The organism is Psychrobacillus sp. FSL K6-1415 (assembly GCF_038003185.1).
In the GTDB taxonomy this organism is placed as follows: domain Bacteria; phylum Bacillota; class Bacilli; order Bacillales_A; family Planococcaceae; genus Psychrobacillus; species Psychrobacillus psychrodurans.
This window is the reverse complement of record NZ_JBBOOQ010000001.1, coordinates 2,133,632-2,595,004: the sequence shown is the minus strand read 5'-3', so window position 1 is coordinate 2,595,004 and position 461,373 is coordinate 2,133,632. Positions and strand designations below refer to the sequence as shown.

General features: G+C 35.0%; 453 protein-coding genes, 1 other RNA gene, 10 pseudogenes, 1 riboswitch and 4 other annotated features (2 of these 469 only partly in view). Of the genes and pseudogenes, 374 read left to right on the top strand and 90 right to left on the bottom strand.

Features of this window, described 5'->3' with window-relative positions; translation table 11 throughout:
- A protein-coding gene (locus MKY60_RS12290) for a LysE family transporter (protein WP_093496152.1) crosses the window boundary here: on the bottom strand, nt 1-290 show its start. 337 nt of this gene lie to the left of the window's left edge; the window shows 290 of its 627 coding nt (coding positions 1-290); its start codon is at nt 288-290; its stop codon lies beyond the left edge, outside the window.
- Nucleotides 291-481: 191 nt separating this feature from the next.
- On the opposite strand from MKY60_RS12290, the gene ssrS reads away from it, so the two are divergent.
- From ssrS to MKY60_RS12275, 3 genes are all read left to right on the top strand, one after another.
- Nucleotides 482-666, top strand: a non-coding RNA gene (gene ssrS / locus MKY60_RS12285) — 6S RNA.
- Between the two features lie 87 nt (nt 667-753).
- Nucleotides 754-1,515: a tRNA threonylcarbamoyladenosine dehydratase gene (locus MKY60_RS12280; RefSeq protein ID WP_090563936.1), complete on the top strand. Its 762-nt coding sequence runs from the start codon at nt 754-756 to the stop codon at nt 1,513-1,515.
- Between the two features lie 59 nt (nt 1,516-1,574).
- Complete coding sequence (locus MKY60_RS12275; protein ID WP_090563934.1) at nt 1,575-1,769, top strand: hypothetical protein; 195 nt, start codon at nt 1,575-1,577, stop codon at nt 1,767-1,769.
- Nucleotides 1,770-2,473: 704 nt separating this feature from the next.
- Here MKY60_RS12275 and MKY60_RS12270 read toward each other — a convergent pair.
- A complete protein-coding gene (locus tag MKY60_RS12270; protein ID WP_241596592.1) occupies nt 2,474-3,760 on the bottom strand; it encodes a replication-associated recombination protein A in 1,287 nt (428 codons plus the stop codon).
- A gap of 137 nt (nt 3,761-3,897) precedes the next feature.
- On the opposite strand from MKY60_RS12270, the gene cymR reads away from it, so the two are divergent.
- The 17 genes from cymR to mtnN all read left to right on the top strand — a co-directional run bounded on the left by cymR (nt 3,898) and on the right by mtnN (nt 21,658).
- Complete coding sequence (gene cymR, locus MKY60_RS12265) at nt 3,898-4,320, top strand: cysteine metabolism transcriptional regulator CymR (protein ID WP_093496149.1); 423 nt, start codon at nt 3,898-3,900, stop codon at nt 4,318-4,320.
- A 10-nt stretch (nt 4,321-4,330) separates the two neighbouring features.
- Complete coding sequence (locus tag MKY60_RS12260) at nt 4,331-5,461, top strand: cysteine desulfurase family protein (protein ID WP_340930006.1); 1,131 nt, start codon at nt 4,331-4,333, stop codon at nt 5,459-5,461.
- Nucleotides 5,462-5,549: 88 nt separating this feature from the next.
- On the top strand, nt 5,550-6,662 hold the full coding sequence (gene mnmA / locus MKY60_RS12255) for a tRNA 2-thiouridine(34) synthase MnmA (protein WP_093496147.1): 1,113 nt from the start codon (nt 5,550-5,552) through the stop codon (nt 6,660-6,662).
- Nucleotides 6,663-6,676: 14 nt separating this feature from the next.
- Nucleotides 6,677-7,333: a tetratricopeptide repeat protein gene (locus MKY60_RS12250; protein ID WP_093496146.1), complete on the top strand. Its 657-nt coding sequence runs from the start codon at nt 6,677-6,679 to the stop codon at nt 7,331-7,333.
- 21 nt (nt 7,334-7,354) lie between these two features.
- A complete protein-coding gene (gene recD2, locus MKY60_RS12245; RefSeq protein WP_340930004.1) occupies nt 7,355-9,772 on the top strand; it encodes an SF1B family DNA helicase RecD2 in 2,418 nt (805 codons plus the stop codon).
- 36 nt (nt 9,773-9,808) lie between these two features.
- Nucleotides 9,809-10,020 (top strand) — a binding site (T-box leader).
- 244 nt (nt 10,021-10,264) lie between these two features.
- Nucleotides 10,265-12,898, top strand: a complete 2,634-nt coding sequence (gene alaS / locus MKY60_RS12240; RefSeq protein ID WP_340930003.1) for an alanine--tRNA ligase — start codon at nt 10,265-10,267, stop codon at nt 12,896-12,898.
- Between the two features lie 78 nt (nt 12,899-12,976).
- Nucleotides 12,977-13,243, top strand: coding sequence for an IreB family regulatory phosphoprotein (locus MKY60_RS12235; RefSeq protein WP_090563918.1), 267 nt, complete (start codon nt 12,977-12,979; stop codon nt 13,241-13,243).
- A gap of 2 nt (nt 13,244-13,245) precedes the next feature.
- The gene (gene ruvX / locus MKY60_RS12230; protein ID WP_090563915.1) at nt 13,246-13,665 is read left to right on the top strand and encodes a Holliday junction resolvase RuvX; all 420 of its coding nucleotides are present in this window, start codon (nt 13,246-13,248) and stop codon (nt 13,663-13,665) included.
- Nucleotides 13,666-13,676: 11 nt separating this feature from the next.
- A complete protein-coding gene (locus tag MKY60_RS12225; RefSeq protein WP_211894702.1) occupies nt 13,677-13,973 on the top strand; it encodes a DUF1292 domain-containing protein in 297 nt (98 codons plus the stop codon).
- Nucleotides 13,974-14,296: 323 nt separating this feature from the next.
- Nucleotides 14,297-15,415 (top strand): endolytic transglycosylase MltG, encoded by a 1,119-nt coding sequence (gene mltG, locus MKY60_RS12220; RefSeq protein WP_241596569.1) that lies wholly within the window; start codon nt 14,297-14,299, stop codon nt 15,413-15,415.
- A gap of 115 nt (nt 15,416-15,530) precedes the next feature.
- The gene (locus MKY60_RS12215) at nt 15,531-16,166 is read left to right on the top strand and encodes an O-methyltransferase (protein ID WP_340930002.1); all 636 of its coding nucleotides are present in this window, start codon (nt 15,531-15,533) and stop codon (nt 16,164-16,166) included.
- A gap of 5 nt (nt 16,167-16,171) precedes the next feature.
- Nucleotides 16,172-17,101 carry a peptidase U32 family protein gene (locus MKY60_RS12210; RefSeq protein ID WP_241596563.1) on the top strand — a complete coding sequence of 310 codons (930 nt, stop codon included), beginning with the start codon at nt 16,172-16,174 and terminating at the stop codon, nt 17,099-17,101.
- A gap of 224 nt (nt 17,102-17,325) precedes the next feature.
- A complete protein-coding gene (locus MKY60_RS12205; protein ID WP_241596560.1) occupies nt 17,326-18,600 on the top strand; it encodes a peptidase U32 family protein in 1,275 nt (424 codons plus the stop codon).
- Complete coding sequence (udk, locus tag MKY60_RS12200; protein WP_090563900.1) at nt 18,600-19,238, top strand: uridine kinase; 639 nt, start codon at nt 18,600-18,602, stop codon at nt 19,236-19,238. Before MKY60_RS12205 ends, udk begins: the two co-directional genes overlap by 1 nt.
- A gap of 111 nt (nt 19,239-19,349) precedes the next feature.
- Complete coding sequence (gene greA, locus MKY60_RS12195) at nt 19,350-19,823, top strand: transcription elongation factor GreA (RefSeq protein WP_093496139.1); 474 nt, start codon at nt 19,350-19,352, stop codon at nt 19,821-19,823.
- 361 nt (nt 19,824-20,184) lie between these two features.
- Nucleotides 20,185-20,871 (top strand): YrrS family protein, encoded by a 687-nt coding sequence (locus MKY60_RS12190; RefSeq protein ID WP_340929999.1) that lies wholly within the window; start codon nt 20,185-20,187, stop codon nt 20,869-20,871.
- A gap of 94 nt (nt 20,872-20,965) precedes the next feature.
- Nucleotides 20,966-21,658 (top strand): 5'-methylthioadenosine/S-adenosylhomocysteine nucleosidase, encoded by a 693-nt coding sequence (gene mtnN, locus MKY60_RS12185; RefSeq protein WP_241596552.1) that lies wholly within the window; start codon nt 20,966-20,968, stop codon nt 21,656-21,658.
- 196 nt (nt 21,659-21,854) lie between these two features.
- Here mtnN and sigK read toward each other — a convergent pair whose 3' ends face one another.
- Together sigK and pssA are read right to left on the bottom strand one after the other, a co-directional pair.
- Nucleotides 21,855-22,583 (bottom strand): RNA polymerase sporulation sigma factor SigK, encoded by a 729-nt coding sequence (gene sigK, locus MKY60_RS12180; protein WP_090564485.1) that lies wholly within the window; start codon nt 22,581-22,583, stop codon nt 21,855-21,857.
- A 223-nt stretch (nt 22,584-22,806) separates the two neighbouring features.
- Nucleotides 22,807-23,346: a CDP-diacylglycerol--serine O-phosphatidyltransferase gene (gene pssA, locus MKY60_RS12175; RefSeq protein WP_090563892.1), complete on the bottom strand. Its 540-nt coding sequence runs from the start codon at nt 23,344-23,346 to the stop codon at nt 22,807-22,809.
- A gap of 91 nt (nt 23,347-23,437) precedes the next feature.
- On the opposite strand from pssA, the gene MKY60_RS12170 reads away from it, so the two are divergent.
- The 12 genes from MKY60_RS12170 to MKY60_RS12115 all read left to right on the top strand — a co-directional run bounded on the left by MKY60_RS12170 (nt 23,438) and on the right by MKY60_RS12115 (nt 33,176).
- Nucleotides 23,438-24,220 carry a phosphatidylserine decarboxylase gene (locus MKY60_RS12170; RefSeq protein ID WP_340929997.1) on the top strand — a complete coding sequence of 261 codons (783 nt, stop codon included), beginning with the start codon at nt 23,438-23,440 and terminating at the stop codon, nt 24,218-24,220.
- Between the two features lie 38 nt (nt 24,221-24,258).
- Entirely contained in the window at nt 24,259-24,780 is a 522-nt protein-coding gene (locus tag MKY60_RS12165; RefSeq protein ID WP_241596551.1) for a YqeG family HAD IIIA-type phosphatase, read from the top strand.
- The gene (yqeH, locus tag MKY60_RS12160; RefSeq protein WP_340929995.1) at nt 24,777-25,880 is read left to right on the top strand and encodes a ribosome biogenesis GTPase YqeH; all 1,104 of its coding nucleotides are present in this window, start codon (nt 24,777-24,779) and stop codon (nt 25,878-25,880) included. Before MKY60_RS12165 ends, yqeH begins: the two co-directional genes overlap by 4 nt.
- A gap of 10 nt (nt 25,881-25,890) precedes the next feature.
- The gene (aroE, locus tag MKY60_RS12155) at nt 25,891-26,721 is read left to right on the top strand and encodes a shikimate dehydrogenase (RefSeq protein WP_241596548.1); all 831 of its coding nucleotides are present in this window, start codon (nt 25,891-25,893) and stop codon (nt 26,719-26,721) included.
- Nucleotides 26,708-27,013 (top strand): ribosome assembly RNA-binding protein YhbY, encoded by a 306-nt coding sequence (gene yhbY / locus MKY60_RS12150; RefSeq protein ID WP_090563882.1) that lies wholly within the window; start codon nt 26,708-26,710, stop codon nt 27,011-27,013. Before aroE ends, yhbY begins: the two co-directional genes overlap by 14 nt.
- The gene (locus MKY60_RS12145; protein WP_340929993.1) at nt 27,010-27,582 is read left to right on the top strand and encodes a nicotinate-nucleotide adenylyltransferase; all 573 of its coding nucleotides are present in this window, start codon (nt 27,010-27,012) and stop codon (nt 27,580-27,582) included. The genes yhbY and MKY60_RS12145 overlap by 4 nt, the downstream gene beginning before the upstream one ends.
- Nucleotides 27,572-28,147, top strand: coding sequence for a bis(5'-nucleosyl)-tetraphosphatase (symmetrical) YqeK (yqeK, locus tag MKY60_RS12140; protein ID WP_340929992.1), 576 nt, complete (start codon nt 27,572-27,574; stop codon nt 28,145-28,147). Before MKY60_RS12145 ends, yqeK begins: the two co-directional genes overlap by 11 nt.
- On the top strand, nt 28,144-28,497 hold the full coding sequence (rsfS, locus tag MKY60_RS12135; protein ID WP_090563876.1) for a ribosome silencing factor: 354 nt from the start codon (nt 28,144-28,146) through the stop codon (nt 28,495-28,497). Before yqeK ends, rsfS begins: the two co-directional genes overlap by 4 nt.
- Nucleotides 28,497-29,231, top strand: a complete 735-nt coding sequence (locus MKY60_RS12130; RefSeq protein WP_241596540.1) for a class I SAM-dependent DNA methyltransferase — start codon at nt 28,497-28,499, stop codon at nt 29,229-29,231. Before rsfS ends, MKY60_RS12130 begins: the two co-directional genes overlap by 1 nt.
- A gap of 411 nt (nt 29,232-29,642) precedes the next feature.
- Complete coding sequence (locus MKY60_RS12125) at nt 29,643-30,260, top strand: helix-hairpin-helix domain-containing protein (RefSeq protein ID WP_340880039.1); 618 nt, start codon at nt 29,643-29,645, stop codon at nt 30,258-30,260.
- 70 nt (nt 30,261-30,330) lie between these two features.
- Nucleotides 30,331-30,912, top strand: coding sequence for a ComE operon protein 2 (locus MKY60_RS12120; protein WP_340929990.1), 582 nt, complete (start codon nt 30,331-30,333; stop codon nt 30,910-30,912).
- 173 nt (nt 30,913-31,085) lie between these two features.
- Nucleotides 31,086-33,176: a DNA internalization-related competence protein ComEC/Rec2 gene (locus MKY60_RS12115; RefSeq protein ID WP_340929988.1), complete on the top strand. Its 2,091-nt coding sequence runs from the start codon at nt 31,086-31,088 to the stop codon at nt 33,174-33,176.
- A gap of 237 nt (nt 33,177-33,413) precedes the next feature.
- Here MKY60_RS12115 and MKY60_RS12110 read toward each other — a convergent pair whose 3' ends face one another.
- Nucleotides 33,414-33,548, bottom strand: coding sequence for a YqzM family protein (locus MKY60_RS12110; RefSeq protein ID WP_090563866.1), 135 nt, complete (start codon nt 33,546-33,548; stop codon nt 33,414-33,416).
- A 155-nt stretch (nt 33,549-33,703) separates the two neighbouring features.
- Here MKY60_RS12110 and holA point away from each other — a divergent pair, with 155 nt between their 5' ends.
- Nucleotides 33,704-34,708, top strand: coding sequence for a DNA polymerase III subunit delta (gene holA, locus MKY60_RS12105; RefSeq protein WP_093496127.1), 1,005 nt, complete (start codon nt 33,704-33,706; stop codon nt 34,706-34,708).
- 422 nt (nt 34,709-35,130) lie between these two features.
- Here holA and rpsT read toward each other — a convergent pair whose 3' ends face one another.
- Nucleotides 35,131-35,379 carry a 30S ribosomal protein S20 gene (rpsT, locus tag MKY60_RS12100; RefSeq protein WP_090563860.1) on the bottom strand — a complete coding sequence of 83 codons (249 nt, stop codon included), beginning with the start codon at nt 35,377-35,379 and terminating at the stop codon, nt 35,131-35,133.
- A 148-nt stretch (nt 35,380-35,527) separates the two neighbouring features.
- Between rpsT and gpr the strand changes: the two genes are divergently transcribed.
- The 25 genes from gpr to recO all read left to right on the top strand — a co-directional run bounded on the left by gpr (nt 35,528) and on the right by recO (nt 61,358).
- Nucleotides 35,528-36,544: a GPR endopeptidase gene (gene gpr / locus MKY60_RS12095; RefSeq protein ID WP_090563858.1), complete on the top strand. Its 1,017-nt coding sequence runs from the start codon at nt 35,528-35,530 to the stop codon at nt 36,542-36,544.
- A gap of 54 nt (nt 36,545-36,598) precedes the next feature.
- The gene (gene spoIIP, locus MKY60_RS12090) at nt 36,599-37,417 is read left to right on the top strand and encodes a stage II sporulation protein P (RefSeq protein ID WP_241596533.1); all 819 of its coding nucleotides are present in this window, start codon (nt 36,599-36,601) and stop codon (nt 37,415-37,417) included.
- A gap of 309 nt (nt 37,418-37,726) precedes the next feature.
- Complete coding sequence (gene lepA / locus MKY60_RS12085) at nt 37,727-39,556, top strand: translation elongation factor 4 (protein ID WP_090563854.1); 1,830 nt, start codon at nt 37,727-37,729, stop codon at nt 39,554-39,556.
- A gap of 62 nt (nt 39,557-39,618) precedes the next feature.
- Nucleotides 39,619-40,752 carry a radical SAM family heme chaperone HemW gene (hemW, locus tag MKY60_RS12080; RefSeq protein ID WP_093496125.1) on the top strand — a complete coding sequence of 378 codons (1,134 nt, stop codon included), beginning with the start codon at nt 39,619-39,621 and terminating at the stop codon, nt 40,750-40,752.
- 95 nt (nt 40,753-40,847) lie between these two features.
- Nucleotides 40,848-41,885, top strand: coding sequence for a heat-inducible transcriptional repressor HrcA (gene hrcA, locus MKY60_RS12075; RefSeq protein ID WP_340879981.1), 1,038 nt, complete (start codon nt 40,848-40,850; stop codon nt 41,883-41,885).
- Nucleotides 41,886-41,900: 15 nt separating this feature from the next.
- Nucleotides 41,901-42,440, top strand: a complete 540-nt coding sequence (gene grpE / locus MKY60_RS12070) for a nucleotide exchange factor GrpE (RefSeq protein WP_418939823.1) — start codon at nt 41,901-41,903, stop codon at nt 42,438-42,440.
- A 41-nt stretch (nt 42,441-42,481) separates the two neighbouring features.
- Nucleotides 42,482-44,308 carry a molecular chaperone DnaK gene (gene dnaK / locus MKY60_RS12065; RefSeq protein WP_340879979.1) on the top strand — a complete coding sequence of 609 codons (1,827 nt, stop codon included), beginning with the start codon at nt 42,482-42,484 and terminating at the stop codon, nt 44,306-44,308.
- Between the two features lie 229 nt (nt 44,309-44,537).
- Nucleotides 44,538-45,662, top strand: a complete 1,125-nt coding sequence (gene dnaJ, locus MKY60_RS12060) for a molecular chaperone DnaJ (RefSeq protein WP_093496122.1) — start codon at nt 44,538-44,540, stop codon at nt 45,660-45,662.
- A 14-nt stretch (nt 45,663-45,676) separates the two neighbouring features.
- Nucleotides 45,677-46,621, top strand: a complete 945-nt coding sequence (gene prmA / locus MKY60_RS12055; protein WP_090563842.1) for a 50S ribosomal protein L11 methyltransferase — start codon at nt 45,677-45,679, stop codon at nt 46,619-46,621.
- A gap of 11 nt (nt 46,622-46,632) precedes the next feature.
- Nucleotides 46,633-47,373, top strand: a complete 741-nt coding sequence (locus tag MKY60_RS12050; protein WP_093496120.1) for a 16S rRNA (uracil(1498)-N(3))-methyltransferase — start codon at nt 46,633-46,635, stop codon at nt 47,371-47,373.
- A 15-nt stretch (nt 47,374-47,388) separates the two neighbouring features.
- Complete coding sequence (gene mtaB, locus MKY60_RS12045; protein WP_340929986.1) at nt 47,389-48,729, top strand: tRNA (N(6)-L-threonylcarbamoyladenosine(37)-C(2))-methylthiotransferase MtaB; 1,341 nt, start codon at nt 47,389-47,391, stop codon at nt 48,727-48,729.
- 711 nt (nt 48,730-49,440) lie between these two features.
- Nucleotides 49,441-50,112, top strand: coding sequence for a deoxyribose-phosphate aldolase (deoC, locus tag MKY60_RS12040; RefSeq protein WP_340929985.1), 672 nt, complete (start codon nt 49,441-49,443; stop codon nt 50,110-50,112).
- Between the two features lie 293 nt (nt 50,113-50,405).
- Nucleotides 50,406-50,579, top strand: a complete 174-nt coding sequence (gene rpsU / locus MKY60_RS12035; protein WP_016426884.1) for a 30S ribosomal protein S21 — start codon at nt 50,406-50,408, stop codon at nt 50,577-50,579.
- 314 nt (nt 50,580-50,893) lie between these two features.
- On the top strand, nt 50,894-52,168 hold the full coding sequence (locus MKY60_RS12030; protein ID WP_340931094.1) for an NfeD family protein: 1,275 nt from the start codon (nt 50,894-50,896) through the stop codon (nt 52,166-52,168).
- Complete coding sequence (floA, locus tag MKY60_RS12025; protein ID WP_090563835.1) at nt 52,165-53,163, top strand: flotillin-like protein FloA; 999 nt, start codon at nt 52,165-52,167, stop codon at nt 53,161-53,163. The genes MKY60_RS12030 and floA overlap by 4 nt, the downstream gene beginning before the upstream one ends.
- Before the next feature lie 22 nt (nt 53,164-53,185).
- Nucleotides 53,186-53,614 (top strand): hypothetical protein, encoded by a 429-nt coding sequence (locus tag MKY60_RS12020; RefSeq protein WP_340929984.1) that lies wholly within the window; start codon nt 53,186-53,188, stop codon nt 53,612-53,614.
- Nucleotides 53,615-53,665: 51 nt separating this feature from the next.
- Nucleotides 53,666-53,908 carry a hypothetical protein gene (locus MKY60_RS12015; RefSeq protein ID WP_090563831.1) on the top strand — a complete coding sequence of 81 codons (243 nt, stop codon included), beginning with the start codon at nt 53,666-53,668 and terminating at the stop codon, nt 53,906-53,908.
- Nucleotides 53,905-55,011, top strand: a complete 1,107-nt coding sequence (locus tag MKY60_RS12010; RefSeq protein ID WP_090563829.1) for a sporulation protein YqfD — start codon at nt 53,905-53,907, stop codon at nt 55,009-55,011. Before MKY60_RS12015 ends, MKY60_RS12010 begins: the two co-directional genes overlap by 4 nt.
- Nucleotides 55,008-55,961 carry a PhoH family protein gene (locus MKY60_RS12005; RefSeq protein WP_340929981.1) on the top strand — a complete coding sequence of 318 codons (954 nt, stop codon included), beginning with the start codon at nt 55,008-55,010 and terminating at the stop codon, nt 55,959-55,961. The genes MKY60_RS12010 and MKY60_RS12005 overlap by 4 nt, the downstream gene beginning before the upstream one ends.
- Nucleotides 55,962-56,264: 303 nt before the next feature.
- A complete protein-coding gene (locus tag MKY60_RS12000) occupies nt 56,265-58,367 on the top strand; it encodes an HD family phosphohydrolase (protein WP_090563826.1) in 2,103 nt (700 codons plus the stop codon).
- Nucleotides 58,368-58,387: 20 nt separating this feature from the next.
- The gene (gene ybeY, locus MKY60_RS11995) at nt 58,388-58,873 is read left to right on the top strand and encodes an rRNA maturation RNase YbeY (RefSeq protein WP_090563824.1); all 486 of its coding nucleotides are present in this window, start codon (nt 58,388-58,390) and stop codon (nt 58,871-58,873) included.
- Complete coding sequence (locus MKY60_RS11990) at nt 58,860-59,225, top strand: diacylglycerol kinase family protein (RefSeq protein ID WP_093496114.1); 366 nt, start codon at nt 58,860-58,862, stop codon at nt 59,223-59,225. Before ybeY ends, MKY60_RS11990 begins: the two co-directional genes overlap by 14 nt.
- A 23-nt stretch (nt 59,226-59,248) precedes the next feature.
- Complete coding sequence (locus MKY60_RS11985; RefSeq protein WP_445678006.1) at nt 59,249-59,647, top strand: cytidine deaminase; 399 nt, start codon at nt 59,249-59,251, stop codon at nt 59,645-59,647.
- Nucleotides 59,631-60,551: a GTPase Era gene (gene era / locus MKY60_RS11980; protein WP_090563818.1), complete on the top strand. Its 921-nt coding sequence runs from the start codon at nt 59,631-59,633 to the stop codon at nt 60,549-60,551. The genes MKY60_RS11985 and era overlap by 17 nt, the downstream gene beginning before the upstream one ends.
- 18 nt (nt 60,552-60,569) lie before the next feature.
- Nucleotides 60,570-61,358, top strand: coding sequence for a DNA repair protein RecO (gene recO / locus MKY60_RS11975; protein WP_090563815.1), 789 nt, complete (start codon nt 60,570-60,572; stop codon nt 61,356-61,358).
- A 1,209-nt stretch (nt 61,359-62,567) separates the two neighbouring features.
- Here the strand turns inward: recO and MKY60_RS11970 are convergent.
- Nucleotides 62,568-63,950 carry a glycine--tRNA ligase gene (locus tag MKY60_RS11970; RefSeq protein ID WP_241599994.1) on the bottom strand — a complete coding sequence of 461 codons (1,383 nt, stop codon included), beginning with the start codon at nt 63,948-63,950 and terminating at the stop codon, nt 62,568-62,570.
- Between the two features lie 326 nt (nt 63,951-64,276).
- On the opposite strand from MKY60_RS11970, the gene MKY60_RS11965 reads away from it, so the two are divergent.
- The 9 genes from MKY60_RS11965 (at nt 64,277) to MKY60_RS11925 (ending at nt 73,446) form a co-directional block, all read left to right on the top strand.
- Nucleotides 64,277-64,915, top strand: a complete 639-nt coding sequence (locus MKY60_RS11965; RefSeq protein ID WP_241599995.1) for a helix-turn-helix transcriptional regulator — start codon at nt 64,277-64,279, stop codon at nt 64,913-64,915.
- A gap of 11 nt (nt 64,916-64,926) precedes the next feature.
- Nucleotides 64,927-65,736 (top strand): pyruvate, water dikinase regulatory protein, encoded by an 810-nt coding sequence (locus tag MKY60_RS11960; RefSeq protein ID WP_093496110.1) that lies wholly within the window; start codon nt 64,927-64,929, stop codon nt 65,734-65,736.
- 215 nt (nt 65,737-65,951) lie between these two features.
- Nucleotides 65,952-67,781: a DNA primase gene (gene dnaG / locus MKY60_RS11955; protein WP_241599996.1), complete on the top strand. Its 1,830-nt coding sequence runs from the start codon at nt 65,952-65,954 to the stop codon at nt 67,779-67,781.
- 28 nt (nt 67,782-67,809) lie between these two features.
- Entirely contained in the window at nt 67,810-68,934 is a 1,125-nt protein-coding gene (rpoD, locus tag MKY60_RS11950; protein ID WP_090563807.1) for an RNA polymerase sigma factor RpoD, read from the top strand.
- Nucleotides 68,935-69,020: 86 nt separating this feature from the next.
- Nucleotides 69,021-69,578, top strand: a complete 558-nt coding sequence (locus MKY60_RS11945) for a hypothetical protein (RefSeq protein WP_241599997.1) — start codon at nt 69,021-69,023, stop codon at nt 69,576-69,578.
- A 304-nt stretch (nt 69,579-69,882) separates the two neighbouring features.
- Nucleotides 69,883-71,022 (top strand): acyl-CoA dehydrogenase family protein, encoded by a 1,140-nt coding sequence (locus MKY60_RS11940; protein ID WP_241599998.1) that lies wholly within the window; start codon nt 69,883-69,885, stop codon nt 71,020-71,022.
- A gap of 151 nt (nt 71,023-71,173) precedes the next feature.
- On the top strand, nt 71,174-71,545 hold the full coding sequence (gene cccA / locus MKY60_RS11935) for a cytochrome c550 (RefSeq protein ID WP_340929978.1): 372 nt from the start codon (nt 71,174-71,176) through the stop codon (nt 71,543-71,545).
- A gap of 89 nt (nt 71,546-71,634) precedes the next feature.
- Nucleotides 71,635-72,324, top strand: a complete 690-nt coding sequence (locus MKY60_RS11930) for a tRNA (adenine(22)-N(1))-methyltransferase (RefSeq protein WP_090563799.1) — start codon at nt 71,635-71,637, stop codon at nt 72,322-72,324.
- A gap of 3 nt (nt 72,325-72,327) precedes the next feature.
- A complete protein-coding gene (locus tag MKY60_RS11925) occupies nt 72,328-73,446 on the top strand; it encodes a Nif3-like dinuclear metal center hexameric protein (RefSeq protein ID WP_340929977.1) in 1,119 nt (372 codons plus the stop codon).
- Between the two features lie 41 nt (nt 73,447-73,487).
- Here the strand turns inward: MKY60_RS11925 and MKY60_RS11920 are convergent, their stop codons facing one another.
- On the bottom strand, nt 73,488-74,465 hold the full coding sequence (locus MKY60_RS11920; RefSeq protein ID WP_093496104.1) for a 4-hydroxy-3-methylbut-2-enyl diphosphate reductase: 978 nt from the start codon (nt 74,463-74,465) through the stop codon (nt 73,488-73,490).
- A 67-nt stretch (nt 74,466-74,532) separates the two neighbouring features.
- Nucleotides 74,533-75,033, bottom strand: coding sequence for a VrrA/YqfQ family protein (gene vrrA, locus MKY60_RS11915; RefSeq protein WP_093496103.1), 501 nt, complete (start codon nt 75,031-75,033; stop codon nt 74,533-74,535).
- Nucleotides 75,034-75,137: 104 nt separating this feature from the next.
- Here vrrA and MKY60_RS11910 point away from each other — a divergent pair, with 104 nt between their 5' ends.
- Both MKY60_RS11910 and MKY60_RS11905 read left to right on the top strand, forming a co-directional pair.
- The gene (locus tag MKY60_RS11910) at nt 75,138-76,436 is read left to right on the top strand and encodes a DEAD/DEAH box helicase (RefSeq protein ID WP_093496102.1); all 1,299 of its coding nucleotides are present in this window, start codon (nt 75,138-75,140) and stop codon (nt 76,434-76,436) included.
- A gap of 12 nt (nt 76,437-76,448) precedes the next feature.
- Nucleotides 76,449-77,333 (top strand): deoxyribonuclease IV, encoded by an 885-nt coding sequence (locus MKY60_RS11905; RefSeq protein ID WP_340929975.1) that lies wholly within the window; start codon nt 76,449-76,451, stop codon nt 77,331-77,333.
- 173 nt (nt 77,334-77,506) lie between these two features.
- Here the strand turns inward: MKY60_RS11905 and MKY60_RS11900 are convergent, their stop codons facing one another.
- Nucleotides 77,507-77,659, bottom strand: coding sequence for a hypothetical protein (locus tag MKY60_RS11900; RefSeq protein ID WP_269922880.1), 153 nt, complete (start codon nt 77,657-77,659; stop codon nt 77,507-77,509).
- A gap of 210 nt (nt 77,660-77,869) precedes the next feature.
- Here MKY60_RS11900 and MKY60_RS11895 point away from each other — a divergent pair, with 210 nt between their 5' ends.
- From MKY60_RS11895 to MKY60_RS11865, 7 genes are all read left to right on the top strand, one after another.
- Complete coding sequence (locus MKY60_RS11895) at nt 77,870-78,637, top strand: metal ABC transporter ATP-binding protein (protein WP_090563787.1); 768 nt, start codon at nt 77,870-77,872, stop codon at nt 78,635-78,637.
- Nucleotides 78,634-79,482 (top strand): metal ABC transporter permease, encoded by an 849-nt coding sequence (locus MKY60_RS11890; protein WP_340929973.1) that lies wholly within the window; start codon nt 78,634-78,636, stop codon nt 79,480-79,482. The genes MKY60_RS11895 and MKY60_RS11890 overlap by 4 nt, the downstream gene beginning before the upstream one ends.
- Nucleotides 79,479-79,889 carry a Fur family transcriptional regulator gene (locus MKY60_RS11885; protein WP_090563782.1) on the top strand — a complete coding sequence of 137 codons (411 nt, stop codon included), beginning with the start codon at nt 79,479-79,481 and terminating at the stop codon, nt 79,887-79,889. Before MKY60_RS11890 ends, MKY60_RS11885 begins: the two co-directional genes overlap by 4 nt.
- Before the next feature lie 136 nt (nt 79,890-80,025).
- Nucleotides 80,026-80,229: a helix-turn-helix transcriptional regulator gene (locus MKY60_RS11880; RefSeq protein WP_093496099.1), complete on the top strand. Its 204-nt coding sequence runs from the start codon at nt 80,026-80,028 to the stop codon at nt 80,227-80,229.
- Nucleotides 80,229-80,615: a hypothetical protein gene (locus MKY60_RS11875; protein WP_340929971.1), complete on the top strand. Its 387-nt coding sequence runs from the start codon at nt 80,229-80,231 to the stop codon at nt 80,613-80,615. Before MKY60_RS11880 ends, MKY60_RS11875 begins: the two co-directional genes overlap by 1 nt.
- 443 nt (nt 80,616-81,058) lie before the next feature.
- On the top strand, nt 81,059-81,619 hold the full coding sequence (locus MKY60_RS11870) for a sigma-70 family RNA polymerase sigma factor (protein ID WP_269922885.1): 561 nt from the start codon (nt 81,059-81,061) through the stop codon (nt 81,617-81,619).
- Complete coding sequence (locus MKY60_RS11865; RefSeq protein ID WP_340929969.1) at nt 81,582-82,559, top strand: DUF4179 domain-containing protein; 978 nt, start codon at nt 81,582-81,584, stop codon at nt 82,557-82,559. The genes MKY60_RS11870 and MKY60_RS11865 overlap by 38 nt, the downstream gene beginning before the upstream one ends.
- 183 nt (nt 82,560-82,742) lie before the next feature.
- Here MKY60_RS11865 and MKY60_RS11860 read toward each other — a convergent pair whose 3' ends face one another.
- The 4 genes from MKY60_RS11860 to MKY60_RS11845 form a co-directional block, all read right to left on the bottom strand.
- Nucleotides 82,743-83,321 (bottom strand): hypothetical protein, encoded by a 579-nt coding sequence (locus tag MKY60_RS11860; protein ID WP_340929967.1) that lies wholly within the window; start codon nt 83,319-83,321, stop codon nt 82,743-82,745.
- A gap of 12 nt (nt 83,322-83,333) precedes the next feature.
- Nucleotides 83,334-84,458 (bottom strand): flavodoxin-dependent (E)-4-hydroxy-3-methylbut-2-enyl-diphosphate synthase, encoded by a 1,125-nt coding sequence (gene ispG / locus MKY60_RS11855; protein WP_090563774.1) that lies wholly within the window; start codon nt 84,456-84,458, stop codon nt 83,334-83,336.
- Nucleotides 84,459-84,551: 93 nt separating this feature from the next.
- The gene (locus MKY60_RS11850) at nt 84,552-84,872 is read right to left on the bottom strand and encodes a hypothetical protein (protein WP_093496097.1); all 321 of its coding nucleotides are present in this window, start codon (nt 84,870-84,872) and stop codon (nt 84,552-84,554) included.
- Nucleotides 84,873-84,921: 49 nt separating this feature from the next.
- Complete coding sequence (locus MKY60_RS11845) at nt 84,922-85,422, bottom strand: DUF1189 family protein (protein ID WP_340879967.1); 501 nt, start codon at nt 85,420-85,422, stop codon at nt 84,922-84,924.
- 173 nt (nt 85,423-85,595) lie between these two features.
- Here MKY60_RS11845 and MKY60_RS11840 point away from each other — a divergent pair, with 173 nt between their 5' ends.
- From MKY60_RS11840 to phoU, 9 genes are all read left to right on the top strand, one after another.
- Complete coding sequence (locus tag MKY60_RS11840; protein ID WP_241600015.1) at nt 85,596-87,227, top strand: Na/Pi cotransporter family protein; 1,632 nt, start codon at nt 85,596-85,598, stop codon at nt 87,225-87,227.
- Complete coding sequence (locus MKY60_RS11835; RefSeq protein ID WP_241600046.1) at nt 87,227-87,706, top strand: DUF456 domain-containing protein; 480 nt, start codon at nt 87,227-87,229, stop codon at nt 87,704-87,706. Before MKY60_RS11840 ends, MKY60_RS11835 begins: the two co-directional genes overlap by 1 nt.
- A gap of 267 nt (nt 87,707-87,973) precedes the next feature.
- Nucleotides 87,974-88,582: a superoxide dismutase gene (locus tag MKY60_RS11830; RefSeq protein ID WP_340879966.1), complete on the top strand. Its 609-nt coding sequence runs from the start codon at nt 87,974-87,976 to the stop codon at nt 88,580-88,582.
- A 126-nt stretch (nt 88,583-88,708) separates the two neighbouring features.
- Nucleotides 88,709-90,910 (top strand): peptidoglycan D,D-transpeptidase FtsI family protein, encoded by a 2,202-nt coding sequence (locus tag MKY60_RS11825; RefSeq protein ID WP_340929965.1) that lies wholly within the window; start codon nt 88,709-88,711, stop codon nt 90,908-90,910.
- A gap of 361 nt (nt 90,911-91,271) precedes the next feature.
- On the top strand, nt 91,272-92,252 hold the full coding sequence (locus MKY60_RS11820) for a PstS family phosphate ABC transporter substrate-binding protein (protein WP_340929963.1): 981 nt from the start codon (nt 91,272-91,274) through the stop codon (nt 92,250-92,252).
- 64 nt (nt 92,253-92,316) lie between these two features.
- Nucleotides 92,317-93,285 carry a phosphate ABC transporter permease subunit PstC gene (gene pstC, locus MKY60_RS11815; RefSeq protein ID WP_445678005.1) on the top strand — a complete coding sequence of 323 codons (969 nt, stop codon included), beginning with the start codon at nt 92,317-92,319 and terminating at the stop codon, nt 93,283-93,285.
- A gap of 1 nt (nt 93,286) precedes the next feature.
- Nucleotides 93,287-94,165, top strand: a complete 879-nt coding sequence (gene pstA / locus MKY60_RS11810) for a phosphate ABC transporter permease PstA (protein WP_269922893.1) — start codon at nt 93,287-93,289, stop codon at nt 94,163-94,165.
- Between the two features lie 27 nt (nt 94,166-94,192).
- Complete coding sequence (gene pstB / locus MKY60_RS11805) at nt 94,193-94,993, top strand: phosphate ABC transporter ATP-binding protein PstB (RefSeq protein WP_090563758.1); 801 nt, start codon at nt 94,193-94,195, stop codon at nt 94,991-94,993.
- Between the two features lie 19 nt (nt 94,994-95,012).
- Nucleotides 95,013-95,672 (top strand): phosphate signaling complex protein PhoU, encoded by a 660-nt coding sequence (gene phoU, locus MKY60_RS11800; protein WP_093496844.1) that lies wholly within the window; start codon nt 95,013-95,015, stop codon nt 95,670-95,672.
- A gap of 1,046 nt (nt 95,673-96,718) precedes the next feature.
- Here phoU and MKY60_RS11795 read toward each other — a convergent pair.
- On the bottom strand, nt 96,719-97,186 hold the full coding sequence (locus tag MKY60_RS11795) for a hypothetical protein (RefSeq protein ID WP_090563751.1): 468 nt from the start codon (nt 97,184-97,186) through the stop codon (nt 96,719-96,721).
- Complete coding sequence (locus MKY60_RS11790; RefSeq protein WP_090563749.1) at nt 97,186-97,536, bottom strand: hypothetical protein; 351 nt, start codon at nt 97,534-97,536, stop codon at nt 97,186-97,188. The genes MKY60_RS11795 and MKY60_RS11790 overlap by 1 nt, the downstream gene beginning before the upstream one ends.
- A 174-nt stretch (nt 97,537-97,710) precedes the next feature.
- On the opposite strand from MKY60_RS11790, the gene rpmG reads away from it, so the two are divergent.
- The 5 genes from rpmG to MKY60_RS11765 all read left to right on the top strand — a co-directional run bounded on the left by rpmG (nt 97,711) and on the right by MKY60_RS11765 (nt 102,024).
- Nucleotides 97,711-97,860, top strand: a complete 150-nt coding sequence (gene rpmG / locus MKY60_RS11785) for a 50S ribosomal protein L33 (RefSeq protein WP_090563747.1) — start codon at nt 97,711-97,713, stop codon at nt 97,858-97,860.
- Nucleotides 97,861-97,923: 63 nt separating this feature from the next.
- Nucleotides 97,924-98,508, top strand: a complete 585-nt coding sequence (locus tag MKY60_RS11780; RefSeq protein ID WP_340929959.1) for a 5-formyltetrahydrofolate cyclo-ligase — start codon at nt 97,924-97,926, stop codon at nt 98,506-98,508.
- A 1-nt stretch (nt 98,509) separates the two neighbouring features.
- Nucleotides 98,510-98,704: a YqgQ family protein gene (locus MKY60_RS11775; protein ID WP_090563743.1), complete on the top strand. Its 195-nt coding sequence runs from the start codon at nt 98,510-98,512 to the stop codon at nt 98,702-98,704.
- 222 nt (nt 98,705-98,926) lie between these two features.
- On the top strand, nt 98,927-100,831 hold the full coding sequence (locus MKY60_RS11770; protein WP_090563741.1) for an LTA synthase family protein: 1,905 nt from the start codon (nt 98,927-98,929) through the stop codon (nt 100,829-100,831).
- 86 nt (nt 100,832-100,917) lie between these two features.
- On the top strand, nt 100,918-102,024 hold the full coding sequence (locus MKY60_RS11765; protein WP_340929957.1) for a YqgU-like beta propeller domain-containing protein: 1,107 nt from the start codon (nt 100,918-100,920) through the stop codon (nt 102,022-102,024).
- A gap of 52 nt (nt 102,025-102,076) precedes the next feature.
- Here MKY60_RS11765 and MKY60_RS11760 read toward each other — a convergent pair whose 3' ends face one another.
- A complete protein-coding gene (locus MKY60_RS11760; protein ID WP_090563737.1) occupies nt 102,077-102,256 on the bottom strand; it encodes a DUF2759 domain-containing protein in 180 nt (59 codons plus the stop codon).
- Between the two features lie 154 nt (nt 102,257-102,410).
- Between MKY60_RS11760 and MKY60_RS11755 the strand changes: the two genes are divergently transcribed.
- Complete coding sequence (locus MKY60_RS11755) at nt 102,411-103,049, top strand: MBL fold metallo-hydrolase (RefSeq protein ID WP_093496628.1); 639 nt, start codon at nt 102,411-102,413, stop codon at nt 103,047-103,049.
- Nucleotides 103,050-103,416: 367 nt separating this feature from the next.
- Here MKY60_RS11755 and MKY60_RS11750 read toward each other — a convergent pair whose 3' ends face one another.
- Together MKY60_RS11750 and MKY60_RS11745 are read right to left on the bottom strand one after the other, a co-directional pair.
- Complete coding sequence (locus MKY60_RS11750; RefSeq protein WP_090563733.1) at nt 103,417-103,659, bottom strand: DUF2626 family protein; 243 nt, start codon at nt 103,657-103,659, stop codon at nt 103,417-103,419.
- 141 nt (nt 103,660-103,800) lie between these two features.
- A complete protein-coding gene (locus tag MKY60_RS11745) occupies nt 103,801-104,481 on the bottom strand; it encodes a helix-turn-helix transcriptional regulator (protein ID WP_093496629.1) in 681 nt (226 codons plus the stop codon).
- 175 nt (nt 104,482-104,656) lie between these two features.
- Here MKY60_RS11745 and comGA point away from each other — a divergent pair, with 175 nt between their 5' ends.
- From comGA to MKY60_RS11685, 12 genes are all read left to right on the top strand, one after another.
- Entirely contained in the window at nt 104,657-105,673 is a 1,017-nt protein-coding gene (gene comGA / locus MKY60_RS11740) for a competence type IV pilus ATPase ComGA (RefSeq protein WP_340879961.1), read from the top strand.
- The gene (gene comGB, locus MKY60_RS11735; RefSeq protein WP_340879960.1) at nt 105,660-106,718 is read left to right on the top strand and encodes a competence type IV pilus assembly protein ComGB; all 1,059 of its coding nucleotides are present in this window, start codon (nt 105,660-105,662) and stop codon (nt 106,716-106,718) included. The genes comGA and comGB overlap by 14 nt, the downstream gene beginning before the upstream one ends.
- Before the next feature lie 10 nt (nt 106,719-106,728).
- On the top strand, nt 106,729-107,064 hold the full coding sequence (comGC, locus tag MKY60_RS11730; RefSeq protein ID WP_340929955.1) for a competence type IV pilus major pilin ComGC: 336 nt from the start codon (nt 106,729-106,731) through the stop codon (nt 107,062-107,064).
- The gene (gene comGD, locus MKY60_RS11725; protein WP_340879959.1) at nt 106,991-107,491 is read left to right on the top strand and encodes a competence type IV pilus minor pilin ComGD; all 501 of its coding nucleotides are present in this window, start codon (nt 106,991-106,993) and stop codon (nt 107,489-107,491) included. The genes comGC and comGD overlap by 74 nt, the downstream gene beginning before the upstream one ends.
- Entirely contained in the window at nt 107,481-107,789 is a 309-nt protein-coding gene (locus MKY60_RS11720; protein WP_093496634.1) for a hypothetical protein, read from the top strand. Before comGD ends, MKY60_RS11720 begins: the two co-directional genes overlap by 11 nt.
- Nucleotides 107,768-108,220: a competence type IV pilus minor pilin ComGF gene (gene comGF, locus MKY60_RS11715; protein WP_340929952.1), complete on the top strand. Its 453-nt coding sequence runs from the start codon at nt 107,768-107,770 to the stop codon at nt 108,218-108,220. The genes MKY60_RS11720 and comGF overlap by 22 nt, the downstream gene beginning before the upstream one ends.
- The gene (locus MKY60_RS11710; protein WP_090563715.1) at nt 108,198-108,395 is read left to right on the top strand and encodes a hypothetical protein; all 198 of its coding nucleotides are present in this window, start codon (nt 108,198-108,200) and stop codon (nt 108,393-108,395) included. Before comGF ends, MKY60_RS11710 begins: the two co-directional genes overlap by 23 nt.
- A 116-nt stretch (nt 108,396-108,511) precedes the next feature.
- Nucleotides 108,512-109,024 (top strand): shikimate kinase, encoded by a 513-nt coding sequence (locus MKY60_RS11705; RefSeq protein ID WP_090563713.1) that lies wholly within the window; start codon nt 108,512-108,514, stop codon nt 109,022-109,024.
- Nucleotides 109,025-109,139: 115 nt separating this feature from the next.
- Nucleotides 109,140-109,234, top strand: a riboswitch (glycine riboswitch).
- A gap of 157 nt (nt 109,235-109,391) precedes the next feature.
- Entirely contained in the window at nt 109,392-110,495 is a 1,104-nt protein-coding gene (gene gcvT, locus MKY60_RS11700; protein ID WP_340879958.1) for a glycine cleavage system aminomethyltransferase GcvT, read from the top strand.
- A 24-nt stretch (nt 110,496-110,519) separates the two neighbouring features.
- Nucleotides 110,520-111,866, top strand: a complete 1,347-nt coding sequence (gene gcvPA, locus MKY60_RS11695; RefSeq protein WP_340879957.1) for an aminomethyl-transferring glycine dehydrogenase subunit GcvPA — start codon at nt 110,520-110,522, stop codon at nt 111,864-111,866.
- Nucleotides 111,859-113,319 (top strand): aminomethyl-transferring glycine dehydrogenase subunit GcvPB, encoded by a 1,461-nt coding sequence (gcvPB, locus tag MKY60_RS11690; protein ID WP_340879956.1) that lies wholly within the window; start codon nt 111,859-111,861, stop codon nt 113,317-113,319. Before gcvPA ends, gcvPB begins: the two co-directional genes overlap by 8 nt.
- A 114-nt stretch (nt 113,320-113,433) precedes the next feature.
- Complete coding sequence (locus MKY60_RS11685) at nt 113,434-113,958, top strand: DinB family protein (protein WP_340879955.1); 525 nt, start codon at nt 113,434-113,436, stop codon at nt 113,956-113,958.
- Between the two features lie 240 nt (nt 113,959-114,198).
- Here MKY60_RS11685 and MKY60_RS11680 read toward each other — a convergent pair whose 3' ends face one another.
- The 3 genes from MKY60_RS11680 to MKY60_RS11670 form a co-directional block, all read right to left on the bottom strand.
- On the bottom strand, nt 114,199-114,603 hold the full coding sequence (locus tag MKY60_RS11680; protein ID WP_340879954.1) for a ribosomal maturation YjgA family protein: 405 nt from the start codon (nt 114,601-114,603) through the stop codon (nt 114,199-114,201).
- A gap of 18 nt (nt 114,604-114,621) precedes the next feature.
- The gene (locus MKY60_RS11675) at nt 114,622-115,896 is read right to left on the bottom strand and encodes an AAA family ATPase (RefSeq protein WP_241600034.1); all 1,275 of its coding nucleotides are present in this window, start codon (nt 115,894-115,896) and stop codon (nt 114,622-114,624) included.
- 67 nt (nt 115,897-115,963) lie between these two features.
- Nucleotides 115,964-116,347 (bottom strand): rhodanese-like domain-containing protein, encoded by a 384-nt coding sequence (locus MKY60_RS11670; protein ID WP_090563703.1) that lies wholly within the window; start codon nt 116,345-116,347, stop codon nt 115,964-115,966.
- A gap of 102 nt (nt 116,348-116,449) precedes the next feature.
- Here MKY60_RS11670 and MKY60_RS11665 point away from each other — a divergent pair, with 102 nt between their 5' ends.
- The 12 genes from MKY60_RS11665 to MKY60_RS11610 all read left to right on the top strand — a co-directional run bounded on the left by MKY60_RS11665 (nt 116,450) and on the right by MKY60_RS11610 (nt 128,466).
- The gene (locus MKY60_RS11665) at nt 116,450-117,286 is read left to right on the top strand and encodes a lipoate--protein ligase family protein (RefSeq protein ID WP_340929950.1); all 837 of its coding nucleotides are present in this window, start codon (nt 116,450-116,452) and stop codon (nt 117,284-117,286) included.
- Between the two features lie 159 nt (nt 117,287-117,445).
- The gene (locus tag MKY60_RS11660) at nt 117,446-120,007 is read left to right on the top strand and encodes a vitamin B12-dependent ribonucleotide reductase (protein ID WP_340879953.1); all 2,562 of its coding nucleotides are present in this window, start codon (nt 117,446-117,448) and stop codon (nt 120,005-120,007) included.
- A 364-nt stretch (nt 120,008-120,371) separates the two neighbouring features.
- Complete coding sequence (locus tag MKY60_RS11655) at nt 120,372-120,794, top strand: hypothetical protein (RefSeq protein WP_093496642.1); 423 nt, start codon at nt 120,372-120,374, stop codon at nt 120,792-120,794.
- Between the two features lie 72 nt (nt 120,795-120,866).
- Nucleotides 120,867-121,928 carry a M24 family metallopeptidase gene (locus MKY60_RS11650; RefSeq protein ID WP_340929948.1) on the top strand — a complete coding sequence of 354 codons (1,062 nt, stop codon included), beginning with the start codon at nt 120,867-120,869 and terminating at the stop codon, nt 121,926-121,928.
- 15 nt (nt 121,929-121,943) lie between these two features.
- Nucleotides 121,944-122,504, top strand: coding sequence for an elongation factor P (gene efp, locus MKY60_RS11645; protein ID WP_090563694.1), 561 nt, complete (start codon nt 121,944-121,946; stop codon nt 122,502-122,504).
- 353 nt (nt 122,505-122,857) lie between these two features.
- Entirely contained in the window at nt 122,858-123,067 is a 210-nt protein-coding gene (locus MKY60_RS11640) for a SpoIIIAC/SpoIIIAD family protein (protein WP_090563692.1), read from the top strand.
- A gap of 401 nt (nt 123,068-123,468) precedes the next feature.
- Complete coding sequence (locus tag MKY60_RS11635; RefSeq protein ID WP_090563688.1) at nt 123,469-124,380, top strand: stage III sporulation protein AE; 912 nt, start codon at nt 123,469-123,471, stop codon at nt 124,378-124,380.
- Nucleotides 124,381-124,884: 504 nt separating this feature from the next.
- The gene (locus MKY60_RS11630; protein ID WP_241600037.1) at nt 124,885-125,022 is read left to right on the top strand and encodes a hypothetical protein; all 138 of its coding nucleotides are present in this window, start codon (nt 124,885-124,887) and stop codon (nt 125,020-125,022) included.
- Nucleotide 125,023: 1 nt separating this feature from the next.
- Entirely contained in the window at nt 125,024-125,554 is a 531-nt protein-coding gene (locus MKY60_RS11625; protein ID WP_241600038.1) for a SpoIIIAH-like family protein, read from the top strand.
- 640 nt (nt 125,555-126,194) lie between these two features.
- A complete protein-coding gene (gene accB, locus MKY60_RS11620; protein ID WP_241600039.1) occupies nt 126,195-126,692 on the top strand; it encodes an acetyl-CoA carboxylase biotin carboxyl carrier protein in 498 nt (165 codons plus the stop codon).
- Between the two features lie 13 nt (nt 126,693-126,705).
- A complete protein-coding gene (accC, locus tag MKY60_RS11615; RefSeq protein WP_093496647.1) occupies nt 126,706-128,058 on the top strand; it encodes an acetyl-CoA carboxylase biotin carboxylase subunit in 1,353 nt (450 codons plus the stop codon).
- 15 nt (nt 128,059-128,073) lie between these two features.
- Complete coding sequence (locus tag MKY60_RS11610) at nt 128,074-128,466, top strand: Asp23/Gls24 family envelope stress response protein (RefSeq protein ID WP_093496648.1); 393 nt, start codon at nt 128,074-128,076, stop codon at nt 128,464-128,466.
- A gap of 53 nt (nt 128,467-128,519) precedes the next feature.
- Here MKY60_RS11610 and MKY60_RS11605 read toward each other — a convergent pair.
- A protein-coding gene (locus tag MKY60_RS11605; protein WP_340928296.1) for an IS3 family transposase occupies nt 128,520-129,853 on the bottom strand; the annotation gives its coding sequence in 2 pieces (ribosomal slippage) (nt 128,520-129,466 and nt 129,466-129,853; 1,335 coding nt in all).
- A gap of 197 nt (nt 129,854-130,050) precedes the next feature.
- On the opposite strand from MKY60_RS11605, the gene nusB reads away from it, so the two are divergent.
- The 14 genes from nusB (at nt 130,051) to MKY60_RS11535 (ending at nt 146,056) form a co-directional block, all read left to right on the top strand.
- Complete coding sequence (nusB, locus tag MKY60_RS11600; RefSeq protein WP_090563681.1) at nt 130,051-130,425, top strand: transcription antitermination factor NusB; 375 nt, start codon at nt 130,051-130,053, stop codon at nt 130,423-130,425.
- A gap of 30 nt (nt 130,426-130,455) precedes the next feature.
- Nucleotides 130,456-131,313: a bifunctional methylenetetrahydrofolate dehydrogenase/methenyltetrahydrofolate cyclohydrolase FolD gene (gene folD, locus MKY60_RS11595; RefSeq protein WP_241600744.1), complete on the top strand. Its 858-nt coding sequence runs from the start codon at nt 130,456-130,458 to the stop codon at nt 131,311-131,313.
- A 569-nt stretch (nt 131,314-131,882) separates the two neighbouring features.
- Nucleotides 131,883-133,241 (top strand): exodeoxyribonuclease VII large subunit, encoded by a 1,359-nt coding sequence (gene xseA / locus MKY60_RS11590; RefSeq protein ID WP_241600743.1) that lies wholly within the window; start codon nt 131,883-131,885, stop codon nt 133,239-133,241.
- A 5-nt stretch (nt 133,242-133,246) separates the two neighbouring features.
- Nucleotides 133,247-133,468 carry an exodeoxyribonuclease VII small subunit gene (gene xseB, locus MKY60_RS11585; protein ID WP_241600742.1) on the top strand — a complete coding sequence of 74 codons (222 nt, stop codon included), beginning with the start codon at nt 133,247-133,249 and terminating at the stop codon, nt 133,466-133,468.
- Complete coding sequence (locus tag MKY60_RS11580; protein ID WP_241600741.1) at nt 133,461-134,345, top strand: polyprenyl synthetase family protein; 885 nt, start codon at nt 133,461-133,463, stop codon at nt 134,343-134,345. The genes xseB and MKY60_RS11580 overlap by 8 nt, the downstream gene beginning before the upstream one ends.
- Before the next feature lie 87 nt (nt 134,346-134,432).
- Nucleotides 134,433-136,328 carry a 1-deoxy-D-xylulose-5-phosphate synthase gene (gene dxs / locus MKY60_RS11575; protein WP_241600745.1) on the top strand — a complete coding sequence of 632 codons (1,896 nt, stop codon included), beginning with the start codon at nt 134,433-134,435 and terminating at the stop codon, nt 136,326-136,328.
- On the top strand, nt 136,325-137,143 hold the full coding sequence (locus MKY60_RS11570) for a TlyA family RNA methyltransferase (protein WP_241600740.1): 819 nt from the start codon (nt 136,325-136,327) through the stop codon (nt 137,141-137,143). The genes dxs and MKY60_RS11570 overlap by 4 nt, the downstream gene beginning before the upstream one ends.
- Nucleotides 137,144-137,245: 102 nt before the next feature.
- Nucleotides 137,246-137,695, top strand: a complete 450-nt coding sequence (gene ahrC / locus MKY60_RS11565; protein WP_093496654.1) for a transcriptional regulator AhrC/ArgR — start codon at nt 137,246-137,248, stop codon at nt 137,693-137,695.
- 16 nt (nt 137,696-137,711) lie between these two features.
- A complete protein-coding gene (recN, locus tag MKY60_RS11560) occupies nt 137,712-139,415 on the top strand; it encodes a DNA repair protein RecN (RefSeq protein ID WP_093496655.1) in 1,704 nt (567 codons plus the stop codon).
- A 188-nt stretch (nt 139,416-139,603) separates the two neighbouring features.
- Nucleotides 139,604-140,560: a SpoIVB peptidase S55 domain-containing protein gene (locus tag MKY60_RS11555; protein ID WP_093496656.1), complete on the top strand. Its 957-nt coding sequence runs from the start codon at nt 139,604-139,606 to the stop codon at nt 140,558-140,560.
- A gap of 121 nt (nt 140,561-140,681) precedes the next feature.
- Nucleotides 140,682-142,015 (top strand): IS3 family transposase gene (locus MKY60_RS11550; protein ID WP_340928296.1). Its coding sequence is split into 2 segments (ribosomal slippage): nt 140,682-141,069 and nt 141,069-142,015, totalling 1,335 coding nucleotides; the frame shifts between segments, so codons are not numbered across the junction.
- 237 nt (nt 142,016-142,252) lie between these two features.
- Nucleotides 142,253-143,044 (top strand): sporulation transcription factor Spo0A, encoded by a 792-nt coding sequence (spo0A, locus tag MKY60_RS11545; RefSeq protein WP_093496806.1) that lies wholly within the window; start codon nt 142,253-142,255, stop codon nt 143,042-143,044.
- 707 nt (nt 143,045-143,751) lie between these two features.
- Entirely contained in the window at nt 143,752-145,323 is a 1,572-nt protein-coding gene (locus tag MKY60_RS11540) for a DUF342 domain-containing protein (RefSeq protein ID WP_241600643.1), read from the top strand.
- Complete coding sequence (locus MKY60_RS11535) at nt 145,316-146,056, top strand: glycerophosphodiester phosphodiesterase (protein ID WP_241600642.1); 741 nt, start codon at nt 145,316-145,318, stop codon at nt 146,054-146,056. The genes MKY60_RS11540 and MKY60_RS11535 overlap by 8 nt, the downstream gene beginning before the upstream one ends.
- Nucleotides 146,057-146,194: 138 nt before the next feature.
- Here the strand turns inward: MKY60_RS11535 and MKY60_RS11530 are convergent, their stop codons facing one another.
- On the bottom strand, nt 146,195-146,446 hold the full coding sequence (locus tag MKY60_RS11530) for a DUF2627 domain-containing protein (protein WP_090563660.1): 252 nt from the start codon (nt 146,444-146,446) through the stop codon (nt 146,195-146,197).
- Nucleotides 146,447-146,574: 128 nt separating this feature from the next.
- Here MKY60_RS11530 and MKY60_RS11525 point away from each other — a divergent pair, with 128 nt between their 5' ends.
- From MKY60_RS11525 to MKY60_RS11495, 7 genes are all read left to right on the top strand, one after another.
- Nucleotides 146,575-148,596, top strand: a complete 2,022-nt coding sequence (locus tag MKY60_RS11525; RefSeq protein ID WP_241600641.1) for a sigma 54-interacting transcriptional regulator — start codon at nt 146,575-146,577, stop codon at nt 148,594-148,596.
- Between the two features lie 74 nt (nt 148,597-148,670).
- Nucleotides 148,671-149,765 carry a branched-chain amino acid dehydrogenase gene (gene bcd / locus MKY60_RS11520; protein WP_093496802.1) on the top strand — a complete coding sequence of 365 codons (1,095 nt, stop codon included), beginning with the start codon at nt 148,671-148,673 and terminating at the stop codon, nt 149,763-149,765.
- Nucleotides 149,766-149,860: 95 nt separating this feature from the next.
- Nucleotides 149,861-151,291 (top strand): dihydrolipoyl dehydrogenase, encoded by a 1,431-nt coding sequence (gene lpdA / locus MKY60_RS11515; protein ID WP_241600640.1) that lies wholly within the window; start codon nt 149,861-149,863, stop codon nt 151,289-151,291.
- A 170-nt stretch (nt 151,292-151,461) separates the two neighbouring features.
- Nucleotides 151,462-152,472 (top strand): thiamine pyrophosphate-dependent dehydrogenase E1 component subunit alpha, encoded by a 1,011-nt coding sequence (locus tag MKY60_RS11510; protein ID WP_241600638.1) that lies wholly within the window; start codon nt 151,462-151,464, stop codon nt 152,470-152,472.
- Nucleotides 152,472-153,455: an alpha-ketoacid dehydrogenase subunit beta gene (locus tag MKY60_RS11505; protein WP_090563651.1), complete on the top strand. Its 984-nt coding sequence runs from the start codon at nt 152,472-152,474 to the stop codon at nt 153,453-153,455. Before MKY60_RS11510 ends, MKY60_RS11505 begins: the two co-directional genes overlap by 1 nt.
- Before the next feature lie 145 nt (nt 153,456-153,600).
- Nucleotides 153,601-154,908, top strand: a complete 1,308-nt coding sequence (locus MKY60_RS11500; RefSeq protein ID WP_241600637.1) for a dihydrolipoamide acetyltransferase family protein — start codon at nt 153,601-153,603, stop codon at nt 154,906-154,908.
- A gap of 578 nt (nt 154,909-155,486) precedes the next feature.
- A complete protein-coding gene (locus MKY60_RS11495) occupies nt 155,487-155,810 on the top strand; it encodes an antibiotic biosynthesis monooxygenase family protein (RefSeq protein ID WP_340879871.1) in 324 nt (107 codons plus the stop codon).
- Nucleotides 155,811-156,056: 246 nt separating this feature from the next.
- On the opposite strand, the gene MKY60_RS11490 is transcribed toward MKY60_RS11495, so the two are convergent.
- Both MKY60_RS11490 and MKY60_RS11485 read right to left on the bottom strand, forming a co-directional pair.
- On the bottom strand, nt 156,057-156,725 hold the full coding sequence (locus tag MKY60_RS11490) for a YqeB family protein (RefSeq protein WP_071220738.1): 669 nt from the start codon (nt 156,723-156,725) through the stop codon (nt 156,057-156,059).
- Between the two features lie 188 nt (nt 156,726-156,913).
- Entirely contained in the window at nt 156,914-157,510 is a 597-nt protein-coding gene (locus MKY60_RS11485; protein ID WP_071220739.1) for a TetR/AcrR family transcriptional regulator, read from the bottom strand.
- A gap of 359 nt (nt 157,511-157,869) precedes the next feature.
- Here MKY60_RS11485 and MKY60_RS11480 point away from each other — a divergent pair, with 359 nt between their 5' ends.
- On the top strand, nt 157,870-158,439 hold the full coding sequence (locus MKY60_RS11480) for a recombinase family protein (RefSeq protein WP_076315855.1): 570 nt from the start codon (nt 157,870-157,872) through the stop codon (nt 158,437-158,439).
- Nucleotide 158,440: 1 nt separating this feature from the next.
- A complete protein-coding gene (locus MKY60_RS11475; protein WP_340929942.1) occupies nt 158,441-161,386 on the top strand; it encodes a Tn3 family transposase in 2,946 nt (981 codons plus the stop codon).
- A 167-nt stretch (nt 161,387-161,553) separates the two neighbouring features.
- Here MKY60_RS11475 and MKY60_RS11470 read toward each other — a convergent pair whose 3' ends face one another.
- From MKY60_RS11470 to MKY60_RS11460, 3 genes are read right to left on the bottom strand one after another with little or no spacing between them, the layout of a single operon-like run.
- The gene (locus tag MKY60_RS11470; protein WP_340879869.1) at nt 161,554-162,681 is read right to left on the bottom strand and encodes a Ger(x)C family spore germination protein; all 1,128 of its coding nucleotides are present in this window, start codon (nt 162,679-162,681) and stop codon (nt 161,554-161,556) included.
- Nucleotides 162,678-164,135: a spore germination protein gene (locus MKY60_RS11465; protein ID WP_340879868.1), complete on the bottom strand. Its 1,458-nt coding sequence runs from the start codon at nt 164,133-164,135 to the stop codon at nt 162,678-162,680. The genes MKY60_RS11470 and MKY60_RS11465 overlap by 4 nt, the downstream gene beginning before the upstream one ends.
- Nucleotides 164,128-165,216, bottom strand: coding sequence for an endospore germination permease (locus MKY60_RS11460; protein ID WP_340879867.1), 1,089 nt, complete (start codon nt 165,214-165,216; stop codon nt 164,128-164,130). The genes MKY60_RS11465 and MKY60_RS11460 overlap by 8 nt, the downstream gene beginning before the upstream one ends.
- Nucleotides 165,217-165,691: 475 nt before the next feature.
- On the opposite strand from MKY60_RS11460, the gene MKY60_RS11455 reads away from it, so the two are divergent.
- Together MKY60_RS11455 and MKY60_RS11450 are read left to right on the top strand one after the other, a co-directional pair.
- Nucleotides 165,692-167,025 (top strand): IS3 family transposase gene (locus MKY60_RS11455; RefSeq protein WP_340928296.1). Its coding sequence is split into 2 segments (ribosomal slippage): nt 165,692-166,079 and nt 166,079-167,025, totalling 1,335 coding nucleotides; the frame shifts between segments, so codons are not numbered across the junction.
- A gap of 259 nt (nt 167,026-167,284) precedes the next feature.
- Nucleotides 167,285-168,487: an IS110 family transposase gene (locus MKY60_RS11450; RefSeq protein WP_340879856.1), complete on the top strand. Its 1,203-nt coding sequence runs from the start codon at nt 167,285-167,287 to the stop codon at nt 168,485-168,487.
- 286 nt (nt 168,488-168,773) lie between these two features.
- Here the strand turns inward: MKY60_RS11450 and MKY60_RS11445 are convergent, their stop codons facing one another.
- Complete coding sequence (locus tag MKY60_RS11445; protein ID WP_340879866.1) at nt 168,774-169,337, bottom strand: GNAT family N-acetyltransferase; 564 nt, start codon at nt 169,335-169,337, stop codon at nt 168,774-168,776.
- A gap of 30 nt (nt 169,338-169,367) precedes the next feature.
- Nucleotides 169,368-170,738 carry an MFS transporter gene (locus MKY60_RS11440; protein WP_340879865.1) on the bottom strand — a complete coding sequence of 457 codons (1,371 nt, stop codon included), beginning with the start codon at nt 170,736-170,738 and terminating at the stop codon, nt 169,368-169,370.
- Between the two features lie 153 nt (nt 170,739-170,891).
- Between MKY60_RS11440 and MKY60_RS11435 the strand changes: the two genes are divergently transcribed.
- A complete protein-coding gene (locus tag MKY60_RS11435) occupies nt 170,892-171,665 on the top strand; it encodes a MerR family transcriptional regulator (protein WP_340929940.1) in 774 nt (257 codons plus the stop codon).
- A gap of 186 nt (nt 171,666-171,851) precedes the next feature.
- Here MKY60_RS11435 and MKY60_RS11430 read toward each other — a convergent pair whose 3' ends face one another.
- The gene (locus MKY60_RS11430) at nt 171,852-173,075 is read right to left on the bottom strand and encodes an IS110 family transposase (RefSeq protein ID WP_340879725.1); all 1,224 of its coding nucleotides are present in this window, start codon (nt 173,073-173,075) and stop codon (nt 171,852-171,854) included.
- A gap of 430 nt (nt 173,076-173,505) precedes the next feature.
- Here MKY60_RS11430 and MKY60_RS11425 point away from each other — a divergent pair, with 430 nt between their 5' ends.
- Together MKY60_RS11425 and MKY60_RS11420 are read left to right on the top strand one after the other, a co-directional pair.
- Nucleotides 173,506-173,772 carry a hypothetical protein gene (locus MKY60_RS11425; protein ID WP_241600708.1) on the top strand — a complete coding sequence of 89 codons (267 nt, stop codon included), beginning with the start codon at nt 173,506-173,508 and terminating at the stop codon, nt 173,770-173,772.
- A complete protein-coding gene (locus tag MKY60_RS11420) occupies nt 173,769-174,287 on the top strand; it encodes a hypothetical protein (RefSeq protein WP_241600709.1) in 519 nt (172 codons plus the stop codon). The genes MKY60_RS11425 and MKY60_RS11420 overlap by 4 nt, the downstream gene beginning before the upstream one ends.
- A 460-nt stretch (nt 174,288-174,747) precedes the next feature.
- Here MKY60_RS11420 and MKY60_RS11415 read toward each other — a convergent pair whose 3' ends face one another.
- The 3 genes from MKY60_RS11415 to MKY60_RS11405 all read right to left on the bottom strand — a co-directional run bounded on the left by MKY60_RS11415 (nt 174,748) and on the right by MKY60_RS11405 (nt 177,713).
- Entirely contained in the window at nt 174,748-175,971 is a 1,224-nt protein-coding gene (locus tag MKY60_RS11415; protein WP_340879725.1) for an IS110 family transposase, read from the bottom strand.
- Between the two features lie 741 nt (nt 175,972-176,712).
- Entirely contained in the window at nt 176,713-177,444 is a 732-nt protein-coding gene (locus tag MKY60_RS11410) for an SDR family oxidoreductase (RefSeq protein ID WP_241600671.1), read from the bottom strand.
- On the bottom strand, nt 177,444-177,713 hold the full coding sequence (locus MKY60_RS11405) for an Atu4866 domain-containing protein (protein WP_340879863.1): 270 nt from the start codon (nt 177,711-177,713) through the stop codon (nt 177,444-177,446). The genes MKY60_RS11410 and MKY60_RS11405 overlap by 1 nt, the downstream gene beginning before the upstream one ends.
- A 252-nt stretch (nt 177,714-177,965) precedes the next feature.
- On the opposite strand from MKY60_RS11405, the gene MKY60_RS11400 reads away from it, so the two are divergent.
- Nucleotides 177,966-178,847 carry an AraC family transcriptional regulator gene (locus MKY60_RS11400; protein ID WP_340879862.1) on the top strand — a complete coding sequence of 294 codons (882 nt, stop codon included), beginning with the start codon at nt 177,966-177,968 and terminating at the stop codon, nt 178,845-178,847.
- 2,094 nt (nt 178,848-180,941) lie between these two features.
- Here MKY60_RS11400 and MKY60_RS11395 read toward each other — a convergent pair.
- Nucleotides 180,942-182,180 (bottom strand): IS110 family transposase, encoded by a 1,239-nt coding sequence (locus tag MKY60_RS11395; protein ID WP_340929938.1) that lies wholly within the window; start codon nt 182,178-182,180, stop codon nt 180,942-180,944.
- A gap of 422 nt (nt 182,181-182,602) precedes the next feature.
- On the opposite strand from MKY60_RS11395, the gene MKY60_RS11390 reads away from it, so the two are divergent.
- Entirely contained in the window at nt 182,603-182,836 is a 234-nt protein-coding gene (locus tag MKY60_RS11390) for a hypothetical protein (protein WP_340929936.1), read from the top strand.
- Nucleotides 182,837-185,548: 2,712 nt separating this feature from the next.
- Here MKY60_RS11390 and MKY60_RS11385 read toward each other — a convergent pair.
- Together MKY60_RS11385 and xerA (MKY60_RS11380) are read right to left on the bottom strand one after the other, a co-directional pair.
- Nucleotides 185,549-185,941, bottom strand: a pseudogene (locus MKY60_RS11385) (GerAB/ArcD/ProY family transporter); the annotation flags it as partial.
- A gap of 102 nt (nt 185,942-186,043) precedes the next feature.
- A complete protein-coding gene (xerA, locus tag MKY60_RS11380; protein ID WP_241600636.1) occupies nt 186,044-186,883 on the bottom strand; it encodes a site-specific tyrosine recombinase/integron integrase in 840 nt (279 codons plus the stop codon).
- Between the two features lie 760 nt (nt 186,884-187,643).
- On the opposite strand from xerA (MKY60_RS11380), the gene ltrA (MKY60_RS11375) reads away from it, so the two are divergent.
- The 29 genes and pseudogenes from ltrA (MKY60_RS11375) (at nt 187,644) to MKY60_RS11235 (ending at nt 210,285) form a co-directional block, all read left to right on the top strand.
- Nucleotides 187,644-188,972 (top strand): group II intron reverse transcriptase/maturase, encoded by a 1,329-nt coding sequence (gene ltrA, locus MKY60_RS11375; RefSeq protein WP_340928248.1) that lies wholly within the window; start codon nt 187,644-187,646, stop codon nt 188,970-188,972.
- A gap of 205 nt (nt 188,973-189,177) precedes the next feature.
- Nucleotides 189,178-189,519, top strand: coding sequence for a hypothetical protein (locus MKY60_RS11370; RefSeq protein WP_340929934.1), 342 nt, complete (start codon nt 189,178-189,180; stop codon nt 189,517-189,519).
- Nucleotides 189,520-189,723: 204 nt separating this feature from the next.
- Complete coding sequence (locus MKY60_RS11365; protein WP_340929933.1) at nt 189,724-189,960, top strand: hypothetical protein; 237 nt, start codon at nt 189,724-189,726, stop codon at nt 189,958-189,960.
- Nucleotides 189,961-190,070: 110 nt separating this feature from the next.
- The gene (locus MKY60_RS11360; protein WP_340879835.1) at nt 190,071-190,574 is read left to right on the top strand and encodes a hypothetical protein; all 504 of its coding nucleotides are present in this window, start codon (nt 190,071-190,073) and stop codon (nt 190,572-190,574) included.
- Nucleotides 190,575-190,670: 96 nt separating this feature from the next.
- The gene (locus MKY60_RS11355; protein ID WP_340929932.1) at nt 190,671-190,907 is read left to right on the top strand and encodes a cold shock domain-containing protein; all 237 of its coding nucleotides are present in this window, start codon (nt 190,671-190,673) and stop codon (nt 190,905-190,907) included.
- Between the two features lie 73 nt (nt 190,908-190,980).
- A complete protein-coding gene (locus MKY60_RS11350) occupies nt 190,981-191,673 on the top strand; it encodes an aspartate/glutamate racemase family protein (RefSeq protein WP_340929930.1) in 693 nt (230 codons plus the stop codon).
- A 477-nt stretch (nt 191,674-192,150) separates the two neighbouring features.
- Nucleotides 192,151-192,378 carry a DUF3916 domain-containing protein gene (locus tag MKY60_RS11345; protein ID WP_340929929.1) on the top strand — a complete coding sequence of 76 codons (228 nt, stop codon included), beginning with the start codon at nt 192,151-192,153 and terminating at the stop codon, nt 192,376-192,378.
- Nucleotides 192,379-192,636: 258 nt separating this feature from the next.
- Nucleotides 192,637-193,023 carry a hypothetical protein gene (locus MKY60_RS11340; protein WP_340929927.1) on the top strand — a complete coding sequence of 129 codons (387 nt, stop codon included), beginning with the start codon at nt 192,637-192,639 and terminating at the stop codon, nt 193,021-193,023.
- A 455-nt stretch (nt 193,024-193,478) separates the two neighbouring features.
- Nucleotides 193,479-193,814 (top strand): ArsR/SmtB family transcription factor, encoded by a 336-nt coding sequence (locus MKY60_RS11335; RefSeq protein ID WP_340929926.1) that lies wholly within the window; start codon nt 193,479-193,481, stop codon nt 193,812-193,814.
- 41 nt (nt 193,815-193,855) lie between these two features.
- The gene (locus MKY60_RS11330; RefSeq protein WP_340929924.1) at nt 193,856-194,854 is read left to right on the top strand and encodes an NADP-dependent oxidoreductase; all 999 of its coding nucleotides are present in this window, start codon (nt 193,856-193,858) and stop codon (nt 194,852-194,854) included.
- A 303-nt stretch (nt 194,855-195,157) separates the two neighbouring features.
- Nucleotides 195,158-195,517, top strand: a pseudogene (locus MKY60_RS11325) (MFS transporter); the annotation flags it as partial.
- Between the two features lie 73 nt (nt 195,518-195,590).
- Nucleotides 195,591-196,451, top strand: a complete 861-nt coding sequence (locus MKY60_RS11320; RefSeq protein ID WP_340929923.1) for an MFS transporter — start codon at nt 195,591-195,593, stop codon at nt 196,449-196,451.
- Nucleotides 196,452-196,928: 477 nt separating this feature from the next.
- Nucleotides 196,929-197,627: a polysaccharide deacetylase family protein gene (locus MKY60_RS11315; protein WP_340929921.1), complete on the top strand. Its 699-nt coding sequence runs from the start codon at nt 196,929-196,931 to the stop codon at nt 197,625-197,627.
- A gap of 136 nt (nt 197,628-197,763) precedes the next feature.
- Nucleotides 197,764-198,090 (top strand): hypothetical protein, encoded by a 327-nt coding sequence (locus MKY60_RS11310; RefSeq protein ID WP_340929919.1) that lies wholly within the window; start codon nt 197,764-197,766, stop codon nt 198,088-198,090.
- A 205-nt stretch (nt 198,091-198,295) separates the two neighbouring features.
- Complete coding sequence (locus tag MKY60_RS11305) at nt 198,296-198,835, top strand: type II toxin-antitoxin system HicB family antitoxin (protein WP_340879825.1); 540 nt, start codon at nt 198,296-198,298, stop codon at nt 198,833-198,835.
- A gap of 110 nt (nt 198,836-198,945) precedes the next feature.
- Entirely contained in the window at nt 198,946-199,539 is a 594-nt protein-coding gene (locus tag MKY60_RS11300) for a GNAT family N-acetyltransferase (RefSeq protein ID WP_340929917.1), read from the top strand.
- Nucleotides 199,540-199,720: 181 nt separating this feature from the next.
- Nucleotides 199,721-200,008: a hypothetical protein gene (locus MKY60_RS11295; RefSeq protein WP_093496325.1), complete on the top strand. Its 288-nt coding sequence runs from the start codon at nt 199,721-199,723 to the stop codon at nt 200,006-200,008.
- A 164-nt stretch (nt 200,009-200,172) separates the two neighbouring features.
- A complete protein-coding gene (locus MKY60_RS11290) occupies nt 200,173-200,514 on the top strand; it encodes a hypothetical protein (protein WP_340879823.1) in 342 nt (113 codons plus the stop codon).
- 344 nt (nt 200,515-200,858) lie between these two features.
- Entirely contained in the window at nt 200,859-201,335 is a 477-nt protein-coding gene (locus MKY60_RS11285; protein WP_340879822.1) for a DUF3888 domain-containing protein, read from the top strand.
- 292 nt (nt 201,336-201,627) lie between these two features.
- Complete coding sequence (locus MKY60_RS11280; protein ID WP_093496327.1) at nt 201,628-202,620, top strand: LLM class flavin-dependent oxidoreductase; 993 nt, start codon at nt 201,628-201,630, stop codon at nt 202,618-202,620.
- A gap of 112 nt (nt 202,621-202,732) precedes the next feature.
- A complete protein-coding gene (locus MKY60_RS11275; RefSeq protein ID WP_139176054.1) occupies nt 202,733-203,104 on the top strand; it encodes a YolD-like family protein in 372 nt (123 codons plus the stop codon).
- Nucleotides 203,105-203,239: 135 nt separating this feature from the next.
- Nucleotides 203,240-203,899, top strand: a complete 660-nt coding sequence (locus MKY60_RS11270) for a VC0807 family protein (protein ID WP_093496329.1) — start codon at nt 203,240-203,242, stop codon at nt 203,897-203,899.
- A 14-nt stretch (nt 203,900-203,913) separates the two neighbouring features.
- Nucleotides 203,914-204,597: an HAD family hydrolase gene (locus MKY60_RS11265; protein WP_340929913.1), complete on the top strand. Its 684-nt coding sequence runs from the start codon at nt 203,914-203,916 to the stop codon at nt 204,595-204,597.
- Between the two features lie 404 nt (nt 204,598-205,001).
- A complete protein-coding gene (locus MKY60_RS11260) occupies nt 205,002-205,832 on the top strand; it encodes a sugar nucleotide-binding protein (protein WP_340929911.1) in 831 nt (276 codons plus the stop codon).
- Nucleotides 205,833-205,967: 135 nt separating this feature from the next.
- Complete coding sequence (locus MKY60_RS11255) at nt 205,968-206,816, top strand: GNAT family N-acetyltransferase (protein WP_340929909.1); 849 nt, start codon at nt 205,968-205,970, stop codon at nt 206,814-206,816.
- A gap of 122 nt (nt 206,817-206,938) precedes the next feature.
- Nucleotides 206,939-207,439, top strand: a complete 501-nt coding sequence (locus tag MKY60_RS11250) for a DUF3267 domain-containing protein (protein ID WP_340931093.1) — start codon at nt 206,939-206,941, stop codon at nt 207,437-207,439.
- Between the two features lie 213 nt (nt 207,440-207,652).
- Complete coding sequence (locus MKY60_RS11245; protein WP_340929906.1) at nt 207,653-208,540, top strand: ABC transporter ATP-binding protein; 888 nt, start codon at nt 207,653-207,655, stop codon at nt 208,538-208,540.
- Nucleotides 208,537-209,346 (top strand): ABC transporter permease subunit, encoded by an 810-nt coding sequence (locus MKY60_RS11240; RefSeq protein ID WP_241599775.1) that lies wholly within the window; start codon nt 208,537-208,539, stop codon nt 209,344-209,346. Before MKY60_RS11245 ends, MKY60_RS11240 begins: the two co-directional genes overlap by 4 nt.
- 81 nt (nt 209,347-209,427) lie before the next feature.
- Entirely contained in the window at nt 209,428-210,285 is an 858-nt protein-coding gene (locus MKY60_RS11235; RefSeq protein ID WP_340929905.1) for an alpha/beta fold hydrolase, read from the top strand.
- A gap of 240 nt (nt 210,286-210,525) precedes the next feature.
- Here MKY60_RS11235 and MKY60_RS11230 read toward each other — a convergent pair whose 3' ends face one another.
- A complete protein-coding gene (locus tag MKY60_RS11230; RefSeq protein WP_340929903.1) occupies nt 210,526-211,722 on the bottom strand; it encodes an MFS transporter in 1,197 nt (398 codons plus the stop codon).
- Between the two features lie 956 nt (nt 211,723-212,678).
- Here MKY60_RS11230 and MKY60_RS11225 point away from each other — a divergent pair.
- The 4 genes from MKY60_RS11225 (at nt 212,679) to MKY60_RS11210 (ending at nt 215,586) form a co-directional block, all read left to right on the top strand.
- Nucleotides 212,679-213,158: a YjdJ family protein gene (locus MKY60_RS11225; RefSeq protein WP_340929902.1), complete on the top strand. Its 480-nt coding sequence runs from the start codon at nt 212,679-212,681 to the stop codon at nt 213,156-213,158.
- 156 nt (nt 213,159-213,314) lie between these two features.
- Complete coding sequence (locus MKY60_RS11220; RefSeq protein ID WP_340929900.1) at nt 213,315-214,310, top strand: zinc-dependent alcohol dehydrogenase family protein; 996 nt, start codon at nt 213,315-213,317, stop codon at nt 214,308-214,310.
- A gap of 162 nt (nt 214,311-214,472) precedes the next feature.
- A complete protein-coding gene (locus MKY60_RS11215; protein WP_340931092.1) occupies nt 214,473-214,958 on the top strand; it encodes a GNAT family N-acetyltransferase in 486 nt (161 codons plus the stop codon).
- 202 nt (nt 214,959-215,160) lie between these two features.
- On the top strand, nt 215,161-215,586 hold the full coding sequence (locus tag MKY60_RS11210) for a DUF4279 domain-containing protein (protein WP_241599767.1): 426 nt from the start codon (nt 215,161-215,163) through the stop codon (nt 215,584-215,586).
- Between the two features lie 80 nt (nt 215,587-215,666).
- On the opposite strand, the gene MKY60_RS11205 is transcribed toward MKY60_RS11210, so the two are convergent.
- The 3 genes from MKY60_RS11205 to MKY60_RS11195 all read right to left on the bottom strand — a co-directional run bounded on the left by MKY60_RS11205 (nt 215,667) and on the right by MKY60_RS11195 (nt 219,075).
- The gene (locus MKY60_RS11205) at nt 215,667-216,548 is read right to left on the bottom strand and encodes a GNAT family N-acetyltransferase (protein ID WP_340879811.1); all 882 of its coding nucleotides are present in this window, start codon (nt 216,546-216,548) and stop codon (nt 215,667-215,669) included.
- A gap of 1,209 nt (nt 216,549-217,757) precedes the next feature.
- Nucleotides 217,758-218,522: an N-acetyltransferase gene (locus MKY60_RS11200; protein ID WP_340929898.1), complete on the bottom strand. Its 765-nt coding sequence runs from the start codon at nt 218,520-218,522 to the stop codon at nt 217,758-217,760.
- A gap of 82 nt (nt 218,523-218,604) precedes the next feature.
- Complete coding sequence (locus MKY60_RS11195; protein WP_340929896.1) at nt 218,605-219,075, bottom strand: DinB family protein; 471 nt, start codon at nt 219,073-219,075, stop codon at nt 218,605-218,607.
- A 413-nt stretch (nt 219,076-219,488) separates the two neighbouring features.
- On the opposite strand from MKY60_RS11195, the gene MKY60_RS11190 reads away from it, so the two are divergent.
- From MKY60_RS11190 to MKY60_RS11120, 15 genes are all read left to right on the top strand, one after another.
- Nucleotides 219,489-219,983 carry a DinB family protein gene (locus MKY60_RS11190; RefSeq protein ID WP_241599759.1) on the top strand — a complete coding sequence of 165 codons (495 nt, stop codon included), beginning with the start codon at nt 219,489-219,491 and terminating at the stop codon, nt 219,981-219,983.
- A gap of 145 nt (nt 219,984-220,128) precedes the next feature.
- Nucleotides 220,129-220,599, top strand: coding sequence for a GNAT family N-acetyltransferase (locus MKY60_RS11185; protein ID WP_340929894.1), 471 nt, complete (start codon nt 220,129-220,131; stop codon nt 220,597-220,599).
- A 481-nt stretch (nt 220,600-221,080) separates the two neighbouring features.
- A complete protein-coding gene (locus MKY60_RS11180) occupies nt 221,081-221,875 on the top strand; it encodes a MerR family transcriptional regulator (protein ID WP_340929892.1) in 795 nt (264 codons plus the stop codon).
- Between the two features lie 109 nt (nt 221,876-221,984).
- The gene (locus MKY60_RS11175) at nt 221,985-222,812 is read left to right on the top strand and encodes a CPBP family intramembrane glutamic endopeptidase (RefSeq protein ID WP_340929890.1); all 828 of its coding nucleotides are present in this window, start codon (nt 221,985-221,987) and stop codon (nt 222,810-222,812) included.
- A gap of 412 nt (nt 222,813-223,224) precedes the next feature.
- Complete coding sequence (locus tag MKY60_RS11170; protein WP_340879806.1) at nt 223,225-223,542, top strand: PadR family transcriptional regulator; 318 nt, start codon at nt 223,225-223,227, stop codon at nt 223,540-223,542.
- Nucleotides 223,539-224,255 (top strand): DUF2812 domain-containing protein, encoded by a 717-nt coding sequence (locus tag MKY60_RS11165; RefSeq protein ID WP_241599750.1) that lies wholly within the window; start codon nt 223,539-223,541, stop codon nt 224,253-224,255. Before MKY60_RS11170 ends, MKY60_RS11165 begins: the two co-directional genes overlap by 4 nt.
- A gap of 166 nt (nt 224,256-224,421) precedes the next feature.
- Complete coding sequence (locus MKY60_RS11160; RefSeq protein WP_340879804.1) at nt 224,422-225,075, top strand: HAD hydrolase-like protein; 654 nt, start codon at nt 224,422-224,424, stop codon at nt 225,073-225,075.
- A gap of 161 nt (nt 225,076-225,236) precedes the next feature.
- Nucleotides 225,237-226,049: a M23 family metallopeptidase gene (locus tag MKY60_RS11155; protein ID WP_340929887.1), complete on the top strand. Its 813-nt coding sequence runs from the start codon at nt 225,237-225,239 to the stop codon at nt 226,047-226,049.
- Nucleotides 226,050-226,309: 260 nt separating this feature from the next.
- Nucleotides 226,310-226,969, top strand: coding sequence for a hypothetical protein (locus tag MKY60_RS11150; RefSeq protein ID WP_340929886.1), 660 nt, complete (start codon nt 226,310-226,312; stop codon nt 226,967-226,969).
- A gap of 158 nt (nt 226,970-227,127) precedes the next feature.
- Nucleotides 227,128-227,667: a cysteine hydrolase family protein gene (locus tag MKY60_RS11145; protein WP_340929885.1), complete on the top strand. Its 540-nt coding sequence runs from the start codon at nt 227,128-227,130 to the stop codon at nt 227,665-227,667.
- Between the two features lie 97 nt (nt 227,668-227,764).
- Complete coding sequence (locus MKY60_RS11140) at nt 227,765-228,256, top strand: YxiJ family protein (RefSeq protein WP_340929883.1); 492 nt, start codon at nt 227,765-227,767, stop codon at nt 228,254-228,256.
- 91 nt (nt 228,257-228,347) lie between these two features.
- On the top strand, nt 228,348-228,686 hold the full coding sequence (locus MKY60_RS11135; RefSeq protein WP_340929881.1) for a cytoplasmic protein: 339 nt from the start codon (nt 228,348-228,350) through the stop codon (nt 228,684-228,686).
- 313 nt (nt 228,687-228,999) lie between these two features.
- On the top strand, nt 229,000-229,359 hold the full coding sequence (locus MKY60_RS11130) for a hypothetical protein (RefSeq protein ID WP_340929879.1): 360 nt from the start codon (nt 229,000-229,002) through the stop codon (nt 229,357-229,359).
- Nucleotides 229,360-229,944: 585 nt separating this feature from the next.
- A complete protein-coding gene (locus MKY60_RS11125) occupies nt 229,945-230,382 on the top strand; it encodes a hypothetical protein (protein ID WP_340929878.1) in 438 nt (145 codons plus the stop codon).
- A gap of 108 nt (nt 230,383-230,490) precedes the next feature.
- The gene (locus MKY60_RS11120) at nt 230,491-231,123 is read left to right on the top strand and encodes a chloramphenicol acetyltransferase (RefSeq protein WP_340929877.1); all 633 of its coding nucleotides are present in this window, start codon (nt 230,491-230,493) and stop codon (nt 231,121-231,123) included.
- Nucleotides 231,124-231,283: 160 nt separating this feature from the next.
- Here MKY60_RS11120 and MKY60_RS11115 read toward each other — a convergent pair whose 3' ends face one another.
- Nucleotides 231,284-231,655: a DUF5367 family protein gene (locus MKY60_RS11115; protein ID WP_340929876.1), complete on the bottom strand. Its 372-nt coding sequence runs from the start codon at nt 231,653-231,655 to the stop codon at nt 231,284-231,286.
- A 320-nt stretch (nt 231,656-231,975) separates the two neighbouring features.
- Between MKY60_RS11115 and MKY60_RS11110 the strand changes: the two genes are divergently transcribed.
- The 12 genes from MKY60_RS11110 to MKY60_RS11055 all read left to right on the top strand — a co-directional run bounded on the left by MKY60_RS11110 (nt 231,976) and on the right by MKY60_RS11055 (nt 243,486).
- On the top strand, nt 231,976-232,956 hold the full coding sequence (locus tag MKY60_RS11110; RefSeq protein WP_340929875.1) for an NAD(P)-dependent alcohol dehydrogenase: 981 nt from the start codon (nt 231,976-231,978) through the stop codon (nt 232,954-232,956).
- A 348-nt stretch (nt 232,957-233,304) separates the two neighbouring features.
- A complete protein-coding gene (locus MKY60_RS11105) occupies nt 233,305-233,652 on the top strand; it encodes a hypothetical protein (RefSeq protein ID WP_340929874.1) in 348 nt (115 codons plus the stop codon).
- Nucleotides 233,653-234,022: 370 nt separating this feature from the next.
- Nucleotides 234,023-234,598, top strand: a complete 576-nt coding sequence (locus MKY60_RS11100) for a hypothetical protein (RefSeq protein ID WP_340929872.1) — start codon at nt 234,023-234,025, stop codon at nt 234,596-234,598.
- A gap of 165 nt (nt 234,599-234,763) precedes the next feature.
- Nucleotides 234,764-235,303 (top strand): GNAT family N-acetyltransferase, encoded by a 540-nt coding sequence (locus MKY60_RS11095; protein ID WP_340929870.1) that lies wholly within the window; start codon nt 234,764-234,766, stop codon nt 235,301-235,303.
- A gap of 160 nt (nt 235,304-235,463) precedes the next feature.
- Entirely contained in the window at nt 235,464-235,868 is a 405-nt protein-coding gene (locus tag MKY60_RS11090; RefSeq protein ID WP_340929868.1) for a hypothetical protein, read from the top strand.
- Between the two features lie 119 nt (nt 235,869-235,987).
- Nucleotides 235,988-237,253, top strand: a complete 1,266-nt coding sequence (locus MKY60_RS11085; RefSeq protein WP_340929866.1) for an MFS transporter — start codon at nt 235,988-235,990, stop codon at nt 237,251-237,253.
- Nucleotides 237,254-237,446: 193 nt separating this feature from the next.
- Nucleotides 237,447-237,782 carry a four-helix bundle copper-binding protein gene (locus MKY60_RS11080; RefSeq protein WP_340929865.1) on the top strand — a complete coding sequence of 112 codons (336 nt, stop codon included), beginning with the start codon at nt 237,447-237,449 and terminating at the stop codon, nt 237,780-237,782.
- Between the two features lie 251 nt (nt 237,783-238,033).
- Nucleotides 238,034-238,366, top strand: a complete 333-nt coding sequence (locus MKY60_RS11075) for a metal-sensitive transcriptional regulator (protein WP_241599721.1) — start codon at nt 238,034-238,036, stop codon at nt 238,364-238,366.
- A 74-nt stretch (nt 238,367-238,440) separates the two neighbouring features.
- Complete coding sequence (gene copZ / locus MKY60_RS11070; protein ID WP_340929863.1) at nt 238,441-238,647, top strand: copper chaperone CopZ; 207 nt, start codon at nt 238,441-238,443, stop codon at nt 238,645-238,647.
- Between the two features lie 82 nt (nt 238,648-238,729).
- A complete protein-coding gene (locus MKY60_RS11065) occupies nt 238,730-241,147 on the top strand; it encodes a heavy metal translocating P-type ATPase (protein ID WP_241599717.1) in 2,418 nt (805 codons plus the stop codon).
- A 180-nt stretch (nt 241,148-241,327) separates the two neighbouring features.
- A complete protein-coding gene (locus MKY60_RS11060) occupies nt 241,328-241,945 on the top strand; it encodes a nitrite reductase (protein WP_340929860.1) in 618 nt (205 codons plus the stop codon).
- Between the two features lie 122 nt (nt 241,946-242,067).
- A complete protein-coding gene (locus MKY60_RS11055; protein ID WP_340929856.1) occupies nt 242,068-243,486 on the top strand; it encodes an MFS transporter in 1,419 nt (472 codons plus the stop codon).
- 148 nt (nt 243,487-243,634) lie between these two features.
- Here the strand turns inward: MKY60_RS11055 and MKY60_RS11050 are convergent.
- Nucleotides 243,635-243,782 (bottom strand): annotated as a pseudogene (locus tag MKY60_RS11050) (MBL fold metallo-hydrolase); the annotation flags it as partial.
- A gap of 24 nt (nt 243,783-243,806) precedes the next feature.
- On the opposite strand from MKY60_RS11050, the pseudogene MKY60_RS11045 reads away from it, so the two are divergent.
- Nucleotides 243,807-243,938: pseudogene (locus MKY60_RS11045) on the top strand (carbonic anhydrase); the annotation flags it as partial.
- An 86-nt stretch (nt 243,939-244,024) separates the two neighbouring features.
- Here MKY60_RS11045 and MKY60_RS11040 read toward each other — a convergent pair.
- Nucleotides 244,025-244,576, bottom strand: a complete 552-nt coding sequence (locus MKY60_RS11040) for a cysteine hydrolase family protein (RefSeq protein ID WP_340929854.1) — start codon at nt 244,574-244,576, stop codon at nt 244,025-244,027.
- Between the two features lie 120 nt (nt 244,577-244,696).
- Here MKY60_RS11040 and MKY60_RS11035 point away from each other — a divergent pair, with 120 nt between their 5' ends.
- Entirely contained in the window at nt 244,697-245,137 is a 441-nt protein-coding gene (locus MKY60_RS11035; RefSeq protein ID WP_241599708.1) for an Lrp/AsnC family transcriptional regulator, read from the top strand.
- A gap of 144 nt (nt 245,138-245,281) precedes the next feature.
- Here MKY60_RS11035 and MKY60_RS11030 read toward each other — a convergent pair whose 3' ends face one another.
- Entirely contained in the window at nt 245,282-245,617 is a 336-nt protein-coding gene (locus MKY60_RS11030; protein ID WP_340929852.1) for a winged helix-turn-helix transcriptional regulator, read from the bottom strand.
- Nucleotides 245,618-245,713: 96 nt separating this feature from the next.
- On the opposite strand from MKY60_RS11030, the gene MKY60_RS11025 reads away from it, so the two are divergent.
- From MKY60_RS11025 to MKY60_RS10965, 13 genes and pseudogenes are all read left to right on the top strand, one after another.
- A complete protein-coding gene (locus tag MKY60_RS11025; RefSeq protein WP_340929850.1) occupies nt 245,714-245,878 on the top strand; it encodes a hypothetical protein in 165 nt (54 codons plus the stop codon).
- A 41-nt stretch (nt 245,879-245,919) separates the two neighbouring features.
- A complete protein-coding gene (locus tag MKY60_RS11020; RefSeq protein ID WP_340929849.1) occupies nt 245,920-246,921 on the top strand; it encodes an LLM class flavin-dependent oxidoreductase in 1,002 nt (333 codons plus the stop codon).
- A gap of 703 nt (nt 246,922-247,624) precedes the next feature.
- Nucleotides 247,625-247,885, top strand: coding sequence for a metal-sensitive transcriptional regulator (locus tag MKY60_RS11015; protein WP_090570339.1), 261 nt, complete (start codon nt 247,625-247,627; stop codon nt 247,883-247,885).
- Nucleotides 247,886-247,964: 79 nt separating this feature from the next.
- Nucleotides 247,965-248,192 (top strand): sulfurtransferase TusA family protein, encoded by a 228-nt coding sequence (locus MKY60_RS11010; RefSeq protein WP_340879789.1) that lies wholly within the window; start codon nt 247,965-247,967, stop codon nt 248,190-248,192.
- 67 nt (nt 248,193-248,259) lie between these two features.
- Nucleotides 248,260-248,622: a rhodanese-like domain-containing protein gene (locus tag MKY60_RS11005; protein WP_340929847.1), complete on the top strand. Its 363-nt coding sequence runs from the start codon at nt 248,260-248,262 to the stop codon at nt 248,620-248,622.
- Between the two features lie 20 nt (nt 248,623-248,642).
- On the top strand, nt 248,643-248,939 hold the full coding sequence (locus tag MKY60_RS11000; RefSeq protein WP_340929845.1) for a rhodanese-like domain-containing protein: 297 nt from the start codon (nt 248,643-248,645) through the stop codon (nt 248,937-248,939).
- Between the two features lie 88 nt (nt 248,940-249,027).
- A pseudogene (locus MKY60_RS10995) lies at nt 249,028-249,274 on the top strand (glutaredoxin family protein).
- Nucleotides 249,275-249,670 (top strand): DsrE/DsrF/DrsH-like family protein, encoded by a 396-nt coding sequence (locus MKY60_RS10990; protein ID WP_340879786.1) that lies wholly within the window; start codon nt 249,275-249,277, stop codon nt 249,668-249,670.
- Nucleotides 249,671-249,797: 127 nt separating this feature from the next.
- On the top strand, nt 249,798-250,925 hold the full coding sequence (locus MKY60_RS10985) for an MBL fold metallo-hydrolase (RefSeq protein WP_340931091.1): 1,128 nt from the start codon (nt 249,798-249,800) through the stop codon (nt 250,923-250,925).
- A 93-nt stretch (nt 250,926-251,018) separates the two neighbouring features.
- On the top strand, nt 251,019-251,807 hold the full coding sequence (locus tag MKY60_RS10980; RefSeq protein WP_340879784.1) for a sulfite exporter TauE/SafE family protein: 789 nt from the start codon (nt 251,019-251,021) through the stop codon (nt 251,805-251,807).
- Between the two features lie 190 nt (nt 251,808-251,997).
- Entirely contained in the window at nt 251,998-252,324 is a 327-nt protein-coding gene (ytxJ, locus tag MKY60_RS10975; RefSeq protein ID WP_241599686.1) for a bacillithiol system redox-active protein YtxJ, read from the top strand.
- Nucleotides 252,325-252,438: 114 nt separating this feature from the next.
- Nucleotides 252,439-252,774: a thioredoxin family protein gene (locus MKY60_RS10970; RefSeq protein ID WP_340929843.1), complete on the top strand. Its 336-nt coding sequence runs from the start codon at nt 252,439-252,441 to the stop codon at nt 252,772-252,774.
- 76 nt (nt 252,775-252,850) lie between these two features.
- A complete protein-coding gene (locus MKY60_RS10965) occupies nt 252,851-253,462 on the top strand; it encodes an SAM-dependent methyltransferase (RefSeq protein ID WP_241599810.1) in 612 nt (203 codons plus the stop codon).
- Nucleotides 253,463-253,837: 375 nt separating this feature from the next.
- On the opposite strand, the gene MKY60_RS10960 is transcribed toward MKY60_RS10965, so the two are convergent.
- Nucleotides 253,838-254,761, bottom strand: coding sequence for a DUF421 domain-containing protein (locus MKY60_RS10960; protein ID WP_340929842.1), 924 nt, complete (start codon nt 254,759-254,761; stop codon nt 253,838-253,840).
- Nucleotides 254,762-255,118: 357 nt separating this feature from the next.
- On the opposite strand from MKY60_RS10960, the gene fosM reads away from it, so the two are divergent.
- The 7 genes from fosM to MKY60_RS10925 all read left to right on the top strand — a co-directional run bounded on the left by fosM (nt 255,119) and on the right by MKY60_RS10925 (nt 260,639).
- Complete coding sequence (gene fosM / locus MKY60_RS10955) at nt 255,119-255,547, top strand: FosM family fosfomycin resistance protein (protein ID WP_445677874.1); 429 nt, start codon at nt 255,119-255,121, stop codon at nt 255,545-255,547.
- 45 nt (nt 255,548-255,592) lie between these two features.
- Entirely contained in the window at nt 255,593-256,117 is a 525-nt protein-coding gene (locus MKY60_RS10950) for a YfiT family bacillithiol transferase (protein WP_241599678.1), read from the top strand.
- Nucleotides 256,118-256,284: 167 nt separating this feature from the next.
- Nucleotides 256,285-256,743: a GNAT family N-acetyltransferase gene (locus MKY60_RS10945; protein ID WP_241599676.1), complete on the top strand. Its 459-nt coding sequence runs from the start codon at nt 256,285-256,287 to the stop codon at nt 256,741-256,743.
- Nucleotides 256,744-257,264: 521 nt separating this feature from the next.
- Nucleotides 257,265-257,453, top strand: a complete 189-nt coding sequence (locus tag MKY60_RS10940; RefSeq protein WP_340929841.1) for a hypothetical protein — start codon at nt 257,265-257,267, stop codon at nt 257,451-257,453.
- A 305-nt stretch (nt 257,454-257,758) separates the two neighbouring features.
- The gene (locus MKY60_RS10935) at nt 257,759-258,547 is read left to right on the top strand and encodes a lipid II flippase Amj family protein (protein WP_340880850.1); all 789 of its coding nucleotides are present in this window, start codon (nt 257,759-257,761) and stop codon (nt 258,545-258,547) included.
- A 422-nt stretch (nt 258,548-258,969) separates the two neighbouring features.
- On the top strand, nt 258,970-259,932 hold the full coding sequence (locus tag MKY60_RS10930) for a helix-turn-helix transcriptional regulator (protein WP_241599673.1): 963 nt from the start codon (nt 258,970-258,972) through the stop codon (nt 259,930-259,932).
- A gap of 74 nt (nt 259,933-260,006) precedes the next feature.
- On the top strand, nt 260,007-260,639 hold the full coding sequence (locus MKY60_RS10925) for a type 1 glutamine amidotransferase family protein (protein ID WP_340929840.1): 633 nt from the start codon (nt 260,007-260,009) through the stop codon (nt 260,637-260,639).
- Between the two features lie 664 nt (nt 260,640-261,303).
- Here the strand turns inward: MKY60_RS10925 and MKY60_RS10920 are convergent.
- On the bottom strand, nt 261,304-263,016 hold the full coding sequence (locus MKY60_RS10920) for a methyl-accepting chemotaxis protein (RefSeq protein WP_340929839.1): 1,713 nt from the start codon (nt 263,014-263,016) through the stop codon (nt 261,304-261,306).
- Between the two features lie 926 nt (nt 263,017-263,942).
- On the opposite strand from MKY60_RS10920, the gene MKY60_RS10915 reads away from it, so the two are divergent.
- The 8 genes and pseudogenes from MKY60_RS10915 to glpK all read left to right on the top strand — a co-directional run bounded on the left by MKY60_RS10915 (nt 263,943) and on the right by glpK (nt 271,755).
- Nucleotides 263,943-264,758 carry an undecaprenyl-diphosphate phosphatase gene (locus MKY60_RS10915; protein ID WP_340879773.1) on the top strand — a complete coding sequence of 272 codons (816 nt, stop codon included), beginning with the start codon at nt 263,943-263,945 and terminating at the stop codon, nt 264,756-264,758.
- A 266-nt stretch (nt 264,759-265,024) separates the two neighbouring features.
- The gene (locus tag MKY60_RS10910; protein WP_340879772.1) at nt 265,025-265,441 is read left to right on the top strand and encodes a hypothetical protein; all 417 of its coding nucleotides are present in this window, start codon (nt 265,025-265,027) and stop codon (nt 265,439-265,441) included.
- 276 nt (nt 265,442-265,717) lie between these two features.
- Nucleotides 265,718-265,879, top strand: a pseudogene (locus MKY60_RS10905) (DNA mismatch repair protein MutT); the annotation flags it as partial.
- Between the two features lie 12 nt (nt 265,880-265,891).
- Nucleotides 265,892-266,449 carry a GNAT family N-acetyltransferase gene (locus MKY60_RS10900; protein ID WP_340929838.1) on the top strand — a complete coding sequence of 186 codons (558 nt, stop codon included), beginning with the start codon at nt 265,892-265,894 and terminating at the stop codon, nt 266,447-266,449.
- A gap of 306 nt (nt 266,450-266,755) precedes the next feature.
- Nucleotides 266,756-268,414, top strand: coding sequence for a glycerol-3-phosphate dehydrogenase/oxidase (locus MKY60_RS10895; protein WP_340929837.1), 1,659 nt, complete (start codon nt 266,756-266,758; stop codon nt 268,412-268,414).
- Nucleotides 268,415-268,629: 215 nt separating this feature from the next.
- On the top strand, nt 268,630-269,184 hold the full coding sequence (locus MKY60_RS10890) for a glycerol-3-phosphate responsive antiterminator (protein ID WP_241599661.1): 555 nt from the start codon (nt 268,630-268,632) through the stop codon (nt 269,182-269,184).
- 222 nt (nt 269,185-269,406) lie between these two features.
- Nucleotides 269,407-270,237 (top strand): MIP/aquaporin family protein, encoded by an 831-nt coding sequence (locus tag MKY60_RS10885; RefSeq protein ID WP_340929835.1) that lies wholly within the window; start codon nt 269,407-269,409, stop codon nt 270,235-270,237.
- 27 nt (nt 270,238-270,264) lie between these two features.
- Nucleotides 270,265-271,755, top strand: coding sequence for a glycerol kinase GlpK (gene glpK, locus MKY60_RS10880; RefSeq protein ID WP_340929834.1), 1,491 nt, complete (start codon nt 270,265-270,267; stop codon nt 271,753-271,755).
- Between the two features lie 90 nt (nt 271,756-271,845).
- On the opposite strand, the gene MKY60_RS10875 is transcribed toward glpK, so the two are convergent.
- Nucleotides 271,846-272,727 (bottom strand): LysR family transcriptional regulator, encoded by an 882-nt coding sequence (locus MKY60_RS10875; RefSeq protein WP_340929832.1) that lies wholly within the window; start codon nt 272,725-272,727, stop codon nt 271,846-271,848.
- A gap of 102 nt (nt 272,728-272,829) precedes the next feature.
- Between MKY60_RS10875 and MKY60_RS10870 the strand changes: the two genes are divergently transcribed.
- The 6 genes from MKY60_RS10870 (at nt 272,830) to MKY60_RS10845 (ending at nt 278,230) form a co-directional block, all read left to right on the top strand.
- On the top strand, nt 272,830-273,900 hold the full coding sequence (locus tag MKY60_RS10870) for a citrate/2-methylcitrate synthase (protein ID WP_340929830.1): 1,071 nt from the start codon (nt 272,830-272,832) through the stop codon (nt 273,898-273,900).
- 119 nt (nt 273,901-274,019) lie between these two features.
- A complete protein-coding gene (locus tag MKY60_RS10865; RefSeq protein ID WP_241599651.1) occupies nt 274,020-274,247 on the top strand; it encodes a hypothetical protein in 228 nt (75 codons plus the stop codon).
- A 121-nt stretch (nt 274,248-274,368) separates the two neighbouring features.
- Nucleotides 274,369-275,715: an amidohydrolase family protein gene (locus tag MKY60_RS10860; protein ID WP_340929827.1), complete on the top strand. Its 1,347-nt coding sequence runs from the start codon at nt 274,369-274,371 to the stop codon at nt 275,713-275,715.
- 136 nt (nt 275,716-275,851) lie between these two features.
- Nucleotides 275,852-276,571, top strand: a complete 720-nt coding sequence (locus tag MKY60_RS10855; protein ID WP_340929825.1) for a hypothetical protein — start codon at nt 275,852-275,854, stop codon at nt 276,569-276,571.
- The gene (locus MKY60_RS10850; RefSeq protein WP_340929823.1) at nt 276,564-277,322 is read left to right on the top strand and encodes a class I SAM-dependent methyltransferase; all 759 of its coding nucleotides are present in this window, start codon (nt 276,564-276,566) and stop codon (nt 277,320-277,322) included. The genes MKY60_RS10855 and MKY60_RS10850 overlap by 8 nt, the downstream gene beginning before the upstream one ends.
- A 356-nt stretch (nt 277,323-277,678) precedes the next feature.
- Nucleotides 277,679-278,230, top strand: a complete 552-nt coding sequence (locus tag MKY60_RS10845; protein WP_241599644.1) for a biotin transporter BioY — start codon at nt 277,679-277,681, stop codon at nt 278,228-278,230.
- 319 nt (nt 278,231-278,549) lie between these two features.
- On the opposite strand, the gene MKY60_RS10840 is transcribed toward MKY60_RS10845, so the two are convergent.
- The gene (locus tag MKY60_RS10840) at nt 278,550-278,693 is read right to left on the bottom strand and encodes a hypothetical protein (RefSeq protein ID WP_269915672.1); all 144 of its coding nucleotides are present in this window, start codon (nt 278,691-278,693) and stop codon (nt 278,550-278,552) included.
- A gap of 101 nt (nt 278,694-278,794) precedes the next feature.
- Nucleotides 278,795-279,055: a binding site (T-box leader), on the top strand.
- Between the two features lie 55 nt (nt 279,056-279,110).
- On the opposite strand from MKY60_RS10840, the gene metG reads away from it, so the two are divergent.
- A complete protein-coding gene (metG, locus tag MKY60_RS10835) occupies nt 279,111-280,754 on the top strand; it encodes a methionine--tRNA ligase (protein WP_340929820.1) in 1,644 nt (547 codons plus the stop codon).
- A gap of 52 nt (nt 280,755-280,806) precedes the next feature.
- Here metG and MKY60_RS10830 read toward each other — a convergent pair whose 3' ends face one another.
- The 4 genes from MKY60_RS10830 to MKY60_RS10815 form a co-directional block, all read right to left on the bottom strand.
- Nucleotides 280,807-282,375, bottom strand: coding sequence for a YndJ family protein (locus MKY60_RS10830; protein ID WP_340929818.1), 1,569 nt, complete (start codon nt 282,373-282,375; stop codon nt 280,807-280,809).
- Entirely contained in the window at nt 282,365-282,976 is a 612-nt protein-coding gene (locus MKY60_RS10825; RefSeq protein WP_340929815.1) for a DUF4166 domain-containing protein, read from the bottom strand. Before MKY60_RS10825 ends, MKY60_RS10830 begins: the two co-directional genes overlap by 11 nt.
- Nucleotides 282,977-282,987: 11 nt before the next feature.
- Nucleotides 282,988-283,890, bottom strand: a complete 903-nt coding sequence (locus MKY60_RS10820) for a DoxX-like family protein (RefSeq protein WP_340929813.1) — start codon at nt 283,888-283,890, stop codon at nt 282,988-282,990.
- A 65-nt stretch (nt 283,891-283,955) separates the two neighbouring features.
- Complete coding sequence (locus tag MKY60_RS10815) at nt 283,956-284,456, bottom strand: GNAT family N-acetyltransferase (protein WP_340879755.1); 501 nt, start codon at nt 284,454-284,456, stop codon at nt 283,956-283,958.
- A gap of 81 nt (nt 284,457-284,537) precedes the next feature.
- Here MKY60_RS10815 and MKY60_RS10810 point away from each other — a divergent pair, with 81 nt between their 5' ends.
- Genes MKY60_RS10810 through arsC form a run of 5 tightly spaced genes read left to right on the top strand, consistent with a single transcriptional unit; the run spans nt 284,538 to nt 288,328 of the window.
- Nucleotides 284,538-284,984 (top strand): MarR family winged helix-turn-helix transcriptional regulator, encoded by a 447-nt coding sequence (locus MKY60_RS10810; RefSeq protein ID WP_241599630.1) that lies wholly within the window; start codon nt 284,538-284,540, stop codon nt 284,982-284,984.
- Nucleotides 284,985-285,038: 54 nt separating this feature from the next.
- Nucleotides 285,039-286,361, top strand: coding sequence for an NAD(P)-binding domain-containing protein (locus MKY60_RS10805; RefSeq protein WP_340931090.1), 1,323 nt, complete (start codon nt 285,039-285,041; stop codon nt 286,359-286,361).
- A gap of 14 nt (nt 286,362-286,375) precedes the next feature.
- Nucleotides 286,376-286,576 (top strand): hypothetical protein, encoded by a 201-nt coding sequence (locus tag MKY60_RS10800; protein ID WP_340929812.1) that lies wholly within the window; start codon nt 286,376-286,378, stop codon nt 286,574-286,576.
- 23 nt (nt 286,577-286,599) lie between these two features.
- Nucleotides 286,600-287,895 carry an arsenic transporter gene (locus MKY60_RS10795; RefSeq protein ID WP_340929810.1) on the top strand — a complete coding sequence of 432 codons (1,296 nt, stop codon included), beginning with the start codon at nt 286,600-286,602 and terminating at the stop codon, nt 287,893-287,895.
- 10 nt (nt 287,896-287,905) lie between these two features.
- A complete protein-coding gene (gene arsC / locus MKY60_RS10790; RefSeq protein ID WP_340929807.1) occupies nt 287,906-288,328 on the top strand; it encodes an arsenate reductase (thioredoxin) in 423 nt (140 codons plus the stop codon).
- Between the two features lie 52 nt (nt 288,329-288,380).
- On the opposite strand, the gene MKY60_RS10785 is transcribed toward arsC, so the two are convergent.
- The gene (locus tag MKY60_RS10785) at nt 288,381-288,605 is read right to left on the bottom strand and encodes a hypothetical protein (RefSeq protein ID WP_241599626.1); all 225 of its coding nucleotides are present in this window, start codon (nt 288,603-288,605) and stop codon (nt 288,381-288,383) included.
- A 600-nt stretch (nt 288,606-289,205) separates the two neighbouring features.
- Between MKY60_RS10785 and MKY60_RS10780 the strand changes: the two genes are divergently transcribed.
- Nucleotides 289,206-289,508 carry a hypothetical protein gene (locus tag MKY60_RS10780; protein WP_340929805.1) on the top strand — a complete coding sequence of 101 codons (303 nt, stop codon included), beginning with the start codon at nt 289,206-289,208 and terminating at the stop codon, nt 289,506-289,508.
- A gap of 510 nt (nt 289,509-290,018) precedes the next feature.
- Here the strand turns inward: MKY60_RS10780 and MKY60_RS10775 are convergent.
- A complete protein-coding gene (locus MKY60_RS10775; RefSeq protein ID WP_241599624.1) occupies nt 290,019-290,876 on the bottom strand; it encodes a manganese catalase family protein in 858 nt (285 codons plus the stop codon).
- A 155-nt stretch (nt 290,877-291,031) separates the two neighbouring features.
- On the opposite strand from MKY60_RS10775, the gene MKY60_RS10770 reads away from it, so the two are divergent.
- The 4 genes and pseudogenes from MKY60_RS10770 to MKY60_RS10755 all read left to right on the top strand — a co-directional run bounded on the left by MKY60_RS10770 (nt 291,032) and on the right by MKY60_RS10755 (nt 296,906).
- The gene (locus MKY60_RS10770; RefSeq protein ID WP_340929803.1) at nt 291,032-293,032 is read left to right on the top strand and encodes an ABC1 kinase family protein; all 2,001 of its coding nucleotides are present in this window, start codon (nt 291,032-291,034) and stop codon (nt 293,030-293,032) included.
- A 299-nt stretch (nt 293,033-293,331) separates the two neighbouring features.
- The gene (locus MKY60_RS10765; protein ID WP_445677988.1) at nt 293,332-294,684 is read left to right on the top strand and encodes a spore germination protein; all 1,353 of its coding nucleotides are present in this window, start codon (nt 293,332-293,334) and stop codon (nt 294,682-294,684) included.
- A 19-nt stretch (nt 294,685-294,703) separates the two neighbouring features.
- Nucleotides 294,704-295,786, top strand: coding sequence for a GerAB/ArcD/ProY family transporter (locus MKY60_RS10760; protein ID WP_340929799.1), 1,083 nt, complete (start codon nt 294,704-294,706; stop codon nt 295,784-295,786).
- Nucleotides 295,786-296,906: pseudogene (locus MKY60_RS10755) on the top strand (Ger(x)C family spore germination protein). Before MKY60_RS10760 ends, MKY60_RS10755 begins: the two are co-directional and overlap by 1 nt.
- A gap of 54 nt (nt 296,907-296,960) precedes the next feature.
- Here the strand turns inward: MKY60_RS10755 and MKY60_RS10750 are convergent.
- Nucleotides 296,961-297,563, bottom strand: coding sequence for a hypothetical protein (locus tag MKY60_RS10750; protein WP_340929796.1), 603 nt, complete (start codon nt 297,561-297,563; stop codon nt 296,961-296,963).
- Between the two features lie 164 nt (nt 297,564-297,727).
- Here MKY60_RS10750 and MKY60_RS10745 point away from each other — a divergent pair, with 164 nt between their 5' ends.
- The 5 genes and pseudogenes from MKY60_RS10745 (at nt 297,728) to MKY60_RS10725 (ending at nt 301,047) form a co-directional block, all read left to right on the top strand.
- Entirely contained in the window at nt 297,728-298,204 is a 477-nt protein-coding gene (locus MKY60_RS10745) for a DinB family protein (protein WP_241599615.1), read from the top strand.
- 596 nt (nt 298,205-298,800) lie between these two features.
- Nucleotides 298,801-299,366: pseudogene (locus MKY60_RS10740) on the top strand (DUF5694 domain-containing protein).
- 101 nt (nt 299,367-299,467) lie between these two features.
- Nucleotides 299,468-299,935, top strand: a complete 468-nt coding sequence (locus MKY60_RS10735) for a GNAT family N-acetyltransferase (protein ID WP_269923129.1) — start codon at nt 299,468-299,470, stop codon at nt 299,933-299,935.
- A 101-nt stretch (nt 299,936-300,036) separates the two neighbouring features.
- Entirely contained in the window at nt 300,037-300,513 is a 477-nt protein-coding gene (locus MKY60_RS10730; protein ID WP_340931089.1) for a DUF6886 family protein, read from the top strand.
- 3 nt (nt 300,514-300,516) lie between these two features.
- Complete coding sequence (locus MKY60_RS10725) at nt 300,517-301,047, top strand: GNAT family N-acetyltransferase (RefSeq protein ID WP_340929791.1); 531 nt, start codon at nt 300,517-300,519, stop codon at nt 301,045-301,047.
- 53 nt (nt 301,048-301,100) lie between these two features.
- Here MKY60_RS10725 and MKY60_RS10720 read toward each other — a convergent pair whose 3' ends face one another.
- A complete protein-coding gene (locus MKY60_RS10720) occupies nt 301,101-302,888 on the bottom strand; it encodes a S9 family peptidase (RefSeq protein WP_340929788.1) in 1,788 nt (595 codons plus the stop codon).
- A gap of 438 nt (nt 302,889-303,326) precedes the next feature.
- Here MKY60_RS10720 and MKY60_RS10715 point away from each other — a divergent pair, with 438 nt between their 5' ends.
- From MKY60_RS10715 to MKY60_RS10675, 9 genes are all read left to right on the top strand, one after another.
- A complete protein-coding gene (locus tag MKY60_RS10715) occupies nt 303,327-303,644 on the top strand; it encodes a hypothetical protein (RefSeq protein WP_241599603.1) in 318 nt (105 codons plus the stop codon).
- Nucleotides 303,645-303,791: 147 nt separating this feature from the next.
- Complete coding sequence (locus MKY60_RS10710) at nt 303,792-305,618, top strand: hypothetical protein (RefSeq protein WP_340929785.1); 1,827 nt, start codon at nt 303,792-303,794, stop codon at nt 305,616-305,618.
- A protein-coding gene (locus tag MKY60_RS10705) for an IS3 family transposase (protein ID WP_340878759.1) occupies nt 305,611-306,959 on the top strand; the annotation gives its coding sequence in 2 pieces (ribosomal slippage) (nt 305,611-306,064 and nt 306,064-306,959; 1,350 coding nt in all). Before MKY60_RS10710 ends, MKY60_RS10705 begins: the two co-directional genes overlap by 8 nt.
- A 232-nt stretch (nt 306,960-307,191) precedes the next feature.
- Entirely contained in the window at nt 307,192-307,713 is a 522-nt protein-coding gene (locus tag MKY60_RS10700; RefSeq protein WP_340929783.1) for a hypothetical protein, read from the top strand.
- Nucleotides 307,710-308,606, top strand: coding sequence for an ABC transporter ATP-binding protein (locus MKY60_RS10695; RefSeq protein ID WP_340929782.1), 897 nt, complete (start codon nt 307,710-307,712; stop codon nt 308,604-308,606). Before MKY60_RS10700 ends, MKY60_RS10695 begins: the two co-directional genes overlap by 4 nt.
- Before the next feature lie 396 nt (nt 308,607-309,002).
- Entirely contained in the window at nt 309,003-309,323 is a 321-nt protein-coding gene (locus MKY60_RS10690; protein ID WP_340929780.1) for a PadR family transcriptional regulator, read from the top strand.
- 71 nt (nt 309,324-309,394) lie between these two features.
- Nucleotides 309,395-309,736, top strand: a complete 342-nt coding sequence (locus tag MKY60_RS10685) for a DUF1048 domain-containing protein (RefSeq protein ID WP_340929779.1) — start codon at nt 309,395-309,397, stop codon at nt 309,734-309,736.
- A 171-nt stretch (nt 309,737-309,907) separates the two neighbouring features.
- Nucleotides 309,908-310,672, top strand: coding sequence for an ABC transporter ATP-binding protein (locus MKY60_RS10680; RefSeq protein WP_340879739.1), 765 nt, complete (start codon nt 309,908-309,910; stop codon nt 310,670-310,672).
- Entirely contained in the window at nt 310,669-311,418 is a 750-nt protein-coding gene (locus MKY60_RS10675; protein ID WP_340929778.1) for an ABC transporter permease, read from the top strand. Before MKY60_RS10680 ends, MKY60_RS10675 begins: the two co-directional genes overlap by 4 nt.
- A 191-nt stretch (nt 311,419-311,609) precedes the next feature.
- On the opposite strand, the gene MKY60_RS10670 is transcribed toward MKY60_RS10675, so the two are convergent.
- Nucleotides 311,610-312,305: a zinc transporter family protein gene (locus MKY60_RS10670; RefSeq protein ID WP_340931088.1), complete on the bottom strand. Its 696-nt coding sequence runs from the start codon at nt 312,303-312,305 to the stop codon at nt 311,610-311,612.
- Nucleotides 312,306-312,571: 266 nt separating this feature from the next.
- On the opposite strand from MKY60_RS10670, the gene MKY60_RS10665 reads away from it, so the two are divergent.
- The 4 genes from MKY60_RS10665 to MKY60_RS10650 are packed head-to-tail and all read left to right on the top strand — an operon-like array spanning nt 312,572 to nt 317,944.
- On the top strand, nt 312,572-314,221 hold the full coding sequence (locus tag MKY60_RS10665) for a methylmalonyl-CoA mutase family protein (protein ID WP_340929777.1): 1,650 nt from the start codon (nt 312,572-312,574) through the stop codon (nt 314,219-314,221).
- A complete protein-coding gene (gene scpA / locus MKY60_RS10660; protein WP_340929776.1) occupies nt 314,208-316,367 on the top strand; it encodes a methylmalonyl-CoA mutase in 2,160 nt (719 codons plus the stop codon). The genes MKY60_RS10665 and scpA overlap by 14 nt, the downstream gene beginning before the upstream one ends.
- A complete protein-coding gene (meaB, locus tag MKY60_RS10655) occupies nt 316,367-317,461 on the top strand; it encodes a methylmalonyl Co-A mutase-associated GTPase MeaB (RefSeq protein ID WP_340929774.1) in 1,095 nt (364 codons plus the stop codon). Before scpA ends, meaB begins: the two co-directional genes overlap by 1 nt.
- 42 nt (nt 317,462-317,503) lie before the next feature.
- On the top strand, nt 317,504-317,944 hold the full coding sequence (locus MKY60_RS10650; protein WP_090569557.1) for a BrxA/BrxB family bacilliredoxin: 441 nt from the start codon (nt 317,504-317,506) through the stop codon (nt 317,942-317,944).
- A gap of 465 nt (nt 317,945-318,409) precedes the next feature.
- Here MKY60_RS10650 and prli42 read toward each other — a convergent pair whose 3' ends face one another.
- Nucleotides 318,410-318,505 carry a stressosome-associated protein Prli42 gene (gene prli42 / locus MKY60_RS10645; protein ID WP_241599582.1) on the bottom strand — a complete coding sequence of 32 codons (96 nt, stop codon included), beginning with the start codon at nt 318,503-318,505 and terminating at the stop codon, nt 318,410-318,412.
- Between the two features lie 124 nt (nt 318,506-318,629).
- Between prli42 and mce the strand changes: the two genes are divergently transcribed.
- The 4 genes from mce to MKY60_RS10625 are packed head-to-tail and all read left to right on the top strand — an operon-like array spanning nt 318,630 to nt 322,219.
- A complete protein-coding gene (gene mce / locus MKY60_RS10640) occupies nt 318,630-319,040 on the top strand; it encodes a methylmalonyl-CoA epimerase (RefSeq protein WP_090569554.1) in 411 nt (136 codons plus the stop codon).
- Between the two features lie 2 nt (nt 319,041-319,042).
- Nucleotides 319,043-320,590 carry an acyl-CoA carboxylase subunit beta gene (locus MKY60_RS10635; RefSeq protein ID WP_340929772.1) on the top strand — a complete coding sequence of 516 codons (1,548 nt, stop codon included), beginning with the start codon at nt 319,043-319,045 and terminating at the stop codon, nt 320,588-320,590.
- Nucleotides 320,591-320,604: 14 nt separating this feature from the next.
- Complete coding sequence (locus MKY60_RS10630) at nt 320,605-321,717, top strand: M20/M25/M40 family metallo-hydrolase (RefSeq protein WP_241599579.1); 1,113 nt, start codon at nt 320,605-320,607, stop codon at nt 321,715-321,717.
- A 16-nt stretch (nt 321,718-321,733) separates the two neighbouring features.
- The gene (locus tag MKY60_RS10625; RefSeq protein WP_340879732.1) at nt 321,734-322,219 is read left to right on the top strand and encodes a chemotaxis protein CheW; all 486 of its coding nucleotides are present in this window, start codon (nt 321,734-321,736) and stop codon (nt 322,217-322,219) included.
- Nucleotides 322,220-322,535: 316 nt separating this feature from the next.
- Here the strand turns inward: MKY60_RS10625 and MKY60_RS10620 are convergent, their stop codons facing one another.
- From MKY60_RS10620 to MKY60_RS10610, 3 genes are read right to left on the bottom strand one after another with little or no spacing between them, the layout of a single operon-like run.
- The gene (locus MKY60_RS10620) at nt 322,536-323,405 is read right to left on the bottom strand and encodes a TIGR03943 family putative permease subunit (RefSeq protein ID WP_340929771.1); all 870 of its coding nucleotides are present in this window, start codon (nt 323,403-323,405) and stop codon (nt 322,536-322,538) included.
- An 8-nt stretch (nt 323,406-323,413) separates the two neighbouring features.
- Nucleotides 323,414-324,418 (bottom strand): permease, encoded by a 1,005-nt coding sequence (locus MKY60_RS10615; RefSeq protein ID WP_340929769.1) that lies wholly within the window; start codon nt 324,416-324,418, stop codon nt 323,414-323,416.
- Between the two features lie 57 nt (nt 324,419-324,475).
- Entirely contained in the window at nt 324,476-325,450 is a 975-nt protein-coding gene (locus MKY60_RS10610) for a CobW family GTP-binding protein (protein WP_340929766.1), read from the bottom strand.
- 475 nt (nt 325,451-325,925) lie between these two features.
- On the opposite strand from MKY60_RS10610, the pseudogene MKY60_RS10605 reads away from it, so the two are divergent.
- The 10 genes and pseudogenes from MKY60_RS10605 to MKY60_RS10560 all read left to right on the top strand — a co-directional run.
- Nucleotides 325,926-326,183 (top strand): annotated as a pseudogene (locus MKY60_RS10605) (Y-family DNA polymerase); the annotation flags it as partial.
- Between the two features lie 200 nt (nt 326,184-326,383).
- On the top strand, nt 326,384-327,613 hold the full coding sequence (locus tag MKY60_RS10600; RefSeq protein WP_241599571.1) for a phage integrase N-terminal SAM-like domain-containing protein: 1,230 nt from the start codon (nt 326,384-326,386) through the stop codon (nt 327,611-327,613).
- Nucleotides 327,614-327,638: 25 nt separating this feature from the next.
- Nucleotides 327,639-331,136: a helix-turn-helix domain-containing protein gene (locus MKY60_RS10595; protein ID WP_241599569.1), complete on the top strand. Its 3,498-nt coding sequence runs from the start codon at nt 327,639-327,641 to the stop codon at nt 331,134-331,136.
- A 174-nt stretch (nt 331,137-331,310) separates the two neighbouring features.
- On the top strand, nt 331,311-332,780 hold the full coding sequence (locus MKY60_RS10590) for a tyrosine-type recombinase/integrase (RefSeq protein ID WP_241599567.1): 1,470 nt from the start codon (nt 331,311-331,313) through the stop codon (nt 332,778-332,780).
- On the top strand, nt 332,761-333,399 hold the full coding sequence (locus MKY60_RS10585; protein WP_241599565.1) for a hypothetical protein: 639 nt from the start codon (nt 332,761-332,763) through the stop codon (nt 333,397-333,399). The genes MKY60_RS10590 and MKY60_RS10585 overlap by 20 nt, the downstream gene beginning before the upstream one ends.
- A 1,080-nt stretch (nt 333,400-334,479) precedes the next feature.
- Complete coding sequence (gene ltrA, locus MKY60_RS10580) at nt 334,480-335,808, top strand: group II intron reverse transcriptase/maturase (RefSeq protein WP_340928248.1); 1,329 nt, start codon at nt 334,480-334,482, stop codon at nt 335,806-335,808.
- Nucleotides 335,809-335,983: 175 nt separating this feature from the next.
- Nucleotides 335,984-336,343 carry a hypothetical protein gene (locus MKY60_RS10575; RefSeq protein WP_241599564.1) on the top strand — a complete coding sequence of 120 codons (360 nt, stop codon included), beginning with the start codon at nt 335,984-335,986 and terminating at the stop codon, nt 336,341-336,343.
- A gap of 605 nt (nt 336,344-336,948) precedes the next feature.
- On the top strand, nt 336,949-338,277 hold the full coding sequence (ltrA, locus tag MKY60_RS10570; RefSeq protein ID WP_340928248.1) for a group II intron reverse transcriptase/maturase: 1,329 nt from the start codon (nt 336,949-336,951) through the stop codon (nt 338,275-338,277).
- Nucleotides 338,278-338,497: 220 nt separating this feature from the next.
- The gene (locus MKY60_RS10565; RefSeq protein WP_241599563.1) at nt 338,498-338,965 is read left to right on the top strand and encodes a hypothetical protein; all 468 of its coding nucleotides are present in this window, start codon (nt 338,498-338,500) and stop codon (nt 338,963-338,965) included.
- A 164-nt stretch (nt 338,966-339,129) separates the two neighbouring features.
- Nucleotides 339,130-339,462 carry a hypothetical protein gene (locus tag MKY60_RS10560; RefSeq protein WP_241599562.1) on the top strand — a complete coding sequence of 111 codons (333 nt, stop codon included), beginning with the start codon at nt 339,130-339,132 and terminating at the stop codon, nt 339,460-339,462.
- A gap of 151 nt (nt 339,463-339,613) precedes the next feature.
- Here the strand turns inward: MKY60_RS10560 and MKY60_RS10555 are convergent, their stop codons facing one another.
- Nucleotides 339,614-340,852: an IS110 family transposase gene (locus MKY60_RS10555; RefSeq protein WP_340929760.1), complete on the bottom strand. Its 1,239-nt coding sequence runs from the start codon at nt 340,850-340,852 to the stop codon at nt 339,614-339,616.
- A 371-nt stretch (nt 340,853-341,223) separates the two neighbouring features.
- Between MKY60_RS10555 and MKY60_RS10550 the strand changes: the two genes are divergently transcribed.
- From MKY60_RS10550 to MKY60_RS10530, 5 genes are all read left to right on the top strand, one after another.
- The gene (locus MKY60_RS10550; protein WP_241599561.1) at nt 341,224-341,613 is read left to right on the top strand and encodes a hypothetical protein; all 390 of its coding nucleotides are present in this window, start codon (nt 341,224-341,226) and stop codon (nt 341,611-341,613) included.
- Nucleotides 341,614-342,756: 1,143 nt separating this feature from the next.
- Nucleotides 342,757-343,686: a hypothetical protein gene (locus tag MKY60_RS10545; protein ID WP_241599560.1), complete on the top strand. Its 930-nt coding sequence runs from the start codon at nt 342,757-342,759 to the stop codon at nt 343,684-343,686.
- A gap of 438 nt (nt 343,687-344,124) precedes the next feature.
- On the top strand, nt 344,125-344,751 hold the full coding sequence (locus MKY60_RS10540) for a hypothetical protein (RefSeq protein WP_241599559.1): 627 nt from the start codon (nt 344,125-344,127) through the stop codon (nt 344,749-344,751).
- A gap of 448 nt (nt 344,752-345,199) precedes the next feature.
- Complete coding sequence (locus MKY60_RS10535) at nt 345,200-345,679, top strand: hypothetical protein (protein WP_241599558.1); 480 nt, start codon at nt 345,200-345,202, stop codon at nt 345,677-345,679.
- Nucleotides 345,680-346,005: 326 nt separating this feature from the next.
- The gene (locus MKY60_RS10530; RefSeq protein WP_241599557.1) at nt 346,006-346,317 is read left to right on the top strand and encodes a hypothetical protein; all 312 of its coding nucleotides are present in this window, start codon (nt 346,006-346,008) and stop codon (nt 346,315-346,317) included.
- A gap of 137 nt (nt 346,318-346,454) precedes the next feature.
- On the opposite strand, the gene MKY60_RS10525 is transcribed toward MKY60_RS10530, so the two are convergent.
- The gene (locus MKY60_RS10525) at nt 346,455-347,693 is read right to left on the bottom strand and encodes an IS110 family transposase (RefSeq protein ID WP_340929760.1); all 1,239 of its coding nucleotides are present in this window, start codon (nt 347,691-347,693) and stop codon (nt 346,455-346,457) included.
- A 418-nt stretch (nt 347,694-348,111) separates the two neighbouring features.
- On the opposite strand from MKY60_RS10525, the gene MKY60_RS10520 reads away from it, so the two are divergent.
- Together MKY60_RS10520 and MKY60_RS10515 are read left to right on the top strand one after the other, a co-directional pair.
- Nucleotides 348,112-348,387 carry a YesK-like family protein gene (locus MKY60_RS10520; RefSeq protein ID WP_241599555.1) on the top strand — a complete coding sequence of 92 codons (276 nt, stop codon included), beginning with the start codon at nt 348,112-348,114 and terminating at the stop codon, nt 348,385-348,387.
- Between the two features lie 271 nt (nt 348,388-348,658).
- Nucleotides 348,659-349,054 carry a hypothetical protein gene (locus MKY60_RS10515; protein WP_139219713.1) on the top strand — a complete coding sequence of 132 codons (396 nt, stop codon included), beginning with the start codon at nt 348,659-348,661 and terminating at the stop codon, nt 349,052-349,054.
- 112 nt (nt 349,055-349,166) lie between these two features.
- On the opposite strand, the gene MKY60_RS10510 is transcribed toward MKY60_RS10515, so the two are convergent.
- Entirely contained in the window at nt 349,167-349,586 is a 420-nt protein-coding gene (locus MKY60_RS10510) for a DUF3888 domain-containing protein (RefSeq protein ID WP_241599551.1), read from the bottom strand.
- A gap of 638 nt (nt 349,587-350,224) precedes the next feature.
- On the opposite strand from MKY60_RS10510, the gene ltrA (MKY60_RS10505) reads away from it, so the two are divergent.
- The 10 genes from ltrA (MKY60_RS10505) (at nt 350,225) to MKY60_RS10460 (ending at nt 361,476) form a co-directional block, all read left to right on the top strand.
- Nucleotides 350,225-351,553 (top strand): group II intron reverse transcriptase/maturase, encoded by a 1,329-nt coding sequence (gene ltrA / locus MKY60_RS10505; RefSeq protein ID WP_340928248.1) that lies wholly within the window; start codon nt 350,225-350,227, stop codon nt 351,551-351,553.
- 172 nt (nt 351,554-351,725) lie between these two features.
- Nucleotides 351,726-352,304, top strand: coding sequence for a histidine phosphatase family protein (locus MKY60_RS10500; RefSeq protein ID WP_241599806.1), 579 nt, complete (start codon nt 351,726-351,728; stop codon nt 352,302-352,304).
- A 514-nt stretch (nt 352,305-352,818) separates the two neighbouring features.
- Entirely contained in the window at nt 352,819-353,157 is a 339-nt protein-coding gene (locus MKY60_RS10495; protein WP_241599550.1) for a hypothetical protein, read from the top strand.
- Between the two features lie 958 nt (nt 353,158-354,115).
- Nucleotides 354,116-354,247, top strand: a complete 132-nt coding sequence (locus MKY60_RS10490; protein WP_276517612.1) for a hypothetical protein — start codon at nt 354,116-354,118, stop codon at nt 354,245-354,247.
- Between the two features lie 862 nt (nt 354,248-355,109).
- The gene (locus tag MKY60_RS10485; RefSeq protein ID WP_241599548.1) at nt 355,110-355,589 is read left to right on the top strand and encodes a hypothetical protein; all 480 of its coding nucleotides are present in this window, start codon (nt 355,110-355,112) and stop codon (nt 355,587-355,589) included.
- A gap of 218 nt (nt 355,590-355,807) precedes the next feature.
- Nucleotides 355,808-356,383, top strand: a complete 576-nt coding sequence (locus MKY60_RS10480; RefSeq protein ID WP_241600803.1) for a hypothetical protein — start codon at nt 355,808-355,810, stop codon at nt 356,381-356,383.
- Nucleotides 356,384-356,567: 184 nt separating this feature from the next.
- Nucleotides 356,568-357,901 (top strand): IS3 family transposase gene (locus tag MKY60_RS10475; protein WP_340928296.1). Its coding sequence is split into 2 segments (ribosomal slippage): nt 356,568-356,955 and nt 356,955-357,901, totalling 1,335 coding nucleotides; the frame shifts between segments, so codons are not numbered across the junction.
- A 263-nt stretch (nt 357,902-358,164) separates the two neighbouring features.
- Nucleotides 358,165-359,403, top strand: a complete 1,239-nt coding sequence (locus MKY60_RS10470; RefSeq protein WP_340929760.1) for an IS110 family transposase — start codon at nt 358,165-358,167, stop codon at nt 359,401-359,403.
- 195 nt (nt 359,404-359,598) lie between these two features.
- Entirely contained in the window at nt 359,599-360,018 is a 420-nt protein-coding gene (locus MKY60_RS10465; protein WP_241600799.1) for a hypothetical protein, read from the top strand.
- 109 nt (nt 360,019-360,127) lie between these two features.
- A protein-coding gene (locus MKY60_RS10460; RefSeq protein WP_340878759.1) for an IS3 family transposase occupies nt 360,128-361,476 on the top strand; the annotation gives its coding sequence in 2 pieces (ribosomal slippage) (nt 360,128-360,581 and nt 360,581-361,476; 1,350 coding nt in all).
- Nucleotides 361,477-361,533: 57 nt separating this feature from the next.
- On the opposite strand, the gene xerA (MKY60_RS10455) is transcribed toward MKY60_RS10460, so the two are convergent.
- A complete protein-coding gene (gene xerA / locus MKY60_RS10455) occupies nt 361,534-362,373 on the bottom strand; it encodes a site-specific tyrosine recombinase/integron integrase (protein ID WP_241600772.1) in 840 nt (279 codons plus the stop codon).
- A 601-nt stretch (nt 362,374-362,974) separates the two neighbouring features.
- Between xerA (MKY60_RS10455) and ltrA (MKY60_RS10450) the strand changes: the two genes are divergently transcribed.
- The 3 genes from ltrA (MKY60_RS10450) to MKY60_RS10440 all read left to right on the top strand — a co-directional run bounded on the left by ltrA (MKY60_RS10450) (nt 362,975) and on the right by MKY60_RS10440 (nt 365,726).
- Nucleotides 362,975-364,303 carry a group II intron reverse transcriptase/maturase gene (gene ltrA, locus MKY60_RS10450; protein WP_340928248.1) on the top strand — a complete coding sequence of 443 codons (1,329 nt, stop codon included), beginning with the start codon at nt 362,975-362,977 and terminating at the stop codon, nt 364,301-364,303.
- 244 nt (nt 364,304-364,547) lie between these two features.
- Nucleotides 364,548-364,769: a hypothetical protein gene (locus tag MKY60_RS10445; RefSeq protein ID WP_241600675.1), complete on the top strand. Its 222-nt coding sequence runs from the start codon at nt 364,548-364,550 to the stop codon at nt 364,767-364,769.
- Nucleotides 364,770-365,309: 540 nt separating this feature from the next.
- On the top strand, nt 365,310-365,726 hold the full coding sequence (locus MKY60_RS10440) for a hypothetical protein (protein ID WP_340879723.1): 417 nt from the start codon (nt 365,310-365,312) through the stop codon (nt 365,724-365,726).
- Between the two features lie 1,980 nt (nt 365,727-367,706).
- On the opposite strand, the gene MKY60_RS10435 is transcribed toward MKY60_RS10440, so the two are convergent.
- A complete protein-coding gene (locus MKY60_RS10435; protein ID WP_241599093.1) occupies nt 367,707-368,249 on the bottom strand; it encodes a GNAT family N-acetyltransferase in 543 nt (180 codons plus the stop codon).
- A gap of 421 nt (nt 368,250-368,670) precedes the next feature.
- Here MKY60_RS10435 and MKY60_RS10430 point away from each other — a divergent pair.
- The 5 genes and pseudogenes from MKY60_RS10430 to MKY60_RS10410 all read left to right on the top strand — a co-directional run bounded on the left by MKY60_RS10430 (nt 368,671) and on the right by MKY60_RS10410 (nt 373,357).
- A protein-coding gene (locus tag MKY60_RS10430) for an IS3 family transposase (protein WP_340929681.1) occupies nt 368,671-369,806 on the top strand; the annotation gives its coding sequence in 2 pieces (ribosomal slippage) (nt 368,671-368,896 and nt 368,896-369,806; 1,137 coding nt in all).
- Between the two features lie 269 nt (nt 369,807-370,075).
- The gene (locus tag MKY60_RS10425) at nt 370,076-371,056 is read left to right on the top strand and encodes a metal ABC transporter solute-binding protein, Zn/Mn family (RefSeq protein WP_340929758.1); all 981 of its coding nucleotides are present in this window, start codon (nt 370,076-370,078) and stop codon (nt 371,054-371,056) included.
- Nucleotides 371,057-371,522: 466 nt separating this feature from the next.
- The gene (locus tag MKY60_RS10420) at nt 371,523-372,185 is read left to right on the top strand and encodes a response regulator transcription factor (protein ID WP_241599097.1); all 663 of its coding nucleotides are present in this window, start codon (nt 371,523-371,525) and stop codon (nt 372,183-372,185) included.
- A gap of 22 nt (nt 372,186-372,207) precedes the next feature.
- Nucleotides 372,208-372,459: pseudogene (gene ccsA / locus MKY60_RS10415) on the top strand (cytochrome c biogenesis protein CcsA); the annotation flags it as partial.
- 439 nt (nt 372,460-372,898) lie between these two features.
- Complete coding sequence (locus tag MKY60_RS10410; RefSeq protein ID WP_241599099.1) at nt 372,899-373,357, top strand: VanZ family protein; 459 nt, start codon at nt 372,899-372,901, stop codon at nt 373,355-373,357.
- 308 nt (nt 373,358-373,665) lie between these two features.
- Here the strand turns inward: MKY60_RS10410 and MKY60_RS10405 are convergent, their stop codons facing one another.
- The 5 genes from MKY60_RS10405 to MKY60_RS10385 form a co-directional block, all read right to left on the bottom strand.
- Nucleotides 373,666-373,947, bottom strand: coding sequence for a hypothetical protein (locus MKY60_RS10405; RefSeq protein WP_241599101.1), 282 nt, complete (start codon nt 373,945-373,947; stop codon nt 373,666-373,668).
- A 57-nt stretch (nt 373,948-374,004) separates the two neighbouring features.
- On the bottom strand, nt 374,005-375,861 hold the full coding sequence (asnB, locus tag MKY60_RS10400) for an asparagine synthase (glutamine-hydrolyzing) (protein ID WP_241599103.1): 1,857 nt from the start codon (nt 375,859-375,861) through the stop codon (nt 374,005-374,007).
- Between the two features lie 174 nt (nt 375,862-376,035).
- Nucleotides 376,036-377,433, bottom strand: coding sequence for a sensor histidine kinase (locus MKY60_RS10395; protein ID WP_241599105.1), 1,398 nt, complete (start codon nt 377,431-377,433; stop codon nt 376,036-376,038).
- Nucleotides 377,430-378,134, bottom strand: coding sequence for a response regulator transcription factor (locus MKY60_RS10390; RefSeq protein ID WP_241599106.1), 705 nt, complete (start codon nt 378,132-378,134; stop codon nt 377,430-377,432). Before MKY60_RS10390 ends, MKY60_RS10395 begins: the two co-directional genes overlap by 4 nt.
- Before the next feature lie 15 nt (nt 378,135-378,149).
- Nucleotides 378,150-378,410, bottom strand: coding sequence for a hypothetical protein (locus tag MKY60_RS10385; protein WP_340879721.1), 261 nt, complete (start codon nt 378,408-378,410; stop codon nt 378,150-378,152).
- 431 nt (nt 378,411-378,841) lie between these two features.
- Here MKY60_RS10385 and MKY60_RS10380 point away from each other — a divergent pair, with 431 nt between their 5' ends.
- From MKY60_RS10380 to MKY60_RS10315, 14 genes are all read left to right on the top strand, one after another.
- Nucleotides 378,842-379,552 (top strand): cytochrome c biogenesis CcdA family protein, encoded by a 711-nt coding sequence (locus MKY60_RS10380; RefSeq protein ID WP_241599108.1) that lies wholly within the window; start codon nt 378,842-378,844, stop codon nt 379,550-379,552.
- 42 nt (nt 379,553-379,594) lie between these two features.
- Nucleotides 379,595-380,128, top strand: a complete 534-nt coding sequence (resA, locus tag MKY60_RS10375) for a thiol-disulfide oxidoreductase ResA (RefSeq protein WP_241599109.1) — start codon at nt 379,595-379,597, stop codon at nt 380,126-380,128.
- A gap of 56 nt (nt 380,129-380,184) precedes the next feature.
- Nucleotides 380,185-381,546, top strand: coding sequence for a sensor histidine kinase (locus MKY60_RS10370; protein ID WP_340929753.1), 1,362 nt, complete (start codon nt 380,185-380,187; stop codon nt 381,544-381,546).
- Nucleotides 381,547-381,599: 53 nt separating this feature from the next.
- Nucleotides 381,600-382,277 (top strand): response regulator transcription factor, encoded by a 678-nt coding sequence (locus tag MKY60_RS10365; protein ID WP_241599111.1) that lies wholly within the window; start codon nt 381,600-381,602, stop codon nt 382,275-382,277.
- Between the two features lie 15 nt (nt 382,278-382,292).
- Complete coding sequence (locus tag MKY60_RS10360; protein WP_241599112.1) at nt 382,293-383,216, top strand: F510_1955 family glycosylhydrolase; 924 nt, start codon at nt 382,293-382,295, stop codon at nt 383,214-383,216.
- Nucleotides 383,217-383,238: 22 nt separating this feature from the next.
- Complete coding sequence (locus MKY60_RS10355) at nt 383,239-383,973, top strand: urease accessory protein UreH domain-containing protein (protein ID WP_241599113.1); 735 nt, start codon at nt 383,239-383,241, stop codon at nt 383,971-383,973.
- 130 nt (nt 383,974-384,103) lie between these two features.
- Entirely contained in the window at nt 384,104-386,284 is a 2,181-nt protein-coding gene (locus MKY60_RS10350; protein WP_340879718.1) for a copper-translocating P-type ATPase, read from the top strand.
- Between the two features lie 157 nt (nt 386,285-386,441).
- Nucleotides 386,442-387,356, top strand: a complete 915-nt coding sequence (locus tag MKY60_RS10345; protein WP_241599116.1) for a plastocyanin/azurin family copper-binding protein — start codon at nt 386,442-386,444, stop codon at nt 387,354-387,356.
- A 127-nt stretch (nt 387,357-387,483) separates the two neighbouring features.
- Nucleotides 387,484-387,798 (top strand): metal-sensing transcriptional repressor, encoded by a 315-nt coding sequence (locus tag MKY60_RS10340; RefSeq protein ID WP_241599347.1) that lies wholly within the window; start codon nt 387,484-387,486, stop codon nt 387,796-387,798.
- 15 nt (nt 387,799-387,813) lie between these two features.
- Nucleotides 387,814-388,026 (top strand): copper ion binding protein, encoded by a 213-nt coding sequence (locus MKY60_RS10335; protein WP_241599117.1) that lies wholly within the window; start codon nt 387,814-387,816, stop codon nt 388,024-388,026.
- Nucleotides 388,027-388,135: 109 nt separating this feature from the next.
- Nucleotides 388,136-388,342, top strand: a complete 207-nt coding sequence (gene copZ / locus MKY60_RS10330) for a copper chaperone CopZ (RefSeq protein WP_241599118.1) — start codon at nt 388,136-388,138, stop codon at nt 388,340-388,342.
- A gap of 83 nt (nt 388,343-388,425) precedes the next feature.
- Nucleotides 388,426-390,843 carry a heavy metal translocating P-type ATPase gene (locus MKY60_RS10325; RefSeq protein ID WP_241599119.1) on the top strand — a complete coding sequence of 806 codons (2,418 nt, stop codon included), beginning with the start codon at nt 388,426-388,428 and terminating at the stop codon, nt 390,841-390,843.
- A gap of 368 nt (nt 390,844-391,211) precedes the next feature.
- Entirely contained in the window at nt 391,212-391,586 is a 375-nt protein-coding gene (locus tag MKY60_RS10320) for a hypothetical protein (protein WP_241599120.1), read from the top strand.
- A gap of 472 nt (nt 391,587-392,058) precedes the next feature.
- Entirely contained in the window at nt 392,059-392,646 is a 588-nt protein-coding gene (locus MKY60_RS10315) for a YdhK family protein (RefSeq protein WP_241599121.1), read from the top strand.
- Between the two features lie 185 nt (nt 392,647-392,831).
- On the opposite strand, the gene MKY60_RS10310 is transcribed toward MKY60_RS10315, so the two are convergent.
- Nucleotides 392,832-393,221: a cytochrome C oxidase subunit II gene (locus MKY60_RS10310; protein ID WP_241599123.1), complete on the bottom strand. Its 390-nt coding sequence runs from the start codon at nt 393,219-393,221 to the stop codon at nt 392,832-392,834.
- A 352-nt stretch (nt 393,222-393,573) separates the two neighbouring features.
- Between MKY60_RS10310 and MKY60_RS10305 the strand changes: the two genes are divergently transcribed.
- The 3 genes from MKY60_RS10305 to spoIIP (MKY60_RS10295) all read left to right on the top strand — a co-directional run bounded on the left by MKY60_RS10305 (nt 393,574) and on the right by spoIIP (MKY60_RS10295) (nt 397,053).
- The gene (locus MKY60_RS10305; RefSeq protein WP_340929751.1) at nt 393,574-395,055 is read left to right on the top strand and encodes a multicopper oxidase family protein; all 1,482 of its coding nucleotides are present in this window, start codon (nt 393,574-393,576) and stop codon (nt 395,053-395,055) included.
- A 262-nt stretch (nt 395,056-395,317) separates the two neighbouring features.
- The gene (locus MKY60_RS10300; RefSeq protein ID WP_338106595.1) at nt 395,318-395,812 is read left to right on the top strand and encodes a C40 family peptidase; all 495 of its coding nucleotides are present in this window, start codon (nt 395,318-395,320) and stop codon (nt 395,810-395,812) included.
- A gap of 185 nt (nt 395,813-395,997) precedes the next feature.
- The gene (gene spoIIP / locus MKY60_RS10295) at nt 395,998-397,053 is read left to right on the top strand and encodes a stage II sporulation protein P (RefSeq protein WP_241599127.1); all 1,056 of its coding nucleotides are present in this window, start codon (nt 395,998-396,000) and stop codon (nt 397,051-397,053) included.
- 130 nt (nt 397,054-397,183) lie between these two features.
- On the opposite strand, the gene spoIIP (MKY60_RS10290) is transcribed toward spoIIP (MKY60_RS10295), so the two are convergent.
- Nucleotides 397,184-398,035 carry a stage II sporulation protein P gene (gene spoIIP / locus MKY60_RS10290; RefSeq protein ID WP_241599128.1) on the bottom strand — a complete coding sequence of 284 codons (852 nt, stop codon included), beginning with the start codon at nt 398,033-398,035 and terminating at the stop codon, nt 397,184-397,186.
- 562 nt (nt 398,036-398,597) lie between these two features.
- Between spoIIP (MKY60_RS10290) and lgt the strand changes: the two genes are divergently transcribed.
- Both lgt and MKY60_RS10280 read left to right on the top strand, forming a co-directional pair.
- On the top strand, nt 398,598-399,458 hold the full coding sequence (lgt, locus tag MKY60_RS10285; protein WP_241599130.1) for a prolipoprotein diacylglyceryl transferase: 861 nt from the start codon (nt 398,598-398,600) through the stop codon (nt 399,456-399,458).
- Nucleotides 399,459-399,791: 333 nt separating this feature from the next.
- Nucleotides 399,792-400,118 carry a four-helix bundle copper-binding protein gene (locus MKY60_RS10280; RefSeq protein WP_241599132.1) on the top strand — a complete coding sequence of 109 codons (327 nt, stop codon included), beginning with the start codon at nt 399,792-399,794 and terminating at the stop codon, nt 400,116-400,118.
- 165 nt (nt 400,119-400,283) lie between these two features.
- Here the strand turns inward: MKY60_RS10280 and MKY60_RS10275 are convergent, their stop codons facing one another.
- The 3 genes from MKY60_RS10275 to MKY60_RS10265 form a co-directional block, all read right to left on the bottom strand.
- The gene (locus MKY60_RS10275; RefSeq protein WP_241599134.1) at nt 400,284-400,916 is read right to left on the bottom strand and encodes a TraX family protein; all 633 of its coding nucleotides are present in this window, start codon (nt 400,914-400,916) and stop codon (nt 400,284-400,286) included.
- A gap of 311 nt (nt 400,917-401,227) precedes the next feature.
- Nucleotides 401,228-402,391 carry an FtsW/RodA/SpoVE family cell cycle protein gene (locus MKY60_RS10270; RefSeq protein WP_340929749.1) on the bottom strand — a complete coding sequence of 388 codons (1,164 nt, stop codon included), beginning with the start codon at nt 402,389-402,391 and terminating at the stop codon, nt 401,228-401,230.
- A 157-nt stretch (nt 402,392-402,548) separates the two neighbouring features.
- Complete coding sequence (locus tag MKY60_RS10265) at nt 402,549-403,097, bottom strand: TVP38/TMEM64 family protein (RefSeq protein WP_340879715.1); 549 nt, start codon at nt 403,095-403,097, stop codon at nt 402,549-402,551.
- 610 nt (nt 403,098-403,707) lie between these two features.
- Between MKY60_RS10265 and MKY60_RS10260 the strand changes: the two genes are divergently transcribed.
- Complete coding sequence (locus tag MKY60_RS10260) at nt 403,708-404,736, top strand: rod shape-determining protein (protein ID WP_340879714.1); 1,029 nt, start codon at nt 403,708-403,710, stop codon at nt 404,734-404,736.
- A gap of 211 nt (nt 404,737-404,947) precedes the next feature.
- Here the strand turns inward: MKY60_RS10260 and MKY60_RS10255 are convergent, their stop codons facing one another.
- Nucleotides 404,948-406,405, bottom strand: a complete 1,458-nt coding sequence (locus MKY60_RS10255; protein ID WP_340929747.1) for a UDP-N-acetylmuramoyl-L-alanyl-D-glutamate--2,6-diaminopimelate ligase — start codon at nt 406,403-406,405, stop codon at nt 404,948-404,950.
- A 607-nt stretch (nt 406,406-407,012) separates the two neighbouring features.
- Between MKY60_RS10255 and MKY60_RS10250 the strand changes: the two genes are divergently transcribed.
- Nucleotides 407,013-407,510 (top strand): C40 family peptidase, encoded by a 498-nt coding sequence (locus MKY60_RS10250; protein ID WP_241599144.1) that lies wholly within the window; start codon nt 407,013-407,015, stop codon nt 407,508-407,510.
- Between the two features lie 948 nt (nt 407,511-408,458).
- On the opposite strand, the gene MKY60_RS10245 is transcribed toward MKY60_RS10250, so the two are convergent.
- On the bottom strand, nt 408,459-409,451 hold the full coding sequence (locus tag MKY60_RS10245) for a DGQHR domain-containing protein (RefSeq protein ID WP_340929746.1): 993 nt from the start codon (nt 409,449-409,451) through the stop codon (nt 408,459-408,461).
- A gap of 125 nt (nt 409,452-409,576) precedes the next feature.
- Here MKY60_RS10245 and MKY60_RS10240 point away from each other — a divergent pair, with 125 nt between their 5' ends.
- The 9 genes from MKY60_RS10240 to MKY60_RS10200 all read left to right on the top strand — a co-directional run bounded on the left by MKY60_RS10240 (nt 409,577) and on the right by MKY60_RS10200 (nt 415,473).
- On the top strand, nt 409,577-409,921 hold the full coding sequence (locus MKY60_RS10240; RefSeq protein WP_241599148.1) for a helix-turn-helix domain-containing protein: 345 nt from the start codon (nt 409,577-409,579) through the stop codon (nt 409,919-409,921).
- Between the two features lie 253 nt (nt 409,922-410,174).
- A complete protein-coding gene (locus MKY60_RS10235; protein ID WP_340929744.1) occupies nt 410,175-410,402 on the top strand; it encodes an AAA family ATPase in 228 nt (75 codons plus the stop codon).
- Between the two features lie 137 nt (nt 410,403-410,539).
- Nucleotides 410,540-410,677, top strand: a complete 138-nt coding sequence (locus MKY60_RS10230; protein WP_241599149.1) for a hypothetical protein — start codon at nt 410,540-410,542, stop codon at nt 410,675-410,677.
- Nucleotides 410,637-410,855: a hypothetical protein gene (locus MKY60_RS10225; protein WP_340879711.1), complete on the top strand. Its 219-nt coding sequence runs from the start codon at nt 410,637-410,639 to the stop codon at nt 410,853-410,855. The genes MKY60_RS10230 and MKY60_RS10225 overlap by 41 nt, the downstream gene beginning before the upstream one ends.
- 144 nt (nt 410,856-410,999) lie before the next feature.
- Nucleotides 411,000-411,227, top strand: a complete 228-nt coding sequence (locus tag MKY60_RS10220; protein WP_340929743.1) for an AAA family ATPase — start codon at nt 411,000-411,002, stop codon at nt 411,225-411,227.
- A complete protein-coding gene (locus MKY60_RS10215; RefSeq protein WP_241599156.1) occupies nt 411,228-411,545 on the top strand; it encodes a TOPRIM nucleotidyl transferase/hydrolase domain-containing protein in 318 nt (105 codons plus the stop codon). It abuts the gene before it with no gap.
- A 100-nt stretch (nt 411,546-411,645) separates the two neighbouring features.
- A complete protein-coding gene (locus MKY60_RS10210; protein WP_241599158.1) occupies nt 411,646-411,921 on the top strand; it encodes a hypothetical protein in 276 nt (91 codons plus the stop codon).
- Nucleotides 411,922-412,561: 640 nt separating this feature from the next.
- A complete protein-coding gene (locus MKY60_RS10205) occupies nt 412,562-413,803 on the top strand; it encodes a DNA polymerase IV (RefSeq protein WP_241599160.1) in 1,242 nt (413 codons plus the stop codon).
- Between the two features lie 701 nt (nt 413,804-414,504).
- On the top strand, nt 414,505-415,473 hold the full coding sequence (locus MKY60_RS10200) for a DNA polymerase IV (RefSeq protein WP_340931087.1): 969 nt from the start codon (nt 414,505-414,507) through the stop codon (nt 415,471-415,473).
- On the opposite strand, the gene MKY60_RS10195 is transcribed toward MKY60_RS10200, so the two are convergent.
- Nucleotides 415,464-416,909, bottom strand: a complete 1,446-nt coding sequence (locus tag MKY60_RS10195) for a UDP-N-acetylmuramoyl-L-alanyl-D-glutamate--2,6-diaminopimelate ligase (protein WP_241599163.1) — start codon at nt 416,907-416,909, stop codon at nt 415,464-415,466. The genes MKY60_RS10200 and MKY60_RS10195 overlap by 10 nt on opposite strands.
- Nucleotides 416,910-417,030: 121 nt before the next feature.
- Here MKY60_RS10195 and rnz point away from each other — a divergent pair, with 121 nt between their 5' ends.
- Nucleotides 417,031-417,972 carry a ribonuclease Z gene (gene rnz, locus MKY60_RS10190; protein WP_340929740.1) on the top strand — a complete coding sequence of 314 codons (942 nt, stop codon included), beginning with the start codon at nt 417,031-417,033 and terminating at the stop codon, nt 417,970-417,972.
- A gap of 27 nt (nt 417,973-417,999) precedes the next feature.
- Here the strand turns inward: rnz and MKY60_RS10185 are convergent, their stop codons facing one another.
- Both MKY60_RS10185 and proC read right to left on the bottom strand, forming a co-directional pair.
- The gene (locus MKY60_RS10185) at nt 418,000-418,167 is read right to left on the bottom strand and encodes a hypothetical protein (protein ID WP_241599167.1); all 168 of its coding nucleotides are present in this window, start codon (nt 418,165-418,167) and stop codon (nt 418,000-418,002) included.
- Between the two features lie 31 nt (nt 418,168-418,198).
- Nucleotides 418,199-419,014: a pyrroline-5-carboxylate reductase gene (proC, locus tag MKY60_RS10180; RefSeq protein ID WP_340929737.1), complete on the bottom strand. Its 816-nt coding sequence runs from the start codon at nt 419,012-419,014 to the stop codon at nt 418,199-418,201.
- Nucleotides 419,015-419,115: 101 nt separating this feature from the next.
- Nucleotides 419,116-419,329, bottom strand: a binding site (T-box leader).
- Between the two features lie 120 nt (nt 419,330-419,449).
- Here proC and MKY60_RS10175 point away from each other — a divergent pair.
- Both MKY60_RS10175 and MKY60_RS10170 read left to right on the top strand, forming a co-directional pair.
- Nucleotides 419,450-420,394 carry an MBL fold metallo-hydrolase gene (locus MKY60_RS10175; RefSeq protein WP_340929734.1) on the top strand — a complete coding sequence of 315 codons (945 nt, stop codon included), beginning with the start codon at nt 419,450-419,452 and terminating at the stop codon, nt 420,392-420,394.
- Complete coding sequence (locus MKY60_RS10170; RefSeq protein WP_241599172.1) at nt 420,381-421,133, top strand: SDR family NAD(P)-dependent oxidoreductase; 753 nt, start codon at nt 420,381-420,383, stop codon at nt 421,131-421,133. Before MKY60_RS10175 ends, MKY60_RS10170 begins: the two co-directional genes overlap by 14 nt.
- A gap of 126 nt (nt 421,134-421,259) precedes the next feature.
- Here MKY60_RS10170 and MKY60_RS10165 read toward each other — a convergent pair whose 3' ends face one another.
- Entirely contained in the window at nt 421,260-421,424 is a 165-nt protein-coding gene (locus MKY60_RS10165; RefSeq protein WP_090569512.1) for an aspartyl-phosphate phosphatase Spo0E family protein, read from the bottom strand.
- 374 nt (nt 421,425-421,798) lie between these two features.
- On the opposite strand from MKY60_RS10165, the gene MKY60_RS10160 reads away from it, so the two are divergent.
- The 4 genes from MKY60_RS10160 to argH all read left to right on the top strand — a co-directional run bounded on the left by MKY60_RS10160 (nt 421,799) and on the right by argH (nt 425,839).
- The gene (locus MKY60_RS10160; protein ID WP_340931086.1) at nt 421,799-422,455 is read left to right on the top strand and encodes an HAD family hydrolase; all 657 of its coding nucleotides are present in this window, start codon (nt 421,799-421,801) and stop codon (nt 422,453-422,455) included.
- Between the two features lie 34 nt (nt 422,456-422,489).
- Nucleotides 422,490-422,786 (top strand): antibiotic biosynthesis monooxygenase family protein, encoded by a 297-nt coding sequence (locus MKY60_RS10155; protein ID WP_340929732.1) that lies wholly within the window; start codon nt 422,490-422,492, stop codon nt 422,784-422,786.
- 474 nt (nt 422,787-423,260) lie between these two features.
- The gene (locus MKY60_RS10150; protein ID WP_090569503.1) at nt 423,261-424,469 is read left to right on the top strand and encodes an argininosuccinate synthase; all 1,209 of its coding nucleotides are present in this window, start codon (nt 423,261-423,263) and stop codon (nt 424,467-424,469) included.
- The gene (argH, locus tag MKY60_RS10145; protein WP_340929729.1) at nt 424,466-425,839 is read left to right on the top strand and encodes an argininosuccinate lyase; all 1,374 of its coding nucleotides are present in this window, start codon (nt 424,466-424,468) and stop codon (nt 425,837-425,839) included. The genes MKY60_RS10150 and argH overlap by 4 nt, the downstream gene beginning before the upstream one ends.
- Before the next feature lie 94 nt (nt 425,840-425,933).
- Here argH and galT read toward each other — a convergent pair whose 3' ends face one another.
- From galT to MKY60_RS10130, 3 genes are read right to left on the bottom strand one after another with little or no spacing between them, the layout of a single operon-like run.
- Nucleotides 425,934-427,403 carry a UDP-glucose--hexose-1-phosphate uridylyltransferase gene (gene galT / locus MKY60_RS10140; protein WP_340929728.1) on the bottom strand — a complete coding sequence of 490 codons (1,470 nt, stop codon included), beginning with the start codon at nt 427,401-427,403 and terminating at the stop codon, nt 425,934-425,936.
- On the bottom strand, nt 427,400-428,404 hold the full coding sequence (galE, locus tag MKY60_RS10135) for a UDP-glucose 4-epimerase GalE (RefSeq protein ID WP_241599191.1): 1,005 nt from the start codon (nt 428,402-428,404) through the stop codon (nt 427,400-427,402). The genes galT and galE overlap by 4 nt, the downstream gene beginning before the upstream one ends.
- Nucleotides 428,405-429,586, bottom strand: coding sequence for a galactokinase (locus tag MKY60_RS10130; RefSeq protein ID WP_340929726.1), 1,182 nt, complete (start codon nt 429,584-429,586; stop codon nt 428,405-428,407).
- Nucleotides 429,587-429,748: 162 nt separating this feature from the next.
- Between MKY60_RS10130 and araD the strand changes: the two genes are divergently transcribed.
- The 9 genes from araD to MKY60_RS10085 all read left to right on the top strand — a co-directional run bounded on the left by araD (nt 429,749) and on the right by MKY60_RS10085 (nt 441,766).
- A complete protein-coding gene (gene araD / locus MKY60_RS10125) occupies nt 429,749-430,441 on the top strand; it encodes an L-ribulose-5-phosphate 4-epimerase (RefSeq protein ID WP_340929724.1) in 693 nt (230 codons plus the stop codon).
- Nucleotides 430,442-430,454: 13 nt separating this feature from the next.
- Complete coding sequence (locus MKY60_RS10120) at nt 430,455-432,125, top strand: ribulokinase (protein ID WP_340929722.1); 1,671 nt, start codon at nt 430,455-430,457, stop codon at nt 432,123-432,125.
- Between the two features lie 34 nt (nt 432,126-432,159).
- A complete protein-coding gene (araA, locus tag MKY60_RS10115) occupies nt 432,160-433,644 on the top strand; it encodes an L-arabinose isomerase (protein ID WP_340929721.1) in 1,485 nt (494 codons plus the stop codon).
- A gap of 391 nt (nt 433,645-434,035) precedes the next feature.
- Nucleotides 434,036-435,160 (top strand): GntR family transcriptional regulator, encoded by a 1,125-nt coding sequence (locus MKY60_RS10110; RefSeq protein ID WP_241599196.1) that lies wholly within the window; start codon nt 434,036-434,038, stop codon nt 435,158-435,160.
- Nucleotides 435,161-435,573: 413 nt separating this feature from the next.
- Entirely contained in the window at nt 435,574-436,641 is a 1,068-nt protein-coding gene (chvE, locus tag MKY60_RS10105; RefSeq protein ID WP_241599197.1) for a multiple monosaccharide ABC transporter substrate-binding protein, read from the top strand.
- 167 nt (nt 436,642-436,808) lie between these two features.
- Nucleotides 436,809-438,344, top strand: a complete 1,536-nt coding sequence (mmsA, locus tag MKY60_RS10100) for a multiple monosaccharide ABC transporter ATP-binding protein (RefSeq protein WP_241599198.1) — start codon at nt 436,809-436,811, stop codon at nt 438,342-438,344.
- Nucleotides 438,345-438,346: 2 nt separating this feature from the next.
- A complete protein-coding gene (gene mmsB / locus MKY60_RS10095) occupies nt 438,347-439,504 on the top strand; it encodes a multiple monosaccharide ABC transporter permease (RefSeq protein ID WP_241599199.1) in 1,158 nt (385 codons plus the stop codon).
- Between the two features lie 147 nt (nt 439,505-439,651).
- Nucleotides 439,652-440,545: a PucR family transcriptional regulator gene (locus tag MKY60_RS10090; RefSeq protein WP_340929717.1), complete on the top strand. Its 894-nt coding sequence runs from the start codon at nt 439,652-439,654 to the stop codon at nt 440,543-440,545.
- Nucleotides 440,546-440,668: 123 nt separating this feature from the next.
- On the top strand, nt 440,669-441,766 hold the full coding sequence (locus MKY60_RS10085) for an ABC transporter ATP-binding protein (RefSeq protein ID WP_090569474.1): 1,098 nt from the start codon (nt 440,669-440,671) through the stop codon (nt 441,764-441,766).
- Between the two features lie 43 nt (nt 441,767-441,809).
- On the opposite strand, the gene MKY60_RS10080 is transcribed toward MKY60_RS10085, so the two are convergent.
- Nucleotides 441,810-442,388 carry a YitT family protein gene (locus MKY60_RS10080; protein WP_241599201.1) on the bottom strand — a complete coding sequence of 193 codons (579 nt, stop codon included), beginning with the start codon at nt 442,386-442,388 and terminating at the stop codon, nt 441,810-441,812.
- A gap of 370 nt (nt 442,389-442,758) precedes the next feature.
- On the opposite strand from MKY60_RS10080, the gene MKY60_RS10075 reads away from it, so the two are divergent.
- The 6 genes from MKY60_RS10075 (at nt 442,759) to MKY60_RS10050 (ending at nt 448,629) form a co-directional block, all read left to right on the top strand.
- Nucleotides 442,759-443,187 (top strand): GNAT family N-acetyltransferase, encoded by a 429-nt coding sequence (locus MKY60_RS10075; RefSeq protein WP_340929716.1) that lies wholly within the window; start codon nt 442,759-442,761, stop codon nt 443,185-443,187.
- A 104-nt stretch (nt 443,188-443,291) separates the two neighbouring features.
- A complete protein-coding gene (locus MKY60_RS10070; protein ID WP_340929715.1) occupies nt 443,292-444,332 on the top strand; it encodes a serine hydrolase domain-containing protein in 1,041 nt (346 codons plus the stop codon).
- Nucleotides 444,333-444,449: 117 nt separating this feature from the next.
- Entirely contained in the window at nt 444,450-445,676 is a 1,227-nt protein-coding gene (locus MKY60_RS10065; protein ID WP_340929713.1) for a transglycosylase SLT domain-containing protein, read from the top strand.
- A gap of 453 nt (nt 445,677-446,129) precedes the next feature.
- Nucleotides 446,130-446,600 carry a DUF4188 domain-containing protein gene (locus tag MKY60_RS10060; protein ID WP_241599205.1) on the top strand — a complete coding sequence of 157 codons (471 nt, stop codon included), beginning with the start codon at nt 446,130-446,132 and terminating at the stop codon, nt 446,598-446,600.
- 164 nt (nt 446,601-446,764) lie between these two features.
- A complete protein-coding gene (locus MKY60_RS10055; protein WP_340929711.1) occupies nt 446,765-447,604 on the top strand; it encodes a hypothetical protein in 840 nt (279 codons plus the stop codon).
- Nucleotides 447,601-448,629 carry an ABC transporter permease gene (locus MKY60_RS10050; RefSeq protein WP_340929710.1) on the top strand — a complete coding sequence of 343 codons (1,029 nt, stop codon included), beginning with the start codon at nt 447,601-447,603 and terminating at the stop codon, nt 448,627-448,629. Before MKY60_RS10055 ends, MKY60_RS10050 begins: the two co-directional genes overlap by 4 nt.
- A gap of 30 nt (nt 448,630-448,659) precedes the next feature.
- Here the strand turns inward: MKY60_RS10050 and MKY60_RS10045 are convergent, their stop codons facing one another.
- Complete coding sequence (locus MKY60_RS10045; protein WP_340929709.1) at nt 448,660-448,890, bottom strand: hypothetical protein; 231 nt, start codon at nt 448,888-448,890, stop codon at nt 448,660-448,662.
- 113 nt (nt 448,891-449,003) lie between these two features.
- On the opposite strand from MKY60_RS10045, the gene MKY60_RS10040 reads away from it, so the two are divergent.
- The 4 genes from MKY60_RS10040 to MKY60_RS10025 all read left to right on the top strand — a co-directional run bounded on the left by MKY60_RS10040 (nt 449,004) and on the right by MKY60_RS10025 (nt 453,912).
- On the top strand, nt 449,004-449,549 hold the full coding sequence (locus MKY60_RS10040) for a GNAT family N-acetyltransferase (protein WP_340929708.1): 546 nt from the start codon (nt 449,004-449,006) through the stop codon (nt 449,547-449,549).
- Between the two features lie 41 nt (nt 449,550-449,590).
- Nucleotides 449,591-449,809: a binding site (T-box leader), on the top strand.
- 36 nt (nt 449,810-449,845) lie between these two features.
- The gene (gene argS, locus MKY60_RS10035) at nt 449,846-451,525 is read left to right on the top strand and encodes an arginine--tRNA ligase (RefSeq protein ID WP_340929707.1); all 1,680 of its coding nucleotides are present in this window, start codon (nt 449,846-449,848) and stop codon (nt 451,523-451,525) included.
- A 401-nt stretch (nt 451,526-451,926) separates the two neighbouring features.
- Nucleotides 451,927-452,541: a hypothetical protein gene (locus MKY60_RS10030; protein ID WP_340929705.1), complete on the top strand. Its 615-nt coding sequence runs from the start codon at nt 451,927-451,929 to the stop codon at nt 452,539-452,541.
- Between the two features lie 117 nt (nt 452,542-452,658).
- A complete protein-coding gene (locus MKY60_RS10025; protein ID WP_093495801.1) occupies nt 452,659-453,912 on the top strand; it encodes a Y-family DNA polymerase in 1,254 nt (417 codons plus the stop codon).
- 542 nt (nt 453,913-454,454) lie between these two features.
- Here the strand turns inward: MKY60_RS10025 and MKY60_RS10020 are convergent.
- Nucleotides 454,455-455,255, bottom strand: a complete 801-nt coding sequence (locus MKY60_RS10020) for a helix-turn-helix domain-containing protein (RefSeq protein ID WP_241599219.1) — start codon at nt 455,253-455,255, stop codon at nt 454,455-454,457.
- Nucleotides 455,256-455,496: 241 nt separating this feature from the next.
- Between MKY60_RS10020 and MKY60_RS10015 the strand changes: the two genes are divergently transcribed.
- The 9 genes from MKY60_RS10015 to MKY60_RS09975 form a co-directional block, all read left to right on the top strand.
- Nucleotides 455,497-455,967 carry a DinB family protein gene (locus tag MKY60_RS10015; protein WP_340929704.1) on the top strand — a complete coding sequence of 157 codons (471 nt, stop codon included), beginning with the start codon at nt 455,497-455,499 and terminating at the stop codon, nt 455,965-455,967.
- Nucleotides 455,968-455,979: 12 nt separating this feature from the next.
- On the top strand, nt 455,980-456,378 hold the full coding sequence (locus MKY60_RS10010; RefSeq protein WP_340929703.1) for a group-specific protein: 399 nt from the start codon (nt 455,980-455,982) through the stop codon (nt 456,376-456,378).
- 140 nt (nt 456,379-456,518) lie between these two features.
- Nucleotides 456,519-457,019, top strand: coding sequence for a hypothetical protein (locus tag MKY60_RS10005; protein ID WP_340929702.1), 501 nt, complete (start codon nt 456,519-456,521; stop codon nt 457,017-457,019).
- Between the two features lie 69 nt (nt 457,020-457,088).
- A complete protein-coding gene (locus MKY60_RS10000) occupies nt 457,089-457,580 on the top strand; it encodes an NUDIX hydrolase (RefSeq protein ID WP_340929700.1) in 492 nt (163 codons plus the stop codon).
- A 244-nt stretch (nt 457,581-457,824) separates the two neighbouring features.
- Entirely contained in the window at nt 457,825-458,154 is a 330-nt protein-coding gene (locus MKY60_RS09995) for a hypothetical protein (protein WP_340929698.1), read from the top strand.
- A gap of 667 nt (nt 458,155-458,821) precedes the next feature.
- Nucleotides 458,822-459,178 (top strand): hypothetical protein, encoded by a 357-nt coding sequence (locus MKY60_RS09990; protein ID WP_340929697.1) that lies wholly within the window; start codon nt 458,822-458,824, stop codon nt 459,176-459,178.
- Between the two features lie 282 nt (nt 459,179-459,460).
- Nucleotides 459,461-459,886, top strand: a complete 426-nt coding sequence (locus tag MKY60_RS09985) for a flavoprotein (RefSeq protein WP_340929695.1) — start codon at nt 459,461-459,463, stop codon at nt 459,884-459,886.
- Between the two features lie 218 nt (nt 459,887-460,104).
- Nucleotides 460,105-460,566 carry a GyrI-like domain-containing protein gene (locus MKY60_RS09980; RefSeq protein ID WP_445678004.1) on the top strand — a complete coding sequence of 154 codons (462 nt, stop codon included), beginning with the start codon at nt 460,105-460,107 and terminating at the stop codon, nt 460,564-460,566.
- A 416-nt stretch (nt 460,567-460,982) separates the two neighbouring features.
- Nucleotides 460,983-461,373 carry the 5' end (the start) of a methyl-accepting chemotaxis protein gene (locus tag MKY60_RS09975; RefSeq protein WP_340929691.1) on the top strand. It continues 1,361 nt past the right edge of the window, so only the first 391 of its 1,752 coding nucleotides appear in the window; its start codon is at nt 460,983-460,985; its stop codon lies beyond the right edge, outside the window.

Sequence of the window (461,373 nt, the reverse complement as noted above, 5' to 3'; positions counted from 1 at the left end):
TCAATAGAAATATTATTTAAAGTCAATAAATTTTCAATCCCTGTATACATGAGCACAAAAAATCCGAAGCACCATAAAAATATTCGCATATATGGAGAATCGATAAATTGACCCACTCCAAAGTAAACCATCAGCATATATATTATGTCTGTTACTATAGCCCCGAGCCCGAAAAACCACGCATGGAAAAACCCATTTTTTATACCGGTATTTAGAAGTGTTGCTTTAACAGGTCCAATTGGCGCTGCTAAGGAAATACCTAACAAGAAATATGTACTTAAAGAATTCATTCATGTCCCCCATTTTTGTTATATGATGCATCATATTCATGAAGGACTAACCATACAACTTAAGAGGCTAAATATTATAAAGGAATGGTTAAACTGGAATAATTCTATGTACCTATTATTCAGAATAGTTAGTAAAGTTGGTATTAAAATGATTGAAGTTTCATCATTCATATGCTATTATACAAATAACACGAATCCTGATGTGTTCGCAATTTGCCAATCAGTTTTGACCGAACAATTATATCGTTGGGAGTCTAACTTTTATTATAAATGACATGCCTTTAATCGGGACGCCAGGATTAATAAAGAGGACACCCACCTGCTTCTTGCGGGTTCAAAACGATACGCTTTATTTGTCGGCACGATTGGGATTCGTATCATTTGTTAAATATCCTCTGGCGAATTTGCTAGAGGTTTTTTATTGGGATTTTATCAACTAATCTGATTTAAATGGAGTGTTTTTATGTTACATCAATTTTCTAGAAATGAACTTGCAATAGGTGAAGAAGGAATAGAACTATTGAAAGGTACTACTGTTGCTATATTGGGTGTAGGTGGAGTCGGATCTTTCGCAGCTGAAGCTTGTGCAAGAAGTGGTGTTGGTCGAATTATTTTAGTAGATAAAGATAATGTAGACATTACTAATATAAACCGTCAGTTAGTAGCTTATATATCAACGATTGGACGTTCAAAATCAGAAGTGATGAAAGAACGAATTGCCGACATTAATCCTGAATGTGAAGTAATAGATATGCATATGTTTTATACGGAAGAAACATATGAGCAATTTTTTGCGATGAATATAGATTATGTTATCGATGCATCTGATACAATCATTTATAAAATTCATTTAATGAAAGAATGCTTAAAACGTAATATAAAAATTATTTCAAGTATGGGTGCTGCAAATAAAACAGATCCAACTCGTTTTAAGATTGTTGATATATCTAAAACACATACGGATCCGATTGCAAAAGTTATACGTACAAAGCTACGCAAGGAAGACCGCATTACCAAAGGAATTCCAGTTGTATTTTCAGACGAGAGCCCAATTGTAGTTAGAGAGGACGTAGTTGGAACGGTTGGTAAACCAGAAGCAGCTATTAGAAAAGCTAAAATGCCACCTTCTTCAAACGCATTTGTTCCCTCAACAGTTGGTTTAATATGTGCTAGCTGGGTTATAAACGACATCTCGAAGGATATTCATATTAATCGAGTACAGTAATTACTTGAAGTTTTTTCCTGATGATTTATACTAAATTTATAAGCGAGGAGGGGATTACAATGACTGAAACAAATAACCAAGAAGCACCTAAAAAGAAAATGACACTTCAAGAAGCTGTTAAGCAAAAGCTCGAAGAGAAAAAGAATCAATCTGCAGGTGGTAAAACTTCCCTTAACGGTTCTACTGGAAATCAGAAAATGAAAAGCCAACAGACTAAAAAAGTGAGTAACACAAGACGTAAGATGGGTGTTTAAACCATAAAAAATCCAGTCCCTTTTCAAGGGTGCTGGATTTTTTTAATAGACAGAAAGTATATTAAAATGTACCGTGAACACGTGGTTCATGGGACTTTTAAGAATGAATAATAGTACTTATTTCCGTTACATGTGGAAGGCTTTCCGCGGGCGAGACCGAGCCTCCTCAGTCAGGAGCTACTCTTCTTTCCTACGGGGTCTCGACTTTCTCGCTAATCCGGCTGGAGTCGCCACATTTCACTACAATCAATTAAGTGAGTAGTACTGCATGATAAAATTTAGAATAGCCTCTCGCCTAGATGATAAGAGTAGTCCCAGTTAGTGTAGGGATAGAATCGTCTTTTTATTTAGAGATATTATTCTGGATGGAAGGAAGAAAAAAGTAGATTTTCTATGATCTGATTCCCTATCAGCGTTACCTATTTTAGAATAAAACACTTATACTTAGGCGATTTTAAATTAAATTATCCGCTATATAAAGTGGATCTAATTGATTGGAGCGCAGAGCGGCGACTCCGGTGGGAACAGCGCGAGCTGAAGACCCTGGACTGAGCGTAGCGAAAATCTTTTTTGCGACGAGCTTGCACAGGAGCAAGGGAAGCGGCTGAAGCCGTGCCCACGGAAAGCGTCCACTCGGAGCGGAAATCAACGGCATATCTACAATTTTTTTAGAGGACCGGGCTTTTTTTACCTGGTTTTTCTTATTACTTTTCTTTTTTAAAATTCTCTAATCGCGTGTAGATAGCTGCCAATCTTTTTTCTTCGCCAGCTTCAATCGGTTTATAGAAAATAGAACCCACAAGATTATCTGGCAAGTAGGTTTGATTGACCCAGCCACCAAATGTGCCGATTTTATAGTCATGTGGATATATATAACCACCATGACCTAAATCAGCTGCTCCTGCATAATGCGTGTCCTTTAAATGACTTGGAATATCACCAGTTTTCCCCTGGTGTATACTTGCAATTGCAGCATCTAAAGCGGAGTATGCAGAATTGGACTTCTCCGATAAACACATAAGGACTACAGCGTTGGCTAAAGGTATTCGTGCTTCCGGTAATCCTAATCGTTCTGCGGATTGAATAGCTGCTAGTACTTGTGGACCAACAGATGGGTTAGCTAGCCCTATATCCTCATAACTCATTACCAGTAACCTTCTAGAAACAGCTACCAAGTCGCCGTTTTCCAAAAGGTGCGCCAAATAATATAGTGCCGCATCTGTATCACTGCCACGGACTGATTTCTGTAATGCTGAAAGTAAGTTGTAAAAGTGAGATCCTTTTTTATCCCCAAAAACCCCGACCCTATCAACGAGACTTTTTAAGATTGAATCCTCTACAATAGTGATCCCATTTTCTTCAAAACTTGCAAAAATAGTAGACTCTAATAGGGTTAGAGCTTTTCGTGCATCACCATTAGCTGCATCTGCTATTAATTTTCTTTGATCCTCGCTAATTTGAATTTTCATCTGACCAAGACCTTTTATTTCATCTTCTAACGCTCTTATTAAAAGTAAATCTATGTCATCAGTCGTTAGTCTTTTAAGTTGTTTGATTTCACCGCAACGTGATCTTATTGCTGGGTTTACATCATGATAGGGATTTTCAGTTGTTGCTCCGATTAATATAATCGATCCATTTTCTACATGAGGTAGCAATGTATCTTGCTGTAACTTGTTGAAACGATGAATCTCATCTAGAAATAGAATGACTTTCCCGCTGATACGTGCATCGGCTACTACATCTTCCACATCTTTCTTCCCAGCTTTAGTGGCATTCAATGCAACAAAGGGTAGCTTTGTGGTACCCGCTATGGCAAATGCAAGAGAGGTTTTGCCAACTCCTGGATCGCCATATAATAGCATTGATGGTACATGTCCGTTTTTTATCATTTTATACAATGCGGTGTTTTCTCCGATAACATGCTGTTGTCCAGCTAGTTCATCTATAGTTTGAGGTCTCATCCGATATGCTAAAGGTTCATTTTGCAAAATGATCACTCCTTATTTCGTACATCTGTTCTTTTATTATATAGAAGATTGCCTGAAAAGTCATTTTGAAGTCGATATAGTATGTAATTATGCTATACTAGGGAAAGAATTTTTTTAATCTTATGAGGTGAATTATTTTGAAATTTTCAACAAAAGGAAGATACGGTTTAACGATAATAGTGGCTTTAGGGAAGCAATATGGGGAAGGACCGATTGCCCTCCGTCAAATTGCTGCGGAATATAATTTGTCTGAAGCTTATCTAGAGCAGATTGTTTCTCCTCTAAGAAATGCAGGGCTTGTAAAGAGTGTAAGAGGTGCTTACGGTGGTTATATGCTATCAAAAACACCAGACGAAATTACTGCAGGTGATGTTATTCGAGTTTTAGAGGGTCCTATTCAAATCGTTGAAGGGATTGAAGACGAAGCACCGTCGCAGCGTGAACTTTGGATGCGTATTAGAGATGCTGTCAAAAATGTATTAGACACCACTACGATAGAAGACCTTGCAAAATATACAGAAGAAGATCCAGAGAACACTGGGTATATGTTTTATATATAAGGAGTTTAAAATGACTAGAATATATTTGGATCATGCAGCCACAACACCTATGTCCGAAGAAGTAATCCAAGTCTATACAGCTGAAATGAAAGAAGAGTTCGGAAACCCATCTAGCATCCATCAGACAGGAAGAAAAGCAAGAAAGAAAGTGGATGATGCAAGAACAATTTTAGCTAAAAGTATTGGGGCACATGAAACGGAAATTACTATTACTAGCGGAGGTACGGAAGCAGATAATTATGCTATTTTTGGAACTGCTTATGCTAGGAAGAATGAAGGTAAGCATGTAATTACAACTCAGATTGAACATCATGCTGTACTACATGCTTGTGAGCAACTTGAAAAAGATGGTTTTGAAGTAACTTATCTTTCGGTAGATAAAAATGGATTGATCAGTATCAATGACTTGAAAAATTCACTAAGAGAAGATACTATTTTAGTTTCTATTATGTATGCTAACAATGAGGTTGGGGTTATTCAACCCATCGTTGAAATTGGAGAATTTTTGAAAGATCACCCAGCCTATTTCCACACGGATGCTGTTCAAGCATTTGGTAGCTTATCAATAGACGTCACAACAGCTTATATCGATTTACTAAGTGTTTCAAGCCATAAGATAAACGGCCCTAAAGGGATTGGTTTTTTATATCAACGTAAAGGTGTTAACCTTAAGCCGATTTTTTACGGAGGACAGCAGGAGCGAAAAAAACGTGCAGGTACTGAAAACGTGCCTGCTATTGTTGCTTTTGCAAAGGCGGTTCAATTGAAACAAACAGTTATTACTGAGGGCATTCTAACTTATAATCAGTTAAAGCAAGTTTTCTTAACCGAATTAGAGAGACTTCGTGTTCCTTTTAAAGTTAATGGTTCGCATGAATCTGTTCTTCCACATGTTATAAATATAAGTATCCCTAATACAGATGTGGAAACTTTTTTAGTGCAATTAGATTTAGCAGGAATTGATGCATCTAGTGGATCTGCGTGCACTGCTGGTTCAATTGATCCGTCTCATGTACTCGTAGCAATGTATGGAGAAAACACACCAGAGTTACGAAATTCGGTTCGATTTAGCTTTGGATTAAACAATACAAAAGAGCAAGTGATTGAAGCGGCTTATAAAATAAGCAAAATAGTATTATAGTTCAAACTCGCTAAAGGTTTAACTTCATTGGCCAGAGTTTGAAATCATTACGGTGAAGTTAAAGATCTAAGTGAAAAGAGTGATAAGGATGAAAAAAATAGAAGATACAAGAGTAGTTGTTGGCATGTCCGGAGGGGTAGACTCCTCTGTTGCAGCTTATTTACTAAAAGAACAAGGTTATGATGTGATAGGCATTTTCATGAAAAACTGGGATGACACTGACGAATTTGGTTTGTGTACTGCCACAGAAGATTATGAGGACGTTATAAAAGTTTGCAATCAAATAGGAATTCCATATTACGCTGTAAACTTCGAAAAACAATATTGGGATAAGGTTTTCACATATTTTTTAGATGAGTATAAAGCTGGACGAACTCCTAATCCAGATGTTATGTGTAATAAGGAAATTAAATTTAAAGCATTTTTAGAGCATGCTTTAGCATTAGGAGCAGATTACTTGGCAACTGGTCACTATGCACAGGTAGAAGTTCGTGATGGACAAACTCGTATGCTGCGTGGAAGAGACAATAATAAAGATCAAACTTATTTCTTGAATCAATTAAATCAAGAACAATTAGAAAAAGTAATGTTTCCAATTGGGCATTTAGAAAAGAAAAAAGTTCGTGAAATTGCATTAGAGCAAGGACTTGCTACTGCGACGAAAAAAGATTCTACCGGTATTTGTTTCATTGGTGAAAGAAACTTTAAAGAATTTTTGAGTCAGTACCTTCCTGCGCAACAAGGTGCTATGGAAACAATGGATGGAATAGTTATGGGACAGCATGATGGACTGATGTACTATACAATTGGTCAACGACATGGTCTTGGAATTGGAGGTTCAGGTGATCCTTGGTTCGTTATCGGGAAGGACTTGGACAGAAATGTACTTCTAGTTGGGCAAAATATAAACAATGATGCATTGTTTTCGACTAGCCTAACTGCAACCGATTTATCTTTTACAACAACAATAGAAAAACCACAAACTTTCCAAGCAACAGCAAAGTTTCGTTATCGCCAAGAGGACGTTGGTGTACTTGTGGAGTTAATAGATACAAATCGAGTTAGAGTAATATTTGACGAGCCAGTGCGTGCTATTACACCAGGACAAGCAGTTGTATTCTACCAAGGTGATGAATGTTTAGGTGGAGCTACAATTGATGAAGTTTTCAAAGATGGGCTTAAACTGGATTATGTTGGATAACTGGAGGTAATAACATGAACTACAATGAATTAGGAATTCAAGCTATACAAGAAGAAGATTACGAAAAAGCAGTAGAGCTTTTTACGAAAGCAATTGAAGAAAATCCGGATGAGGCAATCGGTTATATTAATTTTGGAAATCTTTTGTCGTCAATGAATGAAGATGAGCGGGCAGAGAAGTTTTTCCAAAAAGCAATTACATTAGACGAGGGTGCAGCAACAGCTTATTATAGTCTTGCAAATTTATACTATAATGCTGAGAGATTTGAGGAAGCTGCAAAGTTATATGAAAAAGCAATCGCTAGTGGTATTGAAGGTCCAGACGCATTTTATATGCTTGGGAAGAGTCTTGAAAAAGAAAATTTAACAAAGCTTTCACTTCCATATTTTCAAAGAGCTTATGAACTGGCTCCTGAGGATAACCAGGTAAAATTGTCCTATGGAATTGCCCTCGCAAGCTTAGAAATGTTCGAACAAGCAGAACCAGTATTCAAAGAAATAGTAGATGCAGATGCAGAAAATGCAGATGCACACTACAATCTAGGTGTTTTATATGCTGTTTCTACATCTAATACAGAGGCTGCATTATCTCATTTAAAAGAAGCCTTTACGCTTCAACCTAATTATGATCAGGCACGCTATGTGTACGACATGATTTCTCTACGCAATTAATGAAACTTTGGAGGCGGTAGTATGACCAACGATATAAATAATGAAAAACAATTTATTACAGGTCGTCCTATCGTTTCCATTTTTCATAATCCTCAAAACTTATTTTCTATCATAAAATTAAAAATCAAATCCACAAACACTACATACATAGACAAAGAAATAATTGTATCTGGTTACTTCCCTCCTTTAGTACTAGAAGAGGCGTATAAATTTATTGGGTATATTAAAAACCATCCGAAATATGGTGTTCAATTTCAAGTGGAAACGTTCCAAAAAGAAGTGCCAGCGACGGAGCAAGGAATTATTCATTATCTTTCGAGCGATATGTTCACAGGTATTGGTCGCAAAACTGCAGAACAAATTGTAAAAAAACTTGGACCAAATGCTATTAACAAAATTTTGGATGATCCCGAAGCGTTAGATGTAGTTCCACGTCTTGCTGAAGAAAAAAAACAAACATTACGAGCGGTTTTAGAACAAAATTTAGGCTTAGAAAAAGTGATGATTCAACTTAATGAGTGGGGATTTGGACCTCAAATCGCTATGAAAATCTATCAAGCTTATAGAGAAGAAACACTCAACGTACTTACTAAAAACCCATTCCGTCTTATTGAAGAAGTAGAGGGGGTAGGTTTTGTTCGAGCTGATGAGCTTGGCTATAAATTAGGTATTCAAGGAAACCACCCCGATCGTATCAAGGCAGCGATATATCACCTCCTTCAAACTGCTTCGTTAGGAGAAGGTCATGTATTTTTATATGCAGAGCAATTATTAGAATCAGTTAAAAAGCTATTAGAAACTGCTCAGCGTGAGGAAATTCCGTATGAGGCAATTAGTAAATGCTGCATTGAACTTGCAGAAGAAAGTCGGATAGTCGGGGAAGTGAATCGTTTTTATATTCCTTCTCTATATTATTCCGAAGTTGGAATTGGCTCTAAAATAGAAACTCTCCTAGCTGAAAATGATACACATCATCAATTTCCATTAGCTGAGATGAAAAAGCATCTTGGAAGTATTGAAGAACGCTTAGGAGTGCAATATGCCCCGACACAAATTAATGCAATTGAGACAGCGTTAAATGCAAGCGTTACATTACTTACTGGCGGTCCTGGTACGGGTAAAACAACCGTAGTACGAGGGATTGTCGAACTATATGCAGAACTACATGGACTTTCGTTAGATCCGAAGGAATGGATAAAGGACAAGAAACCATTCCCTGTAGTATTAGCCGCACCTACTGGTAGAGCTGCTAAACGCCTAAGTGAATCGACAGAATTACCTGCTATGACTATTCATAGATTGTTAGGATTTACTGGTCAAGAAGATGCAGACGTCGAAGGTAAAGAAATCGAAGGCAAACTAATTATAATTGATGAAACATCTATGTTAGATACATGGTTAGGACACCAACTATTAAAAGCTATTCCGAAAGATGCGCAAGTGATCTTTGTTGGAGATCAAGATCAACTTCCGCCAGTAGGACCAGGGCAAGTATTAAAGGACTTACTCGCCTCTAAACGAATTCCAACTGTTGAACTAAAGGATATTTATCGCCAAGCAGAGGGATCCTCGATTATTGAACTTGCCCATGAGATGAAGCAAGGGATGGTTCCGGCATCTCTATTAGACAAGACAAAGGATCGTTCATTCATTAAGGCTTCTACCGAACAAATTCCGAAAGTAGTAGAACAAGTATTAAAAAGTGCTTTATCCAAAGGACTATCCATTCGTGATATGCAAGTTTTAGCACCTATGTATAGAGGCCCGGCCGGTATTGATGCGCTTAACAAAATGATTCAAGAAATGGTTAATCCGAATACAGATGGAAAGCGAAAAGAAATGGTATTTGGTGAAACTATTTATCGTATTGGGGATAAAGTTCTTCAACTAGTCAATCAACCAGAGAGCCACGTGTTTAATGGAGATATGGGGGAAGTCATTAGTATTTTCAGAGCTGCTGAAACAGTCGAGAAAAAAGAAATGTTAGTAGTTTCTTTTGATGGAAATGAAGTAACATACGAAAAAAATGATTTGAATCAGCTTACTTTAGCTTATTGCTGTTCAGTTCATAAATCACAAGGTAGTGAATTTCAAACGGTTATTATGCCTATAACAAGAAGTTATATGAAGATGTTAAGAAGAAATTTACTTTATACAGGAATAACACGAGCTAAAAACTTTCTTATATTATGTGGGGATCCAGAAGTATTTAAGTTTGGAGTAGAAAGAACTGATGATCTTCAAAGATTGACTACTTTAAAAGAACGTTTATCCAATGTAGAAGAATCAGGGCAACAAGAGGGAAAAGAAATAGTTAAAGAATCGGAAGTGACTCAAAAGGACGTCACCTATCTAACTGCTGAAAATTATCATATGATAGATCCTCTAGTAGGTATGAATGGTGTCAATCCGTATCAATTTATGGATACAGACAATTGACACAAAGCAATTTGTTTTTTATAATCAATTGCATATAGTAAAATGTTGACGGAGAAAGTACTAATTGTTAGCTGAATAGAGATGGATTCCTTGGCTGAAAGAATTCACTGATCTAACATATAGGAAAGCTACTCTTGAATGCAGTTAAAACCTGTCGTCTGGCCGCGTTAAGGCTTCTTGAGAGACATAGTAGAATTCTACTGTGTAACTAGGGTGGTACCGCGAAAACAACAGCTTTCGTCCCTTTTTTAGGGAAGAGGGCTTTTTTTATTTGTTTTGGCTTTAGTGAAGTAAAGTAATACTTTTGATTTCCGTTACAACGCACTTCCATGTTTAGAAGCTAGCGTAGCGTGCGGCTGCTCATATTCGTATAGAAATTTCTATCTAGGCTCCCTTTAACGGAACAAAATCTTTATTACCGAAAGCCGGTCTGAATATTAAAATTATCAACGTCTACCAATCACAAATACAAATCATTAGGAGGAACTAAACATGAAACAATTAACAGGTGCTCAAATTAGACAAATGTATTTAGACTTTTTTATGGAAAAAGGACATTCACAGGAACCTTCAGCTCCACTTGTACCAATCAACGACCCAACATTACTTTGGATCAACAGTGGTGTAGCAACATTAAAAAAATATTTTGACGGGCGTGTTGTTCCTGAAAATCCTCGTATTACGAATGCACAAAAATCTATTCGCACAAACGATATTGAAAATGTTGGAAAAACAGCTAGACATCATACTTTCTTTGAAATGCTAGGGAACTTTTCTATTGGCGACTACTTTAAAAAAGAAGCGATCCATTATGCTTGGGAGTTTTTAACAGATTCTAAATGGATTGCTTTTGAACCAGAAAAATTATCTATTACAATTCATCCAGAGGACGAAGAAGCATATAATATTTGGAAAGATGAAATCGGAATTCCAGAAGAGAGACTTATTCGTTTAGAAGGTAATTTCTGGGATATTGGAGAAGGTCCAAGTGGTCCGAACTCGGAGATTTTTTATGATCGTGGAGAAAGCTACGGAAATGATATGAACGACCCTGAATTATATCCAGGTGGAGAGAATGAACGATATTTAGAAATTTGGAATTTAGTGTTCTCAGAATTTAATCATAATCCAGATAATACGTACACACCGTTACCAAAACAAAATATTGATACTGGCATGGGTCTGGAGCGTATGGCTAGTGTGGTACAAGATGTTCCAACAAATTTTGATACTGATTTATTCATACCAATTATTCGCCAAACAGAACAGATTTCTGGAAAGTCGTATCGTGCAAATGAAGTCGATGATACTGCATTTAAAGTAATTGCTGACCACGTTCGTACAGTTGCATTTGCAATTGGAGATGGTGCATTACCGTCAAACGAAGGAAGAGGATATGTCCTTAGAAGATTACTTCGTAGAGCAGTTCGTTTTGCAAAACAATTAGGAATTGAAAAGCCATTTTTACATGAACTTGTTCCAGTTGTAGGGAAAATTATGCAAGACTTCTATCCAGAAGTAACAGAAAAACAGGATTTCATCATGCGTGTTATTAAAACTGAAGAAGAACGATTCCATGAAACATTACATGATGGTTTAGCTATATTAGAAAAGGTTATTGAAGAACAACAAGCTAAAGGTGAATCTTACATCCCCGGAACTACAACATTCACACTATATGATACGTATGGTTTCCCAATTGAATTAACGGAAGAATATGCAGAAGAAGCAAACATGACTGTTGACCATGATGGCTTTAAGTCGGAAATGGAAGCACAACGTTCGCGCGCTCGTGCCGCAAGACAAAATATAGATTCTATGCAGGTGCAATCCGAAGTATTTGGAAATCTACATGATGAAAGTGAATTTATCGGATATGACACGATGAGTATATCTACTCAAGTTACGTCAATAGTTCGTGATCAAGTATTAGTTAAATCAGCTCATGAAGGAGAGGAAGTGAAAGTAGTATTAACTAAAACACCTTTCTACGCTGAAAGTGGTGGGCAAATTGCCGATCATGGTGTAATTGAAAATGATACATTTAAAGGATATGTAAAAGATGTCCAAAAAGCTCCAAATGGACAAAATCTGCACACAGTAGTTATTGAGTCAGGTGAGATTATTACAGATGCTGAAGTAGAGGCAACTGTTGACAATTCACTTCGCGGACATACGATTAAAAATCACTCAGCTACACATATTTTGCATCAAGCCTTGAAAGATGTATTAGGGACACATGTAAACCAAGCTGGTTCTTATGTTGGTCCTGATCGTTTACGTTTTGACTTTTCTCATTTTGGACAAGTTACAACAGAAGAACTTGAACAAATAGAGCGTATAGTTAATGAAAAAGTGTGGGATAATATCCCGGTAGTTACTGGTTTTCATAATATTGACGAAGCAAAACAAATGGGAGCAATGGCATTATTCGGCGAAAAATATGGTGATATTGTAAGGGTAGTAAAAATGGGAGATTTCTCATTAGAGCTATGCGGCGGTATTCACGTTCAGAACACTTCAGAAATTGGATTCTTTAAAATCCTTTCAGAAAGTGGAATCGGGGCAGGTACTAGACGTATTGAAGCTGTAACTGGTAAAGGCGCTTATGAAATAGTCAAAGAAGAAGAACATATATTAAGCGAAGCAGCAAACTTATTGAAGGCACAGCCAAAAGATTTAGTGAATAAGGTCTCGCAAACATTACAAGAGCTAAAAAATGTACTAAAAGACAATGAGTCACTTTCTGCAAAAATAGCAAATAGCCAAGCTTCTTCTGTCCTATCATCAGCACAAAAAGTAAATGATGTAACTGTGTTATCTGTAAAAGTAGATGCAAAAGATAATAACCAATTACGTCAAATGATGGACGATTTAAAACAAAAGCTTGAAAAAGCAGTCATTGTTTTAGGTGCAGTTGATGGGGATAAAGTAATGATTTCTGCAGGAGTAACAAAGGATATAGTTGGTGGGAACTATCATGCTGGAAATATCGTCAAACTAGTAGCAGAGCAATGCGGAGGTAAAGGTGGAGGACGACCGGACTTTGCCATGGCTGGTGCTAAAGATGCAAGTAAACTAGAAAATGCATTAAGTTCTGTGTTGGAATATATTAAATCTGTTTAAATTATTTCCAAAATAGGGTATACTAATACAATAGATACATTAGTTTATTCATTAAAAATGGAAAGCGAGGTGCTGATCATGAGCTCTTTTGATAAAACGATGAAATTTAATTTCCCTGAAGAATCGATGGAACAAGAAGTAAAACATGTTATGATCCAAGTTCACTCTGCACTAGAAGAAAAAGGGTATAATTCTATCAATCAAATTGTAGGCTATCTATTGTCAGGTGATCCAGCTTATATTCCTCGCCATCAAGATGCACGAAATATGATTCGAAAGCTTGAACGAGATGAAATATTAGAAGAACTAGTGAAGTTTTATATTAAAAAAAATAATGAGGCTTAACGATGCGAATTATGGGTTTAGATGTTGGTTCTCGTACCGTTGGAGTGGCAATTAGTGATGCACTAGGTTGGACTGCTCAAGGTATTGAAACAATAAAGATACATGAAGAAAGTTTTGAGTTTGGTCTAGAACGAATTGATGAACTCGTGAAAGAGCATAATGTAACAGAGTTTGTTGTTGGATTTCCGAAAAACATGAATAATTCTATTGGTCCACGTGCTGAAGCTTCTGAACAATATGCTAAGCTATTAACCGAGAAATATCATTTCCCAGTCACATTATGGGATGAACGATTGACAACGATGGCTGCAGAACGTATGTTAATAGATGCTGATGTAAGTCGTAAGAAACGTAAGTTAGTGATCGACAAGATGGCTGCTGTAATGATTTTACAAGGCTATCTTGATAGAAAAAATAGATGAGGTGACTGCAAATGGACCACGGTCAAGAAAATATTACAATTGTAGATGAGAATGGAAATGAACAACTTTGTAACGTGCTATTCACATTTGAATCAGACGAATATGGAAAATCCTATGTACTTTATTATCCAATAGGAGCAGAAGAAGATGAAAATGAAGAAATCGAAATTCATGCATCATCTTTCACTCCTAATGAAGATGGAGAAGACGGAGAATTACTTCCTGTTGAATCTGATGCTGAATGGGATATGATCGAAGAAATGTTAAGTACATTTTTAGATGAGCAAGAAGACGAAGACGAAGAATAAGATTATCTATTCAAGGTGGATGAGGGAAGCCTCATTCACCTTTTTCTTTGCTTAGTTCTTTTTTACATAGTTCCAATTATCAAGGTATATTGATGACCAAAGAAGCGACTTACCGATAGAAAAGTATTAGTTATCCAAAAGCGTACTTTCCTGTTTCTAAGAATTGCAGGAGAGTAATCAGCATCATCGGTAATAATATCGCAAAAAGTCTGTCCAAGACTCATCGAAAACAATAGAAATTGGTTTCTGTTTAGAGAGTACTTGGGCTTTTGTTCTTTTATATGTTTTCTTGTATAATGAGATGGAGATAAGGGGGAGAACCCGTGGGAAATGAAACAAAAAAAGATATTATGTTTAATAAAATGAAAAATAAGAAAAAAGAAGTGAAACTTGTTAGAAAAATTGTTTTAATTATTACTTTTCTTATAATTGTCGTTGGGGGAATAGGTGGTTTAATTGTCTATAACTATGTAGAATCAGCTCTACTCCCATTAGATCCTAACTCTGAAGAGACCATAACTGTGGACATCCCAATTGGATCAGGATTAGATTCTATATCCAGTGAGTTGGAAAAAAGCGGAATTATTAAAAACGCTAAAATCTTCAAGTATTATGCAAAGTTCAACAATGAATCTCAATTTCAGGCTGGAGAGTATAGTTTGACAAAGGCAATGACTTTAGACGAAATTATTGAAAGCTTAAAATCTGGTAAAGTATACAGAGAACCAGTTTTCTCGTTGACTATTCCTGAAGGATTAACGATCGAGCAAATTGGACAAGTAGTTGAAAAAAACACAAAGCATTCTGCAGATGATTTCTTTAAGCTCGTAACGAGCGAGGAATTTGTTGATAGAATGATGATTAAATATCCAAATGTTTTAGGAGCAGAGATTAAAGGAGAAAATGTGCGCTATGCATTAGAAGGATATCTTTTCCCTGCCACCTATCCATTTTTTGAGGAAAATCCTTCTATAGAGTCAATCGTTGATACAATGCTTGCTAATACTGATAAAGTTGTAACGTCGTACGTAGACCTTTTGCAAGCAGAAGAGAAATCAGTTCATTGGTTACTAACTTTTGCATCTTTGTTAGAGGAAGAAGCAACAGCCCAAACAGATCGAGCAACCATAGCAAGTGTCTTTTACAATCGTATAGAAGAAGGTATGCCTTTACAAACAGATCCAACTGTCCTTTATGCAAAAGGTACGCATAAAGATCGTGTTTTGTTTGAAGATTTAGAGTTTGATAATCCGTACAATACGTATCAAAATACAGGGTTACCACCTGGACCTATTGCAAATGCAGGTAAATCATCTATTGAGGCAGCACTTGATCCAAGTGATACAGATTATTTTTATTTCTTAGCAGATAAAGAGGGTACTAATCACTTTTCTGTAACATATGATGAACATCTTCAAAAAATAGACGAATTTTTAAAATAATTAGGCTGCAGGAGAGGGAGTGATGTCGCATTCCTTCTCCTGCTATGTTATTATAAGAGTTGTTTTTTTACATAATAGGGAGTACTATTTTAATGACCTAAAGGGGTTAGTTTAGATGAATATAAGCGATAATTTTTTGAAGGATCTGACTAAGCCTAGATCCGCTATTTTTTTGGAAATGGAACAATATGCAAAAGATAATCATGTACCTATTATGCAACTAATGGGGATGGAATCGTTATTGCAACTTCTTTCCTTACAAAAGCCCAAGTCTGTTTTAGAACTAGGAACTGCTATTGGTTACTCTTCCATGCGCATGGCAACTAAACTAGGGCAAACATCCATTGTGACCATCGAGCGGGATGAAACAAAGGCTGAGCTTGCTAAAACATATATAGAACGTGCGAATTTGCAACATCGAATTCGAGTAATTGTTGGAGACGCTTTAGAAATTTCAGCAAAAGACCTTGGAGAACTCCAATTTGATGCTATTTTTATTGATGCAGCTAAAGGTCAATACAAAAATTTCTTCGAAAAATATGCCCCATTTTTGAATGATGGTGGCGTTATTTATTGTGATAATTTATTGTTAAATGGATTGTCCGAGTTACCGATGAGTGAAGTGCCAAGAAGAAAAAGAACAATGGTCCGAAACCAACATCAATTTATGGAGTGGTTGATGAATCATCCGGATTATGACACGGCATTCTTACCAGTTGGAGATGGAATGTTAGTAAGTATTAAGAGGTGAAAGATATGAACAAAACTGAGCTATTAGTAACGCCTACAAGTATTAGTCACTTAGAAGATTTAATCGTGGCTGGTGCTGATGCCTTTTTAGTCGGTGAACAATTTTTTGGTCTAAGACTTCCTGGAGAATTTACGTTAGAAGAAATTACAATAGCAAGAAACATCACTTCCAAACAAAACAAAAAGTTATATATTGCGATGAATGCACTTTTCCATAACGATAAAATGGAAGCACTTGCACCTTATATGAAAAAGCTTCAAGAAATCGGTGTTGATGGAATTGTTTTCGGTGATCCAGCTGTCATTATAGCTAGACGTGAAGCTGAAGTAACTATTCCCTTACACTGGAATACGGAACAAACAGCAACCAATTATTTCACAGCGAATTATTGGGGGAAACGTGGTTCAACTAGAGCTGTTTTAGCAAGAGAACTTAGCCTAGACGAAGTAGTGGAAATAAAAGAAAATGCTGAAGTTCAAATTGAAGTGCAAGTCCACGGAATGACATGTATATTTCAGTCGAAGCGTTCACTTTTAGGTAATTACTTCTTGTTTCAAGACAAAGCAATGGAAGTAGAGAATCGTTCTAAAAATAAAAATATGTTTTTACATGACAAAGAGCGTTCCAATAAATATCCGATTTATGAAGATGGTAACGGAACACATATTTTTAGTCCAAATGATATGTGTATGATAGATGAACTTGATGAGTTATTAGATGCTGAAATTGATAGTTTGAAAATAGATGGAATCCTTCAAGATCCATCTTATATTACTGCTATAACGAGCTACTACCGTAAAGCTATCGATGCTTATTTTGAATCGAAAGAAGCTTATAAAGCTTGTAAAAAAGATCTCTTTAACAAAATTGAAGAAATCCAACCAGCATTAAGACCATTAGATACTGGCTTTTTCTTTAAGGAAACTGTGTATTAAAGGAATATATGAGTCAATTTCATAATTACTGTTTCAATAAAAGAATGTATACGGCAGATCACTCTTTTTTTAAAAGTTTGTTGCGTTAATTGGTGTGGAAGGCGTCGGCCTGGAACGGAAATCAACTTTGTTGGAATTCACTATTTAGTATGCTTTTTATGAAATTAATAACATATAACTGAAAGTTTAAATGGTATTAATCAGTTAGGAAAGGGTAGGTTTATTTGCTTAATACTAAAATAGATAAAATAAGTGAGCTAATTGATGGTAAACGAGTTATTACGAAAAAACCTGAGTTATTAGCGCCTGCTGGAAGTTTAGAAAAGTTAAAAATTGCTGTGCATTATGGAGCAGATGCCGTTTTTATAGGTGGAAGAGAATTTGGCCTTCGATCAAATGCGGGAAACTTTTCAATAGATGAAATGCGGGAAGGAGTAGAATTTGCAAAACGATACGGAGCTAAAGTGTATGTGACTACTAATATATTCGCCCATAATGAAAATATGGATGGATTAGAAGAGTACCTACAAGCAGTTGAAGCAGCTGGTGTAACTGGTATTATTGTTGCAGATCCATTAATAATTGAGACATGTCGAACTGTAGCACCCAAACTAGAGCTTCACTTGAGCACACAACAATCCTTATCCAATTGGAAAGCGGTTCAATATTGGAAAGAAGAAGGGCTTGATCGTGTTGTACTTGCTCGAGAAACTAGTGGTGACGAGATTCAACTGATGAAAGAGAAAGTTGATATTGAAATTGAAACATTTATCCATGGGGCAATGTGTATAGCTTACAGTGGAAGATGTACACTATCCAATCATATGACTGCTCGTGACTCGAATAGAGGAGGATGCTGTCAGTCTTGTCGCTGGGATTATGATTTGTATGAGCAAAATGATGGGCTAGAACAGGCATTATTCACAGATAATGATGTTCCATTTGCCATGAGTCCAAAAGATTTAAAATTATTGGAATCAATACCGCGTTTGATAGAACTAGGAATCGACTCTTTAAAAGTGGAAGGACGTATGAAGTCAATACACTATATAGCTACAGTTGTAAGTGTTTACCGTAAAGTGATTGATGCATATTGTGCAGATCCTGAAAACTTTCAAATGCAGCTTAGCTGGATAGAAGAACTGGAAAAATGTGCAAATCGTGAAGCGGACACAGCATTTTTTGAGGATGAACCGAGCTTTGAACAACAAATGTACGGAGTCCATGATAAAAAATTAGGGTACGATTTTGTGGGACTTGTGTTAGAGTATAACGAAGAAACACAGATAGTTACACTACAACAACGAAATTATTTTAAGCCAGGAGACATAGTAGAGTTTTTTGGCCCAGAAATAGAAAACGTTGAAGTAGTTATAAAAGAAATTTTAGACGAAAAAGGACAAGTGTTGGATGCGGCGAGACATCCATTACAAGTTGTCCAATTTAAATGTCAGGAAAAATTATATCCAAATAATATGATGAGAAAAGGGATGAAATAATGACGAAGAAAACTCCTCTTATCATTGGGATCACAGGTGGATCAGGATCAGGTAAAACGAGTGTAACGAACGCAATAAGTGAAGTATTTAAGGATCATTCAGTAGTAGTAATACAACAAGATTTTTATTATAAAGATCAAAGTCATTTGAAGTTTGAGGAAAGACTTAATACAAATTATGATCATCCACTAGCTTTTGATAATGACTTATTACTTGAACATATTCACAATTTGTTAGACAATAAGGCAATTGAAAAGCCTGTATACGATTATGCAAAACATACTCGCTCTTCAGAAACGATTAAGATAGAGCCTAAAGATGTAATTATTTTAGAGGGTATTCTAGTATTAGAAGATGAGCGTCTTCGAAATATGATGAATATCAAATTATTCGTGGATACAGATGCAGATTTACGTATTATTCGTCGTATATTACGTGATATTAACGAAAGAGGACGTACAGTAGACTCAGTTGTGGATCAATACCTTAATGTAGTTCGTCCAATGCACAATCAGTTCATTGAGCCAACTAAAAGATATGCAGATGTAATCATTCCAGAAGGTGGCCAAAATGAAGTAGCTATCGATTTAATGGTAACAAAAATAAAAACTATTCTTGAAACGGATGTTATTGTATAATATGATGATTGAGATTGACAATAATTTCATGATATTCATAACATTGTGATTAGATGCATATGAATAATCCATGATAGAGTTTTAAGTGTGTATTTAAAGGAGTGTATGGGAGTGTCAACAGAGAAACAATATCCAATGACCGTTGCTGGTAAACAAAAGTTACAAGATGAATTAACGCATTTAATAACGGTAAAACGTAAAGAGGTAGTAGAGCGTATTAAAATTGCAAGAAGTTTTGGTGATTTATCAGAAAACTCTGAGTATGATTCAGCTAAAGAAGACCAAGCGTTTGTAGAAGGTAGAATCTCAACCTTAGAGTCAATGATTCGCAATGCAGTAATCATCGAAGGAGAAGGAAATAACGACACTGTTACACTTGGTAAAACTGTAACATTTGTAGAGATTCCAGATGGTGATGAAGAAACTTACACAATCGTAGGTTCTGCAGAAGCAGATCCAATAGAAGGTCTTATCTCGAATGATTCTCCAATTGCTAAAGGATTGATTGGCAAATCTACAGGAGATCGAGTGAAAATCCTAACTCCAGGTGGAGAGATGGACGTAGAAATAAAAACTATATCTTAAAGCGAAGAGGTAAACGAAACCGTTTACCTCTTTTTTTGAAAAGAAATATATAATATTGTACCGTATACAGTGTGTTTAAGGTAAAAGAACGAATAAATAACACTAAAGATTTCCGTTTCGGGTGGACGCTTTCCACAGAAAGCGTCCGCTCGGAGTGGAAATAACGGCATGTTCATGTTCCTTAATAGAAAAGAATGAATAGAATCATATACCTAAAATACTGGTCAAGCATTTGTGTAAAAATGGTCTACCGAGATTTGATGATGACTATCAATCGAACTATTTTTGAGATTGTTGAAACAAAACCCTATCATTGTCGTCTATTTGTAGTATATTCTCTTATATTGAAGGAGGAATTTACATGCCAGAAAAGAATACGAAATTTGACACGCGTTTGGATCAACGAAATCATAAGAGAAAAAAGAATAACATTTTAAATATACTTATAGGAATAGTAATTCTCCTTATCATCATAGTGACTGTAAATCTTGTTACAGGTGATGAGGAGAAAGAAAGTGCTACAACTAACATAAAAACTGAACAAGAAGAAAATACTGAGAATGAATCGAAAGAGCAAGAGAAAGACAAAGAATCTGAAGAAGTAGTGGGGAATAGTACTGGCTCCACTGATTCTACTTCGTCAAGTGAAGAAACAACATCAGAAACAGAAGAGAATGAAAGCACTGAAACGGAAGAAAATGAGGGTGGTACTGTAACTACAGAACCATCAGACGAAACCAATGTCGATTCTGTTGTAATAGATTCAGGATGGCAGCCTGTAGGGACTGAGCAATCAGGAAATCATGTTTCTAGTTACGACAATTCATCTGTTGACTGGGATGAAAAAGTTAAGGCATTAGCGTATGCTGCTAATTTAGATACGTCCAATATGTATGTAAAGTTTATCGGTAATGGTGGAAGCCCGCAAAAATCCATTGGAACTGTCACTTCAAAGGATGGAAGTGAAATTTATCGTATCTCCCTAGAATGGATCGATGGTGAAGGCTGGAAACCAACTAAAAAAGAAATACTTAAAACATTAGAATAGAGCTCTGAATATATGTAAAAAGAAAAGCTTCTTGACTTAAGAAGCTTTTTTCCTTATTTTTAAAGAAGTGCATTTTAGAGAGGGGCAATAAACAATGAAAATAGCAGTCATTGGTGCAATGGAAGAAGAAGTAGAGCTTCTGAGAAAAGAAATAGAAAATCCTGAAACAAAGACAATCGCAAACAGTGAATTTACAAGTGGGACATACAAGAATCATGAAATTGTTTTATTGAAAAGTGGAATTGGGAAAGTGAATGCAGCAATGACCACTTCCATATTATTAAGTGAATACAAACCAGATTATGTCATTAACACTGGTTCGGCAGGTGGTTATGATCCAAATCTAGAAGTTGGGGCCATCGTAATTTCACATGAAGTAAGATACCATGATGTGGATGTAACCGCTTTTGGCTATGAAATTGGTCAAGTACCACAGCTCCCAGCATCATTTAAAGCAGACGAGCAATTAATGAAATTAGCAGAGGATGCTGTACTTGAAATTGGCGAACACCAAGCTGCAACTGGTTTAATCGCTACGGGTGATATCTTTATGCATGATCCTGCAAAAGTAGAACAGGTACGTATTCATTTTCCACAAATGAAAGCTTGTGAAATGGAAGCAGCTGCAGTAGCACAAGTCTGCCATCAATTTGAGGTTCCTTTTGTTGTAATCCGAGCACTTTCTGATATTGCTGGTAAAGAGTCTTCTATCAGTTTCGATGAGTTTTTGCCAATTGCTGCAAAACATTCAACACAAGTAGTCTTAAATGTAATTGAAAAACTATAGGTTTGTCATTAAATTGCCATACTGAGTAGTTTGACACATATTAATAATTCTCCTATTATGTGCTATGATAATGTCATCAAGCGCTTTCAATGTTAGAGGGGGAGATCCAATGTTATTTTTAATGGCGATGTCAGTTTTAGTTACAGCGGTTTTAGCATTTATCATGATCGCAGAGACAAGTGAAGATTGATCCTACCTAAGCTCTTTTGGTGTTTGATACATCAAAAGAGTTTTTTTCATGTATATAGGATTGATACAGTTTTACTAATGCGCGTTTTTCAATCCGAGAAACGTAACTTCTAGATATTTTTAGTTGCTTAGAAATATCTTTTTGAGTCATTGGTTCATGACCAAGTAATCCATATCTTCGGATGATAATTTCGAGTTCTCTGCTTTCAAGTTGTGACAAATGTCTATATAAGTTATTTGTATCCTCTTCCTCTACTAGCTGTTCATCTGTGCTTTTATCGATACCTGGAAGCAGGTCTGTAATCTCTAAAGAGTGACCATCCTTATCCATACCAATTGGCTCATGTAGTGAAACATCTTTTTGTACCTTCTTTAATGATCGTAAATACATTAATATTTCATTTTCAATGCATCTGGCAGCATAAGTGGCTAGTTTAGTTTTCTTCGTCGGGGTATAGCTGTTGACAGCCTTCATCAGACCAATTGTACCGATAGAGATATAATCATCTAATAGTTCATGTTTTGGGTGGAATTTCTTTACAACATGAGCAACCAATCGCATATTTCGTTCAATTAGTTCGTCGCGAGCAGATAAATCGCCTCCTAAAAAACGATCTATCATGACTTTTTCTTCTTCCGGACTGAAGGGTTGATGAAATGCCTGGCCTTTCAAATAACCAAGCACGAGAGGGAATTCTACAAAGATGCTTATAAAGGCAGTCATTATACCTGTAATGAGGTTCACCTCCATCTAGTTGTTAGTCTAATGTATGTCGAAAGCTGGCGAAATATGAAAAAAGCGACCGCAAATTCGCAGCCGCTTTCTTTAAATTTAACACGTATACACTTTTTAAGTCATTTGCTGTCTAGCTCCAGCGCCTAGCTCTTCGAGTCGCTCCAGAATTTCGGGCGCAGAAGAACGTTGTCAGGGCTAACATAAGCGCTTGAGCATTCTGTCATTAAACTTTTCTTAGTGTAAATGTACTGATCATTAGCAATGCGAGAATTATGAACAAAAACATATACGAAACAGATGGTATATATTCTATCGCAAAATAAGACAGGGTTAAAATCACACCAGCAACAGTAATTGGTAGACCTGTAAAAAAACCATTCGGTTCAGATATATTAAATCGTGCAAGCCTGAAAGCACCACATGCTATATAGATGACAGTTATAATCATTCCAGTAACACTAAACTCTTGTAGTACCAATGAATACATCAGTAATGCAGGAGCTATCCCGAATGAAATAATATCGCTCATGGAATCTAGTTGTTTGCCTAATTCGGATTCAAGGTGAAATTTTCTTGCTACAATTCCATCAAATCTGTCTAAAAGGCCAGCTATAAATATAAATAATACACTGAACGTGTAATTTTCATTCATCGTTGCCATGATGGCTGCACCACCAAATGCAAGGTTGCCAATGGTGACCATATTCGCCGCATGTGATTTCAATTTTTTTACTGTTTGATACATCGCATTTAGTAAAAACATTGCAAATCACTCCTTTACAAATAACATATTTGTTCATTATACTTCGATTAAGTAAAAATAGTAAGTTTAATTTTTTCTAGGGAGCTAAAAAATGAGAGAAAGATTATATCAAACCATGATTGAATTAACCAATGGAAAATGGTCATCGTCACTAATCCGAAGCTTTACACAGTCCAAAATAAGCAAACATATGATTCCCTCTTATATAAAATATTTTAATATATCAACTCAAGATACTATACAAAAAAGCAATGATTTCCCTACTTTACATGACTTTTTTGTTCGAAAAGTTAAAGAGGATAGCCGTCCGATTGATAAGGGAACTACTAGCATTATAAGCCCTGTCGATGCTACAATAGAAACTTTTGGGGATATTACAGAGGATGGACTCTTTTATGTAAAACAGAAAACCTACACTTTACAGGATATGCTAGGTTCAGAAAAAATAGCTTCATCCTTTCAAAATGGAAAATATATTGTTTTATATTTAAGTCCAGCAGAATATCATCGAATCCATTCCCCAATTGATGGGAAAGTACTCCAACAATATATTCTTGGTGAAAAATCGTATCCAGTCAATAAATGGGGTCTTCAATTTGGAAAACAAACAATAAGTGGTAACTACCGAATGCTTACGGAACTAGAAATGCCAAATGAAAAAAAATGTATACATATAAAAGTAGGAGCGATGTTTGTAAATTCGATTGAGCTTACGAATAATTCTACTGTATGGAATAAAGGGGAAGAGGTCGGGTATTTCTCCTTTGGATCGACTGTCGTCATGCTATTCGAAGCGGATAGTGTGGAGTTCTCAAGTGAAGTTCACCCTGGTAAATTTGTCCGAATGGGTGAGAATGTAGCAAATATGCTATAATCATAAATAGAAAATGCCTCGAATTGGAGTGTTCGTCTTTGTATTCAAATTTTATACCTAGTGAATTTGTAAGAAGTGTCTATCATATAACACCTGAATTGCTAAAAGATAAAGGGATTAAGGCAATTATTACAGATTTAGATAACACATTAGTTGAATGGGATCGACCAGATGCTACCCCTAAATTAATCGAGTGGTTTGCATGTATTAAAGCTGCTGGGATCCAAGTAACCATTGTTTCTAATAACAATGAACTACGAGTTAAATCCTTTGCAGACCCTCTTGGAATTCCATTCATATTTAAAGCGCGTAAACCACTTGGAAAAGCATTTCTCCAAGCTTTAAGCATTATGTCAGTAAAACGGGAAGAAGTAGTAGTGATTGGTGATCAGCTATTAACCGATGTATTTGGCGGTAACAGATTAAAACTTCATACGATTTTAGTCATTCCAGTTGCAAAATCAGATGGATTTGTGACCAAATTTAATCGTATGGTGGAACGAAGAATTTTTAGTTACTTGGACAAAAAAGGACAAGTTACATGGGAGGAAGAAGCGTGACAGAAGCACCAAAATGTATCGGTTGTGGTACAACAATACAAACAGAAAAAGTTGGAGAGCCAGGTTATGCGCCAATTTCCTCTTTAGAAAAAGAAGATATTATATGTCAGCGTTGTTTCCGCTTGAAGAATTACAATGAATTACAACCAGTTTCATTGACAGATGATGATTTTCTACGAATTTTAAATAGCTTAGGCACGCAAAAAGGGTTAATCGTTAAAATAGTTGATATCTTTGATTTTAATGGTAGTTGGTTACCTGGTTTGCATCGTTTTGTCGGCAACAACCCTATTTTGTTGATTGCTAATAAAGCAGACTTACTACCAAAATCAGTGAAAAAAAATAAAGTCATTAATTGGATGAAGCTAGAAGCTAAAAAACTTGGTTTGTCTCCAATAGACGTATTATTTGTTAGTGCACATAAAGGGACAGGCATGCCAGAAGCGATGGAAGCAATTGAGCATTATAGAAAAGGCGAAAACGTTTATGTCGTTGGTTGTACAAATGTTGGAAAGTCCACATTTATTAACCGTATTATTAAACAAGCAACTGGAGAAGATGCGATTATTACTACTTCACATTTCCCTGGTACTACATTAGATATGATTGAAATTCCATTAGACGATAAAAAATCATTATTTGACACTCCTGGGATTATTAATCACCATCAAATGGCGCATTATTTAGATCCAACGGAATTGAAATATATTACACCAAAAAAAGAAATTAAACCGAAAGTATTTCAGTTAAATAGTGAACAAACATTATATCTTGGTGGTTTATCTCGTTTTGACTTTATTAAAGGTGAACGTGCAGCTTTTACTTGTCATATAGCAAATGATATTCCAATTCATCGCACAAAATTAGAGAATGCGGATAATTTATATAAAGAACATAAAGGTAAATTATTATCTCCACCTAGCGAAGAGTTTGCGGATCTATTACCACCTTTAGTTCGTCATGAATTTAAAATTAAAGATGATAAAACAGATATCGTATTTTCTGGATTAGGGTGGATTACTGTACAGCGTGGAGGAGTAATTGTAGCAGCTCATGCTCCAGCGGGTGTAGAAATTTCAATTCGTCCATCGTTAATATAGGAGGGATATATTGAAAAAATGGTTTGCTGTGATAGGAAATCCAATATCCCATTCCTTATCACCTGAAATGCACGAGACATGGTTAAAACAATTGAATGTTGATGCAACTTATATCCCTATACATGTTGAACTAGATCATCTTGAGCAAGCAGTAGAATCGTTAAAACTTCTAGGATGCAGTGGCTGGAATGTGACTGTTCCTTTTAAAGAAGCGATTATTCCTTATCTTGATGAAGTGGACGATTCTGCAAAAGGAATTGGAGCAGTAAATACAGTTGTAAAAACATTGGACAACAAATATGTTGGGTATAATACCGATGGATTGGGTTTTATCAACTCCCTTGGCCGTATTTTACCTGAATACAACATATTGATAATTGGTGCAGGAGGAGCTGCACGTGGTATAGCTCATGCTCTCAAAACACAAGGTTTTACGCATCTGACAATAGCGAATAGAACGGTAGAAAAGGCAAGAGTATTAGTGGAGGAACTAAAGGCAGGACAGGCAGTTACTCTTGAGGTAGCTGAAAATACATTAATCAAGTTTGATGTCATCGTCCAAACAACGCCATTAGGTATGAAAAATAGCGATGCATCATTGCCAATTCAGTTACATCAGTTAAAAGAGAATGCAATTGTTGCAGATATCGTATATAATCCTTTAGTCACCCCTTTAATAGAGGAAGCGAAGAAATACAATGTTCGAACAATTAATGGTCTAGGGATGCTTGTACATCAAGGCGCACTAGCCTTTTCATATTGGAATGGAGTTAATCCCGATACTGATGGGATGATCCAACAATTGATAGATCAATTAGGAGGAAATTATGTTAACAGGTAAACAAAAAAGATTTTTACGTAGTCAAGCACACAATCTATCTCCGATTTTCCAAGTCGGTAAAGGTGGAGTAAATGATGCGATGATTAAACAAATCGGAGAAGCACTTGAAGTTCGAGAATTAATCAAAATTAGTATTTTACAAAATTGTGAAGACGATAAGCATGAAGTTGCAGAGGCCCTTGCAAAAGGTACGAGATCAGAGTTAGTGCAACTAATCGGTTTAACAGTAGTACTGTACAAACCGTCTAAAAATAATAAACGAATCGAGCTTCCAAAAGCGAGTCGTGCATGAGAAAAAAAGTAGGGATTTTAGGTGGGACTTTTAACCCGCCGCATATTGGTCATTTGATAATTGCAAATGAAGTACTACATGCGTTGAAATTAGACGAAGTGCGTTTAATGCCAAATGCTAACCCTCCTCATAAAGAAATAAAAAATAGAGTTACAGCTGCACAACGACTGACTATGGTGGAAATATCTATAAGAGAGATTCCCATGTTGAAAATAGAAAAGATTGAAATTGAGCAGGGAGTAACTTCTTACACTTTTGATACGATGGAGCTACTTAGAAAACGTGAACCGCTAACTGATTTTTACTTTATTATCGGTGGAGATCAGGTAGAAGATCTACCTAAGTGGTATAGAATCGAAGAACTTATACAAAATGTGCATTTAGTAGGAGTTCCTAGACCAAATAAATTGCTCAAAACTGCATATCCTATAGTAACTTTAGATATACCTCAAATCGATTTATCTTCTACTACCATTCGAAATCGAATAACAAATGGAGAAACTACTCAGTTTCTTATTAGTGATGGTGTTCGGGACTTTATCCGAAAGGAGAAGCTATATGAAACATGAACATTTACTTGCGCAGATGAAAAATCGGATGCCCGAAAAGCGATTTATACATACAAAAGGTGTAGCTGAAACAGCTATTACACTGGCTAAAATGTATGGAGAAGATTTTGAAAAAGCAGAGATTGCGGGAATTTTGCATGACAGTGTAAAGTATGCCAATCAAGAATGGCTAAGATCCATAATTGTTTCAGAAAAAATGAATCCATTATTATTAAATTTTAATCATGAATTATGGCATGCTCCTGTTGGTAGTTATTTAGCGAGAACAGAATTTCAAATCTCGGATCAGGATATTTTGCAAGCTATCGAGTTTCATACAACGGGTCGGGCTGGCATGTCGAAACTTGAAAAGATCATTTATGTTTCTGATATGATAGAGCCTAGTCGGAAATTTTCAGGAGTCGAACTTTTACGTGAAAAAGCAAAGGTCGATTTAGAAGATGCAATGACAAGTTGTATAAGGCATAGTATTTCATTTTTAATAGAAAAAAAACAACCGGTATTTCCGGATTCATTTCATTGTTACAATGATATGATACAACAGAGAGGAACAGTGAAAGAATGACATCTTCAAATTCATTAGTAGAAATCGCTTATAAAGCAGCGGACGATAAAAGAGCAGAGGATATTGTAGTATTAAATATGCAGGGGGTTTCATTACTTGCTGATTACTTTTTAATCTGCCATGCAAACTCGGATCGCCAGGTTCAAGCAATTGCAAAAGAACTAGAGGACCAAGCCTTCAAAGCAGGTTTTAATGTGAAAAGATTAGAAGGTTTTGATGAAGCAAGATGGATTTTAGTTGATATGGGTGACGTCGTAGCACATGTATTCCATAAGGATGAGCGTGCTTATTATAATTTAGAGAGACTTTGGGGAGACGCACCAATGATTCAAGTTGGGCTAGATGCTTAATGTCCACGTATGAACAATTTGCTTATATTTATGATTCATTAATGTCAGACATACCATATAACAAATATGCGGAATGGGTACAACAGTATGCACCTGTGACTACATCAAAAAAACTAGTCGATATTGGCTGTGGTACAGGAGTTCTTAGCAACCATTTTGCAAAAGCGGGGTATGAGGTAACAGGTGTAGATTTATCCGATTCTATGCTTACAGTAGCTCAAAATCGAAGCTTTGAAAATGGAACGAATATTTCTTTTATATGTCAATCAATGGCAGAACTTGAAGGTGTAAATGAGGTAGATGTAGCGGTTATTGCTATAGATTCTATAAACTATCTAGAGACGTTAGAAGAAGTAGAGCAGACATTCAAACGCTTGTTTGAAGCTTTAAATCCAAGTGGACAGTTATTTTTTGATGTCCATTCTCTTTATAAGATGGATGTTATATACCCAAATGGACCTTTTACGTATGAAGATGAGGAAGTTGCTTATATTTGGCATACAGAACCAGGTGAAGAAAATCATTCAATTTACCACGATATAACTTTTTTTGTACGTGATGAATCAGGTTATTATGAACGATTTGAAGAATCCCATTACCAACGTACGTATTCTGTGGAAACATTCAAGACTCTTCTAGAAACAGTAGGCTTTTCTTCCGTGAATGTCCGTGATGATATTTTTGGAAAGCCTATAGGAGAAGTGGATAGATGGTTTATCCATGCTGTAAAATAAGGTATACTGGGTGAGAGACGTATCAATCATCTAGGGTCCAAACCTGTTTCTATCGTTTAGAAGATGTGTGGACATACATTTTGCTATATTTATATCGAGTGAATTTTTAGGAATGCTTGTTAGTGTGACGACTGTCACAACCAACAAGCATCTTTTTTAGTCGTCTTGCTACTCTAAGATACTTGTAGGTGTTTTTGTAGAGGAAACTCTTGAAAATGCAATTTCTTTAGTTATTTAACTTCTCTATTTCCACTCGCTAAATCTTCCTTCTTCGTTAGTGACAGATCTTTCTTTTCCTAGTTATTGGTAATTTTTTACCGTTATGACTTTTAAAATAACCCTTTTCATCTACACGTAAATTTAGTATAGTTTTTATAACTCCATATAATTTACCTCTTATGAAAGAGGCTGATGATTCTGATTCAACAGTTCGTCCAGAAATATAAGAAAATGCTATTACTCCCAGTAGTAGTAATAGGAATAATACTGTTCATCAGTATTCAATCCTTTCTAAAATCGGCTACCCCCAAAGCTGATTCAATCCCAACTATCCCATTAAAAGAAAATTTTCCAGAAGAAGAAATAATTGAATATGTAGAAACTCCCCTTGTTTTTGTGGAAGTAAAAGGTGCTGTAATGAAACCGGGTGTTTATGAACTTTTAGAAGGAGATCGTGTATTAAATGCGATTGAAATGGCTGGTGGCTATTTAGAGTCTAGTAACTCAAAACATATTAATCATGCAGAGCGTGTGAAAGATGAGATGGTAATCTATGTTCCTGAAGAGGGCGAAGAAGTAGAAGAAGTGCTGTTACCTACTAGCAGTTCACAATCGTCGTTAGTAAATATAAATAATGCTGATTCTACAGTTTTGTCTACTTTACCAGGCATTGGAGCAGCTAAAGCCGAGGCAATTATTTCTCATCGCGAGCAATCTGGAGCCTTCAAAGAAAAACAGGATTTAAAGAAAGTAACTGGTATTGGACAAAAAACATATGAGAAACTGGAACCATTAATATCCGTAAAATAACAAACGAATTATTGAAGTTTCTTACACAAACTACTACACTTAGATAAACGTATATTTTGGAGGTAATTATATGGAGAGAATAACATGGGATCAATTTTTCTTGGCTCAGAGCCATTTACTTGCACTTAGAAGCACATGTACACGTCTTGCAGTTGGCGCTACGATTGTGCGTGATCGCCGAATTATGGCAGGAGGATATAATGGATCTATCTCAGGTGGTGACCATTGTATTGATCATGGATGTTATGTCGTGGATAACCATTGTGTGAGAACTATACATGCAGAGATGAATGCTCTTTTACAATGTGCTAAATACGGGATTACAGTGAGTGGTGCTGACCTATATGTAACTCATTTCCCATGCTTACCGTGTACGAAATCAATCATTCAAGCTGGGATTAGTCGTCTGTACTATGCTCAAGACTATAAAAACAACTCTTATGCCATTGAATTGTTAAGTAAGGCGGGAGTCGAAGTTATTCATGTGCCTTTCGATGAACGAAAGATAGATTTCTTGAGTGATGAAAAAGTTGCGTTGTACACAGAACTAATATCAAAGCTGAAAGAAAAAGGAGCAAGTGTTGAAGAATTAGCACCATATGAAATGAAGGTGGCAGAACTATTTGGATTAACAACATCCGCGGAAATTTAATATATATCGCTATAGCAGTTATAGTAGGTGTAATAGCAGCTTACGAATCTACCATTATCCTGTTCTTCTTGTTTGTAATTCTTTTTTTGCTTTTATATAAACAGTTTTCAGTGTCATTTATAGTAATTATTTTATGTTTAGGAATAAGTTGCTATTTTTATACTTTGCAGAGAATGCCTATTCCTTCACTAGCTCAAAATGTCACCCAAATTACTTGGACAGACACATATCGCATTAATGGAAGCACTCTACGTGGTTTTGCTATATCAGAGAACAAGGATAAGTGGTATGTTCAATTAAAACTGGAAAGTGAACAACATAAGGAAGCGTTCAAAAAACATTCCCTTGCAGGAATAACTATGAATATACGCTCGGAAGAAACTTCTAATGGACCAAAATCACATATGTATGCATTTAATATGGAAAATTATTTAAAAAATAATGGCTCTGTCGGACAACTTCAAGTTACTCAGTATGAGCTCATTGGAAAAAATACAGATTTTATAACTTTTATGGCAGGGCAGCGTTTTAAGGTGAAACAGCATATACGGGATCGCTTTCCATTATCGCTCCAAGCAGAGGCAGAAGCACTTTTAATAGGTAGTAGGGAGCAAATGCCTTCCGATATGCAAAGTGCCTACCAGACACTCGGTATAACGCATCTATTTGCTATTTCTGGTCTACATGTTGCGCTCATCGTTTGGTTAATTTTTGAAATAATGATTCGTTTAGGTGTAAGAAGGGAAACCGCAAACTGGTTGTTAATAATTGCACTACCTTTATATGCTTTGCTTGCTGGAGGGGCGCCTTCCGTATGGAGATCTGTTTCTGTAACAGAGATTGTTTTAATCTCAGTACTTTTTCAAAGAAAAATAGCAATAGAAGACGCTTTTTCATTAAGTTTTATGGGATTTGTCTTTCTAACACCTTGGATTATATTCCAAATTGGTTTTCAACTCTCCTATTTAGCTGCATTTTCACTTATTTATTCCTCGATTTTATTAAAATCAACTCATTCCTATTTATTACAATCGTTTATTCTAACTGCAGTTTGTCAAGTTATCGTTTATCCTATTCTTCTCTATCACTTTTATGAAATTTCTATTTCTTCTTTCCTCGCAAATTTAATATTTGTTCCCTTATTTACGTTTCTCGTTTTACCTCTTAATCTTTTGTTTCTGTTGCTAACATTTGTAGTGCCTTCTATCTCTGAAGCTTTGTTTCTCGTGTATGAACCTATTCGAGGCTTAATTGATATTCTCATTCTAAAGTTAGGTACATTACCATACCAGATGTGGAATCCTATGAGGCCGGAGAACTGGATGATACTTCTTGCCTACACTAGCGTGATTGCAATACTTATCTCCATAGAAAGAAAAAAGAAGGTATTTGGATGTACCCTTTATTTCTTAATTACTCTATTAGTTATTCACTTAGCTCCTCTTACGGATTCAACAACCCGAATTACCTTTGTAAATGTTGGACAAGGTGATTGTATACTAATTGAAATGCCTTACCGAAAACAAGTAATAATGATAGATACAGGTGGATTACTAAGGTTCGATCAAGAAACTTGGAAACAAACAAATGAACCTTACGAAATTGGTAGACAGGTTGTTTTGCCTTTGTTAAAAGGAAAGGGTATAAATGCAATCGATATACTTATCATTACCCATGCAGATGCTGATCATATGGAAGGTGCAGAAGAAGTTCTAAGAGGAGTAAAAGTAAAGGAGATTCATATTACTCCTGGTTCTTGGGAGAAAGAAGTAATGGATGATTTAAGGGTGGAGATTGATAAGCAACGAATCCCGGTTTATGAAAAGATTGCTGGGGACATTATCTTTTCAGATTACTATCATTTTCAATACTTATATCCAATGGATGAAATATATGAGGGGAATGATGATTCTCTTGTATTATCAATGAGAAATAATAATTTTCATGGATTATTCATTGGAGATTTAGAGGAACGAGGTGAGTTAGATCTAGTGGAGTATTATTCACGAGCAATACAACAAATTGATGTATTGAAAGTAGGTCATCATGGCAGTAAAACCTCTAGCACTGAGCAGTTTTTGAATTTGGTTCAGCCTAGTGTAGCGATAATACAAGCAGGCTTTGAAAATCGCTATGGTCATCCACATCCAGAGGTGGTCGAGCGTCTAGAAGAATTGCGAATTCCTTATTTACAGACAGGGACGGACGGTACTATTGAAGTCGAGATTAATAAAAGTGGGGATATGACTGTTACAATTCCATAAGTATTTAAAGGACAAAGGCTTAATAAGCCATATTGTGTGGCCACGTCTGACTAACATCCTGTGGCAAAAGGAGAATGAAGCTGTGCCCCAGATGCTTAGAATGTTTCCGCTTGCTATATTATATTAGCTTCGAAATATGAAAGTGCAGTGAAAAAAGGGTTTTACCTCCACGAGGCAAAACCCTTTTAGTTTTCAATCAGTACGATTGAAGAATATCTCACTAATTGAATTTTCATTTTATCGAGCTACGAACTCAATAACGGTTGCAATGACAAACATTATTGCAAAAAAACCAAAGGAGACTACAAAACCTACACCAGAGTCGATCGCGTCGTTACGTTTCGACTGGACATTTTGTTCAAACTCATTCATTGTTACCCCTCCTATTTCCACCTAATTATAAAGGATTGCCTATAAAAAATCTATATACAAACTTTTCTTTTTCTAGTAAGGCATATAATGTCACAATTTATACACGTATTTACGATATAATGAAATATAACTATACATAGCAAGGAGCACTTAACATGATTTCAGAAAAGTGGATGCAGATATCTAATAATAACATTTCTTCTGTGTATTTATTATATGGAAATGAAGCATATTTTATCGAAGAAACATTAAAAAGAATTAAAAGACAATTAAATGATCAAGGGGAATTAGAAGTTATCACCTTCGATATGGAGGAAAGTAAAGTAGACGAGGTTATGTATGAGGCAGATACTATTCCTTTTTTTTCAGATAAGAAACTGGTTATAGCAAAAAATGCATTCTTTCTAAAAGCGACTGAAAAGGGAAAAGAAAAAATAGTCCATGATACGGTTAGTCTAGAAGAGTGGTTGAAATCTCCTTCACCATCAGCAATCACTGTTTTTATAGCACCTTATGAAAAACTAGACGAACGTAAGAAAATTACAAAAGCTATGAAACAGACAGCCAATGTTATTGAGTCAGTTAGCTTACAGGTCCATGATTTAAAGGGATGGATTTTACATGAACTTTCTACACATGGGAAAACGATGTCTGATGAGTCTATAGATTGCCTTATTGAACTTGGTGGAACGGATCTTGTTCATCTGCAGACAGAGTTAGCGAAAATAGCAACTTTCGTTGGCGAAGAGCAAGAGATCGATAGTGACACAATAAAGAAGTTGCTTGTACGTACTCTAGAGCAGGATGTTTTTACATTAGGAAATGCTTATCTTTCGGGGCATAAAAGTGAAGCGATTGAAATTTATCACGATTTATTGAAGAGAAAAGAGGATCCATTAAAGCTAAATGCTTTAATAGCAACACAAGTTAGATTAATGGTCCAGGTAAGCCACTTAAAGAAAAAAGGCTATCATGCTCAGCAAATTGCCAATCAGCTTAAGGTCCATCCATACCGAGTAAAGTTATTAATAGATCACCCTATGCTTCACAATGAACAAAAACTGCTGCAAACATTGAATGATCTTGCGACAGTCGATTTACAGTTAAAAACACTAAATATAAATCGAGATAGAATTTTAGAGATGTTTTTGCTGAAGTAAGGGGCTTAATCGTTATTAAGTTCACTCTATAATCTTTGGATTTAAGTATGTTAATCCACCAATAAATACGTGATTAAAGATGGTTTTTCCAAGTTATAGTCTGTTAAGCAGAAATTGCTAGTCACTTCATTTTGTGATGGTGTTTTTACGGGCATTTATGTTAATAACAGGATTCCAAGATATGTTCATGATTCTTTCTTTAAATCCTACTCTTTAGGGGGGATAGCGCGATTTGATATTCTATATTAGAACCTAAAAGTAATAATCAACGAGAAACCTTTTGTGCAATGTTTTTTTAAAAAATAGTTTCTTTTATGTGAAGTCAAAAATGCTTTTACAGAATTTTCACCGTGCACTTAAGGGGAAAACTATTTTTTGAAAAAAATAAAGACTATCCGAAATAATCGGATAGTCTTTTTTTATTACGCTTTTTTCATTAATTGAGACTTCTTACGAGAAGCTGCGTTTTTATGAATTAATCCTTTTGAAGCTGCTTTTTCAAGTTGTTGAATAGCAGTTTTAATTAGATCTTTTGCGTTTTCGTCGTTATTAAGAGCAGCAGTATCAGCTTTTTTCACAGCAGTACGCATTGCTGATTTTGCTTTTGCGTTTTGAGTGTTTAATCTCTCATTTGTCTTAACACGTTTAATAGCAGATTTAATGTTTGGCATACCTTTCACCTCCTAATAAGGTCTGAGATGATACATTTCTTTCTAATACAACAAGCATTATTTTAACAAACACAAAAACAAATTGCAATATATAAATGCAAAGAATATTTACTTGACACATCGACCACACTAAATAAGAGGTGATATTATGTGGGGAAGAACTGATTTATTAGATGAATCAGATGAAATGGTAAAGCATCGTACAGGCGAGGAGAAAAATAAACTTAAAAACTCCGAAGGAATTACATTCGAAGAAAATCGTGAAGGTGCAGTACTTGTGACATCAATTGAAGTCAATGAAGAAGGAGAAAAGAAATTAGGAAAGAAAAAAGGTAAATATATTACTTTAACGGATTTGACGGTGAGTCCGGACCAAGAGGATAGTTTCAAACCCTTAGAAAAAATATTTATCGAAAAACTTAGAGAGATGCATCATGATTTAAATCTATCGAAGGACTCAAAAATATTAATCATTGGATTAGGTAATGCAACTATAACTCCTGATGCCATTGGTCCAAAGGCAATTGAGTATTTACAAAGTTCTTCATTGACTGAAAGTGCTGAACGGGTAAAAGTAGTGATGTATGCTCCAGGGGTAACTGGACAAACAGGTTTTGAGACAAGTGATTTTGTAGAAGCAATTAGTAAAGCATATAAACCAGATCTAATCATTGTGTTAGATGCTTTAGCAGCTAGAAATAGCGAACGCCTATGTAAAACTATTCAGCTGACAAATACAGGAATACATCCAGGATCAGGTGTAGGAAATCAACGAAAAGAAATATCGGAAGAAGTATATGGGGTGCCAGTAACAGCTATAGGTATTCCGATGGTTGTGGATGGACCAGTTTTATATGCTGATGCAATGGAGCAAGTCATTCATTATATTGCTTCTAAGGTGGAGGAAAAAGGGCGACCTTCCTCTGCATTAGCGGTAACGCCGATGGTTTCTAATAAAAAACCGAACATCGACAAATCTGTACTTCAACCAATTTTTGGAGAATGGGTTACGTGGTCTACGGAAGAAAAAAGAAAGTTGTTTGAAGAAGTATTTGTCGGTAAAAACCCATCCCTATTTGTAACCCCTAAAGAAACGGATGCTTGGGTTGAACACTATGCATATATATTGTCTAATGGGATAGAAAGTTGGATTACAACTAGATAAAGTGTTCTAAAATTGCCGCTCTCTTCATACGATTGTGTGAGGAGAGTGGAAATTATGGCTAAGTCCTTAAAGAATGTAGTTAGCATTTTATTACTTTTATTTTTAGCACCAATTATTATTGCAACCGTCCAAACGCCTCTTTTCCCGCAACAAAAGCAACAAACCGCAACAAAAGAAGTAACACCAAAAGAGGAGAGTACTACTGCAGTCGTCTACGCCGCGCAGTTAGAAACAAAAACTGCTGCTCCCGAAATTTTAGAACCTAAAAAAGCATTTGTTTATTTTACCCATTCTCAAGAAGCCTATAAGCCTATACTAGCTGCTAAGGGTGAGAAAATTGCAACGTACCATTCAGAAAACAATATTACGTCCTTCCAAGAGCAGATAACTGCTCAATTTGCAGTTCATCAATTAGAAACCGATATTTTGGGGCCAGAGAGTACAGGAGATGCGAAACAATATGATTCAATAAGACCTTTTGTTCAACAAGCAATTGGGCAGAAAGAATATGATATTATTTTAGATATTCATAGAGATTCCGCAAAAGCAAATGTGACGACGCTTATAAATGGAGAAGAACGCTATGCTAAATTTATATTTGTTATTGGCCGAGAGCACCCCAATTATAAATGGAATGAACAACTCGCACAAAATCTCTCTGATCAACTAAATAAATTAGTTCCTGGAATTTCACGAGGAATTCTACCACGGGAAGGAAAGGGAGTAGACGGTGTTTACAATCAAGACCTTTCCAAAATTTTACTCAATGTAGAATTGGGTGGCATCGATAATAATGAACAGGAATTAAATCGTTCTATTGCAGTTTTAGCAAAAGCGATATCGAATATGTTAAATGAAGATTTACCAATATAAGTAAACAATAAGAGATGAAGCAATTCTGCTTCATCTCTTTTCATAAGGAATATATACTCGTAGATTGTGTTATTAAGAGGTTTTTGATAAGATTAAAGTCTGGCGAAAAATTATTTATTTTAAAATACATAAAAGTATATTAAATAGTGAAACCCGAACAACGTTGATATCCACTCAGCACGACATCAATTAATTATGGGTTCAACTCAATTTAAACAATCTAGAATGTACATACAATGATACAGTAATATTTTTTAAACAATCCTTTATCTGTTATAATGCAAGTAGTTTAATTAGGAGTGAACAAGTATGAATAATGATGAGAGACTGGCACGACAGAAGAAAATACGTAATTTTTCGATTATTGCCCATATTGATCATGGGAAATCGACACTTGCGGATCGTATATTAGAAAAAACGCAAACGGTAACATCTCGAGAAATGCAGAGCCAATTACTCGATTCAATGGATCTTGAACGTGAACGTGGTATTACTATAAAATTGAATGCTGTTCAATTGACTTATAATGCAAAAGACGGTGAAGAGTACATCTTCCATCTTATTGATACTCCAGGTCATGTCGATTTCACCTATGAGGTGTCTCGTAGTTTAGCTGCCTGTGAAGGTGCTATTTTAGTTGTAGATGCAGCACAGGGAATTGAAGCACAGACACTTGCAAATGTTTATTTGGCTTTAGATAATGATCTTGAAATACTTCCAGTTATCAATAAAATAGATCTTCCAGCTGCAGATCCAGAGCGTGTAAGAGCAGAAGTTGAAGACGTTATTGGTTTGGATGCCTCAGAAGCTGTTTTAGCATCTGCAAAAGCTGGTATTGGTATCGAAGAAATCCTAGAACAAATTGTAGAAAAAGTACCTGCACCATCTGGAGATCCAAATGCCCCTTTAAAGGCTTTGATATTTGACTCATTATTTGATCCTTATCGTGGGGTAATTGTTTATATTCGTATTGTGGAAGGTACAGTTAAACCAGGCGATACGATTAAAATGATGTCTTCTGGCAAGGAATTCGAAGTAGTAGAAACTGGAGTATTTACTCCTAGAACGACACAGCGTTCTGAATTGACTGTTGGTGACGTTGGATTTTTAACAGCTTCGATGAAAAACGTAGGTGACTCAAGTGTCGGTGATACGATTACTTTAGCTAACAATCCTGCTTTGGAACCTTTAGCTGGATATAAAAAAATGAATCCAATGGTTTTCTGTGGGTTATATCCAATTGACAATACGAAATACGTTGATTTACGTGAGGCTTTAGAAAAACTTCAACTGAATGATTCAGCATTAGAGTTCGAACCGGAAACTTCCCAAGCATTAGGTTTTGGATATCGTTGTGGTTTCCTTGGATTATTACATATGGAGATAATTCAGGAGCGTATAGAACGTGAATTTAAGATTGATTTAATTACTACGGCACCTAGTGTTATATATGATGTAAAGCTTACAAACGGAGATACTCTAAAAGTGGACAACCCATCAATGATGCCGGACGTCCAAAAAGTAGATACAATCGAAGAACCATATGTAAAAGCATCTATTATGGTTCCAGAAGATTATGTAGGTTCAGTTATGGAACTTTGTCAACGTAAACGCGGGAACTTTATCACGATGGATTTCTTATCGAAATCACGTGTTAATATTATTTATGAAATTCCTTTATCAGAAGTTGTTTATGACTTCTTTGATGCTTTAAAGTCGAGTACAAAAGGCTATGCTTCTTTTGATTACGACTTAATTGGATATAAGGAATCTAAGTTAGTGAAAATGGATATTTTACTTAACAGTGAGAAAGTGGATGCTCTTAGCTTTATTGTTCACCGTGATTTCGCGTACGAACGTGGGAAGGTAATAGTTGAAAAGCTGAAAGCTCTAATTCCTAGACAACAATTTGAAGTTCCAGTACAAGCTGCTATTGGACAAAAAATTGTCGCTAGGTCTACTATTAAGTCTATCGGTAAAAATGTCTTGGCGAAATGTTACGGTGGAGATATATCTCGTAAACGCAAACTTCTTGATAAACAAAAAGAAGGAAAAAAACGCATGAAGCAAGTAGGTTCTGTAGAAGTTCCTCAGGAAGCATTCATGGCCGTTCTAAAGATGGACGAGCCAAATAAATAAAAGTAAAAGAGGGGGCACTAGTAGCCTCCTTTTTCCTTTATGGAAAGAAAGTAGGGATAGTTATGGTACGAGGCGTATATATACATATTCCTTTTTGTCATCAAATATGTAATTACTGCGATTTCAATAAATTTTTCTTTCAAAATCAACCTGTAGATGAATATATTGAGTCTCTTGGAAAAGAAATGTCGTTATGGCAAAACGATGCAGAACCAGCTAAAATTGATACAATATTTATTGGTGGTGGAACTCCGACTTCTTTAACGGTAGAGCAATTAGATCGATTACTATCATTAATTCATAAACATATACCAATGGAACATGTAACGGAGTTTACGTCTGAGGCAAATCCGGATGAATTAACACTTGAAAAAATGCAGTTAATGCGTAAATATGGCGTAAATCGTTTAAGTATGGGTGTTCAAACCTTTGATCAAGATCTATTAAAAGTTTTAGGAAGAACTCATTCTAATGATCATGTTTATGAAGTTATAGAATATGCCAAACAAACTGAATTCCCATCAATTAGTATTGATTTGATGTATGGTCTTCCCAACCAAACGATGGAACAATGGAAAGCATCCTTACAGGAAGCGTTCCGCTTAAAAATACCCCATATATCTGCCTATTCACTTTTAGTAGAACCAAAAACGATTTTTTATAATTTACTATCCAAAGGTAAGCTATCTCTTCCTGGTGAAGACTTAGAGGCAGAAATGTATAGCTATTTATTAGAAGAAATGAAAAATCATGGTTATACTCAATATGAAATTAGTAACTTCGCATATGAGGGGAAAGAATCGAAGCATAATTTACTGTATTGGAACAATGATGAATATATAGGTTTAGGTGCTGGTGCTCATGGATATGTGAACGGTGTAAGATATTCAAATCATGGACCGTTAAAAAAGTATATGCAAACAATCGATTTAGGGGAAAAACCTCTTATGATGCAAAAAGAAGTAACAAAAGTGGAAAAAATGGAAGAAGAAATGTTTCTTGGTTTAAGAAAGAATGAGGGAGTATCACTAGAAAAGTTTGAGGGAAGATATGGTATCACACTTCATGATATTTACGGAAAAGAACTAGATGAATTACTTCAAAAGGAATTAATAATCATTCAAGATAATTTTGTGAGGCTTACTACACGGGGAAGATTTATTGGAAATGAAGTGTTTCAATATTTCCTGAAATAATTAAAGCTAAATCGTTGACAGTTTTCTGTAGATTTGATAAGTTTTATATGAGTATTAGCACTCTCTTTGAGTGAGTGCTAACAGAGGTGATAATCATGCTAACAAACAGGCAATTATTAATATTGCAAGTAACGGTAGATGATTTTATCGAAACCGCTCAACCAGTTGGATCTCGTCAGCTTTCGAAAAAGGAGGAAGTACCATTTAGTCCTGCTACTATTCGAAACGAAATGGCAGATTTAGAAGAAATGGGCTTTTTAGAAAAAACGCATACTTCGTCTGGTCGCGTGCCTTCACAAAAAGGCTACCGTTATTATGTCGATAATATGTTAACTCCACAAAGAATTTCGCAAAATGAGATAAAACAAATTCGTTCTATTTTTGAAGAACGAAAGGTGGAGACGGAGCAAATAATTCGTAAATCCGCTGAAATAATATCGGAACTAACGAATTATACCTCTATTATGTTAGGTTTAGATGTGAGGAAACATCGTGTTAAACGTTTTTCCATTGTACCACTATCAAGCGATTCTGCAGTAGCTATAATTGTTACTGACAGTGGTCATGTAGAAAATCGTATATTTTCTATTCCTGAAAATTTTCATGCATCAGATATCGAACGTATGATCAATTTGATCAACGAACGGTTGGTTGGCGTATATTTGCATGAGCTACCTGCAATGCTTGAGACAGTCACCACGACAGTTTTGCATCAAAACAACGGTCGTCTAAATCATCTTTTTGGATCGCTTAACCAAGCATTGACTATTGAGCATGAAGACAAAGTGTATTATGGTGGTAAGCTGCAAATATTAAACCAACCAGAATTCAATGATGTAGAAAAAGCACGAAGTATTATGAATTGGATGGATCATGTAAACCAAATTCCAGATATTTTTCATTTAGATAAAAAAGGCATTCAAATTAGGATTGGCTCAGAAAATAATGACCTTGCCATGGAAGGTTGTAGTGTTATTACTGCATCATATGGCATCGGTAAAGAACAGATGGGTTCGATTGCAATTATTGGTCCAACCCGGATGGACTATCGGAGAGTCGTATCATTGCTAGATATTATGAGTGGTGATTTATCTAGAGAATTATCTAGGATATTACATGGACATCATGGATAAGGAGAGTTGCATACCGTGTCGGAAATCAAAGATGAAAAATTAGAAGAGCAAGAAGTAGAAAATACCTCTGAAGAGCCTGAACAGGTTGAAGAAGTAGTTGAAGAAGTAGACGAACTAACACTTGCTAAACAGCAAGTAGAAGAAGAACAAGATAAACTAATTCGATTGAGAGCAGACTTCGAGAATTATAAACGTCGAGTACAGTTAGATAAAGCATCTGATCACAAATACAGAGCACAATCTGTTTTAATGGATATATTACCAGTGCTTGATAACTTTGAAAGAGCTCTTGCAGTTGAAACAACTTCAGAGGAAGCAACTTCATTAGTTAAAGGAGTGGATATGGTTTACCGCACTTTACTAGAGGCTGTTAAAAAAGAAGGTTTGGAACAAATTGAAGCAGAAGGTGTTGCATTTGACCCGAACTTCCACCAAGCAGTTATGCAAGAACAAGATGACTCAAAAGAATCAGGAATTGTGCTTCAAGAGTTGCAAAAAGGGTACAAGTTAAAAGATCGCGTATTAAGACCTTCAATGGTCAAAGTAAATGAATAAATGATATAAATATTCCAGTTATTTATTAGGAGGAAAACTAAATGTCTAAAATTATTGGTATTGACTTAGGAACAACAAACTCATGTGTATCTGTATTAGAAGGTGGAGAACCAAAAGTAATTCCGAATCCAGAAGGTAATCGTACTACTCCATCAGTAGTTGCCTTTAAAAATGGCGAAAAACAAGTAGGGGAAGTTGCAAAACGTCAATCTATTACAAATGCTAATACAATTGCATCTGTTAAGCGTTTAATGGGTACAAACGAAAAAGTTAGCGCTGAAGGAAAAGAATATACACCACAAGAAGTTTCAGCAATGATTCTTCAATACTTAAAAGGTTTTGCAGAAGAATACTTAGGTGAAAAAGTAACGAAAGCAGTAATTACAGTTCCTGCTTACTTTAATGATGCAGAACGTCAAGCTACTAAAGATGCTGGTCGTATCGCTGGTCTTGAAGTAGAACGTATTATCAACGAACCAACTGCTGCTGCACTTGCATATGGTTTAGATAAAATGGACCACGATGAAAAAATTCTAGTTTATGATCTTGGTGGAGGTACATTTGACGTATCTATCCTTGAACTAGGAGATGGCGTATTTGAAGTACTAGCAACTGCTGGTGATAACCGTCTTGGTGGAGATGACTTTGACCAAGTATTAATGGATTATTTAGTACAAGAATTCAAAAAAGAAAATGGTATCGACTTATCTAAAGATAAGATGGCAGTTCAACGTCTAAAGGATGCTGCTGAAAAAGCGAAAAAAGATTTGTCTGGTGTAACATCAACTCAAATCTCACTTCCGTTCATCACTGCAGGAGAAGCTGGACCACTTCACTTAGAAGTTACAATGACTCGTGCAAAATTTGACGATTTAACTGCTTCATTAGTTGAACGTACAATGGTACCTACTCGTCAAGCGATGAAAGATGCTGGATTATCTGCTTCTCAAATCGATAAAGTAATCCTTGTTGGTGGATCTACTCGTATCCCAGCAGTACAAGACGCTATTAAAAAAGAAACTGGCAAAGAACCACATAAAGGTGTAAACCCAGATGAAGTAGTAGCTATGGGAGCTGCTGTACAAGGTGGAGTATTAACTGGAGATGTAAAAGACGTTGTACTTCTTGACGTAACACCACTTTCTTTAGGTATTGAAACAATGGGTGGCGTATTTACTAAACTAATTGAACGTAATACAACAATCCCTACTTCAAAATCACAAACATTCTCAACAGCGGCAGATAACCAGCCTGCAGTAGATATTCATGTACTTCAAGGTGAACGCCCGATGTCTGCGGACAATAAAACACTTGGACGCTTCCAGCTAGCGGATATTCCACCAGCACCACGTGGTGTTCCACAAATTGAAGTAACATTTGATATCGATAAAAATGGTATTGTAAATGTTAAAGCAAAAGATCTAGGGACACAAAAAGAACAAAATATCACAATCCAATCTAACTCTTCACTTTCTGACGAAGAAATCGAGCGTATGGTAAAAGAAGCAGAAGCTAATGCAGAAGCGGATAAAGTACGTAAAGAAGAAGCAGAAGTGAAAAATGAAGCGGATCAATTAGTATTCATGACTGAAAAAACATTAAAAGATCTAGAAGATAAAGTATCAGTAGAAGAGAAAAAATCTGCTGAAGATGCAAAAGAAGAGTTAAAAGCTGCTTTAGAAGCTGGAAACTTAGAAGATATCAAAACGAAAAAAGATAAACTAAATGAAATTGTTCAACAGCTTACAATGAAATTGTATGAACAAGCGCAAGCGGATGCTGCAGCTAATGCAGAACAAGCTGGTCCTTCTGATGACGGTGTAGTAGATGCAGAATTTGAAGAAGTAAACGACGATAAAGACAAGTAAGATTGTTTAAGTGTCGGTAAGCAAAAAGTCAAAGACCGGTTCCGGCTTTGGCTTTTCTTACTGTATAGGAAAAATGAATGCTGCGCTAACTTCGAAAAATGAAAGTGCATTGAAGTAGAAATAAACATAAATTAATTTGAATGATTAAATTTTCAAAGTTTTGCTATTAGGAATTTGAACATGGTACAATTATTTCTATGTGCAAGTTAACAGAGCAGGAGAGTGAAAGATGAATAAACGTGATTATTATGAGGTTCTTGGTATTTCTAAGAGCGCAACTCAAGACGAGATAAAAAAAGCATATCGTAAGCTTTCGAAACAATTTCACCCAGATATTAACAAAGAAGCTGGTGCAGAGGATAAGTTTAAAGAAATTTCCGAAGCATATGAAGTACTAAGTGATGAGCAAAAACGTTCATCTTATGATCAGTTTGGTCATGCTGGTCCTAACCAAGGGTTTGGCGGCTTCGGTGGAAGTGCTGATGGATTCGGATTTGAAGATATCTTTAGTTCATTCTTTGGTGGTGGCGGAGGTTCTAGGCGACGTGATCCTAACGCCCCAAGAAAAGGGAATGATCTTCAGTATTCGATGACTATTGAGTTTGAAGAAGCAGTGTTTGGAAAAGAAAAAGAAATTGAAGTTTCTAAAGAAGAAAATTGTGAAACATGTTCTGGATCAGGTGCAAAACCTGGTACAAAACCAGAAAAATGTTCACATTGTAACGGACTTGGTCAAGTGAATGTTACCCAAGATACTCCATTTGGTCGAGTACAAACAAAACGGGCATGTAATCACTGTCAAGGAACAGGTAACATTATTAAAGATAAATGTGCTACTTGTCACGGTAAAGGGACAGTTAATAAACGCAAAAAAATTAAAGTTACAATTCCAGCTGGTGTTGATGATGGTCAACAGCTACGTGTAAGCGGCCAAGGTGAACCTGGAGTAAACGGTGGACCAGCAGGTGATTTATATATCGTCTTCCGTGTAAAAGCAGATCCACGTTTTGAACGCGACGGCGACGATATTTATTACGAATTACCTTTAACATACGCCCAAGCAGCTCTAGGTGATGAAATTGAAGTTCCAACAGTACAAGGTAAAGTAAAACTTAAGATCCCAGCTGGAACTCAATCGCAAGCGAATTTCCGTTTAAAAGGAAAGGGTATAAAAAATGTTCATGGCTATGGTGTTGGAGATCAGCATGTAATAGTTAAAGTGGTTACTCCGAAAAAGTTAACAGAAAAACAAAAGCAATTATTACGTGAATTTGCTGAAATTAGTGGAGATATTCCAGAAGAGCAAGGCAGTTCATTATTTGATAAGATCAAAAAGACATTAAAAGGCGAATAAAGGAGTTGGCGCAAGTGAAATGGTCTGAACTATCCATCCATACTACAAATGAAGCGGTTGAAGCGGTAAGTAATATTTTGCATGAAGCTGGTGCAAGTGGTGTAGTTATCGAAGACTCGGAAGAATTAGGAAGAGAACGAGAAGATGTATTTGGTGAAATTTACAGCTTAAACCCAAATGATTTTCCGGTAGATGGCGTACGCGTAAAAGCTTATTTAGCTGAAACGAGTTTTTTATTAGAAACAATGGAAGAGATCAAACTTGCTATCAACAATTTAACAAAATTCAATATAGATCTAGGTCATAACGTTATAACAGTTCAAGAAGTCGACGAAGAGGATTGGGCTACTGCTTGGAAAAAGTATTACCATCCTGTTAAAATTTCTAATCGATTTACTATTGTGCCGACTTGGGAAGATTATGAACGGGTGACCACTGACGAATTGATCATCGAACTTGATCCTGGAATGGCGTTTGGAACAGGAACTCATCCAACAACAGTTATGTGTCTTCAAGCATTAGAGAAAACTGTCCAGACAGCATCAAGTGTTATCGATGTAGGAACAGGCTCTGGAGTTCTTTCTATTGGTGCTGCGAAACTAGGAGCTTCTAAGATTCATGCCCTAGATTTAGATGAAGTGGCTGTTAGATCTGCTATTGAAAATATTGCCTTAAACAAAGTAGACGACATTGTTCAAGTAACACATGGCAATCTTTTAGATAATGTGAATGAACAAGCGGACATTGTAGTGGCAAATATATTAGCAGAAATCATCATGACATTTACCGATGATGCATTTACGATTGTAAAAGAAGGTGGATTATTTATTACTTCCGGAATTATAGCGACGAAAAAGGAAGATGTAAAAGATTCTTTACAACAAGCGGGATTTGAAATCGAGGAAGTTATGATGATGGAAGATTGGGTTACAATCATTTCTAGAAAACCTGTTAACTAAAGGAGATTGTCATGCAACGTTATTTTACAAATGAACCTATAAGTGAGAATAATACGGTGACAATTACCGGAGATGACGCGCATCATATGATTCAGGTGATGCGCATGTCACCGGGTGATCAAGTTTTTGTTGTTACAAATAACCAAACGTATACGATGGAAATTATAGAAGGCACTTCAAAATCAGTCCATCTAACAGTAAAAGAAATGTTAGCCAATACCAATGAAATGCCAAAGAAAGTATCACTTGTTTGCGGTCTTCCAAAAGGAGACAAGCTAGAATTGATTACTCAAAAGGCAACGGAACTGGGTATGTATGAATTATTTCCATATGAAGCAAAAAGATCTATCGTAAAATGGGATAAGTCCAAAAACGAGAAGAAGGTAGCGAGATTACAAAAGATTGCGAAGGAAGCAGCTGAGCAATCTCATCGTTCTACTATTCCACAAATACATAATCCAATCTCTTTAAAAGAGTTGGTAGAAATATCTAAAACATTCGATGTAAAATTTGTAGCGGATGAAGAAGATGCAAAAATTCAGGAACGACAAAAGTTTGCTGAACAATTAAAAAAAGTGTATGATAAACAATCGATACTTATCGTATTTGGTCCGGAAGGTGGACTAGATCGAGCAGAGATAAAGCTATTATTAGAAAATGATTTTCAGACAATTGCGCTAGGACCTAGGATTCTTCGAACTGAAACTGCACCGTTATATGCGCTGTCAGCAATTTCTTATGAATTTGAATGAAAGAGGTGTGAGAACTTGTCATCCGTTGCATTCCATACGTTAGGTTGTAAAGTAAATCACTATGAAACTGAAGCTATTTGGCAATTATTTAAAGAAAATGGGTATAGTCGTACTGAATTTGAAAAACAATCAGATGTCTATGTTATAAATACGTGTACTGTAACGAATACTGGAGACAAAAAAAGTCGTCAAGTGATTCGTCGTGCCGTTCGCCAAAACCCAGATGCAGTTATTTGTGTAACTGGTTGTTATGCACAAACCTCTCCTGCAGAAATAATGGCAATACCAGGAGTAGATATTGTCGTGGGAACACAGGAACGCACCAAAATGTTAGATTATATTGAACAGTATAAAACTGAACGTAAACCGATCAATGCTGTAGGAAATATTATGAAAAATCGAGTTTATGAAGAATTAGATGTACCAACTTTCACAGACAGAACTCGTGCATCCTTAAAAATTCAAGAAGGCTGTAATAATTTCTGTACTTTTTGTATTATCCCTTGGGCTCGTGGTCTTATGCGTTCAAGAGATCCAGAAGAAGTAGTTAGACAGGCACAACAATTAGTTGATGCAGGTTATTTGGAAATAGTTCTAACTGGTATCCATACTGGTGGATACGGTGAAGATTTAAAGGATTATAATCTAGCTCAACTATTAAGAGATATTGAAAACAACGTCAAAGGTTTAAAAAGACTTCGCATTAGTTCGATTGAAGCAAGCCAATTATCTGACGAAGTAATCGATGTCTTAAGAGATTCTAAAATTGTAGTAAGACATTTGCATATTCCTATTCAATCTGGTTCAGATACCGTGTTGAAAAGAATGCGTAGAAAATATACTATGGAGTTTTTTGCGAATCGATTAGATCGTTTAAGAGAGGCGTTGCCAGATCTTGCTATTACTTCGGATGTTATTGTTGGCTTCCCAGGTGAAACAGAGGAAGAATTTGTGGAGACGTTTAACTTTATTCGTGACCAAAAATTCTCCGAGCTACATGTATTTCCATACTCTAAACGTACTGGAACACCAGCTGCAAGAATGGATAACCAAGTAGATGAGGAAGTAAAGAATGAACGTGTCCATCGTTTAATCACTTTAAATGATCAATTAGCTGTAGAGTATGCTTCTAAATTTGAAGGCGAAGTACTTGAAATTATTCCTGAAGAATCTTATAAGCTAGATTCAGCATCTAATATGGTAGAAGGTTATTCAGACAATTACTTAAAGGTTGTTATCCCAGGTTCAGAGGATTTAATCGGAAAGTTAGTACGCGTGAAAATCACAAAAGCTGGATATCCATACAATGAAGGACAATTCGTAAGGATACTAGATGAAGTAGCAGAATTAGTATAAAGCTGAAACCGGTGAAATTATTTCACCGGTTTTTTTTGAAGAAAAAGTGTTAATAATTCTCACTTGATTACTGGTTTCTTGATAATTAAACAAATCATACCGCTGAGATTTCCGCAAGCTTTGCTTCAGCCTCCTCGTCGCTTCGAAAACATATGCTCCTGTGATTATTCGTCGGGAAGACATTGGCCAAATAAAGTTCGAGCAATGTCTTTCCTGCGGGTTCTTCAGCTCAAGCTATTTCCGGCTGGAGTCGCCGCCTTGCGCTCCAATCAATTTAGTGAGTAGTTATTAACTATAAGATTGGGCATAATTAGTATTCTAAACATTATGAAATAAAATAGGTGAATAATGCGAGATATCATAATCATTTACTTGCAGAAAGGAAACTTATTACAAATATGCATCTAGTCCAAAATGCAAATGATCCGTAATTTTAGAAAGGTATTTTTTCGAATCAGCAGTCACTAGGATGTGCGCCTTCCAAGCCGCAAGAGCGCGAAGAATGAGATTCAAAAAGGATGAAGAGCGATAGCGACACATCCTAGAAGGCTCATGCGTAGCGTGCGGCAAGCTCACATCCGTCTAGAGAATACCATTATTAATAAATACTTTATCTTGAATTTCTTGCTTAAAAAATGTAATCTACTTGCGCTTTTCATCTTATTAAGAGTATTATTAAGAGGTACGTACATCTTGAAAGGGGAATAACAAATGACTGAAAATATTGCAGCATTAATAGATCATACTTTACTTAAACAAGACGCAACTAAAAACCAAATCGAAAAATTATGTGAGGAAGCTAAAACGTATAATTTTGCATCGGTATGTGTTAACCCTACTTGGGTAAATTTAAGTGCATCGCTACTAAAAGAAAGTCCAGTAAAGGTTTGTACTGTTATCGGATTCCCTTTAGGTGCAAGTACATCAGCAGTTAAAGTGTTTGAAACTACTAATGCTATTGAAAATGGTGCAGATGAAATTGATATGGTATTAAATGTTGGTGCATTGAAAGACCAAGATTATAACTTAGTACAAAAAGATATCGAAGCAGTAGTAACTGCAGCAAAAGACAAGGCAATTGTTAAAGTTATTTTAGAAACTTGTTTATTAACAAATGAAGAAATTATTAAAGCTAGTGAATTATCTAAAGCTGCAGGTGCAGACTTTGTGAAAACATCAACCGGTTTTTCAACTGGAGGAGCAACGATAGAAGCGGTTAAACTAATGCGCGAAACTGTTGGGCCAAACTTAGGAGTGAAAGCTTCTGGTGGTGTTCGAAATCTAGCTGATGTTGAGGCGATGGTTAAAGTGGGAGCGACAAGAATTGGTGCAAGTTCTGGAGTAGAAATTGTAAAAGGATTAGAAAGTAAATCTGATTATTAATTAACTCCTGCTGTATTGCTTGAAGATTTCTAACTGAGCTTTAACCAGAGTTATGAGGGTCTGATAGCTGTTGGCGGATAAGATACCATCAACCTAGGGCAAACATCTTTAGTTATAAAACCTTTCAGATTTGCTGAAGGATTTAATTGAATGAGTTGGAAGTTTTAACATTCAGCTAAATTAAGTTAAATTTATATCAAAGTATTGACCAAGTCTCTACAATACGGTATAATTTTTTAGTACATAACACTTGGTTATGTACTTGACGTGTGTTCGGAGGGAGGGAAAAAGAGATGTCAAAAACTGTCGTTCGTAAAAACGAATCGCTTGAAGATGCTCTTCGCCGCTTCAAACGTACTGTATCTAAAAGTGGTACAATTCAAGAGGTAAGAAAGCGCGAGTTTTATGAAAAACCAAGCGTAAAGCGTAAAAAGAAATCTGAAGCTGCCCGTAAACGTAAATTCTAATAAATTTAAATTTACAAAGCTTCGAAGCTATGGTTTCTAAAACCTGAGCGGAAACGTAAAAAGAAATCAGAAGCTGCACGTTAACGTAAGTGGTATATTATCCCAACCATCCCTACGTTCAAAACACGTACTTTATGATTAAAATTTACAATTATGTAAACCGAGAAAATTTATTTTCTCGGTTTATTTTTATTTTATGAAACTTTTTGATAACTCCATCGTAAATAGGAGTATACATATAGAAGAAAGGAGGTTAAGTGGTGAAATTTTCTCGTTATGCCATTTCTCTTTGTTTGTTAATCCTATCATTTGGAATGATGATCCCTACTTTTACTGCAAATTCTACAGAAGTTTATAAAATACCTGTGTACAAAGAAGTAGAAAAAGGATTATATGCATTTCTGAAACGTTCTATCCATGATGCAGAAGAGGCTGGAGCAGAAGCAATTATTTTAGAAATCAATACCCCTGGTGGCTTTGTAGATTCTGCAGAAGATATTGCTAATTTATTGGACTCGACATCCATTCGTACAATTTCATATATTAATTCAGAAGCATTATCTGCAGGAGCATATTTAGCGCTTCATACGGATGAAATTTATATGTCGCCGAGTGGAACAATCGGTGCAGCTGCAGTTATTGACAGTAGTGGAAACACTGCTGATGAAAAGGCGAACAGTGCGTGGAAGGCTAAAATGAAAAATGCTGCTGAGTTAGCAGGAAAAAATCCTTTATTTGCTCAAGCAATGGCAGACGATTCAATTGACTTACCTGAATACAGAGCACCTATTGGCAAATTATTGACTCTTACTTCAGCAGAGGCTTTAGAAGTAGAATATTCTAAAGGAACAGTTAGTTCATTTGATGAACTACTTCAAGCAACTAACCTTGTTGGAGCAAAAGTGATAGAAACAGAAGAGACCTTTATGGAATCCCTTGCTCGTTTTATAACAAATCCAATTGTAGTACCAATTTTATTGTCTATAGCAAGTTTGGGTTTAATCGTCGAGCTTTATTCACCTGGGTTTGGTGTTGCAGGTACTATGGGACTTATCTCGTTAGTTCTTTTCTTTTTTGGACATTTAGTTGCAGGTCTGGCTGGGTATGAAACAATAATTATTTTTGTTATTGGAGTCTTACTTATTATTGGAGAGTTCTTCCTGCCCGGAGGAATTAGTGGTATATTAGGGGCGGCAGCTATTATTGCTAGTATAATATTAGCTGGTGGCGATATTGAGCAAATGATTATCGCTGTTATTATTGCTTTATCAGTAGCTATAGTGGGAATGGTGATTATTATGAAGTTCTTTGGTAAGGAATTAAAAGTGTTGAATAAAGTGATTTTGTCGGATGCGACTACAACAGAAAAAGGATATGTTTCCAATAAAAATCGAGTGGAACTAGTCGGAAAAGTTGCTGTAACTATGACACCACTTAGACCTGCTGGAACTATACGTATCGATAATGAAAGAATTGATGCAGTTTCAGATGGAAGTTTTATAGGAAAAGACAAACATGTTAAAATTATTAAAGTAGAAGGCTCTCGTATAGTTGTACGAGAAGCAGTAGAAGGGGAGGCAACAGAATGATTACAGGTTCAACAATTACTTTAATCGTCGTTATCGTACTTGCATTTATAGTACTTTCAGTATTTTTCACATTTTTCCCAATTACGCTATGGATTTCCGCACTAGCAGCAGGGGTAAAAATTAGTATATTTACATTAGTAGGGATGAGGTTACGTCGAGTTATTCCTTCTCGGATCGTTAATCCGTTGATCAAAGCACATAAAGCAGGACTTGAAGTTGCTATTAACCAATTGGAAAGTCATTACTTGGCTGGTGGTAATGTAGACCGTGTTGTTAACGCATTAATTGCTGCACACCGTGCTAATATCGAACTAACATTTGAAAGAGCAGCAGCAATCGATCTTGCTGGTCGTGACGTTTTAGAAGCGGTTCAGATGTCCGTAAATCCTAAAGTTATTGAAACACCATTCATTGCAGGTGTTGCGATGAATGGGATTGAAGTTAAAGCTAAAGCACGTATTACAGTTCGTGCTAATATTGACCGATTAGTCGGTGGTGCTGGTGAAGAAACAATTGTAGCCCGAGTAGGGGAAGGGATCATTTCAACAATTGGTTCTAGTGTAAGTCATGAACGAGTATTAGAAAATCCAGATTTAATTTCTCAAACAGTTTTAGGGAAAGGATTAGATTCCGGAACTGCATTTGAAATTCTATCGATTGATATTGCGGATGTTGATATCGGTAAAAACATCGGAGCAGAATTACAAACAGAGCAAGCAGAGGCAGATAAGAAAATTGCCCAGGCAAAAGCAGAAGAACGTCGTGCAATGGCTGTAGCATCTGAACAAGAGATGAAAGCAAAAGTTGTAGAGATGCGTTCGAAAGTTGTAGAAGCGGAAGCGGCTGTTCCATTAGCAATGGCTGAAGCACTTCGTGATGGTAATATCGGTGTTATGGATTACATGAATTATAATAATATCAAAGCAGATACTGGTATGAGAGATTCTATTAGTAAGGTCGGCGGAGATAAACCTTCAACCGACGAGCTAAAATAATAGCGGAAAGGAGCCGATCTCCTTGGAAGCTTTCATTCCTATAATCATCGCAGCGATTTTTAGTCTTTTTTTCAAAAATAATAAAGAATCCGACAAAAAATCTGTTGAAAAACCAGTAAATAGCACCCCAATGCGTAAAACTGTTTCAGAAAATCCATTTAAAGAATTAGGTGATTTTGCTAAACAGTTTACGAGTGAAAGACAGCAGGAGGTGAAAACTAAGCCTCCTATAGTAAAAGAAGTACCTGTAAAAGTAGAAAAAATGGAGCGGGAAGTTAAACGTGATCAAGGAGTAGCTAGGAGCTCAGGTAGATTAAGTACACACCAGAAAAATGTACCTGTAACTATACCTACTCCAGTAGTTGACAGTTTAATACCTAGTAGTCAGGACGACTTAATCAAAGGAATAATTTTTTCTGAAATACTTGCCCCACCAAAATCCAAAAGATAACTCATGAACACCCCTTTACATGCATAAATTCATGTAAAGGGGTGTTTTTTTGTGAAGCAATTATTTCCACTCCACGCGAGTATTATGGTAGATAGCTTTGATGATATTATATTGGATTATGAATTTTCATTAGTTCGTTTAAAAGAAAACAGTATAGTCTGTACGTATGACCACTTTCTTTTAGAAATTCATGCCGAAAGCTTGCACATAAAATCCATGTCTAGCGATAGGCTGCATCTTCATGTGCACAATCTTCAGTTTTTTAATCTAACTAGGAAGGAAAAAACGGTATGAGGCGACTTATTAAAATACAAGCACCAATTACTACAGACCAATTTACTCTCTATAAAAGTTTAAAGGAACAAAATATCGAAGTGTACCAGCTTCATACAAACGAGAATCATGTAAACTTTTCTATTCAAGCAAAAGATTTGAAAGCATTTCGGAAAGTAAGAAAAAAACTAAAGCTCTCGATAAATCTAGAAAATGAACTAAAAGAGAGTACTATCTCTATTTACTCAGCATCAGTAATAGGGGTCTTCTTTTTTTTAATAATCCCAGTATTATTAGCTCAATTTATCTGGTCTATTCAAATTGATTCAGATTCTCCTGAAAGTAATATTTTGTTGACTGAACAATTAAAAGAAATGGGCATTAAAACAAGAATGATTGCATCTAAACTGCCAGAGGAGCAAGAAATACGTCAAAATATATTACTAGAACATAAAGAGTATTCTTGGGTTCATTTTTCAAAATCTGGTTCTACCTTTACAGTGTCTCCGATGCTAGCACCTCCGCAAACAGAAAAAGAGCTTAAGGATGCACCGGCTGTCAATCTAATAGCAAAGAGAAGTGGAGTAATAACAGATTTTACACTAACAAAAGGTGTGCGAGCAGTTGAAAAAAACATTGCTGTGAAAAAAGGAGATGTCCTAGTAAATGGGTTTGTAACCCAAGGGAACAAAAGGATTATTACGAGTGCAGAAGGAAAAGTGTATGCCAACTATTGGATAGAGTTATCATTTGAACTTCCAACACAGGTTGCTGTCATTAATCCGAACTCAACAGAATTGGTAATCCAAAAAAAAGTGGGCGATAAACAGATGTTTTGGAAGGAAATACAGCTACCTGCTTTTATCCAAAAATACGTTCAGGCAGGCTATGTACAAAAGAAACATCAAATAACCTATTCCCTGACTGAGGAATCCATTGAACATCTCATACGGCCGCTTCTATTTCAAAAAATTATTAAAGAATTACCAACAGGAACACAATTATTAGAGGATAAAGTTTTACAGGTATCAATACAAGATGATAAAGTAAAAGGGAAGATACTTTTACTAATAAATGAAAATATTGCAATACCACATGTTATACCCCAAGGAGACGAAGCATGAGCGAAACTAAACAATTAGATATTAATTTGCAAGATCCAGCCGAAGCGGTAATGCTGCTTGGCATTTCGGATAAAAATGTAAAACTTATTGAAGCGGAGCTAAAAGTTCAACTCATTACAAGAGGTGAACAAATTCAGATTATTGGTGAAGAACAAAATGTAGAAGACGCTAGACAGCTAATGATACAACTATTAGCAGTAATTCGAAAAGGTATTAATATTAACCTGCGTGATGTTTCTTCTGCAATTGAGATGAGCTTGAATGGTACAATTGAATATTTTTCTAGCTTATACGATGAGGAAATTGCACGAAATACAAAAGGTAAAGCTATTCGAGCTAAAACTATAGGGCAACGAGAGTATATCCAAGGAATAAGACACACTGACCTTACTTTTGGTATTGGACCTGCTGGTACTGGAAAAACGTACTTAGCGGTAGTGATGGCAACACAGGCACTTAAAAATGCACATGTGAAAAAAATCATTTTAACACGTCCAGCAGTCGAGGCGGGAGAAAGCTTAGGTTTTCTACCTGGTGACTTAAAAGAAAAGGTAGACCCATATTTAAGACCGTTATACGATGCGCTACATGATGTGTTGGGTACAGAACAGACAGATCGTCTTATGGAACGAGGGACGATTGAAATTGCACCTTTAGCCTATATGCGTGGTCGTACATTAGATGATGCTTTTGTTATTTTAGATGAAGCTCAAAATACAACAAAAGCTCAAATGAAAATGTTCTTAACGCGATTAGGATTTGGTTCTAAAATGGTAATCACTGGTGACAAAACTCAAATTGACTTACCAAAGGGTGCGGAATCAGGTTTAATCGTTACGGAAAAAATATTAAAAAATGTTGCCGGAATTCATTTTCAATATTTAGAGCAAGGAGATGTAGTCCGTCATCCACTAGTTGCAAAAATTATACAAGCATATGAAGAACAATAATAACCTAAACCCAAAAGAAGCAACGGTCTATGTTTAGACAGTTGCTTCTTTGTTGCATTAGGAAATTATAAAATCTTTGGCAAGAGGATAACTTTTTACAAGTAATTCCCTGTCAAGACTCCAGCGACTAACCCCTCGAATCGCTCTTATGAATAAAGGTTAAAAACGCCTTTATTGCAATTCCTCCAACGATTGTCAGGGCTGAGATAGGCGCTTTCGCTTTTGTTTATTAGGGAAACATTAGTGAATTGTGAAAAAAATAAGGTATAATGGAATAACTAGTTGGTGGGGGGATGAGAATAAATGAAAAATATCCTAATAAAGTGGAGAGAATGGAGAAATCATAAGTATCTCCCTTTCATCGTCATTATTATTACAGCCATATGCCTGTTTTTTTTGTTAATCGGCAATGTAAAGGAAAGTAAGTATGATTTTGAGTTGTTCCAGCTTTCACCTGATACGATAAGAGCAGTTAAAACCATGGAAGACTCCGTTAAAACAGAGGAAGAACGCAAAAAAACGGAGCAGGAAGTTCCAGCTGTTTACCAATTCCAAGACGAGACCGCTGCTAACCAAGCGGCAATAACAGAGTCTATTTTTGATAGTGTATTGCATGTAAAAGAAAATGCAAATGCAGAAGATACAACTGCTACTTTAGTAGACAAGCTAAAAAAAGATATGGAAGAATTGGCAGAGAACGCAAGCTATGTACCACTTAATGACGATATGTTAGTCATACTTTTAAATCAAAATAATATTATTTTGGACGATTCAAAAACGAAGTTATCCGAGCTAGTGGAGACAACATTAAGTGAACCAATTCGAATGGAAAATGTATCTATTTCAAGAGAGAAAATTGGTCAGCAAATAAATAACAATTTTGTTTATTCCCAGGATTATAAAAATGTACTCTCTAGTATTGCAAAAACCTCAATTGTCGCAACAGAGGTGGTAAATGAGAGTTTAACCGAGGAACGAATAGAACAGGCGAAAGCAAGCGTAGAGCCCACTCGCATACTTCAAGGGCAAATACTCGTTCAAAAGGGTGAAATTATTGATAGAGAGGTCTATCGACAACTTGAGTTGCTGGGTATGTTGACGAATAAAGCATCCTATAGACCATATCTGGGAGTAGTTTTATTTGTAGGACTTACGATGTGGGTGTTATTTGGACAAACAATTATTAGGAAAGAGCAAACTATAAACAACTCGAAGAATTTGATTGTTGTAGCTTTCAGTGTCATTTTATCTGTATTAATGATGAAGGTGATACAGTCTGTCGCATATAATTTTGATGTAATTATAGCATTTTTATTTCCTACAGCGATGGTTGCAATGCTTGTTTATTTATTGGTAAATGAACGTGCAGCTTATATTTCTAATTTTGTGTCTGCTGCATATGCAGGTATTATTTTTCAAGAAGGCTATACAAATGTATTTCAAATGGAAGCCTCGTTATACATATTATTTGGTGGAGTTGCAGGTATCTTTGCGATGCAAAGGATGCATACTAATTCACAAATATTGCGCTCCAGTTTAATTGTTTCTTCTATTAATATTGTGTTTATTTTATTTTATTTATTAATGACGAAGGCTTCCTATGAATTTACAGATATTTTATTTTATGTAGGAGCAGCTATGCTGTCTGGGGTACTATCTGGTGCTATGACAATTGGGATACTACCTTTCTTTGAATCTTTCTTTGGCATATTATCTACTATGAGACTCATTGAATTATCCAATCCTAACCATCCTTTGTTGAAGAAAATATTAACCGAGACACCCGGTACTTATCATCACAGTTTAATGGTGGCCAATTTAGCAGAAGCTGCTTGTGAAGCGATTGGAGCTAATGGATTGCTTGCACGAGTTGGTTGTTATTATCATGATATAGGTAAAACAAATCGACCTGGATTTTTTATCGAAAATCAAGTAAACGGTTATAATCCGCATGATAATTTGTCTCCAGAGGCAAGCAGAGATATTATTATTGCACATGCGGTGGATGGAGCGAAGATTTTGCGGAAACATAAATTACCGACAGAAATTGTAGATGTAGCGGCGCAACATCATGGTACAAGTTTGTTGAAATTCTTTTATTTTAAAGAAAAAGAAACAAATAGTAATGTGAAAGAAGAGGATTACCGTTATCCTGGTCCAAAACCTCAAACAAAAGAAATCGCAATTATTTCTGTAGCAGATAGTGTAGAAGCAGCTGTTCGGTCGATGAAAGAACCAGATGCTGATAAGATTCAAAAATTAATACAGTCTATTATTAAAGATAAATTATTAGATGGGCAATTCAATGAATGCGATCTGTCTTTAAAGGAAATAAAGAAAATGGAAGAGAGTTTTTGTACAACTATGAATGGAACATTCCATTCGCGGATTGAATATCCCAAATAATAATGCAAGGAGCTAATAATATGTTAGAACTAGATTTAATGGATGAGACAAACACAGTATCAGAGGAGACCTTAGCTCTTGTAGGAAAGGTATTGCAGTCAGCAGGTGAACAACTTTCTGTTAAAGAAGGCAGTGAGGTTAGTGTAACATTTGTAACGAATGATGCTATCCAAGAAATTAATAAAACTTATCGAAACAAAGATGTGGCAACCGATGTAATCTCCTTTGCAATGGAAGAAATGGGAGAAGGAGAAATAGAAATTATGAACGCAGATATTCCGACGATGTTAGGAGATATTATCATTTCAGTACAACGTGCAACGGAACAAGCGGAATCCTATATGCATTCTTTTGAGCGGGAGTTATGCTTCTTAGCAGTTCATGGTTTTCTACATTTATTAGGGTATGATCATGAAACGGAAGAACAAGAAAAAGAGATGTTTGGTTTACAAGAATCTATTCTACAAGCTTTTGGGTTGAAACGTGAAGGCCATGAACTTTCGTAAATTTTTTCGTTCCTTTATATATGCTGCAAATGGAATTTGCCATGTTTTAAAAAGTGAACAAAATTTTCGATTTCATGTATTTGCAGCAATAGTTGTTACGATAGTTGGAATGTTGACAGGTTTATCGCAAATAGAATGGATAATCATTGTTCTATCGATTTTTGGTATGTTCATGATAGAATTAGTAAATGCGTCCATAGAACGTATCGTCGATTTGGTAACTCCGGAATTACACCCGTTAGCTAAACAGGCTAAAGATTTAGCAGCGGGAGCATGTTTAATATATGCTATTTGTACTGTAATTGTTGGTTTAATCATATTTATCCCGAAATGGTCGGGTATCATATTATAGAGGTGAGTCATTTGAATAAAGAAATGTTACTAGAAGCATCCATTACAGCAAGAGAGAAAGCGTATGTCCCATATTCGAAATTTCCAGTAGGGGCAGCACTTTTAACAAAAGACGGCGAAGTGATTCTTGGCTGCAATATTGAAAATGCATCATTTGGGTTAACGAATTGTGCAGAACGCACTGCAATTTTTAAGGCAGTGTCAGAAGGGAAAAAAGAGTTCACTGCAATTGCTGTTTCAGGCGATACAGAAGGACCTATTTCTCCTTGTGGTGCTTGTAGACAAGTATTAGTGGAGTTTTGTGATAAGGATATGCCTGTTTATTTAACAAACTTAAAGGGAAATGTATTAGAAACAACGGTTGCAGATTTATTGCCTGGGGCCTTTACAACGGAGGATATGGATTATGCTGCAAAACAATGAGAATTATAAATCAGGATTTATATCGATAATAGGTCGACCAAATGTAGGGAAGTCTACATTTTTAAATCGAGTAATAGGACAAAAAATTGCTATTATGAGCGATAAACCTCAAACTACTCGTAACAAAGTACAAGGTGTTCTAACTTTGGAAAATAGTCAAATGATTTTCATCGATACACCTGGGATTCATATACCCAAACATAAGCTTGGGGACTTTATGCTTAAAGTTGCTAAAAATACACTACGTGAAGTAGATGTAATTATGTTCATGGTAAACGCAGTGGAACCAAGAGGGAAGATTGATGAGTACATCATGGAAATGCTTGAAAAAAATGAAACACCGGTATTTCTAGTAATTAATAAAATTGACCAAGTTCATCCCGAAAAATTAGTCGATATTATTGAATCCTATACAAAGAAATATGACTTTGCAGAAATCCTTCCAATTTCTGCTTTACAAGGTAATAACGTTGATAAATTACTTGAAACAATTCAGTCGTATTTACCACAGGGACCACAGTACTATCCTGCCGATCAGGTAACGGATCACCCAGAAAGATTTATTATTTCTGAGCTAATTCGTGAAAAGGTTTTACATTTGACGAGGGAAGAAATTCCACATTCGATAGCAGTTGTAATAGATAAAATTAAAAAAGAAGAAGATACGGAAAAAGATATGATTCGTGTTTCTGCAACAATCGTAGTGGAAAGAGATTCCCAAAAAGGTATAGTCATCGGTAAAAAAGGTGCCTTACTTAAAGAGGTAGGGACAAGAGCACGTAAAGATATCGAAATGCTTTTAGGAACAAATGTATACTTAGAGCTATGGGTAAAGGTACAAAAGGATTGGCGAAATAAATCAGCTCATTTGAAAGATTATGGTTTTAGAGACGACGAGTATTAAAGAAAGAAGGTGAGGCAATTGCTACAAAAAGTAGAGGGTATTGTCTTACGAGCTTCTTCTTATGGAGAATCTAATAAAATCGTTACCATTTTTTCACGTGAATTGGGGAAGCGAGCAGCTATGGCTCGGGGGGCAAAAAAACCAACTAGCCGTTTAGCTTCTATTTCTCAGCCTTTTACGTATGGCTATTTTTTGATACAGCAAGGAAGAGGAATGGGGACTTTGCAGCAAGGTGAAATTATTGACTCTATGAGATCTGTTCGAGAAGATATATTTGCTACTGCATACGCAAGTTTTATAATGGAATTAGTGGACAAATTAATTGATGATGAAGCACCTAAGCCTCAGTTATTTGAAATATTACAACAGGCATTACATGCTATATCAGAAGAATATGATCCAGAGGCAATTAGTTTGTTTGTGGAATGGAAGCTTCTTCCGACAGCAGGTATCTATCCAACCCTTCATCAATGTACCAATTGCGGAGCAACAGATGGAGAATTTGCTTTTTCTTTTTCACAAATAGGATTTCTTTGCCATCGATGTTTTTCGATTGACCCGTATATCATCAGACTCTCTCCTTCTCAAGTGAAGCTTATTCGGACCTTTTATACAGTTCCCATTGATCAAGTAGGTAAGCTGACACTCAAAAAAGAGACAAAAGGTTTTATTAAAAAAATTGTCCGAACGATTTATAGCGAACAAGTCGGAATACGATTAAAGTCGCAACACTTTTTAGATCAAATGGAGAAAACCCCAGAGTTTTTCACACCGCGTAAAGAAGATCCAAGTCCCGAAGAAGACTAATTCTTTGGACTTGGATTTTTTTGTTGTACTAAAAAAGCAATAGGTGTATCAGAGGAGAATTGACACTAAGATTTCCGTTTCACGCGGACGCTTTCCGCGGGCGAGACCGAGCCTCCTCGTTCGCTACGCTCCCTGTGGGGTCTCGACTTTCTCGCTGTTCCCGCTGGAGTCGCCGAGTTACACTACAATCAATAGGCAAGTAAATTTAAACTTTAGGATTTATCGAGATAATTATTAAAGGAATGATGATTGCAGAAGGTATTTTTAAGTGATAGTAATACTGTGATTTCCGTTTCACGCGGACGCTTTCCGCGGGCGAGGCCGAGCCTCCTCGTTCGCTACGCTCTCTGTGGGGTCTCGACTTTCTCGCTGTTCCCGCTGGAGTCGCCGAGTTACACTTCCATCAATAGACGAGTAAATTTAAACTTTAAGATTTATCGAGATAATTATTAAAGGGATGATGATTGCAGAAGGTATTTTTAAGTGATAGTAATACTGTGATTTCCGTTTCACGCGGACGCTTTCCGCGGGCGAGGCCGAGCCTCCTCGTTCGCTACGCTCCCTGTGGGGTCTCGACTTTCTCGCGTTCCCGCTGGAGTCGCCGCGTTACACTACAATCAATAGGCGAGTTAATCTCAACTTTAAGATAGAGCAAAGTAAGTGTTTTAAGTACTATGAAATAAATCAAAAGTTATGCAACACAAAATAGATGAATAAATCATAGCTTAAGCAGCAGCAAACAGACGTGTAGAAGGCATCTCTTAATTGACAGTTACTTGCTTTGAATCGGTGAATACTTGCGTTCATGTGGATTTTACTTGCGCTGCCAAACAGGTTACTTGCGATTATTAGTTAGTTAGTTGCGCTTAGAGATGATTTACTTGCGGAATGGAAAACTTGACCATTAATTTTAAAGGTTTTATATATTTCAAATGCATTATCGTGTCATTTTAGAATGTGATTTCTGAATTACTACTGATAGCTAGGATGTGAGCTTTCCAAGTCGCATGAGCGCGAAGAATGAGACTTCAAAAAGGATGAAGGAGCGTCAGCGACCATCCTTGAGGGTTCATGCGTAGTGTGCAGCAGCATCTACATGTATTCATTACTCGTTTTTAAATTGGCAAAGCAAAACGCAAGAATATTGTTCAAGGTGGCGAACAACATTCTTGCGTTTATTTTTAACAATCACTCAATAGTGACTTAATATCAAAATTGCAAATGATTTTCGATGTATTCTTTTACATCTGCAATTGGCATTCTAGTTTGTTCCATCGAATCACGGTGACGTACAGTAACTTGGCCATCTGTTTCTGAATCGAAATCATATGTGATGCAGAAAGGAGTACCGATTTCATCTTGTCGACGGTAACGTTTACCAATAGATTGGGATTCATCATACTCCACCATGAAGTGCTTGCTTAAATCTGAAAACAAAGAAGTTGCTCCTTCAGACAATTTTTTAGAAAGTGGTAAAATTGCTGCTTTAACTGGTGCTAATGCAGGGTGGAAGCGTAATACAGTACGTACATCGCCACCTTCTAATTCTTCCTCATCAAATGCTTCACAAAGGAATGCTAATGTTACACGGTCAGCTCCTAGAGAAGGTTCGATACAATACGGTACATAACGTTCGTTTGTTACTGGGTCAATATAATTGAAATCTTCTCCAGAATGCTCCATATGCTGTTTTAAATCAAAATCAGTTCTATCTGCAATACCCCACAGCTCACCCCAACCGAATGGGAATTTATATTCGATATCTGTTGTTGCGTTAGAGTAATGAGAAAGTTCATCTTCTGAATGGTCACGTAAACGAATTGTATCCTCAGACACACCTAGGTTTAATAACCATTCTTTACAATAATTACGCCAGAATTCAAACCATTCCATATCTTCGCCGGGCTTGCAGAAGAATTCTAGTTCCATTTGTTCGAACTCTCTTGTACGGAATGTGAAATTTCCTGGTGTAATTTCGTTACGGAAACTTTTACCTACCTGTGCAATACCGAAAGGCATTTTTTTGCGCATAGAGCGTTGAACGTTTTTATAATTTACGAAAATACCTTGTGCAGTCTCAGGGCGTAAGAAGATTTCATTTGTAGAAGCTTCAGTTACACCTTGGAACGTTTTGAACATTAAGTTGAATTGGCGAATCTCTGTGTAATCAAAAGCACCACATGACGGACAAACAACATTGTGCTCTTTCATGATTTCTTCCATCTTCTCAAATGAAAGGCCGTCTATTACCATTTCAATACCTTTTTTGTCTAGTGCATCTTCAATGATTTTATCTACTCGATGACGAGATTTACATTTCTTACAGTCAATCATTGGATCATTAAAGTTACCTATATGACCAGATGCAACCCAAGTTTTAGGATTCATCAAAATAGCTGCATCTAAACCTACGTTATAAGGTGATTCTTGAACAAATTTTTTCCACCAAGCTTTTTTGACGTTATTTTTTAGTTCCACACCAAGGGGGCCGTAATCCCATGTATTAGCTAAACCACCATAAATTTCAGATCCAGGAAATACAAAACCTCTTTGTTTTGCTAAACTAACTACGTTTTCCATTGTAATTGTCATTTGATAACCTCCATTAAATTTTGTCACTTTATCCCGGAACACAAAAAAACTCGTCTCCGGGCAATAAGTGCCCGGGGACGAGTTATTAACCCGCGGTTCCACCCCGATTGATTGTTAAAAAACAATCCTCTTTAAAAGCATAAGCTCCAAGCTGCCGTTTTCCTACAATGTGGGCTTTCACTGACCCCACTCGCTTAGGATGTAGTACTTATAATGCTCTTCAACGCTCTATCATTTGTTGCTATTGTATCATGAGCAACTTTACTTCGCAATAACCTAGAAAGTAGTATATAATTATTTAGTATTAAGTATAACACTTTGAGGCGGTGAGTCCAATCGAACTCAACAAACGGCAAAATGAAATTTTGGACATAGTAAAAGGAAACGGTCCTATCACTGGCGAACAAATTGCGGAGAGACTGAAATTAACTAGATCCACGCTACGTCCAGATCTAGCTATATTAACGATGGCAGGCTTTTTAGATGCTCGTCCACGTGTGGGGTACTTTTATTCTGGCAAAAAAACAAGCCAAGCAATATCAGATAATATAGCACAAATGACAGTGAAAGATTTTCAATCAATTCCAGTAGTTGTTGATGAAAGTATGACGGTATATGATGCTATATGTCATATGTTTTTAGAGGATGTTGGGTCATTATTTGTCCTTGATAAAAATTCGTTGCTTTCAGGAGTTCTTTCAAGAAAAGACTTTTTGCGAACAAGTATTGGCAACCAAGATTTAAACAAAATTCCAGTACATATGATTATGACAAGGATGCCTAACATAACGTATTGTTTGAAAGAGGATACACTTATTGAAGTGGCCAAAAAATTAATGAGTCGACAAATTGATTCCCTACCTGTTGTAAAAGAAGGGAAAAATGGGTTAGAAGTGATTGGTAGAATTACAAAGACTAATATTACTCGAGCCTTTTTATCATTAGCCGATGACCATGATCTATAAGGAGTGAAACGATGAAAATGCTAAACCTGTTTATAGTCTCGGATTCTATAGGAGAAACGGGCGAACTAGTAGCAAAAGCGGCAATAAGTCAATTTAGACCTGGTCTACAGCATACTAAATTTAAGAGATTTACTCATATTGATTCTTTAGACCATATTAAAGAAATTACAGAACTTGCTAAAGAGCAAGGTGCTATAATCTTGTATACACTTGTACAAACAAAAATGCGTCAAGCATTAATAGAATACTGTAATTTATATAATTTAGAGTCTGTCGATTTAATAGGACCGGTTATTAATCTATTTGAAAAAGAATTAGATGAAAAACCTTTTGAAGAACCTGGTTTAGTAAGAAAGTTAGATGAAGACTATTTTAAAAAAATTGAAGCAATAGAATTTGCAGTAAAATATGACGATGGAAGAGATCCAAGAGGGTTACTTCAAGCGGATATAGTACTTATAGGGGTATCTAGAACTTCTAAAACTCCATTATCACAGTATTTGGCGAACAAAAGATTCAAAGTAGCAAACGTTCCACTTGTACCAGAAGTAGACCCACCGGAGCAACTTTTCCAAGTTGATCCAGCAAAATGTGTAGGATTAGTCATTACTCCAGAAAAACTAAATTCTATTAGAAAAGAAAGATTGAAAGCAATTGGTTTAAATGATGATGCAAGTTATGCTAAAATAGAAAGAATCAATGAAGAAATTGATCACTTTGAGAAAATCGCTAAAAAAATTGGTTGTATTGTAATTGATGTGACGAACAGAGCGGTGGAAGAGACTGCTAATGTAGTAATTAATCACATACAACAAAAATAATTTGGAAGATTTTAAACCGATTCACGATAGTGAAAAGGTTTTTTCTATTGTCTATCGAATAGATAATAATAGATTATTAGTTTAAAATGTTTTATAATAGTTATTTGTGGAAAATAATTATTATAAAATTATTTATATGATTTTTTTGTCGATTCTTGCAGGATTTTTCTTTCATTTAACGAATTATTAAAGTAGCAAGTAAAGATGGTGAAAAAGTGTCGGGTCGTATAGAAGAAGAGGTAATCGAACAAGTTAGAAATAACAATGATATTGTCGACGTCATAAGCGAATATGTTCAACTAACCAAAAGAGGTCGAAACTATTTTGGTTTATGTCCTTTTCATGGTGAACAGACACCATCTTTTTCAGTAACACATGAAAAGCAAATTTTTCATTGCTTTGGTTGTGGAGCTGGTGGAAATGTAATTACATTTTTAATGGATATTGAAAATCTTTCTTTTCAAGATGCTGTTAGTAAACTTGGTAGTCGAATTGGATTGACTATTGAAGAGAGTTCTTCTGGGGATACAGAGTCGAAAGCACCTGTTTCAAAAGAGGTTTCCATGATGAGAAAAGCTCATGAGTTTGCTAGTGACTATTTCCATCATTTACTGCTTCATACCGAGGAAGGAGAAAATGCATTACATTACCTCGAAGAAAGAGGGTTTTCTAAGGAGATTATCGAAAAGTATAAGATAGGGTGGTCCCTTCCTAAATGGGATGCTTTAACTACGTTACTTGAACGTAAAGGTATGGATTTACAAGAAATTGAGAAAACTGGTCTCATTATCCGAAAAGAAAACGAATTAAAGTATTTCGATCGGTTTCGAGGAAGAATTATGTTTCCGGTATTTGATGAAACCGGGTATGTTATTGCCTTTTCTGGTAGAATACTGGAAAAGAACGAAAATGAGGCCAAGTACCTAAATAGTCCAGAATCGCCTATATTTCAAAAGAGCCATGTACTTTATAATTTAGACAAAGCAAGATTAGATATTCGGAAACAACGTAATGTAATTGTTTTTGAAGGTTTTCTCGATGTTATTGCTGCATCTAAGGCAGGTATTGGCAATGGAATTGCAACTATGGGCACAGCATTGACGTCAACTCATATAACCAAACTAAATAGACTCACTTCAAATGTCACGCTTTGTTTTGATGGTGATCGTGCAGGTATGGAAGCAGCTAAAAAGGCTTCTACTGCTTTACAAGCCCATCAAATACAAACGGAGATTGCAATTATTCCAGATGCTATGGATCCCGATGATTACATTAAAAATTATGGGGAAGAAGCATTTCGAACAAAGATTATTGAAAAGCCACATTCATATTTATCATTTATGATGATTGTTTCAAAGAGAGATAAAAATTTTAACAATGAAAATGATACTTTACAGTATATCCAAGAAATATTGGAAATACTGAGTGATAGAAGTTCATCAGTTGAACGTGATTTGTATATTCGTCAGCTTTCACAAGAAACTAATGTATCAGAAGAAGCTATTTACCAACATTTACGTAAAATTCAAGGAAAGCAAGCAAAACAATCTAAGCAGGAATCATCCCTTCCTTTAACAATTAAAACGGAAATGACGAAGATAAAGAAAGCAATATCTGCAGACGAAAGAGCAGAGCGAATATTACTTTCCCATATGCTTCACAATCCTAGTGTAATTGATATTGCAAGAAGGAATTTGGATGATCAATGTTTTATCAGAGATGCTTATGAAGTGGTGTTTGTTCGATTAACTGGATTTTACGAAGAGTATCCAGATGGTGATTTTCAACGTTTTTTAGAAGTATTAAATGATGCACAGTTAAGAAAAATAGTAATGGAAGCAGCGCTCTCAGAACGTGATCCAGAGCATGAAACAGAGGAAGTCATGGACTGTTTGCGCCATATACGAAAATACCGGATTGAACTACGTATTTCACGTAAGTTACATGAAGCAAAAGAAGCAGAAAAAATGAGTGATATTTCCAAGGCATTGGAACTGGCCCAAGAAGCTATTCAGTTGAAAAAGTCTTTGGAAACTTTAGAGTAACTATCCGGTAGTAAAAGGAGGAATTCTTATGGCGGACAAGTCCGAACGTACAAAAGAAACAGATATTGAATTATCATTAGAAGAGGCAAAAAAACAATTAATCGAATTAGGTAAAAAAAATGGTGAGTTAACATATCATGATATTGCAGAAAAATTAGCTCATTTTGAACTTGAATCTGATCAAATCGAAGAGTTCATTGATAATCTTGAAGGTAGAAATATTGAGCTTAGTCGTAAAGATGGTGATGAAGAAGATTTGGATCGCTTAATGAAAGGTAAAGAAGAAACCTTTGATTTAAATGATTTAAGTGTTCCACCTGGCGTCAAGATCAATGACCCTGTTCGTATGTACTTAAAGGAAATAGGGAGAGTAGACTTACTAAAAGCTTCTGAAGAGGTTGCTCTAGCAGAACGTATTGAGCAAGGCGATGAAGAAGCTAGAAAACGTTTAGCTGAAGCAAACCTGCGATTAGTTGTAAGTATTGCAAAACGTTATGTTGGGCGTGGTATGCTATTTTTAGACCTTATTCAAGAAGGTAATATGGGGCTTATCAAAGCTGTAGAGAAATTTGATCATCGTAAAGGGTTTAAATTTAGTACTTACGCTACATGGTGGATACGTCAAGCAATAACACGTGCAATTGCTGACCAAGCTAGAACAATTCGTATTCCTGTGCATATGGTAGAAACTATAAATAAGTTAATTCGTGTTCAACGTCAATTATTGCAAGATTTAGGTCGTGAACCTTCTCCTGAAGAAATTGGGGAAGAAATGGACTTGCCTGCAGAAAAAGTACGTGAAATATTGAAAATTGCCCAAGAACCGGTTTCTTTAGAAACACCTATTGGTGAAGAGGATGATTCTCATTTAGGTGATTTTATTGAAGATGCAGATGCGCAGTCTCCTTCTGACCACGCTGCTTATGAGCTTCTTAAAGAACAATTGGAAGATGTCTTGGATACACTAACAGACAGAGAAGAAAATGTATTACGCCTGCGTTTCGGTCTGGATGATGGTCGTACGAGAACACTTGAAGAGGTTGGAAAAGTATTTGGAGTTACGCGTGAGCGTATTCGTCAGATAGAGGCAAAAGCATTACGAAAACTGCGTCACCCTTCTAGAAGTAAACGTCTTAAAGACTTTTTAGAATAGAATGGAAGACATCCACTATGGGTGTCTTTTTCTAAGTTCTATGAATCTTACAATACTGGTTTTACCAGATGAAAAGAGGACTAGATATGTCGCTGCAACGTAAGCAAATTATAATGAATGAAATTTCATTTTGGAAAAAAAACAAGTTATTACCCGAGCATTATTGTGATTTTCTTCTCGCTTTATACGCCCAAGGTGAAAATAATGGGGACGAACAAACGGAGAATGCCTCTAAGGCAGTATTAGCTAAAAAACAAAAAACTAAAGTAATCTTGTATACTATAGTCGGTTTATTAACCGCAATATTATTAGCTTCCTTGTTTGTTGCTTCAACCGCAATCTTTATACCCATTATTCTTGTTGCAATTGCTATTCTTTCTTTTTTATACATAGCTATTAAACTAGTAAAAAATAAATCAGTGATGGCACCGCTCCTGTTTGTATTTTCTGCTTTATTATTATTAGCATTATCTTTTAAAGTATGGGATATTTACTTTGGAGATAACCCATTATTATTAATTGGTTTAATATTTGGTAATTGTTTGTTATGGCTATTCTCTGGATTACTGATGAAGTTAATATATTTTAGTATTTCTGGTATTTTAGGGATTTTATTAATTATTGGTTATTTTATATTCAATTAATTACTATTACATATAACGATAAAATACCAACAATCATTCACTAAAAGTGAATGATTGTTGGTATTTTTTATAGAGTAGAAAGTATATAGTCTAGTGCCTTGAACTCAACGAGCTACGAATTTTGAAGAATAAAATCTCTAATAGTACTGTGAATTTCCGTTTCATGTAGACGCGTTTCCAGTTGGCGCACTTAGCCTTTGTCTTAAAGTTGCTTGTGCTTTACTAATAATAAATCTTTGAATTTCTAATATTTTTAGTATAATAGTAATTGTAAGCGTTTTTATTTACAAAGGGGATGGAAGAAATGAATTTTGATTTAACTCAGGAACATAACATGATCCGTAAAACAATTCGTGAGTTTTCGGATGAAGTTGTTGCACCAGGAGCAATTGAGCGCGATAAAACGAAAGCGTTCCCAAAAGAAATCTTTAAACAGTTAGCCGACATGGGGATGATGGGCTTACCGTTTTCAGAAGAGTATGGTGGAGCAGGAGCAGATACAGTTAGTTTTGCAATAGTTACAGAAGAATTGAGTAGAGCATGTGCTTCCACAGGAATTACCTATTCTGCACATATATCTCTTGGCGGTGCTCCACTTAACCTATTTGGTACAGAAGAACAAAAACAAAAATACTTGGTTCCAGTATGTACAGGAGAATCATTCGGTGCCTTTGGTTTGACCGAGCCTAACGCAGGGTCAGATGCAGGTGGTACGCAGACAACTGCAAAAGTTGATGGGAATGATTTTGTTATTAATGGAAACAAAGCTTTTATAACGAATGCTAGCTATGCAAAACACTTAGCGTTAACAGCAATTACTGATGTGAAGGATGGAAAAAAAGAAATTTCTGCGATTATTGTTCCTACGGATTCAGAAGGTTTCTCTATTATTGATAACTACGAGAAAATGGGTTTGAATGCATCTAACACAACTGAGCTAGTATTAGAAAATGTACGTGTGCCTCAGGAAAACTTGTTAGGTGAGAAAGGAAATGGATTCAAACAATTCCTTGTAACGCTTGACGGTGGTCGAATTGGTATAGGAGCAATGGCAGTAGGGATTGCGCAAGCTGCTTTTGACAGAGCTCTCCGTTATTCTAAAGAGCGCAAACAGTTTGGAAAGACACTTTCCGAGTTCCAGGTTACACAATTTAAATTGGCAGATATGGCAATGAAAATTGAGCTTGCACGCACAATGGTACACAAAGCAGCATGGTTGAAAGATCAGGGACGGCCATTTGGAAAAGAAGCGTCTATGTGTAAACTATATGCATCTGAAATTGCAATGGAAGTAGCAGATCAAGCTATTCAAATACATGGTGGTTATGGGTATATGAAAGAGTATGAAGTAGAAAGATATATGCGAGATGCTAAATTACTTGAAATTGGTGAAGGAACTTCCGAAGTACAGAGAATGGTAATAGCTCGACATATTGGTTGCTAAATGTAGAAAAAACACGAAAAATTATGTCCAAATTGTCACAATGTAAGAAAACTTATCCCATAAGACTTTTCGTTTTAACTAGAATGCAGTACAATGTAAATGTTGACTAATTCTATATTAGAAAAGATTGTATTAAAAGGGAGGGTTAACTATGCAAAGAAATCCAATAATTCCATTTATCTTAATTATGGCTTTTGGTATTGGTTTAATTTTCTTCTTGTCTATGGATGGCGTAGGTAACAAAGAAGAAATAGCTGCAACTGAAGAACATGGAGAAGGAACAGAAGGCGGAGAAGATGCGTCAGCTGGAGAATTCGATCCGGAAGCTCTTGCTCAAGGTAAATGTATCGGTTGTCACGGTAATAGTTATGAAGGTGGCATGGGCCCATCATTAGTTGGAACTTCATTATCTGAAGACGAAATTAAAGATGTATTAGCAAATGGTAAAGGTGCAATGCCAGCTGATTTAGTGCCTGAAGAAAATCTAGACGCTATGGCGGCATGGATAACATCGTTAGAATAGTAATACAATAAGAAGGCCTTCGATTTCGTAAAAGAATCGAGGTCTTTTTTCTTTTTTGCTATAATAGTTAATGAAGAGGTGTTGAAATAATGAATGCAAAAAAATTATCGGAAAGACTGAAAACAGTTGCTTCCTTTGTCAAAGAAAATACTATTTTAGCGGATATCGGTAGTGATCACGCATACTTGCCATGTTTTTTAGTACATGAAGGTGTTATAACGAAAGCTATTGCTGGAGAGGTTGTAAAAGGTCCATTCGAATCTGCGAAAAAACAAGTAATAAGTGAAGGCTTACAAAATAATATTGATGTCCGTTTCGGTAACGGGTTAGAGGTATTCTCGGATGTAGACAATGTTCAGACAGTTACTATAGCTGGAATGGGTGGTCCACTTATTGCCTCAATCCTAGAATCAGGGAAAGACAAGCTTTCTAAGGTGGATACTCTAATATTACAACCAAATATACATGCCAAAGCAATACGAGAATGGGCTATTCAAGAACAATGGAAAATAGAACAGGAAGTAATTCTGGAAGAACACGATAAAATTTATGAGATTCTTGTGTTAAAAAAAGGAATTATGAAGTTATCAGAAAAGGAGTTGCTAGTTGGTCCAATTCTAAGTAAAGAAAAATCTCCTATCTATCAAAAGAAGTGGAACAATGAATTAAATGAATGGCTACGAATAGTGAATGAGTTAAACAAAATACCAGGAACTGAGGTACATCAAAAGAAAGAAGAACTAGAATACAAAATTGCCTTAGTGAAGGAGACTTTATAAACGATGAAGGAAACAAATGGACAACATCTTATTTCCCTTTTCGAACAATGGGCACCAAAATCTTTGGCAGTCGATGGAGATACAGTAGGCTTACAAATTGGTACTCTCAATAAAACTATTACAAAAGTTTTGGTTACCTTAGACGTGAATCTCGATACAGTAGAAGAAGCGATTAAAAATGGCTGCGAGCTTATTATTGCTCATCATCCTCCTATTTATAGAGGAATGAAAAATATGCGTACAGATTTACCTCAAGGAATTTTAATCGAGAAATTGATAAAAAATGATATTGCCGTATATGCTGCACATACGAATTTAGATATCGCCACAGGTGGAGTTAATGATTTACTAGCTAATGCTTTGCAGTTAGAAAATATAGAAATCCTTGAGCAAACTAACTCAGAACAACTGATGAAGTTAGCAGTTTTTACACCAAAAGAGTCTACAAATGTGGTAAGAGCTGCATTAGATATTGCTGGTGCAGGCCAAATTGGAGAATATCATTCATGTAGCTTTACATCAGCGGGGGAAGGAAGGTTTAAACCTTCAGACTATGCAAACCCCTATATTGGACAAGCGAATGAATTAGAAGTAGTAGAAGAGGATAAAATCGAAGTAGTGTTTCCTGTTTCTATAAAAAATAAGGTATTAAAAGCATTGTTGACAAATCATCCATATGAAGAGCCTGCATATGATTTAATATTACTGGAATCTGAAGTAAACAAAAAGGGTCTAGGAAGAATTGGGAAACTGCCTAAAAAACTAATATTAGCTGAATATGCTGAAGTAGTTAAAAAGCAATTAAATGTACCTTTTGTTAGGGTTGTAGGGGATTTAACGCAAGAAGTTCAGAAAGTTGCTGTACTTGGTGGAGACGGTAACAAATATATACAAACAGCAAAAAGAGCTGGAGCAGATGTTTTTATAACTGGTGATTTGTATTTCCATGTTGCACAAGATGCAGAGGCTATTGGATTATCGGTTATTGATCCAGGGCATCATGTAGAACAAATTATGAAGCACGGAGTTGCGGAGTATATGACAGAGGTTTGCATTCAGAACAATCTCTTAGTTGAATTCATCTCTTCAAAAATTTCAACTGATCCCTTTCAATTAATTTAATAGGAAGTATATAAAAAAAGCTGCCCATTTGAGCAGCTTTTTTATTTAACTGTATAAGGTTCAATCCGGTTTACCGGTTTTGGTATTTTGATTTTAGGAAGAATTTTTTCTGGTACTGTTTTTTTCGTTATATCGTGAGTTGTAGGATCGTTTGGATCGTACTTTTCTAAAAAGTGAATAACTTCTTTTACGATAGGAGTAGGTGTGGAGGCACCTGCAGTTACAGCTACATGTGAAATATTATTCAACCATTCCAATTTTAAATCAGAGATGTCTCCAATTCTATAAGAAGGCGTCCCAGCGATTTCCTCTGAAACTTGTGTCAGTCTATTAGAATTATTACTCATCGGATCGCCTACTACTATTAAAAGTTCTGCTTCTCCAGCCTGTTCAGCTACTGCTTCTTGACGAACTTGAGTAGCCAAGCAAATTTCTTTATGAACTTCAATGTGAGGGAATTTCTCTTCTAATTTTTTCATTAAATCCACAACATCCCACTGAGACATTGTAGTTTGATTGGTAACAAGAAGTTTTTCAACAGAGATTGTTAAATTTTCAACATCCTCTAATGTTTGAACTAGATGAACTTTGTCAGGAGCTACCCCAATTGCACCTTCTGGCTCAGGATGTCCTTTTTTGCCGATATAAATAATATCGTAGCCTTCAGCTGTTTTTTCTCTAATAAGGTCATGAGTAACTGTAACATCTGGACATGTTGCATCTATTGAAACAAGCCCTTTTTTACGAGCTAACTCTTTTACCTCTGGAGAAACGCCGTGAGCAGTGAAAATTACTGTACCTGTTTCAACTTTCGATAATATATCTAAACGATTTTCTCCGTCTAAAGTAATTATTCCGTCCATTTCAAATGCATCAGTTACATGTTTATTATGGACTATCATTCCTAAAATATATATAGGCCTTGGAAGAGAGGTGTCTAGTGCAGCATTACGAGCAATAACCATTGCATCTACTACACCGTAACAGTATCCTCTAGGCGAAATTTTTTGTACAATCATTTTACGTAACTCCCTTCAATACGAGCATACTCATATTATAACGGAGCACATGGATGATTACAAAACTTTAAATTGGAGGCTGAAATATTCTAGGTATCGAGGCTCCGTTAGTTACAGATGTTGCAGTACTAGCTGCTCTTGCGGCAGACGAGGCAGCAGAAGCAGTTACATTACCTGCAGCAGCGGCAGTTGTAGCAGCTGGGACGGATTGAAAACCACGGTATAGTTTTAACAAAGCTGGAACATTTTGTATCATAGGAGCAAATTGTCTAACCATAGGCGTAAGCTGCTGAGCTGTATTTAAGAATTTGTCTGCTGTTTGTAAATAACTCATTGTTTTGGTCATTGGTTGACCTTGTTGAATGCCTCCTGTGGGAGCTGATTGAAACTGATTAAAAAAATTAGTAGCCGGTCCTGCAGGGGGAGGTGGTGGAGAAGCCTGTTCTCCTCCAAAAAAGCCAAAGGGATTATTATTCGGAACATTTTGGGGGTTAGGGCTAGGATTGGACATGCCAAAAAAATCATTTCCCCGATTTTGAGCAAATGGATAAAAAGATTGGTAGCGCATTTTTTCATCTCCTTTCGAACAACAAAGACTATTCTATTCTATGCAAATTATACGTTTTATGTACAATCGTGGTACAATAAAGAAATGTGAGGGAGTGACGTAGGATGTCCAAATATACAGATTATAGTTTTCAGCCTTTTTTACTAGACGCAATAGAAAAATTAGGCTTCCAAGAACCAACGCCAATTCAAAGAGAAATGATTCCACTTGTTTTAAAGGGGAAAAGTGCGATTGGCCAAGCACATACTGGAACAGGAAAAACACATAGTTTTTTGATCCCAATTGTTGAAAAAATAGATGCTAGTAAAATAGAAGTACAAGCAGTTATTACATCACCAACAAGAGAGCTTGCAACACAAATTTATAATGAGTTGAACAAGCTAGTAGAAGGAACAGAAATCCAAACAAAATTATTTATTGGTGGAACGGACAAAGCCCGTTCAATCGAAAAACTTAAAACACAACCACAAATTGTTGTTGGAACACCAGGTAGACTACGTGATCTTACAGTAGAGCAAGCATTACTTGTTCATACCTCTAATGTTTTAGTTGTTGATGAAGCTGACTTAGCTTTCGATCTAGGTTTTATCAATGAGATCGATCAGTTTGCATCTCGCATGCCTGAGAAACTAGAAATGTTTGTATTCTCTGCTACAATTCCAGAGAAATTACAACCTTTCTTAAAAAAATATATGGATTCACCTGTTCATATTAAAATAGGCGAGAAACGTCGAGTAGCAGAGGGTATTGAATTTATTGTAACTCCAGTTCGAAGCAAATCTAGGAAGAAACGTTTACTTGATGTAATGGAAGGTATTAATCCATACCTAGCAATTATATTTGCAAATACGAAACAACATGCAGATGAAGTAGCTAACTATTTACAAGGAAATGGTGTAAAAGTTGGTATAGTTCATGGGGATATTTCGCCACGTGATCGTAAACGAGTGATGAAACAAATACATGACCTAGAATTTCAGTATATTGTAGCAACAGACTTAGCTGCACGCGGAATTGATATTCCTGGGGTTAGCCATGTTATTAACTATGAACTTCCAGATGATTTAGAGTTTTTCGTTCATCGTGTAGGAAGAACAGCACGGGCTGGAATGACAGGCATTGCAATTTCATTATATGAACCATCGGACGAAGATGCGCTAGTACGTCTTGAGAAAATGGGTATTCCTCTGGAGCATAAAGATGTGATTGATGGGGAATGGTCAGAGCTTAAGGAGCGCCACGCACGGAAAAACCGTACAAAAAATGAAAATGAGATAGATGCAAAAGCTAAGTCCCTAGTACGTAAGCCTAAAAAAGTTAAACCTGGCTACAAGCGTAATATGAAATGGGAAATGGATAAAGTAAAGAAAAGAGAGAGACGTATTAAAAACCGTAAGAAATAAGGAGCTGCTGTCATGTTATTAGGTTCACATGTTTCTATGAGTGGAAAAGAAATGCTGCTGGGTTCAAGTAAGGAAGCTGCATCATATGGTGCAAATACTTTTATGATTTATACAGGAGCACCTCAAAATACTAGAAGAAAACCAATTGAAGAATTGAATATTGAAGCTGGTATTGCACATATGAAAGAAAATGGGATGTCCAATATCGTCGTTCATGCTCCTTATATTATTAATTTAGGGAATACAACAAAACCGGAAACTTTCGCACTTGGTGTAGAGTTTCTACAAAAAGAAATTGAAAGAACTGCGCATATAGGTGCCACTCAAATTGTTTTGCATCCAGGAGCCCATGTGGGAGCTGGTGCAGACGCTGGTATTGCTAGAATTGTAGAAGGTTTAAATGAAGTGCTAGCAACCGAATTCCCTGTTCAAATAGCTTTAGAAACAATGGCTGGAAAAGGGTCGGAATGTGGTCGCACTTTTGATGAACTTGCAAAAATAATCGATGGCGTTGTGAATAATCATCGATTATCTATTTGCATGGACACTTGTCATATTCATGATGCAGGTTATAATATTGTAGACGATTTTGATGGAGTCCTAAATGAGTTTGATAAAATAATTGGTATTGATCGTTTAAAAGTAATTCACATTAATGATAGTAAAAATGTATGCGGAGCAGCAAAAGATAGACATGAAAATATTGGTTTTGGTGAAATTGGATTTGAAACATTACAATACATCGTTCACCATCCTCAATTGATGGAGCTTCCAAAAATTTTAGAAACACCATTTGTTGGTGTAGACGCTAAATCGAAGGAAGCCCCATATAAGTATGAGATTGAAATGCTTCGAAACAAACAGTTTAATCCAGAAGCTATCGATGCGTTACGCTAAGAAAAATGTAAGTGTAAGCGTATATGTAAGCCCGGACAAGTGCCGGAAGTATTTCACGTGTAAAGGTATTCTTTGCCTTTGCTGAAATACCGAAGCGACTCATAGGGCTAGGCGTTGAACCTAAACAAATATATACTTTGTTATTAGCAGAAACTGAAAGGTATTATCTTCTTTTAACCAAAGGAAGATGGTGCCTTTTCTTTTATTTCTTTATAAAGATCCATAGCACGTTGTTCCCCAAGTATTTGTATCAATTTTTGTTGAATAGCGAGTGGTACCCCGAAAACAACCCAGGAAAGTGAAATTTCTTTTAATAGTGGATGCACACTTTTCAATTCTTTATCTGATATTTGAATATCAAAACCTTTTACAATTGTTTTAAATTCCTTTACTGTACATGTTTGTAGCTGCTGAATAAATTTATGGATATCCAGAAAAACATCCTTTCAAGCAATTTTATTTACACATGGCGCGTTTTGGATTATACTTTAACTTTGTAAATCGTAATCATTCTTAATTAGAATCGAGGAATTATAATGGGAACCCCATTGATCAACCTACATAATATTTCGTATCAATACGAACAAACCAAAGCTTTAACAGATATAAATTTAACTATAGCAGAAGGTGACTTTTTAGCTATTATTGGACCAAATGGTTCTGGCAAATCTACATTATTAAAAATAATCCTAGGGCTTTTAAAACCGACAAAAGGGGAAGTACTTCTTTTTGGGAAGCCAGTAACTCAGTTTAAAGATAAAGAACGCATTGGTTATGTTTCACAAAAGTCGAATTCGTTTAATACTGGATTTCCTGCCACAGTCACTGAGGTTGTAAGAAGCGGTTTAGTTAAGAAAACTGGATTATTTCACCGATACCCAGCAAACGTAGATAAACTAGTAAAGCAAGCATTAAAATCAGTAGGTATGGACGAATTCTCTATGAAGAATATAGGTGACCTTTCTGGAGGGCAACAACAGCGTGTATTTATCGCCAGAGCATTAATTAGTAATCCCAATATATTGATACTAGACGAGCCAACAGTAGGAGTAGATAGCAAAAATGTAAAATCTTTTTATAATATGTTAAGTCATTTAAATCGGGAACATAATATTACGATTGTTTTAGTTACACATGACGTTGATGCAGTATCAAAGAGTATTAGCCACGTGGCTTGTTTGAATCAGCGCATTCATTTTCATGGCTTTAAAAATGATATGGATCAGATGAGTGACGAACAATTGGAAGCGTGGTATGGACATGCAGTACGTAAAGTCGATCACCAAAGTGAGGTGAAATCATGATTGAGTCTATTTTTCAGTATGAGTTTTTACAAAATGCCTTTTCCTCGGGCTTAATCATCGGCTTCATTGCTCCACTATTAGGTGTATTTATCGTCGTGCGAAGGCTATCGTTAATAGCAGATGCATTGAGCCATGTTACGTTAGCAGGTATCGCTGGTAGCCTATATTTAAGTCAATCTATTGGGGCACTTGCTTTATTAAATCCATTATATTTGGGGATTGTAGCATCTGTAACTGGTTCATTGTTTATTGAGAGATTAAGAAGATTGTATAAACACTATGAAGAGCTTGCTATCCCAATTATCATGTCAGCTGGTCTTGGATTTGGTGCGATTTTTATCTCATTAGCAGAGGGATTTAGTTCTGATCTATTTAGTTATTTATTTGGTTCTGTATCTGCAGTAAGTCGTCAGGATCTTTGGATAATTATTGGTATTGCTTTGATTGTGGTAATATTTTTAAGTTTATTTTTTAAAGAACTATTTGTTCTTTCTTTTGACGAAGAATATGCCAAAGCATCGGGTCTTCCCGCTAAATGGATTCATGTTTTGTTAATGATTGTAACCGCATTAGTTATTGCAGGATCCATGCGAATTGTTGGTATCCTACTTGTATCGTCACTTATGACATTGCCGGTAGCTGCAGCTATGCGTATATCCAAAAGCTTTAAACAAGCGATTTTGCTATCTGTAATATTCGGCGAGTTGTCTGTTGTTATCGGTCTTGTTAGTGCATTCTATTTAGATTTAGCACCAGGTGGAACAATTGTTGTTACATCGATTATTATTTTACTTCTAACTATTTTATCGAAAAAGATAGGAAGCAAGGGAGCTGTTTCAGGGTGAACATAGAAAAAGCATGGGACATTCTAAAAAATAAAGGTTTCAAAAAAACAGATAAACGTGAACAAATTCTTAGTATTTTTTCAGAGACTGAAAAATATATAACTGCCAAAGACATTCTTAATGTGATGAAAAAAGAACATCCTGGGATGAGCTATGATACGATTTATAGAAATTTAAGTACATTTGTGGATCTGGGGATTTTGGAAGAGACTGAGTTAACTGGAGAAAAACATTTTAGAATGCAGTGTGAGGCTGATCATCATCATCACCATTTTATCTGCATGTCCTGTGGCAATATTAAAGAAATTCCGTTTTGCCCTATGGAAGTGCTTCAAAATGCAATACCTGGCTATGAGATTGAAAATCACAAGTTTGAAATCTACGGCAATTGTCCTTCATGTCATTAATAAAAGTAGTGTGAACCATCATATGGTTTGCACTATTTTTTTGTATAAAAAATGTGTAAAACATGTTTGACATTTCTAGTGGTATTTTTTATAATATAAATGTCAAACATATTTGACATGATGTGAGGTGTTTTCGGTGGAAAATATAATAAAAAGAGCACGTAAGGATAAAAAAGTTTCCCAAGATGAGTTAGCAAAGCTGTGTGGAGTTTCGAGACAGACGATTAATGCAATAGAAAATAACAAGTATGATCCGAGTCTAGTTTTAGCCTTTCAGCTGGCGAAAAATTTAAGTTTAACTGTCGATGAATTATTTACTTTTAACGGAGGGGATAAATAATGAGTAAAAAAGAGGTTGTAAGTCTTATTCTAATGTTAATTGTTACTTTATATTTTGGTGCTACTTTAATTAGTTACGTTGTAATGCCGAATGTTGAATTTGGGGTTACAGAGATTTTATTAATTATCGCCATAGTTGTTGGATGGGCACAGTTTTTTACTTGGCATGCACGAAAAGATGTTAGAAAGGACGAATTAGGCAAAAAAATAGTTCGGGAAAGTGCTTATCTAAGTCATCAAATTGTATTCGGTTCTTTACTTTTATTGTGGATAATTGACTTCTTTTTTATAAATAAAGGGCAAAATTTTGCTTTGTTTATTGCGCTGGCTATTTCATATATTACGTTTCCTATAGTGCAATTTGTACAAGTAAAAAAGTATCTATGAATTTTTATAAACAAGAAAAAAATGCCGATAACAAATTAACTACCAACTACAAATTACCTCAAGACGAATTAATTTCATAAGAGTGTATTAAATAGTGGAATTCGCACAATATTGATTTCTGCGCAAGGCGGACGCGTTCCGCTTAGCGAGGATTTAATCTTCTCGTCCCTACGTGCCTACAGGTCTTTCAACTCGCATTGTTCCCGAATCGTTCCCTTCTGCTTCAATCAACGAAATCTCCTTATAGAAAAACGAATGGAATTCCTCGATTGCTTTATATGAGCAAATTTCAAAATTAACACTTTCTACAACACCATTACTAATAGATAAGAACATTTAATGAAAGAATCCATTGAATTTATAAGTTCTTGGATTAAGAAATAAAGTTGAAACGAAATTTGCCGGTCGTTTATCTAACAGATAGTAAAGAAGGAGGGACGATAGTGGAGGAGAAATTGAAGTTAATAGTCAGAGCTAAAAGAGGGGATGCAATTGCTTTTCAACAATTGATCCATTTAGAGAAAGAAAAACTATATAAAATGGCTTATGTTTATATGCGGAATGAGGACGAGGCTTTGGAGGTTTTCCAGGAAACCGTTTATCTCGCTTTTAAATCAATCACAAAGCTGAAAAATGATCGGTATTTTTCGACATGGATTATTAGGATTCTAATTAATACATCAATTTCAACCCTGCGAAAGAAGAAGCGATTCGTATTGATAAACGAAGAGATGTGGGACAATATGCCAGGTAAAGAAATGGTGGAAACTGACGTCCAAATAGATTTAATGAATGCTTTAAACGAGATGGATGAGAAATATAAGACTGTCTTGTTATTAAGATATTATCAGGATTATACAATTCAGCAGATTGCAGTGATCTTGGGCTGCCCAGAAGGCACTGTTAAGACGAATATAAGAAGGGGAATTACTGTACTCAAGGAAAAAATGAAGGGGGTATACAAGGATGACAGACAAAATTCCATCATTCAAGGAAGAGTTTGATTTGATACATGTTCCAACAGAGAAGTTAGATGAAATCATTACTAAAATTGGCACAGAGAAGAAGTTAAAGAGAAAAAGAACTGTTTGGAGTAAAGCAGTTCTTGGTGTTGGAGCAGCAGCAATTGCTTGTGGAATTCTAATCGGATCCGCATCTGTATCACCTACAATGGCTCAAGTCGTCTCCTCTATACCAGTAATTGGTCAAATATATAAAAACTTAGGAGATATCGGATTGAAAAATGTTTCGGAAGCAGGCTTGAGTGAGTTTTCAGGGGAATCTAAAACAATCAACGGGATTACGGTAACGCTCGGGGAAATCTATTACGATGATGCACGGGTAACAGCCAGCTTTTCCATCGATTCTGAAAAACCGATAACGTCTGATTATTTTAACATTGATCATAATTATAAAGGTGGAATGCCGTTATCGAATTATGGACTTACAACGGATGAAACTTCACCGACAAATTTGACAGGCATTTTAAAAATTAATTATTATAGTTTTAACCCTGACACTCTTGAATTAGGCATGACTTTCGAAGGTAAGCAAGGGGAGTTATTTGAGTTTAGGAAGGAAATAGTAAAAGCACAGTATGAAAATAAGATTGATATTGCAAAATTTCAACAAATAGATAACTTGAATTACAAGATAAATGATATTAAGTGGGGCACTCCTGGCTTTCTCATTTCGTATGATGCCCAGTATAAGGAAGAAAATTATGGAAGAGAGGTTAACCTTGAATTTGAGGTGGTCGACTCTTCGAAAAAACGGTTAAAGGAGATTAGTTGGAAGTACGGTAAACAATTATTTGAACCGCTCGAAAATGATGTGACTGAATTGACAATCACTCCTTATGCTAAATTCGATATTCAAAGGGGAGATGGTCATTTAGAATGGAAGGAACATAAGTTAGAGCCCTTTAAAATAAAGATTCCATAGTATGCTGGACAGTCAGCTTAGGCTGTGTCGTTAGGCCACGCTTTTGGAAAGAGTCCAACTGTAGCAGAAATAACAAGTATTATTCTTTTATTAAAGTCCAATGAACTCAATGTTCATTGGACTTTTTTGTATACATGTACATGTCTATTAAAAAAAGCTAACCTTAAAAGGTTAGCTTTTAATTTATTTTATGGACATTGAAAATTCCTTTTCAATCCAGTTATTTGCTTCAATCCAATTATTTACTCGGATAACGCGTGAAGGGATTGGCAACTGATTATACGGGGTATTAAATAATATCACTGGAATATCAAGTTCCTCACTAATTTCAACCGCATTGTCATGTTTGTCTTCAAAAAAAGCGTGAACACCATGTCTACGAGCAGTTTCGATTTTGTTATGTGTGCCTATTAACTCTATGTGATCGTATAACAGTTCTTGCTGCTTGAACCAATCTAACGTAACATCCATCACGTTATCTCCACGAGCTGAAATGAAATACAGTTCGTATTTTTCTTTCCAAGCAGATAATACTGCATGTGCATCAGGTTGAATAGGGGATGTAGCATAAATGATAGGCTCCGCTTTCTTAAACCATTCATAGAAATCCTTTTCACTTACCGGAAACGCCTTCGTTAAATCGTATTCTTTAATATCTTCTAACTGTAAATTACATTTAAATGCTTCGTTAATATGAGGAAGCAAAGAAGTAGGGGAGGTTACCGTCCCGTCTATATCGATACCAAATCGTATATTCGTCAATTGCACCAGTCCTTACGCTTGTTGTTTTTCTTGATCCTGCTGTTTTTCTAGTTCTTTTTGAGCAAAATATTCTGCTGCAATTTTATCTATTTCTACTTTAAGTTCTTCGACCATTGTTTCCTCAGGAACTTTACGAACCGTTTTACCTTTCATGAATAACAAACCTTCGCCACGTGCTCCTGCGATTCCTATATCAGCCTCTCGAGCTTCACCAGGACCATTTACAGCACAGCCAAGTACTGCCACTTTAATAGGAGCTTTAATATGTGAAATATACTCTTCTACTTCATTTGCAATTGTTATTAAGTCAATTTCAATACGTCCACATGTAGGACAAGAGATTAATGTAGCTGCATTAGAAGATAGACCGAAAACTTTTAATAGTTCTCGAGCAACTTTAATCTCTTCAACTGGGTCAGCACTTAAAGACACACGCATTGTGTTACCGATTCCCATACTTAAAAGTGTCCCTAAACCAGCGGCACTTTTGATAGAACCTGAGAACAGTGTACCGGATTCGGTAATCCCTAAGTGAAGAGGGTAGTCAAATGCCTCTGACGCTTTACGGTAAGCCTCAACAGCTAGTGTAACATCCGATGCTTTCATAGATACGATGATGTCATGAAAGTCTAAATCTTCTAGTATTTTAATATGATGCAACGCACTTTCAACCATTCCATCTGCAGTCGGGTAACCATATTTTTCTAGAATTTTTCTTTCTAGAGAACCAGCATTAACCCCAATTCGGATTGGAATACCTTTTGCTTTAGCTGCATTTACAACAGCTTCCACTTTTTCTTTACGACCGATATTACCCGGATTAATACGTATTTTATCGGCACCTTGCTCTATTGCAATAAGCGCTAACTTATAGTCAAAGTGTATATCTACTACTAATGGGATATTAATACGTTTTTTTATTTCTCCTATAGAATAAGCTGCGCGTTCATCAGGGCACGCGACACGTACGATTTGACAACCTGCTTCTTCTAATCGTAGGATCTCAGCAACTGTTGCCTCTACGTCATGTGTTTTTGTTGTTGTCATACTTTGTATAAAAAGTTCATTGCTACCACCTATTGTTAAGTCTCCAACTCGTACTGGACGAGTTTTAGAACGATGAATTATTCCGCTCATGAAATTCTCTCCTTCTTGAGGCATATGCCATCACTATCCTACATTTTATCAGTCTTATGAATGAAATGACAAGAAAGAAAGCTCTTCTTTACATTATTTACATTCTTCAGACAGTGTATAAACTGGTAATAATACATTTTCTCCTACTTTGAAGGACTGATTAATAAAATGTGGATTTAGATTATAAAAGTCAGTGAGTCTTTCTGTATAAGTGATAGACTCAGCAGAAGGATATAGAGAGAATAGTGAATGTAGTGTATCTCCCGCCATAACTTCTACTGTAATGTAATCGAGTTTTTTTTCACATTCAATTTGCTGGGAAGAGTAGGCAAGTGGTATGGTTCCTTCGATTAAATCTACTTTTACGATATAAAAAGAGATAAGTAATAGAATTGTTGCTACGAATATTTTCATATAAAAACCCCCTTAACCTACTCTATGCAGGATAAAGGGGTGCTATGTATTATCTTTTGATTGGATAGTATTTAGTTGCTAAAACAATAATTACGAAACTCAAGATGTAGATTACAGCTTGAATATAATTATTCGAAAACTGCAATATAGCAACAATGATAGATAGCAACATTGGAATCGTGCTTGCAAATAGAGCAGTCCTCCAAATATGACGATATTCACCTTTTCTTTTACTAATAAGAAGGAAGAAACTTCCTATGTATGCAAAAATACTAATCCGAACAAATATAAACAAAGTATTCAATACAAATAAGAACAAAAAGGAGAATGGGTATAAAAGCCATTGGATCTGAGAAAAGTACTCCAGTAAACCCTCCATAGATTCTTGTTGACTAGAAATTCCGTTGACAAAATAAATAAAAGAAATAATGGACATAATAAATATGTAAGTAAATATATATTGCATCACTTTACCAATCGGAATAAGCCGAAATGCTGCCATTTTTTTAGGACTATGTAAACTAGATTTAAATAATTGAAATAAACTCAAATGGTGTCACCCTCTCATCTATATTCTATCATCAAAGGAACTGGGAAAACAGAAGGAGATTTTACTTTGTTAAGAAATTGTAAAGAATGTCCGAATCTATTTACAATGACTTCATAATTAATGAATAATAGAAGTGTATGTGAAAATTGTCGAAAACGGGAGTTGAGTATAGAGTGGAATTAAATTGGCAGGAAATGCTCTTTCAATTTTTTGGTGGACTGGGTATTTTCTTATTCGCCATCAAATTTATGGGTGATGGACTTCAAAAAGCAGCAGGAGATAGACTTCGTGACATATTAGATAAGTACACGACCAATCCTTTTATGGGTGTTTTAGTCGGTATTATCGTTACAGTCCTTATTCAATCTAGTTCAGGTACGACGGTTATAACAGTTGGATTAGTTAGTGCAGGATTTATGAAGCTTAGACAAGCAATTGGCGTAATTATGGGTGCCAATATCGGAACAACTATCACTGCTTTTATCATTGGTATTGATGTTGGTGCATATGCATTACCGATTATGGCAATTGGAGCATTTCTTTTGTTCTTCTTTAAGAAAAACAAAGTTCAAAATTTAGGAGAAGTAATATTTGGTTTTGGAGGATTATTCCTGGGGCTCGAGCTAATGAGTGGTGGGATGAAGCCGCTAAGAGAAATGACTGCTTTTACTGACTTTACGCTTAGTATGAGTGATAGTCCTATTCTTGGAGTAATTGCTGGAACAATTTTCACATTAATCGTTCAAAGTTCAAGTGCAACTGTTGCAATACTGCAAGGACTTTATGCGGAAAACCTACTTTCCCTCCATGGTTCTCTTCCAGTTCTATTTGGAGATAATATCGGTACTACTATTACTGCAATACTTGCTTCTTTAGGAGCTTCAGTTGCAGCTAAACGTGCAGCAGCTACTCATGTATTGTTTAACGTAATTGGTTCCATCGTATTTTTGATACTATTAACACCTTTTACGATGTATATCGAATGGATTTCTGGTGTACTTGATTTGGAGAGTAAAATGCAAATTGCATTTGCTCACGGTTCATTTAATGTAGCGAACACAATTATTCAATTCCCACTTATTGGAGCATGGGCATATCTGGTAACTAAACTTATCCCTGGGGAAGATGTGTCGATCGAGTATAAACCAAAACATTTAGATGTTCACTTTATTGAGCAATCACCATCTATTGCAATTGGACAAGCTAAAGAGGAAATATTGCGAATGGGTGCATTAAGTGTTCAAGGACTAGAAACGACTTATTCCTATTTAAAAACGAATAACAAAAAAGAAGCAGATTTAGGCTATCAAATAGAAGATGCTTTAAATAATTTAGACCATAAGATTACAGATTACCTAGTAAAAATCTCTTCTCAATCTTTGTCTGCTCAAGACTCTGCAAGACATAATATTTTAATGGATACAGTACGGGATGTAGAAAGAATTGGGGATCATTTTGAAAATATAATTGAATTAATCGAGTATAGAGAAGTGAATCGTTTAATTCTTACAGAAGATGCTTTAAAAGATGTTTCGGAGATGTTTGAGCTTACAATAACAACAGTTTCGAAAGCATTAGAAGCATTAGATACGAACAATGTCGAATTAGCGCAAAACGTGTCTGAACAAGAGAATGTGATTGATAAAATGGAACGTCAGTTTAGAAAAAATCACATACTTCGCGTGAATGAAGGGCGATGCTCGGGACAAGCTGGAATAATGTTCGTAGATATTTTAAGTAACTTAGAACGTATTGGTGATCACGCATCAAATATAGCGGAAGCAGTTTTAGGTAAAAGAATATGATAGAAACTATAGGTTGGATATTAATCGTCTTATGTTTCATCGTTGCCTTTGTTGGAACGTTTTATCCAATCATCCCATCAGTAGTGTTTATGCTCTTAGGGTATGTTATTTATGGATTATTTTTCTCCTTTACAGAGTTAACCTTACTATTTTGGGTAATCCAAATTCTATTTGTTATTCTATTGTTTAGTGCAGATATGGCGGCAAATGCATTTGGTGTGAAAAAGTTCGGCGGTACCAAAGCAGGGATGTGGGGAAGTACAATTGGTTTGCTATTTGGTCCCTTTGTTATTCCGGTAGCGGGTATTCTAATAGGACCTTTTATTGGGGCTGTAATTGCGGAATTATTCGTTACACGTCATGGTTTAAAACAAGCAATTAAGTCAGGTGTAGGATCTTTAATAGGATTTTTAACATCATCTGTAGTAAAAGTGATAGTTTTAGTTATTATGCTCATTGTGTTTGTTTTCTTCGTATAAAGTGAAACTCAATCAGTGGGGCGTATCTCTATCTACTGTATGTTAGTTGAACCACTCGGGAGTTTAAGGGGCGTTGATCTAAACCATCTGCTCAATTCTTAGGCAAAGTGTTAATGTGGAGTCATTATTGCCCGTTGATGCGGGATAAATTCAGTCAAAAGTATGATAATAAATATTTTAGTCGATTTTAATTGAACGATTGTTCATAGTTTGATACGCTAATACATGGAAAGAATTTTCTAAAATATTCTTTAGGAGGAAACAATAATGGCATACGAATTACCAGAATTACCTTACGCTTATGATGCACTAGAACCACATATTGACAAAGAAACGATGAATATTCATCACACTAAACACCACAATACTTACGTGACAAACGTAAATAATGCGCTTGCAGATTATTCTGATTTACAAGGCAAATCAGTGGAAGAGTTAATCGCTAATTTAGATGCTGTTCCTGAAGCAATCCGTACGGCAGTTCGCAACAATGGTGGCGGACATGCTAACCACTCACTATTTTGGCAAATCTTATCACCAAACGGTGGCGGAAATCCAACAGGTGAACTAGCTACTGCAATCGATGCTAAATTCGGTAGCTTCGATGCATTCAAAGAAGAGTTTGCTAAAGCAGCTACAACTCGCTTTGGTTCAGGTTGGGCTTGGTTATCAGTAGCTAATGGAGAAATAGAAGTTTCTTCTACGGCAAATCAAGATTCACCAATTATGGAAGGTAAAACTCCATTATTAGGTTTAGATGTTTGGGAACATGCTTACTACCTAAACTATCAAAACCGTCGTCCAGACTACATCGGTTCATTCTGGAATGTAGTAAACTGGGATGAAGTATCAAAACGTTTCGCTGCTTCAAAATAATTATTTTGGTTTAGCAGTATATTTTGTATAATAATTGAAACTTAGCACACACTTTTTCGTCTAAAAGTGTGTGCTTTTTATGTTACACTGTACATAAGTAAATTATTTAATAAAGAAGGTGATCTCATGCGAAAAATTCCAAATAAACGTGCACAAAGTATGAAGGCTAAACAACGAGCAAATATTACTTTTCGTATGAACATATTGTTTTTCTCGATTTTTGTACTTTTTACAATGCTAATTCTTCGTTTAGGCTATTTACAAATAGTAAAGGGAGAAGAATATACAAGTTATTTAGCCCGTAAAGAAGAAGTTCCTGTAAATACTAGTGTACCGAGGGGGCGAATTTTCGATAGCGAAGGTCGAATAATGGTCGATAATCTTCCTCAACGAGCTATAACATATACAAAAATGCAAACAACGAAATCTAAAGAGATGTATGAAATTGCGGAAGAGTTAAGTCTTTTAATAGAAAAGGAACCAGACGACATCACCAAGAGTGATTTGCAGGATTTCTGGTTAAAAAAATATCCCGAAGAAGCACTTGAATTAGTAACAGATAAAGAGCGTAAAGCAATAGAAGCAGATGAAGACTTAGAAAAAAAGGATAGAAGTAGAGCAATTGACCGCTTGACTAGAGACAGAATAACAGAGGAACAATTGAACTCCTTTACACCAGAAGAACTAGAAGTTATAGCGATTTATCGAGTAATGGCCTCTGGGTATGCATTATCTCCTCAAATTATTAAAGGAGATGATGTGAAAGAGGAAGTTACAGTTGAAGAATTTGCACGAGTCTCTGAAAGGCTAAGTGAATTAGAAGGTGTAAATACTACAACTGATTGGAGAAGAATAAAAACTTCTTCACTAGCGATATTAGGCTCAACAACATTACCAAAAGTAGGTATTCCAAAAGATCGATTAGATTATTTTCTTTCTCGGGACTATTCTCGTAATGATCGTGTAGGTACAAGTTACATTGAACAACAGTATGAGGAAGTACTCCAGGGGCAAAAGAGTGTCGTCAAAAATATAACGGATGGAAAAGGAAGAGTTTTCGATATTCAGACAGTTTATGAAGGAGAGCCTGGTAAAGATTTAGTGTTAACAATGGATAGTGAAATACAATTAGCACAAGAAGAAATTCTTGCAGAAGAACTGCTTAAATATAGCAATAGCCCTGGTGGGAAATATTTAGAACATGCTTATTTTATTATGATGGATCCGTACTCAGGTGAAGTACTTTCGCTAGTAGGTAAACGAGTTGGGAAAAATGAGAAAACAGGGACAAAAGAAATCAATGACTATGCATTTGGTGCATTTACTAATGCATATGAAGTTGGTTCTACTGTTAAGCCAGGAACTATCCTTACAGGTTATCGCGAGGGTGTATATTCAATAGGAAGTATATTAGTCGATGAACCAATTCGTATAAAAGGTTCGGAATCAAAGAGCTCTGTATTTAATCGGTACGGAAGTATTCGAATGAGTGATTTACAAGCTATAGAGCGTTCTTCCAATGTATATATGTTCAAAACAGCTTACGGAGTTGCTGGTAGGACTTATAAGGCAAATCAGCCCATTAACTTTGGGAAAGATGCCTTTCTTAAAATGAGAAGTGGATATGCTCAGCTTGGACTTGGAGCATTAACTGGTATTGATTTGCCTGGAGAAGTAAGTGGAGAGACAGGAAATTTCGAAGATGGTAAGTTACTAGATCTTAGTATTGGACAGTTTGATACGTACACTACATTGCAACTAGCCCAATTTGTTGCTACATTAGCTAACGGAGGAAGTAGAATTCAACCTCATGTAGTCAAGGAAATAAGAGAGCCATCTGAGGATGGTGTACAACTAGGTAAAGTAGTAAAAGAAATGGCTCCAATCATATTAAACACAGTAGATAACACACGTGCTGAAATAGAACAAGTGCGTAAAGGTATGAAACTTGTGTATTTTGGCAGTAAAGGAACGGCTAGGAGCGCATTTGGAAACGCTCCATTCACTGGGGGAGGAAAAACAGGTACTGCTCAATCTAGCGAATGGGATGCAAAATTACGGACAAATATTAATACTGTAAACTTAACTCATGTCGGTTTTATACCTTATGATAATCCAGAAATAGCATACGCCCTTGTTATTCCAGATGCTTCTCTGGAATCCACATACAAAACTAACTTTTCTACACCTATAGCAAAAAGACTCGTCGATAAATATTTTGAGATTAAAAAGAAAAATAATGCAACAACTGCAGGAGACTCAACTTCAACTCCTCTTATAAAACCGGCATTTACAAATGATAAAATAGATGAAGAAGAAACCGAATAATTATTAGTAGAAGGGAAGTGAACTGATCACTTCCTTTTTTTATATCACGACACTGCTGATTTCAGTTTTAATGCATTTTGATGTTAAGATGCCCACCTTGTTCGAACAATAGTGAGATATCAGAGATAAAGATAAGGAATATCCAATAGTCAGGAAGGGGGCAGCCGAGTAAGTATCTTCGGGTACCTCTTTTTTGTTTGTGAATGAAGCTATTTACTTCATAAACTAGACTTGGAAATATTAGTTTCACACCACCCCTATTTACAAAAGCTTTACACTCCATTCATACCGACTAAACATAAACCCTTTAAAGTAAAGCTTGTAAGAAAAAGAAAACAAAACATATAGGGGGATTTACCTGATGAAAAGCTGGAAGTATTTTATGATGACAACAATGGTTGGTTCTGCACTTGCACTAGGAGCTTGTGGAGATGATTCAACTACAGACGAAGTTGAAAACGAAACTGGTACAGAAGAAGCTGCAACAGGTGATACTCAAGATGAAGAGGCAGTTTTAGAAGGACAAGTATCTGGTGACGGTTCAAGTACAGTAGCACCAATTATGGAAGCTCTTGTTGAAGAATATGCAGCGGTACAAAATAAAGTTCAAGTAACTGTTGGTGTATCTGGAACTGGTGGAGGATTTGAAAAATTCATCGCTGGTACAACTGATTTCTCAAATGCATCTCGTCCTATCAAAGATGAAGAGAAAGCAGAATTAGAAGCAGCGGGAATTGATTTTACAGAATTTAAACTTGCAAATGATGGTTTAACAGTAGTAGTAAGTAAAGATAATGACTGGGTTGAAGATGTAACAGTAGAAGATTTAAAGAAAATGTGGATTGAAGATGGAACGACAAAAAAATGGTCTGATATCAATCCAGATTGGCCAGCAGAAGAAATTGTCTTCTACTCTCCTGGTACAGATTCCGGAACTTATGACTATTTTGACGAAGTAATTCTTGATGAAGCAGATCTTGTGAAATCTGCAACGCTATCTGAGGATGATAATGTATTAGTTCAAGGTGTCCAAGCGGACAAAAATGCAATTGGTTTCTTCGGTTACGCTTACTACTTAGCAAACCAAGATACTTTAAAAGCAGTTAAAATTGGCGGGGTTGAGCCAAATAACGAAACAATTGAATCGGGTGAATATACACCACTTTCACGTCCACTATTCACTTACGTTAGTAACAAAGCACTTGAAGAAAATGCTGCATTATATGACTTCATTCAATATTCTTTAGAAAATGCAGGAGATATGGCTGAAGCAGTAGGGTACGTTCGTTTAGAAGATGCAGAGTATGATAAGGGTCTATCTACTCTAGAAGGCTTAAAATAAGTTGCTATATAGGTAAACGGAAAAGGTGAGGAATGGGTAGCTCATGCTACTCATTTCTTGCGTTATGGTAAAAGGGGGATTCACCGTGGGTCAAAAACATAGTGCCCAAAAGCTTTCAGTACAAGAGCTTATCCAGAAATCTAGTGGCCAAAAAAAGAAGAAATTAATAGAAAAGATGATTCCGATTATCCTTTTATTGATAGCTTCTGTCTCTGTCCTAACGACATTTGGGATTGTTGGAACATTGATTGTTGAAACGGTTATATTTTTTAAAGAAGTAAAAGTTACAGAATTTATATTCGGTACAGAATGGTTTCCTTTTGCAAATACAGAACAATTATTTGGAATCCTCCCATTAATAACAGGGACATTAAAGGTTACAGCTATTGCCGTCGTAGTTGCTGTTCCATTTGGAATTGCATCAGCAATTTTCTTGAGCGAGTATGCTTCTGATAAATCAAGAAGGATTATTAAACCGATTTTAGAAGTGCTAGCGGGAGTTCCTACTATTGTATATGGATTCTTTGCACTAACATTTGTTACGCCTTTACTTCAACAGTTTATACCGGATTTAAAAATCTTTAATGCTCTAAGTCCTGGGATTGTTGTAGGTGTTATGATTTTACCGATGATTGCATCATTATCAGAAGATGCAATGTCATCTGTACCTAATTCAATACGCGAAGGTGCTTTAGCAATGGGTTCTACTAAATTAGAAGTCGCATTGAAGGTAGTTTTACCAGCAGCACTTTCTGGAATTATGGCATCTATCGTATTAGCAGTTTCTCGTGCAATTGGTGAAACTATGATTGTTTCTCTAGCAGGTGGATCTACACCAAAGTTCGATTTTAATGTTACAGAATCTATTCAAACAATGACTGCGTATATCGTTCAAGTTTCATCAGGTGATGCAGGTTACGGAACAACTATTTATTATTCTATTTATGCGGTCGGATTTACGTTATTCCTCTTTACATTGTTAATGAACTATCTTGCTCATGTTATTTCCAAAAAGTATCGGGAGGAATATTGATATGAGATATGTAAATCATGAAGCGGTTGTAAAGAAAATGAACAAACGATTAATTGTAAACCGCATTTTCAAAACTATATTTTTTGCTGCAACTTTATTTGCTTTATTGGTTTTAGGAGTACTTTTCTACCGTATTATCTCTCAGGGAGTTGGTTACTTAACACCTGAATTCTTCCAAAACTTCGGGTCACGTATGCCGGAAAAAGCAGGTATTAAAGCAGCGTTAATTGGTTCGATATGGTTGATGTGTGTAGTTGCACCAGTATCCATTATTCTAGGTGTTGGGACAGCTATTTATCTTGAAGAATATGCAACAAAAAATAAATTAAATGATTTTATACGAATGAATATTTCCAACCTAGCTGGTGTTCCATCTGTAGTGTTTGGTTTATTGGGTTTAACGATTTTTGTTCGGGCTTTGGCACTAGGGAATAGTGTTTTAGCAGCAGGTTTTACAATGAGTTTGTTAATATTACCAGTCATTATTGTTGGGGCACAGGAGGCAATAAGAGCAGTTCCACAAGATGTTCGTGAGGCTTCTTATGGGATGGGAGCAACAAAATGGCAAACTATTATTAATATTGTACTGCCTTCAGCTATACCAGGTATTTTAACTGGAGCAATATTGGCACTTTCTCGTGCTGTAGGAGAGACGGCACCTTTAGTAGTAATTGGTATTCCGGTAATTGTACACTTTCTGCCGGATAATTTACTTAGTCAGTTTACAGCACTCCCGATGCAAATTTATGATTGGGCGAAAAGACCTCAAGAGGCTTTCCAATACGTTTCTTCAGCTGGAATCCTTGTTCTTATGATTTTCTTGCTCATTATGAACTCTATCGCTATCTTTATCCGAAATAAATTCCAAAAACGCTATTAAACATGATGAATATTAGGAGGAACTAAAATGGTACAACTGTTGGAAAAAGGGTCAGCAAGTAAAATGGAAACATCAAGTATTGTATACGACACACAAAAACTAAATTTGTGGTATGGAAATCATCACGCACTGAAAAATATTGATCTACAAATTAAAGAAAATGAAGTTACTGCTATAATTGGACCTTCTGGCTGCGGTAAGTCAACATATATTAAAACTTTAAATCGTATGGTAGAACTAGTACCAACTGTCAAAACGTCTGGGGAAATCCTTTATCGCGAACGAAATATCTTTGATGCAAATTACGGGGTAGAAGAACTTCGCACAAAAGTAGGGATGGTTTTTCAAAAACCTAATCCATTTCCAAAGTCTATTTATGACAATATTGCTTATGGTCCGAGAATACATGGTATAAGAAATAAAAAGGTTTTAGACGAGATTGTAGAAAAAAGTTTGCGTGGAGCAGCTATATGGGATGAAGTGAAAGATCGTTTAACAACGAATGCTTATAGTTTATCTGGTGGTCAGCAGCAACGTATATGTATTGCAAGATGTCTTGCGATAGAACCAGATGTTATATTAATGGATGAACCTACATCGGCACTCGATCCAATTTCGACTCTTAAAGTAGAGGAATTAATACAAGAACTAAAAGAAGACTATTCAATTATTATCGTGACACATAATATGCAACAAGCTGCTCGTATTTCTGATAAGACAGCATTTTTCTTGAATGGAGAAGTTGTAGAATTTGATGCAACAGATGTTATTTTTTCAACGCCTGAAGATAAACGGACAGAGGATTATATATCAGGTCGCTTTGGATGATAGAGGGGGTTATTCTAACATGGTAGGAAGAGAGAAATTCGATGCGGATCTAAACCAAGTTCAGTCATTGTTACTGGAGCTAAGCAATACAGCTATCGACACTTTAGATAATTCTATGAGTTATCTTTTTGAGAAAGATATTGAAGGTGCACTTGCTATACTTGATAATGATGAACATATTAACCATTTGGAAGAAGAAGTGAATGATCGAGTAATTTTGTTAATAGCAAAACAACAACCTGTTGCAACCGATCTACGTAGATTAATGGTGCTAGTCAAAATTGCTGCAGACATGGAGCGAATTGGTGATTATGCATGTAATATTGCAAAGGAAACAATTCGTATTGGGAAAGATGAGCATATTGAGACAATTGCTTTGCTTGAAGAAATGCGCAGTAAAACGATTAAAATGCTTAAACAGGTTCTCGATGCATTCACGAACGAGAATATGGAAGAAGCTAAAAGTATAGCAAAATTGGATGATGAAGTAGATGAAATGTATGGGCATATTATTCGTACACTTCTCAATACAGGCGTAAATAATCCAGCTCAGCTAAGTCAGGTCACTCAATTATCATTTGTGTGTCGTTATTTAGAGAGATCTGCCGACCACGCTACAAATATCGCAGAACGTCTATTATATTTATTAAAAGGAAAGCATTACGAATTAAATAATTAATACGTGAATCAATTTTATAAAGAATATTATATAGTTAAATCCGAACAACGCTGATTTCCGCTCTAGGCGGACGCTTTCCGCGGGCACGGCTTCAATCGCCTCGTCGCTATACTGATGGCACTGAAAAAATTACATTATATTTAATGATTTCTTTTTCAAGATTAAAATAGGGCACTTTTTGTTCAATATGAACAAAAAGCGCCCTATTTTATTGTCAAGTTCTTACTCTGATTTGGCGAAGCGTATTGTCTTTTGGGATTATTAAATCGTATATCGCCATGTATGTAATTAAGTTCAGTATTTTTTGGTTTGAATTCATTCGAAACATCACCTACATTTACTTTCCTTTAGTATACTAAGAAAATAATTTTGGAGGAGTGAGTGCAAGTTACAAAATTGGATTGGAGTGAAGAGTGGCGACTCCTAGGAGATTAGCAGCCACGGCGAGCACCCGGACTGAGCGCAACGAGGTAGAAGGCTAGCCGGGCCGCCCCCTGGAAAGCGTCCGCTCGGAACGGAAAGCCATGCCTTCATACCGTTAAAACTGGATTTTTTCAGTGCCATCGCTAAGTTCCTGCGGGGTCTTCAGCTCAAGCTATCCCGTAGGAGTCGTCACCTTGCGCGACAATCAATATGATGTGTAGTACTCTACTATAAGTTTTGACCAAGCATATCGCTAAGCAGATAAAGTAGTCAAGGTTAGTATAGTGATAAAACCATCTGCTCGATTAGGTATCTTTTATATAATGAAAGAAGAAAGTGGATTTTCTTCTATTGGTGTCCATTTCATCTTTACTTATTTTCAGATAACAATCGTATCCTTAGGCGGTTTTAAATACACTTATTCGTTTATATAAAGTGGACCTAGTTGATTGGAGCGCAGAGCGGCGACTCCAGTGGGAACAGCGCGAGCTGAAGACCCTGGACTGAGCATGCGAAGGAAGCGGCTGAAGCCGTGCCCACGGAAAGCGTCCGCTCGAAGCGGGAATTAACGCATATCTTCATCTCTATTAATGAAGACCGATAGTCTTTTTGCATGTTATTTCTTAACGAGTAATCGTTTCGGCAATTTGTTTTAAAGACATGGAGGAGTTTAGTTCATAATTCCCTATTTGGATGCGTTCTGCTAAACCTTGATCTGATAAATAATTATCCATATCGACTTTATTTAAAATGATACCAGCTTCTGCTAGCTGTGCACTTATTTCTGATGAAGCCATCCCTACTTCAACAGAGAGAGTCATCGACGCAACAGTTGGGGTTTGTTCAGTAGTTGCGGTTTCGACAACTTTATCTGTTGCATTTGTTTGGTCTTGTTGTGCAGTATTTAAATCTAGTTGCAGTTCAGCGAGTTGTTTTTTTACTTCAGTAAGTTCCTGTTGAGCCTGCTCATAATCATCCTCAGTAATAGTACTAGTAGAAGTTATTTCCTCTTTTTCGACAATTTCTTCTATTTGAAATGCAGCACCAGCAAGAAATAATCCGATTCCTATATTTCGAATGGTTTTATTCATCACTTTCCACCACCAATTACGTATTTTATTTCATCAATGGTTAAAGAGGAACGGGTACCAATTTCTTTTAATGAATAACCTTGTTTATGCAATTCTAAGACTTGGTTTTTTATAATGTCATGAATGACAGGTTTGTTTTGTTTTTTTAATGGTGCAGTTACTTTTGTAGATTCGATTAGCAGTTCTTCCTCTACTACTTTAAGTCTGCGCTTTATAGTGCTTGTTTCTTGATAAACCGTGAATGAAAGATCTTCTAATTCTGATTCCATTTTTTTGGAGGAATCCTTGAAGAAAAAAGAAATTGCTATTAATACAACACCAATAATCATTATAATGATGGAAAAGTCCATTGTATTCACCTCTATTGTTATATTCCTATACTCATACTACCATATTCAAAAAAACTTTGAATAAATTCTTGTATAAATAGTAGATTTTATTTGGATCTATGCTATAATTGGTTAGTCGTATAAATCATGCTCAAGTTTTATATTTAATCCTGACAAAGAGTGGGAGGGACAACCATGCGCGTTAATATTACATTAGCTTGTACAGATTGCGGAGAGCGCAACTATATTTCTAAGAAAAACAAGCGTAACAATCCAGAACGTCTTGAACTTAAAAAGTATTGCTCACGTGATAAGAAAATGACTCTTCATAGAGAAACTAAATAATAACCTAAACCAAAACCAAGTATGGTTTTGGTTTTTTTCTATTGTAAGGAGGAATGACTTACTTTGACAAAGAAAATTGCAAGAAGTGCGATGAGAGATCGATTAACTTCTTTAGATGAAGTAACATATAATAATTATTCAAAACAAATTGAAGCAAAGTTTTTGAGACATATAATGGATTTAGACGTTTCCACTATTGGATTAACGATTTCTAACTTTCCTGAAGTCGATACATGGAGTATAATAAAACAATTATGGAGCATGGGAAAAAATGTTGTAGTTCCTAAGTGTTCACCTTCGGATAAATCTATGGTATTTTATCAAATACTAAATTTTGATCAATTAGAACGTGTTTATATGCACTTACTCGAACCTAATCTACTGAAGTCTAAAGCAATTATCCCGCAAGAGATCGATATACTAGTCGTACCTGGAATTGTATATAGTGAAACAGGATACCGTATTGGTTATGGCGGGGGCTATTATGACCGTTTTCTAACGAATTTTAGTGGAGATACAATATCATTGGCCTTTGATATTCAAGTAGTGGAATTCGTTGAATATGACGTGTTTGATATTCCTGTAGATAAAATTATTACACCGAACCAAACTTTTCTGTGCAAACAGATTCGACAAAAGGATGAATAGTATGAATTCAGTATACGACGTTATGCAACTTTTGAAACGATTTGGAATATATGTATATACGAAAGATCGTCTAGCAGATTTAGAAATAATGGAAGATGAAATTCGAGAGCTATATAAAATGCAAATGATTGAGTCAAAAGAATTTCAAATAGCCATTTTATTATTGAGAAAAGAACAGAGTAATTGTAAAGTTTAGGACACGTCAGAGTTGATTTTGCTCTGACGTTTTATATTTTTATAAAAAAATGAAACTTTTTACTGGTTGAATCCGTCTAATATAGGGTATGGTATGTAAGACTTGTACAATTGTATCAAAATCCTTATTCTTTTATGTTGATTTATTGTAAAGAAAGGATTAAGATAAGTTTTGTTGCTTTTAACATATTAAATTAAAGAGTAAAAAGGGGAGGGTGTAGGCATGAATAAAAAAAATTGGCCAACACATTCTATTCTGATTCTTGCTATTGTGGCAACATGGATAAAAACATATATCGTTTACCACACGAGCTTTGACATGGATATTGAAAATTTGATGCAACAACTGATACTTTTTATCAATCCGCTAAGTTTTTTACTATTTATCTACGGACTTTCCTTATTTTTTAAGAGTCCTAAAGCTAGAAATAGATATATAGTAATTGCTAGTATAATACTTTCAGCTGTTGTATATGCAAACGCTGTATTTTACCGTTTTTTCACAGATTTCATTACAATACCGGTACTATTTCAAACAAGTAATTTTGGCGATTTGGGTTCCTCTGCAGCAGAAAGTATCTTTTTAACTGATATTTTCTATTTCACAGATGTTGCCATCATCATTATTGCATTGAAGTGGTTGAAAATCGGGGACAAAGTTACACTTGTAAAGCCTGCTGTAAGAAGAGCTTATTTTGTAATGACTGCAGCAATTCTATTTTTAAACTTAGGTTTATCTGAAATTGAGCGACCACAGCTACTAACACGAAGCTTTGATCGGGAAATGCTTGTAAAGAATATCGGACCGTATAACTATCATTTATATGATATATATATCCAATCTAAATCACATGCTCAAAGAGCACTTGCTGATGGTAGTGAATTAGTAGAAGTTAATAACTATGTGCGATCAAACCAATTAGATGCTAACGAAAAAATGTTTGGAGTTGCAGAAGATCGTAATTTAATCGTAGTTTCTATGGAATCCTTACAATCATTCGTTATTAACAATGATATGAATGGTCATGTAGTGACGCCATTTTTAAATTCTCTTACGCAAGATAAAGACACATATTATTTCTCTAATTTTTACCATCAAACAGGGTTAGGGAAAACGTCTGATTCTGAGTTTTTGTTAGAAAATTCTTTATACCCATTAGGTGGAGGAGCAGTATTCTTTACTCATAGTGGGAACACATTCCATTCGATGGCAGAAAGCTTAAATGAAGAAGGATACTATACAAATGTATTACATCCTAATAATAAAAGTTTCTGGAATAGAGATATAATGTATCGCGCATTGGATATTCAAAAGTATTATGATGAACAAAGTTTTGTAGTGAACGAAGAGGATTCTGTTAACTGGGGTATGAAAGATATTCCATTCTTAGAGCAATCAGTTGATTTAATGGCAGATATGCCTCAGCCATTCTATTCACGTCTAATTACATTAACAAATCATCATCCTTTTACTTTGGATGAAGAAGATATGCTTATTCCGGAGTATAATTCTAACTCTAATACACTCAATAGATATTTCCAATCTGTTCGATATATGGACGAAGCATTGAAACTATTCTTTGAGGACCTGAAAGAACAAGGGTTATATGATAACTCTATTATCGTTATGTACGGAGATCACTACGGAATTTCCGAAAATCATAACAAAGCAATGGAGCAATATTTAGGGAAAGAAATAACTCCATATGAATCGGCTAAACTTCAACGTGTTCCATTATTCGTTCATATTCCGAATAGTGGAGAAGGTAAAGAAGTTACCGAGACGTCTGGTCAAATTGATTTGCGTCCAACAATTTTACATGCATTGGGTGTTGACACATCTAAAGATATGCAGCTTGGAGCAGATTTGTTCTCAGAAGAACATGAAGAATTTGTTGTATTCCGAGATGGCGGTTTTGTAACTGATAAACTTGTTTATGCAGGCAATGCTTGTTATGATAATGCAACAGGTTTACAGATTGAGATGGAAAGCTGTCAGCCTTATATAGATAGAGCCACTCAAGAACTTGGATATTCCGATCAAATTATTAACGGTGATTTACTGCGTTTTTATGATTTGAAAACTGGGAACTTGCTTATAGATGAGGCAATAAAAGAAGATGAATAAGAAAAAGCACGGACATTTTATTGTCTGTGCTTTTTTATGAAACAAAATCGCTTTACATTCGTCTATTAAGATAAGAAGGGGGGAGTATGTTGAAAAAAGCTTTTATATTATTATTTTGTGCCATCTTCCTCCAAGCATGTGCAGACATTGAAACAAACATTCCTAAAAACGAGGTTGAAAAACCATCCGATATTGATATAGTAGAAGTCGATAAACCAACTGATAAAGAAATACCATCAATCTTGTTGGATAACAATGCCTTTCATAGTGTGGTAGGGTGGATGTCTAATGAAGAAATAGTTTTTATTATTGCGGAAAAGGGACAATGGTTGGTTAGATCATATAATGTTTCAACGAATAGTTGGCGAACAATTTATACTACGACTACTCCTATTATTCAGGGTACCATTCATCCTTCTAAAGAAATGATTTTATTACATACTTCCAAAGACTCTTCAACAGCAGAAATTCAATTTTTACATAAAAATGGGTATGTTTCTCAAAGCCTATCGTTCGCATCCGCTGAAATTTACATGGATTGGCATCCAACAAATCCAAACTTAGTTGTTTTTTCTACCTTCTATGAGGATTGGTCTTATAGTACATTCGTATATGACGGTGTTACACAAGAGTTAACTTCTATTGAAGTAGAAAATCCTTTTGTGAAATGGTATGACGAGGAAAAATTAATGGTTTTTAGATGGTCTGACTCTGGATTAGATGGTAGTGAACTTTTGCTTTACTCAATCTTAGATGGAACATTAAAGAGTACTGGTGAAGAAAAAATATTAGACGTAACAAACATAGGAGAAGCAATTGTTTACGTTCAAATTAACGAAGAGAAAAAGCAATTTGAGTACCGTCTAGAAGAGTTAAATGGTACTAAAAAATATGAGTGGGTAACACCTGCAGTTTCAAATTATTCCGAATGGGTCACCTCGTCTATGTCTATTATTTCACCAACAGAATTTATCTTACTAAACGCAAAAGAGTTTCGTAATCAGGATGATGATAACCAACAGAGTGTATTGTCAAAGATATCTTTAGACGGCCAACAGATATTGGGAGAAACAAATGAACAACCTATATCTTGCTCTCCTAACGCAGAAAATTGCCTGGGAGGATTTGCAAAGGAAAATTGGATTATTACGAATCCGATGGTCGAAAAGAAATGGATTCATTTAAATGAATAGAAAAAAGCTGCTGTACATATATGAAATGTACAGCAGCTTTTTTAATTACGTTTTAGTGTAAGCTTGGTGGGAAGCCTTGGTTCACAATAGTCATGACTGTAAAGAAGCCAAAAACAGCGAATGTACCAAAGTTAAATAGAACACCTAACACATTCTTTTCTTTAAAAGCTTGATAAGTGCCAACTACAGCTAAAAGTGTAACTAGACCAAAGATAACCATTAATAAGTTCATGAAAAGACACTCCTTTCGACATCAGAAAATGAATGTCGCATTTGCATATTCCTCTTCTATTGTAATTCTAATTGTAAGTTTTGTCGAGTAGAAAAGTGGTGAATAATTGAACAAAAGATGGTATTTCGTTTATGATAGGTAAGAGGTGATTATTATGTTAAATGTTCGAACTTATCCACTAGGTTATATTCAAACAAATTGTTATTTGGTTTCTAATAACATGAAGCAATGCTTAATTTTTGATCCAGGAGGAGAAGGAGAAAGAATAATTAGTGAACTTCATCGTTTAAAGATGAAACCGCTAGCTATTTTATTAACTCATGCACATTTTGACCATATCGGAGCAGTAGAACAAGTGAGAGAGTGCTTTGATATTCCAGTATATATCCATACTTCAGAGAAAAAATGGTTGGCGGATCCTTCAAAAAACGGCTCATCCAAATATGCTGAAATCCCTTCTATTATTTGTAAAGAGGCGGATTATTTAATAAATAATGAGTCAGAGCTAAAAATTGGAGAATTCCACATGGAACTACTACATACACCAGGACATTCACCTGGTAGTTTAACCTACTATTTTCAAGAAGAGAATTTTGCTATTGTGGGGGATACACTTTTCCAAAACAGTATCGGGAGGACAGATCTCCCTGGAGGTAACCAATCTGAGCTAATGAAAGCCATTCATACAAAACTGCTAACACTACCGGAAACAACCCTTGTTTATCCAGGTCATGGTCCATCCACAACTATTGAAGCAGAAACGGAGTCGAATCCATTTTTAAATGGATTTTAATAGATGTGCTCTTCCTAAATTAAATTATATTTTGGGTTCACGGGACAAATAGAATGTTTCAGGTAGACGCTTTAGGAGGCGTTACCTCAGCTTAACATGATAGATGGTCATGAAGGTGTCGCGATCGCGAGGGGGACGTCTCAGCCTTCTTATTATAGTGTGCTACGTTGTTCAGCATAATATGTATTTACCCAGCTATAAGATATTTACTTAGTTGATGAAAATGGTCAATATCACTAAAAACCCACTTGGGAAAAATAATACAAAACGTCTGTCCAATGGTCTTCGAGAACAATAGAAACAGGTTTATCCTAAATAAGCAAAAAAGCAACTCAATAAATGAGCTGCTTTTTTGGGGAATGAATTATTAATGTCCCGCGCCTGGTACGTGCATGAATGTCGTGTAATATGTAAATCCTGCGAAGAAGAACATTAAGTAAGCTCCGAAGATGTACATATACATACGCTCTGAAAGGTTTAAAAACCCTAAAAGAAGGAATAATCCCGTATTTGCTAAAAATAGTAAAGAAGCTTCTGTCATATCACCTAAATAAAACATAACTGCAAAAATCCCTGTCCAGAAAGCCATTACTTTATACATATTGCCCATTTGTAGTCCCTCCTTTTACAACCATACAAATAATTCTCATATTTATTATAAATGAAAGTGTTGATACATGTAAACTGATTATTAGTTTTCTTTACACATTATACTCTGCATTGTCACAAATATGTATTATCTATGCACTCATTATAGAACTTCTATTTGATATACGCAATTGCTACAGTGATTTTGTTTGCTTTCTAGCTGAACAAATTCATTATTTGGAAACAAAGCATCAAACTGTCCTTTTAAAAATGATTCATGGATACTACAAATAATGTGTGGATGATTAGACAGTTGTCCTTTATAGGGACAATTATAAATAGAAAATGTAATAATTTGTTTATCATCTTTATTCGTGATATTTGGAATATAGCCAACAGAGAGAGCGGCGGCGGATAGTAGCTCTATTTTCTGATCGAAGCTCTGCTCAGCTAATAATGACTGTTGGATAGAATTGTGCCCAGAAGTATAGCTGATATTTTTGGCTTTTTCAAGCGCTTCAATACCCATAGTTTCTACTAACTCTAATAACCACTCTAACAGTAAATGATTTTCCTGTTTAGGAAAACTCAAGTATATTGGTTGATCTGCAAGTGAATATATACGTGCAGGGCGACCGCCTTTTTTGTTATTAAGTAACTCAGAAGTAATTAACTTAGATTCATTAAGTTTGGTTAAATGGAGTCGAGCAACATTTGGATGGATGCCGAATTGATCTGCAATTTGTTGCACATTTACTGATTGGACTTGTTTAACAATATATTGATAAATCGAATACCTAGTTTCGTCTGCTAATGCATTTGTTAGCTTTAAAGTATTTGACATACAATTACCTTCTTTCTGATATTAGTTACTATTATAATCAAGAACGATAGATTAACAAAATAATTATAATATAACAGAAAATTTAAAAAACTACTTCCATTTCTCAATGAAACCAAGTATAATACTAAGTACAAGCTGTTTGCGGTCGCAACTTGTATCTGGGGAAAGGAAAATTATGCAACAAGTAGAAAATATGATTGAACAAAAGTGTTTTCGCTTACTTAGTAAAGCCCATAAATTCGGTGCAACAGACTTACACATGATTCCTAATGAAGAAAACTACATTTATTACTTTAAAAAAAATTCTCAGATGTTTGAAGCAGGCAAGCTCCCTTTGAATTTAGGTGAGCGTATCATTTCATTCTTCAAGTTTTTATCCTCTCTTGATATCAGCGAAAAAAGAAAACCACAAAGTGGTTCCTTTCAACAAGTATTCAATTCTCATAAATTCTCATTTCGTGTCTCTACGCTTCCTTCCATTTTTAGAAAGGAAAGTATGGTAATTCGCCTCCAACTGCATGACAACGCTAAAATTATTCATTCCCTCTCCCTATTTAGAGATGCAACTGAAAAAATTGTAGATCTTGCGAATAATCGCCAAGGATTGATTTTATTCGTTGGCCCCACTGGCTCAGGAAAGTCCACCACTATGTATTCACTTACCAAATATTGTGCAGAAAATTTAAATCGACATGTAATTTCGTTAGAAGACCCAGTCGAGAATAGTCAGTCTCACTTACTTCAAATACAAGTAAATGAACGTTCCGGAGTGACCTATTCTGCAGGTTTAAAGGCTATATTACGCCATTCACCAGATGTAATTATGATAGGGGAGATTCGAGATGAGTCCACTGCGAAAGCAGCTATACAAGCAGCGCTCACTGGCCATCTTGTCGTTTCAACCATCCATGCAAAAGACGGCGTAGGATCTCTATATCGTCTATTAGATTTAGGTGTCACTACAGAGGAGTTAAAGCAAACGATTATCGGTATCGTTACTCAAAGACTAGTCGTAGCTTCAGCCGAGATAGACTCTGAATTATCTGCAGTGTTTGAAATTCTTTCAGATGATTTGTTAGAGGAAGCATTTCACTCTATGTTAATAGGTAAAACTTACCGTATTCCGTATCCTCTTTCTTTATCCTATCAAATTGAGAGAGGTGTAAAAGAAGGTGTTATTGAAAAAGGTTAAAAGTTATTTGGAAAGGAAGCAGCAAACTATCCCGCCAAATATGCATTCCTCTTTTTTGAGTAGGCTTAGTGATCTTTTAAAAGAAGGTTACACATTTCACGAATCAGTGACTATGCTACTGCCATTTCATGTGAAAGATTCAGAGACTGTTAGCAAACAAATAACGGATGTGCAAAGAAGTGGATTATCCGCAGTTGATGTCTTTAAGTTATTAGGGTTTCCGAGCAGATTATTGTTGCCTTTGAATCTTGCTTCAGTACATGGCAAATTACAACAAACAATTGCTGTATTAGGGGTGAATACTGCATTTTTTGAAGGCGCGAAAAAACGCTTAAATAACTTATTGTTGTATCCAATATTTTTATTTTTGATACTTTTTTTATTGTTTACGATGTTTAGAGTTTATTTCTTACCAAATATGGAATCTTTAATTGGTTCTAGAGTAAATATGTCGTCGGATAATTCTTTAAGTTGGACAGGTTATCTCTTGCAAATGCCAAATATATTTTTTGTAACGGTGATAATTTGCTCCTGTCTAATTATTTTGTCCAATACGATTGTGAAACGGCTGCCCATAGAGAATCAGCTCTTGATTTATTTAAATTTACCAATAGTTAGAAGTTGGTACCGTTTGTTATTGACGAGAGTATTTGCAAGAGAGATGGGAGTGCTCTTGGAAAGTGGTATGCCATTACAACAATCATTTGAAGCATTGATTGCTCAAAATGAACATAAAGTGCTGCAGTTTATCGGTGATCAGATGAAAGAGAAGGTTATACATGGTGAATCGTTTTCCAGTGCGGCTCTGCTATTAGGCACGTTTACAAACGAATTATTTCATTTTGTTGTGCACGGTGAGAATAGTGGTTATTTGGGTAGAGAGCTATCTCTCTACAGTGAGTTTCTCAGTCAAGAAATTGAAAGAAAGCTTTCTCGATATATAAGTATAGTTCAACCAACTTTATTTTTAATATTAGCTGTTTTTATCATTGGTGCTTATTTAGCAATATTATTGCCTATTTATAACATGATTAACATTGTGTAAAGGAGATATTATGAAGAGACTACTGAAAAATAACAGAGGTTTTACTCTAGTTGAGATGATGATTGTTTTGCTTATCATATCTGTACTAATTCTCATATCAATTCCTAATGTGACAAAGCATTCTGCAAATATTGATGAAAAAAGCTGTCAAGCATTTGTGAAAATGTTGGAAGGTCAAGTTGCTGCATACAAAATTGAGCATAAAAAAATCCCTAATTTAGCTGAACTTGAAGAAGGTGGTTATTTGCCGGGTATTGACACAACATGTCCGAATGGAGATCCAGTTAGTATTGATGCTTCAACGGGTAAGGTCAATAGTAATAATAACAAAAATGGAAAGAAATAAGTTGAACGAGAAGGGGTTCACAATGATTGAGATGTTACTTGTTTTATCGATTGTGATTGTAGTATCTTCTTCGGTTCTTCTATTAACATCTACTAAGATGAAGGAAATGGAGGAAGAAAGATTCTATAGACAACTTCATTTGGATATTCAGCGGCTTCAGGCGATTTCTATTACAGATTACAGATATACGCACTTAACATTTCCTGCGAATAGAACTAAATATCAGGGAAAGATCGCTGATAAGCTTTTGTTTGAAAAAGAGTTACCAAAGCATATGCGTTTAAGTGTTGATAGCACTTTAAAAGGTATTGCATTTCATCCAGGTGGAAATGTAAATGATTTCGGTAACTTTTTGTTTGAAACAGATAAAGGCGAGAAGCGAATAACGATTTATATAGGTAGAGGTGTCGTAAATTATGAAAAATAGTAATGGTTTTTCTTGGCCGGAGACAATTTTATCATTAAGTGTCACTTTTCTAATTGCTACGACAATATTGCCGTTACTAAGTAATATGATGGTTCAATTAGAGGATCAAAAGAGGAGGTATCATACATCATTGGTCTTGTATGAAGTTGCAAAGACTTATACTTTTGAAAGTATTTCGACTGGTGTGATGTATATAGAAAAGGTTCCATATTCTTATGAAATAGATAACGAAAATATTTGTATTAACTACGAAGGGATGCGAGAGGTGCAGCATAAATGTGTACCATTAATAAAATGAAAATCAGTAATCAATTAGGTTACACTTTACTAGAAGGGGTTCTTCATCTAGCAGCGTTTATGCTGTTTGCTCAAGTGCTAGTTGCTTCTATGTGGTGGTTATCAAACACGGAAGCAAGCGTGACTGATAGTACTGAAATAGAATGGGCGTTGTTCATACAATATGTAGATTCCTATCTAACCGAAGTGGACTCCATTGAGATAGAGAATTTAAACAACCTTACGATAAGAAACGATAAAACAACTTATAAAGTGGGATTATACAAAAATCTGATACGGAAACAAAAAAACGGAGATGGTCATGAGCAGATGTTGATAAATGTTGAGTCCTTATTTGTTAAGATGGAGGATAAGATACTTCAGATTAAAGTTAATTTCTTGAACGGTATAGAGAAGGAGCATGCGTTTTATGTTACATTTAGTACAGAATGAAAGAGGGGTTTTCTTTCCAGCTGTAGTTATTTTGTTGCTAGTTGTAACTGTATTCTTACTGACAATTACCGCAGCATATCAATCCAAATATCAAACGTACGATGCCTTGGAGAAGTTTTATACAAATGCAACAGTTGAAAGGTTAGAGATATTTCATCGACAAAATATGCGATAGTTGTTATTGAATCCATTTTTTTATAGTTGTAATAAAAAAAGCCACTCTCTATAATAAAGATTAACTTGTTGGAATTATGGCACCGAGAAAATTGGAGTTTAGTGAGTTGGTGAATCATGTATAAAGTATATTTAGTTGGATTTATGGGCAGTGGTAAAAGCGCGATTGGTAGGAGATTGAGCTTTTTCTTAAAAATGCCCTACTATGATATGGATAAGGAAATTGTGAGATTACAAAATAGAACAATTCCTGAAATTTTTGAGCAGGAGGGAGAAGCTTACTTTCGGAAAGTAGAGACTGACTTCCTAGAAAATTTCCGGAACGAATCGTGCATTATTTCTACAGGTGGTGGGGTTGCCATGAATGAAAAAAATATTGAAGTGATGCGAAGAACTGGACTTGTACTTTATTTAGATGCAACTTTTGAAGATATATGGATGAGAATTAAAAGTGACAAAAACAGACCAATTGTGCAAAATAGTACAAAGGAAGAATTAGAACAATTGTATAAAACGAGGAAGTGGTTTTATAAAAAGGCTGCACATATAACAATTCGGACAGAACATCGACCATTAAGACAGATTACGGAGTATGCTGGATACCAAGTGAATCGTCTAAAAGGCGAATGATTTTATTTATTTTTATTTAAATGTTCGTGTTTTACTAATTTTATTAAAAAGTATTGCTTCTGATTTACTTGAATGTTAGGATATAGACAAAGAGTGAGTTATACAGATATCGCGAATGATTATACGGGGAGAGAACGCATTAGCTGCGTCGCCGAAGGAGCAAGTAATGAAAATTATGAATCTCTCAGGCAAAAGAACTCGTATAGGACGCAACTCTGGAGAGCGCTTTCGTTTATACATACGTGAAGCCACCAAAGAGGAAAGCCATTTTTGGTAAACTTTCAGGTCCCAGGACAGAGAACCCTTGTTTTTTCAAAGGGGTTAATCTGTCCTTTTTTGTATGGAAATAGTGAAGGAGGAGATTATTTTGGCAGAACAGTTGAAACGAACACCTTTATTTGATGTATATGCAAATTACGGAGGAAAGACCATTGACTTTGGAGGTTGGGAGCTTCCAGTACAATTCTCAAGTATCAAGGCTGAGCATGAAGCAGTAAGAACGAAAGCTGGTTTGTTTGATGTTTCTCATATGGGAGAGATAATCCTGACAGGAACAGATAGTGAGGAATATCTTCAAAAACTTATGACGAATAATGTCTCGAAATTAGTAAATGGTCAAGCACAATACACAGCCATGTGTTATAAGGATGGCGGTATCGTTGATGATTTATTAATTTACAAAATTGAAGATAATCATTATCTTCTTGTTGTTAACGCTGGAAATATCGAAAAAGATTTTAACTGGATGCAGGAAAATATTACTGGAGATGTAACACTAGTAAATAAATCAGAAGATTATGGTTTACTTGCTTTACAAGGACCGTTAGCGCAAGTCATTTTACAGAAGCTGACTACCAAAAATTTAGGTGAGATTGGATTTTTCCGTTTTGCAAATAATATCGATGTTGCTGGTAAAGATGTCATTATCTCTCGAACTGGTTATACAGGGGAAGATGGATTTGAAATATATGCATCTGCAAATGATGTAACAGAGCTGTGGAGCAGCATATTAGAAGCAGGTAAAGAAGAGGGTATTATTCCATGTGGTCTTGGTGCTCGAGATACATTACGTTTTGAAGCTTGTTTACCACTATATGGACAGGAACTAACAAAAGATATTACTCCTCTTGAAGCTAATATTGGATTTGTCGTAAAACTTAACAAAGACCAAGATTTTAATGGTAAAGCTATCTTGCTTGAACAAAAAGAGAATGGTGTACCAAGAAAAAGTATTGGTATCGAAATGATTGATAAAGGAATTCCTCGTACGGGCTATCCGGTATTTGTAGATAATAAGCAAATTGGTCATGTTACATCGGGTACACAATCTCCTACTCTTAAGAAAAATATTGGTTTAGCTTTAATTGACACAACATTTGCAGAACTTGGGCAAGAGGTGGAAATTGAGATAAGAAATAAACGATTAAAAGCAATAACAGTAGCAACTCCGTTTTATAAAAGAGAAAAATAAGACATAGAAAGAGGTTGTCCATTGATGAAGCATCGTTATTTACCAATGACTGAACAAGATCAAAAAGAAATGCTAGATGTAATTGGCATTTCTGCGATTGATGAATTGTTTGCAGACATTCCTGAAAAAGTTCGTTTTAAAGGTGAGTACAATATTAAACCTGCAAAAGCGGAATCAGCTCTTCTTAAAGAATTGAGCCAGCTAGCTGCAAAAAATGCTGACAGTAAACAATACGCGTCATTTTTAGGTGCTGGGGTATATGATCATTTCAAACCAATTATTGTAGATCATGTTATCTCTAGATCTGAATTTTATACAGCTTACACTCCTTATCAACCAGAAATTTCACAAGGTGAGCTTCAAGCAATTTTTGAATTTCAAACAATGATATGTGAACTTACGGGAATGGACCTAGCGAATTCATCTATGTATGACGGTGGTACGGCATTAGCAGAAGCAGGGAATCTTGCTGCAGGTCATACACGTCGTAAAAAGCTAATTGTTTCTGAGGCTGTTCATCCTGAATATATCGATGTAGTGAAGGTATATGCACAAGGTCAAAATATTGAAGTAGTAACTGTGCCAATGAAAGACGGCGTAACGGATTTAGTGAAATTAGAAGGGTTAGTAGATGAAGATACTGCGGCAGTAATGGTCCAATATCCTAATTTCTTTGGACAAATAGAGGATTTAGCGGCAGTGGAACAACTGACACATGCGCAAAATGCGCTATTCGTTGTATCCGCTAATCCACTTGCACTTGGTGTGTTGACACCTCCAGGTAAATTTGGAGCAGATATTACAGTAGGAGATGCGCAAGTCTTTGGAATATCTGAAGCATTTGGTGGGCCACATTGTGGATTCTTTGCAGTAAATTCTAAGCTTATGCGTAAAGTACCAGGTCGTTTAGTTGGTGAAACTACGGATGAAGAGGGCCGTCGTGGCTATGTGTTAACGTTGCAGGCTCGTGAACAGCACATCCGTCGAGATAAAGCTACTTCGAACATCTGTTCAAATCAGGCATTAAATGCACTTGCTGCTTCTGTTGCGATGACTGCACTTGGCAAAAAAGGTGTAAAAGAAATGGCAACCCAAAATATCGTAAAAACACATTATGCAAAACAATCCTTTGAAAAAGCAGGATTTGAAGTGGTGTATCAAGGAGCTCATTTTAACGAAATCGTTGTAAAAGTAAACGGTTCAGTTGCAGATGCAAATAAAGGACTTCTTGAAAAAGGAATTATCGGTGGTTTTGACTTAGGTCGCGTAAATGCTGATCTGAAAAATCATGTATTAATCGCTGTAACAGAACAGCGAACAAAAGAGGAAATAGATGCACTCGTGCAAGAAATGGGGGCTCTTTATGCATAAGGATAATCAACCACTAATTTTTGAAATAACAAAAGAAGGTCGTGTAGGATATAATCTACCTGAACTAGATGTGCCTGCAGTAGATTTATCAACTCTATTACCAGAAGGTATGCAACGTGCTGAGGAAGCTGAATTACCAGAAGTATCTGAACTAGATATTATGCGTCACTATACAGCTTTATCTAATCGTAACCATGGTGTGGATACAGGATTTTATCCACTTGGATCATGTACGATGAAATACAATCCGAAAATTAATGAATCAGTTGCACGTTTCCCTGGCTTTGCTAATATTCATCCATTACAAGATGAAAGCTCTGTTCAAGGAGCAATGGAATTAATGTATGATCTTCAAGAGCATTTAATCGAGATAACTGGAATGGATGAAGTGACACTTCAACCTGCTGCAGGTGCACATGGTGAATGGACAGCTTTAATGATGATTCGAGCTTTCCATGAAGCAAATGGGGATACACAACGTACAAAAGTAATCGTTCCTGACTCTGCACATGGAACTAATCCTGCTTCTGCTACAGTTGCAGGCTTTGAAACGATTACAGTTAAATCCAATGAGGAAGGCTTAGTAGACTTGGAGGATTTACGTCGTGTTGTTGGCCAAGATACTGCTGCGTTGATGCTAACTAATCCAAATACTTTAGGTTTATTTGAAGAAACTATTTTGGAATTAGCTGAGATTATCCACGGTGTGGGTGGTAAATTGTATTATGACGGTGCAAATTTAAATGCTGTTATGTCAAAAGCACGTCCTGGAGATATGGGCTTTGACTGTGTTCACTTGAACTTGCATAAAACATTTACAGGTCCACATGGCGGCGGAGGTCCCGGTTCAGGTCCAGTTGGAGTTAAGGCTGATTTGATACCGTTTTTACCAAGTCCAGTTCTTGTAAAAGAGGAAGACAAATATACATTCGATTATAATCGACCGCAAACAATTGGAAGAGTAAAACCATTCTACGGTAACTTCGGTATTAATGTACGTGCATACACGTATATTCGTTCGATGGGTCCAGATGGTCTTAAAGCGGTAACAGAGTATGCTGTATTAAATGCAAACTACATGATGAGACGTTTAGAGGAACATTTTGATCTACCTTATAATCGTCATTGTAAGCATGAATTTGTACTAAGTGGTCGTCGTCAAAAGAAACTTGGTGTTCGTACGCTAGATATGGCAAAACGCTTGCTTGACTTTGGTTATCATCCACCTACGATCTACTTCCCATTGAATGTAGAAGAGGGCATGATGATCGAACCAACAGAAACTGAGTCAAAAGAAACTTTAGATGCTTTCTGTGATGCGATGATTCAAATTGCGAAAGAAGTAGAAGAAAACCCAGAAATCGTTCAAGATGCACCGCACACTACGGTGATAAACCGTTTAGATGAAACAAAAGCTGCACGTAAGCCGGTATTACGATATACAAAAGCATAATAGCAATCGTGCGATTCTTCCTAGGATCGCACTTTTTGCCATTCATTTCTAATTTAAAGGAATTATTGAACTTCCAATAGAATAAATACTTTATAAAGTATAGGAGGGGTTATAGTGCAAAAAATACTAGGAAAAGCTGAATATGCTCCGTATTATCAAAGTTATGTTGAACTTGTTTCTGAAGGGGATTTTGTTAATCTATTAGAAGAGGGTATTGATAAAACTACTAGGCTCGTTTCCCAATTATCTGAGGAACAGGGAATGTTCCGTTATGCGGCTGAGAAATGGACCGTTAAAGAATTGTTAGGGCATATGGCAGATACAGAACGAATTATGGCTCACAGACTATTGTCTGTTGTTAGAGGGGATGCAGTATCACTTCCAGGCTTTGATGAGGAGGTATATGTAAAAGCAGCGTCATTCAATGAGCAATCGATAAATGATTTGTTACAAAACCTCCAAGCTGTTCGTAGTTCAACTATTCATCTCGTGAAGAGTATAGATGCGGAGAGTATGCAAAAAAGTGGAACTGCGAATAATTATAATGTAACTGCAAGGGCACTGGTTGTGATAATTCTAGGTCATGAGCTACATCATTGCAATATTTTGAGAGACCGTTATTTAGCAAATGAGCAATAAAAAATAGTTTTCCAGATGAGTGCTTTCTTCCCTTCTTCGGACGGCGAAGGACAGTTAATCCCCATATGGGTACCGAGAAAAGAGAGATTGTTCGTAACGTCAGCTACGAATAATCTCTCTTTAATCTGTCGTTTGTAATATAGCTACAAGTCTGATCAAAACCTACTGAAGACGTTAGAGGCAGATTTTGACTTTAAGATGGGCTTACGACATTCATAACAAGTAAAAACATATATAATTCTAATGATAGTTACACCACTTAGTAGAAATCCATTTATCCAGCAAATAAGCTAATACAATACCAATAGAATATCGTATCAAATCTTCAGGAAGGAATCCTTTGCCAAGTATTAGAGAACCGAGCAAAGAACCTCTTATTGTATTTATCCAGTCTGCCTGATATAGCTGACTTAATTCGATGCAAAAACAAAAAACAAAGCTTAAATAAATCGCCAAATGCAGACTTTTGTGTACAAAGATAATTCGAAATAGAAAATACACCATAATTGCCCAAAATGTATCACCAGCATGATTTATTATAATCATAGGTAAAGCACTGATATATCTACTAGCTAGGCCAAAAACTATGGAGATTAGAATAGCGATTACATAGTAAAATCTTTTCGATTCTTTAGTAACATGCAAATTATATCACTCAGTTCATTAATAGTTAAACCCGATTGAATTTTCATCATTTTCCCATTTGTTCTTATTGGTACGGTTATTTTGCTTCGTTAATTCTTCAATTCGCTTCTCGAAGTCTAATTTTCCATCATAGTGCCAGTTCAGAGCTACGGACATATATAATTCGTTTAATTGAGACATTGAAAGGCCTTTTGAGAGCTTTGCCATTTTTTTTACTTGATCGTCAGAGAAGATTTCTTTGATATCAAGTCTTCGTAAATAATTTTGTCGTACCGTTTCTGTTGGAGAAGGAATTTCATATGCCCGATCAAATCGACCGGCACGATTAATAAGTGCTGGATCTATTTTTTCAGGGTAGTTGGTTGTTCCTATGATAAATAGTCCTTCTCTGGATTGCGCACCGTCTAGGGTATTTAAAAAGACCGAGCGAGTATATTCAGGCATGGAGTCTATATCCTCAATAACTAGAATGGCTGGAGCTAGCCTCGTAACAATACCAAATACTTCTTGAATAGAATGACTGCCAGTGAACTCTGTAATCTGCCAATAGACAACAGGTGCTTTAGTAGAGCCTGTTATCGACTTTACTAATGTTGTCTTTCCATTACCTGGAGCCCCATATAGCAGAATTCCACGTTTGTACGGAAGTCCGTAATCCTTGAAAAAATAGCCATCTTTTTTAAAAAACTCATCAATCGAGCGGAAAATATCCTGTTTAATACTTTCTGCTAGAAGGACATCCTCCCTATTAACTGCAGCTTGCTCTCCGTAATTTCTACGCTGGACACCATTTTCCGTATCCACAAGATATGTAACGGCCTGCATTAACAATTGTCTCAGCTTTTCGTTAATTTCTTGTAAAAAATTTAACGCCTGTTCAACAGATGTTGAATAAAGTTGATATTCCGGCCATGTATTTCCGCCAGAATAATTGAATGCTAAGGTCAATGCAACATTATATTGTGGAAATAAAATCAAATTGTTCTCAAATGTCTCTACAACCTCTAGTTTATTTTCGAAGGATAATTGAGACTTGCTGGAAATTTTGCCCTGAGATTTTGCTTCGAAAATGGAGCAAAGCACCTCATATTTTAGCAAGTTTTTTTCCATCATTTCTAACAAGTTCCCATCTAGTTGGAGGATGGATTCACCAATATCGATAGATTGCCAACTTTCATTCGTCCGTTCGTTCAATAAAGCAATAATTCGTCTAGAAACTATCGCAAAATCTTCATAATGTGGGTGAGTCTTTCTAAAATCTTCTGAATGGGAAAATAATATATGTTTTTGCATCTAAACCCTCCAAAATAATATGGATGAAAGAAAAAAGGTTCCTCTTAAATTAGAAGAACCTTATGTATTACTTAGATTTAACTTTACCTGTCCAAGCTTTGAATCCACCTTGGAGTTGGAATAATTGTGTATATCCTTTTTTCTTTAAAAACATCGCTGAACGAGAACTTCTTGCGCCACTTTGATCATACAAATACACTGGCTTGTCTGGTCGAATTTCTTTGTATCGTTGACGGAATTGAGATGAAGGGATATTTCTTGCTCCCAAAATATGTCCACCATCAAATTCTTTCGGTTCACGAACATCAATCAGTTGGGCTTTACGATAGCCTTCAATGAATTGCTCTTGCGTGAGGTTAGTAACAATTTTTTTTAAACGGTATGCCGAGATTCCAGCATAGACTAAAAGTACAACGAGTATAGCAATGACAAAATACAATAATTCTAACACGGTCTTTCCCCTTTCTATGTTTCCTATTCATTATAAAAGAAGTGCTAGATACAATTCAATCTATTTGATAAAATGATACTCGTTGTGAAGGGAGAGATTAAGGTGGAAAAGGCAAAATGGTACTTCATAAATTCTGGACCCTGTAGTCCATCTTATAACATGGCGATGGATGAAGCATTACTTGATTGGCATAGTGAAGGGCTTATTCCGCCAGTTATTAGATTTTACGAATGGAATCCAGCTACATTATCAATTGGTTATTTTCAAACCGTAGAAAAAGAGATTGATATGGATGCAGTGAAAAGATTAGGACTAGGTTTTGTTCGTAGACCTACTGGAGGAAGAGGGGTGCTTCACGAACACGAACTTACATACAGTGTGATCGTTACAGAGAGTTACCCAAGTATGCCTGCTACTGTAACAGAAGCTTATCGTGTTATTAGTGAAGGTTTACTATTAGGATTTCAAAACCTTGGTTTAAACGCTTATTTTTCTATTCCAAATACAGAGGAACAAAAAGAAAATTTAAAAAAACCAAAATCCGCAGTATGTTTTGATGCACCGAGTTGGTATGAACTTGTGGTAGAAGGAAAAAAAGTGGCTGGAAGTGCTCAAACAAGGCAAAAAGGTGTTATTCTACAACATGGTGCGATTTTACTTGACCTCGATGAAGATAAGTTAATTGAAACGTTTAAATTTACTTCTGACGAGGTAAGAAATAGAGTGAGGAAAGGCCTATCTCAAAAAGCTGTCTCTATTAACAAAATAATATCAAAACCGATAACGATTGAAGAATGTAAAGTTGCCTTTAAAAAAGGATTTGCTGATGCTTTGGAGATTGAATTGGTTGAATATACATTAACAGAAGAACAACAAACTTACGTAAAAGAACTAGAAGCGACAAGGTATGACAATGATGAATGGAATTTTAAAAAATAAAAGTAACAATGTCTTATAGCAAAAATGAAATATAGGAAATTAGTTCTTATATTTAAAATCCCTAATCAATTTGCTTTACCTTCTACATATTGTGTCGTATTATTATTAAAACCACTACATATTGTGTCAATCGCAATTTGTAGAAAGGAGGAAGAGTAAATGGTGACAGCCAAAAATGAAACCAAACTTACTTTAAATGTCGAAGCACTAAACAAAGATATTCAATTATTTCCACAAGTTCATCCTATTACGCAAGATATGACACTTACACATAAAGGTGTGTCGAGACTTGTCATGATTGATCGCTATTCTTTTAAGGATACAGAAAAGAAAACGTTAAAAGAGGGCGATTTTGTCGTTCTAACCGTGAAAGAAGATCCTAAATTCCCAGCACGTGGACTGGGCTATATCGTCTCTATTAACGAACAAGCAAAAACAGCTGAGGTGCAAATAGAGGAAGATTACCGAAGTGCAATTGACGATGCTGCTAAAATCGAGTCTGGAATTATTACTCGTCCTTTAAGTGTCATTGAAAAACCTCTTGAAGTTTATTACGAGCAAATTGCCAAAAGAAATGCAACAGGACTCGCATCTGTAGAAGAAACAGAAGAAAAACGTGGAGAATGGTTTGAGAAATTCTATCAACAACTAGTTTCTTTGAAATTTATCCCAGCCGGACGAGTACTGTACGGTGCAGGAACAGGAACAGATGTAACTTATTTCAACTGTTATGTAATGCCATTCGTTGCAGATTCTCGTGAAGGAATCAGTGATCACCGTAAGCAAGTAATGGAAATTATGAGCCGTGGTGGTGGAGTTGGTACAAATGGTTCTACTCTAAGACCTAGAAATACTTTAGCTCGCGGAGTGAACGGAAAATCATCTGGTTCTGTTTCATGGTTAGATGATATTGCTAAACTGACTCATCTTGTTGAACAAGGTGGATCACGGAGAGGCGCACAAATGATAATGCTAGCAGATTGGCATCCTGATATTGCAGAATTTATAATTTCGAAAATGCAAAATCCTCGTATTCTGCGTTTCTTGATTGAAAATACGAATGATGAAACGATTAAACAACTAGCGAAGGACAAGCTTAAATTCAAACCCCTAACAATTCAGGAAGAAGCTATGTATCAAGGAATTATAAATTATAAAGCAATTCCAGGTTTAGGTGGATTTAATAGTGAGATAATTCGTGATGCGGAAACAAAATTACGTGATGGCGGAACTTATTCTGTTCATAATTCCGAGTTTTTGACTGGTGCAAACATCTCCGTTACGCTTACGGATGACTTTATGAAGGCTGTAGAGGAAGACGGCGACTTTGAATTGCGTTTCCCAGCAACCGAAGCTTATTCTCCAGAAGAGATGAAATTCTACAATGAAAATTGGCATAAAATTGGTGATGTTCGTGAATGGGAAAGAATGGGCTACGAAGTTCGTACTTATCGCACTGTAAAAGCGAAAGAGCTATGGAATTTGATTAACATTTGTGCAACTTATTCAGCTGAACCAGGTGTTTTCTTCATTGACAATGCTAATGAAAAAACGAATGCAACAGCATACGGACAAAAAGTCGTCGCAACTAATCCTTGTGGCGAACAACCGCTTGCTCCATATTCTGTATGTAACTTGGCTGCTGTGAATTTAGCACAATTTGCAAATAAAGACACAAAAACAGTCGATTATGAAGCATTAAAAGAAACAGTCCGTGTGGGCGTACGCATGCAAGATAACGTAATTGATGCTACTCCATATTTCTTAGAAGAAAACAAAGTACAAGCACTTGGTGAAAGACGTGTAGGTTTAGGTGTGATGGGTCTTGCCGATTTGTTAATTTATTGTGAAAAAGAATATGGTTCTGATGAAGGTAATGTTTTAGTGGACGAAATCTTTAAAACAATTGCGATTGCTGCTTATGAAACATCAGCAGAACTTGCTGTAGAGCGTGGAAGCTTCCCATTCCTAACTGGTGAAACAGAAGAGGAAACGAATCGTTTACGTAAAGCATTTACGGAAACTGGATTTATGAGTTCAATGCCAGAAGACATTCGAAACTCTATTTTAGAAAATGGTATTCGAAATTCTCATTTATTAACAGTTGCACCTACTGGTTCTACTGGAACAATGGTAGGCGTTTCTACTGGACTTGAGCCTTATTATTCATTCACTTATTACAGAAGTGGACGTCTAGGTAAATTCATCGAGGTAAAAGCAGATATTGTACAAGAATATTTAGAGAGCAATGAAACAGCAGAAGAAGAAAATCTTCCAAATTGGTTCGTTACTGCTATGGAACTTGCTCCAGAAGCACACGCAGACGTACAATGTATAATTCAGCGCTGGATTGATAGTTCTATTTCTAAGACGGTCAACGCGCCACGTGGTTATACAGTTGAACAGGTAGAGGGTGTTTACGAGCGTTTATATCGCGGAGGAGCTAAGGGTGGTACTGTGTATGTCGATGGAAGTCGTGACTCGCAAGTTTTAACCTTAAAAGCAGAGGAAAATACATTAGAAGATCATCCAAAGGAAGAAAAAGTAGAAAAAAGACATGTAGTTTTAATAGATACCATTCAAGATTTACGTTCAACTAATGTAACAATTGGTTCAGAGGTTGGAAATACATGCCCTGTTTGTCGTAAAGGTACTGTAGAAGAAATGGGTGGATGTAATACATGCACCAATTGTAATGCCCAACTAAAATGTGGGTTGTAATCCGATAAGTTCAAAAGCTTAAGCGCTTTAAAGTGAAATCTGATTCTATCTTTTTTCGGAGAGCCTTGGACAGAATCAATTTTAAGAGAGGATGATCGTGATTAACGTCACAATCATCTTCTCTTTTTTCAAAAAATTAATCGAGATTACTTGTCTGTCTTTCTCTTATAAATACCTCAAATTTAGGGTTCATTTGATTCATTCTAGTACTTGAATGTTGGATACACAATATGATCTGCCATATAAATTCTTTATAATGATAAAGCACAAGCTGATAAGCCCTTATCACTTGTGCTTTTATTTTATTCCTACGTTTAATAACTAGTCCATTCGCTTAAACTATGGAAAAACAAAGGAGATTTACATGAAAGGATTATCAATTAGTACTAGTCTCGTTGCAGCAATTTTCACGACCATTCTATTTAAATTTCTGGATTATTTCCAATTTATTAAATGGGATCCTATAGGATATACAAAGACGTTTCAATTTTTAAAAGGGAGCAACGTATATGTTAAATGGATAATTTTGTTTTTAGTCATATGGGGGATTTGTTTTCTTTTATATTATGTTTGTTTATTGTTTGCCAAAATTCCAGTGTCCATAACTAGTATTGCTTTGGGTCTCCTAATCGCCATAGCACTTGAATGGATTATTTTAGATGCAGATTCAATAGAGAAAACAATAAAAAAATTATCTATACCATTTATATGTATAGTTATTGTTGCTGTTCGTTTCATCATGGAATCAGCGATATTTCACTCCCAGGACACCCCACTTGGAAAATGAAAAATTTACCGCCCCCACTTACTGTGATAAAATATATAAATAGGATATTTTAAAATGAGAAGAGGGCTAAAAATGAAACTTGGTAAATTACGTGCAGCACTTGAAGAAAACGGAGTAGATGCTTTATTAATAACAAATGGTCATAGCATACGATATATGACAGGATTTACTGGAACAGCTGGTGTAGCAATCATTTCTAAAAATGACGCTATGTTTATAACGGATTTCCGTTACACAGAGCAAGCAGCGAGTCAAATCAAAGATTTTCGTATAGTACAACATAAGAAAACAATAATCGAAGAAATTGCTACTCAAGTTACAGATATGGGGATAAACTCATTAGGATTTGAAAAAAATGATGTCACTTATAGCGACTTTGAACTATACAAACAAGCAATACAAGCCGATTTAGTACCACTATCAGGACTTGTTGAAAAAATTCGCTTGATTAAGACGGACGAAGAGATTAGTATAATAAAGGCAGCTTGTCGTATTGCTGATGAAGCATATGAATATATCTTAACTTACATAAAACCAGGTATGACCGAGCTTGATATATCCAATGAATTGGAATTTTTCATGCGTAAAAAAGGAGCAACTTCCTCTTCCTTTGATATAATAGTTGCTTCTGGAACACGTTCAGCACTTCCGCACGGGGTTGCTACTGATAAGGTCATTGAAAATGGAGATTTTGTAACATTAGATTTCGGTGCATTATACAATGGGTATATTTCAGATACTACACGTACGTTAGCTGTTGGAGAACCAAGTGATAAATTGAAAGAGATTTATCAAGTAGTCCTCGACTCACAGCTACTGGCTTTAGAAAAAGTTAAACCTGGAATGACTGGGAAAGAAGCAGATGCTATTGCTAGGGATTATATAGCTTCAAAAGGTTACGGTGAAGCATTCGGTCACTCATTAGGTCATGGGATCGGATTAGAAGTACATGAGGGTCCGGGATTATCATTCCGTTCTGATATTGTTTTGGAGCCAGGTATGGTTATTACGATAGAACCAGGTATTTATCTTCCGAACATTGGTGGAGTGCGAATCGAAGATGATGCTCTTGTTACGGAGAATGGTTTAGAAAAGTTAACGCATTCGACAAAAGAATTACTAATTTTATCTTAATTTGGAGGGAAAATAATGATTTCAGTAAATGATTTTAAAACAGGCTTAACAATACTAGTTGATGGGGTACTATACAGAGTATTGGATTTCCAACATGTTAAACCTGGTAAAGGCGCAGCATTCGTACGCTCTAAATTGAGAAATTTACGTAACGGTTCAGTAAATGAAAAAACTTTCCGTGCTGGAGAAAAAGTAGAAAAAGCACAAATTGATAACCGTAAAATGCAATATCTATATGCTAGTGGAGATCAACATGTATTCATGGATACAGATTCTTACGAACAAATCGAATTAGGTGAAAACCAAATTGAATACGAACTAAAATTCTTACGCGAAAATATGGAAATACATGTAATTCAATTCCAAGGAGAAACATTGGGAGTAGAATTACCAAAAACGGTTATTCTTGAGGTAACAGAAACAGAGCCAGGTATCAAAGGAGATACTTCAGGTGGCGGTTCTAAAACTGCTAGTCTTGAAACTGGTTTAGTAGTAACGGTTCCATTGTTTATAAATGTTGGTGATAAACTAATCATCAATACAGATGAAGGCTCATACGTATCAAGAGCTCAATAATTTAATGTATACAATGTAGAGTCTCACATTTGTGAGGCTTTTTTTTAACGAAGAATTACTTAGAAGTCCTAGTATTTAAAAGAATAATATCTATAAGAGAGGGACGTTTTCGCTGCAATCAAAATATGTAGTAGTTAAAACCGCCAGGAAGCTTACGAACGCCCAGGACACTGGTGTATACGCCCTCGCCCCTCAGCGATTTGCCTAATGATCTGCTATATCCACCTGATCCCGATTTAGGAAAGACTTGTCGATCTAAAGACAATCAGAAACGAATTAAAAGTGGTTTAGTACTTTCTTTCATAATCCATCTAAATCCATCATATGTTGTTTGTATGGAAGGGGGAGGCATTGTGGAACTTCACGATGTACTTCGAGTTGCGGGTATTGGTTTATTAATAGCAATACTTCACTTGTTTTTTGAATCCACTGGTAAAAAGGAGTTTGCATTTTTTTTGTTTTTTGTTGGTTATATATATATGACAATTGAATTATTGCGACTGTTGAAACTATTTTTTTACGAAATATCTACATTTTTAGAATGGCTTATGATGACGAGTTAGCTAATGGTCATTTACATTACAATTATTCTAGCATTTGTTTTGCTGCAATTAGTAAAAGAAACATACCCTCGCATTCATTCAATTGTATATACGATTTACATTTTTCTCTTTTTAACTTATATATTCACGGTACTTATCATTCCTTATGTCTCCCAGTACATCTCCGTCATTCCAGCAAATCTACTACCGGTCTTTAAACTACTTTTATTTTCAGTCGTATTATTATTTCTTTCACAGATCATCGAAGAACTTTTTTTGGACTATGAATATACAAGCCTTGCCTCGCTATTCACTTTTACGACAAAAGCTATTTTGCTCATTGTCTGGCTAAATCATATGCAGCAATTCTATGACAAGTTTTTATCAATTTTGGGACTACTCTCTTGAAGGAATGAACAGCAATGGAAGAAATACTAATGTCTTTACTGCAGCCTATAAAAGAGGTAGCACAAACATTTTCGTACATTCTATTATTTGGATTTGTCTTTATATGTCTAGAGTGGTTTATTCCGTCGAGTAAAAGATTGTTTAAATTATTATTTATGCTCATAGTATGCATCTACTGTTTGGAACCCGCTATTCGAGCATTAGAAATGATACAGGCTATGACGAGTGAACTAGTTACTCTCTTCCTTGGTATATATCCCATTTTAACACTCGGGATTGCTGCTTCAGGAGGAGCATTTCTAATTACATCATGGAATCCAGCTGTTATGTTATTTGCTTCCTTCACTACAGTATTAGCTGGGAAAATTTTAATACCTGCCATTATGGCTGCTTTTATATTTGACTTAATAAGTAGAATTCATCCTCCTACTTCATTTTCCAAAATGTCTGATCTCATCCGTTTAACTTTAATAGGATCTACTTCTATTATTCTTCTCTTATATAGTATTTTCATGTCAGTGAACGGTGTGATTACGTGGTCTGTAAGTGGGACCGTTAATGAGACTGTAAAGCGGTTAATTCAAAATAATATTCCGTTTGTCGGATCTTTATTGACGGAAAGTATTAGTACGATGAAGAACTTTTCCTCCTCTGCTTCAGTTATAACTGGAAACGCAGTTATTCTATCTGTGCTAATGTTGGTATCTATTCCAACCATACAAACAATTCTTATTGCTTTTTTATACCGTTTACTAGGTGCTATTTTAGAGCCTTTTGTTGACGGCAATATAAGTGGACTACTAGATGATATTGGTAAGACGCTGTTCGTACTTTCTATAATTTCAGTGCTAATTGCGTTTACGTTTTTCTTTACAATTATTTTAACGATGTTATTTGCAAAACTATTAATAAGTGGGAAAGGATAGTAACCATCGTCGTTACGACACTTCTCTTAGGTATTTTAATGATTGTTCTAATTGGAGAGTTAATCTCTATATTATTGGAGCATACCGATAAAGAAAGGAACGGATTTCTTGTGAAAATTGCAATTATCTATTGGATTCTTTCCTTTCTCTTCATATAAACAGGTTGTCTTGCATAAAGTATTGTAACCATCATGAAAAGAAGGGTGATTCACAATTTCATTCAAACAAAAACCCACTTTTCGTTTTGTTGTCATTTGTATAGCTGTTCTTTTCATTAGTCTACTTTTTTCTGACCTACTTACTCGTGATGAAGGGAGCAATATTGAAACCGAAGTTCCAGCCTATCAAGACTCAGAAAATCTAATATCTATTTTAGAAAAGATTAATGGGGTAGGTAAGGTTGCAGTTTATTTTCATTACGATGTTAGTTCTGAAAACACTTCGGAAAGTGATGATCTTTCATTATTCCAGTGGACAAGTGACAGTAAAAAGGACAAAGAGGAATTGATTGGAATACTAGTAGTTGCGGAAGGGGCGAACGATAAACGTATACAAAATAGTTTAATAAAGACACTTTCATCTGTACTGCAAATATCTCCACATCGAATTGTGATAGAAGAAATGGAATTGGAGGATAAATAATATGAATAGAAAAAGATCTGTATGGTTTTTAACATTATTTAGTTTAGTAGCAGTAGTGACGGTTTTCTATGTATCGGATCGACCATCTCCATTCGATGGGATTCAACTATTTTCCGATGATACGTTAGATGAGGTAGGGTTAGTAGAAACTTCGTCGACAAATGAAGAATCATTTGCTTCTAAAAGTAATGCATTTGAAGAAATGAGAATGGAAGTAACTGAAAAACGCAGTCAACTTCGTGATCAATTAACTACAAAAGTAGGTTCCAATGAATTTACTGCGGAACAAAAAGACGAGGCATATAACCAAATTGAGGAACTAGTTAAAATTGATTCCACTGAAGCGATGCTGGAATTAATCATCAAGTCATTAGGTTATGATGACGCATTAGTTCGTATAGAAGAAAGTGATGTTTTTATAGATGTTGTATCAAATGAACAATCGACTAAAAAAGCATCAGAAATTATTTATCAGGTTAAACGTGAGTGGCCAGAAGCTTATAATGTTGAAGTAAGTTTTGATGGTCAGTAATCTATAAAAAGATTAAAATACTTAGTATATAGTAATTTAGAAGAGTGCCTGAATAGGCGCTTTTTTTTTTTAGTATATAAAATAGTAAGTGAGCACTGGTTTCATGATCCTTAAAGGATGAATGACCGAGCCCATATTCATTTGCAGTGAACCTTCCGCTTTTCATTAGTAGTGCTCAATAATATATTTTACATAGCAATTGATGTTATAAGAAGCAGGGACATCTCATCCGTAAATTCCGGTAGGTAATTGTTAAACGTAGTTAACTCACTAAACAAAAAGTAATTTAAACTATTGAGATAAGGAGTAATTTCATTATAAGAGTATTGGACGACAAAGATCTAGTTGGAGTCCAGCTGACAGACAAAAGACATAAGTTACCGAGAAAAGATAGACCAGTCTTGACCATACTTATTAAGAGCTTCTAAAAATCAATGACAATAATATAACGAACAGTACTCATTCCGAAGCCTAATGAAAAGCTTAAAAACAGTTTTTGAACTATAAAGACGAAGCTTCTTTTTGTCCGGTTTTATTTATTATTTCAGAATAATTAACCCTATCTATTTCAAATTTGCAGGAAAACGTCTAAAATAGAAAATGGAGCAATTAATAATGTAGATTAAAGGGGAATAGCTAAATGAAGATTCAAGAAATAAGAGAAATTATTAAACTAGTCGATCAGTCGTCATTAGATGAATTTTTATACGAATCAGAAGGTACAAAAATTAAACTGAAAAAAAATGCAAAAGGTACTGTAAATTCTAATAGTGAAACATTTGATAGTTCATCAATTGTAGAACAACCAAAACAAGTAGAGGTAAAAGCCCCTATCGTTCAAGAAATACCAAAAGAACCTGTTGTAGTAGAAACTGCCGAAGATGTAGCGGATAGCTCATTACATACCATTATTTCACCAATGGTTGGTACGTTTTATCAATCCTCTTCTCCAGATGCAGCTGCATACGTTGAAGTTGGTACGAAAGTATCGTCTGATTCTATTGTCTGCATCGTAGAAGCAATGAAGCTGTTCAATGAAATTGAAGCGGAAATTGATGGAGAAGTAGTAGAGATTCTTGTGAAAGACGGACAACTAGTTGAATATGGTCAACCTCTGTTCCTCGTTAAAGGAAACTAAGAAAGGAGCAAGGATGATGAAAAAAGTACTAATTGCGAATCGCGGAGAAATAGCTGTCCGTATAATACGTGCATGTAAAGAATTAGATATTGAAACTGTTGCTGTGTATTCAGAAGCAGATCGTGAAGCACTTCATGTTCAAATTGCTGATGAAGCTTACTGTATTGGTCCGAGACTTTCAAAGGATTCCTATTTAAACTTCTCTAATATTATAACTGTAGCAAAACTAACTGGCTGTGAGGGAATTCATCCTGGTTATGGATTCCTAGCAGAGAATGCCGAGTTTGCTGAGCTATGTGAAGAGTGTGATATTAAATTTATCGGACCAACTTCTTCTGCTATTAAAAGTATGGGGATTAAAGATGTTGCTAAAGAAACAATGCAAAAAGCAGGAGTTCCAACAGTGCCAGGATCTAAAGGCATTGTAGAAACCGATGAGGATGCTTTGAAGGTTGCGAATGAAATTGGTTTTCCAGTAATTATTAAAGCTACTGCTGGTGGCGGTGGTAAAGGAATCCGTGTAGCTAAAGATGAAGAAGATCTCCTAAAAGGAATTAAAATAACTCAAAAAGAAGCGGCAGCAGCATTTGGCAACCCTGGCGTTTACTTAGAGAAATATATTGAAGTATTCCGTCACGTAGAAATTCAAGTGTTAGCTGATGGCCACGGAAACGCGGTCCACTTAGGAGAGCGCGATTGTACTGTTCAGCGTCGCATGCAAAAGCTAGTGGAAGAAGCACCATCACCAGCATTGTCCGAAGAGCTTCGCGCTGAAATGGGAGAAGCTGCTGTGAAGGCAGCGCTTGCTGTTGGTTATGAAAGTGCAGGTACAGTAGAATTTATCTTTGATCATATTGAACAAAAATTCTACTTTATGGAAATGAACACACGTATTCAAGTGGAGCATCCTGTCACAGAAATGATTACAGGTGTAGATTTGATCAAACAAATGCTTTTAGTTGCAGCTGGTGAAAAATTGCCTTTCGAACAAAAAGATATTAAACTTAATGGATGGTCAATTGAATGTCGTATTAATGCAGAGAACCCTGCGAAAAACTTTATGCCTTCTCCAGGACTAGTTGAGTTTTATTTACCTCCAGGTGGGTTAGGAGTTCGAGTAGATTCAGCTGTATACCCAGGTTATACGATACCACCATTCTATGATTCGATGGTTGCTAAGCTTATAGTACATGCTGCAACTCGAGAAGAAGCAATCGCTAAAATGAAACGTGCACTAAGCGAATTTGCTGTTGAAGGGGTCGAAACTACGATTGGATTTCATTCGAAGCTCATGAATCATGAAGTATTTGTGTCAGGGGATTTTGACACGAAATTCTTAGAAAAATATGATGTAATGAATTCATAATAAGGAGTGAAGGATATGACAGAAACTACTGAACAAAAATATGTTCAAATGACTCCTGAAGGAAAAGAGTATTTAGGGACAATAGAAATTGCTCCCGAAGTAATTACAGTAATTGCTGGAATTGCTACAAATGAAGTAGAAGGTATAGCTGGTACACGAGGAAACTTTGCAGCAGGAGTAGTAGAACGCTTAGGGAAAAAAGTACATGGCAAGGGGATTAAAACGGAGATAAACAATGAAGGATTATTTATCGACGTATATTGCCTTGTGAAATATGGCTCATCTGTTCCTATCGTTGCAAGAGAAGTCCAATCCCAAATTCGCCAATCAATCGAGAATATGACGAGTTTGACACCTAAAGAAGTGAATGTACATATAACAGGTGTTCAATTCGATACAGTAGAATAAAAGAGAAAGAGCTATCTAAACTGTACCCTTTGTAAAGGACATTTTGAAAAAGGTTAGGCAACTTGTTGAAGCTGCTGTCTGTATTTTGCAGGCGGCAGCTTTTTTAAATTCCATTGGCCTCTATAATAATTGTAATATATCATATAACACTTCACTTCTTGTTTTACTTCTTCTAATGTTTCGCATTCTTTTATATTTGTTTCATCTTTAAAATGCCCAAAGAATGATTCTTGTGGAGCATTGTCCCAACAGTTTCCACGGCGTGACATTGACTGTCCAAGATTCATCTTTTTCACTAATTTTTGATAGGTCGGATTTGTGTAATGAAATCCCTGATCCGAATGAATAAAGGCATCATTTCGAATATGTGAATGACGACGTCTTAATTGGTGAAGTGTATCTAATGCGATGTCTAATGTAATTTTATCTGAGACTTCATACGCTAAAATTTCATTCGTCTCTGCGTCTTTAATCGTGGATAAATAAGCACGCTTTCCGCTTCTGTAGTTTAAATATGTGATATCCGTTAATAACACTTTTCCAGCCAACCCTTGTTTAAAGTTGCGCTGCAATTCGTTCGGGCATGTGCGATGTTCTTTTGTTGCTTTCGCCATGCGGCGATAGGGATTCGCTTTTCGAATTGGACAAACAATCTCAAATTTCTTCATAATGCGGCGAATACGTTTTAAGTTATATGTAATCTGGTACTGGTTTTGGAGTGTCATTTTAATTTGGCGTGCTCCTTTTTTGCGTCCTCGGAAATGATACGCCTTTAAAATGATGTTTTTCACCACCTCGTCCGAACCGCCTTTAATTGCACGTTTTTGAATGGATTTTTCATCAAAGTAATTGTAGAAACCTGATCGAGATACATCCATTACCTCGCAAAGATAACTTACCATACGCTTTAACTCATACTTTTTAATAATCTGGTTAATGAGTTCGAATTTTAATTCTGGCGCAATTTTTATTTCTTCTTCACCATCTGCCTTTCGAGTAAATCGAGCTTTTTTAGGAGTTCGTTCTCTGCCTCAAGTAATCGAGTCTTCGCTTCTAATCGTGCATACTTTTCCTCGAGACTTAGTTCTCGTTCAAGTGGGCGACCAGAACTATATTTCCGAGAATCTTCTAACCCAGTAATTCCTTGGTTTTGGTATGCTGTTTTCCATCGAGCTGCCGCTTTATGAATGCGTGTCATCCCCATCATTTCGATATCAAATCCTGCATCTTCAAAAATTTCACGCGGAAACTTCCCAAATTCATTTTCAGTAATAAATAATCGTTTAAATTCATCTGTGTACGTAATCGCTTTATTGCTTACAGCTTTTACATATGGATTCTTTTTTAGTTCTTTTTGTTGGTTAGGTGTTAAATAATTTTTAGTCATAATTTATCGCTCCGAATACTGTTTTTTTCATTATAAACAAAAAGACCCTATAAGATGACCTTTTTTAAAGTGTCTATCTTATAGGGTACAGTTTATCCGTTAGATGGCTCTTTCTTTTTTTTGCCTTTCTAATACACATACTACAAAAAAATATGCTATGATTGTCTAGATAGTTACATTTAAAGGAGAACTAAATAATGAAACGAAGACAAGCGAGAGAATTAGCATTACAAGCATTATTTCAATTAGACAATCATGAAATTTCCATAGAAGAAGCTATTGGACATGTTACGGAAGAAAAAGATTCCTTCCTAACTCAAGTAGTGTCTGGAGTCGTGAATCACAAAGAGGAAATAGATGCTTCTTTAACAGATAAACTAGAAAACTGGTCGCTTTCCAGACTTCCGAAAATTGAACGTACAGTGCTAAGAATAGCAGTATTTGAGTTACTATACACTGAAGAAACACCAGCAAAAGTTGTAATTAATGAAGCACTAGAAATTTGTAAAGTATTTGGAGACGAGAAATCAAGTCGTTTCGTAAATGGTGTTTTATCTAAATACGCAGAGTAATAATCTACATTGACTTAAGGAGCGTTTGAAGTGTCTACTAATAAAATTGATGGAAAACAAATTGCAGGATTAGTTACAGAAAAAGTGAAAGAACGTGTTGAAAACCTAAAATCTAAAGATATCGTTCCAGGACTAGCGGTTGTTTTAGTAGGGAGCAATCCAGCATCACAAACTTATGTAAACAATAAAGCAAAGACATGTGAACGTTTAGGCATGTATTCCGTATTAATTGAGCTAGACGAAAATATTTCTGAATCGGAGCTTCTTAAAAATGTAGAGGCACTTAACCAAGATGATAAAATTCATGGTATTTTAGTTCAATTACCATTGCCTTCACAAATTGATGAAGACCGAGTAATAGCAGCTATTTCTCCATTAAAAGACGTGGATGGTTTCCACCCAGAAAATGTTGGGAAAATGATGATTGGCCAACAATCTTTCCTTCCTTGTACACCTTTTGGCGTGATGAAATTACTTGAATATAGTGATGTAGGAATTGCAGGAAAACATGCTGTTATTATTGGTCGAAGCAATATTGTTGGTAAACCGATGGGGCAATTATTATTACAAAAAGATGCGACAGTTACCTACTGTCATTCTAGAACAAAAGATTTACATTCATTTACTAAGCAAGCTGATATTTTAGTTGTAGCAACTGGTCGAACTAAAATGATTGATGCTAGTTATATTAAAGAAGGTGCAGTTGTTATTGATGTAGGCATCAACCGTGACGAGAACAATAAGCTTTGCGGAGATGTAGATTTTGATTCCGCACAGGAGGTAGCTTCGCTGATTACCCCAGTACCTGGTGGAGTAGGTCCAATGACAATCGCGATGCTTATGGAAAATACTTGTTTAGCAGCTGAAAATACATTAACTAATAAATAATTGGTGAGCTGTTTTTCTATGAAAGACAGCTTTTACCATGAAGGATAAACCTACTTTTTTATGTAATCCGTTAACGCTACTGATTTCCGTTACATGTGGACGCTTTCCATGGGCGAGGCCGAGCCTCCTCGGTAGCTACGCTCCCTGCGGGGTCTCGACTTTCTCGCTTATCCCGCTGGAGTCGCCACATTTCACTCCAATCAATAAATTGAGTTTAACTGCAATTAGATTTTGTAAAGCCTATCGCTAGGTAGAAATAGATTAAGATTTAGCATAGATAAATTGGACTTCTAAAAGCTGTTGAAATTAGAGATGCTACTAATTTTATCTGATATTTTATTTAATTATCCTTTCAAAGTGGATTTCGTTGATTGAAGCGCAAAGAGGGACTCCAGTGGGAACAGCGCGAGCTAAAAGCCCCGCAGGAACGAAGTGACGAGGAGATTGAAGCCGTGCCAACGGAAAGCGTCCGCCTGAAGCGAAAATCAACGGTGTCTCTATAGTTACTTTTCTTTAAAGGAATGGGGCGCCTGACGCTTTTCTAATTATACTAATGGAGTTGTATTTTTGTGACTACAGAACCGAGTAAGTACTTAACTGTAAAAGCCCTAACTAAATACATAAAGCGAAAATTTGATGCTGATACGCATCTACGAGATGTGTACGTAAAAGGAGAACTTTCCAATGTGAAAGTTCATTCTAGCGGACATATCTATTTTACGCTTAAAGACGATGCTGCTCGACTTACTTCTGTCATGTTCGCGATGAATGCCAAATCATTAAAATTTGTACCTGAAAGTGGCATGAATGTACTCGTTCGAGGAGATATAAATGTATTCGAAGTAGCTGGTCAATATCAATTATACGCTGCTACTATACAGCCAGACGGTATAGGGGAGCTTTTTTTAGCATTTGAACAATTAAAAAAGAAATTGCAGCAAGAAGGGCTTTTTCATCCGAGTCGTAAAAAACCAATTCCAACATTCCCTAAAAAAATTGGTGTAGTCACCTCTAAAACTGGAGCAGCTATACGGGATATCTTAACAACATTAGAACGTCGGTACCCTATTTCCGAAGTGATTGTATTTCCTAGTATTGTTCAAGGACCTCAAGCTGCGCCTTCCATTGTTAAGTCTATTGAAAGAGCAAACCAAAACAATGATATGGACGTTTTAATCGTTGGACGAGGTGGCGGTTCCATTGAGGATCTATGGGCTTTCAACGAGGAAGTAGTAGCAAGAGCAATTGCAAATAGTAGAGTTCCAATCATAAGTGCTATTGGTCATGAAACAGATACAACTATCGCTGATTTTGTTTCAGATTTAAGAGCCCCGACCCCAACAGCAGCTGCTGAAATGGCAGTGCCAAGCAAAGAAAACCTTATGCAAAATATTTTATCATTTGAATCGGCAAGCTTACATTTTATCACTAAGCGGATAACAGATGAAAAAAACAGATATAAACGAGCAATGGAATCACCGATAATGGCAACTCCCGAGAAATTATATCGTCCTTTTATTGAAAGGTTTATTCGTACAGAGCAACAGTTACAAAGAGAAACAAACCTTCTTTATAACAGTAAGCATCGAGATTTCTTGCAGGTTCAAAATAGATTTTCTCAATTATCTCCACAAAAATTAATCGATCAACATCATAAATCTGTCCAGTCAATAACTAACCAATTGAACCAAGCATCACTATCCACGTTTGAAAAATATCGTCAGCAATTTGTTGGCTCTATACGTACTTTAGAAGCGTTAAATCCGTTGAAGATTATGGACCGTGGATACAGTATTATATTTAAAGAGGGTAAACTAGTTAAATCCGTGGAAAATGTAAAGAAAGATGATTCGATATTTATTACATTACAAGATGGTCAATTAGAAGCTATCGTTAGGCAAGTTGAAGTGAAAGAAAGTGGGGACTAATACTAATGACTAAGAAGGAAATTCTATTCGACGAAGCAATGCTGCAATTAGAAAATATAGTTCGCCAGCTAGAACAAGGTGATGTACCTTTAGAAAGTGCTATAGAACTATACCAAAAAGGTATGGAGCTTTCCAAAGTATGTAGTGACAAGTTGCAAAAAGCGGAAAAACAACTAGTAACATTTATAGATGAAAACAAAGAAGACGTTGGTGCGGACAATGAGTAATCTATTAACTTCATTTATACAAACCAATCAGCCGCTTATTGAAGAAACATTACATGATCTTATAAAAGATATAAAGGCGCCACAGCCTCTAAAAGATGCTATGCTGTATTCACTTCAAGCAGGTGGGAAAAGAATTAGACCATTATATACACTTGCAGTTTTAAAAGAGCTAGATATTCAGAATGAGGACGCACTTATTGTTGCAAGTACGATTGAAATGATTCACACGTATTCACTCATTCATGATGATTTACCTGCGATGGATAATGATGATTTACGACGTGGAAAACCAACCAATCATATTGTATTTGGCGAAGCACTTGCTATATTAGCAGGAGATGCACTTGTAACGATTGCTTTTGGTATTATTGCTAGACTTCAAAATATTTCCCCTCAGCTAAAAGTAGATTTAATCGAAAAGTTAAGCTGTTCTGCGGGTGCAGAAGGAATGGTTGGCGGTCAAGTATTAGATATGCTAGGTGAAGGTCAAAATTTAACATTAGAGCAATTGGAAGAGATTCATGTAAATAAAACAGGGGCCTTATTATCCTACAGTATTTTAGCAGGAGCTATCATTGCAAATGTTCCAGGAGAAGTAATGAGTGCATTAAAAAAATATGCATTTCATATTGGTCTTGCTTTCCAGATTCAAGATGACATTCTAGATGTAGAAGGTACATCGGAACAGTTGGGTAAAACTGCTGGTAAAGACTTAAAAAGCGAAAAAAATACATACCCTTCAATTTTGACTATTGAAGGTGCAAAAAGAGAACTTCAAAATCAGTATAACCAAGCTTTCCAAGCCTTAGAGAATGTTCAAATGCACAATGGTTTACTAGTAGAGTTTGCCAATTACATTACGAAAAGATCAAAATAGTAGCGAATAATTTGTTTTTTATACAATTATTGCTATGATATTAACTAGTTGTAAAGAAGGAAATCTAATAGAAGGTGTGTGATGGCAATGGATTTAACTTCAATTTCTAGCCCATCCTTTTTAAAAAGTTTAGATAATGAACAATTAAAGGAACTTAGTGAAGATATTCGATCGTTTTTAATAGAAAATTTAGCCGTAACAGGTGGGCATATTGGGCCGAACTTAGGAGTAGTAGAACTAACAATTGCTTTGCATAAATCATTCAATAGCCCAGAAGACAAATTTCTGTGGGATGTTGGACATCAAGCATATGTCCATAAGATTTTAACAGGGCGAGCGAGTCAATTTGATACACTGCGTCAATTTAAGGGATTATGTGGGTTTCCAAAGCGTATTGAAAGTGAACATGATGTATGGGAAGCAGGGCATAGCTCAACTTCACTTTCTGCAGCAATGGGGATGGCAAAGGCTAGGGATATTCAAAACAAGAAAAATTATGTTGTACCAATAATTGGAGATGGTGCTCTTACTGGAGGTATGGCATTAGAGGCTTTAAATCATATTGGACATGAAAAAACCGATATGACAGTTATTTTAAATGACAACGAAATGTCTATCGCACCTAATGTAGGGGCTCTCCATAATGTGTTAGGTAGATTACGTACTCATGGAACTTATAACAAGGCAAAAGATGAGTTAGAATCATTGCTGAAAAAAATCCCAGCAGTTGGTGGAAAACTTGCAGTTACAGCAGAGCGGGTGAAAGATAGTCTAAAGTATTTACTAGTTTCAGGAGCATTTTTTGAAGAACTAGGATTTACCTATCTCGGTCCAATCGATGGTCACGACTTTGTAGCATTAGAAGAAAACTTACAATATGCAAAGAAAATGAAAGGTCCAGTAATTCTACATGTTATAACGAAAAAAGGAAAAGGTTATAAACCTGCGGAGCTTGATAAAATAGGTACATGGCATGGAACAGGTCCATATAAAATGGAAACTGGTGATTTTGTCAAATCAACTTCAAAAGGACCTTCATGGAGTGCATTAGTTGCCGAAACTGCGAGGAAGCTTGCGCGAACAGACAAACGTATTGTAGCAATTACTCCTGCAATGCCAGTAGGTTCCAAGTTAGAAGGGTTTGCTTCTGAGTTTCCAAATCGCATGTTCGATGTAGGTATTGCAGAACAGCATGCTACTACAATGGCTGCAGGTATGGCTGCAGATGGTATGAAACCGATGCTTGTCATTTACTCGACGTTTCTTCAACGTGCTTACGATCAAATTCTTCATGATATCTGTCGACAAAACCTAAATGTTGTCATTGGTATTGACCGTTCTGGCTTAGTCGGAGCAGACGGAGAAACGCATCAAGGGGTATTTGATATTTCCTTCTTACGTCATATGCCGAATATGGTCATTATGATGCCTAAGGATGAAAATGAAGGACAGCATATGGTTAAGACTGCCTTCGATTATTCGGATGGACCAATAGCACTTCGTTATCCAAGAGGAAATGGTCTTGGCGTTCCGATGGATGAAGAATTGAAAACTATTCCAATTGGTTCTTGGGAAGTACTAAAAGAAGGTACACAGGCAGCTATTCTTACATTTGGAACAACTATACCAATGGCTATGAAGGCTGCGGAAATTCTTTCAAAAAATAATGTTTCAGTAGAAGTTATTAATGCGCGTTTTATAAAACCATTAGATGGAGAAATGCTTCGAGACCTACAGGCTCGTAATATTCCTATCGTTACATTGGAAGAGAGTGTTCTTCAAGGTGGTTTCGGTAGTGCAGTAATAGAGTTTTATAATGAACATAACATACATGCAAATGTTCACCGAATGGGTATTCCAGACATCTTTATCGAACATGGTGAGGTAAATCAATTACTGGAAGAAATTCATATTACTTCAGATGAGATTGTAAAGGTAGTGACCAGCAAAGTAAGTGAATCTTCAAGGTATATCTCATCATGACTAAAATACCGAAAGAAAGAGTAGACGTATTATTAGTCGAACAAGGATTATTCGAAACAAGAGAAAAGGCTAAACGTGCGATAATGGCAGGACTTATTTATAAAAACGAAGAGCGAATTGATAAACCTGGAGAAAAGGTGGAAAATACCTCTGTTTTAACTGTAAAAGGTCAGGTATTAAAGTATGTAAGCCGTGGTGGATTAAAGCTAGAAAAAGCATTGGAACAATTTAACTTAAGTATAGAAGACAGAATTATGCTTGATATCGGTTCTTCTACTGGTGGCTTTACAGATTGTGGTTTGCAAAATGGTGTTAAGCATGCCTATGCGTTAGATGTGGGAAGCAACCAATTAGCATGGAAAATAAGGCAAGATGCTCGTGTAACTGTTATGGAAAAAACGAATTTTAGATACTCAACTCCTGCAGACTTTTTAGAGGGTTTACCATCATTTGCATCAATTGACGTATCATTTATTTCCTTAAAACTTATCTTTCCGACATTAAAAACAATTTTAGTACCTAATGGAGATGTAATTGCTCTTGTAAAGCCTCAATTCGAGGCAGGCAAGGATCGCGTAGGGAAAAAAGGAGTAATAAGAGATAAGGCAGTCCATGTTGATGTTTTGAATGACATAGCTAATTTTGCGGAAAGTCAGCGTTTTCGATTAAAAAACGCTTCTTTCTCACCTATAACTGGCGGAGAGGGAAACATAGAATTTCTATTTCATCTCACGAATATCGTAGGTGAAGAATTTCCACCGCATCAGATAGATTTTGCAAAACTAGTAGACGAAGCACATCAACTACTTAAATAACTTGCGGCTCTTGTGAAAGAGTCGCTTTTTTCTTGTTACTTTTCCAATCCAATGCTATTGTATAAAGTAAACAGTATAAATATACAATGAGGTGAACCCAATATGAATAAGGGACAACGACATATTCGCATAAGAGATATTATTGGAAAGCACGAAATTGAAACACAGGATGATTTAGTCGATTTTCTAAAAAATGCGGGATATAATGTCACTCAGGCAACAGTATCGAGAGATATTAAAGAACTTCATTTAGTTAAAGTGCCATTGCCAAATGGTAATTATAAATATAGTTTACCTGCAGACCAACGCTTTAATCCTATACAAAAACTACGAAGAGCATTATCTGATGCGTTCGTTAGTATTGATGGAGCTAGCCATTTCTTAGTAATGAAAACATTACCTGGTAATGCACATGCAATAGGGTCCTTGATAGATTACTTAGATTGGCCAGAAATTTTAGGAACTATTTGCGGTGACGATACTTGTTTGATCCTATGTAGGCAGGAACAAGATAGTCAAACTATTAAAGATCGCTTACTCGAAATGCTCTAAAATGAGGTGAAAACAATTGCTGAAGGAACTAACGATAAAAAACTTTGCGATTATTGATGAATTGACCGTCAGTTTTGAAGAAGGACTTACTGTGCTTACTGGGGAAACTGGAGCAGGAAAGTCTATTATAATTGATGCTGTGCATTTGTTATGTGGTGGTAGAGGCTCACATGAATTCATTAGACATGAAGCTAAAAAAGCTGAGTTAGAAGGCTTGTTTATTATTTCCAATCCCCATCATGGTGTTGTGAGAAAACTGGCAGACGTTGGTATTGATATTGAAGATGAATCTATCATTTTAAGAAGAGATATCAACCAGTCAGGTAAAAGTGTCTGCAGAGTCAATGGGAAACTTGTAACAATTGGTATTTTAAGAGAAATTGGTGCTTCATTAATAGATATTCATGGGCAGCATGAGAGTCAGGAGTTAATGGATGATAAAGCACATATTCATTTATTGGATCAATTTGCTGGAGAAAATCTAAAAGAAGTGAAAGAATCTTATCAAGAACTTTATAAGCAATACAAAAAGTGGAAAAAAGAACTAGATAAATTATCGGAGAACGAACAACAGATTGCTCATAAAATTGATTTATACACGTTTCAGGTAGAAGAAATAGTCGATTCAAATTTAGTCATTGGAGAAGAGGAGCAACTACAGGAACAGAAAAAGAAATTACAAAATTTCCATAAGGTTTTCGACAAAATGAGTACTGCGTATGATGCTATTTTGGCGGAATCAAAAGGTTTAGATTATATAGGAACGGCAATGGCTGATCTTCAGGATATAGCAGATGTCGATAAAAATATGATGGAGCTAAGCGAAAACGTATCATCAGCTTTTTACATATTGCAAGATGCAGCCTATCAACTAAAAAATGAATTAGATGAAATGGAATTTGATAACAATCAGTTACAAATCGTAGAAGAGCGTTTAGCTGCTATCCAAACCTTGAAAAGAAAATATGGTTCAACTATTGAAGAAATTTTACAATACAAAGACCAAATTCAACACAGTTTAGATCAGTTAGTGAATCGTGATGAGCAAATTCAAAGAATGACTGAAAAAATACATCAAATTGAAATTGATTTAGAATTAGAGGCAAATGACTTAACGGATAAACGGAAAAATGCTGCTAAACATTTAAGCGTTGCCATCATGGAGCAATTACAGGAACTATATATGGAAAAGGCAACTTTCTCGGTTATGTTTCATGAATCAGTTAAACCAGTTTACAATGAAAATGGGTTAGACGATTTATCGTTTTATATTTCAACGAATGTAGGAGAACCTCTGAAGTCATTAACTAAAATTGCTTCCGGTGGGGAACTATCACGTATGATGCTTGCTCTTAAAAGTATTTTCTCCGAGCATCAAGGCATTACATCTATTATTTTCGATGAGGTTGATACAGGAGTAAGTGGACGTGTTGCGCAATCAATAGCAGAGAAAATTTCAGGAATTGCTTCGAATTCACAAGTACTTTGTATTTCTCATTTACCACAAGTTGCTGCAATGGCAGATCAGCATTTAATGATTAAAAAAGAAGTCAGTGGTAATCGGACATTTACTGTATTAGAAGAAGTCCAAAATGAAAAACGAGCAGAAGAGCTTAGTCGGATGATGTCTGGTGCGGAAATTACAAGCACCACTTTACAGCATTCGAAAGAGCTTTTAAAATTAGCGAAAAATAGAAAAAAAATTATAAGAAATCTTTAAAGACCTTGTGATCAAGGTCTTTTTTTTACCATGTTTTAAAAGATCCCAACATTCCCACTTCAATGTTTGAGCCAAAACAAAATCTTTAGGGTAAAAAAAAACCATTGATTTCAGTTTTATTTTATCAATTATTTACCTTTCATAGCCGACATTTTGTAGGACATAGTATCAATATAGGGAGGTGAAATATGAAGAAAAACTATCGTAAATGGTCGCTAATTCCACTACTCTTCTTTACTTTATTCTTCGCGAACAATTCAGCTTTTGCAGAGGAAACTTCAGTAGTACCACTAGGACAGTCCATTCAAATTGATTTACAATATGGTTCTGTTTTTGTAAGCAGTGATGTTTTACTTTCAGATGATGAATGGTTGCGAACTGGTGATTTGATTCATCTGATCAATGATAAGCCAGTGACAAATCTGATGGACGTAAAAAGTAATATAAAAGATAGTACACAAATTATTATCCAGTATGAGCATAAAAAAGAAAAGTATACGAAAAGTATAAGTTCAGTTCAAATGGTGAAATTGCTTCCTTTTTTGAAGGATGCTACAGAAGGTATTGGTACTTTAACCTATTTTGACCCCATTACGAAAGAATTTGGTGCGTTAGGTCACCAAATAGTGGACCAACAATCCGGAATAACTCCGAATTTTTCGGAGGGATCCATATATTTATCTTCGATCGAACAGATAAAGAAAAGTACGCCTGGAAAACCTGGCTATAAAATAACCTCCCATAACTCAAATACTTTACCAATCGGTGGAGTAAATGAAAATAATGTATACGGTGTTTTTGGAAAATTGGACAATAGTGCATTAGAAAATATATCCATGCAACAAGTAGAAATTGTAGATCAAGAAGAAATAAACACAGGTAAAGCAGTTATGAGGACCTCAATCGATGGTGAAAAAGTACAAGATTTTGCAATAGAAATTTCTTCAGTAGAAGGCCATATTTTTCAATTTACAGTAACCGATAAGAAGTTGCTTCAAAAGACGGGCGGTATTCTACAAGGTATGAGTGGAAGTCCAATCATGCAAAAAGATAAACTAGTCGGAGTCGTAACTCACATGTATGTAGATAAACCAGAAAATGGTGCAGCATTAGCAATAACAGAAATGATGAAAAAGAATCCATGATAAAATAAAAAGGATAGACTCCGTTTTAAACTGTACCCTATAAGATAGACACTTTAAAAAAGGTCATCTTATAGGGTCTTTTTGTTTATAATGAAAAAAACAGTATTCGGAGCGATAAATTATGACTAAAAATTATTTAACACCTAACCAACAAAAAGAACTAAAAAAGAATCCATATGTAAAAGCTGTAAGCAATAAAGCGATTACGTACACAGATGAATTTAAACGATTATTTATTACTGAAAATGAATTTGGGAAGTTTCCGCGTGAAATTTTTGAAGATGCAGGATTTGATATCGAAATGATGGGGATGACACGCATTCATAAAGCGGCAGCTCGATGGAAAACAGCATACCAAAACCAAGGAATTACTGGGTTAGAAGATTCTCGGAAATATAGTTCTGGTCGCCCACTTGAACGAGAACTAAGTCTCGAGGAAAAGTATGCACGATTAGAAGCGAAGACTCGATTACTTGAGGCAGAGAACGAACTCCTAAAAAAGCTCGATTTACTCGAAAGGCAGATGGTGAAGAAGAAATAAAAATTGCGCCAGAATTAAAATTCGAACTCATTAACCAGATTATTAAAAAGTATGAGTTAAAGCGTATGGTAAGTTATCTTTGCGAGGTAATGGATGTATCTCGATCAGGTTTCTACAATTACTTTGATGAAAAATCCATTCAAAAACGTGCAATTAAAGGCGGTTCGGACGAGGTGGTGAAAAACATCATTTTAAAGGCGTATCATTTCCGAGGACGCAAAAAAGGAGCACGCCAAATTAAAATGACACTCCAAAACCAGTACCAGATTACATATAACTTAAAACGTATTCGCCGCATTATGAAGAAATTTGAGATTGTTTGTCCAATTCGAAAAGCGAATCCCTATCGCCGCATGGCGAAAGCAACAAAAGAACATCGCACATGCCCGAACGAATTGCAGCGCAACTTTAAACAAGGGTTGGCTGGAAAAGTGTTATTAACGGATATCACATATTTAAACTACAGAAGCGGAAAGCGTGCTTATTTATCCACGATTAAAGACGCAGAGACGAATGAAATTTTAGCGTATGAAGTCTCAGATAAAATTACATTAGACATCGCATTAGATACACTTCACCAATTAAGACGTCGTCATTCACATATTCGAAATGATGCCTTTATTCATTCGGATCAGGGATTTCATTACACAAATCCGACCTATCAAAAATTAGTGAAAAAGATGAATCTTGGACAGTCAATGTCACGCCGTGGAAACTGTTGGGACAATGCTCCACAAGAATCATTCTTTGGGCATTTTAAAGATGAAACAAATATAAAAGAATGCGAAACATTAGAAGAAGTAAAACAAGAAGTGAAGTGTTATATGATATATTACAATTATTATAGAGGCCAATGGAATTTAAAAAAGCTGCCGCCTGCAAAATACAGACAGCAGCTTCAACAAGTTGCCTAACCTTTTTCAAAATGTCCTTTACAAAGGGTACAGTTTATTTTTTGGGTCTATCCTTTTTATTGTTTTAGATATAAGATGAAATAAAGAAAATTCGACATTGTTGTTGTAATATTCAAAAATTTGTCGCAATATAACGAAAATGTATTATAAAAGCCTTATTTTTAATAAGAATAAAGGATATTAGGAAATTAAAGAGAATAGTATCTGAGTGAAAAATTACAAAAGGTGGATGAGAAAATGGAAAAGGTAAAAATTGCAATTGTAGATGACAATAAAGACTTAATTCGTACGATGGAATCCTACTTTGATCAGCATCCTGAAATCGAGATAATAGGGACTGCAGCAAATGGGAAACTTTGTTTAGAACTTTTAGAGAATATTCAGCCGGATGTATTACTACTCGACATTATAATGCCACATTTAGATGGAATTGCTGTTTTAGATAATCTACAAAAAGACAATAAACTTAAAGATATCCAAGTAATCATGCTCACCGCGTTTGGACAAGAGGATGTCATGAAACAAGCTGTAGATTTGGGAGCATCCTATTTTATGCTGAAGCCTTTTGAATTCGAACGCTTAGTAACTCAAATTAAACAAGTAGCAGCCAAAAAAGGTTTTGTTCAAGAAGCGCCTGTAAAAACTAGTCCCGAGAAAGAAGCATTACAAAATAAGCGTATGATTGACAATACAATAACGAATGTTATTAAAGAGATTGGTGTTCCTGCACATATTAAAGGATACTCCTACCTACGAGAGGCTATCCAAATGGTTTATAGTGATATTGAATTGCTAGGCTCCATTACAAAGGTTTTATATCCAGAAATAGCTAAAAAATTTCAAACGACACCATCTCGTGTAGAACGAGCAATTAGACATGCTATAGAGGTAGCGTGGAACCGTGGAAACTATGAAACTATTTCTAAATTGTTCGGCTACACTGTCCATCATTTAAAATCAAAACCTACTAATTCAGAGTTTATAGCAATGATCGCAGATAAAATTCGTATGGAGAATATGGCTAGTTAAATGTTCCTGTTACCGGACTAATCATAAATTATAAACCTTCCAATTTATTAAATAACTAGATTTTAATTTAAAAGCATATAAACTTGCCACCAATAAAGCCAACGAATTTATAATTCGCTGGTTTTTTTGATGAATAAGTTGTTCACTAGTTATTCAAAAACACACTTAGTTTTTCTAAAAAGTAAATAGGTGAATCAATCTCATAAAGAATTTTATATAGTTAAATCCGAACAACGCTAATTTCCGCTCTAGGCGGACGCTTTTCAGCGGGCACGGCTTCATCTCCTCGTCACTACGAAAACATATGCTCCTGCGGGGCTTTCAGCTCGGGCTGTTCCCGTTGATTGGAGTCGCCGCCTTGCCACACCAATCAACGGGATTACTTTTAAAAAACGAATATTATATTACGATATTAAACAAACATTCATATTTTTAAAGTTAGGTTTAGGTGCTTTATTCACAGTTTTACTTATTTACAAAAGGAAGAATGAGGACTTTTTATGTTGGTAAGAATTATTATTCATATTACTTTGTGCCCTTTAATAGAGTTTTTATATAAGTCTAAATATCTGTATTGGTTGTAGTGGAATTAATTAATAATAATTAAAATTAGGTATTAATAGCGATATTTTTAGCAAATTCAAAATTTTTAGCACTCTATTTTTTAATAGTGAGTATAATAATGATGAGAGGAAGTGTTCGGAGTTATGATAATCATTGAGAATGATGAAATAATGCTTTCTGCAGATAATGGACGAGTATTTATGACTATTAAAAAAGATCATTACAATCTTAAGAAAGTTGATGAATTAACTAGAAATCATCCAAGGTTGAAGATTTCTAACTTTATGGCTGTAAAAAAAGCTGTAGAAAGTGGTTCACACGATCCTATTGAGGTAGGAAGCTGGATCGATAGTATGGAGTTAGAGATAAGTATTGATAAAATGGAAGCGTTAATCACTATCTACGAGTCTCAGAACTTTATACAAGAAAACTTAGAAAGTCTACAAAAGAATATACAAAAATTACTGCAGGACAATGGAATTGTATTTGGTCAGCAACCATTGGATTTAAATTCGATTAAAACGGGTAAATCATACATAATTGCAAAAGGAGTTCCACCTGAAAAAGGTGCTAATGCCAAAATATCTTATTTACAGCAAGCAGAAAAAACACCAGTTATCAATGAAGATGGCAAAGCGGATTACTTTGATATGAACTTCATCGTAGAGATTGATGAGGGATCATGGCTTGGTGAAAAAATTCCTGCACAGCAAGGAACAGAGGGTAAGAATATTCTTGGAGAATCCGTACCTGCATTGATGGGTGATGATTTACCTCTAAAATATGACACTAAATCCGCGTATGAAGTGGAAGAGGACGGTAAGACAGTTTTACGTTCAAAAACAAAAGGAGTAATTGGAGAAGTAAACGGAGTACTTACGGTTCAAAAGCATCTTGTCATCGATGGTGATGTGGGATTGGAGACAGGTAATTTGAAATTTGACGGCTCTATTCAAGTTAGAGGAACTGTAATGGCTGGTTACTCAATAGTCTCTTCCGGTGATATCTCCATTGAATCTAATGAAGGCGTACATTCAGCAGAACTTATAAAATCGACAGAAGGAGACGTGTTCATTAAAGGCGGCATATTTGGCAGAGGAATCACAAAAGTAGAGGCACATCATAATATATTTGTTAAACATGCTAATGAATGTACTTTAGAGGCAAAAGATACTATTCACATTGGATTTTATTCTTTAGGGTCTAAGATTTTCTGTAATGAATTGATATTAGATGAGCGCAAAGGGAAGATTATTGGTGGTAAAGCTATTGCTATCAATTCAATCACATCTGCATATACGGGAAACAATTCAGAAAGGAAAACGGAATTGGTAGTCCAAGGAATAGACCGAAAAATTCTAACGGAAAATGCGAAAACAAAAGCACAAGAGATGATGAAGTTACAGGAAGAAACGACTAAGCTCAATTTTAGTTTAAGTCAATTAAATCAATTTAAGAGTTCAATGTCTGTTCAACAAGTAGCTGTATATGAACAAACGAAGCAAAAATATAATGAAATTCAACGTGAAGTGAAAGAGTTAGATGAGGAGATTCAGCGGATTTTGAAAATGTTAAGACACACGTCAGATTATTTTATCGATATTAAAAGAGAAGCAAATCCAGGTACGGTTATTCAAATTGGAAACAAATCATCTTATCTAACAAAACAAACCCAAGGGAAATTCAAATTGGAAAATGGGGAGTTAAATGTCTAATATACCTGTGTATGCTCACCGTGGTGCTGCAGCAAAAACAGTTGAAAATTCTATGAAAGCGTTTAAAAGAGCTGTAAAGCTAGGAGTAGATGGGATTGAATTAGATTTACAGCTTTCAGCAGACGGCGTACCTTTTGTTACGCATGATATTGATTTTTTTCGATTAGCGGGAAATAAACGAAGAATTACTGATATGCTTGCAGAGGAAGTATTGCAGCTAAAACTCGGTCGGGTGTTCTACCGTAAGTTTTTCTATTCTAAAGTAGTGACCTTTGATGAATTCATTCACTATGTGACCCCATTAGGAATAAAATTAAATGTAGAATTGAAGGAATCTTTTCTTGGGAAAAATGAAAAAATTCGAGAGGTCGTAGAAAAAGCTTCACACATTTCAGATGTTCACTTTTCTTCCTTCGAATTTAGTATCCTGCAAACAATACACGCGATGGGAAGAGAAGTCCAAACAGCTTTTATTGGCAAAAAAAATTCAGATTGGGATTATGTGTTGTCTATTAAAGAAATAGATGCAATTCACTTCAATAAAAAATTTTACGATACTAATTTAATGAAGAGAGTATGGGATGCTGGTTTTCCAATGCGCTTTTATAACATAAAGGGCAACGAAAAGTATATTCTGAATCCACATGAATCTGTAATTGGATGGATCACTGATTACCCAGAAAAAGTAATTCAACAACAAAAAAGACCAGGTTATAGACGCCCGGTCCACTAAAAATAAATACGTAGATATACCTGATTTCCACTCTGAGAGTTCGCATGAAACGGATGTTAGTAGTATTATTCATTCTTTTAAGTGCCATAAATCCAGTGTTCACGGAATTTTGTCTTTCAAAAAAGACGTAGACTTTTATTATAAGTCTACGTCTTTTTTCTTTTGAAATCGTGGAGCTACTTTCCCATTTTTACGATCACGGTTCAATAAGAACCCTGCAAAGAAGCCTAATCCTAGAACCGTAAATATTAATCCGCTTATAAATTGTATGACCAAGCCACCAATAGGGAGGATTTGTAATCCGAAAAATGTATCTCTCATTAATTTAATCCCAAATGCTGCTAAAATTCCAGGAATTAATAACACGATTAAAGCCGCTAAACGAGCCATTTTTTTCACTCCTGTTCTTACTAATTTAATTTTACTATCAACAATATGATTGTCAACGAAAGAAACTTGCGTTATGATAAATGAGAAGTGCAATAAGTTGCAGATGATTAATGGGGGTGTGCATATTCTTGCAAAACATACTTATAGTAGGTGCTGGTAATGGAGGATGTGCACTTTTGAAATTGATACAACAGGCTGAATATCTTCAAGTCAAAGCTATTGTAGACATTGATGAAAAAGCTCCCGGGCTAAAACTTGCAAAAGAGACTAATATTCCTACGTTTAAAGATTGGAAACCTCTCCTAAATGATGATATTCAGATCATCATTGATGTTACGGGAAACAAAGAGGTATTTCATGAGCTTCTTGCAAATAGGCCAGCCACTGCGGTATTAATACCGGGCGAGATTGCCAACTTAATTGTTTCACTTTTAGAAGAGAAAAATAAGTATATAAACATTATTGATCACAAAACGATGATGCAGGAGTTAATCTTCAGTTCTGTTGAAGAAGGTATGATTGGAATTGATGATCAAGGCATCGTAAATTTATTTAACAAAAGTGCAGAAAGAATGACACAAATATCTGTCGAAAATGCCATTGGAAAACATGTTCATGAAGTAATTTCCTTAAGTGAATTACCTAAAGTATTCGATACAGGTCGTGTCGAACTAAACAAAGAACTCATTCTTGAAAGCGGTACCAAAATTGTCACCTCGCGTTATCCAATGATAAATGAAGAAGGAAAACAAGTCGGGGCATTTGCTGTTTTCAAGGATATTTCGGAAGTAGTTCGACTAGCTGAAGAAATTACAAACCTAACAGAAATTCAAAAAATGCTAGAGGCAATTATCTATTCAAGTGAAGATGCTATTTCCGTTGTGGATGAAGAAGGTAAAGGTATTCTTATTAACCCTGCTTACACAAGAATAACTGGATTTAGCGAAGCAGAAGTAATTGGGCAACCCGCAACAGCTGATATTTCAGAAGGGGAAAGTATTCACCTAAAAGTGTTGCAAACTCGAAAGCCTGTTCGTGGTGTTAATCTACGAGTAGGGAAACTGAAAAAAGATGTTATCGTCAATGTAGCGCCTATCATCGTTAACCAACAGTTAAAAGGTAGTGTTGGAGTAATACACGATATGACTGAAATGCGCGGGCTAATGAAAGAATTAGATCATGCTCGCACGCTAATCAGAACGTTAGGGGCAACATATAGCTTTGAAGATATTGTCGGTACATCAAACGAAATAAACTTCACGATTGAGCAAGCAAAGCTAGCAGCAAGCGTTTCAGTAACCGTTCTTTTAAGGGGAGAGGTTGGTGCTGGAAAAGACTTATTCGCTCTTGCAATACACAGTGAAAGTAATCGATCGCATTATCCGTTCCTTCGTGTAAACTGTAGCTCAACGGAAGAACATTTGCTAGAAACAGAGTTGTTTGGGTCTGAAAAAGATGGGTTTATACAACCTGGGATTTTTGAACAAGCAATAAATGGTACAATTTTCTTGGACGAAGTTGGGGAACTTACGAAAAAGACACAGGCAAAGCTGCTACGTGTTCTGAGAGAAAATGCAATCATTCGAGTAGAGGGAACGACATCAATACCTGTAGATGTGAGAATCATCGCATCAAGTAGTTTGAACCTCGAAAAAGCAATGCTAGAAGGTACTTTTAGAGAAGATTTTTATTATCAATTGAATCGGATGCCAATACATATTCCTTCCTTACGTAATCGTAAACAGGATATTCCGGCAATAGCAGAGCATTTGCTCGTGAAGTTAAATCAAGAATTTGGTCGGAATGTTGAAGGTTTTTCTGAAGAAGCAATGGAGAGTTTACTTCTATATGACTGGCCGGGGAATGTTCGAGAGTTGGAAAATGTCATCAGTCGTTCGATGATATTTTTGCAGCCAAATGATCGAACGGTAGAAGAATACCATCTACCAAAGTCAATGTTGGTTATACCAAGTGAGGACAAGGGAGAGACTTCACTTGGTACGTTAGCAGAACAAATGGATGAAATGGAAAAGAAAGTATTGGCACAAGCATTAAAACTTTCTGGGGGAAATAAATCACGAACCGCCAAACAACTTAACATTTCACTCCGCACGCTTTATTACAAATTAGAAAAATATCATTTAGCATAAATGGGAGACACTTCAAACAATAGGGGTATTGAATATATAAGTAAGGCCCATTTAACTAATAGGAGGAACTACACATGGAAATCTTTAAATATATGGAAACTTATGATTACGAACAATTGGTATTCTGCCAAGATAAAACTTCAGGGTTAAAAGCGATAATTGCAATTCATGATACTACTTTAGGTCCTGCACTTGGTGGGACACGTATGTGGAATTATGCAACTGAAGAAGAAGCGATTGAGGATGCATTACGCCTTGCAAAAGGTATGACTTATAAAAATGCAGCAGCTGGATTAAATCTTGGTGGTGGAAAAACTGTAATTATTGGAGATCCATTAAAGGATAAAAATGAAGAAATGTTCCGTGCTTTTGGTCGCTTCATCCAGGGGTTAAATGGTCGTTATATTACAGCTGAAGACGTTGGAACAACTGTAGCGGATATGGACTTAATCCATGAGGAGACTAATTATGTAACTGGTATTTCAGAAGCATTTGGTTCTTCAGGTAATCCATCGCCTGTAACAGCTTACGGTGTTTATGTAGGGATGAAAGCAGCAGCTAAAGAAGCATTTGGCTCAGATTCTTTAGAGGGTAAAACTGTAGCAGTACAGGGTGTTGGTAATGTTGCATACACGCTTTGCGAATACTTACACAAAGAAGGCGCAAAACTAATTGTTGCAGATATTAACCAAGCATCGGTTGACCGTGCAGTGAATGCATTCGGAGCAGTTCAAGTTGATGTTAATGATATCTATTCGCAAGAAGCAGATATTTTTGCTCCATGTGCTTTAGGTGCGATTATTAATGACAATACAATTCCACAACTAAAAGCGAAAGTAATTGCTGGTTCAGCAAACAACCAATTACGTGATACAACGCATGGAGATACAATTCATGAGATGGGCATTGTCTATGCACCAGACTATGTTATTAATTCAGGTGGCGTTATCAATGTAGCGGATGAATTATATGGCTACAATGCGGAGCGTGCGATGAAACGTGTAGCTACAATTTACGATAAAATTGAACGCATTTTTGAAATCTCAAAACGCGATGGCGTGCCATCATATGTTGCTGCTGACCGTTTGGCGGAAGAACGTATTGCACGTGTAAGCAAATCACGTAGTCAATTCTTACAAAATGGTAAACATATCTTAAACGGACGTTAATACAACAACTAATTTCATCTATTGAACTAAAGTAGGCCGTCTTTCTTTTAAAGTAAAGCGGCCTTCTTAGATGGATATTAAAGGAGATGGTAAAGTTGGCAAAAGATTATGATGTAGTAATTATTGGTGGTGGTACGGGCGGATATGTTGCTGCTATACGTTCGGCTCAACTTGGATTAAAAACAGCAATCGTTGAAAAAGGAAATTTAGGTGGTACTTGTTTACATAAAGGGTGTATTCCTAGTAAAGCTTTGCTTCGTAGTGCGGAAGTATATGCAACTACTAAAAATCATGCAGTTGACTTCGGTGTAAATACTGGAGAGGTAACACTCGATTTTAGTCGCGTACAGGCACGAAAGGAATCGATTGTTAACCAATTACATCAAGGTGTGCTAGGGTTGATGAAAAAAGGCAAAATAGATGTATATGAAGGTACAGGAAGAATGTTAGGACCTTCTATCTTTTCACCTTCTCCAGGTGGAACTATATCTATAGAAATGAATAATGGCGACGAAAATGAAATGCTTATACCTAAAAATGTAGTAATCGCCACTGGCTCTAGACCACGTACTTTACCAGGATTAACAATTGACGGCGAATTTGTCATGAGCTCTGATGAAGCCTTAGCAATGACAGAGTTACCAAAAACTATGTTAATCGTAGGTGGCGGAGTTATTGGAATAGAATGGGCATCTATGCTTAATGATTTTGGAGTAGAGGTAACGGTGGTCGAGTATGCAGATCGTATTATACCGACTGAAGACAAGGATATCTCGAAAGAAATGCAAAAGCTACTTGCTAAAAAGGGTATAACATTTGTTACAAGTGCAAAAGTACTTCCAGAGACATTAGAAACAAAAGAAAAAGAAGTACAAATTTCTGCAGAGATAAATGGTGAAATGAAAACCTTTATAGCAGAAAAAATGTTAGTTTCTGTTGGCAGACAAGCAAATGTAGAAGGTATTGGCATTGAAAATACAGATATCGTTGTAGAAAAAGGATTTATCCAAGTGTCAGAAACATTCCAAACAAAAGAATCTCATATATATGCGATTGGAGATGTAATCGGTGGACTTCAATTAGCACATGTGGCCAGCCATGAAGGAATTACTGCGATTGAACATATCGCGGGTAACGACATCTCGCCAATTGACTATACATTAGTTTCACGTTGTATTTATTCGAATCCTGAAGCTTCAAGTGTTGGTATTACGGAACAACAAGCAAAAGAACAAGGATTTGATGTAAAGGTTGGTAAATTCTCATTTAAAGCGATTGGAAAAGCACTTGTGTACGGCGAATCTGATGGATTTGTGAAAATCGTTGCAGATAAAAAGACAAATGATATTCTAGGGGTTCATATGATAGGACCACATGTAACTGATATGATTTCAGAAGCTGGTTTAGCAATGGTTCTTGACGCAACACCATGGGAAATTGCGCATACAATTCACCCACATCCTACACTAAGTGAAGTAATAGGCGAAGCAGCATTAGCTGTAGATGGTAAAGCTATTCATATGTAGAGAAGTGGCAAATGCCGACCAGCAGCAAAAAGCGCTGGAGGACTTGAAGTAAGAAGCGTCCTTTGTCTTTCTCTGTCATTCTGAAACGACTAAAGAGGGTGCGCTCGGAGCTAGAGAAATACTGAAATGAGAAGCAATTTGCTTGTATATTAATAGAGGGGGAGTTCTATATGACAACAAACCGTCATGAAGAATTAGGTTTAACAAATGAAGATGTGTTAACAATGTTTGAAACGATGTTAATGGCACGTCGTATCGATGAACGTATGTGGTTATTAAACCGTGCTGGGAAAATTCCTTTTGTAATTTCCTGTCAAGGTCAAGAAGCCGCTCAAGTAGGAGCAGCTTTTGCACTGGATAACACAAAGGATTATATTGCTCCTTATTACCGTGATATGGGAGTTGTTTTACACTTTGGCATGACTGCCAAAGATTTAATGCTTTCCGCTTTTGCAAAAGCAGAAGATCCAAACTCTGGTGGTCGTCAAATGCCAGGTCATTTTGGACAAAAGAAAAATAGAATCTTAACTGGTTCTTCACCCGTTACAACTCAGCTGCCGCATGCTGTAGGAGTAGCTTTAGCTGCGAAAATTGAGAAAAAAGATTTTATTACCTTTGTTACTCTTGGGGAGGGTTCCTCTAACCAAGGAGATTTCCATGAAGGATTAAACTTTGCAGGAGTTCACCAATTACCATGTATTACAATGGTTGAAAACAATAATTATGCTATTTCTGTACCATTTGAGCGTCAGGTTGCGAGTAAAACGGTTGCAGACCGTGCTTCCAGTTATGGTATGCCTGGTGTAACTGTTGACGGGAAAGATCCAATCGAGGTATACAGAGTAGTGAAGGAAGCTGCAGATCGTGCTCGTAATGGCGAAGGACCAAGCTTAATAGAAGCTGTGACGTACCGTTTGACAGCTCACTCTTCCGATGACGATGATAGACAATACCGTACTGCGGAAGATATTGCAGAAGGAAAAGCGTTAGATCCTCTTATTACATTTGCAAAGTATTTGCGTGATTTAGATATTTTATCTACAGATTTAGAAAAAGAGATTAATGATCGTATTATGAAGGAAGTAAATGAAGCAACGGACTATGCAGAAAATGCTCCATATGCTGCTCCTGAAGATGCCTTGAAGCACGTCTATGCTGAACAAGAAGGAGGGAATGCATAATGGCAATCATGTCTTATATTGATGCAATCACACTTGCAATGAAAGAAGAAATGACTCGCGATGAACGCGTTTTCGTACTTGGAGAAGATGTTGGTCGTAAAGGTGGAGTGTTCAAAGCGACAAACGGTCTATATGATGAATTTGGAGAATATCGCGTGCTAGATACACCTCTTGCAGAATCTGCTATAGCTGGTGTTGGGATCGGAGCTGCGATGTATGGGCTACGTCCCATTGCGGAAATGCAGTTTGCTGACTTTATCATGCCTGCGGTAAACCAAATTATTTCCGAAGCATCACGTATTCGTTACCGTTCTAACAATGATTGGACTTGTCCGATCGTTTTCCGTGCTCCATTCGGTGGAGGAATTCACGGAGCACTCTATCATTCCCAATCGGTAGAAGCAATTTTTGCTAACCAGCCTGGTCTAAAAATCGTTATTCCATCTACACCTTATGATGCTAAAGGTTTATTAAAAGCTGCAATTCGCGATGAAGATCCTGTTATGTTCTTTGAGCATAAACGTGCGTATCGTCTTATTAAGGGTGAAGTTCCTGAAGAAGATTACACAATCGAAATCGGGAAAGCGGATGTGAAACGTGAAGGGGAAGATATCACGGTTATTACGTACGGTCTTGCTGTGCATTTTGCACTACAGGCTGCTGAACGTTTAGAAAAAGACGGTATTTCAGCACATATTTTAGATTTACGTACAATTTATCCTTTAGATAAAGAAGGAATTATTGAAGCTGCATCTAAAACAGGTAAAGTTCTGCTAGTAACAGAAGATAACAAAGAAGGTAGTATTATTGGGGAAGTTGCTGCAATCATTGCAGAAAACTGCTTATTTGACCTAGATGCACCGATTATGCGTCTTGCTGGTCCTGATATTCCAGCTATGCCATATGCACCAACGATGGAAAAATTCTTTATGATCAATCCAGATAAAGTCGAAAAAGCGATGCGTGAGCTAGCGGAATACTAACTTCTTTCAGCAAAAAAAAGACTTTGCCAAATGAAGTTAATGCCTCCGGCGGATGTTACAGATTTTTTTAAGGAATTTATCGAGCAAGCTCGATAAAAATCTGGACCCAAATACGCCAAGGCGAATTTGATAAGGAGGAAAACGAATGGCAATCGAACAAATAAAAATGCCCCAGCTAGGGGAAAGTGTAACTGAAGGAACGATTGAAAAATGGTTAGTAAAACCAGGTGATCATGTTAACAAATATGATGCGCTAGCTGAAGTTAACACGGACAAAGTAACTGCTGAAGTGCCATCTTCCTTTACAGGAATTATTAAAGAACTGATCGCAAACGAAGGAGATACACTAGCTGTTGGTGAAATTGTTTGTACAATAGAAACAGAAGGTGGAGCTTCTGAGGAAATAGTGGAGGTAAAAGAGGCTGCTCCTGAAGAGCCTACTGCAGAAACTGTTAAACCTACGGAAGTACAAAAGCATGCTGCTCCTGTAGAACGTGATAAAGGAGCTAAAGCTCGCTATTCACCAGCAGTGTTAAAAATTTCACAAGAACATGGTATCGACCTTTCTTTAGTTACTGGTACTGGTAACGAAGGACGTATAACTCGTAAGGATCTTCTGAAAATTGTGGAGAGTGGAGAAATTCCAGTAGCAGCAAAAGCAGAGCCTAAAGCGGTATCAACTCCTTCTACGCCTACTGCAGCTAGTGCACCAGCTCCAAAGCCAACATCTGCTAATGTTCCAGTAGCGGTTGGAGATATCGAAATTCCTGTGACTGGTGTTCGTAAAGCAATTGCAGCAAATATGCTACGCAGTAAACACGAAGCTCCTCATGCATGGACTATGATTGAAGTGGACGTTACGAATATGGTTCAATATCGTGACTCTATCAAAAATGAATTCAAACAAAAAGAAGGATTTAATGTTACATACTTCGCTTTCTTCGTGAAAGCTGTATCGCAGGCATTAAAAGAATTCCCGATGATGAATTCCATGTGGGCTGGGGACAAAATAGTTCAGAAAAAAGACATTAATATTTCTATAGCGGTAGCGACAGAAGATGCGCTATATGTTCCAGTTATTAAAAATGCTGATGAAAAAACGATTAAAGGTATTGGTCGTGAAGTAAATGAGCTAGCATCAAAAGTTCGTTCTGGCAAATTAAAATCAGACGAAATGCAAGGTGGTACATTCACTGTAAACAACACAGGGTCATTTGGTTCTATTCAGTCAATGGGAATTATCAACTACCCTCAAGCAGCTATTTTACAAGTAGAATCTATCGTGAAACGTCCAGTCATCATGGACGGCGGAATGATTGCTGCGCGTGATATGGTAAATCTATGTCTTTCACTAGACCACCGTGTATTAGACGGCTTAGTTGCCGGTCGCTTCCTAGCACGTGTGAAAGAAATTCTAGAAAACATAACAAAAGAAAATACATCTGTTTATTAATGAAACGATAAAAAGGTAGAGCATTCTTGCTCTGCCTTTTTGTTGTTTATGGGCTAAATACTGTGTGCTGTGGATATAAACACTAACTAACGTTTTGAGACAGGAATAAGCACACTATAATGTAGCCAATTGACGGTATTGACTATCGATTGACTGTTTGGTTTCATTTGAATCATGGATTAAGTGAGTGATATTGTTGAGCTGCCTTATTTAAATCAGTTCAATTTTATTAATGTATAATAGCGAGGTTTTTAAACTATGATGGGTTGCTACAAGAAGGATTAACGCAAGAAGGGCTGAAAATCAGGCTAAAATAATTGAGTCAGATTGAAAAGGCTCTTATTGTAATTACTTCATTATTTTTAAAAGCTAAAGTATTTAAGTTAACTTTCTTTTAAAATTAAATCCTCTCTATGTTGTTTCAGGTAGGGTTTAAATACCACTTAACATGTCTATAATATATAAGCTAGAATAGATTTCTTTTTGGGAAAAATCTGAATATCTTAGCTCTAGTTATGTTCAAATATCAAAACGTACTCAGCGATATTTTCAGACTAAATGTAAGGAGGAATTACTTTATGTTTATAGCAAATACGGCTACCCCATATTATGCAGTTATTTTTACCTCTCAAAGAACCGAAGAGGATAAAAAAAATTACATGAAAGCAGCTGAATTGATGATTGAATTTGCCTCAAAACAAGAGGGGTTTCTAGGAGTAGATAGGACCTGCGATTTAGAGGGACTAGAAATAACCGTATCCTACTGGGTCTCTTTAGAAGCCATTAAGGAATGGAAAGAAAATGATTCTCACAGAAAGGTTAAAGAAAAAGGTAAACAAGATTGGTACTCTTCTTACTCAACTAGGATTTGTAAAGTTGAAAAAGAATATTCAAACATTTAAAAGGATTTGCTTCATGTATAAACATGAAGCTTTTTTTGTAGGTATGATTTGTCTATAATGGTAAAGAGTAAAATCGTTATTTGTAATTAATAATGGAAATTTAATAATGAAACGTCTTAGAATATATGACTGTAATTAGGGGTCATGTCGACAAAACGCATATATTATACGCTAAGCAAATTGCAACCTAAAAAGTCGAATTCCTATACGCTAAGGAACCGACTTTTTTAAATTTGGCTTGTTTAGTTAAATCTTTCGTACATATTGATCCTTACCCTGATCTTTCACAACTACCCCTAGCTCATTTAAATCCATTTTTAAATTTTTTGCCTTTTTCTTATCTCCTTCTCTAATTGCATTTCTACGTTCATATAAGATTGAATTGGTGTTCTCCCCAAGTAAATGATCTTCTAGGGCCCAAAGTTTGAATTCATCTACATAAGGGTCCTGTTCACACCAAAGGTAATGATGATACAGAAAGATTTCTCGTATTTTTTCCTTCTTAATATCCGTCTTTTCACTCAAAAGTTCTTGACCTTTATTTCCAGTAATTACGACATTATTATCTTCCATAAAGATTTCTTTTACCTCAGATTTTCTAATTATCTTTTCTTTATCATCTTTATTGATCAATATTTCTTGATCGCTTATGCTCATTTTTAGTGCTTCACTATAAACTGTTAGTGATAAAAGAACACCTATAACTACACCTACGAACATCAAGATAATAGACACCCAAAAAGGGTTGAATGCATCCAAAAGTTCAATGACTTTTGAATCAGAAAAGAAAGATATTCTTTTTACGAATTCCAACAACTTTGGAAGAAACCAACCTATCGTTCCTAAAACAATAGGAAATAATACTGCAATCAATTTTTCCAAGAAACCCATACCAATTGTGGATGTATTTTTCATTGGGATTGTTACCTCCGAGACTTTATAGTTAAAAATAGTTGAATTAAGATGTTTAGAGTATCTTGAAATTCTGACAAAAATATTCAATACAAATGAAAATAATAATTATCAAACAACAAATACGCATAAATATATATCCTTATTCAACCATCAATTATTCTAATTAAAGGGAAATAGACCTTTTGATGTTACATAACTATTTTTGTTATTACTCTAGTTAAATCATCCCTATACTTCTCAAGACTAAAGGAAGCCCTATTTTTAAGCATACTTTCTTCTATTGCACCTTGAATCAGAACACAGATCATTTCTACATCAAATTCATTAGAAAACTCTTGTTTCTTTTGTCCCTCTAATAAAATCTCTTTGAGCAATACATTTAACAGATCTTCCTCGTCATCATCAGCTTTATAGTAAGGCACTCCTTCTTCGTCTTTAGCGTTAAAGACAATTTCAATCAATGCGATATTATTTTTATAATTAGCCACTTGGTAAGCCAAACTAGCTTCAATATATGCTTTTAATTGTGAAATAGCCGTTTCTTCTCGAACAACCTTCCCACTAATAAAATCCAATTTTTTGTTAAATAAATGCACTAAGGTTTGATTGATTAAATCCATTTTGCCAGAAAAATGATACGAAATTAATCCTGTACTCACTTTTGCCTTTTTAGCGACTTTAGTTAAACTGACATTTGTATAGCCAAGTTCATCGAGTGTATCAATACAAGCTTGAATAATCTGTTCTCTTCGTGCTTCAGCAATAAAAGATTGTTTGTTTTCCATCAGGGTCTTCCTCTCGTTTATATTGGTTATTCAATTTTTAAATTGGTCTTTCAATCAATTTTTATTTTAATACAAACTTCTTATTCCTGTCAACACTAAGAATTCGACTATCCTGCCTAGTTAGTTTAAATACACCTTTTTCACATTCTCTTATCTATTTTTAACAGAAATATCTATTTTCTTGTTAAAAAACAACAACCATAAACGACCGTTTATGGTTATGGTGAGTGAGCGTCTTTAAAAGTCTCAAATAGTGCTAAAATACATACCCAAAACTATAACCAAAAACAGAATACCAATACATCAGCCTTAACCCCCTTTTTGGTATAATTAATTTGTATGGAAAGGGGAGTTTCAAATTGAAATTTGGTTATGCACGTGTGAGTACGCAAGATCAGTCATTATCATTACAACTTGATGCATTGGATCGTCATGGAGTGGACGAAACTTTTGAAGAAAAAGAATCTGGTAAAAGGAAAAATCGCCCGCAGTTGGAGGAGCTTCTTAAAGTATTACGTAAGGGTGACACAGTAGTTGTCTATAAATTAGATCGTATCAGTCGGAGTACCAAACATTTAATCGAACTCATGGAACAGTTTGAAGCAAAAGGAATCCATTTCGCGTCTATTCAGGATAAAATTGACACAACAACAGCTATGGGGCGATTCTTTTTCAGAATGTTGGCTAGCATAGCTGAATTAGAACGGGATATCATTAGTGAACGAACGAAAGATGGGTTGGTGGCAGCTAGATCTAGGGGAAGAAATGGAGGTAGACCGAAGGTTGAATCAAAAAAAATTATGCTTGCCATGAAGATGTATGAAAGTAAAGACTACTCCTTATCTCAAATTAAAGAAGCCACAGGAATAGGAGCAACAACGCTATATCGTTACTTGGGAAAGAAAGGGCTATCCAGCGAGGAGGTGTAACATGAGAGGGAAAGAACTATTAACCCTTGATCAGCGAAATATGTTTATGTCTATTCCTGATGATATGACTGAGCATGATATGGAAATGCACTATACTTTTACCACAGAAGATCTTGCATTTATTAATAAGCATCGAAGAGACCATAATCGCTTAGGGATTGCCTTACAACTTGCAGTTCTTCGGTATCCGGGTTGGACTTTATTTCAGATTAAAGACATTCCCAACCAAATACTCGATTATATTGCGAAACAAATTGATGTCTCCCCACAAGAATATACACAGTATGCAAAACGGGTAGCAACTCGAAATGAACACCTAGAGGAACTTCGACAGCATTATGGCTACCAAAATTTATCCTTTGGGATGTATCGAATAATTGCACAATATACTCTTCAACACGCTCTTGGGAACGGGAATACAGATTACTTGATTCGCTCAACAATTAAGGAATTGCGAAGACAAAAAGTAATTTTGCCAGCTATGACAACAATAGAAAGAATTGTATGGGAGGCTCGTCAACGGGCAGAAGAACGAATTTTTAAATCTATCAGCTCTACATTAAATGAATCTCAAAAACCAAAGTTAGATCACTTACTTGATGTAAGTTCCACCTATTCAAAGACACCCCTTGCTTGGTTACGAGAAGTTCCCGGTCAATCTTCTCCAGATGCCTTCTTAAAGGTTATAAAACGTCTTCAAGTCATACGAACTTTGCAACTTAATGTGGATATTAAAGAAATTCATCCAAATAGGGTCTTACAGTTAGCACGATTGGGTTCCAAATATGAACCCCGTTCATTCCGTAGATTTAAAGAGAATAAGAAATTTACACTTTTAATTTTACATCTCCTACAACTTAGCCAAAACCTTACTGATCATGCCTTTGAGATACATGATCGGCAAATCAGCTTATTGTTATCAAAGGGACGTAAAGCTCAAGAAGAGATTCAGAGGTTAAATGGTAAATCAGTTAATGAAAAGGCTATTCACTTTGCAGATTTGGGATCAGCATTGATTCAAGCAAAAGAACAAGGGAAGGACCCATTTGAAGCATTAGAAGCTATTATGCCTTGGGAGGACTTCGTAAACTCAATAGAAGAGGCGAAGCAATTGTCACGCCCAATGGATTACGATTACTTAGACTTACTAAAATTTCGCTTTAACTACTTACGTAAATATACCCCAACATTGTTAGAAGCCTTGGAATTCACTTCTACAAAATCAGGAGAGCCATTGCTTCAAGCTATTGAGACCATTAAAGAGATGAACAGAAATAATAAACGAAAGGTTCCAGAAGGTGCTCCTTTGGACTTTATCTCGAATCGCTGGCAAAAGCACGTTTATGATGATGACGGGAATATAAATCGCCAATACTATGAGATGTCTGTTCTTACCGAGTTAAGAAATCTTGTACGCTCAGGTAACGTTTCTATTAAAGGAAGTCGTCAGCATCAAGATTTTGATAATTATTTAGTGACAAAAGAAACATGGGAGCAAAACAAGCAGCTTAATGAACTTACCGCACCACCTTCTGTTGATGAATACTTAAAAGGAAAAATGGATGTATTACATAATCGGCTTGAATGGATTAAAGCGAATATCACAGAATTAGATGGGGTTAATTTTGAGGATGGACGGCTGCATGTCCATCGTTTGGAGAAAAACGTTCCAGAAAAAGCACGAGAATATAGTTTATCTCTATATCAACTGATACCTCGTGTGAAGCTGACAGATTTGCTTATGGAAGTAGCAAGTTGGACGGGATTCGACAAGCAGTTTCTTCATGCTTCTACACTGCATCCTCCAAAAGAAGAAGAAAAGCCAGCGATCATGGCAGCGATTATGGCTATGGGAACAAATATCGGTCTTACTAAGATGGCAGAAGCGACACAAGGAGTTTCATACCGGCAAATGTCCACAGCCTCACAGTGGCGTTTATATGAAGATGCCATGAATAAAGCACAAGCCATTATGGTGAATTTTCAGCATCAGTTAAGCTTGTCGTCGTACTGGGGAGATGGTACATCTTCTTCTTCAGATGGAATGCGTGTTCAAGTAGGAGTTTCATCCTTACACGCTGATGCAAATCCACATTATGGAACGGGAAAAGGAGCAACCATTTATCGCTTTGTTAGTGACCAATTTTCTAGCTTCTATACGAAAGTGATTAATACAAACGCAAGAGACGCTGTTCATGTTATAGATGGTTTATTGCATCATGAAACCGACTTGCATATTAAAGAACATTATACAGACACAGCCGGTTATACAGATCAAGTATTCGGACTAACTAATTTGTTAGGGTTTCGGTTTGCCCCAAGATTACGAGACCTTGCAGATTCAAAACTTTACTCATTTGAAAAGCCCGACCAATATCCAGAAATGGAGAAGTTGCTACGTGGAAGAATTAACACCAAGATCATTCAGGAAAATTATGATGATGTATTAAGGTTGGCACATTCCATTCGTAAAGGAACGGTATCTGCCTCTCTCATTATGGGGAAATTAGGTTCTTATTCTCGTCAAAATAGCCTTGCTACTACACTAAGAGAGATGGGACGTATTGATAAAACTTTGTTTATATTAGACTACATTTCTAGCGAAACATTACGTCGGAGAATCCAACGTGGATTAAATAAAGGTGAAGCCATGAATGCCTTGGCACGAGCTATTTTCTTTGGGAAACATGGGGAACTTAGAGAAAGAGCACTACAAGATCAGTTGCAGCGTGCCAGCGCCTTAAACCTCATTATTAATGCTATTAGTATTTGGAATACCGTGTATCTATCACAAGCAATTGAACATTTTAAAACTACAGGAAAATATCAAGAGAAATTGCTTCCACACATATCACCATTAGGATGGAAACACATAAACTTTCTAGGTGAATATTCATTTAAACCTGAGATTTCGACCTTTCATTCCCTACGTCCACTCAGAACATAAATAAAACCCTGATTTTTCTGCTTAGCGTAGAAAAATCAGGGTTTTACCTTCTGAAAAGTTCCTTATCGTATAATATCTGCGTTTTGTCGGCAGGACCCCAATTAGAAGTGGTTTTTTTAACTTTATTATATATTTTAAATACATTCGGTGTTTCTTAGCATCCATTTTTATTCATATGCCCCCTTGCTCTTCAAAATGAAGTTGACAGTAATTTTGCTTAAGGAATCTGCAGTTAATGGATAGTCTTTTAATTTTTCGGGTTTTATCCTATCATGAAAAAGTATATTTTTCAGATTATAGACATCTGCATCTTTATCAATACCTTTTAGATAGGTTGTTCTAATTTCTTTTTCTATCTGTTTTGATACTAACTCTTGAATTTCTTTTAGAGATAATTGGTCTTCCGAATCTATTAAAGTACCTTCAGCTTCAACATTTATATTAAAGTGAAAATCATTTCCTTTTCTAACCAAATCAATTTTTGCAGATGGTTTCATTATTCTTACTGTACCTTTTATTTCATCCCCTATGACAATATCAACCGGTGTGCTTTGAGTTTGAGTTTGTGTCCATCTGAGACCAGCAATCTCCTCATAAGATAACCACTCCTTATATGTTCCATGGCTAACTGGAAACGCACCATTTATTTGTAATACTTTTTTCGTTTCTGGTTCTTCAACCGATTGCTTCCAGTCTGTTTCATTAATAGTTAGAGAAGGTAGCAAGGCAGTTCCCCCTGGTTCTTTATAAACAGAGATAAACCTATGCATACGCATCGGTTCAATATATGAATACATTTTATACATATCGGTTGGTTTATACAAAATCGTATATAATGGAGGCAATTGAAAGAAACCTGTAGTACTAAGTATTTCTTCGATGGATTCCGTTGTTCCAAACATCCATGGAGTATAACGAAAATCACCGTGTTTTATTAAGGATTGTTCCACGTTCTCTATTCCTTTTTTTAAAACGGACTCTGAATAGATAATTGCTCCTACATGTGACCAGTTCACCTGTTGTTGTGTTGTTAGATATAAATTATAGACAGCATCATTTATATTTTTACCTGATGATTTACCGATGTATAAAGGAGCGGGTTGTGAGACTTTACTGACTTCTTGCTTAGCTACATTAGAAAAATCAAGCATTTGTACATAAATAATATAGTTTTCATCTTTATAGTCAATTCCTAATGTAGTAATATAATCTACTTCACCAATTTCTTTCTCATCCCAACATCCTGTTTGGAATAATAAGATGAAGCATATTATTAAAATTTTTGATTGTTTCAATTTTTTCCTTCCCCCTGTCTGTCCTTATCAATAGGGTTAAGTATTGATGCACGTTCATTCTGTTTTACTACAGGCCGCTTAAGAACTGATTTAAAGAAATCTCTTTTCACAAACGGAGATACTGGACTTAAATAAGGCAAGCCAAATGATTCGAGTTTAGCGAGATAACCAAGAACAGCATAAAGGCTTATGAAAAACCCAAACATTCCAAAGACTGATGAAAGAAGTATAGAAGAAAATCTCAAAATGGAAACAGTTCCATATAACGCCTGGTTCCCAAGGGTAAAAGTTGCAACTGCCGTAAGCGAAGAGATTACCAACATGGTTGGAGAAGTGATTCCAGCTTGAATTGCAGCATTACCCACGATCAGCCCACCAACAACCGCAACAGTTTGTCCAACTGCTTTAGGCAGTCGAACACCCGCTTCACGAAACAGTTCAAATAATATGAGCATTAATAGCATTTCAAAGGTTGCATTAAACGGGATACCTAGTCTAGATGAAGCTACTGAAGCTAGTAATGGAAATGGAATTTGATCTGCATTAAAAGATGATAAAGCCACCCAGAAAGATGGAAGAAAAAGAGCTATTATAAGTCCAAACAATCTAAGAATCAATTCAAAGGTTCCATAGTAATAAGGAGTATGTTCATCCTCAGCAGTTTTAAGTAATAATCCGAGATTAGCTGGACCTAAAAGCACATTCGGAGAATTATCCATAAAAATAGCAAATCTTCCTACAGCTAAACTACTGACAACACCATCAGGACGAGATGTTGCTTTTAACAAAGGAAAAAGTGAATAATTGTTGTCACCAAGAATCCCTAATAATTGATTGTCACCATTTAAGAAATCGATATCAATATTATTCAATCGCTCAGTAACTTCTTTAATCATTTTTTTATTTTGTATATCCACCAGATAGACTAGTTTTACTTGCGTTTGACTTCTTTCACCTATAACAAAGGTAGTCGTAACAAGGGAATTCGATTTAATTCGTTTCCGAACTAATGCAATGTTTGTACCTATGTCTTCGACAAATGCATCCCTCGGTCCTCGTACGGATACTTCTGAATTGGATTCTTCTGGAGAACGCTTTGGTGGATTGGATGTATTAAAGAAATAGATGGTTTCCGCTATTACAATTGCTGTAAATCCATTAAATACTTTTTCTAGCAGAGTTAAACCAACCTTCTCTTCCTTTTTAGACCAATGCATTTGCTTTGAAGAATTTAAGTATGCAATCCCTTTAAGACCATTGTTATAGTACTTATTTTGAATATCTGGGAGGATATTTTCTAATAAAACATTATTATCAATTAAACCATTGCAGTATATAACTAGCATAGCTTGCTTCTCTTTAGAACTAAATAGATATTGCTTCTCGATGGTTATATCCGACGAATTATTGAAGAGACTCGTTAAATATTCTTCATCTGTTTGTTCATTATTCAACCTGGGTACTCCTCCTGTTCTTGGAAAATTTAATTAATAATGCAATAAAGAGAGTAATAAACACCCCAATTACACTGGAGATAATATAATAATAACGACTTAAAAAGATTAAAAAATCCTCATTTGATATAGGAGCTATAATGACCAGTAGATAAATGATACAAATAAATACTTGTATATTAACGCGCTGCTTTTTCTTTTTAATGTCAAAGACTTCTGTAATTAAATACAAAATAATTGCTAAATGAATAAAATTACCAGATGTCCATTGATAAATCGATAGAAAATCTAGATGATTAAAATATGTTCCAATCCCCAAGATTCTCCATTGAAAAAAGGAGGGATATCTAAGTTTTGATGCTTCTTCTACACCAAATATTGCAATTGTGCCAAGCAGTGGTCCAACCGTCAATATGGCCAAAAATGTAATAAGAACAATAAAATGTTTGAATTTCAATTTTTGTGTAACTTGGTGCTGTAGAATTATTATTAAAAAAATTTCGATTATTGAACTAAAGACAATGAATGCACCATGAAATACCTCTTGCCATCCATTCTCCACAAGTACCGGGGTAACAAGATGGTAATTTTTATCAGGAATAGTGCCAATTGCTACAAATATGCCAAATATTAAAACCAATGGAAGTAAGACACCTGCACAAATGGCAATGACATTTAGTTTTTCATATGAAATGTAGAGGGAGCAAGCTAACAAAAACAGAGCTATAAAAATAGTAGGTGTATTGAACAAAAATGTTTCTTCAGTCCACATAACTGTTTCTTTTAAGGTAATCCAACCTGTTATTAGGAGGTAAACTACTATAAAAATAGCTATAATCCGACTTAGCGATTGAGAATACTTGGATGATAACCATTCAAATAGAGATACCGATTGGAAGTGCCTTGTTACGTAGAGCAATAACAGTGAAAAGACAAGGATAAATGCATAACCAATAATAACGCTGATCCATGCATCACGACCTGAAGCGTTAATTAATATAGGAGTAACGATTACATGATTGCTTAAACCAGTACCTAACAGGATGATAGTGAAGAGCTGTGAAATGGTGATCTTTGTCATTTGATATCCTCCAGTAGGGTAATATTATCATGCTACTACTATCGCCAAACTTTCTTTATTCTAAAAGTAAACTCTACGAAGTTATTGTGAAGCAGAGTTGGCTGAGAAGATCAATTTAGTGCATTAGCTGTGATGGAATTATTAAAAATAAATCAAAATCCATTGGATAGCCACCTAATATATGAGATGAATGGTACGGATTGGTGAATCTAACAATTTTGTAGTATTAAACTTAAAGCGAATGAGATTACATTAGATTAGAATGGAATGAATTCACAGACGATGTTTAGTTTATTGGAGGGGAGAATCAGGATTAACATACTTTCTAAAACTTCATACTCAACTAACGGGTGCTTCGTATTATAAGGTTAACCAGTTTTTAAACTGTACCCTATAAGATAGACACTTTAAAAAAGGTCATCTTATAGGGTATTTTTGTTTATAATGAAAAAAACAGTATTCGGAGCGATAAATTATGACTAAAAATTATTTAACACCTAACCAACAAAAAGAACTAAAAAAGAATCCATATGTAAAAGCTGTAAGCAATAAAGCGATTACGTACACAGATGAATTTAAACGATTATTTATTACTGAAAATGAATTTGGGAAGTTTCCGCGTGAAATTTTTGAAGATGCAGGATTTGATATCGAAATGATGGGGATGACACGCATTCATAAAGCGGCAGCTCGATGGAAAACAGCATACCAAAACCAAGGAATTACTGGGTTAGAAGATTCTCGGAAATATAGTTCTGGTCGCCCACTTGAACGAGAACTAAGTCTCGAGGAAAAGTATGCACGATTAGAAGCGAAGACTCGATTACTTGAGGCAGAGAACGAACTCCTAAAAAAGCTCGATTTACTCGAAAGGCAGATGGTGAAGAAGAAATAAAAATTGCGCCAGAATTAAAATTCGAACTCATTAACCAGATTATTAAAAAGTATGAGTTAAAGCGTATGGTAAGTTATCTTTGCGAGGTAATGGATGTATCTCGATCAGGTTTCTACAATTACTTTGATGAAAAATCCATTCAAAAACGTGCAATTAAAGGCGGTTCGGACGAGGTGGTGAAAAACATCATTTTAAAGGCGTATCATTTCCGAGGACGCAAAAAAGGAGCACGCCAAATTAAAATGACACTCCAAAACCAGTACCAGATTACATATAACTTAAAACGTATTCGCCGCATTATGAAGAAATTTGAGATTGTTTGTCCAATTCGAAAAGCGAATCCCTATCGCCGCATGGCGAAAGCAACAAAAGAACATCGCACATGCCCGAACGAATTGCAGCGCAACTTTAAACAAGGGTTGGCTGGAAAAGTGTTATTAACGGATATCACATATTTAAACTACAGAAGCGGAAAGCGTGCTTATTTATCCACGATTAAAGACGCAGAGACGAATGAAATTTTAGCGTATGAAGTCTCAGATAAAATTACATTAGACATCGCATTAGATACACTTCACCAATTAAGACGTCGTCATTCACATATTCGAAATGATGCCTTTATTCATTCGGATCAGGGATTTCATTACACAAATCCGACCTATCAAAAATTAGTGAAAAAGATGAATCTTGGACAGTCAATGTCACGCCGTGGAAACTGTTGGGACAATGCTCCACAAGAATCATTCTTTGGGCATTTTAAAGATGAAACAAATATAAAAGAATGCGAAACATTAGAAGAAGTAAAACAAGAAGTGAAGTGTTATATGATATATTACAATTATTATAGAGGCCAATGGAATTTAAAAAAGCTGCCGCCTGCAAAATACAGACAGCAGCTTCAACAAGTTGCCTAACCTTTTTCAAAATGTCCTTTACAAAGGGTACAGTTTATTTTACTGGTTGACCTTATTTTTATAGGATTTAATATATCAGTAGCCAGGGTAGGACGTACGGGTGCGTGGGACAATGATCCCGTGAACTAAACTGTCCACCCCCTACTTGTAGAAACATGTTTGAGGCTGGTTGGGACATAGATCTCGTATAACAAGCGAAGCTATGATACTACATGGAGGAATAGGGGTACTGGTGAGAGAAGTCAGAGGAGGAAGCTAAATGAACCCAGTAGTTGGTCTGGATGTGGCTAAAGGAGAGAGCCAAGTTCAGGCGTTTTTAGATAAATCGAAGCCGTTTGGAAAGAGTTATTCTATGAAGCATACAAAAGAGGAGTTAGACCGTTTTATAGGCTTTTTAAAGGAGATTGAAGGGATGACTGGGCAAATGCCTATGGTCATTTTAGAATCTACAGGTCATTATCATTCTCCTGTTATTCAATACTTGGAGGACCATGAAGTTTTATATATTTTGCTTAACCCGATCATTTCTTATCAGGCGAAGAGATCTAGTTTAAGAAAGGTAAAAACAGACGCGATTGATGCGTATCAGTTGTGTGTGCTTTATTACAAAGAAGATTTTGAACCTCATAAAAACAGAGGAATCCAATTATTAAACCTTAGAAATCTTTCCAGACAACAAGAGATTGTGACGAATATGTATGTAGAAGCGAAACTGCAGTTTCACACTATTTTAGATCAAGTGTTTCCTGAATACCGCAAGGTTTTTGGAGATCTTTATTCGAAGGTTTCTTTAATGATGTTAAAGAAATATCCTACTTCAGAAGATATACTAGCGGCTGGAGAAAGTAAGTTAGCGGAATGTGTGATGGAGTTTTGTCCAAGACGGTCTAGTCTATGGGCATTGGATAAGGCCAAAAAATTAATGGATTCCGCATCTCGAAATCCATTTCAAAAAGTCGTGTATCACAGTCATTTGATCAATCTTCAAATGTATATTGAAATGCTTTTTCAGTACCAAGAACATCTTTCCGAGTTGGAAATTCGTATAGTGACCTTGGCAAATGAATTAGAAGATTACGAGATTGTTCAATCAATTCCAGGGATCGGAGAAAAAATCGCTGCAACGATTATCTCCGAAGTTGGTGAAATCGATCGGTTTAGTCATCCGAAAAAACTGGTTGCCTTTGCGGGAGTGGATCCCAGTGTTCACTCATCAGGAAAGTTCACCGCCACAACCAATCGGATTACTAAACGAGGTTCGAGTAGATTGCGCCATGCTTTGTATCTTGCCGTATTGTGCGGTATCAGAAGCTCAAGAAACAAAAAGCTGAAAGAATTCTATGACAAGAAGAAATCAGAAGGAAAGCCTTCCAAAGTGGCAATAGTAGCCTGCATAAACAAACTGCTTCATTGGGTTTATGCTTTATTAAATAGAAAAGAATCTTTCCAGGATATAGCGTAATTACTGGTTACAAGTGATTAAGTAAAAACCTTCCATAAGGTTTTTGGAGGGCTATTTGTCATGCACAAAATAGTATAACATAAGATTAATAGTAATTTTAAAGAAAGATATTGACATCCTATTAGCTGGTTTACTTCAAGAAGGGTAAAGCACTTTTTCTTATTGAACTAAAGGGGCAGTTTAGTTTAATAAGAGAAGGAGATTTTTTATCTCGCATATGAACCGAACACATCATATAAAAATAAGAAATCCACTCATAATTGAAATGAGTGGATATAAAGATTGTCTAATGATTATTATGAATAGAAGGTAAGTCATTCGGATTTATTATCGCTAACATCTGATGATCTTCCCATGAGGCACTAATTTTAACATTCTTTTTAGCTATTCCTTCTTTATGGAAACCAACTTTTTCTAATACTCGAATGGAACCAACATTATCTGGCATCACTCCAGCTTCAATTCGGTGTAAGTTAAGAATTTCGAAAGCGTGATTAACAACCAAATTCGCTGCTTCAGTAGTGTAACCTTTTCCATTATGTTCCTGATCTAAGGAATAGCCTAAAAGGGCACTTTCACGAGGTCCACGGAAAACTTGAAATAAGCCGATGGTACCTATAAGAATATCACCATTTATTTTAAAAATGCCAAATCGATATTCTATATCTTTTTTTGTATTTTGTTCCCATTTTTTGATTAATTCTTTTTGAGTTTCTAAAGTCCAGTAATTTTCTGGATGAGTAATGGAGTATTTTTCAAAAAAAGCTCGATTTCTCATTTCTAAATTTAGTAATTCGGCAGCATCTGAGAGGGTGAGCGGACGTATATATACATGTGATATTTTGGACATCTAATCTTCCTTTCTGTATGTATTGGATTATTAAGATTTCTTAGACTTATAACTTAAAGAAAAAAAGGTCAAAGTTAGTACCCCTATTATTGTAAATGACATATATATATTGCTGAAAATTAAATTCTCCCCTATAAGGGAAAAAGGATTAAGTCGTAATGAGCCGTTTTCATTTTCAAGTAACTTCCCAAACAAGGCACTACTTAAAGCTCCTGCAAAAAAATTCAACAGATTGAAAAGACCCATGCCTACTCCATTTTGTTTCTCAGACAAATTCGAGCTAATTAAATCAGCGGTGCCGCTCTGAATAAACGGGAAACCAAGGTAGGCGATCAATAATCCTAGTGTGATCAGTGCCGTGTTTGAGCCGGCAAATGTCGAGATAAATAGAGCGCCACAGGAAATGAACAACAGTCCGTATCTAATGATGGACTGTCCTCCCCGAGTGGAGATTATTCTTCCAATCCTTTGTCCAATAAGCCCAGAGGCTATTGCGCCAGGGAAAAGAATGAATCCAATTTCCAGCATGGTCAACCCATAAAGTTCCCTTAACATAATAGGCAGCAAGAAAATCAATCCAAACACTATTAAGTTACCTAGAAAACTTGTCACCATCGTAACCGTGTACTTTCTCATCTTCAGTATACCTGGATCAATAAAGGGATATGAAATGGAGTTTATCCGCCAAATTAAAAGTATAAAAAAGAGGGTGAAAAATAGGAAGGCTAACCAACTGACGTTCGTGATCATGAATAATAGGCTGGTAACCAATACCCCCAATAGTGTAGCCCCGATAAAATCAATTTTTCCATTCTGCTTGGCTTCATGAGGAAACCATTTCCTAAAGAAGGGAATGGAGAAGGCACTGGCTACGGAAATGAGGAAAATATAGCGCCAATCCAGTATACTACCGATAGTACCGCCGACAATAGGACCAATTCCCGAAGAAAAAGCAATCGTCGAGGCCAGGTATCCAAACATTTTTCCTTTTTCATTTTGAAAAAATCGAATCGGGACGAGAAAAGAGAGGGGGGGCACCGAGGCGGCTCCCATTGCTTGAAGAACTCGTCCGACAATGAGCGTTTCGTAATTTGGAGATAAAAAGCCAACTAAAGATCCTAATGAAAACAAGCTTAATCCAATCGTATAGAGACTTCGAATTGGAAAGAAATCAGACAGTTTACCATAAATCAGTGTTCCTATAGCAAAAATTGTGGTGAAACTAGTAATGACCCAGCTGACTTGTGACGGAGTTAAATTGAATGAGTCTGATATATCTGGTATTGCGACATTGAACATGGTACCATTCATCACTGCAAAAGCGAGGATGGTACAAGTTAAGACTATTATTTTCTTGGACTGAGGAGTGGAAGCGAGTAAAGTGTTTTTTGGGAATTTCATTAAAAGTCTCCTTTTGTTTTACTTAGGAAAGTGTTGGTACAGCAACAGAACAAGAAAATTGTATTTATCCTTATATCCCCATCTTGTTTTCCTCCTCCTTTTACTGATAGTATAAAAGTAAAGTATCCACCTACGGGATACTCAAGGAGAAATATGAAAAAACAAAAATTATCTTCAGGCGAAATCGCACGAATATGTAACCTTAACAAAAAAACGTTATTTTACTATGATCAAATAAATTTACTGAAACCTGCAATCGTCGAGGCTAACGGCTATCGTTACTATACGCTTGACCAAATCGATCAATTAAGTAAAATCAAAGCTTTACAGAGTGTGGGGTTCTCTTTAGCAGAAATAAAACAGCAATTGTATGTGAATGATATTTCGGAAGGCATAGCAACTCTGAATCGACAAAAGCAGATAATTGAGGAAAAAGCCAACGAATTAGTAGCAGTAAAGAATACAATGGATCTAAAAATTCTGGAGTTAGAACATTATGATCAAATCGGTATCAATCAGGTCTATATTAAAGATTTTAATGAAGAATGGCTGTACGTCGACAATCCTTCTCCACAAGAAGAAATAATATCTAATTATCTATTTGATGGGTATCATTTTGGCATTATGTTGGGTATCAAAGACTATCCAGATGAGAAAATAGAAATCATGAAGTATAAACATATGGATAATGCCAAAAAGGCTAACTTCAAGAAAGAAAAAGGGCGATATGTAGGGATTTATTTTAATTCAGGAGAAGATCATATTATTGCTGATGCTCTAAAGGCAATGACACGAATACAGCAAAGTGGATATTCTATGGAGGGGCAGGCTTTTGTCAAAGACATAGCAAGTGACTTTGTTAATTTTGAACATGGGAATATTCCCTTTCAAATGACATTGAAATTGACTGATTGCAAAGTTAAATAAGCCAATACAATAGGATGTACTTGCTCAAACGGACGCGATTGGTGAAGAAGTAGGTCTCTGCTCTTATTAAGCTCCCATGAAAATTAAAATCTTCGATTTATAGAAAAAGGCAATACGAAATCGGACGCAGCTCAATAATTTTTTAAAAAGTGCAGCGCCTAAATGAGAATTAAATTATGGGTTGGACTAGGAGGCATTTGGTTCAGTGATTGTAACGTTGTAACCTAAGTTTTCAAGTCTTCGAACAGAATATCGTACAATCGATTGTTCTTTTTGTTTGTCAAAGTAATCTTCCCCTAAGTCTACGTACATTTCTTTGCGTGTTAGGAGATAATAGCAGATTCTTAAAATGGCATGAGCGACTGATATCCCTGCACGCTTTTTACCCTTTCTTGATGCAGTACGCCTATACAGGGCTCCCAAGTAGGTTTTGGATCCTCTAACAGAATGAGCCGCTTCAATTAATGCCGATTTCAAGTACTTGTTTCCTTTTTTCATGTTGGTTGATTTCCTCTTGCCCGCACTTTCATTATGTCCAGGTACTATTCCTGCCCAGGAACATAAGTGCGCTGAACTGGGAAATTGCTTCTCCACATCTGTACCGACTTCGGCTAAGATTTGTTCAGCCATTCGAGTGGCGATGCCAGGAATGGAATCCAATCGTTCTATATCTTCTTGATGGGATGATAACCTAGTAGCCACCTCTTCGTTTAATAGCTCAATCTGCTCAGTTAGAAATTCTATATGGACCAGAATGGTTTTCAACATGAGACGTTGATGTGGATTGATATACCCTCGAAGAGCTAGTTCTAGTTCACTCTTTTTCTTCTTCATTGATCGGCGGGCAAAGCTGGCTAATTTCTTAGGATCATTTTCGCCATCGGCGATAGCACGAAGCATATCAAGCGACGAAACACCCATGATGTCGGAGACAACGGAACCGAGTTTGATATTCGCTCCTTCTAAAACCTTTTGAATCCGATTATGTTGTCTCGCACGCTCTTCAATAATACTTCGACGGTAACGAACTAACTCTCGCAATTCCCGCTGATTTCGGTCTGGAATAAAACTTGCTTTAAGTAGACCATGACGAAGAAGTTTGGCAATCCATTCTGCATCCTTTACATCGGTCTTGCGACCTGGTACTGCTTTCATATGTTGAGCGTTCACTACTAAAAACTCAATGCTCTCGGCTTCAAGCAAGTTAACAATAGGCTTCCAAAATACACCTGTACTTTCCATTGCTACGTGAGTACAATCATGCTCCTTAATCCAGTCAATTAACTGTAATAGAAATACAGTTTTAGTGGAAAACGTTTGAATCTCCTTTCCTTTTGGGGTAATAATACAAGCAGTAATGGAATCCTTATGGACATCCATTCCACAAGCACGTTCAATGATTACTTCCATTGTAATCATCCTTTCTACGGCAAATAGTATTGGAGGCTGGTGCAATAACCAGAGTAGGATTAATCTCCCATGAGTGCTTCCCGTAAGGGAGCGACAGTCTGTGATGCACCGTGGTCGTTGGAGTCAGACTAACGGATGGGCTCTATGGCACCATAGTTCATCGACCTTCCTCTCCCAGCCGTAGTATCCTATACCCAGGTTTTCACATTTTCATTCTCTGTGGTGTAGCGCTGATTTTGCGCTACATGGATGGCTAACGGGTGCTTTACTTCAAGAAGGAGTAAAGCACTTTTTTCTTATTGAACTAAAGGGGCAGTTTAGTTGAAGAAGCTAAGATGGAGTCTTTTTAAATGGGTAAATTATTTATATTTGGAACCTCTATCTATTTCAAACGTAAAATTAGGCAGTGTTAATGATAAGGAGTGATGGAATGGTTAGAAGAAGAGGGACATATCAAATAAAAATTCGTGACAAGCAGCTCGTTTGTTTTTTTTGTCAGCAAGATGAATTTTTGCATCGTGAAGTTTATACGGATTTATATTCTTTAGGTGAAACGGTAACAGACCAGCTCACATTGCAATCATTTTGTTGCAAGTCATGTGGTGAAATCCGAATGTTTCAAGAAAAAAACCGATTTGATCATATGTTACAAAAACATGTATCTATTATTGAATACACGGAAGTGACAAAAGAATGAGCGGGATGGATGAACCCCTACGCCCCCAAAAAAGTCGTATCACGATTTTTGATGAGCCTGTTATTTGTAGTTTTTGTTCACGTGATGTGTTTATTCCCTATGAAGTTTTTGTGAATGTTGAACAACCGGGTGTAAATAGGATGTATGTTAGGTATATAGCTATTTGTCAATATTGTGGTCAAGCCAAACATTTTTTAGATCCAAGCCATTATGATAACGAAAAAGATGATTATATTTGGGCCTTGAATCAGTATTTAATTTCCATTAGAAGTTATAAGATTAAGATTATATTTTATGTTGGAAAGAAAGGTAACGGCAAAATAAAAAATTTTACAAATAAGCTTATTCAAGATTTTGGTATAGAAAAAGAGAATATAAATATCAGTAATTTAAAAGGATTAGCAGAACTTCAAATAAAGATTTCTAATTTAAATGAAATTGAAAATATCAGAGCTGATATAATGAATTCCGCGAGACGACTTTATATAACGATTAAGGATTTAACCATTAAATAAATTATCTATGTAATGTAATTATTTGTAAGACATTATTATAGGTACAATTAGCAGTGTTTTTCTTCAAACAAAACCCTCAATTTTCGTTTGGGATGGCTATATTTATCAAATAAGCGATGAGTATGTAGATGAAATAAATGAAGAGATTGGTGAAGTAACAAAGTATTCGGATAGGGAAGGAACGCACTCTGGAAACTTTTCGAATGAATACAAAAAAGGGACTAAATATTACTCAATAGAAGGAATTAGTACGGATGATGCAATAGCTATTGAAGAAGACGATGATAAATATAGAAAAGCTATTAGGAATGGGAAATACGGAGAATAGTAATTATTCTTGTTCAACTCCCATGAAAATTAAAATCTTCGATTTATAGAAAAAGGCAATACGAAATCGGACGCAGCTCAATAATTTTTTAAAAAGTGCAGCGCCTAAATGAGAATTAAATTATGGGTTGGACTAGGAGGCATTTGGTTCAGTGATTGTAACGTTGTAACCTAAGTTTTCAAGTCTTCGAACAGAATATCGTACAATCGATTGTTCTTTTTGTTTGTCAAAGTAATCTTCCCCTAAGTCTACGTACATTTCTTTGCGTGTTAGGAGATAATAGCAGATTCTTAAAATGGCATGAGCGACTGATATCCCTGCACGCTTTTTACCCTTTCTTGATGCAGTACGCCTATACAGGGCTCCCAAGTAGGTTTTGGATCCTCTAACAGAATGAGCCGCTTCAATTAATGCCGATTTCAAGTACTTGTTTCCTTTTTTCATGTTGGTTGATTTCCTCTTGCCCGCACTTTCATTATGTCCAGGTACTATTCCTGCCCAGGAACATAAGTGCGCTGAACTGGGAAATTGCTTCTCCACATCTGTACCGACTTCGGCTAAGATTTGTTCAGCCATTCGAGTGGCGATGCCAGGAATGGAATCCAATCGTTCTATATCTTCTTGATGGGATGATAACCTAGTAGCCACCTCTTCGTTTAATAGCTCAATCTGCTCAGTTAGAAATTCTATATGGACCAGAATGGTTTTCAACATGAGACGTTGATGTGGATTGATATACCCTCGAAGAGCTAGTTCTAGTTCACTCTTTTTCTTCTTCATTGATCGGCGGGCAAAGCTGGCTAATTTCTTAGGATCATTTTCGCCATCGGCGATAGCACGAAGCATATCAAGCGACGAAACACCCATGATGTCGGAGACAACGGAACCGAGTTTGATATTCGCTCCTTCTAAAACCTTTTGAATCCGATTATGTTGTCTCGCACGCTCTTCAATAATACTTCGACGGTAACGAACTAACTCTCGCAATTCCCGCTGATTTCGGTCTGGAATAAAACTTGCTTTAAGTAGACCATGACGAAGAAGTTTGGCAATCCATTCTGCATCCTTTACATCGGTCTTGCGACCTGGTACTGCTTTCATATGTTGAGCGTTCACTACTAAAAACTCAATGCTCTCGGCTTCAAGCAAGTTAACAATAGGCTTCCAAAATACACCTGTACTTTCCATTGCTACGTGAGTACAATCATGCTCCTTAATCCAGTCAATTAACTGTAATAGAAATACAGTTTTAGTGGAAAACGTTTGAATCTCCTTTCCTTTTGGGGTAATAATACAAGCAGTAATGGAATCCTTATGGACATCCATTCCACAAGCACGTTCAATGATTACTTCCATTGTAATCATCCTTTCTACGGCAAATAGTATTGGAGGCTGGTGCAATAACCAGAGTAGGATTAATCTCCCATGAGTGCTTCCCGTAAGGGAGCGACAGTCTGTGATGCACCGTGGTCGTTGGAGTCAGACTAACGGATGGGCTCTATGGCACCATAGTTCATCGACCTTCCTCTCCCAGCCGTAGTATCCTATACCCAGGTTTTCACATTTTCATTCTCTGTGGTGTAGCGCTGATTTTGCGCTACATGGATGGCTAACGGGTGCTTTAGTAAAATGTAGGGCTGATAATACAGTTCACTTTTCTGATTGAACTAATGCTGCAGTTTAGTTGAATAACATACTTTTCGAAAGTTATCTTTCAATGATTAAAAAACTCCCAAAACCAAGCTTACTGGTTCTAGATGTGTATAATTAACCAAATGTGTTCATACACTTTCAAACCTTGTGAAGCGATTGCTTGGTTGGAGTTAGTTTATTTAAACTTTAAACGTTTTCCTATAAAATGAACTTGTGTTCAACAATCGGATCATATTTTGGAGTAACTAACCTAAAGTGATGAATGAATGTACTTTAAAAGAAGTATAATTAGGAAAAGGAATACCCTCAAGTCCATGTAATGTAAGGATTTGAGGGTATTTTACTACATACAATTATTCTCTGTGATGAAATGGAGTCAGAAAAACGATGAATCCTCAGAAAGCTAAATTTTCTATTTGCATTCCTAATATCTCTTTGTTTCATTTACATTGAAGGTTTAATGACCAGTTCACTTACATCCACATGAACAGGCTGTTCAAGTGCATAGACGATCGCACGGGCAATAGCCTTAGTTGGCAGAGCGTTCCGTCGGTATTCCTTCATGAATTCTCTAGCCTGGTTGTCAGTAATGCTCTCAGCTAGTTCTGATTCCGTTACTCCTGGCGATACAAGGGTCACACGTATCCCTAGACCTACAGTCTCTTGCCGCAATCCATCTGTTATTGCACGTACGGCATATTTGGTCGCACAGTAGACAGCTGCTGTCGGGGTCACTTCGTAGGCACCGGTGGATGCGATGTTGATGAAATGTCCAAAACCTTGTTTCTTCATGACCGGAAGACCTGTGGCAATGCCATGGAGGACACCGCGTATGTTGACATCAATCATCCGGTTCCATTCCTCAATTTTTAGTGCGTCCAGCGAAGAGAGGGGCATCACCCCTGCATTGTTAATAATAGCGTCAACTCTTCCAAAACTACTTTGGGCTGCACCTATAATTGCCTGCATCTGTTCTAGTTCTGTCACGTCGAGCTGTTGAATGAGTACAGAACCGCCATCCCCTTGAATGTCAGATGCCAATGACTCTAGTCTCTCCACACGTCTTGCCCCGATCACAACATGAGCTCCAAGGCTTGCGAGCAGTCGGGCTGTTGTTTCACCAATTCCGCTGCTTGCCCCTGTAATCACAACAACTTTTCCATTAAGTTCGGACATTATTCCTTGCTCCCTTCTTCCAGATATAGCACCATACCTGCATGGTAAAGAACCCCATTGATAAAATCACCATTGGCAGTAAAGCCTGTATCATCGACATATTCGATATGATTGTCTTTGATGATATAGCTGCCTTGATATGCGCTTTCGCGGTTGCCGCGGGCTTCATCGTAACGGTCGTTTGGAAGCAGCTCGTGCCGAATATAGCCGTCCGCGGTCACCCACATCCCCACATAGGGATGAGAATTTTTTATAAGTTCTTTTTTCATTTATATTCTCCTCTCATATTTAAAAGATGGAGGGGCACTCAAATCTTGGCAGAAAGTGATCCAAAGAACGTAACAGAAACTTGATCAAATCCATACAATCTAATTGAAGTGTCTAACCATAAACTAATTATGAACTTTTGAACCAAAGAGGGGGTAGTCGGAAAATATACAATTGTTGCCTAATACTCCAATAAATTATAGTATAATGAGCAAGAGAACCATATATGTAACTGGAAAGGAGAGGAATGGTTCATGGATCGAATTAAGGAATTAGTGGAGTTGATCGAGAGAAATGTAGCGGTGGATGGGACGCATGACACATCTATATCAGGATTGAGATTTGTTCGTACCACACAGATTTCTGAACCCGTTTCCTCTGTTTATGAACCTTCCCTATGTGTTGTGGCCCAGGGATCAAAATTAGTCATGCTTGGGGAAGAAAGCTATCAGTACGATTCTGCAAGTTATCTGACAGCTTCCGTTCATTTGCCGATTACGGGACAGATCATAAAGGCCTCGCCTAAAAACCCTTATTTATGCGTTAATATACAGCTTGATATGAATCAGATTTTCGAAGTCGTTCAGTCATCGAAACAAGTAATTTCTAATGACTCTCCGGGACGAGGTCTGGTAATCAGCCTAATAAATGATTCGCTTCTTGAAGCGGTATTACGGCTTACTAGGTTACTGGAGACTCCACAGGATATACCAATCCTTGCCGATGGTATAAAACGTGAAATCATCTACAGGATTCTACAGAATGACCAGAATGATTCCTTGAAGCATTCTGCACTTGTAGGGAGTCAGGCCCAACGTATTGCAAAGGTAATCGGGGTGTTAAACCGTGAATTTGCACAGCCCTTAATGGTAAACAGATTGGCTAAAGAAGCCAGAATGAGCCTTTCATCCTTCTACAGCCATTTCAAGGAAGTCACGGGTATGAGCCCAATCCAGTTTCAGAAACAGCTTCGGTTGCAGGAAGCACGCCGATTGCTTTTAACGGAAAACCTGGAAGCGGCTGAGGCAGCGTTTCAGGTAGGTTATGAAAGTCCATCTCATTTCAGCCGGGAATACAGCCGTAAATTTGGCCTGTCCCCAATGAAAGATATACGACGTCTGCGGAAAATGCTGTAATAAAAGAAGTGCACGTTTATCGAGACTAAATATTCTATGTAAGTGGAAGGGCATAGGAAAAGTGAATCCAATGAGGTAAATAGGGAATTATTTTAAATATAAAAAGAAAAAATGCTTGGATACCTTATTAAGGATTTGACAGTGCTTGTAAAATATTACTGCTGGCAAATAGTGTTTTTAGAAACAAACACATAATTAAATAAAAGATATAAAAATAAGTTGAATTGAGCACTTAACTAGAGAGGACATACATAGAACAAAAATGAGTAATCGCCATTTAAAACTACTAGCCTGAGCTTGCAAGGAGGATGGAAGTGTCATTCTAGATGTAACTCCATGTGAATTTAATGAAGTGCATCCATTATTTTATGACAATCGGGCGCGATTGTGGAATAAGCGCCTATTTTTCTTCTTCAACTCCCACGAAAATTAAAAAATGCTCAAAATCAATAAAAATACATAACAAAAGAGACTCAGAAATAGCTTTTTTAAAAAAAGGCTGAGCCTTTAGAGTGGTTATATTGAGTTGCAAGGTAAATCAAGAATCAACTCCATTCTTGTAAGAATAAAGGCAGGCTGGTGCAATAACCAGAGTAGGATTAATCTCCCATGAGTGCTACTCGTATAGAGTGCGACAGTCTGTGATGCACCGTGGTCGTCGGAGTCAGACTAACGGATGGGCTCAATGGCACCATAGTTGATGGACCTTCTTCGCGAGCCGTAGTATCCTATACCCGTTTTTCACATTTTCATTCTCTGTGGTGTAGCGCTGATTTTGCGCTACATGGATGGCTAACGGGTGCTTTACTTCAAGATGGAGTAAAGCATTTTCATATTGAACTAACGAAGCAGGTGTGCGGCCGAGCCTAGGTCGTATCATATAGCGGGTGGGATTCCCGTCGAGAAAGAACTAGCCATTCACTCGTAGCGAGTCTTGGAGGGCTAATGGTAACAGTAGCCTTTAAGCGTAGACAGTTAGGTGGCGGGCCGAAAGCCAACTGGTTGAAGGGATTGAGCTCCATAATGTTAGTAAATCGAGAGGGCTGATGTTTTAAGCACGGCAGAAAGCTATATTTTATCCATCGTTAAAGGCAAGAAGGATAAAACCTCTCTGGAGTCAGAGACCTTGGCACGTCACACATCGATATGATACGGCAACTCGGGAGGCCCTACCGGTCTTTTCTTCTTATAGAAGAGTATGGTGTACAAGCGATAATAAGCGAGGAAACCAAATGCCGTGTAGGGAGTCGGATAGCAGCGTAGTACCAATGAAGTTGGGTAATGCCGATGGAGGAAAGGCTGCTACCAAATGATCACTCTCACTAGGGACACATTTACTACACACAGCGGTAGAAATAATAAATGTAAACTAAACTATTGAGGATAGCAGAATCACCATTTTGTGAAGGATGATTTGGAGGAGCCGTGTGCGTAAATAGCGCAAGCACGGTTCTGTGAGGGGGGTGGAACACAATCTACCGTAAGGTAGAGAGGTTCCCTTCTACTCGACTATTTCAAGAAGGGGTAAAGCCTTTTTCTTATTGAACTAAGCAGTTTAGTTCAATAAGAAGGGATTTTTTCAAAGGTGTAGAAGTAGTTGTTATGTGGGGAATTATTTTAGTATCTAGGGAAAATAGAAATGAGTGTGAAGTAATGTTAGTTAAGGTCATATTGTCAGTATGCCAAAGATATATTGGGTCTTATTAATTCCGATTTATATAGTCGTGAGTTACTATAATATTTTTTTTGATTGGCAATTGCAATACTCTGGTGTAACTGAAGCTGAAGATTTTGGACGATATGTATTTGTTTTATGTCTAAGTTTTTGCCAAAGCTTTATTTACATTTTATTAATTAGATTGTTAGTATCTTTATTAAAATATATATTTAGTAATAAAAAGCAGAATTCTTCATCATAAGGGGAATTCTTTGAATAAAGCTTTACTCCTTCTTCAACTAAACCAGCTAATAGTTTGTCAATATTTTTCACTAAAAAGATTAATAACCTCATGATATACTAAAAAAATACACGCCAAATAACCTTCCTCAAAATCACTTTTGGAAGGTTTTGGTGTATTAACATAAATCCAGTTTCTAAGCTATATCCTGGAAAGTTGTTCTGTTTTTTAGTAAGGCGTAAATCCAGTGTAAGAGCTTATTTACACAGGCAATAATGGCTACCCTAAAGGGTTTTCCTTCTTCTCGTTTCTTGTCGTAAAACTCTCTCAGTCTTTTATTTCGAGGTATGATTTCATCCGTTGTCTTCTTTTTTCGGGCGTCTCGAATACCACTTTGAATAGCCATATACAGGGCGTGACGTAGTCTACCGGAACCCCGTTTGGTAATTCTGTTAATGGATGCAGTAAATTTACCCGAAGAATAAACACTAGGATCGACTCCTGCAAATGCAACGAGTTTTTTGGCGGCGTCAAACCGATCTATCTCTCCAATCTCCGAAATAATCGTTGCAGCGATTTTTTCTCCGATTCCGGGGATAGATTGGAGTATTTTATATTCTTCTATCTCTTTTGCGATTGAATCTATTTCATTTGCTAGCTTTGATAGATGCTCTTGATATTGCAGAACAATATTTATTAACATCTCCAGATTAAAAATATGGCTTTGGTACTGGTTATGTTGAAACGGGTTTCGAAGAGCGGCCTCTCTTAATTTCTGTGCTCTTTCATTTGCCCATTTCTCTGAACGACTGTTACAGAGGGAAGATATCTTCTCGGTCAATTCTTTTTCATCGACACTTAATACGCTTTCGGATGTTGGAAATGCGAGTAAGGTAAGTAATGATACCTTAGAGTATAAACTTCCAAATACACCTCTAAATTCAGGGAATACCTGATCTATTAAGGAATGTAGTTGTAACTTGGTTTTAGCTGCCATTTCCGCAATACTTTCTTGTTGTCTTGTTAAATTACGAAGGTTTAATAGTTGTATTCCTCTCTTTTTATATGGTTCTAATTCTTCTTTATAATAAAGTTCACAAAGATGATAAGCATCGATCGCATCCGTTTTTACCTTACGTAAACTAGAGCTTTTGGCTCTATGGGAAATAAGGGGATTGATCACTATATAAACATAGTTTTGATCCTCTAAAAACTGGATAACTGGAGTATGGTAGTGTCCAGTTGATTCTAATACGACCGAAGGTAGATAACCGCCAGCCGCTTTTTCTATTTCTTGAAGAAAATCAAGAAATCCCTTCAATCCTTCCAAGTTATGTTGAATACTAAAGCTCTTTCTATAGGGTTTGCCTTTATCTAAAAATGCTTGAACCTGACTCTCTCCTTTAGCTACATCAAGACCCACAACTGGGTTCATACGTAAATCTCCTCCTAGTAATATAAAATTAGTCGGTATCCCCTAAGGCTTCTTGTAATGTCATAGGTTCGCTTGTTAAACGGGATCATTGTCCCAACCAGCCTGAAACATGCTTATACAAGTAGGGGGTGAACAGTTTAGCTGACGGGATCTAGTCCCACGGGTGCGACGTTCTACCCCGACTACCGTTATAATAAGACCAAATAGAATAAGGTCAACCAGAAAAATCTGGCTAACCTTATATTACGAACGGGTGCTTTACTTCAAGAAGGAGTAAAGCCTTTTTTCTTATTTAAACTAAAGCCGCAGTTTAGTTGAATAAGGTATATTAGGATGAATATGGTAAAATAAATAATAACTCAAATGTTTTTGTTCAGCTTCCTCTATTGAGCTAAGAACGTTACATTTTAGGGGGATTTTAAATGGAAAAAATCTTAGTAAAAACAGGGATATATTCATTGGTTTTATCTTTCTTCTTATTAGTAGTCTTTATGAAAAGAGAAGAAAGCACAACTGATTTTGAGGGGATGACTTCATATGTTGTAACGCCTTATTCAGAGTTTTTCTTTCATATTTTTAGATATTCTATTATCACTTCAATCATTGCAGTAATATTTGTATGGCTATATATACTGTCAAAAAAGGAAAAAGAGTAACAAACTCAACAGGTGTATTATTACTTTATAGATATTGTGAAGGTTTGTACTTAAACTGACGGGTGCTTTACTTCAAGAAGGAGTAAAGCCTTTTTTCTTATTGAACTAACGCGGCAGGTGTGCGGCCGAGCCTAGGTCGTATCATATAGCGGGTGGGATTCCCGTCGAGAAAGAACTAGCCATTCACTCGTAGCGAGTCTTGGAGGGCTAATGGTAACAGTAGCCTTTAAGCGTAGACAGTTAGGTGGCGGGCCGAAAGCCAAATGGTTGAAGGGATTGAGCCCCATAATGTTAGTAAATCGAGAGGGTTGATGCCTTACCTGCGGCAGAAAACTACATTTTATTCTTCGGTAAAGGCAAGAAGGATAAAACCTCTCTGGGGTCAGAGACCTTGGCACGTCACACATGGATATGATACGGCAACTCGGGAGACCCTACCGGTCTCTTCTTAATTGAAGAGTATGGTGTACAAGTGATAATAAGCAAGGAAACCAAATGCCGTTTAGGGAGTCGGATAGCAGCGTAGTACCAATGAAGTTGGGTAATGCTGATGGAGGAAAGGCTGCTACCAAATGATCACTCTCACTAGGGACACATTTACTACACACAGCGGTAGAAATAATAAATGTAAACTAAACTATTGAGGATAGCAGAATCACCATTTTGTGAAGGATGATTTGGAGGAGCCGTGTGCGTAAATAGCGCAAGCACGGTTCTGTGAGGGGGGTGGAACACAATCTACCGTAAGGTAGAGAGGTTCCCTTCTACTCGACTACTTCAAGAAGGAGTAAAGCATTTTTCTTATTCAACTAATGCAGCAGGTTAGTTAAACAAGGAATTAATCTTTTCGTGATTATAGAATTAAACAAAAAAGGAAGTAAGGAGTGTTTATTCTTGAAAAAAAACTTTCCAATAATAATTCAAACTATTGGTCTTTTAGGGTTTATTTTAGCCTTTTTACAATATGAAATCGGGTGGTTTATAGGATTCTTTTGTACAGGTATCTTCTTTATATTTAATAACGATGGTAAACAAAGAAACTTCAGTATAGTAGTTGGAGTCTTAGCCCTTTTATATTCATTCTATTACCTAGTTAGGTGGTTTTAAATGATGCTATTTAATATTATGGGACTCATATTAACAATAATTATTATTGGGTTTGGGCTTTATTTTTTACTTTTAAAGAAAATTAAAAATAGGTATAGTACTATACTTGGATATTCCTATTTGTTTGTCGGGGCTATTGGTTTATTTATTATGATGTCACTTTATTGAGTCTATGAGTAATTGAATGAGGTTTTACGGACGAATCTTCTAGTTGCTTCTTCAACTAACGGGTGCTTGTGCGGCCGAGCCTAGGTCGGATCATATAGCGGGTGGGATTCCCGTCGAGAAAGAACTAGCCATTCACTCGTAGCGAGTCTTGGAGGGCTAATGGTAACATTCGCCTTTAAGCGTAGACAGTTAGGTGGCGGGCCGAAAGCCAACTGGTTGATGGGATTGAGCTCCATAATGTTAGTAAATCGAGAGGGCTGATGTTTTAAGCACGGCAGAAAGCTATATTTTATCCATCGTTAAAGGCAAGAAGGATAAAACCTCTCTGGAGTCAGAGACCTTGGCACGTCACACATCGATATGATACGGCAACTCGGGAGGCCCTACCGGTCTTTTCTTCTTATAGAAGAGTATGGTGTACAAGCGATAATAAGCGAGGAAACCAAATGCCGTGTAGGGAGTCGGATAGCAGCGTAGTACCAATGAAGTTGGGTAATGCCGATGGAGGAAAGGCTGCTACCAAATGATCACTCTCACTAGGGACACATTTACTACACACAGCGGTAGAAATAATAAATGTAAACTAAACTATTGAGGATAGCAGAATCACCATTTTGTGAAGGATGATTTGGAGGAGCCGTGTGCGTAAATAGCGCAAGCACGGTTCTGTGAGGGGGGGACACAATCTACCGTAAGGTAGAGAGGTTCCCTTCTACTCGACTACTTCAAGAAGGGTGAAGCACTTTTCTAATTGAACTAATGCCGCAGTTTAATTTAACTAGCAGGTGAAAGGTTAATTGTCTCCTGAAATTTGTACATCCACGGTAAATGGATTAAAATTGTTATTCTTGGAAGCGGTATTTACAATGTCTTAGATGTCTTTTACGACTTTTTCATCTACTTGATCTATGTTATTCAAATAAACTGCTATAACTTGTTTATCGGGAGAATCTACTAAATACCCAAGTGAGTCATCAGGGTCATAGCCTTTTTCTTTTACAGCTTGTAAAACTTCGGAAGTAAAGTTGCTGAAGGGGATTCACTTTTTATATAAAGCGTGAATAATAGTATTCCTATTGTTCCTAAAACAAGTATTGAAGATTTGAAAAAAAGGGGTTTTGTCATGAGCTGCCTCCTTGAAAGTGATATTCGCACATCTATACATTTTAATTTGTCGTCAGCCATTTTTAGATAAATCAAAGAACTTTGGAAAGAGTTTTATATGAAACATATAAAAGAGGAGTTAGACCATTTTATAGATTTTTTAAAGGAGATAGAAGGCAGAACTGGGAAACCCCTATGGTCATTTCAGAATCTTAAATCAAAAGTCCAATAACTAAACTCTTGTTTATAGAAGAATGGTTTTTTGCTATGACTATTTGATATTACCTAATGATAATTCCCAATTCAAATTGGTAGAAGTATGAAAGTTAATAATTAAGTACTGTCAGGATCTTTTTTTAGTTGTTTTTTTCTTATGGCATATACAACTACTAGCAAAAGAGGGAATAGTAGTCCTGTTAATATAGTAAAGGAGGTTCCTGTTGTCGCATCCCAATTTTGTTGGTAAATGATGTTTGGATAAATTACTAGAGAAAGTACAACAGCAATCATTCCTAATGGGATTGTTAAAGGACGGTAATCTTTCAAATTCAGAATTTGAGATAGCCCTAAAACGGAAGCATAAAAATATAAGGTAGTCTTAAAATAGAGAGTAATAATCCATAAAGTAGCCATAATTCCCTCAATACGCTGGATAAAATCTGCAATTTTAATTCTTTTGGCCAACTCATACCCAGGATAAAGCTGTCTTGCAGTATTATCTGCACCTAGAGCACCATACCGAACTCATTTATCCAAGCTCCCTAATCGAAATAACCGTGTCTAACTTTTCGGGTTCACTTCACTTTTAAGATGTTGCTCCTTTTACATTTAAAAGTACTTCTGATAATACTCTTTCCTTAGCCTCCCGCTTAATTGAGCGTAGATCTTGGTGGTTTCACTTTTCTCATGCCCCATAAGACTTTGTATAACTTCAATAGGAGCTCCATTATTCAACAAATGAGTTGCGTAGCTATGTCTAAGTTGGTGTGGATGAATTTCTTTATTGATTTTCGCACGGTTGGAAATTCGCTTGATAATGTATCGCATTTGGGCGACACTCATTTGATGTGGCTGTCTTGCTGTCACAAAAACCGCAGGATTATGGTCATTTCGACTTTCTATATAACGTTTAAGCCATATGTCACAACGTGTATTAAAATAAACTTCTCTTTCCTTATCACCTTTTCCTCTAACAATCGCGGACTGGTTGGACCAATTGATATGGTTCTTTTCTAACGCAACTATTTCTCCAATTCGACAACCGGTAGAAAACATGAATTCAAAAATCGCTTTTTGCATTGGGGAAAGACAGGATTCACGAAGGTGTTCAATCTCCCGTTCGGTTAAATACTTGGGTATCCGTTTGCCTACTTTGGGTTCTTTTATTTTGGAAGATGGATTCTTACTCAGGTATCCTTCTTCATGAGACCAACGAAAAAATGATTTCAAAAAGCGGATACGATGTGCAAGACTGGCTGGTTTTAAATGCTTGCAGGATATTGCAAGATACTCCTTTAGTAGATTTGAATCCAGTAATTCTATCTCTACATCCTTAAAGTAACCAATTAGTAGTAAAGACTGTAACTGGTAGGCCTTCAACGTTTGTGGCGAAAAGCCCTCTATTCGTTTATCCGCTTCAAACGAAGCCCATGCTTTTGACAGTAACAATTTCATTCCCCCTTAAAATAGTAATACTAAAAGGAGTATTGCCAACTTAATAGAATTATAGACATAGGATGTGTTTTTACTATTGCTGCAGTTAGTTGAACAAGAAAAATGGTTTTTGGGGAAAAGTAAGTTACTAAATTGCTGATATATGGGGCCCAAAAAATGTTATATTTTATTAGACACGGAAATAAATCATTTCAAATAACTCATTTGACTATGTGAAATACTTCACTTAAACTAACGAAGCAGTTGTGCGGCCGAGCCTAGGTCGTATCATATAGCGGGTGGGATTCCCGCCGAGAAAGAACTAGCCATTCACTCGTAGCGAGTCTTGGAGGGCTAATGGTAACATTAGCCTTTAAGCGTAGACAGTTAGGTGGCGGGCCGAAAGCCAAATGGTTGAAGGGATTGAGCTCCATAATGTTAGTAAATCGAGAGGGCTGATGCCTTAACTGCGGTAGAAAGCTACATTTTATCCTTCGCTAAAGGCAAGAAGGATAAAACCTCTCTGGGGTCAGAGACCTTGGCACGTCACACATGGATATGATACGGCAACTCGGGAGACCCTACCGGTCTTTTCTTCTTATAGAAGAGTATGGTGTACAAGCGATAATAAGCAAGGAAACCAAATGCCGTTGTAGGGAGTCGGATAGCAGCGTAGTACCAATGAAGTTGGGTAATGCCGACGGAGGAAAGGCTGCTACCAAGTTATCACCCTTACTAGGGACACATTTACTACACACGGAGGTAGGAATAATAAATGGAAACAAAACTATTAAGGATAGCAGAATTAGCTAAATCTGAACCGAGAATGAGATTTACATCGCTTGCACATTTACTAAATAAGCAATCTCTAGTTCAATGCCATCATGAATTACCTAATAAGAAGGCAACTGGGATTAATGGCACAACTAAAGAGCAATATAGTGAAACATTAGAGGGAAATATAGAGGACTTAGTAAGAAGGCTTAAAAGTAAAGGTTATCATCCTGTTCCTGTAAGGAGAATGTATATTCCCAAGCTTAACTCCAACAAGAAAAGACCGTTGGGGATACCGGAACATGAAGATAAGATTGTACAGAAAGGCATTACAAAAATACTAAATGCGATCTATGAAAATGATTTTCTAGACTGCTCTTTTGGGTTCCGCCCCAATCGTAACTGCCACGATGCTTTGAAAATATTAAATCATTATATTGAGAAGAAATCAGTAAATTATATAGTAGATGTAGATATCAAAGGGTTCTTTGACAATGTTGATCACATATGGATGATGGAGTTCTTAAAACTGCGAATTGCTGACCCTAACTTACTAAGAATAATTGGTAGGTTTCTTAAAGGTGGATACATGGAGGAAGGAAAGAAGTACAAGACAGATAAAGGCACACCGCAAGGTGGAGTCATATCTCCGATACTTGCCAATCTATACCTCCATTATGTCCTGGACCTGTGGTTCGAGAAGGAAGTTAGGAAACAGTGTAAAGGACAAGCATACATAGTTAGATATGCCGATGATTATGTTTGTTGCTTTCAATATAAGAGCGAAGCTCAGGAATTCTTTCAATCATTGAAGCTGAGATTACAGAAGTTTAACTTAGAAGTAGCGGAGGATAAAACCAAAATTATTCCCTTCGGGAGATTTGCTGAGAAAGATGCAAAACAAACGGGGAATAGAAAACCTGCAACCTTTGATTTTCTCGGTTTCACACACTATTGTGGGAAGAGTAAACAAGGAAATTTTCGTGTGAAACGGAAAACAAGTAGGAAGAAGCTACAGGCTAAACTGAAGGAATCGAAAGAATGGATAAAGAGTAACCGAAATAAAGATATTCATATGATTATGGATAGATTTAAACGCTCGCTTGTAGGTTACTACAACTACTATTGCATCACAGATAATACTCCAAGTGTTCACCAATTTAGAGACAAAATTCAATATTTACTCTTTAAATGGCTCAACAGAAGAAGTCAAAGAAAATCCTTTACTTGGGATAAATTCAATCTCTTTCTACATAAATATCCGTTACCTTCACCAAGAATTAAAGTGAATATATACGATTTAAGAAAGAAGATTAGCTACATTTTGTGAATGATGACTAGGAGGAGCCGTGTGCGTGAATAGCGCAAGCACGGTTCTGTGAGGGGGGAGGAACACAATCTACCGTAAGGTAGAGAGGTTCCCCTCTACTCGACTAGTCGAATAAATAAAATTAGAAAAAAGCGGAATTTTAGTTTGTTTATATTCGTATATTATTATGAGTTGATTATTATGACACTTGAAAGGTGGATTTTTTATGTACAAAGTGAATGGTATAGAAGCTTATGAAGCACATAATCGAACTGAGTTATTAGCAGGTTTAGAGGCAAAATCTGAATATATCTTTATTAAAGGAGACTATTATAAAGAAGTAAGAAAGATTATGGATACTCATCTTCCAGAGAACGAAAGTATAGGAGTGGCATTAGGAAGTGCAGGTGTGTTATCAATTCTTATTTATGCAATAGATGCAGTAAGAAATTCATTCAGTAATGCAGATAAAATGGATAAAAAAATTGACAGAAAGTTAAATTCATTCGAAGTTAAAAAGATTACAGATGATGGTTTATTATTGAGCTTAAAGCAGTTAGATTATTAGAACTTGCATACATAGAACTATTTTGGATAGTTCTATGTGAATAAATACACTTAACAACCGGGAGCTTTACTTCAAAATGAAGTAAAGCTCTTTTCTTATTGAACTAAAGAAGCATTAGTTGAAGAAGGAAATTCAATATAAAAAGGTTTTTTTAAATGTTGAGTTGAATAAATATAAAGGATTTTACTAAATCTTGGAGGGATAATGATTTTGTTAAATACAATACAAGCTGTATTCATTGATAGAGATGGAACAATTGGTGGAAATGGGCATTTTGTTCACCCTAGAGACTTCACGCCTTATACTTTTAGCCAACATGCTTTAGAAATGTTTAAAGAAAAGGGTCTTAAACTGTTTGCGTTTACTAATCAGCATAGAATTAGTTCAGCTGAAGCTTCTATCAGTCAAAAAGGGGTAAAGCTTTTTTTCTTAGTGAACTAATGCAGTAGGTTAGTTCAATAAGCAGGAATTATTGGTTGATTGTCGAAACTGTAACGATAATGGAAATTTAGGAAATTTAAAGAAAAAGACTTGATGAAAGGAGTGAGTTTATGAAAAAAAGAATTTACCTGTTTAGCATAGTAGTCGTAGCACTTCTTATTGGAATATCTGCTTTGACCATAGTGTTAGTCAACAAGGACACTTCTGAAAAAGAAGCAGAAGAAATAACTGAAGTTGTAATTGACGATGAATTTCTAAACGGCTGGAATAAAATTAACATTACATTGAAAGAGAAATCCCAAAATAACTATAATTTTGAAGATATGGATTTGCACAATGGTGATATTTTCTTATTAAATGGAGAAAGTAAGGGGTTGGAATTAAAAGAAGGTGATAATGTATTGGTGGATTTAACCATAATCCCCGATGGTTTAAGTCATACTGGAGTTGGATACATTTTAGATGGTAAATATACAGAGATTTATTTTGCTCCCGTTTTTGATAAACTGATAACCTCTTTTGATGTAAAGGTGGATGGAGATTATATAATTTGTATTATCGGTGGGAACGCAAACTTTATAACAATTAAAGGTGGCGTTATTTCAATTGATTAAATTTAATAATGTCTGTTAGGTGGGGGCCGAAAGCCAACTGGTTGAAGGGATTGAGTTCCATAATGTTAGTAAATCGAGAGGATTGGGGGCTTTATAATGAAATATAACATTAAAGGAATATGTAAAATTTATCATAAAGAAGAGGGATGGGGTTGGATTTCAATTGATGGAGAGGATGATGTTTGGGTACATTTCAGTAGTATTCAAATGGATGGGTTTAAATCGCTTATCAAAGGTGAGGCAGTATTGTTTGACCTTGAAGAAAATTCAAGTTTAAAAGAACAATCACGTCGAGCTGTAAATTTTAAGAAACTCGTAAATAAGTTCAACTAACATATGTTTTACTTCAAGAAGGGTCTAGCAATTCTATTATATAAATAACAATTTATTAGGAGGGATTAGTACGTTGAAAACAATAGGTTTAATAGGTGGGATGAGTTGGGAATCATCAAGTGAATATTACCGTTTAATAAATGAAGAAATAAAGAATAAATTAGGTGGATTACATTCAGCCAAATGCATTTTATATAGCGTTGACTTTGACGAAATTGAACGTTATCAAGCAAATGGCGATTGGGAAAGTGCTGGACACACTTTGGGGAATGTGGCAATCTCTTTAGAAAAAGCAGGAGCAGATTTTATTGTTATTTGTACAAACACAATGCACAAGGTAATAAACTATATTGAAGAAAAAATAAATATTCCAATTCTACATATTGCTGATGCGACAGCAAATGAAATAAAGAAAAATAATGTAAATTCAGTTGGGTTACTTGGAACTAAATATACGATGATACAAGACTTTTACAAATCAAGAATTGAAGCTAATGATATCAAGGTATTAATTCCAGATAATGAGGATATAGAACTTATAAATGAAGTGATTTATGAAGAATTATGTTTAGGTAAAATCAATCAAACGTCAAAAGAACATTTTAAAAAAGCTATAAAGAGTTTAGTTGATAAAGGTGCTGAAGGGATTATATTAGGATGTACAGAGATTGGATTATTAATAAAACAAGAGGATTCTGAAGTTCCAATATTTGATACTACAGTAATTCACGCTATTGAATCAGTTAATAAGGCAATTGATAAGTAAGGATACTTTATTCAAATGCTATAGAAATATATAAACGTCACTTACCAAAGAGTTTATAGTTGTTTCATTAACGTGGTGTTTTAGCAAAATATGGCCATCATGGTGCAGCACCCCATTAGATGGTCTATTTTTATGTCCAAAACATTAAGTTGATCTCAGATATGCATTGTGAAATGTTATAGCTAAACTAACGCAGAAGTTTAGTTGAAGAAAGTAGGGGACGATTTAATAATTGGGGGTGTTTCTATTGAGACCGATTAGTCAGGATGTTTTGAAGAGATTGACTAACAGTGTGCTTTACTTCAAGAAGAGTAAAGCTTTTTTTTATTGAAACAATGAAGAAATTCACTGGAAGAATAGTGGATTTTATATTGCCCTTATTGAATAAGCATAATGTGAGAGAAATTCAGTTTGTTGAGAACATAAATAAATATATCATCTGACATTGTAAAGTTCTTAGATAATGAAAACAATAATTTGTATAGAATCATAGTGTTTGCTGGGGATTCTCACTACGAGGGGTTCTTTAAAAGAAACGGTGAGTTTCAAAAATGGATTCCCTTGTCCGAAAAAAGAAATTTTGAGAGTGATTGGAGAATAAATATCCCGAAAGATATAAATGTCTTAGGATTTAAAGAAGAAATAATTGATGAAGATGGTGAAATTTATAAAAGAGATATTTGGTTTATAGGTGAATTAAAGTAGGTTAAATACAATAAATAGCTTATTAACCTATCGAGGTGCAAAGCAAAATCTGGCCATCATTTCAATGGTCTATTTTTATGTCCAAAATTTTAGTTGATCTCAGTTATGCATTGTGAAGTGTTACACTTAAACTAAAGATGCTGATTAGCTTAATAAATATCAGATTTTGAATAGTTAATTTTAAATTTAGAATTATGTTATTATTTCGCATAAGGTATATTGCTTTAAATAATTTCAGAAGAACTTTGGAGGAACAATATGAATATAAAGTTAGCTACGCTAGAGCAAGTTAATCAAATAGAAATTTTATATCAAGAGCTTTTTTTTAAAATGTCAAACTTTCAGCCCAAATATATAAAGTCTGCAAAGCAGGATGTAGAGTTTATAAGGAAAACAATCAATGAAAAGGACTCGGACATTTTATTAGCTGATGTTGAACCTTATATTTACTCTGGTGCAATAAATGATAATTCAATTGTTATAGTATATGCTGGGGATGAACGGGCAACAATAATTGACCTTGAAGATGAAAAAAGATATTGGTTTGCTATTAGTCCAATTAAAGACGTGAAAGTTAAGATGGTTAAAACAGACGGTACGGAAGAAGTTATTGAAGAAATTAAACATGAAGAATTAGATAGTTAGATTGTTTTGAATAAATGCACAATTAAACTAAAGATGCTTTAATTCAAGAAGGAGTAATGCCTTTTTCTTATTGAACAAAAGCCGCAGGTTAGTTAAATAAGCAAGTATAAATGCATGTTCTATGTAAGAATAGTGAAAATACTACTGATAAGTGATTTGAAACCACAAGAAAATTCAATCTATATGAATTCATGTGGTAACAGTATATAGTGTATACATTAAGAGAAATCCACTTGAATCGTAATAAATGAACTATACGATTTAGGGCTTTCTCTTTTTTAGTTTACTATTTTAAGTTGCAAACAATATGTTAATGACGCTTTTCCTCTAAGATATATCCGTCTCGATTTTCTTTCTCAATGTTGAAACTAACATAACAATCATATATTGTTGTATTCAGTCATATGGTTCATCAACTTAAACCATTAAACAGTTTATTGGAGGTGTTTTACAGAATGAATAAACAAGATCAGCTAAAAATAATCAAAGAGGATTTTATTAATAGTCAAAAAGTTCTGTTGGCAATTGGTGATGAAACCCGTCAATCGATCTTATTAGTCCTAATGGGGACGGATTGTCAAACGGGTTTACGTGTTGGTGAAATCACGGAAGAAACACATCTCTCACGACCTGCTGTGTCCCATCATCTTAAGATTCTACGAGATTCCGGTGTTATTTTAATGCGTAAAGAAGGAACAAAAAACTATTATTATATTAATGTACGTACAGAATTAGGTTTATTAAGAACACTTGTGTCAGATATTGATAAGTTCATGCAGAACTTTTATTGAAATGATGGAATTTAAACAGACATTATTTGGAGGTGTAGGCTATGAGAGCAATGGTTATTGAGAGGTATGGGGAAAATCCAATGAGTTTGGTAGAAATGCCCACACCTGAAATTGGGGAAAATGAGGTACTCGCAGAAATTCATGCAGCTAGTATTAATCCAATTGATTTTAAGATACGCGATGGTAAGGTGAAATTGTTAGTTAAATATCAAATGCCACTTATCTTAGGGAATGACTTTGCTGGTGTCATTGTACAGGTTGGCGCAAAAGTGACTCGTTTTAAAGTTGGTGATGAAATATATGCACGTCCTCGTAAGAGTAAAATTGGTACTTTTGCTGAATATATTGCTATTCATGAAGATGACATCGCCTTAAAACCTAAAAATTTGAGCTTTGAAGAAGCGGCGTCTATCCCACTGGTTGGATTAACCACCTATCAAGCTTTAACAGACATTTTGCAATTACAAAAGGGACAAAAGATTTTAATTCAAGCTGGGGCTGGTGGTGTCGGCACCTTTGCAATTCAACTGGCCAAATTAATGGGTGCCACTGTTGCAACGACTGCCAGTGAAGCTGGTGCGAATCTAGTGAAATCTCTTGGTGCTGATGTAATTATAAACTACAAGACAGAAAAATTTGAAGAGATACTGAAAAACTATGATGCCGTATTTGATACTCTTGGGGGCGAGATACTCGAAAAATCATTCGAAGTGATAAAAAGCGGTGGAAAAATTGTTTCCGTTTCAGGATTACCGAATGCTCGTTTTGGCAAAAAATATGGTTCAGGATTTTTTAAAACGTTGTTGTTTTTTGCAGCAAGTCATAAACTTACTGCGCTTGAAAAAAAACATAATGCTCAATATACGTTTCTGTTTATGAAGCCAAGTGGAGAGCAATTACGTATAATCACGAATTTTATTGAGACTGGTAAAATCATTCCTATTATTGATAGAGTTTTTCCTTTTGAAAATGCTCAAAAAGCGATGGAATATGCAGAATCTGATAGGGCTAAAGGGAAAATAATAGTTAAAATCAAATAGTTATGAAACAAAGAAAAAAAGTACTGAAAAAAATATTTTAGGAGTAGTCTTAACGTTTGTTTTTATCTTTGATCTAATTTACTGCTATGTTGGAACCCTCTAAATAAAATAGATTGTGAACTATTGTACTTAAACTCCTATGAGTGCTTCCCAGTCTGAGATGCACCGTGATTGGAGTCAGACTAACGGAAGGGCTCTTTGTCACCAGTTCATCGACCTTCTCCTCCCATTATTAGAATCAGTATAGATGGTTTTTCACCATTTGCTTTCTCTGTGGTGAAGCTCTGATTTTGCGCGTCATGGATGGCTAGGGTACTTTACTTTAAGAAGAAATTCGAAGTAGATTGGATAAATTTACCGATAATAAGCTTGAGAGGTGAAACCCTAATGAAATTAAGAGAGCATAAAAGCTTTGTTCGTTTTTGGACTGCATCCACCACTTCAAACTTTGGCACCTATATTACGACTATTGCTCTACAAGTATTGGTAGTGGTTAATATGGGAGGCAGTGCTGTTGATGTTGGATGGGTATCAGCATCTAGGTGGTTTCCGTATGTATTGTTGGGATTAATAGCAGGGGTTTTTGTTGATCGTTTTCACCTAAAGACTGTATTGGTAGTAACAGATATGGGGCGCGGCATAATATTTGCTTTTATTTGCTTATTAGCTGTTACAGGAGTACTTAGTATTGGTTGGCTAATGATACTGTTGTTGCTCTTTGGAGCCATGTCACTTTGTGCCACAATTAGTCCCACGCCCTTTATTAACACGTGCATATGCGCGGCTAGAACAAAGCGCAGCTGTTGCGGAAACGAGCGGTCCAGCCATTGGAGGGGGGCTTGTCTTATGGATTGGTGCACCTTTTGCCCTACTTATAGATGCAGTCTCGTATCTGATTTCAGGTGTTTTAATGGCGACTGTTAAACACCAACCCTCAGATAAAGTAAGGCCCGGTCCACTTGGTCAGCAAATCAAGGAAGGTTTGCAATGGGTCTATCAACACCAATACTTAAGTATACTTGCATTAAACACGCATGTTTGGTTTCTTTTCCATAGCATGACTATGACAGTCCTAGTATCCTTCTTTTTGATCGAGCTTGGCTTCGATGCTTCGCTCTTTGGGTTTGCTCTCGCGGCTGCGGGTGTCGGTGCGATCGCTGGAACCTCTCTATCTTCTCGAGCTGGTGAGCGCTTTGGTGTCGGCCGTGCAATGGCTTTTTCTCGAATTCTCTATGCTCCAGCAGTAATTCTGATTGCTTTAGCTCCACCAGCTATCAACTCTGAACCGCAGAACATAGCTATAATTTTTGCGGTAGTAGGGCAGCTCCTGTACGGCTTTTCCATGGGAATCGAAGGTCCTCTCGAAATGGGTTATCGTCAGTTTGTCACGCCCTCCCATCTGCAAGGTCGTATGAATGCCTCGCTACGATCTATTAACCGTAGTGCGGTCATTATCGGCGCCCCACTAGGAGGTGCCATAGCCGACGGACAAGGGTTCTTGACGGCTTTATGGATATCGATAGCTGGTCTAGCTTTATGCGGACTATGGTTCAGTCTTTCATCGATGAGAAAAGCTCAAATAAAAGAAGAAATCTAAACCTCATTAAAATAATAAGACTCTGACGACCTAGCTAATAATATTATTATTTAAATGTAGAATCTAGCATCTAGCATAGGAACTAGTAGTATATTAACGGTGTTCAGTTAAAATGAATAAATAAAAAAGTCGATTCCTTAATACTGGAATCGGCTTTTTAAAGGTTACTAATCACAATACCTTTTCTGCTATTTTTTGATTTTGAAATCCATACATGCGGTCTTTGATAAACTGTTTTCGGTGAGTGAAAAACAATCGACTAATAATTGTTATCCAAGTGCATTAAAAATTTGGAACAAAATTAATAACAGTGAATTTTAAATGAAATAAAACGACAATAATCAAAAGTATTAAAAGAAATATTATTAAGCTAAAGGCTAATTCAAGAAGAAGTAAAATATTTTTCTTTATTGAACTAAGGCGGGAGGTTATTTCATAAAGAGTTATATAATAGCTTTTGAAAGAAAGGAAACACAGATGAAAAAGAAAATTAGATTTTTTGGAATTGGATTTTTATTAATGGTTCTTTTATTCGCAGGAACGTTTAAAGTTACAAAGTTAAGGACATTTCAATTATTTGGAGGATTAACATACCAAATTGAAACGGAAAACAAGGTCATTGCTTTAACATTCGATGACGGTCCGACAAAGAACGTGGATCAAATTCTGCCTTTATTACAAAAATATGAGGCAAAAGCTACTTTTTTCCTTATCGGAAATGATATTGAAAAACACCCTGAAGAAGCAAAAAAGTTGGTAGTCGCAGGGCATCAAATTGGAAATCATACCTATTCACACAATAGAATGGTTTTAAAATTTCCTTCATTTATTAAAGAGGAAATAGAAAAAACTGATGAGTTGATCAGAAAGTCTGGATATAAGAGCGAAATTGACTTCCGACCTCCCTATGGAAAAAAACTTGTGGGTTTACCTTATTATTTAAATAAGCACAACAGAGAAACTATTATGTGGTCTATAGAACCTGATAAATATTACACAAGTGCTGAAGAAAAAGTAAATTATGTAGTGGAGAACATTAAACCCGGCTCGATAATCTTGCTACATCCAATGTACGATCAAACAGGTGGAGAAATCCAAGTGATTGAAGATATTTTACGAGAACTTACGAACGATGGGTATAAATTTGTGACTGTGGATGAACTTCAGGAATTCTGATTTAAGCATTTCACTTAAACTAACGACAGTTTAGTTTAAGAAGAGGTATTGGAAATATTGATAAAAAATGGAACTATTTAAGTTTAAATACGTAAAAGAAATAAATAGCAATGCTTGTTGAGAGGAGTGAATCGCGTTGAAAGAGAGGGGTCTATTATTTATAAACATTGCGTTCATTTTTTTATTGGCAGCGTGTTCGGAAGAAGTTATTCAATACGAAGCAAAAGCAAGTGATTTTGAAGAAAGTGGTTTTAAAAATAAGTATTCACAGATTATTTCAATTCATGATGAAGAACTACTGATTTTTACTACTTATTACCATACCGAAAAGAAAACCAGTATAGATAAGATTTTTGAAATAGAGGATTCTACTGAAAAACCTCTTCAAAAAATCTATAAGAATGTAAAAATTAAAACAAAAAAGATAGATATTATATTACAGCGGAAGATGGTTTGTCATTAGAGTTTAGAAAAATTGGAGAACGAATTATAGTTGATGAAGAGGGTGTGGAGTATTACACTTCAAAATACCCTGAATAAGGATAATTCTTATTAAACTAACACGGGTTGCTGAGGCAGCCCTTTTTTCTTATTGAAATAACAGCGCAGATTGGTTGAAGAAGAAAACTCTAAGTTTTACTAATAAATAAAGGGGAGGTGTAGATGATATGGCATTTGGAAATGTAGTATATCCAGCATTTATTAAGCAAGAAGAAGGTTTCGGCATTCATTTCCCAACATTGCTCCCAAAGTACGGGTGGGAGACTCCGCTAAGCTCTGGTCCCACGAAAAAAGAGGCAATTCAAAATGCAAAGAAGGCCTTAGCTTATTTGTTAGCTGGTGCTCTATATGATAATGAAGATTTACCAAGTCAAGCACACATTCCTGCTAATCTTGTGACAGAAGAGATGGAACTTATTTTTATTAAAACATCATATAGTGATTATGTAAAGGAAATTGAAGAGCATTTACACTTCCGCCATTGGCATATCTATTTTAACAGAGATGAGAAAAGTGATTTTCAAGCTGTTGCGTATAAGAATAGGCAAGGACTTTGGGATGTAAAGGTAGATGGTGATTTACCTATCGAAATGGCACAGGAGAAGTTGATACAACTTTGTCCTACATATCCTGTGATTTGTACTGTACGACGTCGAGATGAGGCGGAAGAAGCGTTCGACAGTTTAGTACTCAGAGTAAAAAGATAAAAAAGCAATTGTAGATTATATTGGGGGAAGCTAATCTTGGAATATGGCAAATTAGTTATTTATATAATTATAAAAAAATTCTGTTTATTCGTTAAAGGAGATAAATCACTATGAAAATTGATACCAATATAATATTAGAAGGAGATACAGTCACTCTTTTTCCTCTTGAGATGAAATATAAGGAACAAGTATATGAAGCTATAAAAAACCCTGATATATGGAAATATACTTGGAGAGAAGTTAAAACATTTGATGATATAGAACAAATATTATTGATAGCTGTACAAAACAAAGATGATGGAAAGCAATTACCTTTTATAATAAAGGATAAATTATCAGGTGAAATAATAGGGACAACTCGTATTGGTGACATAGATACAGCCAATCGTAATGTTGAAATAGGATGGACTTGGCTTACTCCATCAGCTTGGAGAACGAAAGTAAACACAGAATGTAAATTTTTAATGCTTCAATATTGTTTTGAGGAACTGAAAGTACTACGTGTTCAATTTTCAATTAGTGGACAAAATATCCGCTCTCAAAGAGCAGTTGAACGAATAGGGGCAGTAAAAGAAGGAACATTTCGTAAACATAGGATTAAGGCAGATGGGACTATTCACGACAATATATTTTACAGTATCGTGGATACCGAATGGATTGATGTAAAGGGAAAATTAATTAAATTATTGGAGAAGAAATACTGATTTCATTCACATCCAATAGACTGATTTCTGTTTTAATAAATAATTTTTTATTCAACTAACGCGGTAGCAGGTGTTTGTTTAATAAAAATCACAAAAGGAATGAGCAGTTACTGTAAAAAACTGAGATGATACACATTAGTATAATTACACGACAAAAATAAAATTATATTGGAGGTTAATAATGTTATTTATGATATTTGGGGTTATTGCAATAGTAGCAACATTTATAAATCTTTATTTGTATAGAGCAGGAAAGGATTATAAGCTTGCTATGGCGATAGGATTATCATTTACAGCATTAACACTCTGTGCAGAATACAGTCTTGTATCGGTCTGGGTAGAAGTGGAAGATTGGACAGCTTTAATGGATGTAGTACCTGGTATGGAAAGGGCATTATGGTTTTTGACAATTGTTTCTATCTTACTAAATATAGCACCTATACTTTTAGAACGAAAAGGGAAGAAATAATGATTTATTGTCACAAAATTTATATAATATGCAATTATTGTGTAAGTCTTTATATATTTAACGAGAGCTTTACTTCAAGAAGGGGTAAAGCTTTTTTTCTTGAATTAACGAGGCAGTTTTGTTCTATAAGCTGTGAAAAAAACCGTGTAAATTAGGAGGGGAAAATGATATCTATAATAAAAAAAATTGTTAGTTATTATATATTTAAGATTGGACTGAAATCAAAACAAAATTCGGCGGGATGGACAACCTTTGCACAATTAAGAATCGTACCCGAGTATACAAATATAGACATAGAGAAAAAACAAGTCACAGGGGTTGTGAAATATAACAGTGAAGTATATTTAACTGTAATTGTGGATGTTCAAAACAATAAAACAAAGACCAAAGGAAGTTTAAGAAGGATCGCTAAAATAACAAAACCTTTTAAAAAAGGTAACTACATTGAAATAATTGAATCTGAAGCAAAATATTTAATTGAACATGGAATAACAAATCCAAAATAATATTGATTCTTGGTTCGTTTCTTCTTTAGATTCTTTAGCAGGCTGATAATAATCCGGTTCAGGTTCTGCATAAGTTAATCTTGCTTGCATTAGAAACATCAGTAATATAGAAATGGCGATAATAATTTTTTTATTTTCCCCACCACCTTTTCATGTTTATTTTGTTCAGTAATGATTAACTTATCTCAACCAAATATTTCTTGTAAAATGGAGAAAACATACGAGTGCCTTATTTCAGTTGAAGTAATGCCTTTTTCGTATTCAAGTAATGAAGTAGCATAAAGTGACTATTTATTCCCTTTTAACTCAAACTACCCTTAGTTGAAATTAAAAGGAGTTTTTTTATGAAGAGATTTCTTATACTTTGTATTCTTATTTTCTTTTTATATAAAGGACTTGCTTACGAAAATAATGCAATTCATACCAATGCACAGTTTGTAGAGGTTCAACCGATTAAAAATGAGTTATATAATGAATTAACGGTACGCTTCATCAGTCCGTACGTTCATGAAGCCGTCAATAGCCACTATCAAGCAGCAGATTCTTTAACACAAAATTTAAATACTGCACCTTCATTAATGCGTATTATGGAAGTAGAAAGGGTCGGTGAAGCTGTCAATTTTGAATTTATGATAACTGTTGAAGCAACAAGTTTTGTAGGGGAAAATGTGCCTGTTGCAGATGGACTATTGACCTTTAATTTAAAAGGTCCAGTATCAGGGGCAGGTGAAAACAGTGTATTTTTTGGGGGATATAAACAACTAAAAACATATGCACTGCCACAAGAGTGGAAACATATCATCAAGAAACCTTTAGAATAGTGTGTATCTATGAATTATGATTTTTAGACATTGAAGTATGACTTCGAACACAGCTTCAAAATTTTTCTCAGTTAAAAAAGTGTTAAGCTTGCGAGAAAATATGAAGAGTACAATACGTATTTTAATTCAACCTTTAACATAGCCCAAAATTAAAAGAAGAATAACAAGAGTCGTCCTAACAAATCTTTATTTTACTATTATCAAGTCCCTTTCGTTTACTTTTTATCTTTTAATCGATAGCATTTGAATAGTGAAGTATTCAATGAGCATTTGTGGAAGGGAAGATATATAGATGAAATTAAGTGTACTAGACCAAGCGCCAGTCACAACTGGCAATACAGCAGCGGAAGCATTAAAAAAAGCAGAAGAACTGGCTATTTTAGCAGATGAACTAGGCTATCACCGTATGTGGATGGCCGAGCATCATGGAACCGATGCGTTTGCAAGTTCGGCACCGGAAGTAATTGCAGCTCACTTAGCTGCAAAAACCAAAAATTTACGTATCGGTACAGGTGGCGTAATGATGATGCACTATTCACCACTAAAGCTAGCCGAAGTATTTAAAACACTGAGTGCACTTTCTCCAGGTCGTATCGACTTCGGTGTTGGACGTGCTCCAGGTGGAGATAATCATGCGATGTACGCCCTTTCGGAAGGACGTCCTCCAATGGTCAATAATATGTATGAAAAACTAGCGATTGCTCTGCAACTGATTAATGACGAAGTTCCAGAAGAAAGCCTATATAACAGAACGCTTGCGACACCTTCTAAAATCGTGTTACCAGAAGCTTGGTTACTTGGTTCTACTGGTAATAGTGCTGTACAAGCTGGCAGAATGGGTCTCGGATATTCCTTTGCGCAATTTTTCCAAGGTGGTATGACACCAGCTATATTAGATACGTACCGCAAAAACTTTACGCCATCTGCTTTAATGGAGAAGCCAGAGATTAATGTTACCTATCTTGTCACTGCTGCAGAAACAAATGAAGAAGCTGAGTTTCAAGCATTACCGCAGGATATCTCTCGTTTGTCTCTTATGAAAGGGCAAATTCGTCCATTGATGACACCAGAGGAAGCGCAGGAATACCCATTGACGGAAATGGATCGAATGATGATACAAGAAAATCGTAAAATTCATCTGGTCGGTTCTGCTAAAGAAGTGGCTCAGACTTTACAGGAAGAGCAAGATATTTATGGCTTCGATGAAGTAATGATTTGTAGTATTCCGCATTCACAAGAAAAACGTTTGAATGTCTATCGGTTACTCGCAAAAGAATTGATGTAACTAGCAATTGGGCGCACTTGTCATGGGTGCGTCTTTTTTGTAGCCATTTATTCTCTCTTGAAATGAGAACAAATGTTCTGTATTATAAGTGTAAAAGAAAGAACGTGATAACATGGCTAACTTTGAAGATGATTGGAACCAATTAGATTTATCTCGATTACAGGATCGTGGGTCAAAGAAATGGGTAGCAATGATGTTGCCTGAGCATGTGAAATTGCTTCGTGAGTACAGTGAGGAGATAAAAAAAGAGCCTTGCCCAAACTTAAACGAGTTTGATTATGAAGCTATTCAGGATCAAATCGCACTTGCAATGCAAAGAAATGTTGAAATTAAAATAAAACGGTGGAAAGAGGGAGAGTTTATCTATAACCGCGGTACGATACAATGGATTGATTTGAGGAAAAGAACAATCGAACTAGAGGATCCTTTTCGCTCATTTGAGCTATATATTGATGAAATCGTAGACGTCACCATATTGGAATAGCAATTACCTAAAACATCATCCTTTCAATGTGGATGATGTTTTTATGTATGAAGTAAAAAGAAGGAGTTTGTCAGGAAGATGTGGAAGATTATTCAAGGAGAATTGATTAGGTAAAAAATTAGAAGGAGAATATGAATGAAAAAGTACACTGTCTTATTCGATCTCATATTCTATATGGTGCTACCGTTTGCAATCTGGACATATGGAAGAGAAAGTCTAGGTGATTACTGGGCGATGCTTTTATCGACAGCACCTGGTTTTATTTATACGATCATAAATTTTGTTAGAGATCGTCAGTATAATATAACGGGCATTTTTATATTACTAAGTCTACTTGTTGGAACAGTTGTTGATATACTGTCAGGAACTGCAGAGCGGATGCTATGGAATCAAGTATTCGTGGGAGTTTCATTTAGCAGCGTATTCTTAGTATCAATGCTTATTAAAAAGCCGCTTCCCTTATACTTTATGATGGATATGGCATATTTACAAGGATATCCGCGAGAAAGTAGTAGAGTGATTTATTTCAAAAAAGAGATATTACGGTGGTTCCAAGTACTTACATTAATTTTTGTACTGAGAGGTATTACTCTAGCATTAATAAAATCCTGGTTGCTAAACAAACATGGAGTAGACGCATATGGCTCCATGCTTATATATTTAAGGGTTACTAGCTGGGTATTCGGTGGTGTAATGATCATAGGGTATATTTTTATTGGAAACGAAATAAAAAAAGTAGTTAGTAAGCTGACAATTCCAAAGAAAGAGATAGAGTTAGTGACAGAATCTAAATAAAAGGGTGAATAATAATGATAAAAGCAGTACTGTTTGATTTGGATGGTACGCTACTGAATAGAGATGAGTCGTTAAAGGTTTTCATCGATAAGCAATATGAGAGATTGTTTGATTTTATAGGTCATATACCAAAAGATACGTATACAGCAAGGTTTATACAACTAGATAGTAGAGGGTACGTTTGGAAGGATAAAGTATATCGGCAATTAGTAGAGGAGTTTAGATTAACTAAAGTTACTTGGGAAGAGCTGCTTAAAGATTATGTGAATGAGTTTAAGTTTTGTTGTGTTCCTTTTGATAATCTTTTGTTAATGCTAGAGGAATTAAAGAAAAGAAAGTTGCTAATTGGGATGATAACGAATGGATATGGCCGGTTTCAAATGGATAATATAAAGGCTTTAGGAATAGAAGATTATTTTCAAGTCATTTTGGTTTCAGAATGGGAAGATATTAAAAAGCCAGATCCCCATATATTTTTACGGGCTGTGGAGAAGCTTGGCGTGCTGCCAAACGAATGCGTTTTTATCGGTGATCATCCAGAAAATGATGTGCAAGGTGCTAAAAATGTAGGAATGATAGGTATCTGGAAGAAAGATATTCACTGGCCAGACGCTCAGGCTGACTACGTAGTAAATGATTTAATGGAAATTCCAGCTTTAGTAGATGGTGCTATGGAAGAGGGAAATATGAATAGGTAATAATTTAAAATATATCACTAACGTCGCACTAGTTTGGAATAGGTATTAACAAGCTTAAAATATTCACTATTTTAATCGTCCAATCTAGTGACTCGCTGAAGGAGGGGGGGAAAAGACGCATCAAAATGCAATGCTATTCGGAAGTGTAAAATTGGGGGTTGTTGCATGTTTTTTTATACAGTTATATGTTTATTTTGCAAAAAAGAATTTAAGCTTTATGATAATGAACCACAGTACCAAAAATATAAACGTAATATGCAGGGGAAATTTTCTTGTCCTACATGTAAAGAACGAATTGAAAGCGATGCTAGAAAAATGAGGCTTTAACCATACGGCTATGAGTATATTTATGTATGAAACTCTGGAAGAAAAAGAGACTTTATATGAGTGGAGATTGAGGATTAATGAAAATGCTCATTTTGGGAGCGACTGGTTATTTAGGTTCAATGATATTTGGATTAGCTTTAAAATTACAAGATACATTCGTACAAGGAATTTCACGTTATGCAAATGAAAATAGAAATATTGTTCAAGTAGATGTAACAGATAAAATATCCTTAGAAAAAGTTATCAAACATTTAGAACCTGAAGTTGTTATATGGTCTCTTATGAATGGAGAAAAAGAGGATGTACTAATTGATAAAGGACTTAAAAATTTATTAACAGTTATTAAGAAGGAAATAAAACTAATTTTCCTATCAACAGATGCCCTTTTCGTAGATGGTGCTGGTAATTACATGGAGTCTGACCAAATAGGTTTGCTTCCAAAGGATACACCTTTACATACATATGTGAATGCAAAAAGAAATGCTGAAAACATCATAAAAACTAAACATTTAAATCACGTAATCCTTCGAACTGGTCCTTTGTATGGAGAGGATTACAATCGAAATATAGAGCAGAGAACCGAAAGGATGCTCAAACTACTCAAAAATGGTGAACAACCTAAAGCAGCTTCAAACCTGTATAAGACTTTTGTTCACGTTGAAGATCTATCAAAAGCAATACTTGAAATCTCAAGAAATGAATTTACAGGGATATTACATATGGGACCTCTGCAGAAAGAGAGCTATTACTCCTTTTATGTGAAGCGGTTGTTGCAGCTTGGATTCGATAATCATACTATACGGGCGTATTTAATTGAAGAAGGTGATAATTCATATTTACCTCTTGATACCTCATTAAATACACAAAAGGCAAACTATATACTAGAAACTAAATTTCGTAATGTTTAGCTGGTCAAATATAGGTAGAAAGTTCACTGATTAATTATAGGGAGCATTGCAATGAGCATAAATAGAACGTGGAGTTATCCTATATAATACCGAGTAAAATATTATCTCCAAATTGCTCGATAGGGGGAATTGTAAATGTGTAATTCTAACATAAATTTTACGAATAGAATGCTAAGTATATTGAGGGATGCAGAAAATGAAGCACATTTTCAAAAATTAGAAGTATTACAGCCTATACATCTCCTAATAGCCTGTTTGAATGAGAAGACAGGAGTTCTAGGAGAGATATCTCTGAAAATTGACTTAGATAGGACTACATTGAAAGCTAAGATGAAGGATACTTCGTATCAGCATTCGACAAAGAGTGTTTTTTTCAACATCAGGGTTACAAAAGAAGTAATTAATGTTATGGAAATTGCTATTAATTATATGAAAAGATATAACCAAGTTTATGTAAATGAAGGTCATTTGCTTAAAGCCTTATTAACAACTAATGTAGTTGACAGTTTTTTATCAGATGAAAATAGAAAAATAATTTTATCCCTCGGTACTACTTCACGAGATATGATAACGCATCTTGGAAATTATATAGTCCCAGAAATTAACACGCATCTCATCCGTAAAGTAAATAAAAATGAATTTACCAAACTTGTTCATTTTATTGAAAAAAATTTTTCTAATGAATGGTCTAAGACTATAAGAGAGGCATTCTTATTAAGTAAACCACCGATATACATTGCTTTAGATAATAATGGAGATATTGTTGGGTTTGCTGCTTATGATATTTATAAGAATAAGAAATGTTATTTTGGTCCTATGGGGGTAGCATTATCCAACAGAGTTAACGGGATAGGATATTCTTTACTACATCACTGTTTAAAAGACATGAGTGATATTGGTTATGAGTATGCAATTATTGGGGATGCAGGGCCAATAGAGTTTTATGAAAAAGCATGTAATGCCGTTGTAATACCTTCAGTATAGTTTAAGGGACTTCTTTGAGTAAATTAGACAAAGTAAGAGCAGATTAGTTAGTCGTTGGAACAAGCAAAAGAAGGGAGAGGACGCTTTTGATAATATGGTTTCGACACTTACCTCAAATAAGTATGGATTTGAAAGACTGGACCCCTTTCATAGAGAATAATTGGTTTAGAAAGCACTATATGAAGTTTGTTTATTTATTTCAGGTCACCATTTTTCTATTGTCACGCTTCTTTGATGTATGGTTCATTCCTATTGATACATTCGTTCTTATCTTAATATTTATCATTGTCTTCATCATTCATGAATTCCTTCACATTCTTGTGATAAACAAAAAAGGCGATATTAGCTTAACATTTCGCGGAACATTTTTTTGGCTACATACAAATGCAGTCTTATCCAAAATGAGATTTTGGATCTTTATGAGTCTACCCCTCATTGCATTATCCGTAGTGCCTGCCATTGTTTCATTGTATGTATCAGGAAATGTTAAATCAGTATTATTATTTATAAGTTGGATTAACTTATGGATTTCTGCCTCTGATATCATAAATTCATTTTTAATTGTAATTAAACCAAAGAACTCAGTATTTTGCAGAGGTTATTACCAGGTGGAAAAAAACTAATAGCATTTCTACTTGAAAGTTATACCATATGAGAGTTTATGTTATTCAATTACATATGAATCCTCTAGCGGTTTGGGCTGGTAAATATATATCATTGAAAGAATTATGGGAGAAAGTAAATGGCACAAAAACGTTCGTTTATACACCTAGTTCTATTCTAATTGTTTTAAAAAATAAATCTTTAAAAATATATCATTTTTGGGGAGAGGTTATATGATACAAATTCAAGGTCTAACCCAACAATTTTCAAATGGAAGGGGAATATTTGATGTAACCTTCGAGGTGGAAAAAGGAGAGGTGTTCGGATTTCTAGGACCGAATGGTGCAGGAAAATCCACAACGATTCGTCATTTAATGGGCTACATGAAGCCACAAAAAGGAACTGCTATAATCCATGGGTTTAACACTTGGGAACAACAAGAGAAGGCAAGAGAAAAAGTAGGATATTTACCGGGAGAAATTTCTTTTTTGGATGGAATGAACGGATTAGAATTTATTAATCTAATGGCAGGTATGCAAGGATTAAAAGATAAGAAAAGGAGGAATGAATTAATTGAACGGCTTCAATTTGAACCTAAAACACCATTTCGTAAAATGTCAAAAGGGATGAAACAGAAAGTAGGTATTGTTGTTACATTCATGCACAATCCTGAAATATATATATTAGATGAACCAACGTCAGGATTAGATCCTTTAATGCAAAAAGTCTTTATCGATCTTGTTTTAGAAGAAAAAGCAAAAGGGAAAACATTTATTATGTCTTCTCACAGTTTTGCAGAAATAGAGAGAACCTGTGATAGAGCTGCCATTATTAAGGATGGAAGGATTGTGACTGTTAAAAACATCAATGACCTGCAATATATGCAACGAAAAATCTATGAAATTACTCTTGAGAATAAAAATGATGTAGAAAAAATTAAAGAATCTAATTTAATCATTGAAAACACTAATGACAATGTTGTTCGCATTGTGGTCCAAGGTGATTACAATGAGTTAATAGAGGAATTATCTAAATTTAACGTTATAAATATAAGTATTATTAGTCAAAGCTTAGAAGATATTTTTATGAACTACTATGATACGAAGGTGGTTGTAAAATGAATATTTCTTTATTCAATCAAATGATAAAACTAAATATGAAGAACTTTCTTAGTTTTGGGTTTGGTTCGGCCCTCTATGTAGTTCTAATGACATCTTTATATCCGATGTTTGCAGAAAATGCCGAGGCAATTAACGAATTAATAAAAATAATCCCTGAAACACTGAAAAACGCACTTGGCTTTGATTCTCTTACTAGTTATGGTGGATTTATTTCTGCTGAATATTTCGGTCTGTTTTTCCCTATTATTTTAGGTGTTTTTAGTGTAATGACAGCAACTCAATTGTTAGCACATTTAGTTGATAAGGGATCTATGGCTTATTTACTTTCTACAAAGGTTTCTCGTACTCAAATAGCTTTTACTCAAGCTTTAGTCTTGATTAGCGGATTACTTTTTATAGTATTATTAACATTTTTAGGTGGTATCGTTGCTGGAGAAATGTTAATTGATGATCAAACCTCGCTTGAATTTAATACATTTTTCCAGATATGCTTGGTTGGATTTTTATTGTTTTTTGTTGTTGGTGGGTACTCTTTTCTAGTTTCATCTTTATGCAATGACGAAAAAAAGTCGCTTGGTATAGCTGCTGCTTTAACTTTTATTTTCTATGGATTAGATATGGCAGGAAAAATCAGCTCGGATTTTGAATGGCTAAGGAACATAACACCGTTCTCATTATACAATCCTAGTGGAATTGCGAGTGGTGATTCTCAGATATTCATTCCTTCTCTTATTCTCTTAGGAATTGGATTTTTTAATTATTCAGCGGCTGTTGTCGTTTTTAAACTTCGTAATTTACCACTATAAATACACCTAAATAATAAAATGTTAGAATTTACGAAACATTTTAGTCAATGAACACGTAGAATCGATATAGGAGATGATTATATGGAACGAACTGTCGAGAAATATTCTAGAGAAGGAATAACAATTGAATATTCATTGGTCGGTAAAGGGGAACCTATTTTAATTTTCCACGGTGGACACTCAAATTGTAATGAAGAATTTGGATACAAATCATTGTTAGACAATGGTTACTCCATAATTACACCTTCAAGAGCAGGGTATGGAAGTACATCTAAAGAGGTAGGTGAAAGTTTAACAAAGGCTTGTGGACATTATGTTAATTTACTGAAAAAACTAAAAATAGATCAAGTCCATGTTATAGCAATTTCAGCAGGCGGTCCAACTGGAATACGTTTTGCGTCTTTGTATCCAGAAAAAGTAAAAAGTCTTGTCTTAGAGTGTGCAGTTTCAAAGGAATGGTTGACAAACAAAGACATAGAGTATAAAGCAGCTCATATTATTTTTCGACCTTCTATTGAAGGGGTTACATGGAAGATGCTTAGTAAACTTAGCCACCTATTTCCGAATACTCTTTTTAAGATGATGGCTCCACAGTTTAGTTCTCTTAACAAAAAAGAGCTCCAACTAAAATCTGACGTTAGTGATGTTGTAGAATTTACAAAAATGAATGCACGTCAACGTTCTGGTCATGGATTCCTTATTGATCTAAAGCAATCTAAAGAAATAAAGGACCAAGATTTAAAGTCTATCAGTAGTCCAACTCTTATCATTCATAGTGAAAATGACGGTTTTATTTCTCTTGAACATCCACAGAATGCTCACGAAAAAATAGCCAAATCAGAGTTATATGTAGTGGATACGTGGGGACATTTAATTTGGATTGGAAAATCAGCAAAAAAAATTAACCAAAAACTGATTTCCTTTCTCAAATCGGTTTGAAACTCGACCTTTCTCACCCAGCCGTAAATATGTATGGACGGTTTTACCAATTTTGGTGAAGCTCTGTTTTTGCGTTTCATGGTTGACTAACGAGCGAGTTTGAGTACGCTTTGCAGATATACTAAATCCCACCAGTATTATTGATTGGAAAAAAGTTATTGACTCGAGTGAATAGAATGGCATATTTGTGATATCAAATAAAAAAGTACCTGATGCTCATACGCATCAGGTAATGAAAAATTATGACTGAACCATTTTAGTCTTGATTAGCCAAAAGAAATATAAAACGGGTAAAATCAGGAATGCAGAGGCCGAAATACCTCCTGCAATTGTTGTGTATAATGCGAATAATCCTACTAATGGTCCGCCAACAATTTGTCCCAAAGCATCAAGTTGTCCGAACATGGAAAGTGTTGTTGCACGACCTTTTGATTCAATTTGTTCATTCGTAATGATGCTCATTAATGGGTAATTTACGTTTCTCAGTGCACTTGTCACCCAGTACATCGCTACAGCTACCCAGAAATGACCTGTCCATGCGAAAATTAGCATCGTTCCCGTCAACACGGCATTTGTAAGCAATAGCGCATCTGCGTAGCGACCTTTCACATTTTTTTCAACAATATGGAGTACGCCAATATTAAGTATAAATGCTACCGCATAAAAAGCACCAAACCAATAGATGGACTCATCTTCCGACAAATCAAAGTTAGTAATGAAATGGGCACCATATAAACGATCGAATCCTTCACTGGCAAGTCCCCATAATAATGTAACTACAGCTATGCTAACTAGCATAGTCTTTCCACGAATCTGTGATAGTCCAACCTTGATGGTGTTAACCATATGTGTGATGCCCGAGACACCTTTTTCACGGGTAACTTTGACAAATTTAGTTTCGGGTAGTTTAATGAAAGCCCAGACTGCAAGAGCAATTAGCATAATACCTGCAAATATAATCGCCGTCTGTACAGACCAAAAAGCTGCAATCGCCACACTGGCCAATATTCCTGCAAAACGTGCAAAAGATGAAAATTGTGATCCGCGAAGGAACGTGGTCTCTAAGTTTGTGCCATCTAACTCATCTGCAATCCATGCTTGTTCAGCTCCACTAATGAAGGTCCAGCCGATTCCCCACATCGCAGAAGAGAAAGCAATCGCCCAAAATTCTGGAGTACTCCCTTCAATTACATGTGCCAAACCAATAATAATTGTGCCTAGTGCGAGAGAGCGTTTTCGTCCATAGTGATCTGCATACAAACCCGTTGGCATTTCAAACAATAGAACGGAGATTTCCATGATTGTACCGATGAGAATCAGTTGCAATGCATTTAAGTTTGCTTGCGTTACATAATAAATAGCATTTAATGTGAAAACCATTTGAATAAAAAAAGACCTAGAACTTGTGATTGTGTAATAATAATTTTGTATGCTCACTATAATTCCTCCGATTTAGTTGATTCTTAATTAAATCAAATCGGAGATCATATTATTAAACCAACATGCCCTCCAATTTGAATGAAGAAGTCAGTGTTTTTCTTTGCATATGTATCTCTCCCTTTACTATTAATTTACTCAGACTAACCTATTATTCTGAATATTGTCAAGAGTTGTTAATAGATTAAATCAGATCTGTTTTTAGGAGGAGTACTTGGTCGTTTATTTTTAATATGGATGTAAGAGACTTGGATTTTATGATGTTGAATCAAGGTAATAGAAGAAAGAGAAATAGTGGGTACTCATCAATTGAAGAGCTCTATTCTTGGAATTTTGTCTCAAAATACAAACTTATTGAACTAATAGTGTTTTACTAGAAGAACATGAGCTGTATAGTCGGATCTATATTTTTGATTTAGTGTTTTAGAGTAGTTGATAAAGGAGTGATTGAGGAACATATTTAGAAAATATTATACAATTGAATGAATTGAATATTTTTTAAAGATGGTACTATTACAAAAAGACATAAATTTGATAATAGGTTTGTATTAAGCACAGTTGTCAGTAAGTTTCTAAGGAAATTCGATTCTATTATATCAAGTTTAGGATAAAAATAATAAAGTTAAGCTTACTTAATTATCCTTTCATACGTCATATCACATTTTGAGTAGAGCAAGAAGACACCTATGGGCCTAAGGGATGGTTGAGTGAAAAAGGAATGGTATTCGTACTTCATTTGACCTTGATGAACAAGTCCAACCACTTGTATTACCAAATGGCACTTATTTTAAAAATCCAAATTGATGAAACATAATGGAGGGAGAAAACATGTTAATAATGAACCTATTATTCAATAACGTTAAACTCCCTTGAAAATTAAAATGCTCACATCTATGCCGAAAGATAGTATATTAAGGTGCCTTGGCAATGACAAAAATTTACTAGGAGGACGAAAAATGTTTAAGTACATAATACAATTTGTCGTTGGATTCTTTACTTTAATAGTATCAACATTTATAGCTTGGTATGAAGGAAGTACAATAACCAATAACTCTTTTGAATGGGAGTATTCAACACCATTTTCCAAATTACTTAACATTGAGATTACAAATGGTCGTGATATTAGTCAACTCGATTATTTTGTTTATGCAGCTAAATTTCATCCGCTATTTCCCACTATTATGATAGTTAGTGCATTCTATATTTTGAGTGTAGTTGGTTATCTTTTAATACAGAATAAGTCTAAATGGACAATTGGATTTTGGGGATTATTAAGTTGTATGATGATATTACTTAGTGGGATAATTTTTAATTCACCTACAACTGGTGGAAGGATTTTATTCTGGGTTGCTTTAGTAAGTGGACTTATTTGCATAGCTGTTGCTATCTTAGTGGGCTTAAGAAATTTCAAGAAAAAGGTGACGGTTGATTTATAACAATGTGATGACAGTGCGAAATAGGGTTAAAAAGGAGTAAGCATCATATTTAGTGTGTTATAGCTGGGGTAAAGCCTTTTTCTTGTTGACTAACCCATCAGTGAAGTTGGAGATGATATAATTAAATAAATCTGATTTATTTTAAGGAGAAGTATAGTGTTAGATGCAAAATGTATTAAATTCTATGAATTCGGTAGCCCTAGAGATGTATTAAAAGTTGAATATAAAAGTATTGAATCACCAAAAGAATACGAAGTGCTTGTTCGAATGTTAACACGTCCTATAAATCCTTCTGATTTAATACCAATTAGGGGGGCCTATTCACATCGGATAACTTTACCTAATATTCCGGGTTATGAAGGGGTTGGTATTGTAGAAGAGGTAGGTCCATTAGTTTCTCGACACCTTATTGGTAAAAGAGTTTTACCCTTAAGAGGGGAAGGTACATGGCAGGAATTTGTTAAAACATCATCAGAATTTGCAGTTCCAATACCAGATTCTATTGATAATTTTACGGCATCACAGATGTATATAAATCCAATCACAGCATGGGTAGTTTGTACGGAAGTTTTGAAATTAAAACCATATGATGTTTTACTGGTTAACGCATGTGGTTCTTCTATTGGGCATATTTTTGCTCAATTATCAAAGCTTTTAGGTTTTCGATTGATAGCAATTACTAGAAATAATAAGCATACAGAAAAATTAATTAATCTAGGTGCTTCTTTTGTAATTGATACATCAAAAAATCCACTTTATGAAACGGTTATGGAATTGACAAGTGGGATTGGTGCTGATGCTGCTATTGATTCAATTGGAGGTTCATCTGGAAACGACTTGGCATTTTGTGTGCACCCTAATGGCAATTTTTTAACTATCGGTCTTTTATCAGGAATACAAGTAAATTGGTCAGATATTGTAAATAAGGCTAAGGTTAATGCTAGTATCTTTCATTTGCGGAATTGGAATAAAAATGTCTCGGCAGATAAATGGCAAAATACATTTAACCATTTGATAACTCTAATTGATAATAAAAGATTAAGCTTGATGATGGTAGATTCCCAGTACGACTTATCGAACGTAAAAAAAGCTGTTGAAGAACTTGAAACATTAAAAGAGACCAAAGGGAAAGTATTTTTAACAAGTTACTGAGTTAACTCTTGTTCAACTATCGCGGCAATTAGTTGAATAAACGAAATGGATCTATTGTAATTTAAAATGGAACATTAATTATTCTCAAACATATTAATGTAAAATAGCAAGAATACATAAACAGACAGTGGGGGGCATGGTTAATAAATGAATAGTGATACATTGCATTCACTAAATTTACTGAAGTTTAAAGAGGTTGACTTTAATGCTTATTTCTGCCTTGTATCTAATGAAAAAGTTATGGCGCAAATTACCGAATACGCTATCCCTTTAAAAGAAGCTCAATTCAATTTTCAAAGATTAATAAAACGTAATGAAAAACATGAACACTTTGGTACATATAAAATCTATGATAATTTAATTAATGAATTTATAGGACTTGGACACTTAACTATTGATGAAAATAATAATGAAGAAGCTGAAATTGGCTATATGTTAAAGCCAGAGCATTGGGGCAAAGGATACGGCGGTCAGATAGCGAAGGTATTGATTGAACGGGCTTTGAAATTAGAACTAAAGACTCTTAAAGCGATTATTGACCCAGATAATATTGCCTCTAGGAAAATTCTAATTAAAAGAGGATTTGTCTCTGAAAAGATCTGCGAATTTGACGGCTTACCCGGAGAAATATTAAGTAAAAAATTATAAACAAAATCGACAATAATAGTGTATTTCATATTAATCCCCCAATAAAATGTTGGAAATCTATAATATTGCATAAAAAATTGAGACTCAGAAAAGCTACTTTAAAACAGACTGAGCCATCAATACGTCTATCTTGAGATAAAATGTAAAACAGACGAACATGTTGGTGAATACTAAATTTTTTAAACTTTTAGGGGGATTAATATTGGAAAAAACAAAAGTGCAAGCATACTTTAGTCTAAGTAATGATGATGATTTTCCATTAGATGAGTTAACTAAAAGATTGAAAATACATCCGTCTAGGACAACAAAGGTTGAGGAACCATTACTTTTAAATTCAGCTAGACATTATTTCTCTACCACTTGGCAATATGGTTTAGGATATAAAGAAACACTTGATGTGAATGAAGTATTAATGCCTGTTATTTATAAATTGGAATCAAAAGTCAATGATATTTTACTTTTGAAAAAAGATTATAATTTAGTAGCAAAATTCTACATTGTAATTCAAATACATAACGGGCGTTCTCCAGGTCTTGCCATTAACACGAGGGCTAGTAAGCTAGCTACTGAAATTGAAGCAGTTTTTGATATTGATTTGTATGCATATCCTTATAGTGAACTAGAGTAAATGTTCCAAATATTTTTGGAGAAGTGGATAGATGATATTTAATTAGAATGCCAATTCATTGTGTTAGCTGTGTTTTTTAGTTATTCCATAAGTTGTTTTGTCATAAATACTTGTGAAATATCAGTATTTTTAAATCCATTATTTTTTAAAAACGGAAGGAAATTTTGCATTTTGTCTTCCAAATTATAAGTATTTCTTTTAATGGAACGATTAAAATGAAGCCCTTCCTGTAGTGCGGCTTGAAGAGCGCGTATTCCATCTGGATGTTCATTGTTAGTAGAAGCTTGAAATAATGTGACACCTTCAGCTTCGCTACCAAATTTTTGTTTTGTTCTTACTAAGCAAGCTGCAAGTACTTCACTATCCTTCATTGCAATAATTGCCTCTCCACCAGCCTTTGGTGTAATAGAAGGATCTACTTGCCATGGTACTAAAGCTGGGAAAATAATTGAATTTACTGCTTGCAGTGCAGGTATTCTTTTCAATTCAAATTCACTAGCAATTTTTTCATCATAGTTTAATACACCTTCTGCCTCCCAAAAATGTAGCGTATCAACTACTTTATACCCAACTTTCTCATATAGTTTAATAGCTGGTTGATTAATTGACAGAGCCTCTAACGTAGCAATATTTACTTTTTGCTGACTTAACAATTCAAGAGCCTTTTCAATTAGGATTGTCCCTAGTTTTTTTCCTCTGTATTCTGGAATAATTCCAGTACCACCATTCCAAGCAATTTTCTCACCATTCACTTCGCGAATGCCTTGTAATACAAATCCTACCGGTCTATCCTCATCAAACATAACAATAGATATACCTGCTGATAGATTATCATTTCCAAAGCGAGCTATAAAAGCATCCAATGGCATCTTCATCGGAGTAAAATATCCTTCAAACCCATTTATAAAAAGTTCGTGTGCTTCCTTAAAAGTTAAATGCTCCATTGTCTTAAATGTAATCATTTCAAAACACCCCTTGTTAAAATGTAGTATACATTTATTTTTAGATTTCCGAATAAGGAAATGTTAGCTGCTAAACAGTAGCATGAAGAAGAACTTCATCAATTTCCCCAAATATTTTAAAGCGTGGGTAGATTTATTTCTTTTGAGAACTCACCACTCTCACGTCCATCATTTAAAGTGTAAAAAAACGGTAAAATTGCTAATTCTGTAGCTTGCTCGTGGAAATGATTAAAGTGATGGATATAACTATCTCAAAGAAAAAAAGGGCCACTGTTATGTAAGTAGCCATTTTGTATAGCCAGAGGTATTTGTTTGTTTTATATTACTATTATAGCACGGGGTATTTTGAATTATAAGACTATTAAAGGTTTGATGATAAAACATCGAATTTGAAGAAGAGTTATTTGAACTAAAAGGAAAGTTTGTCTCTGCAAACTCATTTGATGAGAAATTTAGGCTGCAAATTAAATATCACAATATCAGATACTAGGGGAACTTTTTGTATTCGTTTTCAACTAAAGCGTTTACTAATTTTGTTTTGTGGTCATATTTTCTTTTTAAATAGCAGTTTAGTCAAATAGTAGTAATGGATTTATCAAACTTATAATGGAATATTCAATTAATCATGGAACTTATACTCGGTTTGAACGTTTTAAATAAAGAAATGGTAAGTTGAAATTTAAAGTAATCGAGGATTGTATTATAAATTAGGAATTTAAAAATTATGAATAGTGATGCGATAATTGAGTGGAGATGTTTTAGTTTGGTTTATTCTTTTGTTATTGATATTATTTTTTGATGGAACAGTAATTCACTTACACAAGATTAATAAAATGCCTTTATGGATTTCTGGAATCATTATGGCTATACTTGTTCCAGTTTTGGGATTTTCGATAGGGGCAATATATTTAAAAATTTCCAGAGTTGTTGATTCTTCTGGAACACACTAAGGTTCGGCATTCGCAGCTGCATTTATCGCATTGTTTCTTTTGGCCAATGCTCTAGTTTTCTTCGTTAGTGGATTAATTATAAAATCAGTAAGTTATTTAAAACCCAAAAGTTAAAAAGTGAATGGTACGTTTGGGGTAAAGAGACAATAGACATTGTCGAACCAAACCCCAAGTGGATAGAAAAAGGAACTCTAATCATTGCTGACATTATGTACCACCTAACCTAGACAATGCCCGATAGCAACTGTTATTATCCCAATCACAATTGTTTATCTAACAGCTTTATTAATAGTTTTTCAAATTTGTTTGCGCTCATCATTTCGTGTGTAATAAATTTCCCATCATAAAACAGACCAAAAGTTGTCCAAATGGTAGGTGCATTTTGCGCTTCTTCTTTGGTGGTTAATTGATGAGTGGTAAATGTAACGCCATGGTTTTCTGCAACCTTTCTTAGATTTTCCAAAATACATACAGCAAAGGGACATTGAGCAGTATAATAAATTGCTATGCCTTGTTGTGTAACTGAAATTTTTCCATCCCGTTTAAAGGAAGGTCTAACAGTTTGGTCATTCCAGGATAATGAAACCAGATCAAAATAAGGATCTATTTGATCTACTAACTTAAATCCCATATATTCAAAAAAACGTTTCTCACTCAAGTAAGGCTTATTTTTCTTTCCCACTATATGTACGATTCCATCCATCCCTTGAGCCACAGCGTCTGCTTTACATTTATATAGTAATTGTTTTCCAAGTCCATTGTTTTTATATCTACCAGAAACCCATAAACAATTGATATACATATAATTAGATGCTTGAATAGGAATCCATGCCATTTCGGCAGGTAAATATTCAATAAATACTTTTGCACGTTCTTTTAAACGGTAAAAAACTAATCCTTCATCCATTCGTTCCGTTAACCACTTCTTCTTCTCGTTTACTGCTTTCTCATATTGTTTTGCACCTAAAGCACAACAGATGTGTTCATTTTCAATATTCTTTTTTGTTATTTGAATGAATCCCATTTCCCTTTCACTCCTCCACAAAATTATATAATTATCATAAAAGAAAAGGCGTATCACTTAAGTGATTGCACCTGTAAGATAATTAATCCCAAACACGTACTCTTGGAACCTCAGCCATTCTTAAATAATCCAGCAATTGACCGGTGTGTACAGATTCATGATAGGCGACTCTTAGCAACATGTCTCCCAAACTTCTTATGTAGCCTGATTCTGAGCGATCAATTTTAATATTTGTTAAATCTTCTTCAGAATATGACTTAATAGTTTCTATGAACTCATTTCTAAATGGTTCTGCAACTTTCAATTCTGCATTTACAGTGGAAAAAGGTTGTTTTTCGAAAGGAGAGTCAAAGACTGTCAGACTGCCTTGGTTTTTGAGAGCTAGATGGTAATAATGTTCACTTTCTAAAACATGCCTAACCATCTCTATACAAGTCATTGCTTCATTATCAGGTTTCCAATGTAGTTTTTCTTGAGGAATAGATGTCCAAACCTTTGTACTTCTTCTTCGTACTTCGTTTAAATTTAAAAGAATTAAATCAATTGAGTTCATAACATATTCTCCTTTATTTGGTATGTTTTAAATATACACGAATGCACGTTCGAATAAAAGAGAGGATTTTGGTTATAAGATTATGTCACAGTTTGACCGGACTAAAGAGGAGGGGATATACGAGTTAAATTAATGCGTTGGATTATTATATTAAGGTCACAAACAGTTAAAAAACATTCTAGATTATAGTGCAATTAAAGTGGCTGAAAGTGATGATGGACAGATTGGTAATTTGGTTCTTATTCAACTAACATATGCTTAGTTAAGTATATGGCTGTCTGCAAGGGTTGCTTTTACCGCAGCGGGTTTGCTCAATAAGAGCAGGAGAATCAATATTTTAGGTAGAAATATAATAAGATGACATTGTTTAGAGGTTTTGAAACACTATTATATTTATATGAGGAGTGTTAGTTATGGTCCATGCAAAGGATGTTATATCGGATCAATTGTTGGCAAATGCAAATGACCCTAGTTGGTACCTACCATTTTCAGATTCAATAAGAGGACTGACTGAGGATCAAGCATTTTGGAAACCAAATGAGGAAAGTAATAGTATTGCTGAGATCGTACAGCATCTACTATATTGGAATCAAACATGGCAAACAAGATACAAAAAATCTCACGTTGATGCCGTTCCTTCCATTGGAAATAATAATAACAGCTTTATTATTCCTGAAAATCATTCATTTGCTAACTTAAAAAAACAACTATTAGAGGTGCTTTTACTTTGGCAAGAGTTATTGTCTGAAGAAAAAGTTGAGAGTGAAGTGAATGGCTTTTCTGAACATGTAAAATGGTGGGAAGTTCTCGGAAATGTGTCAACTCATAATGCGTATCACATAGGTCAGATTATTTATATCCGAAAGTTGCAAAAAAGCTGGAAAATAAATGTTGGAGAAGATGAATAAATAGAATGTATACAAGTGATTTCTTGAGCTAAGGCGCGCTTATTTCAAGTAGGAGATAAGCATTTTTCTTTGAACTAAGCAGTTTAGTTGAAGAAAAATTTTCCTCTAAAATTATGGAATTGCTACATGAGAAAGGATGTAGAATATGAAGTTATTTATAGAAAATATGAATGAAGAAATAGCAAAAGATATACTTAGCTGGGAGTATGAAAAACCATATGATTTCTATAATAATGAATTAACAGATCAAGAAATAAAGGAAAGACTCGATGGTTCATATTATGCGATTGTAAATGATAAGAAAGAAATATATGGATTTTTTTGTGCTGGAGAGAATGCACAAGTTCCAGTCGGGAAAAAAATTGGTGTTTATTCAGACGACTCTATAGATATGGGGCTAGGAATGAACCCTAAAATGGTAGGGAAAGGTAACGGTTTTGAAATATGTTCTTTTATTCTTCGATACATTGAAAAAAACTATATAGGTAGTCCAATTCGATTAACTGTGGCAAAGTTCAATCAAAGAGCTATTCATTTATATGAAAAACTTGGTTTAGTTAAGAAAGACGAATTTACCACGGATTTTGCAGAATTTATGACGATGATCAAATTATAACAGCGCTCGAAGATACTTGAAGATACTTTAAGGAGGTTAATATTAATAAAGAAAAAGTTTAAGTTATGTACGATGGTCACCATATTCAAGTGGTGAACTGGTTTACAGGAGAAAAGTTATATGTAAACAGACAATTACAAGATGAAAATATTGGATTTGCTTTAAGAGTGGTGAACTAAAAAGTAGTGACAATATACAGTTCATACCAACTTTTGATTTTAAAAAGAGAGGAAATAAAAAATAAAAGGGTAGAAATACGGTCATTCCAGCTTTTAGAAGCAAAAGGGTGCTAAAACGTTTCTCGTTGTTGTCTGAAAAAACTTTCAAATGAGATAGAAATTCTTTTCACTTTGAGGTTGTAGTTGAATGTTAGTTGTTTACTTTTCGATACATAGCTTTGTTATTATAGCAAAATATTTTTAGAAGTATTTATAGTATGAAATAACATGAAAAATATGTACCTAAGATAAAGGAGAGTAAAATGTATACAATTGGACATGTTGCTAAATTTTTAGGTGTATCTAGAGATACCTTAAAATTTTATGAAGAAAAGGGATTAGTTAAACCTAAACAAAATAAGGATAATGGGTATAGAAAATATAATCGATTTGATATATATAATATAGCCACAGTAAATTTCTATAGAGAAATGGATATTGAAATAAAAAAAATTAAAGAACTAAGAAAAAGCAAGAGTATAGAGGGAATAAAATCTTTATTAGAAGAGAAAGAACAAAAGGTTTTAGAAGAAATAGAATATAAGAAGCTTCTTTTAAAAAAGATTCAGATCGTAAAAGAAGATTGCGAAAAAATAAAACAATTCTTAGGAGAATACACAGTAAAAGAAATGAAGCCTTTAGAAATAAAAGAAGAAATAGAGCATTTCACTGCGTTTGATGATTATGAAACTCTTAAAGAGAACACGGACAGCTTGAAAAATGCCATTACTCTAACGTCATTAAGAAGAGTCATAAGATTCAATGACGAAGGTATTCTTGAAGATAAGTTTATCATTGTAAGAAAAGTAAATGACACTCATGAAGAAAATGAAGGTGAGATTTTATCTCATCCAAAATGTATGTATACCATTATTGAAGATGGAAGGTGGTCAACTGGTGGAAAAAATATTGACCATAATGTGGAAGCGAGTTTAAGAAGAGTAGCAATAGAAAAAGGATATGAACTTTTGGGGCTAGTTTATATCAATCTATTACTTACTACTTATGAAGAAGGACTTGAACGTGTATTTTTAGAAATGTATGTACCTATAAAATAATGCAGACATGTATTGACCTGTGAGTAACCCCTAGGTTTAAGCTGAAGGTATTCGTAAGTAGAAGCGATAATAAATTTACGAAATACTTACCTTGAAGAGGGGATTATACATGAATGGTGAAAAGAAACTAAAAAATCCAGTCACTAGTTTTATTTTGTTAACCAATATCATTTTTTTACCGCTTTTTATTCTTGTAGGAGTCATAAGGATGTTAGAATTTCCTGTATGGGTCTTTGATGTCATGCTCTGTATATCAGCTTGGTCCTCAACCTTTGCTTTTGGAGTGTTATTTAAAAGAATCTATCCAGGGCAGAGTTTTATTCAATTTGCAAAAGATAGGTTCAAGAATAAACTCAAATTTTCTGTAATTCTTACGGTAAGTATGATTCAAGCTTTCATATTTTTAGTGATTTTGTTTATCGTATCTAATAATAGTGAAGCAGACTCTATTTTCACTAAAACTTCATGGGGAATGCTGGTTTATTTCTTTTTTAAAAATCTTCTGTCAGGTCCCCTAGGAGAAGAAATAGGGTGGAGAGGATTCGCTCAAATTGAGCTTCAAAAAAAGCATTCGCCATTAAAAGCTTCGATAATCTTGGGATTTTGGTGGGGAATATGGCATTTACCTATATGGTTTACTACAGGGTATGTGGGCATTGATTTAGTCAAATATATGCTGTTCTTTATGATTTCAATTCAGTCCACTACAATCATCATGACCGTATTCTATAACTTAAATCAAAATTTGATTGTTCCCATTATCATCCACCAATTCTTTAATTTTTTTATTGGCATAATAAATGGAAACTTAATCGATTTAATCATGTATAACGCATTGTTTTATTTAGTAGTTGCCGTTTTGATAATCGTTATAAATCCAAAGAAAGTATTCTATGGAAAGAAGATACATACATTAATAATGGATAACAATACATGATTTGTATAATAAGTTAATATAGTTAAATTGTTGAATAAAAGGGTGCTCTACTTCAATCTAGGGCACTTTTTTCTTTAACTAAATGTAACAAGATTGTTTCGGCTGCAATTATATTACTTAATGACCAAAAGGAAATATTACGAATTAAGATCTTTTGAGAGGTTGGGAAATGTCAGGTGGAGTAGTTGGGCAAGGTGAATCTCTGAAAGGCGTAATGTTAAATGCAATGCGAGTAGTACATATTATTGATTTCTAAGAAGAGCCCATTGGATGGGTTCTTTTTGGTATAAAAGAAAAAATCGATGTATCAGATTATGATATAAAAGAGTAGACATATGTATCACTTAATGATATATTATTTTTAGATGTATCACTTTAAGATATATCAAAAAAAGATATAGAAGGTGATTGGTTGAAGAAAACTGAGCAATTAACAGACTCAATGTTTTATATTATGGCTGCTCTAACCAAACCAAAGCATGGTTACTCAATTATGAACTTAATTGAACAAACAACAAAAGGGGCAATTACTATAGGTCCTGCTTCGATGTACACTATTATTAAAAAATTATTAAAACAAGAGTGGATTTATTTGCATGATGGATCAGATTCAAGACGTAAAACATATCTGCTTACTGAAAAAGGTAGAGAAGTGTTAGAAGAAGATGTGAAGCTAAGAAAACTGATGATTCAATTAGCTGAAACTGGATTGAAGGAGGTTGAAGAATGAAACAAACAAAGTTTATTACGTCAGGTGGGTTAGCTTTTTCAGAGGATAAAGACATGGAAAAATTACGCAGATTTTCTTTGAAGGGTTGGCATGTCAGTGATTTTAAGTTTATGGGCTATACACTTGAAAAAGGGGAACTCGAAGATTATATTTACAGTGTAGATTATCGCTCATTAAAAGAGGATGAAGAAGAGGAATACTTTGGCTTTTTTTCATCTTCTGGATGGTCGCATATCGCTTCTGAAGGATATATTCATTTATTTCGAGCATATTCTGGTACGCAACCGATTTACAGTGACCGAGACACATCGATTGAGAAGCATGATAATTCAATTACCTCGATGAAACTCTTAGCAATTCCGTTAGTTTTAATAACGATACTCGCATGGGTTGGAGCAATGTTAAGTTCGGATACTTTAAAATTATTACTACAGGTAATAGCTGTTATTTCCACTGTAATTGCCATCCCAACTGTTTGGACTGTTATCGCAACATACAATAACAAATGGAAGGTAAAAGAAAAAAAGGGATTAGTTAATCTATTGAAAATTATACCTATCCTTCTATTCATAATTGCTGTTAATATTTTGTTATTTGTCGATGGTAGTGAACTCTACCTCATAGCGTCTATGGTAATTGGAGCAATCGCACTTCCAACTGCAATTTGGGTCATCATGTCTCTTTACCACAAAATAGGTGGGAAGAGAGTTTAGTAGAAGAATCAAATGATTCAGTTTTTAGACATTATGGAGCTAATGAGTAACTTTTGTTAAACAAGTGGCTACCTGTAAGGGTAGCTTTTTCATTTCAGTTGAATAAGTATTAAACAGTTTTTTAAATCTTAGAGGCTATTCAGTTATGAACAAGGGAGAGAAAACAATGCTACAATCACTGATTTTTGATATGGATGGAACTCTATTTCAAACAGATAAAATTTTAGAATTATCACTCGAGGATACTTTTAACCATTTACGAACATTAAATAAGTGGGATACAGTAGCTCCTATTGACAAATATCGTGAAATTATGGGAGTCCCTTTACCAAAAGTATGGGAAGTTTTATTGCCTAATCATTCCGATGAAGTAAGAAAACAAACTGATGCTTATTTTCTGGAAAGATTAGTTGAAAATATTAGAAGTGGGAAGGGTGCATTATATCCTAATGTAAAGGAAGTTTTTAGTTATTTAAAAGCGAATAATTGCTCCATTTACATAGCGAGTAATGGGTTAACGGAGTACTTAAACGCAATTGTGAGTTATTATAATTTAGATAAATGGGTTACAGAAACATTTAGTATTCAACAAATACAAACGCTGGATAAAGGGGATTTAGTTAAAACTATTTTAAAGAAGTATGATATAAAAAAAGCAGCAGTAGTCGGAGACCGTCTATCTGATATATATGCGGCTAAAGATAATGGATTAACAGCAATTGGATGTAATTTTGATTTTGCACAAGAAGATGAACTCACACAGGCAGATTTGGTAATAGATGACTTAATTGAACTAACCACTTTATTACCTAAACTGTAAAATAACTTCTTCCACTAACTAGGTACTATAGTTAAATATTAAAAAAGTACCTTAGATATTTTCATTTGGAAAGTTTACTCAAAATTGGAACCTATATTTATTTCAAACGTATTTAAGGAAAGGGCAGGCTAGCTAATAGGGAAATGGTGGGGGATGCTTTTGTGAGTAAAAATGAAGACCAATATATAACACCAGAAAATTTTGGACATTACTTCTTAAATGGAAATCCAGAAACACTTTATAAACAATGTATTAAAGATTTTAAAGAGTTAATAACGATTGGACAATTTAAAGAATTAGTACAGTCATTTAATCATAATGTTGAAAGTTACCAACTAATTAAAACGACATTGATAGGATCTTTTGTTCAGTATTTATGGTTAGATAACCATAGCGAAAAAATAATTTGTGTTTTATTCGATTCGATGGACGCTATCCATCGCCTTTTATTAAAACCCTATATAACCTTTCCAAAAAGTGACAAACGTTATTCGAAAAATGCATATACGTTCCCTATTAAAGAAGATTGGTTTGTCTTTTGGGGTGGAACAAATGAATTTATTAACTATCATTATATTTATGAATCACAACGTTATGCATATGATTTAGTTGTGATGAAGGATGACCAAACCTATAAAGATAACAAAATGCATAATGAAAATTTCTATGCATTCGATAAAGAGGTCGTTGCACCAGCAGATAGTAAGGTCGTAAAAGTAATTAATAATATTATTGATAACATTCCGGGCGAGATGAATGAATCACAGCCAGCAGGAAATTATGTCATTTTAGAGCATTCAAACAAAGAGTATAGTTTACTTGCCCATTTTAAACAACATTCCATTATGGTAAATGAGGGAGATATAGTTAAGCAAGGACAAAATATTGGACTTTGTGGAAATTCTGGAAACTCATCTGAGCCACATATTCATTTTCAAGTTATGGATTCGCCGGATTATATGAATTGTCAATAAATTCGTATCAATTTTATCGATGGAATAGAGCCAATTCAAGGGGATACTGTAACGCAATGTATTAAAAAAAAGAAAGAAAAAATGGATACCTTTGATAAAGTTGAAAATGCATTTACATTAGCAGACTTTTTCTTATTTATTCCTCGAATTATAGGTTCTTTCTTTAAATAAGGGTTATGGTAAAGTAGTTAGTTTTATAAGGAATTGTCTGGTAAATTGCATATAATGGAATTATCATACTGAGGAATTGAGGGATTATTATGTTTAATTGGCTTACAGAAATAGAAGAACCTCCATTCCAATTTAATAATGATGATAATGGTGAATTAAATTTCAAGAGATTGGATTCAACTGTCGAATTAAGTGAAATGAGCACGGTTTGCCAGCTTTTTGCTTCTTTTGATTTAGTTTTTGGTAAAGATTCCCTCACAACATTACCAACCTCAAATGACAATGCTTTAGAAACTATAATGAATGAAGTAGTTCCTCATTATTTAGATATAAAGCAAATATTCATTGATGGGAAGCTTAAAGAAATAAATGTAAGATTCCTTAAAAAAGAGTCTAAAAAGATTGTACAGGATTTGCTGTCAAATGGTATATATCCAGTTATTCCTGATTTATATCGTACAAAACATCTTAATTTGGCAACTAAACCAAGAGTAGTGAAACACTATTTGGTGAATCAAGAATTGATCGATCCACTAGACATTAAAGAGACAGAGAAAATACGAGGATTTTTTATGTGTTCATTCTTTATTGAAAATGGATCAATATTACTTCAACCAACTGGATGGAAGTTGGATGAAAATTTAAAAGAGTCATTGACCATTCGTGCATTTATTACATTTGCAAAACAAATTGTTTTAGTAGTAGATAATAAAAATATGAGTGTAATTGGACTTCATATTTACGGATGATTGTATTGGTTTCTAGTATAAACTGGTGCTTTGCTTCAAGAAGAAGTAAAGCTTTTTTTATTGAACTAACCCAGCAGTTTAAGTAAAAAAGCAGGAGTTTAAGGAGTTATGTTGAATTGGCTTTTATAAGACAATCAAATTAAAGAGAAGGTGGAGTCATGAAAGCACTATTAGTAATTGATGCACAAAATATAATTGTGGAATTTAAAGATTTTCAGCAAGAACTAAACAAAATTGAAAGTATTATTCAAGACTTTAAAGAAAATGATGAACCTGTAATATTTATAAGAAATATAGATGATGATGAAACAAGCCCTTTCAATAAAGAATTGCCAAGCTCAGAACTGCATCACTCTCTAAAGGGATATGCAGATATTGTAATTGAGAAGAAGTCACCAAGTGCTTTCATCCATACAGAACTTAGTGAAAAGTTAGACCAACTCGGTGTAGAACATCTGTTTATAACAGGATTTAACACTGAGTTTTGTTGCCAGTTTACTGCAATAGCAGCATATGACAGAGGTTATCAAGTCACATTTATTGAAGATGCTACAGGAACTGTTAATGACGAAGCCACATATGAAATGAAAGAACTGGATGTAAGGGGTTTCGTAGGGACAGTTTTACATTGGTCTAATGTTATTGAGGTATTGGATATAGAGGAATATATTGAAGAGTATAAATCAAGGAGAGTTTAAATAATTTATACGTGAAATGTTATTGTACTTTCGGTGCAAGAGTTGGCTTAAGAACAAATGTTATGATTATTTAAAATAAATATGATAGGTGATTTTGATGAGCGAAAGTTTAAGGGTGATAACGTTAAGCGGGTTAGATCAAGCACAAAATGCGAAAGTAAAATCTCTTCACTCTGAACTAGTTCCTTTTTTTGAATATATCTTAGAGTTAGTTTACCGTGAGAAAAATCCATATATGTTAAATAAGCTACTAGCATTAGATTTATGTAAACCTTTCCCTTATACCGATACGTCCAAAATAATGAGTGATTCTAAAGAATTGATCTTGGAAGACGACTGTATAAATGCTGATATGAATACATACTGGATGAACATTAATGGGATTTTAAGTTATATTCTTAGGGGACGTTCTCAAAATATACCACAAGGTCAGATAGATTGGCTTCAAATGTCATTCTTTAATCTCTTCCAACAATATAGTTTTTTGGAAGAACATATCGGTTTATATCCAGGTTTTTATGAAGAATATATTAAATATGAAAAAGCACGAAATTTAATATTCTGTTACCTGTTTCTAGAAGCTTTATAAAACAAACGGAGTCATAGTTCAATAAGAGGAATATGTTGGGGGCTTATCGATATAAGTACACGGACCAAGAGAGTCATAGGAGGGGAACTGTATGTTTTATAGGAGGAAATTTTATATTGTAAAAAATGATTTCGTTGAAAAGTTTAATGATCATTTCGACAAAACTAATTTACCTAATCAACTAAAGTACGGAGCAAGATTGGTTGGACGATGGTTGAAGGATAATAAGGATAATACTACAGAAATTTTTGCTATTTGGGAATATGACAGTTATGACAATTATATAGAAATAGAGAATAATGTAAAAGGTGACAATGCTCACGTCAAACGAATTAAAGAGTGGTACGAGAAAAATGGTGGTAGGGAACACATTTTCACTGAATATATATTGGAAGTGAAGAATGAAGAGTTAGTATCTACCCTACGATAAAAAACTAATAATGTTCAAGAGATGGAATAATTAGACAACCATATTGAAGCCCATTGTGCTAAGACAGGTTACTTGAGTTTATGATTTTATCTGCTTTAATTTTGGTTATTTCTACAGGAGTATATGGTTGAATGACTTAGAGGATTTACCTTTTACCTTTACTTATTGTGGTAGGCCTTACATTCTGACACTACCAATTACAGCGATATTATATTCAAGAAACTTTAATATTATAACTTATCGATGGTGATACCCCATCTACAAGTTAAAGGGTGTCGAAATAGATTATAGAAGAGTAAAGAGGAGTGGCAGCATGAAAAATAAGTATAATAAATTATTGATTTACTTATTTTCAATTGGGGTAATAATAATTTTTTCTTTTGGTATTTATCAATATTTGACTCACTTTTCAACTCGTGATGAAGCAATTGAAAAATATATCACAGAAATGTTTGATATTGATTCTACACAGTTAATAGATGTTGTTGAAACGGATATATCTAATGCTTATTATTTGTTATTACGAACAAATGGTTCAGATGTTATTAATACGACATCAAACGTGAAGATCCAAGAAAACATGTTTGGTTGGAAAGTTACCGCTGGATATGAAAGATCCTATGCAGATTTAGGTAAACATCTTATAGATAGAGAAACTAACACATTAAAATAATTCATATCACTGATTGGCAAGTTCTTATTGTGCTAAAGGTTGCTTTAGTTAAACAGTTTTTGTTTATGGAACTAACGCAGATGGTTTGTTGATAAGGAATTTTTTTTATTGAGTTAATTTCAGGTTGAGTATAATAGAAACTAGAAGTTTTACCATAGCTATTTTGAAAGGAGCTAATTGGTTTGTATTTATTTGAAAAGATTGTCATTAATGGTGTTGAACAAAATCCACTAGTTGAAATTAGGGATAATAATAATGAACAGCCAAAGAAATATACAAATGGGGAATAATACGCTTATTTTATAGAAAATATTCAACTAAAGTAGAAGAATTAGAAGATAAATCAAGAGCTAATACTTAAGTATAGTTATGTTATAGAGGAGACAACAGTCTGTTTCTGAATTGGTATACTTAAACCAAAGATAGCTTTAGTTAAACAAGACCATCACTTCGATGGTTTATTTTTTTATCAGAAACATTAAATTGTGATATATACACCTAATTAAAGTAACGGTTTAGTATAACAAATGGTATAAGTTTTGATTGAAAGAGAAATTTTAAAAAAATTGAAAGGAGGATGTTGTAATGATAAAAGTGTATTTATTGATGTTAATTGTAATAATTCTAACTGGTTGTAATGGGATTCCAGTTAGAGGCACTTTTATACAACCAGAGGGTAAAGTTATCTTAGAAAATAACGATTATTCGATGACTATAGGTGAATTCGAATGGAAAGAACGTGATTTTGAAGTAAGTAATATTAGTACTTCAGATAAATATGAATTAGCTGGTGAATTCACTACATTAGAAGGAAGTGGAGATGGGAAATTAGAAATTGAAATAGATCAAAACCCAACTTCAATAGACGCTAATCAGTGGAATACAGATTTTACAAGTACTACGATAGAAGTTAAAGGGAACAAAATAACCCTTCCATCAGAAAAAGGATATTATATTTATGAAGTTATTGTTGAATGGCCGCAGGGAAAAGCAACTTATATTTTTGATATTGATATATTATAACCAAAAATTGTTATAGAAAAGCTAATGCATATATTAACTCCTAGAACGTAAAAAGGATAGTTCACTATATAAATTCTCAGAAATAGAATATGTATTAGGGGTGATAATATGTCATTGATTTGTATAGAAGGAGCAAGTGCCGTAGGAAAAACAACAACATCTCATGAATTTGCAAAAAGAACCAATGCTTTTATAATTCCGGAAGTAAATTTATTATTCGAGCACCCGAAAGTAGAGTCAAAAACCTGGTATATAGAACGTCAAATAGAACGTTGGTTAATTGCTCAAGAAAAACTTAAAACTTATGATACTGTTATTCTTGATGGCGATATTTTTCAACTACTAAGTTATAACTGGTGTTTCGATTTTAAATTATATAATCATAGTTTAGATTTTATTTCTGGATTTTACCGAAATGAAATTAAAGAGGGGAGAATTAGATTCCCTGATAAGTATTTCTATCTATATACTGACAAAGAAAATTTGAAAAGTCGTAAGGAGATAGATATTACAAGAAAAAGAGGTAATTTTGAAAAACATTTAGAAATAGTGGAACCTCATCAACGTTATTATGAGACATTAAACTATTTTATTCCTGAATATGTTGAACTAATAAATGCAGAGAGCATACAAGGAAATATTACATCTATATCAGATAATGTTTGTTCTTATCCTGTAAGTTTCCATTCAGTAGATTTACTTGATAATATCACAAAATGGTTAGCAAATAACAAGGCATAGTCTTGCTCCTATTTAAACTAACGAAAGTTTAACTTCAAGAAGGGAATTGATACAAAATATGAATAGTTCTGCTGCATGACCGGCTAAAAGGGTGCGTTTAGTTAGATGATAATGGAGTTTTCATGTTGAATACGAAGGGAAGATTCATATAATAAAAGCATTAGTTGGATTTAATCTTTATCGAAAAACCTGAAATTAATATTAAGCTATACGCCCACAGTAACCATGCAGCGAAAAAAGGTAATGAATCAGTATGTAAGTTTAAAAAGACTTTATCAAAAAAAATAACGCTAAATATATCCAAAATCATTCCTGGGAGAGCAATTTGGACTGATGTCATTAGACGCTTTGATTCAGGTATCTTTCTCAAATAATAATAAGCATACGTTGCAATTATTATTAAAGGTATGGTCAGAATAAAGGTAATAATCAATAAAGACACATTCCCAGGTATCAGAAATAGTTGTCCGTAAAAACGGAAAAGTAATGTCGCAAAAACCCACAATAAAATGCCCCAGCTTACATTTATCATAAAATTCACCTCTAATAAAGATTTAATATATATTATTCTACATAGATTATTAATCTCCTCGTATCTTCGGTAAATTTTATGTAAAGATGAGGTGCCGAAGCTAAGTTACGAATAAAAGTGTAAAACAAGATTTATAACTAATTGGGAGAGTTATCCAAAAAGTGTGCCGAATTCTGATAGCTCTTTAAAACTGCTTGAGTGGGAACAATAATAACTGATCAGGAGTGTGGAAGAAGGAATTTAATATAAAAGTGTAGAAAATATAATATTCAACATATATTTTAATATTGGCAACTATTAAATGTAAGGGAGCAATCACCATGAAGGCGATGATATACGATAGGTACGGAATGACAGACGTTCTTATGCTCAAAGAAGTAAAAATACCAGTTATTCGGGACAATGAAGTACTGGTAAAAGTTCATGCTGTATCTGTGAATTCATGGGACTGGGACCTCCTAAGAGGTAAACCATTCTTAACTCGTATTGGAGGATTGCTAAAACCAAAATACAAAATCCTCGGAGCGGACATAGCGGGGCGGGTTGAAGCGGTTGGCAACGGCGTAAAACACCTTCTTCCAGGAGATGAGGTACTTGGGGATATTTCCTGGTGTGGCTGGGGCGGATATGCGGAGTATGTATGTGTGCATGAAGACGCATTATCCTTAAAACCACCAAGTATGACATTTGAACAAGCGGCAGCCATTCCACAAGCTGCTGTTCTAGCCTTGCAAGGTCTTCGCGATAAAGGACATATTCAGGAAGGGCAAACGGTTTTGATTAACGGTGCAGGCGGAGGTGTGGGCACGTTCGCGTTACAGATTGCCAAATTACATGGTGCTGTAGTAACCTGTGTAGATAACACGGATAAGTTGGAAATGCTGAAGACAATGGGAGCGGACCATGTTATTGATTACACTCAAGAAGATTTCGTGCAAAAAGGTATATTGTATGATCTTATTCTTGATGTAGTAGGAAACCGGTCTATTTTCAATTATAAGGATTTATTAAAACCTAAGGGCACGTACGTCATGGTCGGTGGTCCAATGTCACTAATATCCCAAGTATTGTTTCTGGGACCTGTTATTTCTAAGATGGAAAAAAAGAACATGAAATTACTTGTCCATAAACCCAATAAATCTGATCAAAACATCCTACTGGATCTTTTTGTACAAGGAACAGTACAACCTGTAATAGATAAAAGTTATCCGTTAAGCCAGGTTGCAGACGCTATAGAGTATCTTAGTGAAGGAAAAGCACAGGGGAAAGTTGTCATCAGTTTGGAACAAAAAATACTTTAAAGAATTGTACTTCAAAAAGATTTTAATTATATTATTAATCCTGTTTATGGTCCTGAAGTAACTATTCGTTTAGTTTTTTGTTCAACTGGGTATTTGACTCTTGATATAGGGAGGAGAAAGAAGAAATTCCCCTAAAATAGTAAATAAATGCATAGACTCTTTCTGTCAAAACACTCAACTTTCCCTAATGGTCTGGGTGTTTTTTATTAGTTATGTTATGTATTGATTATAAAGGTATTCTCACTTCCGAGTGATTTACTTCAAAAGGAGTATTGCATTTTTTATTGAAATAACACGGAAGTTATAAGAGTATCTATCAATTTTAAAATATGTAAAGGGTGAGTTATATTGGGTTCAGGAATAATGCACTTGATTATTACTAATAGAATTGCGGAGGGTCTATTGATAGAAGATAGAACTTCATTTTTACTTGGAGGCATTGCAGCAGATGCTGTTTCCACTAAAGACTTAACACATTTCTTTAAAGGTGATGTACAAGATTATACAAGAAGCATTGATTATAAAGGATTCTTACATAAATATAAATCACAAATAGAAGACCTTTATATATTAGGGTATTTTACACATTTAATCGCCGATGATATTTGGTTAAAAGGTTTTTATCTTCCTTGGTTGAGAATCAGGATGGAAGAAAATAACGAAATACTTCATTTGTATCATAATGATTTCCGATAATTAAATGGTAAATTATTAGAATACTATGGCTTAAAAATGATTTAAGTAGAAGTCTAAGTAAGTTTCCTACAATTTTAGATTTGGAAGAGGTTAAGTCTGAAGAAGTAAAAAAGTTCCTTCCTTTTCTTTTAAATGATATGGAATACGATAAAGAAGTTTTGAATGAAAAACTTGATGTTTTTACGTTTAATCAGATAATTGGTTATATAGAGACATCAGTTAATATGGGATTATTAAATATCAAACGTTTATCACGATAAGATGTTATACTAGCTGGTGCTTTAATTCAAACAGTGGAAAAGCTGGTGAAAGAAGTTTAAGTATTAGCTTTGTTTCCTTAACATCAAGTGGTAAGAAAGGAGTTATTCATTTGAAATTAAGTATTTCTCTCTTTGTAACTCTGCCTTTCCTGTTAATGATAACTAGTTGTACGCATAGTAATTATATAGAACAAGATGAATCAAAAAAGGAAAATTTTATCGATATAGAAGAAGAGAAAGTATTAATAATTGATGACTCAGAAGAAGTGTTTTCATATTTAACCGACCTTTCGGAAGAAGAATTACAGTCATATGAATTATTTACAAGGGAGTATGACACAAATTACTTAAAAGGTTTTTCACCAGAAAAGACTATACTTATATATATTCATTCAGCAGTTATCGGCGATATAGAAGCAATCTATTCATTGGCTTATTTTGATGGTGAGCTACCTGGTTATGATTCTTTTAAAGAAAAATATTATGAAAATCTGAACATCTCCAACTTAGAGATAGCCTTTGATTTTAGATATTATGATTCAATTAAAATAAAACAAGAGGATAGTAATGGCCTATTAGTCGAATTAATGGTCAACTATGGGAGGCTCACGGCTACAACATTAATGGGATTAAAAAAAGAAAATGAAACATGGAAAATTGAAGTACCAAACTTACTTCAAAATTGAGCTTTTCAGTATTTAGCCTTATTTAACTAGGGGGGCTTTATATGAAGAGCTTTTAATAACACATTAAAAAGATTGATATCATTTGTTTAAATTTAATAGAGTTAACGTGAAGATTAAAACAAGTAGCTAAAATAATAGAATACAAACGACGGAGGAGAAAAGTCCATGGGATTTCCAAATTTGGAAACAACACGGTTGAACTTAGTTCAAGTTGAAAAGGAACATGCTCAAAGCTTTTACGAAATCATGTCAAGAAACGAAGTGACCAAGTACTATGGAATGGAGAGTTTGAAAAGTCTAGAAGATGCTCTAAAAATAGTCGAGTCTTTCCAAAACACATACAAGAGCAAAAGAGGTATAAGATGGGGAATCGTATTAAGGGATACTGGCGAGTTTGTAGGTACGTTGGGATTAAACAATCTTAGCACCAGGAGTAAAAAAGCTGAGATTGGTTTTGAGCTGCATCCTTCACATTGGAACAAAGGGATTATGACTGAAGCTGTAAGGGAAATATTACGATATTCATTTGAGGATTTAGAAATATATAGAATTGGTGGTATAACTTATCCACAGAATGAGCCATCTATACAGTTATTAAAACGGTTGAGTTTTACTGAGGAGGGATTATTAAGGGGTTACCTCTATCAAAATAATCAGTCTCATCATGCTTTAGTTTTTTCATTGTTAAGAACAGAATGGCAATAAATATTATTGAACCAGTATAGTTAAACAAGTGATACATGTCCATCAAGGCGGAAATAACAAGGATGATTGGACAAAAATTGCAATCGCTATTTTGGCAGAAAATATTCTTTAATGATATCGATCTGTATACATTCCTTAAAAGAAAGGAGAAAATATAAATTTGATTAATTATTTTGAACGTAAAATAAGATTAAAAGACTTCGAAGTTTGGGATTTACGAATTGGCAAACGAAACTTATCATTATTCATATTAGATGAACATCGACCTGCTACATTAGAGGATTTTGAAATGCCAGAGCTAATTTATGAAGAAGATGACCAACGTGTGAATTATGTATCAGCTAAGTATTACTCAAAAGAAGCCGTTTTAGAAGAACATAAAGAAATACTTGGTGAATTTGCAAGAATGCTAACAGAACATTTAGCATTGGCACATTGTAAAGTTATTATAAAATTTTATCAAGAAAACCCTAAAAAAGCACTAGACCGAATTATGTTAGCTAAATATGGTTTTAAAGAGTCTGAAATTCCTTTAAAAAAACTATGGCAATTTAATCAAGAATAGAAGTTGAGTTATTTCCCTAAAGTTTTAAAATTAAAAATGATAAAAGGTTGTGTAGGACTGTAGAATGACTATGAAATAGTTGATTTAAATAGATACATATGGGGAAAGAAGGTATAAATATGCCTGGTGAGCTGAATAACTTTGCACAAGGATACATAGAAAATCCAGAGAGAATAAAAAAGTTATATAAACGAACATTAATCATTATCGTTATTTCTCAAATGTTTGGAGGAGCAGGATTAGCTGCTGGAGTAACAGTTGGAGCATTACTTGCAGAACAAATGCTTGGAACAAATCCATTTGCAGGGCTTCCAGCTGCTTTTTTGACTTTAGGATCAGCAGGAGCTGCTTTTTCAGTAGGAAGACTTTCTAACCGTCTGGGTAGACGCATGGGTCTTGCAACAGGCTTTATAACAGGCGGCCTCGGAGCAATAGGTGTTGTTTTTGCGACTGTTTTTAATAGTGTACCTTTATTATTTGCTTCCTTATTTGTATACGGTGCAGGAACTGCAACAAATTTACAAGCTCGCTATGCCGGTACGGATCTAGCAACTAATAAACAGCGGGGCACTGCTGTAAGTATAGCAATGGTTTCCACGACATTTGGAGCAGTTGCTGGTCCAAACCTAGTGGATGTAATGGGGGATTTCGCACTTTCAATTGGTGTTCCTGAATTAGCAGGTCCGTTTATTTTATCCGCAGCAGCATTTATATTAGCAGGAATTGTGATATTTATTTTTTTACGTCCTGATCCACTCATTATTGCGTTAAACATAAATACCAATAAAAAAAACAAGATACTTAACGAGACTCTCGAAAAGAAACAAAGTAATAAAAAAGGAATTACAATTGGAGCTACCATTATGGTTCTTAGTCAAATTGTGATGCTTGCTATTATGACAATGACACCGATTCATATGGGACATCATGGTTACAGTTTAAGGGCAATCGGACTTGTTATCGGGTTTCATATAGGTGCAATGTATTTGCCTTCACTCTTCACGGGGATTCTTGTTGATAAGTTTGGTCGAACTGCCATGGCGATTGCTTCTGGAATCACATTGCTGCTTGCAGGAGTTGTAGCTGCAATTGCACCCGCTGACTCTTTATTCCTTCTTGTTGTTGCATTATCGTTACTTGGAATAGGATGGAATTTGGGGTTAATAAGCGGTACAGCCTTAATTGTTGATTCAACAGAACCTTCAACACGTGCCAAAACTCAAGGGACTGTGGATGTATTTATTGCATTAGCAGGTGCAACCGGAGGTATCATGTCAGGACTGGTTGTTGCTGGTTCAAGTTACGAAACGTTATCACTTGCCGGAGGGATTTTGTCTTTAATACTCATTCCAGTCGTAATATGGTCCCGCAGTGGAAAAGAATGATGGTACTAACGAAAATATTTCTTGTTTAACAAACGAGTGCGATTGTTGAACAAGATTATCAGTTATTAACAACTCTCTCACTCTTAAGAGTTTGGAATAATAATGATTTTATATTGGTTTTTACTTTTAGTTTGAATTTAGACCTCCAGGGTACAATAGTACAGAGGACAAATTGTAGGTAGGAGGTGTTTACATGAATCAGAAATATGAAGAGTGTCTTAAAGCTTGCAACGAATGTCTAGAGGCTTGTAACAAATGTTATGATGCTTGTTTAAGAGAAGATCATGTAAAAATGATGGTCGAGTGCATTAGATTAGATCGAGCTTGTGCGGATGCTTGTGCATTTGCTATACAAGCAATGACTTCTAATAGCCCTTTTATGAAAAAGATATGTCAACTTTGTGCGGAAATTTGTGAACGTTGCGCGGATGAATGTGCTAAGCACGACCATGAACATTGTCAAAGATGTGCTGAATCTTGCCGAAAATGTGCAAAAGCATGTCGTGAAATGAGTATGTATGTAAGTTAAAATTACAAGGAATTTAATTTTGATTATTAAAAGGCTACTGTAAAAAGTAAGCAATATACTTTTTGTGGTAGCCTTAAATTTCTCTAAAAAAAAAATGAAAGTGATGTTCCATCTTGCTGTGACATAAATGTAGAAACTCGTCAGAATGAGTCTCTTTAATATATAGACATCAAATAATAGCTCTAAAACTTTCCACTTTACATACCACACCACGGTATGGTAATATGAAGTCAAGTTAGGAGGTTGAGCTGATGGAAAACGTATTGAAAGAGACTAATTACGATAAAGAGTTTGTCACATCCTGCCGGAAAAGCCATCATCCAGAACGTGTAAAAAAGGATTTAACAACTCGATTAAATCGTATAGAAGGGCAAATTCGAGGGATCAAAGGCATGATAGAGAAAGACGTTTACTGTGACGATGTAATTACACAACTGTCTGCGACACAATCTGCTTTAAATAGTGTAGCCAAAATTCTTCTGGAAGGTCATCTAAAAGGCTGTGTAGTTGATCGCCTTTCAGAGGGTGATGAAGAGGTATTAGACGAACTACTTGTGACGATTCAAAAGCTCATGAAAAAATAAAAAAATTTTTTAATTAAAATATACCCCGGTGGTGTATGCGGGTTATATATACTTCAATTAAGGAGAGAAAAAATATGCAAAATTTAACATTAAATGTACAAGGAATGTCTTGTGGACATTGCGTGAACGCAATCGAAAAAAGTGTTGCTCAATTAACTGGAGTAGAACTAGTAAAAGTAAACTTAACGGACGCGCAAGTATATCTAGCATTCAATGAAGTGCAAGTATCACTCGATAAAATTAAAGAAACGATTGAAGATCAAGGTTATGAGGTAGAATAAAAATTGATGGAGTGCTTCCATAGCACTCTCTTATTTTCAAAATTAGATACCCCTAGATGGTATGAAAGAGGTGGAAAGTAACATGAATACAGAAGTTAAAGAAGCTAACTTGCAAATTACAGGAATGACATGCGCAGCGTGTGCAATTCGTATAGAAAAAGGATTAAATAAAATGGATGGTGTCGAACAAGCAAGTGTCAATTTGGCACTTGAAAAGTCATCGATTAAATATGATCCGTCCAAACTGAGTGCAGCCGATTTTGAAAAGAAAATTGAAGCACTTGGTTACGGTGTTGTGAAACAAAAAGCGGAATTTGATATTACAGGAATGACTTGTGCCGCATGTTCTACTCGCATTGAAAAGGGGTTAAATAAAATAGAAGGTGTTGCAATTGCGAACGTCAATTTAGCGCTTGAAAAAGCAACAATTGAATTTAATCCATCAGAAGTAACAGTTGCGGACATTATTGCCAAGGTAGAGAAGCTCGGTTACGGTGCACATCAAAAACAAAAGGATACAGAACAAGTAGACCACAGAGAAAAGGCAATAAAAGATCAGAAACGTAAATTCATTATTTCAGCCATTTTATCGTTACCCTTATTATGGACGATGGTAGGGCACTTTACATTTACATCATTCCTATATGTACCGGATTTGTTAATGAATCCATGGATACAACTGATTTTGGCAACACCAGTCCAATTTATTATCGGGAAACAGTTTTATGTGGGTGCTTATAAAGCACTTCGTAATGGTAGTGCAAACATGGATGTACTTGTTGTCATGGGTACTTCCGCAGCCTATTTTTATAGTGTATATCAAGCAGTTGTTACAGCTGGAACACATCACGGTCCACACCTATATTTTGAAACAAGTGCGGTACTGATTACACTTATTATTTTAGGTAAATTATTTGAGGCAAAAGCTAAAGGACGTTCGTCTGAAGCTATAAAAAAATTAATGGGGCTTCAAGCTAAAACAGCCATAGTCGTTCGTGATGGAGTTGAAAAAGAAGTACCCTTAGAAGAAGTAGTGATAGGTGACACAATTTTAGTGAAACCAGGTGAAAAAATCCCAGTTGATGGGGAGGTTTTAGAAGGTATTACAGCAGTGGATGAATCCATGTTAACAGGTGAAAGTTTACCTGTGGATAAAAATACAGGCGATGTATTATATGGATCAACCATTAACAAAAATGGTTTCATCAAAATGAAAGCAACAAAAGTTGGTCGTGACACTACATTAGCTCAAATTATTAAAGTAGTAGAAGATGCACAAGGGTCAAAAGCTCCGATCCAACGTATGGCAGACCAAATTTCAGGAGTTTTTGTACCCATCGTGGTGGGGATTGCCATCCTTACATTCCTTGTATGGATTATATGGGTTCAACCGGGTGAATTTACACCTGCACTTGAAGTGTTAATCGCAGTACTTGTTATTGCTTGTCCATGTGCTCTTGGTTTAGCGACACCAACTTCCATTATGGCTGGTTCGGGTAGAGCTGCAGAATTTGGTATTCTGTTCAAAGGCGGCGAGCATTTAGAACAAACACAAAGCATTGACACAGTGGTAGTGGATAAAACAGGTACTGTTACACATGGTAAACCGGTATTAACAGATGTTTTAATAGCAGATGGTCAAGACGAAGAAAGACTTTTATCATTGATCGGTGCCGCAGAAAAACAATCCGAACACCCATTAGCAGAAGCAATCGTTGAAGGAATTCAAGAAAAAGATATCGAACTTGGTGTCGTCCAATTCTTCGAAGCAATTCCAGGTTATGGAGTGCAAGCAACAGTTTCAGGTCAAGGGGTTGTCATTGGAACTCGGAAACTCATGCAACAATATGGAATTGATATTACATCTGTACTCCCAGCAATGGAAGAATTAGAGCGTGATGGGAAAACAGCAATGCTAGCTGGTATTAATGGACAATATGCAGGACTAGTTGCAGTAGCAGATACAATTAAAGATACCTCTCGGGAAGCTGTACACCGATTACAACAAATGGGCATCAAGGTGATCATGATGACAGGTGATAATGAACGTACAGCCCAAGCAATTGGAAAAGAGGTAGGCGTTGATGCAGTTATTGCAGAAGTGCTTCCCGAAGGTAAAGCAGAAGAAGTGAAAAAGCTACAACAACAGGGCAAAAAGGTTGCAATGGTTGGTGACGGTATTAATGATGCCCCAGCACTAGCAACAGCTAATATAGGGATGGCTATTGGTACAGGTACGGACGTAGCGATGGAAGCCGCTGATGTGACATTAATTCGCGGCGATTTAAACAGCATTGCTGATGCGATTATAATGAGTCGTAAAACAATGCGCAATATTAAACAAAACTTATTCTGGGCATTTGGCTATAATACACTTGGTATTCCAATTGCGGCAATAGGATTACTTGCACCTTGGGTTGCAGGCGCAGCGATGGCATTTAGTTCGGTGTCCGTTGTACTGAACGCTTTACGTTTACAAAGAGTGAAATTAGAAAAATAAACACTATTATCTATAGAGTGAACTACGTTATACACTGTTTACTCTATAGATTACATGTTATTAGTATCAATAAAGAAGCATTTACCAAAAAATATAAAAATTTTTTGAAACTCAATAATACCTAACCTAGGTATGGTAATTAGAATAAAGAATATTATTTGGAAAAGGGTGGAAATGAATATGGATAGCGATGTTAAAAAAATAAAAATTGCGATAAATGGCGGAATAGGGTTTGGAGCAAAGTTAGATGCAAAACAACTTATGACAATCTCTAAATATATGTATGAAGATGATCAACTTGAGTTAACCACTTTTCAACAAATCTATATAGAAATACCAGAGAATAGAAAAGTAGAAATCATAGATGAATTTGAACGTGTTGGGTTGGCGTGTTATCCAGTAGGAAACTACGTAAAGAGTTTAAGAACATGCAATTTTTGCAAAGGAGAAGAAGAAGAAGGAATGCCAGTAGCAAAAGAGTTAAATAGACGCTTTGCTGGAAAACCTGTACCGTTCACTCTAAAGTTTGCTTATACAGGTTGCCCAATCGGCTGCGGTGAACCAATGTTAAGTGACATAGGAGTAATGAAATTTAAAGATAATTACAATTTATATGTTGGAGGAAAAGCAAAAGGAAAAGACGCCGAGGTTGGTTTCTTGCTGAAGGAGAACTTAACACCAGAAGAATTGTACGATACCGTAGATGAAGTAATTGCTTCCTATTCACAAATGGGCAAAAAACGGGAGACATTTTTTAATTTCTGGAAGAGGCTTGGTAAGGACCAATTAATAAGTTAATAAAATTGCTTTATTTGTTGTGAATTAATAAATAGGTAAGGGAAAATAATTCATCTTATTCTAGACGGTCCATTATTTAATATCAAATCAAAATAAACTGTAATATTGGAGGTAATATCATTATGACTACACAAGCACAGTCAATTTCGCAGCCAGATCCGAAGCGTTGGAAAGCACTCTTTTTGTTGTGCTTTGCGAATTTCCTTGTCATGATGGATTCTGCAATTATTCAGATTGCCCTACCATCTATCAAAGAAACGCTAGGTTACAGTCAAGAAAACTTACAATGGGTAATGAGTGCTTTTCTGATTTTCTTCGGAGGATTTCTACTATTGGGCGGAAGGTTAGCGGATTTATTCGGAAATCGACGAATTTTTAATTTGGGTGTTCTCATTTTAATTGTGTCATCAATGTTTGCAGGTTTAGCTTGGAGTGAAATGAGTTTAAACGTGTTCCGGGGAATTCAAGGATTGGGCTCTGCTTTCATTGCACCAGCTGCACTGTCCGTGATTATGCTCTTGTTTTCTTCTAATGGTAAAGAAATGGGTAAAGCACTTGCTTTTTGGGGGCTTTCCGGGGCAGCAGGTGGAGCTTTGGGGATCGTTTTAGGAGGTGTCATTACAGAAGTTCTAGGTTGGCGCTGGACATTATTGATCTATGTTCCATTTGGTATTATCGTACTTATCTTGTCTCCAAAGCTTTTACAAAAGGCAGGACCTAAAGCAACGGGTAGTGTTGATTATATCGGTGCCATTTTAGTTACTGTTTCTTCCATGTTAATTGTGTATGGAATTGTAACAGCAGAGCATAGTGGTTGGCAGTCATTCAATACAATAGTTGCCTTAGCTGTTGGTGCTGTCTTGCTTATTATTTTTCTTTTGGTACAGTCCAAGAAAAAAGAACCACTTTTACCGCTCAATATATTCAAGACACCTAATTTAGCTATAGGAAATATTTCGGTTTTCTTAATAGCAGCATCCTGGTTTCCGCTTGTATATATACTTGTTTTATACTTGCAACAGGTTTTACAGCTTTCTCCATTTGTTGGAGCAATGGCACTACTTCCCATGCCGATATTTATGGCGATTTTCATGATCGTTTTAGCAGAAAAGGTAATGGAGAAATTCGGAATAAAAAAGACATTGATCACTGGATTTATCATACTAGGAGGAGGCGCCATTTTATTTTCACAAACAGCTACAGTAAATGGAAACTATTGGACAAATGTGTTGCTAGCTGGATTACTAGCATCTCTAGGTAATGCACTTGCCTATTTACCTGCTACCACGGCATCTGTGTCAGAAGTAGAATCAGAAAGGTCAGGTATTGCATCTGGTTTATACAATACCTTTTACCAAATTGGTTCTGCGGTTGGTCTAGCTTTAATAGTAGCTATTGCAGGCGCAACCACTGCTTCTAGCACAGCCGGGTCATCAGTAGTTGCATTGAATGAAGGATTTCAGCAGGCATTTTTCTGGTCAGGTATAATAGCATTTCTAGGTGCTCTATTAGTGCTTCTATTTGCCCGCTCACCGAAATAAGGAGAGTCATTTCCATTTGTAAAGTCCCGGATTTTTTGTTCTGGGGCTTTTTTTAATATGTTTTAACTATGAAATATGAAAAAAACAGACAAAAATGTATTTTTTCAGTTTGTCTTTACGCTTAAAATGAGTATGATTCGCCGTGGTCTGGTGCAGCCTTATCCCCTTCATAGATATCTTCTTCCCTCATAACGAGCGAATCGCCTTCTATTTTATATATTGCGATTACTTCTTTGACCACCTTCATACCAAACAGTATCTCCAGCTAGATATAAAGTTTTTTCATTTGGTTGTTTGATTGAAGACAACATGTGTATAATATGTCTTCGCTAAAAGATATTTTAAAATTTAATGGTAGATTCGTTGAAGAAAAATGGTATGATCCCTACATCACAATAAAATATCCGAATAAAAAGCTAGTTGTATTATCTTGTATGGATTCACGTCTTGTTAACTAAGTAAAGTGTAATGAAAAAAGACTATCCAGAAAAAATTACATCTGAACAGCCTTTTACTTTTAAATGTTCTTTATGATTTGTTAATTTTTTTGTAGGAAATCTTCGGTGGATTCTACAGCGCAATACATACCGTTAAGCGCACCGACAAACGCATAATGAACTTGATCAGCTGGAACAACCTTACCTTCATATGACAAGTCACGTGTTGCACATGCATCTTCAATAAGTGTAGTTTCATAGCCAAGATCTACTGCAGCTCTGACTGTGGCATCAATACACATATGTGTCATCATACCCACAACCACTACCTTAGTTATTCTTTTTTCTTTTAGTTGGCTTTCTAATTCAGTCTTTAAAAAGCTGTTAGGGAAATGTTTGATAATAATGCTTTCATTTTCCAATGGTTGAACAGTTTCATGTATTTCAGCCCCTACGGTATCAGAAATAAAGAAGCCTAGTGCTGGGTCAGCTGCGATATGTTGAATATGAAAAATGTTCTCTTTGTTATTCTTTCTAAACCATTCAAGCACTTTCGCAGCATTAGCAGCCGCTTTTTCAGGGTTACTTAATTCCATATTTCCTTTTGGAAAATAGTCGTTTTGAATATCTACAATAATTAGAGCTGTGCTCATTTTCTCCACCTCATTCAAATTATTTTGTTACACTATAATCATAGAACGTTTAGTAGTTTATATCGATAGGTTGACGAAACACTTTTATCTCTAAAAATTTCATGGTGAAAGGAATTTATAATGGAACTTGATAATATTGATTTTCAAATTCTTCGGTTATTATCCGAAAACTCTCGTGTGCAATGGAAAGACTTAGGTGAACAAATTCATATGACGGGACAAGCAGTAGGGAATCGTATAAAAAAACTGGAGGAAAATGGGGTTATTAAAGCTTACTCATTAATAGTTGATGAAATGAAATTAGGACTTACTTATACTGCGTTTGTCATTATCTATATGAAAACAGTCAATCATGATTCGTTTATAAGATTGATGCATGATCGAAAAGAAGTGGTAGAGGTTCACCGCGTATCGGGAGAAGCCTGTTATCATATAAAAATAAAAGTGAGTTCTCAAGAACAATTGAATCTTTTTTTGGATAAAATTCTTGAGTACGGGAACTATACTGTACATTTATCTATCCAGGAGATTAAACTACAGAATCCGTTGACTGCTACATGAATAAAAACGCTTTTCTTTTCTAGGTGCATCGTTTCTATATTATTCGGGTGCTACGATTAGATTAAAATAAAAAAGGCAACTTTCTGTTAAAAACTAGAAGTTGCTTTTTTTGTGTTGGTTTTTAAATTAGCATTTTCTAATCTCTTATTTTTCTTTATTATTCTCTCTCCATTGACACATTTCTTGAATAAGAGGCCAGAGAGTTTGTCCTTTTTCAGTAAGGCTATATTCGACCTTTGGCGGAATTTGAGGATATTCCTCACGATGAACTAAGCCATCATTCTCCATTTCTTTTAATGTCGAACTTAGCGTTCTATAGGTTACAGTGCCTATCATACGTTGAAGTTCATTATATCGTACGGCACCATTTTTGGATAAATAGTAAATAACGAGCAGTTTCCATTTGCCGTTGATAATAGAAAGTGTGTAGCCGAAAAAAGTCTCTTCGTTGTCTGCGACTATAACTTTGGATTTTTTCATAATTACACTATCCTCCTTGATAGTATGCGTCTAAAAAGTGCATACTTGTTTCAGTAACTATACGTACTATATAATACATTTAGATTCCAGTAAAGCATGTATCCAACATACAAAATGGATACATTATACGAGGAAAATGCCACCTATATTACCATGAATAAAGGGAGAGAGTTTCATTTTCCAGATGTAATTGCTGCTAAATCTATTGGTATCGACGGTGATATTGCGGAAGTGTTAGAGCATTTAGTGCAAATGAGATAAGCTAATATAAAAGAAGGATAAATTATTTTAGAGGTGAAATTATGAAAAAATTTGATATATCTGTTTTATCAGTTGCCCCGTTAAGACAAGGAGAAACAATGAAGCAAGGAATTGATACTGCAGTATTATTAGCCAAAGCTGTAGATAAAATGGGCTATAACCGGATTTGGTTTGCGGAGCATCATAATCACGATGCTTATGCAAGTGCTGCCACCGTTTCGATTGTACAACATATACTAGCAAATACAAAAAACATTCGCGTAGGTTCGGGAGGTGTTATGCTCCCAAATCATTCCCCATTAGTAGTAGCCGAGCAGTTTGGAACACTAGAAACATTGTATCCAAATCGTGTAGATTTAGCACTTGGGCGTGCGCCTGGAACAGATCAAAAAACTGCCGATGTGATTCGTCGTTCGAATCATAATGGGGTATTTTTCTTTGAAAGAGAGGTACAAGATATTTTGCGTTTTGTAGGGGAAGTGAGTGTGCAAGGAGAGGTACGCGCTTATCCAGGTGTTGGAACTAATGTACCAGTTTTTATATTAGGCTCCTCCACGGGTTCAGCTAAAATCGCTGCAAAACTTGGGCTACCTTATGTATTTGGTGCTCAATTTACTCCTCATGCGATGGCAGAAACGATCACTATATATCGAGAAAATTTCCAACCTTCTGCTTATCTACAAGAGCCTTATGTGATAGCTTGTATTAATGTGATTGCAGCAGATTCAATGGAAGAGGCAACATTTATTTCTGCAAGTCATTTGCAGGTATATATTGATATTTACACAAATAATTTAAGACAGCTGATTCCACCAACTAAAAACTTCCTTGAATCGTTATCACAAGATGAACTAGAGATTCTTCATCATCGGTTAGGCTATACAATCATGGGTGATGCAAAAACAATTCGTCGTGATTTAATTGAATTCCAACAGACGTATCAAGTAGATGAAATCATCGTGATTTCTAATATTTACGAATCGAAAAAGGAAATTCATTCTTATGATATATTAAAAAAAGTAGTGGATGAGCTATTTGAATGAACAATAGAGCTGCATTAGAATATTACACAGTTGAAGTCACCTACCAATGCTGAAAGCACATCAATGATTTTATTGATGTGCTTTTTCAAATTATTCGAAAGCCGTAAAACAAGTGTTTCCCCAAAAACTTTTTCCACTTTATGCAAGAACCTTCATCTTCGTATTTTTAGGCTTGATAAAACAATAGATACCAAATATCTTGTGTTTAGGATGTGCAATCACAGTGGCTTGAGTTCTTATACAACCATGGATTTAATGAGCCCTTAATACCACTATAGTTTTGGATATTGGCAAAGTTTATTTGACTTTAAAAACCCTTCAGATAGGGCTGCAAAATTAGAGGATAACGGAGTGATTGATGGTATACAATCAAAGTAAATCAAGTTAAATTAAGATATTATATTTTTGCTTTTATTACCTTTCTTAAACAATGCACTTATCATCAATCTTATTTTTCGTTATAAAAACTCATGAAACATACATAATTCATAACTATAAAATGAGTGGTGACGGTTGTTATCTTCTCAGATACAAATTTCTATTTTATTATATATTAGATAGATTTCTGTAAGACTTAAACGAATATGCAAATTATCCATTGTCATCAATAGAGTAGGCTCATTTTCCAATATTGACAATATACCAGAGAGGGTATATCATACAGCTTGTCAGTAGTTTTGTGATAAATAGGGAGGAGAATTCCATGGAATACAATGATCAAATGAAAAACAGAGTGAAGCGTATGGAAGGTCAACTTCGGGGAATCTTGAAAATGATGGAAGAAAACAAAGATTGTAAAGAAGTCATTACGCAGTTGTCAGCTGTTCGCTCAGCAGTAGACAGAACAATTGGAGTGATAGTGAGTTCAAACTTAGTTGAATGTGTCCAAGAAGCCGGAGTAAATGGAGAAAAAACAGATGAAATGATTAAAGAAGCTGTCAACTTGCTTGTAAAAAGCAGATGAAACTCAAGGGTTGACATCTTTTTTTTCTTTCGTTATTATACCCGTAGGGGTAATTGTAAAAAGAAAAGGAGGAATAAAAATGAATGCTGATAAAGTATTAAATGCAAAAGGATTAGCATGCCCAATGCCAATCGTAAAAAGTAGAATGTCCATAAATGAACTTGAAGGGGGTCAAATACTAGAGGTTCATACAACAGATAAGGGAGCTAAAAACGACTTTCCTGCCTGGGCTAAATCTGGTGGGCACGAGCTTCTGAAACATGAGGAAGAAAATGATGTATTAAAGTTTTGGATTAAAAAGGGCTAATTCTATTGTTTTATACAAATTTATACCCTATGGGGTAAATAAATATGTCTATAAAGGTGGTAAAGATTTGGAATACGTAACTTACATCGTTATTGGTCTTATATTGCTTTTCATCTTACAACGCGTTCTACCAACAAAAGGTGTTAGGCATATTTCAACAACTGATTTAAAAGAGGAGTTAAATAACAAAAATAAACAATTTGTTGATGTACGAACACTTGGAGAATTTAAAGGAAATCACATTAAAGGCTTTAAAAATATTCCTCTCCATCAACTCTCTAAGAAAGCGGAGAAGGAGCTTTCAAAGGAAAAAGAAGTGATTATCATTTGCCAAAGTGGAATGAGGAGCCAAAAAGCCAGTAAGATGCTCCAAAAAATAGGCTTTACAAAAGTGACAAATGTAAAAGGCGGCATGAGCAACTGGAAATAGTAGAATAAGGGGGACTTACAATGAAAGAAATGACTGCAAAAGAAGTAGAGGCTTTCATTAATGAAGTAAAGCTATTAAATATCATCGATGTGCGCGAGGTAGATGAAGTAGCAGAAGGGAAAATTCCTGGAGCAATAAACATTCCATTAGGATTAGTCGAATTTCGTATGCATGAATTAGATAAATCAAAAGAATATATCATAGTTTGCCGTTCAGGAGGAAGAAGTGGCCGTGTAACACAATTCCTTGAAGACCAAGGTCACAAAGTGATCAATATGCAAGGTGGCATGCTTTCTTGGGAGGGCAAGATAGAGTAAAATTTTTTAATAATTTTAATACCCATGCCCGTATTAAAGTTGAGGTATGAAAAGGATTTATAAATAATGAGTGAGGAGAGATTTGAAAATGAATTCAGTAACAGTTTACACAACAACACAATGCCCGTATTGTGTCATGTTAAAGAACTTTTTATCAGAACAAAACATCTCTTTCAATGAAGTGAATGTTGAAACACAACCTGAAGTTATGCAAAGACTTGTAAAAACGACGGGGCAAAATGGGCGTACCACAAACTGAAGTGAATGGTCAATGGATTATAGGCTTTGATCCAAATAATATCATGATCGCATTAAGAAATCGGGGGGAAAAATAAATGAATAAAAAAGTAGCAATTATCGCAAGCAATGGTGGATTATTTGATGCATACAAAGTGTTTAATATCGCAACTGCAGCTGCAGCAACAGATCAAGAAGTAGCTATTTTCTTCACATTCGAAGGCCTAAACTTAATCCACAAAGAGGCTAATCAGCAACTTCCGATGCCGGAAGGAAAAGAGCATTTTGCTGAAGGATTTACGAAAGCTAATGTTCCAGCCATCCCAGATTTGCTTGCTATGGCAAAAGAAATGGGTGTTAGATTCATTGGCTGTCAAATGACAATGGATGTTATGGGATTAGATGAAGAGGATTTTATAGATGGAATTGAAGTAGGCGGTGCTGTCACATTTTTAGAATTTGCTAAAGACGCGGATGTAACATTGACATTTTAACTTCATTCAGTAGAAGTCTTCTATTTCTAAAGAGGTAAAGTTGAAATAATGACGCAGTTATAACTTGAATATTTTATTTTTTTGAAAATTATATACCCTAGGAGGTAAAGGTATGGATATAAAAGCTATGGATATAAAAGCTATGGATTCAATAGAAGTAACTAAAAAAATAGTTAACAAAGAAGAACTATTTATTTTAGATGTTCGAAATACAACAGATTTCGCAGACTGGAAAATCGAAGGTGAAAACTTTGTTTATCTAAATGTTCCATACTTCGATTTAATGGATGGTGTGGAAGGAATCCTGGATGAGATTCCTGCTGATAAAGATGTACTAGTCGTTTGTGCAAAAGGGCGCTCATCTATTATGGTTGCGGAGATGCTAACTGAGGCGGGACTTTCTGTTTCATCCCTAGACGGTGGAATGAAAGCATGGAGTGAACATTTATCACCTGTTAAAGTGGGGGATCTAAAAGATGGTGGAGAGATTTATCAGTTTGTACGTATTGGTAAGGGGTGCTTGTCTTACATGATCGTCTCAAACGGTGAGGCAGCTATTATCGATTCGGCAAGAACTACGGATATCTATCTTGAATTTGCAGAACGTATTGGTGTAAAAGTTACACATGTATTTGATACACATCTACATGCCGATCATATTTCTGGTGGAAGAAAGCTTGCTGAGAAAACAAGCGCAACCTATTGGCTCCCACCGAAAGATGCTGTAGATATAACATTTGAATATGAGCCATTAGAAGATGGAAATGAAGTGACAATTGGTAATACTTCTATAAATATTCATGCATTATATTCTCCAGGTCACACAATTGGGTCAACATCCTTTGTTGTGGATGAAAAGTTCTTACTATCTGGGGATATTTTATTTATCGATTCAATTGGTAGACCAGACCTTGCCGGTTTAGCAGAAGACTGGGTCAAAGATTTAAGAGAAAGTCTCTACGCAAGATACAGAGCATTATCTGGGGAGCTAATCGTTTTACCAGCACACTTTATGATCATCGAAGAATTAAATGCAGATGGAAGTGTATCTGAAAAGTTAAGTACGCTCTACGAAACAAATCATGGGCTAAATATAGAAGATGAAAATGAATTTAGAAAGCTTGTGACTGAAAATTTACCGCCCCAGCCAAATGCATATCAAGAGATTCGAGAAACGAATATGGGGATATTGAACCCTGATGAAGAAAAACAACGTGATATGGAAATTGGACCAAATCGTTGTTCGGTTCGTTAAAAATAATCAGATGCTGATAAGGTTGTTTCAAAAGAATTTCAAGGGATCAAAGAGGGAGCCGAAACAGGTTCCCTTTTTAAAAGGAGGAGGAAAATGGATATAGGTTTTATTGTTACCATCTTCTTCATTGGATTGATAGGCTCGTTTATTTCTGGAATGTTAGGAATAGGTGGATCCATTATTAATTATCCGTTGCTGTTGTATATCCCTTCTGTACTTGGTGTTGCCCAGTTTACAGCCCATGAAGTGTCAGGAATAACTGCCATCCAAGTATTTTTTGCTACGATTGGTGGAGTCTATACTTATCGAAAAGGTGAATTTTTAAATAAGAAATTGATTGTTTACATGGGTACTAGTATTATAATCGGTAGTTTCTTTGGGGGATTAGGTTCTACGCAAATGCCTGAAAGTGGAATCAATTTCGTATATGGAATTTTGGCAATTATTGCGGTCATCATGATGTTAATACCTAAAAAAGGACTTGATGACATACCCATTGGTCAAATCAGGTTTAACAAATGGCTTGCTGCATTGCTAGCATTAATCGTTGGAGTCGGGGCAGGTATTGTTGGTGCAGGCGGAGCATTTTTGTTAGTACCAATCATGCTAACCGTTTTAAAAATACCTACAAGAATGACAATTGCTTCTTCCTTAGCGATAACACTTATTTCGTCAATAGGTTCCATCGCTGGAAAAGTATCGACTGGCCAAGTGGAACTCTTACCATCACTTATCATGGTGGTTGCTAGCTTACTTGCCGCACCACTTGGGGCTATGGTTGGAAAAAAGGCAAATACAAAAGTGTTACAAATGATTTTAGCAATATTAATATTTGTAACGGCAATTAAAATTTGGTTAGATATATTATTTTTTAACAATTAATAAGCTGTGTTATGGAAAAGACATTAATTGAAAGGCATAATTTCCTTATACTAACAAGGCACCTAATGATATAAAAAAAGAAATTCAGCAATGGTGATTAAATGAGCACAGGGTCTAAACTAGCTGCTTAGGCGGCACTTTGCACGCAGTCCATTCGCCGCTAAATGGAATGTTGGAGGTTAAACCACATATGAAACGGATTAAATCAATAGAAGCTTGGCGAGAGTTATTGGAAAAGTCAAAAGAACAGCCTTTTCTTCTATTTAAATTCAGCAAGACATGCCAAAGCAGTTTATCAGCTATGAAGGTAGTACAAGCGCTTGAAACAGAACTTCCTAAATACATAGTTATTGTACAGGAGGACAGAACTGTTTCAAATTCGATAGAAAAAGATCTCAGGGTGAAGCATGAATCCCCTCAACTTCTAATCTTGAAAGATGGAAAAGGAATTTGGCAGGCTACTCACTACAAAATAAAGAAGTTACTATTAAACGAGGCAATTAATACGTATGTTTGATTACTAGCCCCTACGACTGTTCAAGAATTAGGTCAGCTCTTTTATGGGGGGGAATAAAATATTACTAGAAACTGAGAATCACAAAATTAATCCTCTGAGAAGAAAGGAGAAGATATGGTTACATTAACATCGGTCACCGCAGTTGAAAAGTTCATGGAGGATCATCAGTTTAGTTTCTTATATGTATCAAGAACTAATTGTGGAGTATGTCACGCTATACTGCCTCAGCTTAAGGATTTACTGAAAGAATTTCCACTAATACATTTAGGGCATATAAATGCAGATCATGTCGAAGAAATAGCTGGACGTCTTTCAGTTCTTACTGTACCTGCACTAATTTTATTTGTAGAAGGTAAAGAAATTATAAGGGAAGCACGGTTTGTTCAAATGCAATCTTTGCATGAAAAGATAAGTAAAGTTTATAACATGATTGTTGAGAAATCAGATTGATTTTGGTTCATTCAGTTTTTATAAATATTTCTCTTAGCAGTTATGGATTCAAAGCATATGAAAGGGTGATTAAATGATGAATCATTGGAATATACGTTTTCAAACAGAGGATTATGTTTATGGTAAGGAACCGAATGCTTTTTTGAAGGAATTTCAGAAGAAAATAAAAATTTCGGGCGAGGCTCTGGCCATAGCAGAAGGGGAAGGGCGTAATGCGGTTTACTTAGCGGAGCAGGGAATGAAAGTCACGGCATGGGATTATGCGGAATCAGGGCTAGCAAAAACAAATAAACTCGCAGATGAACGTGGGGTAGTGGTTAAGACTGAGCTTGTAGATTTAAACGAAGCAAACTGGAGTGAAACTAAATGGGATGAAATTGTTTGTATTTTTGGTCACTTCCCTGCAGAGCTACGACAAAAAACTCTTCTAGGTGTGAAAGAGGTTATAAAGCCTGGAGGTTATTTCCTAACAGAGGTGTATTCACATCATCAGCTTCCTTATAAGAGTGGTGGACCGCAAGATCTAAATTTTCTATACAAACCGGATGAGTTTTTGAAAATTTTTGCTGAATGGCGTATTGTTCACTTTTTCATGGGAGAGGTTGTACGTCAAGAAGGAGAACTTCATAATGGCGTGTCGCATGTTATCCAATTTGTTGGGCAAAAGCCGGGGAAGTTACAGAATTAAAGTGAGTAAGATAACGTGCTGTCTCCAATGAATATAAGGTTATGGCTTGTCCAACTTCCTATATGATTGGCACTAATGGTCGCATTCAATTTAACACGATGGGTGCAATGAATTACGACTTCATGGTGCAGCAGTTTGAAATGATGCAATAGGTCACTTATATCAGGAATAGACATAGTTCTTATGAAATAATTAGTTATATTGTAAACAACACTGTTCATAAATAGAACAGTGTTGTTTACCTTTGAAATATTCTAGATCAATTCTAATATTAACACTTGGCATTTTTTTCACAAGAGGAAGAAGGTGAACAAAAAATGACTGAAAAACGAGGTTGATATAGTTTCCTATACAAAGATGATTGTTTCTACCATTTTAATTTCCTTTTCGTATATCGTCATTGTTATCCCTATAGACTTTGACGAAAAACCCCTCTGTTTCAGACCATTCCGCATACAGAATATCGTGAATGCTAGTATATCCTTCCTGATGCAGTTCCTCATAGAGCCATTCCTTTGACTTGCCCGTGTATCTTAGAATTTCTTCATTAATTTCCCCTTCATCTATAAATAGAAAATTGAGGGACTCTTCTTCGGGCTTTAAATTGAGCATAGTTGGAGTGACCATATCAAATTTAGCGTATTTTTTTAAGCTGACCGTACCTCCAGGTTCCAAGTACAAATCGCAAACTTCCCTAAGAGAGAAGACTCCTTGCTGTCGTAGCATGATTCGTAATTGCTCCATTTCTAAATGATTTGCTTCCAATTCTTTTACGTTGAATTCGCCATTTCTGATTAATATTGAAGTTTCTCCTTTTAGAAGAACCCTTATTTTGTCAAAGCGCTTCGACAGTTTTTCAATGATAAACAACAACACTCCCCATACCGCGACGGCGAACCATACTTGAAGAGCTGAAACTTTGTCATCATAGATACTTTCTTCTAATATCCCACCAAGTACAAGAGAATAAATAAAATCAAAGGGGGTGAGCTGTGACATTTCTTTTTTCCCCAATAAACGCGTCACAATTAATAGAGCAATCAACCCAAAAAACAACTTCAATCCAATATCCACATATGTCATCAATTCCACTCCTCTGCTTTTCTTACTTCTAATATTTTCTCGTGCTAATTGACAATATAGTGTCGTAAACACTCCAGTAATATTAATGTTCATTAATTGAGAACCTGTAGAAGGACGCTCCTTAAAATCATTAGGATCTTCCATCAACCGTTCTCTTCTGCTATATAATCCTATACCCATTCTGTGAAAATTTTCACCATTTTTGCTGTAGTTCACGTTACCTCTTATTAAAATAATAGGAAGAGTGTGATATAGAGAATTATTTGTTGTAATAAACACTTCGACATTTGAAATCTATGTAGAAATGAGTGAAAACATAAAGCCTATCTTACTTTTCATTTAAGGAAGTATTGTCTTGGATTTTTAATTAAAGGCTTTTAAATACGAAATAAAAAAAACAGAAAATGCAGAAAAGCAGCAGGTAATATATTTGTAGTTTGATTATCAGTAGCTTGCTTTATTTGAAATGATATCTCACTTTTTTTCACTTAATATCTCCAATTTTTAAATTGTCTAGTGACAGTCATATTAACTTGTATGATAATGTGAATATTAAGAAAAAACTATGAGGTGATGAACGTGTCTGTAAAAGGTCTCAATCATTTTTTATTTTCAGTTTCAAATTTAGACAATTCTATTGCGTTCTATCAAAATGTATTTGATGCAAAGTTGTTAGTTAAAGGTAGAAGTACTGCTTATTTTGACTTAAATGGAATATGGCTAGCACTAAATGAAGAGAAAGATATTCCTCGTAATGAAATAAGTCAATCTTACACTCATATCGCATTTTCAATAAATGAAACAGAATTCGATAATATGTTTGAGAGACTAGAGAATTTGAATGTAAATATCCTACCAGGTCGTCAACGAGTGGAAAAAGACAAAAAGTCTATTTATTTTACTGATCCAGATGGTCATAAGTTTGAATTCCATACAGGTACTTTACAAGATAGGCTAGATTACTATAAACAGGATAAGAAACAAATGGATTTTTTTGATTGAAGTGCTATTTTGTTAAAATTAAAGGGTTCGATATAGGAGGAATTGTTGATGGATACGAAATACCCTATAGGCATTTTTCAGTTTGATGGTGAAATTACTAATAGCGTTACTAGTGAATGGATAAATGATATTGAAGACTTGCCCAGATTATTAAGAGATACTGTAAAAGACTTAGATAGTGAACAGCTTGATACAGCCTATCGTTCTGGAGGATGGACTGTTCGTCAAGTAATACATCACATTGCAGATAGCCATATGAATGCCTACGTTCGTTTTAAATTGGCACTTACGGAAGAAAATCCCGTAATTAAACCATATATTGAAACGAAATGGGCGGAACTAGCTGATTATAAAATGCCAATCGATACTTCACTTTTACTTCTAGAAACGTTGCATAAACGTTGGACCAACCTATTACGTAATTTAACTTCTGCCGATTTGGATAAGACATTTATTCATCCAGATTCAGGTGAAGTAACATTAGGTAAGAGTATAGGAATCTATGCTTGGCATGGGAAACACCATCTAGCACAAATTACTACTTTGTGTAATCGTAAAGGGTGGCATTGAATTTTATAATAAAATTCTGGTGATTTACTACAAAAAGGAGTAATACCTTTCATTAAGAACTAAAGCAGCAGTTTGGTTGCAATACGAAAATGATTATTTAATTTATTGGTAGAGTTACGCTTGAATATATTGTTTTTAAAAATAACAGCAGAGGATGGTATATAATATTGAAAATTAAACTAGATGACTTGACTGATAAAAGAACTATTGAACTAATTAGCACACACTTAGCAGGTATGGCTGAAAACTCACCTTCTGAAAGTATACATGCGTTAAATGTGGCAGGGCTCAAGCAAAATGAAATTACTTTTTATAGTGCCTGGGAAAATGACGAAATTATGGGGTGTGGTGCTTTAAAAGAACTAACGTTCAAACATGGAGAAGTAAAGTCCATGCGAACAGCAGAGATACATTTGAAAAAGGGCGTTGCTAGAGCCATATTAAAGCATATCATTAATGAAGCTAAAATGCGTGGCTATTCAAGATTGAGCCTTGAAACAGGATCTATGGAGGCATTCCAACCAGCTCGCAAGCTATATGAAAGCTTCGGCTTTACATACTGTGAGCCTTTTGATAAATATACAGATGACCCAAATAGTCTGTTTATGACATTGAATTTACTTTAGAGAATTCTCCCCTATTAGAAATGAATTATTAAACAATCTACAAAGTTATTATGAAATAATGAAGTACTCAAAATTTATCATTTTTAATTTTACTCGTGTACTATTGTATTTAAAAAGTAATATTTACTTACTATTCAATAGAAAGTCTTTACATCAAGAAGAGTAAAGACTTTTTTCTTTCTAATAACTAAGAAGTTGTGATGATTAAAAAGTTATCAAAAGTGAAAAGGTAAAAGTATATGTGCTATTCGATTATTATTCTCGTTCAAAACTATAGTTCCTGTTAGAGGTAACCCGCCATTAAATTACTGAACTAAAGTAGCGAGTTATTTGAATAAGTTCCTAAGAAATTCAAAAAGTGATATAGACTTTAAATCGAACTGGCAATAAAATAAAATATTAATTCAGAAAAGTGGAATTATTGAAACTTATTTAATCCAAGACCGTATTATAATGTATTGCAGTTCTCAACGAAAAAGGGAGATGGAAGCGATGGCTGAAATGAAATGGACTGAAAATTCATGCATTGGGTGATGTGGATTTTTTGGACCTCAATTGGAGCATTAATAATAGGCAGTTATCTTGTGGATGTTTTGACTGGGAGGAAATATAATTTAAAAGAACAAGAAAAGTCTTTAAACCAAAACATTGCTGAAGCTGATTCTCTACGAGAAGTTGAACGGTATAACCATCAAAATGGACCGTTTTAAATTCGCGAACTCTGATATGAGATTAAAGATCGTTGGGTTGCTTATGCAGCTCTTTTTTTGTTCGACTAAAGTTGTCATATAGATCTTATTAAAATTGGATGGGAATTTACGGAAAAAGACACTGCAAAAAAGAATTATTTTATAAAATGTTGAGTATTGTACGATATAAAAAAATTGAAACAATATTTAATTCTAATCGTTTCTATAAAGTAAGTGGGAAATAGGAACACGAAATCGGAATCTAATTAATACAATTAAAAGTGGAGTAGGTAGTGTACTTGGAATTTTTCACAGCGCAATTAGTAATGATTGCATTATTTATCTTAGTTATTCATTCAATCGAAACGTTAGCTTATTCAGTACGTTTGTCAGGGGCAAGAGTGAAACTTTTAGCATCTGCACTTTCCTTATTTAATGTGATGGTAATGGTTTCAAGGCTAGCAAATATGATGCAACAACCTTTTACGGGAAGTTTAATTGATAATGCACCAAAAGTAAATTCTTTGGAATTTGTGGAGAGCCAGTATCGAATTCTAATTGGTTCTGCAACATTAGGGACAGTAATAGGTTTACTTTTGTTACCGACGTTTATTGCTGTTTTTTCGAGGGCAATCATTCACTTAGCAGAAGAACGAGGTTCAATTCCAGCGTTATTGAAAAAAGGATTTACGTTATCATATTTTAAACGTGCAAAAAAGCATATTCACTTACCGAGATATACTTATTTGAAAGATATGAATTGGCGAGATATACCTATTAAATTGTTTTGCATTAATATATTAATTACAGCAATTTATACTATCGGAGTATTATCAGCACTATATGCAGCTTTGCTGACACCTGAACGAGCAACAACTGCCGTTATGGCGTCGGGTTTAATAAATGGTATAGCTACAATCTTGCTGATTGTATTTATTGACCCTAAAATTTCAATCCTCGCGGATGATGTGATCAACAAAAAAGGGAACTATGTAACATTAAAAAGCGCCTCTATTATGATGGTTACCTCAAGACTGTTAGGTACATTGTTAGCGCAGGTCTTATTCATACCTGGTGCAAAATATATAGCATGGTTTACGCAGTTCCTTATGTAGTTTAAGAAAAATATTTTAGGATGAGTAAAGCTATTTTTTTAATAATGAAGAAATCTGAAAATCAAATAATAATAGATCAGGAACCTATATTCCCTTTCCAATTCACACACGATAGGGAATAAATCATAAAGAATTAAGAAGCGGAGTCCAAATCTGGTAAAGCACCTGTGTAGGGAAGAATCACTAGAATGTGTGGAAGAATCGCTAGAATGTGGAGAAGAATCACTAGAATGTGTGGAAGAATCGCTAGAATGTATGGAAGAATCGCTAGAATGTGGAGAAGAATCACTAGAATGAACAAAAGTAACAAATCTAGATGTAAATATTATATAGAAATCTATGGGAAAGGAACAATTGATGAGTTTATACCAAAAACCGGAAATATATAATAGAAAATAAATCTCATATAGAGGTGGAATTATATGCCTAAAATTGACAATATGTTAGCAATTCTATGGATGCTTCGTTCAGGTGAAAAAATTACTGCAAAACAAATTTCAGAAAAGTTAGAGATGAATATAAGGACTGTGTATCGTTATATTGATACAATTTCAACAAGTGGCGTACCTATAATTTCGGAACCAGGACATAACGGTGGATACACTTTATTGAACAATTTTATTGAGGCTCCTCTTTTTTTTGATTTTGAGGAGCAAACTTCACTATTTCACGCTGCTGTTTTTGCAGAAGAAGCCGGATATTATGGAGGTGAAGCACTAAATAGGGCCATTTCAAAACTAAGTAAATACTCAAATCAAGAGCAGGAAACAAAGATAAACCAACATCTAACTAGTCTTGAAGTAATAAGTCGATTAAGTTCACTCTCTATGGAACCATTTTTGAAGGAGTTGGAGCAGGCCGTAGCTGACGGGTTCTCAGTAAAAATTCTTTATCATAAAAGTGGCGAAAAGCGATTAAATTATCGATTGGTCGATCCGTACAGAATTATCTATTGGAATAATAAGTGGTATGTGATTGGATTTTGTCATCTAAGGAATGATATCCGTAGTTTTAGAGTAGATCGAATTGAAAGTCTAATGCTAACTGAAAATAAGTTTAACCGGCCAGAAAATTTTTCAGCACGTGACTTTTTTATAAAAAATCTTATTCCAACTATAGAGGATAAGGAAGGGATTATTTCTTTGGTTATTAGTGGGGATAAAAGCGTATTGGCTGATATTTGCCAACATTGGTTTTTAGGACATTATTTACAAGAAAGGACTTCAAATCAAGCAGTTTTTCTTCTTGAAAAAGATATGATACATACATATGTACCTTTTTTACTTTTACCGTACAATAAATCTATTAAAGTTATTGAGCCAATAAGTCTAAAGAATAGACTTATTGAAGTTCTGTCGGATTTAATAAAATTTCATCAAGTATGAAAACTTCCCTGACGTTAACTGTCAGGGAAGTTTTATTATAATAGCTATATCAATTGTGATTGGAGTGTTATTGGATGCAAACAAAAAAAGTTTTTCTATATGTATTTAATACAATGTCGGACTGGGAATATGGATATTTAATTGCTGAACTAAACACAGGAAGATATTTCAAAAAAGATTTAGCACCTTTAAAAGTAATTACAGTAGGAGCTAATAATGAAATGATTACTACTATGGGAGGAATGTGCATAAAACCAGATATTTCCCTTGAGGAATGCACTCTTGAGAGTAAAGATCTTTTAATTTTACCAGGAGGGACTACTTGGAGTGAAGAAATTCATCAACCTATTTTGGAAAGAATTGGGCAAGCTTTAAAGCTTGGCACTATTGTTGCTGCAATTTGTGGTGCAACTGAGGGCCTCGCGAATATGGGATACTTAGATACTAGAAAGCATACAAGTAATAACTTAGAATATACTAAAATGGTATGTCCTAACTATAAAGGAGAAAAGTTCTATGAGTTGGAATCAGCAGTATCTGATGTGAATTTAGTTACTGCATCAGGAATAGCTCCTCTGGAATTTGCAATGGAGGTACTGAAAAAAATAGATGTATTTACACCAGATACATTACATTCATGGTATAACCTAAATAAGACTCATAAACCTGAATACTTCTTCCAGTTAATGGATTCAATAAATAGATGATCTAAAAAAATGCAACTTAGCAAATTTATATTACTTTAGACAATGACAAAGCATGGATTTTGAATATAACTTAAAAACGCTTATGGAGTAGTGAAAAATCCCAATTTCACTTTTAATTAAAATTCCTTAACGTTGTAAAATCGCATTTTCCTGACTGTACCCCAAGTATAAATAAATTGTGCGCCTCTTATATATGGAGGTTCTCTTTTCAAATCGTTAGAAATGAGGCATTTACGAAGGTATAAAAAGTGGTTAGAAACTGAGAGTCCATAAGTGAAAAAGAAAGGTGAAGTTTTCGCCAGCTACTATAGATCGCAAAACGACTATTATTAAATCGTTCTTTGCATATCTTCACCAACAAGGTTAATTACAGGAACTAATATAGTGTTATTCTGTTATGTGATAGTTAGAAAGTCTTTTTTATAAATAGAGAATAGATTGGGGAGCAGGGTTGGAAGGTATTTCTTAAACCTGGATGAATCGATTGGTGGAACTGGAGGGAGAGGTATAAATTTGATTTTCAATGTATAATATTACTCCAAAACTCTCTTAATTATATGCTAATAACATAGATTAACTCTAATTGAATTACATTTCATTAGAGTTAATCTAACTAGCATGGAGATTTTAAATAATGATTTAGTTTCTTATAAAAACTAGTCCATTAAATTTTAAATTGGTTGATAATAACCTGTAGATCATCAGCTAATTTGGCAAGAGCCATTGATGATGATGTTATTTCTTCCATCGATGCAAGTTGTTCTTGTGTTGCTGCTGATATATTCTGGGTAATCGCAGAAGTCTCTTGGGCAACATTACTCACATTTTCAATGGAGTCGTTAACCGAAATTGTTCCATTTGACAATTTCCTGAGTGAATCTGAAATATCTTCTATTTGTGAAACAACCCCGTTAACAGCTTTTTCAATTTTCTCAAAAGAACTTCCTGCCACATTAACTACATTAAGACCGGATTGAACTTCTTCAGCTGCTTTTTCCATTGTTTTTAAAGTTAAATTAGTATCATTTTGAATTAATTGAATAAGGTTCGAAATTTGTTCAGTAGAATTTGTGGATTCTTCAGCTAGTTTTCTTACTTCATCGGCAACAACCGCGAATCCTTTGCCATGTTCACCAGCTCTGGCAGCTTCAATAGCAGCATTTAATGCTAACAAATTAGTTTGAGCTGATATTCCTGTTATCACATTAGTAATCTGACTGATTTCATTAGATCTTGCATCGAGGTTTCCAACTGCCTTAGATAAGCTATTTACATTTTCATAAATAGAATTCATCTGTTCATTTACTTTTTGAATAGCCTTATTTCCTTCAGTAGAAAGTGTTGATGCTTGAAGGGCGTCTTTTGTAATTTCCTCTGTATGTTTGGAAATTGTTTTTGTGTGATTAGTAATGTCTTTCATAACTCTAAAACTATTTTCGACTGTTTCCAACTGTTTATCTGATCCCGAAGCTAGTTCTTGGACAGTTAGGGTAATATGTTCGCTTGCATTGCTATTTTGCTCTGCACTCGCACTTAATTGTTCAGAAGCAGATGCCACTTGTTGTGAAGAGTCTTGGACAGTAATGAATACAGCTTGGAGTGAATTTGTCATATTGTTATAGGAAGCGGTAAGTTCTCCAATTTCATCCTTAGATTCATAGTTACCTTTACCTGTAAAGTCTCCATTTTCAGCTTCTATTAGTAATCCTTTAACTTCTTTAATTGGTCGAACTATCATACGGGTAATTATAATGCTTAAAGTAACTAAAATTAGTAATACTACAATAGCAATACCAGCGACAAAAACTAGTACTTCTTGTTTTTTATCGTTATTGTCGTTATTTATTAAATCTGCATGTTCTAAGTTATATTTCTGCATTTCTTTCAAAATGTCATTAACAGCAGCCCGATTTTCCTCAACTGCACCCATGTACAATGAATATGCCTCTTCATTTTTATTGCTTGCTGCAAGCTCCATTACTTTATCTCTATTGTTAGCAAGTTCTTGTGCACGCTGTTTGTATTGTTCATTTAAATTTATTTCCTCTTTCGTTAGATCCGTTTTTTCAATTTCAGTGATGATTGAATCAATCTCTTCCCATGCGGATGAGATCTCATTGTTTAACTCTTTGGTTCTTTCAGGGTTCTTTGTTACTAGAGCTTCTAATGTGTAGGCATCACTCGCTCTGGCATTTACTCTGATTTGCATTATTTTATTTAGATGTAGTAGGTTATCTTTATACATAACATTAGAACCTTTTGCCATTTCGTTTATATAGCTGATTCCAAGGGTTCCTATTGAGCAAAGCCCTAACGCACTAGCTATAATAATAATTAATAATTTTTTGCTAATACTTAAATTTCTTAAAAACTTCAAATTGAATACTCCTCTGCATTTAATTTTATCTACATTTAACTATCGGTTAGAAAGTATATATTTCCAATTGAAATTATAATCCAATAGATTAATATTCATTAGTGATTATGATACCTCATCAAAATTACTATTTAAATATAATGATAGATATCCTTGGAAAAGCAAATAATTCCATTTAAAATTTCATCGACGTGAGAAAAATACTATGATTTTGCTAACGAAATAATATAGAAAATTTCAGAAACCGAGTTCTAATAAAGTAGATGATGATATTTTGATATAAAAATTTCTATAATTACTTATTTTTTATAAAACTTGTCGACGTGCATATAGTCTCGGCTATAATGTCACATCTGACAAAGATGCTCACCGAACATGGAATTCAAAACCCTTAAGTGCACAACAAATCATTGATCATCATACTGAAATATTGAGTAATGCATTCGCTTCCCTTTTGAACACGAAGCAAATTCAATTTTAGGAGTAGTTGAAATTATAGTATGTAAAAGGACCTTAACTTCAGGGTGAAGTTAAATCTGTTCCCGATAGAAATAATTTAAGCAGATCAGTATAATCATAAATAGTGTATTTTTTGTGGAATAAATTACAGATAGAAAACATTTAATATGAGAGGTTTATAGATATTAAGCAGCTTTAACATTTCGAAATTGCAAGTATTATTAGCATTTATTTTACATTCAGTTGTCGGTATTCTACCGGTAACTGGCTATTTAGTTTCTTTGAATAAAAGATTCGAGGAAAGACTAATTTCTCTACCTAAAGACTAAAATTACTAAATTGTAATACTTGTCCTTAAAACTGTTAGGTTAATCGATGGTTTTTATGATTTTATTTTAATATATTTAAAATTACCAATAGGTGGTCAAATTGGCATTGTGCTAAAAAGAATTAATAAGGAGATAATAATGTTAGAATTCGATATTGTATTAATAGTAAAAATGATAATAATTGGGCTAGTTCAAGGTTTTACAGAACCAATACCTGTGTCATCTAGTGGACATGTAATGATTGCAAGTGAAATCTTGGGGTTAGGTGAACAAGGATTTACTTTTGCTATATTAACAAATACAGCTTCACTTTTTGCAGTACTTTATATTTACAGAAAAGATATCGTAAGACTTGCAGTCAATTCAATTCTTTACTTGAAAACAAAAAAGCTACGTTATAAGAGTGACTTCCGTTTTGTTTTCTTTATTATAATCGGCACAATTCCAGCAGGTGTTCTTGGGATATTATTAAGCGATTATATAGCTGAGAGTATTAGTATGACAACAATTGCAGTGATGCTCTTCGTTACAGGGATTGCTTTGTGGTTAATTCGAAATATTAAAGGTACTAAAGGCGAGGGCAATTTAAGTATTATAGATGCTTTCATTGTAGGATTAGGGCAAGCTGTTGCATTGACACCAGGGATTAGTCGTTCAGGTGCAACGATTATTTCAGCAGTTGCAGTTGGTATGAAACAAGATACAGCACTTCGATTTTCATTTATGTTGTATATTCCCGTTAGTCTAGGAGGGGTTATTCTTGGCCTTTCAGATTTTCTGAATGAACCGAGTAAAGCAGAGTTAGCAATTCCGTATTTAGCGGCATTTTTTGCAACACTTGTAATGACCTATTTTGGAATGAAGTGGTTTATGGGAATTATGAAAAATGGAAAGCTAGGTTATTTTACTTATTATTGTTTCTTCGTAGGTACATTGCTTCTGATTTTCTTCTAAGGGATATTTGTTTTTGTACTTACGAGTGCATTACTTCAAGAAGTAATGCACTTTTTTCTTATTGATAAAGAATCTTATTTCTTGTTAACTAAATACAACATTTTATATTTAAGCAAATTAAAGGATTTTTGTTCCACATAGTTGAATTAGTATTGTATTTACGAATATTTTGAAGGTACATAATGGAATAGTTTAAATCAATAAGAAAGGAGTTTCTTATTGATTTTTTAGTAAGTAGTGAAATAACAATAATAGGTGGGAGATTTTTGAAGATAATAACATTAGTCTTTTTATTGATTATTTTAGTTTCATCTTCTTCCCAAGCTTTAAGTTGGGCTTATCCCTTTGTTGTATGGAGTGGAAATGTATATGAAGTGACCACCGAAGAGGTTAAAGAAAGTGTACTTAGTAAACGTATTGGAGAAGTAAAAACAAAACCTAACGATATGACTGGTAAATATTATGGTAATGCTTCTAATGAGTATCCGAAAGGTACACAATATTTTCAAATTATTAATATCTCAACAGATACAGCTATTGCTGTTCAAGTTAACAGAGAAAAATATTTAAAAGCAGTGTTTGTGAATAAGGCAACTTCTCAATGGCATCCTTTCTATTATTTTATTTTATTCGTAATCGCTGTTGTACTGTTTAGTGTATTAGGAAAGAAGAAGGTATATTAACCTAAAAAGAGTCTTTCACTCTCATTAAAAACCTCAGTTTAGAGATAAAGACAATACTAGTAAGATCTTGAATTATATATTTGCAAAGATTCAAATTTAAGCTGTTACTGACTTGGAAGGTAAATATGGAAAATCGTATATTCTGTAAACCTCAACGAGATGTTAAACAAAATATAGTGTTTGAAAATAATACTTGTTTTTTTGAAACATGATAACGAACAGCAAATATTAGTGGGATGTGGGGGTGTTGTTCTAAAGGTACATCATATCAACGTAAAAGCAACATGGGTAAATATTAAGGATGCTTACAATCTTCCTATGCAAAAATCAATTCGAAGAAGATTTCCGTTATTCTTTGAAGATGGAACATTTGAAATACATGTGGAATGGAACAATGAAGAAAACAAAGAAGGTCAGGTGCTGATAAGAAATATGTGAGAAGGTGGAGAATTGGAATTTTCAAAATTAGTTATAGATACCGAAAGATTAATCATACGTCCCTTTAAAAAAGATGATTATAGCGATTGGTACAAGCAGTTCGATAGTAGAATGCCCTCGAAATATAAATATGATGACGGTCGTCCTTCAAGCATGTCTACTTATACGGAAGAATGGTTTATAGACTGGATTGATGGTTTCAATGAGTTAGCAAAAAAAGATAAAATGTACAACTTGGCAATATTTCGTAAAGAAGATGGAGTAAACGTAGGGAAAGTAGAACTTATAACTATCTTGCGGATGGATTACCAATGGGCGATGATGGGCTACTCGATTCACAATCAGCATTGGAAACAAGGTTATGGATTGGGAAGTGTATTAGCAGCAACAGAAGCTTTCTTTTCAACTTTAAATTTTCATCGAATCGAATTACATATAAATGCGGATAATTATCCCTCGATCCGACTAGCGGAAAAAGTTGGTTTTATGTTCGAATGTGTAAGGGAAGAATTTTCACTTGATAATGATAAATGGACGGATTTTTTGATTTACTATAAAAATAGTATATAAGTTTTGAGGCAATTGTTAAGCAAAAGAATGGGTAGGAAGAAATACGGAATGTACTCATAAAAAAACTTCTAGCTAACTTAGCTTTAGAAACTGTATAACTAATTGATTCAGCTAAAAATGTAAATAGTACTAAGGGCATAATATTTATTAATTCACAACTTATATTGGTTGTGATAGAATACAAATAAGTTAATAAAATGGTTTGAGCTATTGAGAGACCTAACAACATTTTTGCAGGTATGCATGAATGTGTGTTTAGGTCTCTTTTTTTGTGTTCTTAAAACCGATAGAGAGGGGAAAAGAATAATGGGACAATTATCAGCAATTGATAGAAGTGAAACACTTGAGAAAATGGGGAAGGAGCATTTTGATCTACTTGTAATTGGAGGTGGAATTACTGGCGCAGGTATTGCTTTAGATGCAGTGACTCGTGGATTAAAGGTAGCGTTAGTTGAAATGCAAGACTTTGCTTCTGGAACGTCTAGTCGATCTACGAAGCTTGTTCACGGGGGGTTACGCTATTTAAAACAATTTGAAATTAAAGAAGTAGCAGAGCTTGGAAAAGAAAGAGCGATTGTTTATGAAAATGGTCCACATGTTACAACTCCTGAGTGGATGCTTTTACCATTCCATAAAGGTGGTACGTTTGGCAAATTCTCAACTTCATTTGGATTGAGAGTTTATGACTTTTTAGCTGGGGTCAAGAAGAAGGAAAGAAGAAGAATGTTATCTAAAGAAGAGACTCTTGAAAAAGCACCGCTTATTAAGAAGGAAGGTTTACAAGGTGGGGGCTTATATGTTGAATACCGGACAGATGATGCACGTTTAACTATAGAAGTGATTAAAGCAGCAGCTGAAAAGGGAGCATTTATCGTAAATTATGCAAAAGCTAATAGTTTTGTATATAGTAAGCAAGGAAAAATAACTGGTGTATTCGTAGAAGATGTTATAACAGGTAAAGTTATTGAAGTTCAAGCGAGTAAAGTAATTAATGCAACAGGTCCTTGGGTAGATGAGTTAAGAAAAGAAGATGGTTCTAAAACAAAGAAAGGTCTAATTTTATCTAAAGGAATTCACCTTGTTTTTGACCAAACAGTATTTCCACTGCATCAAGCAGTTTATTTTGATACTCCAGATGGAAGAATGGTATTTGCAATCCCGAGAGACGGTAAAGCTTATGTAGGTACGACAGATACATTTTACAAAGGTGATCCTAAAGATATGAGTATTTCAAAAGAGGATAGACAGTATATTTTAAATGCGATTCAATACATGTTTCCAGAGATAAATGTGACCGATAAAGAAATTGAATCTAGTTGGGCGGGAGTTCGTCCATTAATACATGAGGATGGAAAAAATCCTTCTGAAATATCAAGAAAAGATGAAATTTGGGAATCGGAAAGTGCACTTATTACTATTGCTGGAGGTAAGTTAACTGGTTATCGTAAAATGGCAGAAACCGCTGTAGATATGGTTGTGAAAAAGTTAGATGGAGAACAAAAATTCGGTGAATGTCTAACAAAGAACTTACCTATTTCTGGGGGGAATGTTGGTGGCTCTTCGAAAATGCAGGACTTTCTAAAAGAAAAAGTAAAACAAGGTAAAAGTCTTGGTTTAGAAGAACTAGAAGCAACTCTACTCACAAAACTATATGGATCTAATGTAGACATTGTTTTTTCTTATTTGCAAGAGGAGAATCAAAATATACCACGTGTTTTATATGCGCAGTTAATGTATGCAATTCACCACGAAATGGCTATTAAACCAGTAGATTTTTTTATAAGAAGAACTGGTCAATTATTATTTAACATTGCTAATGTTTATAAATGGAAGGACCAAGTACAAACAGAAATGTCGTCCATTTTTAGTTGGACTGAGGAGCAAGAAAAATATTTTAATCATGAATTAGAGAAAGAAATACAAAACGCTACTACTGTACATGAAACTACTCATGAAATTTATTGAACATACTAATTTATAAAATCCATTTTATAAATATTATTATGGCGAGGATTTATTATTTGGTATGAACTATAGATTCAAGGTGAGTCTCTTTCCTACTTTGTTTATAAAACTATGATGGAAATGTTTCAAGTTTACAAACGGAAGTCTATGAATAATTCACTTTGTACTATAGTATAATAGAGCACTTATCCAAATATAAAGAGAGGGAAGATAATATGCCTTTTCATAATCAAAAGATACTTCCAGCAATGCGTAGTCTAAAACAGTTAGAAGAGTTGTTAGAAAGCAAGTATGAATATATCGTCTTGTTAGAAGTTCATATAAGTAATCTAAAGACTATTAAATTAGAAGCTAATAAGTATGGAAAAAAATTAATCATTCATGCGGATTTAATACAAGGCTTGAAAACAGATGATTATGCGGCTGAGTTTCTTTGTAATGATATACGTCCCGCAGGTATAATATCCACCCGAGCAAATATGATTTTGAAAGCAAAGTCAAAAGGGATCATCTCCATACAACGGATGTTTTTATTGGATACTATTGCTTTAGAAAAAAGCTATTCATTAATAGAAAGAACACAACCAGATTATATAGAAATATTGCCTGGAGTAATTCCTCAATTAATAAGTGAGGTACATACAAGAACTGGAATACCTGTAATTAGTGGTGGATTAATCCGTTCGGAAGAACATGTTCGAGATGCATTAAATGCTGGTTCTAAGGCAGTTACTACGTCAAATAAGGAGCTTTGGACTGTTTTTAAGTAACAAAACAACAATCATAATTCCAAAAGTAATTCCACCATAAAAAATTTATTGTTTCAAATACCATTGACAATAGTTTGAATTATTTATAAAATGTGGGTAGGTTAACAAAAAGTGGTTGAGTTTTGAGCCCCACATTTACGCGTTCTGCCAAAAGGCAGATGTTTAAATGTGGGGTTTTTCATGTTTTTTTCGAAACCGCTTACAAAAAAAGGGGGAAATGGAATGACAGCATTTTTAGGAGAATTGATTGGTACTATGATTTTAATCGTCTTTGGAGCAGGAGTTGTTGGTGGCGTCCTGTTAAAAAAATCCAAAGCGGAAGGTTCTGGATGGATTGTGATCACAGTCGGATGGGGTCTAGGAGTTGCAATGGGTGCTTATGCGGTAGGGACTTTTAGTGGGGCACATCTAAATCCAGCTTTAACGATTGCCTTAGCAACTATTGGTGATTTCCCGTGGGCAGATGTTCCGGGATATATATTAGCTCAATTGTTGGGAGCGATGATTGGTGCAACTATCGTATACTTTCAATATTTACCGCATTGGAAAGAAACTGAGGATGCTGGTGCAAAACTTGGTGTGTTTGCAACAGCCCCTGCAATTCGTCATCCACTATCAAATCTAACAAGTGAAATAATTGGTACGTTTATATTAGTCCTAGGAATTCTAATGATCGGAGCTAACGAGTTTACAGAAGGCTTAAATCCATTAATTGTTGGTGCACTAATTATAGCGATTGGTCTTTCACTTGGTGGAACAACGGGCTATGCTATTAATCCCGCACGTGATTTAGGACCAAGAATAGCTCATTTTCTGCTTCCTATTTCTGGTAAAGGGTCATCTGATTGGAGTTATGCATGGGTACCGATAGTCGGACCAATTGTTGGGGGAGTATTTGGAGCACTTTTTTATCAGCAATTTTTTACTGGAACTAACAGTATCGCATTTTGGATAGTGGGAGCTGTAATAATCGCAATTTTCTTAGGGGCACAATTAACATTAAACCAAGATTCCAAGGTAAATGTGAAACAAGGAAATATTAATAGAGCATAATTAGAAACTAAATCGGGGGAGATAAATATGGAAAAGTATATTTTAGCATTAGATCAAGGAACAACTAGCTCAAGAGCAATATTATTTGATAAAGAGGGAACTATTTTTCATACTTCACAACAAGAATTTACTCAATATTTTCCAAAGCCAGGTTGGGTTGAACATAATGCAGATGAAATCTGGAGTTCTATCTTAGCAGTTATTGCTGGTGTTTTATCCGAGAAAAATATTAAAGCAGAGCAAATTGAAGGGATAGGAATTACCAATCAACGAGAAACAACAGTTGTATGGGATAAAACAACTGGTGAACCTATTTATAACGCAATTGTTTGGCAGTCTCGTCAAACTGCTGGGATTTGTGAACAATTAAAATCACAGGGTTTTGAAGAAAAGTTCAGAGATAAAACTGGGCTATTAATAGATGCTTATTTTTCAGGTACGAAGGTAAAGTGGATATTGGATAATGTTGAAGGAGCTCGAGAAAAAGCAGACAATGGTGATCTATTGTTTGGGACGATTGACACTTGGCTAATTTGGAAGTTGTCAGGTGGAGAAAGACATGTGACAGATTATTCGAATGCTTCTAGAACGCTCATGTATAATATCTATGATTTAAAATGGGATAATGAATTATTAGAGATCTTAGGGGTACCAACAACGATGTTACCAGAAGTGTGTCCATCTTCAGAAATATATGCGCACACAACAGGGGAAAGTTTCTTTGGGCATAAAACGCCAATTGCTGGGATTGCAGGAGATCAACAAGCAGCGTTATTCGGTCAAGCATGTTTTGAAAGTGGAATGGTGAAAAACACGTATGGTACCGGCTGCTTTATGTTAATGAACACCGGTGAGAAAGCTGTAAAATCAGAACATGGATTATTAACAACAATTGCTTGGGGAATTGATGGTAAAGTAGAATATGCACTTGAAGGAAGTATATTTGTTGCAGGATCTGCAGTTCAATGGTTACGTGATGGTTTAAGAATGTTTAGAGACTCTGCTGAGAGTGAGCGATACGCAGATAGAGTAGATTCAACAGATGGTGTTTATGTAGTTCCAGCTTTTGTAGGTTTAGGAGCACCTTATTGGGATAGTGATGTAAGAGGTGCTGTGTTTGGATTGACTCGAGGTACGTCGAAAGAACATTTTGTACGTGCAACTTTGGAATCGCTTGCATATCAAACGAAAGATGTACTCGATGCAATGGAAGCAGATTCCGGTATATCATTGAAATCGTTGAGAGTAGATGGAGGGGCTGTAAAAAATGACTTCTTAATGCAATTCCAAAGTGACATACTTGACGTTGAAGTAGATCGTCCTGTTATTAATGAAACAACTGCTTTAGGAGCAGCGTATTTAGCAGGATTAGCAGTTGGTTATTGGAAAGACAGAAGTGAAATCTCTGAGAGATGGAAAAATGACAAGTCATTCCAACCAAAAATGGAAGAAGAAAAAAGAAATAATTTATATGATGGATGGCAAAAGGCAGTGAAAGCTGCGAAGATATTTAAATAGTAGTTTATCAAATTAAGTAAATACAATCAGAAATCAGCCTCTATAGATGGGGCTGATTTTTGGTTGGTTTGACGAAATATTGGTTAAGAATCAGCCAAAATAAAACTTGGATATTTGTTCAATAAATAATTTTTCTAAATCTCCTTTCTTTTTCAAGATGATGAAAGTGGAAACAGTAGGTAAATCGAATAAATCGAAATGGGGCTGCATTATTTTGCCCTCCAATAGCTCACGGCGAACGATTGAGTGTGGCAAAAAGGATACTCCTAGATCATCTTGTACAAAACGTTTGGCAATATGGGCCTGTGTTACTTTCATTGTTCTAATTCCACTGATCTTCTTATGTAGTTTCACAAGAAGATCATCCCAAAAAACAGGATGATGATGGGTAAACAAATAATTGTTCTGCAAAACTCCCTTAATATCAATGGGAGGACCGCTTTCTTCATCGTAAATGTCTACCGGCATAACGAATAAAATTGGTTCCTCATAAATAGTAATGGATTCTATGCCTTTTGTTTGTGCGTCAAGTGCCGAAATGCCGATATTTACTACTCCTGAATCTACTAGACCTTCGATAAGATAGGATTCCTCCACTCGAATAGTTATTTCCAAGTCAGGTTGTAGCTTCATAAACGAACGTAAAAAATAAGGAAGAATCGTCTCAGCCATAAGTGGTGAAATCGCAATTGTCCACGTTCGACGATATCCTTGTTTAAAAGCATGCATTTTGTGAATAGTGCTTTCTGTACTGTTCACAAGCTTTTGTGCTTCGGGTAGAAAGTATCTTCCTGCTTCCGACAAGGTTACTCGATTATTTTGCCTATCAAAAAGAGTGGATCCCAAATGTTCCTCTAGTAATCGTATATGAACGGTGACACTTGGTTGAGACATCAACAATTTTTCAGAAGCCTTTCGAAAGTTAAGTGTCTCTGCAGCAATACAAAACGTTTTCAGCCATTGATATTCCATATAGTCATCACCTTTGATTAATAATAGTAATTAATATGATTATATATATTTAATTTTTTTTATCAAGTTCTTCTCTTATACTAAAGAAAAGGAGTGGTATATATGTTCCAAAAGGGATTAAAAGATGTTGTAGCAGTTCATACAAAAATTGCTTCAGTGGATGGGGAAGTTGGGGAACTAAGATATAGAGGAGTACTAGTAGATGAGCTAGTTGCATCTAGTACATTTGAACAATTGGCTGGCTTTTTATGGACTGGGGAAAGTGGCACTGAAAAAGAGCTCGAATTGAATCATTGTCGAGAATTGCCTGCACATATAATAGCGATTATTGATGCACTTCCAACCGAAATATTTTTAATGGATGCTATGAGAACGGCTATTTCTGCATACTCACAATCAGCATTTAAAGAAAAATTAATAGAAGAGCAGGCAGTCATATTAACAGCTGCACTTCCGATGATTGTGGCTAGACATTATCGAAATCAGCAAGGACTTCCTATTATAGAATCGAATAAGGACCTTTCCTACACAGCAAATTATTTGTGGATGCTAACTGGAGTAATTCCAAGTGATGTACAAGTAGAAGCGCTAGAAACGTACTTGAAACTTACAATGGAGCATGGTCTGAATGCATCGACCTTTGCTGCACGTGTAACGATTTCAACCGAGTCAGATTTAACAGCAGCGATTACTTCAGCAATTGGAACAATGAAAGGGCCTCTACATGGAGGGGCTCCATCAGGTGTTATTTCTATGTTAAATGAATTCGAAGATCCTACACAAATCCGTACGATTGTTAAAAATAAAATAGAAACCGGAGAAAGGATAATGGGCTTTGGTCATCGAATTTACAAAACAGAGGATCCTCGTTCAATTATACTGCGAGAGAAATGTTTAGAGCTTCAAGGAAAAGATGCATGGCTAGATATTGCAACAATCGCAGAAAAAGAAATCATCGAGTTATTAGCGGAGTATAAACCGGGTAGGAAGTTATATACGAATGTAGAGTATTATGCGGCAGCTATTATGCGCTCTATTAACATGCCGTCGGAATTGTTTACTCCGACCTTCAGTGTCGCTAGAATGGTTGGTTGGACAGCCCATGCAATTGAACAGTTGGAAGACAATACAATTTTCCGTCCACAGTCTATATACGTAGGGCAAATAAAATAATTCTTATAAGATACCGTTTCAGTAACAAGAAAAGGTATCTTTTTTGAATTGAAAAGGAAATCTCATAATTTAAGCGAATATACAGATATGGATGCTAAAACGAAGGGAGAAAATATAATATGAAGCATATATTAGTAGGTGTAACGGGGATAATTTCAGGAATAATGCTATTTGGCATGACGTGGATTGCGGCAGCAATTTATACAACAAGAGGTGGACAATATGGACAATTTACAGACGCTCTATCGAAGATTGGATATTTTCCTATATTTATTAGTATTTTGTTAGTAATAACAGGTGTATGTTTTTTAACAGTGGCTTTTAATAAATATTTAGTGGAGAAATAAACTACATTATTCAACATCGTTGAAGACTATCATTTAAATGCGGAAAATTATCTGAATAATGAAACCTTTCTCTCGATTTAGAAGTATAGTAAGAAAGGTAAAAAAGGGGAGAAATAGAAAGGTGGGAAATAATATTTTAGTTTTAAAAAATGCTAATGTAATTGATGTTGAAAATGGTTCTATAGAGAGGGAAAATATCACGATAGAAAATGGCATCATTATAAAAATCGATAGTGAAATTAATGAAGAAATTAAGGGGAACTCCGATGTTACAGTGCATGATCTTCAAGGAAAATGGATAATACCAGGTCTTATTGATATGCATGTACATATAAAAGAAGCCTTTGCTCCATTGTTCACCGCTTCTGGTGTGACGACTGTTCGGAATACAGGAGGCAATGTCAATGAATTGAAGGATTTAATCCAAGCATCAATGGAAGCACCTACGCCACGAGTAATTTCGGCAGACCGTATTATTGATGGACCACCTGGTTTATGGGGAGAGCCAAGTCCTTGGAATATGAATGCTGATAATCCTCAAGCTGCTCGGAAGGAAGTAAGAAGACAGGTAGAAGCAGGCGCTGATTTTATCAAAGTATATGGCTGGTTGCCAAAAGAAGCTATGATGGCAGTTGTAGAGGAAGCTAATACATACAATAAAGAAGTGAGCTGTGATTTAATTTATTCTAATGACGTTACAGCAATAGATGCAGCAATAATGGGCATAAAATGGAATGAGCATGCATCTGGTATAGTGCAGGATATGTATTCAGAGTGGGCTATGCAAGCTGATGATGCTGTGTGGGATTCTATTGATTGGGAACAACCTGATAAAGAGAAAATTGAAGCAGTTTGTAAAGTGCTTATCGAAAACCAAGTGATTATTTGTCCAACAATGGTGTTATTGGATCAAGCGAAGCTTCTTGAAAACTATTGGTATCCAAAAAATGAAGTAATAACGAAGCTTGAAGAAAACGAAGGATTAGTTAATCAATGGAAATACTTTTTAAGTCAACCAGCTTCTTTAGAAAAAATAGGTAGACAAGCAACGATGAATAAGACCATTGCCAAAGCCTATTATGACCTAGGTGGGCAAGTTGTCGCAGGAACAGATACACCCGCTGGGATATTCACCATTCCTGGAATGGCGCTACACCGTGAATTAGAATTGTTTGTACAAGCTGGAATAACCGAAATAGACGCTCTACGTGCTGCAACGATAAATGCAGCTAAGGCTTTAAAACGTCCAGATCTAGGAGTAATTATAGAAGGTGCAATAGCAGATATCGTCGTTTTAAATGATAATCCATTAGAAAATATAAAGCATACACAAGTGATTAATATGGTGATTAAAGGAGGACGTGTGTATACCCAAAAGGAACTTTTTGAAGAAATTCCTGATGTAGAAACAGTTATGAAAAACTTAGAAACTTTTATAACTGCATGCGAGCTAACTGCAAGCAAATAAAAAGGAGAGTGTATAGGTTGCAAATAATAGATACAGTTCCATATTTCTTTACTAACTATGAGCCAACAACACAGTCTTTACGAAAATATTTGAGGAGTATTTTAATGGACATTGTAAGGACACTGAGGATAGACATTTGCAATCCATTGAAAAATATCCTCATTATTTTAATTCAATTAAAGAAGTACACGAAAATATTCAATCAATTATTCCTGAAATAGCTGGTGCATATAAGAACAAATATAATTTATCCTTTCCAGTCGACATTAATTTGATAGTCGGCGGGTTTGGATCCAATGCATATACTTATCGACAAATCATTCCAAATATTACTTTTGCGTTAGAAAAGCTATCACCAAATCCCGATCATCTACGCGTAATTGTAGCTCATGAATTTGGTCATCTGGCTCAATATATTATGTCGGATGATGCAGGAATGGATTGGTCAAAGTCTCGATGGACACATCCGCTCATATGGCTATATAGAGAAGGGATTGCAACGCATTTATCCCGGCAAATAGCTGATAATATTCATCCCTCTGTCTATTTTTCTTATTATGACGAAGGTGTCCATTGGCATACTTTTGCTCAAGCAAATATGATAAGGATCAAACAAGCATTTATGGAAGATTTTAAAGTTTTAACTTCAGAGAAACTACTTCACGAGTGGTTTTCTATTAATGGAGGAAATAGATTTGGTTATAGTAGATTAGCTTACTTTCTAGGTGATCAGTTTGTCCTTGAATATATGGAGAAGCATGGTGAGCTAGCCACCATTATTGCTTGGAGGGAAGAAAGATTTGAAGCGAAAATAGCACAATGGCTATCTCAGGAAGGAGCAGATAAAAGTGAATAATTTTGAAGAATATAATGATCCAATTTCCTACGATATTGAAAACGATGCCTATACTAGTGAACTTAATTTACTTACAGAATGGGCTATCAAACAGGGAGGACCAATTATAGATCTGGCATGTGGGACCGGGAGAATGACAATTCCTTTAGCTAAAAAGGGCTTTGAATTGATAGGGGTAGATTTACATAGAGGTATGCTTGAACATGCTAAGAGGAAAGCGGAAAATTTAAAAATACAAATTAAATGGTTAGTTCAAGATTGCACAGTGCTTCAACTAGAAGAAAAAAGCCCGTTTATGTTTATGGTTGGGAACTCCTTTCAACATTTTCAAACAAATGAACAACAAAATCTTGTTTTAAGGTCTATACATAGCCATTTAAAAGCAGATGGAATTTTGGTATTTGGGATTAGGTTTCCAACGGCGGAAGAATTGCTCCAACCAAATACAGAAGAGTATTGGAAAACATATATAGATACAATTGAGAATAAAGAAGTAAAAGTATATACGATTAGTAATTATAATCCTTTAGAACAAATACAGCATTATACAACAATCAGAAAATATATGGATATAGGCAATGTTGTTAAGGAAAGAAGAACGAACATTAGTTTAAGATACACATATCCTAAAGAAATGGAACGGTTACTATTTGAAAACGGACTAGATATTTTACATGTCTATGAAGATTGGAATAAATCATTATTAAGTAAAGATAGTGATGAGATGATTTATGTTTGTAAAAAAAGATAAAATTGCACTAAGCACTATCTGACGTGGCTTATTTACTAATAAGCGTGATATATGTTAGGTAAAGGATAGTAAGGTTCATATATGTGTGTTTAAAAAGTCACTCATAATCTTGGTAAATTAAACGGTCAAGATGAGTATTTAAAATACCTAATGTTTCTAAACGCAGTGCTGATTTAAGAGTGAGGATTATTCCTCACTCTTTTTTATAGGACGATATAGTTAGGTTTTCTATATTATACCTTTACTATTTGATTCAACTTTTCAAAAAAGTTTATTGACAGTATCAGTAAAATGTTTTATCTTTGTGTTAACCTTAAAAATAAATTAGGTTAACACATCGGGGGAGGTTTTATATTTTGGAAAAAAGTAATATTTATCAATACTTATTAGCGGCAATTGGGGCTGCTATTATAGCAATACTCGCGCAGGTGACGATTCCTCTGCCACTTGTACCAATTACAGGGCAAACTTTTGCAATCGGTTTAGTAGTTACCATTTTAGGTATGAGATTAGGTGTATTATCGGTGATGGTATATATATTAATCGGAGCGGTAGGAATGCCAGTATTTAGTGGGATGTCAGGAGGATTAGGAATTGTAGTTGGACCAACAGGTGGCTATATTGTTGGTTTCTTGCCATCTGCAATACTTATGGGACTTTATATGAGAAAATTTGGTGTCACAATTTCACATGCTATTATAGCTAATTTAATTGGTATGGTTGTTACATTGGTATTCGGGACGGTTTGGTTAAAAATAATAGCTGATTTGACGTGGACTGCAGCATTTATGGGTGGCGTTGCTCCATTTATTATCGTAGGTGTAATAAAAGCAGTACTAGCTGCATGGTTTGGAGTTGTCGTTCGTCGTCGATTAGAAACAGCACGTTTAATCGTAGCTAATACATAAAACAAAATGTTTTTTGTTTAAATAACTTCCAGGGTAGTTTTAAATGATGACGGGTAACCTTGAAAACATTTGTAGTGGACCTTTTTTATGTCGGAAAGAGGAGGTAGCAAGTGGAATAGATAGCTTGCTGTCCACTTGCCACCTGAATTCATATACAAGTAATTAGTTTTCTGTAGAATGGGCAGTGAGTCAGGGAATGATTTTGGATTTGTTCGATTCATTGATTGGGAAAAAGACAGATAAATTATACTTTGCTCATAATCTTTCACTTGTTGACAAATTTTAATAATGAATGATTTATGTATTTAGATGGAAGTTATTAGAAGGTAGTAGAAATCCATTTAAATAAAAGTGCTATAAGATAAAGAGGTACACCGACAATGATCAGCCCTGCTATAAAGTAAGATACATAATACAAAATATCATGTATAGCACCAGCAAAATCATCAATAAAACTTTTCATGATATATCACAACTCCTTCACTATTTACTATTTTAACATAAATAAATTAAACTTCTTGTGAAGTTCAGAATTTTATGTATAATTATCTTAACAAATATAAAATAGTAGCGATGAAGAGGAAAAGTAAAGTGATGATGTTATAAAGAGAGCTTCTGCTGGTGGGAACGAGGCAAACTAGTCATTTGAACATGATCTCTGAGCTTCGTACTGAACGTTATGTGACTAGTAGGATACGACAAGGTTTGGCACTTGTTATCCCTGTCAAAGTATAAAGGCTAATTGCCATGTACTTATAAAGTCAAACGATGTGAGTTGTTTGAAAATTAAGGTGGTACCACGAGTATAATAACCTCGTCCTTATCGGAAATTTTCCGGTAAGGACGAGGTTTTTTGTTTATTAATAAGGAGGAATAGGAAATGAGTATTTTTATTGGAGGGGCTTGGCCTTATGCAAATGGCTCTTTGCATTTAGGACATATAGCAGCATTATTGCCAGGGGATATACTGGCAAGGTATTTTAGACTAAAGGGAGAGGATGTACTATATGTTTCGGGAAGTGACTGTAATGGAACACCTATTTCTATAAGAGCTAATAAGGAAGGGATTCCTGTAAGGGAAGTAGCCGATAGATACCACGATGAGTTTGAAGATTCATTCCGTCGTCTAGGGTTTTCTTATGACCTCTATACGCGAACAGACAGTGAGAATCATCACCAAGTCGTAAAGGAACTATTTTTAAAGCTATTAGATAGTGGGTTTATTTATAAAAAAGAAATAGAACAGACCTATTGTGAGATAGACAAACAATTTTTACCAGATAGATATGTAGAAGGGAAATGTCCAAATTGTGGTAGCAGTGCTCGTGGAGATCAATGTGATAATTGTTCCAAGATATTAGATCCATTAGATTTAATCGACCGAACGTGTAAGCTTTGTGGAAGTGAACCGACAACCCGTAAAACGGAGCATTTTTATTTTGAGTTAAGTGCTTTTCAAAAACAATTAGAGAAATATGTTCACGAAGCTAAGATTAATGAGTTATGGAGAGATAATGCAATTCAATTAACGGAGCGGTATTTAAAGGAAGGACTGTTAGATCGAGCAGCCTCTAGAGATTTGCCAAATGGAGTTAGTATTCCTGTAAAAGGTTATGAGGAAAAGAAAGTTTATGTTTGGATAGAAGCAGTAGCAGGATATTATTCAGCAAGTAAAGAGTGGGCAAAAAATTCTAAAAAAGAAGATATAGCATATTGGTCAGAAGAGACGATCTCATACTATGTGCATGGAAAAGATAATATCCCATTTCATACACTAATTTGGCCAGCAATCTTATTAGGGATAAATAACCAGGCATTACCTACACATATTATTTCAAATGAGTATTTGACGCTTGAGAAAAGAAAACTATCTACAAGTCAAAAATATGCGGTTTGGATACCTGATATTTTAAAAAGATATCATCCTGATTCCATTCGCTACTTTTTAACAATCAATGCTCCAGAGAATCGTGACACTGATTTCTCCTGGAGAGAATTTATATACAGCCATAACTCGGAGCTGCTTGGTGCATATGGAAATCTGGTGAACCGAACATTTAAATTCGTAGAGAAGTTTTATGAAGGTAATATACCTGTAAACAGTATATATGAAACAATTATAATACAAACAGAAAGATTATATGAAGAAGTAGGAGAGCTAATAGAAAAAGGACATTTCAAATTAGCATTAGAAAAAATATTTCTATATATTCGTAATGGGAACAAATATTTTGATGCTCAAAAACCGTGGATACAACTAAAAGAAGAGGAATTAGAATGTAAAGGTACGATTGCGACTTGTGTATACATTATTGGCAATATAGCACAAATATTATCACCATTCCTACCCTTTTCAAGCGAAGTGGTTAAGGCAAATCTCCGAATAGATAAATTCACTTGGCAGCCTTTTAATCCGGCACCAATTCAGTTGCAAACGGTTAGACCTTTATTTGAAAGAATAGATATTAGTGTAATACAAGATGAACTAGATAAACTAATGGAAAGTGCAAATTGGCAAACATAACCATGTAAAAGGAGTGGAATTCCATGGCATTTTATGAAATTCCACTCAAGTTCTACTTTTCTTTTTTCACAATAGTATAGTCAATACTCAAAAAAGGAATGGAGAAGATTTTCATCCGATGTTTAGCAAAAAGCTCCCCATTTGGTTCTTCATCTATAAAAAACTGCTCTTGAAGAGGAAGCTTAAAAACAATGTTACGAAACGTCAAGTAAATTCCAGCATCAGAATTACCGTTTCCGCGACTTGTTAATAGTAGGTTTCCATTGTTTTGCTCATGCAGTTCAAGTATGCCGATCATGGATGTGAAAGGGAGTGGCAGTGCAATATTCATATAAGTTTTCTCGCCCTTTACATATGAAGAGTATAAGGCGACAAAAATAACGTCAGATTCTATTTTTCGAAGCCATGCCCTAGTTCTAATACGACCGTCGTTAACAGCAATAATGTCGCCAGTCATTTCCGTTTTCTTAGAAGAGTAGGGTAAATTCAACTGTTGGATTTTTTGACTAATAACTCCATAGACAGCCGCAATTGGTTTAAACCACGGATACCAATGTACTTCTGAAAACAAATGGTATTGTTTAGTATTTTCGTAGAATTCTATAATTGTAGGCTTCACATTATCCCTGTTAATATAAACCCCCATATCATCTACGAGTCCAGTGTAGCTTTCGTCACCTTTGTTTTTCTCTAGTATTTGTTCACCAATAACAAATTTCCCACGTATATGACTTATTGGAACATTCAATTCTTTGTATAGGGGAGCAGGTGTTGAAATAGACCAACCGATAATACCAACTAATCCAAATAACAAACAGTTAAAAAATCCGTGAAACTTTAACATAAACTCAATACTGACATGGAATACTCCAAAAGCATTTCCAAGTGCATATAGTAAAGAGAATATAATAGTAATTCCTAATGCACTAAACGAAATTAAAATCAGCGTTTTTTGTACAATCCCTTTAAATGGAATTTTAAACGCTAGAACAATAAAACCATAAATCCCGATAATATATAGTAGTACAGATACTAACTCAAGCCAAGGGGAGAATGTAATCCCTGCTGCAACTATTAATGGTGATACTAAAATTATCGTAGCAAAGAATGGGTAACTCTTAGGTTTATAAAGTCTACCAGCAAACCCTATAAAAATAGGTAATAGAAAAGAGGAATAATGGAAATGGATTGCCGTAAGCCAAGTTAACATAGGGGTGAACCCAGTATCAAACCCTATTTCATAAATAAAATACCATATCCCTCCCAAGAATAAATACATGAGGCCAGTATCTATGGAAAACTCCTCTAAATGAGTAAATCCTCTTTTAGCAAAACGTATAAATCCGCATATAGCAACGGCAAAGGTAAACAGTAAATAGATGAAAGCAAGGATAAAGTCAAAACTAGTTTTTTCTGTTATTTGAGGTACAATAACCGAAAAAACAGCAGGAAGAACAAAATAATACATTCGTATTTTTAGTTTTAGAATGAGTTGCAAAGTTAGCGGGACATATAAGAGTTGTGCTATTGTCAGCATTAAAAAGTGCCAAGGATTCACAGTAAACAATGCAGTAAAAGTAAATAAAATTATATGTATACTAGCAAGAATCTTATAGGTCATCAGCTCGGAATTCCCCCTTATATTCAAATAAAGTACCAATTAGCGGGTTCGTAATCCATACATGTATACAAAAACTATCATTTTCCTTCACATAACTTTCCTTGACTAAAACATTTCCTTGAAACAATTTTGGAATAGGCAATTCAAATTTTCCAAGTAAGATGCGTTGTTTTTGTGATTCGATTCTTATATGTCCTTGATCTGTAACTTCAAAAGTCAACTCAGAGTAAAATAGACTAGGTTCACCCAGATAGTCCTTCACTAATTGCTTATCAATGTCTAAGGTCATGAGAGCATTAAAATCCCGGTTAATATTTGGGAAATAAAATCTTCTTTCCCAGTGAACCTGTTGCTCACCGTTAGATCCAATTTGTTGTTTATTGATAATATGAAAAGGTATATTATTCCCATGTTCAGGGAACAAGAATTTTCTGCGTGCAGCAAATAGTTTGAATAGATACAGCCACTTTGGACCACTAGTTATTTTATGCATAACTCCAGTTGCTTTAAAGGTTTTATCATCTTTAAACCCATACCTTTTTTGAAGCATTGGTTGCATTTTATAAAATTGTTTACCAAGAATTTCTTTATAAATGGACATGTTTGAGCTCCTTACCTTACGCGTTTACATCTTCTAGCTGTAAGGATATCCTTACTTAATAACAAGCCAATGATCGTTAGGACGATTAACGATAAGTTAAATGTTATCGGATTGAATGGATGTGAAAGTACCGAAGAGTCGGCAACTATTGCAGAAACGGTTAATAATGGCAGTATTGCAAGTTGTAATCCTAGTAATCTTTTTTTATTTCGATAAAGAATCCAAATCAAACCAAAAATTATCTCTATGACACCAATGATTGCTACCATATTATGAGCTTGACTTGGCTTAAGAGGTAAGAGTGCAAAAGTCAAAGCAACTTCCTCTGGATGCATCATGATTAGTTTGGGTATCAATCCTTGATAAATCCAAACGAAAAAGAATAGTAGTGTAATTATCCAATGTGTAAAAAATCGGAGATACTGCGCTGATGGGGCATCGCCTTTTTCCAGCCATCTTTTTAATACATCAAAACTAAGTGCTGTGGCCCAACCCATTAAAGGTCTGAAAACGATTTTATCTATCAGCTTGCCTAAAGTGCCAAATTGCACATCATAATCGTATTGTGTAAAAAACTTAGTAGTATTTTGTTCCGGAACATACTTCCAGTAACCCTTTCCTTCCTTAATAGGAGATAGAAGATTATCTGTTCCAAAATGTAGAGAAGATGTTCTTGAATTATCCTTTGCATGAAAGGTACCGACGCTTTTTCCCCAACCTGCTATAGCTATACCGAACCCTATATTCGTTTTATATTCAAATAGTTGTGCTTCATTTTCTTCTTTTGGCAAGTAAGTAATAGAAGAAAAGCGTAAGTCCCATTGCTCATGCAATGTGGGATTTTGGGAAGCCTCCCAAACACGTTCTACAGTATCTTCAATCAGAATTTCTACATATATTGGTTTGTTTTTCATTATTGCACCCCTTCCTGAGAATACCACAATGGTATGATCTTTTGCCTATTCGTTATCATTAAATTTCAATTTATTCCGTTTAATTTACTTCTTCTTTCAAAGAGTAAATTATCTCTCCATACTCCATTGACTTTCCCAATTCGTTCACGATATCCGACATCTCTAAAACCATGGTTTAAATGTAGATGAATACTAGCAGTATTTTCCGGGAAAATAGATGACTGCAAGGTCCAAAATCCATTTTCTTCAGATGTTTTTATTAAATGATCTAAAAGCATATGTCCCACGCCCTTTCCTTTTGCTTTCGGATGGACATAAATACTAACCTCGCCGACCCCACCATAAACCATTCTGTTAGAAACAGGAGAAAGTTTATACCAACCTAATAATAGATCCCCATCTTTAATAACATTGCTACATTTTTTGAAACTGTTAGATATCCACGTGTCAAAAGTTATAGGTGCTTCCGTTTCGAAAGTAGCATTATTTGTTTGAATGCCACATTCATAAATATATTTAATTTGCTCCCAATCTTTACTAGAAGCTTTCTCGAATTTTAAAAGCATAGTGTTTGCTCCTTCAAAAAGTTATTTTATACTTGCATTATACAAGTAATTATAATATAAATAAATAAGGGAGTGAATTCGATGGAAAACAAACGAGAATTATTTCAGCTTTTAACAAGAAGATTTGGACTACTCAATAAAAACTGCTGTTCCATTGGTGCAGTAGAAATATCAACTGTTCAAAGTCACATTATATATGAAATCGATAAACAGCCTGAATCCTCTATGCAACAAGTAGCAGAATTATTAGCGATGGATATTACTACCTTTAGTAGGCAAATTCAAAACCTCATTAAAATGGAGCTCGTCACAAAATCAGCTTCTGCCCAAGATAAAAGGGTATCCTTATTAGCTCTAACCGTACAAGGTAAGTTTGTTGCCACTACAATTGATGAATCGATGAATACTTATTTGGAAGAAGTGTTCTCCCACATGAATGAATTCGAACGTGACACAGTTTTACGTTCAATAGAACTATTAAATAAAGCTATGTCCAAATCTAGTGTCTGCTGTAATACGGTATGCTAACATAAAATTTAATTGTAAAATACAAGCATTTAAAGAAGGGAATCCTTTATTATGATGAATTTTAATATTATTGAAAAGTCTTTATGTTGTATACCTAATAATGACATAGATCATTTGCCTGTCGCAATTATCGGTGCAGGGCCAATAGGACTTGCGGCTGCAGCTCATTTAGCCGATCGAGGCGAACCTTTTATCCTAGTGGAATCGGGAGAAAAAGTTGGTTCTAACATTCGTCACTGGGACCACGTTCGATTATTCTCTCCATGGCAATATAATATTGATAAAATTGCCAGTAAGCTCCTAGAACATAATAATTGGATCGCACCACCAGCTGAGGAATTACCTAATGGCAAGGAATTAGTTGAACTATATTTAGAACCACTTTCAGAATTACCTCAAATACAACCACATATTTTATTTAATTCTATTGTTACTGCAGTAAGTAAAAAGGGATTAGATAAAATGAAGACCGATAAACGGGAAAATGCATCTTTTGTTATATATTTGGAGCAAGATGGAACTACAAGCCGTATAGAAGCAAAAGCAGTAATAGACGCCTCTGGTACTTGGTCACATCCTAATCCTATAAACACCGATAATGTTTGGACACTAGAAGAAAAAGTCTTACAAGAGCATATTTATTATGGCATTCCTAATATTGCTACAAACAGGGATAAATACAGTGATAAACGAGTTGCAGTAATTGGGGGAGGGCATTCTGCTATTAACACTATTCTTGAACTTACAGAGTCAGGTAGTCAAGAACTTTACTGGATTATGAGGAAGAAAAAAGTAGAGGATGCTTATGGTGGAGAGGAAAAGGATGCACTAGAAGCAAGAGGTGAGCTTGGTAGTAGAATTCATCAATTAGTGGATAATGGAACAGTAAAACCAATTACTCCATTCTATATACAGCAACTAAAGGACGCACCAACAGGAATTCAAATAATTGGTCAATTAAACGGAAAACCTTTTGAACTAGAAGTAGATGAGATTATTGCCAATACAGGAAGTCGGCCAGATTTTTCTTTCTTGAGAGAAGTCAGATTAAGTGTAGATGCTGGCACAGAAAGTGTAGAAGCTCTTTCCACTTTAATAGATCCCAATTTGCATAGTTGTGGGACAGTTCGTCCTCATGGTGAAGAAATTTTGCGTCAACCAGAAAAGAACTTTTACATTGTCGGGATGAAGAGCTATGGCCGTGCTCCTACATTTTTAATGGCAACTGGTTATGAACAGGTTAGATCGGTAGTTGCCTATCTATCTGGAGATTTAACAGCATCGAAGGCAGTAGAATTGGATTTACCGGAAACTGGAGTGTGCAGCACGAATATTAAAGCATCTCAAGCAGGTTTATCCTGCTGTGGAGGATGCTAAAGGAGTAAATAATTATGCCTGTTAATAATGGTGGCAAATTATCAATAGAGTATTTTATATCCTATTTAAAACTAATTATGGCTACTAAAACGTGTTCACTGGTAGAAGCAAGAGAATATATGTTCGAGCATTTTTTTAAGGGTAACAAGGATACATTTGGAGAGTACAGTTACTATCACTTTTTACAGGCAGCAGATATATATAATCAAAAATAGTTAACAACAAGGGAGAGTATAAATTGACAGATGCAATATTAGCATCACTGATATTCCTAATTACACTTGCATTTGTTATTTGGCAGCCGAAAAATTTATCAATAGGCTGGACAGCATGTGGCGGAGCTTTAGTAGCTTTGTTAGTGGGAGTAGTTGGTATTCAGGATGTTCAGGAAGTAATAGGAATAACATGGAATGCAACGTTGTCTTTTGTTGCAATTATACTTATTTCATTGATATTAGATGAAATTGGATTGTTTGAATGGGCGGCACTCCATATGGCAAAAGCAGCGAAAAGTAATGGAGTCAAGATGTTCATTTATGTAAGTATATTAGGGGCAATAGTCGCAGCGTTTTTTGCAAATGATGGAGCAGCATTAATATTGACCCCTATTGTATTGGCAATGGTACGTCATTTGAATTTTAAAGAAGCAATGATCTTTCCATTTATTATGGCAAGCGGATTCATTGCAGATACGACTTCGCTACCATTTGTAGTTAGTAATTTAGTTAATATCGTTTCGGCAGACTTTTTCCAAATTGGTTTTGTGGAATATGCTTCAAAAATGATTATTCCGAACTTATTCTCGTTAATTGCAACGATTAGTGTGTTATTTATATATTTCAGAAAAAGCATTCCAAAAACATATGATTTATCCAGATTAAAAGAACCGAAAGAAGCTATTAAAGATTTAAAAATGTTCCGTCTTTCCTGGTACGTATTATTAATACTACTAGTTGGTTATTTTACTAGTGAATTCATAAATCTGCCTGTTTCAATTGTAGCAGGAGTTGTTGCCATATTTTTCATATTAATGGCGAAAAAGAGTCATGTTGTGAATACTAGTAGTGTAATAAAAAATGCACCATGGAATATAGTGTTTTTCTCGGTTGGTATGTATGTCGTTGTATATGGATTAGGGAATGCATGGCTTACACATTCGTTAGCAGGTGTAATTCAGTTTGTGTCAGAACAAGGTTTATTTGTGGCAACCATGTCCATGGGATTCATTGCAGCCTTTCTATCATCTATTATGAATAATATGCCTACAGTTATGATTGATGCACTTGCGATTGCTGAAACGAATACTTCGGGAGTAATACGAGAAGCACTTATATATGCAAATGTAATTGGTTCCGATCTAGGCCCAAAAATTACGCCAATTGGTTCACTTGCGACATTAGTATGGCTACATGTCCTATCTCAAAAAGGGGTGAAAGTATCCTGGGGCGTATATTTTAAAACAGGCATAATTTTAACGTTACCTATTTTGTTCATAACTTTGTTTGGACTTTACTTAACGTTATTAATTTTTTAAGGAGATTTTTATGACAAAACAAACGATTTACTTTCTATGTACAGGTAATTCCTGCCGTAGCCAAATAGCTGAGGGGTGGGCAAAGAAATACTTAGGTGATAAATGGATTGTATTTAGTGCTGGGATTGAGGCGCATGGACTTAATCCGAATGCCGTAAAGGCTATGAATGAGGTCGAAATTGATATTTCTAGACAAACTTCTGATATTATTGACTTAGAAATTCTAAACCATGCAGATTTAGTCGTAACGCTTTGTGGAGATGCAGCAGACAAATGCCCGATAACACCACCAAATGTTAAAAGAGAACATTGGGGCTTCGAAGACCCAGCGAAAGCTACTGGAACTGCAGAGGAAAAGTGGAGTGTATTCCAACGAATTCGTGATGAAATCGGAATTAAAATTCAACATTTTGCTTTAGAGAGTACTAAATAGGTCTAATATTAAAAGCACTTTTCACTATTCGGAGTGAAAAGTGCTTTTTTATTTATTCGTTTGAATCATCCGATGAATCATCTGTGGTATCATCATTCTGTATTTTTTCTTCTTCATCATTCGCTTCGTTTTCAATTCCTGCGTCATTTTCTCCATCATCTTCTATCAATGGATCATTTACTTCAATTTCATCCACATCTGTATCGTCATCACCACATGCTCCGAGAATAAGTAATGAAGATAACGCTAAAGGTAATGCAATCATTTTTCTTTTCATCCTATTTGCCTCCAGTTTATAAGAAATTATTTTATAGACTTAGTTTCTATGTACCTCTTTTTCTAAAACATAAACTTTTAAAATCTGTTTAACAACTAAAAAAGTAGATGGAGAATATTATTCAACTCCATCTACTTTTTAGCAGAAATCTTTATTATACTTTGCTTTTTAAAGCTTATACTTGATTTAAATACCAAAATAATCTTCACTTAAAGTAAAATCAATAAGTAGGTTAAATACTTTCATATAATAGGCCTAGTGTAAAAGGGAGTGGTCGGAATGTTAGTGAGAGAAGTGAGAAGCAAAGGTTTCTGAAGCAATTGGGATAGCTTTAGTGCATGTAGAAAGCAGGAGGACTACCTATAAAAATATTCTTCCTAATAACTTCTTAATGAACTTATCCTATAAAAGGCGAGAAGCATTCTGGGAAGCAAATTGCGGGTGAGAAATTAAATGAACTCATATATGGATGGGATAATATTAACAATATAGTTCATTGAAAGTACTGACTAAAATAAACCACTGTTTTACAAGTTCTAAAAGGGCATTTGCGATATTAAGCTAATAGAATTTGTATTGATGACAAGATAGGAGATTTACATGAGTGTGTTATTGGAGTTAATCCGAATTATTATTATGTTTGCTATTGTGGGAAGTGCTTTAGGTTATTTATTGAAAAACATATATTTAGAAATGGGCATTCATCCAGAAAAGTTAGGTTCGATTGGATTTATTGCTATTTTTGTTTTGTTTTTTGTTCTATATAGAAATAAGTTGCAATTCAGTGGTTGGTACAAGGGGAAAGGGAGAGAAAAACTTCCGAGAAAAGTCTCGCAATTACTTATTTTAAGTTCTATTGTTTTACTATTAATACCACCGGTTTTGAAATTGTTATTAGGGTAAAGCTGGTTGGTCTATGAAAAATTGACAATTACATTACGGAATTCCCTGTCAGAGTATATAAACCTTATAAGTTTACTCTTCTCTCATTTATTTTTACTCTAATTAGAACTAGAAAAATTTTGTTGCATAATATTTATATACAATTGGATACTAAGCAGGAATGTAAAAGGAGAGATACTACTTATGGCCATATGTCCTTTATGTAATTCATTAAAAGTACTCAACATAAATTGTCCCAAATGTAAAACTCAGTTGGAGGACTCAGGAAAAGTATCTGATTTTTTGGATCCATACGGTCATTATAATGATGAAGAGACCGTGAAAATGGGAGATGGGTATCCGAACACAGCTAAAGATAAGATTTGTCCACATTTAATGGTTTGCCAAAATTGTCAATATGATGTGGTAAAGTTTATACAGGAGGAGTAGGGGAGAATTCGCTCATCTAGTCGTGTCTCCGAAAAAAACTCAAGTAATAACTACTTGAGTTTTTTTGTTTCTACTTGATCATTAGAATTGCATATCATTTAGGCCAGGACTGTGTTCATTTGGCATTTCTGGCATCAAGGGAACCGGAAAACCAGCGGGTGGATCAGTGACAGTTAGGTCACCATGATTACGACTAGGGCTAGTACCATTAATGATTTCAGCAATTCTAGTAGGATCTAAACGGAAGTTGAATGTGGAATTATGATAACCCATATCTATATATTTCTTACACTCGGGGTATTTGTTTATATCGTAATTTGGGACAGGGAATAGTTTTCCCCACTGTACACCAAGTGTTTCTAATGCCTTAGCAAACGCATTTTGGTGGGAGTTATCTCTTACGATAAGGAACGCAAGCGTTTCTCTGAATGTTTTGTTGGAACTCATTTCATAAATTCTAGTTTTTTGGAGGACTCCTGTTGACTCAAGAACAAGGTTGTCAAGTAAATCTCCTATTAAATTTCCGTGACTATAAACCCATGAACCATTCCAGGGATTTCCTGCCGCATCGACAGGTAAGGAAGCTTGCGCACCAATAATGAAATGGTGAGGGTTTGCATGTTTTATTGCTTCATCGAGAGGAGCCCCATCTATACCAGCATTTCCAGGCACTGCGGATTCACCTGACCCATTTAATAACTGATTAATCGTATTTTGTACTAATTCTACATGAGCAATTTCCTCTAGAAACACTCCTCTAAGTAAATCTCTAAATTGTGTTTCCTTTCCTCTAAAGTTAGAGCTTTGAAAAAAATACTGCATCATTGTACGCATCTCACCAAAATGGCCACCTAATATTTCTTGTAATACCTTTGCAGCAGCAGGGTCTGGTTGGTCTGGGACTATTTGATTTATCAATTCTTCCTTATAATAATACATTCCTCATCCTCATTTCATTATTTATTGATACCTAGTATTTGAATCACAATCACCTTTATACATTAAATATAGTAGATGTTTTTATTTGTGTAAGAAACTGAAGATTAATAAAATGAAAGAAAGGGAATAGTCTTAGTGTGAAAGGGGAGTGCTATATGATTTATTTGAAGATATTAGTTCAAATTTTAGTTATCTCATTCTTCATCTTTTTCGTGAGTGGACGATTAATGGGCTCGCAGATCAACTTTGTAAAACGTATTATGGCGGTTGTCATTAGTGTGTTTTTTACTTCCTTTGTCTATTGGTATGCCTATTTACGTGGAACAGATTTCTTATCAGATAGTTTTGTGTATACCTATATGGATGTAAGCACAATTATATGGATAGGAAGTATGTTGTTAATATCAATGTTGCTGTATCTTTTCTTTGAATTATTTGATCCAATGGCGATTGGTGAAAAGGGGCAAAGAGTATCTGGGAATAAATCATTATTAATTCGCTTAAGAAATAATTGGCGTAGTCAGAGAAGACTGAGACAGGTTGTCCAAATTGCTATGAAAAATGGTATATCTCGGACGATTAAATATTCGAAGTTCAAGGAAAGTGAGCGAGAACTAGCTAAAGCATTAAAAGATACATTGGAGCAATCTGGTGGTATTTTTGTGAAGTTTGGTCAAGTTCTTTCTACAAGAGGGGATATATTGCCTGCTGCTTTCGTAAAAGAATTAGAATCTCTACAGCAACATGTTAAGCCTCTAACAAATGAACAAGTGAATTCTATTTTAGTGTCCTTTTTACCTTATAAAATGGAGGATATGTTCGTTGAATTCGATTTAACACCTATTGCTTCGGCATCGATAGGTCAAGTACATAAAGCAATACTTCGTACAAATAATAAAGAAGTAGTAGTGAAAATCCTACGACCCGATATTAAAGATATGATGCGAGATGATTTAAATATATTAGTAGATTTCGCTACATGGTTCTCGGATAAATCTTCATGGGCTGAGAAGCTTGGTTTCCGTGAACTTGCGCTAGGATTCGCGGAAAATCTAAGAGAAGAAGTTGATTTTGAGATTGAAATGCGAAATGCTTTACAAGTAACAACAGCCTTGAAAGATAGTTCGTATACAGTGAAGATACCACATATTTATACGGAACTAAGTAATGATCATTTGATTATTTTCGAGTATGTTCATGGTCAAAGTGTAGCGTATGGGGATACGCTTTTCAGGACACTCGGAGTGGACAGAGAACAGTTTGCCCGTACTGTTCTATATTCATTTTTTGATCAGCTGCTGTATTCTGGAATTTTCCATGCGGATCCACATCCAGGTAATATCTTTATAGATGATGTCGACGGAACCCCGATTTTCTTAGACTTTGGGGCAGTTGGTCGCTTAGCACAGCCCCAGCAAGAGGGAATGAAGTTGTTTTTATTGGGTATTCAACAGAATGATTCGGATATTTTATACGATGCACTATCTCTATTGGTAGAGGATGTAGATCATATTGAGCGGGAGAAATTAGAACATGCTATGGCTCAATTATTGTTAAGAATCTCTTATATTTCTCATATTCCAACGGAGGAATTGATTCAAGCATTTTTTGAAGTCGTTAAGAAATTCGGCTTATCTTTCTATCCATCCGTAGGTATTGCGCTAAGAGCTTTAGTTACACTCGACGGGACATTACACATGATAAAAAGTGATTTTGATATTTTTAATGAGGCAAAAGAGTATTCTACAGAATATATGGCATCGTTATGGAAAAAACCATTTAAAAAACCAAAGCAGACCTTTGAACGTTTAGAAGAAGAATTTGCTTTGCTGTTACCAACGATTCGTAAAATTCCAAGACGAGTAGATCATCTTATTCAGCGTGTGGAAAGTGGGAAAATAACATTACACCATGATATTTTTTCCGATAAAAGTAATTCTATGTTTATCACACAATTATTCTCGCGCTTCATTCTATTAATGGTAGGCATTACATTTGGAATAATATCGGTTGCATTATTAGCAATAGGGCAGTTTATAGAGGCAGAATTTGCAATATATTTAAACACAGCAGCGTATGTGGGTTTGTTTTTATGCGCTGTGTTACTAGTTAGATTATCTATACAGGCTATAAGATTGATGAAAAGTGATAGGTAAGCTTTTGCTGATAAGATTGCTAAATAGCAGAAAGCCCTTAGATTATACAATTGATCCTTTTACTGCAGATAAATAGCTCATAACTAAACAATTGGGAATTAAAAACGTGAGAAAAGCCCATAAGTTCTCCGATATAGCTTATATTCAATGCAATATAGCCCATAAGCAACGTTGTCTTATCTTTCAACGTTAAAAAAACCATTTCATTTTTGAAATGGTTTTTTGATCTGAAGGATAAAAACTAGTACATTCGGTAACCCTATGTATATTCAATTTTTTCCTAAAATGGGGTGTATACATTGTGTGCGAACGAGAAGCCGAGTACTCCTAAGCTGATGAAAGAAGTAGTTGAAAAAATGAATAATTCTGAGGATATTTTGACAATACCTTTGCAGCTTGGTGATAATTATGCTTTTGTGCTCTACTTAAAGACAGTTGTAGATGGATTAAAATTACAAAATATAATTATAAAACCCTTTTTTGAGCTCAAATCTACAGAATTTTTCTCTTCTTATATACAGTCCCTCCCAGATATTGCAAAGATGAAAACGGGGGATGAACTTTTAATACAGTTGACGAAAGGACATGTATTAATAGCGATACAAGAACAATTTTTTCTAGTAGATATAAAAATGATTACTGCAAGTTCACCTCAACCCGCTTTAATGGAGCCCACTATATATGGCCCCCAGCTAGCACTAAGTGAAGCTATTGAATCCAATTTAAATATGATTAGACATCGTTATCTTGAACCTTCACTTACAATTGAAACGGTTCAATTAAAAGATAAATCCCACCAATCAATAGCGCTTATTTATGATAAAAAAATTGTTAAACAATCTGTATTAGATGAAATTCAAAAAAAAATCAAAGAACTGGACAATCCTCTTATAGAATCTTCAGGAGACTTACAACTTTTTTTGAATAGCACGAGATTTTCTCTATTTCCAGTATTACTTTTAACGGAACGACCAGATCGAATTACTTATAATTTGGCAAATGGAAAAGTAGTGATTATGATGGACGGTAGTCCCCAGGCAATAGTGGCACCAGTTGTTTTCTATGACTTTATGGTGTCTATGGAGGATAACTATCATTCATTTTGGATTTCTATTTTTACATTGATCTTACGTTATGTTGGGATATTAACTTGTATACTACTCCCAGCTATGTATGTAGCAATCACTTCTTATACACCAGATATTTTTCGTGTGGAACTTGCACTATCAGTAGCTGGGAGTAGGCTGGGAGTACCGTATCCATCATTTATAGAAGTACTTTTCATGCTGCTTTTTATGGAGTTTTTAATAGAGGCGAGTATCCGATTACCAAAAGCAATAAGTGCGACAGCTACAACCGTTGGGGGATTAATACTAGGTACTGCAGCCACTGAGGCTGCTCTTACATCCAATATAATGATCATCATCGTATCAGCCGTTGCAATAACTAGTTTTGTTATTCCAATAAGTGAAATGAGCTTTGCCATAAGAATATGCAGGTACCTATTATTAGCATTCACGACTCTATTCGGCACGGTTGGTTTAATGCTTGGATTTTTAGGCATCATAATGTTTTTAACAAACAAAGAAAGCTTTGGTGAACCATTTTTAAAGATAAATTGGAAAAGTACGAAGAGGGAAAAAGAGGTGTAAATTTCCGTTGAGCCGCTATATGTATTATTTAATTTTTGTAACTATGGTAGCAAATATAATCGCAACAGTCCCTCGAATATTAGTGATTGAAAGTAAAAATGGAGTATTATTTTCTATGATTGCTGCGCTTTTTGTAGGTGTATTATTTACTTATTTTGTAACTTTATTTTTCAATAAATTCAGCGGACAAAGTTTTCCTGAAATATTGAAAAAACACACCTCAAAGTGGTTTTATATTCCTGTAATAGTTTATTTTGGAATTTCTTGGTTTTTAGCAGGGGCTATAACGCTTATTACTTATGTATTTTTATTTACAACTTTTGTTTCACTAGAAACTCCCTTAATTACAACTACTCTTGCGTTTGTCATAATAGTTTCTTTTGGTATGTTGATGAAGTCTGAAAGTGTATTATTTACTCTTGAAATAGTATTTGTTTTACTGTTGCCGATCCTAATATTTTTATTCGTAAAGATAATTACTGATAATAATTTAGAGTGGAATTTTGTCCAAGTAGCTATGATGAATATTAATATTTCTCCAAGCTATAGGTCTTTTTCAGCGGCATCCTACATTTTTATTGGAGTTGTTAATATTGTTATCTTTAATAGTTTCTTTAAAGAAAAGCTCAAATTTGGATTTAAGCAAATATCTATCATCAGTACTGTAGGCGCAGTTGTACTATTTATAACTTACTTCATACCCATTGGATTTAATGGTTTTGAACAAATTGAACATATGAATTTTCCATGGGTATCTACAAGTGATTCCGTAAGGATGAAATATGGGGTTATTGAGCGTTTGGTTTTCATATTTATTATTATCTTTTTAGGGATTTCTTTCTTGAGTCTATTAGTTCATTGGCATGTATCGTTAAAGTTATTTGAGAGTATTTTTCATTTTAATAAATTGAAGTGGAAAAATAAAAATCTGACATCCTACTTTTTTGTTGTTCTCTTCGGTGCAATCTCTATTTATTTGGTTACAAAAATAGACGAATTTGAACTGTTCAAATACTCAAGTTATTTCTATAATATTTTTCCACTATTTTATTTTATTTTATTCCTTTCTTTGTTTGTAGCAAAAAGGAGGGCAAAAGTATAATGTACATTCTTGGCAGAAAAAAAGTGGTTTTTCTGTGTGTTATTTTCATCCAATGCATAGTTCTAATGGCTGGTTGTGGATTTAAAGATATTGATAATAGATTGTTTATAATTGGAATTGGTGTTGATCCTTCTGAAAAAGAGGAAGGTCATTATAAAGTTACACTTAAATTATCGATTCCAGTAGCTTCGATTAAGCAAGAAAAAAAACCGAGCTATCAGTACCTAGTACATGAAGGAGAAAACATTGAAGAAGCAATACGCATACTAGAAACTCACACAGACAAAACGTTAGAATTTGGGCATACTAAAATCATTATGGTAAATGAAGCATTACTCGAGAATAATATTAAAGATGTGATGGATTATTTTGTTCGAAGAGGTGATATGCAGTTAATTTCCTGGATTGGGGTTGCTAAAGAATCCGCAGAAGAGGTTTTAAGAGCTGAGCCTAAAGCGGAAGAAGCTGTGTCTACATCTCTAACAAGGTTTTTCGATAATACTGGAACGGAAAGCCCTTATATTGTCTCCACTTTTTTGTTTGAATTTAGGCGAAACTCCCATAGTTTAGGTATTGATTCTGTTTTACCAATTGTTGAGACAAACGATGATGGCTCTCAGTTGATAGTAAATAAATCATTAATCGTTAAGGAAGGTAGAGCTCCTTTTGAATTGTCGTCTAGGATGACGAGGGAATACAACACTCTTGCAAATGATCTTGGAGGATATAGTTATAAAATTGAGTATGAAGGAAATAATATTGTAGTGAATATTGGAAAAACAAATGTGAAATTTAAAATAGTTACGGAGAATAAAAAGCCAACTATTATAAATATGAAAATCGAAATGGCTGGTGAAATTATTGAGTCCGATAAAGACGTATTATTAAATAATTTAGAAAAATATAATAAACTTGCTGAAGATGAAGTGAAAAAACATGTGTTGGAATTTTAACGACTGTCCAAAAGGAAAATTTAGATCCAATTGGTTTTGGGTTAAAGTATAGAACAATGCACATAAATAATAAAGATACTATGAGTAAGTGGAATGAAGCTTACCAAGAGCTGCCATTTGATCTTAAAGTGGAAGTAAATCTAAAAAGCACTGGGACAATAGAATGATGAGTCTACCTATTCTTTATTTTTGAAGAGGTATTTAATATTTATATACTTTGTCTATTCTGAGGACAATGCAGGGTGCTCCCAATAGCTATCTGCCACTGCCGAGAGATTTTCTGCTTTAAAATTGTTGAAGTTAATTTTATTTAATGTTTCTCTACTCATTAGGACTATCATTACATCCCCATTTTTAACATTGCCGTACCGATCTGTAAGTGGGGCTTGTACTATCAAGGTTGCTTGAGTAACTTCTTCTTGTGATTTCATCACTTTCATAAATTCTACTGTGTTGTATAAAAAGGAATGTTTTGTAGATTGTGTAGATATAATTCTTTCTTCTAATGCAATAGTTTCCAATATCCCACTTTCAAATCTAGATGATACCACAGCGTTTTCCTTTTCGATGTATGTTGTTCCGAAGTTCTTCATAATTATTTCCGCAGCAATCACTTCGGGATTCTTATGGTTTTGCATCATTTTTTCTTTTAGTTCTTCTTTTTCCATTTTCTTGTAAAACATAGTATCGGCAACATCTATGCTAACTGTTTCTGTTTTTTCTGTATGGATTACTGAATATAAAATGATTCCTATACCCAAAAATACTATGAACAAAATGAACCACCATCGCTGATAAATAGGTTTCTGCGTCTCATCTATCAAAGTAAATCTCCTTTCATACTTGAAATGTATTCTACTATTTTATGCAAACTTAAAAGGAAATTATGTCTAGTAGCTTATAATTTCTCGGTTTACAAAAGTTGAATATGCCAATGATAATATTTACAATGAAAAAGAAACTAATAATGAAGTGGAGTCGTTGTAGAATGTATAGAACGGTAAATGATTTTATAGTAGATTGGTCTGTAGCAGCAGAGGGTACACTTCGAGTACTACAATCTTTATCTGATGAAAAATTAGATCAGGCAATTGTAGAAGGACATAGTACTCTTGGGTGGCTAGGATGGCACTTAGCGACGAGTCCAGCATTTTTCTCTGGATTAGTGGGTTTAAATGTTGAATCAGCTATTGGTGGAAATAAAGAAGAAATTAAAGTTAGAGAAATTGTGGAAACGTATAAAAAAGTCGTTGAAGCTGTAAAGAGTGAAGCAGAAAGCAATCTAACAGATGAGAAATTGGTTGAGAAGATAGAAAGCTTTGCTGGAGAGACAACAAGAGGAACATTGCTACGTAAATTAATCGATCATCAAACTCACCACCGTGGTCAAATGACTGTTCTTCTACGACAAGCAGGACTGCCTGTACCTGGTGTAATGGGACCAACAAAAGAAGAGCAGTTATAAAGTTGTCCCTGTGTGAGACACAACTTGGAAACAATTCTGAATAGTGTCTGATAAAAGATTTTTAAATACCATACTTGAAATAGAATGGAATATACATAATAAGACTGCTTATTATAAAATCTTCTGATTAAAGTATGATGACAGCAAGAATAAAACAATAAAAAACAATGCCTGATACCCTGTTAGTTAGGGTTTTAGGTATTGTTTTTCATTTTCAATGAAGTTAGGTTTCATAAACTAGAAACAAAAGGGGTGGAATTATACAAGGAATTATAAATGTATGCACGTATGTGAAGTTTGAAATCCACGAATGTCTGTTTCGAGTTGAAGAGGGGATTGAACTACCAGCTGTCTAAACAAAGAATAGAAGTTAGCTTTCTCGTTTTAAAGGTTATAATACAAAATCCAAAAAGGATTTTAAGAGCGTAGTGAAGAATATTATATGAATGAAATATAGTTTGTAAGTAAATATGTATTAAGAGGAAATAGAAATGGGGTGTTATTTAATATGAAGCCGAAGATCCTACTAGTTGGAATTAGAAGATGTCATTCGAAAACTAAAAGCATTTAAACCGAATAAGATTGCTGTCGAAGCAGTGAAAGAAGCTGATAGGGAGATAAATAATACATATTATCAATATATAAATAATTCCTTGAAATTAAATAAGAACGAAATACAACAGATTGGATTTCGACTTAGTGCAGTGATGGAGAATGAGAGAATTTATCCTGTCGATTGGATGGGGGATGTAGGTCAAAGAAATATTGAAGAAGTCTTAGAATGGGCAAAAACCAATCAATACGAATTATATAGTTCGATTATGGAAGAATATATTCCGAAAATAGTGGAACCTCCAACAACCGGGCATACAATTGGTGACATGTTAATCCATCTTAATCAAGAAAAAAAGTACAGCAAGACCATGCACTTTATATGCAAATCGCACGTATTGGGACAGGAACCGATTATATCGGGGTGGATTGGGTGAGATGGTGGTATCAGCGAAATTTAACCATTTTCTCTAATCTTTCAGGTTTAGTCTCAGATTCAAATGATCGAATAATATTGCTGATCGGAGCAGCGCATATATATTTAGTTAGGCAATTTCTGCTGGAAAGCGGGGTTTTTGAAGTGGAATCTACATTACACTATTTGCAGTAGAGGAAAATAGCTGGATTTAGTTATTAATTCAAAAACCACCAACAAATGATGCGCTCTTTCATTTAATAGAAAAATTGTGAATTTTATGAGGGGGATTAAAGATGCAATTTAGGCTAGCAGAAAATAAAGATATTGACCAGTTAATTCAAATGAGATGGAATTTCACGCTTGAAGATAATCAATCAAAAACGTATACAGAGGATGATTTAAAAACATTTAAATTAGAATGTCGATCTTTTTTAGAGACTGCCACCAAAAGTGAAAATTGGTTTATTTGGGTTGCAGAGAAAGAAGGGGAAATCGTATCTCACATTTACATACAACTAATACATAAGGTACCGCGTCCTGGTAGAATAACTAAACCATTTGCATATATGACCAATGTCTTTACTATAGAAAAATACAGAAACCGAGGTATCGGCAGTCAATTAATCACTACTATTAATAAATGGGTGAAAAGTAAAAGTTATGAATTTATAATCGTTTGGCCGAGTGAAGATAGTGTCGATTACTATAAAAAGAATGGTTATATACATTGCAAGGAACCTATGGAATTTTTCCCATCTTAGAAGAAAATAAACAAAATGCAGAGAGGAGCTTTAATATAAGACTCTTTCATGTTAGCGAAGAATCTAATATAGAATCATTTGTACCTAGAATACCAACACGGATGGATTTAGATCCGTCAAAAAAACTTGTATGGTCCATTAATGAAAAGTGCCTCCCGAACTTTTTAACTCCCAGAAATTGTCCACGTGTTTGCTATCATATTGGAGTCAATACTTCCGAGGTAGATAAGAGGACTTATTTTTCATCCAAATTTAGCTCTCATGTAGTAGTAATAGAACGTAACTGGTTTGATGTGATGCAAAATACGACATTATATTTATATGAATTTAACACTACTCATTTTACTCTTATAGATGAAAATGCAGGTTATTACATAAGCGAACAAAAGCAGAATCCTATTAAGAAAATTGTAATATCTAACCCATCTAAAGAGCTAAGCAGAAGGAATGTCGAATTACTGCTGGTCGACAACTTATGGGATATATCTGATGAAATTCAACAGACATCATTGAATTGGTCCATGTGTAGAATGGGCTTTGCGCAGCATAGGGATTCCTTTAGTGAAAAAAGGAGGTAAATAATGTATTCGTATAACCTTGAAGGTCTTGTTATTAAAATTGCAACTAGTAGTGATACCCCAAGAATAATTAATATGTTAAAAGGGTTAGCTATATGGATGAGAGATAATGAAATTAATCAATGGGGATTTCTTTTAGAGGGTGGTGATGACGAGGAAATTGAACAAGCAATATCTGATCAGGAAACGTATATTATCTTGAGGGATGATGAACTAATAGCCACATTCACACTTTTATCTAAACAAAGTGAGTGGGATAAACATATCTGGGGAGATGATTTAACTTCCAATACTTATTACTTACATAGACTAGCAATTATTCCTTCTTATATGAATAAAGGAGTAGGTAGTAGTATATTGACCTGGATACAAAACAATCTTAGCTACACTAAAGATTATTTAAAGCTAGATTGTGTTGCAAACAATAAAAAGTTAAATGCTTTTTATATAAACAATAACTTTGAATTTATCAATTTACATGATGGACATAATAAATATCAAAAAAGCTTGCGTCCCTGTGTAAGAAACAATTAAACTCTATTCGGAATACTTCCGGAACTTCTTCTAACACAGGGATCGCTTATTATTTAGATAAACCGGTCTAAGAATTCCAACATTTTTCCATAAACTAATATTTCATTTTGCTTTTTAGAAAAGCCATGGCCTTCGTCTGGTAGAACAATATATTCTACGTCTCTACCTTTTTCCTTTAAAGCTGCGACAATTTGGTCAGATTCTTTTTGTACAACCCGTGGATCATTAGCCCCTTGAATAACTAGCATAGGTTTCGTCATTCCATCTAAATAAGTAATTGGGGAATCTTCTATAAACTTTTCTTTATCTTTTACTGGATCACCTACCCATTGAATCATGAAAGACTTCCAAAACTCTGGTACTGATTCCACAAAGGAAAATAGATTACTCGGACCAAATATATCTACGACTGCTTTAAAATACTCTGCATGCCGTCCGTGAAGTAAGAGGGACATATAGCCTCCATAGCTGCCGCCTAAGAGTAGAATTTTATCTCTTTCAACATATCCTTCTTTAATCAACCATTCTAAACCCTCCAAATTATCAAGTCGAGGGCCGTGACCCCAGTCTCCTTCAACTAGTTTCATGAACTTTAAGCCATAGTTTGAAGAACCCCGGAAGTTGGGAGCGAATATGGAATACCCTCTATTGAGCAGGAATTGGAACATCGAACGGAACCATTTTCTTTCCAACGATTGAGGACCTCCATGTGGCCATAAAATGACATGCCCATTGGAGTATTCTTCTTTTGCTTTGAAAAGTAGTGCTTCAATCTCTAGTCCATCAAAAGAAGGGTAAGTTAGTATGGTAGGTTCTACCAGCATTTCATCTGGAACGCCTGGAATTCGGAATTTAGTTAATTCCTCCCATGATTCACCATTATTTTTTGAAACAAAGACATTGTTTGGTCTTGTAGAAGACCGCCCTTGAATATATAGATTACCAGATGGCATCACGATTACTTTTTCTATTACATTTGTAGGTGTTTTCACTTTGTTAATTTTTTCACTTTTTAAATGGTATTCATAAAGACGATCTTCTACACCGTATGATCCAATTAAATAAAGACTTTGGCTTTTCTTAGAAAAATATATACTAGAAAAATCCTCTTTATTAATTTCTAAAACTTTTTTAAATTCCTTCGCTTCTAAATCGAACTTCGCCAAATAAGTCAAATCTGAATTATAGTTTGTTAAAAAATATATATCTGTTTCCGAAGTATATAGGGTGTCTGTAACCGTATGTTGTTCCTTTGTCTCAGGAGTTAATAATATAGTCTCGTCATCGAGATGAACATATGCAAGAGAGTAAGTATTTCCAAATTGTTTACCGGAAACAAAAGATTTTTCAGCTGGGGAGACAGCTTCTATAGATGTCGGTGCAATGGTACCTTCCAGTAAGAGTTTATCTTCACCAGTTTCAATGTCATATATATAGTTATTAAGGAAGGTTGCATTACCTGCTGTTGTAGAATAATAAAGACGTTTTCCATCTTTCGTCAAGTAGTTGAAGAAATGCCGTTCTCCTTCATTTCTTCTGATCGAGACAAGTTTTCCACCTTTAGGAGCAAGAGCATATATTTGTGTATTCTCATCCCCGTCTTGATCAAAACCAGCAACCATAAACTCACCAGTTTTTGCATAGGTTAAAAAATCTACACTCTGATTATTAAATGTAAGTGGATAAGGAAACTGATTAGGCAAATCCATTGCCCAAATATTAAAGTGACCGTTAAGGTTTGAACTAATTACCAGTTGTTTTTCATCAGGACTAACAGTGAAATTCTCAACAGTTAATGTTTGAAAAAATTGTTCTACTTCTGGTTTATCAAATTTGACCATTTAAACTCCCCAATTCTTGTAAGATACTTTCATTTTATCATAATAATTTGTTAGTTTAAGATGTTTTGACTTAATATTAAATATAATCAAAATATTTGGTGTTCTATTAAAATATATCCTATGATAAATGGGTAAGAATTAGAATTTTTTTGTGTAGAGGTAATAAGAATAAAAAGGTGAAACGGTCTCTTCGGAAGAACTAACAGGTTTCTTAAGTGTACAATTCCAACGGATTTAGAAATATAAACTTACACAAGTCAATCATGAAATCATGAGAAAAAAAGGGAGTCTCTTTAAGTAAATGTGTAACAAAAAGAGTTGGACAAAGCTACCTGAATATGAAAAGATTTAATAGTAAGAATAATCGGCCGATTTTCTTCGTAAGCATTTAATTTTACTGTTAAATAAAATAATTATTGATACGGAGGAATTTACTATATGAAAAAATTTATAATTTTAATATTAAGTTTGGTTGTTGTTTTAAGTATGGGATTCGCAGTTCAAGTTGAAAATGTACAAGCGGCTCAAAGCAAAGAAACAATGATTAGTGTAGCTTCTGAAGAAATATTTGTTACAAAAGTAGTTCCTTTTACAAGGCAACAATCTATGTGGGTTACTGAAACTAGAAATGGCAAAACTTATTCAGGATATATTTATAATAGAGGTTTTTCAGATGGGACTGGAAACTATTCATTTTTCTCAGGTTATTTAAAAACAGGACCTTATGCGCCAACTGTACTTCAAGTTGAAGACTAATAAAATATAATAGAGTAGATGAAATAATGGCCAAGTTTGACCCCTTCCCTTTAAGTAGTTGTTTAAACTGCAGTTTTCTGTAGATTTCACTATTTAAAGGGTTGTTTTCTTTTCTGAAATACACGAACGGTTTTCAAGGAGGAACTCATGAAAGAAGTTACAAGTTTCGTTATGAAGGGGAACTTGAAAAGTAAATATATATTATTAGTTCCTATTATTCTCATTGTTTTTATGGTTACTTTGTTGACTATCAATAGTCAACAATCAGGAGCAACTTCACAAGAGTTACAAGATACGTTTGATCATCGCAAAGAAACTGTTAATTTTTTGATTGGTAACCTATTAAATAAAAAAAGTCATCTTGGTTTACCTGAAGAGCAGCAAATAGCACTTGATAGTTTACTCGTTCAAGAAGAGTATTTGAAAGACATAACAACTAAGTTAGGAATAGGAGATTTAAACATTTCTACCGAAAACCTAGCATATCTCAAAGAATATAACCTATATGAAAATTATGACTTTATAAATTATAATAATACAAAGCTTTTAGAAGTTGAGCAGCTGAAAGCAGCCACTTTACAGAGGCATGATTTAACTTATACAGAACAAGAAACGCCTTATAACACAGCACTATTTTCAAAACAATTATTTCAAATTGTATTCAGTCCATTTACTGCATTTCTTTTCTTACTCATTTTTATTTATAAATTGATATCCGATGACCAGAATAGAACATTCGAATTTTTTAAAGTCATCTCACTTTCAAATATAACAGTCTATTATGGCTACTTGATGCCATTTTTAATACTCTTATTAACGTATACAATCCTAGCTAGTTTCTTATCATTGTTGCCCCCAATAGTGACAGGGAATTTGGGTATGATTCACTATCCAATTGAAGTAGTCATTGATACAGATACTTTATTGGTGCCGGTGTGGAAATGGCTACTATACCTTCCTATCGGTTGGGGGATATTTGTTTCATTAATGCTGGTACTAGCAATATGTTTGTTCAAATACCGAATCTCTTTTAGCTTTCTGATAGCAATCATTGCATTTCCAATCGTAATTGCTTACATTTGGTCCGTTCACTTTGGATTTCATGCGGTAAATCCAATTCATTTAATAGTTTTATATGAAAAACAATTACTAGATCCGAATCGTTTTATAACCTATTTAGTTGGAATGCTGATCTTGCTTATAATATGTTTTGCTGCTTGTTATCCGGTATTTAAATCTAAACGGACTGTTCTAAGAACTTCTTTTTTTTCTCACGCTCGCAAGAGGTATGTTCCAAAACCTAAGTGGAAGTTGCTTCAATTTGAACAAATTAAAAAGAAGCGCAAAGGTCATGTAATCTTCACGTTTATCATGTTGGTTGGGATTATTGGGGGTACATTTGTTGTTGTAAATCAAGCCTTTCAAAAACTACCGACAATATACTTGGATGTCATTGAAGACTTCCAAAATATACTTATTGATCAACAAGTGCAGTGGAAAGTAATTGAAGAAGAGTTTGATTTGGAAGCTGAAAAAATGAAGTCTAGTTCTGAGGAATCAAAAGATAAGTCAACTGAGTTTCCTGAAGAAAATCCATACTCGATAATGATCAAAGACATCGAAAACAAATATAACAATTTAGAGGGATTGAAGGATGAAATTGGTTCTATAGATTTCTCTAAAAAGTATAGAGAAATCATGGAATCTTCTCAGTCATACAAAGAATTAGATCCTTCCATGTGGAATGTAACCGTAATGGCTTCCGAGGAGCAACAGCGTATTTTAGATGAGAAAAATATTACACCTTGGCCAATCGGGTATCAGTGGATATCTCATTTCAATGACCCAAGTTATGCAGTGGATAGCGTGCATTACAATTTAATGAAATCGTCACAAGAGAGAAATACGAAATTGAAGTGCACCCCAATTGTTAGACACAATCTAACAATTGGAGGTGTATTTTTTTATGTCTAAATTTACATTTGAAGAAAAATTATTTGCAGTACAGAGCTATTTGAACAACGAAGGTGGATATAAGACAATTGCCAAACAAATTGGCACGGTTCAATCAACAGTAGTTAAGTGGGTGATGCTCTACAAGCAACATGGGATAGATGGGCTTATGAAAAGCTATACAAATTATAGTGCAGAGTTTAAACTAAACGTACTAAATTATATGAACGAACATAGGACGTCTTTGTATGAAACTGCTGCCATTTTTAAAATCCTTTCTCCTTATACGATTACAAAATGGAAAAACACACTCGAAAAAGCTGGAGTAGACGCCCTAGAATCAAAAACAAAGGGGCGTCCATCTATGAAAAAAGAAACAAAGAAAGCAACACCAACTGAAGGGTCATTTGAAGCATTACAAGCAGAAAACGAGCGTTTACGCATGGAGAATGCCTATTTAAAAAAGCTGAACGCCTTAGTTCAGGAAAAGGATGCACTACAACGAAAGACAAAGCGCAAGTAGTGTATGAACTAAGGGAAGAATTCGCTGTTAAAAAGCTAATCAAAGTTGCGGGGATAGCACGTAGTACCTACTATTACTGGATAAATACCTTTGGGCGTGGAGATAAGTATGAGGAAGTAAAATCAGTTATCTCTTCGATTTTCCACGAACATAAAGGTAGATACGGATACCGTCGTATTACATTCGAACTGCGCAATCGTGGATATCAAATCAATCACAAAACGGTTCTTCGCTTAATGAAGCAGCTTGGTTTAAAATGCCTTGTGCGCATGAAGAAATATCGTTCGTACAAAGGGCCTGTCGGAAAAATTGCGCCTAATATCTTAAAGCGTGATTTTGTAGCAACGAAGCCGAACGAGAAATGGGTAACGGATGTGACTGAATTTCATTTATTTGGTGAAAAACTCTATCTCTCGCCCATACTTGATTTATTCAATGGCGAAATTATTGCATATAACCTAGAGTCACGACCAGTATATCCACTCGTTTCGAAGATGTTAGACCAAGCTTTGATGCGTTTATACGATGGAGACGCTCCAATTCTCCACTCAGATCAAGGATGGCATTACCAAATGAAACAGTATTCTAAAAGTTTAAAAGCACATGGGATCACGCAAAGTATGTCCCGTAAGGGAAATTGTCTTGATAATGCGGTAATTGAAAACTTCTTTGGGTTACTAAAATCCGAATTACTTTACCTACAAGAGTTTGAAAGTATGGCTCACTTCAAGCAAGAGCTTGAACAATATATTGATTACTATAATCACAAACGAATCAAGACAAAATTAAAAGGTCTGAGCCCGGTACAATACCGGACTCAGACCATAGAAGCGGCTTAACTAAATAAAGTGTCTAACTTTTCGGGTTCACTTCAAATACGGAAATAGCGGCTTGTTCTCTCTTTATAAATTTTTAGATTGGAATATGATGCTGATTGTCTTGGGTATTTATATTCTGCTGTTATGGACGAGTCTTTCTGAGGAGCAGAGGCCGAATCCATCCACTCATTTTTTGACCACTAAGCCGATTACTTTCAGGTCAATTTACGCAAGCAAATGGGCGTACAATCTAGTGAATGCTTATAGTATGCTGCTGATTAGTGGAGGTGTCGTATTCATAATCAGTTTATTAATAGGCGGTTTGGGTGAATCAAACTATCCGATTTTAGTCTATGCAACAGGAATTACGGATGATGAAATGTTTTTTTCAAATGTCGATAATGTCCACTTTTTCTTTGAAAATTTAATCGTGCTGATCGTAAAAAGTGGAGTTCTTATCGTAGCTCAAATATTCTTCTTGAATAGCTTATTCAGTCTAATTGGTAAGTGGGTGAAAAATCATTATGTGACTATAATCATCACGGTACTAGTCTCAGTGGCAGGTTATTATTTAGCAAACCAATACATTACTGCATCATTTATACATCTGAATCCATTCATTTATTTTGATACATGGCATATTGTCGATGGTTGGAAGTCAGTATTATCGAACTCTCCTACTGTCAACTTCAATAATGGTTGGATGATTCTGTTGTCTAGTGGATTGTTGTTGTTCCTCATAGGGTTCATACCAAAAAGGAAGAGGGTGTCATGATGTCCTTATTACAAGTTCATGAGCTCAGAAAAAAGTATGGGAACCTACTTATATTGCAAGATATTTCATTTAATATTAATGAAGGTGAAATCGTCGGTCTCGTTGGTCCAAATGGGGCGGGGAAATCTACTTTGTTACGATCTATTTTGGCAATAGAGGAGGTAGAAAGTGGATCAGTGAAGGTTAAAAATATTTCTAATCAGAATTCCGATTTTTACAAATTCGTTTCATTTATACCGAGCGACAACTACTTATATATGCAGTTAACTGGGTACGACCATTTAGCTTTTGTCGCAAACATTTATCAGTTAGGAAAATCAGCGATTGAAGAGGTCATTGATCAAATTGGAATCAGCACTTATGTCGACCAACCTGTAAAAACCTACTCATATGGGATGAGACAGCATTTGCTTATTGCACTAAGCATATTAACAAAGCCTTCTATTATATTAATGGATGAACCTTTCAACGGTTTGGATCCGACAAGTACAATCGAATTGAAGGAATTAATCCGTAAATTACATGCCCAACGGATTAGCTTTATCATCTCCACACATAATTTGGATATTTTAGAGGATTTAACGAAAACAATTTGGTTCATCAGGGAAGGAATGTTGTTTAAAGACGATATTAAATTAGAGATGAAGCTGCCTTATCAAATTGAGGTTAAAGTTACTGATGTAACCATATTAGAAAATCTAATGACGGACTGTCAATTGCCACACCAAATATCGGAAAACATCGTAATTACAAATCACAATTACGATGTTGGTAAATACTTGGAGTGGCTTCTAATGAATAAGGTGCAAATTCAATCGGTCAATCAAATTAAACCAAATCTGGAGGAAAGATATAAGCATTTTTATGAAGTTTTAAAAAAAGAACAGGCTTAATAACTTTAAGCGGTAAAGGCGTTTTACTGTAATATGAAGCGACTAATAATCCGAGATATAAAAGTAATTCGCTACGAAGGATAAATCTTCGAAAAATAAGGGGCGTTGGTCGGGGCAATATTTAATTGTAAGGGGGTGTTATAAGACCGTAGTTTAAAAACCTTGGACATAAACTTTTCTATGTGCAATGGACAATTATAAATAATCTAGAATTGTCCTGGAATTGTTTCTTACACTGGGCACTATTACTATTGACTTCTCGACTACTACGTGTTACGATGTACTTGTAGTAAGCGATACTTAATAGCTTATATCACAAAAGCTATTAAGTAAAAATTATCCTTAGTACTAAGTTGTACTGAATATCAGCCATACAGATTAGAGGAGGCTCTGAACATGGAAAATTTAACTGAAATGCTGAAGGGTTCCCTGGAGGGCTGCGTTCTAGAAATCATCAGCCGCCATGAAACATATGGCTACGAGATTACTCGCAGCCTGAACGAACTTGGATTTACCGAAGTCGTGGAAGGGACAGTTTACACCATTCTTGTGCGATTAGAAAAGAAAAAACTTGTAAACATAGAAAAGAAGCCGTCGGATATGGGGCCGCCTCGCAAATTTTATTTACTTAATGAGGCCGGTCAGCTGGAACTAGAATTATTTTGGAAAAAATGGGATTTCGTATCCTCAAAAATCAATGTCTTGAAGTCACACTAGCTTCATAAGATAAACAGAATAATATTTTGGACTGTCTTTTTCAGCTATATAATAAGAGGAGGAAATATAACATGATGGGAATGTTCAAAAAATTGATTGGTGATAAGAAAGAGTACAAGGTGATGATGGCACGAGTTGAAGTCTTGCCAGAGGACTACAAGTTTGTATTTAAGAAAATCCAAAATTACATGTGGAATTTCTCAGCGGGCAACGGGATGGATATGCTACACATACAGTATGAACTAATCGATTTGTTTGAAGCCGGTGCTGCGGATGGCAGGCAAGTGTTAGAAATCACTGGGAACGATGTGGCATCCTTTGCTGATGAATTAGTGGCAAATGCTAAAACTTATGTCGCAAAGTATCGTGAGGATTTGAATCTGAGTATCATGAAGCAATTAGGAAAAAAATAAATTCAATAAATATTACCGACTGAATAGCTCGATGCAAACGTGAACTGTCACCTTCGTTATTCAGTTAATTTTACGCACGGTAGTAAGTAGTACAGATTATCAGTCAGACTATATAGGGGTTTAAAGAAAATCTTGCTTTGCGAAGCGTTTATTAAAAAGGAGGAAAAAAGTATGGGGAATGCAACGATTATTGTGAAAGGTTTAAAAAAATCCTTTAAAGAAAAGGAAGTTTTAAAAGGGGTGAATTTTGAGGTGCAGCGTGGTGAAATCTTTGCACTACTGGGCTCAAATGGGGCGGGTAAGACGACTACGGTTAACATACTGTCAACGTTGATGAAAGCTGATGGAGGTGAAGCAGTTATTTGTGGCTTTGACGTTTATGGGCAACCAGAACACATACGTCAGAACATCAGCCTCACTGGGCAATTTGCAGCATTGGACGGAGTGCTCACAGGGAGGGAAAACCTGCTGATGATCGCTAAGTTGAGGGGAGTCTCCAATCCAAATCAAGTCGTAGACAATTTGCTTACACGTTTCAGCCTACTTGATGCAGCCAACCGCCGGGCGGACCAATATTCTGGTGGGATGAAGCGCCGGCTCGACATCGCCATGAGTCTGATAGGGACGCCAGCAGTCATTTTTCTTGATGAACCGACGACAGGACTAGACCCCGAAGCCCGGATTGAAGTCTGGGATACAGTCAAGGAGCTTGCCGGAGGTGGCACTACCGTCTTACTGACGACTCAGTACTTAGAGGAAGCTGAACAATTGGCGGACCGTATCGCCATCCTACATGGTGGAAAAATTATTACGACGGGTACTCTTAATGAACTTAAAGAGATGTTCCCACCAGCCAAAGTGGAATACATCGAGAAGCAGCCGACATTAGAGGAAATTTTCCTTGCGATCATCAGTAAAAAGGAGGTAAGTAAATGAAAAGCAAAACAGGTGTTTTACTTGGGCGATTAATGCGTAACATCATGCGCAGTCCAGATACGATTATCACTGTGGCGATTACGCCGATTATGATGATGCTGCTATTTGTTTATGTATTTGGAGGAGCTATAGAAACAGGCACGGACAACTACGTTAATTATTTATTACCGGGAATTCTGCTGATGGCTATTTCATCCGGTGTGGCTTACACTTCCGTGCGGCTGTTTACGGATGTAAAGAGCGGATTAATGGCGCGTTTCATTACCATGCCTATCAAGCGCTCGTCCATATTGTGGGCTCACGTGTTAACCTCGCTCGTTTCAAATGCACTTACTATTGTGGTTGTTATACTCGTCGCGCTCCTAATGGGCTTCCGTTCCAGCGCTGATATCCTAGCTTGGCTCATGGTAGCCGGAATACTCGGCTTGTTTACGTTGGCGCTTACATGGCTAGCGATCATTCCGGGATTAACAGCGAAATCTATGGAAGGTTCGTATGCCTACTCGTACCCGTTAATTTTCCTGCCGTTTATCAGTTCGGCCTTTGTCCCAACTGAAACTATGCCTAAAATTGTCCGTGCGTTCGCTGAGAACCAACCCGTAACTTCAATTGTTAATGCGATTCGTTCTTTATTGTATAAAGGGGAAGTTGGCAATGATATCTGGGTTGCACTTGCCTGGTGTGTAGGCATTATGCTCATCGCATACTTTTTCGCCATTAAAGAATTTAAACGCAAGTTAGGGTAGGGTCCCTGTGTAAGATACAATTAGAAACAATTCTGAATTATCCTGAAATCACTACAATAGATAGATAACGATAATTACTCATATAATGTGCAAATACTAAATAATGTTACCTAATTCATAAAAAATGACAGAAGAAAAATAAACTTTTCCTCTGTCGTTTTTATTAATTGGTTGCTAAACAGACTTTTGCTTTAGAACACCATATGAAACACGAAACTGATAACAAATCCCATAGTTACAAAAGTAGTGGATGTCCTAATTGATAAAGCTCGAACATTTTGTAAAATGAATTCTTTTATACTCGTAACTGCTATTAGACCAATAGAGACTCCTAAAAGAACACTTTGAGCCTTTATGCCAAGATGTATGTGATTACCAATCCATATAAACAAACTAAAGCAGAATGACAAACCAATAAAACAAAGGAATAAACCGATTAGTTTCTGCCCCTGTGAAAGAAATATAGAAGTAAGAACGAATCCTTCTGGTATATGATGCAAAATGGTAGACATTGTTAAAGAGTGATCGAAAATGGAATCCCCAAGTAAGCTTCCAATCGTTAAACTTAAAGGAATTGTATGTATAAGAAGTGCGATAGTAAGTAGATAACCAGATGGTCTAATTGAAGAATGAAGTGATTTCTTAACAAAAAGTAAAAACATATAACCTAACAATATTCCCAGTGCAATACCAGGAGTTTTGTATGAGTTTAATGCCGACGGAATGATGTCTAGTGTTAGAAGGCCAATCAAAAATCCACCGCATAAAAGAGCCAAACCTTCATTAGAATGTTGAAATATTTTAGATACTATCCCTGCGATTACTGCCCCTACAGTTACACTTAAAAAAAGTAATCCCCCAAGAACTAATGCACTCAAATTTATCATTTCCTCTGCATACAAATTAGATGGATGTTGTTTAAGTGTATGTGTTCTTCTCGCAAAACTTTCATACATCTGACGATAATTTTTTGAGGTGTCCCTGTGTAGGACACAATTCAGAATCGTTTCTAATTGTGTCCTACACAGGGAACAACTAAAAGAGCAACTGGAGATACTGAGTAAAAAGGAAGTTTCCCTTTCTAATGCAATTAGAGTCAGTTAAAATATAATTAGTATTACTTTTATACATAGGGGGAAGCGAAAGCGTTCATATGACAATAGATAAAATGAAACAAACTTCGTTTAATAGAGCAACACTTGACCAATGGGAGCAAGTAGCTCTTAAATCACTCAAGGGGAAAACTTTGGAGTCACTATCAACTAGAACATTAGAAGATATTATTTTGAAACCGCTTTATTCTTTAGAAGATATGGAAAATATTCCAGAATCACAAACGGCTATTGTTCGTGATGCAAAAAAGTCTTCTGGCTGGTTGATCGCACAAGTTGTAGAAGGTTCTTCAAGTAAGGAGATACTTGAGGGAATCAAAGAGTCACTTACAAAAGGTAATGATGTTGTTCATTTTAAAATAGAAAAAGAACATAATTGGCAAACAAATGAAAAAGAAGAGCTAGCAGAGCTATTGAAGAAGCATACTGCTATTTTAGATGTTACAAATGATCCAGCTTTTTTAACTTATTTCTCAGACCTAAAAGGATTAGTAAAAGGTGCAGAGGATGTAGAACTTTTGAATGCTAGAACATATTTCTTAAATGGCTCTTCCATCCATCAACAAGGTGGAGATGCTATTAGTGAGCTAGCTAGCGTATTAGTACAAGCAGATAAGTTTGCTAAAAATTCGGGGATAGACAAGCTTGTTTCAAACGCATTTGTACAATTTTCGATTGAAAATAATTTCTTTATGGAAATAGCGAAAATTCGAGCATTTCGTATTCTATGGCAAGCTTTCGGACAAGCATATGGGAAATCTAACATAGCAGCAATTCCTGTACATACCGAAACCTCTTTAAGGTCTTACTCCGTATTAGATGCAAACGTTAATATTTTGCGTTCTGGTAATAGTGCGCTGGCTGCCGTTCTTGGTGGAGTGGATAGTTTGACAACGTATCCACATGATTATCTGACTGGAGCAACACCGACATCCAATCGAATCGCAAGAAATATGCAGCTCGTATTAAAAGAAGAAACGCATACCCAGCGTATTGTTGATGCAGCAGGTGGTTCTTACTATGTAGACACACTAACGAATGAACTTGTCGAAAAAACGTGGGCATACTTTTTAACTTTAATGAAAGAAGCAACTGTTGAGAATAGAGAAACAATACTTTTAGAAAGAGCAGAAGTGAAATGGAACGAGCAACTTGCTGAACTCTCTACACGTAAAAAATCGTTAATTGGAACGAATAAATATGCAAATCCAGATGATATTCTGGAAGTTTCTATTAAACAAACTGATTATAAACGACTAGCTGAACCTTTTGAACAATTAAGAAAATCATTCCAAGATAATCCATTAAACACTGCAATTATTCCCTTTGGCATTTTAAAAGAATATAAGGCTCGGATGGATTTTGTTAACGGTTATTTAATCGCATTAGGGATTTCACCAATTGTAGCTCCTGAAAATTTAAAACCATTTGATCTACAAAAATGGATAAATGAAAAAAATATTAACTATGTTGTATTTGTTGGTAACGATGAGCAAACGGCTGGTTTAGTACCTGCAATACTAAATGAAAATCTGTCCGTTCCAATGGATGTTGCCGGGAAATTTGAGGAGTATGAAGACTGGTTAGATGCCGGGTTATATGGAAGTATCTATGCTGGACAATCACTTCTTAAAAAAGGGCAACAATTACTTGCCCTTGCTAAAAAGGAGGATTCAAATGACAATGCCTAATTACGATAAAGTATCTATTAAAGAAGTGTTATTAAATGAAGGACATCCAAAAATGGCAGCGGTAGATTCCTTTTTAACGAATGAAGGAATTCATTTAAAACAAATGTATATCAAGGAAGATACGTCTGAATTCCCACATCTAAATGATCTACCAGGTATCGCACCGAACACGAGGGGACCTTATCCAACGATGTATGTTGCGAAACCTTGGACTGTTCGTCAGTATGCTGGTTTTTCAACTGCGGAAGAAAGTAATGCTTTTTATAGAAGAAACTTGGCTATGGGACAAAAGGGATTATCGGTTGCATTTGATCTTGCCACACACCGTGGCTACGATTCTGATCATGAACGAGTTACCGGGGATGTAGGAAAAGCAGGAGTTGCAATTGACTCTGTTGAAGATATGAAGATATTATTTAATGGAATTCCATTAGACCAAATGTCTGTATCAATGACGATGAATGGTGCAGTACTTCCAATACTAGCCTTCTATATTGTGACTGCAGAAGAGCAAGGCGTTACAACAGAGCAGTTAGCTGGTACGATTCAAAATGATATCTTAAAGGAATATATGGTTCGTAACACATATATTTATACACCTGAAATGTCTATGAAAATTATTGCAGATATTTTTGCTTATACAGCTCAAAAGATGCCGAAATTTAATTCTATTTCAATATCCGGTTATCATATGCAAGAAGCTGGAGCAACCGCTGATATTGAACTAGCTTACACTTTAGCTGATGGCTTAGAATATGTTCGAACAGGGTTAGCTGCCGGAATAGATATTGATGCATTTGCGCCCAGACTTTCATTCTTTTGGGCAATCGGAATGAATTATTTTATGGAAATCGCTAAAATGCGTGCAGCTCGTAGAATATGGGCGCAAATGATGCAAAGCTTTAATCCGAAAAATCCGAAATCATTAGCTCTTCGTACACATTCTCAAACGTCTGGCTGGAGTTTAACCGAGCAGGATCCATTTAACAATGTTACTAGAACGTTAGTAGAGGCAAACGCAGCTGCGATGGGGCATACACAATCACTTCATACAAATGCTTTAGATGAAGCAATTGCCTTGCCGACAGATTTCTCAGCTCGAATCGCTCGTAACACTCAACTTTTTTTACAGGAAGAAACGAATATGACAAAGGTAATAGATCCATGGGGTGGGTCTTACTATGTCGAGACACTAACACACGAATTAATGGAAAAAGCATGGACTTTGATCGAAGAAATTGAAGAACTTGGAGGTATGGCGAAAGCGATAGAAACCGGCCTTCCTAAAATGAAGATAGAAGAAGCAGCAGCTAAAAAACAAGCACAAATTGACTCTTCTAAAGAAGTTATCATTGGAGTGAACAAATACCGTTTAGAGCAAGAAGATGCTATTGATATTTTAAATATAGATAATACAGTCGTTCGTCAAAAACAAATGGAGCGCTTAGAAAAAGTTAAAGCTAACCGTGATGAAGAAGCAGTACAAAAAGCGTTAACTAAATTAACTGATGCAGCAAGAACTGGTGAAACCAATCTATTAGAAGCTGCTGTTGTTGCTGCTAGGGAACGTGCAACTATTGGTGAAATTTCAGATGCAATCGAAGTGGTAGCAGGCAGACATAAGGCGGTGATTCGTTCTGTGAGTGGTGTATATAGTGCAAACTTTAATGATGCGGAAGAGATTGATGCAGTGAAACAAATGGCAGAGGATTTCCGGAAAAACGAAGGTCGTCGCCCACGTATTTTAATCGCCAAAATGGGTCAAGACGGGCATGATCGCGGAGCTAAGGTTATTGCAACTGCATTTGCTGATTTAGGATTTGACGTTGATATTAGTCCACTTTTCCAAACACCTGCAGAAACTGCACTACAGGCGGTAGAAAATGATGTTCATGTTGTCGGAGTAAGTTCATTAGCAGCTGGACATATGACATTAGTACCTTCATTGAAAGAGGAGTTAGCTAAGCTTGGTAGAGAAGATATATTAATCGTTGTTGGTGGTGTTATCCCAGCACAGGATTATTCTTTCCTACGTGACAACGGTGCTTCCGCTATTTTCGGACCTGGAACAGTTATACCAGTAGCAGCACAAAAAGTTATTGAAGAGATTTATAAGCGCCTTGGCTACGAGGAAGTGGAAGATTAATGTCAAAAACGGATAATAATAACGATTCTACTATGCATGTGATGAGTGGTATTAAATCGCAACATGATGGTGTGGGGAAGGCTTCTATTAAAAAGTTCTCCAAAAAAAAGCCTCTTCAAATCAATGAAGAGGAATATATCCGAAATATACAAAATGGCTCCAGGTTGCATTTAGCAAAAGCGATAACATTTATAGAAAGTACTGTATATGATCAGCAGCATATCGGACAGCAATTATTGAAAAACTTACTTTCATTTACTGGTAACAGCGTTCGTATCGGAATAACTGGAGTTCCTGGAGTAGGAAAGAGTACCTTTATCGAGTCATTTGGTAAAATGCTATGTGATCAGGGATATAGAGTAGCAGTACTAGCTATAGATCCTAGTTCCTCCCTGACAGGTGGAAGTATTCTAGGGGACAAAACAAGAATGGAAGAACTCTCCAGACATCCGAACGCATTTATTAGACCATCTCCAACTGCAGGTACACTTGGAGGCGTACACAAAAAGTCTCGTGAGACGATGCTTCTTTGTGAGGCTGCAGGTTACGATGTTATTTTAGTTGAAACGGTTGGTGTAGGTCAAAGTGAAACGATTGTCCGAGGAATGGTCGATTTCTTTTTATTATTAGCGCTCACAGGTGCGGGAGATGAACTTCAAGGGATGAAAAAAGGAATAATGGAGCTTGCTGATGCTATTATTGTTCATAAAGCAGACGGATCAAATGAAAAGCTAGCCAAAAAAACAGTAGCTGAGTATAAGCAAATACTTCACTTTCTAGCACCTTCCTCACCATACTGGAAGACTCCCGCACTAGCAGTATCTTCACTACAAAAAATTGGCTTAGATATCGTTTGGGAAAATATACTTCATTTCCAACAAGTGATGAAGGAAAAAACTGTATGGCAACAAAGGAGAAAAGAACAAACAGTTGAATGGTTTAAATCAATGATTGTCGATCGATTATATGATGACTTTTTTTCTTCTAATGAAAGGAAACAATCAATGGCAAAATTAGAGCAATTAGTGCGGAACGAAAAAATAACGGTTTCGCAAGCGTTAGACGATCTTTTTTCCTCGAATCCAAACCTATAATCTGATAAGATAAATATAGTTTAAAAAAGGAGAGTGGCATAAATGAATATGGATTTCAATCTATATATGAATGATATACTGGTACAAGCTCGTGGAGAAATGGAAGCAGCAGGCTATGAGCAACTTGAAACACCTGAAGATGTAGACGCTGCATTTGCTCGAAAAGGAACAACATTAGTAATGGTAAACTCAGTATGCGGATGTGCTGGAGGTATTGCTCGCCCTGCTGCAGCAAACTCTGTACATTATGATAAACGTCCGGACCATTTAGTGACTGTTTTTGCTGGTCAAGACAAATTAGCAACTCAACAAGCACGTAATCTATTCGGTGATGATCACTTACCTTCCTCTCCATCATTTGTACTGTTGAAAGATGGACAACCAGTAGCAGAAATTGGTCGTCATGAGATAGAAGGCCATGCTCCAACTTCAGTAATCACACATCTTCAAGGATTATTTGAAGAATATTGTGAAGAAGTATAAAAAAATAAAAACCAGCGGAAGCATTTTGAAATGCATTCGCTGGTTTTTGTCATTTCAAGATAGAGCATAGCCTATCACTTAGATGATAAGATTGGACAAATTTTAGATCGTGATAAAATTAATTAGAATAGAATCCCTTTTAAGTTAGAAATGCTATTATCCAATGATAGATAAGAACGCAGATTTTCTTTTATCTAGTGGAAATAAAGAGAAAAAGTAAGTATTTACTAAATAAAGAAGTAAGATTGCGATCGAAATTGTATCTTCGTGAGCTTGCTCTATATATAGGGAAGTATCTATTCTCTAGTTATCCAAAATGCATTTATCCTGTTTAAAAGAGTTGCAGGAGGGTGACGGACAGGGAAACGTAATAAGATAACCGAAAAAAAGAGATGCTAGTTGGTTGTGACGTCCGACACAACTAACCAGCATCTCTAAAATTCACTTGGTAATAGGGTTTTGACATTAAAGAACGAAGCTGATTCCCATTAGTAATGTAGACACTACCATTACTAAAATCATTAAATAAACAATAACTTTACGAAATTTTTGATTTTGCATAATTTCTCTCCTTTAGCTTGTACCTTTATTTTAACAAAAACATAAAAATGCACAAGAGGTAGAGATTTTTTTTTGAAATAGGTACAATAGGAAAAGGTAAGCGTTTTACAAAAGGGGTGTAAAAATGGAGAAAATTGATCATATTGGTATTGCTGTAAAAAGTATTGAAGACTCTCTTCCATATTACATAGATACATTGGGGTTAAAACTAGTACATATTGAAGATGTTGTATCAGAAAAAGTTCGTGTAGCTTTTATTGATAGCGGCAATGTCCATTTAGAATTGCTTCAACCAATCGATGATACAAGTACGATTCATTCATTTATCGAAAAAAAAGGTGAAGGTATTCATCATATAGCTTTTGGCGTTACAAGTATACAGCAGCGTTTGGATGAGCTGAAAGACAAGGGAGTTCGGCTTATACAAGAGACTGCAAAAGCTGGTGCCCATGGTGCTCAGGTAGCTTTTATACATCCAAAAGCATCTCATGGAGTACTTTATGAATTAGTCGACAAAACCGGGGGAGAGAAGTAATTATGGATATTTATGAAAAAATCAATGACTTATATGATCGTAAACGTAAAATCGAACTTGGTGGCGGAGATGAACGGATTGAAAAGCAGCATGAAAAAGGGAAGTTGACTGCTCGTGAACGTATTGAATTATTAGTAGACAAAGATTCATTTGTAGAGTTAAACCCTTTTATCAAGCACCGTACAGTTGACTTCGGAATGGACAAGCAAGAAGGTCCTGGAGATGGGGTCGTAACTGGTTACGGGAAAGTGAATGGTCGTCCAATTTATTTATTCTCACAAGATTTCACAGTTTTTGGTGGAGCTTTGGGAGAAATGCATGCACTTAAAATTGCGAACGTAATGGACTTAGCAGAAAAAAATGGAGCGCCGTTTATTGGGTTAAACGATTCCGGCGGTGCTCGTATTCAAGAAGGCGTTGTTTCACTAGATGGATACGGACAAATTTTTTATCGTAATGCCATATATTCCGGGGTTATTCCTCAAATTTCTGTGATTTTAGGTCCATGTGCTGGTGGAGCTGTGTATTCGCCTGCTATAACTGATTTTGTGTTTATGACAGATGAAACTAGTCAAATGTTTATCACAGGTCCTAAAGTTATAGAAACAGTTACCGGAGAAAAAATTTCTGCCGAAGACCTGGGTGGATCGAAAGTACATAACACTATAAGTGGAAATGCACATTTCCGTGGGGAGACGGAAGAGGTAGTATTAGAAAGTGTCCGTCTGCTATTAAGTTATTTACCACAAAGCTTTGAAGAAAAAGCTCCTTTAGCTGTTGTTGAAGATGAGGATGATTATCGTTCTGAATTAGCAGATATCGTTCCTTATGAGGCAATCCGTCCTTATGATGTTCGAAAGGTTATTGAACAGATAGTTGATACAGATTCTTTCTTGGAAGTGCAAAAGGAGTTTGCTAAAAATATAGTTATTGGTCTAGCTCGTATTAAAGGCGAGGTAGTTGGTCTAGTTTGTAACCAACCAAAAGTAATGGCTGGAGGATTAGATATAGACTCTTCAGACAAAGCTGCACGTTTTATTCGTTTTTGTGATTCCTTCAATATCCCTATCATTACGTTTGAAGATGTAACTGGATTCTTCCCAGGTATTAAACAGGAACATGGTGGAATTATTCGCCACGGAGCTAAAATATTATTTGCTTATTCAGAAGCAACCGTTCCTAAAATAACAGTTATTTTACGAAAAGCATACGGAGGTGCTTATGTTGCTCTAAACTCCAAGTCAATTGGGGCAGATGTTGTTTTTGCATGGCCTAATGCGGAAATAGCAGTTATGGGGCCAAACGGAGCTGCCAATATAATTTTTGCACGTGAAATTGCTCAAAGTGAAGATCCTGAAGCAGTACGTGCGGAAAAGATTGAGGAATACCGTGAAAAATTTGCAAATCCATATGTAGCGGCCTCAATGGGAATGGTCGATGATGTTATTGACCCTCGAGAAACACGTATTAAGTTAATTCAGTCATTAGAAATGATGCGAAATAAGAAAGAAACTAGACCAAACAAAAAACATGGTAATATTCCATTATAAAAGGAGACTTTTAAATGAGTCGATTAATAGATGAATTTTTAGAGCTAGTTCAAATAGATTCTGAAACAAAGTATGAGGGAGTAATTGCACCTATTTTAAAAAGTAAATTAGAACAGCTTGGATTTACTGTTATTGAAGATGATTCTGCTTCTAGAAATGGTCACGGAGCTGGAAATTTAATCGGAACTTTAAAGGGATCTAATCCAAACGTAGACCCAATATACTTTACGGTTCATATGGATACTGTTGTACCAGGTAAAGGGATTAAACCCGTTATAAAAGAAGATGGTTATATATACTCGGATGGAACAACAATTTTAGGAGCTGATGATAAAGCTGGAATAGCAGCATTATTTGAAGCTATTCGTCGATTGAAAGAGCAATCTATTGAGCACGGGGATATACAGGTTGTTATTACCGCTGGAGAAGAAAGTGGTCTAGTAGGAGCAAAAGAATTAGATGCTTCTTTGCTAACTGCAAAATATGGCTATGCGATTGATAGTGATGGGACTGTCGGTGGAATTGTAACAGCTGCTCCTTTCCAATCTAAGCTGTGGACAACTATTACTGGAAAAACTGCTCATGCTGGAGTTGCTCCTGAAAAAGGTATTTCTGCTATAACTTTAGCTGCAAAAGCTATTTCTGCTATGAAGTTAGGAAGACTAGATGCTGAAACGACTGCTAATATCGGTCGATTTGAAGGTGGACAAGCAACTAATATCGTCTGTGATGAAGTGCACATACTTTCTGAGGCACGCTCGATCAATAAAGATAAACTTAATGCGCAAGTTGCACATATGGTTGCAACATTCGCAGAAACAGCTGAAAAATTTGGAGGTAAAGCCGTAACTGAAACACAATTAATGTACCCAGGCTTCCATTTTGAAGAACATCATTCTGTTGTACAGGTTGCTAAACGTGCAGTAGAGCGAATTGGAAGGACTGCTGAGATTAAGACTAGTGGCGGTGGCAGTGATGCAAATGTTATTGCTGGATTTGGTATTCCTACTGTTATCTTATCTGTAGGGTATGAAGAAATTCATACAACAAATGAACGCATGCCTATTGAAGAATTAGAGAAACTAGCCGATTTAATAGTAGAGATCGTTTTAGTAGCGGCAGAATAAATAGGAGGTGACTGTGTTGAGCAATGAAAAAGTAGTAGTATTTCAATGTGGAAATGAAGATTATGCAGTTTCAATTGAACATGTAGTCTCCATTGAGAAATTAGAGCATGTAAACCCAATACCGCACTTGCCAGATTATTTAATTGGTTTGATGAAAATTCGAGGAGAGCTAGTGCCAATAATCGATTTTGAACAAGTTTTGTATAACCGTAGTGGTATTGATCAAGAATTAGCAAGAGTAATTACTATTCATACTGAAGATATGACGGTTGGTCTTCTTGTGAAAGAAGCGAAAGAAATTTTAGATATTGATCAGGATAATCTAAAGCAAATTGGTCTAGTAAATTATACGAAAACACGTTATTTCACAGCTGTTGCAAACTTAGAAAATCGAATGATTACAATTGTAGATGCTTCTATATTAGTTAGTTCATTAGAAGGTTTTGAAGATATTCAAACATATGTTGAAGAAGTTAAGAAAGAAGAGACTATTAATAACTAGTTTCATGTTTTAGTTAAGGAAGGTAGCTTATATAGCTACCTTTTTTTATTGATAAGAAAGTATATAAAAATTCTCCTTGAATACTGGTTTCATGGGTCTCTAAAGCACGAATAATCCAGTGATTTCTGTTTCATGTGGGCGCATTCACGGGCGAGTTTTTGCGACGAGCTTGCGTAGGAGCAAAGGAAGCGGCTGAAGCCGTGCCCACGGAAAGCGTCCGACCTTTGCTACAATCAACAGCATATCTAGGTTCTGTTGAGAGAGAACTAGGCGTCTTTTAACCAATCTTTATTAAGTGCAGAGAACCCTTCATGTGTTAGTAGGGAATGTATACATATGGGTCCTCTGGCTGTTCAATTCGTTCAATTTTGTTTATTTGTAAATTTGGTAAATATTGGCCATCTACATTTGTTTTCGCCAAGATTCCAGTTGCTTTAATCCATTCATCCATGACTACTGGGTGAGATATATCCGTTGTGGCTATAGTTCCAAATACAGAAGAATCGGCTACACAACAAGCAATTGCCACTCGTGATATAACAAATTGATCTGGTTTTAAGTCAGGCTCCTTATAGACAAAACCCATAATCTCAATTTCTTTTCCAATAAATGAATTTAAATCATTAACAAAAATATCTAAAGTATCCAAATAAAATTCATCTTTTACAATGATTTTCGGGTTATTAAGTAGTTCATTCTTTAGCTCTAATCTATTATTATAAACCGTGCTTCCTTCATCGAAATAGCTTATGTCACTATTATCAGAAAGTGCTGAAGAATCCCCACCAAATTCTGTCTGCTGTAAGGACGAATTTAAACCATAGTTGATGCCTCTATTTGCGACAATGGAACTATCCATAATCGTATCTGGAAACCAAAATCCAATTAGTATAGGTAAAAAAAATAAAGAATAAATAAAACCACTTTGGAGGAACGAGCTATTATTATGATCAAAACCACAATTACAGAAAAGATCCATCTTATTCTTGGAACCACTTCTCCAAATTTGTATAACCGCTAATATCAACAAAACACCTATAGCAAAGTAAGAGAAGGGTATCATTTTTGGTGCAATATAGTATTCGATATCTCCAGTCAAAGCCAACTTAAAAGTAAGCAGAAAAAAACCAATCAATATAATACCTCTTAATAATATATGAAAACTATAATCTCTCTCTTTTTGCATACTCCACCTCACAAAAATAAATATTGGAAAACTAAAATTATCGCATACACGGATAATGTAATAATAATCATATAGCCAATCACAAATTTAGTTCTGAAGTATGCAAATAGCATTATAGAACTTTTAATATCTAACATTGGTCCGTATACTAGAAATGCAAGTAGAGACCCTGTAGAAAATGTATGTGCAAAAGAAGAGGCCACAAACGCATCTGCTTCTGAACATAGAGATAAAATAAATCCAAGACCCATCATTACTAGAGGTGCTACTATATCGTTTGCCCCAAGACTAACCAAAATCTCTCTATCGAAAAATGTCTGAAATAGACTAGCTAAAATTGTTCCAAAAATTAAGTATTTCCCCATATCGAAAAATTCATCGCTTGCATTAAACATTAATATTTTTAATTTTGAGCTTTTCTTTTCGTTTACCCAAACTGAATCATTCAAAAATTCATTTTTTGTCCATTTTAATTGATTGTTATTACGGTAAAAGAGATGAATTAAGAAACCAATTAGAATAGCTAATATTAGAGCTAGAAACATTCGGGCATACGCAATACCTGGTGTAGATTGGAATGCATAATAAGTAGAAGCAAAAACAATTGGATTTAATATAGGGGATCCAACTATAAAAATAACACCCAAGTGTAATGGCATCCCTTTTTTTATCAATCTTCTTACAACTGGAATAATAGCACATTCACATACTGGAAATAATGCGCTTAATAATGCAACAGGTATAATTGCAATTAAAGGATTTTTGGGAATCAGTTTCTGAATAGTATTTTCAGAAACAAAAGTTTGAATTAAAGCTGATGCAAATACACCTAAAAAGACAAAAGGTAATGCTTCTAAAACTATACTTAAAAAAATTGTAGCAGCATTAAGCCAAACCTTAGGAATTTCAAAATGTATTTGTATATAATCTGCAGCTATAAAAGAAAAAACAATTACCCCAAATATTACTGTAATCGCAGTTTCCTTCCATGTTGAAATTCCTTGACCTCTCATGGTTTATCCTCCGAATCTCTAAAAATTTGTAAGTGCCATAAAATTTATAGAGGATCTTTATAATACTCCCTCTAATAAATGTTTAAAATGACTGTTCAAATTTTCATTATGAAGGTCTGTTCCAATCAAAATGATGACGGTTTTTTTATTTTTAGAGAAAGGTACAGGTATAAATTTAACTTTCTTTGAAGCAAGTTGAAAACTCAGTAGATCACTAGAGTTTTCTATTTGAATGTACCCTTTCCCTCTTAGAACGTTGCTTGGAAGTTCTTTAAACCATTTTTCAAAAGTTTTTTTTGGTAATGATGGGATACCCTCCAACTTAAATGCAAACACAGTAGAATGATGATCATGATGATGAGAGTTAATATTTGTTTGAAGCGGATTGATAGAGAGTGACTGAAACCTCTTATCAAAAAGTATTTTCGGGTCGACTATACCATTTGTACAAGGTATTATTTCTTTGTCTTTTCCGGCTATTTCTTCTATTTTGTTTATAACTTTCTCAAGTTGTTTAATGTGGATCAGGTCTGTTTTGTTTAAGAGTAAGAGACTTCCACAAATAATTTGTTCTTTCATTAAGTTCCTGACTTCTGCTGAACTCGTAAAATAACTTTGATACTCCAAATAATTACTGGCATCAAGTACCGTTATAATAGACATGATTTCAAACTGATCTATATATGGATTACTTAACAGGACTTCTTGTATTTCCAGTGGGTTTGCCACACCAGTTCCTTCAATGAATAAAACGTCCAAGGAACTTCTGTTCATTTCTTCTATTAACATATTCATTGTTTCTTTTAAATCATCTTGAATGGTACAGCAAATACAACCATCTAAGAGTTCAAATACTTTTCTGCCTTCAAACAAATGTCCCTCTACGTTTTCGCTGCCTAATTCGTTTAGTATTATCCCAGGTTTTTGCCCTTTGTCTTTACAATGTTCTAGCATTTTCAGCAATACAGTGGTCTTTCCACTTCCAAGAAATCCACCTAAAATGTAAACAGGAATTTTAGTAGGGGTTCCCATTAAACCTCTCCCTTCCTTGTTAAAGCATCTTATCTAGTAATTGTTAATTATATGCTTTTATCCTGTGTTGCATTAGTATTTACATACTGACTGAAATTTTCAGTTATAATTTGTATAGAATTAGAAAAATGTAAAGTCTCTAATATAATTTATATTATTATCTTTGTGAACTTATGTACTGAGATTACTAAATTTTTAAACACATCGATGTTTTATAAATATCTACTTTCAAAATTGCAAAGTAGTCATTGTTATTCTTATAATAAATTCATATTTACTTTTTTTCTCTTTCACTAAACTTTCCATATCAGTAAGTGAAGGAGCAGGAATTTCTGTACGAAGAATTCACAATTCATTCGAGTAGAATTTATAATATTAAATTGTATACTGTTGTCATTCTAAGTTTAAATCTATAGATAAAGAAAAGGAGGGGAGTAAATTGTCGGGAAAACATAGGATTATATTTCATTTAGACATGAATAGCTTTTATGCATCAGTCGAACAAGCACATGACCCCTCGTTAAAAGGGAAAGCAATTGCAATTGCAGGTAATCCTAAAGAGAGAAGGGGAATACTAGTTACATGCTCATATGAAGCAAGGGCTAGAGGGGTGTATACAACAATGTCCGTGTGGGAGGCTAAACGAAAATGTCCTGAACTGATATTATTGTCTCCAAATTTTGAACGTTACCGAATCGCTTCTAAAGCAATATATCATATAATAAATGCACATATTAAAAATGCACATATTTAAAAATAATACAATCAGATAACTGAATTTTGCTAAAGTACTATTGGTTTTAACAATAGTACTTTTTTTATTTTTTATTTGATGAGGTTTAAGCTAATTATGGAAATTAATGAGTATATTTCTGAACGTTTTGTCTAATAATAGTAATAATTATTTTAGATAATAGTTAGGTGGATCAAGTTTTGAATGACAATATAATTGAAATTGGGAACACATCTAAATATGAATTTGCATTTATAAGTGTGTGGTCTCCTTCAAATTTATTTAAAAATGGAGAGAGGCAAAAAAAACAACAGGCAGTAATTGTACTTCGAAATAAAGAGAAAAAAGTTCATGTTGTTCATCCTTTTGCAAATTTTATTAATCATTGGAAATGGGCATACAATTCTTATAATACGCAGAAAAAACATGCAGGAAATATAACTCAATTTCTAAACTTTGTATTGGCGCGTAAACATTATTATAAAATTAAAAGCTTTAAAGAATTGAGTAATAATATGGCCATTGATTATTTAAATATGTTAAATGTTAAGGAATTGAAGAGATCAACAATAGTAGATTATAGAAGAACTATCATAGAATTTTATAGGTGGATGGAGGAAAATGATCTTATTAAAAATGTTAAAATACCGACTGAAGAAATGAACGCAAACAATACCTTTAATGTTATTTTACCGGAGAAAGAAAAGCTAAATAAGCTTCATAATTTGCCAATAAATTATATACCATTATTTTTAGAAATTGCACAGAGTATTGCTCATCCTATAGCTCTAGGAATTTACATGCAGATATTTGGTGGGGTAAGATGCGGTGAAGCAGTAAATATAGTTAGAACTTCGATAAAAAGAAGTATTGATGGGAAAAGTATGACAATACATTTAAAAGAAAATAATTTCCGAACAGATTTAAAGGATTTAATGGGAAGTAACTACGTGAAAAAGAATAGAAAGCAATTAATATTGCCTGTGAATAACTGGGGGAATGAATTATATAATAATCATATTAAAAGCTATTCAGAGCAAGATATTGATAATACAGGAGCATTATTTATTAATAGAGATGGAAGACCAATGTCAGGGAGTTCATACAGTTATTATTTTAGAAAAGTAAAGAATGCTTTTATCCGTTTTTTAGAAGAATCTGACGAGGTTAATGATAGGATACTCGCTTTAAATTTAAGGAATTCTAATTGGTTAACTCATATTGGTCGTGGTACATTTACCAACCTAATCGCAGAAGAAATTGAAAATCCAGCCGAACTTATGTTTTTAAGAGGTGACTCAAGCTTAGAGTCTGCTTTGCCATACTTGACGAAAACTGAAAGAGTACGTTCGAAAGTCGAAGAAAAGATGAATGAAATGCAGTCTATATACATTCCTAAAACACTTAATAATAACACTAATTTAACATAATTAATATTTTTTAACGGAGGAAAAAATGGATGAGATAAATAGTACAAATGAAGAATTTAACACACAACAAAACCGTGGGAAATTTATGAGTATTTCTGAATTATCTAAGTTATACAACATACCTAAATTCCAATTTTATAGATGGCTAAATAAAGGTTCTTTAAAAGCGGAGAAAACACCTAGCAATAATTGGGTTATTCTTGAAGAAGATTTTAATAAATTTATACTCAGACTATCTGATAAGAAAGATCTTGAGAATTTAACGAAATTATCTTTAATATATGGTGTATCATATAACAAATTAAAAAAGTTGATTAATGAGAATGTTTTTAAGTCTGCTCAGAAGATTAATAATATCTGGTATATAGAAGTAAAGGAAATTGAGGTATATTTTGAGTCTGGTGCTGAAAATCTTGTGTCACTTTCGGAAATGACTCAAATACTGCAGTTGCCTTTAGATTATTTGCAATTTTTCGCTTTAATGGGCGAGTTTAAATCTGCTATCCTCATGAAAAGACAATGGAAAGTTAGTTTTAAAGAGGTAAAGGACTACTTTAATAATTATGAAATCTATAATAATGGAAATGAAATTGATTTCACTACAAAAGAATTTAGTGAGTTATTAAATATTTCTGATAAAAAATTAAGATATTATATTGAAAAAAATTATATACCTGGTGTATATCGAATACATAATTCAATATATTTCAAAAGGAAACATGCAAATAAATATCTGGAGTTTATAGAGTATTTGAAGATTAATTATTGTACTGCTATAGTTGCAGCTGAAATAGTTAATACGACAAATGAAAGACTTTATATATTAATAAAAGAAGGATTTTTTCCTAACTCAATAAAGTTTTTAAATAAATGGTACATACAAAAAAATGATATTGAGAAATTTAATAACCCATCTAAAAATGAAAGTGATAGATTATTTACTTTAGAGGAAGTCTCTGAGTTAGTAGGGAAATCTTATAAATCAATACAATCATTAGTCCAAGAAAATGTATTTTCCGAAGTAGAATTAATAAGAGGGAGAAAGTACTTACGACAAAGCGTAATAGATCAATATTTATCAGACCAAGTAGAAAGTAAAGCTAGGTATGAGGGGCTTATTACAGTTAAAGAGGCCTCTGATATTAGTAATTTAACACCTCACTTAATATCAAGAAGAATTAACAATGGTGTTTTTAAGACAGCCAAAAAAATTAATTATATTTGGTATATTAACCGAGCAGAAATTGAAGATTTATTGAATTCGGGATATTTTAAAAATGATGCTATTGACAAAGCATTTATTAGTTTAATTGACTTAAATAAAAAACTAAAAAAAATTAATCCTAATTTTACAGGTTATATAAATAAAGAATCGTTTGAAGAAACTTTTTTTAAACGTTCAAGGCATTATATAAGAACTGAAGTAGCAGAAAATATAATAAATGCCGAAAAAAATATTATGAGTAATGAATATATTACTTTAAAAAAATTCAAAGAAATAATTGCAAATATTAATCCTGAATTCAATGGAACTATATCAGTAGGAATTTTTAAAACTGCCAAAAAAATCAATAAGAGATGGCACATTAAGAAAAATGAAATAGATGAAATTCTAACAAAGCCAATATTCTCTAGTAGTTTTAGTGAGAAATATCTCAGTCTTATCCAAGCAGAAGAAAAGTATCATTTAACTAATAATAAACTGTTTACACTTATAAAAAATAATGAGGTTTTATATACAAATTTAGGAATAATTAATAAATTCTTTATAGAAGATGCAAGCTTAGAATTGTACTTAGAAAATGAAAAAAACAAAAAAGTGAATTTTACTAAAATGGACTTGTTTGAAAAACTCTGCACTAATATAAATGCAATATCATTAAATAATACTTATTTTTCTGGTAATAGAAAATTATTTTTAGAATTTAGTCTAATTAAGATTCAAGCCACCAAAGGTCAACCTAAAAATTGGAATTTGGTTTATTCCAGATTAAATAGAATTTTTTTAGATATAATTTCAAAAATTAAAATAAAAATGATTGATTGTAAATCAGAAGATATGCTAAGTATGCTTCAAAATTATAAAGGAGGGAGAAGTTTACACGATTTGGCATTTAAATTTTTGCAATATGTTTATAATAAATATAATAAAATACTAGAAAATAAAATGAGAGTAAATTTTAAACCGGAGTTTAAAAAATTTGGAATAGATGATATATATACACCACAAGAATATTATATTTGGCAGGATTACTTAAACCAAATAGAAAAACATGTCCCCATTGCAATAAAATCAAGAGAATACTCTAATATTTGGGTATATCTGATTATGCTAATGTCTAATTCATGGAGACCATCCGATATTGTAAGGATAATCCCTAGGATAGAAACAAAGAACCTAAATATTTTAAGCCTTGATTGGTTTATAGATAATCAACTTTCCAATGAGCAAATAAAAGAAGTTGTGGATCAATTAAATATGTTACTCATTGGTGAAAAAGCGAGTAAAACTGAGGGATTTCTAAATTATATAACGCCCATATTTTATCTAAATTCTTTCATAACAGCAATAGTTATTTCTGAGTTACATTTAAGGAATAAAAAAGAAAGTAAGCTAACTCAAAAGAATTTTCAACTAAGTAGTTTGTATATTGGAGAAACAAATCTAACTATAGGATTAGTATCAGTTCTTGACACAGAACATAAAAAATTTATTTCACATGATGAACTTCCTTATTTTAGTGCTACAAAAATGAGAAGTAGTACAATTACTTATCTTTTTAACTACATTCAAGATGTAGACTCTGAAGCCATGGAATTAGCAGTTGATATGACCCAGTGGTTGAGAGCCCATAAATCAGCAAATACTACTGCAATATACATTAAAGCAATCAACAAAGACGGTGATATTAACAGAATATCATTGAATTTATTTGAAAGAGGTCATTTTGGATGGATGTATAATTTTATAATAAGGTTAGCATTTAATGAGTCTAAAGAAATTCATACTTTAGAAGAAAGAACAATTAAAATTTCTAAATTGAAAAATAAGCTATCGACATTAGAACTTGAATTACTAGCAATGGAAGATTTACGTACAGATAATCGATTTAAATCAGCTATAAAGCATTTGCAGAATATGAATCAATCAGATTTAAAGTGGCTATTACAAAATATTTTTTCAAATAGAATGCCTTCTAAAGATGGAAATGGTCAATGTATAGTATACAAAAATTGCGAATTTGAAAATAGAACAACTTGTTTTGGATGTCCTTACTTTATTCCGCACATTCAATCCCTTATTTCTGATGCAACAACTGAATTTAAAAGATTAATAGGCGCTATCCGAAATCAAAGATCAACAAATCTTATTATAAGAGATAGTCAATTCTTAATGAATATTCTATTTTTGTTTGCTGAGGTGGTTGAAAGTTTTGGTGCTTCAGTTTTAGACACCATAATAAACGAAAAAGAAAGAAAAGAGTTAATTATTTCTGTTGCTGATAAATTAATTGTAAATTAAAAAGGGGATGCTGATATTAAATCTAATAAATTTCAAATTGAGCGAAGTCATGTAATTATTACTGATAAAAAATTTTCTATAGAAGAACTACCAGATTATAGAAAGAAACTACAGGTTTTAATTAGTGAAAAAATACTTGAAAAACATACTAATATTGATTTATTTTATTGGAAAGTGAATGATAGAACTACTAATAATAAAAGAGGACTAAAATTTCCTGTTCTTGCTTCAAGAGAAATGGAAATAGCACTTAAATGTCATATTATAGAATTTTTATATAACGGTTATGCACCAGCTACAGTAGCAGATAAATTAAGTAAAATTAGAAAAGAAATTGTAGCATCTAAATCATTTACAGATCTTGAAGAGCTGCAAATAAATTTATTTAATAGTAAATCTAGTTATTTAATTGCTTATTATATAAAAGAATTTATTGATTTTTATCAAATAGATGCCAAAAAAGAAATTATTAACATCTTGAAATTATATAAAAATAGTGTTTATGAAAATAGAAAGTTACCAGATTATTTACATTTTATTATGTTTCATGAAATACTTAATGATTATTTTAATCAACAATTTCAAGATTCAGGTACGCTAAAATATAAACCGTTATTATTATGGTGGAATTTAACTACGATACTTCCAATGCGACCCTCTGCATTTACTCGACTAGAAAGTGATTGCGTTTATCAAACTAAGGATAGTAGGTATTGGATAAAAATCCCACAAATTAAAGATGTAAAAAGTAATAGGATTGAGAAATTGCCAATTCACATGGAGATTAATAAAGTAGTTTATGAAATGATAATTTCTCTTCGAAATGAAATATATAAGGAATTTGGAGAACAAATGTTTTTAATACCTAAAGAGTTTACCATTTATATTGGAAAACAGTTTAAATCGAAAATGGTTGCTAGCGTAGAGAATCGTTTAACTACCAAACAATTTGCAGAATATGTAATACAATTTCAAGAAGAAGTAATAAAAAAAGAATATGCAGAATTTAAATTAGAAACAATTCTGCCAATTCATTCTAGACATATTGCTATTATTAATTTGTTTTTACAAGGATTCAATTTATACACTATATCGAGAATCGCTGGTCACAAGGAAATAGAGACACCTTCTAATTATTATGCACACGCTGAAAGCTTTGTTACTTCAAATATCTATGTGCTCGTTAATAATCAAATTTCAAACAATATTTCTAATCGAATATCTACCGGTCTCATGGGAAATAAGAGGAAAGCAATAGATAAGGGGAAATTATACACTGAATATGAGGCTAGCTTATTATTCAAAAAAGTAGACTATGGTTATTGTGGTGATACTGTAAATTTCCCAAATAATTGTTGTGAAGATTGTAGGTCTTGTGGACATTTTATTTTTAAGCCATCAATTAATGATTTGGATGAAGGTATAGAATGGCTACAAAATTATTCTGAAAAACTTTCAACCCGAATATCACAAATTATAAAAGAAATATTAGAAATAAATTCCAAAATTACTATAGATGAAATAGATGCTTTTGATTCAGTTTTAAAAAAGAATGCTAAAATATTACAAATGTTAATAGATCATAAAATTTCAGTAGAAGTCAAAATATTAGAGGGAAATCCTAATGGACCAATTACCAAATAAAAAGCCAGGACCTAATCTGAAATTTAGTGATTTTGAGATGAAGGAAATTGCATTGAGGTTAAAAAATGAGAATGGAGATAAACCTTTAACTTTTGTTTATTTAGAGGAACATTCTAATTTAAACATAAGTAGGATTACTTGGAAACGAAGAATTGGAAAGTTTGTTGATGAATTGAATGCACCAATTAAACGAAGTATTAGGCTTGAAGATACAGAAGAAATCTTCTTTCCAAACATTGAATCAATTGTAAATCGCTATTCAAATAAGCAACATTTAATTAATGAATTGCATAAATTTGAACAGATTTTTCAGGATTCTTATCAAATGAATATAAAGAATACTCTAGAAATAGATAAAATTAAACAAGAAAATAGGCTATTGAAAAATCGATTAAAAGAGACTGTCCAACAAGTAGAACATTATAAAAATCTATACGAAAAAATAGTAGTTTCAAGTATTGAACCTGCATTAAGAAAAGAATTTGGTACTAAAGATAACCTTATTAAAATAAATGGAAATGATTTAGAAATGAGGCAATTCGATAAACAATTTACGGATGATGAAACTTCCAGTAAAATAAATGAATTAAAAAAGAAATTCCCAGGCTTATTTCTATAAAAGTAACTAACTTCATTTCCTTCTTGTTTCATATGTTTCTACGGAATTACTAGGAGTATAACCAGTTATTATATCTCCGCAACACTTTTCTAAGTGAAAGCAGGATTGACTCCCGCCGTCTCCACATATAATAACTAAGTTAGAAAATACGTTTTTGTGTGACTTAAAGCATAAAGATGTCAGATTACATCTTTATGCTTTATTATTTAGTTGACAATATTATGCTTTAGAAAGTAAAGTGAGTTTTTTAAAACTTGTGCTCTCAAATGTTTTAAGTATATTTAAAGCCCGTAAAATTAAGTGTGGCACTGCTATAGTGGCTTTATTTTAGAAAACTTTATAGTTAATTCTATTGCGACTTTAAGTATATCTTTGCCATAGTGGCAAGGGTATACTTAATTTTGTTTTAGGGACTCTGGAAGGAAAGGATTAACGTTTGTTTTGTTGAATTTATTATACTAATAGATCAAAATACAAAAAAATTGATTGTAGTAAGACCTATAAATAGGTAGTCAGAAACCATTTGTTAGAGGAGTTTGTGAAATGTTTCACTTAAACTAACGCAGCAGTTGTGCGGCCGAGCCTAGGTCGTATCATATAGCGGGTGGGATTCCCGCCGAGAAAGAACTAGCCATTCACTCGTAGCGAGTCTTGGAGGGCTAATGGTAACATTAGCCTTTAAGCGTAGACAGTTAGGTGGCGGGCCGAAAGCCAAATGGTTGAAGGGATTGAGCTCCATAATGTTAGTAAATCGAGAGGGCTGATGCCTTAACTGCGGTAGAAAGCTACATTTTATCCTTCGCTAAAGGCAAGAAGGATAAAACCTCTCTGGGGTCAGAGACCTTGGCACGTCACACATGGATATGATACGGCAACTCGGGAGACCCTACCGGTCTTTTCTTCTTATAGAAGAGTATGGTGTACAAGCGATAATAAGCAAGGAAACCAAATGCCGTTGTAGGGAGTCGGATAGCAGCGTAGTACCAATGAAGTTGGGTAATGCCGACGGAGGAAAGGCTGCTACCAAGTTATCACCCTTACTAGGGACACATTTACTACACACGGAGGTAGGAATAATAAATGGAAACAAAACTATTAAGGATAGCAGAATTAGCTAAATCTGAACCGAGAATGAGATTTACATCGCTTGCACATTTACTAAATAAGCAATCTCTAGTTCAATGCCATCATGAATTACCTAATAAGAAGGCAACTGGGATTAATGGCACAACTAAAGAGCAATATAGTGAAACATTAGAGGGAAATATAGAGGACTTAGTAAGAAGGCTTAAAAGTAAAGGTTATCATCCTGTTCCTGTAAGGAGAATGTATATTCCCAAGCTTAACTCCAACAAGAAAAGACCGTTGGGGATACCGGAACATGAAGATAAGATTGTACAGAAAGGCATTACAAAAATACTAAATGCGATCTATGAAAATGATTTTCTAGACTGCTCTTTTGGGTTCCGCCCCAATCGTAACTGCCACGATGCTTTGAAAATATTAAATCATTATATTGAGAAGAAATCAGTAAATTATATAGTAGATGTAGATATCAAAGGGTTCTTTGACAATGTTGATCACATATGGATGATGGAGTTCTTAAAACTGCGAATTGCTGACCCTAACTTACTAAGAATAATTGGTAGGTTTCTTAAAGGTGGATACATGGAGGAAGGAAAGAAGTACAAGACAGATAAAGGCACACCGCAAGGTGGAGTCATATCTCCGATACTTGCCAATCTATACCTCCATTATGTCCTGGACCTGTGGTTCGAGAAGGAAGTTAGGAAACAGTGTAAAGGACAAGCATACATAGTTAGATATGCCGATGATTATGTTTGTTGCTTTCAATATAAGAGCGAAGCTCAGGAATTCTTTCAATCATTGAAGCTGAGATTACAGAAGTTTAACTTAGAAGTAGCGGAGGATAAAACCAAAATTATTCCCTTCGGGAGATTTGCTGAGAAAGATGCAAAACAAACGGGGAATAGAAAACCTGCAACCTTTGATTTTCTCGGTTTCACACACTATTGTGGGAAGAGTAAACAAGGAAATTTTCGTGTGAAACGGAAAACAAGTAGGAAGAAGCTACAGGCTAAACTGAAGGAATCGAAAGAATGGATAAAGAGTAACCGAAATAAAGATATTCATATGATTATGGATAGATTTAAACGCTCGCTTGTAGGTTACTACAACTACTATTGCATCACAGATAATACTCCAAGTGTTCACCAATTTAGAGACAAAATTCAATATTTACTCTTTAAATGGCTCAACAGAAGAAGTCAAAGAAAATCCTTTACTTGGGATAAATTCAATCTCTTTCTACATAAATATCCGTTACCTTCACCAAGAATTAAAGTGAATATATACGATTTAAGAAAGAAGATTAGCTACATTTTGTGAATGATGACTAGGAGGAGCCGTGTGCGTGAATAGCGCAAGCACGGTTCTGTGAGGGGGGAGGAACACAATCTACCGTAAGGTAGAGAGGTTCCCCTCTACTCGACTAGTTGAATAAGCAGGGTTTTTTTATGGGGTGTCGAATTAGTATCTAGTAAAGCAAAAGAGGAGGGTCAGCATGAAAAATAATTATAAAAAGTTATTGATATACTTATCTTCAATAGGGGTCATTCTTATTATTTCTTTTGGTATTTATGAATATTCAACCCACTTTTCAACTCGGGATGAAGCAATTGCGGAATATATAACAACAGTGTTCGATAATGATTCTACACAGTTAATAGATGTAGTTGAAACAGATATTTCTAATACTTATTATTTGTTATTAAGAACAAAAGGTTCAGCTGTTATTAATACGACATCAAACGTGAAAATCCAAAATAACATATTTGGTTGGAAAGTTACTGCTGGATATGAAATAGCAAATGCAGATTTAGGTAAACATCTAATAGATAGAGAAACTAACACACGAAAATAATTTGTAACACTAATTGTTAAATACATATTGTGCTAACGGGTGCTTTACTTCGAGATGGAGTAAAGCCTTTTTTCTTATTGAACTAAAGACGCAGTTGTGCGGCCGAGCCTAGGTCGTATCATATAGCGGGTGGGATTCCCGCCGAGAAAGAACTAGCCATTCACTCGTAGCGAGTCTTGGAGGGCTAATGGTAACATTAGCCTTTAAGCGTAGACAGTTAGGTGGCGGGCCGAAAGCCAAATGGTTGAAGGGATTGAGCTCCATAATGTTAGTAAATCGAGAGGGCTGATGCCTTAACTGCGGTAGAAAGCTACATTTTATCCTTCGCTAAAGGCAAGAAGGATAAAACCTCTCTGGGGTCAGAGACCTTGGCACGTCACACATGGATATGATACGGCAACTCGGGAGACCCTACCGGTCTTTTCTTCTTATAGAAGAGTATGGTGTACAAGCGATAATAAGCAAGGAAACCAAATGCCGTTGTAGGGAGTCGGATAGCAGCGTAGTACCAATGAAGTTGGGTAATGCCGACGGAGGAAAGGCTGCTACCAAGTTATCACCCTTACTAGGGACACATTTACTACACACGGAGGTAGGAATAATAAATGGAAACAAAACTATTAAGGATAGCAGAATTAGCTAAATCTGAACCGAGAATGAGATTTACATCGCTTGCACATTTACTAAATAAGCAATCTCTAGTTCAATGCCATCATGAATTACCTAATAAGAAGGCAACTGGGATTAATGGCACAACTAAAGAGCAATATAGTGAAACATTAGAGGGAAATATAGAGGACTTAGTAAGAAGGCTTAAAAGTAAAGGTTATCATCCTGTTCCTGTAAGGAGAATGTATATTCCCAAGCTTAACTCCAACAAGAAAAGACCGTTGGGGATACCGGAACATGAAGATAAGATTGTACAGAAAGGCATTACAAAAATACTAAATGCGATCTATGAAAATGATTTTCTAGACTGCTCTTTTGGGTTCCGCCCCAATCGTAACTGCCACGATGCTTTGAAAATATTAAATCATTATATTGAGAAGAAATCAGTAAATTATATAGTAGATGTAGATATCAAAGGGTTCTTTGACAATGTTGATCACATATGGATGATGGAGTTCTTAAAACTGCGAATTGCTGACCCTAACTTACTAAGAATAATTGGTAGGTTTCTTAAAGGTGGATACATGGAGGAAGGAAAGAAGTACAAGACAGATAAAGGCACACCGCAAGGTGGAGTCATATCTCCGATACTTGCCAATCTATACCTCCATTATGTCCTGGACCTGTGGTTCGAGAAGGAAGTTAGGAAACAGTGTAAAGGACAAGCATACATAGTTAGATATGCCGATGATTATGTTTGTTGCTTTCAATATAAGAGCGAAGCTCAGGAATTCTTTCAATCATTGAAGCTGAGATTACAGAAGTTTAACTTAGAAGTAGCGGAGGATAAAACCAAAATTATTCCCTTCGGGAGATTTGCTGAGAAAGATGCAAAACAAACGGGGAATAGAAAACCTGCAACCTTTGATTTTCTCGGTTTCACACACTATTGTGGGAAGAGTAAACAAGGAAATTTTCGTGTGAAACGGAAAACAAGTAGGAAGAAGCTACAGGCTAAACTGAAGGAATCGAAAGAATGGATAAAGAGTAACCGAAATAAAGATATTCATATGATTATGGATAGATTTAAACGCTCGCTTGTAGGTTACTACAACTACTATTGCATCACAGATAATACTCCAAGTGTTCACCAATTTAGAGACAAAATTCAATATTTACTCTTTAAATGGCTCAACAGAAGAAGTCAAAGAAAATCCTTTACTTGGGATAAATTCAATCTCTTTCTACATAAATATCCGTTACCTTCACCAAGAATTAAAGTGAATATATACGATTTAAGAAAGAAGATTAGCTACATTTTGTGAATGATGACTAGGAGGAGCCGTGTGCGTGAATAGCGCAAGCACGGTTCTGTGAGGGGGGAGGAACACAATCTACCGTAAGGTAGAGAGGTTCCCCTCTACTCGACTAGTTGAATAAGAAGGATTTTTTGCGACTGTGTTGAATAAGTTAATGTATGTAATAAGTAAATTATCGAACTATAGGGGCTTTTCTTTAAGTTTTGGGGTGGCACTTATTGAAAGGATGTTGAAAATAAGACATTATGGAGGGGTAGATTTTACTAAGATTAATAAGAGGTTTTTACCGCTATTTATTTATATTTCTTTGATAACAATACTTCTTTTAACATTGAAGACCAACTTCAATTTTACTGGTTATAATTATTACTTGGATGAAGAAACGATGATGCTAACGATTGAAGAGGGTTTCGTAAAAAAAGAAACGTACAATGTTCAAGATTCTCCAATCCAAGCTATAAAAGTAATGTTACCAATTAACAAAGCACATGACATGTGGGGACTTACTATCTTTTTATCCTCGCTTTTTATTACTGGCATTTTTTTATTATTTTTTAAACCTTCGATACCAAGAAAAAATTTGAAATTGTATGGCACAGTATATTTTATATTTCTTTCCATCTTTATTATTTGGGATATTTACGTACACAAAGAAATTATTAAGGAAATATCAAATGCTCTAAATAGTTTATAAAGATAGAATGACCTTTATTTTTCAAAGTGGGCTTCCTTATTTTGTTAAGTAACGGATGCTTTAGTTAAACAAGACCATCAAAAAAATGATGGTCTATTTTTATGTAGAAAGTGAAATGTTACACTTAAACTAATGCAGCAGAATAATGAAGGAAGGAGAATTTTATGAAGAGTAAAAGAATTTTATTGTCGGCGATAACAATTTCTGTTGCCTTTTTGATTGTTTTTATAATTTATAATTCTTTTTCGTCTGTGTTAACTGTAACTGATTTTACTGTCACTGAAAAAGGGTATTCTAACGATAACAATGAAGCATGGATAAAGGGATTTAACCCCAATGCCCCAGTGGGACATCAAGAAGAGATTAAAGTAATTGTTAGGGAACCAATGGTAATGAACTTAATTCAGAAAGATAAGACATACTTCGTAAGATACATGATAAAAAGAAATGGTTTAATTTCTCTTAGTGATATTGAAACTATTAAGAATCACAAATAAGCTTAGTTATTCAACTAAACCAGCTAATAGTTTGTCAATATTTTCACTAAAAAAATTATTAACCTCATGATATACTAAAAAAATACATGCCAAATAACCTTCCTCTAAATCACTTTTGGAAGGTTTTGGTTAATTAATATAAATACAGTTTCTATGCTATATCCTGGAAAGTAGTTCGTTTTTTTAGTAAGGCATAAATCCAGTGTAAGAGCTTATTTACACAGGCAATAATGGCTACCCTAAAGGGTTTTCCTTCTTCTCGTTTCTTGTCGTAAAACTCTCTCAGTCTTTTATTGCGAGGAATGATTTCATCCGTTGTCTTCTTTTTACGGGCATCTCGGATGCCACTTTGAATAGCCATATACAGGGCATGACGAAGTCTGCTGGAACCCCGTTTGGTAATTCTGTTAATGGATGCAGTAAATTTACCCGAAGAGTAAACGCTAGGATCGACTCCTGCGAATGCAACGAGTTTTTTGGCAGCGTCAAACCGATCTATCTCTCCAATCTCCGAAATAATCGTTGCAGCGATTTTTTCACCGATTCCGGGGATAGATTGGAGTATTTTATATTCTTCTATCTCTTTTGCGATTGAATCTATTTCATTTGCTAGCTTTGATAGATGCTCTTGATATTGCAGAACAATATTTATTAACATTTCCAGATTAAAAATATGGCTTTGATACTGGTTATGTTGAAACGGGTTTCGAAGAGCGGCCTCTCTTAATTTCTGTGCTCTTTCGTTTGCCCATTTCTCCGATCGGCTGTTACAGAGGGAAGATATCTTATCCGTCAATTCTTTTTCATCGACACTTAATACGCTTTCGGATGTTGGAAATGCGAGTAAGGTAAGTAGTGATACCTTAGAGTAGAGACTTCCAAATACACCTCTAAATTCAGGGAATACCTGATCTATTAAGGAATGTAGCTGTAACTTAGTTTTAGCTGCCATTTCCGCAATACTTTCTTGTTGTCTTGTTAAATTACGAAGGTTTAATAGTTGTATTCCTCTCTTTTTATATGGTTCTAATTCTTCTTTATAATAAAGTTCACAAAGATGATAAGCATCGATCGCATCCGTTTTTACCTTACGTAAACTAGAGCTTTTGGCTCTATGGGAAATAAGGGGATTGATCACTATATAAACATAGTTTTGTTCCTCTAAAAACTGGATAACTGGAGTATGGTAGTGTCCCGTTGATTCTAATACGACCGAAGGTTGATAACCGCCAGCCGCTTTTTCTATTTCTTGAAGAAAATCAAGAAATCCCTTCAATCCTTCCAAGTTATGTTGAATACTAAAGCTCTTTCTATAGGCTTTGCCTTTATCTAAAAATGCTTGAACCTGACTCTCTCCTTTAGCTACATCAAGACCCACAACTGGGTTCATACGTAAATCTCCTCCTAGTAATATAATTTAGTCGGTATCCCCTAAGGCTTCTTGTAATGTCATAGGTTCGCTTGTTAAACGGGATCAATGTCCCAACCAGCCTGAAACATGCTTATACAAGTAGGGGGTGAACAGTTTAGCTGACGGGATCTCGTCCCACGGGTGCGACGTTCTACCCCGACTACCGTTATAATAAGACCAAATAGAAAAAGGTCAACCAGAAAAATCTGGCTAACCTTATATTACGAACGGGTGCTTTACTTCAAGAAGGGGTAAAGCATTTTTCTTATTGTACTAACGCGGCAGTTTAGTTGAACAAGGAGTTTTTGGGAAGATGTCGAATAGTTAACCAAAAGGGGAGGTATCTTACATTGAAGAAAATTTCTAAGTACGTTTTTATCATCTGTTTAATGTTGATGTTAGCGTCTTGTCAAAACAATAGTGGTCTTACATTCAAAGGCGAAGGTGAAAATTGGAATGGCGAACTAATTACTAAATACGATTTTTTGGGAAAAGAGATTCAGAGTATAAAGATAACCTATAAAGGGGAAAAACCTGAACAACTAATTGTACCTAATTTATCTGTAGAAAGTCCCGACTTCTTAGGTTGGGGTATAGGCGAGATAGAATTAGATAAAAAAGGTACTTATTATGGTGAAGATGTTTTTGAATTGGAAACTAAAACTCCTTCTTCGTCTAAGATAACATTAACAATAGATGGTGAAGAGTCTGAAAGCATAACGTTAAGTTCAAATTCATAATACACTAATTACTTTTAGCTAATGAGTGCTTGTGCGGCCGAGCCTAGGTCGTATCATATAGCGGGTGGGATTCCCGTCGAGAAAGAACTAGCCATTCACTCGTAGCGAGTCTTGGAGGGCTAATGGTAACATTCGCCTTTAAGCGTAGACAGTTAGGTGGCGGGCCGAAAGCCAACTGGTTGAAGGGATTGAGCTCCATAATGTTAGTAAATCGAGAGGGCTGATGCCTTAAGCACAGCAGAAAGCTATATTTTATCCATCGTTAAAGGCAAGAAGGATAAAACCTCTCTGGAGTCAGAGACCTTGGCACGTCACACATCGATATGATACGGCAACTCGGGAGGCCCTACCGGTCTTTTCTTCTTATAGAAGAGTATGGTGTACAAGCGATAATAAGCGAGGAAACCAAATGCCGTGTAGGGAGTCGGATAGCAGCGTAGTACCAATGAAGTTGGGTAATGCCGATGGAGGAAAGGCTGCTACCAAATGATCACTCTCACTAGGGACACATTTACTACACACAGCGGTAGAAAAAAATAATAAATGTAAACTAAACTATTGAGGATAGCAGAATCACCATTTTGTGAAGGATAATTTGGAGGAGCCGTGTGCGTAAATAGCGCAAGCACGGTTCTGTGAGGGGGGTGGAACACAATATACCGTAAGGTAGAGAGGTTCCCTTCTACTCGACTACTTCAAGAGGGGGTAAAGCCTTTTTTCTTAATGAACTAACGCAGCAGGTTAGTTGAAGATTCGATTTCCGAAATAATCAATCTTTATTAATAAAATGAATAGCGATAAACACTGAAACCTCCTATATTGATAGAAATTTGTACAAAATACATATTTAAAGATAATAATTTTTTTATAAAAATCCAGTCATGTTATTTAACAATCGTACCATATTGTGGTAATAGTCAATTTAGAACTGTTAACTAACGACGCTTTCCGTACGGTCTATAAAATGGTAAAATTTACTTGATAGTGTTAATTAATTGTTTAATAAAATAAAAAATACTATTAATCAATTGTATGAAAAAGAATTAAAATCATTATTACTTCAATTCTTCTTGCGTATTCAAACTGTCGAGGAAAGAAAAGTATATTCAGTGCAGTGATTCTTAATAGAGGAAAGGTTGCCGAATGAAAATGAAATCAATACTCAAAATACCCATGAATCCAATAGCTAATCTGAACGAAGAGTTGAAACAAATGACGCCTCTTTCCATTGCACTTGGACATGAAAATGATGTATTTGTCCTACTAATGGAAGAGCATATTCCACTAATCGATGGTTGTTTTCCTGCAACCGTTACGGAAAAACACTATAGATATCAAGTCATTCATCTAAAAGATGGAAAAAAGAAAGTGCTAGATTTGCCGAAAGAGACATGGAATTATCATTACATACAACCGATTGATGACGGAAAATTTCTACTTGTATGCGCACGGTCATATTACCATGATGCACACAACATTGAAAAAAACGCACGTGTCTATGATGGAAATGGGCGTTTTATCCGTTCATTTTGTTTAGGGGATGGTATTGAGCATGTTTACGTAACAAAGAATCAAGAGATTTGGACAGGGTACTTTGATGAAGGTGTTTGCGGCAATTACGGCTGGAATGATCCGGTTGGTCGCAGCGGATTAGTTGGCTGGGATGCATCTGGTGCTAAATTGGATTCACTTGAAGAAGATAAGGAATATTTCATTTTTGAATGTTGGGCATTGAATGGTGTAGCTGATGGAGGAATTTGGTTTTTCTTTAGCCTAGATTCGAAGATTGGCGTACGGAAAGAGGGTCTCACATCGTATTATTCACCCGAAGATATTTATTTTCGGGCGTTTGCGGTGAACGGGGAGAGGATAGTTGCACACCTCGGCAGAGGAGAACATACACTCTTTGAGTTACAACGTGAAGATAATGAATATAAGACTGTCCGTAAAATCGAGCTGATGAAGCCGGATGGAAAGCCTATCGAACCGCAATTAGTGAATAACCGTGAGAACAAGTTGCTGTTTTTGGACGGGGATGAGCTGTATATGTATGAAGCGAAATCCAGTGTGTGACGGTTTGAGTGGTAAGTTTTCGGCAGATATTGAAATACTTGGGTTATATAAATCATTATAGGGGAATTTACAGGTGGATGGTTCAGTATCCCCACAATCGGGCGCGATTGTTGAATAAGCCTCTCTTTCTTATTAAACTCCCATGATATTGTTCTTTTTGCTTAACAAAGTAATCTTCTCCTAAATCTGCGTACATCTCTTTGCGGGTTAACAGATAATAGGAGATTTTTAAAATGGCATGAGCGACAGTCTGTGATGCACCGTGTTCGTTGGAGTAAGACTAGCAGAAGGGCTCTATGGCTATTTGAAAAAGGAAGTATTTTCTTTGACATTATAAATACTAGAGATTTAAAGAATTATTGTTCGACAAATTAGATGCTTCACCTTAGATGGTCAACTAGATATAGGGCGTACTAAATTGGAAAAGGAGGTGTGCAAATGAAAATTAAACTTTTATTTGGCTCGGCAATTATTGTTATCATGATTGCAATTTTCGGGGTCCGTGAAGTCGTAAATTTTAAACATGTAGGCGACGGCGATAAATCAATAAACGATAAAGTTATTGAAGTCGTTGGGGAAGAAATCGAAACTGAAGTTTATGACCCAAAATTGGGGAAATGGGCTTCGAAAATGAACGTAATGCTTTCCGAACCGATGGATGACCAAACAATGAAAAAAGCGAACAATGATGAAGGTTTCGAATATTACTTGAAGGCACAAGAAGTCGTTGGGGAATTTCCTTACCAATTGATTAAAGCAAGCAATGAAATGGAAAAGGAACAATCGAATTTGTTCCTTTTAACAAGTTATATCTCGCACAAGCAATTTGCCCGAACGGTACATTTAGGTTCAAATGGTGAAGCGAAGGAATCTACAGAACTAGTTGACCAATGGGCACCGACTGATGAATACATGCGTCAAGCATATGAATATATGAAGCAAATAGTGAATGATATTGACGTTGCGGTCAACCATAACGGAGAAGGAAAAACATATGGTGTTACGTATCTATTGAACGGTGAAAAGGTTTTTGAAGTTGAAAAATTTATCAATGGGATGCCATAGCTAAGACGACGGAAACTATTCGTCGTCTTTTTTAAAGTCTCTGTTATATAATTCTTTTGATATTTGAATGAATTAAAGTAAAGGTCGGTATGAAAACAATACAGCTCTAATGTTACCGTTGTAAAGATGGTGGTAAGACTCTCTTCTATTGTTCCTAACATCCTCTTATGTCGTACCCATCTTCCATACAAATCGATAAAGTAATAGGGTCAAAACTTACTTTTTCAGATGTCCTTTGCACAGATGTGTGGAGGGAGGAAACCTTTGTAAAGGAAACTACGATAAAGTTGAACGAAATATTTTCAAAATTTTAGTTAGAGAAACTACTATCTCTATTTGGCGAAGGTAGTTAATAAAGGGATATTATTCAACTAACTAGGTGTTTAAATCCAAGAATCGCGGCGCAACAAAAACTAGTGTATTCATTATTAAGATAGGAGAGTTTTTTTTGAATAAAAAATATAAGATTTTGGTTATATTAGCACTCATTTTTGCACTTTCTTGGTTGGCTGTATTTTTCTTTAGCCAAGATAAAAATACTGCTGAAGAGTTTGCAAATAAAATATTTTCTTATCCACTCCCTCCAAAAACTAAAGTACTTGAACAAGGATTTGATTATGGAGTTGGTTACGGTGGAGGACCATGGGGTAGTGGGGGACGACCAACTGTAGTTGTCTACAAAAAGTTATATTCTGAACTTAGTGAAAAAGAAGTGTATGATTATTATAAAGAACAAGAAATAGGTTTTGAAATTTACTTTGAAGGCGACGAAGAGATTCAAAAGACCTTTAATGGTAAGAGAACTTGGTATGAAGGAAAGACCCGTGAGAATCTACATACCAAAGGTAATACCGGAGAACCGATAGAATTCATTATCCAGGTAAGAACAGAATTTACTTCTGCCTTCGGAGACTTAGCTAGATATTAAATACCAAGAAGAAATAATATTGCATAACAAAAGATACTCAGAGATTACTTTTAAAGGTTGTGCCTTAAGAATAGGCTACTCCTATAGAAAGCGACAGTCGAAGAAGTACAGTGGTCGTTGGAGTAAGACTAATAATGGGGCTTTTGGACACCATCTTATATCGTCCTTCTTCCTAAGCCGTAGTATCCTATACCCGTTTTCCCATTTTCATTCTCTGTGGTGAAGCGCTGATTTTGCGCTTCATGGATGGCTAACGGGTGCGTTTAGTGAAAAAGCATAAATGGCAGTGTGCTATTATGAGAGGATATTTATTAAGAGGTGATTAAATGGATAAAAGTATTAAAAAATGGACTATTTATGGATTTTTAATTTCCATAGCCCTAGCAGTCTTATTTGTAAAAAACAAAATAAATATTCCTTTTGACGGTGGTTATACAACGGAGTATGTGCCTGTTTACGATTACATTGTTTCTATACTTCGTTACAGTGTAATAGGTGCCTTTGCGGGAATGTTTGTAGGTTGGAGATTTGGCAAAGGACAGGATAAGGTTAACAAATCAAAGACATATTATGCTGAAGTGTTTTTTGGAGTATTCTTTATAGCAATATTTATAGGAATTATATCGTTCTTTTTTTAACTAAACCAGCTAATAGTTTGTCAATATTTTCACTAAAAAAATTATTAACCTCATGATATACTAAAAAAATACATGCCAAATAACCTTCCTCTAAATCACTTTTGGAAGGTTTTGGTTAATTAATATAAATACAGTTTCTATGCTATATCCTGGAAAGTAGTTCGTTTTTTTAGTAAGGCATAAATCCAGTGTAAGAGCTTATTTACACAGGCAATAATGGCTACCCTAAAGGGTTTTCCTTCTTCTCGTTTCTTGTCGTAAAACTCTCTCAGTCTTTTATTGCGAGGAATGATTTCATCCGTTGTCTTCTTTTTACGGGCATCTCGGATGCCACTTTGAATAGCCATATACAGGGCATGACGAAGTCTGCTGGAACCCCGTTTGGTAATTCTGTTAATGGATGCAGTAAATTTACCCGAAGAGTAAACGCTAGGATCGACTCCTGCGAATGCAACGAGTTTTTTGGCAGCGTCAAACCGATCTATCTCTCCAATCTCCGAAATAATCGTTGCAGCGATTTTTTCACCGATTCCGGGGATAGATTGGAGTATTTTATATTCTTCTATCTCTTTTGCGATTGAATCTATTTCATTTGCTAGCTTTGATAGATGCTCTTGATATTGCAGAACAATATTTATTAACATTTCCAGATTAAAAATATGGCTTTGATACTGGTTATGTTGAAACGGGTTTCGAAGAGCGGCCTCTCTTAATTTCTGTGCTCTTTCGTTTGCCCATTTCTCCGATCGGCTGTTACAGAGGGAAGATATCTTATCCGTCAATTCTTTTTCATCGACACTTAATACGCTTTCGGATGTTGGAAATGCGAGTAAGGTAAGTAGTGATACCTTAGAGTAGAGACTTCCAAATACACCTCTAAATTCAGGGAATACCTGATCTATTAAGGAATGTAGCTGTAACTTAGTTTTAGCTGCCATTTCCGCAATACTTTCTTGTTGTCTTGTTAAATTACGAAGGTTTAATAGTTGTATTCCTCTCTTTTTATATGGTTCTAATTCTTCTTTATAATAAAGTTCACAAAGATGATAAGCATCGATCGCATCCGTTTTTACCTTACGTAAACTAGAGCTTTTGGCTCTATGGGAAATAAGGGGATTGATCACTATATAAACATAGTTTTGTTCCTCTAAAAACTGGATAACTGGAGTATGGTAGTGTCCCGTTGATTCTAATACGACCGAAGGTTGATAACCGCCAGCCGCTTTTTCTATTTCTTGAAGAAAATCAAGAAATCCCTTCAATCCTTCCAAGTTATGTTGAATACTAAAGCTCTTTCTATAGGCTTTGCCTTTATCTAAAAATGCTTGAACCTGACTCTCTCCTTTAGCTACATCAAGACCCACAACTGGGTTCATACGTAAATCTCCTCCTAGTAATATAATTTAGTCGGTATCCCCTAAGGCTTCTTGTAATGTCATAGGTTCGCTTGTTAAACGGGATCAATGTCCCAACCAGCCTGAAACATGCTTATACAAGTAGGGGGTGAACAGTTTAGCTGACGGGATCTCGTCCCACGGGTGCGACGTTCTACCCCGACTACCGTTATAATAAGACCAAATAGAAAAAGGTCAACCAGAAAAATCTGGCTAACCTTATATTACGAACGGGTGCTTTACTTCAAGAAGGAGTAAAGCCTTTTTTCTAATTGAACTAACGCATCAGTTTAGTTAAAGAAGAAGGTTTATTTGTGATTGCGTTGAATAAATTAATAGTTAAATTTTAAACAAAAACAATTGGACCAGTTTGTGGAAAAACATAACAGGAGGTAATTAAATGGATGGTTTGATGTTAGAGGGATGGACTCCCATATTACTTTGCGGAATTGTGTTTGCATTTGGAATGTTTATAACATCCCGTAAAGTTTCAAGAAAATCTTTATTTTCCATCTCTACTGTATTAAGTCTGATTTGTATCGGAGTAATTATTTATAGCGTAATTGGGGTTGGTGGTTGGGAAGGTATGGGACTAGGTTTATTTGCGATTACTATTTTAGTAGGGACATGGGTAGGTACTGTTATTGGAGCTATATCAAGTAATTCAAATTTATAAGAATGTCATCTCTTTTTCACCGTTACTTCCAGAGCATGGCTATAAAATATCAAATTCATTTACTGAAATCGGGTGTGCGATTATTGATTAAGCTTCACTTTACTATTTCAACTTCTGGTGCTTAGTTCAAGAAGGAGTAAAGCCTTTTTTCTTATTGACCTAAAGTGGCAGGTTAGTTGAATCAGCAATATTACCTTTTTAGTGAATTGCAGAACATTCTTATATTTCAGTATTTTAGGGATAGCTATTTTTGAAAGAGAGTGGTGTGAATATGCTTAGCCGAAAATTATTTGCAGCATGTTTAACTTCAATAATTGGATATTTCATTGTGCCAGTATTTTTCAATTATACTTCTGATTCCTATTTTATAATAGGATTGGCAGTGAGTACTATAACAGTTCCTATACTTTTCGTAGTTGGTGTACTTTTATCGTTAGCAATTGAATCAACTAGCTTAAGTAATAATATTGGTTTGTCTTATTTAAAACTCTTAGGGTCCGCCATACTTTGTGCTTTAATTTTCTCTTTAACAACTTCGGGTGGTTTAGTTACTGCATTACTCGTCTCCTTTGTTTACACAACAATCTTTTTCATTATAGATAGCCTAAGTAGGTACTTTGAAAAGAGTAAACAAATTGAGAAGAAGAATTTAACAGGTAGTGGATGATTTACCTTATCAACTAACAGGTGCTTTACTTCAAGAAGGAGTAAAGCCTTTTTCTTATAGCAGGTTAGTTTAATAAAGAGCCCGTATAGGTTTCTTTATTAAATCGATTTAGTTATGCAGGATTCCTACAGCCATATTTTTCATTTGGGTTAAACTTTCTAACTTTATAATCATGTAGAACCCATTCGTATTTTGTTGACTCATCTTTCCTAACGGTTATTGTAAATACATCCAGAGGTTCATGTATTCCTGTGAAGGTCCTACCTTCCAACTTAGCTTCAAACAACCATGAACCAGAATGTTCTAATTTCTTAACTTCTATGACCCTTTGACATTGAAATCCAATTAGCCTTCTAGTTCCATAGTGTTTATCCACCGCTGAATACATTTGTGGTTCTAATAAATCGATTACAGCATCTTCTAATAAGTTTTCTCTAGTGGGTGGTGTACTTGTTGGTAAATTATCTTGGGCTTGGATGTTCATTATTAATGTAAGCATTGTTATAGGCACTAGTAGAAATATTTTTCTCATAACTCAATCATCCTTCAATTTTCTTGTTATCTTGCACTAAAGGAGAATAACTAATACAAATTTTTTTATATCTAGTACCACTATAATGTGTAATAAACGGCGTGTTCTTGTTTAACTAACGAAGCAGTTGTGCGGCCGAGCCTAGGTCGTATCATATAGCGGGTGGGATTCCCGCCGAGAAAGAACTAGCCATTCACTCGTAGCGAGTCTTGGAGGGCTAATGGTAACATTAGCCTTTAAGCGTAGACAGTTAGGTGGCGGGCCGAAAGCCAAATGGTTGAAGGGATTGAGCTCCATAATGTTAGTAAATCGAGAGGGCTGATGCCTTAACTGCGGTAGAAAGCTACATTTTATCCTTCGCTAAAGGCAAGAAGGATAAAACCTCTCTGGGGTCAGAGACCTTGGCACGTCACACATGGATATGATACGGCAACTCGGGAGACCCTACCGGTCTTTTCTTCTTATAGAAGAGTATGGTGTACAAGCGATAATAAGCAAGGAAACCAAATGCCGTTGTAGGGAGTCGGATAGCAGCGTAGTACCAATGAAGTTGGGTAATGCCGACGGAGGAAAGGCTGCTACCAAGTTATCACCCTTACTAGGGACACATTTACTACACACGGAGGTAGGAATAATAAATGGAAACAAAACTATTAAGGATAGCAGAATTAGCTAAATCTGAACCGAGAATGAGATTTACATCGCTTGCACATTTACTAAATAAGCAATCTCTAGTTCAATGCCATCATGAATTACCTAATAAGAAGGCAACTGGGATTAATGGCACAACTAAAGAGCAATATAGTGAAACATTAGAGGGAAATATAGAGGACTTAGTAAGAAGGCTTAAAAGTAAAGGTTATCATCCTGTTCCTGTAAGGAGAATGTATATTCCCAAGCTTAACTCCAACAAGAAAAGACCGTTGGGGATACCGGAACATGAAGATAAGATTGTACAGAAAGGCATTACAAAAATACTAAATGCGATCTATGAAAATGATTTTCTAGACTGCTCTTTTGGGTTCCGCCCCAATCGTAACTGCCACGATGCTTTGAAAATATTAAATCATTATATTGAGAAGAAATCAGTAAATTATATAGTAGATGTAGATATCAAAGGGTTCTTTGACAATGTTGATCACATATGGATGATGGAGTTCTTAAAACTGCGAATTGCTGACCCTAACTTACTAAGAATAATTGGTAGGTTTCTTAAAGGTGGATACATGGAGGAAGGAAAGAAGTACAAGACAGATAAAGGCACACCGCAAGGTGGAGTCATATCTCCGATACTTGCCAATCTATACCTCCATTATGTCCTGGACCTGTGGTTCGAGAAGGAAGTTAGGAAACAGTGTAAAGGACAAGCATACATAGTTAGATATGCCGATGATTATGTTTGTTGCTTTCAATATAAGAGCGAAGCTCAGGAATTCTTTCAATCATTGAAGCTGAGATTACAGAAGTTTAACTTAGAAGTAGCGGAGGATAAAACCAAAATTATTCCCTTCGGGAGATTTGCTGAGAAAGATGCAAAACAAACGGGGAATAGAAAACCTGCAACCTTTGATTTTCTCGGTTTCACACACTATTGTGGGAAGAGTAAACAAGGAAATTTTCGTGTGAAACGGAAAACAAGTAGGAAGAAGCTACAGGCTAAACTGAAGGAATCGAAAGAATGGATAAAGAGTAACCGAAATAAAGATATTCATATGATTATGGATAGATTTAAACGCTCGCTTGTAGGTTACTACAACTACTATTGCATCACAGATAATACTCCAAGTGTTCACCAATTTAGAGACAAAATTCAATATTTACTCTTTAAATGGCTCAACAGAAGAAGTCAAAGAAAATCCTTTACTTGGGATAAATTCAATCTCTTTCTACATAAATATCCGTTACCTTCACCAAGAATTAAAGTGAATATATACGATTTAAGAAAGAAGATTAGCTACATTTTGTGAATGATGACTAGGAGGAGCCGTGTGCGTGAATAGCGCAAGCACGGTTCTGTGAGGGGGGAGGAACACAATCTACCGTAAGGTAGAGAGGTTCCCCTCTACTCGACTAGTTGAAGGAGGATTTAAATTCTTATATAGAATTTAATAAAGATGTAAATTAAAGGGGTGGATTAAAATTACTATAATATGCTTGGTTAGACATGGAGAAACTGATTGGAATGTAATAGGAAAGCTTCAAGGGAGAACTGATATCCCCTTAAATGAGGCTGGTATTCTACAAGCTGAAGAATGTAGTGAGTTCCTTAAAACATCACAATGGGATGTAATCATAACTAGCCCACTAAAAAGAGCAAAACAAACAGCGGAAATTATAAACAAAAATGTTATTGTACCTGTTGTTGAGATGGAGGAGTTTTTGGAAAGAGATTATGGGGATGCAGAGGGAATGACATACGAGGAAAGAATATCTAAGTTTCCAAATAAAATATACCCGAATCAAGAAGATAGAGCATCCTTTAATAAGAGGGTAATAGATGGCATCGAGAAGATAAATCAAAGGTATGGGGACAATAAAATATTGCTTGTTGCACATGGTGCAGTAATCAATACTGTTTTAGCTATTTTATCTAATGGTGAGATAGGGTCGGGGAAGACCAAATTAATAAATGCTTGTATAAGTAATATTTACTTACATCAAGATAAATGGAATATAAAAGACTTTAATCAAATTTCCCATCTTTCTAAGTACAATTAACAAGAAAGAAGAAATAATCTTATTCACCTACGTGGTGCTTTACTTCAAGAAAGAGTATAGTCTTTTTCTTATTGAACTCCCATGAAAATTAAAAAATGCTCAAAATATACAAAATTGCATAGCAAAAGAGACTCAGAAAAAGCTTTTTTAAAAAAAAGGCTGATCCTTCAGAATATTTATATGAAGTTAAAGGGTGATTCAGGAACCAACTCCATTCTCCTAAGAATAAAGGCAGGCTGGTGCAATAACCAGAGTAGGATTAATCTCTCATGAGTGCTACTCATAGAGAGTGCGACAGTCTGTGATGCACCGTGGTCGTTGGAGTCAGACTAACGGATGGGCTCTATGGCACCATAGTTCATCGACCTTCTTCGCCAGCCATACGAATCTATACCCGTTCTGAACCAATTTTCATCCTCTGTGGTGCAGCGTTTTTTTTGCTGCATGGATGGCTAACGGGGCAGTTAGTTGAAGAACGAGCTGGGTATTTGCGGTATATTAGGGGGGGAGTTAAATGCTAAAGAAGTCATCTTTATTGGGGCTAGTTGCTGCAATTATTTCCATTGTTTTATGGATGTTATTAAACTTCTTTAATCCTTATTCGAATGGAACAAGTAATGATACAACATTAATTACTTTATTTATGTTAGTTTTACCTGCAACTTTGGCAATAATCTCTTCTTTTACAGCAAGAAAATCATTAATGCTTATTGCCTTCATATGGTCTTTACCAATAAGTCTATACATGCTAATGACTCCAGGAATTTTTCTTTTGTTTGGAATCACCAGTTTCTGTTATTTATTAAGTTATATCCTTATGTGGAAAAAACAAGGGTTATGGAATAAAGGGTAACTAAATTGTGTTTTCTAAGCCTTCTTCAACTAACGGGTGCTTGTGCGGCCGAGCCTAGGTCGTATCATATAGCGGGTGGGATTCCCGTCGAGAAAGAACTAGCCATTCACTCGTAGCGAGTCTTGGAGGGCTAATGGTAACATTAGCCTTTAAGCGTAGACAGTTAGGTGGCGGGCCGAAAGCCAAATGGTTGAAGGGATTGAGCTCCATAATGTTAGTAAATCGAGAGGGCTGATGCCTTAAGCACAGCAGAAAGCTACATTTTATCCATCGTTAAAGGCAAGAAGGATAAAACCTCTCTGGAGTCAGAGACCTTGGCACGTCACACATTGATATGATACGGCAACTCGGGAGGCCCTACCGGTCTTTTCTTCTTATAGAAGAGTATGGTGTACAAGCGATAATAAGCAAGGAAACCAAATGCCGTTGTAGGGAGTCGGATAGCAGCGTAGTACCAATGAAGTTGGGTAATGCCGATGGAGGAAAGGCTGCTACCAAATGATCACTCTCACTAGGGACACATTTACTACACACAGCGGTAGAAAAAATAATAAATGTAAACTAAACTATTGAGGATAGCAGAATCACCATTTTGTGAAGGATAATTTGGAGGAGCCGTGTGCGTAAATAGCGCAAGCACGGTTCTGTGAGGGGGGTGGAACACAATATACCGTAAGGTAGAGAGGTTCCCTTCTACTCGACTACTTCAAGAAAAAGCCTTTTTCTTATTGAACTAAAGAAGCAGTTTAGTTCAACAACTAGTAAGTCTTATTCTGAAACGTAATTAATTATGAACTTCCAATTCTTTTTGTTTTTAAGAAATATATTTATTTGGATTTTTTAAATTAAAGATTGAAAAGGAGGAAGAATAGTTGAGCCAAAACAAACGAGATAAAATCCAAATGCAAAAAAAGTTCAAGGTTTATATAGAAAGAAGAAAAAACAGCTTAGGAAAGATATGGACCATATGAATGAATATAGTGATATGGATGATTTGGTTGATAACAAAATCGCTATAATCATTTTACGTATTTGTGTTGTATTAGCGATTATACTTCTTGTACTGGATGCATTTATTAAAGATTTTTAGATTGTTTTACTGGGGAAATTTTGAGCGTAGAAAATTGCGAAAAAATGTACTTAAACTAACGTCGTGATTTAGTTAAACAAGTGGCTGCCTGTAAGGGTAGCTTTAACTTATTGAACTAACGAAGCAGGTGTGCGGCCGAGCCTAGGTCGTATCATATAGCGGGTGGGATTCCCGTCGAGAAAGGACTAGCCATTCACTCGTAGCGAGTCTTGGAGGGCTAATGGTAACATTATTCTTTAAGCGTAGACAGTTAGGTGGCGGGCCGAAAGCCAAATGGTTGAAGGGATTGAGCTCCATAATGTTAGTAAATCGAGAGGGCTGATGCCTTACCTGCGGCAGAAAGCTACATTTTATTCTTCGTTAAAGGCAAGAAGGATAAAACCTCTCTGGAGTCAGAGACCTTGGCACGTCACACATTGATATGATACGGCAACTCGGGAGGCCCTACCGGTCTTTTCTTCTTATAGAAGAGTATGGTGTACAAGCGATAATAAGCAAGGAAACCAAATGCCGTTGTAGGGAGTCGGATAGCAGCGTAGTACCAATGAAGTTGGGTAATGCCGATGGAGGAAAGGCTGCTACCAAATGATCACTCTCACTAGGGACACATTTACTACACACAGCGGTAGAAATAATAAATGTAAACTAAACTATTGAGGATAGCAGAATCACCATTTTGTGAAGGATGATTTGGAGGAGCCGTGTGCGTAAATAGCGCAAGCACGGTTCTGTGAGGGGGGTGGAACACAATCTACCGTAAGGTAGAGAGATTCCCTTCTACTCGACTAGTGGAAGAAGGAGTTATCATGCAGCAGGTTAGTGGAAAGGGTTAAGCAAAAGATAAATAAGGGGTGGGTATGGAATGGCAAAAGAAATTATTAAAGTTGATTTCACTCAGGAAACATATGATACAAGTAAAATGGATACGTGGACTAAAGAACAGTGGAAGACATGGGTTGGGGAACCAGAGGACCATAGAGGAATTCAAATACCGTTGATTAATGACAATAATTTTTATTTAAAAATAATGGGGATTTATTACGACGAAGAAACAGGAAACATGTTTTTTGGTTTTGATACACAAAACAAACTTGAACGAGACATAAATATTCAATTCAGCAGATGGGAAATTGATGAAAGTATTTATAATTTATCCCATGAAAATCCCCAATATATGGAGAAACATTCTGTAGTAAGAGGTTTTCAAAAGTTTGTAAAGCGTACTCATTTGGAAAGTTGGGATACGATAACAATTGAAATAAGTATCCTCGATGCAGAAACTAATTTAAGCATTAGAGAATTAGAATTTATAATAAAAAAGCGTTTCATCCAGGTTTTTTAGTAAAGTGTAATTCAACTAACGGTGTGCTTTAGCAAAATATGGCCATCATTTCGATGGTCTATTTTTATGTCTAAAATATTAAGTTGATCTCAGATATGCAATGTGAAATGTTACACTTAAACTAAAGCAGCAGTTTAGTTGAACAAGTTACCAGGTAACTTGTTGAAACGAATGCTAATTCATCATCGTCTAATTTATATAAAGAAAGTGGGATGATATTGAAAAAACATAGTTTAATTGTGTCTTTAATACTTTTATCAATAGGATTATTGGGCTGTCAACAAAACAATAACGAAAAGGTTGCTAACGAACTGCCTGCTACTCAACCCTTAGAAACAAAAGCCGAGGTCATAGAAGGTGATTTTGTATATCGACTTGTGACAGAAAAAGCAGAATACGGTAAGAATGAACCTATAAAAATTTATGCGGAATTAGAATATACAGGGGATAAAGAAGAAGTTGAAATTTTTCATTCAGCATCGCCATTCTCTTTTCCAATGGTTGAGACTACGAGAAATTATGAAATTGGATACGGTATGAATGAACCGTTATTAAGCACGAAACTAATTAAAGGGGAACCACTTCGTGAAGAATATAGGGGAAGTGGCGGGTACGGTTCAGAGGATAATAAAGAATATATAGATTTTATGAGGCGAATTATGAATCATGAATTTCCAGAAGGACATTATGTTGTAAATGGCAGTGCAGACTTTTATGTTATAGCTAACAAGGAAACTGAACAAGAGAAAAAATATAATATAAAAGCACAGGTTGAATTTAGGGTCAAAAAATAGGAATTAGATAATTGACTTTTTTCACTAACGGGTGCTTTACTTCAATAAGGAGTAAAGCACCCGTTCGTAATATAAGGTTAGCCAGATTTTAAACTGTACCCTATAAGATAGACACTTTAAAAAAGGTCATCTTATAGGGTATTTTTGTTTATAATGAAAAAAACAGTATTCGGAGCGATAAATTATGACTAAAAATTATTTAACACCTAACCAACAAAAAGAACTAAAAAAGAATCCATATGTAAAAGCTGTAAGCAATAAAGCGATTACGTACACAGATGAATTTAAACGATTATTTATTACTGAAAATGAATTTGGGAAGTTTCCGCGTGAAATTTTTGAAGATGCAGGATTTGATATCGAAATGATGGGGATGACACGCATTCATAAAGCGGCAGCTCGATGGAAAACAGCATACCAAAACCAAGGAATTACTGGGTTAGAAGATTCTCGGAAATATAGTTCTGGTCGCCCACTTGAACGAGAACTAAGTCTCGAGGAAAAGTATGCACGATTAGAAGCGAAGACTCGATTACTTGAGGCAGAGAACGAACTCCTAAAAAAGCTCGATTTACTCGAAAGGCAGATGGTGAAGAAGAAATAAAAATTGCGCCAGAATTAAAATTCGAACTCATTAACCAGATTATTAAAAAGTATGAGTTAAAGCGTATGGTAAGTTATCTTTGCGAGGTAATGGATGTATCTCGATCAGGTTTCTACAATTACTTTGATGAAAAATCCATTCAAAAACGTGCAATTAAAGGCGGTTCGGACGAGGTGGTGAAAAACATCATTTTAAAGGCGTATCATTTCCGAGGACGCAAAAAAGGAGCACGCCAAATTAAAATGACACTCCAAAACCAGTACCAGATTACATATAACTTAAAACGTATTCGCCGCATTATGAAGAAATTTGAGATTGTTTGTCCAATTCGAAAAGCGAATCCCTATCGCCGCATGGCGAAAGCAACAAAAGAACATCGCACATGCCCGAACGAATTGCAGCGCAACTTTAAACAAGGGTTGGCTGGAAAAGTGTTATTAACGGATATCACATATTTAAACTACAGAAGCGGAAAGCGTGCTTATTTATCCACGATTAAAGACGCAGAGACGAATGAAATTTTAGCGTATGAAGTCTCAGATAAAATTACATTAGACATCGCATTAGATACACTTCACCAATTAAGACGTCGTCATTCACATATTCGAAATGATGCCTTTATTCATTCGGATCAGGGATTTCATTACACAAATCCGACCTATCAAAAATTAGTGAAAAAGATGAATCTTGGACAGTCAATGTCACGCCGTGGAAACTGTTGGGACAATGCTCCACAAGAATCATTCTTTGGGCATTTTAAAGATGAAACAAATATAAAAGAATGCGAAACATTAGAAGAAGTAAAACAAGAAGTGAAGTGTTATATGATATATTACAATTATTATAGAGGCCAATGGAATTTAAAAAAGCTGCCGCCTGCAAAATACAGACAGCAGCTTCAACAAGTTGCCTAACCTTTTTCAAAATGTCCTTTACAAAGGGTACAGTTTATTTTTCTGGTTGACCTTTTTCTATTTGGTCTTATTATAACGGTAGTCGGGGTAGAACGTCGCACCCGTGGGACGAGATCCCGTCAGCTAAACTGTTCACCCCCTACTTGTATAAGCATGTTTCAGGCTGGTTGGGACATTGATCCCGTTTAACAAGCGAACCTATGACATTACAAGAAGCCTTAGGGGATACCGACTAAATTATATTACTAGGAGGAGATTTACGTATGAACCCAGTTGTGGGTCTTGATGTAGCTAAAGGAGAGAGTCAGGTTCAAGCATTTTTAGATAAAGGCAAAGCCTATAGAAAGAGCTTTAGTATTCAACATAACTTGGAAGGATTGAAGGGATTTCTTGATTTTCTTCAAGAAATAGAAAAAGCGGCTGGCGGTTATCAACCTTCGGTCGTATTAGAATCAACGGGACACTACCATACTCCAGTTATCCAGTTTTTAGAGGAACAAAACTATGTTTATATAGTGATCAATCCCCTTATTTCCCATAGAGCCAAAAGCTCTAGTTTACGTAAGGTAAAAACGGATGCGATCGATGCTTATCATCTTTGTGAACTTTATTATAAAGAAGAATTAGAACCATATAAAAAGAGAGGAATACAACTATTAAACCTTCGTAATTTAACAAGACAACAAGAAAGTATTGCGGAAATGGCAGCTAAAACTAAGTTACAGCTACATTCCTTAATAGATCAGGTATTCCCTGAATTTAGAGGTGTATTTGGAAGTCTCTACTCTAAGGTATCACTACTTACCTTACTCGCATTTCCAACATCCGAAAGCGTATTAAGTGTCGATGAAAAAGAATTGACGGATAAGATATCTTCCCTCTGTAACAGCCGATCGGAGAAATGGGCAAACGAAAGAGCACAGAAATTAAGAGAGGCCGCTCTTCGAAACCCGTTTCAACATAACCAGTATCAAAGCCATATTTTTAATCTGGAAATGTTAATAAATATTGTTCTGCAATATCAAGAGCATCTATCAAAGCTAGCAAATGAAATAGATTCAATCGCAAAAGAGATAGAAGAATATAAAATACTCCAATCTATCCCCGGAATCGGTGAAAAAATCGCTGCAACGATTATTTCGGAGATTGGAGAGATAGATCGGTTTGACGCTGCCAAAAAACTCGTTGCATTCGCAGGAGTCGATCCTAGCGTTTACTCTTCGGGTAAATTTACTGCATCCATTAACAGAATTACCAAACGGGGTTCCAGCAGACTTCGTCATGCCCTGTATATGGCTATTCAAAGTGGCATCCGAGATGCCCGTAAAAAGAAGACAACGGATGAAATCATTCCTCGCAATAAAAGACTGAGAGAGTTTTACGACAAGAAACGAGAAGAAGGAAAACCCTTTAGGGTAGCCATTATTGCCTGTGTAAATAAGCTCTTACACTGGATTTATGCCTTACTAAAAAAACGAACTACTTTCCAGGATATAGCATAGAAACTGTATTTATATTAATTAACCAAAACCTTCCAAAAGTGATTTAGAGGAAGGTTATTTGGCATGTATTTTTTTAGTATATCATGAGGTTAATAATTTTTTTAGTGAAAATATTGACAAACTATTAGCTGGTTTAGTTCAAGTAATACAGCAGGGTGTATAACAAAGTTATTGTACATAAAAGGGGGAGAATGGTTGATTAAAAGGAAAGCTATAACTTTTTTCTTTGCGACAATTTTATCGATTACTTTCATCTTAATTTTTATTTTCGGCGAATGGGAAAAACCATTTGAATTGATACCTATGATTGGAATTTATAGCTTACTATTTTCACCGATTATATTAATTTATGGTGTTCCTGTAACTTTTTTATCTGATTATTTATCCAAACGATTCAAAGGATTTAAAAGAGTGATTTTAGCACTAATAATTCATTTATTTTTTGGTATGTCTTTTGCATTTGTCTATGGAATAATCTTTGAATCAAGTGATTTCTTTTCAAACTTTAATAACTATTGGGTAGGAGAAGGAGAACTAAATTTTATTGCTGGAATTATGACTTCATTTTTCTTTTGGGCGGTGGATGAAGCCCTAAGACGTATCCGACCCGAATAAAAAATTTTCTTATTCAACTAATGGGTGCGTTAGTCAAAATAGAGCAACGTCATTATGAAGTGCACCCCAATTGTTAGACACAATCTAACAATTGGAGGTGTATTTTTTTATGTCTAAATTTACATTTGAAGAAAAATTATTTGCAGTACAGAGCTATTTGAACAACGAAGGTGGATATAAGACAATTGCCAAACAAATTGGCACGGTTCAATCAACAGTAGTTAAGTGGGTGATGCTCTACAAGCAACATGGGATAGATGGGCTTATGAAAAGCTATACAAATTATAGTGCAGAGTTTAAACTAAACGTACTAAATTATATGAACGAACATAGGACGTCTTTGTATGAAACTGCTGCCATTTTTAAAATCCTTTCTCCTTATACGATTACAAAATGGAAAAACACACTCGAAAAAGCTGGAGTAGACGCCCTAGAATCAAAAACAAAGGGGCGTCCATCTATGAAAAAAGAAACAAAGAAAGCAACACCAACTGAAGGGTCATTTGAAGCATTACAAGCAGAAAACGAGCGTTTACGCATGGAGAATGCCTATTTAAAAAAGCTGAACGCCTTAGTTCAGGAAAAGGATGCACTACAACGAAAGACAAAGCGCAAGTAGTGTATGAACTAAGGGAAGAATTCGCTGTTAAAAAGCTAATCAAAGTTGCGGGGATAGCACGTAGTACCTACTATTACTGGATAAATACCTTTGGGCGTGGAGATAAGTATGAGGAAGTAAAATCAGTTATCTCTTCGATTTTCCACGAACATAAAGGTAGATACGGATACCGTCGTATTACATTCGAACTGCGCAATCGTGGATATCAAATCAATCACAAAACGGTTCTTCGCTTAATGAAGCAGCTTGGTTTAAAATGCCTTGTGCGCATGAAGAAATATCGTTCGTACAAAGGGCCTGTCGGAAAAATTGCGCCTAATATCTTAAAGCGTGATTTTGTAGCAACGAAGCCGAACGAGAAATGGGTAACGGATGTGACTGAATTTCATTTATTTGGTGAAAAACTCTATCTCTCGCCCATACTTGATTTATTCAATGGCGAAATTATTGCATATAACCTAGAGTCACGACCAGTATATCCACTCGTTTCGAAGATGTTAGACCAAGCTTTGATGCGTTTATACGATGGAGACGCTCCAATTCTCCACTCAGATCAAGGATGGCATTACCAAATGAAACAGTATTCTAAAAGTTTAAAAGCACATGGGATCACGCAAAGTATGTCCCGTAAGGGAAATTGTCTTGATAATGCGGTAATTGAAAACTTCTTTGGGTTACTAAAATCCGAATTACTTTACCTACAAGAGTTTGAAAGTATGGCTCACTTCAAGCAAGAGCTTGAACAATATATTGATTACTATAATCACAAACGAATCAAGACAAAATTAAAAGGTCTGAGCCCGGTACAATACCGGACTCAGACCATAGAAGCGGCTTAACTAAATAAAGTGTCTAACTTTTCGGGTTCACTTCATTATGACGTTGCTCCTTTATATTTAAAAGTATTTCTGATAATACTCTTTCCTTAACCTTCCGCTTAATTGAGCGTAGATCCTAGTTGTTTCACTTTTCTCATGCCCCATAAGACTTTGTATGACTTCAATAGGAGCTCCATTATTCATCAAATGAGTTGCGTAACTGTGTCTAAGTTGGTGTGGGTGAATCTCTTTATTAATTTCCGCACGATTGGAGATCCGCTTGATGATATATCTCATTTGGGCGACGCTCATTTTATGTGGCTGTCTGGCAGTTACAAAGATTGCTGGATTATGGTCATTACGGCTTTCCATATAGCGTTTAAGCCATATATCACAACGTGTATTAAAATAAACTTCCCTTTCCTTATCGCCCTTACCTCTCACGATGGCGGATTGATTGGACCAATTAATATGATTCTTTTCTAAGGAAACTATTTCGCCAATTCGACAACCGGTAGAAAACATGAATTCAAAAATTGCTTTTTCTATTGGGGAATGACAGGATTCACGAAGGTGTTCAATCTCCCGTTCGGTTAAATACTTAGGTATCCGCTTCCCTACTTTGGGTTCTTTAATCTTGGAAGTTGGATTCTTACTAAGAAGGCCTTCTTCATGGGACCAACGAAAAAATGATTTCATAAAGCGAATACGATGTGCAAGACTGGCTGGTTTTAAATGCTTACAGGATATAGCAAGATATTCCTTTAGTTGATTTGTATCCAGCAATGCCATCTCTACATCTTTAAAATAACCAATTAGTAAAGAAGACTGTAACTGGTAGGCTTTCAATGTTTGTGGCGAAAAGCCCTCTATTCGCTTATCAGCTTCAAACGAAGCCCATGCTTTTGACAGTAACAATCCGATTCCCCCTAAAATAGTAATATTAAAAGGATTATTGCCAACTTAATAGAATTATAGACATAAGGAGTGTTTTTACTAACGAAGCAGTTGTGCGGCCGAGCCTAGGTCGTATCATATAGCGGGTGGGATTCCCGCCGAGAAAGAACTAGCCATTCACTCGTAGCGAGTCTTGGAGGGCTAATGGTAACATTAGCCTTTAAGCGTAGACAGTTAGGTGGCGGGCCGAAAGCCAAATGGTTGAAGGGATTGAGCTCCATAATGTTAGTAAATCGAGAGGGCTGATGCCTTAACTGCGGTAGAAAGCTACATTTTATCCTTCGCTAAAGGCAAGAAGGATAAAACCTCTCTGGGGTCAGAGACCTTGGCACGTCACACATGGATATGATACGGCAACTCGGGAGACCCTACCGGTCTTTTCTTCTTATAGAAGAGTATGGTGTACAAGCGATAATAAGCAAGGAAACCAAATGCCGTTGTAGGGAGTCGGATAGCAGCGTAGTACCAATGAAGTTGGGTAATGCCGACGGAGGAAAGGCTGCTACCAAGTTATCACCCTTACTAGGGACACATTTACTACACACGGAGGTAGGAATAATAAATGGAAACAAAACTATTAAGGATAGCAGAATTAGCTAAATCTGAACCGAGAATGAGATTTACATCGCTTGCACATTTACTAAATAAGCAATCTCTAGTTCAATGCCATCATGAATTACCTAATAAGAAGGCAACTGGGATTAATGGCACAACTAAAGAGCAATATAGTGAAACATTAGAGGGAAATATAGAGGACTTAGTAAGAAGGCTTAAAAGTAAAGGTTATCATCCTGTTCCTGTAAGGAGAATGTATATTCCCAAGCTTAACTCCAACAAGAAAAGACCGTTGGGGATACCGGAACATGAAGATAAGATTGTACAGAAAGGCATTACAAAAATACTAAATGCGATCTATGAAAATGATTTTCTAGACTGCTCTTTTGGGTTCCGCCCCAATCGTAACTGCCACGATGCTTTGAAAATATTAAATCATTATATTGAGAAGAAATCAGTAAATTATATAGTAGATGTAGATATCAAAGGGTTCTTTGACAATGTTGATCACATATGGATGATGGAGTTCTTAAAACTGCGAATTGCTGACCCTAACTTACTAAGAATAATTGGTAGGTTTCTTAAAGGTGGATACATGGAGGAAGGAAAGAAGTACAAGACAGATAAAGGCACACCGCAAGGTGGAGTCATATCTCCGATACTTGCCAATCTATACCTCCATTATGTCCTGGACCTGTGGTTCGAGAAGGAAGTTAGGAAACAGTGTAAAGGACAAGCATACATAGTTAGATATGCCGATGATTATGTTTGTTGCTTTCAATATAAGAGCGAAGCTCAGGAATTCTTTCAATCATTGAAGCTGAGATTACAGAAGTTTAACTTAGAAGTAGCGGAGGATAAAACCAAAATTATTCCCTTCGGGAGATTTGCTGAGAAAGATGCAAAACAAACGGGGAATAGAAAACCTGCAACCTTTGATTTTCTCGGTTTCACACACTATTGTGGGAAGAGTAAACAAGGAAATTTTCGTGTGAAACGGAAAACAAGTAGGAAGAAGCTACAGGCTAAACTGAAGGAATCGAAAGAATGGATAAAGAGTAACCGAAATAAAGATATTCATATGATTATGGATAGATTTAAACGCTCGCTTGTAGGTTACTACAACTACTATTGCATCACAGATAATACTCCAAGTGTTCACCAATTTAGAGACAAAATTCAATATTTACTCTTTAAATGGCTCAACAGAAGAAGTCAAAGAAAATCCTTTACTTGGGATAAATTCAATCTCTTTCTACATAAATATCCGTTACCTTCACCAAGAATTAAAGTGAATATATACGATTTAAGAAAGAAGATTAGCTACATTTTGTGAATGATGACTAGGAGGAGCCGTGTGCGTGAATAGCGCAAGCACGGTTCTGTGAGGGGGGAGGAACACAATCTACCGTAAGGTAGAGAGGTTCCCCTCTACTCGACTAGTTCAATAAGCAATATAGATTTTCACTTATTATAAATGGAAAATTTATATAAAATTGGAACATCTATTTGTTTCAAACGTATTAAAGTAAAGCAGAAGATTGAAAGGAAAGTAATTCATAAAAAAGGAGGTATAGAAGATGGACTTATTACTCTGGATAACTACTGGTTTCATGCTAATCGGATTTGTTGTTCTCGTTTCTATGAAAAAAGGTATGGAAAGAAAGGTCGCTTTTATAAAAGCAAATGTGGAAGACGAGGAAAATTTATCAAAAGCTAAATCTGTAATTTGGTGGATATGTGGTGCCACTGCTTGGGGAGTAGGGGCTATATCTCTTGTTGGTTGGTGGTTTCATGGATAACTGTCGGTTTCGAATGTACTTAAAGTAACGGTGTGCTTTACTTCAAGAAGGAGTAAAGCCTTTTTCTTATTGAACTAAAGACGCAGTTTAGTTTAAGTGTGTTGTATAATAAATGGATATCTTTAGTTTGAAAATCACATGTTGGTACAGGGAGGATTGTATGTGGAGTTTTAGCACTTATAAAGACAAACGTTACTGGATACTTTTGATTACAGCTATAATTATCTTGGTCTTGTTCGCTGTTTTTACCCCTGATTATATTCTTGAAAAAACTTACTTTGTACCATTTTCAATGCTTATATTTATAGTTTTATTCTGGTCGACATACCATCTTTGGAAGTATTTTGGTGATAAAAAGAAGAGGAATAATACGAATGACAGTTGCGATTTGTAACTTGCTTGTTCAAGTAACGGGTGCTTTAGCAGAACAAGGCTGACAGTAGACAACCTTGTTTCTTATTGAACTAACGAAGCAGGCTAGTTTAATAATAATAGATAATGTGGGAAGAATAAGGAGTAAACATAAATATGGGGTGAATCATGATGGTTAAGCGATATTTAGTCTTATTAGGATTTTTATTTATTGTCTTTACTCTAACGCAAGTTGTTGTTAAATCAGAAACCAATTCAGTAGAAGAAGGGATGTATGTCACAACAGAGGACATCATTTTGGACATTGTATTCCCAGTTATTGATAAAAGAGTTATAAAGGAGTATGGACAGAATACCCTTTTTTACTGGGAATGGAAAGGGATTGTTGATATAGCTTACAATGACAATCATTCCTACGATGTTACTGTAAAAATTGAAATCCCTTCGAAAAAACTTGATGATGCTAAAGAAGATTTAGTTAAGGTTAGGATATTCCCTTCATGTGATAGTGGCAAGATTAATAAGCAGAAATGTAATCACGAGTTCAAAATTGAAATATTAGATTACAAACATTTATCTCAATAAAAATTATTACCATTATTTCAACTAACGGGTGCTTGTGCGGCCGAGCCTAGGTCGTATCATATAGCGGGTGGGATTCCCGTCGAGAAAGAACTAGCCATTCACTCGTAGCGAGTCTTGGAGGGCTAATGGTAACATTAGCCTTTAAGCGTAGACAGTTAGGTGGCGGGCCGAAAGCCAAATGGTTGAAGGGATTGAGCTCCATAATGTTAGTAAATCGAGAGGGCTGATGCCTTAAGCACAGCAGAAAGCTACATTTTATCCATCGTTAAAGGCAAGAAGGATAAAACCTCTCTGGAGTCAGAGACCTTGGCACGTCACACATTGATATGATACGGCAACTCGGGAGGCCCTACCGGTCTTTTCTTCTTATAGAAGAGTATGGTGTACAAGCGATAATAAGCAAGGAAACCAAATGCCGTTGTAGGGAGTCGGATAGCAGCGTAGTACCAATGAAGTTGGGTAATGCCGATGGAGGAAAGGCTGCTACCAAATGATCACTCTCACTAGGGACACATTTACTACACACAGCGGTAGAAATAATAAATGTAAACTAAACTATTGAGGATAGCAGAATCACCATTTTGTGAAGGATGATTTGGAGGAGCCGTGTGCGTAAATAGCGCAAGCACGGTTCTGTGAGGGGGGTGGAACACAATCTACCGTAAGGTAGAGAGGTTCCCTTCTACTCGACTACTTCAAGAAGGAGTAAAGCCTTTTTTCTTATTGAAAATAACAAAACATTGCGTTCAATAATGGGGCATTTCTGCAAAAGGCAGGAATGCCCTTATATTAAATTATAAGAAATTTTAAAGTTTCAAAGTATCATAAAATAGAAAAAGAAGAGCTTAAGAAAATTCAAGTGAAATTGTTGGAGATTTTGGAATCAATAATTGACGAGCTTAAGTTTAAAATGATGTCTTAAAAGAAATAGGAAAGTCACGAGCATTTATTAAGTATTTCTCTGACATATTTATTAATAAGATTGTCGAAAAAAATAAAGAAGTGGAGGCTAGAAATCGAGAGAAAATGCTTCAACACAGTAAAGAATTAATAAAAGAAACTATTATTCACCTTCACTCTAATGGGATATATCCAGGTATTAAACCAGTAGAAAGGCATGTAGATTTATTCTTGATAAAAAAATACTTGAATTTAGGAGAAATGCTCTAAAAGAATTGAATATTGAAAAGAAGATGTTTCCCAAGTAATGGATGATTTGAATATATTACTCTGTATTTAATATTCTAATTCTATATCTTACTAGGTTTTAGAGGATAATTATTCAAGGAATTCATATGTTGCTGTGAAAGTTTAGTTAAAAGTGTATTAAAGCAAATAAATGTTAGAAGTTAGAATATAAAACAAAAGAATGTAAGGAGTTAAATATTCTAACGTATTTTCTTTATCCACCCTCAAAAGGAATTAGATTATAGCTAATGATTATAAAGAATTGGTTTAATAAACGTTGTTATTAATGACTTTATTATCATGACATACTTATGATTTAATTTATAACAATGTTATGGTTTAAGTCACATTTTGTGACGTAAAGCATAAAATTTCCGTTTGGAAACTTTATGCTTGAATTAAGGTGCGACTTTAAGCATAAAGTTGTCATTATGACATAAATACTTGAGTGTCAAACATTTGCTTAAATAAACGTAGGAAGTTTATGCCTTATAACTCATGGGTGTTTGATGAATGATTTATATTATACAATTTTATTATAGTGCCAAAAAAAGAGATTTTAAATCTTAATAAAAACAATGTAGAAGTAAAGATAGAAAGTGCCCATCAATATTAGGGGTACTTTATAACAAAGTTGTATACATAAAAATCGACTTCAAGGGATTCATTTCTCCAGAAGGCGATTTTAATTATTCATAAACTTTTTAAAAATCATGTAGTAAAATTTTAGATACATACCAGTCTTTTATGCTAAATGAATCCTATTCAATGTTCAACAATCTGTAATTCTTTTTAGGGTATGTCATAATATTCAATACCCTCTGTATCTAGAGCCATAATAGGTTCATCTTTCGCCACTGTATACGTTTGAAAGCCAAAACGTTCATAGAAATTAATAAGTCGTTTAATCTGACTGTTTCTAACTGTTTTATCATCAGAAGCTTCATCATTCGGAGGAGCTGGCTTTAACACAATGTAATCTACACTTAAAATTTTTGCTAATTTTAATAACTCATTTAAAGCAGCATTCCCATGTCCTTTAGATCGATAGTTGGAATCTATGTTTATTTCTTCAATAGTCAAAAGTTTCTTATTAAGTTCTAGGCTTGGTAAATGTTTTGTTGCATTACTAATTAAGTAATATTGACTACCAGAAATACCATCTGCGGTGTCACATAAATCAGTTAACCTCGAGTTATAAATATTTAACCTTATTGTTCCAATTTCTTTTTCTGTTTCGTCTGTTTCTAAAACAATTGATGAAAAGCCTTCTACTACAGCAAACTCAACATCGACAGTTAAGTAGTTACGCAATACGACACTTTCGAAACCCACACTATAACCCCCCTAAAATTTTTTCTTACTGCCATTAATTGTACACTATATAGAAAACAAAAAAAGCCTGTGTATTTTGGATAGGTTCGCTGTTTTAAAAAATTATCAACATTTACTAATAATCCCTAGATATGCCCAGTAACGGAATGATTTGTATAAAATAATTCACAATTTATAACCCACCTATTTTTAGGAAGACAGAATTTCCGTTTTCTACCGAAAATAACCGAAATACCGACTGAAAGTAATCTATAATGATATCCTTCTATATATTTTTCAGCCCCGATATGCAATCCTACTGCAGTTGCTACAGCAATCGCTAAACCAAAAAAATATATTAAACCTTGAATGTAGAATAGATGTATGGACACATCTTGGTTAAGTCACTAAAATTGAACTAACGAAAGGTCGTGTCTGTATTATGAGTAAAAAGCGGTATAACCAAGAATTTAAACAAACAGTAGTGGAGCTTCACAGCTCAGGTACCCCGGTCAGCCAACTATCTAGCGAATATGGTGTTTCAGAAGTAACCATCTATAAATGGATTAAACAGTTCTCTACAATCGAAGGGACAAAGGAATTAACTGTATCCGATGTAGAAATGATTCAAAAAGAAAACCTCCGGTTAAAACAGGAGCTTGAAATCCTAAAAAAGGCTATGACCATATTCGCGAGAAAATAGAGGACGAAGAACTGATCAACTACATTACAAATGAAAGCGGGCATCATCCAGTACAAGTGATGTGTCGCATTTTAAAGATGCCTAAAAGTACTTATTATCATTCATTTCATAAGAAACCGAACTGCTACCACGTGGCCAATGAGGCAATATTGGATCGTATAATAGCCATTCATAAAGGAAGCAAAGGTATCTATGGCGCCCCCAAAATACATCGAGTACTTTTAAAAGAAGGCTATTCTTGCAGTATAAAAAGAGTCCAACGTCTGATGAAACAAGCAGGCATCCAGTCAAACATTGTGAAGAGATACCGTCCAGCAAGCACACAGACACCAGTGGAAGAACGAGAAAATGTGTTGAAGCAAGATTTTACAACAACCACAATCAATGAAAAATGGGTGGCAGATATCACGTATATCCATACACTTCGAGATGGCTGGTGTTATCTAGCGTCTGTCCTCGATTTGCATTCAAAGAAAATAGTAGGCTACAAGTTTTCCCATACGATGACCACAGAAATCGTGTTGGATGCTTTAAAAAGTGCCGTCGATTCCCAAAATCCTTCACCGGGATTAATCATCCATACGGATCTAGGTACCCAATATACAAGTGAGGCATTTCAAGAACAGTTAAAAAAATATGAAATGATTGCATCATTCAGTCGTAAAGGATGCCCTTATGACAATGCATGCATCGAGTCCTTTCATGCCACACTCAAAAAAGAAGAGGTCTATCGGAAACGATATGAAGATTTTGAGAATGCGAGAATCTCCCTATTTCAATATATAGAAGGCTGGTATAATCGTAAACGAATTCATGGAAGCATCGGCTTTGTAACGCCAGAGGCGTATGAAATAATGTGTCGCGCAGCAGCCTGAGTCTTAAGGGTAAAAGCCAATCCCCCTCCACATTTTTCATGCACAACATCCATTGGTTAATCTCTCCACGTCCCAAGTAGATTGTCAAAGGCTCTTTTCACTTTGACGATCTACTTGGGATGTGGAACACTCCATGAATGGTGGTTGTGCAGAAAAAACTTAATCTTTTTGTGTCCAGAATCTTGACGTAGATCCACCTGTTATATTGTAAATAGTAATCGTTACGATTATAATAAAAAAGCAATTTAATACACTAAAGGAGTAAGAAAATGAACAAAAAAATACTTACCACTATGTTGTTTATGTTTTCTTTACTTTTCCTAACTGCTTGCAGTAAAGAAGAAGTGGGGACTATTAATGAAGAAGGAGAACTTAAAGTCTATACAACGATTTATCCGTTTCAATACTTTACAGAAAGAATAGGAGGGGAATACGTTGCAGTAGAAAATCTCATCCCTCCTGGGTCAGATGCCCATTCCGTAGAAATTACTATGAAAAATATGACGAATGTAGCAGAAAGTAAAGCATTCATATATTCTGGAACTGCACTAGAAGGATTTGCAAATGCAGTAATTGATGCTGTAAAGGATGAAGATGTTAAGATTGTTAATGCTACTGAAGGTATTGACTTTATAAATGGAGTGGAAGACACAGATTCGGAAGAAGAAGACACAGAAGAGCATGAAAACGAAGAAGAACATGCTGAACACAGTGAGGGCATAAGCATAGATCCACATGTTTGGTTAGATCCGAATCGTTCAATTACGATTGCTAATAATATTAAGAATGCTTTAAATGAAATTAGTCCAGATAATACAGATGCATTTGAGGAGAACTTTAATTCTTTGAAACAGGATTTAGAAATGTTAGATGAAAATTTTAAAACTATGGTGGCCAATGCGGATAGTAATACATTTCTTGTATCTCATTCAGCCTATGGCTACTGGGAAGAAGCATTTGGATTACAACAAATAGGGATAAGTGGATTATCACCTACTGATGAACCCTCTCATAAGGAATTAATTGAGATAATTGCGCTAGTTAATGAACAAAAGCTACAATATATATATATTGAACCTAATCTTACGAACAAAGTAGCAGTTTCTGTCCAAAGAGAAACAGGATTAAATGCACTAACTTTAAATAATCTTGAATCAATTTCTGAGGAAAATATAAAAAATAACGAAGACTATTTTACGATTATGAAAGATAATATAGAGGCACTTGAACAAGGTTTGATACAACAATAAGTATGTTTTGAAATGAAAAAGAGGACAGCAATTCCTTTTGCTGTCCTTTATTTCCGTAACAATAAATAAAATCTTCTAATATAAAATATCTATTCGTACTTCTGCCTTCTTCTGCATTAAAGTCGTTATGTAGCCTCCTTTAAATTCATTAAATTCTTCAAACGAACCGAGCCAATTACTTTATATAATGATTTCAAATGAAAAAAAGTCGTTTAGTAATCTAATATTATTGAGTCTGCATAGTTTCTTCATATTTTTCAAGTATTATTAGTCTATGTATGAAAGGATGGGAGCTTATTACGAATAAGATTTCCATATGCTACGTGTACATCGCATTTGCAGAAGCTTTCATGACAATTTCTTCAAGGTTGCTGTTTAAATTATTTGGATTTAGTTTGTAGTAATTTTAATGCGCCGATTAACATTTTTGTTAAAAATTAGTTGATAAAAAAAGGAAGGAGCAAAAATGATTAAAATTGGAGTAATTGATAGTAGAAAATCATACCGTTCGCAATTAAGTAAAAAACTACAACTTGAACAAAATATAGATATCGTCGCTGAAGCTGACTTTGCTTCAGAAGCATTTGCTATCTATTTAGAATTTCTACCAGATATTATTTTGATGGAAATCGACTTAAATTTATCTGTTTCAATAGAGAGCATATGCTATTTATTAAAAGAATATCCTCAAGTAAATATTATTGCTTTAACAAATGAGGTAGATGAATTGTTTGTTAAAGAATCAATACGAGCAGGGGCAAGCGCATATGTATTAAAGAATGCGGGAATATTAAATCTCATTGAAGCGATAAATAATGTAGATAAAGGTTATTCTTATATTGATTCTAGAGTAGCAAATGTAGTATTAAAAGAATTTCAACGATTAAGTCGCCTAGAAATTAGAAAAAATGAACTTTTAAGTCCAGGATATTTATTAACTAAAAGAGAATGTGAAATTCTGCAATTATTAGCATCGGGATATAGTAATAGAGCAATTAGTCAAACTATTTTTCTTTCCGAGACAACAATTAAGAATCATGTTTCTAATATTCTTTCCAAATTGAATGTAAAAGATCGTACACAAGCAGTCGTCTTAGCAATTAAAAATGGATGGGTAGAATTAGATTGATTAGAAGAAAGATAAAATGTAAGTTGAAAAGGCAAACTCTCAATATATGGATGAAATTGGGTATCGATCGGTACTCATAGAGTTTCCAGTATTTACATTAGGTGCACTAATTTTTGCACTGAGGTTCCAAAAGAGGTATGGACTCTAATAACATGACTGTTTTACGCTGTGTTCCTGCACTTAAGATTAACAAAAGGGTGGTGTTATGAAAAATCAGCATGGTTAACTTTAATAGGTTTACTTAATTGTTGTTGGTTTACACTCATATGCATAATATTTATAAATAATACTTGAATTGGTCTGTCCTCCAAATTGGGGTATCTGTATAACGAAAAGTTCTTTTTTCATAAAGAGAGAGTAGAGTTTTTCTTTCATTTTATTGTAATTAATTATACAAGATATGTTATGAATTAATAGAAGAGTAGGATAAAGCCATTATGATGAACGATAGACTATAAGAAAATGTATTATTTTCATATTATTCTAAAACATTTATAATTAGCACGAAACCGAATTTTAAATAATACTACATGGAAGAGCCTGTCAAATTGGTCTCTCCATGTATTTTTTTATTTACAATATATATTTATAGGAAGTAGTTTTTGTTGATATTATAAAATGTTATCAGGAAGAGACAAAATACTGTTTAATAACTGTTTATTAATAGATTTATATACTTTTTAGAATTGTGTGAAATTATCAGGAGGAAAGCAATGAAAACTGCTAAAAACCCTTTAGTTTGTATTAGTTTTATATTTTATTTATTTGCATTAGTTTTTATATTATTTTTAGATTCAAGAGGTTATAGATGCTCAGATGTATCTTTTAGGGAATACATAAAATCGTCTTCAAATTTTATACCATTTAGAACTATAAATCTATATGTTCATTCTATAGCCCATGGAACCTTGAATATTAACATCCCTTTAAAAAACCTTGGTGGTAATTTAATTTTGTTTTTACCTATGGGCATTTATTTACCGCTTTTTATAAAAAGAATTAACAAAATACGTATATATGTAATTACAATGACTATTTTATTATTATTTATTGAGGTAACACAAGTAGTTTCAAGAAGAGGAAGTTTTGATATTGATGATTTGATTCTAAATATGATAGGTGCTGTATTAGGATTTGTAATTAGGAATGTTAGATTTGTTCAGAAGCAGTAAATTAGTTCCAACTCATTTTTCATAGTTTAGAGCCAACCAATGAATCTTAACAAATGATTAAAAGGTTAATCAATCAGAGAAAGTAACATTTTGCATTAATACTATAAAAGACAAAAGCAAATACTAATTTTTACTTTCAGACTAAAATTCAATAAAAAAAGAAGTGACTCTAAAATTGAGATGCATTTCTTTTTTTATTTTAAGAACATTTTTTTAGTATATGAAAGAAAAAATGACTTTTAAATTAGATAAAGCTGGTTGAAATAATGTTTTAAGGTTCTTGAGTAAGTTTATAGTAAAAAACCTACTTAAATAGTGCTTCTAAGAAGGGAAATGTATGCTTCGTACACGTTAATAATCGATCCTTTTATATATTGGTTCCATTTCTTTTTATTTGTTGTTGTTGTTGTTGTTGTTGTTCCAAGCATTTTAATGAGAAAGTCTGTCCCAAAATCGAGAATAATTGCAATAAAGGTTGCGAGCACTGGAATTGGGTCAAATGGAACCATAGAAACAAGGACCATCATAAGAAATTGATAAAGCCGGGCAAGGTTTTTACTTTGTACGATGCCTAAAAATAATTGCTCCATTCTATATCCCTTTAGTTTGTGTTTTAGTTATTTGCATACGTATTTAGTATGGCCAATCTAGTAAAGCGCATTTTCAGGGAAATACTGTTCATACCAAATACAGAATACATACACAGTCCAAACATAGCGTGCATGATTCGCTTTGCCCTCATAATGTGCATCTAGGTAATCCATTAATAATTCTCGGTCAAAAAACTCACTGATATAAACTTTTTCAAACGTACTACGTAGCATTTGATAGTATTTTTCCTCACGTAACCAGTGGCGCATAGGAACAGGGAAGCCGAGCTTTTTCCGTTTTGCCCAAGCTTCAGGTAATTCACTAATAGCTGCTTTACGTAGCGCAATTTTTGTATCTGCTGTTGTTACTTTATATTCGGTTGGGATACTACTTGCCACGCTAAATACTTCTTTATCTAAAAAAGGGACACGTAATTCAAGCGAATGGGCCATGCTCATTTTGTCGGCTTTTAGTAGGATCTGGCTTGGTAGCCAAACATTTAAGTCGACATATTGCATTTTTGCTACATCGTCTGTGTCTTGAACTTTGTTATAATATGGCTTTACAATATTCCAAATCGATGGTCCATGATGATATTTTTCATTTAATAGTGCAAGTGCATCTTCTTCTTGCCAAACAAAGGCGTGTCCGATAAAACGTTCTTCAATAGATTTTGCACCGTTTTCTAAGAAGGTGGTATAACGGTTTGACGGTAAGTATTTTACTATTGCTGCTAGCGTGTGACGCAATACAGCAGGTACCTTTGTATATTTCATCATTTTTTCTGAAGGCTTATACCACTCATAGCCACCAAATAACTCGTCTGCCCCTTCTCCGGAAAGCACAACTTTTACATCTTTACTTGCTAGTTCCGATAAAAAGTAAAGGGGAAGTGAAGATAAATTGGAATCGGGTTCATCCATATGCCACTGAATCTTCGGAATGATTTCAAATGCTTCTGCCGCTGTAATATGCTTTTGCTTATTTTCAAATTGCAGCTCCTTTGATAGCGCCTTTGCTAAAGACGTTTCATCAAACATCGATTCATAACCTTCAAAACCAACGCTATACGTTGTATCAGGCTGTAAAAGCTTTGCGATATAGCTTGAGTCAACACCACCTGATAAAAATGAGCCAACTTTTACATCACTTATGGAATGAACCTTAACAGAGTCTTTTAAAACACCTTTAATATGTTGTGCATGCGTATCAAGAGAATCAGTTGACGGTGCGAAATTGTTAGTCCAATAAGATTTAATTTGGATATTTCCATTTTGAATGAGCATATACGATCCAGGTGTAAGCTTATACACGCCTTTAAAAAATGTCTCGTCCATGGCAGGGTATTGAAACGTTAAATAAGGACGTAATGCCTGTTCATTTAATTCCTTTTTAAATGCTGGATGTGGTAAAAATGATTTAATTTCCGATCCAAAAATAATCGTGTTGTCTGTTGTGTGCTGCGTATAATACAAAGGCTTAATGCCAAAATGATCACGGGCAATAAACTGGAGATTTTGTTTTTTATCCCAAATACAAAAGGCGAACATCCCCCGTAATTTTTGTAAAATTTGCACGCCGTGCTGAAGATAACCTTTTAATAAAACTTCTGTATCGGATCTCGTTTCGAAAATATGGCCGTATTGCTTTAATTCTTCACGAAGCTCACGGTAGTTGTAAATTTCTCCGTTAAATACAAGAATAATGTCTTCATCTTCTGTTGAAAAGGGCTGACTAGCAGCTGTACTTAAATCGAGAATGCTCAGACGACGAAAACCTAATGTCACTTTTTCATCTGAATAGATGCCTTCACTATCTGGACCTCTGTGAACAATTGTTTTGAGCATTATCTCCATTATTGTTTTATATTGAATTGGTTGTGTACCATGTATAAAACCTACAAATCCACACATTGTGCTGCACCTCTTTAAAGTTTTTATACTTTACATTGTACAAAGAGGATTTGTAGAAAATATGGAGAAAGTCGGCTGTCTGAAAAGAGAATTTGAGACAACCGATTTGCGCCGAGGATGGTGGAGGGAAATGAGACCACCGCAGAAACAAATTCATGTATTCACAATTTAAAATTATTCATCCGGTAATTTATGGGGTAAGGAAAGAGTGATGCAAGTACCTTTTCCTAGTGTACTTACGACGTGAATCTTTCCTTTTAGGTGTTTTGTTAATTCTGCAACAATGGCTAGACCAAGGCCAGAACCACCTAGATTCCGTGCACGAGATTTTTCCACGCGGTGAAAACGATTGAAAATTAAAGGGAGGTCCTCCTTTGGAATACCAGGACCTTCATCACGTATGATAAATAGAATTTGTTTATAATCCTGTTTCGCAATAATTTCAATATCCCCTCCATCAGTATAATGAACGGCATTTTCCATAAGGTTTATTAAAATTTGTTCTAGGCGTAAACCATCTGTATAAATATCAGACAGGTTTGGATGTACATTCATTCGAATGTTATTGTTTGAATCCTGTGCTTTTAGCGCAACCTTTTCTACAACGGATTCTACAAGATCATCGATATCCACATACTGACGATACAGTTGAACATTGCCTTCTTCCATTTTAGAAAGCTCAAATAGCTCTTGGATTAACTTCGCTAGACGATTAGCTTCACTCTCAATGATGCCCGCATATTTTTCAAGCTCTTCTGGTGTTTGGTAACGTTTATTTTTGATAATATTGCCATAGCCCTTTAAATACGAGGTTGGTGTTCTTAGTTCATGCGAGATATTTGCTAAAAATTCACTGCGGTTAATACGATAATCATTGAGCTCAATACTTAAATCGTTAATCGCTTTGGCTAAGGAGCCCACTTCATCACTAGAGTGCACACGGACCTTCGTTTCAAGATTTCCCTTAGAGATTTCGCGTGTCGTTTTCTCCATTTCCACTAACGGACGACTGAGGCGCCACGAAAGAAATATTGTATAGATGAGTGCTAAAATGATGGCACCGATTATGGTACGTATAATCCAGTCACGTACATCATGCATTTTGGCATGAAGTTCACTAATGGAAGAAAAAATGATGACCCCACCACTAAACTTTCCATCTTCCATGAAGGGTTTGACGACATAATAAATATTTTCCTCCGTTTTAGGAATAACGCGTTCCCCAGCGAGATATTCATTGGCTTCTAGGCGTGTCAGCCAAGACTCTGAAATATTCCTACCTTGATGATATTCCAAGTAACCTTCTGATTGCACAATCCCATGTTCATTAAAGAAGGCCAAATTATGGTCAGTTAGTGATTGAATCTTAAGATACAAATTAGAGTCACCTTTCATTGTTTCCGTGACAACTATTTCAATACGGTCACCTAATGTCCGTACATTTTCATCTAAATATAACGAATAAACATTTAAGAAAATGCGATCGATAAATATGGCGAAGGGGATAAGAATCGTTAAGAATAACAGCATAATCGTTAAGCCAAGCTTCGTCACAATACTATCTATTTTCATGTTAGTGCCTCTGGAATAATTAGTTGATAGCCCATACCCCATACGGTTTTAATAATCTTCGCTCCTGGTCGTATCCTTTTAAATTTCGTTCGAATATTTTTTACGTGTGAATCAATCGCTCGTAGTTCACGTTCTTCGGCATAATCCCATAATAGCTCAAGTAACTTTTCACGTGTAAATACGCGTTCAGGTGATTCCATAAGAAGTGCAAGTAGCTGAAATTCTTTACTCGTAAGCTCAATGAACTGACTATCAAAGGTTACACTGCGATTATCAAGATTGATGACTAATGTCCCATTGTTTAGCGATAAAATTTGCGTATCATTTGTTTCATCGTCTTTAAAAGAAGAACGACGTAGTAAGGACTTAATGCGAGCGAGAAGCTCTTCAAATTCAAAGGGCTTTGTGACGTAATCATCTGCACCGAGCTCTAGCCCCTTTACTGTATCTTGTAAATCCGTACGTGCAGTGACCATTAAAATAGGTACGTTTGAGGATTTTCGAATTTCCTTGCATAATTCAAAACCATTGATATAAGGGAGCATGACGTCTAATAAGATGAGATTGAATTCATTTGATTTGAATATTTGCAATACATCTGCACCGTTATCAACTAGTGTTAAATCAAATTGACTTTGGAGTTGGATTCGCATGAGTTCCTGCATATACTGTTCATCTTCAACGATTAAAATTCTTTTCATACAAATCACTCCATGTTACTTCAAAATAGTTGCCTGATGTAAAGTATAAATTCTTTTTTCCATTTGTGTAATGTAATTTTCATTATTTTGTACATCCACGTCTGTTAAGAAACTTAAGTTATGAGGCGTCAGAGACATAGCGCCAAGCTCTTCTTGGATAACTCCAGTCACCTGAAAAAGAAACGTTTTGTTCGAATAATACATACTGTAGATTGCGCATTTTAGCAATATTAATAGTATCTCTACCTCGGATTGAGAAGATTCATCTGAAGCCATAGTCAGCCCGCGTTTGAAGATATACTGGTGCATAATACTATATCAAAATGAGTGGGTCTCTTCCATTATAAAATCAATATTTGCAGCTTACTTTTGATTGAATGTAATTATTAAACTAGAAAAATGCATAAAAAATCTGTGTTTGAAAAGTGTATCCAAGTTCATATTTAAACTGGAAGATTTCATAGACAAGGAAAGTCTACAATTTGATTAGGTTTGCCTTATTTATTATTTTTATTTTTTGTACTGAAAGTTTTTGTTACGCAAAACATTATTATGAAGAAATAATAAAAGATCGCTAAGACACAAAAAAATCAAAAAGAACATTATAAAATCTTTTAGATTCTTATATGTTGAATTCTGCATAATTTCTTCATATTTATTCTTTATACTAATTCAGAGGATAATAATAAAAGGATAGGTGAAATTATTTGTTTGAACAATTAAGTTTATTTTTGGCTTTTGGGGCAGGGTTATTGTCGTTTATATCACCTTGCTCATTACCCCTTTACCCCGCATTTCTCTCATATGTTACCGGGGTATCTCTAAATGAACTAAAAGAAGAAAAGGGAATATTAAATAGGAAGGCATTGGTACACACACTTCTATTTTTACTTGGTTTTTCAGCTATCTTTATGGCTTTAGGATTCTCCACGTCTTTCATCGGGACGATTTTCATTCAATATCAAGATTTACTAAGACAAGTAGGTGCGATTGTTATCGTATTTTTTGGTTTAGTAGTCCTTGGAATTTTTAAATTTGAATTTTTACTATCAGAGAAAAGAGTTCAGTTTAGAAAAAGACCTAAAGGTTATATAGGGTCCGTATTGATTGGCATGGGATTTGCAGCGGGATGGACACCGTGTACAGGACCTATACTTGCAGGTGTAATTGCTTTAGGAATGTCTAACCCTGAAAGAGGAATGCTATATATGCTATTTTATGTACTGGGTTTCTCTATTCCATTCCTCATAATGTCATTGTTTATAGGAAAAATGAAGTTTCTTCAAAAAAGAAATGGATTGTTTATGAGATTAGGTGGATTTTTAATGATTGTAATGGGTGTCTTGTTGTATTTTGATATGATGACAAAGATAATTGCATTTTTAACTCCTTTTTTTGGAGGATTCACTGGGTTTTAGAACAGGATTAAAACTAATGAGGAAAGTAGGGTTATCGTTACCATGGATAAAAAGCAAAAAAGGTTTTATATGCGGTTCATACTTTTGACGTTAATGGTTGGAGTTATTGTTTTTACCATATACTCTAACTTAAGTAAAGGAAAAAATGAAGTTTTACAAGTCGGAGATGCAGCACCAGATTTTGTACTTGTTGATATGAATGAAGAGAAGCATCAATTGTCTGATTACAAAGGTCAAGGGGTATTTTTGAACTTTTGGGGAACTTGGTGTAAACCATGTGAAAGAGAATTTCCGCTAATGGACAAACAGTATCAAGAAGTGAAAGATCAAGGACTTCAAATACTAGCGGTAAACATAGGAGAATCTGATTTTGTCGTTCAAAAATATATTGATCGAAAAGGCTTAACTTTTCCAGTTTTAATTGATGACAATAAAAGTGTAATGGAAACCTATAATATTAACCCTTTGCCAACTACTATTCTTATTAACCCAGAAGGGAAAATAGAGAAAATAATCACCGGCGAGATGAGTGAAGAAAGCATTAAGCGGTATATGGAGCAAATAATGCCGGACTAACATGCGGTTTCATATAAACTATATAGATTTTCTAGTGAGAAGGTGCAAATGTTCTAATGAATAGAATTTCGACAAAGTTAACAGCCTACTTTTTTATTGCTGTACTGATAATGGAAACATTTCTTATTTTTTATCTCCATAGAAATATTATTCATGCAAGAATTGAAGAGGAGTTTTCCTTATTATTGAAAAACGGATCAAATCACAGGGAAGTACTTGTAGAATACTATTCTGACACAACGATGAAACATATCCTATTGATGGAAAAAGGGGGAGATAGAGAAGTAGTTATTACGGATAAAAAAGGTGAAATCATAAGTAGCTCGTTTGAAAATACTAAGTATTTAAATGAATTTCTTCCACTTATAAAAAACCTTGATTCGAAGATAGATAAGGTACTAATTTCAGAGTGGAAAAAGTCACCTTATATTATTAGTGCACATCCTTACAAAGTGAGTGATGATCAATCTGGTTATGTTGTCATGTTTCAAAGTACGAGTTCTCTTAAACAATTGGTGGATAAGCTAAACATGCATTTCGGGATAGCAGGTGGGACAAGTATTATCCTCTTATTTATCGTTTATACCGTCCTTTCTAGACTTCTCACGAGACCTTTAATCCGTATGAAAAAAGCTACAGAAAACTTAAGTAAAGGGGATTTTGCCGTGAGTCTTCCGAACATCGGTAAAGATGAACTTGGGGATTTATCAGGTTCAATTCAGAAATTAGCTAATGACTTAGAGAGGTTGAAGACGGAGCGCAATGAATTTCTAGCTTCAGTTGCCCATGAATTAAGTACACCTTTGACATACTTAATTGGATATTCAAATGTTGCCATGAGAAAAGAAATTAGTGGAGAAGAACGAGCACAGTATCTTGGAATAATTGCAGAAGAGTCAGAAAGAATGAAAGAACTTGTCAAAAATTTATTAGACTTAGCAAAAATGGATGAAAATACTTTCACTGTGTCCAAGGAAAATTTTGGGGCACAAACGTTTTTTGAAAACATCATCAAATTAGTTGGACCTTCTTTTGAAATGAAGAATATTAAGCTTAGTTTTGTTTGTGAAGACAATTTTCAAGTCCATGCGGATTCATTACGATTAGAGCAAATTGTATTGAACTTACTAGATAATGCATGGAAGTATTCTAAAGAAAATACAGAAGTTACACTGGCAGTTCATAAAAAAGAGAAGAAAACAATCATCTCTGTAATTGATTTTGGAATAGGAATTCCCACCGATGAAATTGAGTTCATATTTGAGAAGCTTTACCGTGTTGAAAAGTCACGTTCTCGTTCATTAGGTGGATCGGGAATTGGACTAGCCGTTGTGAAAGAGTTAGTGGAAGCGCATGGAGGTACAATTGAAGTAAAAAGTACTTTTGGAAAAGGAAGTACATTTACCGTAATAATTTAGTATTACTCGGAAGTTACTCAAGGCGTAATTGAATAGGAGGTTCCTGAGCATATATGCGGACGATTTTATTAGTTGATGATGAGCAAAGAATGTTAAATCTAATTGAATTATTTCTCCAACCGCTCGGATTCAAATGTATCAAAGAAACAAGTGGCAAGAAAGCGATAGAGAAACTGAAAAATGAAAAAATTAATCTTGTGTTATTAGATGTCATGATGCCGGAGATGAATGGATGGGAAGTATGTGAAAAGATACGTGAGTTTTCTAATGTACCTATTATTATGCTCACGGCAAGATCGGATAAGTTAGATTTAGTAAAAGGATTAAACACTGGAGCCGATGATTATATAACAAAACCTTTTGACGAAAATGAATTGGGGGCTAGAGTTAATGCGATTTTACGTCGTTTAGATGAAGATAAATCAGAGGAAGAGACTATTATTTACGAGGGATTGAAGTTAGAAAAAGAAACGTTTTCATTACAATATAAGGATTCGATCGTACAACTCACCTTAAAAGAGTTTTATATTATCGAAGCATTAATTTCTCGCCCTAAAAAAACGTATACACGCGAAGAGTTATTGGATGCTGCATGGGAATATGACACATACACAGATACGAGAACAGTGGACTCACATATTCGAAATTTAAGAGAAAAATTAAAAACGAATGGTTTTCCTACTGATGAGTTTCTTAAGACAGTATGGGGAATCGGATATAAATGGAGCTAAAGGAGCAAGATTAAAATGAAGAAATATAATATTTTTATCGTTTTATTAGTACTTATATTAGTGCTGTCTGCGTGTAACTCAAATGAAAAGGAAGTATATTCATTTACGGAAGTAAAAAATAGTAAAATTGATCATATACACGGTTTAGGATATTTAAATGGAGGAAACGATATCGCCATTGCAACACATTTTGGACTATATGAATATGGCAAGGACGGATGGAAAGAAGCAAGTAGTCAAAAACATGATTATATGGGCTTTCAGGCTGTACGAGAAGGATTCTTTTCAAGTGGGCATCCTGAAGAAGGCTCTGAATATAAAAATCCTCTTGGTCTTATTAAAAGCATAGATAAAGGAGCAAGTTTCGAACAATTAGCATTTTACGGAGAGATTGATTTTCATTACCTCGCAGCTGGGTATGATTCGAATACGATTTATGTATTAAATGAAATGCCGGTTGAAGATATGAAAGTAGGTCTACACTATTCCACGGATGAAGGAGCCTCTTGGACGGAAGGAATGATGAACGGATTTATTTCAAAGTTTATTTCTAATTTGTCTGCACACCCCACGCGTAAAGAATTAATTGCAATTGGTAGCAAGGATGGATTATTTGTTTCGGCTGATTATGGCCAAAATTTTAAATCAATGAATAATACTAAAAATATCACTTATGTTACATTGAATAAGACAGGAGGTTATTATTCTAATTTTGATAACGATAAGGTATATCTAAAATCTTTCTTGTTGGAGAATAATGAAGAAACAGACATCCAACTCCCAAAAGATTTGAAGATGGATCCCATCGTCTTTATAGCAGTAAATCCTGAAAATCAAAAAGAACTTGTTATAGTTACAAATAACAATAATATTTATATAACGAAAGACAATGGATTTTCTTGGGATAAACTTGCTTCAAATGGTGAGTTATCAAAATAAGAAAATGGAAGGTGTCTCATAGATGTATAGTTTGATGTCAAAGATAAGTCAAACAATCAGTGAACCAGTTACTATTTTCTTGAACTCCTTTGAACATTATCCAATTGTAGTTGCACTCCTTCTTGGTTTAATTGGGGCCGTGGCACCGTGTCAATTGACAGGAAATATGAGTGCAATTACTTTTTACGGAAATCGTACCGTTCAAATGAAGAGTAATTGGGGAGAGATAGTATCTTTTATCGCAGGGAAGGTTGTTGTGTTTAGTTTAATCGGTATGTTAGCTTGGATGTTTGGTCAATCGTTTGAAACAAAAATGACCGAGTATTTTCCGATATTTCGTCAATTAATTGGTCCTTTAATGATTGTGACGGGATTGGTACTTATAGGAATTTTGAAGCTTGTATTCTTAAATCGTTTATCAACATATATCCCGATGGTATTAAAAGAAGGAAAGTTCGGTTCTTTTATGTTGGGAGCAAGTTTTTCTTTAGCATTCTGTCCAACTATGTTTGTTCTATTTTTCGTTTGGTTAATGCCAACCGTGGTATCAACCTCTTATGGTTTTATCTTACCTGCCGCTTTTGGGATTGCAACATCCATTCCACTGATTCTTCTATTTGTATTCATATGGCTTTTCGATGCAAAGCGATTAATTATGAAAAATAGCATGAAGATAGGAGGAATTATCCAAAAAATTGCTGGAGTAATTCTTATCATTATTGGTGTGTTTGATACAATAACCTATTGGGGAATATAATAACTAGAAACTTTAATGATGACTATACCTTACCAGGGGATCGTGTATTAAAATCATCACAAGAAGAAAAAACTAATGGAAACAATGTTTTAAGTCTTTAGATGAATTCAAATTAAAGGGAGTGAGAACAATGGAAAAGCAAGGTAATAGTGAAGATAAGCACAACCAAAGCGAACACTATCTTAACAAGCACGAAGGTCACAGCCAACATGATCATAGCATGCATAAAGGTCACGGCCAACACAACAGTGAAGATGACCAAAGCGTGCACGAAGATAACATCCAACACAGTCACAGTGAACACGATCACAATATGCACAAAGGTCACGACCACAGCCAAAATGGAAATCATGGTGGTGGTCATTCTACCCATCATGGACATATGGTCGGGGACTTTAAAAAACGCTTCTGGGTATCCTTAATACTGGCTATACCTATTTCATACTTATCCATGATGATTCAAATGCTATTTGGTTATGAAGTCAACTTTACAGGGGACACTTTATTATTATTCTTGCTTTCAACTATTGTCTTTTTATTTGGTGGGAAGCCGTTTTTACTTGGTGCATGGAGTGAGCTAAAAGACAGAGCTCCTGGAATGATGTTATTAATCTCCTTAGCCATCGTAACAGCTTATATATATAGTACATTGACAGCCTTTTTCATAATAGGAAGTGACTTTTTCTTTGAATTAGCTACTCTAATCGTGATAATGCTTCTCGGACATTGGATCGAAATGAAATCCATTATGGGCGCCTCTAAAGCGTTAGAAGAGTTAATCAAATTAATGCCTAAAGAAGCACATAAATTGGATGAATCAGGAAATATCGTAGATGTATCAGTAGAAGTTTTACATCCAGGTGATAAAATTCTTGTTAAATCTGGAGAAAAGATTCCGCTTGATGGCGTAATTTTTGAAGGAGTATCCACTGTTGATGAATCTATGTTAACTGGTGAATCTGTTCCCATAGAAAAAGCACCGGGTATGGAAGCAATTGGTGGTGCAGTAAATGGGGAAGGTGTACTGAAAATTAAAGTGAGTAAAACAGGTAATGACACCTATCTTGCTCAAGTAATTCAATTAGTAAGTGATGCAGAAAAAACCAAATCGAAAGCGCAAGGATTTGCAGATATCGCAGCCAAATGGTTATTTTATGTAGCAATAGTTGCAGGTATTATTACGCTTGTTTACTGGGCAACAACAGGGGATTTTGATTTTGCATTAGAAAGAATGGTTACTGTCTTAATTATTGCTTGTCCACACGCACTAGGTCTAGCTGGTCCATTAGTTACTTCAAGATCAACTTCCATTGCCGCAAAAAAAGGACTGTTAATCCGTAACCGGACCGCATTTGAAGGGGCATTTAAAATTAATCGTGTTGTTTTTGATAAAACAGGTACTTTAACGGAAGGAAACTTTGGTGTGACCGATGTTCATCCAAGTAAAGGTGTTAATGAAGAGGAGCTATTGAAACTAGCCTACTCCGTTGAAACGCAATCGGATCATCCAATTGCAAAAGGAATTGTGAAAGAGGGGAAGGAACGCAATTTAGGTCTTTATGAGGTAAAGGATTATCAAAATCTAACTGGAAAAGGACTAATTGCAAAAGTTAATGGTGCAGAAATTGCGGTTGTTAGTCCTGGTGCAATGAGAGCAAATCAAATTTCGTTTGATGAAAATACGTATGAAAAACTTGCACAACAAGGTAAAACCGTCGTTTTCGTGTTAAAAAATAATGTGCTACAAGGGATGATTGCTTTAGCAGATATTATCAGAGAATCCTCTTATCAAGTCATTAAAGAACTGAATGATCTTGGTATTGAAACAGTTATGATGACTGGTGATAATAGTCGAGTAGCAAATTACGTAGGTGAAAAACTTGGTATTATAAAAGTAATTGCAGAAGTTTTACCACATGAAAAATCAAATAATGTGAAGAAATTAAAAGAAGGTGGTAAAAAAGTTGCGATGATAGGTGATGGTATTAATGATGCACCTGCATTAGCAGAAGCTGATTTAGGAATTGCGATTGGCGCAGGTACAGACGTTGCGATTGAAACAGCAGATGTTGTACTAGTCAATAGTAACCCGGTAGATATCTTAAGTATTTTCAAGCTATCTAAAGCAAGTCATCGAAAAATGGTTCAAAACTTAGGATGGGCTGCCGGATACAATATTATCGCTATTCCTCTAGCAGCAGGAGTTTTATTCGGTATAGGTATTGTAATAACTCCAGCAATTGGAGCGGTGGTTATGTCACTAAGCACCATTATCTGTGCAATTAATGCTCAGTTATTAAAGATTGACTAAAATGATGTTCACAAGCAAGGATGTTCCCTGTGTCTAAAAAATTTATACACAGGGATATTTTTTTGCATGCATACCATAAAGGGGTATTAAATATAATCTAGAATATAGAAAAAGAATTATAAAAAACAAAAAGGGTGGATTGATGGGGTTCTATCAAATGTTTATTTTAGCGTCACTTACCGTGTTAACGTTAATAATCCTTCTTTTAGCTAGGCATTCAAAAAAAATATTTAATCCCATGCAAGGGATGGTTACTTCTATGTTTTTTGGTATGAATATTGGATTGACTGCGGGCGTTCTCCTAGGTGTAACATTACAAGGGAATCTATTTTTATCAACAATTCTTTCCATGGCTATTGGCATATTAGCAGGTTCAATATGTGGACGATATTTTGGAATTTTGTCCATATTAGAAGGAATAATGTCTGGTCTCATGGGCGGTATGATGGGTGCGATGGTGGGAGAAATGATCAACCAAGAACAATCAATGAGTTTAATAAGATTATTCTTATTGATATCCATTACTACTATCTTTTTATTTTTCTTGTTACCGCATAAGAAAAATCAAAAAATAGAAAATAAAATTTGGTTATTAAAGCCAATCATCCTAGCAGCTAGCATTATTTTTTATTTTGTAGGAGGTGTTTCTTTTGCCGAAAAACAAGTGAGTTCCATATCTACTACACCTTCACCTTCACAAGACCATAACGACCATTCTAATAACGTAGAGAATAAGATAGAAAATAACTCAAAAGTTATTACTATACAAGCTGAAAATATGAAGTACTCCCTAACAGAAATTGTTTTAAAAAAAAATCAACCGATCACTGTTGTTCTTGAAAATATGGATAACGTCGAACATGATATTGAAATGAAAATCCCAACTCTTAATAGTTCTAGCGAATCTACGCATAATCATGGGACAGAAGAAAACTTGATACATCTTCATGCCGAACCTAATAGTTCAGAGCAATTAACTTTCACCCCTGTTGGCACAGGGGTATATAAATATATTTGCACAATCCCAGGCCATAAAGAATCTGGAATGGTCGGTCAGGTACTTGTGAATTAGAAAGTTTTAGGGAGATAATTAAGAATCTTAAATATCTACATTAACAAAAATCATTACGCTTTACATACCCCTGGTAGGTATTGTATTATATATATAAGGATAGGAGGTTGCTTAGTTGGACAATGTAATGGAAGAAAGTAAAGTCACACCCGATATATCTTGTAGAAAAAGTCATCATCCTGAGCATGTGAAAAAGGATCTAACAAATCGATTAAACCGTATTGAAGGTCAGATCCGAGGAATAAAAGGTATGGTAGACAAAGACGTCTATTGTGACGATATAATCACACAGCTTTCTGCAACTCAATCCGCTCTAAATAGTGTTGCTAAGGTACTTTTACAAGGACACTTAAAAGGCTGTGTAGTGGATAGGTTAGCTGAGGGTGACGATGAAGTGCTTGATGAATTATTAGTTACGATTCAAAAATTAATGAAAAAATAAGAGGAGGAATTTTAAATGGCAAATCAAGTTACAATACAAGTTCAAGGAATGACTTGTGGGGGGTGCGTAAAATCTGTTGAAAATAGCGTTAACGCACTTAGTGGTGTGGAGAAAGTTAATGTGCAATTAGAAACGGGAAAAGTGGATATAGAGTTTAATGATTCGCAAACAGATATTAAACAAATTACGGATGCTATTGAAGGTAAAGGATATACAGTAGTTGCCTAAAATTAATAAGAAAGTTTGGCTTGTAAATCACTGATTTTTTCTGTAAATTATACCCCTACACAGTATGCAGTATTAATTATTATTAATCGAAAAAGGAGAAGTGAGAAATATGGAAAACGTAACATTGAATGTGAGTGGAATGTCTTGCGGTCATTGTGTGAGTGCTGTTGAAGGTAGTGTAGGAAAATTAGAAGGTGTTAGTCTTGTAAAGGTTCATTTAGATTCAGGTAAAGTGGATGTAGCTTTTGATTCAGAAAAGGTAAATGTAGATAAAATTAAGGCAACAATTGATGACCAAGGTTATGACGTGGAATAAAAGAGTAAGAGTGCTATTTGGCACTCTCTTTCTTACTTCCATCTATACCCCCTGGCAGTATTTAAAGGAGAGGTTAAAACAAAATGAGTAATGAAGTAAAAGAAACCAGCCTACAAATTACAGGGATGACCTGTGCGGCCTGTGCAACAAGAATTGAAAAAGGCCTAAATAAAATGGAGGGCGTAGAACAAGCCAACGTAAACTTGGCTCTTGAAAAGTCTACGATTAAATACGATCCTGAAAAATTGACAAATCAAGATCTTGAAAAGAAAATTCAAGATCTAGGGTATGGCGTCGCAAAGGAGAATAAAGAGTTTGCAATAACAGGAATGACCTGCGCTGCCTGCGCTACGAGAATTGAAAAAGGTCTTAACAAGCTAGAGGGAGTTTCATTTGCCAACGTAAATCTAGCGCTTGAAAATGCAACTATTGAATATAATCCTTCTCAGATTAACGTTTCGGATATTATTGCGCGAGTGGAGAAATTAGGATATGGGGCAATCAATAAAGAAGATGAAAAAGAAGCAATAGATTACCGAGAGCAAGTCATTCAAAAACAAAAGAAAAAATTTATTATCTCTGCAATTTTGTCTCTTCCCTTATTGTGGTCTATGGTTGGTCACTTTTCTTTTACATCATTTATTTATATGCCCGATTTTCTTATGAATCCATGGGTACAAATGGCTCTGGCAACACCAGTCCAATTTGTCATTGGGAAACAGTTTTATGTAAGTGCTTATAAAGCATTGCGAAATGGGAGTGCCAATATGGATGTCCTAGTTGTTATGGGAACATCCGCAGCTTATTTTTATAGTGTTTATCAGGCCATCATTACCATAGGTGAGCATCACACTGCCCAACTGTACTTTGAAACGAGCTCAGTGCTGATTACCCTAATTATATTAGGTAAACTTTTCGAAGCAAAAGCAAAGGGGCGTTCATCTGAGGCTATTAAAAAGCTTATGGGACTTCAAGCTAAAACAGCCTTGGTCCTAAGAGATGAAAAGGAAATAGAAATACCTCTTGAAGAAGTTGTAACTGGAGATATTATTTTAGTGAAACCTGGTGAAAAAATACCGGTTGATGGAGAGGTTATGGAGGGAAACTCTGCTGTCGACGAGTCAATGTTAACTGGTGAAAGTATTCCAGTCGATAAAACGATTGGTGATTCTTTGTTTGGATCTACAATTAATAAAAATGGTTTTATTAGAATGAAAGCAACGAAAATCGGAAGAGACACAGCTCTTTCTCAAATAATTAAAGTAGTGGAAGATGCTCAAGGATCCAAAGCCCCAATTCAAAGGCTTGCAGACAAAATATCTGGCGTGTTCGTGCCAATTGTAATAGGTATTGGCATTATTACTTTTTTAGTATGGATTATATGGGTGAACCCAGGAGAAGTTACTCCTGCACTCGAAGCTCTGATTGCCGTTCTTGTTATTGCATGTCCATGTGCACTTGGTCTTGCAACACCCACCTCCATTATGGCAGGTTCAGGTCGGGCAGCTGAGTTTGGTATTCTGTTTAAAGGTGGAGAACATCTCGAAACCACGCACCATATTGATACAGTAGTTGTTGATAAAACTGGTACAGTTACAAATGGTAAACCAGAGTTAACTGATGTAATTGTTGCAGATGGTGTAAATGAAGAGGAGTTTCTTTCTTTGGTTGGTACAGCAGAGAAACAATCGGAACATCCACTTGCGGAAGCAATTGTGAAAGGAATTCAAAATAGAGGGATATTACTCGGTACAGTTCAAGATTTCGAAGCAATCCCTGGATATGGAGTAAAAACAACAGTTAATCAAAAAGAAGTTCTTGTAGGAACTCGAAAATTAATGAATCAGTATCACGTGGATATTTCTAACATATTAACAATAATGGAAGAATTAGAGGCAAATGGGAAAACTGCGATGCTGGCAAGTATAGACGGTCAATATGCAGGGCTTATTGCGGTTGCGGATACAATCAAGGAAACGTCTAAGAAAGCCATCAAGCGTTTACGCAATATGAATATTGAAGTGATTATGATGACTGGTGATAACCAACGTACAGCTAAAGCGATTGGTAATGAGGTTGGAATAGATCATGTTATCGCTGAGGTACTTCCTGAAGGAAAAGCCGAAGAAGTTAAAAAACTTCAGGTAGCTGGAAAGAAAGTAGCAATGGTTGGAGATGGAATTAATGATGCTCCAGCTCTTGCAGTCGCAAATATCGGGATGGCAATTGGAACAGGAACAGACGTTGCGATGGAAGCTGCAGATATAACATTGATTAGAGGAGACTTAAACAGCATAGCCGATGCAATTATTATGAGCCACAAAACGATGAGAAATATTAAACAGAATCTGTTTTGGGCATTCGCATATAACACGTTAGGCATACCGATTGCCGCAGTCGGGTTACTAGCACCTTGGGTAGCGGGGGCGGCTATGGCATTTAGTTCCGTATCTGTTGTCCTAAATGCATTACGACTTCAAAGAGTAAAACTAGAAAAGTAAAAATTTTAATCTGACCCACTTCGGTGGGCTAATTTTATTTATCTTACATGGTGTGTAAAAAATTTCAATAATAGACTACTACGTACACTAATTATGAAATCATTAATAAATAAAATACCCAACCTATAAAGAAGTGGAAAGATACAACTTCTGTATCTAGCCTTTGGTTAAAACCTCCATAATTTTATCTATGAATAATCACTAAGTTTGCACTATTAACATGTTTTTTGTAAGGTATTTAAAAGTCTTCCGAATAAAGATAAAGTTTACCATTCTATTATAGAATTTCAAGGCAATAATCACCTTTATTTTACGCATTTGAGTACCTTTAGAACATGATTGAATATAATAATTATGAGGTGAAAAATATGTGCTTTTCAACTAATGTAATCGAACAACAAGCTCTTATCATAAGTGATAAGATAATTAAAAACTCTATATATAAACCGGTAAGTTTGGATTTTATTAGTGAAAAGAATGTTGGAATACAAGATTTCACAATGCAAAGTAGCGGAAAAGAAATATCACTAATTACAAGGGTAAATTTAGAAAACAATGAAGGATTACAAATTAGTGTAGAACCAAATGAAAATGGGTTAAGGTACGCTATGGGGGAAATCTCTTATAAAGATTATAAAAAACTGCAAAATCAAGAAAGTAGACAGTTTATTTGGTATTTCTTCGCTATATCAAGCGCTTTTCTATTGATATCCTGGGCCTCTATCAGGTGGTTTTTTATATAATTGTTTCTAGACTTTACTACTCTTAAGTGAATAACTAATAGTAACCAATATGATAGATATTATTTAATATTAACGAGAGCGTTGATTTCACAAGAATCAATGCTCGTTTTGTATGTAAAATTATTTGTACGGAAGAATTGATTATTTTGTTGTTACGTCGTTTACTGTTAATACAAGTTATCTTATTTACTGCATTGATATACAAATTGTAGGAAAACAATATAAAAAATATGATGTGCTACGGTGTTTAAAAAAGGCCGTTTAATTTAAAATTAATCTAAAGTTCCTAGTTTTTTTTCAATCACATAGGGAACAATAAATTTATAAAGACAATTTACATAGTGATAAAATTCAGTTCATTACAATATTGAGTAACTGGTCTGCATAATTTTTCCATAATTTCAGTGTAAGATGTTTAAAACAACGAGGTGTATCTTGTTGTAAATTTATTAGAGTTTAGAGGAGGATAACAATGAGAAAAAAATTAATTATGGTACTTGGTTCGTTGGCTATCACAGTTACAATGTCTGCTTGTGCTGGTGATGAAAAGGAAACGAACACAAATGAAAGCGTGGACACGAACGAAAGTTCTGGTGAAAATATGGAAGGTATGGATCATTCAAGTATGGACATGTCTGGATCAGGAGAAGTTCCTGAAGGCTTAAAAGTAGCTGAAAATCCAACTTTTGAAGAAGGAAGTCAAGCGATTCTGGAAACAGATCACATGGAAGGCATGAAGGGTGCCGAGGCAACTATAGTGGGTGCCTACGACACTACAGTTTATACAATTTCATATACTCCGACAACTGGTGGAGAAAGAGTAGAAAATCATAAATGGGTCATTCAAGAAGAGATAAAAGATGCTGGTGATAATACTTTAGAACCCGGTTCTACAGTAACTATAGAAGCAGATCATATGGAAGGAATGAAAGGAGCAACTGCGGAAATTGATTCATCCGAAGATACAACTGTGTATATGGTTGATTACATTCCGACAACTGGTGGAGAAGAAGTCAAAAATCATAAATGGGTAACTGAAAGTGAACTGTCTGCTAAATAAAGGATAAATTCCTTAAACCCCCGTAAAAAGAGCTTATTCGTCAAAGAATAAGCTCTTTTTACAGGGGGTTTTAAGTAAAATAACAAGGTGAAGAGTTTTAAACTCTTACCTTGTATAAAACATATCTAGCTTGTTCTAATCTTTTATCGTCTACATTTAATAAAAGTTAGTAAAATTACTTAAAGTTAAGTGACAATTAGTGTTGACTTCATATCGGCGTGTCCCGTCCCACATGGAATATTACAATAGATTGTATATTCTCCCGGCTCTGGAGGTGTGAAAGTGGCCCCTCCATCACCTTTGATGTCAACATCAAGACCATCGATAGAAATTCCGTGCATACCTTCCTTGTTTGCAAAAGATATTTTAACCGTTTCACCGGATTTTACAGTGTATTCTGTCTGATCGAATTCAAAATTGATTGCCGTAATATTTAATTCATTGCTAACGTTTGCTTCATCTGAAGAACTTGTATTTTCTACCTGTCCAGTTCCATTACTTGTATCCTTCCCACCACACGCGGCAAGAACAAACAAAACACTTAAGAAAAACGTTGCCAATAACCATTTTTTCAATATGAATACCTCCTATGTGTTTGGGGATTTATTTCTTTATATCCCTCTATACATAATGATATCTATCATTTATCCATTTTCCATGGAGAAAATATGACAGAATGATGAACGATTATTATTGAGTAATAAATTTCACATTCATTCAATATTGAATCAGATGAAACAAAGTGCCCTTAATATCTACTTAGGTGTATTTACGGGATCAATTTACCCTTTAGAATTGCAATTAAATACTGTAAATTTTATACATATATTATGGCGGATTTGTTACACGCCCCTCATCTGCATATTTTTTTCATATTCTTTTGTTACGCTACAAAAGAAATAATCAAGAGAAGAGGGGAAATAAGTAATGGGAATAAAAATTAAGATTTCCGCATTGGCGATTAGTATATTGGTAATCAGCGGTTGCAGTAATACTAATTCACAACCAGATGAGGAAATGGATCATTCAACGATGGATATGGATGACGACATGAAGGAAAATGAGCATATGAGTCATGATGAGGTTGTAAGTCTAAACGACTCAACAGGGGAAAACGAATTGAAAATCCCTTCTATGCTAAAACCCGATAATGAAGAAGGAGTCGTCTACACTGTAAGAGCACAAGAAGGGAAAACTGAGATTTTCGATGGGATCGAAACAACTACATATGGATACAATGGGACGTTTTTAGGACCAATGCTTCGTCTTGAGAAAGGTGAGACAGTAAAAATTAGAACGATAAATGACCTCCAAGAGGATACAACTTTTCATTGGCATGGATTAGAGGTGTCTGGTGAAGAAGATGGCGGGCCACATAGCGTTATTAAACCTGGAGAAGAAAATATCATTGAATTTAAAGTGGCGCAGGAAGCATCAACGTTATGGTTCCATCCCCATCCGGTGGGCAAAACCGCTGAACAGGTATACAATGGGCTTGCAGGATTGATTTATATTGAAGATGAGAATTCAAAAAGTCTTGGATTGCCAGGTGATTATGGAAAGAATGATTTCCCCTTGATTTTTCAAGATAAAACATTTGATGATAAGAAGCAAATGAATTATAGTGCTGCAATGAATGAAGATGGGACAATCGGAGATACGTTACTGATTAATGGAACATTGAATTCAAAGTTGACTGTAAACAAAGAGAAAGTACGTCTCCGTTTATTAAATGGTTCTAATGCAAGGAATTTCACTTTTAAATTGAATACTGGAGATTCCTTTGTTCAAATTGCAACGGATGGTGGTTTTTTGAATGAACCGGTTACCTTAAAGGAAGTTACACTGACGCCTTCCGAGAGAGCCGAAATTGTTGTTGATTTTTCACAGCTTAACACAGCAAATGACTTGGCTTTGGTAAATGAGGATGGTTCTGTCCTTTTACCATTTGAGGTTTCGGATCAAAGTGGAATGAATAGCAGTATTCCAACAGAGATGAATAATTTTTCATTGACAGAAGAAGAGATGAATTTGCCAGTTACTAAGAAAGTGGAACTCTTTGGGATGATGGACCAAGTAACAATAAATGGAATGAAATTTGACCCGAATCGAATTGATTTTACTCAGGAACAAGGAGTTACGGAGGTCTGGGAAATTTATAATAAACCAGACGAGATGGGTGGGATGAATCATCCATTCCACATTCACGGGACACAATTTAAAATACTATCGAGAGATGGAAAAGAACCAGCGGAAAATGAAAGAGGATGGAAAGACAGTATATCTATAAAACCCGATGAGACAGTAAAGATTGCTGTACAATTTAAACATAAAGGCGTGTATATGTTCCATTGTCATATTCTTGAACATGAAGAGAATGGCATGATGGGACAGGTGAAAGTGGAATAAACTTAATATATTGATATGTTGGAAGTCTGTAAAATTAACGCTAAAGTATTTTTTCTAAGTCTAAGGGCTTATTCGTAAAAGAATAAGCTCTTTTGGTTTTAGTTAATTATTAACTATAAAATAGATTAAAAGACCCGAAAAATTATAGATTCAAAAATTAAACCAGGTATTTGTAATGAATTTGTAATTGAAACGTAATGAATATAATTGAGGAGTTGTGATAAAGTTATGCTTATAAAAATAATAACTACCGGGGTGTAAAATGAGAAATCGAATAATTCAAACATTAGTTGCAGTCTCTCTAATTTTTTCTTTACAATTATTTTCAGCGGATAAGGCCAATGCTGCTATTTCATCTGAAATTGGTTCTTTTGCTTCAAAGTTATATGGTACTCCTTATAAGTTTGGAGGAACAACTCCAGCAGGATTTGATTGTTCAGGATACATCAGATATGTTTTTAATAAATTTGACATTAGTCTACCAAGAACATCAGCAGAACAATTTAAGGTTGGTAAAACAGTTGCAAAAGATAAACTACTACCTGGTGACCTAGTGTTTTTTGCAAATACATATAAAAAAGGTATTTCTCACACTGGAATTTATTTGGGTAACGGGGAGTTTATTTCTGCAAAAAGTAAGGGTATTTTAAAAGCTAACTTAAAAACAGATCCTTATTGGGGACCTAAATATGCAGGAGCGAAACGGTTATCTAATGTAACTGTAGCTATGGAAAAAGGAAAAAATACTAATAACTAAGTTTTAGAGATTTTTTAAGTACAATCATCCACTTTATAGATGATTGTACTTTTTATGTTTTGGAGGTAAGAAAATCTTTCTTGTCCATATATTATCCACAATTATTTGTTATACTTTTTTATGGTATGTTTTTAATATAAATTAAACTAAATCGTATTCAAAAGATAAATTATAGGAGGGGCCAAATGTCTTCTAGCTCCCTAAACAAAGAAAAGAACACAATAAAGAAAAAGAAAAATACTTTACTAATAGTTTTATTATACCTGTCAATTTTGCTATTTATTCTTTTGCTTTTTGCTTTTTGGATGACATTTTTTTACAACCCTAAAGTAGAGGAAGAAAACACATTTGATGATAGAATCTACCCTTTTTTTCATGTTGAACCAATTAATAACTCATCTGATGAATTAGATGGGATATCTACTGAAACACCTAATCTAGATACAGGGGGGAAATCTAACTTGAATCTAGATGATAGGGATGAATTTGAGCCTACTATGGACGCTTTCTTTAACGAAAGAGAACTTATTATAAAGAATATTGATGCTCTTTTTGAAAATATGAAATCCCCCAAAGAAATTTCATCGTCCCATTCAACTTTCGGAAAGGAAGTCCTGTATATTTACCATACTCATAGCAGGGAATCTTTTTTACCATATTTAGAAGAAACTGATAAACCTGAAGAAGCATACCACTCAAAAGCAAATATTACATTAGTAGGAGAACTGCTTGGAAGAGCACTGGAAAGTAGGGGAGTAGGAACAACAGTCAATTCAACCGATATCGTTCAAGAACTAGCTACAAGAGGTTTAAACTATACCAGTTCTTATAATGTCTCAGGAGAGCAAGTACGTGCTGCGTTAAAAGAAAATAAAGATTTAGAGATCTTTCTAGATTTGCATCGCGATTCTTTACGTAGTGATTCTACTACTACTTTAATGAATGGAGTAAATTATGCCAAATTGTTATTTGTTGTAGGTACGGGCCATGAAGGTTTTGAAAAGAATCTTACGTTCGCGGAAGGTCTACAAACAATTTTAGATAATCAATACCCCGGACTGTCCAAAGGCATAATGCAAAAAAGCAGTAAACAAGGAAATGGAATTTATAATCAAGATATTTCTCCAAACTCTATTATTGTGGAAATTGGAGGCGTAGATAATACAGTAGAAGAGCTTCACCGAACTACAGAAGTTTTTGCTGATGTTTTAAGTGAATATTATTTTCATGAAGAAAAGTAAATCAAATTTTTTGATCCAAGACATTACTTAGTTCGTTGTCGTTTTCCTATTATATTTCAAATTACTTGATATCTTAAAGTTAAATGCACCTTAAGTCATAAGGCTTCAAGGTGCATTTCATTTTGTAATTTTAAAGTCCTGCATGTGATACTAGGTTATTAGATTGATCTTGTAATAGTTCTGAAATAGCTTTTGCTAAAACTGAAATTGTACGATTAATTTCTTCCTGAGTATTATCGATTCCACCAAGTTCTATTAACACCATATTGTTAGCAAGATCTTGATTATAAATGCCGTCCACATGGTCTCCTTTTTTACCGACGACGCCTTTAGATATTCCAGGAACCAATTCATTTAATTGTGAGGAAAGAAGTTGAGCATAGGATTTGTTTATAAGGTAATTCGGATGCTCTTCCCCCACTACAAAATATATTTTTCCAAATGTTTCATTATTGTAAGTTAGTGTCGAATTTTTCCTAGTTGTAGAATCTCTGTGTAAATCAATAATTATGTCGTATTTATTGTTCCGAACATTTTCTGTTAAATAAGGACGGACAACCTTATAGGCTTCTGGAAAAGTACGATTCGTTTTCTTTAACTCGCTCATGGTGTCAATTCCGAGAAACTCAGTTTCAATAGAATTTAGACTAAACTGATTTCTAATTATTTCTTCAAAAGCGGTTATGTTTGAGGTTGAGTGATATACCTCTGCTTGACCGGTCTCATTTTTTACTATTGGTATAAAGGATTCGTGGGAGTGTGTAAAAAGTAATAATGCTTTCTTTGGTTCAATGAAATTGATATTATCAAGATTTTGATTTTGAGTTGCAGCGTAGACGACTGATTTCTTGTCAGCCTTCTCAACAGCATTGTCCAGAATTCTTATTTGTTGAGGTTTACTAAGACTAAGAGTAGCTATAATAATTGGTGACATAAAAAGCAGTAAAGTTAATCCGACAATAGTTCTTGTTTGGTTTCGCATATTAAAACACCTCAAACAACAATATGTTGGAAGTTTAGGAAATAGAACCGGCTTTTGTAAGATAAGCCTTAAAATTTAAGGGAAGTGCACTAATATTACGACTAATATTAACTACATTGGTTCGTTCATTTAGTATAGGCTTATAAATCCATAATTTTTCCATATTTATTTGATATACTACTTACGTATTAATGAAACAAAAAGTACAACAATGAAATCAAAAATATGGATAACTATCATACGTCAGTATTTGTTATCAGGGGATGTAGCACGAATAATTCAGGTTATAATAAAATCACACTCATATAAAACAGTTGGAAGGGAAATGACAGACAGAAAAGTGAGATGGATATGGCCATATGAGCCTTAAGAACCCTTTAACATTAGCGGATTGAACAGGAGAAAATGATTTTAATATTCCATCCATGCTTGAACATGAGGATGAGAAAAGATTTGTATTTGAAAGCCAAAAAGGAATTACTGAAGTATTTGATGCAAATTAAAAGTAAATCTAGTTGGCATAGAATAAAGTATTTTACGGTAATTCAAGGAGGATTATTTAATGGGGATTATATTGACTGCTATTGATCCAATAGCATTTCAAGTAGGGCCTATATCTGTCCGGTGGTATGGGGTAATTATTGTGATAGGTATTATTTTAGCTTACTTAGTGGGGCAACGTGAAGTTTTAAAACGTGGGTTCCCGGAAGACTTTTTGACCGATTTACTCATGTGGGCTATCCCGATATCTATTATTTGTGCAAGATTATACTATGTATCAATGAAATGGGAATATTATGGGGCTAATCCTAGTAAAATCATTGAGATATGGAATGGTGGGATAGCGATTCATGGTGCCTTAATTGGTGCTTTTATTACTTCCTATATATTCTGTAAAATTAAAGAAGTTTCCTTTTTAAAAGTGGCAGATATTATTGTTCCAAGTATATTAATTGGTCAAGTTATTGGTCGATGGGGTAATTTTATAAACCAGGAGGCTTATGGGGGCCCCGTTAGTCGTGAATTTTTAGAGAATTTATTTCTCCCTAATTGGATTATTAATCAAATGTACATTGTAGAAATAAAAACATATGTTCATCCAACTTTTTTATACGAATCTTCATGGAATTTATTAGGACTATTCATTTTACTTGGGCTACGTAAAGTAAATCTACGCCAAGGTGAGATTTTCTTCACTTATCTAATTTGGTATTCTATCGGTCGCTTCTTTATAGAGGGAATGCGTACAGACAGCTTATATTTAATAGATGATTTACGTTCTGCACAGCTTGTATCAATCGCTAGTATTTTGATTGGTTTGATTGCTATCATTTATCGCCGTATCAACATCCAACCAATTGTTAAGTATTTAGATATGAATAAGCCAGTCACTATAAACAAGCCTTCGCAATCTAAAAAATAATAATCTTACTTACTGTTAAAATGGATAGTACAAAGAAAATCTCGTCACTCTCTTTAGAATTGACGAGATTTTTAGGTTTCTTACATATTCAATGGCAAAGATAATTACCAGAGACATTACAAAGGGAATAACCACTCTGGAGTAGTGGTCAAAGATTTTTTTCTCTTATGGTTAGAGAATCGCTTTTATTATTGTGAAAAAATAACATATAACAAAAAAAGGATATAGCAATTAAGGAGTTTTTAAGGAGTTTTTATTTTTTAGTTTGTACTTACATCTTCAGGGAATAGTAATAGAGAATAAAAATATTGTATATAAAAGGAGGAATTTTCAATGAATCAGAAATATGAAGAATGTCTTAAAGCTTGTATGGAATGTCTAAAGGCTTGTAACACATGTTTTGATGCTTGTTTAAGAGAAGGCGATGTTAAGATGATGGTCGATTGTATACGATTAGATCGCGCTTGTGCAGATGCTTGTGCCTTTGCGATACAAGCGATGACTTCGAACAGTCCTTTTGTGAAAGAAATATGCCAACTATGTGCAGAAATTTGTGAACGCTGTGGAGAAGAGTGTGCTAAACACGAACATGACCATTGCCAAAGATGTGCTGAGTCATGCCGCAAATGTGCTGAAGCATGTCGTAATATGAGCGCCTAAGAAGATTTACGGAGAATAAAACATTTTAAAAAGGCTACTGCAAAAGTCTAACTAAATGACTTTAGCGGTAGCCTAAAATTATTAAAGAAAATAATACATAATAAGATCCATTGAAGTTAATGAGGAGACTCATAGATCGTTACTTTTTACCTATAAAGTTGCATCTCATAACAAATAAGATAATATCCCTACTAGCAGTAAATGGCTAGGATAAAATGCTTGATAGAATTTTCTTGGTACTGGCATATGTGGTAGTTTATTTCTCCAAATAATAATAAGAGTTCCCAAAACACTTAACATTTGACCACTAATAAAATTACCAGTTTGTTGAAAGTTAAACATGATATTAAGAATTATATGAGCACATACTAGTTTAAACGCATTTTCTTTTAAAAAGTAATACAACAGACATAGTGATACACCATATATACCGTAACTAATGTAATCATTAAATATAATAACTACAATGCATATTCCTGTGATAAGAACCCATTTAAATACGGAATTGTATTTTTCATAAATATAAATCAAAATAGCTCCTACCAATAACCCAAATACAACATTTAAACCTAATGATGGAAACACAAGGTTATATGGGATTTGTGATATTAATGCGATAAATAAAAGTCGTTTAAGATACCGTTTTTGATTTCGTGTTCTACTTAATCCAATAACTATAAAAAAACAATAAAGAGGAAATGCTAGCCTTCCAATCATTCTCATTACTGAAACCTCCGGATAAAACGTAGCACCTAAATGGTCTATAAGCATCGTTATCATTGCTATCCATTCCAACATTTGAACACTCCTATAATAAAAGTCTCTTGAAGTAGAAAATTTGAATTTCTAATACCTCGATTGGACTGTCTATTGGGTAAAAGATAATATGGAAGACTAATAAATTCCCCTCTTTATTTTTTTCAATTGTTCTATCATGAGAATAGCTATTGAGAGTTAACTATTCACCTTATATTAGCGTTTTGAATTTTAAATATTGCAAAAAGAATTGCATTTAAAATTAATAGAAATAAATAGCTGCTAGAATTCCTACTATTAGGATGAGAAAATTACACAGAACGCCAAGTAATATTATTCTATTTTTTTGTATATTAATCATCTTCACCACCGAACATGTAGTCTTTCGTGTTAAGTGATATGTTTATGATTATACTTAGTGCAAAGATAGTAGCCAGAATGGAACTTCCTCCATAACTAAACAATGGAAGGGGAATCCCAGTAATAGGAACGAGGCCTATCACCATTCCAATATTTTCAAAAACATGAAATAAAATCATAGAAATAACTCCAGCAGCAATTAAAGTTTCATACTCACCTTTGTTTTTATACGCTATTCTGAAAATTCTGTATATTATAAGGTAATACATTAAAATTATTCCTGCAGAACCAACAAAACCAAACTCCTCCGAAATGGTTGTAAAAATAAAGTCAGAATGCGCCTCAGGTACTGCAACAACGCCATTACCGTATCCCTTCCCAGTTAACATACCTGAACCTATTGAAGTTATAGATAGACTTAATTGATAGCTTGTTCCCAAAGTGTCCGCGAATGGATCTAACCAAGAATTTATTCTTTCTATTTGATACCGGTCCATTACATACAATAATAAGTTGGGTCTGTATAAAAACGCTAATACAAATAATCCTAAAGATATTAATACAGTTACAAAAACAGATAATATTATTCTCATATTTATACCTGAGATGAGTATCATGCCTACCATAATAGAAACCATAACCATACCAGTCCCTAAATCGGGCTGAACAGCTACTAAGATTAACGGAATTAGAGTTACAGCAAGAATTTTAAATAACAGAAAAAAGTCTAACTTTAAAGATTTTATTGGATATTTCTCGTTGTGATTAGATATTACTCTCGCTAAGTAAAGAATTAAAAAGATTTTCATGAATTCTGAAGGTTGAATAGAACCAAATCCCGGTATTAAAAACCAAGCTTTTATTCCTTTAATATTAGGTGCTATTGTTTCTGGAGATATAATAAGCAAAGCCAGAATTAAGTTACCAAATATATATAAATAAAGAGATAATTTTTTTATTTGTTCAAAATCAAAAAAATATACAATTGCCGAAATGATCATGCCGAATATGAACCATATTGCTTGTTTTAACGCAAAGTTATCATCATACGGCAAAAATTTTTGTGCGCTATATATGAAGGTACAACTTACAATCATAAACAAAATAATTACCAAGTAAATTATTATATCTAGATTATTGAATTTATTTTCTTTCATTTATTTACCTCTTTATTAAATCTAATATAAATAGTAATAGTAGCTATTCTTTTTTAATACTAACCAAGGGGTAGAGTCATCGTGTTAAAAGAGACTAGCTATTTCTTTCTAAAACCTAAAGTGGAAAACTAAGTTGTTTATATCAGTGAATATCTTATTAATTAGGACTCTTTTTAATCCAAAAAAGTGTAAATATAACCAATAACAAGATCATAACCCCGTATAAATAATTCATTGATATTTTTTGAAGAACCCCAAAGACTATTGCCACTTCGACGACAACTGCAGGTACTTTCCCGATTGAACTTGCAGTCATAAAACGCCATCCGTTAATAGTTGTTAAAGAAGCACCTGCGGTAACTATCCCAGATGGAACAAATGGTAAAATTCGAAAAAGAATAATTAGTGTGAACACATGCATGCGAGAACTATTTTTTATAGTTTTAAAAATTGAATGACTTAGCCATCCAGGATTAATTTTAGAGAAGCCCCACCGATACATGTGAAAACCAATAATTGCACCAAAAATTTCTCCTGTAAATGTAAGAATGACACCAAGCACTAAACCCAAGGAGTTTATGTTGATAGCAGTAACAAAGAAACTTGGTATAAAGCCAATTGCACCAATCCCCAAGTTCAAGAAAAGTAATAAGATAAATTTTATTGTTGTGCTCATTAAAGAAATGAGTGTTATCGATTCATTCACAGATTATAAACCACTTATGATAATGATTATAGTATTTACTTAGTATCATCTATTTATATTGTCGCTCCATCATCGTTTCACAAGCGGTTTGTACAGATGATGAGGATACTCCTTCCTTATGTACTGTATATAATAGCGAAAAAGTATGGAAAAGTTATGGAGAATTAGTTTTTAATTCATCTTATTTAAATGCATTTATCCTTCCTTCTTGTTTCTTATCTTGACCTATGTTATATCCTTCAGGTAAATAGTTCCAATAATTGTAATTTCCTATCCATTAATTAATGTAATTGTGCATAATAGAAGTCTAGAATATTCAATCGATGAAAATAAATATATATAGATAGACACGACAAGCTGACTACGGTGCTAGCCAGTTTTTTAAATTTGAATCCGTTTAATTATATGCATTCTAACTATCTCCATATTTTTTGCATAATTTTCGAGTATTTTAAATAATAGCCCTTTAAAGTTAAATACAAAATCAAAATTAAATCGTTTTTGTTCAGATGAAAAAGAGGGAAGTATAATGACAGAACTAGTTCTGGCACTTAAACTAATTGGTTGTTCTATTTAAAAGTTCTAAGACAACATAGAGGAGAAATAGATGATGTTTAGTTACAAAACAGCAGATATAGGAATAGATTTAGGAACGGCTAACACCATTGTAATTGTAAAAGGAAAAGGCATTGTTGTACGCGAACCGTCGGTTATTGCGATAGAAAAGAATACAAATAAAGTCGTTGCTGTTGGAAATGAAGCAAAAAAAATGATTGGACGTGCACATGGAAAAATTATTATAATACGACCTATGAGAGATGGAGTGATTGCGGATTATGAAAATACAACACTTATGTTGAATCATTATATTAAACAGGCAAAAAAGCAGAGCATTTTTTCTTCCAAACCTCGTATTGTAGTATGCGTTCCATCGGGCGTTACAAGAGTTGAAAAACGTGCAGTAATTGATGCTGTGATTCAAGCAGGAGCAAGAGAAGTGGTTCCAATAGAAGAAGTATTTGCTGCAGCCATTGGGGCAGGATTGACTGTATGGGAGTCAACAGGTTCGATGGTTGTTGATATCGGTGGAGGGACGACGGAAACTGCTATTATTTCATTAGGTGGGATTGTCGTTAGTCAATCCATTAGAGCTGCCGGTGATGAAATGGATCAGACCATTATGAACTATGTTCGTAAAACGTACAATTTGATTATTGGAGAGCATACAGCAGAACAAATTAAAATTGAAATGGGTCAGTCTGAAACAGAAGAAGATATTTTCAAAAGAAGCGTTAATGGAAATAAAGAAATTCGTGGACGTGATTTATTGACAGGACTGCCTAAGACTGTTGAAATCTCAGATTATGAAGTTCGGGAGGCACTAAGTGATACGATACAAGCCATTGTTGAATTGGTAAGAGCTACGCTAGAACAAGCCCCACCTGAGCTTGCTGCAGATATTCTAGAAAGAGGTATTGTGTTAACTGGCGGAGGTGCTATGCTACGAGGTTTAAACGAGATACTTAATGTAGAAACAAAAATTCCAGTCTTTATTGCGGACAACCCACTCGATTGTGTTGTAAATGGAACGGCAGAAGTATTTAAAAACATACATTTATTAAAAAGTAAAGGGAAGTGAAATTCCATTTATTTATTCAAAAAATCATTGTTTCTCGTATCCTGACTGCCGACAAAATTCAAACAGCCGATGCAATAAACGATTTCTTATAGTTAGCAATGAACAAAAAAGGATCACCCCTAAAGGGTGGTCCTTTTTGTTTGTAGACTATTGTTATCTTAATTTAGGAATATAAAATCCCTCCAAAAACAGATGCAAAATAATCCATAATTTAACTTTTGGAATAAAAAGGATCTACGTTTTGGACCTGGTCAAATAAATACTGTAATGTTTGGGAGTCAGAGAGAGTAGGTATAGAATAAATTTGTTGATAAAGTTCATTTCCTTTACCGGTTATAACAATCCAATCACGATTCTTTGCCAGTTCCCATGCGTATTTAATAGCATCTGTTCGATCAGGAATTATCACGCATTTTTCATGATGTCCAAAAGACTCAAGGTCTTTAATCATTTGATCAGAAGTAACTCCATTTAAATCATCAAACGTTAAAATACAGTTATCACAGTACTTCAAAGACATGTTAAACATCTTTATCCTCTTTTTCACATCTCGATTACCTCTAAAACCGAAGATATGAATAATTTTTCGCGGTTCCTGTGATTTTACTGTATCAAGAATGTGATAAAAAGCTTTTTCTGTATGTGCATAGTCTATTAAAAAAGTAGCACCACTAGGATGAGGATGAATTTGATACCTTCCAGGTATTCCTTTAAATTCTTTCAAAGCATCTACAATTATTGGGGGACTGAATCCTAAAGAAACAGCTGTAGAAAAGGCTAATGCAGCATTTTCAATATTGTGCTTTCCTTTCATGCTTGTTGTCAGGAGATTTCCTTTGTTACTGTACATGGTGTTTCCGAAAAGCTCTTTACCATTAATTGTATAGGTAGGATTATTTCCATTAATCTTAATCAATTTTTTCTCAAGTAAATTCACATATGTACTTAACCTCTCCCCCCATTCACTTGAGGAGTGAACAATTGCTATTCCATTTGACTTCATGTGAGTAAATAAAGACTGTTTTGCTTTAAAATAAGACTCCATATCACGATGGTAGTCTAAATGTTCATGCTCTAAATTTGTGAAAATGCAATAATCAAACTCAATCCCCTCAACTCGATGTTGAATTAAACCATGGGAAGATACTTCCATGATTACTACTTGATCACAACTTTCTGATAAAAGTCGGTGATAGGTTAAAGCATCTAGAGTAGTGTGAGAGGAAGGAATTTCATTTCCGTTGATTATAGTTGAGATACTGCCAAATAGTGAACAGGGTAATCCTTGCGACTCTAAAATGTGCTTTAACATATAAGAAGTCGTTGTCTTGCCATTTGTACCTGTAATGCCTATTATTATTTTATTGTTTGTTGAATTGCTGTAAAAGGTCTTAGCTAAAAGAGCCAATGCTTTCCGTGAATTTGGAACTTGAAAGTAAGGAACATCAAGTGATTCTAATACTTGCTCTCCTATTATAGCAATGGCTCCATTCTTTTTTTCGTCATTAATAAAACGGTGACCATCTGTATGATTACCTGTAATCGCAATGAATAAAAATCCACTCTCAACCTTTGAGGAATCGAAGGCTATTCCTTTAACATTTAAGTTTTGATGTACTCTGTTATTGACTGTAATAGATAATGTTTTTAGTAGATATCGTAGATTCATATAATTATTTCGCTCCATTAGTTTATCGTGTTGTTGACCTGACGAGGGAATTAATTTCTTTGTATCATAAATAGATATTCAGGAACCTTGAACATAAAATTCAATTGAAAGCAATGATTTGTTGATTTTATATTTGTTGCAAAATTGAACATTAATGATGCAAATAAAATACTATAATATTTTGTTGTTTTTTTGTAACATGAATAGATTACACAAGAAATATGGAGAAAATATGCAGATTAAAATTTGTTTTAAAAATGTAATAAAAGCGGAACGTTTAACCCATTTGGCTTCGGAGAACATACTTGATGAACAATAAAAACAATCATTTTGAGGTGATTATTATAACGAATCACCTGCATAAGGAATGTATTAGAAACTTTTGAAACGTTAATATCTCAAGATGAACGTTGGAAACTCTACGGTTGCTGCCTTTTCTCGAATTAGCTCAGACTACTCTCAAATACTTAAAAGGGTTAGTAGGTTTAAACTGTAATCTCTTTGTTACAAAAATGTAAAATTTAAAATGCATATTTCGTGGTAAACTGGGTTTAGTTAATTTTCAGATAATTTAAGCTAGAGCTATAAAACGGAGGATTTAATTTATATGAAATTACAGTCACAGTTGTTTAAAGGCATTTCGATACTCACATTCGCATTATTTCTCTTTTTAGCTCCATTAGCTAATCAAGTAGAGGCTTCAAGTGGGATACACTCAACACAAGTTGTATCAGCTGCTGAAAAAGTTATAGGTACCAAATATGTTTGGGGCGGCACGACACCTAGAGGCTTTGATTGCTCAGGATTCATTGGTTACGTATATAAACAAGTCGGTGTTACGTTACCACGAACAACTGGAGGTATGTCTGTGACTGGAACATCGGTCGCAAAAAAGAACCTTAAAGCAGGCGATTTAGTATTTTTTAATACGTTTGGCAAAGGTGTCTCTCACGCTGGGATATACATTGGAGATGGGAAGTTCGTCCATTCTTCATCTAGTAAAGGTGTTTCAGTATCAAAATTAAACGATCCATATTATTGGGGTCCAAAATACATAGGTGCTAAGCGTGTCGCAAATGTCCAAGCAACTTTAGCAAATAAATAAACCTACATATTCAAACGCCTTTTCGCAATTCGCGGGAAGGCGTTTTTATGTCCGCCCAGCATGGGCGGAATCTATAGGGTGAAAGTCCCGAGCTGTGAAGGTAGAAGTAACAGTTAGCTTAACGCAAGGGTGTCCATGGTGACATGGAATCTGAAGGAAGCGAGCGGCAAACCTTCGGTCTGAGGAACACGAACTTCATATAAGGCTAAGTACAATTGGGTAAGTTTGCATAACAAAACAAAGCCCTTTCTACCGAAGGTTGTACGGAGTAAATGAAGCAGATAGGTGGAGGGGAAAATTACGCTCTTACCTGGGGAGATCTGATTGTACGTCAAGTACACTTGATAACCTAGCTAGTGATGGATAGCTGAACAATTAAGAGAGAACAACGTTCTGGGCATTCAGTAAACTATACTGAACACAGATAACCGATAGGGCATACTTGATGGAGGAAATGGTGAATTCCATGAGGGACCTCAAGATGGTGTAGCAGAACTAGCATAAGAAGAAACGTCGTTAACGGAAAGAAGACATAACAAATGTTAATGCCATTCACTACTATGACTCTCTACTCCACATTTTATTGTGCAGATCTCAACGAATAAATAAAGATCTTTCGCGACAGCAGTAGCAATAAATGTTCTTATCATCATGTTTTTTTATTATCATAATAAACTTCCCCCCCAATATACACTATTAATTGTCTATTACTTGTAAATTTATTCTTAAATCCAATAAATTGTTTAGAATATTTTTCTTAAATCACGAGGTAATGAAAACCGCTGGTATCTCAATGTTTATAGAGGGAGGTTACTTTAATATGAAGAATTACAATCGCTTACATATTAAAAGATGAATAAGAAAAAGGAGTTTGGAATATTTCATTCCAGACTCCTTTTGTCTACAAGTTGAACAAAGTTAGATATAAAATAGATTTAAATATAGTTGTTAGATTAAACAATTTAAAATATCCTGTGCTAGAAGTTTTGAACCACTTACTCCTTTAAGGTATTTTAAGTCCCCGTTAGTTGACCAATCAATTTGTCTCAAATTCTCTAATAAGGGTAATAGCCTTGTAGAATTTATTTGCTGACTTTTACTCAAAAAGTTACTATTTAAAATCTCATTTCCTGCTATAGCTAAGGCATTTAACGACACAATATGTGACAATCTATAAGTCTTGAAATCCTCCCATTGTTCAGGAAATAATTCTTTAATTTTATTAAAATAAAACATAGCAATGCTCGTAACTTTTTCTTTAGTTAAATTTTCAAGTTTTGACTTTTTAATAAGTAAGGTTACTAAATTATAAAGATTTTGTAGAGTAATATGTTTGTCCTTTGTTCTTTTACCAATAAGTGTCCCTTTACTAAAAAAAGGACTATCAGGACGAAGTATTAAGTTTGTAGCTACCCAACTGATATCATCATTATCTCTATTTAAATATTTGCTTAAAGATGTTCCAATCCCCTTCGCTTTTGTATTTATTACATTAAAAAGTTTAATCTCTTCATCCTCTTCTAAATAGTGGAATGCTAGAAAAGGAACGTTTAACGTTGCATTTGTAGTTTTTACATACTCTTTAATTCCTGATAATCTATGTTGGCCATCCATCAAAGAGGCTTTACTACTAGCAATTAATCTCCCAAATAAAGGACGATCTTTACTATATGCATGAAAAACCCAGTGTCCAGTTGCATTTAACAAGATTGGTGTATATAACGCATCTTCACCCTGTGATAAATAATTTGCAAAATCCATACTACGTCGTTTGTTTATAGGTCTTTGATAGCCCTTTCCTGATGGATCATTGAATGGTTTTGAGAAAGAGAAATTGATAGCAACTTGTGATGAAACAAATCCTTGATAAGCTACTCGACCTCGCATCTTAAATTGTGTAACATTTTCTATTATAATTTTTGTTGATAAATAGTTACTCATATTATTTCACTCCTCTCACATTTTTAAATAATAGTACTTATAAGTGCATAAATCAATGGAAATTATATCATGTGTATCTGTTTAGTGTTAATTTCCTCACCTAATCTTAGGAAGAGGTGAGGAATATGGGGAACATAGTAAAATTAGTAGGGATGAACATTCGCGAAGTTAGAAAAAAGAAGCAATTAACGCAAGAAGAATTATCTGAGAAGTCTGGCCTTCAAACTTCATTTTTAGCAGGAGTTGAAAGGGGGGAAAGAAATATAACATTAGAAACCTTGGATAAGATAATAAGTGGTCTAGAGGTGGATGTAAAAACGGTATTTAGTTTTAATGATATTACTCCTGATGAACATTTCGGAAAAAAAGAAATTCTTGATTTAATTAGCAATTTATTAGCTGACAAAGATATAAAAGAAACCAAATTAATCTATAATTTAGCAAAAGAAATCTTCGATACATTAGGATAATAGTATTTATAAAGCAATTAGAATATAGCATCTGCGAATTCAAATGCTTGAATTTATATATTTATTTAATTGATACCTGCTTAGTTAGGTATCATTTTTTATTTCATTTCAATCTCCATATTTCTGCATAAAAATTATATTATCTCTCAGACACGTCAGATATTTTTGTAAAGATATAGGATAAATGAAGGTTATAATTTAAAAATAGAAAATATTGTAAAAAGTATGTATAAAAAATGGAGGAGGAATAAATTTGAAATTGAAGAAACTTACTATTAGAAATTATAAAGGAATCAAGAAACTTAGCTTAAACATTGAAAACATTTCACTTATAATTGGTCCTAATAATTGTAACAAAAGCACAGTACTTCAAGCATTAGTTCAGTTTTCTATGAATGAAAATAAAACTAAAAAAAAGATCTTTATCATAGACATTTTACTAATGAACCTATTAGTTTTCATGCTACATTTGATAATTTAACCCCAGAAGAAATTGAAATGCATGGACTAAAGAAATCAATACATGGACCAAGAGGTCAGTTTATTGTTAGATTAGTTTATAACTTTGAAAATGACGTTGAAAGAGCATCTAAATTAAGTGGTAATTAGGATCATGACATGGGAGAAGAACATTGGATGGGTGGCGGTAAAAGTGGTAGTCATTTTTTGAATGTATTTCCAGAAATTATTTATATTCCAGCTGTAAAAAATGCAAGTGATGATATTAAGGATTCATCTCCATATAGTCTACGATGAATATAAAGAAGCACAGGCTAAAACCTTACTATTACAAGATAAAATAAATGGACACGATAATGATCAAATAAAATACTTCGAAAATGAAGTTAAAGTATTTTTAAAAGAGGTAACTGAAACTAAAATAAGAATTAATGTTGATATAAATCCATTAGATGAAATTGTTGGACTTCTTTAAAGCCGAATTTTGATTATAATGGTCTTGAAACTTTGTTAGATCATCAGGGATATGGAGTTCAAAGAACTTTTATCCTCTCTATACTCAAAGGGTTTAAAATGTTTAACAAAAAATATCAATCAGAAGAAAAGGGTAGGCAGACCATTGATAATAGCTATAGAAGAGCCTGAACTTTATCTACATCCTCATCTTGCGATAGTTTTTAAGGATACACTATATAGTTTGGCAGATGAAGGTTTTTTTCAAGTTTTAGGCACTTCGCATTCACCTAATTTTATCGATTTGTCACGTTCTAATAGAACCCTGGCTAAACTCTCTTTAGATGATAAGAAAAATGTCATCACACATCAAGTGGCCTCAGACATTTTTTGATTGCCAAAACACGAAAAAAATAAATTTCAAGCTTTACTAAAATTTAATCCATATGTAAACGAGATATTTTTTGCTGAAAATGTGATATTAGTTGAGGGAGATACAGAGTTTATTGCTTTAAAATTAATTGGCGAAAAGCTAATAGAGAGGGAAGAATTAGAAAATGATATATATCAAAGAACATCCGTTGTAAATTGCGCAGGAAAAAGAAAGGTGTATGTTGTGTTAAACGTTCTAAATAATTTTGGTGTTAAGTTACCTGTATTCACGATTAAGATATTACAGAGTACAACAAAAAAAATGAAAAAAGAACTATAACTGCACTTAAAAGTGTTTTAACTCTTAACCATAAAATTGAGAATTTATGTAAGCATCGAAATAATAAAAAAGCATTTTTCGACATACTTTTAAAGCTGAAATGCCAGAGGATTATGAGAAAGGAAGTTCAAAATCATTTGCTGCATATGAGTATACTTCGGGAAAAGAGATAAAAGATTTACCTTGTGGATTACTAGTTATAGTAAGTTTTGCGTATAATATTCCAGTGGAAAATGAACTTAACCATGACAATGAAATTCTTCTTGGTTATTATAACTGGGATGTACTCAATAATGCTAAAGAAGAATGGTTACCAGAACCTGAGAAAAATATATTATTACAGTTAATCAATAAGACAATATGGCGTACACTTTAACTACTCCAAGATAATGGTGCTAGTTATTTATAATAAAGATTGATAATTTGTAATAAAGTTCGATTAAAAGCATCTCAACTCCAAAGAAACTTTAAGAGGAATTTTATTGAATATTTATGTTGAGATCACTTTAAATATTGTAAGAAAATATTTAAACTAACGGTTAGCAATTTAGATGAATAAGAAGAGATTTAGTTAAAGTGTGGTTATATAAAAAAAACAACTCCATAAAATTAGGAGTTGTTTTCACTTTTAATTCATTGTGAAATTGTCTCTTAAAAGACACTTAACAGTGAATTAAGTTTGATAACGCTAATAAAAATTATCACTTTTTTTCTAAAGTAGATTGGGCGTACAAAGAAGAGTCGATTAAAACGAAAGAATGACTTGGAATGGGAAAGAGTAAGAAATGAGTGATTTGATAATTATCAAAGAAGATAAAGTAATAGTAAAATAAGGTATAATAGGGTGAACTCATGTGGGTAGACAGATATGTTTTATATTTTTTATTATTGTCTTTAATTTAGATTTTTATATTATTTAGCAAACCGAATTATAGTTAAGATTTGTTATAGAGTATAGAGAAATAAAATACATTAATTTGATTTTTACGATTTACAAGATGAAAAATGGTGAGAAAATGAAAAAAACTGGACGAATAATTTTGCATATCGATTTAAATAGTTTCTATGCTTCAGTAGAACAAGTATACAACCCTGAACTTAAAGGAAAGCCAATAGCTATTGCAGGGAATCCATCTGAACGTAGAGGCATCATAATAACGTGTTCATATGAAGCGAGAGCATTAGGTGTTAAAACAACTATGAATGTAGTGGAGGCAAAAAGAAGGTGTCCAGAACTCGTCATCCTACCTCCAAATTTTGATCGTTATCGTGATTCATCGAAACGGTTCTTTAATTTACTAAGAGAGTTCACATCATTACTAGAACCTGTATCAATAGACGAAGGCTTTCTAGAGATCACAAAACTAAGTGAAAATAGACATGCATTAACTATTGCCCATGAAATACAAGCGCGTATTTGGAATGAGCTTTCATTACCATGTTCCATCGGTGTGGCACCAAATAAATTCTTGGCAAAAACGGCATCTGATATGAAGAAGCCGATGGGAATTACTATCCTTAGAAAGCGCGATGTGCCAAATGTATTATGGCAACTTGATGTTATTGAAATGCATGGTATTGGTTCACGTACAGCTGAAAAATTAAATGTAGTAAATATTAAAACAATTGGTGATTTAGCAAATACTGACGAACATAAGATTCGCTCTATGTTGGGTAAGAACGGGGAGAGATTACGTCAACATGCAAATGGCGAAGACAACCGTGAAGTTGATCCAAATTCTATATACGATACAAAAAGTGTAGGCAATTCAATGACACTACCAAAGGACATAACTGATTTATATAAACTTCGTCAAACTATAGAGAAACTGTCAAAGAAAGTAGCAGATCGATTACTTGCAAAGCGTCTCGCAGGCAAGACAGTAATCATATATATACGTGATGCAGATTGGAACAATCAAACGCGTAGTAAGACTGTATCAAATTCCGTTCAGTCAAAAGAAGAGATTTTAGATATTGCTTGGTCGCTATTCCAAAAGTATTGGGATGAGTCACCTGTACGTTTACTAGGTGTAACTGTTTCAAATGTTATTAATAAAAATGAAACAACAAAACAATTGACAATGTTTAACTTCGAGGAATTTGTTAAGGAAGAACCAATCATTCAACTCATAGATAATATTGAAAAGAAGTTTGGTAAAGGGGTCATCCAAAAAGGAATCGATATAGGAAAATCCTCAAAATATCAAGCTAACTCTAGCTTGAGTAAGGATTTTTTGGATGACCACAGAGAATAAAATTATCAATAATTTCCAGAAAGAGGTTATGATAACATTTTAAATTACTTTAAATATTACCAATATCAACAGAATTAATTATATCTATTTGACCTTTTTGTAATGGTAATTAAATTGAGAAATAAAAGAATTCGAGTAATTCAAGGAAACAGGCACAATTGCATAATTGGTGCCTGTTTGCTCTTCTTGTAATTTTTAGGAAAACGATTATATATTTTCATTTCCTTCATATGATGCTACAAAATATAAAGTTGAGAATTTAGAAATTACGATAAACCCTGATTGAAAAGTTTTAAAAAGAAATACTGAGATATTGAAATTAAATGAAATGTATGAGGGCAATAAGATTGAAGTTCTAAATATAATTAATAAAAAAGAATGTATCCTGAAACTAAACTTTATGAGATGGTTAGTGGCTACCCTTAAGTTTTCAATTCCATTGAAAATTTTAAAACTTGTATTTATGCAAATGTTTTGAAACTTAAGAATTTACACGCAAATCTTAGTCGAAGCTTACTTACGTTCGTTATCATCACTTTTAATTCAGAATTTTATACTATTTTCTTTTAACGATAATACTTTGAAATATGTACATTTAATTGTACATATTTAATTGTTGAGATTTGCCTATGTTTGTAGGTTTTTAAGAATAAGTGCATTAATATGTACACAGATAATTTTATGATACACCGCTATTTGAAATTTTAAGGTCCTATACACATCTTGTAGAGCCTGTTTCGATAGATGAGGGGTATATGGATTTAACGGAAGTTGATATGAACAACGATGCAGTGAGCTTTGCAAGATCTATTCAGGATCGCATTATACGAGAGCTAGATTTGCCTTGTTCCATTGGTATTGCCCCTAACAAGTTTCTTGCGAAAACGGCATCCAATATAAAAAAGCCTATGGGTATAACTGTTTTGCGGAAAAGACAAGTAAATGAAATCTTATGGCCACTCCCAGTAATAGATATGCATGGAATTGGGGAGAGTACTGCAAAGAAATTAGAAACGATTGGTATTATTTCTATAGGAGATTTAGCAAATGCAAGTCCTAATTTACTAAAAGAAAAACTTGGGAAAAATGGAGTCCGACTTCAAAATCGGGCGAATGGGATTGATAATAGGGAGGTAGATCCTGAATCTATTTATGACACGAAAAGTGTTGGGAATTCAACTACATTGCCATTTGATGAATCGAATATAGAGGACCTTGAAAAAGTATTTATTCGTTTATCGAAAAAAGTGGCTGCTAGACTTGATGCCAAAAATCTTGCTGGACGGTCCATTACGATACATATACGTGACGCTAATTGGAAAAACAAAACAAGAAGTAAAACTGTAACTAACCGTCTCTATAAAGAACAAGAAATAAATCAATTAGCATTAGATCTATTTCAAGCTTCTTGGAATGGGGATCCAGTTCGGTTACTAGGTGTAACAGTGAACAATGTCTATGACAAAGGAGAATCAGTCGAACAACTATCTATTTTTAATTTTGAAGAACATGCTAAAGAAGAGCCAATATTAAAGCTTGTGGAACAATTGCAAGGGAAATTCGGAGAAAATAGTATTAAACGTGGTATGAAATTAAAAAAGAAACCTTTATTGGAATCAAAAACAAGTTTTAGTAAAGACTTTTTAGATGACCATGACCATCATAAATAGTATTGGTTCTGATGTACAAACGAATCGTTCAAATAATTTAATGTATGTAAATCAGATAAAGTAGGTAATGCAAATTTTTGTTGATAATTTTCAATTCCTTTGCCAGTAATAACGATTAAGTCATTATACTGAGCAAGATCCCATGCGTACTGAATAGCTAAAGTTCGATCCGGAATAATCACACATTTATTCATCGGATCCAATGAAGTGAGTTCTTCTATCATTTGTTGAGTTGGTACACCATTTAAGTCATCAAAAGTTAATATACATGTGTGACAATTATTTAAAGAAATCTGTATCATATTACTTCTTTTTTGGACGTCTCTATTTCCCCTAAAACCAAAAACATGCACTATTCTTTCGGGATTATATAAGTTAGCGGTTTCTAAAATGTGAGAAAAAGCATTTCCAGTGTGAGCATAATCCACAATGAAGTTTGCTCCATTTGGATGTTGAAACATTTCGAATCTACCTGGAACTCCGCTAAAATGTTGCAATGAATTCTCAATATCTAATGGTTCGATATTTAAAGAGACTGCTGTCGAAAAAGCAAGTGCAGCATTTTCTAGATTGTGTTTACCTTTCATACGATTATTAATCGAATAGCTCAGCGGATGTCGTTTATTCAACACTAACGATTCATTACTTATTATATGTGTAGGATCTGTCCCATTTACTTTAATAACTTCTCTATTCATTGAAGAGACATACTCACAAAGCCGTTCTCCCCATATTGAGTCAGATTTGATCACGGCAATTCCACTCGGTTTTAAATAGTTGAATAATGATTGCTTAGCCAAATAGTAGGATTCCATATTTTCGTGGTAATCTAGATGCTCATGCTCTAAATTAGTAAAAATACAATAATCAAATCGTAGACCCTCCACGCGAGCCTGAGCTAAACCATGGGAAGACACTTCCATTATGATAGCACGATCATTACTAGTAACCATAAGCTGATTTAATGTTAAAGCATCAAGAGTTGTATGTGTAGATATGTTTTCAACACCATTGATAATAGTGCAAATACTCCCAAATAAAGAACACGAAATACCTGCGGATTCTAAAATATGCTTTAACATATAAGAGGTAGTTGTTTTTCCGTTTGTACCGGTAATTCCAATCATTATCTTGTGTTGAGTAGGGTTTTCGTAAAATATATTCGCTAATAAGCCTAATGCTTTTCTTGAATTATTTACTTGAATATAAGGCACACCAATAGATGAGAGATTTTCTTCACCAACGACAACGCAAGCTCCATTTGAGATTGCATCCTCTATAAACTCGTGTCCGTCTTTGTGAGTTCCTGAAATGGCAACAAATATGTAATTGTTCTCTACTTTTGCAGAGTTAAAAGCAAGACCATCTATTTCAATGGATTCGTCTTCTTTACTTATGTTAATGCCTAAAGGCTTTATCAATGTCTCTAATTTCATAAGTTATGAACTCCTTTTGATTGTTTAATTATTGTTAGCAGTTTTGTTTTTTACATACATGGAATTTAGGGGTAGACTTATAATTACAATATGTCCTATTGAACAAAGGAAGTGAGTAAATATGCAATTATTATTTTTAGGTACTGGTGCAGGAATGCCATCGAAACAGCGTAATACTACATCTACAGTATTGAAACTATTAGAGGAGCGAGGTTCTTTTTGGATGTTTGATTGTGGGGAAGCCACTCAGCATCAAATTTTACATACGACTCTAAAACCTCGTAAACTGGAAAAGCTTTTTATCACACATTTACATGGGGATCATATATATGGGCTACCTGGTTTGCTAGGATCCCGTTCTTTTTTAGGTGGTCTAGAACCTCTTACAATCTATGGACCAACAGGGTTGAAGAATTGGATAGAAGTAACCCTTTCTATTTCCAAAACTCATGTGAAATATCCATTAACAATTATAGAGATTGAAGAAGGCGTTATTTTTGAAGATGAAGAATTTATTGTAGAGGCTAAACTATTAGAGCATGTAGTGCCCTGCTTCGGATATACTGTCAAACAAAAAGCCCTTGCACCTGAACTCTATATTGAAAAAACAGATGCTTTAGGAGTTCCAAGGGGACCTTTACTAAAACAATTGAAAGAAGGGCATGATGTGTTACTTCCAGATGGAAAAGTTGTGAAGAGTGAGGAAGTAACTGGTGCTCCAAAAGAGGGATTTAAAGTAACGATATTAGGGGACACAAAATACTGTGACAACTCTATATGGTTAAGTGAAAATGCAGATATCGTCGTCCACGAAGGAACATTCGACATGGAAACTGCTGAGCTTGCTCGACTTTATGGACACTCTACTATAGTGGATGCAGCGGAGGTTTGTGAAAAAGCGAATGCTAAGCATTTAATCGTTAATCATATTAGTGCACGGTTCATGCCATCTGATTTAAACAAGATGCTTAGCCAAGTTGAAGAATATAGATTTCCCATTTATATTGCCGAAGATTTTACAGAATATAGTTGGATTAATGGTACATTAATTCCCCTAAAATGAAAAAAGAGATTCCGAGCGAGGATTACTTCACTCAGAATCTCTTTTTTTCTCTAATATAACTAAACTTACGGTAGCGATAGGCCCTAATAATAATGATAGTAGGAACCAATTAAGACCGCTTCGATTTTTACCTTGAGCAATTCCAGCATTTATAAAAGCTAGTGTACCCCAACCAACAAAATATGAATTTTCCATTTTATTTTATAATCCTTTATAATTATTTTTTTCAAGTTTCAAATAGTTTCCCGAGTTCTCGTGATCTGTTTTGTGCAGCATTAATACAAGCAAAAATAGCTTCATTCACTTTATGCTCCATTAGTTGTTCCAAACCTGCTTCTGTTGTGCCACCTGGACTAGTAACTTTTCTACGCAGCTCTTCAGGTTCCACATCACCTTTCTTCAGCATTTGTGCGGCACCTTCCATCGTCTGTATAAATAGTTGACGAGCATCTACCTTGTTTAAACCATGCTCAATAGCTGCGGATTCAAACTGTTCAGCAAAATAGTATAAGTAAGCTGGACCGCTTCCTGAAAGTGCGGTAACAACATGTAAATCTTCCTCTGCCACGACCTTTACAGAACCAATTGATTCTAAAAGATTGATGATGGGTAGTTTGGATGCTTCTGGAATAAGTTCATTCCAGCATATAGCAGATGCACTCATTCCAACAGCTGCAGAGGTATTTGGCATTACACGTGCAATTGGTCTATTACCTAGAGAATTTGTAATGGTTTGTATACTTATACCCGCAATAACGGAAATTATTGTAGTATTATTGTTTAAATATGTTGCCAGACTTGTAAGAGCTTCATTTGCATCTTTTGGTTTCATGGCTAGAAAAATAATATTAGCTTCAGTTAGAGCCTTTTTCTGATCACATACAATTTGCACATTGTATTTTTCTTTTAAATAGTTAAGCTGGTTTTCATCTGATTTATTCGTAACATAAATAGATTCAGGTGAAATTATTTTTTCTTTTGTTAAACCATGTATAATAGCCTCTACCATAGCACCTGCACCTACAAATACAATTTTCGTCATATAATTTTCCTCCCTTTAGTTTACCTGATTTCCATTAAAGTTAATGAAAGTAGAGCGGTATAAAAACTAGGACAAAATAAAAAAGCACTCTCATCCCATACAATAAGGACGAAAACACTTGTTTTCCGCGGTACCACCTAGATTTGCTGATAAATTTTCAGCACAACTTATTCCTTCGTATCGAGAAGGTACGACCATGTTTACATAGTTGCTCAGAAGTAGGTTCTATAAACGAGCGGGAGGTGAAATTTGCACCAGGTCATTTCACTCTCTTAACTCCATCGTATATGTACTAATCTTCATCGTAGCTTTTATATTCTGAATTAATGAAATTATATGCATCTTATCATAAAAAGTCAACCATATTTCCGTGACGGTAACCCGAAATAAGAGTACAATGTAATGAATGACTATTCATTAATAAGGAGAATTCAAATGATACATAAAATTATAGTTCCCACTCCCTTTGCAGTAGGGGATGTCAATGCATATATAGTTAAAGGCGATGCATTGACATTAATTGATGCTGGACCAAAAACAGAACAAGCATTATCCACATTAACACAAGGTATAAAAGAAGCGGGCTATGAGCTTACTGATATTGAGCAAGTTGTTTTAACTCATCATCATCCCGATCATGCTGGTTGGACAGATGCATTTGAACAAGCAACTATTCTTGGTCATGAATACAATCAAGTATGGATGACCCGTGATGAAGATTTCCTACAGTATCATGACCGATTTTACTTACAGTGTCTAAAAGAAGAAGGGGTTCCGGAGGAGTATTTTAATTGGGTGGAGAAGATGAGAAGACCATTAAGCCTTTTAGGGAGTCGTTCTCTAGATACTTATTTATGTGAAGGGGACATTCTACCAGGTCATCCTGATATCCAAGTGCTTGAAACGTTAGGACATGCACAAAGTCATTTGGCATTCTGGTCTGAAAGTTCCAAAGTTCTAATAGGTGGGGACCTTATTCTCGAAAAAATTTCATCTAACCCATTAATTGAGCCACCATTAAATCCACAAGAAGAGCGCCCAAAATCGATGCTACAGTACAATGCTTCATTGAAAAAAATACAGCAACTACCTATTGAGAAGGTTTATAGTGGTCATGGTAACGAAGTATTTAATATAAAGGAACTAGTTACATTTAGACTAGAAAAACAAAAAGAGCGGGCACTCAAAGTACTAGATATGATGAATGACGGTGAAAAAACAATTTTTGAATTAACAAAACAATTATTTCCAAAAGTTTATGAAAAGGAACTTGGCTTGACACTTTCTGAAACAATTGGTCAAATAGATTATTTAATCGATAATGGGCTTATAATTGCAAAACGAAATGAAAAAGGAATTTTGTTATATGAGCAAAACTAAAAAAATTTTAATAACGGGTGCTACAAGTGGAGTTGGACTATTGCTTGCTAGAACTCTACATGATGTTGGTCATCAAATATGGGCGTCTGGTAGAAATAACGATGTATTAAACAATTTATCAGCTATTGGAATACATACAATTGAAGCGGACTTAACTATCGAACAATCCTTCGATTCACTTTTTAACAAAATGGGTACACCAGATACCGTAATTCACTGTGCTGGTGTTGGAACCTTTTCTTATTTATTGGATATGGATGAACGAGATATGGAGAAAATGTTTAATGTAAACGTATTAGCACCGATGAAGCTTACAAAGTACTTTGCAGAAAAAATGAAAACACGAGGGTTTGGTCATTTCGTTTTTGTTGCATCTCAAGCAGGTAAAGTAGCTACTCCTAAAGCATCTGCATATGCAGCATCTAAGCATGCCATTCTCGGGTTTGCAAATGCTATCCGAATGGAACTAAAGGAATTTGGTATCGAGGTTACAACTATAAATCCAGGACCAATTGATACACCCTTTCTAGATTTAGCTGATCAAACGGGTAATTATAGAAACAGTATGAAAAAACATCTATTGACTCCGGAAAAAGTGGTAGGCTCTATAGAAAAAGTGATTGAAAATCCGGTAAGAGAGGTTAATCTTCCTTCTTACATGAGTATTACAAGTAAACTATATGCTATGGCTCCGTCAATTGTCGAAACAGTTGGGAAAAAGTATTTCATAAAAAAATAACACATTAAAAAACCGACTTATCCTTTTAAAAAGGATAAATCGGTTTTTTTAACAATTTTTGATGTTTTTACTCAAAGTTTTGGTAGAACCATTGGAAGTTAAGATAGGTATCTGTATATACCATTTTTAGGAAACTTTTCGTTGGTATCTATTGAGTAGTTCATCCAGCTCCTGACTGCAAGTAACGACAATTGGATGAGTAAATCCAAGTCTTTTTGCCTTTTTATACATATCCTGTTTTTTTAGCTCGATTCGTAGCAATAACGATTTTTGGTGCAATTGACTTTTCACAATATTTCTTCCTCCATAGTGTGTATTAGCTTCATCTCATGAAGTGTATATCTTGTAGGTTATGTAGCAACTTGATTATTGTATAATAAGGATATTGCAAAGAATGTCGGATTGTGAAAAATATACACATTTCACAAAAATGTCACATTTGGATGATTTCTATCGTAATTATTATAACAATTGAACATTTTACTGGACATTTTTTAATTTTTATTTCCCTGATATTTTATATAATCTTTCGACATAAAAAGGAATAATGAGAGCTGATGAAGAATATTAATAAAATTGAAATTGTGCAAACAAGCTGGAAATTTGAAAATAGCTACATAAAGCTATTTCAAAACATAAAGTAGGAAAGTGGGGTTTTGAAATTGATAAAAGGAGTTATATTTGATTTTGATGGTTTAATTGTAGATACAGAAACTACATGGTATGAAGCATTCAAAGAAGTTTTTTATGAAAGTCATCAAATAAATATAGATTTACTAGGATATTCTCAATGTATTGGGACAGGAAATGATGTTTTATACAATTACTTCCGGGAACTAGCAGGTGAAACCGTCAATTGTGAAATGCTAGAAAAGCATGCAGCTATTAGGTACGAAACTATGATGAAAGCACCTATACTCCGTGAAGGTGTTAAAGATTATTTAGATGAAGCTAAACAAAATAATCTTAAAATAGCACTAGCTTCTAGTTCATCAAAGAGCTGGGTACATAAGTACCTAACTCAACTAAACATAATGGAGTACTTTGAGGTCATTAATACACAAGATGATGTGAGCAATATTAAACCTGATCCCGAACTATATCTTAAAACATTAATAGACTTAGGACTGTCACGTGAAGAAACAATTGTTTTTGAAGATTCTCTTAACGGATTGAGTGCAGCAAAACAAGCAGGTATTCGCTGTGTCATAGTTCCTAATAATGTTACAAAACATCTGAAGTTTGAGAACTTTGATGAACGAATAAAATCTATGGGAGAAATCTCTTTAAGTGAGCTATTAAAGAGGATAGAACAAAGGTAATTTTATAAGTTGGAAGTACAAAAGGAGTGTTAACATGATATTAGAGGCAGTAATGCTACAAGTTAAACCAGGTACTGATAAAAATTATGAGGAGGCTTTTCTTCAAGCATCCAAAATTATTTCAACTATGCCAGGCTATATATCACACGAATTACAACGTTGCATGGAAGTAAAAGGTAAATATTTACTGCTAGTAAGTTGGGAAACCTTAGAAGATCATACAGTTGGTTTTAGAGAATCGAGCGAGTATCAGGAATGGAAGAAACTACTTCATCCATACTACGATCCCTTCCCAGTCGTCGAACACTTTGAGAAAGTGCATATATACTAGAACAAAACATAGACTTAGTACTCTAATTAATAGAGTGAACTAAGTCTATTTTTTTGTACCTTTCATATAGTGTTCCCGTATTTAGATTAATAGCATCTTTCAAACATGCTGATGTCGACACAGGTCAAGTTTTAAGCCATCTCAACTACAACTAATCATGATGACTTCTCTATCTGTTTCCAGATGATTAGTCACCATATTTAAGAAAAACAATTAAGTGACTAGTCCACAATAGAATTTTACTCGGGTTATTTCCTCTATAGATGACATCATCGCATTATTAAATTTAATACCCACAAGCACCTGCTAACTTTTTTAAACGTAATCCAATAGCAATCGTTCAAAGTACAGTTAATGAAGGAATGAATAATTATTAATAATTATTAATAATCAGTTGTATTTATACATAAGTCATGTTACATTATGTATATTAATACTGAAAAGTTGTATATAAATTCATTGGAGGGATATATAATGAACAAAAAAGTTGTATTAGCATATTCAGGCGGGTTAGATACATCGGTTGCAATTACGTGGTTAAAAGATGAGGGGTATGATGTTGTAGCGGTATGTCTAGACGTTGGAGAAGGTAAGGATCTTGCATTCGTTAAGAATAAAGCACTAGAAGTTGGAGCTATCGAAAGTTATATGATTGATGCAAGAGAGGAATTTGCTAATGAATATGCACTGATCTCACTTCAAGCACATACTTGGTATGAAAATAAATATCCATTAGTTTCTGCCTTATCTCGTCCATTGATTTCTAAAAAGTTAGTTGAAATTGCAGAACAAACTGGAGCAACAGCAGTTGCACATGGTTGCACAGGTAAAGGAAATGACCAAGTTCGTTTCGAAGTTTCCATTAAAGCATTAAATCCAAATTTAGAAGTGATTGCACCAGTTCGTGAGTGGAGTTGGAGTCGTGAGGAAGAAATTGCATATGCCAAAGAAAAAAATATCCCGATTCCGATTAACTTAGACAGCCCATTCTCTATCGATCAAAACCTATGGGGGCGTGCAAATGAATGTGGGATTTTAGAAGATCCTTGGGCAGCTCCACCTGAAGAGGCTTATGATTTAACAGTGTCTCTAGAAAATGCACCAAATACTGCTGATGTAATTGAAATTGAATTTTTAAAAGGAGTACCTACTTCGATAGATGGAGTAGCGTATCCATTACACGAATTAATATTAAAACTAAATGAGTTGGCTGGGAAACATGGTGTCGGCCGTATAGATCATGTTGAAAATCGTTTAGTTGGTATTAAATCACGTGAAGTATACGAAATTCCAGGTGCTCATACATTGCTACTTGCACATAAGGAATTAGAAGATATAACACTAGTAAAAGAATTGGCTCATTTTAAACCAGTTATGGAGAAAAAGTTAACAGAACTTATATATGAAGGACTTTGGTTCTCTCCACTTAGAACTGCACTTGAGGCATTCTTAAAAGAAACGCAGCAATATGTGAATGGAACAGTAAGAGTGAAATTATTTAAGGGTCATGCAATTGTAGAAGGACGTAAATCACCTAATTCTCTTTACAACGAGAAGTTAGCGACGTATACAAAGGATGATGAATTTAATCATGCTTCTGCTGTAGGATTTATCGAGCTTTGGGGCCTTCCAACAAAAGTACACGCTATGGTGAATAAGGGAGCAGAGAAGGTGGAAGTATGACAAAACTATGGGGCGGCAGATTTCAAAAATCTGCCGAACAATGGGTTGATGAATTTGGAGCTTCCATCGGATTCGACCAAACATTGGTAATAGAAGATTTAGACGGTAGTATTGCTCATGTACAAATGCTAGGCGATTGCAATATATTACCATCTGATGATGTGCAAACAATTTTAGGTGGTCTTGTTCAACTAAAAAAACTGGCTTTAGAAAACCAATTAGATTTTTTAGTTGCAAATGAGGATATTCACTTAAATTTGGAAAAAATGCTTATCGATTTAATCGGACCAGTTGGTGGAAAGCTACATACTGGGCGTAGCCGTAACGATCAAGTAGCGACAGATATGCATCTATTTTTAAAAAATAGAGTAGGAGAAATAATCGAGCTAGTCGAGCTTTTTCAACAAACACTTGTGGCACAGGCAGAAATGCATATAGAAACACTTGCACCAGGATATACGCATTTACAGCGTGCTCAACCTATTTCATTTGCCCATCATTTAATGGCTTATTTTTGGATGCTAGAACGCGACAAAGATCGCTTCAAAGATTCGTTGAAGCGTATTGATATTTCACCGCTTGGAGCAGGTGCGCTTGCAGGAACAACATTTCCGATTGATCGTCAGATAGCAGCTAATTATCTTGGTTTTGCAAATGTCTATGAAAATAGTATGGACGCTGTTAGTGATCGTGATTTTATTATAGAATTTTTAAGTAATTCTTCTATGATGATGGCTCATTTATCTCGGTTTGCTGAAGAAATTATTTTATGGTCTAGCTCTGAATTTAACTTCATTGAATTAGATGATTCTTTTTCAACTGGATCTAGTATAATGCCTCAAAAGAAAAATCCAGATATGGCAGAGCTAATCCGCGGGAAAACAGGTCGAGTTTATGGAAATCTAATGGGATTATTAACTGTCATTAAAGGACTCCCACTAGCTTACAACAAAGATATGCAAGAAGACAAAGAGGGCATGTTCGATACTGTACATACAATCGTTGGCTCATTGAAAATATTTGAAGGTATGGTCCGGACAATGGTTGTTCATACGGAACGACTATACGATACTGTCCACAAAGACTTTTCTAATGCTACAGAACTTGCCGATTATTTAGCTGCAAAAGGACTCCCATTCCGAGAAGCACATGAGGTAACTGGGAAATTAGTTTTCCTGTGTATCCAACGTGGATATTTCCTACTCGATTTACCACTGGAAGATCTCAGTAAGGCAAGTGATTTGATTGAATCGGATATATACGATGTATTATCACCACTAGCTGCTGTTAGAAGAAGAAATTCACTCGGTGGTACTAGTTTCGATCAAGTGAAAATCCAAATTGCAGAAGCTAAGAGGCGACTAGCATAAAAAAACCTGTAGGCACTCGAAATAATGAGTAGTCTACAGTTTTTTTTATTTGTAGTCATTAAAAACACTCTGATTTCATTATTAAAATATACATTTAATTGTTTAGTGAATAAATAAATTTTTCACATGTAATTGTATCTTTAAATACTCCGGCATCTCTGAGGACTTTGGCAAATTTATGACCAAGCTCTTTTTCTATAATAGTATCAACTTGTTCATGTATTTTATACTTAGCCTTTAATTGATCAGCCCACTTTTGATGGTAAGGTGCTACGTCGCTATTTTGACCAAGTAAATACTTCTTAATTTCAGCTAATTCATCGTTTAGGCGTGCTGGTAGAACTGCCAATCCCATCACTTCAATTAAACCGATATTTTCTTTTTTTATATGATGAACATCTGCATGTGGGTGGAAAATTCCAAGTGGATGTTCAGCAGTTGCACGGTTGTTCCTTAAGACCAGATCGAGTTCAAATTTCTCATCTCTCTTTCGGGCGATAGGGGTGATTGTATTATGTGGTGTATTTCCTGTAATAGCTACGATTTCTGCTTTCTCATCACTATAGCTTTTCCACTTCGAAAGTATGTGGTCTGCAGCTTGAACTAGCGAATCTTTTTCATTACCTTGCAGTCGAATAGTTGTTAATGGCCACTCTAAGACCGATGCTGTTACTTTCGGGAATTTTTTCAAACTAAATGATATTGAACTAGCAGCATTCGTCATTGGGAATTCATATCTTCCAGCCTGATAATGATCATGGCTTAATATGGAACCACCTACAATAGGTAAATCAGCGTTTGAACCAATAAAGTAGTGTGGAAATTTCTCTATAAAAGTTAGTAATCTTTCAAAAGTTCCTTTGTTTATTTTCATGGCACGATGTTTTTCAGATAGCAAAATGCTATGTTCATTATAATAGACATAGGGTGAGTATTGTAAATACCAATTTTCATCTCCTAGAGGTATTCTAATAATCCGATGATTTGCTCTAGCAGGGTATCCCAACCGCCCCGAATAACCTTCGTTATCGATACATAAAACACATTTTGGATAATCAATATCTGAGTTTAATTCTCGTTCTCTCTTAATTTCCTCCGGATCTTTCTCTGGTTTAGACATGTTAATAGTAATGTCCATTTTGCCGTAGACTGTTTCAGTTTTAAAATAGATGTTTTTGTTGATTCTATTCATTTGAATATAGTTACTATTTTTGCTCAATTCAAAAAAGTAGTCTGTTGCTTCTTTTGGCGAGTTTGTATATTTTCTCTGAAAAATATCATTGATAATTGAAGGTCTTGCAACAAAGCAATTCATGATGTTGGCTGAAAGAATTTCTTTTTCATCGAAAATATTCTCGATTACATTATTTTCAACTGCAAATGCAATTATTTTTTCAAGTAAAATTGGAATGGAATCATCAGTTAACTGTTTAGTTACTTCCTTATAATTTTTAATGCTTAAAAGCGAAAGTAATTGGTTAAAAACATAAATTCGGTCCGAATTGCAGATTAGTTTTGCATCAATTGCTTTTTGTATAAGGCCATTAATATGTTCATAAATCATTTGTTTGTCACGTCGCTGTTATATCCATTCGGATGGTTGACATGCCAATTCCATGCATCTTGTATAATTTTTTCTATAGAAGTTCGAGTTGGACTCCAATTTAATATAGTAGCTGCTTTCTCTGAACTAGCGATTAGTATGCTAGGATCTCCTGATCGACGTTTACCTAATTTCTCTGGAATTACTTTACCAGTCACATTACGAGCAGTTTCTATCATTTCTTTTACTGAAAACCCTTGGTTACTACCAAGATTGAAGATATCACTTTTTCCACCATTATCTAAATAGTCAAGTGCTAAAAGATGCGCATGAATAAGATCATCGATATGTATGTAATCTCGGATGCATGTGCCATCTGGTGTATCATAGTCATTTCCAAAAATAGTTATATGGGGGCGTTTTCCAAGAGCAGTTTCGAGTATGATGGGAACGAGATGAGTTTCTGGACAATGATCTTCACCAATTTCTCCAGATTCTCTTGCACCAGCAACATTAAAATAGCGTAACGATACATATCTGATTCCATATGCTTGTTCACACCATTTCATCATTTTTTCCATTGCCAGTTTAGTTTCTCCATATGGACTCGTCGGGATAGCTGGCATATCTTCTGTGATTGGAATAGAATCTACCTCGCCGTAAGTTGCAGCAGTTGATGAAAAAATTATTTTTTTCAATTCATTTTCTTGCATAACTTGTAACAAAACTTGAGTTCCATAAACGTTATTATCAAAGTACTTAAGTGGTTCTTCGGTTGATTCGCCAACTAGAGAATTTGCAGCAAAGTGAATGACTGAGTCAATAGATTCTACTTTAAATACCATCCTCATAAAATTGATATCCCTGCAATCACCTTCGTAAAATTTTGCGCTAGGGTGTACTGCTTCTCTATGTCCAGTTTGGAGATTATCAATCACTACTACATCAGACATTTGATCTATTAGCTGATAAACTGCATGTGATCCAATATATCCAGCCCCGCCTAGAACTAAAACGCTCATTTATAACACTCCTCCATGAATTTCTCTTGCACCATCAGCTATTGTTGCAGTATAAAATGACGCTTCATAACCAATTTTATCAGTATAGATTTTGTTGACATTATCTCTAAAGCTATCAATCTTACTCTTTTCAACAATCGCAATCGCACAGCCACCGAAGCCTGCTCCTGTCATACGTGCCCCTAATATCCCCGGCTGATTCCAGGCAGCTGTTAGTAATGTATCAAGTTCAATACCTGTTACTTCAAAATCATTTTGTAGTGACAGATGCGATTCATTCATTAACCTGCCAAATTCTTTTAAGTTTCCTTGGCGTAAAAGAAGTAAAGTTTTTAATGTTCTATCATTTTCATAAACTACATGTTTTGCACGTTTTCGGTTTGTATCATCTTGAATAAGATGCTTTTGGTGTTCAAACTGTTCGATAGATAAATCACTAAGACATTGGATAAGTAGTTCAGTTTGTAAATCCTGTAATGCTTTTTCACACTGTGCACGACGTTCATTATATTTTGAATTCACTAGAGTTCTTTTTTTATTCGTGTTAATGACTATAATGACATAACGCTCAAGCTGTATAGGTGCATATTCGTATTCTAGTGTTTGGCAGTTTAATAAAAGTGCATGATTCTTTTTACCTTTTCCAATCGCAAATTGGTCCATAATGCCACTGTTAACACCAATATATTCGTTTTCAACCTTTTGTCCAATTTTAATCATGTCTATTCGATCGATTGGTATATCGAACAATCCCTCTAAAAGAACACCAGTGACCATTTCGATCGAAGCCGAAGAGGAAAGACCGGCGCCATTTGGGATATTGCCATAAAACAATATATCCATGCCATTCGATATTTCCAAATTGTTTTCTCTAATATATTTAATCATTCCTTTAGGATAGTTTGCCCAATCATGTGCTGGATTAAAAAACAAATCTGCAAGATCACATTCAATAATTCCAATGGCAGGAAAGTTCAAGGAAAAAAAACGTATCAACTGATCATCTCTTTTTTGAACAAATGCATATGTCCCGTATGAGATAGAGGCAGGGAAGACATGACCTCCATTATAATCCGTGTGTTCACCAATTAAATTAATACGTCCGGGTGCAAAAAAAGAGCGTGGTAGTCCAGTAGTTTCAAAAGTGGATTGATAGCACTGTATCAATTCATTAATATTCAATATTTTGCCTCCTTTAGTTTGTGTATAAATAAAAAAACTTCATGTTATTTCTAAATTTCTACATTTTTAGAATATTCATATATTGATTATACGTACATTTTATATTAAGATGATGAAATACACAATAACTTATACGTATATGCGTGAAGAAAGGGTGGTAATATGTTGAAAGAACTCAAACAAATGGTATTAGAAGCCAATTTAGCATTAACTAAGCACAACTTAGTTACTTTCACATGGGGGAATGTAAGCGGTATCAACAGAGAGGAAAACCTTATTGTTATAAAACCTAGTGGAGTTCCTTATGATAATTTGAAAATAGAGGATATGGTAGTTGTGGATTTTGACGGTAATATTGTAGAAGGAAAATTAAAGCCATCATCTGATACACCTACTCATACTATCTTGTATAAAATGTTTCCTAACATTGGTGGAGTTGTACATACACATGCCCCTTATTCTACTAGCTGGGCACAGGCTGGTAGATGTATTCCACCACTTGGAACAACACATGCGGATTACTTTTACGGAAGTATTCCTTGTACTAGGGAAATGACAGAACATGAAATCAATGGAGATTATGAACTCGAAACAGGGAATGTCATAGTGGAGACTTTTAAAGATTTAAATCCAGATGAAATACCTAGCGTGCTAATTCACAGTCATGCTCCTTTTTCATGGGGAAAAGACCCCGAAGAAGCATTACATAATGCAGTTGTATTAGAAGAGGTTGCAAAAATGGCTATACAAACTTACCAACTAAATCCAAAGATACCTAATATGGATCAATTACTTATAGATAAACATTTCCTTAGAAAACATGGATCTACTGCATACTATGGACAAAAGAAATAAGGGGGTTAACTAGATGAATACAAAGTATGCTATTGGTGTAGATTATGGAACGGAATCAGGTCGAGCTGTTCTAGTTTCTTTAGAAAATGGAAAAGAAATTGCGGATCATATAACTCCTTATAAACATGGAGTTATAGACGAAAAACTGCCCGAGTCAGATATTAATTTAGATTATGAATGGGCACTACAACATCCACAAGACTATTTAGAAGTATTACAGCAATCGATACCAGTTATTTTAGAAAAATCTGGTGTACATCCAGATAACATTATTGGTCTTGGAATTGATTTTACTGCATGTACAATGTTACCACTGGATAAGAATAGAGAACCTTTGTCTAATAATCCTAGTTTAAAAGATAATCCACATAGTTGGGTGAAATTATGGAAGCACCATGCTGCACAGGACGAAGCCAATCAAATAAATGCTATTGCAGAACAAAGAGGAGAGCACTTTTTACAGAGATACGGAGGGAAAATTTCTTCAGAATGGATGATCGCTAAGATTTGGCAGATTCTTAATGAAGCACCTGAAATATATGAAGAAGCGGACCTTTTTGTTGAAGCTACAGATTGGGTTATATCAAAGTTGACGGGGAGTCTAGTTAGAAACAGCTGTACTGCAGGTTACAAATCAATTTGGCATAAGAAAGATGGATATCCAAGTAAGGAATTCTTTCGAGCTCTTGACCCCCGTTTAGAAGATTTAGTAGATACTAAACTTCGAGGAGAAGTAGTTTCAATTGGAACAAAAGCAGGAGAGCTAACAGAAGAAATGGCTAAGTTAATAGGTTTAAATGCTGGAATGGCAATAGCTGTCGGAAACGTGGATGCCCATGTATCTGTACCGGCGATGGGGGTAACTCAGCCAGGTAAATTAGTACTGACAATGGGAACATCTATTTGTGCATTGCTCTTAGGGGATGAGGAAAAAGAAGTTGAAGGAATGTGTGGAGTAGTTGAAGATGGCATCATCCCAGGTTTCTTTGGTTATGAAGCAGGACAGTCTGCTGTAGGCGATATATTTGCGTGGTATGTAGACCAAGCGGTGCCAGAATATGTAAAGCATTCAGCTGTAGAGGATGGTATGAATATTCATAGTTGGTTAGAGAAAAAAGCATCTGATTATAAACCTGGTGAAACTGGGTTACTAGCACTAGATTGGTGGAATGGTAATCGTTCTGTGTTAGTAGACACAGATTTAAGTGGAATGATGCTAGGAATGACTTTGCAAACTAAACCCGAAGAAATATATCGAGCATTGCTTGAATCTACTGCGTTTGGAACGCGCAGAATTATCGATACATTTACAAACAACGGATTAGAAGTAAATGAAATTTACGTTTGTGGCGGGCTTCCTCATAAAAACAAACTATTATTGCAAATTTATGCTGATGTTTCAAATAGAGTTATTAAAATTGCAGATTCTTTTCATACACCAGCTCTAGGGGCAGCAATGTTTGGAGCCGTTTCGGCAGGAGCGGCTAATGGCGGATTTGACACGATACATGAGGCCACAAAAAAAATGGCTAGGATAAAAGAAGAAGTTATTGTACCGATTCCTGAGAATGTAATTATTTATGAAAAGCTATATCAAGAATATGTGTTGCTTCATGATTATTTTGGCTGTGGTGAAAATGATGTGATGAAAAGATTACGTGCAATTAGAGTAAACGCAATATAATGCAAAATACTAGCTTACAATTGGAGGGATATATATGTTGTCAATTAGACCTTATGAATTTTGGTTCATTACGGGTAGTCAAAACCTATACGGTGAAGATGCACTTCAAGAAGTAGAAAGTAATTCAAGAAAGATATCGGAAAGCTTAGATGAAAATATGAATTCTGCTTATAAAATAGTGTTTAAAACAGTTTTAACAAATGCTGTTGATATTCGAAATCTTATGTTAGAAGCTAATAACGATGAAAAGTGTGCTGGGGTAATTATTTGGATGCACACATTCTCGCCTGCTAAAATGTGGATTGCTGGTCTTACAGCACTTCAAAAACCACAACTTCATTTAAATACACAATTTAATCGTGATATACCGTGGAATGATATTGATATGGACTTTATGAACTTAAATCAATCTGCCCACGGTGACCGAGAATATGGTTTTATTGGAACGCGTATGAATAAATCACGTAAAGTAGTGGTTGGCCATTGGTCGGATGAGGTTGTCATTTCAAAAATAGGTAGCTGGATGAAAATAGCAGTTGCTGTAACTGAAGGTACGAATATAAAAGTTGCTAGATTTGGGGATAATATGCGGAATGTTGCTGTAACTGATGGCAACAAAGTGGAAGCTCAAATTAAGTTTGGTTGGACAGTAGATTATTATGGAATAGGCGATTTAGTAGAGGAAATGTCGAAAGTATCACAACATGAAATAGATAATCTATATAAAGAATATGAAAAAACATATATTCTTCCAGTTGAAGCAAGTGAACAAGGTCTTGTGAGAGATTCAATCTTAGAGCAAGCGCGTATAGAATTAGGCTTAATCGCATTTTTGGAAAAAGGAAATTATAATGCATTTACAACAAATTTTGAAGATCTTCATGGTATGAAACAATTACCGGGTTTAGCAGCTCAACGTTTAATGGAAAAAGGATATGGTTTTGCGGGCGAAGGAGACTGGCGAACCGCTGCATTATTACGAATGATGAAAGTCATTGCCGGAAATAAGGGTACATCATTTATGGAAGATTATACTTATCATCTTGAACCGGGAAATGAAATGGTACTAGGATCACATATGTTAGAAATTTGTCCAACTATTGCTGTTTCAAAACCTAAGATTGTTGTTCAAAAGCTAGGAATAGGAGGAAAAGAGGATCCTGCACGCCTAGTATTTGATGGAAAAGCAGGACATGCAATCGTCGCTTCTTTGATTGAATTGAGAGGTAGGTATCGTCTCGTTATCAATGAAGTGGATGCTCAACTATCAACAGTAGATACACCAAACCTACCTGTTGCAAAGGTTTTATGGAAACCGGAGCCATCCCTAAGCGAAGCAACCGAATCATGGATTTATGCCGGAGGAGCGCATCATACAGTGTTTTCCTTAGACGTTACAACTGATCAACTATATGACTTTGCAGATATGACAAATATTGAGTGTGTTATTATTGATAAAAATACGGTGGTTAGGCAATTGAGGAATGAATTGAAATTAAGTGATGCAGTTTGGACTTAAGACTTACGAAAAAACTTGCCATTTGAATGGCAAGTTTTTTTAAAAGGAATAAGAAAGTATAAGAATGTTTCATAAATACTGGGTTCACGGAACTTTCAAGTAGGAAAATACCTGATGATTTCAGTTTAGGTTGTTGCTTCCTTTTGTTTATTGTGGGTTTTTCTTAGAAAAAAATCTGTTAATTCTTTTTATGTCTTGTTTACGATGTATTTCAGATTTCAATTTTTTCAAAGATAACATTTATACGTTCATCTACCATATACATAGCAGAGTATAAGAAACTTTGTAAAAGAATTAATAGATGTAAAATAGTAATGAATATGTTATGTTCAACATATACGAACAAGTTTTATTAATATTTGACTGAATTTTCTTAGATTGAGGTGGTTATTTGGAAACGAAATATGAAATGGTAAAAAGGGCTGTACAAGCAAAAATTAAGGATGGAACATATACTCCTTATCAAAAAATTAGTTCTGAAAGTGAGTTAATGAAAGAATTTAGTGTGAGTCGACATACTGTTAGACAAGCAATTGGAGACCTAGTATCATCCGGTTGGTTGTATCGAGAGCAAGGCTCAGGGACTTTCTGTGCGGATAGAAGTAAATTAAGTAACCTTCAAAATTTTAGTAATCAAAAAAAGATTGCTATTGTAACAACATATCTTTCAGATTATATATTTCCTTCGATAATAAGAGGAGCAGAATCCATACTTAGTGCAGAGGGGTATCAGGTAAGTATTTTCAGTACTAACAACAATCATGAAGTTGAAAGGGAAGTATTAGAAAAAATACTTTCTCAGCAATTTGATGGAGTTATTGTTGAACCGACTAAAAGTGCATACTCTAACCCTAATATTACTTACTATTTAAATCTTGAGCACCTTTCTATCCCATACATTATGATTAATGCTTTTTACGATGAATTAGAGCCTATTAGTATCGTTATGGATGATGAAAGAGGTGGCTTTTTACAAGCCGAGCACTTGATTAAATTAGGTCATAAAGAAATAATTGGTTGCTTTAAAACTGATGACATACAAGGTGTTAAGCGGATGAAAGGCTTTTTAAAGGCGCATCGTATTAATAATATACCGTTAAATCCTTCTCACGTTATTACCTATAATACCGATGAAAAAGTTATTAAACCAGTTGAAGAATTGGAAAAGTTACTATCCTCTAACAAGCATTCTATTACTGGTATTGTCTGCTATAATGATGAACTTGCAATGAGGTACCTTGAATTGTTACGGACAAAAAGCATTAATGTTCCGGAGGACATTTCTATCGTTGGCCATGACGATTCAATGTTAGCGCAAATATCAGAAGTTAAACTTACATCTATTGTACATCCTAAAAGTGAATTGGGAGAATCGGCAGCAAAAGTCATAATGGATCTAATTAAATCAAATAAGAATAATACCGATGCTTTTCAAGGAAACTCTATAGTTTATTCGCCAGAGCTAGTAGTAAGAAGTTCTACAAAAAGTTTAATGGAAGCAGAGGTAACAATGTAAACTATCAGAAAGTATTACCCGTGTTGATGTTTTAACACGGGTAATACTTTTTTTCATAAGGTTCTATATATTAAAATGCTTTTATACAAGTGTGGAACCTGGCAAATTTCCTGTCCATTAAGAAGGTAGTAGTCAGTCGTCTTCTAATGAAATAATTCATATTAGCAACCATACATAAAAAAGCGATCAAATGGTAAGTTTTTAATAAAAAGAAAATTCAAAATTATTGTTGCGAAAAATTTATATTTATATTATAGTAGATTGTACGTACAAGATGGGTGTTTTAAATCCATGTGATGTACGAACATTTAAACTGTAGTTCTAGAAGGAAAGATATTTTACATTTTAATGTAAGCGCTATCTTCTTGTAGCTACAATTATCACTCTAAATCTAGGGAGAAATGGGGAAGGGTATGAAGAAATTTAGTTGGGTGTTATTATTGTTAATTTTTGTGATAACCCTAGTTGGTTGTGACGCAGATGCAGACGATGGTAACAAGACTGTTGGACTTGCTATGCCTACGAAGTCTTCTGAACGATGGGTTAAAGACGGAGAAAACATGAAGAAGGAATTTGAAGCACTAGGTTACAGTGTAGATATGCAATATGCTGAGGATGTTGTGGAAAATCAAGTCTCTCAAATTGAGAATATGATTACCAAAGGGGTAGACATTTTAGTAATTGCATCCATTGATGGAGAAGCACTTTCAGAAGTATTAAGTAAAGCACAGAAACAAGAAATTCCAGTAATTGCTTATGATCGCTTAATCATGAATAGCGATCATGTCAGCTATTATGCAACATTTGATAACTTTGAAGTAGGTGTCTTACAAGCTAAGTATATTGAAGAGAAGTTAAGTCTGGCAACCGAAGAAGGACCTTTCAACATCGAATTGTTTGCTGGGTCTCCAGATGATAATAATGCATACTTCTTCTGGGATGGTGCAATGTCTATTCTTCAACCATATATTGATGAAGGAAAATTAATAGTAAAAAGTGATCAAACAGATTTTAAACAAGGAGCAACTCTACGTTGGGATGGTTCTGTTGCACAAGGACGTATGGACAATCTTTTAAGTGCTCATTATTCAAGTGAAGATATCGACGTAATCTTATCTCCTTTTGATGGAATTAGTCGCGGAGTAATTTCTTCGCTAAAAGCTGTTGGATACGGATCAGCTAGTAAACCAATGCCGTTAGTAACTGGTCAAGATGCTGAGTTAGCGTCAGTGAAATCTATTGTAGCTGGTGAACAAACTCAGACTATTTTTAAGGACACAAGAGAACTAGCTAAAAAGGCTGTTGACATGGCAGACTCTGTCCTTAAAGGAGAAGAACCAGAAGTTAATGATAAAGAAACATATGATAATGGTAAAGGAATTGTTCCTTCTTATCTATTAGCCCCAGTATCTGTTGATAGTTCAAACTATAAAGAAGTCCTTGTTGATTCAGAATATTTTACTGAAGAAGAGTTAAAATAGCCTAATTTTATGTCTAGATAATTTTCAACTCTAAAAACAGGGATATATTTAGTGCAGTTAAGGTTGTAAACATGGACTCAATACGCAGAGATGAATTTATATTGGTGATTTAATTGTAAAGATTGAATCACCGATATAAATCAATTCAAGTAAAGGTGTGATTTTTAATGTCCGATACGATTTTGGAAATGACAGGAATAACAAAGGAGTTTCCAGGGGTAAAAGCTTTAGAAAATGTAAATTTAAAAGTGAAATCAGGTGAAATACATGCTTTAATAGGTGAAAATGGCGCTGGCAAATCTACATTAATGAAAGTTTTGAGTGGTGTACATCCACATGAGACATATACAGGTGATATTACTTTTGAAAATAATTTATGTAAATTTAAAAATATTAATGAAAGTGAAAACCTTGGTATAGTGATTATTCATCAAGAACTTGCGTTAATTCCAGAGTTAACAATTGCAGAAAATATCTTTTTAGGGAATGAGCGATCAAAAAATGGCGTTATTAATTGGTATGAAACGATAAATGAAACAAGAGAATTACTAGATAAAGTTGGACTTAAATTAGATCCTCAGGATGTTATAAAAAATATAGGGGTAGGTCAGCAGCAGCTTGTAGAAATTGCAAAGGCGCTTTCCAAAAAGGTGAAATTACTAATTTTAGATGAACCTACTGCTGCTCTAAACGAAGAAGACAGTGAAAATTTATTAAAACTACTAGAGGAATTCAGGTTACAGGGTATGACATCCATTCTAATCTCTCATAAACTAAAAGAGCTATTTAGGGTCTCTGACAGTATTACGGTACTGCGTGATGGAAAAACGATTGTTACATATGATTTGAAAGGAAATAATATTACTGAAAATCAAATAATAAAAGATATGGTTGGAAGAGATTTATCAAATCTATTTCCTAGTAGGGAAATGACTGTCAAAGATAATATCGTTTTTGAAGTTAAAAATTGGTCTGTATTTCATCCTATCGATTCAGACAGGAAGATCCTACACGATATAAATATTCATGTTAAACAAGGTGAAATTATTGGAATTGCCGGTCTCATGGGCGCTGGAAGAACTGAGTTAGCTATGAGCATTTTTGGGAAGAGTTATGGAAAGAAAATATCCGGTCAATTATACAAAGATGGTAAGGAAGTAAATTTCAAAAATGTAAATCAAGCAATTAATAATGGTCTTGCTTATGTATCAGAGGATCGAAAGGAATATGGCTTAGTTTTAATCGATAGTGTCAAACAAAACCTTACATTAGCAAATTTAAGTGGAATTTCCAAAAGGGGTGTTCTTGATAAAAGGAAGGAAGTTTCAGTGGCGGAATCCCTAAAAACAAGAATAAATATTAGAACTCCTTCAATAGAGCAAAAAGCTATGAATCTTAGTGGTGGCAACCAACAAAAAATAGTATTAGGGAAATGGATGTTCTCTGATCCAAATATATTAATTTTGGATGAGCCAACTAGAGGAATTGATGTAGGTGCGAAGTTTGAAATTTACAAATTAATAAATGAGCTAGTAGAAAAAGGAAAGAGTATTATAATGATTTCTTCTGAGTTGCCTGAGTTGATTGGAATGTGTGATCGTATTTACACATTAAATGAGGGTAGAATTACTAGTAATATCAATCAAGCTAATGCAAGTCAAGAAAGTTTAATGACTTATATGACTCAGAGTAGGGGGAAATAGAATTGGGAGAAATTAAAAGCCTTCTCAGCATTAATATACGACGTTTTGGAATGATTATTGCTTTATTTAGTATAATTGTATTATTTCAGATTTTAACAAATGGAATTCTTTTAACCCCATTAAATATAACAAATATTATTATGCAAAATAGCTATATAATCATATTAGCAATTGGGATGATGCTTGTTATTATAACAGGGGAAATTGATTTATCTATTGGATCTATAGCAGCGTTTATAGGAGCAGTTTCTGGAGTGTTACTTGTAACTCTCGATATTCCTGTATTTGTTGCAATTTTACTATGCTTGGTTCTTGGGGCTCTTATTGGAGCTTGGCAAGGATTTTGGGTTGCGTATATAAATATACCTTCATTTATAGTGACCTTAGCGGGGATGTTGATCTTTAGAGGGATAACTTTAATAGTATTGCAAGGTCGTACTCTTGCACCGTTTCCAGATAGCTTTCGAAACTTAAGTTCATCTTTTGTTCCAGAATTATTTGGCGTTAGTGGAATTCATTTATTCAGCATTATTATTGGAATAGTATTTTCAATCATTTTCGTTATTTATGAATTAAGGGTTCGAAGTAAGGATATTAAATATAATTTCAAAACTTTATCAACTCCTTTATTTATAGCGAAACTAGTTACACTAGTAGTTATTATTAATCTATTCTCATATATACTAGCTTCATACGAAGGAATCCCATATGTGTTAATCGTTTTAACTCTTCTAGTAATTGGTTATACCTTTGTTATGAATAAAACTATTTTCGGTAGACATGTATATTCTGTTGGGGGTAATATCAAAGCAGCTCAATTGTCTGGTGTAAAAACGAAAAAGTCTGTATTTCTTGTTTTTGTAAATATGGGTGTTTTGGCAGCTTTAGCTGGTTTAATATTCGCAGGACGACTTAACGCGGCGACTCCTCAAGCGGGTAATCTATTTGAACTGGATGCGATCGCGGCAGCAGTTATTGGTGGTGCGTCATTTTCAGGAGGTATAGGCACTGTAATTGGAGCAGTAATTGGAGCTCTAGTTATGGGTGTTCTAAATAATGGTATGTCCCTCATGGGTATTGGTATTGACTGGCAGCAAGCGATTAAAGGGCTAGTTCTGCTTGGAGCAGTAGCTTTTGATGTACTTAATAGGAATAAGTAATTTAAAATAAGAGAAAGATCAAACGTTACAGTAAAAATCTGTAGCGTTTTTATTATTTCTCTTATTATTTAAATATTATGGTAAAATTTAGAGAAGTCTTCTACCTAGTGAATTCAAGCATTGAGTAGAATAAAAGAGGTGTGTCAAATGATTGACCAGTTAAAGGAAATATACTCTACACTAATAGTATATAAGGATGGATCGAATCAATTAGGCTTAGATTATAAATGGTTTGCCACAGAAAATGATGAAATCATTGGTATACGGAACGATGAGCTAACTTCCAAAGATGTCTCGCTATTAACTACTTTTCTTTCTCCGTATAATGTGAAGTTCCCTACACCAACAGAAGCAGAAAGAAACTGGAGAAAAATTCTTTTTTCTTCTGTTTTGAAAAAAGAAGAAAAGGATTGGAAACCGAGTAATCCCTTTCGATTCGTTTATTTTGCGTTTAATAAAAATCAAATAGAACCGGTCTTGTTTAAAGATGCCATAGAAGCCCTTTTTGATAAACAGGTTCCTATTTTATGGGAAAGTGAGCACGAAGGTTTTATCATAGAGCAGCAAATGATGGAAGAGGAAAGCATTTCATACGAACAGATAATCGATATTTTAATGAGCGATTTATATGTGAAAATTAACTTTTTTGTTGGGCCATACAAAAAGGATATTGTTGAGCTAACACCGCACTACAATTCATTAACCAATGTGGCCAAACGCGTTTTCCTTTATACGAACAAATCGGTAGTGACATATGTGGAAGCCATACCATTTATACTAACAAAGCAAACAGAAGAAGGATTGCGATTGGATATTTCTAAAACTATATTGCAAGAGTACATAAATGACGAAGAGACGATTAAAATGATAGAGACTTTTTTCAAATGTAATTTAAATCTTTCGGAGACAGCAAAAATCCTCCATCTGCACCGAAACAGTTTACAATATCGATTGGATCGTTTTGTTGAGAAGACAGGGATTGATATTCGTCAATTTCATGATGCGATGACTGTATCCTTGGCATTACTAGCTAGAAAATGACTAGTTTTAGTAAATATACACTAAGTTCTTCCTGATCTTTGTGCACTATTCCCATTTCTTGAAAATTTAAAATATAGTATTCTATTAATAATGAAAGCACTTACAATTCAAGGGGGAATCAGGTTGGCTGAACTTAAGTTAGTAAATATTAAAAAGGTATATGACAATAACGTAGTTTCTGTAGAAAACTTCAATTTAGAAATACGGGATAAAGAATTTTTAGTATTAGTTGGCCCATCGGGTTGTGGGAAATCAACTACATTACGTATGATTGCTGGATTAGAAGAAATTTCTTCAGGAGATTTATTTATTGGTGATAAACGAGTGAATGATGTGCCACCAAAAGATCGTAATATTGCGATGGTTTTCCAAAACTACGCGCTTTACCCACATATGGATGTATACAATAATATGGCTTTCGGATTAAAACTTCGTAAATTTAAAAAAGATGAGATTAAAAAACGTGTAGATAACGCTGCAAAAATTTTAGGATTAGAAAGTCTGTTAAATCGTAAGCCGAAAGCTCTTTCTGGTGGTCAACGTCAACGTGTAGCGCTAGGTAGAGCGATTGTTCGGGATGCGGAAGTTTTCTTGATGGATGAACCATTATCTAACTTAGATGCAAAGCTTCGTGTGCAAATGCGCGCTGAAATTCAAAAGCTACATAGCCGTTTGCAAACTACAACGATTTATGTAACGCATGACCAAACAGAGGCTATGACTATGGCTACTAGATTAGTAGTTATGAAAGATGGGATTATTCAACAGGTTGGCGCACCAAAAGAGGTTTACGACGAGCCAGATAATGTATTCGTCGGTGGTTTCATTGGATCTCCAGCGATGAACTTTTTAAATGGTAAGTTGGTTGGCAATCATTTTGTGATGGATGATGTAAAATTGTTAGTACCGGATGGTAGGCTTAAAATTCTTCGCCAGCAAGGATATGACGGAAAGGATATAATTCTTGGTATTCGTCCAGAGGATATTAATGACGAGCAAGTATTCCTAGACTTTTCTCCTGAAACAAAAGTGAATGCATCTATAGAGGTTGCTGAGTTAATGGGTGCTGAAATTATTCTTTATTCGCAAGTAAACAATCAAAACTTCGTTGCACGAATTGATTCGCGGTTCAATATTTCAGCAGGGGATACAATAGACTTAGCATTTGATCTTAGTAAAGCACATTTCTTTGATAAAGAAACGGAACAACGTATTAAATAAAGAAGAAAACCGCCAAAGTAAATTCTTTAGCGGTTTTCTTCTTTTAAACTATTTGAATATTCCTCGTTATCAAACTAGTTGTAATTCCTACAAAAAAGATTGTAATAACCGACAGGAATAACGTATCAGCAGACAATAATAGCCCCCCACATAGAACAACGATGGTATCAATAATAAAGATAAGTATACCTACATTTACCCCTGTTTTATCACTTAGTAACTGAGCAACTAAATCTGTGCCTCCTGTACTTGTCTTAAACCGTAGCATTAAGCCAATGCCTAGACCAACAAAAATTCCACCTAAAATTGAGCTATATATCGCCTCAATATGTATGAAGCCTACTATTGGCTGTAAAAAATCAATCAAAAAAGAGGATATGATCATCCCATGCAAACTATTATAAAAATATTCTCTATAATTGAACCAAGCGATGATAAAGATTGGAATACTAAAAAAAATAATCATTAACCCTGGCTTTAAAGCCCATAGATAATTTAAAATCAAGGCTATTCCAATGATACCACCATCTAACACTTTATATGGTATTAAAAATAGATTAATACCTAATGCTATAAAAATACTCCCACCTAGTATAACTAAGCCTTTTCTCATTAAACGCATCTCATCACTCCCAAGGATACCCATGTATATAGAATATGAGAAAATGAAAGTGAAAATGTAAAAAAACTTGGTTTTGTTAAAGGAAAAATTGGGTTACTACAACTATGTTATTAACACCTAACCGAGTCAATTTCAAAATTACCTTTTTCATTTTAAATCAAGGATATTTGTGTGATTTTCAATTCTTTGATTCGTTTTTATAATATCGTTGATTGGAGAGGAAGGTGACGACTCCAGATACTTTTATGAATAATTGAATCACCCTACAATATATTCAGCCTTTATACAATAATAAAGGGAAAACGATAGTGTGTAACGAATGTTTTAAGGTGCTGAAAAGTTGAAAACGATATTTAAGGAGAATGTTGTAGTGGAAAATTACATAGTAGTAGAGGAATTTAATCAAATACAATTAGAAGAATTACATAGCTTATTTAAAAACGAATGGTGGACACAGAAGCGCTCACTTACTGAAATTAGGAAGTTGTTAGACAATAGTAGTGTAGTACTTGGCTTGATAAACAATAAAACTGGAGAATTAATAGGGTTTGCAAGGGTAAATTCAGATACTTTATATAGAGCATTTATATTTGATGTTATTGCTAAAGAGGATTATAGAAATAGTGGTATCGGTACTATGTTGATGAACAGAATTCTAGAGCATCCTCAAGTTAAAGATGTTGAGAGAGTAGAACTTTACTGTCCCGATAGGTTAATTCCGTATTACGAGAAATTTGGTTTTTCAACAGATGTAAATGGAAGTAAATTAATGAGAATTAGTAATAACATTATTAGATGATTTAGTTAAATGTGAATATCATTTAAATGGTATATTTTTACAATTAATATCAAGAGGAATTTGACTGTACAAAACTAAGATGCAGGTAATGTTGGGGGATAAATATGAAATTAAAAAGTGTCAACATGGAAGAACAAATGAAGCATTATAATGTACTAGGTTTAAGTATTGCTTTGCTTGAGAACGGTCAAATTATCGGAACACAAAATTACGGCTTATTAGCAGCAGGAAGCGATAGAAAAGTAAATGAGAATTCTATCTTCAGTGCCTGTTCTATTAGCAAGTTCTTAACAGGAATGATTGCTTTAAAACTAGTAGAGGAAAGATTTCTCAACTTAGATGAAGATATAAATAAAAGACTAGTATCGTGGAAAGTACCAGAAAATGAATTTACTAAAAATAGTAGAGTTACATTGAGAAACTTACTTAGTCATCTATCTGGAATTAAGGACCCAGAAGGGAGTTTTTTAGAACTAAATTTTGAGTTAGGTATTCCTTCGATGGTTGAATTATTAAACGGGACAACTCCTTATTGTAGAAATCCTATTAGAGTCCAGTGTGAACCAGAGAGTGAATTTCACTATTCAGATGCCGGTTTTTGTATTGTGCAGCAACTTATTGAAGATGTTGTTGGAAAACCGTTTTATCAAGTGGTGAATGAGTTAATTTTTAAGCCATTAGGAATGGGAAATAGCTATTTAAATACAAAGACAATAATAGAAATGGATAAAAAAGAATTTTCTTATGGTCATAATAAAAACGGTGAATTGATAGATCAAAACTATGCTATATATCCATATCCAGCTGCTTCTGGATTATGGACAACTTCTTTAGATTTAGCCCGATTACTTCTTGAACTACTTAATGCTCTAAGAGGAGAGAGTAAGCTTGGTATTTCAAAAAGGTTAGCAAACGAAATGATTACACCGCAAAAAGGGAGGAGTTGGACTGGATTAGGCGTGTTTCTAGAAGGTCCCGAAATAGATTTAGAAATTACATCACTTGGTTGGGGAGTAGGATTTCAATGTATGATGGTAGCACTTCCAAACATTGAAAAAGGGGCAGTTATCATGACGAATGCAGAATTAGGTGTTCATCAAATGGAAGGAATTATCGGACAAATATATAAATCACTTATGTCTTAAATTACACTTTCTTTCTATTACAAGTTTGCAAAGTTGAATGTGGCTGTGAAACTCTAGTTTTACATGGTAAAATATACTAGATAAGTATAAAATATTAAACGAATGGAGAATGAATAAGTGAAATCAATCAAAATATGGACAGGTTTTTTAACTTGTTTACTGTTTTTATCTTTTTCTTATGAAGAAGCATCCGCCGAGTCAACATGGACATCTAAATGTTCAACATATGGAGAAATTAAGCCAAATCAAAACCCAACTTTTCAGCATATAAACTGCCTACTTACGAATGCGGCTTTAGAAGCAAATATTCCGCCCGAAGTAGTAAAAGCCGTGGCTTCAACAGAAAATGGTAATTGGAAACAATTTGATGATAAAGGCCAACCTATAATCTCAAAAGATAATGGGATAGGTCTTATGCAAATTACCAATCAATTAGATTATAATCAAGAAAAATTGAAATCCGATATCACATACAATATACAGGTAGGCGTCGAAATTCTTAGTAAAATGTATAATCGCACAGATCTTCCAAAAATAAAAGATGCTGGACCACAAGTAATCGAAAACTGGTATTTTCCTGTAATGGCATATAACGGTACAAAGCCTGTTAACAGTCCAATATATAAATCTAGTGGATTAAAGAATAAGAATGCTTATCAAGAAAAAGTATTTTCATTTATTGAAAGAGATAGTTATATAAATGATACGAAATTAGGTCAGTTTCCATTTAGTACAGCTGACTTTGAATATGATTCTAACAGTAGTGACAATATTGGATTCCGTAAGATGGATTATACATTAACTGATCAGCTACATGCCTCTGCATATCACTTTCATATCGGCGACAAGGTATCGATAACAGAAGACACTGTAAATTTAAGATCAAAACCTAGTACTTCTTCTGTTCCAAAATCTATATCCAAAAACTCTACATTAATTATTGATGGGAATTTTTTGTTTGACCAATCTTTAACAAGTTTAAATCAATTCGTATGGTACCCAGTTAAGACGGAAGATCAAAAGTTAGCCGGTTATATTTCCTCTGCTTACATTACGAAGAAGTTGGGTGCACCTGTAAGAGTTATGTGGGGAAAAACAGAACTTAAACTAGGGCAAATAGGCAAAGTGACTATTCTATCTAATACAAACTTAGTCAAATTGGCGAACGACGGTTCACTAAATACAGTCCGTCCTTTGAAAAAAGGAGAGGAGTACCGAGTATATAGCTATAAGGGTAATCATGGTGGTTTATATGGTGTTGGTGGAGGAAGTTACGTTCAAAAGTCCACAAAAGTAAAATACGAAACACCATCTAAAAGAAAGTTAGCATTACTTACAAAATAACCTGCACAAAGTAAATGACCCTTTAGCAATGATTTTTATTGTTCAAAAAATCTATACTGCATCCTGTTAATTTATATGCCACTTACTCCAATACCTTATACGTTGGAGTAAGTGGCATTTGTTAATTTATTTACTTGAGTTATTTTCTAATTGCTTATATATACAATTATCCGTTTTTCTAAAATTGATCATCATTGATAACGTGCAAGGTGGCGACTCCAGAGAGCGCAGGGCGCCCTCTGTGACCAATGACGTCCTTTTGACCCACAGAGATGGAAGTTGTGCACACGGAAAGCGTCCGCTTGGAGAGCAATTAAAAGTCGATAAAGAAGGAGTAACATTTTTTATGTAGAACTTATTGTAAAGGAAGAGTTTTTACTGAAGAAGACTACCTATAAAAAATAGAGAATAACTCAATATATTATTTTAATCATAAATTAGGAGGGGAATTTTTTGAGTAAGAAAATTTATAACGGTAGGTTTATTGCTAGTACAGATGAGACTTTTGTTTTATTTTTTATTGGCATGCGTATTAATAAAATCTTTTCATTTACAAAGTGGGTACCAGTTTTTCGTGCAATGGGACCTATGATAAAGGAATTGTACCAGAACCCTGAATTAGGATTTATTCACACTGAATTTCTTCTAAATTGGAGGGGAGTTACACTGATCCAGTATTGGAAGAGCTTTGAGGATTTGGAGGCATATGCTCATGGGAAAACTCATTCTGTAGCTTGGAAATCTTTTAACCAAAAGATTAAAGATGATGGAAGTGTTGGGATTTACCACGAAACATACATAATTGAAAAGAGTGCATCGGAGGCTATATATAATAATATGCCAAGGTACGGGCTTTCCAAAGCTTTTTCTCATATTCAGGTAGTTTCGACGACAGATACAGCAAGGAGTAGAGTAAGTAAATAATGTATCTATGCCAGTTATTTTAACACAACCAAACTAGCAGTATGATATAGTTTTTGCTCACCCTGCCATCAATTTCTTTTGCAATTACTAAAAATTTTCTATCTTTTGTTTTCACTATGTTATGATAATTTCATCATAACTTATTGGCAACAGGGGGATTTTTTGTGAAACGTTTTATGCAGTGGATGCTAAGGTTAGGTGTTGCATTCATCGGTATTCTACTAATCAGTGGATTGCCAATTCTTATTAATGGTTTTCAAAAAGGAGAGCTTTGGTGGAGAGAATATGGTGAACATTTACTCGTGATTTTTCCAATGAATCGTTTCCTAGATACATATTATAGTAGTTATATTGGGGAGTATATCATCTATTCACTAGAAATATTATTTTTAGCACTGCTTGCTGCAGTTATTTTCGCTTTATCATTCACCATAATTACTATGCTTTTTAAGGAACGTTCTCGACAAAGAATCAAGACATTATTTTTCTTTTTAGAGTCATTACCAGATATTCTAGTTATCTTGCTTATTCAATTACTAGTTATCTTTGTGCATAGACATACGGGTGTTTTTATGTCAATCGCATCAACTGGAGGAGAAAAAATCTACCTGCTCCCAGTTTTTTGTTTAATGATTTTGCCGATGGTTCAGCTTTACCGCTTAAGTATGCTGACTTTTGAAGCAGAAGAAAGAAAGTTGTATGTAGAGCTTGCTAGATCTCTTGGGTTTAATAAGGTTATCATTTTACTTTTACATATTTTTCGAAATGCAATCATTAGTATTTTCTTTCAATCTAAAAAAACGATGTGGTTTATGCTGTCAAATTTATTCATCTTAGAGCGTATGTTCAACATGCCTGGAATTATGTTCCACTTAATTGAGCATATGTCTGGAGAATTATTTTTAATAACTGTTTGTAGCTTTTTCATACCAGTGTTTATAATATATAGCTTTTTGGAGTGGTACTTTTTACGTCGGACAAGTCGTGGTGGTGCTGCTGTATGAAATTGCTATGGAAACAACCCTATTTTGTATTTGGTTTTCTCGTAATAGCTTTCTTTCTTATCGGCAGCTTTGTATTTGAATGGATAAATGGCCCAGATCCGAAACAAACCTATTTTTTAATGGAAAAGGGGCGAGTGATTGAGGCTGCGCCACTTTCTCCAAGCTGGCTGCATCCTTTAGGGACCGATCAATATGGCTATGATATGTTCGCTAAAATTATGCTCGGTGCAAAATATACGATTATTTCCGCTATGGGGGTTGCTGCCGTACGAATGCTAATAGCTGTGCCTTTAGGATTTGCAATCGGGACATATTGGCAAAAACGTCGCACCACCATTAATAGTTTCATCGATCCTCTTCATTATGTACCTATGACGATTTTTTCCTATTTAATGCTCTATCCTGTGTTATGGGAGCCGATGGAAGGATTCTCCACAACTGTCTGGGAGCGTATTGTCATACAAGTCGTTTTAATGGCCATTATTACAGTGCCGATTGTTTCTGCACTTATTGGCAATGAAGCGAACTTATTGTATCAGCAGGAATATATTTTAGCCTCGAGAACTCTAGGGGCAAGTAAGTCCCGAATTATTACTAGACATCTATTCCCAATGATGCGAGAAAAGCTATTCGTTTTATATGGTCAGCAGGTCGTAGAAACATTAGTTGTCTTCACTCATTTAGGACTTTTACAATTGTATATCGGAGGGACAGATGTCAGTTATGATCCAATGATGGGTGATCCCCCTAAATCGATTGCCTATGAATGGGCAGGTCTTTTTGGATCCTCCTTCCGTTATTTGCAGGGAGTTCCTTGGTTGCCGCTAGGTCCAGCTATTTGCTTTGCACTTGTCATTTTAGCCATTGCTTCGATGATAGAAGGCTATACTCGAGCTGTTAGTGGTCAAGTGAAAATACCAAGGCGTAAGAAAGTCTCTTTTGTCTCAGATAAAACTGTGGAGTGGAATCAACAGCAACTAAAAGAAAAAATGCAGTTACTTTATAAGGAAAAACAAAAACTGTAGAAAGTTATCTGCAGCTTTTGTTTGGAACATTTATTCTTCTACTTTTTTACCTCTTGTTAACTTTTCAAATGGTTTCATTTCTTTATCCCGTTTTGGAAGATAGTTGAATGGATTTCTTTCTTGAGCAAATTCTTCTTTTGCATTCAATTGAATACCGATTTTAGCACCAGCAGTTGCCGTTGGATCATTTACTATATTTTCTTTTTTACCATCCAAATGTGGTGTGGGATTCACATGTGGATTGTCACTTCTTCGTGGCATTATATCATCTCCTTTGTAGTTAATATGACAAAGGAGAGGTGGTTCTATTCGAGGTTTGTGTTTTCCCTTTTTACTAAGCAAATTTATTTTACAAATGAATCGAGGTTTTAACAATGACGACTATGCCAATTATTGAAACGTCAAGATTATTATTAAGAGAAGTTACAAACGAGGATGCTTCTGACATGTTACGCTATTTGTCAGATAAGGATGTTGTAAAACATATGGGATTGGAACCTTTTCAATCTGTAGAAGACGCTCTAGATGAAATCAGTTGGTATCATTCTATCCGCAAAGATGAATCTGGCATTAGATGGGGAATTACGCTAAAAGATGCTGGAAAGGTTATCGGAAGCTGCGGATTTCTTAATAGAAGTACAAAAAATTACCGTGCTGAGGTAGGATTCGAATTGAGCAAAGAATATTGGGGAAAAGGAATTGCTTTTGAAGCTCTAGAAGCAGTTATTAAGTTTGGTTTTAATCATTATTCATTCGAACGAATCGAAGCCTTGATCGAACCAGCCAATGCCCCTTCACAAAAGTTAGTGGAGAAACAGGGGTTTAAAAGAGAGGGCTTACTAAGACATTATGAATATACTTGTGGAAAATTTGATGATTTGTATATGTATTCTATTTTAAAAGATGATTTAGACAGTTGACATAATTTTGAACTTCTTGTAAGATATCTAAAATCATAATGTTAAATTCATTGAAGAAGAGAGTAGTCGATACGAGACTGGGAAGCGAGTTAGGGATGGTGGGAGCCTAATACACGAAGAATCGATGAACCGCACTTTGGAGAAATGTCCTGAAAGTCTAGTAGGGAAAATCGGGGAAGGCACCTCGTTACGAACGGAAAAGCGGTCACAATTGTGGCAACTAGAGTGGTACCACGGGAATTTTAGCTCTCGTCTCTTATTTAGAGACGAGAGCTTTTTATATGGGAGGAAAATACATGAACCTGACAAATCAAATCGCAAATGTCATTTCAATTGCTTTAGAAAATGAATGGACTGCTGAACAAGTAGAACTGTTACTGGAAAAGCCAAAACAGACAGAATTGGGAGATATTGCATTTCCTTGTTTTACATTAGCCAAAAAATTCCGTAAAGCTCCACAGCAAATAGCGCTAGAGTTAAGTGCGAAACTAGAGGATCAATTAATAGCTAGCGTTCAAGTTGCTGGTGGATACGTGAATATTTTCCTCAATCAAGCTTTTGTTACAAACCAAGTTTTACATTCTATTATGACGGATTTACAGAAGTATGGAAGTAAAAATAGCATGCATGAAAAAATTGTAATCGATTTTTCCTCACCGAATATAGCGAAGCCTTTTTCCATGGGGCATCTACGTTCAACTGTAATCGGTAACTCCTTAGCAAATATTGCGGAGAAGAATGGGTATGAAGCTATTCGCATTAATCATCTAGGAGATTGGGGTACACAATTTGGCAAGCTAATAGTTGCTTATAAATTATGGGGAAGCAAAGAGAAAATACTTGCAGCACCTATTGAAGAGTTATTGAAGATTTATGTACATTTTCATGATCTGGCAGAAAAAGATGATTCTTTAAATGATCAGGCTCGTGCAGCTTTTAAATTACTTGAAGAAGGTGACGAAGAGGCTCTAACCCTATGGAATTGGTTTAAAGAAGCATCTTTAAAGGAGTTCCAAATAATATATGAACTTTTAGGAGTTCATTTTGACTCTTATGCTGGGGAGGCTTTTTATAATGATAAAATGACTAGAGTAGTTGACGACTTAAAGAAAAAGGGATTGTTAATTGAATCTAACGGTGCTTTTGTAGTAGAAATCGAAGATATGCCACCTAGTCTGATTACCAAAAAAGATGGGGCGACTCTTTATGCGACACGCGATCTAGCAGCAGCTATGTATCGTCATCAAACATTTCATGCGTGTAAAACGTTTTATGTTGTGGGGAATGAACAAACACTTCACTTTAAACAACTTTTTTCTGTACTAGAAAAAATGGGATTTGAATGGTCCAAAAATCTAGTGCATGTTCCATTTGGTATGATGCTCAAAGACGGTAAAAAAATGTCTACACGTAAAGGTAAAGTCATATTGCTTGCGGACGTAATAACTGATGCTATTAAGACTGCTCAGCATAATATTGAAGAGAAAAATCCAACATTAGAAAATAAGGAAGAAGTTGCAAAACAAGTTGGAGTAGGTGCAGTGATTTTCAATGATTTAAAAAATGACCGGATGAATGATATTGAGTTCTCGTTGGAACAGATGCTTAACTTTGAGGGAGAAACTGGTCCTTATGTACAATATACCAATGCTCGAATTTGTTCATTGCTTCAAAAAGGTAGCTTTGAGGCTGAAGCATTCACTTTTTCTTCTATTGGGGTTGAAGCTTGGCCAATTATCCAGCTACTCGAGGATTTTCCACGTGTAGTAGAAAAGGCATTTGATAATGCGGATCCATCCCAAATTGCAAAGTTCAGTTTACTGCTTGCGCGCCAGTTCAATAAATATTATGCTAGAACAAAAATTTTAGCAGATGATGGAACGACTTCTTCTAAGTTAGCATTCGCATTTTCAGTTTCTGTTGTCCTGAAGGAATCCTTACGACTTCTAGGTGTACCAGCTCCAGAGAAAATGTAATACTAATAGAACTCATATACAATTAGATTAATTAACACTCCCGCTAGCCTGGGAGTGTTGTTTTATTTGAGGGCTATATGAAGGGATTTTTGACCTTAGATAGAATAAGTATGGTAGTACGTATTGGAGGATAGTTGATAAAGATAATTGAATCAGTATAAAAGCTTAGGATGCATATTTCCTAGAAAAAATATAACCGGGAATAGTGCAGATATAGCAATTCTAACTGCAAATACAATCGAACTTTCTCATTATAGTTCTCATTATCGGAAATCTGGACGAAGCCATTGAGCCGTGAAATCATTTAATCTTTCCATCGAAGTAATTGAGTCGAAAATGTGGATGATGCCATTGAACAAATCAATGAGTTAAACCGGAGGAAATAAGAAAGGAAGGCTTATATGAAAAAAAGAGAAGTGGATCAATCTGACTATTATGACCAAAAGCTTTTGCCGCTCGATGACCAACTATGTGAACTTTTAAAACAACGTAAAGACCTTTCAAACAACAATCCAGGTGTTCCACCAATTGAATCGATCTCCGATTGGGCGGAAAAGTATGGAGTTTATGAGGATTTGTTAAACTCGTTGTTTGGATTATTGAGAAATGAGGAAATCTTTCGGCCACAGGTTGAACCAACTAATTTCAGAAGACATCTGCCAGTTATGAAAGCGATTGAAAAGGATGAACGCTTATACTCAATTACATTCATTCGGCAGTTTGATAATGCAAGTGTAATATACCTTACTATAGATTGGGATGCCCCGAACATTTCCGATCCTCTGGAGGAAATGCGTCGGAGTCGTTCTGAAGGTGCTTTATATCTATACATCAATGATAATTTTGATTGTCGTCCTACTGGAAAAAGAGGATCGGAAGGTCATTTTACACACAAATTTATTGTATCTCCAGCACTTCCAGATGATTTAACCGGATTAAGTTTAATTTTTACTGAGTATAAGAGTCATTTAAAAGAGAACCTTACCGGTCTCGAATTTGTCATTAATCTCGAATAATTAAAAGCATTCCTACGATAAGAGCGTTTTTTCATACACTAGTATTTACCATTGAATAAGAACTTGTGTTCGTAATATACTATAAAGAACGTAAGTTCCTAGAAGGGAGTAAATAATATGTATGAGGGACTAAAAAATCGGCAAATTATATGCATTGATATACGAAGTTTTTTTGCAAGTTGTGCAGCAGCAGACGCAGGTCTGGATGTTACGAATACCCCGATTGCGGTCATCGGAAATTTGCAGCAAAAAGGAAGTATCGTGCTTGCTGCATCTCCACCTATGAAAAAACAGTTTGGTGTAAAGACTGGAACTCGTTTGTTTGAAATACCAGATCATCCTTCGATACATCTTATCGAACCTAAAATGGAGTTTTTCGTTCGAGTATCGATGGAAATTACACGCTATTTACACCAGTTTGTCCCACACGAATCAATTCATGTATACAGTGTTGACGAGTGTTTCGTAGATCTTGGAGGAACAGAAAAGCTGTGGGGGCCCGTTGAAAACACAATAAAACGTATTCAAGATGAACTGTATGCTCAATTTCAATTACCTTGTGCGGTTGGAATGGGACCTAATATGCTTATGGCTAAGTTAGCCCTAGATCTAGAAGCGAAAAAAACTGGTTTTGCTAAATGGACGTATGATGACGTTCAGGAAAAATTGTGGCCAGTAACTCCCTTAAGTGAAATGTGGGGGATTGGTTCTCGTCTCCAAAAGACTCTAAATAATATGGGGATTTTCAAGGTTGGGCAATTAGCAAATACTCCATTATCTCTACTCGAGGAGAAGTTTGGTGTGATGGGAAACCAACTTTATTTTCATGCGTGGGGAGTAGATATATCCGAGCTTGGAGCACCTCTAGCAGAAGGACAAATTAGTTATGGAAAGGGTCAAATATTATTTCGGGATTATCGTAGTAAAAAAGAAGTTATGGCAGTCGTTTTAGAAATGTGTGAGGATGTTGCTAGGCGTGCACGTGAAGCAGAGATGGTTGGTAGAACGATACATCTATCCGTTGGGTACAGCCAAGACGAATTTGGCGGAGGTTTCAATCGTTCTCGTTCAATCGATGAACCTACAAATGCTACATTGACCATTTATAAAGTATGTGAACAAATCTTTGATGAATTTTACGATCGCCGTCCTGTTCGGAAATTATCCATCTCGATTACCAATTTAGAACCAGAGTATTCGATGCAATTAAGTTTGTTTGAAGAAAATAAATGGAAAGAACGAAAGCTTGGGAAAACTATGGATGCCTTACGTAGTAAATACGGATCTACTGCAATTTTACGTGCAGTATCTTACACAGAAGCAGGAACTGCAAGAACACGTGCAGGATTACTTGGTGGGCATAAAAAGTAAAAGGAAAGAGTCAGCCCGTAAAAGGGAATGCATAGTAAAGAAATTATGCTGTGCCAAGTCAAATCCATAAACGTATTTATGGCTACATCACGCGGCATTCTTTCACATGTTCTTTGATACTGTAGATAAGTAAGGAATTAGTTGTAGAAAGACCAAGCTAAATGGAGGTGCAAAAATGTTATTATTATGGCAGCTTTCATTATTTGTTTCAATTTTAGCTTTAATGCTGGGTATTGTTAAAAGGTCTTGGGTGTACATAATAATTAGTACTTTCACATTCATACCGATAGCATATTACTTTTCAGGGGCAAATAATGAATGGAAATATGTTGGTTTGACTCCGATAATACTACTTGTTCTAACGATATTAATTTGGTTCATAAGCAAGAAAAAATTGAAGTCAATTAAAGGATAAATCGGAAGCGATTGTTTCAACAGAAACAGTCGCATTTTTACTAAAGAGTTAGTTAAGAGGAGTAATTCTTTTTCTCGAGAGGCACGCATAAGTAACTTGAAATACCAGTGAAGCCTAAGCCTATAGGTCACTCCTCAAACTCCGCATAGAATTTAAACAAGTCTCTTTGGCAAATTTTTTCGAAAATACCCACGTAATAACCTGCAAGATTGCGAACTTTTTTCTTTTGTGATGCATGCAATGAAATAGTCAATGCCTGGTATCCAATTTTTTCATAGAAGTCCTTATGCTGAGGAAAGTAATTAGTAACACGGTAAGTCAGGCTACGGTAAACACCATATAATTGACTTACTGTCTTTTGATCTTCTCCAAGCATCGAGAAAATAGTTGATTGGAACAGTTGGTAGAATGTACTCAAATTTTTATTTGTAGAATTATCTACGGAAAATGAAGAGGATACAATTTCGTTAGAATACGTTTTATGTAATAATTCTTTTTTAGAGCTTAAAGAATAATACGTTTCTTCTTGCGAAAGGTGCTGTTCAGTACTTGGATTTACTAGCGTTTGAGAATCTACTCGACTGATCATTTCCGATTGGTCATCGAAAGGCAAAATGATTAAAATATTAGCTCCATAACCCTTTGTCACACGTCGAATAGTTGAGATTCTCTTAATGACATGAAGGCTTTCTAGCTTGCGCAACGTCCGTCGAACAGTCGCATCCGATTTAGTTATTGCTTGAGAAATTGTCTCAACTTTCAAATGAGTAGCTCCAGCATATTTACACGCATACTGCGCGAGCAAAGATAGCACTGCACGATCCGTATCATTTAACTTATAACAATTCTGCGTTATATGCGACCTAATATGTGTATCCATTTCTTGAACGCTTTCAAATACTTGAAATGTCTTTAGATAGATAGTCATCTAATTTCCCCCTAGAGTCCGAAGTGAATTTGCGATTAGTCAACTGCTTCCCAACCATTACATAGAAGAAAATAGGGAGAAAGGATACAATATGAATAGATAGCACAGTAAACAGAACTTTAAAATAATGACTTCCAACAAAGGGGGTCATTTTTTATATGGAAAATGAGAAGGGATTTAGAGCAATCGAGGAGAATACATTTAAGGACAGGAGCATTAAACGAAATTAGGGGGAGTAGGATTGGAACAAAAAATTTTTGAGCATATGCAGACAGTAAGAGGAATAACAGAAAAATCTATCCAACAAATACCCGAGGAACTAGCAGATATTATTCCAAAAGGATTTTCGAATAATATTCGTTGGAATTTTGGTCACATTGCATATATACAGGAAAAACTAGTATTTGGTGTCTCAGGAGATAAGATGACTCTTCCTGAAGCATATGAAGTCTTTTTTAGTGCAGGCACGAAACCAGCTAATTGGATTGGCACTCCACCTTCACTCGCAGCAATTTCGGATGAACTGATTGCACAAAAACAAAGAATAGAAAATTCCCTACCTGGAAATCTACAAAAAAAATTACCTGAACCTTTCACTAACAAGGCTGGCATTACATTTCACACACTTGGAGAAACATTTCTATTCAGTTTCTATCACGAAGCACTACATATGGAATCCGTCAAAAGGATTTATAGAACTATTAAACAATAAAAGGGGGAAACTATGAAGTTTTATATTGCATCTAGCTTTAAAAATATAGAGTTGGTGAGATATGTTAGTGAAAATCTAAAGAATAGAGGGTATATCCATACGTATGATTGGACTGTAAATGAAAATGTAAAAACATTAGAAGAGTTAAAGATAATAGGTGAAAAAGAGAAAACTGCTGTAATAGAAGCTGATTTTGTTGTAGTTATATTACCAGCAGGTAAAGGGAGCCACATTGAACTAGGTATTGCTATTGGAAATAGGAAAAATATCTATCTGTATTCACCAAACAAGGAGATAGATAATATTGAAACAACAAGTACCTTTTATCATTTACCCGAAATCTTAAAATGCTTTGGAACATTAGATGAGTTAGTTGAAATTATAGACAATAAATCACTTAATGTTTCATAGTCAATTAATGGTGTACTTTAACGAAACAGCCACAGCCCTGTCATGAGACAGCCTAGAGCGTTACTCAACTAAAGACAGGTTTGTTACACATCCTAGAAACAATTGGATGTGTAATTCGTCATCTATTTTAGGGTGATGTTTTGAAAAAACGGGCAATTATTATGCTTTGCTTATTAGTAGTTATACTATTTTTTATTTGGAATAAAACTGCTTTAATAAATCCACTTGGAATCGTACATTCGTATAAAACGGAATGGGGAATTAATGTTCCGATGCCAGAAAAAAGAGAAGAGGTATGGAAATCTGAAGCAAGTTTCCATGGCGATGGAGAATGGGTCAATATTTTTCAATACTCAAAGCAAAAAATCTCTATTAAAGATAGTGGCATGATCGCACTGTCAACAGATAATGTAGATGAAGTAAAAAATAAAATTGAACACTTTATAACTACTACCATTGCAATGTACCAATTGCAGGGAAAAGATATAGAACAGGTAAAAAAGGCTTTTGCATATTGTTCTATTAATCCTCAAGTAGGCGATTTGTACTTTTATAGAGAAAATAATGGTGGATTAGATTACTTTATCGCTTTATTCATACAAGACGAAAACAAATTGTATACATTTGAGTGGCATCAATAATTTTAAAAGAGTTGTAAGCAGGTTAGTTAGCATAACGCTGGAGATTCTGTTTAAAGGAAGAGTGAAGAATTGACAACCAAATATGTGAACTGGGGAAATTCAAAAGTAAAATTAACCTGGAAGTGTGATTCACAACTTCCGCCAAGAAAGTTAATTACAAGCGTACACGGTTTCTGTTTTAAAGAAGAAAAGATACTTTTGGTTAATTTAGATCATAGAGGGTGGGATTTTCCAGGTGGTCATATTGAACAAGAAGAAACATCTGAAGATTGTTTAAAACGTGAGGCGTACGAAGAGGGGTATGTAACAGGTAAAGTCTTTCTTTTAGGCCATATTATAGTTGACCACAATGAAAATCCAAATTGGGATGCAAGTAGCAATTACCCAAAGGTAGGCTATCAAGTATTCTATCGTATGGACATTGAACGACTACACGATTTCCAAGCAAAGTTTGAGTCTGCTGAAAGAACTCTTATAAGTCCGTGTGAAATAACAGAATACTATAAAGACTGGAATGAACTATATCAAGAAATACTTGATTATGCTGTAGTTCTAAAATAATTCATCTTTAATAAACGGATACTTTAAAGAGCTGATATTACAGCTCTTTTTTCTTCTTCAATTAATGCCAGCTGGTTAGTTAAATAAGTCATCCAAATAAAGGAGGAGACAACTATTGAGTTGAGAAATTATGTATTATGAATATAAATTACTACTAAAGTCAAATGGTAGGTGCGAATAGTTATTCAATAAACGAGTGCCCAAATTAAATAAGGCTTATAAAAAGACAGCAAATAAAAGGAGAGTGGTTCAAATAATAACCTCTATATCCGTTATTATATTTTTTTTTATAATGGCTTTCATTCTAACTTTTAAACGTTCTTGGTCACTTAATCTAATGATATGGGGTATGTATTTAGCGATAATTTTTACGCCTATATTCATTGTTGCTGGTTCAATCATTGTTAGCGACATAACACAAGATGGATTTGCAGGAATTGGATTTCTGTTAATATTCGTACCTCTTGAAATAATTGCAATCCTCATGTTTATTGTTGGCTGTATAGGGAGTATAACGAAAAAAATTAATAAGAAAAAGACACAACATGCAAATCCATCAGATGTGTCATTATAAAATGGATTATTCTATTAAATTCTATCAGATGCTAAACTTCAAGAAGGGTGTTCAAATGGTCATGTAATATTATCCATAATTCTTTTAAGAATAGGTAGGTAAAAAGTTTGAGGAAGGTTATATTTCCATTATTTTATGTATGCGAATGGGTTCTATTTTTTTGTGTTCTTGTTTTTCTCTTTATATTCAATTTGACCAATATCTTTAACTTAATCTATATAGATATGCCTTGGGAGGAGCCAATTTCTTTAACTTCATCTTTCATGAAGCCATTGCTTTGGGTATTAGGAATGGGGTTGATTATTTACTTTTATATTAGGTATTTAATTGGGAATAGAATCTATAAGATAATAAAGCTTGTTATTTGGACACTTCTATTCGGGTTAAACTCATTTATTTGCATGCTTTGGTTGAGTGTTAATGATACTAATTTGTATAAGAATGATCGTATTTTACTTTTACTAATAATATTATTTAGCATCATATTTACAATCCAAACCATCTTAAAATTCCGTAATGAAATAAGGTGAAAAACGCTTCTTAATTCAACTAATAGTATGACAGTCCAAAAATCTGAGGTAGCTCTTTATTTATAGTTTAAGAAGGAATTCTGAAGACTATTGAAGAAATAACTAATCAGTATAATCTATTGTGTGGAGTGAGTAATATGATTATTAGAAAGCTAGTTACCGCTGTAACCACTTGTGTATTGGTTATGTTAATCTATTTCTTCGAAGAACAGACTGCTTTTGTAATCGTAGTGATTTTATATTTACTTCCAATACTTTTGATTTATGGAGTACCAGCATCACTCCTTTCTGATTTCGTCACAAAAAAACTTAGAGGACTGTCTAGAAGAAGTTGTGCATTATTAATACATTTATTCCTAGGTGCTTTGTTTGTTGTGATTCCAATCTTGTTAACAGGATGGGAGAGGAAATTCTACTTTCAGACATCAAGAGCTTATTCTCTAATTTTTATTTCATTACCTCTCTTCTATCTTCATGTCTGTTCTACTGTTTAGATGAGTTTCTTAGATCTAAATTAGCTAAATGTTTGTATAAAAGAGCTAAAGCTCTGTTTGAAAAGATTGGGGATATGAGAATTTAGAAAAGTGAAATTATCTTGTGTTCATTAATAGCAAATTATTTTGACCTAAATTGTTGGCAAATGATGGGCTTTAATGAAAGTTCATTGATTTATTATTTCAATACATTTTTCTTGTTCAATTTTAGACGCAGCTATGTTGAACAAGTAGTAATTTATACAGAATTGTAACTATAACAACAGTGAAGGAGGTTCTTTAATGGATAATCAATTTTCAAAATTTTTAGATATATATTTAGATATTTGGAGAGAATCATCTTTAAAGGACTTGAAAAAATTAATATCACGTGATTATAAAGCAAGAGAAATAATAGGTGGAGATATATTTGACTTTGGTTATGAAGAATCATTAAATGGATGGGAACAAGGTTTTAGCTTTGCTAAAGAAAATAATGCTCAATGGAATATAAATGTAATCTCAATCCTACCTCTAAGAGAAAATGAAACTATGGCTATCTTATCAGCAACTTTGATTATACAAGGTAAGAGTATTGAAACAGCGAATTTGTTCTTTCAGACGTTTAAAAAAGATAGCATTAACGATTGGAAATTAGTTAGAAGTTATATAGAAGCTGGAATTCCTTTTATTAGTGCAAACAGTGTGCTATTCAATAAAGGCAAATAGTAAAAAAAGGTATATAAAAATAAAGAGTCTGCATTTCTTCAAGGTTATCGAAGATATCATAAACTTACAAATAAAAATTAAAACGCTTAATAAAATTAACTTTGTGAAAAGAAGTAGCATGAGTTCAAGTTGTTAGAGTACAAAATTCATCTCCATAAAAAAAGAATTAATAAAGAATTATCATATATAGAGGGGGAAATAAAGTGTCAGAAACAACAATGCAAAATAAGACTATTAAAGAGCTTGATGAATTAAGGTTAGTAGGTTTTCGAGTTTTATGTTCTAATGACCAATATTTAGTTGAAATACCCAAAGCGTCATTAAAGTTAAGTCACCGTTTAAGTGAAATTAAACAGGTTGTTAATCCAACTGAACAATTTGGTGCATTTGTTGTGGAAAATGAAACTGCTGATGAAGATGGCTACTGGGTTTGTGTGGAAGTTAAAGAATACACAGATATTCCATCTGATATGGTAACTCTAACGATACCACCTCAAAAATATGCTGTTATGAGACATAGAGGCTCAAATTATAAAATAATGGAAACATATAATGACTTACATAAGTGGGTTGAAGACAATAATTATGTGAGACTAGCAAATAAATGGCATATTGAAAGATATTATGATTGGAAAGATACCGAAAAAGTAGATGTTGAGCTGTTAGACACTATTGAATAAAATATATTAGTCTTACAACTAAGATAATCAACCTTTGTGAGCTGAATTACTGTATCGGGATTGATATTTGTTAATATAACACTATTATGTTGAAAACAGGTATTGAATACCTAGTAACAATATAATAGTGTTTTTTCGCGTTTTTACATGTATCTTTGAAGAAAAATGATGTGTAAATATTTATATTACATAATGAATTCATGAAAAACAGAGTTAGATTAGCTGTCAAAGGAAGTCTAAATACTTAAATTATATTCTCCTAAGCTATTCAAATAATTGCTAACTAATTTATTTCATGGGAATAGACTTTTGAACTTGTAAAGTTATTTTGAAAGTTGTCGATATAGTGGGTAGATATAAGGAGATAGGGCTTAGGTCATAGGACTTAATTGTTCATAGAAATGGGAGGATAAAGAATGAAACGAGAAAAAACATCTTTTTTAAAGACGAATAAAATATCTACTAAATTATTGTTTCTAATCAGTACTATTATTTTATTGACAGCCATAATCGTGGGTGGAACTGGATATTTTTTAGCAAAAAATGAACTCATTTATAGTGGGAAGTTGGATTTAAGTCATATAGCAAATAGTTCCTTGGCTACACTCACAACTTTAAACGAACAGGTTGAAAGTAATGACTTAACGCTTTCCGAAGCACAGGAAAAAGCACGTGTACTCCTTAATGGCCCCAAACTTGCGGAAGAGGGTTATGATTTCACGAAGTCTAATTTTGTATATAAAGATAAAGGGTATTTAGTTGCTTATGGGTCAGATTACTCCACTAAACTACATCCTAAAAATGTAA

Bases quoted from the DNA above. Each gene is read 5' to 3' on its own strand.
- MKY60_RS10825 (WP_340929815.1), bottom strand. From the start codon at position 282,976: ATGTCCATTTATAAAGAAATTCTTGGTAAACAATTTTATAAAATGCAA.
- MKY60_RS10360 (WP_241599112.1), top strand. From the start codon at position 382,293: ATGAAGAAATATAATATTTTTATCGTTTTATTAGTACTTATATTAGTG.
- metG (WP_340929820.1), top strand. From the start codon at position 279,111: ATGAGTATTTTTATTGGAGGGGCTTGGCCTTATGCAAATGGCTCTTTG.
- bcd (WP_093496802.1), top strand. From the start codon at position 148,671: ATGGAAATCTTTAAATATATGGAAACTTATGATTACGAACAATTGGTA.
- MKY60_RS11940 (WP_241599998.1), top strand. From the start codon at position 69,883: ATGAATTTTGATTTAACTCAGGAACATAACATGATCCGTAAAACAATT.
- vrrA (WP_093496103.1), bottom strand. From the start codon at position 75,033: ATGCGCTACCAATCTTTTTATCCATTTGCTCAAAATCGGGGAAATGAT.
- MKY60_RS11340 (WP_340929927.1), top strand. From the start codon at position 192,637: ATGAATATAAAGTTAGCTACGCTAGAGCAAGTTAATCAAATAGAAATT.
- MKY60_RS11160 (WP_340879804.1), top strand. From the start codon at position 224,422: ATGCTACAATCACTGATTTTTGATATGGATGGAACTCTATTTCAAACA.
- MKY60_RS11580 (WP_241600741.1), top strand. From the start codon at position 133,461: ATGAGTAATCTATTAACTTCATTTATACAAACCAATCAGCCGCTTATT.
- accB (WP_241600039.1), top strand. From the start codon at position 126,195: ATGAAGATTCAAGAAATAAGAGAAATTATTAAACTAGTCGATCAGTCG.
- MKY60_RS11135 (WP_340929881.1), top strand. From the start codon at position 228,348: ATGTTTTATAGGAGGAAATTTTATATTGTAAAAAATGATTTCGTTGAA.
- MKY60_RS10470 (WP_340929760.1), top strand. From the start codon at position 358,165: ATGAACCCAGTTGTGGGTCTTGATGTAGCTAAAGGAGAGAGTCAGGTT.
- MKY60_RS12125 (WP_340880039.1), top strand. From the start codon at position 29,643: ATGATTCTGATTCAACAGTTCGTCCAGAAATATAAGAAAATGCTATTA.
- MKY60_RS10230 (WP_241599149.1), top strand. From the start codon at position 410,540: ATGGGAGAAGAACATTGGATGGGTGGCGGTAAAAGTGGTAGTCATTTT.
- arsC (WP_340929807.1), top strand. From the start codon at position 287,906: ATGACAAAACAAACGATTTACTTTCTATGTACAGGTAATTCCTGCCGT.
- MKY60_RS10395 (WP_241599105.1), bottom strand. From the start codon at position 377,433: ATGAAAATAGATAGTATTGTGACGAAGCTTGGCTTAACGATTATGCTG.
- MKY60_RS12005 (WP_340929981.1), top strand. From the start codon at position 55,008: ATGAGCGAAACTAAACAATTAGATATTAATTTGCAAGATCCAGCCGAA.
- MKY60_RS10350 (WP_340879718.1), top strand. From the start codon at position 384,104: ATGGAAAAGCAAGGTAATAGTGAAGATAAGCACAACCAAAGCGAACAC.
- MKY60_RS11060 (WP_340929860.1), top strand. From the start codon at position 241,328: ATGGATAGCGATGTTAAAAAAATAAAAATTGCGATAAATGGCGGAATA.
- MKY60_RS11075 (WP_241599721.1), top strand. From the start codon at position 238,034: ATGGAAAACGTATTGAAAGAGACTAATTACGATAAAGAGTTTGTCACA.
- MKY60_RS11000 (WP_340929845.1), top strand. From the start codon at position 248,643: ATGAAAGAAATGACTGCAAAAGAAGTAGAGGCTTTCATTAATGAAGTA.
- MKY60_RS12275 (WP_090563934.1), top strand. From the start codon at position 1,575: ATGACTGAAACAAATAACCAAGAAGCACCTAAAAAGAAAATGACACTT.
- MKY60_RS10240 (WP_241599148.1), top strand. From the start codon at position 409,577: ATGGGGAACATAGTAAAATTAGTAGGGATGAACATTCGCGAAGTTAGA.
- ahrC (WP_093496654.1), top strand. From the start codon at position 137,246: ATGAATAAGGGACAACGACATATTCGCATAAGAGATATTATTGGAAAG.
- MKY60_RS10275 (WP_241599134.1), bottom strand. From the start codon at position 400,916: ATGTTGGAATGGATAGCAATGATAACGATGCTTATAGACCATTTAGGT.
- MKY60_RS11245 (WP_340929906.1), top strand. From the start codon at position 207,653: ATGATACAAATTCAAGGTCTAACCCAACAATTTTCAAATGGAAGGGGA.
- MKY60_RS10690 (WP_340929780.1), top strand. From the start codon at position 309,003: ATGGAAAATTTAACTGAAATGCTGAAGGGTTCCCTGGAGGGCTGCGTT.
- MKY60_RS11280 (WP_093496327.1), top strand. From the start codon at position 201,628: ATGAAATTAAGTGTACTAGACCAAGCGCCAGTCACAACTGGCAATACA.
- MKY60_RS11295 (WP_093496325.1), top strand. From the start codon at position 199,721: ATGTTATTTATGATATTTGGGGTTATTGCAATAGTAGCAACATTTATA.
- MKY60_RS11945 (WP_241599997.1), top strand. From the start codon at position 69,021: ATGTCGCTGCAACGTAAGCAAATTATAATGAATGAAATTTCATTTTGG.
- MKY60_RS11205 (WP_340879811.1), bottom strand. From the start codon at position 216,548: ATGATTACATTTAAGACAATGGAGCATTTAACTTTTAAGGAAGCACAC.
- argH (WP_340929729.1), top strand. From the start codon at position 424,466: ATGACAAAACTATGGGGCGGCAGATTTCAAAAATCTGCCGAACAATGG.
- MKY60_RS10780 (WP_340929805.1), top strand. From the start codon at position 289,206: ATGAGTGTGTTATTGGAGTTAATCCGAATTATTATTATGTTTGCTATT.
- MKY60_RS10410 (WP_241599099.1), top strand. From the start codon at position 372,899: ATGAAAACTGCTAAAAACCCTTTAGTTTGTATTAGTTTTATATTTTAT.
- araD (WP_340929724.1), top strand. From the start codon at position 429,749: ATGTTGAAAGAACTCAAACAAATGGTATTAGAAGCCAATTTAGCATTA.
- MKY60_RS11540 (WP_241600643.1), top strand. From the start codon at position 143,752: ATGATAATCATTGAGAATGATGAAATAATGCTTTCTGCAGATAATGGA.
- MKY60_RS10840 (WP_269915672.1), bottom strand. From the start codon at position 278,693: ATGAAAAGTTTTATTGATGATTTTGCTGGTGCTATACATGATATTTTG.
- MKY60_RS11625 (WP_241600038.1), top strand. From the start codon at position 125,024: ATGAATAGAAAAAGATCTGTATGGTTTTTAACATTATTTAGTTTAGTA.
- MKY60_RS11365 (WP_340929933.1), top strand. From the start codon at position 189,724: ATGATTTTGTTAAATACAATACAAGCTGTATTCATTGATAGAGATGGA.
- MKY60_RS10210 (WP_241599158.1), top strand. From the start codon at position 411,646: ATGCCAGAGGATTATGAGAAAGGAAGTTCAAAATCATTTGCTGCATAT.
- MKY60_RS10805 (WP_340931090.1), top strand. From the start codon at position 285,039: ATGAATTTTAATATTATTGAAAAGTCTTTATGTTGTATACCTAATAAT.
- yhbY (WP_090563882.1), top strand. From the start codon at position 26,708: ATGTTAACAGGTAAACAAAAAAGATTTTTACGTAGTCAAGCACACAAT.
- ltrA (WP_340928248.1), top strand. From the start codon at position 350,225: ATGGAAACAAAACTATTAAGGATAGCAGAATTAGCTAAATCTGAACCG.
- MKY60_RS10965 (WP_241599810.1), top strand. From the start codon at position 252,851: ATGAATCATTGGAATATACGTTTTCAAACAGAGGATTATGTTTATGGT.
- hrcA (WP_340879981.1), top strand. From the start codon at position 40,848: ATGCTAACAAACAGGCAATTATTAATATTGCAAGTAACGGTAGATGAT.
- MKY60_RS11435 (WP_340929940.1), top strand. From the start codon at position 170,892: ATGAAAAAACAAAAATTATCTTCAGGCGAAATCGCACGAATATGTAAC.
- MKY60_RS10155 (WP_340929732.1), top strand. From the start codon at position 422,490: ATGATATTAGAGGCAGTAATGCTACAAGTTAAACCAGGTACTGATAAA.
- MKY60_RS10620 (WP_340929771.1), bottom strand. From the start codon at position 323,405: ATGCAAAAAGAGAGAGATTATAGTTTTCATATATTATTAAGAGGTATT.
- MKY60_RS11025 (WP_340929850.1), top strand. From the start codon at position 245,714: ATGTATCCAACATACAAAATGGATACATTATACGAGGAAAATGCCACC.
- MKY60_RS11850 (WP_093496097.1), bottom strand. From the start codon at position 84,872: ATGAAAATATTCGTAGCAACAATTCTATTACTTATCTCTTTTTATATC.
- MKY60_RS11450 (WP_340879856.1), top strand. From the start codon at position 167,285: ATGAACCCAGTAGTTGGTCTGGATGTGGCTAAAGGAGAGAGCCAAGTT.
- MKY60_RS11445 (WP_340879866.1), bottom strand. From the start codon at position 169,337: ATGTCCAAAATATCACATGTATATATACGTCCGCTCACCCTCTCAGAT.
- rpsU (WP_016426884.1), top strand. From the start codon at position 50,406: ATGTCAAAAACTGTCGTTCGTAAAAACGAATCGCTTGAAGATGCTCTT.
- MKY60_RS10070 (WP_340929715.1), top strand. From the start codon at position 443,292: ATGAAATTAAAAAGTGTCAACATGGAAGAACAAATGAAGCATTATAAT.
- MKY60_RS10175 (WP_340929734.1), top strand. From the start codon at position 419,450: ATGATACATAAAATTATAGTTCCCACTCCCTTTGCAGTAGGGGATGTC.
- MKY60_RS10980 (WP_340879784.1), top strand. From the start codon at position 251,019: ATGGATATAGGTTTTATTGTTACCATCTTCTTCATTGGATTGATAGGC.
- MKY60_RS10365 (WP_241599111.1), top strand. From the start codon at position 381,600: ATGCGGACGATTTTATTAGTTGATGATGAGCAAAGAATGTTAAATCTA.
- MKY60_RS11990 (WP_093496114.1), top strand. From the start codon at position 58,860: ATGAACTTTCGTAAATTTTTTCGTTCCTTTATATATGCTGCAAATGGA.
- proC (WP_340929737.1), bottom strand. From the start codon at position 419,014: ATGACGAAAATTGTATTTGTAGGTGCAGGTGCTATGGTAGAGGCTATT.
- MKY60_RS12145 (WP_340929993.1), top strand. From the start codon at position 27,010: ATGAGAAAAAAAGTAGGGATTTTAGGTGGGACTTTTAACCCGCCGCAT.
- gcvPA (WP_340879957.1), top strand. From the start codon at position 110,520: ATGAAGCATCGTTATTTACCAATGACTGAACAAGATCAAAAAGAAATG.
- MKY60_RS10195 (WP_241599163.1), bottom strand. From the start codon at position 416,909: ATGAAATTAGAGACATTGATAAAGCCTTTAGGCATTAACATAAGTAAA.
- asnB (WP_241599103.1), bottom strand. From the start codon at position 375,861: ATGTGTGGATTTGTAGGTTTTATACATGGTACACAACCAATTCAATAT.
- MKY60_RS10245 (WP_340929746.1), bottom strand. From the start codon at position 409,451: ATGAGTAACTATTTATCAACAAAAATTATAATAGAAAATGTTACACAA.
- MKY60_RS11905 (WP_340929975.1), top strand. From the start codon at position 76,449: ATGTTATTAGGTTCACATGTTTCTATGAGTGGAAAAGAAATGCTGCTG.
- MKY60_RS10895 (WP_340929837.1), top strand. From the start codon at position 266,756: ATGGGACAATTATCAGCAATTGATAGAAGTGAAACACTTGAGAAAATG.
- MKY60_RS11085 (WP_340929866.1), top strand. From the start codon at position 235,988: ATGCCTGGTGAGCTGAATAACTTTGCACAAGGATACATAGAAAATCCA.
- MKY60_RS10445 (WP_241600675.1), top strand. From the start codon at position 364,548: ATGGACTTATTACTCTGGATAACTACTGGTTTCATGCTAATCGGATTT.
- MKY60_RS10870 (WP_340929830.1), top strand. From the start codon at position 272,830: ATGTTCCAAAAGGGATTAAAAGATGTTGTAGCAGTTCATACAAAAATT.
- MKY60_RS10925 (WP_340929840.1), top strand. From the start codon at position 260,007: ATGCAAACAAAAAAAGTTTTTCTATATGTATTTAATACAATGTCGGAC.
- MKY60_RS12115 (WP_340929988.1), top strand. From the start codon at position 31,086: ATGCCTATTCCTTCACTAGCTCAAAATGTCACCCAAATTACTTGGACA.
- MKY60_RS11055 (WP_340929856.1), top strand. From the start codon at position 242,068: ATGACTACACAAGCACAGTCAATTTCGCAGCCAGATCCGAAGCGTTGG.
- MKY60_RS11865 (WP_340929969.1), top strand. From the start codon at position 81,582: ATGACAGACAAAATTCCATCATTCAAGGAAGAGTTTGATTTGATACAT.
- MKY60_RS10665 (WP_340929777.1), top strand. From the start codon at position 312,572: ATGACAATAGATAAAATGAAACAAACTTCGTTTAATAGAGCAACACTT.
- ytxJ (WP_241599686.1), top strand. From the start codon at position 251,998: ATGAAACGGATTAAATCAATAGAAGCTTGGCGAGAGTTATTGGAAAAG.
- MKY60_RS12050 (WP_093496120.1), top strand. From the start codon at position 46,633: ATGCAACGTTATTTTACAAATGAACCTATAAGTGAGAATAATACGGTG.
- MKY60_RS11035 (WP_241599708.1), top strand. From the start codon at position 244,697: ATGGAACTTGATAATATTGATTTTCAAATTCTTCGGTTATTATCCGAA.
- MKY60_RS12120 (WP_340929990.1), top strand. From the start codon at position 30,331: ATGGAGAGAATAACATGGGATCAATTTTTCTTGGCTCAGAGCCATTTA.
- MKY60_RS11130 (WP_340929879.1), top strand. From the start codon at position 229,000: ATGAAAAATAAGTATAATAAATTATTGATTTACTTATTTTCAATTGGG.
- MKY60_RS11250 (WP_340931093.1), top strand. From the start codon at position 206,939: ATGGATTTGAAAGACTGGACCCCTTTCATAGAGAATAATTGGTTTAGA.
- MKY60_RS10520 (WP_241599555.1), top strand. From the start codon at position 348,112: ATGGATGGTTTGATGTTAGAGGGATGGACTCCCATATTACTTTGCGGA.
- xseB (WP_241600742.1), top strand. From the start codon at position 133,247: ATGACTAAGAAGGAAATTCTATTCGACGAAGCAATGCTGCAATTAGAA.
- nusB (WP_090563681.1), top strand. From the start codon at position 130,051: ATGAAACGAAGACAAGCGAGAGAATTAGCATTACAAGCATTATTTCAA.
- MKY60_RS10830 (WP_340929818.1), bottom strand. From the start codon at position 282,375: ATGACCTATAAGATTCTTGCTAGTATACATATAATTTTATTTACTTTT.
- MKY60_RS10390 (WP_241599106.1), bottom strand. From the start codon at position 378,134: ATGAAAAGAATTTTAATCGTTGAAGATGAACAGTATATGCAGGAACTC.
- alaS (WP_340930003.1), top strand. From the start codon at position 10,265: ATGAAACAATTAACAGGTGCTCAAATTAGACAAATGTATTTAGACTTT.
- MKY60_RS11015 (WP_090570339.1), top strand. From the start codon at position 247,625: ATGGAATACAATGATCAAATGAAAAACAGAGTGAAGCGTATGGAAGGT.
- MKY60_RS11405 (WP_340879863.1), bottom strand. From the start codon at position 177,713: ATGAAAAAAGAACTTATAAAAAATTCTCATCCCTATGTGGGGATGTGG.
- MKY60_RS10440 (WP_340879723.1), top strand. From the start codon at position 365,310: ATGATGGTTAAGCGATATTTAGTCTTATTAGGATTTTTATTTATTGTC.
- MKY60_RS10370 (WP_340929753.1), top strand. From the start codon at position 380,185: ATGAATAGAATTTCGACAAAGTTAACAGCCTACTTTTTTATTGCTGTA.
- chvE (WP_241599197.1), top strand. From the start codon at position 435,574: ATGAAGAAATTTAGTTGGGTGTTATTATTGTTAATTTTTGTGATAACC.
- MKY60_RS11020 (WP_340929849.1), top strand. From the start codon at position 245,920: ATGAAAAAATTTGATATATCTGTTTTATCAGTTGCCCCGTTAAGACAA.
- MKY60_RS11260 (WP_340929911.1), top strand. From the start codon at position 205,002: ATGAAAATGCTCATTTTGGGAGCGACTGGTTATTTAGGTTCAATGATA.
- MKY60_RS11440 (WP_340879865.1), bottom strand. From the start codon at position 170,738: ATGAAATTCCCAAAAAACACTTTACTCGCTTCCACTCCTCAGTCCAAG.
- rpmG (WP_090563747.1), top strand. From the start codon at position 97,711: ATGCGCGTTAATATTACATTAGCTTGTACAGATTGCGGAGAGCGCAAC.
- MKY60_RS11425 (WP_241600708.1), top strand. From the start codon at position 173,506: ATGGTTAGAAGAAGAGGGACATATCAAATAAAAATTCGTGACAAGCAG.
- MKY60_RS10280 (WP_241599132.1), top strand. From the start codon at position 399,792: ATGAATCAGAAATATGAAGAATGTCTTAAAGCTTGTATGGAATGTCTA.
- MKY60_RS11030 (WP_340929852.1), bottom strand. From the start codon at position 245,617: ATGAAAAAATCCAAAGTTATAGTCGCAGACAACGAAGAGACTTTTTTC.
- MKY60_RS10930 (WP_241599673.1), top strand. From the start codon at position 258,970: ATGCCTAAAATTGACAATATGTTAGCAATTCTATGGATGCTTCGTTCA.
- rpsT (WP_090563860.1), bottom strand. From the start codon at position 35,379: ATGCCAAACATTAAATCTGCTATTAAACGTGTTAAGACAAATGAGAGA.
- comGC (WP_340929955.1), top strand. From the start codon at position 106,729: ATGAAGAGACTACTGAAAAATAACAGAGGTTTTACTCTAGTTGAGATG.
- MKY60_RS09990 (WP_340929697.1), top strand. From the start codon at position 458,822: ATGATTATTAGAAAGCTAGTTACCGCTGTAACCACTTGTGTATTGGTT.
- MKY60_RS11355 (WP_340929932.1), top strand. From the start codon at position 190,671: ATGAAATATAACATTAAAGGAATATGTAAAATTTATCATAAAGAAGAG.
- MKY60_RS12235 (WP_090563918.1), top strand. From the start codon at position 12,977: ATGAGCTCTTTTGATAAAACGATGAAATTTAATTTCCCTGAAGAATCG.
- ltrA (WP_340928248.1), top strand. From the start codon at position 187,644: ATGGAAACAAAACTATTAAGGATAGCAGAATTAGCTAAATCTGAACCG.
- MKY60_RS10510 (WP_241599551.1), bottom strand. From the start codon at position 349,586: ATGAGAAAAATATTTCTACTAGTGCCTATAACAATGCTTACATTAATA.
- resA (WP_241599109.1), top strand. From the start codon at position 379,595: ATGGATAAAAAGCAAAAAAGGTTTTATATGCGGTTCATACTTTTGACG.
- MKY60_RS11535 (WP_241600642.1), top strand. From the start codon at position 145,316: ATGTCTAATATACCTGTGTATGCTCACCGTGGTGCTGCAGCAAAAACA.
- MKY60_RS10185 (WP_241599167.1), bottom strand. From the start codon at position 418,167: ATGGAAAATTCATATTTTGTTGGTTGGGGTACACTAGCTTTTATAAAT.
- MKY60_RS11635 (WP_090563688.1), top strand. From the start codon at position 123,469: ATGGAAGAAATACTAATGTCTTTACTGCAGCCTATAAAAGAGGTAGCA.
- MKY60_RS10305 (WP_340929751.1), top strand. From the start codon at position 393,574: ATGGGAATAAAAATTAAGATTTCCGCATTGGCGATTAGTATATTGGTA.
- MKY60_RS12030 (WP_340931094.1), top strand. From the start codon at position 50,894: ATGATGATCCCTACTTTTACTGCAAATTCTACAGAAGTTTATAAAATA.
- MKY60_RS10525 (WP_340929760.1), bottom strand. From the start codon at position 347,693: ATGAACCCAGTTGTGGGTCTTGATGTAGCTAAAGGAGAGAGTCAGGTT.
- MKY60_RS11760 (WP_090563737.1), bottom strand. From the start codon at position 102,256: ATGAACTTATTAATGGTTATCTTTGGTCTAGTTACACTTTTAGCTGTA.
- MKY60_RS11430 (WP_340879725.1), bottom strand. From the start codon at position 173,075: ATGGAAGTAATCATTGAACGTGCTTGTGGAATGGATGTCCATAAGGAT.
- MKY60_RS10725 (WP_340929791.1), top strand. From the start codon at position 300,517: ATGTATTCGTATAACCTTGAAGGTCTTGTTATTAAAATTGCAACTAGT.
- MKY60_RS11910 (WP_093496102.1), top strand. From the start codon at position 75,138: ATGTCCAAATATACAGATTATAGTTTTCAGCCTTTTTTACTAGACGCA.
- dxs (WP_241600745.1), top strand. From the start codon at position 134,433: ATGGATTTAACTTCAATTTCTAGCCCATCCTTTTTAAAAAGTTTAGAT.
- MKY60_RS10250 (WP_241599144.1), top strand. From the start codon at position 407,013: ATGAAATTACAGTCACAGTTGTTTAAAGGCATTTCGATACTCACATTC.
- MKY60_RS10885 (WP_340929835.1), top strand. From the start codon at position 269,407: ATGACAGCATTTTTAGGAGAATTGATTGGTACTATGATTTTAATCGTC.
- MKY60_RS11795 (WP_090563751.1), bottom strand. From the start codon at position 97,186: ATGAATAAAACCATTCGAAATATAGGAATCGGATTATTTCTTGCTGGT.
- MKY60_RS10040 (WP_340929708.1), top strand. From the start codon at position 449,004: ATGACGACTATGCCAATTATTGAAACGTCAAGATTATTATTAAGAGAA.
- MKY60_RS11010 (WP_340879789.1), top strand. From the start codon at position 247,965: ATGAATGCTGATAAAGTATTAAATGCAAAAGGATTAGCATGCCCAATG.
- MKY60_RS10030 (WP_340929705.1), top strand. From the start codon at position 451,927: ATGAAAAAAAGAGAAGTGGATCAATCTGACTATTATGACCAAAAGCTT.
- hemW (WP_093496125.1), top strand. From the start codon at position 39,619: ATGGTACGAGGCGTATATATACATATTCCTTTTTGTCATCAAATATGT.
- recD2 (WP_340930004.1), top strand. From the start codon at position 7,355: ATGACCAACGATATAAATAATGAAAAACAATTTATTACAGGTCGTCCT.
- MKY60_RS11820 (WP_340929963.1), top strand. From the start codon at position 91,272: ATGAAAAGCTGGAAGTATTTTATGATGACAACAATGGTTGGTTCTGCA.
- galT (WP_340929728.1), bottom strand. From the start codon at position 427,403: ATGATTTATGAACATATTAATGGCCTTATACAAAAAGCAATTGATGCA.
- MKY60_RS11360 (WP_340879835.1), top strand. From the start codon at position 190,071: ATGAAAAAAAGAATTTACCTGTTTAGCATAGTAGTCGTAGCACTTCTT.
- rsfS (WP_090563876.1), top strand. From the start codon at position 28,144: ATGACATCTTCAAATTCATTAGTAGAAATCGCTTATAAAGCAGCGGAC.
- MKY60_RS11095 (WP_340929870.1), top strand. From the start codon at position 234,764: ATGGGATTTCCAAATTTGGAAACAACACGGTTGAACTTAGTTCAAGTT.
- ltrA (WP_340928248.1), top strand. From the start codon at position 336,949: ATGGAAACAAAACTATTAAGGATAGCAGAATTAGCTAAATCTGAACCG.
- MKY60_RS10775 (WP_241599624.1), bottom strand. From the start codon at position 290,876: ATGTATTATTATAAGGAAGAATTGATAAATCAAATAGTCCCAGACCAA.
- MKY60_RS10630 (WP_241599579.1), top strand. From the start codon at position 320,605: ATGAGTCGATTAATAGATGAATTTTTAGAGCTAGTTCAAATAGATTCT.
- MKY60_RS11370 (WP_340929934.1), top strand. From the start codon at position 189,178: ATGTACAAAGTGAATGGTATAGAAGCTTATGAAGCACATAATCGAACT.
- MKY60_RS12170 (WP_340929997.1), top strand. From the start codon at position 23,438: ATGAGAGAAAGATTATATCAAACCATGATTGAATTAACCAATGGAAAA.
- MKY60_RS10695 (WP_340929782.1), top strand. From the start codon at position 307,710: ATGATGTCCTTATTACAAGTTCATGAGCTCAGAAAAAAGTATGGGAAC.
- holA (WP_093496127.1), top strand. From the start codon at position 33,704: ATGATTTCAGAAAAGTGGATGCAGATATCTAATAATAACATTTCTTCT.
- MKY60_RS10760 (WP_340929799.1), top strand. From the start codon at position 294,704: ATGTATTATTTAATTTTTGTAACTATGGTAGCAAATATAATCGCAACA.
- MKY60_RS10325 (WP_241599119.1), top strand. From the start codon at position 388,426: ATGAGTAATGAAGTAAAAGAAACCAGCCTACAAATTACAGGGATGACC.
- MKY60_RS11300 (WP_340929917.1), top strand. From the start codon at position 198,946: ATGAAAATTGATACCAATATAATATTAGAAGGAGATACAGTCACTCTT.
- MKY60_RS10340 (WP_241599347.1), top strand. From the start codon at position 387,484: ATGGAAGAAAGTAAAGTCACACCCGATATATCTTGTAGAAAAAGTCAT.
- MKY60_RS09985 (WP_340929695.1), top strand. From the start codon at position 459,461: ATGGATAATCAATTTTCAAAATTTTTAGATATATATTTAGATATTTGG.
- MKY60_RS09980 (WP_445678004.1), top strand. From the start codon at position 460,105: ATGCAAAATAAGACTATTAAAGAGCTTGATGAATTAAGGTTAGTAGGT.
- MKY60_RS10335 (WP_241599117.1), top strand. From the start codon at position 387,814: ATGGCAAATCAAGTTACAATACAAGTTCAAGGAATGACTTGTGGGGGG.
- MKY60_RS11475 (WP_340929942.1), top strand. From the start codon at position 158,441: ATGAGAGGGAAAGAACTATTAACCCTTGATCAGCGAAATATGTTTATG.
- glpK (WP_340929834.1), top strand. From the start codon at position 270,265: ATGGAAAAGTATATTTTAGCATTAGATCAAGGAACAACTAGCTCAAGA.
- MKY60_RS11490 (WP_071220738.1), bottom strand. From the start codon at position 156,725: ATGAAAAATACATCCACAATTGGTATGGGTTTCTTGGAAAAATTGATT.
- MKY60_RS10565 (WP_241599563.1), top strand. From the start codon at position 338,498: ATGTTGAAAATAAGACATTATGGAGGGGTAGATTTTACTAAGATTAAT.
- MKY60_RS10515 (WP_139219713.1), top strand. From the start codon at position 348,659: ATGCTTAGCCGAAAATTATTTGCAGCATGTTTAACTTCAATAATTGGA.
- MKY60_RS11570 (WP_241600740.1), top strand. From the start codon at position 136,325: ATGACTAAAATACCGAAAGAAAGAGTAGACGTATTATTAGTCGAACAA.
- MKY60_RS10685 (WP_340929779.1), top strand. From the start codon at position 309,395: ATGATGGGAATGTTCAAAAAATTGATTGGTGATAAGAAAGAGTACAAG.
- MKY60_RS11710 (WP_090563715.1), top strand. From the start codon at position 108,198: ATGTTACATTTAGTACAGAATGAAAGAGGGGTTTTCTTTCCAGCTGTA.
- MKY60_RS11120 (WP_340929877.1), top strand. From the start codon at position 230,491: ATGTCATTGATTTGTATAGAAGGAGCAAGTGCCGTAGGAAAAACAACA.
- MKY60_RS11180 (WP_340929892.1), top strand. From the start codon at position 221,081: ATGTATACAATTGGACATGTTGCTAAATTTTTAGGTGTATCTAGAGAT.
- MKY60_RS11115 (WP_340929876.1), bottom strand. From the start codon at position 231,655: ATGATAAATGTAAGCTGGGGCATTTTATTGTGGGTTTTTGCGACATTA.
- MKY60_RS11410 (WP_241600671.1), bottom strand. From the start codon at position 177,444: ATGTCCGAACTTAATGGAAAAGTTGTTGTGATTACAGGGGCAAGCAGC.
- fosM (WP_445677874.1), top strand. From the start codon at position 255,119: ATGAACGTGTCTGTAAAAGGTCTCAATCATTTTTTATTTTCAGTTTCA.
- MKY60_RS11400 (WP_340879862.1), top strand. From the start codon at position 177,966: ATGGATCGAATTAAGGAATTAGTGGAGTTGATCGAGAGAAATGTAGCG.
- MKY60_RS12280 (WP_090563936.1), top strand. From the start codon at position 754: ATGTTACATCAATTTTCTAGAAATGAACTTGCAATAGGTGAAGAAGGA.
- MKY60_RS10010 (WP_340929703.1), top strand. From the start codon at position 455,980: ATGAAGTTTTATATTGCATCTAGCTTTAAAAATATAGAGTTGGTGAGA.
- MKY60_RS11395 (WP_340929938.1), bottom strand. From the start codon at position 182,180: ATGAACCCAGTTGTGGGTCTTGATGTAGCTAAAGGAGAGAGTCAGGTT.
- MKY60_RS12000 (WP_090563826.1), top strand. From the start codon at position 56,265: ATGAAAAATATCCTAATAAAGTGGAGAGAATGGAGAAATCATAAGTAT.
- MKY60_RS10320 (WP_241599120.1), top strand. From the start codon at position 391,212: ATGTGCTTTTCAACTAATGTAATCGAACAACAAGCTCTTATCATAAGT.
- MKY60_RS11335 (WP_340929926.1), top strand. From the start codon at position 193,479: ATGAATAAACAAGATCAGCTAAAAATAATCAAAGAGGATTTTATTAAT.
- dnaK (WP_340879979.1), top strand. From the start codon at position 42,482: ATGTCTAAAATTATTGGTATTGACTTAGGAACAACAAACTCATGTGTA.
- dnaJ (WP_093496122.1), top strand. From the start codon at position 44,538: ATGAATAAACGTGATTATTATGAGGTTCTTGGTATTTCTAAGAGCGCA.
- MKY60_RS12250 (WP_093496146.1), top strand. From the start codon at position 6,677: ATGAACTACAATGAATTAGGAATTCAAGCTATACAAGAAGAAGATTAC.
- MKY60_RS11750 (WP_090563733.1), bottom strand. From the start codon at position 103,659: ATGGGCAATATGTATAAAGTAATGGCTTTCTGGACAGGGATTTTTGCA.
- efp (WP_090563694.1), top strand. From the start codon at position 121,944: ATGATTTCAGTAAATGATTTTAAAACAGGCTTAACAATACTAGTTGAT.
- MKY60_RS11660 (WP_340879953.1), top strand. From the start codon at position 117,446: ATGGTGACAGCCAAAAATGAAACCAAACTTACTTTAAATGTCGAAGCA.
- spoIIP (WP_241596533.1), top strand. From the start codon at position 36,599: ATGGCTAAGTCCTTAAAGAATGTAGTTAGCATTTTATTACTTTTATTT.
- MKY60_RS10495 (WP_241599550.1), top strand. From the start codon at position 352,819: ATGCTAAAGAAGTCATCTTTATTGGGGCTAGTTGCTGCAATTATTTCC.
- MKY60_RS10715 (WP_241599603.1), top strand. From the start codon at position 303,327: ATGAAAAAATTTATAATTTTAATATTAAGTTTGGTTGTTGTTTTAAGT.
- MKY60_RS10425 (WP_340929758.1), top strand. From the start codon at position 370,076: ATGAACAAAAAAATACTTACCACTATGTTGTTTATGTTTTCTTTACTT.
- MKY60_RS11530 (WP_090563660.1), bottom strand. From the start codon at position 146,446: ATGGCTCGTTTAGCGGCTTTAATCGTGTTATTAATTCCTGGAATTTTA.
- MKY60_RS11040 (WP_340929854.1), bottom strand. From the start codon at position 244,576: ATGAGCACAGCTCTAATTATTGTAGATATTCAAAACGACTATTTTCCA.
- MKY60_RS10940 (WP_340929841.1), top strand. From the start codon at position 257,265: ATGCATTGGGTGATGTGGATTTTTTGGACCTCAATTGGAGCATTAATA.
- MKY60_RS11675 (WP_241600034.1), bottom strand. From the start codon at position 115,896: ATGCAAAAACATATATTATTTTCCCATTCAGAAGATTTTAGAAAGACT.
- pstB (WP_090563758.1), top strand. From the start codon at position 94,193: ATGGTACAACTGTTGGAAAAAGGGTCAGCAAGTAAAATGGAAACATCA.
- MKY60_RS11650 (WP_340929948.1), top strand. From the start codon at position 120,867: ATGAAACTTGGTAAATTACGTGCAGCACTTGAAGAAAACGGAGTAGAT.
- MKY60_RS10865 (WP_241599651.1), top strand. From the start codon at position 274,020: ATGAAGCATATATTAGTAGGTGTAACGGGGATAATTTCAGGAATAATG.
- MKY60_RS10635 (WP_340929772.1), top strand. From the start codon at position 319,043: ATGGATATTTATGAAAAAATCAATGACTTATATGATCGTAAACGTAAA.
- MKY60_RS11305 (WP_340879825.1), top strand. From the start codon at position 198,296: ATGGCATTTGGAAATGTAGTATATCCAGCATTTATTAAGCAAGAAGAA.
- MKY60_RS12210 (WP_241596563.1), top strand. From the start codon at position 16,172: ATGAACAAAACTGAGCTATTAGTAACGCCTACAAGTATTAGTCACTTA.
- phoU (WP_093496844.1), top strand. From the start codon at position 95,013: ATGGTAGGAAGAGAGAAATTCGATGCGGATCTAAACCAAGTTCAGTCA.
- MKY60_RS11770 (WP_090563741.1), top strand. From the start codon at position 98,927: ATGAATAAAAAAAATTGGCCAACACATTCTATTCTGATTCTTGCTATT.
- MKY60_RS12130 (WP_241596540.1), top strand. From the start codon at position 28,497: ATGTCCACGTATGAACAATTTGCTTATATTTATGATTCATTAATGTCA.
- MKY60_RS10045 (WP_340929709.1), bottom strand. From the start codon at position 448,890: ATGCCACGAAGAAGTGACAATCCACATGTGAATCCCACACCACATTTG.
- MKY60_RS11775 (WP_090563743.1), top strand. From the start codon at position 98,510: ATGAATTCAGTATACGACGTTATGCAACTTTTGAAACGATTTGGAATA.
- MKY60_RS12215 (WP_340930002.1), top strand. From the start codon at position 15,531: ATGAATATAAGCGATAATTTTTTGAAGGATCTGACTAAGCCTAGATCC.
- MKY60_RS11265 (WP_340929913.1), top strand. From the start codon at position 203,914: ATGATAAAAGCAGTACTGTTTGATTTGGATGGTACGCTACTGAATAGA.
- MKY60_RS11830 (WP_340879966.1), top strand. From the start codon at position 87,974: ATGGCATACGAATTACCAGAATTACCTTACGCTTATGATGCACTAGAA.
- MKY60_RS11970 (WP_241599994.1), bottom strand. From the start codon at position 63,950: ATGACAATTACAATGGAAAACGTAGTTAGTTTAGCAAAACAAAGAGGT.
- scpA (WP_340929776.1), top strand. From the start codon at position 314,208: ATGACAATGCCTAATTACGATAAAGTATCTATTAAAGAAGTGTTATTA.
- MKY60_RS10150 (WP_090569503.1), top strand. From the start codon at position 423,261: ATGAACAAAAAAGTTGTATTAGCATATTCAGGCGGGTTAGATACATCG.
- yqeK (WP_340929992.1), top strand. From the start codon at position 27,572: ATGAAACATGAACATTTACTTGCGCAGATGAAAAATCGGATGCCCGAA.
- comGF (WP_340929952.1), top strand. From the start codon at position 107,768: ATGTGTACCATTAATAAAATGAAAATCAGTAATCAATTAGGTTACACT.
- MKY60_RS12110 (WP_090563866.1), bottom strand. From the start codon at position 33,548: ATGAATGAGTTTGAACAAAATGTCCAGTCGAAACGTAACGACGCGATC.
- MKY60_RS11190 (WP_241599759.1), top strand. From the start codon at position 219,489: ATGGTCCATGCAAAGGATGTTATATCGGATCAATTGTTGGCAAATGCA.
- MKY60_RS10530 (WP_241599557.1), top strand. From the start codon at position 346,006: ATGGATAAAAGTATTAAAAAATGGACTATTTATGGATTTTTAATTTCC.
- MKY60_RS11745 (WP_093496629.1), bottom strand. From the start codon at position 104,481: ATGTCAAATACTTTAAAGCTAACAAATGCATTAGCAGACGAAACTAGG.
- MKY60_RS10610 (WP_340929766.1), bottom strand. From the start codon at position 325,450: ATGGGAACCCCTACTAAAATTCCTGTTTACATTTTAGGTGGATTTCTT.
- MKY60_RS11555 (WP_093496656.1), top strand. From the start codon at position 139,604: ATGAAGAAAAACTATCGTAAATGGTCGCTAATTCCACTACTCTTCTTT.
- copZ (WP_241599118.1), top strand. From the start codon at position 388,136: ATGGAAAACGTAACATTGAATGTGAGTGGAATGTCTTGCGGTCATTGT.
- spoIIP (WP_241599127.1), top strand. From the start codon at position 395,998: ATGTCTTCTAGCTCCCTAAACAAAGAAAAGAACACAATAAAGAAAAAG.
- MKY60_RS11290 (WP_340879823.1), top strand. From the start codon at position 200,173: ATGATATCTATAATAAAAAAAATTGTTAGTTATTATATATTTAAGATT.
- MKY60_RS10405 (WP_241599101.1), bottom strand. From the start codon at position 373,947: ATGGAGCAATTATTTTTAGGCATCGTACAAAGTAAAAACCTTGCCCGG.
- MKY60_RS11080 (WP_340929865.1), top strand. From the start codon at position 237,447: ATGAATCAGAAATATGAAGAGTGTCTTAAAGCTTGCAACGAATGTCTA.
- MKY60_RS10255 (WP_340929747.1), bottom strand. From the start codon at position 406,405: ATGAATCTACGATATCTACTAAAAACATTATCTATTACAGTCAATAAC.
- MKY60_RS10680 (WP_340879739.1), top strand. From the start codon at position 309,908: ATGGGGAATGCAACGATTATTGTGAAAGGTTTAAAAAAATCCTTTAAA.
- MKY60_RS11240 (WP_241599775.1), top strand. From the start codon at position 208,537: ATGAATATTTCTTTATTCAATCAAATGATAAAACTAAATATGAAGAAC.
- MKY60_RS11765 (WP_340929957.1), top strand. From the start codon at position 100,918: ATGTTGAAAAAAGCTTTTATATTATTATTTTGTGCCATCTTCCTCCAA.
- udk (WP_090563900.1), top strand. From the start codon at position 18,600: ATGACGAAGAAAACTCCTCTTATCATTGGGATCACAGGTGGATCAGGA.
- ybeY (WP_090563824.1), top strand. From the start codon at position 58,388: ATGTTAGAACTAGATTTAATGGATGAGACAAACACAGTATCAGAGGAG.
- MKY60_RS11235 (WP_340929905.1), top strand. From the start codon at position 209,428: ATGGAACGAACTGTCGAGAAATATTCTAGAGAAGGAATAACAATTGAA.
- MKY60_RS11390 (WP_340929936.1), top strand. From the start codon at position 182,603: ATGGAAAAAATCTTAGTAAAAACAGGGATATATTCATTGGTTTTATCT.
- MKY60_RS11655 (WP_093496642.1), top strand. From the start codon at position 120,372: ATGAAAGGATTATCAATTAGTACTAGTCTCGTTGCAGCAATTTTCACG.
- gcvPB (WP_340879956.1), top strand. From the start codon at position 111,859: ATGCATAAGGATAATCAACCACTAATTTTTGAAATAACAAAAGAAGGT.
- MKY60_RS10770 (WP_340929803.1), top strand. From the start codon at position 291,032: ATGATTTATTTGAAGATATTAGTTCAAATTTTAGTTATCTCATTCTTC.
- galE (WP_241599191.1), bottom strand. From the start codon at position 428,404: ATGAGCGTTTTAGTTCTAGGCGGGGCTGGATATATTGGATCACATGCA.
- MKY60_RS10730 (WP_340931089.1), top strand. From the start codon at position 300,037: ATGGATTTAGATCCGTCAAAAAAACTTGTATGGTCCATTAATGAAAAG.
- MKY60_RS12190 (WP_340929999.1), top strand. From the start codon at position 20,185: ATGCCAGAAAAGAATACGAAATTTGACACGCGTTTGGATCAACGAAAT.
- MKY60_RS12010 (WP_090563829.1), top strand. From the start codon at position 53,905: ATGAGGCGACTTATTAAAATACAAGCACCAATTACTACAGACCAATTT.
- MKY60_RS11825 (WP_340929965.1), top strand. From the start codon at position 88,709: ATGCGAAAAATTCCAAATAAACGTGCACAAAGTATGAAGGCTAAACAA.
- MKY60_RS11895 (WP_090563787.1), top strand. From the start codon at position 77,870: ATGGGAACCCCATTGATCAACCTACATAATATTTCGTATCAATACGAA.
- MKY60_RS11495 (WP_340879871.1), top strand. From the start codon at position 155,487: ATGTTTATAGCAAATACGGCTACCCCATATTATGCAGTTATTTTTACC.
- mtnN (WP_241596552.1), top strand. From the start codon at position 20,966: ATGAAAATAGCAGTCATTGGTGCAATGGAAGAAGAAGTAGAGCTTCTG.
- ltrA (WP_340928248.1), top strand. From the start codon at position 362,975: ATGGAAACAAAACTATTAAGGATAGCAGAATTAGCTAAATCTGAACCG.
- MKY60_RS10575 (WP_241599564.1), top strand. From the start codon at position 335,984: ATGAAAAATAATTATAAAAAGTTATTGATATACTTATCTTCAATAGGG.
- MKY60_RS11415 (WP_340879725.1), bottom strand. From the start codon at position 175,971: ATGGAAGTAATCATTGAACGTGCTTGTGGAATGGATGTCCATAAGGAT.
- MKY60_RS10090 (WP_340929717.1), top strand. From the start codon at position 439,652: ATGATTGACCAGTTAAAGGAAATATACTCTACACTAATAGTATATAAG.
- MKY60_RS11460 (WP_340879867.1), bottom strand. From the start codon at position 165,216: ATGACAAAGATCACCATTTCACAGCTCTTCACTATCATCCTGTTAGGT.
- MKY60_RS11185 (WP_340929894.1), top strand. From the start codon at position 220,129: ATGAAGTTATTTATAGAAAATATGAATGAAGAAATAGCAAAAGATATA.
- spoIIP (WP_241599128.1), bottom strand. From the start codon at position 398,035: ATGCGAAACCAAACAAGAACTATTGTCGGATTAACTTTACTGCTTTTT.
- MKY60_RS10595 (WP_241599569.1), top strand. From the start codon at position 327,639: ATGGATGAGATAAATAGTACAAATGAAGAATTTAACACACAACAAAAC.
- MKY60_RS10120 (WP_340929722.1), top strand. From the start codon at position 430,455: ATGAATACAAAGTATGCTATTGGTGTAGATTATGGAACGGAATCAGGT.
- MKY60_RS11890 (WP_340929973.1), top strand. From the start codon at position 78,634: ATGATTGAGTCTATTTTTCAGTATGAGTTTTTACAAAATGCCTTTTCC.
- MKY60_RS10800 (WP_340929812.1), top strand. From the start codon at position 286,376: ATGCCTGTTAATAATGGTGGCAAATTATCAATAGAGTATTTTATATCC.
- MKY60_RS10990 (WP_340879786.1), top strand. From the start codon at position 249,275: ATGAATAAAAAAGTAGCAATTATCGCAAGCAATGGTGGATTATTTGAT.
- MKY60_RS11485 (WP_071220739.1), bottom strand. From the start codon at position 157,510: ATGGAAAACAAACAATCTTTTATTGCTGAAGCACGAAGAGAACAGATT.
- MKY60_RS10675 (WP_340929778.1), top strand. From the start codon at position 310,669: ATGAAAAGCAAAACAGGTGTTTTACTTGGGCGATTAATGCGTAACATC.
- copZ (WP_340929863.1), top strand. From the start codon at position 238,441: ATGCAAAATTTAACATTAAATGTACAAGGAATGTCTTGTGGACATTGC.
- MKY60_RS11165 (WP_241599750.1), top strand. From the start codon at position 223,539: ATGAAACAAACAAAGTTTATTACGTCAGGTGGGTTAGCTTTTTCAGAG.
- MKY60_RS10025 (WP_093495801.1), top strand. From the start codon at position 452,659: ATGTATGAGGGACTAAAAAATCGGCAAATTATATGCATTGATATACGA.
- MKY60_RS10315 (WP_241599121.1), top strand. From the start codon at position 392,059: ATGAGAAAAAAATTAATTATGGTACTTGGTTCGTTGGCTATCACAGTT.
- MKY60_RS11200 (WP_340929898.1), bottom strand. From the start codon at position 218,522: ATGGGATTCATTCAAATAACAAAAAAGAATATTGAAAATGAACACATC.
- spo0A (WP_093496806.1), top strand. From the start codon at position 142,253: ATGGAAAAGGTAAAAATTGCAATTGTAGATGACAATAAAGACTTAATT.
- MKY60_RS10935 (WP_340880850.1), top strand. From the start codon at position 257,759: ATGATTGCATTATTTATCTTAGTTATTCATTCAATCGAAACGTTAGCT.
- MKY60_RS11790 (WP_090563749.1), bottom strand. From the start codon at position 97,536: ATGGACTTTTCCATCATTATAATGATTATTGGTGTTGTATTAATAGCA.
- MKY60_RS11500 (WP_241600637.1), top strand. From the start codon at position 153,601: ATGGCAATCGAACAAATAAAAATGCCCCAGCTAGGGGAAAGTGTAACT.
- MKY60_RS11195 (WP_340929896.1), bottom strand. From the start codon at position 219,075: ATGAACTCAATTGATTTAATTCTTTTAAATTTAAACGAAGTACGAAGA.
- MKY60_RS10270 (WP_340929749.1), bottom strand. From the start codon at position 402,391: ATGAAAGAAAATAAATTCAATAATCTAGATATAATAATTTACTTGGTA.
- MKY60_RS11150 (WP_340929886.1), top strand. From the start codon at position 226,310: ATGTTTAATTGGCTTACAGAAATAGAAGAACCTCCATTCCAATTTAAT.
- MKY60_RS11275 (WP_139176054.1), top strand. From the start codon at position 202,733: ATGGCTAACTTTGAAGATGATTGGAACCAATTAGATTTATCTCGATTA.
- MKY60_RS10260 (WP_340879714.1), top strand. From the start codon at position 403,708: ATGTTTAGTTACAAAACAGCAGATATAGGAATAGATTTAGGAACGGCT.
- MKY60_RS10545 (WP_241599560.1), top strand. From the start codon at position 342,757: ATGAAAATGAAATCAATACTCAAAATACCCATGAATCCAATAGCTAAT.
- MKY60_RS10615 (WP_340929769.1), bottom strand. From the start codon at position 324,418: ATGAGAGGTCAAGGAATTTCAACATGGAAGGAAACTGCGATTACAGTA.
- MKY60_RS11875 (WP_340929971.1), top strand. From the start codon at position 80,229: ATGAGTAAAAAAGAGGTTGTAAGTCTTATTCTAATGTTAATTGTTACT.
- MKY60_RS11505 (WP_090563651.1), top strand. From the start codon at position 152,472: ATGGCAATCATGTCTTATATTGATGCAATCACACTTGCAATGAAAGAA.
- MKY60_RS11925 (WP_340929977.1), top strand. From the start codon at position 72,328: ATGAAGGAAACAAATGGACAACATCTTATTTCCCTTTTCGAACAATGG.
- MKY60_RS10080 (WP_241599201.1), bottom strand. From the start codon at position 442,388: ATGCGTTTAATGAGAAAAGGCTTAGTTATACTAGGTGGGAGTATTTTT.
- accC (WP_093496647.1), top strand. From the start codon at position 126,706: ATGATGAAAAAAGTACTAATTGCGAATCGCGGAGAAATAGCTGTCCGT.
- MKY60_RS10485 (WP_241599548.1), top strand. From the start codon at position 355,110: ATGGCAAAAGAAATTATTAAAGTTGATTTCACTCAGGAAACATATGAT.
- comGA (WP_340879961.1), top strand. From the start codon at position 104,657: ATGCAACAAGTAGAAAATATGATTGAACAAAAGTGTTTTCGCTTACTT.
- araA (WP_340929721.1), top strand. From the start codon at position 432,160: ATGTTGTCAATTAGACCTTATGAATTTTGGTTCATTACGGGTAGTCAA.
- mnmA (WP_093496147.1), top strand. From the start codon at position 5,550: ATGAAAAAAATAGAAGATACAAGAGTAGTTGTTGGCATGTCCGGAGGG.
- MKY60_RS10720 (WP_340929788.1), bottom strand. From the start codon at position 302,888: ATGGTCAAATTTGATAAACCAGAAGTAGAACAATTTTTTCAAACATTA.
- MKY60_RS11510 (WP_241600638.1), top strand. From the start codon at position 151,462: ATGACAACAAACCGTCATGAAGAATTAGGTTTAACAAATGAAGATGTG.
- MKY60_RS11720 (WP_093496634.1), top strand. From the start codon at position 107,481: ATGAAAAATAGTAATGGTTTTTCTTGGCCGGAGACAATTTTATCATTA.
- ltrA (WP_340928248.1), top strand. From the start codon at position 334,480: ATGGAAACAAAACTATTAAGGATAGCAGAATTAGCTAAATCTGAACCG.
- MKY60_RS10970 (WP_340929843.1), top strand. From the start codon at position 252,439: ATGGTTACATTAACATCGGTCACCGCAGTTGAAAAGTTCATGGAGGAT.
- lgt (WP_241599130.1), top strand. From the start codon at position 398,598: ATGGGGATTATATTGACTGCTATTGATCCAATAGCATTTCAAGTAGGG.
- MKY60_RS10810 (WP_241599630.1), top strand. From the start codon at position 284,538: ATGGAAAACAAACGAGAATTATTTCAGCTTTTAACAAGAAGATTTGGA.
- prli42 (WP_241599582.1), bottom strand. From the start codon at position 318,505: ATGCAAAATCAAAAATTTCGTAAAGTTATTGTTTATTTAATGATTTTA.
- MKY60_RS11420 (WP_241600709.1), top strand. From the start codon at position 173,769: ATGAGCGGGATGGATGAACCCCTACGCCCCCAAAAAAGTCGTATCACG.
- MKY60_RS11330 (WP_340929924.1), top strand. From the start codon at position 193,856: ATGAGAGCAATGGTTATTGAGAGGTATGGGGAAAATCCAATGAGTTTG.
- MKY60_RS11705 (WP_090563713.1), top strand. From the start codon at position 108,512: ATGTATAAAGTATATTTAGTTGGATTTATGGGCAGTGGTAAAAGCGCG.
- MKY60_RS10735 (WP_269923129.1), top strand. From the start codon at position 299,468: ATGCAATTTAGGCTAGCAGAAAATAAAGATATTGACCAGTTAATTCAA.
- MKY60_RS11755 (WP_093496628.1), top strand. From the start codon at position 102,411: ATGTTAAATGTTCGAACTTATCCACTAGGTTATATTCAAACAAATTGT.
- lepA (WP_090563854.1), top strand. From the start codon at position 37,727: ATGAATAATGATGAGAGACTGGCACGACAGAAGAAAATACGTAATTTT.
- MKY60_RS11285 (WP_340879822.1), top strand. From the start codon at position 200,859: ATGAAGAGATTTCTTATACTTTGTATTCTTATTTTCTTTTTATATAAA.
- MKY60_RS10300 (WP_338106595.1), top strand. From the start codon at position 395,318: ATGAGAAATCGAATAATTCAAACATTAGTTGCAGTCTCTCTAATTTTT.
- MKY60_RS10050 (WP_340929710.1), top strand. From the start codon at position 447,601: ATGAAATTGCTATGGAAACAACCCTATTTTGTATTTGGTTTTCTCGTA.
- ispG (WP_090563774.1), bottom strand. From the start codon at position 84,458: ATGAGCGGAATAATTCATCGTTCTAAAACTCGTCCAGTACGAGTTGGA.
- MKY60_RS10560 (WP_241599562.1), top strand. From the start codon at position 339,130: ATGAAGAGTAAAAGAATTTTATTGTCGGCGATAACAATTTCTGTTGCC.
- MKY60_RS10555 (WP_340929760.1), bottom strand. From the start codon at position 340,852: ATGAACCCAGTTGTGGGTCTTGATGTAGCTAAAGGAGAGAGTCAGGTT.
- argS (WP_340929707.1), top strand. From the start codon at position 449,846: ATGAACCTGACAAATCAAATCGCAAATGTCATTTCAATTGCTTTAGAA.
- MKY60_RS10345 (WP_241599116.1), top strand. From the start codon at position 386,442: ATGTTTATTTTAGCGTCACTTACCGTGTTAACGTTAATAATCCTTCTT.
- MKY60_RS11125 (WP_340929878.1), top strand. From the start codon at position 229,945: ATGATAAAAGTGTATTTATTGATGTTAATTGTAATAATTCTAACTGGT.
- comGD (WP_340879959.1), top strand. From the start codon at position 106,991: ATGGAGATCCAGTTAGTATTGATGCTTCAACGGGTAAGGTCAATAGTA.
- MKY60_RS11315 (WP_340929921.1), top strand. From the start codon at position 196,929: ATGAAAAAGAAAATTAGATTTTTTGGAATTGGATTTTTATTAATGGTT.
- mmsA (WP_241599198.1), top strand. From the start codon at position 436,809: ATGTCCGATACGATTTTGGAAATGACAGGAATAACAAAGGAGTTTCCA.
- floA (WP_090563835.1), top strand. From the start codon at position 52,165: ATGATTACAGGTTCAACAATTACTTTAATCGTCGTTATCGTACTTGCA.
- MKY60_RS11255 (WP_340929909.1), top strand. From the start codon at position 205,968: ATGTGTAATTCTAACATAAATTTTACGAATAGAATGCTAAGTATATTG.
- MKY60_RS12260 (WP_340930006.1), top strand. From the start codon at position 4,331: ATGACTAGAATATATTTGGATCATGCAGCCACAACACCTATGTCCGAA.
- MKY60_RS10205 (WP_241599160.1), top strand. From the start codon at position 412,562: ATGAAAAAAACTGGACGAATAATTTTGCATATCGATTTAAATAGTTTC.
- cccA (WP_340929978.1), top strand. From the start codon at position 71,174: ATGCAAAGAAATCCAATAATTCCATTTATCTTAATTATGGCTTTTGGT.
- MKY60_RS10710 (WP_340929785.1), top strand. From the start codon at position 303,792: ATGAAAGAAGTTACAAGTTTCGTTATGAAGGGGAACTTGAAAAGTAAA.
- meaB (WP_340929774.1), top strand. From the start codon at position 316,367: ATGTCAAAAACGGATAATAATAACGATTCTACTATGCATGTGATGAGT.
- era (WP_090563818.1), top strand. From the start codon at position 59,631: ATGCTGCAAAACAATGAGAATTATAAATCAGGATTTATATCGATAATA.
- MKY60_RS11225 (WP_340929902.1), top strand. From the start codon at position 212,679: ATGTTTAAGTACATAATACAATTTGTCGTTGGATTCTTTACTTTAATA.
- MKY60_RS10815 (WP_340879755.1), bottom strand. From the start codon at position 284,456: ATGCTTTTAAAATTCGAGAAAGCTTCTAGTAAAGATTGGGAGCAAATT.
- rpoD (WP_090563807.1), top strand. From the start codon at position 67,810: ATGGCGGACAAGTCCGAACGTACAAAAGAAACAGATATTGAATTATCA.
- MKY60_RS10020 (WP_241599219.1), bottom strand. From the start codon at position 455,255: ATGACTATCTATCTAAAGACATTTCAAGTATTTGAAAGCGTTCAAGAA.
- MKY60_RS10820 (WP_340929813.1), bottom strand. From the start codon at position 283,890: ATGAAAAACAAACCAATATATGTAGAAATTCTGATTGAAGATACTGTA.
- pssA (WP_090563892.1), bottom strand. From the start codon at position 23,346: ATGTTTTTACTAAATGCGATGTATCAAACAGTAAAAAAATTGAAATCA.
- pstA (WP_269922893.1), top strand. From the start codon at position 93,287: ATGAGATATGTAAATCATGAAGCGGTTGTAAAGAAAATGAACAAACGA.
- MKY60_RS10785 (WP_241599626.1), bottom strand. From the start codon at position 288,605: ATGAAAAGAAAAATGATTGCATTACCTTTAGCGTTATCTTCATTACTT.
- MKY60_RS10540 (WP_241599559.1), top strand. From the start codon at position 344,125: ATGAAAATTAAACTTTTATTTGGCTCGGCAATTATTGTTATCATGATT.
- MKY60_RS10490 (WP_276517612.1), top strand. From the start codon at position 354,116: ATGGACCATATGAATGAATATAGTGATATGGATGATTTGGTTGATAAC.
- MKY60_RS10170 (WP_241599172.1), top strand. From the start codon at position 420,381: ATGAGCAAAACTAAAAAAATTTTAATAACGGGTGCTACAAGTGGAGTT.
- MKY60_RS11145 (WP_340929885.1), top strand. From the start codon at position 227,128: ATGAAAGCACTATTAGTAATTGATGCACAAAATATAATTGTGGAATTT.
- MKY60_RS10355 (WP_241599113.1), top strand. From the start codon at position 383,239: ATGTATAGTTTGATGTCAAAGATAAGTCAAACAATCAGTGAACCAGTT.
- MKY60_RS10650 (WP_090569557.1), top strand. From the start codon at position 317,504: ATGAATATGGATTTCAATCTATATATGAATGATATACTGGTACAAGCT.
- deoC (WP_340929985.1), top strand. From the start codon at position 49,441: ATGACTGAAAATATTGCAGCATTAATAGATCATACTTTACTTAAACAA.
- MKY60_RS10875 (WP_340929832.1), bottom strand. From the start codon at position 272,727: ATGGAATATCAATGGCTGAAAACGTTTTGTATTGCTGCAGAGACACTT.
- mce (WP_090569554.1), top strand. From the start codon at position 318,630: ATGGAGAAAATTGATCATATTGGTATTGCTGTAAAAAGTATTGAAGAC.
- MKY60_RS10745 (WP_241599615.1), top strand. From the start codon at position 297,728: ATGTATAGAACGGTAAATGATTTTATAGTAGATTGGTCTGTAGCAGCA.
- MKY60_RS10985 (WP_340931091.1), top strand. From the start codon at position 249,798: ATGGATATAAAAGCTATGGATTCAATAGAAGTAACTAAAAAAATAGTT.
- MKY60_RS10890 (WP_241599661.1), top strand. From the start codon at position 268,630: ATGCCTTTTCATAATCAAAAGATACTTCCAGCAATGCGTAGTCTAAAA.
- MKY60_RS10385 (WP_340879721.1), bottom strand. From the start codon at position 378,410: ATGGCTTCAGATGAATCTTCTCAATCCGAGGTAGAGATACTATTAATA.
- MKY60_RS11065 (WP_241599717.1), top strand. From the start codon at position 238,730: ATGAATACAGAAGTTAAAGAAGCTAACTTGCAAATTACAGGAATGACA.
- MKY60_RS11610 (WP_093496648.1), top strand. From the start codon at position 128,074: ATGACAGAAACTACTGAACAAAAATATGTTCAAATGACTCCTGAAGGA.
- ruvX (WP_090563915.1), top strand. From the start codon at position 13,246: ATGCGAATTATGGGTTTAGATGTTGGTTCTCGTACCGTTGGAGTGGCA.
- rnz (WP_340929740.1), top strand. From the start codon at position 417,031: ATGCAATTATTATTTTTAGGTACTGGTGCAGGAATGCCATCGAAACAG.
- MKY60_RS11930 (WP_090563799.1), top strand. From the start codon at position 71,635: ATGAATGCAAAAAAATTATCGGAAAGACTGAAAACAGTTGCTTCCTTT.
- MKY60_RS11985 (WP_445678006.1), top strand. From the start codon at position 59,249: ATGTTACTAGAAGCATCCATTACAGCAAGAGAGAAAGCGTATGTCCCA.
- MKY60_RS10915 (WP_340879773.1), top strand. From the start codon at position 263,943: ATGTTAGAATTCGATATTGTATTAATAGTAAAAATGATAATAATTGGG.
- MKY60_RS10585 (WP_241599565.1), top strand. From the start codon at position 332,761: ATGGACCAATTACCAAATAAAAAGCCAGGACCTAATCTGAAATTTAGT.
- MKY60_RS10420 (WP_241599097.1), top strand. From the start codon at position 371,523: ATGATTAAAATTGGAGTAATTGATAGTAGAAAATCATACCGTTCGCAA.
- MKY60_RS11920 (WP_093496104.1), bottom strand. From the start codon at position 74,465: ATGATTGTACAAAAAATTTCGCCTAGAGGATACTGTTACGGTGTAGTA.
- MKY60_RS11140 (WP_340929883.1), top strand. From the start codon at position 227,765: ATGAGCGAAAGTTTAAGGGTGATAACGTTAAGCGGGTTAGATCAAGCA.
- MKY60_RS11110 (WP_340929875.1), top strand. From the start codon at position 231,976: ATGAAGGCGATGATATACGATAGGTACGGAATGACAGACGTTCTTATG.
- MKY60_RS11175 (WP_340929890.1), top strand. From the start codon at position 221,985: ATGAATGGTGAAAAGAAACTAAAAAATCCAGTCACTAGTTTTATTTTG.
- pstC (WP_445678005.1), top strand. From the start codon at position 92,317: ATGGTAAAAGGGGGATTCACCGTGGGTCAAAAACATAGTGCCCAAAAG.
- MKY60_RS10670 (WP_340931088.1), bottom strand. From the start codon at position 312,305: ATGATAAATTTGAGTGCATTAGTTCTTGGGGGATTACTTTTTTTAAGT.
- MKY60_RS11960 (WP_093496110.1), top strand. From the start codon at position 64,927: ATGAAAATGCTAAACCTGTTTATAGTCTCGGATTCTATAGGAGAAACG.
- MKY60_RS12225 (WP_211894702.1), top strand. From the start codon at position 13,677: ATGGACCACGGTCAAGAAAATATTACAATTGTAGATGAGAATGGAAAT.
- MKY60_RS11270 (WP_093496329.1), top strand. From the start codon at position 203,240: ATGAAAAAGTACACTGTCTTATTCGATCTCATATTCTATATGGTGCTA.
- gpr (WP_090563858.1), top strand. From the start codon at position 35,528: ATGTGGGGAAGAACTGATTTATTAGATGAATCAGATGAAATGGTAAAG.